Below are 405,339 nucleotides of genomic sequence, written 5' to 3'. Positions count from 1 at the left end.
CGCCTCACACCCATCACCACCAGCCAAGACACCCAACCCGACCTCGAACCCGCCGAGATAGCCGCCTAACATCAACCCACACGGATCAGCGCTGGCCGCCTCTTACACCACGCCAGCGGACGCGACCTGAGTGGTGGGAGCGGGCGTGAGTGGTGGGAGCGGGCGTGAGTGGTGGGTCCGGGCGTGAGTGGTGGGTCCGGGCACGCAGTGGTAGGACCAGGCACGCAGTGGTTGGGCAGAGCGGTGTCCGGCCCGAAATGCCGCGCTGAGCCACCACCGTCCGCGCGGGTGGTAGCCCAGCACGGCATCCCTGGCCGGGATAGCGCCCGGTCCTGCCACCCGAGAGGGAGCACGTCGCGGACAAGACGCACGCCGGTGTTCGTCAGAGGTCGTGCCAGGGGCTCGCCTTCTGGCGTTCGGTGGCGACCGCCCTGCGCAACTCCGTCGCCCAGGCGGGCTCGGCCTCCGCGGGGGACCAGGTCAGTTCACCCCGCGCCGAGGACGCCAGGCGCGGGGTGAAGATGGCGGACTGGGCGCGGCTCGGCGGGCGCCAGATCGGCGGCGGCCCCCACCAGATGATGCGTTCGCGCCGCCGCACGGCGGGCACCAGCGACGCGCCCGCCACGGCGCCGGACGGCAGGGCCTTGACCGGCTCCTCGCCCGCGTGCGTCATGCCGGTCGCGGGGGCGGTGGCCAGCAGCGCCGCCGAGGCGACCGTGACCAGGGCGGCCGCCGCGGCCGGGAGTTCCCAGCCGGCCCGGACCGTGTCGCCGAGGAAGGCCACCGCGACCGCCGACGGGGTCAGCACCTCGAAGGTCCAGTGCACCGCGGTCACCGGGCCGACCTCGCCGTGCTGGAGGGCGTGCGCGTACAGCATCATCCCGGTCGCCGCGAAGACCAGCAGGGCCGCGGTCAGCGGCTCGGTGACGATGCCGACCGTGACCTCCCACGCGTCCCCGTCGGGCACCGGGAGGGCCCGGCCGACCAGCGCCGCGCCGCCCAGGCAGAGGCCGGCCAGCGCCGCCACCACCCCGCCGGGCGCGCCCGCCTTGGCCGCGCCCCAGCCGGTGGCGACCACGGCGACGGCGGCCGCGCACAGCCAGAAGGTCAGCCGGGAGGACGTCGGCACGTCCTCCTGCGGGCCGGCCGACATGGCCAGCACCGCGAGCGACGCCAGGGTGATGACCACGGCCGCCACGTCGCGCCTGCGCAGCCGGGACTTCAGGAAGATCCGCGCACCGACCACCGTCAGGGCCAGGGAGCCGGCGAGCACGGACTCCACGACGTACACGGCGAGTTGTTGAAGCGCGACCATCGCGCCTGCCCAGGCCAGCAGGTCGCAGGCGATGCCGAGCAGGTAGAGCGGGTGGCCCATGGTCTTGACCGTGCCGGAGCTGCGCCGGGCCGCCACCGCCTGGAGGATCGACGCGGCGGCGTAGCTGAACGCGCCGCAGATCACGATCGCCAGCGCGACGAGGCCGGCGGTGGTCATCACGCACCGACCCGCAGCACGGTGATCGTGTTGTCGTCGCCGTTCGTCACGTACGCGAGCCGCCCGTCCGGTGACGTCGCGATGGTCCGCGGGCTCCTGCCCACTTTGATCGTCGCGGTGATCTTCACGGTCCGCGCGTCCAGCACCGACACCGTGCCGTCGCCCTCGTTCACGATGTACGCGTGCCGCCCGTCCCGGGAGAAGGCCACGCACTGCGGGTCGCGCCCGACCTTCAGCGGCCCGGTGCGCCGGAGCGTCCGGGCGCTGATCAGGTCGGCGCTGTCCGCCTCGTAGCCGGCCGCGAGCACCGTGGACCCGTCGGGCGAGACCGCGACGCTGTGCGGGGCCTTGCTGACCGGGATGGACCTGACCACCTTCCCGGTGGCGGTGTCGACGACGGCCACGGCGTTGGACTCGTGGCTGGCGGTGAAGGCCCGTTTGCGCGGCGCGGAGAAGGCGATCGCATGCGGGTTGGGCGGCACGTCGAAACTCTGCTTACGGTTGCGCCCGTCCTCGTCGTACACCTCGAGTCTGCCCTTGCCGTGGATCGGCACCCACAGCCGCCCATCGGGTCCGACGGCGAGGGTGTACGGCTGCTGGCCGGTGGCCAGGTACCGGATCACGGTGCGGCGGCCCGCGTCGACGACAGCCACGCCGCTGCCGGACTTGTCCTCCTCGTACATGGACACGAAGACCAGCCGCGAGTTCCGGGACACCGCAACGAATCGCGGGGTGTTGCGCAGTTTGACGCCGGTGACCCTGCCGCCGCGAGCGTCCACGATAGACAGTTTGCGCTCGCCCTGGTTGGCCACGTAGATCGTCCGGCCGTCCGGCGCGACCGCCACGCCCTCGGGCTCCTCGCCGACCTTGATCGCCCGCAGCGCCTTGGGCCGGCCCAGGCTGGACACCCGCTGCGGCTGGGCGAGCTGCACCTTGGGGACGGTCGCCGACTTCGTCGTCACGCTCGGCGCGGGAGAGGGCAAGGCGTCGAGGGAGGGTGCGGCCAGAGGTGCGGGGGTCTGCTCACCGTTGGTGAGCGCGAAGGCCACTCCGGCTCCGCCGAGCAGGACCAGGGCGACGAGTACGGCGGCCAGGGCGCCCGCCCCGGCCCTGCGGGTGCGTTGCGGCGCCACCAGCACGGTGACCCGGGCGGCGTTCGGGTCGATGTCGGCGGCCGCGAGCTCCTCGAGGTCCAGGTGGCTGAACGGTTTCGGGATGGCGACGCGGCCGGTCACACGTACGTCGGCCCACCCGCAGGGTCCGTGGACCGTGACCGTCCCGTCGAGCCATTCCGTGCGGGGTTGCCAGGTGATCCGGAGCCGGCCGTCGTCGAGGGAGGCGCTCAGCCCCGGCCCGGACGCCGTGACCGTGCCGACGGCGGCGAGCGGGGGACCGTGCACCTCGATGTTCGCCGCGAGTTCGGTGGCGACGGTCGGCACCTGTCCGAAGTCGACGCTCTCCGGGTTCAGCCGGATGGCCGTGCGCTCCAGCATCCCGGCCGCGGCGGCCGCGACCACCCGGCTCTCGTCGCCGGTCATGTGGCTGAGGGCCCGGCGTGCGGCGGCCGCCATCGCGAGATCGGTTCCGATGGTCAGCCGGGCCAGTTCGCCCACACCCCTGAGGCGGGCGTCCCGGATCGGGCTGTCGATCCCGGTCAGCACCTGCGGTGGCAAGCCGCTACGTTCACTCATCGTGCCCCCTCGATCAGCATGCTGTGACCATGGGGCGGGGGTAAACCCCTGAGGCGAAATTGGCACCTTCCGCGAGTTCGTGCCGTTCTCGATGCCCGTTCGCACTCCGCGCCGAAAGAGACCCCGGCCTGCGCGTTGAGCTGCGTGAAAGGGAGGTGTCACATGGATCGGCGCAAGCTGCTCAGCGACGGAGGGTTCGCCGCGCAGGGGGCGGTCGCGCTCGGGGCGACCGTCTCCGGTGGACCGGCGGAGGCGCACGAGGCCGTCCGCAACGGTTTCCCGGAGGGCTCGAGCCGGGCCGAGCGGGAACACCTGCGGACGTTCGACGAGCTCGACCTCGAGATCTTCCTGGTGCACGACTGGCCCCGCTTCGCCGAGAGCCACGCGCCGGACGTGAAGGTCCACTGGCCGGACGGCCGCACCACCGAGGGCCTGGACCCCCACGTCGCGGACATCCAGGCCATGATCGCGTGGGCGCCGGACACCCGGTCGTTCAACCAGCAGGTCGGCCTCACGCCGTAGGACGCAGGCCCGGGGCGAAGCGGAAAGAGACGGCCTCGGCCAGGGCTCGGTGCTTGGTGTTCTGGAAGGCGGCGATGAGCCACCGGCCGCCCGGCTCGCGGACCAGGACGTACGTCTGGATCTTGCCGAGCTTTCCGGGTCTGCCCCGCTGGACCTCGCCGCGGCTGGTGACGATGGCCGTGTCGGGGCCGGTGAAACGGACGTCCGTGATCTCGTCGGCCAGCGTCGATCCCTTGAGGAACCTCTGCCACAGCACCCGATGGCTGCCGGCGATGTCGGCGCGGCCCTGGTACCGGGTGCCGACCCAGGTCACGTAGGTGGCGTCGGCGGTGAACTGGGCGGCATACGCCTGATCGTCGTGGGCCGCCCAGGCACGCACCAAGGCGGCGATGGTCTCCTCCACAGCGCGGCGGTCGTGGTCGATGGTCATGATTGCCTCCCCGTGTGTAGTATCTGCACGCATGCAGATACTAACCACGGGAAGGTAAATGCGACCAGACGCACACGACGTTTTCCGCCGCTACCTCGACGCGGTCGGGCTGAACGGCCTGGCCCTCGCCGAGGCCGCCGGCCTGAACACCACCGACTGGCACGCGATCAGCGTCCTGGAGCAGGACGGGCCGCTCACGTCCGGCGCGCTGGCCGAGCGCACCGGCCTGACCACGGGTGCCACCACTCGCCTGATCGACCGCCTCGAACGGGCCGGTCACGCCCGCCGCGCCGCGGATCCCCGGGACCGCCGGCGGGTGGTCGTCGAGCACGTGCCCAACCTGGACGTCGACGCGATCACCGGACCGGCCCGCCGGCATCTGGCGGCCGTGCTGGGGTCGTACACGCCGGAGGAGGTCGACCTGCTCTTCGACTTCTTCGAGCGTGCGGCGCCGGCCTTGCACGCGGCCACGGCGGAGATCCGGGCGTCGCTATAGTGACGCCGCCGTTTCGGGAAGGGGCAGCCGTGGCTGAGCCGCTGGACACCGGGCGACCGCATCCCGCCCGGGTGTACGACTTCCTGCTCGGTGGCAAGGACAGGTCGGCCGTAGCCGCTGCCTGACACTGCAACGACTGGATATCTCACGTCGGACGGATACCTGTCGAATAGCACGAATAGCACGGCAAGAGCACCGGACACCAGCGCTCGGTGTTTGAACCGGCAGATCCGAGGCACGCAAATGAGAACAAACGGTCTGTTCGTCGCCGTAGCAGCCGGAACACTCGCGGTGGGCGTCGCGGCCCCTGCGTCCGCGGCACCTGGCGACAACACCACCATCACCATCACCATCAAAGGTGGCCCCTTGGGTATCACCATGCCGGCTGGCGCCGGCAACCTTGACGCCACGCTGCCCAACGCCGTGGGCACGATCAGTGGCCCGCTGGGTCAGGTACGGGTGAACGACGCGCGCAGGGCCCTCGCCGGTTCGGGCTGGATCGCCAGCGTCATCTCCACCGCCGTCACCCCGCCGTCGGGACCGGCGATCGCCGCCAGCGCCGTCAGCTACACCGCGGGAACCATCGCGAAGATCGGCACCGCCACCTACACGGCGAACGATCCGCGGAACCTCGCCGGTGTGCGTCCAGCGATCACCGCTACCGGCATCACCGGCGACAACTCCGCCACCTGGAACCCCACCATCTCAGTCGCTGTAGTGGGCGGCATAGCCGCGAACGCCTACTCGGTGACGATCACTCATTCCGTCCTCTGATCTCATGCGTGTCTCGCTTGCCACCGCGACCGGCCGTCTGGTCGGGTTCGTCCGGCAGCTGCTGGCCGTCGGGGTCTGCGCCGCGGTGGTCGCGCTGCCCGCTCACGCGGCGACCGCGGCACCCGACCCGGCCCCTGCCGCTGCATCGCCCGGCGGTATCGGGTTGCGACTTGTCGACGCGCCGTTTTCCGGTCGCAAGGATCCGCGCACGTGGATGTGCATCGTGGACCACCTCCACCCCGGCACGGTCATCAGCCGTCACATCGAGGTCACGAACGGCTCCTCGTCTACCGCACACGTCTCGCTGTACGCCGCCGCGGCGGGCATTGCCGATGGCGCGTTCCTGGGCGCCGCCGGTGCCACGCCGAACGACCTCTCCACCTGGACGTCGGTGAGCCCGAGCAGCGCTGATGTGCCCGGCGGCGGACGAGTGACGATGACCGTGACCACTGCCGTGCCGCGTGACGCCGCGCCCGGCGAACAGTACGGCGTGGTGTGGGCCGAGGCCCGCTCGGCGCCGCCCGGGGGCAGGGGACTGACCCTGGTCAGCCGGGTCGGCATCCGCCTCTACGTGTCCGTCGGGCCGGGCGGGGCCCCGAAGGCCGACTTCGTGATCGAATCGCTGACAGCGGCGCGCTCCGCCGCCGGTCAGCCCATGATCTTCGTCGCGGTACGCAACACCGGTGGCCGGGCGCTGGACATGAACGGAACCCTGGACATGAACGGAACCCTGGACCTGCGCGGCGGCCCGGCCGGGCTCAGCGCCGGCCCGTTCGCTGCCGGCCTCGGTGTCACTCTGGCGGTCGGCGCTGTCGAACCGGTAACGATCGTCCTCGACGGGCAACTGCCGGCGGGGCCGTGGGAAGCTCAGATCACGTTACGCAGCGGGCTGATCGTACGTAGCGCGGAGGCCACCATCAGCTTTCCCGTCGCCGGCACGGCACCTCCGGTGAGCACCCGGGCGACCGCTCCGGCCTGGCGCTACCTTGCAGTCGCCGGGCTCGTCATCCTGTTGCTGGCGGGGTCGGTCGTGTTCGCCGTTCGCCGGCGCCGGGCCGTCTCTCGGCCCGTCAGGCGGAAGCCGGCCAGCGTGGGCTCCCTGCCGATACCGGTCGTGGTCGCTGAGCCGGTCGTGGTTGCTGAGCCGGTCGTGGCTGAGCCGGTTGTTATTGCCGAACCGGTTGTTGTTCCCGAGCCGGTCATCGTCGCCGAGCCGTTGGCCGCCGATCTGCCGGCGCCACAGATTGACCGCCGCCGGCCGGTCGTTGACCGGGCGTCGCGCCTGGCGGAGCAGCCGGTGACCGTCGACGCCATCGCCGACGCGCCGTACCACTGGGAACTCGCGCTGGCGAACTCCCAGGATGTGCTGACCAGCCTGGCCGACCGTTCCCTGTTCGAGGATGAGACCCAGTACGCATTGGACGCGGGCACCGAGCGCCTGTGTCTGCTGCGGGTCGGCCTGGACAGGTTCGACGAGATCAACCGGGTGCACGGTCGCGAGGCGGGCGACGAATTGCTGGTCGTCCTGGCGGAGCGGCTGCGTAACTCCGTGCGCCCGAAGGATCTCACCGGACGACTCGGCGGAGTGGACTTCGCCGTCCTGTTTGAGGACGTCTGGCAAGCCGACGTCAACACCATCGCGCAGCGGATCCTGGATGCCGTCCGGGAGCCGTTCATCGTCGCCGATCACCAGGTATTCATGCAGGCGAGTGTCGGTATCGCCGCGGCGGCCCCGACCGACGACGCGACCCGGTTGCTGCTGCACGCCACCGAGGCACTCGCGTTCGCGAGGATCACCGCGGGCGCGGAACATCAGTGGTACGTCGAGGTGGCGGGACCGACGGATGCCTGATCGTGGTCTGCCGTCCGTCGGGCGGCGGCATCGTCCGGGGGCGGTAACCGCCCTCCATCGCAAACCGGCGGCAAAGGGGGGTTCTAGCCGCTAATGTCGACCTTGGTCGAAGACACTGGCGCCAATGTCAAGGGACCGGGCCGCCGCTGTCCGTTGGCGTGGGGGTGGTCATGTCGTCTCTGGTTCGGCCGGCCCGGACAGGGCGGAGTCGCGGGTCCGCGGCGATGCTGCGGGTGACGATCGCGGCGGTCGTGGTGGCCCTGGTCGGTGTCGTGCGCGTGCCGCCCGCGTCCGCTCTCGAGACCCCCGTGGAGCTGGGGGCCGCAGCCTCATTCGCGGTGTTGGCGGCCACCACCGTCACCAGCACCGGAGCCACGCAGGTCAGCGGGGACGTCGGGGTCAGCCCAGGCACAGCCGTCACCGGCTTCAACCCGACCGGCACGGTGAGCGGCGGCGCCATCTATCCGGGCGTTCCCCCGGCGGGTGCGGCCCATGCCGCCCTGGCGACGGCGTATGCCGATGCCGCTGCGCGGAGCCCGGCCGCTCTGCTCGCGTCCGGGAACCTCGGCGGGCAGACCATCCACCCGGGATTGTATGCGTCCCCGGACGGGACGCTCGGCATCGCTGGCACGCTTACCCTGGATGCGGACGGCGACCCCAACGCGGTGTTCATCCTCCGGGCCGCGACCACCCTCATCACCGAGGCGAGCAACAGCAGCGTCGCGTTGATCGACGGTGCCCAGGCCTGCAACGTTTTCTGGCAGGTGGGCAGTTCGGCGACCCTCGGCGTCAGCACCAGCTTCGTCGGGACCCTGATGGCGACCACGTCCGTAACGGTGAATTCCGGCGCTGCCGTCACCGGGCGGATCCTGGCACGCGATGCCGCCGTCACCTTGGATACCAACCTCATCACCAGGGCCGACTGCCCTGGCAGCCTGGACATTTCGGCGCCGGCGTCGGCAAGCCTCGGAGCCAGTGTGCCGGGCGGCACCATCACCGGCCAGCTCGGTGCCGTCACCGTCACCGACACCAGGTTCCCGGCCGTCGCCGGCTGGGTCGCGACGGTCGTCTGCACCGACTTCCGAACCGGCGCGGGGGTCCCCACCCAGACGATCCAGGCCGAACGGATCGACTATTGGTCCGGGCCTTTCACCGCATCGTCAGGTACCGGCACCTTCACACCGGGGCAGCTCAACACGGCCGCAGCGTCGCGCCTTGACAACACGGCGTCCCTGCAGGCCTTTGCGCATGTCAGCGGCACCGGCAGCAACACCCTCACCTGGAATCCCACTCTCGTGATCCACGTACCGCTGGCGAACCAGAGCGGCGGCTACACGGGCACGGTGACGCACTCGGTCGCATAGGTGCGGTCGAGGCCTGGCAGATGACGGTTCAGGGAGGCCGGTGGCACGGGTGTGACCGTCTACCCGACCACCTGTTCGCCTGAGTTGCTGCTTTTAAACGGAAATCAAGTTTGACACCCCGCTGCCCCGTACGGTTATCGACATCCGCAGGTGAAACCCCTTGATCTGAGGGCCGAGCATCGACTCTGAAAAGAAGCAGGGTGACGCCGTGCATACCGCCAGATTCCTCATCATCGGCACCGCGACTACTCTCGCGATAGGGCTGAGCGCCGCGCCGGCCGCAGCAGCACCGGACGGCGACACCATCGTCACCTTCACCATCAGCGCAGGGACCTTGGACATCGTGGTCCCCGGCACGGCGGCTATTGCTGGCGGCGCGGCTGGACTTCCGACCAGCGGGCCGCTTGGACCAGTTACCGTCACTGACGGCCGGGCCGCGGCCGACGGGACCTGGGAAGTGGAGGCGGAGGGCACAGACTTCGAAACGGGCGGTGGCACCCCTACCGAGACGATCACTGACGACCTGGTCGAATACTGGTCGGGTCCGGCGACGGCGACGACCGGTGCCGGCCCCTTCGTTCCCGGCCAGGCCACTGCTGCCCAATCCGAACCTCTTGATGCCACGGTCATCGCGTTCAATCGCACGGGCGGCACCGGTAACGGCTCCGCTACCTGGAATCCCACGCTGATCTTCAATACGCCGCTCGCCAACGTGGCTGGGGCCTACGTGGGAACGGTGACGCATTCGGTGGCGTAACCCCAGCGATCGCCCGGCCGCCACGGCCGCGTTGGCATTGCTGTGCGTCGTGGCCCTCGGCCCGGCGGCGCAGGCGGCTCCGGCACGCCGGGATGCCGGGCCGGGCAGTATCGGGATCCAATTGATAGAGGGCCCGACGAACCGCGAGAAGGACCCCCGCGCGCATCGATACATCGTGGACCACCTGGCCCCGGGCGCGACCGTCCACCGCAAGCTCCGGGTGGCGAACAGCTCACGGGAGCGGCGGCGTGTCGAGGTCTACCCGGGCGCCGCCACGCTGGACAAGGAGAGGTTCGTCTTCGGTACGGATCGTGAGGCGAACGAGCTGACTTCCTGGATCTCACTGGACAAGGGCAAGTTCGACCTCGAGCCCGGCGCCAAGCAGGTCGTCGAGGCGACTGTCTCCGTCCCGCCGGCCGCCTCGAAAGGTGAACGCTACGCAGTGATCTGGGCGTCCGTCGGGTCGGCTGCCCCGCAGTCCGGGGGCGTCCGTATGGTCACCCGGGCCGGTGTCCGGATCTACCTCGACATCGGTCCTGGCGGTGAACCCCACTCCGACTTCACCATCAACGAACTCACCCCGGCCAGGACCAAGGCCGGCGATCCGTCGCTCGTCGTCACCGTGACCAACACCGGCGGCCGAGCCCTCGACATGACCGGCTCCGCCGACCTTTCCGAAGGCCCGGCCAGTCAGCGCGCCGGCCCGTTCCAGGTGACAAGCACGGCAACGCTGGGCCCCGATGTGACCGGAACGGTCATCGTGCAGTTCCCCCAAGCATTGCCGAACGGGCCCTGGAAGGTCGACCTGACCCTCAAGAGCGGGCTGGTCAGCCATTCGGTGACCGCGACGATCACGTTCCCCGATCCCGGCAAGACCGGCAAGCGGGGCACCATCATGTCCAAGCTCACCGGCCCGTGGACCCTTGCCGGCGGATCGCTGATGACCGGCTTGATTCTCCTGGCCCTGTTCTCATTGACCCGCCGCCACCGCCGCAAGTCCCGCGAAGCCACCAATTAGGCAAGGACCCACAGGTCGCAGCGCCGCATCGTGACACAGGGCACGAGAACCTAGCTGACGTCATCGCCGACATCACCCAGGCCCGGCCTCGGCGGATCAGCGCGAGCTCACCGTCTCGTCGAGAATGGCGTTCAGGTCGGCGGCGATCCGGCCGGCGTCGGCTCGCACCTACGCGGACAGCCCCAGTCCTGCAGCGAAATTCGGAACCAGGCTTTGACCGCGTCGCGGAAGGGCACCACGTCGCGGCAAGGTACTCGGCGGCCCGGGCCTCGCGCATCCCGGCAGCGTTGCGGTGGCGGCCGGACGAACAGACCGCACTGACCGACACGCAGGTGGCGCTGTACGACGGGGTCGCCCGAAAGGGTTGATCAGTTTCGGTTCGGGCGGGATGGGTAGCAAGGAGGGGGTCAGTGTCCGCCGGGTTTGAGGAGATTTAGCATGACTGCTGTCGCAGATCCAGCCACCGTGCAGGAGTGCTTGCGGGTCGGTCACGGGTTCTCGCAAGGGGACCGCAACTGGATCGCCGAGCAGTTCGCGACGCTCGACCATCGGCTCGCGGGGTTCCACGCGGAGTCCACCGAGATCGAGGTCTCGGTGAAGGACCGTGAGGCACGCGGGCAGAAGGTCACCCTGGAGTGCTGGATCGCGGGCCGGGATAAGATCGTCACGACCTCGTCGGAAGAGGATCTGCACGCGGCGCTGCACGACGTACGTGACGATCTGCGGCGTCGGCTCGACGATCAGAAGACCCGCCAGGAGCCGCGCAACAACCGGCACCTGCGCGAGCATGTCGAACCCACGACGTTGGACCCCCTGCCGTAGCAACTCGCGACTATGCTCGCCGCCATGCGTCTTCCGAGGACGGTGGCGGCGAGCCTCGTCGTGGCCCTTCTGCTGGGCTGCGGCCTGCTCCCGCGCGGCGGCAGTGGGAACGCCGCCCCGGAGCCGGCCTTCTCCGTCGATCCCGAGGAGTCCGACACCTCCGTCGAGGACGCCGTGCCGCCGCCGGTCGACCTCGACGCCGTGTTCCGGCCGACGTTCCAGACCACCGAGGGCGAGGTCAACGCGGGGTCCGCGTTCCTGGTCAACTGGCCGGACGGCCGCGTGCTGATGCTCACCGCGCACCACCTGCTCGGCGAGGCCGGCGGGATGAGCCGGGAGTACACCGGCGCCGAACTGCCCGGGGTGGTGTCCGGCGTGTTCGCGTCCAGCGTGGACGACGAGAACATCGAGATCGCCTCGAGCACGATGGTGAGCCTGCCCGAGGCGGTCTCCAGCGACGTCGACATCCGGCGGGACCTCGCCGCCTTCCAGATCGCCGACGCGCGGGGCGCGGTCGTGCTGGATCTCGCGGAGGCGCCCCCGGAGCCCGGCGACCGTGTCTACCTGCTGGCCGAGTCGGGTGAGCCGGGCTCGCGGATCTTCCCGGCCGTGGAGACCGGCAAGGCCACCACGCCGTTCCTGCAGTTCGCCTACGACGACGAGGTCGACCTCAAGGCCACCAGCGGCGCGCCGCTGCTGAACTCGGACGGCAAGGTGGTCGGCGTGAACATCGGCGGGGACGCGGGCAAGTCCCCGGTCGAGGGACACGCGAACTCGATCGAGACCGTCGTGCCGATGCTCGAGAGGCACCTCTCCTAGGTCTGACCGAAAGGCTTCCCCCGCACGGGCGACGAGAGCCGCAATGACCGTCGCAGATCTTCCTAAGCTCGTCCGATGCCTGCCGTTTACCGCGCGAACACCGCGCCCGAGCCGACGAAGGGCGGCGGCCGTCAGCGAAGCCGCTACTTCGACTTCCTGCGTGCCGCGGCGCTGATCCGGGTGTTCCTCTACCACATGTTCCCGGTCGCCTGGCTCTCCATGATCTTCCCGTCCATGGGGGTGATGTTCGCGCTGGGTGGCTCGCTGATGGCCACCTCGATGCAGCGGTCGGTGGAGCAGGCGATCACCGGCCGGCTGCGCCGCCTGCTGCCCGCGTTGTGGGCGATGGCGATCCTGCTGGTCCCGGTGATGCTGCTGCTGGACTGGCCGGGCCGGCCGGAGTTGTCGCGCCTGGTGTTCTGGGTGGTCCCGGTGGTCGAGCCGCCCGCGGCGCCGTGGGCCGCGCCGGTCGAGGGCGTGCTCTGGTATCTGGTCGCGTACCTCTGGCTGGTCCTGCTCTCGCCGCTGCTGCACCGGATCTACCGCAGGATCGGCCTGGTCGCCGCCGTGCTTCCGGTGATCGGGGTGTTCCTCTGGGACTACCTGACCTGGCCGGTGCCGCCGCGGGTGGAGTCGGCGGTCACCGACGTGCTCACCTTCGCCGGGTGCTGGGTGCTCGGCTTCGCGCACCAGGCCGGCGTGCTGAAACGGATGCGCTGGTCGATCCTCGGGCCGGTTGCGGCGGTGCTGATCGCGGCGAGTCTGTGGTGGACGGTCGGCCATCCCGGGGAGGAGGGCATCGACCTGGCCAACGAGCCGGTCGCGTACGCGGTCTACTCCTCCGGCTTCGTCCTGCTGCTGTTCCGGGTGTCGCCGGAGATGGCCTGGCTGAGCCGGGTCAAGGTGCTGAACGGGCTGGTCAACTTCTGCAACGCCCGGGCCGTGACGATCTACCTGTGGCACAACGCCGCGATCGCGGTCGTCTTCGCCGCCGCCGAGCGGTACGAGCTGGAACGGGTCGGCGATCACATCGAGATGTTCGTCATGGTCGTGCTGACGATCGGGCTGGTCGCGGTCTTCGTCGCGCTGCTCGGCTGGGTGGAGGACGTGGCCGCCCGCCGCCCGGTGTCGCTGCTGCCGTGGAGCAGGGTCCCGGCCAGCCGGCCACGCAAGGAGCAGCCGGAGTGGTGCGGCCCGGTGTGGTTCTGACTCAGCTCGCGTTCGTAGGCGTGCTCTTCTCCGGCGACCGGAACAGCCAGTCGAGCGGAGGCTCCACGAGCCGGCCCGTGGCGCGACGCACGAACGCCGACGCCAGCACGACGGAGAGCCCGACCCCGAGCAGCGTGAGCAGGACCTGGCCGGCCGGGTGCTTCCAGAGGTCCCAGCGGTAGGCGCCCCAGACGAGCGCACCCTGAACGACGAAGCCGTGCAGCAGATAGGTGAACTGGGTGCCCTCACCGAACCCGGTCCACCGTTGCCGGCTGGCCGGCACCAGGGCGAGGAAGGCGACGCAGAGCACGATGGCGGCCACACCCTGGACCGCCGAGTGCAGCCACCACTGCGCAAGGCTGACGTCGAGCTCGTCGTGCCCGCTGCGCCGGTAGAGCCACTCGCTCCGGGCGACCGGCACGTAGAGGTAGCACCCGGCCAGCGTGACCGCGAAGACCGTCACCGCGACCGGCCGCCGCCAGGGCACGGCGCGCAGCCGGTCGAGCCACTCCGGGCGGATCGTCAGCCCGATCACGAAGAACGGCAGGAACTGCAGGAACTGCGCGACGGCCAGGTCACGCGGTTCGGCCGCGCCGATGGCCAGGGACGCGAGGACGCTGATCGTGACCGGCCAGCGCACCAGTAGCCAGAAGGGAGAGGTCAGCCGCCAGAGGAACAGTGCCAGCAGGAACCACGTCAGGTAGTACGGCTCGACCAGGTTCATCGGCGTCCAGTCGCCGCCGCGGGTGAGGTTGCGGAAGAGCGTGTAGAGCGACCCGAAGATCAGGTACGGCACGAGGGTGGTCAGCAGCAGGCGACGCAGCCGTTTCGGTCCGGCCGGGTCACGCGCGTACGACCGGGTGAAGTATCCGCAGACCGCGATGAACAGCGGCATGTGAAAGAGATAGACCAGCGTGTACGCGGAACTGAGCACCCGGAACCGCTCCGGGTCGTCGGCCAGCGGCCCCCAGACGTGGCCGCACACGACCAGCACGATCGCCAGGAACTTCACGTTGTCGAAGAACGCGTCGCGCTCCACCGGCAAGGTCATGTTCTCCCCAAGAACATCGACAGCAATCGGGCTGCGCGAGTGTAGACCAGCACCTTGCGCGGCGCGCGAAACTGGTCAAGCATCGACGTAGCTCAATGCAAACCGGGAGGGCTCGATGCGTACGGTGTCCCGCATTCTCGCCGTGGCGCTGGTCGCCGCGTTCGCGCTGGTCGCACCCGGCGAGGCGGGGGCCGCCGTGATCGCCGGGCGGCCCGTCAAGATCATGCCACTGGGCGACTCGATCACCTGGGGCGCCGGGTCGAGCACCACCTCCAGCTACCGCCCCGAGCTGTGGCAACGCCTGGTCGGCGGCGCGGGACTGGCCGTCGACTACGTCGGCAGCGGGCAGTCCGGCTCGCTGCCGGACACCGACAACGAGGGCCATTCGGGGTGGCGGATCGAGCAGATCACCGCGTCGATCGACGGCTGGCTCGCCACCAGCCGTCCCGACGTGGTCCTGCTGCACATCGGCACGAACGACATGAATCAGAACTTCGACGTCGGCAACGCGCCGTCCCGGCTGGGCACGCTGCTCGACCGGATCCACGCCGGTGCGCCGGCTGCGGTCGTCCTGGTGGCGCAGATCGTGCCCGCGCTGGACGCGACGATCAACGCGCGGATCACCACGTTCAACGCGGCCGTGCCGTCGGTGCTGTCGTCGCGGGCGTACACCAGGCTTGTCGATCTGAACAGCACCATCACCGCCGCCGACCTGAACGACACGCTGCACCCGAACGACGCGGGCTACACCAAGATGGGCGACCTCTGGTATTCGGCGCTGGAGAGCGTGCTCGGCGGCGGGCGGGACTGGCCGCTGCTGCGTACCGGTCTGGAGCCGGGCGAGACCGCGCCGACCTGGACGGACACCGTGGACAGCAGCCTCAACGTGGGTGGCTACAACGCGAACCTGACCAGGATGGAGACCGGCCCGCGCGCCGAGACCGCCCGTGGTGGGGCGAACGCGTTGATGTACTCCGGCAACGACCTCAGCGCGAGCGGCTCCTACTCGTACACGCGGGTCTTCGACACGCACCTGCGGATCGCCGCGACCTCGGTCCTCAGCTACTGGATCTTCCCGCAGCAGGCCAACGGCGCCCACGTGGCGGTCGATCTGCGCTTCACCGACGGCAGCAACCTGCGCGATTCCGGCGCGGTCGACCAGTACGGGGTCCGCGCCCACCCGCAGTTCCAGGGCGAGGGCGGCCATCTGGTCGTCAACCGGTGGAACCTGGTCCGCGTCAACCTGGCCGCGCTGGCCGGCCGCACGGTCGACCGCATCCACCTCGGCTACGACCAGCCCGCGGCCACCGGTGTCTTCCGCGGCTACGTCGACGACATCACCATCAACGACAGCACCCGTGAGGCCGCCGATCCGGCAGCCGCCGCCAACCTCGCCCTCAAGCGCCCGGTTACCGCGAGCGCGGCGTGTGTCACGGCCGAGGACGCGGCCAAGGCCGTCGACGGCACGACGGACAACAACAGCAAGTGGTGTACGGGTGTGAGCGGCGCGACCTGGCAGGTCGATCTGGGCGCCCCCGCCGCGGTCCGCACGGTGATCGTGCGCCACGCGTCCGCCGGCGGTGAGCCGTCCGCCCTGAACACCCGGGCGTACCGCGTCCAGACCAGTCCCGACGCGACCACCTGGACCACGTTCGCCACGGTGACCGGCAACGCCGACGGCGTCACGACGTCCACGGCGGGCCCGGTCAGCGCCCGCCACGTGCGGCTGCTGATCGACACCGGCCAGCAGGACGGCGGCACGACAGGCCGCATCTACGAGGTCGAGGTCTACGGCGCCTGACCGGGGCCGAGGACGATGACGGAGTTGTGGCCGCCCATGCCGAGAGAGGACTTGACGGTGAGGCCCGGCTCGGTCTTCCGCAGTCCGGTCAGCAGCCGGGGGTGGGCTTCCGCGACGGCCGGGGGAGCGGGGATGACGCCGCGGCGGTAGGCGAGGGCGCTGACCGCGATCTCGACGGCCGAGGCGGCGCCCTGGCAGTGTCCGGTGAGCGGCTTCACGGAGAAGACCTCGGCGGCCGGCGGGAACAGGGATTCGAGGATCGCGGCCTCGGCGGCGTCGCACTGGCGGGTGCCCGGGCCGTGCGCGTTGAGGTAGCGGACGTCCCCGGCGTCGATGCCGGCATCGGCGATGGCGTCGGTGAAGCAGCTTCGGACGGAGGTCAGCCCGGGTTCGATCGAGGTGACGTGGTAGGCGTCGTGGGTCATGGCGCCGCCGAGGACTTCGGCGTACGCGCTGCCGCCGGCCGCCGACAGGACGAAGGCGACCGAGGCCTCGCCCATGACGAAGCCGCGGCTGCCGGCCTGGAACGGCCGGGAGGCCTGCAGCGGCGGCGTGTCGGTGACCGCGACGCCCAGCCCGACGAAGTGGTCCAGGCTCTCCGGCGTGCAGGACAGGTCGGTCGCGATGAGGATGACGTCGTCGACGATGCCCGCGTCGATCCAGGCCTTGGCGGTGATCATGCCGGCGTTGCCGGAGGCGCACATCGCCGAGACCGCCATGGCCGGGCCCCGGAAGCCGAACTCCTGCATCAGCAGCGACATCGGGGTCGAGGGCATCAGCGCCAGGTAGTCCCGGGTGGACAGCTTCCGGTCGTGCACGGTGTAGAAGTCACGCCACAGGTCGACCTCGCCGAGGACGGTGGCGTGCAGCAGCCCGACCCGCCGGCCCGGCACCCAGCCGTTCGACCGGGCATCCCCGATCGCCTCGCGCGCCGCGGCGCGCACCGCCCGGGCGAAACGGCTGGTGCCGTCGGCGGGATCGCCGCCGTCCGGCACGTGAGCGGCGTACCCCGGATCGTCCGGGCCCGGCCGGTATCCCGGGCTGGGCGTGCAGGCGGACTGCCCGGAGAGCAGTCCTTCCCACAGTTCCTCGCGACCCCAGCCGTAGCCGGTCACGGCGCCGATCCCGTAAATCCCCGCCACCATGGCCCCAGCGTCCCAGTGTCCGAGGGGCGCCGGCGGAGCCTTTCGATCAGGGTCGAATTGTTCGGCCGGCAGGCATACTGCTGGACATGAGGGATTCATTAAGATCAATACGACGAAGGATCTTCACCCTCGCCGTCACGACCACACTCATCGGCACCGCGGGGTATGCGGCGCCGGCCCAGGCCTCCGCGCAGGCGGGCGGCCCCGCCGTCGTCCAGACCGCGACCGGCCGGATCCGTGGCCTGGTCGCCGAGGACCGGCGTACCTTCTCCGGCATCCCGTACGCCGCGGCGCCGGTCGGCGACCGGCGATGGCAGCCACCGCAACCGGCGGCGTCCTGGCGCGGGGTCCGCGACGCCACCGTCCCGGGCAGCCGCTGCCCCCAGCCGGACGCCGCCGGTACCAGCGAGGACTGCCTCTTCCTCAACGTCACCACCCCGCCGGTGAGCGCGGGAAGCCGCCTTCCGGTGATGGTGTGGATCCACGGTGGTTCGCTGACCACCGGCGCGGGCAGCGACTACGACGCGTCCCGCCTGCTGGCGGGCGGCCGGGTCCTGCTGGTGACGATCAACTATCGGCTGGGCGCGCTGGGTTTCCTGGCCCACCCGGCGCTCGACCGGGGGAGGTCCAAGTCGGGCGCGTACGGCTTCGCCGACCAGACCGCGGCCCTGCGGTGGGTGCGGCGCAACATCGCCGCGTTCGGCGGGAACCCGGGCAACGTCACGGTGTTCGGCGAGTCGGCCGGCGGCGGCAGCGTCTGCGCCCAGCTGGCGTCCCCGGCAGCCGCGGGGCTGTTCCAGCGCGCGATCGTGGAGAGCGCCCCCTGCGTCAACAATCCCGCCGCGCTGCCCTGGTGGAGGCATCTGACGCAGTCCGAGAGCCTGGGCGTGCAGGCGGCCGGGCGCTTCGGATGCGCCGATCCGGCCACCGCCGCCGCCTGCCTGCGCGAGGTGCCGATCGACGAACTGCTCGCCGCTGCCGTGCCGGCGTCGCAGATCGCCTTCCCGCCCGCCTTCGGTGGCGACGTCCTGCCCGAGGATCCCGGGGTGGCGGTCTCCTCCGGCCGCTTCAACCGGGTGCCCGTGATGCACCTCGGCACCCGGGACGAACACCGCCTGTTCGTCGCGCTCGAGGAGCTCGCCGCCGGAAGGCCGATCACCGAGACCGAATACCAGGCCGCGGTACGGGCGCAGTTCGGTGACCACGCCACCCGCCTCCTGGCGCGGTACACGTCGGCGGCGTACGGCTCGCCCAGCCTGGCCCTGTCGGCGCTGTTCACCGACGGCGCCTGGTCGTGCCCGGCGTTGTGGACCGAGCGGGCGCTGGCGCGGTTCGTCCCGACCTTCGCGGCGGAGTTCACCGACCGGAACGCGCCACCGCTGTTCCCGGGCACCGAGTCGGTGAGCTTCCCCCTCGGCGCCTACCACGCCGCCGAACTGCAGTACCTCTTCGGCGGACCGGTCTTCCCCGACCGGCTGAACGCGGCACAGAGCCGGCTGTCCCGGCAGATGGTGCGGTACTGGCTGCGGTTCGCGGCCACGGGCAACCCCAACAGCGTCGGATCACCGGTCTGGCCCAGGTTCACCCCTCGCGGCGTTCACGTTCAGTCCCTCGCACCCGGACCGCGCGGGATCCGTCCGGTCGATCTCGCCGCCCGGCACCGGTGCGCTCTCTGGGAGTCGCAGATGGGCTAGTTTGCTCGGATGAGTCTCCTCGATGACGTGGCGAAGCGCGACGGCTGGCGATGCTGGGTGTGCGACGAGCCGGTCGACGCCGGCATGTCGGTGAACGACCCGCGCGGCCCCAGCGTCGACAGCCGCACCGCCGACCGCAAGGCCAAGGTCGCCGAGCGCCTCGCCCACCGTGCCTGCAACACCCGCAAGGGCGCGGTGAAGGTCGTCATCGCCTGGCCGGACCGTCTGCACGTGGTGGAGCCGGCGCCGCTGGTCGCCGTCGCCGAGCGCCTCGAACGCAAGGGCGGCCGCGAGCTGGTCGCCCGCTGCCCGAGCAGGAAGGACGCCCAGGAGGCGGCGGACTGGCTGGTCGACCGCTTCTCCCGGCTGGTGCCCGGCCTGCCGGTGACCGCGACCGTCGACGCGGGCGGCGGCCAGTTCCTCGTCGCCCTGTCCACCGGCCGACGGTGACATCCTTGATCATCCGTACCGCCCGGCTCACCCTGCGGCCGGTCACCCTGGACGACCTCGACGATGTGCACTCCTGGCAGTGCCGCCCCGACGTGGTCCGCTGGATGCTCGGCGCCCGGCTGCGCACGCGGGAGCAGTCGCGGGCGTCGGTGATCGCCATGGCGGGCGAGGACGCGCTTCGTGCCGAAGGCGACTGCCTGACACTGGCCGCGGTCACCGACGCCGGCGTCATCGGGACCGTGGAGCTGGTGTGGCGCAGCCAGGCCGACCGCACGGCCGAACTCGGTTATGTCTTCCATCCCGGTCACGGCGGCCGCGGGCTGGCCACCGAGGCCGCCGCGGCGCTGGTGGACTGGGGTTTCGACGAGTTCGGCCTGCACCGGATCTATGCCCGGTGCCATGGCCGCAATGAGGCGTCCGTCCGTCTGATGGCCCGGCTCGGCATGCGTCAGGAGGCCCGCCACGTCGAAAGCTACCTGTTCCAGGGGGAGTGGGCCGACCAGCTCGTGTACGCGGTGTTAGCTCACGAGAGGGCGTCGAGCAGCCGATCGATCTCGGACGCGGTGTTGTAGTGGTAGATGCTCGCCCGGACCGCACCGCCGGTGTCCCGCAGGCCGGCGGCCTCGAAGTACTCGGCCGCGTAGTAATCCCCGCTCGAGACGCAGATGTTCTGCTCGCCGAGGATGCGGGCGGTCTCGGCGGGCGGCCGGCCGTCCAGGCGGAACGACACCGTGGGGCAGCGACCGGCCGGCGCCGCCAGGATGCTCACGCCGTCGATGTCGGACAGGCCGGCCAGCAGGCGGTCGGTGAGCGCGTTCTCGTAGGCCGTCACCGCCGTCATGCTGGCCGTCAGGCGGGCGCGGCGGTCCAGGGCGGCGGGCGCCAGCGGCGACAGCGCGGCCAGGTGGTCGACGGCGGCCGTCACGCCGGCCAGGAGTTCGAAGCTGAGCGTGCCGTACTCGAAACGGTCCGGCGTGGTCGACGGTGACGGGATCAACTTGACCGGCTCCAGCGGCGCCCACGTGGCCGGGTCGGCGACCACGGCGGCGTAGTGCGGGCCGGACCACTTGTAGGCGCTGGTCACGTAGAAGTCGGCGCCGAGCGCGGCCACGTCGGTCGGGCGGTGGGCGGTGGCGTGCACGCCGTCGACGTACGTGAGAGCGCCGGCCGCGTGGGCGAGGTCGGCGATCTCGCGCACCGCGGGGACGGCGCCGGTGGCGTTGCTGGCCGCGGTCAGGGCGACCAGGCGGGTCCGCGGGCCGATCAGGTCCCGGTACTGCTCGACCGGCAGTTCCCCGGTGGCGAGGTCGACGTCGGCCCAGCGGATCGTCGCGCCGGTCTGCACCCACGGCCGGACGTTGGCGTCGTGGTCGAGCCGGGACACCACCACCTCGTCGCCGGGGCCCCAGCCCTGCGCGAGCGTGCGCGCGACCAGGTAGGTGAGTGCTGTCGCCGACGGACCGAACACCACGCCGTCCGGCCGGCCGCCGACCAGGTCGGCCACGGCCGCCCGGGCCGCCGCGACGATCTCGCCCGAGCGGCGGGCCGGGGCGAAGGCGGTGCCCCGGTTGGACACGGCGGTGCGCATCGTGGCGGCGATCGCGTCGATCACGGCGGCGGCGGGCTGGGTGCCACCCGCGCCGTCGAAGTGGACGAATCCCTCGGCGAGGGCGGGGTAGCCGGACCGGATCCGGGCGACGTCGAGCTCCATGACGTCGACCCTATTTGTTCGCGTCCCCGCGTGGACATTGCGCTGACCTGCGCGAACAAATCACATTGTTCGACGGTCATCGCCGGTGCTTCCGCGCGTACCCGAAACCGGTGTTGCCTTTGAGGGGTGGGGCCGGGCACGGGGCCGGCCCCGCAGCACGCTCACCCAGGTCACACCGACGCCGCGTCGAAGGACTCGCGGTTGGCCAGGACGTCGTCCATGTGGGTCTGCGCCCAGGCCTTGAGGCCGCGGACCATCTCGTGCAGGGAGAGGCCGAGGTCAGTGAGCTCGTAGCTGACCGTGACGGGCACGGTCGCCGTCGCGCTGCGGGTGACCAGGCCGTCGCGTTCCAGGGAGCGCAGCGTCTGGGTGAGCATCTTCTGACTCACGCCGGCCAGCAGGCGGGAGAGCTCCGAGTAGCGCATCGGCCGGGGCTCGCCGACGCAGCCGGGGCCGCTGCCCAGCGCGGACAGCACGAGGGTGACCCACTTGTCGGAGATCCGGTCGAGCAGCTTGCGACTCGGACATCCGGCCAGGAAAGCGTCGTATTCCACCTTGGCCTGAGCTCTCCGCTGGGCCGCCGTTGTCGTCGCCATCGACTGCTCCTCCCACCCGTGGGTACCTAACGAACCTGGAAGTGCGTACTTCCCATCAGGAAGTTACCCCACCAGAGTGAAGCACATGACGAATCTTTCCACCGGTAGCCTGGGCGACCTGACCGTCACCCGCTTCGGCTACGGCGCCATGCAGCTCGCCGGTCCCTGGGTGATGGGCCCTCCCGCCGACCGCCACGGCGCCCTCGCCGTGCTGCGCGAGGCGGTCGACCTGGGCATCACCCACATCGACACCAGCGACGCGTACGGCCCGCACATCACCAACCAGCTCATCCGGGAGGCGCTGCACCCCTACCCCGAGTCGCTGCACATCGTGACCAAGGTCGGCGCGAACCGTGACGCCCAGGGCGGCTGGCCACCCGCACGGGAGCCGGAGCAGGTGCGCCGCTCCGTACACCAGAATCTCGAGAACCTGGGTCTTGACGTCCTCGACCTGGTCAACCTGCGGCTGGGCGACGCCGAGGGACCGCGACCCGGGTCGCTGGCCGAGCCGTTCGAGGCGCTCGTCGAGCTGCAGCGGCAGGGCCTCATCCGGCACCTCGGCGTGAGCAACGCGACCGCCGAGCAGGTCGCCGAGGCGCGGTCGATCGCCCCGATCGTGTGCGTGCAGAACCTCTACAACCTGGCGTACCGGCAGGACGACGCCCTGATCGACGAGCTCGCCGGCCAGGGCATCGCCTACGTGCCGTTCTTCCCGCTCGGCGGCTTCAGCCCGCTGCAGTCCGCCGCGCTCGACGCCGTGGCCGCCCGGCTGGACGCGACACCGATGGCCGTGGCGCTGGCCTGGCTGCTGCGCCGGTCGCCGAACATCCTGCTGATCCCCGGCACCTCGTCGGTCGCTCACCTGCGCGAGAACCTCGCCGGGTCGGAGCTCGAACTGTCCGAAGAGGACGTCGCCGAGCTGGACAAGATCGGGGTCCGATAGGTGGCATGAGCGAGGTGACCACCGTCCGGCGGGCGGCGCCCGGTGACCAGGCCTATGTCGAGGCGCGCTGCGGGACGCCTTCGGGGAACGGCCGCCGCGGTCCACGACGAGCTGGACTTGAGCTTTCCACTGTGGATGTTGCTTGACGATCGTCGATACAGTCGACCGGGTGCTTCCGCGACGCGCGATCGTCATCACGTTCCTTCTCCCGGCCCTGGGCATCCTGATCGTCGGCGGCATCTGCGCCGGGATCCTCGCCGACTGGTACGCCAAGTCCGACCGCGCCACCGCCGTGGTCACCGGCAGAGGTTCCGCGGTCGGCGAGTTCGCCTCCGACAACACCGTGCGCTACGACGTGTACTGGAAGGACGCGGCCGGCGACGGCCACGAGGCGCAGTACCGCGTGCCCGGCGGCAGCCGGCTGGAGGACGGGCCGTTCCAGGTGCGGTACGACCCGGCCGACGCCGAGGGGCTGGTGTTCCCGGCCGGTGCCGACGCCGGCCGGGTGATTCCGCCGGCGCCGCCGTGGTGGGTGCTGTTCTTCCTGCTCCCGTTCGTGATCGTGGCCGTCGGGCTGGCGCTGGGCTGGCGTTCCCGGATCGCCGGGGCACGTGCGGCCGCCGCCCGGCCCGGCGTGCCCTACCGCGTGGTGCCGTTCGTCATGGAGAGCACCCAGGCCGGTCTCGGCTCGAAGGGGACGGTCGACGTCGGTCTCGGCACGGTGCTGCTGCCCGCCGGCGCACCGGTCGACGAGGAGATCTACCAGCCCGGCCGCGACCTGGTGCTGCCACCCGGCGCGCTCTGGCAGCGGGCGATGTGGAGCCGGGGCTTCGCGACGCTCACGCCCGGCCACGAGGTGACGGCGCACATCACCGAGGGCAAGGGCGGCCGTGCGCTCCTGACGACCGAGCAGGGCACGGTCTGGCCGGCCGGCCCGCTGTCGGACAGGCCGTTCCCGAAGCGCGTACCGGTCAAGGTCGCCTATCGCACCGCGGTCAACAGCCGCGTCCGGCCGGGCCGGGCCTACCTGGTCGCGCCGCTGTTCGGGCTGTGCGCGGCGCCGGCCGCCATCCAGACCCCGCTGGCGCTGTTCCTCCTGCCGTACGCGGTGCTGCTCGGCTACAGTCTCGGGATCTTCGCCTGGGGCTGGCGGGGTGGCATCCCGGAGCGCTGATGATCTTCGTGAACGAGGCGATGGCGCGGGAGCGGATCGGGGAGGTGGCCGCGGCAGTCAGGACCCTGTGGGAGGTTCCGCACGCCGGCCGGGGCGAGTGGAGCGACGACCTGGACTTCGCCCGGCGGCTGACGTCGAGCCCCGGCCGCCCGGCGGAGTGACGGCCGAGGCGTGGGACGCGGCCGACGACCAGGCCCGCCGGCTCCTTGATCTCGTTCATCCTGGCCGCCGGTAGTGCACCGCCTCGCCGACCGCGACCACTCGCGCATCCCGGCGAGCCGATCCTGCATCCGGTCCAGCTGCGCATCGTGTCGGCGATGGTTCCGCGCCTGAGGCCCAGATATGCGGTACCGTCAATGGGAGCGCTCCCACCTCGCCCCCGTCCCCGTGAGGAGTACCGATGAGACGCGTCCTCCGCGCTGCCGCCGCTGCCGTCGTCCTGGCCGCCGGCTCGATCACCGCCGTCGTCCTGGCCGGTCCGGCGCAGGCCGACACCCGGATCTGCGAGCAGTACGGCTCCACCACCATCCAGGGCCGTTACGTGGTCATGAACAACCGCTGGGGCACCAGCGCCGAGCAGTGCATCAACGTCACCAGCACCGGTTTCGAGATCACCAGCCAGCAGGGTGTCGGCAACACCAGCGGCGCGCCGGTGTCCTACCCGGCGGTCTATTACGGCTGCCACTACACGAACTGCTCGCCGGGCACCGCGCTGCCCAAGCGGGTCAGCGAGATCAGCAGCCTGACCAGCAGCATCAGCTACCGGTACGTGAGTGGCGCGACCTACGACGCCGCGTACGACATCTGGCTGGACCCGTCGCCGCGCACCGACGGCAACAACGCCATGGAGATCATGATCTGGTTCAACCGGCAGGGCAGCATCCAGCCCATCGGCTCGCCGGTCGGCAACACCACCATCGGCGGCCGGTCCTGGCAGGTCTGGCAGGGCTCCAACGGTTCGAACAACGTCATCTCGTACGTCGCGCCGTCGGCCATCACCAGCTGGGACTTCAGCGTGCTCGACTTCATCACCGACGTGCGCAACCGCGGCGCCATCACCAACTCGTGGTACCTGACCAGCCTGCAGGCCGGCTTCGAGCCGTGGATCGGCGGCGCCGGGCTGGCCGTCACGTCCTTCTCGACGACGATCAACGGCACCGGTGGCGGTGGCGGCACCACCCCGCCTCCCGCACCGGCCGCCTGCCGGGTCACCTGGGCCGCCGACTCGTGGAACAACGGCTTCACCGCGAACGTGACCATCGCCAACACCGGCAGCACGCCCGTCAACGGCTGGACGCTCGGCTTCACGTTGCCCGCCGGCCAGAGCGTGACGAGCTCGTGGAACACCACGCTCTCCGGCGCCTCCGGGGCGCTCACCGCCCGCAACATCTCCTGGAACGGCGCGATCCCGGCCGGCGGCAGCGCGTCGTTCGGCCTGCAAGGAAACCACGGCGGTGCGTACGCCTCACCGTCGGCGTTCACGCTCAACGGAAGCGCCTGCACCACCGGTCAGTAGTCGGTGGACGTGCTGAGCTCGCGCCACCGCTCGAGCTCGGCACGTTGCGCGTCCAGCACCGAACCGAACAGCTGCACCGCGTCCGGCCCGAGCACCAGCAACGCCGGCGGTGTCGCGGAGGTCGCGGCCTCGATCATGGCCCGCGCGGCCTTGTCCGGGTCGCCGGGCTGGGTGCCGTGCACGGTGTCGTTCTCCTTGCGCCGCGGCCCGGCCGTGCTCGCGTAGTCCGCGATCGCCTCGGCCGACTGGGTGAGCGACCGCCCGGCGAAGTCCGTGCGGAACAGCCCCGGCTCCACCGCCATCGCCCTGATCCCGAGCGGTTCCAGCTCGGCCCGCAGCGACCCGGTCAGGCCCTCGAGGGCGGCCTTCACCGCCGCGTAGTAGCCGGACCCCGGCGGAGTGATCCGCGCCCCGATCGAGGAGATGTTCACGATCGTCCCGCTGCGCCTGCCGCGCATGCCCGGCAGCACCGCCTTGATCATCGCCACCGCGCCGAAGAAGTTCGTGTCGAACAGCCGCTGCACATCAGCCTCGTCGCCCTCCTCGACGGCCGCGCGGTAGCCGTACCCGGCGTTGTTGACCAGCACGTCCACCTCGCCGAACCGCTCTTCGGCACGCGCGACGGCGTCAGTGACCTGCGCCGCGTCGGTGACATCGAGCGCCAGGGCCAGCGCGGTTTCCGGGTGGGCGTCCGCGAGGTCCTGGACCTTGCCCGCATCCCGCGCGGTCACCACGGCGTTGTCGCCCTCGGCCAGGACCGCGGCGGCGAGAGCACGCCCGAGTCCGGTCGAGCATCCGGTGATCAACCAGGTCGTCATGACGCCATTCAACCCTAGGCTGCTCTTCGTGACCTACTACCGGCGCGACCTCGCCTACGTGTTCGACCAGGGCTATGGCTTCCACGCCGAGGCCTGCGCGCCCGGGATTCTGGCGCTGCTCTCAGGCGTACGCGAGAAAGAGGGTCTGGTCCTGGAGGTCGGGTGTGGGTCGGGGCTGCTCACCAAGCGCCTGGTGGAAGCCGGGCACCGGGTGATCGCCACCGACGCGTCGCCGGCCATGCTCGAGCTCGCCCGGGACGCCGCGCCGGGCGCCGAGGACATCCGGGCCCTGGTGCTGCCCGACGATCCGGTCCCGGCGGTGGACGCGGTCGTCGGGATCGGGCACGCCCTCAACTACCTGCCCGACGCCGACGCCATCCGTCGCGGGCTCACCGCCCTCGCCGGCGCGTTGTCACCCGGCGGTTTGCTGGCCGTCGACCTGTGCGACCTGAGTTGGGGCACCGCCCGCGAGGACGCCATGGCGCAGGGACGGGTCGGCGACGACTGGGCGATCATCACCAGGTTCAGCCGGCCGTCGCCGGAACGGTTCGACCGGGACCTCACGACCTTCGTCCGCGGCGCCGACGGTGGTTACCGGCGCGAGGACGAACACCACGCCAACGTGCTGATCGACACTTCCACGGTGCCGGCCCTGCTGGCCGGCCACGGGGTGACGGCGGCGGTCGGCGAATCGTTCGACGGCGCCGGCCACCCGCTGCCGGCGGGACTGCACAGCATCATCGGTCGCCGTCGACCGTGAGCGGGGTTCCGGACGATTCGCATCCCCATAGACTGACGTGATGATGTCCTGGCTGAACGAACCGCCGCAGTGGTCCGACGAGGACGGTGCGATCAGTGTCGTCACCGGCCTCAAGACGGACTTCTGGCGCCGCACGTTCTACGGCTACATCACGGACAACGGCCACTTCTACCACCGCCCGGTGACCGGCGACTTCACCGCCGAGGTGGTGGTGTCGGCCGGCCATTCCGCCCTGTTCGACCAGGCCGGCCTGATGGTGCGGGCCGACGAGCGCACCTGGCTGAAGACCGGACTCGAGGTCACGTCCGGCGCCGTGCAGCTCAGCACGGTGCTCACCCGGGACGACTCCGACCTGTCCGTGGTGCCGGTGCCCGGCTACGACGGCGGGCTCCGGCTCCGGCTGACCCGCTTCGGCACCGCGGTGTGCGTGCACCGTGGTGACGCGGACGGGTCCTGGCAGCTGGTCCGGCTCGGCCACCTGGACCTGCCCGAGTCGGTCGACGTCGGGGTGATGTGCTGCTCGCCGGAACGGGCCGGGCTCGAGGTCACCTTCCGGGACTTCCGGGTCGGCGAGCCGATCTCCCGGGAAGGCCTCGAGTAGACCGGTCCCGCACGTCGGTGCATGTCGAAGGCCAGGTGGATGGTGCCGTCCTGGACCCAGAAGGCCGCGGATTCTTACGCGCGCGGGCGGCGGAATACAACGCAAGCGCGCGCCTCAGCGAATGGACTGGCCGTACACGTGGGTGACGGTCAGGACGAGGAGCACCCGGCGGTCGGCGACCATCACGGCGCGGTACTCGTCCCAGTCGGGGTGCTCACCGGCGGCCCGGCGGTAGTAGTCGACCAAGGCCTCCACCTCCGGGCCGTTCGGGTCCGAGCCGGGGCCGATCAGCTCGACCGTGCCCTCCGCGGTGGCCCACGCCCAGCCGTCGGCCCGGGTCACCTCGATGGCCGCACGCGGGTCGCGGCGCAGGTTGGCGGTCTTGGCCCGGCCCTCGGTGACGGAGACCAGGATCTGGCCGGCGTCCTTGTCGTAGAACGGGGTGATGGGGGAGAGCTGCGGGAGGCCGTTCGCCTTGATGGTCGCGAGCACGCCGAGGCGGCTCTCCGCCAGCAATGCCCGCGCGTCGAAGTCGGTCACCGTTGCATTCTGCACCCCGGCGACGTCTCCGCCCGGACATGGATCAAGGGCTTCGCAGTGAGAGCGATCACCCCCGAGCCTCGGCGGTCAGCGCCACCCGCCAAGCTACGAAATCTGCATTTCAGGCATTGACATCGCGCCGCAACACATGGATGTTCATCAATGTGATGCGGATTCCCCGGTTGATAGCCGCCCTCGTCCTGGTCCTCGCCGCCTCCCTCATCGCCCCAGCTCATCCGGCCGCCGCCATCGACAACGGTCTTGCGCGGACGCCGCCCATGGGGTTCAACAACTGGAATTCCACGCAGTGCCGCGCCGAGTTCAACGAGGCGATGATCAAGGGGATCGCCGACATCTTCGTGAGTCGCGGGCTCAAGGCCGCGGGCTACGAATACGTCAATCTCGACGACTGCTGGGCGCTGCGGCAGCGGGACGGGAGCGGGAACCTGGTGCCCGACCCGGCTCGCTTCCCCAACGGGATCAAGGCGCTCGCCGACTACGTGCACGGCAAGGGCCTGAAGTTCGGCATCTACACCAGCGCGGGAACCTCCACCTGCTCGTCGATCGGGTTTCCGGGCGGGCTGGATCATGAGGATCAGGACGCGCGGCTGTTCGCCTCCTGGGGCGTCGACTACCTGAAATACGACAACTGCAACAACCAGGGCCGCGACGCGATCCAGCGCTACACCCGGATGCGGGACGCGCTGGCGAGCACCGGGCGGCCGATCGTCTTCGCGATCTGCGAGTGGGGCTCGACGCAGCCGTGGCGCTGGGCCGGGCCGGTCGGGAACCTGTGGCGCACCACCGGCGACATCGAGGACAACTGGGGCTCGGTCCTCACCCTCATCCGGCAGAACAGCGTGCTCGCACCGTACGCGCGGCCGGGCGCCTGGAACGACCCGGACATGCTCGAGGTCGGCAACGGCGGGCTGTCCGAAACCGAATATCGCACGCACTTCGCGTTGTGGGCCATGATGTCGGCGCCGCTGCTGATCGGCTCCGACCTGCGGACCGCGTCCGACGCCACGTTCGGCATCCTGACGAACGCCGGCCTGATCGCGGTCGACCAGGACTCGCTGGGGCGGCAGGCGTACGTCGTCCGCAACTACTCCGGCCAGTGGGTCTTCAGCAAGGTGCTGGCCAACGGGGACCGGGCGGTGGCCCTGTTCAACGAGAACGGCGCGCCGGCCACGATCAGCACGAGCGCGGCGCAGGTCGGCATGAACGCCTCCGCCGCCTACGGACTGCGCGACCTCTGGACCGGTGCGTCGTCCACCACCGCGGGAACGATCAGCGCGACCGTTCCCGCCCATGGCACGGCGGTGTTCCGGGTGTCCGGTGGCGCCGCCTACGCCGGGCGTCGCTTCGTCAGCCAGGCCTCCGGCCAGTGCCTGGACGTGCACGACAACCTGGTGGTCAACGACGCCGCGGTGGAGATCTACACCTGCAACGGGGGCGCCAACCAGCGCTGGAACCTCACCCCGGCCGGCGAACTGCGCGTCTACGACGGAACCCGCTGCATGGACGTCTTCAACGGCGAGACGACGGCCGGCACGCGGGTGCTGCAGTGGGAGTGCAACGGCGGCGCCAACCAGCAGTTCCGCCTCAACGCCAACGGCACCATCACGGCCGTCCAGTCCGGCCTGTGCCTCGACGTCAACGGCGGCGCCACCACCCCCGGCACCGGCGTCATCATCTGGACCTGCCACGGCCAGGCCAATCAGGTCTGGAACCCCTAGAAATTCAGGATCCAGAAATTCTGGATGTCGTGCCTGGGTGGGTGGTGCTGACCGCTGCTCACGCCGAGGTCGGCCCGCCTTCGGCGTCGCCTGCCGGGTCCGTGCCCGCTCGCCCTCCTCCACGATTCCGGCCCAGCTCACGCGGGGACCGCCGGCTCAGTTCTGGGAGGCCGGTCGGATCGTCAGGTCGCCGATCTCGACGTCGGCGGGCTGTTCGATCGCGAACGCGATGGCGCGCGCCACCGCCTCCGGGTCGAGGGCGAACTCGTTCATCGAGGTCTGGATCTGCTCGCGCAGGTCCGGATCGTCGATGCTCGACGCGAGCTCCGTCCGCACGTACCCGGGGGAGATGGACGTGGTGCGCAGCCAGCCCGCGGTGGACTCGGTACGCAGGCCCTCGAGGACGGTGCGCACCGCGTTCTTCGTACCGGCATAGACCGCCATCGTCGGTGTGATCTTGAGGCCCGCGGTGGAGATCGTGGTCACGAAGTGACCGCGGCGCTGGCGTTCGAAGACCGGCAGGGCGGCCGCGAGGCCGTGCAGCACCCCGCGCACGTTGACATCGATCATGGCGGACCAGCCGTCGACGTCCAGGTCGGCGACCGGGCTGATCCGGCTGATCCCGGCGTTGCCGACGAGCACGTCGAGCCGGCCGAACTCGTCCACGGCCAGGTTCACCAGCGCGGCCAGGTCGTCGCGTGAGGTGACGTCGACGGCGCGGACCGCGGCGCGGCCACCCTGCCGGCGGATGTCGCCGGCGAGCGCCTCGAGCCGGTCGGTCCGCCGGGCGCCGAGCACGACGGCGGCGCCGCGGGCGGCCAGTTCGCGGGCCGTGGCCTCGCCGATGCCGCTGCTGGCCCCGGTGATGGCGACCACTGTCATGGCGTAACCTCCTCGATAGGGAAGCGGACGCGTGTCCGCTTACTCGACCGACACTAGCGGACACGTGTCCGCTTACGCCAGCCGGAGGAGTGAGACGGTGCCCCCACGCGCGGACGCCACCGAGAACCGTGCCCGCATCCTGCAGGTGGCGCGGGAGGTCGTCAGCGACGCCGCCACCGTGGGTGACGTGCGGCTGAACGAGATCGCGAAGGCGGCCGGCGTCGGCCAGGGCACGCTCTACCGGCACTTCCCGACCCGGGAGGCGCTCCTGCTGGAGGTCTACCGCCGCGATGTCGACGAGATGTGCGACGCGGCCGCCGACCTGGTGCGCGACCTGCCCGCGGCCGAGGCGATGGAGCGCTGGCTGGAGCGGGTGGAGGAGTACGCCTGGGTGAAGCAGGGCGTCTTCGCCGCGGTCGAGGCGGCGATGCGCGCCGACGCCACCGAGCACAGCCACCGCCGGATCGCCGAGGCCCTCGATCTGCTGCTCGCCGCCGGCCGGGCCGCGGGGACCGTACGCGCCGACGTCGACGCCCGCGACGTGGTCCTGCTCATCGGCTACCTTTCCCTGCTGACGCCGGGCGAGCGGGAAGTCCGGTCGAAGCGCCTGCGCGCGGTCGTCCTCGACGGTCTGCGCGCCTCCGAAGCGGACGGTTAGCTCTTGCGTGCAAGGTGTAGATCCACCAGGATTGCGTAGCCCCTCATTCGAGCCTTGCCGTGGCGGCGGTGCGTGATTCGAGGAATACCTTGACGTTCATTCGCGATGTGCTGCGCGGGGAGCGGGACACTCTGACCTTCTGGGGTCTGCTGATCGCGGCCGTGACGGCGCTCGCCGTGCTGGTCACGCTCACGCTGTCGCCGCGGCGGGGCGCCGACCCGCTCGAGGTGCGCGCCACCCCGTTCCCGTTCGGATCGATGCCCGCGCTGTCCCCACCGTCACCCGTTCAGGTGATCCCCATTCCGATGGAACCGCTGCCGTCGGCGTCGCCCTCCACAGTGGAGCCTCCGGCCCGGTTCGCCGTCGCGTCCCCACCCGCGCCGGATGACCCCACGCCCACCCGGCCGACTTCTTCCCCCGAGAAGCCGGAAAAGCCGAAACCGCCCTGGTCGGCCTGGCTGGGCAGGAAAGCCGCGCTGGAGTTCGCCGAGCGACCGGGCGTCCTGGTGCGACATCGCAACTTCGTGGCCCAGCTCGAGAAGATCGGCAGCGCCAGCCGCGCCCTGGACCGGGCCGACGCCACGTTCGTGGTGCGCGAAGGACTGGCCGGCGACGGCTGCCTGTCCTTCGAGTCGTCGAACATCGACGGCTTCTACCTGCGGCACCGCGACTTCCTGCTGCTGCTGAACAGGAACGACACCACCCGCCTGTTCCGCGAGGACGCCACGTTCTGCCCCGAGCCCGCGAGCGACGGCACGTGGACGTTGCGCTCGCTCAACTTCCCCGACCGGCGGCTGACCCTCCAGTGGTTCCGGGTCGCGCTCACCCCGGTTCCGAGTTCAAAGGCTTTGCGCGTACGCCTTCGTCCGCCGCCCTGACCGGGAACTCCTGCGTGCCGAGCACCCGTAACAGCGCCAGCCGCTCGCGGGACTCGCCGCCGGCCGGGGTCAGCACCAGCAACTGCTGACCCTGGTCGGGCGTCATCAGGGTCTCGCAGTCCATCAGCAGCGGCCCGACCCGCGCGTTCATCAGCGTCTTGCGGTCGGCTCGGCGCACCGCCACCTCGTGCTCGGACCACAGCCGCCGGAAGTCGGCGCTCGCCGCCCGGAGCCGCTCGACCAGCCCGGTCACCACCGGATCGCCCGCCCGTCGGCCCGCCGTCGCGCGCAGGTCGGCCACCATCTGGCGGGCGTGCGACTCGCGCTCCCCGGGTGCGTGGACCTGCGGTTCGGTGAACCAGCGGTACGCGGCGTAGCGCCGATCGCCGGCGCCGCAGGACAACCGGCCGGAGGCGGTGCGCAACTTCCTCGCGTACTCGATGGCCCGCCTGGGGGTCGACCACATCGACATCTACCGTCCCGCGCGGCCCGACCCGGCCGTCCCGATCGAGGACACGGTCGGCGCGATCAAGGAGATGATCGACGCCGGCTACGTGCGGCACCTCGGCCGGTCCGAGGTCGACGCGGCCACGATCCGCCGGGCCAACGCCGTGCACCCGGTGGCCGACCTGCAGATCGAGTACTCCCTGATGTCCCGGGCCGTCGAGCACGAGGTGCTGCCCACGCTGCGGGAACTGGGCATCGGCATGACCGCGTGCGGCGTGCTGAGCCGTGGCCTGCTCTCCGGCCGATGGGGCACCGGTCCGGCCGTGCCCGGCGACCTGCGCACGATGATGCCGCGCTTCGCCGACGGCAACGTCGAGCACAACCTGGCCCTGGCGTCGGCCCTGGGCCGGGTGGCCGCCGCGGCCGGCCACCCGGTGGCGCAGCTGGCGATCGCCTGGGTGGCGGCGCAGGGCGCGGACATCGTCCCGCTGGTAGGCGCGCGCACCCGCGAGCGGCTGGCCGAGGCGCTGCCGTCGCTCGACGTGACGCTCAGCCCCGACGACCTGGCCGAGATCGAGAAGGCCGTCCCGGCGGGAGCGGCCCGGGGCGACCGATACCCGTCGGCCTTCATGTCAGCTCTGGGCGTCGGCAACTGAGCCGCATTTCAAGATCAACTCGGGCCCCGCCGCCACCCCCGCCCCGGCACTGGGTGGGCGGTCAACGTAGCGCGGGGAACGGCGGAATTCGCGGTTGTCCACAGGCGGAGGCCGGTCAGCCGGGTTGATTCTCGACACTGATCCGGCCGAGCCCGGCGCGCACGTCGACGTCCACCCGGTCGTCGGCGCCACGCCACGCCCCGGGCTCGAACACGGTGTTCCGGGCGACCCCGCGGACCAGTTTGCCCTCGATCTCGGCGCTGCCGGCGCCGCCGCGGGCCCGGACCCGGACCGGGGCCGCGCCACCCGCCGAGAGCGTCAAACGGTTGATGTCACCGGTGACCTGGACCGGAAGGGTTTCGCTCGGGGCCGGCAGGCGCAGCAGGATGTCGGCGGCGTCGCCGGCCAGCTCAACCCGGTCCACGCCGGCCTTGCTGATGTCGATGTCGGCGCTGTTGATGGCCGCGTCGACCCGCAGCGTCCAGCGCACCTCGGCGGAGAGCAGCACGTCGACCGCCTCGGGGCCGGGCGCGCCGGTGGCGATCAGGGTCAGGCTGGCGGTGTCGCCGGACAGCTTCGTCTCGGGGCGCACGCTGCCGCCCGGCGGGCTGCTCACCCGGAACAGGTCGGTCTCGGTGTCGCCGGCCCGGACGCGGACGGCGGACGCGTTGCTGGCCAGCACGAACACCGCGGCTTTCCGGTCGTCCAGCGGCGCCGTGACGATCTGCGGGGCGGCGGCGGCGCTCGGTGCGGCCGCCGCGGGAGGGCCGGCCGCAGGTCGTTGCGTGTAGAGGTAGGTCCCGCCGGCGGCCAGGGCGACCACGGCCAGGGCGGAGACCACGACCCGGCCACGGCGCTTGCGGCGGCGGGGAGGGCGAGGGGGCGGCGGCAGCTGCATCGGGATCGGGGGGAGCGGCAGCGTCGGGCGCCCGGACGCGGGGACTTGGGGGAACGGCACCGTCGGCTCTTCGGAGTAGTAGTCCGCTTCGGCGATGCGATGGGGGAGATCCGGCCAGTACTCCGAGATGGTGGGCAGCGACTCAGTGCCGTTGCCGGGGGTTGCGTCCATGCGACTCTCCCGTCACGCGAGGCGATCACCCAGCGATACGGAAAAGACACCCACCCGGTTCAGCCGTCACGTGTGTCGTATCGATGACGCCGGAAACATCACCCGCGCAGGCGTGCGGCGTCCCGCCCGGGTGGCGCGCCGAACAGGCGGCGGTACTCCCGGCTGAACTGGGACGGGCTGTCGTAACCCACCAGGTGGCCCACGCCGGCCACGTCGTCGGGGCGGGCCAGCAGCAGGGCGCGGGCCTCCTGGAGGCGCAGGCGTTTCTGGAACTGCAGCGGGCTCATCGCCGTGACGTCGCGGAAGTGGCGGTGGAAGGCGGACGTGCTCATGCCGGCCAGGCGGGCCAGGTCGTCGACCCTCGTCGGCTCGGCGTAGTTGTCGCGCAGCCAGGTGATCGCCCGGTTGATGTGAGCGAGGCTGCTGTCCGCGAGCGCGATCTGCCGCAGCACGTCGCCGTGCGGGCCGGTGAGCAGGCGCCACAGGATCTCGCGTTCGTACAGCGGCGCCAGCATTTCGATGTCGCCCGGCTGGTCGAGCAGGCGCACCAGCCGGGTCACCGCGTCGAGCAGACCGGGCCCGATCTCGAAGGTGGCGATCGCGGCCGCGCCGGACGAGCGGGGGACAGGCGGGGCGGCGAGCAGCAGCGGCGCGATCCCCTCCGGCCGCAGGGTGAGGGCCACACCAAGCGCGGGCGTGTCGAAGAAGTGGCCGGTCACCGGCAGCCCGGTGGTCACCAGGAGACACTGGCCGGTGCGGTACTCGTACACCCGGTCGCCCAGCAGAAGACGCTTCCCGCCTCGCACCATCACGACCAGCATCGGGTCGGTCAGCGAATACTCCGGCTCGGTGGTGGTCACCCTGGACAACCACAGACCGGAGATTCGGGTACGCATGTCAGCCCGCGAATGTGCTTCGACCAGCTCGCTCAAGTCCACCTGCACAGAAAACCCCACAACGGCAGGATCGTGCAAGAGTCGCGTTCGCACGGCCTACCTCGCCGGCCGCATCGGCGGCAGGCTGTTCACATGCCTCTCGACCACTATGTGACCCTCGGCCGCTCCGGACTCCGCGTCAGCCCGTTCGCCCTCGGCGCGATGAACTTCGGAGAGGATCCGCCCGGCGCCGGCAGCTCCGTGGAGGAATCGGAGAAGATCCTCGCCGCGTACCTGGACCGGGGCGGCAACTTCATCGACACCGCGAACTTCTACACCAACGGCCACTCGGAGAAGATCCTCGGTGACTTCTTCGCCCGCCAGCCGGGCCGCCGCGACCGGGTGGTGCTGGCCACGAAGTTCTTCTTCAACATGCACCCCGGCGATCCGAACGGCGGCGGCGCCGGGCGGGGCTCGATCGTCGCCCAGCTGGACGAGTCGCTGCGCCGGATGCGGACCGGCCACATCGACCTCTACTGGCTGCACAACTGGGACCGCAACACCCCGATCGAGGAGACCCTGCGGACGCTTGACGACCTGGTCCGGGCCGGGAAGATCCGGTACATCGGGTTCTCCAACACGCCCGCGTGGGTGACGGCGCAGGCGCAGACCACGGCGCTGCTGCGCGGCTGGACCCCGCTCATCGCACTGCAGGTCGAGTACTCGCTGCTCGCCCGTACGGTGGAATCGGAGATCGTGCCGTTCGCCCACGACCAGGGGATCGCGCTGACGCCGTGGAGCCCGCTGCGCAACGGCTTCCTGTCGGGCAAGTACCGGCGGAACGGGAGCGGCGCCGACTCGGCCCGCACCGCGTACGTCGGCCGTCCGAGCGACGCCGAGTTCGACGTCATCGAGGCGGTCGCCGCGGTGGCCGCCGAGCAGCACGCCTCCCCGGCGGCGGTGGCGCTGGCCTGGCTGCGCGCCCGCCCCGGCACCGTGGTCCCGATCGTCGGGGCGCGCCGCTTCGAACACCTCGAGGACAACCTGGCCGCGCTCGACCTGACGCTGACGGCCGACCAGCTGTCCCGCCTGGACACGGTGTCGGCGCCGGTCCTGGGCTACCCAGCCTCGCTGCACGGCGAGATGCGGACCATGCTGCAGTTCGGGGGCACCACCATCGACGGCGAGTCGTCCGCTGTCTACCCGCCGCTGCTGGCGAGCGACGTCCGCTACTGAGCGTTGGAGTAGACCCGGGACGGCGTGATCAGGGCGGCCGTGCGGCGCTGCTCGACCATCGTGCGGTCGTATTCGTCCCAGTCGTCATGGTTGCCGCCCGCGGCGGTGAAGATCTCGCGCAGCAGCAGGCGGAGGCCCTCGGCGTCGACGTCGGGGCGGGGGTCGTCCGGGCCGATCAGCTCGGCGCGGCCCTCGACCGCCGCCCACTGCCAGCCGTTGCGGAAGGCCACGGTCACCTGCGGCCGCTCCCGGAGATTGGCGAGCTTCACCCGCCCGTACGTGACGAAGGCCAGCACCGGCTCGCCGCGCGTGATGATCCCGGTGTTGACCAGGGAGGCCTGGATCGTCCGGTCGGCGCGGAGCGTGGACACGATCGCGAGCCCGGAATCCGCGCGGCTCAGCTCCCAGGCCGAGGACAAGGTCGTCGTCATGCGCCCAGCCTCTCACCTCGGGTATCGCGGGCATATCGAAAACCGCTTACGCCACCGCAACAGTCCCCGGTCTTCAGTGGAGGCATGAAACCCATCGACGAGTCCCCGATGCGGAGGCGTTCCGTGCTGGCCGCGCTCGGCGCCGTGCCGTTCGCCGCCTCTGCCGCCCCTCGTGCCGTGAGCGACCGGATCCCGCGGGACACCCTGCCCGGTGGCGCCTACGACCGGTACGTGGCGGGGCTGGCCGCCGAGGGCAGGTTCTCCGGCGTGGTGCTGCTGTCGCACCGCGGCCGGACCGTGTTGTCCCGCAGCTACGGCATGGCCGACCAGGAGAGAGGCATCCGCAACCACGAGGGCACCGCGTTCAGTCTCAGTTCGGCGGGCAAGCCGTTCCTCCCGGTGGCGGTCCTGCAGCTGGCGCAGCGGGGCAGGCTGGCGCTGTCGGACACGGTGGGCAAGCACCTGACCGGCTTCGACGCCGACATCGCCGAACGGGTGACCATCCACCAGCTGCTCTCCGGCACGTCCGGGCTGGAGGCTCCCGCCGAGGACGTGGAGCGCGTCTTCCAGAGCCGGGACGAGGTGCACGAGTACTACGTGCGGCGGGCCCGGCAGTCGAAGCTGGTGGGCGTACCCGGCCTGCCCACCACGACCCACGCGGAGCCCGAGATCACCATTCCGGCGCTGATCGTGGAGGCCGTGACCGGCAAGACGTACTGGGACTACGTCGAGGAGAACATCTTCCGCCGCGCCGGCATGACCGGGTCGGGGTTCTACACCCGGCCGCGATGGCTCACCGACAAGCGCCTCGCGCACCCGTACATGGAGGTGGCCGGAGGCGGCCGGGTGGACGCCGTGCGCAACCTGGACCAGGGCAGCCCTTACGACTACATCCTGGGCAAGAACCCCGGCCGCGCCTTCATCGACGCCCCCGGCGACGGCGGCTTCGCCAGCGCGCCGGACCTGGTGCGGTACGCGCACGGCCTGGCCGGCGGCACCGTGCTGGACCGGCCGTGGGCCGACGTCCTCTTCGCCGCCAAGCTGCCGCACGGCCCGGCGTCGTTCGGGGCGTACGGCCTGGCGGTCCAGATCACCGGCGGCCAGTGGATCTACGAGCGTGCCGGTGGCAACCCCGGCGTCGGCGCCAACTGGAGCATCTACCCGGACACCGGCTGGGTCGGCGTCATCCTCAGCAACCGCGACGGCGGACCGCTGGTGGAGATGATCGGGCGCGAGGTCCAGGCCATCACCGGCGTCGCGCCCGACGAGGGTGGCTCAGGCGGCTGACCAGCGCGGCCGGCCCGGACCTCGTGCCGTGGCGACGACATCCGCCGGATGATCCCGCGGTTCGACGCCGCCGCCCGGGAGACCAACCTGACGCTGGTGGAGCTGCTCGGCCTCATCGCGGCACGCCACGACGCCACCCCGGCACCGATCGCCCTGGCCTGGCCGCTACCCCGAGAACCTGGAGCGGCCGACGAACATCTAGGGGCTCGCTCAGGGCAATTGCCGGATTCGTCTGCGCCACAGTGGACGGAAGGCTCGACGCATGCGATTTCTCCCCCTTCACGCACTGACGGCCGTGCTGGTCCTGGCCGCGCCAGGCGCGGCGATGGCCGCTCCGGCTCCCGAGTCACTCGATACCGCCGCGCTGGAGGCGGCCCTCGACGACGTGCCCGACGACGAGGTCAGCGCGGCGGTGGTCCAGGTTCGAGGAACGGCGGGCAGCTGGTCGGGCACGGCCGGGCGGATTTCCGTACGCGCGGACCGCCGGCCGAGTCCCGACAGCCGGTTCCGGATCGGTTCGATGACGAAGGTGTTCACCGCCACCGTGGTCCTGCAGCTGGCGGCGGAGGGCCGGCTGAGCCTGGACGGCACCGTCCAGCAGTACGCGCCCGGGTTCCTGCCCGCGTCGTACGCGCCGATCACTGTCCGTCAGCTGCTCACGTTCACCAGCGGGATCAACGGGCGGGAACTGCCGCACAAGACGCCCGACTGGTTCTTCGAGCACCGTTACGACCACTGGGCGCCGGGCAGCCAGCTCGACCTCAGCATCCCCCTGGCGTTCGAGCCGGGCACCTACCAGCGCTACGGCAACGCCGACTACATCCTGGCCGGCGTGGTCGTCGAGAGGGTGACCGGCCACCGCTGGGCCGACGAGGTGAACCGCCGGATCATCCGACCGTTGCACCTGAGCGGCACCAGCACGCCGGGCGACGACGTCCGGATCCCCGGGCCGCACGTGCACGGCTACGAGGCGACGGCCGGCGGCTGGCGTGACGTCACGCTGGCCAACCCGTCGCTGCAGTGGTCGGCCGCCGAGATCATCTCGACGACCGGTGACCTGGACCGGCTCATGGTCGCCCTGTTCAGCGGCCGGCTGGTCCCGGCGACCCAGCTGGAGGAGATGTTCACCGTTCCGGCGGTGCGCGACTTCGGCACCGGCAAGCCGGCCGTGTACTCCGCCGGGCTGACCCGGTTCGAGACGGGTGGGCAGGTGCTGTGGGTCAAGAGCGGGGACCGGCCGGGCTACAACAACGGCATGGGCGCCAGCCGTGACCTGTCCCGGCGGCTCGTCTACTCGGTGAACACGCTGCGCATGGGCGGCGACCAGCCGGTCCGGGCCCAGCGCATCATCATGGCGGCGCTGGCCTAACTTGTAGCTGTGGAAGAAACGGCACCGCGTCTGCCGCGCTCGGCGGGCGCGGTGCGCGCCTTCTGGCGCCGGCACCCGCGGGTGGTCGACTCGCTCGCCGCCCTGTTCTGCGGCATGTGGGTCTTCGACGACGGCCTGGGCCTGCGGCTTCCTCAGCCGGTCGACGTGCGATGGGCACTGGTCACGCTGGTCCTGGCGGCCATGATGTTCGTCCGCCGCTCGCGGCCCTGGTGGGTGCTGGTGGCGACGGTCGCCGGCGGCGCGCTGATGACCCAGCACTTCATCGGCGCCGCGCTCGGGTGCGCCCTGTACGCGCTGGCCGCCTACCGGTCGACCGGGGCGGCCGCGCTCGGCGCCGCGGCGGCCCTGGGCGCGCTCGTCCCGTTGGCAGGGTCGAGCGACGCCGCGATCGCGTACGTGATGATCGCGTTCGGCACGGTGATCACCGGCGCGAACGTCCGGATCCGGCGCCGGTACCTGGAGGCTCTCGTCGACCGCACGGTCCAGCTCGCGCGGGAGAAGGAACGGGAGGGCGAGCTCGCCGCGGTGCGGGAGCGTACGAGGATCGCCCACGACCTGCATGACATCGTCGCCCACAGCCTGACCGTGATGGTGCGGCTCGCCGACGGGGCCGCGGCGGTCGCGACCGCTGACCCGGAGCGCGCCCGGTCGGCCTCGGAGCAGGTCGCCCGCCTCGGCCGGGACGCGATGACGGACATGCGGCGGCTGCTCGGGGTGCTGCGCGACGGCCCGGCCGACGAGCAGGATCTGGACGCCCTCGTCACCACGTTCCGGAACGCGGGGTTGCCGGTCACCGTACGCGTGCAAGGCCCGGAGCCGGCATCACCCAGCCTGCGCAACGCGGTGTTCCGTACCGTCCAGGAGGCCCTGACCAACGCGTTGCGCTATGCCGAGCGCCCGGAGCGGGTGCTCGTCGACCTGGACCACCGGGCCGACCCGATCCTCGTCGAGGTCACCGACGACGGGCGCGGCGCCGGCCCGGCGCAGTCGGTGGGCTCACAGCAGGGTCTGAAGGCCCTGCGGGAGAGGCTGTCGCTGTACGGCGGTTCGGTGGAGGCGGGTCCACGTCCCGGGCAAGGGTGGGCGGTTAAAGTGACCCTGCCACGGTCGGGTGAGGATGGGCGATGAGTGAGACGAGAGTGCTCCTCGTGGACGACCAGGCGTTGGTGCGCGAGGGCATGGCGATGGTGCTGGGCCAGGAGCCCGGCCTGCGGATCGTCGGCGAGGCCGGCGACGGCCGGGCGGGCGTCCGGCTGGCCCGCCTGCACCAGCCGGACGTCGTTCTGATGGACGTGCGGATGCCGGTGCTGGACGGCATCGAGGCCACCCGCGAGATCGTCGAGCACTGCCCGGGGAGCCGGGTGCTCATCCTGACGACGTTCGACCTCGACGAGTACGCCCTCGCCGGCCTGCGCGCCGGGGCCAGCGGATTCCTGCTGAAGGACGCCCGATCGGCGGAGCTGGTCGACGCGGTCCGCACGGTGGCGGCCGGCGAGGCGGTCGCGTCGCCCCGGATCACCCGCAGGCTGCTGGACCATTACCGGTCCGGCCCACCGCCCGCGTCCTCGGATCCTCCGCTGCCGGTGGCTTTGACCGCCCGCGAGCACGAGGTTCTCGTCGCCATCGGCCGTGGGCTGTCGAACGCCGAGATCGCCGCCGAGCTCTTCCTCTCCGAGTCGACGGTGAAGACCCACGTCGGACGGGTCCTCGCCAAGCTGGGCGCGCGGGACCGGGTGCACGCCGTCATCTGGGCGCATCGCCACGACCTCGTCTGACCGCGGTACCGCGGTACCACCGATGGACGGCACCTGGAGAACGGCCGCCTGCTGACCCGCGTCGGCGACGGGCACGGCTCGTACGTCTACGACCACTGCCGTCCCGAGGCGGACCGCTACCCTGCTGGAGGGCACGCCGCCGCCCGGATGCTCCGTCCGCGCCGGGTAAGGGAACCTACGGCGAATTGAGGACGGTGCGGTTGATGAGCAGGGCGTGGGCGATGCTCGCGATCCATACGCCGAACGCCAGCCCCATCGCCCATCGATAGAGGTCACCGTCGGGATCGGCGTCCTGGAGTGTGTAGATCGCCGTCCAGCCGAGCGCCAGATAGGCGATGCCGGCGATCCACCACCCGGGCCGTCGTTCCCGTACGCCGAAGTAGATGAACGCCGCCCCGCCCAGGCAGCTGAACCCCAGGATCGGCAACAGCAGCCACCAGCTGCGCCGCAACTTCCCCGTCATGGGCACAGAGGTTACCGTCGGCGGCATGGCCACGGTGAACGCGCGGGACGTGAAGAACATCGGCGCCGGCTACCACCCCGATCCGGCCCGGTCGATGTCGCTGAAGGCCCCCGCGTACACCGAGCAGCGCTGGCTGGACCTGGAGAACCGGGCCATCTTCGCGCGGACCTGGCAGTGGATCTGCCACGTCGAGCAGGTCCGCGAGCCCGGCAGCTTCCTCGCGGCCACTGTGGCGGGCATGCCGATCGCTGTCGTCCGGGACCGCACGGGCGAGCTGCGTGCCTTCTGGAACGTGTGCAAGCACCGGGCCCACGAGCTGCTGTCCGGCGCGGGGAAGGCCGGGACCATCGTCTGCCCGTACCACGCCTGGGTGTACGACCTGGACGGAACTCTCCGCCGCGCCCGGCAGGCCGACCGGATGCCCACCTTCGACCGCGCGGACATCCGCCTCGACCGGGTGCGGGTGGAGGAGTTCGGCGGTTTCGTCTACGTCAACCTCGACCCGGACGCCGCGCCGCTGGCCGTGCAGGCGCCCGACCTGGCCGCCGAGATCGCGCGGTGGGCGCCCGACGTCGCCGGGCTGACCTTCGCCGAACGGCTCACCTACGACGTGAAGTCCAACTGGAAGAACGTCATCGACAACTTCCTCGAGTGCTACCACTGCCACATCGCGCACCGTGAGTTCGTCGCGCTGGTCGACATGGACACCTACGAGGTGCGGACCCACGGCATCTGGTCCAGCCACTTCGCCGAGGCCGGCAAGGGCGACAATCCGGCGTACGACGTGACGGGCGCGTCCGTCACCCAGCACGCCGTGTGGTGGCTGTGGCCCAACACCTGCCTGCTGCGTTACCCCGGGCGCGGCAACTTCATGGTCTTCCAGGTCCTGCCCGCCGGCCCCGGCCGCACGCTGGAGACCTGGGACTTCTTCTTCGAGACGGACACGCTGGAGCCCGCCGAGGAGGAGGCCGTCCGCTACATCGACGACGTGCTCCAGCAGCAGGACATCGCGATCGTCGAGAGCGTCCAGCGAGGCATGGCGACGCCCGCCTTCGATCAGGGGCGGATCGTGTACGACCCGGAGGGCTCCGGACTCTCCGAACACGGGGTGCACCACTTCCACGGCCTGGTCCTCGAGGCGTACGAGTCGTATGTGACCGGCGCGCCCTTTCGCTCACCCGCGACGTTTGGGGCAGGATCGGGAGATGCCGCCGGATGAGGATCTCGACACGTCAACGCTGAGCGAGCGGCAGCGGCAGGTGCTGACCGTCATCCGGGACTGGGCCCTGCGGCACGGTCACTCGCCGTCCACCCGCGAGATCAGCGAGACCCTGCGCATCGGCAGCTCGTCGGTCAGCCGGCACCTGCGGGCACTCGAGGACCTCGGCTTCCTCCGCCGCGGCCGCACCGCGACCCGCCCGGTCGACATCCGGCTGTTCCTGCGGCCGCCCCGCCAGCGGCAGGCCCCCGCCACGGTGAGCGTGCCGGTGGTCGGCGACATCGCCGCGGGCACGCCGATCCTGGCCGAGCAGTCCGCCGGCGACGAGATGCTCACCCTGCCGCGCGACCTGGTCGGCCGCGGCACCCTGTTCTGCCTGCGGGTCCGCGGCGACTCGATGATCGAGGCGGCGATCTGCGACGGCGACATCGTCGTGGTGCGCCAGCAGTCCGACGCCTACAACGGCGACATCGTCGCCGCCATGATCGACGAGGAGGCGACGGTCAAGGTCTACCGCCGCCGCTCCGGCCACGTCGTGCTCGAGCCCCGCAATCCCGCGTACGCCGACATCGACGGCGACCGTGCCGTCATCCTCGGCAAGGTCGTCTCGGTCCTCCGCCAGACCTGAGCGAACCCACCTCCGGACCGGCCGCGGCTCGCCGGGGATACTGCCTCGGTGAGTCCCACTTCGCCGGACGCCGTCGGCCGGCGGTTCGCCCTCCCGGTCCAGGCGATACCGGGCGGTGTCGCCAACCGGTGTTATGCGCTGGGTGGCTCGCTCATCCTGCGCATTCCCCGCGACCCCTCGTTCGCCGCCGATCTGGCACGCGAGGCGGTCGTCATTCCGTACGCGGTCGCCGCCGGTGTGCCGACATCGGCGATCGTCGAATACACCGGCGACCACATGGTCGTGACCCGCGTTCCCGGTGCGGACGCCGCGACCGTGCCCGTCACGGCCGGCTTCTACGAGGCGGTGGGCGAAGGCCTGGCGGCCCTGCACACTGTGACAGCCGTGCCGGGGCTCCACGCCGACGTCCCGGACGACCCCGTTCCGCTGGTGAGCGCGTACGCCACCGACGGGCTCATCGACGCGGCGACGGCACACTGGCTCACCGCCTGGTTCGGCAAGCTCCGCCGCCCACCCCTGCCACAGGTCCTGATTCATGGCGACGTCGCGGAGCAGAACCTGATGGCGGACGCCGACGGACGCTTCACCGGCTTCGTCGACTGGGGTGACGCCCAGCTCGCCGACCCCGCCGTCGACTTCGCGAAGCTGCCCCTGCCGTCGGCGGACCAGGCGCTCCGCGGCTACCTCGGCTCCGCCGACCTGGGCGACTGGCCCGCCCGGGTGCTGTGGCACCAGCTGCACTGGGCCGTGGCCCGGCTGGCCGACCCCGCGCCGAGGCCGGGAGCGCGCCACTGGACCGCCACGCCCTACGCCCGTCTCTTCAGCATCATGCGGTTCTTCACGGCCGCACCCGCACCATGGGCGCGACTTCTGCCCTGAGCCGGCAGCGCGGACCGCCGCCTCGGCAACCTGCCCGCTACCTGGGCAAACCGGGTTTCGCACCGCCTGGCTCCCATTGTCGTGCGGGTGACGAGACGACAGGTAGCCCAGTCCCGAGCCCGGCGATTCCTCACCGCGGCGGTCCTCGCCGCGGTGGTCGTGCCCGCCGCGTTGACCGTGGCGAGCCCGGCGGAGGCGGCCATCCCGGCCGTGGCGAAGACCTGGTCCAGGCTGATGTTCGGCAGCCTCACCGTGACCGCGACCGGCGCCGGGATGCGCCGGACGCTGGCGACCCAGCGCGCGACCGTCACGACCCGGACCGCCGGGGTCACCAAGGCCACGGCGGCGCTCACCGCGGCCCGGAAGGCGGCCACGACGGCGTCGGCCTCCGACACGGCCGCCAAGGCCCGCGTCACGGCCGCCCGGCAGGCGGTGACCACGGCGAAGACGAACCTGGCGAAGGCGAAGCAGCGCAGCAAGGCCGCGGTCACCCGGGCCCGGGCCGCGCTCACGGCCGCCCAGCGGACGCTGACCCTGCGTACGTCTCAGGCGCGGACCGCGGCGACGGCCCTGACCACCGCCTCCGCTTCCGCCGCGGCCGCCGGCACCTCGCTGAACAGCGCGAACGTCGCGTTTAAGTCGGCCTCCGCCGCCGTGGAGACGAGCAAACAGAAGATCGCGGCGCTGCCGACGCCCGCCTCGCTGTCGGCCCAGGCAGCCGCCGTGAGCAAGGACGTCGTCACCGCTGTCCGGCCCACCTTCGTCCCGGCCGAGACCAGGATCGTCTACGGAACGACGGTCCACTGGAACGTCGCCTACTCGTACAAGCGCATGGTCGACGACGCGGCCAAGGCCGGAATCCCGCTCTCGGGCGGCGGTTTCCGCACCAAGCAGCGCCAGATCGAGCTCCGGAAGATCAACGGCTGCCCCGACGTCTGGACGGCGCCGGCCTCGTCGTGCCGCGTCCCGACCGCGATCCCGGGCCGCTCCCTGCACGAGATCGGCATGGCCGTCGACATCACGTCCGGCGGCAGGTCGCTCACCTCGAAGAGCCCGGGCTTCAAGTGGCTGCAGGCCCACGCCGCCAAGTACGGCTTCAAGAACCTGCCCTCCGAGCCGTGGCACTGGTCCATCACGGGCGGCTGACGCGTACGCCGGCGATTCTGGGGATCGGCGTGGCCTCGGCTCTGGTCGAGCGACTAACCGGCTCTGGTCGAGCGACTAACCTTTGAGTCGTGGCGACGGTCGACGACGTGCATGAGCTGGCGAGGGCGATGCCGCACGTCAAGGTCTACGACGAGACCGCGGGCAACCCGGTCTATCAGGTGGGCGGGAAGTCGTTCGTGTTCTTCCGCAACCCCCGGCCGGACGCGTTCGACCCGGCGACGGGGGAGCGCTACCCGGACGTGATCGTCTTCTGGGTGGAGTCGGACGCCGACAAGCAGGCGCTGGTGCAGGACGAGTCGACGCCCTTCTTCACCACCCCGCACTTCGACGGGCATCCGTCGGTGCTGGTGCGCGCCAGCCGGCTCGGTGAGATCGGCCGGGACGAGTTGGCCGAGGTGGTTCAGGACGCCTGGCTGGCCCGCGCCTCCCACGCCCGGCGCCGGGCGTGGCTCAACCGCGCCGAACAGAATCCCGGCGACGCGCCCGGGCCATAGCATCGATAAATCACGCCGGCCGGGCACAGCGCCTGGTGTCGCGGTGCCCGGACTGGCCGAGGCGAGCTGGTGTCCCTCGAATCGGTGAATTACCAGGGCCGGTACCTGCGGCACTGCAACTATGCGATCAGGCTTGATCCGAACGACGGAACGGCGGCCTTCCGGGGCGATGCCGCGTTTTATCGGGTCGCCGGTCTGGCCGACTCCACCAGGGCATCCTTCCGGTCGTACAACGTTCCCGACCGGCACCTGCGGCACTACGACTTCGTGCTGCGGATCGACCCGCTGAGCAGTTCCTCGCCGGGCGCGGACCGGCAGGATGCGACCTTCCGGCTCGCCCCCTGGTCATCCTTTTGGTTGGCAGCCCCGGGCCGTACGGTTATCTTTGCCGGACAGCAACCGTTGTTGATCGGCAAGGAGAGTGGACAGTGAATGCCTCCGGCATCGCCGACACCGCCGGCGCCGGCGAACTGATCGCGGGCTTTGCCAGTACCCCCGTAGGTGACCCGGCCCGCGCCGCCCGGCGCGACCGCGCCATCCAGGCCTGGCTGCCGCTGGCCCAGCACCTGGCCCGGCGCTACCAGGGCCGGGGCGAGCCGCTCGGCGACCTCACCCAGGTCGCGGTGGTCGGCCTGATCAAGGCAGTGGACCGTTACGAGCCCGGCCGCGGCGTCGAGTTCGCCGCCTTCGCCGTGCCCACGATCATCGGCGAGATCAAACGGCACTTCCGCGACCGCACCTGGTTCATCAGGGTGCCGCGTCGCCTCCAGGAGCTGCGCCTGGCGATCACCGCGGCCAACAACGAGCTCACCCACGCGCTGGGCCGCTCGCCGACCGTCGCCGACGTCGCCGACCACCTCGGGATCACCGAGGAGGAGGTGCTGGAGGGTCTGGAGGGCGCCCGCGCGTACGCGGCGACGAGCCTGTCGGCACCCGCCGGCGAGGACGGCGCCGGCGAGCTCGGCGACACCTTCGGCAGCGAGGACCGGGGGTACGAGCTGGCCGAGCTGCGCGTCGCCCTGGGCCCGGCGCTGGCCGCTCTGGACGAGCGCGAGCAGCGCATCCTGTCGTTCCGCTTCTACGGCAACCTGACCCAGTCGGAGATCGCCACCGAGATCGGCGTCTCCCAGATGCACGTCAGCCGGCTGCTGACCAGGGCCCTGGGGAAACTCCGCGCCCACCTGGAGTCGTGATCCGCCGTCGTTAAGAGTCCTCAGTGGACCTCGGCGCCCAGGGCGACGTCGAAGCCGGCGCCGTTGCGTGCCAGACCCACCAGGAGCATGCCGGCCCATTCGAGGGCGTAGGCCATCTCGAGCCCTCCCGCGTCGAGGGCCCTCATGTCCAACTCTCCAGAAACGCCGCGACGCGTGCCTTCGCCCCGGCGCTGTCGCCGGCGAAGAACACGTCCACCGGCTTGTCCCCGGCCAGGACGCCGCGGAAGATCGCGTGTCTGGATCAGATTTGGCGGTGGGTTTCCGAGCGCTCAGATCACCGTGGTGCCGCCGTCGACGACCAGCTCCATGCCGTTGAGGTAGCTCGAGTCGTCCGAGGCGCGGAACAGCGCGACCGACGTGATCTCGTCGGGGCGGCCCATCTCCCGCTTCGGGATCATGGCCTCGAACCGTGCCTTCGTCTGCTCGTCCATCACCTCCGCGAGGATCGGCGTGGCGACCTGGCCGGGGGTCAGCACGTTCACCCGGATCCTGCGGTCCCTCAACTCGGACACCCACACCCGTGCGTAGGCGGGCAGCACCGCCTTGCTCGCCGCGTACACGCTCCAGTCGGGGTAGCCCCGGAGTGACGCGTTCGACCCGGTCATCACGATCGAGCCGCCATCGCTGAACAGCGGCAGCGCCCTCTGGCAGCCGTCCTCGTCGACAACGCCATCCGAACGGGTGACACTTAGGAATCAACCGGGACAAGTCGGTCTATTGTTGCAGGTAGACCGTAGTACCTGAGACCCCGATCGCAGTCGGACTCAGCTTCCCCCAGTTCTGGACTGGTCGGACTGAGCCCTGTGCCCTTCTCGACCAGCGGAGTCGAGAGGCGGGAGGGGATGGGGCCTTTCTTCGAACCACTGCTGACCGGCGGCCCGTGGGCGGTCGTCCTGGTCGTCTGCGCGCCGATGGTCGCCATCGTGATCATGTTCGTCTGTGCCCTGGTGCTCGTTCCCCGGCGGCGCCGGGTGAAGGCGATCCGGGCCATGGCCGAGCTGATCCGGGCGCTGCGGCCGGGGCTGCTCGCCAGAGGACGACGGCGAGAGTGAACGCGGTTCGTTCGTCCTCGCGCGCCCGGCGTGAGGACGATGCGGCCGTCGAGGGCGCGGCTCTCCATGCGCTTGTGCGCGGCGGCGGCCTCGGCGAACGGCAGCACGTCGACCTCGGTGTCGCTCAGTCCGGCGGCAACCGCCCTCAGTGCCGCCTCGATCGCGGGGCAAACCAGTTGCGGGTGCGCGGGCACGAAGGCGCCCGCGTTGAAGCCGGAGACGGTGGCGTTTCCCAGCCACAACTGATTGCTGCCCATCTGATGGGTCCAATCGCCGCTCGCATTCCCCACCACCAGCAGGCGCCCACCCGCCGCCAGCAGATCCAGACTCCGCGTACGGACATCGCTGCCCACTGGGCCGACGATGACGTCGAACCTCTCCCCATCGAGGGAATCCGGCAGCTCGGCAGAGTCGACGATCCTGTCGTACGGCAGCTTGGTCGTCGCGGGCGCGGTCAGCTTGCTCGACCGCACCGAACCCACCACCTGGGACGTTCCGAGCTGCCGTCTACGTCATCGCTGACACGGCCCGCACCTGCCGAACACCCTGCGACGTGTCGACGCCAGCGACGATCTGCTCACGGGCCACTGTTAGGACCGCAGAACGGTGCGATCGCCGGCAGCCCACGGCCACAATTCGTCGATGTTGAGGCTGTGAGCGGTCTGGGCGATCGCTCTGAAGCCGCATTCGCTGCCCTGACCGGCGTATCGCCACTACCGGCCTCGTCAGGCAACACCACCCGACACCGGCTCAACCGCGGTGGTGACCGGCGCTTGAACCGAGCTCTCTACACCGTCGCGCTGGTCCGGATGGGCCACGATCACCGCACCCGCGACTAATTCGCCCGCCGCACCGCCGAAGGCCGCACGAAACGCGAGATCATGCGCAGCCTCAAGCGCTACATCAGCAGAGCGACCTATCGCCCGACCGTGACCTCAGAGGGAGCACCCATGTCGAAACGTTCACGGGTACACACCCCTCGGTGTCTTGTAAGGCTCCCGAGAAATTGGTAGCGGCCACCACGATGCGTCAGCGTTTTCCGCGCAGGCTCATCGATCACGTCCAACGACCTGTCCGCCGTGCACCTTCCGAGTCCCGCTCAGCCCGACTGGCGGTGCCGGTCGACATTTACGCGTACGCCGGTCAGGCCGACGACGTATCAACCAACACCGCGAACGTTCGTGGTCACGGCACTAGCTCGGCCGATCGGGTCCTATAACCCGCCGGGTCCGTCGTAACCGGTGTGTTCGACGATCGTCGAGCAGTTCCGACGCTGGGCGTCTGCTCTGCGGGCGGCACTACCGCGGCATCTTGGGTTCAAACAAACCTTCAAGAGCCTGCGGTGGCCTGGTTGCCGTCCACAGACAAAACCACACGCCTCGCTGGCCAGCACGGATCCCCTGCTGGAGTACTAGAGACTTCGTGCCTTGTCGCGCAGCCCAACCGGGACATCGGGCGCGGTGCCACGTGCGACGGGTCTTGCCACCTCGGTTATCACTGGCACAATGCGTACGATGGGCGTGTTTAGGAAATTCCGAACGACGACTGCAAACATCGAAGAGGTGCGTCCGACCGTTTGGACCGAGGCCGTTACTGCTCAGCGGTATCAGGGCGTCGACGAAAAATATCAGGCCGCAGTCATGGACCAATACAAGATCTACCTAGAGATGGCGGATAGAGTCAGTGCCAGGCGCGGCTTGACGAATACCTTCTTTCTGACACTTAATACGCTGGTTTTCACTGCCATCGGAATCTTTTGGAGGGATAAGCCGAATGCCGCCCTCTGGTCCGTCTCACTCCCCACAGTGGCGCTGTTACTGCAGTGTGCCGCCTGGTTCTGGCTGCTTCGTTCCTACCGTCAGCTGAACTCTGCGAAGTATGTAATTGTCGGCGTCCTCGAGGAGCGCCTACCGGCATCACCCTACTGGCGGGCCGAGTGGAAGGCGTTAGGGGAGGGCCGTGACTCGTCGAGATATTGGCCGCTGACTCATTTGGAACAATGGATTCCGTTCTGCTTCGCAACTACCTACGTCGCCGCTTTCATTGCTATCCTTGCCGGATAGGCAGCCTGGAGCCCTTGATAGGTTACCTCGCCCAACAGTGAAGGGGCGAGGTCACGGCAAGGCAAACATCGTTAGGACGCGTACATAGGCGGCACCTGTCGCAGCGCGGAGTGCGGGTCCATCGCACACCACGACTTCGGACCGGCCCACTGGGGCGAACGACGGCAAGCTAGTAGATCATGGACCGACGGGATTCGGCCACCGCGGCGGAGACGATGGCTCGAACGGCGGGCTCCACGCTCGGGACCGCCACTAGGATGGCTTCAGGCGGAAGCGGCGCCGATCGCCCTTCCAAATCCACGACGAGACATCCGCTTTCAGTGGCGATGACGCTCCCTGCAGCCATGTCCCATAGTCGGTAACCGTTTCCGAAGGCAGCGTCCAAACGCCCACTGGCTACATGGCAGTAGTCGAGTGCCGCCGATCCGGTATAGCGGACGTCACCGGCTTCGGCGATCAGGGCACGAGCAGCCCCGCCCCTTTCTCCTCGATCTATGAGATCATATCCTCCGGTGATGCCGACGAAAGCCTCCGAAATCTCGACATCCTCGGTCCTCTTCTCCAATCTTTCTCCGTTGAGAAATGCGCCGATCCCCTCGCCTGCGACATACATCTCGTTAAGGAAGGGGTTGTAGACCGCCCCCACGGTGAATCGGCCGTCGACCTCGACTCCGATTGAGACGGCGCAAACCGGCCATCCTCGCGCATAGTTGGCGGTGCCGTCGAGTGGGTCGACAATCCATCGGCGCGTTGTCGTACCATTGACGCTACTTCCCTCCTCTGCGACAATAGAATCAAAAGGATAGGCACCTGCGATCCGCTTCGTTACCAGCGATTCGACCGCTAAGTCGACGGAGGTTGTGATGTCCATCGGTGAATTCTTCACCGTGACATTTTTGGGTAGCGAGCGTCCCTCGACAAGTAATCGTCCAGCTTCTCGGGCCGTTCCCTCTGCGAATGCCATCAGTTCTTCGATCGAAACTGCACTGCTGTTCATCTGTGACCCTATCCCATCTATATACGTATATGCAGGTTGTTCTGATCATCCTAGCGATGGATGTGAACCGAGGTCCAGTGTGGTCCGTATTCAATCATCTCGATCGGCCTGGCATGGAGAGTAAGCGAATGTGCGGCGCAAATCGGTCCGTCATCGATGAGGAGCGCCGTAGGATGAGACAACTAGCTAGGTGAGGTGTGGTATGACCTTCGAGGATTCAAACGATGTCAGAACGCTCATTCGTCTTCTGCGACAGATTACTCCGGGCTGGCTGCCGGAGGATGTCTTCCTCGAGCTGGCCAGAATAACCGTGCTGTCGATCGTGGAGCTCGTGCCAGTTCGGGTATCGGATGACGGAGAGGTTGAAGTTCTGCTGCTTCCACGCTCTATGGATGACAAGGTCTGGCCTGGCATGCTGCACACGCCCGGAACCGTCCTGCGACCTACCGACGTGTCCCATGACGCTGCTCTGCAGCGGATCATTGATCGGGAGCTGGGTAGCCCGTTGCTCCGTGACACCCCGTTCTTCGTCGGCAACCAGTTCCATGTGGTTCGGCGCGGGACCGAAAACGCCGCTGTCTACTGCGTTGAATTGGATGGACAGCCTCCGCGAGGTGCATTCCATCGCTCCGACGACCTCCCCGCTTCCCTCGTGGAGACCCAGCGGTCGACGATCGAACTCGTCGTTGGCGCACTCCGGCGACGTACCGGCGGCGGACCCGTCGAAGCGCTTGAACCGCCTCGGTGAGAAGCCACCCCGGCGGCGTTTCTGCCTTGCAGGTTACAGGTGTCTGGGGTCGAGGCTCGCGATGAGTTTACGCCGTTCATAACGGCCATCTAGGTTCCCACGGTCGACAGTGGTCTGGTGGTCGGAGTTGCCGTAGTCTGAGGGCCGAGCTGTGTGAAAGATCATTCTGGGGCTGGTGGAGCAGGTGAATGGATTTGGATAAGGTTTCTGTCAGACACCTAGTGGTGTCAAACGCGCCAGCGCCGGCGGATGGTGGGATCGTCCGGGGATCGATGGGTGAGATTGCCCAGATCGTCAACGGTGACGCCTTCCGATTCCTGGCGTTCATTGAGTTCGCGATGATCGACGGCGGTTACAGGGGAAACCACTATCATCTGAATAAGATCGAGAACCTGTACGTAATTTCTGGTCGATTGAAGGCCTTCTACCACGATCTGGACACTGACGAAACCGCCTCCATGGAACTCAAGGCCGGTGACCTGGTCAAAATCTTGCCGCGGTGCGCGCACGTGTACTTCCCGTTGGAACACAGCCAGGCCGTCGAATTCGGCGAGGAACCCTTCGACCCCTCTGACACGATAAGATATGTCGTGACCGACGGCCCTGAGAAGACACATGAGTGCTGACGGCATAGGAAACTCGCTGACGCTCGCCTTTCTGGCCCACGGGCGTGCAGAACTGCAGAGCCTACAGCTCAAGAATTGGTTGGCAAGTATCGGCGTGCGCGCGATCCTCGTGGAAGAGGAAGATGATCTCGGCCTGTCGATCATCGATAAGTTCGAACACTACGCTCGGAAATGTGACGTGGCGTTTGTCTTTCTGACACCGGATGACCGGCTATTGGATCAAGGTCATGACTTGCCAAAGGAGGTTTACATTGCCAGGCAGAACGCTTTAGTCGAGCTGGGGTGGTTTCTTCGGCACCTCGGTCGTCAAGCGGTGATCATCTTGCATCAAGAGGGCACCACACTCCCGTCGGACATCGAAGGGATCCTCCGACTTTCCTTCCAGCGCTCCGTACTGGAAACGACTGAGCGCATTCGCCGAAGGCTCGTGGGGCTCGAACTTCTTTGATCCTAGGAAGCCTGAATAGATGAGTGGAGATCTGCTATTCGGTTCCGTTCAGCGCATCTGGAGCGAGATGCTGCCCCTGATCTCGCACAAGGGATGGCGATATACTGAACAGGAGCTCTACAGGAGAATTCGCCTGGCCCGTAGCGGCATGGCATTTCTGGGTCAGGTGGAAGCCTTGTCGTTAGTGCTGGCCACGCTCCAGCAGAAGTTCGGCCACCTGACCGCAAGTGTTTCAGTGCTGAAAACGATACCCACCACCGATGAGAACGTTGCCCTGCGAGACGTAATTTTGTCGCGGATCGCCGCGCAACGCGGCAGGTTCCCCGAGGCGTACAAGTTGAACGACGCCCTCATCTCCCTGCTGGGAGGCAAGAAAGATTCCTCGTGGAATGAACTGCCGCCGGCGCTTGGCCCGATCTCTGTACTCGGATCGACGCCGAGTGTGGCGTGGCGTGCAGCGCTGGCGGCAGGTCTGGCCAGCGAACCACAGCAAAGCGAGTACTGGTTCAGAGCCCATAGCGAAATGGCTTCCGGCCGGCACGGTTCTCAGTTGGCCAACAACCGAGTTTTCCGCGCGGCGGTAGAACTCGTGCGCGGTGGCGTGGATCTCGATTCGATCCATATAGCCAGCAAAGCCGCGCTTGAAGGATACCTACGAGATGGACTCACCACAACCGGAGTCCTCTTCATCAACATCGCCAAATCGGTCGTTCTGCCGATGATCCTAGAGAGCGCCATTCTCTTCGAAGCTAAGCAGCTTCATGACGCTCTAGTGCAGGCGGTGCTCGTACGCCGCCTGCTGCAATGGGAGCAGGTATCACCCGACGCAGAGGGGATCGCGGAGCTACGATTCGCGCTCGGACGATTGAGATCCACCTTCCTACGAGACATCGTCAGTCGTTCGCATCAGCCGGAAGATCAGTTCGTCATGTGGCTTTCAAGGCGGACGGACCCAGCGGTCGCAGCCAGGGTGGTCGCGGAGGCTGAACTGCGATTCGCGCTGTTCAGCAGGTCCGGAAACTATCGAGAACTGATAATCGTCGACGACGTCTTCCCCTCGGTCGGCCGTGCCGTGCAACGCCGTACCGTCTACTTCATTTGGCGTGCCAACGAGGCGGTAGGCTACAAGATCTCCAACTTTCTGATGGGTGCGCTCGGTGCCAACGTGATCGGATTCGGCGTGGTCGACAACGGCGGGAGACTCCTGCGCTCCGAAGTTCTGAGATTGGTTGGGGAAGCCACAGCAGTACTGATCCACTGGTCGCCCGATGCAGATTATGAGATTGGAATAGTGCACGGAAGTACCCCCCTTTCGAAAATTGTGTATCTGAGCACGGACGCTGACCCCGGATTGGAATTCCCGTCCATCGTCATCGACTCTACGAATCCTGCCGCGAAGTTCGAACGCATCAGGAAATCTCTGGAGTCGATCTGGGATTCATAGGGAGGACCGGCATCGGCCTACCTCGCGGCGCAGTTTCATTGGCTGTCGATCACGTCTGGAAAGGTTCCATAATCGCCCATCCGTCCTAAAGCCATACGGCAGCTGAAGCTTGCCCTCAAGGTGTCGTCGACTTCGACCTTCAGAACCGCTCTGTCGCCGATCAGAACTCCCAAAGTCACATGAGGGCTGTAGTCATGGCCAACGGCACCGATTGTCTCAAGACCGCGTGCCTCCGCGATACCTAACAACTTTCGATGAAGAGCCTGTAATCCCTCTTCCGCGGCTATCTCCAAACCGAAGTAGACCCCTCCTTCAGGAACGTAGAAGTTCTCGGCGTCGATGTACGCAATCTTGATGCCGGTAGCGCGTAGGTGTAGCGAGGGGGCCTCCGTGTCCGTACACTCGGCCCAAACGCGGACTGCATCCATTTCCGTTCCGCTGAAGTGCAGGACTGACACATGAGGTGGTCTTGCCTCGCCAACGGTCATGATGGGGTCCGCCTCTGCGGAAATCACCCGAGACATGGAGATGAGCTTCTCTGACATGTCGAAGTCGGGCAGTAGTATTACACCGAATCTCACACATCTCCTCCGCGTTAACGGTTGCGGCGGACCAGCTGGCATGCCCTCGGATACCAATGTCTATCAAGACTCGATGGCCTACACCCGAGGTTTACGCGCCATTGATCATCTCGTGTAACCTCAGTTCCTCTTCGCACGCTACCGCATCGTTGGCGACTGAGTTCCGGCCTCAACATGCTGACCCAGGTGGGCGCGGGCGACCTGGCCCGGCACCACGTGCACATGTGCGGCGTCGACACCGGCTGGATCACCGACGAGAACCCGGCCGCTCGCAAGGCCCGCCGCGCGGCGTCCGGCTGGCGTCCGCCGTTGGACGTCGTCGACGCGGCGGCGCGGATCTACGACCCGATCATCCGCGGCGAGAGCGGCGACCCGGTCCACGGCGTGCTGCTGAAAAACTACGCCCGCGTGCCCTGGTAGGCCTGCACGCGCGCTGCCTGCCGGGCGTTTCGCCGCGCGGCCTGCCGGGCGTTCGTGGGTGAGGGGTCTACGCGGGGCCTGCCGGGCGTCCGTGGGTGAGAGGTCTACGCGGGGCCCGGCAGGCGTCCGCGGGCGAGGGGCCTACGCCCGCGCGGCCTGGTAGGCGGCCACCAGCGACGTGAGGTAGCGCTCCGGCGTGAAGGCGGTGATGTCGCGGCGGCCGGTCTCGATGGTTGCCGACCGCAGCGTCTCGTCGCGCAGCAGCCGGACGATGGCCGCGGCGAACAACGCCGGGTCTGGCGCGGCGGCGATCCGGGGCGGGAGGCCGGGGTCGATGCGGTGGGCGAGGGCCTCGTCGGCGACCACGACCGGCAGGCCGCACGCCTCCGCCTCGGCCAGCACGAGACCCTGCGTGTCGGTCAGGGACGGGAAGGCGAGCACGTCGGCCATCCGGTAGTAGCCGGCGACCATGCGGGGCGGCACCGGCGGGATCAGCCGGACGCGGTCGCCCAGGCCGAGGCGGTCGGCGGCTGCACGGACGGCGCGGCGGCCCTGATGCGCGCCGACGAGGACCAGGTGCGCGCCGGGCACCGTACGCAGCAGAAGCTTGAAGGCGGTCAGCAGCAGGGCGGGATTCTTCTCGGGGGTGACGCGCCCGACGTGCAGGACCACGGGCGCGTCCGCGGGCAGGCCCAGCTGAGCGCGCCGCGAGCCGCAGAAGGACGGACCGCAAAGGGCCGGGCCGGAGAGTGCCGGGCCGGAAAGGGCTGGGTCGGAAAGTGCCGGGCCTGAGAGTGCCGGGTCGGAAAGGGCCGGGTCGGAAAGGGCTGGGTCGGAAAGGGCTGGGTCGGACAGGGCCGGGCCGGAGAGAGGTGCCGAGCCGGAGACGACCGGCGGGGCGGTCACCGGCGTCGGCAGGATCCGGATCTCCGGGACCTTCCCCACGGCTCGGAGACCGAGTGCCGCTTTGCGGGACGGTGCGAGGATCATCCGCGTACGCTCGAAAAGACCGTGACCGAGCACCGACAGCCGGTGATGCCGCCGGCCGTTCCAATCGCTCAGCTCGAGGTAGTCGCGGACCGACCAGCCCAGCCGCATCCGGTGCGCGGAGGACGCCGCGGCCATCGCCAGGTCGGGGTAGTGCCGCACGTACGCCAGCATGTCGATGTGCCAGGTGACGACCACCGGCAGGCGGTGCCGGGCGGCGTACGCGAACCCGGTCATCCCGGCCGTCCCCGTGGTGTGCACGTGGACCACGTCGGCGGGCGCACCATCCGGTCCGGCGCCCCACGGGAGCGCCACCCGCATGCGCCGGACCGGGTACGGCACCGCCCGCAGCTGGTCGGCTCGGCGCCGCCCGATCAGCGGCCCGGGCCGGTGGTCGCGCACCTGGTGACCGGCCTCGCGGAGCAGCTTTACCGTGCGGCCCACCGAGGCCGACACCCCGTCCGGCCGGCCCGGGTGGCTGTCGCTGAAGTGCGAGACCCGCACCCGGGCGCGGCTCAGGCCGTGTCCCGGGGATCAGCCAGGGCTGCGGCGTGGCCCAGCGCGCGCCTGACGCCACCCACGACACACCCACATCCAACACCAGGATGAGGGCGCGCCGCGGGCGAGGCCAGCCACCCTCTGGACCTCGCCTCGCACATGACTGATCCCCGGGACACGGCCTACTCGTCGCCGGCGGGCACGCTGTTCAGCTCGCGCAGCTGCTGGGTGACGTGGTCGTTGAGCGCCGTCTGGTAGCTCTTCGCCAGCATCGCCAGCCGGTCGATCTCGTCGAGCGCGGCGGACCGCTTGGCGCTCAGCGTGCTCAGCGCCTCGCTGTGGTTGCGCCGGGCGTCGCTCTCGATGGTCGCCGCCTTGAGCTGCGCCTCGCTGGAGATCTGCTCGGACTTGCCGCGGGCGCCGGTGATCACCGTGTCGGCCTCGCGCTCGGCGTCGCGCATGTGGTCGTCGGCGGTGCGCTGCGCCATGGCCAGCACGCGGGCGTTGCGGTCGTCGTCACCGGCCGGCGAGGTCGGCATCGGCGTCGGCGGGGTCGAGCGGCGGGCCCGGTCGAGCTGGTCCTGGACGGTACGCGCGGTCTGCTCGGCCCGGGCGCGTGCCTCCTGCGCCCGTTCGAGCTGCTGGGCGATCTCGGCGAACTCGCCGTTGAGCACCATGGTCGAGGCCGCGTTGCCGCCGCCACCGGGGCCACCCACGCGCTGGGCCCGGTCGCGGAGGGACCCGTTCTCCTCGAGGAGCCGGATCAGCTCCTGCTCGACCTCGTCGAGGAAGGCGTCGACCTCCTCCTCGTCGTACCCACGCTTGCCCATCGGCGGCTTCTTGAAGGCCATGTTGTGGATGTCTGCGGGAGTGAGCGGCATCGTGGAGTCCTCGTTCATGCGGCGACAAGTGGTGCGGCAGGCATCTTAGGCAATCGAACGCTCCTTCGTAGTGTCCATGGTCACGCACCGGCCTTGTTCAGGGTGCCAGGGCGAGTGCGAGCTGCGACGACCAGGCTCGCACAATACGAGCTCGGCGCCGCGAGTCGTCGGTCAGGACGTCGGCCAACGCCAGTCCGCGGGCGAGATCCAGGGTCGCCTGGACGAGGGTCCGCTGGGCGGGATCGGCGTCGTCGGCGCCGAGCAGCCGGACGGCCCGGCGGTGCACCCCTCGTGCAAAATGCCTTTCCAGGGGTACGACCGCAGCACGCAGTTCGGGGTCCGCCGCCGCGACGGTCCACACCTGCAGCGCGGCCCGGAACAGCTCGCCCCCGATGACGTCCACCAGCCCGGCGACGACGGCGTGGGTTCGGTGCGGCCCGGCGCCCCGCGGCTCGGGCAGGGCGTCCAGCTGCGCCGCGCGTTCCGCGAACATGTGCTCCAAGGCCCCCAGGATCAGAGCTTCCCGCGTACGGAAGTGATGTTGCACCGCGCCCCGGCTGATGCCGGCCTCCGTCGCGATCAGGCCGACCGTGGAGGCCTCCCATCCGTGCGCGGCGAGGCACCGGATGGTGGTCTCCAGCAGCCGTAGCCGCGTCGCCCGGCTGCGGTCCTGTTTGGGGGAGGCCGTGTCAGTCATGGCTCTGTACGACCACGAGCGGCGTTCCCTGACTCACCTGCTGACCCGGTGTCACCGGGGTCTCGCTGACCGTGCCGTCGCCGGGGGCTTTGACCGCGTGTTCCATCTTCATGGCTTCCAGCCAGACCAGCGGCTGGCCCGCCGTGACCGTCTCGCCGACCCGCACGCCCACCCGCACCACGGTTCCGGGCATCGGCGCGATCAGCGCCCCGGCGGGCAGCTGCGCCGAGGGGTCCGCGAACCGTGGCACCGCCGTCAGCTCCACCGAGGCGTCGGCCCCGTCCACGACGACCCGATCGCCGAATCTCCCGACGGTCCACCGCCGGCGCACCCCGTCCACGTCCAGCACGACCTGCGCCGCGTCGGCGTCGACCAGCGTGGGGGCGTCGCCGCCGTCGACCTCCAGCACGCCCCGGGCGAAGCGGTAGCGGACCTCGATCTCGCGGTCGCCGAGCGCGTAGACCCGGCTGCGGAAGCCGACCGGGATGTTGCGGAAGCCGCTGGTCACGCCGGGCAGGAGTGGGCCGCGCCCGGCGGCCGCGTCGGAGAGCGCCGCCACGAGAGCGTGGAGTGCGGCGTCGGGGGAGCGGACCAGCGTCGCGGGCGGGTGGGCCGTGTAGAAGCCGGTGTCCGCGGTGCCGTCCAGGAACGCCGGGTGCAGGAGGGTGCCGACCAGCAGGTCACGGTTGGTGGCGACGCCGTGCACCCGGGCGCGGCGCAGTGTCGCGGCCAGCCTCCGGGCGGCCTCGGTACGGGTTCCGGCGTACGCGATGACCTTGGCCAGCATCGCGTCGTAGTGCGGCCCGACCTCGCTGCCGGCCTCCACCCCGGAGTCGACCCGGACGTCGTCCAGGAGGGGGACCTCGAACGTGGCGAGCGTGCCGGTCTGCGGACGCCAGTCGTCGAGCGGGCTCTCGGCGTACAGGCGGGCCTCGACAGCGTGGCCGGTCATCTCCGGCTCCGGGCCGGTCAGCCGCCGCCCCTCGGCGACGTCCAGCTGGAGCGCGACCAGGTCGACGCCCGTGACGCACTCGGTGACCGGATGCTCGACCTGGAGGCGGGTGTTCATCTCCAGGAACCAGAAGTCGCCGTCCGCGGACGCCAGGAACTCGACCGTGCCGGCTCCGGTGTAGCCGACCGCGGCGGCCGCGTCCCGGCCCGCCGCGAGCAGGCGTTTGCGCAGGTCGCCGCCGAGGCGTTCGACCAACGGGGACGGCGCCTCCTCGATCACCTTCTGGTGGCGGCGCTGCAGCGAGCACTCGCGTTCGCCGAGCGCCCAGACGGTGCCGTGCTGGTCGGCGAGCACCTGGACCTCTACGTGGTGCCCACTCGGGAGGTAGCGCTCGCAGAAGACGTCGGGATCACCGAAAGCGGCCTCTGCCTCCCGGGACGCGGTCGCGATCGCATCCTTCAAATCGGAAATGTCGGATACCACCCGCATGCCCCGGCCGCCGCCGCCCGCCGAGGCCTTCACCAGCAGGGGGAGGTCGGACTCGGTGATGGTCGCCGGGTCCAGCTCGGGCAGCACGGGTACGCCGGCGGCGGCCATCAGGCGCTTCGCCGACACCTTCGAGCCCATCGCGGCGATCGCGTCCGGCGACGGGCCGATCCAGGTCAGCCCGGCGTCCAGCACGGCCCGGGCGAAGTCCGCGTTCTCGGAGAGGAAGCCGTACCCGGGGTGGACGGCGTCGGCCCCGGCGCGGCGGGCGGCCTCGATGATCAGGTCGCCGCGCAGGTAGGTGTCGGCCGGTGACGCGCCGGGCAGGCGTACGGCCGCATCGGCCTCCGCCACGTGCGGGCTGCCGGCGTCCGGGTCGGCGAAGACCGCGACCGTGCCCAAGCCGCGCTGCCGGCACGTGCGGAAGATCCGCCGGGCGATCTCGCCCCGGTTGGCGACCAGAACCGAGGTGATCATGACTCCCTCACATCCGGAAGACGCCGAAGGCGCCGGTGCCGCGCACCGGCGCGCTGTGGACCGCGGAAAGCGCGACGCCGAGGACGTCGCGGGTGTCCCGCGGGTCGATGATCCCGTCGTCGTAGACCAGCCCCGACAGGACCATCGGCATCGCCTCCGCGGAGATCTGCTGCTCGATCATGTGCCGCACGACCTGCGCACCGTCCTCGTCGAAAGGCTTGCCCTGAGCCAGCGCCGACGCCTTGGACACCATGTACTGCACGTCGGCGAGCTGCTGCGCGCCCATCACCGCGGACCGGGCGCTCGGCCAGGCGAACACGAACCGCGGGTCGTACGCCCGCCCGCACATGCCGTAGTGCCCGGCGCCGTACGAGTTGCCGATCAGCAGCGACAGATGCGGGACGGTCGAGTTGGACACCGCGTTGATCATCATCGCGCCGTGCTTGATGATGCCGCCCTGCTCGTACTCCTTGCCGACCATGTAGCCGGTGGTGTTGTGCAGGAACAGCAGCGGCGTGTGCGAACGGTTGGCGAGCTGGATGAACTGGGCGGCCTTCTGCGCCTCCTCGCTGAACAGCACGCCGCGCTCGTTGGCCAGGATGCCGACCGGATAGCCGTGCAGGGTGGCCCAGCCGGTCACCAGCGAGCTCCCGTACCGCGGCTTGACCTCGTCGAAGTCGCTGTCGTCGACGATCCGGGCGATCACCTCGCGCGGGTCGAACGGCGCCTTGAGGCCGGGTGGCACGATCGAGAGCAGATCTTCGGCGGGGTAGCGGGGCGTCGTCGTCACGGCCGGGGAGGGGCCGGACTTGTGCCAGTTCAGCCGGGCCACGATGCGCCGGCCGATCCGGATCGCGTCCGGCTCGTCCGCCGCGAAGTGGTCGGCCAGCCCCGACACGGTCGCGTGCATCTCGGCGCCGCCCAGCGACTCGTCGTCGGACTCCTCTCCGGTGGCCGCCTTCACCAGCGGCGGCCCGGCCAGGAACACCTTCGACCGCTTCTCGATCATCACCACGTGGTCGCTCATCCCCGGCAGGTACGCGCCGCCCGCGGTCGAGTTGCCGAAGACCAGCGCGATCGTGGGGATGCCGGCCGCTGACAGCCGGGTCAGGTTGCGGAACACCGCGCCGCCCGGGATGAACACGTCCTTCTGGGTGGGCAGGTCGGCGCCGCCGGACTCCACGAGCGAGATCACCGGCAGCCGGTTGACCAGGGCGATCTCGTGCATGCGCAGCGTCTTGCGCAGCGACCACGGGTTGCTCGAGCCACCCTTGACCGTCGGGTCGTTCCCGATCAGCAGGCACTCGACGCCGCTGACCACGCCGATCCCGGCCACGACGCTGCCGCCGACGGTGAAGTCCGAGCCGTAGCCGGCCAGTGCCGCCAGTTCCAGGAACGGCGAGTCCCGGTCCAGCAGCAGCTCGATGCGCTCCCGGGCGGTCAGCTTGCCCCGCGCGTGGTGCCGGTCGACCGCCTTGGGCCCGCCGCCGGCCACGGCCTTCATGGTCTCGGTGGCGACCGCGTCGAGGGCCTCCAGCATGGACTTGCGGGCGGCCAGCGCCTCCTCGCCCGAGGTGTCCAGGGTGGACCGGATGATGGTCACGCGTCCTCCAGCAGCCAGGCGGGGATGTCGACGTGCCGGGAGCGCAGCCACTCGCCGAGGCCCTTGGCCTGCGGGTCGAACCGCGCGTTGTAGGCGACGCCCTGCCCGAGCAGGCCCTCGATCACGACGTTCACGGCGTTGACGCGTGGCAGGCGGGTGACCCGGATCGGCAGCTCCGCCGCCTCCGGGAGCAGGGCTTTCAGGGTGCGCTCGGTGATCAGGTCACGGAGCCAGGGGTACGCCCGCGCGTCACGTACCCAAAGACCGATGTTGGCGTCTCCGCCCTTGTCGCCGGACCGCGCCCCGGCGAGCGTGCCCAGCGGCAGCGATCGCGTCGGGGGGAACGAACGTTCTTTCTCCGGGAAGGAACGTTCGTTCTCTTTGTTACGGCCCGGGTCACCGGCTTCCGGGCCGGGCAGCGGTTCCAGCGCGCGCGTGACCGTGGGCGGGGCGATCGCCTCGACCGTGCCGTCGGCCAGCACCACCTCGTGCTCGCGCTGGGGGACATACGAGGCCGTGAAGACGCCGTAGGGGTGGGCGCGACCGGGCGGCGACGTCGCGAAGAAACCCGGGTAGGAGGCCAGCGCCAGCTCCACGGCGCCGTCGGCGAAGGCCCGGCCGGCCACCTTCTCGTCCTTGTCGCGTGCCACCACCGTGAGCAGCGCGGACGCCTGCTGCTGGGTGGGCGCGTCGGGCCTGTCGAGCCGGGTGAGGGTCCAGGTCACCTCGGCCGGCCGGGTGCGCGCGGCGGCCTCGAACTGGCGGCGGAACAGGGCGGCCTTGGCCTCGATGTCCAGCCCGGTGAGGACCACCGTGAGCTCGTTGCGGAAGCCGCCCACGGCGGTATGCGCCACCTTGAGGTCCGGGGGCGGCGCTTCCCCGCGTACGCCGAAGATCTCGACCCTGTCCTTGCCCTGTTGCCGCAGCTCGATCGTGTCGAGGCGGGTGGTGACGTCGGGGCCGGGGTAGCGGGCGTCGCCGATCTCGTAGACCAGCTGGGCGGTCACCGTGCCGGCCGTGACCGCGCCGCCCGTGCCGGGGTGCTTGGTGATGACGCTGGAGCCGTCCGGGCGGATCTCGGCGATCGGGAAGCCCGGCCGTCCCAGGTCGGCGATCTCGGCGAAGAAGGCGTAGTTGCCGCCGGTCGACTGGGTTCCGCACTCCAGGACGTGGCCGGCCACCGTGGCGCCTGCGAGGGCGTCCAGGTCGGTGCGGTTCCAGCCGAAGCGGGCGATGGCCGGGCCGACCACCAGCGAGGCGTCGGTGACCCGGCCGGTGATCACGATGTCCGCTCCCGCCTCCAGCGCGCGGGCGATGCCGAAGGCGCCGAGGTAGGCGTGACCGCCGTCCTGCTCCACGTTGCGCACCGTCGCGATCCGGGCGTCGACGCCGAGCTCACGGATCGCCGCCGCCAGCCCGTCAGGGTTGACGCCGCCCGCGTTGCTGACGATGCGGACGCGGCGGTCGAGGGCCAGGCGGAGGCAGTCGCGGAGCTGGGCGAGGAAGCTCTTCGCGTAGCCGGTCGCGGGGTCCGCCGCCCGGTCCCGGCTCAGGATCAGCATGGTGAGCTCGGCCAGGTAGTCGCCGGTCAGCACGTCCAGCACGCCGCCCGCTCCGCCGCCCGCTCCGCCGCCCGCTCCGCCGCCCGTGCCGCCACCCTCGAGCATCTCCCGCATCGCGGGCAGCCGGTCCCCGTAGAAGCCGGAGCAGTTGCCGATGCGCAGCACCCCGTGACGGTCGCACAACGCGGAAAAACAAGCAAGCGTGCTTGTTTCCCCGGCGCTGTGATGACTACCGTCAGGGTATGCGGCTGAACGAGGACCATCAGGCACTCCGCGAAAGCGTGCGCCGGTTCGTCGACGCGGAGATCAACCCCTATGTCGACGACTGGGAGGCCGCCGGGCGGGTGCCGTTGCACTCGTTGTTCCCCAAGGCCGCCAAGCTGGGGCTGCTGGGGCTGGAGTACGCCCCCGAGTACGGCGGTGAGGGCGCCGACCACAGTTTCCAGATGATCGCCGCCGAGGAGTACGGCCGGATCAACGCCACCGGCGTCGGCATGGCCATCGGTGTGCAGGCGGCGATGGCGACCCCGTCCCTGCACGAGCTCGGCACACCGGAGCTCAAGGAGCGCTACCTCGCGCCGGCGATCGCGGGCACCGCGGTCGCGGCGATCGCGGTCACCGAGCCGGACACCGGGTCGGACGTGTCCCGGCTGCGCACCCGGGCGGCCCGCGACGGCGACGACTGGGTGATCACCGGGCGGAAGGTCTACATCACCAACGGGGCCCAGGCCGACTGGATCTGCCTGCTCGCGCGCACCTCCGACGAGGGCGGCCACCGCGGCATGTCGCAGATCGTGGTGCCCACCGATCTCCCCGGCTTCAGCGTCGCGCGCACCTTCGACAAACTCGGCAACCGCTGCTCGGACACCGCCGAACTCGTGTTCGACGAGGTGCGCGTGCCCGTGGCGAACACCATCGGCGTCATCGGGCGCGGGTTCCAGCAGCAGATGCGGCAGTTCGTGCTGGAGCGCATGTTCGCCTCGTACACGACCGTCGGCGGCGCCCAGCACGCGCTGGACCGCACCCGCGACTTCGTCCGGGACCGCACGGTCTTCGGGACCAGGCTCGCCGACCGTCAGTACGTGGCGTTCCGGCTCACCGAGCTCCAGGCCGAGGTCGACCTGCTGCGCAGCCACAACCTGCAGACCTGCGAGGCGCTGATGGCCGGCGAGGACATCACCCGGCAGGCGACGGTCGCCAAGCTCAAGGCGGGCCGGCTGATCCGGGAGGTGGCCGACTGGTGCCTGCAGTTCCACGGCGGCATGGGCTACCTGGAGGACACCTGGACCGCCCGGCTGGTCCGGGACACCCGGCTCACCTCGATCGGGGCCGGCGCCGACGAGGTCATGCTGTCCGTGCTGGCCCGGCTCGACGGGCTGCCGGGATGAGGACCGCCCTGGTCACCGGCGGGATGAGCGGCCTCGGCGCGGCGGCCGCGGCCCGGCTCGCCGCGGACGGCATCCGGGTCGTCACCCTGGATCTGACACCCGACGCCGATCTCGTGGCCGACGTGACCTCGTCTGAGGCCGTCCGGCACGCCGCTCTCGCCGTGGAGCCGGACATCCTGGTCAACTCGGCCGGCGTCATCGGGCCCGCCGGGCCGCTGTGGGAGCTGCCGCCGGACGAGTGGGACAGGACGTTCGCGGTCAACGTGCGCGGCACCTTCAACATGTGCCAGGCCTTCGTGCCCGGGATGATCTCGCGGGGCTGGGGGCGCGTGATCAACATGGCCAGCATCTCCGGCAAGGACGGCAACCCGAACATGTCGGCGTACTCGGCCTCCAAGGCGGCCGTGATCGCGCTGACCAAGTCCCTCGGCAAGGAGCTCGCCACGACCGGCGTGCTGGTCAACGCGATCGCGCCCGCGGTGATCGAGACGCCGATGAACGCGTCGACCGACCCGGCCGCCCTCGCCCACATCACCAGCCTGATCCCGATGAAGCGGGTCGGCCGGCCGGCGGAGGTGGCCGAGCTGATCGCCTGGCTGGCCTCCGACAAGGTGACCTTCTCGACCGGCGCGGTCTACGACATCAGCGGCGGCCGGGCCACCTACTAGCTACCACTTCACCATGGCGGCCAGCGGGTTCTCGACGGCGTCGGCGACGGCTCGCATGAAGCCGGCGGCGGTGCCTCCGTCGCAGACGCGGTGGTCGAAGACGAAGGACATCTGGGTGATCTTGCGGGGGACGATCTGGCCGTCCACCACCCAGGGGCGGTCGATGATGCGGCCGAAGCCGAGGATCGCCACCTGCGGGTGGTTGATGATCGCGGCGCTGCCGTCCACGTTGAAGCTGCCGTAGTTGTTGAGCGTGAACGTGCCGGACTGGTCGATCGGGCGGCCCTCGCGGGCGTCCACGGTGACCTGGCGGATCCGTTCGTCCAGCGTGGCGACGCTCATCGAGCCGGCGCCGGCCACCGTGGGGACCAGCAGGCCGCGCGGGGTCTGTGCGGCCAGGCCGAGGTTGATCTGCTCGTGCTGGACGATCTCCTGGCGGTCGGTGTCCAGGCTGCTGTTGAGGACCGGGTAGCGCTTGAGCGCCTCCACGGTGAACCGGGCCAGGTAGGCGAGGATGCCCGGGCCGGGGCGGACGCTCTCCCGGATGTTCCACAGCTCGGTGGCGTCCACGTCGACCCAGACGGTCGCCTCGGGGATCTCCGAGCGGCTGCGGGTCAGCGCCGCCGACACCGCCTTGCGGAAGCCGGTGAGCGGGATCCGGGTCTCCGCCGACGGTGGCTTGGCCAGGGCCCGCATGACGTCGGCCCGGACCACGAGGCCGTCCGGCCCGGTCGGGTCGAGGGTGGCCACATCGACGCCGCCCTCGCGCGCCAGCTTGCGGACCAGGGGAGAGATGACGCGGGTCGAGCGAGCAGGGGCGGCGGGTGCGGGTGCCGCGGGGGCCGGTGCGGTGCGGGGCTTTCTGCGCCGGCCACCGCTGGAGGTCGACGTGGTGCCGTAGCCGACGAGGACGTTGCCCGAGCCGGCCTTCTCCTCCGCCCGATACACCTCGGCCGACGTGACCGCCTCGACGGAGAACAGGGGCTTGCCCACGTCGAGCGTCTGACCCTCGGTGCCGTGCAAGGCGCAGACCTTCCCCGCGTACGGGCTGGGCAGCTCGATCACCGACTTGGCCGTCTCCACCTCGACCACCGCCTGGTCCACGGCCACCACATCGCCCTCGGCCACCAGCCAGCGCACGATCTCCGCCTCGGTCAGGCCCTCGCCGAGGTCGGGGAGCAGGAAGGTGTTCACGGGTACTCCCACTGGAGGTCGTCGACGGCGTCCAGGATCCGGTCGACGCCGGGCAGCTGGAAGTGCTCCAGCTTCGGCGGCGGGAACGGGATGTCGAAACCGGTGACCCGGCGGATCGGGGCGGCGAGGGAGTGGAAGCACCGCTCGGTCACCCGGGCGACGATCTCCGAGGAGACGCTGGCGAAGCCGGACGCCTCGGCCACGACCACCGCCCGGCCGGTGCTGCGGACCGCCGCGCAGACGGTCTCGTCGTCGAACGGCACGATCGAGCGCAGGTCCACCACCTGCAGGCTGCGGCCCTCCTGGGCGGCGACCGCGGCGGCCTCGAGCGCGACGGGCACCGACGGCCCGTACGCGATCAGGGTGGCGTCGGTGCCCTCCCGCCGGACCACCGCCGTGCCGATCGGGGGCTGTTCCTCGGTCGTGTCCACCTCGTCCTTGACGAAGTAGAGCTTCTTCGGCTCCAGGAACACCACCGGGTCCGGCGAGGCGATCGAGGCCCGCAGCAGGGCGTACGCATCGGAGGGGTGCGAGGGTGCGACGACGTGCAGGCCGGGGGTGTGCGCGTAGTAGGCCTCGGACGAGTCGCAGTGGTGCTCGACGCCGCCGATGCCGCCCGCGTAGGGCACCCGGATGACCATCGGCAGCGCGACGCGCCCGCGGGTCCGGTTGCGCATCTTCGCCACGTGCGAGATCACCTGCTCGAACGCGGGGTACGCGAAGGCGTCGAACTGCATCTCGACGACCGGGCGCATCCCGTTCATGGCCAGCCCGACCGCCATGCCGACGATGCCGGACTCGGCCAGCGGCGTGTCGAAGCAGCGCTGCTCGCCGAAGGTCGCGGTGAGCCCGTCGGTGATCCGGAAGACGCCACCCAGCGGGCCGACGTCCTCGCCGAACATCAGCACCGTGGGGTCGGCCGCCATCTCATCGTGCAGTGCGCGGTTCAGCGCCTGCGCCATCGACAGCTTCTCGTGCGTCACGACGGCTGTACCTCCTTTGTCATGCCCTTCTGGCCCTCGCCCGCGAGGCCGTCCGAGGCCGCCGGCTGCTGCCGCTCGGTGCAGGCGGTCATGACTCTCGGGCCAGCTCGTCGGCCAGCAGCGCCTGTTGTTCCCGCAGTTGCGGGGTGGGGCTCGCGTAGACGTGCGCGAACAGGTCGGCCGGGTCCGGTGTCACGTCGCGGTTGATGCCGTCCCGTGTCACCTCGGCGAGCCGCTCGGCCGCCTCCGCAAAGGCTTCCCGGTCGGAGGACGAGAGAAGACCTCGATTGCTGAGGTACGCCGACAGCCGCGTGATCGGGTCACGGTCCGTCCAGGCGGCCACCTCGTCGTCGCTGCGGTACCGGCCGGCGTCGTCGGCGTTGGTGTGCGCCTGCATGCGATAGGTGTGCGCCTCGACCAGCTGCGGCCCCTCGCCGGCGCGGGCCCGGGCGACCGCCGAGCCCAGGACGGCGAGCAGCGCCGCCACGTCGTTGCCGTCGACGCGGACGCCCGGCATGCCGTACCCGACGCCCTTGTGCGCCAGGGAGGGGGCGGCGCTCTGCCGGGCCAGCGGCACCGAGATCGCGTACTCGTTGTTCTGGATGAAGAAGACCACCGGCGCCTGGAAGACGGCGGCGAAGTTGAGCGCCTCGTGGAAGTCGCCCTCGCTGGTGCCGCCGTCGCCGCAGAGCGCCATCACCACGGTCGGCTCGCCGCGCAGCGTGGCCGCGTGGGCCACCCCGACCGCGTGCGGCAGCTGGGTCGCCAGGGGCGTGGTCTGCGGGGCGACGTTCTTCTCGTACGGGTCGTAGCCGGAGTGCCAGTCACCCTTGAGCAGGGTGAGCACCCCGACCGGGTCGACGCCCCGGGTCACCGCGGCCACCGTGTCGCGGTAGGTGGGGAAGAGCCAGTCGCCGTCGTCCAGCACCTGGGCGGCGGCCACCTGGCAGGCCTCCTGGCCGTGCGAGGAGGGGTAGACGGCGAGGCGGCCCTGGCGGACCAGGGCGTACGCCTGGTCGTTGAGCCGCCGGCCGGCCACCAGCGCGGCGTACGCCCGCAGCAGCGCGTCGTCCGGCGGCATGGCGACGCCCGCGAGCCCGGTCGGCTCGCCCGTCGCGTCGATCAGCCGCACCGGCTCCCTCGTGGGGAGCAGGTGGTCCGGGTCACGTGTCATGACTCATGCTCTCGCCGGAGCCATATGAACTCCAGAGCTGCTAGAAAGGCGAGAAGATGTCGCTTGTACCCGGCAGTAGCGCAACCGGATGTCCAGCTGAACGAGCATTTGGGAAAGGCCGGTGAGACAGATGGCCGCTGATCTCGACGACACCGACCGCCGGATCCTCGACGAGCTGACCGCGGACGGGCGGATGTCCATGCGGACGCTCGCCGAGCGCCTGCACATCTCCCGCGCCAACGCGTACGCCCGGGTCGAACGCCTGCAGCGCTCCGGGGTCATCCGGGGCTTCACCGCCGACATCGACCCGGCCGCCGCCGGGCTGGGCACCTCCGCCTACGTGACGCTGAACCTCCGGCAGCACGACTGGCGGGAGGTGCGCGCCCAGCTGCTGCAGCTGGAGGGGGTCGCGCACATCGGGCTGCTCGGCGGGGAGTTCGACGTCATCCTGCTGGTGCGGGCGCGGGACAACGCCGACCTCCGCCGCCTGGTGCTCGACGAGATCCAGAGCATGCCGGGCGTGCTCAACACCCGTACGCATCTGGTCTTCGAAGAGCCCCGACCGCCTAGGGCAGGCGGACCGTCACCGACTTCCCGGGCCGCAGGGTGATCTGCTTGCGGAAGTCGCCGGAGCGCAGCTCGGTGGTCGTGCCGCCGACACTGCGGACGGTCGCCACGGTCGCCTTGCCCTTGCGCCACGACAGGTCGACCACGAAGCCGCCGCGCGCGCCGGCACCCTTGACCTCGCCTCGTCCGGCCCACGCGTCCGGGAGCGCGGGCAGCAGCTCGATCACGCCCGGCCGGCTGTAGAGGATCATCTCCAGCACGGCCGCCGCCCCGCCCAGGTTCGCGTCGATCTGGAAGATCGTGTAGCTGCCCTGGCTGTACATGTCGAACCAGTTCGCCGAGGTGCCGTTCCCGTTGCTGATCGACGGCCGCAGGACGGTCAGGTAGAGCTGGTACGCGCGGTCCGCGTCCTTCAGCCGGGCCCAGCACAGGGACCGCCACGCGCAGGCCCACCCGAAGCTGTCCATGCCGCGAGCGACAAGCAGATCGTGTACGCCGTCGAGCAGCTCCGCCGGGCTGGTGTCGTGGGCGATCCGGTCGCCCGGGAAGAACCCGACCAGCGGCGACAGGTGCCGGTGTGTGGTCTCGCCGAGGTTGCCCGGCTCCTTCCACTCCTCGAGCCAGCCGGTCTCCGGGCTCACCCGCGGCAGGTAGAGCCGGCCCTGCATCTCCTTGAGCTCGGCCGCCGTCCCGGCGTCCCGGCCCAGGGTCGCCGCCGCGGTCGTGAACTCCTCGAAGAGCTCCCAGGCCAGCTCCTGGCCGTACGTGATGCCCTTGCGGTCCGGGCCGTGCTCCGGTGACCAGGCGGTGTCGTCGATCAGCCCGTCCGGCGACTCGATCAGCCGGGCCTGCCAGAACTCGGCGGCGCCCTTCAGGACCGGATAGATCAGTTCCAGGTACGCCCGGTCCTGACTGAACTCGTAGTGCCGCCACAGCGAGTTGCACAGCCAGGCGTTGCCGGACGGATGCCAGGCCCAGCCGCTGCCGCCGTGGATGTTGGTGGAGAAGGCGACCGCCCAGCCGGCGATCTTCCCGCTGCTGTTGCGGAACCGGTTTCGGGGGTCGTTGTACAGCTTGTGCGTCACCTCGGTCCAGGTCGGCAGCTGGGAGACGCAGTACTCGGCCAGCGGGAGCCCGAGGTCGCCCAGCCCGGCCGGATCCGCGGGCCAGTAGTTCATCTGGACGTTGATGTCGGTGTGGTAGTCGGCGTACCAGTCCGGGTTGTTGTTGTGCACCCAGATGCCCTGCAGGTTCATCGGCAGCCAGTCACGCGAGCCGGTGATCGTCAGGTAGCGGCCGTACTGCACGTAAGCCGCCTCGAGCTCCGGGTCGGGCGTGGACGCGTCGGTGTGGCGCACCGCTATCCGCGACCACGAGTCGAGCGAACGCTGCACGGCCGACGACTCGCCCAGGTCGATCGTGAACCGGTTGTAGAGACGCTGGTAGTCGGCCACATGCGTGGTGAGCAGCCTGCCGCCCTTCACCGCGGCGGCCGCGGTCACTTTGGCGTGGGCGACGGCCAGCGGGTCGGTGCCCGGCGCGCGGTAGGCCGTCGCGGCGTCGGGGGAGTAGTCGGTGCCGCCGCAGACCACGATGAGCAGCTCGGTGCAGCCGGCGAAGGTGAGCCTGCCGCCCTCCACGGCGACCCGGCCGGTGGCGCTGACCGCGGTGACCACGGCGGCGTACTTCAGGCCGTTGTGCAGAGCGGCGGCGACGGCGAGGCGGCCGTCCCCGGCCGTGGTGGTCTCGCCGTGCGTGCCCGCGAGCGAGACGGCGCCGGTGTGCGGGCCGCCGGTCAACCTGATGATCACCACGTCGTCCGGGTGGCTGGCGTAGACCTCGCGGCGGTACCGGGCGCCGTCGTGCCGGTAGGTCGCGGACACCACCCCGTTGCTGAGGTCGAGCTGCCGGCGGTAGTCGCCGATCACGCCGGTCGCGTGCCCCGGCAGCGCGACCCGGAGCTTGGCGAGCAGGCCGAAGCTGCCGAAGTCGGTCGCGCCGTACGGCAGGAACCCGTCGTCCTGGAGCGTGTCGTTCTTGCCTCCGGTCCAGAACGAGCCGTCCGTGAGATAGAGGAAATCATCGGATGGATCGCCGCCGACGAGGGCGCCCAGCCGTCCGTTGCCGACCGGCAGCCCCTCCTGGATGATGCGCGCCTCGGCGGCGGGCGTGCGGTACCAGAGGGTGGTCGCCTCGCCGTCCGGCACCAGGTCCACGCCGGACGGGCGAACCGGTGCGGCGTGCGCGGCGAAGGGCCGGATATTGCCGGCAAGGGCGAATCCGGCTCCGGCGGCGCCGGTGAGCCGGAGAAAGTCGCGGCGTGACGGGGAGGGCACGGCGGGGCCTCTTTCCACTGTGTCGGTAGACGCGGAAGTCTTCGTAAAATATGCGTCCTGTTTCAGGCATGTCAACGATCGACGAACGTAGACATCCGATCTTTCGGTCCGGCGGTTAGATTGCTGCGGTGCGAGCAGTGATCATCGGCAACAGCGACGGCATCGGCCTGGCCCTGACCCGGCGCCTCCGCGCGGACGGCTGGGACGTCGCCGGCATCTCCCGCAGCCCCGGCGAACTCACCGACGTGGTCGCCGACGTGACCGACCCGGCCTACCCGGATCGGCTGGCCGAGGTCGTCGCGGACGGTGTCGATCTCTGCGTCTACGCGGCCGGCACAGGTGAGCTGCTCGACCTCGCCGACCTGGCGGCGCAGACCCGCGCCCTCGAGGTGAACCTGGTCGGGGCGGCGCGCACACTCGAAGTGGTGCTGCCGGCCATGATCGCCGCCGGGCGCGGCCACGTGATCGGCCTGTCCAGCATCGCCGACGCCACGCCCAACCCGGCCGCCCCCGGCTACGCCGCCTCGAAGGCCGGCCTGACCAGCTTCCTGCTCGGCATGCGGGCCGCGCTGCGCCCGCACGGGGTGGCCGTCAGCACGATCCGCTTCGGCTTCGTCGACACCAAGATGGCCAAGTCGCCGGTCAAGCCCATGATGATCACGGCCGACCGGGCGGTGGACGTCATCCTTCGCATCCTGCGTACCCGAGCCGCCGTGGTCTCCTACCCGCGGCCCGTCGCCGCCGTCGCGAGCCTGACCGCCCCGCTGGTCCGCGCTTCGGTCCGCCGATGAGACCGAACGCCTTCGCCGTGTCGCGGTGGGCCGCCGCCCTCCTCGCCGCGGCGACCCTGAGACGACCCTGATGCGCGGGCCGGTCATCCTGGGGTTGTGCGATTCATCTTGAACGTCCTGTGGTTCATCTTCGGCAGCGGATTCCTGCTCGGCATCGCGTACGGGCTGGCGGCGCTCATCTGCTTCGCGCTGGTCGTCACCATCCCGTTCGGGGTGGCCGCCGGCCGGCTGGCGCTCTACTCGCTGTGGCCGTTCGGGCGGACCGTCGTGCCCAAGCCGGGCGCAGGCGTCGCCTCCGGGCTCGCGAACATCCTGTGGGTCGTGGTCGCCGGGTGGTGGCTGGCGCTGACCCACATCGTCACCGGGATCGCCCAGTGCGTGACGATCATCGGGATCCCGTTCGGCATCGCCAACTTCAAGCTGGTGCCGGTCGCCTTCTGGCCGCTGGGCCAGCAGGTGGTGGAAGCCGACGAGGTCAGGCTGCGGGCAGCCTGATCCGGCTCACGCTGCGGGCAGCCTGATCCGTAGCGCCTTCAGGACGGTGGCTATCGGGTTGGCCAGGACGAAGGCGTCCGTGCCGGCGAAGAGCAGCCCGACCGGCTCGGCGGCCTCGGTGACGACCAGGCTGCCGGAGTCGCCGGGCGCCGCCGGGAGGTCCAGGACGAGCTGGCCGGTGAAGCGGACAGGACGGCCGCGCACCTCGACGACGATGTCGGCGTGCAGGTCCTGGACGTGCCCGGTGGTGACCCCGGTGGCGGAGCCGGTCTTGCGCACCGCCCGGCCCAGCGTCGCGCCGGCCGGCGGGGGAAGCGCGACAGGTTCGTAGGGGACGTCCAGCCGCGCGATCGCCGCATCGACCCGGCGCAGCGGCGCCGCCCGGGCCAGGCGGCCGACGACGTCGCTCCCCGGGTCGCCGCCGCCGGGCTGCAGGACGCGGTTGCGCAGCCGGGTCTCCGGCGCCATCACCAGCACATGGTGGTTGGAGAGCAGGTAGGGCCCGCCGGTCCGCAGGTCGAAGCAGACCGACGCGATCGTGCCGCCCTCGGCGCCGGGCCAGCCGATGCTGCCGCCGCCGAGGACCGGGCGCTGCCGGGGAGAGCTCAGCGCGCGGGCGGGGCCGGTCTCGATCACGTCGGTCGGCACGCCGTCCACGAAACGCGGCACGGCGTCCGGCGCGAGCAGTCCGGGGAGTTTGCGTTCGACGTACACCTTGACCGCGAGATCTCCGGTCGCCCGGCCGGCGGTGAGCCGCGGGCCGGTCGCCGTGCCGATCACGTGGGGGTGGCCGCGCAGCGCGGGAGAGTGCCTGGCCTGCGCCCGTGCCACCGCGTCCAGCTCAGCCGAAGGCGGCATGCCACGCGCTGTGCAGCCAGCCGCCCCGGTTCAGCGCGGTCGCGGTGTCCGGCGCCTCGTCGCCCTCGTCCAGCAGGGCCAGGATCTGTTCGGCCTGCTCGAGGACACTTCCCTGGGTACGCGGGACACGCCGCCGATCGCGCCCGGCCACCCGCCGCGCCTCGTCCTCCGGCAGTCCCTCGGCCACCAGCAGCCCGACGGTGTGCCGCCGGTCGATCAGCTCGGCGGTGCGCACGGCCGATTCCATGCGTACGAGCAGATCGCGCTCGCCGACCCGCTCGCCGGTCGCGACGAACCCGTCCACCGTCCACTGCGGACCGACGACGGGTTGCAGACGCTGCCCGCCGACGTCGAAGAACTCCAGCGACGTGCGCCGCCCGGCGAGCGGAGCCAATCCGTGCGCCAGGTCCGCGGCGATGTGCTCGCGCAGCCCGGCCTGGTCACGGCAGACGTGCAGGAACCGGTCGTTGGCCGACAGCACCACGACCGGCCAGCCAACCTTCGGCATCGATCTCCCCCTTCTCGTAAGCCTCGTGAGCGCCGGACGCGCTGGGCGCGCTGGATGCGGTGGGCGCGCTGGACGCGGTGGGCGCGCTGGACGCGGTGGGTGCGACCGGAAGCCGGGCGGTGACCCGGGTGCCGTGCGGCGCCGCGGGTCCGATCGTGCAGGCGCCGGAGAGTTCCTCGGCGCGTTCCCGCATTGAGCCCAGACCGACCCCCGGCCCGGAGTGGTAGGCCTGAGCGGTGTCCGCCGCCTGGACACCGCCCGGTCCCACCACCGGTGGTGTGCCCGGGCCGTCGTCGAGGACGGTCAGCTCCAGGGCGGTGGCAGTGCGGGCGACGGTCACCGTGCAGGTTGTTCCGCCGGAGTGCTTCGCGGCGTTGGTGATCGCCTCGGCGACGATGCGCAGGGCGGCCACCTCCACGGCGGCGGGCAGGCCGCCCAGCTCGTCGGGACAGTCCACGGTGACGGTCAGCGGGCCCGCCGACAGCCGGGACGCCTCACGTCGCAGAGCCGTCGGCAGGCCGTGGTCCAGCGCCGGCGGGTGCAGCCGGTCGACCAGGTGGCGTACCTCGGCGCCGCACGCCTCGAGGTCGCGGCCGAGCTGATCGAGCAGGTCGCGCCCGGCGGGATCCACGTGCCGGCGGGCGGCGCGCACCTGCATGGCCATCCCGGCCAGCCCGGGACCGAGGCCGTCGTGCAGATCGGTGCGCAGGCGGCGGCGTTCCTCCTCGCGGGCCAGCACGATCCGCTCCCGCGAACGCCGGAGATCGAGCGTCAGGCGGTGCGCGTCGACCGCCACCGCGGCCTGCCGGGCCAGCGCGCGCAGCAGCCGCCTTTCGGCCCGGGTGAACCCGTCGCCGGCCCGCCGCGGCGACACCAGCAGGGAGCCGACCTCCTGCCGATGTGTGACCAGCGGAAACTCCCGAGGCGGCACGACCGGCCGGCCGTGTTCGATAAGCGTGGCGGGACGGTCGGGCGCGGCCCTCGCAGCGGGTGGGACGGGCGCGCGCGGCGTGGCCGCCGGATCCGTGGCGGAGCGGCCGGGTTCGGCGCGTGCGGCGGTGCGGCCGGGTTCGGCGGGCGGGGCGGTGCGGCCGGGTTCGGCGCGTGCGGCGGTGCGGGCGGGCTCGGCGGGCGGGGCCGGGCGGGCGGGGCCGGGCGGGCGGGAATGTGGACCGCGGCGTAGGGGACGCGGAGCTCGTCGGTGATCGCGGCAACCAGGCGGGGCAGCGCTTCGGCGGGGGCGACGACCTCCTCGAGGTGGCGGCCGAGACGCGAGAGAACCGCGTAGGGGTCGTCGCGGTGACCGAAGAGCAGCCGGTCGACGGCGCGCTGGAGGAGGCGGCGGACCGGTTCGAAGCAGGTCGCCACGAGGGCCGTCAACGCCAGCACGGGCAGGCTCACGCCCTGGTGCAGGACCACGCCGACGATCAGGACGTACGCGGCGGTGACGCCGGTGGACATGAGGAGCCAGACGAGCGCCCGGTTCACGTACACGTCCAGGTCGTAGAGGCCGAGGCGGAGGATCGCCACGGTCAGCGCGAGGGGCAGCGCCACGCCCTCGGCGACCCACGCCACCGGCACGCCGGCCGTGTCCAGGAGCTCGCCCAGCAGCACCGTCACCCCGGCCGCGCCCACGCACAGCAGCTGACGGCGTACCGGAAGATCCGCGGCGCGGAACCGGACGACCAGCGCGCCCAGCACGCCCAGCAGGCCCAGCGCGGTGGCGGCGATGCCCAGCCAGGCCAGCCGCAGGAACAGCAGGCCGCTCCCGGTCGGCGCGTCCCCGGCCAGCAGCGGGCGCCCGCCGGGCAGCGTGGCCAGGGCGAGGGCCACGGCGGGCAGGAGCGCGGCCACGATCAGACCGATCGCGTACGGGCGCCGCCGCCCGGGCAGCCGGCCGTCGGGGAAGATCAGCAGCAGCACCGGGATCAGCCCGATCGGCGGCCACCACGCCCACTGCGCCACCCAGGCGGCCGGCGCCCAGCCCGGCCAGCTGACCGAGAGCACGGCCAGTGTCGCGCAGCCGCCGACCACCGTCATCAGCCGGCCGACCCGGTGGCCCGGCCGGTGCGCCAGGATCAGCGCGCCCAGCGCCGGGTAGCACACGGCCATCGCCGCCGGCAGCGCGAGCTGGGAGAGCGTCGGGACCAGGCCGTCGCCGAGCCACTGGTGGATCAGCCCGGTCGCCACCACCGTCGCGGCGGCGGCCGGCACGGCGTACACCCTCATCGGTGTTGATCCTGTCGGGGGAGGACGAGACCGACGTCGCGGGCGAGCAGCGCCACCGCCAGCCGATCCGGCACGGCCAGCTTGGCCAGGACCGCGGAGACCGCGTTGCGCACGGTCTTCTCGCTCACGCCGAGGACCCGGGCGATCTGACCATTGGTACGCCCGCCGGCGAGCTGCTCGGCGAGCTGCCGTTCGCGTGCCGTCAGCCGGTCGAACGGCGCGGGCGGACCGGCCGCCACCGGCGTGGTCAGGCAGGACGTCGGCACTCGCGGGCCCAGCACCAGCCCGCCCTGCCCGACCGTCCGCAGGGCGTCCACCACCGCGTCCGGATCGGTGTCCTTGAGCAGGTAGCCACGCGCGCCCGCGGCCAGCCCCCGGCGGACGATGTCCTCGTCGCCGATCATCGTCAGCAGCAGGACCGCGGTCTGCGGGCGCCGTTCCAGGATGCGGGCGGTGGCGTCGATGCCGTCGCCGTCCGGCAGTCGCACGTCCATCGCGACGACCCCGGGCTGATCGTCGATCGCCCGTTCCACCGCGCCGGCGACGGTGTCCGCCTCGCCGACCCCGGTCACCCACGGCTCGTCCGCCAGCAGGGACCGCAGACCGCGCCGGAAAACCGGATGGTCGTCCACCACGAGGGCCCGCACCGCCTGCACCTGCCCGACGGTAGCCCCGGCCGGTTGCCACCGGTCCCGAATCGGCTCCGGATCGTCCCACCGGCCGAGGGACGGATGACCCGTGCGGCCGGGACGGCGCGCCGGGTTGCCTGAGATGGCAACGCACCACATCTTCGAGGGGGACGAGATGACCACCACGTACAGCTACAACAGCACCACCCGCACCACCGCCGACGAGGTGATCCAGCGGCTCGGCGAGCTGCTGGCCGCCCAGCCCGGAGCCTCCCGCGACATGGGTCCGGTCGCACCGGTCGCACCTGCCTCGGCTCCGGTCCCGGCCGGCGTCGGGGAAACGCCGCGCTGGATGGTTCCGCTGATCGGGCAGCTCGCCCAGGTGGTCGCGCAGGCGGCGCCGGCGATCATCCAGAGCATCGTCGACAACAACCGGGACATCTTCGGCGAGGACACCCGCGACCCGCAGGTGCGGGAGCGGTTCTTCGGCGCGTTCTTCTCCGCCGTGATGCCCGTGGTGGCGCAGGCCGCGCCGCTGCTCGGGCAGATCTTCGGCGGCAACCGCAGCGTGCCGGCGAACGACGAGGAGCTGCGGACCCGGTGGCTGCTGCCGCTGCTCAGCACCGTCGTGCCGCAGCTCGTGCAGGCCGCGCCGTCGATCATCGAGTCGCTGACCGGCGGCCGCCGCTCGGTCACGATCACCGACCCGAACGAGGCCACCCGCTTCCTCGGGCCGCTGCTCGGCCTGGCGATCCCGGCGCTCGTGTCCGCGGTCCCGGACATCGTCTCGCTGTTCACCGAGTGAACTTCCACGGCGGCGCCTCCGTCCGAGGCGCCGCCCTCTCGTCTGGGGGAACGATCATGGCTCGAACGCTGCTCCGCGGTCATCAGGGTGACGACGTGCGGAGGCTTCAGGAACTGCTTCACCAGGCCGGTTTCGACCCCGGCCCGATCGACGGGATCTTCGGCGACCGTACGGATCGTGCGGTCCGCGACTTCCAGGGCTCCCGTGGCCTGGTGGTCGACGGCGCCGCCGGACCTCTGACCATGGCCGCGTTTTCCGGCGGCGGCCCCGGCGGCGATGGCGGCGGCGCGGTAAGAGGCCGCGGCCGTTCGCTGCACGTCGGCCTCAACGTGGTCGATCCGGCCGCCTACCCGATCCGGGTGCCCGAGCTGAAAGGGTGTGTGAACGATGCGAACGACATGCGCGCGCTGGCCGTCGAGCGTGGTTTCGCGCCGGCCGTGCTGGTCGACGGACAGGCCACCGCGCAGGCCGTGGTCGCCGGGATCACGGCGGCCGCCGACGACCTGCGGGCCGGCGACTTCTTCTTCCTGACCTACTCCGGGCACGGCTCGCAGATGCCGGACCCGACCGGCGAGGAGCCGGACGGCCAGGACGAGACACTGGTCCTGTACGACCGGCAGCTGCTGGACGACGAGCTGAGTGCGGCGTGGGCGGGGTTCCGGCCCGGCGTACGCGTGCTGTTCCTCTCGGACAGCTGCCACAGCGGCACCGTGGCCCGGTCGGTGGACCTGGCGTACCGGGCGTACTCGGCGGCCACCGAGGAGACCGCTGCCGGCCATCGGGAACGGGCGTTCGTGCTGGCGCCCTCGGCCGATCTCCGCCGGGCGGTCGACGCGGTGCTCGGTCCCGTCGCCGACGAGCTGTACGGCACGCGGGCGTTCGGCGCCGAGGCGGCCCAGCGGCAGACCCGGCTCGCCGAGCTGGTCATGCCGGCGCTCCGGGCCAGCGTGGTCGAGCCGGACAGCGTGGACCTGTCCCGGGTGCCGGTGACCCGCAACCTGCCGGCCGACGTGCTGGCCGCCGACGCGGACGCGCGGCGCGACGTGTACCGCTCGGCGAAGCTGGCCACCCGCGCGGTCCCGGCGGGTTCCGCGAGCGTGCTGCTGATCTCGGGCTGCCAGGACAACCAGCTGTCCCTGGACGGGACTCGCAACGGCCTGTTCACCCAGCGCCTCCGCGAGGTCTGGGCGACCGGGGCGGCCACCACCTACCCGGACCTGCACCGGCGCGTCGTCGCCCTGATGCCGCCGCAGCAGACCCCGAATCTGCTCTGGGCACAGGGACGCACCGACGAGTTCGAGAACCAGCGCCCGTTCACCGTATGACGGCATGATCGTCCGCATGTCGTACGGATACATCGGATCGATGAAGACCAGGGACGGCCACCGCGAGGAGGTCGTGGACATCCTGACCAGCGGGGCGGACGGCTTGCGCGCGGCCGGCTGCGTCGTCTACGCGGTCGGGGTGGCGCAGGACGACGACGTGACGATCTGGGTCAGCGAGGTGTGGGAGAGCCGGGAGAAGCACCACGCCTCGCTGACGTTGCCGGAGACCCGGGCGGCGATCGCCCGGGCCATGCCGCTGCTCACCGGCGAGTTCACCAGCCAGGAACTGACCATCCGCGGCGGCCTGGGAGTGTGACCGGCGGCGGTGGCCCTCGTGGGCCACCGCCGCCGGATCCACTAGATCATCCGGCCCCTCAGATCATCTGGTCGAGGCCGACCAGTTCGGCATACCGGCGCAGCACCGGCAGCGGGAACGGCAGTTCGCCGCGCTCGCGCCGGGACAGCCACGCCGCGGACACGTCCAGCTCGGCGGCGATCTCCGCGCTGGACATCCGCCTCGCTTCCCGGGCGTCGACCAGCTCACGCAACGGGACGTCGAGGGCTTGCAGGAACGGCGGCTCCGGCTGGCTGCCGGACAGCACACCGATCCGGAAGCCGACCGCGACCGCCTGCGCCCGGTCCTTCACGCCGAGCAGGGCGTACAGCCGCTTGAGCCGATCTTTGGCGGTGTTCTGCGAAACCCAGTGGCGGGCGGCGATGTCCGGGGTGTGCGCGCCGTCGGCCAGGGCTTCGAGGGTCTCCTGCATCGGATGTGGCAGGACGACCCGCATCTCGGTGCTGTCCAGCAGGGCACGGGCGAGGCTGAGCGCGGCCGTCCGGCCCGGACGGTCGTGTTCCTCGGCCGCCGCGGTCTCCAGGATCCGCGTCATCGCAATGGTCAGCGGGGTCGGTGGCAGGGTGGCGAGCCGGTCGGCGGCCCGGCGGATCTCGTCGGCCGCATCGGCCGGTGTCCATGTTGAAGTATTCATAGCGCTGTTTTCCCGCGTTGCGGCAGCGCCGGGTGGGCCAACCCGCGCGGATATTCACAAAGACATCGATCGTGTCGTTGCTGTCACCTTGGACGAGGTGGGTCGCGCCGGCGGTTTGTTCGGGCGCGGGTCAGGTCGGCTGGCGGCGCATCGCCAGGCGGGTCAGCTGGACGCGGGAGTTGATGCCGAGCTTGGCGAAGACCGCGCGCAGGTGGGTGCTCACCGTGCTGGGGGAGAGGTGCAGCGCCGCGGCGGCCGAGCGGTTGGTGTGGCCGTCCGAGATGAGGGTGGCGACGCGCTGTTCGGTCGCGGTCAGCGTGCCCCACGCGTGATCGGGGCGGGGCGCCTCCGATTTCAGCAGGGCGTCGAGCTCCTCGTCCATGGTGGTCAGCTCGGCGCCGGCGCGCAGGTCGATCGCGCCGTTGCGCAGGGCCGTCCGGACCGAGGGGGTGAGGTCGTCATGGACCGCGCGGCGCAGCAGCTCGTGCCGGAACACCGCGCCGTCGTCGCCGTCGGTCAGCAGCCCGAGGGCGATGGCCTCGCCGAGCGCGTCGATCAGGTCGACCGGCTGTTCACCGAGCAGCAGGCCGGCGTCGTCGAGCTTGATCGGCTGCCCGAGTGCGGCCTTGTCCGGCTGCCCGAGTACGGCGGCCGCGGTGACCAGCGACCGGCAATGCGGTGTGGCGCCGGCCAGCAGCCGGCGCACGTCCCGGGACAGCCCGGCGGTGTCGCCGTCGATGATCCGGACGGCGAGCCAGGGAAGGCCCCGCGTTCCGGCGAGGCGGGCGCGCAGCGCGGCGTCGGGGCCGTGGCCCAGCCGGTCGGTGGCGATCTCGGCCAGCGCCTCCGCGCTCAGCGGCCCCAGGCGCAGCCGGTGGCCCTCCAGGTCGGCGGGCGCCTCGCGGGCGGCCAGCAGCCAGAGCACCCGCGTGCCCGCGAGCCGGGCGGGCAGCGCCCGCAGCAGGTACGCGCTCAGCGGGTCGGCCCACTGCACCTCGTCGACCGCGATCAGCGCGGGCGCCTTGGCGGCGAGCACCGCCGCGAGCCGCTCGGCCAGCCACAGTGGCTTGTCCTGAAGATCGGCGAGGGCGTGGAACGCGTCCGCGGACAGCAGCGGGCGCAGGGCCGGTCCGAGCGTGCTCAGCGGGGCGATCCGGTCGCCGGCCCGGGCGGTGGCGAGGGCGGCGTACCCGTCGGCGGCGGCGTGCTCGGTCTCGGCGCGCAGCAGGGCGGTCTTGCCGATGCCGGGTTCGCCGCCGACGATCACGACGCCGCGCCGGGTGCGCCGGATCGCGGCCTGTTCGGTGCCGCGGCCGCGCAGCTGTGTGAGTGTCACTTCGCTTACTACGGAACAGAAATCGTACGGTTCAATCATGAGCAACTCCGACGAGAACGGCTGGCTGCGCAAGATCGCCGCGGACCCGGGCCACTCGCAGTGGTACATCGACCGGTTCCGGGCGCTGGCGGAGCGGGGTGAGGACCTCGGCGGCGAGGCCCGGATGATCGACGCCCTGGTGCCGCGCGGCGCCCGGATCCTCGACGCCGGCTGCGGAACCGGCCGGGTGGGCGGCCTGCTCGCGGCGGCCGGGCATCGGGTGACCGGCGTCGATCTGGACCCGAAGCTGATCGAGGTCGCGCGGGCCGATCATCCGGGTGCCGAGTGGCGGGTGGGTGATCTGTCCGAGCTGGACCTGCCCGAGTCGTTCGACGTGGTGGTGTGCGCGGGGAATGTGATGACCTTCGCCGCGCCGTCCACGCGGCGGGAGATCCTGCGGCGGTTCGGCGCGCACCTGGCGCCGGGCGGCCGGGCGGTGGTCGGTTTCGGCGCCGGGCGGGGCTACGGGTACGACGAGTTCCTGGCCGACGTGCCCGCGGCCGGTCTGGCGCCGGACCTGCTCCTGTCGACGTGGGATCTCCGGCCGTTCCACGATTCCGCGGACTTCATCGTCGCGCTGCTGACCCCCCTTCGCCTTTCCGGAGCCTAGGCGGCCAGGTGGTGCAGGCGGTCCCGCAGCGCCTGCACCGATGCCGTCTGCGCCTGCGAGGTGAGGTCCAGCGCCTCACGCCAGGCCTCCTGGGCGCCCGTCCGGTCGCCGGCGGCGGTCAGCGTGTCGCCGATCAGGGTGAGCACCTCGGCGGTCAGGGTCGGCACGGACGCCTTGCGGTAGGAGGCGACCGCCTCACGCCATGCGCGTACCGCCTCGCCGTCGCTGCCGCGGGCGGCGTGCACCCGGCCGACCACCGTCCACACGTCGCCGAGGCCGTAGTCGTCGTCGTTGGCGGCCAGGTGGAACCGCGCGCGCTCGGCCAGGTCGAGGGCCTCGTCGAGGCGGCCCAGCGCCACGCAGCTCTCGGCCCGGGTGGACAGGCAGTCGGCCAGCTGCAGCCGGTCACCTGTCGCCTCGGCCTGCTTGGTGGCGACCTCCAGCAGCGCCAGCGCCTCCTCGTTGCGGCCGCACGCGGTCAGCACCATGCCCTGGTTGATGCCGGCCCAGGCCAGCTCGGCGGCCGGCCCGGTGCGGGCGAGCAGCTCGCGGGCCCGGTCCAGGTGCCGCAGCGCGTTGTCGAACTCGCCCAGGAAGTAGCTCGCCGCCGCCAGGCTGCGGTGCATCCGGGCCTGGCCGCGTGTGTCACCGGCCCGGATGGCGGCGTCCAGCGCGACGCGCGCGACGGTGGACCAGTCCAGCGCGCGGCCGCTGCGCTGCCAGTACGACTGGATGCCCAGCACGAGCAGCCACGCCGAGCCGTACCGGTCGTCCGTGGCGGCCTGCCCGACCAGCGTCATCAGGACGTCGCGCTCGGCGTCGAACCAGTCCAGCGCGGCGTCCGGGCCGGCGCCGTCCAGGGGTGTCGGGCCCGGCTCGGGCAGCGGATGCGGCATCAGCGGCCGGGGCTTGCGTTTCCGGCCGCGCAGCACCCGATGCCCGGTGAGCACGGTGTCGCGGTAGAAGGTGGCCAGCCGGTCCACCGCCTCCTCCTGCACGTCCGGGCGGTCCAAGGTCCGGGACAGGTCCGATGCGTACGCCCGCAGCAGCTCGTGGGTCCGGAATCGTCCGGGCCGGTGCTCGATGACCAGCTGCGCCCGGTCGAGCTCGCCGACCAGGGCACGTCCCTCGCGTGGCGTCACGCCGGCCAGCGCGGCCGCGGCAGCCGTCGAGAAGTCCGGTCCCGGGTGCCGGGTCAGCAGCCGGAACAGCCGTGCCGCGGGCGCCGACAGGGCCCGGTACGACCAGAAGAACACCGGCCGCAGGTCCTCCTCGACGGAGCCTGCCGCGAGCTCGGCGGCGATGTCGGCGAGCGGCGTCCCGGGTCGCCCGGCCGCCTGCGCGCACACCACCGCCAGCGCGAGGGGCAGCCGTCCGCACGCGGCGATGATCGCGGCGACGGCGTGCGGTTCCCGGTCGGCGCGGACGCCCAGCCGCTGCCGGACACCTTCGCGGGCCTCGGCCACGGTCGGCGGGCCGAGCCGGATCGGGTGGGCCCCGAAGCCGGTGAGCAGCCCGGTCAACCGGCTGCGGCTGTTGGCGATGACCAGGCAGCCGGGTGTGCCGGGCAGCAGGTGCCGGACCTGTTCGGCGTCGCGGCAGTTGTCCAGCACGATCAGCAGCCGCCGCCCGGCCACGGTGCTGCGGTACATCCCGGCCTGGGCGTGCAGCTCGGCGGGCACCCGGTCCTGCGGCACGCCGAGCGACCCGAGGAAGCCGCGCAGCGCCTCGGACGGGGTCATCGCCGGGCCGTGGCCGTCGAAGCCGCGCAGGTCCACGTAGAGCTGTCCGTCCGGGTAGTGCCCGGCGACCGCGTGCGCGAGGTGCACCGACATCGTGGTCTTGCCGACGCCCGGCATCCCGTCGATCGCCAGGACGCCACCCGCCGGCCGTTCGGCGATCTCGCGCGCCTCGGCCAGCAACTCTGCCCGGCCGGTGAAGAACGGCAGGGCCGGCGGCAGCTGGGCGGGCCGGATCTCGGCGACGACCTGGGGTACGGGCGCGACAGCCGGCCGTACCCGCTGATGGAGCAGCCGGTCGTACGCCTCGCGCAACTCCTCGCCGGGGTCGACACCGAGTTCCTCGGCGAGCCGCCCGCGGATCTCCCGATACCGGTCCACCGCCTCGGCCTGCCGCCCGGACGCGGCCAGCGCCACCAGCAGCCGGCTCTGCAAACCTTCGTCGAGCGGGTGCCGGTCGGCCGCCTGCCGCAACGGCACCAGCGCCGCCCCGGTGTCGCCGCCGGCCGCCGCCGCGTCCGCCGCGGTCCGTACGGCCTGCAGGTGTTCCGCCTCGATCGCCGCGAACGCCGGGTGTTCGAGGGAGACCGGCTCGAGGCCGGCCGCGCATCGCCCGCGCCACTCCCGCAGCGCCTCCAGCGACAGGCGCAGCGCCTCGCCGGAGTCGCCCGCGTCCAGCGCCGCCCGGGCCCGCGCCGCGGCCCGCCGGAAGGCGAGCAGGTCGAACGTGTCCGCGGTGACGTGGAGCTGGTAGCCGCCGGTCTGCCGGTGCAGGTAGGCGCCGTTGTCGCGGGCGGGCAGGCCGGGTTCGAGGAGCCGCCGCAGCGTGCCGATCTGCCGGTGCACCGCATTGGCGGCGCTCGGCGGGGCGTCCCGTGGCCAGAGCATCTCGATCAGCTCGGTCATGGTGACCAGGTCGCCGGCCCGGGTGAGCAGCAGGGCGAGCACGAGCCGCTGCTGCCGTGGCCCGAGGGCCACCTCGTCGGCGCCGCGGCTGACCCGGACGGGTCCGAGCAGGAAGAACCGGAGCGCGTCGGCGTCGGGGGTCATACGTTCAGGCTAATTGTTTGCGAGTTCAACTATTGCTTTCCGCGCGCGTCGCTGCCCTAACGCCACCCCCACGGGAGTGCGAATGGTCACCCGATGAAAGAAGGAGCCGTTCGTCCGTCCTGATGGGTGCCCGTCGCTTCGACGAGCATTGCCCAGCCATAGGAGACATTTCGTGAGACGTACGATCGCGGCAGCCGCGGCCGCGCTCCTCCCGCTCGCCTGGATCGTCGCCGGACCCGCCACCGGTGCCGCCGCGGCGCCGGACGGTGACCGGCTCAGGGTCTGGCAGGCCCAGGTCACCGAGGCGCAGGTCGACGAGCTGGCCCGGGCCGGCGCCGACACCACCGAGATCGACCTGCCCGAGGGCGGCCGCCCGGCTCCGGTCGAGCTGGTGCTCAGCGGTGCGCAGGCGGACGGGCTGCGCAAGCGGGGCGTCCGGCTCACCGAGCGCAAGGCGGTCGCACCGGCCGGCGACGGCGTGTTCCGGCCGTACAGCGGGAGCGGCGGCATCGCCGACGAGCTGCGCGCCGTGGCCGCCGCGCATCCGGGCATCACCAAGCTCGAGTCGATCGGCAAGACCGTACGTGGCCAGGACATCCTCGCGATCAAGGTGACCAGGGACGCGACCCGCACGAAGGACGGCGCCCGGCCGGGCAGCTTCTTCTTCGGCGCCCAGCACGCCCGCGAGTGGATCACGCCCGAGGTGACCCGGCGACTGCTCCACCAGGTGGTCGACCAGTACGGCACCGACCAGCGGATCACCGGCCTGGTGGACACCACCGAGATGTGGTTCCTGCCGGTCGCCAACCCGGACGGCTACGACTACACGTTCACCGATGCGCCCGGCGCCCGGCTGTGGCGCAAGAACCTGCGGGACAACAACGGCGACGGCAAGCTGACCGTCGGCGACGGCGTCGACCTGAACCGCAACTTCGACTGGAAGTGGGGCTACGACGACGAGGGCTCCTCGGCGGACCCCGGCACCGAGATCTACCGCGGCCCGGGGCCGGCCTCCGAGCCGGAGAACATCGCGTTCAACGCCTTCGAGCGCCGGGTCAAGCCGGAGCTCGCGCTGAACATGCACTCGGCCGCGCAGGTGCTGATGTACGGCGTCGGCTGGCAGACCGCCACGCCCACGCCGGACGACGTGCTCTACCGCAGCCTGGTCGGCGTCGAGGGGAACCCGGCGGTACCCGGGTTCCGGCCGCAGATCCTCTCCGACATCTCCACCTCGAACGGTGACTCGGCCGGGAACTCGGTCAACACCAACGGCGTACCCATGATCGCCGCCGAGCACACCACCTGCCAGGCGGCGGCCGGCGCCGACCCGGCCGACGAGTGGACCGTCGCCGACTGCCCGAGCGTCTTCAACTTCCCGGACAGCGAGAAGCTGATCCAGGCCGAGTTCGCCAAGAACCTGCCGTTCATGCTCTCGGTCGCGGCGTCCGCGTCCGACCCGGCGAACCCGGTCTCCTCGGTCGGGATCACCGCCGCCCCGCTCACCGCGCACCCGTTCACCACGTCCTACGCGGGCACCGGGCCGCAGACCGTCGCGGTCACCGCGCGCAAGAGCCTGGCCGCGAAGAAGCTGCACTGGCGGATCGACGGCGGCAAGGAGCGCACCGCGGCCGTCACCCCCTGGACCGGCGGCCAGGTCTACGGCGGCACCGACAACCTCTGGTACGACGAGTACCGCGGCCGGGTGACCGGGGCGAAGCCCGGCGCGGCGGTCGAGGTGTGGTTCACCGGCGGCTCCGCGACCAGCGGGCACTTCACCTACCGGGTGGCCGCGCCGCGCAAGGGTGACGTGCTGGTGCTCGCCGACGAGGGCGCGCCCGCGACCAACGCGAAGCTCTACGCCGACGCCATCGGCAAGGCGACCGTCTGGGACGTGGCCACCCAGGGAACGCCCGACGACCTGGGCGTCCTGAGCCACTTCGACGCGGTCGTCTGGGAGGTTGCCGGGAAGGCCGCCGCCCCGGCCACCACGCTCGCCGTCCGGGACTACCTGAACTCCGGCGGCAAGCTGGTCAAGGCCGGCCGGGGCGCCGCAGCCCACGACCCGCTGGCCGGCACCGGGGTCAACGCCGACGACTTCGCCCAGTACTGGCTGGGTGTGGACTCGCCGGCCACCTCCACCGGCGCGACCGGCTTCACCGGCGGCGGCGTGCTCCAGGGCGCCACGGCGACGCTGAAGAACCCGGCGAACCCGGTCACGATGTTCAGCGCCACCGGCGAGGTCCTGCCGCACCTGCCGCGGTTCGCATCCGCGCCGGCGGGCGTCTACCAGGGCCTGCGCGGCCCGTTCGAGCCGTTCACCGGCGCGGGCCAGGCGTCGATCAAACACCGCGACAACGCGTACGCGAGGCTCACCCGGACCGCCGACCTGAGTGCCGCGACCGCCGCGCAGAACCCGCAGCTCAGCCTCGCGCTGTCCGTCGACACCGAGCCGGGCTGGGACGCGCTGGTGATCGAGGCCCGCACCGCCGGAGGCGACGACTGGACGACGCTGCCGTTCACCGGCTCCGGCAGCACCGTGCCCGAGGACTGCGCGTTCCTGGTCGGCCTGCACCCGGAACTCGCGCGCTACCTGACGCCGGACGGCCCGACCTGCACCGCCACCGGAACCACCGGCGCGTGGCACTCGGTGACCGGCACCAGCAACGGCTGGAAGCAGATCAGCGCGGACCTGTCCCGGTACGCCGGGAAGTCCGTCGAACTGTCCGTGACCTACCTCAGCGACGGCAGCACCGGCGGCCGCGGCGCCTTCGTGGACGACGCCAAGATCGTCATCGGCGGGACGGAGGCCGCCACCGACACCTTCGAGGAGAACCTGGGGGCCTGGTCGGCGGCGGCCGGGGAGTGGCAGCGGACGGGCGCGGTGCTGCGTTCGTACGCGGCGGTGTCGACTCAGCGCACCGTCACGCTCGGGTTCGGGCTGGAGGACGTCGCGTCCGGCCCGGCGGCGTTGCGCAAGGCGCTGGGCTCGCTGGGCTGATCGGGCTCGCTGGGCTGATCGGCTGAGGGCCGCGGTGCGAACGGGTCACCGTACTCGCGCATCGCGGCCCTCGAGTGCACCTGCTGAAGCGTGCTCACCCGCTCGGACCGGCCCCGGCCGAGGAAACTGACCGCCCAGTGCAGCACCGCGGTCACCCGGTTCTTGAAGCCGACCAGGTAGAACAGGTGCACGCCGAGCCAGATCAGCCAGGCCGGGAAGCCTGACAGGCGCACCTTGCCGATGTTGGCGACCGCCGCGAACCGCGAGATCACCGCCATGTTGCCCTTGTCGAAGTAGCGGAACGGCTGCCCGTCCGGCTTGCCGGCCAGGCGGCGCAGGATCTGCTTCGCCGCGTGCCGGCCGCTCTGGATCGCCACCTGCGCGACGCCCGGCAGCTGCCGCCCGTCCTTGCCGGGCAGCGCCATCAGGTCGCCCACCACGAAGATCTCCGGGTGACCCGGGACCGTCGAGTCCGGCCGGACATGCAGCCGTCCCGCGCGGTCGGTGGTCGTGCCCGTCGCCTCGGCCAGCCGCCTCGCCAGCGGCGACGCGGCCACGCCCGCGGCCCACACCTTGGTCATCGCCTCGATGCGCTCGGGGCCCCGCACGGTCTCGACGTCGATGCCGGTGTCGTCCACGCCGACCACCCTGGTGTCCAGCTCGACCTCGACGCCGAGCAGGTGCAGGCGGCGCAGCGCGGCGGTGCTGAGGTCGTCGTGGAAGTTGGTCAGCACGTGCCCGACCGCGTCCACCAGAACGATGCGCGTCCGGTGCGGGTCGATGTGCCGGTACTGGCCCGGCAGCGTCCGGTGGGCGAGCTCGGCGATCTGCCCCGCCATCTCGGTGCCGGTGGCGCCCGCACCGACCACCACGAACGTCATCCAGCGCTCGGCGGCCGCCGGGTCGGTCTGCACGTCGGCGATCTCGAACGCGTTGAAGATCCGCGCCCGCAGCTCCAGGGCGTCGTCGATGCTCTTCATGCCCGGGGCGTGGTGCGCGAAGTCGTCGTTGCCGAAGTACGACTGCGACGACCCGGCCGCCACGATCAGCGTGTCGTACGGAACCGTGTAGGAGACGCCCGGCCCGTTGACCATGACCAGCTTGGCGTCGACGTCGACGTCCTCGACCCAGCCGAGGCGCACGTCCACGTTGTCCTGGCGCTTGAGCACCTCGCGGATCGGGGGAGCCACCTCGCCCTCGCTGAGGATGCCCGTCGCCACCTGGTAGAGCAGCGGCTGGAACAGGTGGTAGGTGGTGCCGTTGATGATCGTCACGTGGACGTCGGCCCGGCGCAGCGCCTTGGCCGCGAACAGTCCACCGAACCCCGCCCCGACGATGACAACCCGATGCCTCATCCGAATCACTTCCTCATCCGTCACGTTCAACACCATCAGGACGAGCGGGCATCTGCCGGCGTGACGCGACCTGCGTCACAGCCTCAGAACAGGGTCAGGCGCTCCGCCTCCGGCAACGGCTCGAGCCGCGGCACCCGGGCCGCGACCTCGGCGTGGAACCGGCGGGCCAGGGCCGGCGAGTCGGCGTTGTCGGGCGTGTGGATGAAGATCGTCGGGGACCTGCCCTCGTTCAGCCAGGCCACGGCCGCGTCGACCCAGCGCCGCCACCCCGCGACGGTGCGCCCGGTGTCGTCCCGCCCCAGGTAGCGGATGATCGGCCGCTCGGTCAGAGCCCGGGTACGCAGCGGCGTCCGCGGCTTCTTCGTCCAGGCGTCCCGCTCGGCGGCGCTGGTCGGCGGCGTACGGAAGAACTCGGTCGTGTCGAACGGCACCCACTCCGCACCCGCGCGGCCGAGCACCTCCTCCAGCCGCGCCTCGGCCCCCTCGAAGAACGCCGGGTCACGCACCTCGACCGCGTACGGGTGATCGCCCGGCAGCCCCCGCAGAAACCTGTCCAGCACCGGCAGCTCACCCGGCCCGAACGACGCCGGCAGCTGCACCCACAGCGCGTGCAGCCGAGGCCCGAGCGGCTCGATCGCCTCCAGGAACGCCCGCAGCTCACCCTCGGCGTGCTGGAGCCGCCGCTCATGCGTGATGACCTTGGGCAGCTTCACGACGAACCGGAACTCCGGCCCGGTCTGCCCCGCCCAGGTCGCCACGGTCTCCCGCGAGGGCGTCGCGTAGAACGTGGTGTTGCCCTCCACGGCGTTGCACCACCCCGCGTACGACCGCAGCTTGTCGCCGTCCGGCATGATCCGGCCCTGCCAGGCCTTGTGCGTCCACTGGGCGCATCCGACGTGCAGTCGCATGGTCCAAAGGCTAGTAGGCTCGCCGTCATGTCCGATGCGAGGCCACCGTTCCCGCCGTTCGACGAGACCACCGCGTTGCTCAAGGTGCAGGCCGCCGAGGACGCGTGGAACACCAAGGATCCGCAGCGGGTCGCGCTGGCGTACACCGAGGATTCGGTCTGGCGCAACCGTGACGTGTTCCTGACCGGCCGCGCCGAGATCGTCGATTTCCTGACCGCCAAGTGGGAGCGGGAACTGGACTACGTGCTCCGCAAGAGCCTGTGGGCCTTCCACGGCAACCGCATCGCGGTCCGCTTCCAGTACGAGTGGCACGACGCCGCCGGCCGGTGGTTCCGCAGCTACGGCAACGAGAACTGGGAGTTCGCCGACAACGGCCTGATGCGCCGCCGCGAGGCGTCCATCAACGACGTGGCGATCGCCGAGCCGGAGCGGCGGCTGTCCGGTCCCCGCCCGGAGTCCGAGCGCGGCCCCGGGCACGAAATCCCGCTGCGCTAAGGTCCGCCGGTGTTGAAACGCCGGCTGTTGTCACTTGTCCTCGTCCTGCCACTGGCGGCGTGCGGATCGGCCGCCGGGAGCGGCCCGGTGACGCCGCCGCCCGCACCGGCCACGCCCCGCGACGCCCTCGTCGCCTCGGTGTCGGGGATCAGGGCGGGCAACTACGCCTTCGATCTGAGGAACTCCAACGGCGCCGGGCTCACCGGCTCGATGCACCTCCCCAGCGGGAGCGCGCAGTGGTCCACGTCGGGCGGGAACTTCAGCTCGGAGGTTCGGGTCGTCGGCCGGGACCGCTTCACGAGATCGGATTTCACGTTCGGCGGCAGCGCGCCGGCCGACGACGGCGCGGGCTGGGACCGGGTGGATGCCGCGACGCCGCCCGGACCGGGTGAGTTCTACGATCTGGCCGATCCGGACTGGGTGGGCGTCGGGCCGTTGCTCGAGGCGGCCAACAGCGCGGAGGGCGCGTCGCCGACGATCAAGGGGACGGTCGACCTGACGAAGGTCCGGAACAGCAACAAGCTCGTCGGGCTGGGGAAGCTGCACGGTCTGGCCCCCGGCACCGGGACCGCGGCGCCTTACGTCGCCACCCTGGACGCGAAGGGCCGGCTCGTGAAGCTCGAGCTGGATGTTCCCGCGATGGTGCCGATCCCGCCGGCCGAGAAGTGGACGTTCGAGTTCAGCGCCTACGGCTCGGCCCGACCGGCTCGCTCTCCACTGCGCTGATCAACGTTCCACCATCGCCAGCGAGGCCGTCCAGAGGGTCTGCGCCGCCTCGGGATCGAGAGCCCAGCGCTTCACGCCGTGGCTGTTGGTGAAGAGGTCGGCATCGTCGTTCACGGTGTGCGCCTCGCGGCCGTCGTCGAGGTAGTGGCCGCCGGTGCCGGCGAACTCGGGCGCGACCGCCGCGACCAGCGTCGTCGCGGCGCCCTGCTGGGTGGTCTTGTAGGTGAAGGCTCCGGATGCCTCCGCGGCGGCCAGGTAGTCCTTCTGCCGCTGGGTGAAGTCGCGCTGCAGGCCGGTCGCGACGCCGCCCGGGTTGACCGCGTTCGCGACGATGCCGTCGGCCTGCCAGCGGCGGGTCGCCTCGACCGCGAAGAGGGAGTTGGCGGTCTTCGACTGCGCGTAGGCGGCCTGTGGATCGTAGGGGCGGCGCTCGAAGTGCAGGTCGTCGAAGACGACCGGCGAGCGCATGTGGGCCGTCGAGCTCACCGCCACGATCCGGGCGTCGCCGCGGTCCCGGGCGCCGGCCGCCAAGGCGTCGTGCAGGCCCAGGCTGAGCGCGAAGTGGCCGAGGTGGTTGGTGGCGAACTGCAGCTCCCGGCCCTCGGGCGTGCGGGTGAGGGTGCTGACGATCAGGCCGGCGTTGTTGATCAGCAGGTGCAGCGGCCCGGTCCAGCGGCCGGCGAAACCGGCGACGGAGGAGAGGTCGGCCAGGTCGAGCCGTTCGACCCGGACGTCGGCCGCCCCGGCGAAGACCCGGCCGTCGGCCGGCACCGCGAGGTCCCGGGCCGTCCGCGCGCCGGCGGCGATATCCCGGACGGCCAGCGTGACCTGCGCTCCAGCTCGGGCGAGGGACCGTGCCGTCTCGACGCCGATCCCGGACGACGCGCCGGTGACGACGGCGCGGACGCCCCGGAGGTCGACGCCGGCCACGACGTCGTCGGCGGTGCTGCCGGCATCGAACCGAGTGGTGATCACCATGCGGCGAACTATACAGAGTGAGCAGTGACTGTCTAGTGCGTTAGGCTGTGGGCATGAGGCAGGACCATGTGCTGGAGACCGCCCTCGCCACGTTCGCCCGGTTCGGGTACCGGAAGGCGTCGATGGACGACGTGGCACGGGCCGCGGACATCTCCCGGCCCGGCCTGTACTTCCTGTTCAGCTCGAAACAGAACCTGTTCCGGGCGGCCGTCACCCGGGCACTCGACAACGATCTCGCCGCGGCCGCCCGGGTGCTGGACGACCGCGCGCGCCCGCTGCGGGACAGGCTGGCCGAGGCGTACGACCACTGGACCGGCCGCTACATCGGCCCGATGGCCAGGGAGGTCGCCGTCCTGATCGAGACGAACCCGGACCTGCTGGAGCCGATGGCCACCGACTACCCCCGGCGCTTCATCGAGATGGTCACCACGGCCATCGAGGCGGAGTACGCCACCGGCGCGCGGGACGTGGCCGACACGCTGCGGAGCACCGTCGCCGGCATCAAGCACGACGCGGTGACCCGGGAGGAGTTCGTCGCCCGCACCGCGATCGCCGTCGACCTGCTCGTCACGGCCCTGGAGGCGAAGAACACGACCTAGTCGTCGTCGTCGTCCTTCACCCGGGCGACCAGCTGGGTCGGGTTGACGTAGCGCAGCGCCACGACCAGCAGGACCAGCATCATCGACGTGTAGATGACGGCCATCGCGTCGACCGACTGCTGGGCTCGGATGCCGGCCGCGGACATCGTGTAGTACAGCGCGACCACCAGCGTCTGCGAGTCCGGTCCGGCGGTCAGGAAGGTCAGCTCGAACATGCCGACCGTGCGGACCAGGACCAGGACCGAGGCGGCCAGGATGCCAGGGACGAGCAGCGGGGCGAGGATCCGGGTGAAGACCTGATGGGTACGGGCGCCGCACATGCGCGCGGCCCGTTCGATGGCGGGGTCGACCTGTTCGATGAACGGCGTCATGGTCAGGATCACGAACGGGATGGACGGGACCAGGTTGGCCAGGACGACGCCGGAGAGGTGGCCGGCGAAGCCGTACTTGTAGAGGACCGTGGCGAGGGGGATGCCGTAGGTGATCGGCGGCATCAGGATGGGCAGCAGGAAGAGCAGGTAGAGCAGCCGGCGGCCGGGGAAGGCGCGGCGGGCCAGCACGTACGAGGCGGGCAGCCCCACCAGCACCGAGATCGCCACCACCAGCAGGGACACCTCGAGGGTCACGGTCAGCACGTCGAGCAGCCCGAACTCGCGCCAGGCGGCGCCGTACCAGTCGGTGGTGAAGCCCTGCGGCAGCCACGTGTCGAACCAGCGGGTGCCGAACGAGCTGACCAGCACCGAGCCGATCACCCCGGCCAGGTTGACGAAGAAGAACGCGACCACGCCCCAGACGATCCAGGCGCCGGGGGAGGCGGTGATCCGACGTTTCACCCGTCATCCCTTCCCGGACGAGGTCGTGCCCGTGTAGAACAGCGACCGCAGCCCGAGCGCCACGGCCACGACGACGAGCTCGATCACGCCCATGACCACGGCGATCGCGCTGGCCAGCGGATAGTCGTACGCCTCGTAGCCGGCGTGGTAGGCGGCGATGGAGATGACCCGGGTGCTCCCGGCGGGATCACCGACCAGCACCGCCGACGGGAACACGCTGAACGCCAGCACGAATGTCAGGCAGAACGTGGTGGCCAGGCCGGGCGCGAGCAGCGGCAGCGTGATCCGGCGGAAGCGTTGCCACCACCCGGCGCCGAGGGTGGCGGCGGCCTTCTCCAGCGACGGGTCGATGCCGCTCAGGTAGGACAGGATCAGCAGGAACGCGAACGGGAACCCGGTGATGATCAGCGAGAAGAAGACGCCCCAGTAGTTGTTGGTCAGCCGCACGGCGTCGCCGGGGAGGATCCGGTTGAACCAGCCGGTCGGGCCGAGGAAGTTGAGCAGCCCTTCGGCGGTGAGCACGGTGCCCAGCGTGATCGGCACGACCAGCAGGGTCGTCATCAGCCGCTTGCCCCGGAACCGCCCGCGCATCCGGTAGGCGATGGGCACGGACGCCGCCACGTTGAGAAGGGCGGCGGGGAGCGACAGCCCGAGCGTGGTGGCGATGGTGTCCCGCTGATAAGGATCTTCGAAAAACGTTCGGTACGCCCCGAGCACGCCACCGGAGGACGGCTGGAAGGACAGGCCCACGCCGTACGCGAAGGGGTAGACGAAGAGCACCAGCACGCAGAGCAGGGCCGGCAGGAGCAGAGCGAGCTGCCGGTCGATGCCGCGTTCCGCGAGCCGGTGCCGCAGCGCCGTCACGCCGGAAACACCAGCACCCGGGCCGGATCGGCGACCACGGTCACCTTGTCGCCCGGCGACGGCCTCTCCGTCACCCGCAGGTGCACCGGCGCCCCCGAGAGCGTCCGGGCCTCGACGGCGGCCTCGCGTCCCTGGTACTCGACGACCTCGACGGTGACCGGCACGCCGCCCGGCCCGACGAGCAGGTCCTCGGGGCGGATGGCCACCACGACGTCGGATCCGACCGGCAGCGAGGAGGTCGCCCGGAAGGAGAGACCGGAGCCCTCGACGGTGCCGGGGGAGGACACCTTCATCGGGAGCAGGTTGCGGTAGCCCATGAAATCCGCGACATGCGCGTTGGCCGGCGCGTCGTGCAGCTCCGCGGGCGTACCGATCTGCTGAACCTGACCGTCCCGCAGCACCACGAGACGGTCGGCCAGCGACAGCGCCTCCTCCTGGTCGTGCGTCACGTAGACCGTGGTCAGCCCGAGCGACTGGTGCAGCCGCCGGATCTCGGTCCGCATCTCGAGGCGCAACTTGGCGTCCAGGTTGGACAGCGGCTCGTCCATCAGCACCAGGGACGGCTCGAGGACGACCGCCCGGGCGATCGCGACGCGCTGCTGCTGGCCGCCGGAGAGTTGCCCCGGCAGCTTCGCAGCGTGCTCGTCCAGGCGTACCAGTCGAATCGCCTCGTCCGTGCGGCGACGGACCTCGGCGCGCGGCACCCGGCGCATCTGCAGCCCGAACGCGATGTTCCGCCGCACCGAGAGGTGCGGGAAGAGCGCGTAGTTCTGGAACACCATGCCGAAGCCGCGGCGCTCGGGCGGCAGCGTGTCCAGCCGGCGTTCGTCCTGCCAGATGGAGCCCTCGGAGAGCGGGAGCAGCCCGGCGAGGCAGTTGAGCGCGGTCGACTTGCCGCAGCCGGACGGCCCGAGCAGCGCGATGAACTCGCCCTTGCCGATCGTGAGGGAGAGACCGGTGAGCGCGTCCTTGCCGCCGAAGCGACGGGTGACACCGTCCAGTCTCAGAGCGGAGAAGGTCACTTCTTCACCTTGGCGCCGCCGATCTCCCTGTCCCAGCGGTCGAAGGCCGCCACCAGCGACTTCGCGTCCAGCGGCACCTCGAGCGGGTGGTCGGCGATCAGCTTGGAGTACTCGGGGCGCCCGTACTCGTTCAGCGCCTGCTGGCTCTCCTGCGGCGCCATGCTCAGCGGTACGTCCTTGACCGCCGGCCCGGGGTAGAAGTAGCCCTTGTCGTACGCCTTGGCCTGCTGTTGCGGTGTCAGCATGTCGGCGAGCAGATTGAGGACGGCGGCCTGCTTGTCGACCGGCACGCCCTTCGGGATCACCGCGTAGTGGGCGTCGGTGACCCAGTGGAAGCCCTCGAGGGTGCCGACCGCGGCCTCCTTGGGCACGGTGCCGAGCACGCGCGGGTTGATGTCCCAGCCGGTGGTGCTGACGATGATCTTCGCCGAGCCGTTGGCCAGGTTCTTCATCGTCTCCGAGGTGGCCGACGGGTAGAGCGTGACGTACTTGTTCAGCTCGGCCAGGTACGCCCAGGTCTTCGACCAGCCGTTGACCGGGTCCTTCGGGTCGCTGTCGCCGAGCAGGTAGGGCAGGCCCATCAGGAAGGTGCGGCCCGGGCCCGAGTTGGACGGTCGCGCGTACTGCACCGCGCCGGGATTGGCCTTCGCGTACGCGAGCAGCTCGGCGGCCGTCTTCGGCGGGTTCGGCACCTTCGCCGGGAGGTACTCGATGAGCGGCCCGGACGGGTAGTAGGTGACCGTCACGCCGGCATCGCCCGCGAGTTTCTGCATGGCCTCCGCGCCGGGCAGGTAGTTGCTCATGCCGGTCAGCCGGGCGGCCCGGCCGGGGATCGTGAGCCATAGGCCCTGGTCGACGCCGGCGGCCAGGCCGTCCACGCCGGTCAGGACCAGGTCGATGTCCACCCGGTTCGCGTTCTGCTGGGCCTTGACCTTGCCGACCAGTTCCGGGGCGGTCGCCTTGGAGTAGGTGACCCGGTCGATCTGGTCGCCGTTGCGTTTCACGAAGTCGTCGATCATGCCCTGCGTGAGCTGCAGGTTCCCGGCGACGTCGAGGATGTTGAGGGTGACGGCCTTCGCCGGCTCGGCCGGGACCGGCCCGTCGGTCGCTCCGGAACTTCCGGAGGGTGCGTCCGGCGCGCCGCACCCCGCGATCAGCAGCACAGCGGCGATGGTGGCGGTCCGAGCTGCCTTGCGGGTGTCCACGGCCATCCGCAGAGTCTTCAGTCCATTTCGGAAATATGTCAAGGTGCTTACGTGGACGGACTGCCGACCTTCGGCGAGCGCGACTGGATGCGTGAGCAGGAGATGACCTGGCACCTCAAGCCGGACGAGAGCCGGCTGCGATACCCGCTCTGACCTTGCCCGCGATGGCGCCCAGCTGATCGACCTCGTCCGGCGTCAGCGCGTCGAAGACCAGCCGGCGCACCTCCTCCACGTGACCCGGCGCCGCGTCCTCCAGAGTGGACATGCCCAGGTCGGTGAGCACCGCGACCTGGCCGCGGCGGTCGCTCGCGCAGGCCTCGCGGCGCAGCCAGCCCTTGTGCTCCAGGGCGGCGACGGCGTGCGAGAGGCGGCTGGTCGTGGTGCCGGTGCGGCGGGCCAGGTCGGTCATCCGCATGGCGTGGCCCGGCTGTTCGCTGAGCATCGCCAGGATCTGGTAGTAGGCGTGCGGTATCCCGGTGTCCTCGCGCAGCTGCCGGTCCAGCGCGGCCGGCACCAGCATCAGCACCTGCACCAGGTCGAGCCAGGTCTTCTGCTCCGCCGGTGACAGCCAGCGGGTCATCGCGCCACGTCCGCCGGGCACCGGTTTTCGGCCGGCGGACGGCCCAGGATGTGCGCGTTGATCGCCGCGACCTCTCGCCCGAGTGCGGACATCTCGACCACGTCGACTCCGGCCGCCCGCAGCGTCTCCAGCCCCGTGCAGTCGGCGAAGATCTCCGGCTCCCGCAGCGCGAACACCACCCGTTCGATCCGGAAATTCAAGATCAAGCCCGTGCAGGGGTACGGACGTGAGCGCCGCATCGTGCACGGTTCGAGCGAGCTGTAGATCGTGGCGCCGGTCAGGTCCACGCCGGGCGCCAGCTTGGCCAGCGCCACCTCCTCGGCGTGGTCGTGGTCGTCGCCCTCGCCGGTGTAGCCGGTGGCGAGCACCTCGCCGGCGGCGCTCACGATGACCGCCCCGACGGCGTAGTGCGCCGGGGACGGCGGGGAGAGCCGGGAGAGGTCGATGGCGGCGCCGAGCCAGTGGCGGTCCATGGCGCTCAGCCTGCCAGGTCGAGGGTGTGGTGGGTGTGGTCGCGTTTGGCGGTCAGGTAGCTGACGTTCGACGGGGACAGGTGCACGCCGGTCGGCACCTGCTCGTCCACGGTCACGCCCAGCGCGGCGAGCTGCGCCGCCTTGTCCGGGTTGTTGCTGAGCAGCCGGATCCGGCCGGCGCCGAGCGCGGTGAGCATCTGCGCGGCGGCGGTGTAGTCCCGTTCGTCCTCGGCGTGACCCAGGGCCAGGTTGGCCTGGTAGGTGTCCAGGCCGGCGTCCTGCAGGGCGTACGCGTCGAGCTTGGCGTAGAGCCCGATGCCGCGGCCCTCCTGCCGCAGATAGAGCAGGAACCCGCCGGTCTCGGTGATCCGTTCCGCCGCCTCGCGCAGCTGCGGGCCGCAGTCGCAGCGCAGGCTGCCGAAGACGTCGCCGGTGAGGCACTCGCTGTGCGGCCGGACCAGGGGAGCCGGGCCACCCTCCGCGGCCCGTCGCAGGGCGCCGCGCCAGTCGCCGAGCGCGAGGGCCAGGTGCTCCTTGCCGTCCGCCAGACCGCCGAAGGTGAACACTTCGGCGTTGGTGGCGTAGGCGTCCGGGAACTCCAGCGGCACCACGACCCTGGTGCGAATCGCGGCCGTCATCCTGACTCCCTCGGTTGTTGAACTTTCAGCGACAACACTCGACCGATGTTGATGAAACTTCAACATCCTGGCCGGTGTCACTCGTCACACCGGCCACCGGTGGATCGCCCCCCGACCTGATCGGCATGGGCTCGTCGCCGAAACCGGACCTCGCGTACACGCTCGCCGACCACATCGCGCACGTGGACACCTTCCTGTCGGCACCCGACGTCTCCGATCCGGTGCTCGTCGGTCACGACTGGAGTGTGGTCGACCATCGGCGGCTCCAGCAGGTGCAGGTATTGCGTCTGTCACCGGCCGCCATGGTCGAGTCGCACCCAGTAACCGCCACCGGTGCCCCGGGGCCCCACGCCGATTCCCTTGACGGGTGCCGGCTACCCGTACCAAGCCGGACCGGCTCGCTGCGCCTGTTGACGCATACTCAACTGATCTTTATATTGCTGAGGCATGGGGAAGGCGATGCGCGAGCCGACCTTCTGGATCCTCACCGCGCTGGCCGAGCAGGCCAGACATGGGTACGGGGTGATCCAGGAGGTCGCCCGGCTGTCCGAGGGACAGGTCACGCTGCTGGCCGGCACGCTGTACGCGGCACTCGACCGGCTGACCGCCGAGGGGCTGGTGGCGGTCGATCATGACGAGGTCGTGGACGGGCGGACCCGCCGCTACTACCGCCTGACCGACTACGGCGCGCTCGCGCTGGCGGCGGAGTCCGAGCGCCTGCAACGCAACGCTCAGACGGCCACCACCCAGCTGCGCGGGCGGCTGTCCGGCCGGCCGGAGCTGGGCCCGGCGTGAGGCGGTACCGGCTTCTGCTCCGGGCGTACCCTCCGGGGCCGCGCCGCGAAGAACTGCTCGACACCCTCCTGGCCGTCGGCCGGCCCTCGGTGGCCGAAAATCTCGATCTGCTCCGGCACGGCCTCCGGGCCCGGCTCGGCCGCCCGGCGAGCCGCTGGGTGACGGTGGTCGCGGTGCTGGTCGCGCTCACCACCGGGTACGCGGGCGCCGCCCTGGCCGCGCGGGCCACCTGGAACGCGGTCCCCGACTTCCCGTCCGGCGCGGCGATGGCCGAGATCACCGGCACGGTCTTCCCCGGCCTGCCGGTCGAGGGCGACCGCAGCGACGACGGCCTGTTCCTGGACATCTCGGAGCAGAGCTTCGCCGGGCAGCTGGCGTCCGGCCGCAACGAGGACTTCCAGTACGTCACGTACGACTTCGGCCCCGCCGGCGGCAACTATGTGGCCGGTCGGTACCGCCCGTGGACGGACGCGGCGGCGGCCCGGCTCGAGGCGGCCGGCTGGACCGTGCGTGACGTCTCGCCGACCGGCAACACGTGGATCGCCACCGGAGAACTGGACGAGAGCGGCCGCGGCATCTGGGCGATCCGCGACGACCTGAGCATCGAGTTCGAGGCCAGCACGATCACCAACACGGACCGCATGCCGGCGGGCAGCTTCTACGCGTCGGCCACGCTGATGCGCCTGCCACCCTGGTATGTCACCGCCGCGGCCGCCGCCGGCATGCTGCTGGGCGCGTTCCTCGGCTGGCTGCTGACCGGCTGGGTGAGCCGGCGCACCGAGCGATCGGCCACCGCCCCGCGCGTGGCCGGCCACACGTTGGCCGCCCTGGCGTTGCTCGTCACGCTGCCGCAGACGTTGTTCGGCGTGTTCGCCATGGTCGTGGAGCCGCTGCGGCTGGGCACACCGTTCCAGCCGTTCTGGGGGATGAGTCTCACGTACGGCTACGGCTGCGTCCTGCTCGGCCTGCTGCTGAGCCTGCTGTGCGTGGCGACCGTGGCGTTCGGCGCCCGACCGGCCACGGATCCGGTCACCGAGCCCATTTCCTGAGCGTCGTCTCGGCCGGGTCGTCAGCCGATGCCACCGGCGTGTGCTCGCCCGCGGCGACCACACCGGCGGACCCGTCGACGGTGACCAGCCGCCCCTCGGCGAGTTCGCCGATCGGCGCACCGACCACGGCCGGCTTGCCCATCGACCGGGCCACCACGGCGGCGTGGCTGGCCGGCCCGCCCCGGGCGGTGACCACTCCCGCCGCCGCGGCCAGCCCGTGCAGGTCCAGCGGCGACGTGGTGGGCCGCACCAGGATGACCGGCCCCGCGGCCGCCATCCGGACGGCCGCGCCCGCGGTGGTCGCGACGCGTCCCGTGGCGACGCCAGGGGAGGCGCCCAGCCCACGGCTCAGGACGGCGATGCCGGCGGCCAGCAGCGGGGTGCGGGGGAGCCGGTCCGGGTCGGCCCGAGCCACGGCCTCCGCCCGGGTGATCAGACCCTCGCGGGCCAGATCCACCGCCACGCGCATCGCGGCCCGCCCGGCGAGTCCGCCAGGACGCACCTGGAGCAGCCACAGCCGCCCCGACTCCACGGTGAACTCCACCTGGCAGACGTCGCGGTAGTGCCGCTCCACGGTTCGTAGCGCCGCGCACAGCGAGTCCCAGACCCCGGGTTCGCGGGCTCGCAGGGCGGAGATCGGCAGGGTCCGCTCGGCGCCCGCGACCACGGCGTCCCCGCGCCGCCCGAAGAGCACTTCGCCGTACGGCCCCGGGTCTCCGGTGTTGGGATCCCGGCTGAACGCCACTCCCGAGCCGCTGCGCCCGTCCCGATCGCCGTACACCATGGTCTGCACCACCACGGCCGTCCCGAGATCGTCCGCGATGCCGTGCAGCCGCCGGTAGGTGACGGCCCGAGGCGTGTTCCACGACTCGAAGACGGCAGCCACCGCCGTGGCCACCGGCGGCGTCACATCCAGCAGCGTGTCCATCATCCCAGGCATCGACACGGCCGCGCCCGACCGCACCGAGACCCTGCCCCCCAGCGCCGCGACCGCTTCGTCGAGCCCATCGGGCAGTGTTCCCGCGGCGAGATACTCCCGGCAGTCCGCCGCCCCGACGACAATGCCCGGAGGCACCGGCAGCCCGAGCCGCAGCAGCCGAACCAGCCCGTGCGCCTTGCCCCCGATCACCTCAGCCCCGTGGCCGAGCCCGCCCGACAGCGCCCGGATCACCGCGGGATCCCCAGCGTCACCAGCAGATCCTCATGCAGCTGGAACCACACGTGGTGATAGGACTCGAGCTCGTCCGCGACGTACCCGATCTCCCCGCCCCGCACCCGCCCCAGCGCAACCCCGAGCCGTTCCCGGTACCGCCCGAACCGCGCAACCGCCCCCGAGATCTCCCCGAGCACCACCACGGCCCGCCCGTCAAAATCACCCAGCCTCTCCAGCACGACCCCGTCGTAGCCGGCGTCCTCGTGATCATTGATCACCGGCCCGCCGCCCCCCGCCCTCATCTGCCAGGCACTGCAGAGATCCAAGAACTCCGAGTTCAACCCCACAAATCTCCGGTACGCCTCCGTGAGCACGCCCCGCGCCCCCTCCGCGTCCAGCTCACCGGCGACTCGTTCGGCATCCACCAGCTTGCCCGCGTCGGTGACGCCCCACCCACCGAAGGCGCCCCGCTCATGCGTGACAAGCCCCGCCTGAGCCAACGCGATCAGCCCGTCCTCAGCGTCGTCAGCGCTGATCCCCGCGGCGTCGGCCACCCGGCCCGCCGAGCTGAACCCCATACACCGCAACGTATGCAGCACAAGCCCATCACCGTCGTCCACCGCCGCCCCCTTCACCCGTCATCTCTCGCGTCCGCGATGGCGAGAGCAGCGCCGCGTCCCTTGGCCCGTGCCACGATGTGCCGCCCTCTGACCCGTACCGCGGCCTCGGTCTGGTCATCCACCACAAACCCGAGCTCCTCCGCGATGGCGTCGGCGCCGTCCACAACAATCCGGAACGGCGCCCGGCTCTCGCCCGGCACGACTGGGGACGGCGCCCGGCTGTCGCCCGGCATGACCGGGGACGGCGCCCAGCTCTCACCCGGCATGACCGGGGACGACGTCCGGCTGTCGCCCGGCATGTCCGGGGACGGCGCCCAGCTCTCACCCGGCACGACCCGGCGCAGACAGTGGGCCAAGTCCGTCACCCGAAGCCGAACCAGCCGCCCAAGCTCGGCAGGCCGCCTGGTAACCACGGCCAGCGTGACCGGTTCCCCCGACCGAACGGCCTCCTCCGCCGCCCCGAGCCGTCCCGTGCCCAGCACCACGATGAGCCCGTCCTCCCGCCCCAGATCGACGGTCCCACCCCCGACCAGGTCCACAAGGCCCCCAGGCGGATCCCACACATGCGCGTCCCGCCCGCCCGGATTCCCAACGCGCGCGTCCCGCCCGCCCGGATTGCCGATGTGCGTACCCTGCTCGGCCGGCGCCACGAACGGCAGATGCGGTGGATCCCACACATCGCCGAGATCGAGCGAAGCCAGATGCCGGCAAGCCCGCACCACATCGAACGGATCACCCACACCGGGCGCAACCTCAGCAAGATGGCAAACGCCGTCAAGAAGCGTCCGCACCACCCCAGCAAGCCGAACCAGCCGATGCCCTGGCGTCCGGCTCTCCAACGCCAGCGCCAGCATCAGCCTTTCCAGCCGCGCGACTCCCGCCAGCGCCGCCCGCTCCACCGCCGCAGCATCCAGCCGATCACTCACCACCACTGCCGCGCCTGCCGCCGCATGGCGGCCGTCGGACGCCATCGGCGCGCCCTTATCGCCGGAGCTCGCGCCGCCATCGGCCACCGTGCTGTCGTCAGCCGCCAAGCCGCGGCTGTCCGCCGGGCCGCGGCTGTCCGCTGGGCCGCGGCTGTCCGCTGGGCCGCGGCTGTCCGCCGGGCCGCGACCAACGGCAGGGTCACCGCCGGCCGCCGGGCCGTGGTCGAGCGACGCACTGCCACCGGCGGTTGCGGGGAGCGGTGTCGGCGGGCGGGCTTGGACCCGGCCGTGGTCGTCGGCGACGGAGGCCGGCGTGGGTGGCTGCGCCGTGCTGAAGACACCGGAGAGCGAGCGGAGGCGGAGTCTCGCGTCGGCCGGAGCATCCGAGACGAGGGGGAGCCGCTCGAGCCAGACCCGGGCGAAGGCCTCCACCGCATCCGCGAGATCGAGCCCGCTCTCCATCGGGGCGGTCTCCTCCTCGTTCTCGAGGTCGAGGAGCACGGCCAGGTAGAGGGCCCGCTTGGTGGGGAAGTTCGCATAGACCGCCCCGCGCGTGAGCTCGGCACGCGCCGCGATCCGGTCGACGTTGGCACCCAGAAATCCATGAACCGCGAACTCCGCGCGGGCCGCCCCGAGCACCGCCGCGCGAGTCAGCTCCTGCTGCTGAGCCCGACTCAACCTCACCATTCGGGCCCCTTTGCTCTGCTTACTCCTAGGCATCGCTCGCCAGATGACCCCGATCAAGATACAGCCAACATCCAGATGGCATCAACATCTGAGTGGTCGAAGTAGTCGAGAACTCTAGGTTCCTAGGACGATCAAGCGGTTGCCTCGCGGGTCACTTGAAGCCACGGCGGCGGGCTCCGTTGATCCCTGGTGTGAAGATCGAGGCCCAGGCTCCGCTAGCGCCTGCAGTGGAGGTCGTCTTCCCGCGGTGGAAGGCTCAGGTGCTGTGGGTGCTGCTGACCAGGGGCCGGCTGCGCTTCGGTGAGATCGCACGGGAGTTGCCGCGCATCGCGCCGAGCATGCTCACCCTTCGACTCAAGGAGCTGGAGGCGGATGGCTTCGTGGTCCGCACGTCGTTCGCCGAGTCGCCGCCCCGGGTCGAGTACTCGGTGACCGACCTCGGGCGTTCCCTCGAGCCGATCTTCGACGGTCTGCTGGACTGGTCGGCCCGCCACCTGGACACGGTCACCGAGAACCGCCACAACCACGACCGCCACTCCTGACACCGACACGGGTGACGCGCTAGGGGGATGACAGGGCATTGGCGCGCGGGGACGGGCGCGGGAGCGACGCAAGGGTGGTGGGTGGGGTCAAGGGGTGGACCGATATCCGCACGTGGTGTTCGATTATCGGATGGCGTACTACCGGCAGGTGGGCAGCATCCCGCCCAAGCGGCACACCCAGCACCGCCGCCCGGACGGCGGGCTCTACTCCGAGGAGCTGGTCGGTGAGGAGGGGTTCTCGTCCGACTCCTCGCTGCTCTATCACCGCGGCATCCCGTCGTCGCTGGTCGACGCGCGGCCCTGGACGCTGGGCGATCAGGCGCTGGCGCCCAATCAGCCGCTGATCCCGCGGCATCTCAAGCTGCATGATCTGCCCGAGGCCAAGGACGCCGTGACCGGGCGCCGGCTGGTGCTGGGCAACGCCGACGTTCGGATTTCCTACGCGGTCTCGCGCGGCGCCTCGCCCTACTACCGGAACGCGACCGGGGACGAGTGTGTGTTCGTCGAGCGTGGCGCGGCGACGGTCGAGACCGTGTTCGGGGCGCTGGAGGTGCGGAAGAACGACTACCTGATCATTCCCCGCAACACCACGCACCGGTGGCTGCCGACCGGCGAGGAGCCGCTGCGTACGTACGCGATCGAGGCCAATTCGCACATCGCGCCGCCGAAACGCTATCTCTCCCGCTACGGCCAGTTCTTGGAGCATTCGCCGTACTGCGAGCGGGATCTGCGCACCCCGGCCGAGCCGCTGCTGGCCGAGGGGACCGACGTGGAGATCTATGTCAAGCATCGCGGCGACGGGCCGGGCGGGCTGGCCGGCACGATCCATGTGGTGCCGGAGCATCCGTTCGACGTGGTCGGCTGGGACGGCTGCCTGTACCCGTACGTGTTCAACCTGGCCGACTTCGAGCCGATCACCGGCCGGGTGCATCAGCCGCCGCCGGTGCATCAGGTCTTCGAGGGCGCCAACTTCGTGATCTGCAACTTCCTGCCGCGCAAGGTGGACTACCACCCGCTCGCGATCCCGGTTCCGTACTACCACTCGAATGTCGACTCGGACGAGGTGATGTTCTACGTGGACGGCGACTACGAGGCTCGCAAGGGCTCCGGCATCGGCCAGGGGTCGATCTCGTTGCATCCGGGCGGACATTCGCACGGGCCGCAGCCGGGTGCGGTGGAGGGATCGCTGGGCGCCGAGTTCTTCGACGAGACGGCGGTCATGGTGGACACGTTCCGCCCGCTCGGCCTCGGTGAGGGTGGCGCGGCGGTGGATGACGGCAAGTACGCGTGGTCCTGGTCGGGGCGGGGGCCTGCCGCATGAGCAGCTGGATCGATCTGCCGGCCGGCACCGGTTTCGGCCTGGCCAATCTGCCGCTCGGTGTCTTCTCGCCCGACCGGCCAGGTGATGCGTATATGTGCTCAGAGCAAAGGGGCCGGCGGACCGGCGTCGCCATCGGCGATCACGTCATCGACCTGGCCGGCCTGACCGGCGATCAGGTGCACGCCACGGGCAGCCTCAATGCCTTCCTCGCGCGCGGTCCGGAGGCGTGGGCCGAGCTCCGTCGGCGGCTTACCGGGTGGCTTGTCGATCCGGCGCATCGGGCCGCCGTCGAGCCGCATCTGCGCCCTCGAGACGCCGTCACGATGCACCTGCCGGTCGAGGTGGGGGACTACGTCGACTTCTACAGCTCGCAGCACCACGCCGAGAACCTGGGCCGGATGTTCCGGCCGGGCCAGCCCGCGCTCACCCCCAACTGGAAGCATCTGCCGATCGGCTACCACGGCCGGTCGGGGACGGTGCGGGTGTCGGGTACGCCGGTGCGCCGGCCGCTCGGCCAGCAGAAGGACGCGGCGTTCGGGCCTTCGCGGCGGCTGGACATCGAGGCCGAGGTCGGTTTCGTGGTGGGGGTGCCGTCGGCGCTGGGCGAGCCGGTGCCGGTGGCGGGCTTCGCCGAGCACGTGTTCGGGGTGTGCCTGGTCAACGACTGGTCGGCGCGGGACATTCAGGCGTGGGAGTACGTGCCGCTCGGCCCGTTCCTGGGCAAGTCGTTCCTCACGTCCGTCTCGCCGTGGGTGGTGCCGCTGGCGGCGCTGGAGCACGCCCGGATCGCGCCGCCGCCGCGAGACACGCCGGTGCTGCCCTACCTGGGTGACGAGGGCGAGCGCTGGGGGCTGGACCTCACGCTCGAGGTGCGCCTCAACGGCGAACTGCTCTCGTCGCCGCCGGCCGGGCTGCTCTACTGGACCGCCGCGCAGCAGTTGGCGCATATGACGGTCAACGGCGCTTCCTTGCGTACGGGTGACCTGTTCGCCTCGGGCACGGTCAGCGGCCCGGACCGTGACCAGCGCGGTTCCCTGATCGAGTTGTCCTGGAACGGCGCCGAGCCGATCAAGCTGGCCGACGGCAGCACCCGCACGTTCCTGGAGGACGGCGACGTCGTCACGATCACCGCGTCGGCGCCCGGCCCGGACGGCGAGCGGATCAGCTTCGGCGAGGTGACCGGCCGGGTCGAGCCCGCGTCGTGACCGGGCGAAGCGGTTGTCACGATCGCCTTCCCGGCCGGGCGAGAAGATGACGGACGCGCCACAGTCCCAGACGCTGGACCGCGGCATCCGCATCCTGGAACACCTGGCGGCGGGGGATCTGCGGACCGCCACGGCGATCGGTCAGGCGCTGGGCATGCACCGGTCGATCACCTACCGGCTGCTGCGCACCCTCGAGGACCACCGCCTGGTCGAGCGGGACGCGGCCGGGCGGTACGGTCTCGGCCTCGGGCTGGCGGCGCTGGCCCGCGGCGTACGCACCGATCTGGTCTCGGCCGCGACCCCGCACCTGGCCGCGCTGGCCGCCGAGCTCGGGATGACCGCCTTCCTGGTGGTCCGGGCCGGCGCCGAGGCGGTGACGGTGACCAGCGTCGAACCGCAGGACACGCAGGCGCACGTGGCCTACCGGCCGGGCATCCGGCACCCCGTGGATCGGGGCGCGCCCGGCCTGGCGCTGCTCATGAACGACCCGCCGCGGGCAGGCGACCGTTCCGAGCTCACCGAGGCCCGGCGGATCGGGTACGCGGCGTCGCTCGGCGAGGTCGTCCCCGGGCTGCGGTCGGTCGCGGCGCCGATGCGGGACGCGGCGCTGGCGGTGGTGTACGTCGAGTCGGAGTTCGGCGAGGCGCGGATCGGTCAGGCGGTGCGGGCTGCCGCGGAGAAGATCACCGGATGAGGGCGGCCGGTGGCCTAAGTCCTGTCTCGTGGATCACCCAGGGCTGCGGAGGGGCCCAGAGCGCGCCTGACAGCGCCCGAAAACCACCCAAATACAACACCGGTATTCGGGCGGTTTTCGGTCGTTGTCAGCCACCCTCTGGACCCCGCCTCGCACTTGGGTGATCCACGAGACAGGACTTAGGTTGAGTGGCATGCCCGCCGCCGACCTGATCCTGCTGGCCGACATCGTTCACACCCTGGGTAGGGACGGTCGCGCGCCGACCGCCGTGGCGATCGCGGGCGGGCTGATCGCCGCGACCGGGGACCGCTCCGACGCCCGGGAGTGGCGCGGCCCGCACACCGAGGTGCTCGACCTGGGCTCCGCCGCGATCATGCCCGGCCTGGTCGACGGCCACTTCCACCCGGTGATGGGCATCGGCATGACCCGCGGCGCCGACCTCACCGGCGTACGCACCCTCGACGACCTCAGGGCCGCCCTGGCGCGGACCGTTCCGCGGGACGGCTGGGTGGAGGGGTGGGGCCTGGACACGAACGCGTTCGGCGACGTGCCGGTGACCAACGCCCCGATCGTCGAGGTGCTCGGCCCCGACGTGCTCGCCGTCATCCAGGTGTTCGACGCGCATTCGGCCATCGCCAGCCCGCGTGTCCTGGCACTGGCCGGGATCGTCGGGCCGCGCGAGTTCGCGTCCGGCGCGAGCATCGTCTGCGACGCGGACGGCCGGCCCACCGGGCATCTGCTGGAGATGGAGGCCACCGCGCTGCTCGACGAGGTGATGCCGGCCGATGAGCCTTCGGATCGGCGTACCCGTCTGCGGGATCTGCTCCGCGCGATGGCCGCGACCGGCCTGACCGGCGCCAACGCCATGGATTTCGAGGACGACTCGGCGGAGCTGTTCGCCGCCCTGGAGGACGAGGGCGACCTGCCGATCCGCTGGCGCTGCGCCCCCTTCGTCAACCCCGGCGTCGACGCCGACGGCCTGGCCGCCGTCGTCGACCTGCAGCGCACGGGCGGCCGGCGCTGGCGGGTCGACGGCGCCAAGTTCATGATCGACGGCGTGATCGACGTCGGCACCGCCTGGCTCGACGAGCCCGACGCGCACGGCGAGTCCACGGCCTGCCTGTGGCCCGACCCGGACGAGTACCGCGCGGCGGTGCGCCACCTGGTCGCGGCGGGCGTCCCGATCGTCACGCACGCCATCGGCGACGCCGGCATCCGGTACGTGCTGGACACCTTCGAGGGCATCACCCGCGTCTCCGCGGTCCCGCACCGCATGGAACACCTGGAGACGATGCCGTCGGATCTGCTCGCCCGGTTCGCCGCCCTGGACGTCACCGCGAGCATGCAACCCAACCACTGCAGCCACTTCACCCGCGCCGACGGCGACGACAACTGGTCCAGGCGCCTGGGCGCGACCCGGGCCGGCCGCGCGTTCCGCGTCCGCGACCTGCACGACCGCGGGGCCCGCATCGCGCTGGGCTCCGACTGGCCGATCGCCTCGTACGACCCGCGCGGCATCATCGCCTCGGCCCGCCTGCGCCGCCCCGCCGGATCGTACGACGTCGAGCCGATCGTCCCGTCGCAGACGTTGACCGCGCGGATGGCGCTTGAGGGTTACACGACGGCCGCGGCGGCGTCGGCGGGTGAGGGGGACCGCGCCGGCCGCATCGTCCCTGGGATGCCGGCCGACCTCTCGGCCTTCGCCCTGGATCCGCTGGCCGCCGACCCCGACGAGTTCGCCGAGTCCCCGGTCCCGCTGACCGTGGTCGGGGGGACCGTCACCCATCGGTCATAGCGTCCAGTCTCCGCGGCGCTCCACCGGGGGTTCGCAGGTCTCCCAGTGGTGGCCGCTGAATCCGACCGGACGTGCGGTGATCGACTAACGTCGCCGCATGGGTCGCATCGCGGCGTGGGTCGGCTGGATCCCGGTGAGTCTCGTGCTGACGCCGGTCTGGCTCGACGGCTTCAAGTACGAGGGGTACAGCCCGGAGATCGGCGACCTCCGGGTCACGGCGACGGTGATCGCCGCGGTGGCCGGACTGATCCTGGGCTTCGTGCACAGCACACGTGCTTCTCTGAAGCTCGTGCTTGCGGTGATGGCCGGCGTCTCGGTCGGCCATCTGGTCGCCGATGACCTCGTCTACCGCTCCGTGATTCCGATCGACGACCTGCACGGCGGCCCGTCGCCGGTCCTGCTGGCGCTGATCCCGGTGGTGGCCGCCGGCCTCGGTTTCGGCGTGGGGAAGCTGGCGCGCCGTGAGCCACGGTCTGCCGTGCCGGGCCGGCGGTGGTACGCGGTCGCCGTGGTGGCCGGTCTGGCCGGCATCTCGGGCGTGGCCGACTTCGTCAGCGTCGGCGCCGAGTGGGCCACCGCCCGGTTCCACCCCGCCGCGACGACGGACGCCCCGTCGCCGGAGCTGCCGGCCGGTCGCCACGCCGTCTTCGCCACCTACAACGATCAGCCGCCGTCCTGCACGATCACGGTCGACGGCGCCGACGTGCCGATCAGTCAGCCGACGGTCGAGTTCACGGACAACAGCGACAGCATCGTCACCGTCCTCTACGGCGTCTTCGACCTGCCGGCCGGCGGTCCCGCCGACGTCGACTGCCCGCGCGGCCGGATCGGGGATCCGCCCGAGATCCGCGGGCCGCTCGGGGAGCTGATCTTCGCGCCGGCCGCGCTGCTGTGGCTGCTCGGGGCTCTCCCGGGCGCGTTGATTGCCGTGTCCGTGTGGGTCAAGACACGTAAACATCCGATGTCTGTTTGACCAGCGATCGGCGGTGTGACGGGGAAGCGCTTCCAGATAGTTAAAAACATTGACGGTCGCGGATTGACTCCGGCAGACGTCCAATGTTAACTACGTGTCACGGGCGTGGGTCGGACAGTGTCGGACCCACGCTGACTGCCCGTTTTCGGCGGACGGGCGGACCCTGCCACGAGCGATCGAAGGGATCGTGTCGATGAAGGTGCGTACGCCGACCATCATTGCGCTCGCCGCCGTTCTCTGCATCCAGGCCCCCGTGACGGGCATCCCGGCCCCCGCCGCGGCCGCCGGCCCGGCGGACGCCGCGTTCGACAGCGGCACCGGCCGGCTCGACGTCGACCACGCGAGCTACCTGTCCAAGCACGACGTCGTCTACAACCGCGCCAACACCAACCCGATCCATGGCCTGACCGTCGGCAACGGCCGCACCGGCGCCATGGCGTGGAGCCAGAACGGCCTCACCATGCAGGTGTCCGGCGTGGATCTGGCGCAGCAGTCCACCTACGCCGCCGGGAACGTCAACCTCTTCGGCGTCGGAACCGAGTCCCAGCAGCGCCTATCCCTCTACGACGGCACCCTGACCACGAACTACGGCGGCAACCGCACGGTCACCGTGATGGGCTCGCCGAACTCCGAGGTGATGGGCGTCCGGGTCGAGGGCTTCGGATCAACGGCCACGGGCCTCGACCTGAGCCTGTGGGACCTGAGCCAGGTGCAGAACATCGCCGACGTGCCCGACCTGCAAACCTGGCGTACCGCGAGCACCTTCGCCGACAGCACCGGCGTGGGGCTCAGCCGCGGCCAGAACGACCCGAACGGCTTCGGATACACCCTCGCCGCCACGGTCGAGGGCACCGGGTTCACGTCGCAGACCATCAACGGCACCCGGGTACGCCTGACCATCACGCCGTCGGACAGCTACACGATCTGGTTCACCGCCGCCAGCCGGAAGAACGCCGCCGGGGGCGATTCCGTGCGGGCCGCCCGGGATCAGCTCGCCGCGGTCGAGCAGACCGGATACGCCACCACGTTCGCCGGCTACAAGAACTGGTGGCACGCGTTCTGGCAGAAGAGCTTCGTCCAGTACGACACCGGCGGCAGCGACCACGACTACCTGGAGAACGTCTACTACCTGGCGACGTACATGATCGCCGCCGGTGGCTACGGCAACTATCCGGTGCACTTCATCAACGGCGTCTTCCGGGCCACCCAGGACAACTCCAAGTGGAGCAACGGCTACTGGTACTGGAATCAGCGCGACGTCTACAACTCGTTCTACGCCTCGAATCACGCCGATCTGATGCGCTCCTTCAACAACCTGTACGCGCGCAACCTCGGAGCGCTCGAGGCGTACACCCAGACCCGGTACGGCACGGACTCGCTGTGGGTGCCCGAGACGATGGGCTGGGACGGCAACGCCCGCGGCACGGTGAACAGCGACTACGTCAACGACATCTACTCCACCGGCACCGAGGCCGCGTACAACATGTACCTGTACTACCGGTACACCAACGACGCGGCCTACCTGCGGGACGTCGCCTACCCGTTCATGCGCGAGTCGGTGCGGTTCTACCAGAACCGGTTGTCCCGCAACGGATCCCAGTACTACATGGCCAGCAGCAACTCGCACGAGACGTACTGGGACGTGAAGAACGCGATCACCGACCTGGCCGCCGTACGGCTGCTCTTCCCGCTGACCGTTCAGGTCTCCACCCAGCTCGGCCTGGACGCGGGTCTGCGCGCCGGCTGGCAGGACGTCGTGAGCAACCTGGCGCCCTACCAGGTCCAGGACGGCGCCTACCTGCCGCACGACCCGCCGGTCTCGCCGACCCGCAACAACGAGAACGTCGCCCTGGAGCTCGCCTGGCCCTACGACCAGACCGGCATCGGCCGTCCCGACACGGCGACCGCGATCCAGACCTGGAACGTGCGCCCGCACCCGTACGGGAACGTGTGGTCGAACGACCACGTGCACGCCGCCCGGCTGGGCCTCGGCGCGCAAGCTCTGGCCGGCATGCGGACCATGCTCCAGAAGTACCAGAACCACCCGAACGGCATGACCAGCAACACCAACGGTGTCCTCGAGTATCTCGGGATCCACCTGGTCGCCGTGAACGAGTCGCTGATGCAGTCGTACAACGACAAGATCCGGGTGTTCCCCGCGGTGACCGGCGACGGAACCTACAGGTTCACGCTGCTGGCCAAGGACGGCTTCCTGGTCAGCTCGGAACGCGAGGCGCAGGAGACCAAGTATGTGGGCCTGCGCAGCTTGCACGGCAAGCAGGCGCGGGTGGTCAACCCCTGGGCGAACCAGGAGATCCGGGTACGGCGGACGTCCGACGACGCCGTCCTGACGACCACGACGGCCGCCGAGGTGAGCTTCGCGACCGCCGCGAACACGACGTACGTGGTGGAGCGGACGGCGAAACCGCTCAGCTCGTACACCAGGACGACCTTGACCGGATCGGCGAACAACGGTGTCAAGAGCCTCAGCGGGACCGCCTCCACCCTGGGTCTCGGTGCGAGCAGCGGTGGCGGGGGAGCCGGGCTGCTCGCCGCGGCGAACGGTCTCTACGTGACGGCGGGGAGTGGCCCGCTGATCGCGAACGGGACCTCGATCGGCGCCGCGCAACGCTTCGACCTGGTCGACCTCGGCGGCGGCACCGTCGCCCTGCGAGCACGGGTCAACAACCAGTACGTCGCCGCCGAGAACGCCGGCACCGAACCGCTGGTGGCCAACCGTCCGAGCGCCGGCTCGTGGGAGACCTTCGCCCGGGTGAACAACCCGGACGGCACCATCAGCCTTCGCGCGACCGTCAACAACCGCTACGTCTGCGCCGACGCCGCCGGCGCCCAACCCCTGATCGCCAACCGCGACGCCGTCGGACCCTGGGAGAAATTCACCCTGGTCGAGAACTGAACCCGTTCCCCCAACAGGTGGGGGCCCGCCGCGCCGAAAGGCGGGCCCCCACCCCATCCCCTCAAAGGAGCACCGCATGCGCTGGAAAGCACTGGCCGCCACTGTGCTGATCACCGCCACCGCCACCGCCGTACCGGCCACCCCCGCCGCCGCGGCACCCCTCACCAAGGTCCTGGTCTTCTCCAAGACCGCAGGGTTCCGGCACTCGTCCATCCCCCAGGGCGTCGCCGCGATCCAGCAACTGGGCAGTCAGAACGGCTTCGGCGTCACCGCCACCGAGGACGCCGGGCAGTTCACCACCGCCAACCTGGCCCAGTACCAGGCCGTCGTCTGGCTCTCCACGACCGGCGACGTCCTCAACGACACCCAGCAGGCCGCGTTCGAGTCGTACGTGAACGGCGGCGGCGGTTACGTCGGCGTGCACGCGGCGGCCGACACCGAGTACGCCTGGACCTGGTACGGCACCACCGCCGGCGCGTACTTCCACTCGCACCCGGCGATCCAGACCGCGACGGTCCGGGTGGAGGACCGCACCACCGACGCCACGGCACACCTGCCGGCGGCCTGGTCGCGCACCGACGAGTGGTACAACTACCAGACCAACCCCCGAAGCGGCGGCGCGCACGTGCTGGCCACTCTGGACGAGAGCACCTACTCCGGCGGCACCATGGGCGCCGACCACCCGATCAGCTGGTGCAAGAACGTCGGCGGCGGACGCGCCTGGTACACCGGCCTCGGGCACACCGAGGAGTCGTACAGCGAGGCCAACTTCACCCGGATGCTGCTCGGCGGCATCCGCATCGCCGCGCAGTCCGTGTCCGCCAATTGCGGCGGTGTGGTGAGCACCGACCTTGCAAGAGGGCGACCCACGACCGCTTCCAGCGTTGAATCAGCCACGTATCCCGCTACGAACGCGGTGGACGGCAACGCGGGCACCCGGTGGAGCAGCCAGTTCGCCGACCCGCAGTGGATCCGCGTCGACCTCGGCTCCGTGCGGGCGCTCAACCGGGTCAAGCTGACCTGGGAGGGCGCTTACGGCAGGGCGTACCAGATCCAGACCTCGACCGACGGCACCGCCTGGACCACCGCCGCGACCGTCACCAACAGCGACGGCGGCGTGGACGAGTCGACGCTCAGCGCCAGCGCCCGCTACGTGCGGGTCTACGGCACCCAGCGGGCCACCCAGTGGGGCTACTCGCTGTGGGACCTGAACGTGTACGGAGCCTGACATGCGCGCATTCCCGGCCTTCGCGGCCATGCTGCTCGCGGTCACCGGCGGCACCCTCGTCGCCTCCGCCGCCCCCGCCCACGCGGACCTCCCGGCCGCCGACTACCAGCAGGTCAGCCTCGCCTCCGGCAGCGCCGAGCTGGGCGAGCCGATGAGCCTGGCCGTGCTGCCCGACCGCTCGGTGCTGCACACCGCCCGCAACGGCACCCTGCGGGTCACCGACGCCGCCGGCAACACCAAGGTGGCCGGCACCCTGCCCGTCTACACCAACGACGAGGAGGGGCTGCAGGGCGTCGGCGTCGACCCCGGCTTCGCCACCAACCGGTTCATCTACCTCTACTACTCGCCACCGCTGAGCACCCCGGCCGGCGCCGCGCCGTCGAACGGCACGCAGGCCGACTGGGACCGCTTCCGCGGCAACCTCAACCTGTCCCGGTTCACGCTCAACGCGGACAACACGCTCAACGCCGCCAGCCAGACGGTCATCCTGCAGGTGCCCAACGACCGGGGGATGTGCTGCCACGTCGGCGGCGACATCGACTTCGACGCGGCCGGCAACCTCTACCTGACCACCGGCGACGACACCAACCCGTTCGAGTCCAACGGCTACAGCCCCCTCGACGAGCGGACCGACCGCAACCCGTCGTACGACGCGCAGCGCACCTCCGGCAACACCAACGACCTGCGCGGCAAACTCCTGCGCATCAAGGTGAACGCCAACGGGACGTACTCGATCCCGAGCGGCAACCTGTTCGCGCCGGGCACCGCGAACACCCGGCCGGAGATCTACGCGATGGGGTTCCGCAACCCGTTCCGGATGAGCGTCGACAAGCCCACCGGCGTCGTCTACCTCGGCGACTACGGGCCGGACGCGGGCGGCGGGGACGCCAGCCGCGGGCCGGGCGGGCAGGTCGAGTTCAACCGGATCACCTCGGCCGGCAACTACGGCTGGCCGTACTGCACCGGCACCAACACCAGCAACGAGATCTACAACGAGTGGAACTTCGCGTCCAACAGCACCGGCCCCAAGTTCAACTGCGCCGGCGGCCCGGCCAACAACTCGTTCCGCAACACCGGGCAGCAGACGTTGCCCCCGGCCCGGCCGGCCTGGATCCGGTACGGCTTCGAGGGTTCACCGCCGGAGTTCGGCGGCGGCTCCGAGTCGCCGATGGGCGGCCCGGTCTACCGGTACGACGCGAGCAACACCTCGCCGGTCAAGTTCCCGCAGGCGCTCGACGGCAAGTACTTCGCCGGCGAGTACGGCCGGCAGTGGATCAAGGCGATCACGGTCAACGGTGACGGCACGCCCGGCCTGATCGAGGGCTTCCCGTGGACCGGCACCCAGGTGATGGACATGGCGTTCGGGCCGGACGGGGCGCTCTACGTGCTCGACTACGGCACCGGCGGCAACAACGCCGCGCTCTGGCGGGTCGAGTACATCGGCGGCGGCAACCGGGCGCCGGTGGCCAAGGCGGCCGCCGACAAGACCTCCGGTCCCGCCCCGCTGACCATCGCGTTCTCCTCCGCGGGCAGCTCCGACCCGGAGGGTGGCGCCCTCACCTACCGCTGGGTGTTCGGTGACGGCACCACGTCGACGGCCGCCAACCCGACCAAGACCTTCACCGCGACGGGTACGTTCACACCGACGCTGACCGTCACCGACCCGACCGGGCTCACCGCCACCGCCAGCCTGGTCGTGACCGTCGGCAACACCGCACCGACGGTACGGTTCACGACGCCGGGCGACGGGCGGCTGTTCTCCTTCGGCGACTCGGTGCCGTACTCGGTGACCGTGACCGATCCGGAGGACGGCGCGGTCGACTGCGCCAAGGTGCAGGTCGCCTACGAACTCGGCCACGACAACCACCAGCACGAGATCAAGCGCCAGGCCGGGTGCACCGGGACGATGGCCGTGCCGGTGGACGGCGAGCACGACGCGGCGGCGAACATCTTCGGCTACTTCGTCGTGTCCTACACCGACAACGGCGGCCTCACCTCGACCAGCCGGATCATGCTGCAGCCGCGGCATCGGCAGGCCGAGCACTGGACCGCGCAGAGCGGCGTGCAGACGGCCACGCACGCGGCCGCCGAGGGCGGGGTGACCGTCGGGTTCATCGAGAACAACGACAGCATCTCGTTCTTCCCCTACAACATCTCCGACGCCACCCGCTTCGTCGGCCGGGTCTCGTCGGCCGGGGCGGGCGGCACCATCGAGATCCGCAGCGGCTCGGCCACCGGCACGCTGCACGGGACGGCCACGGTCCCGGTGACCGGCGACTGGGAGACGTTCACGACCGTGTCCGCGCCCCTGAGCAACGTGCCGGCCGGGATGACCACGCTGTACTTCGTCTTCAAGGGCGGCGCCGGCAACCTGTTCGACCTGGACTCCTTCACCCTGGAGACCGGTTCCGCGCCGACCGGCGGAGCCACGCTCAAGGCCCTGATCAACAACCAGTACGTGAGCGCCGCCAACGCCACGACGGCCCTGATCGCGAACCGGGCCACCGCCGGGGCGACCGAGCGCTTCGACGTCGTCGACCTGGGCGGCGGCGGCATCGCCCTGCGCTCGCGGGCGAACAGCCAGTTCGTCTGCGCGGACAACAGCGGCGCCGACCCGCTGATCGCCAACCGGCCGGCGGCCGGGTCGTGGGAGACGTTCACGCTGATCCGCAACGCCGACGGCAGCGAGAGCCTGCGGGCGACGGTCAACGGCAAGTACGTGACGGCGGAGAACGCCGGCGCCCAGCCGCTGGTCGCCAACCGCGACACGATCGGGCCGTGGGAGAAATTCGACCTGGTGGAGAGCTCATGAAACGCCGATCCCTGCTGGCCGCTGCCGCTCTCGTGCCGCTCGGTCTTCCGCAGAAGCGGCTGCTGCTGAACGAGAACGCCCACATCTTCTACTACTCCTGGTACGGCCGCACCGACGGCTGGCGGCACTGGCAGCAGGGCGGGCACACCCCACCGCTGGGCATCGGCGCCAACCTCTACCCGTCGCTGGGTCCCTACGACTCGGGTGAGGTCTTCGAGCAGCACATGCAATGGCTGGTCCAGGCCGGCGTCGGGGTGCTCGTCTACAGCTGGTGGGGCCAGGGCTCGTACGAGGACAACCTTGCGCCCGGGGTGCTGGACGCGGCGGCCCGGCACGGCATCAAGGTCGCGTGGCACCACGAGCCGTACGGCGGCCGCACCGCCCGGTCAACCGTGGACGACATCCGGTACCTGCACGCCCGCTACGGCGGCAGCCCCGCGTTCCACAACGCCGTCTACGTCTTCGAGAGCCTGCGGATCACCGACTGGTCCGCCCTGGATCAGGTCCGGGACACCAGCGTCGTGCTGGCGCAGACCACCGACACGTCGAAGGTGGCCCACTTCGGCGGCATGTACACCTACGACGCGATCGCCGGGAACACCGCGCCGGGCTGGGCCGGGGCGAGCGCGTACTGCCGGGCGAACGGGCTCGTCTGGGCGCCGTCGATCGGGCCCGGGTACGTCGACGACCGGGCGGTGCCCGGCAACACGACGCCGACGCTGGGCCGGGAGAACGGCGCCACCTACGACCGGCAGTGGAACAACGCCCTGGCGTCCACGCCGACCTGGGTGTCGATCACGTCCTTCAACGAGTGGCACGAGGGCTCGGTGATCGAACCGGCCAGCTCCAGCCCGCCCGCGGGCTTCGGCTACGAGACCTACGACGGCGCGTACGGGAGGAATGGAGCCGCCGCCGAGACCGCCTACCTGGATCGCACCAGATTCTGGATAGATAGGATGTCTGCTCGGCGACTTGTCGCGTAACTCTTGTTAAGGAGGGTGGCGAGCTGATAGACATCGGATCTATCGCTCCCATCCTCCTTAAGGAACCGACATGGAACGCGCCCTCCTCCGCGTCGCCGTGGCGGCCGTGATCGTCTTCGCGGCCGCCGGCTGCAACTCCGGTGACAGCCCGACAGCCGCCGGCGGTGACAGCCCGCAGATCGCGGTCGACCTGCCCCGCGCCGACACCGACTTCTGGAACTCCTACGCGAAGTACATCCCCCAGTACGCGCAGGAGAACGGCATCAACCTGATGACGCCGACCAACTCGCAGAACGACATCGCCAAGCTCGTCGCCAACGCCCAGGCCCTGTCCAGCCAGGGCGCCAAGGCGATCGTGATGGCCCCGCAGGACACCGGCGCCATCGCCACCACGCTCCAGCAGCTGGAGATCAAGAAGATCCCGGTGGTCTCGGTGGACACCCGCCCGGACAAGGGCAAGGTGTTCATGGTGGTCCGGGCCGACAACCGGGCGTACGGGCAGAAGGCCTGCGAGTTCCTCGGCGCTCAGCTCAAGGGCAAGGGCAAGGTCATCGAGTTCCAGGGCTCGCTGTCCTCGGTGAACGGCCGGGACCGCTCGGAGGCCTTCGCCGAGTGCATGAAGAGCAAGTTCCCCGGCATCACGGTCTTCCCCGAACCCACCGAGTGGGAGGGCGCCAAGGCGTCCGCCGCGCTGCAGACCCGGCTCGCCCAGCACCCCGACATCAACGGCGTCTACATGCAGGCCGGCGGCGCCTTCCTCGCGCCCACGCTGCAACTGCTGCGCTCGAAGAACCTGATCGTGCCGCCGACCGACCCGAAGCACATCTTCATCGTCAGCAACGACGGCATCCCGCAGGAGCTCGATGCGATCCGCAAGGGCGAGATCGACGCCACCGTGTCGCAGCCCGCCGACTCCTACGCCAAGTACGCGCTGATCTACGCCAAGGCCGCCGTGGAGGGCAGGACATTCCAGCCCGGCCCGACCGACCACGACAGCACGATCGTCGACGTCGGCGGCGGCAACCTCGAGGACCAGCTGCCCGCGCCGCTGGTCACCAAGGACAACGTCGACGACAAGGCCCTGTGGGGCAACCAGATCGGCAAGTGATGACCACCGCGGTCGAAGCCGTCGCCATCACCAAGCGGTTCGGGCCGACCATCGCGCTGAACGACGCCGGCATCTCCATCGCCGCCGGCCAGACGCACGCGCTGGTCGGCCGGAACGGCGCCGGCAAATCCACGCTCGTCGCCGTGCTGACCGGGCTGCTGCGACCGGACACCGGCACGGTCAGCTTCGGCGGCGAGCCCGCGCCCGCGCCGGCCGACCGGGACGGCTGGCGACGCCGGGTGGCCTGCGTCTACCAGAAGTCCACGATCATCCCGACGCTGTCCGTGGCCGAGAACCTCTACCTCAACCGCCAGGCCGGTCACGGGCCGATCAGGTGGGGCGCGTTGCGCAGGCGGGCCGGCGCGCTGCTCGACGAGTACGGCGTGGACGTCGACCCGGCCGCGATGGCCGGGGACATCGGCGTGGAGGCGAGGCAGCTCGTCGAGATCGCGCGGGCGCTGTCGCACGGCTCGCGGTTCATCATCCTGGACGAGCCGACCGCGCGACTGGACGGCGCCGCCATCGAGCGGCTCTTCGAGCGGATGCGGTCGCTGAAGGCGGCCGGGGTCACGATGCTGTTCATCTCGCACCACCTCAGGGAGATCTTCGAGGTGTGCGACACGGTCACGGTGTTCCGCGACGCCCGGCACATCCTGACCGCGCCGGTGCCGTCGGTGAGTCACGGCGACGTGGTGGCGGCGATGACGGGCTCCGCTCTCACCTTGACCGAGGTCGCGCCGCGTGCTCCGCGCGATTCCGCGGAGGCGTTGCGTCTGGACGGGCTGTGTCTGGCCGGCGCCTTCGACAACGTCGACCTGTCGTTGCGATCCGGGGAGATCGTCGGCGTCACCGGCTCGGGGAGCAGCGGGAAGGTGTCGCTCGCCGAGACGATCGGCGGGCTGCGCAAGCCGGACGCGGGCTCGATCACCCTCGCGGGGCGGCCCGTGCCCGCCGGGGTGCCGGCGGCGCTGAAGGCCGGGATCGGGCTGGTGCCGGAGGATCGGCATCGGGAAGGCCTGGTGCCGCTGCTGTCCGTCGCGGAGAACGCGACCCTGCCGCTCACCGACCGGCTCGGCCCGGCCGGGACCGCGCTGCCGGCCCGGCGCACGGCCATCGCCGAGGAGCTGATCCGGCGCTTCGACATCCACACGTCCAGCCCGGCCGCGCCGGTCGGCAGCCTCTCCGGCGGGAACGCGCAGAAGGTGGTGCTGGCCCGCGCGTTGTCGACCGATCCTCGTGTGCTCGTACTCATCAACCCCACCGCGGGCGTCGACGTGCGCTCCAAGGAGTCCCTGCTCGGCGCGGTCCGCGCCGCCGCGGACGCGGGCACCGCCGTGCTGATGGTCTCCGACGAGCTGGACGACCTGCGGCACTGCGACCGGGTGCTGGTCATGTTCCACGGGCGGATCACCGCCTCCCTGCCCGCCGGTTGGGACGACCAGCAGGTCGTCGCCGCCATCGAAGGAGTGTCATGAGCTTCTCCTTGGCCCGGATGCGCGACCTCGCGCTGATTCCGGCCATCCTGGTGCTCATTCTGGTCGGCGCCCTGATCGACCCGGTGTTCCTGTCCGGGGCGAACATCGTCAACGTCCTGCAGCAGCAGACCGAACTGTCCCTGCTGGTGCTGGCCGAGGCGCTGATCCTGATCGGCGGCCGGTTCGACCTGTCGCTGGAGTCCACCGTCGGCCTGGCGCCGGCCCTCGCGGTCGCGCTGGTCATTCCGGCCGCCAGCAACGGGCTCGGCACCGAGTGGGCGAGCTGGCTGGCCATTCCGATCTGCCTGCTGGTCGGGCTGCTCATCGGCGCGTTCAACGGCATGCTGATCCTGCGCTTCGGGCTGAGCGCGTTCATCGTCACGCTCGGCATGCTGATCGTGCTGCGCGGCCTGCAGATCGGCATCACCGGCGGGCAGAACCTCTTCGAGCTGCCGACCTCCGTGCTCTACCTGGGCAACGCGGTCTGGCTCGGGCTGCCCGCGTCGATCTGGATCTGCGCGGTCCTGTTCGCCGCCGGGATCGCCCTGCTGGGCTGGTTCCGCAGCGGCCGGGCGATCTACGCCATCGGCGGGAACGCCGACGCGGCCAAGGCGGCCGGCATCCGCGCCGATCGGGTGATCTTCGTGGTGTTCATGGTCGGTGGCGTGCTCGCGGCGCTGGCCGGGCTGATGATGACCGGGCGGCTCGGCTCGGTGGCCGCGGCCCAGGGCGAGGGGATGATCTTCACGGTGTTCGCCGCGGCGGTGATCGGCGGGGTCAGCATGGAGGGCGGCAAGGGCACCCTCTTCGGCGCCCTCTGCGGCGTCGTCGTGCTCGGCCTGATCAACAACATCCTCACCCTGGCGGGGGTCTCCGCCCAGTGGATCCAGGCGATCTACGGCCTGATCATCCTGATCGCGCTGATGCTCGCCCGGCTCACCACCGGCAAAGCACAGGACTAGTGGCGGCGGGCACTGTGAGAGATCTGAGAGAAGGAGTGCGATGAGCGCCCGGTTCGTCTCCGTGGACACGTACGACATCCGCTTTCCCACCTCGCGAGAGCTGGACGGCTCGGACGCGATGAACCCCGACCCGGACTACTCCGCGGCCTACGTCGTACTGCGCACCTCGGAGGGCGACCACGAGGGGCACGGGTTCGCGTTCACGATCGGACGCGGCAACGAGGTGCAGACGGCCGCGATCGCCGCGCTGCGGCCCTACCTGGCCGGCCGCGAGGTCGACGAGGTCCTGGGCGACCTCGGCGGGTTCTGGCGGGAACTGGTGCACGACTCGCAGCTGCGCTGGCTCGGCCCGGAGAAGGGCGTCATGCACATGGCCGTCTCCGCCGTGGTCAACGCCCTGTGGGACCTCAAGGCCAAACGGGCCGGGCTGCCGCTCTGGCAGCTGCTCGCCCGGATGACGCCGGAGGAACTGGTCGCGCTGGTCGACTTCCGCTACCTCACCGACGCGCTCACGCCGGACGAGGCGCTCGGCATCCTGCGCGCCGCGCAGCCCGGGCGGGCCGCCCGTGAGCAGCAGATCCTCGCGGACGGCTACCCGGCCTACACGACGTCGCCCGGGTGGCTGGGCTACGACGACGAGAAGCTGCGGCGGCTCTGCCGGGAGGCGGTCGACGCCGGGTTCACCCAGATCAAGCTCAAGGTCGGCGCGGACCTCTCCGACGACCTGCGGCGGATGCGCATCGCCCGGGAGGTGTGCGGGCCGGACATCCGGATCGCGGTCGACGCCAACCAGCGCTGGGACGTGCCCGTCGCGATCGAATGGGTGCGGGCCCTCGCACCGTACGACGTGTGGTGGGTCGAGGAACCGACCAGCCCCGACGACGTGGTCGGGCACGCGGCGATCGCCCGCGGCATCGCCCCGATCAAGGTGGCCACCGGCGAACACGTGCAGAACCGGGTCGTCTTCAAGCAGCTGCTCCAGCTGGACGCCGTCTCCTACGTGCAGCTCGACGCCGCCCGCGTGGCCGGGGTCAACGAGAACATCGCGATCCTGCTGCTGGCCGCCAAGTTCGGCCGCCCGGTCTGCCCGCACGCCGGTGGGGTCGGCCTGTGCGAGCTGGTCCAGCACCTGTCGATGTTCGACTACGTCGCGGTCTCCGGCGAGATGCAGGACCGGATCATCGAGTACGTCGACCATCTGCACGAACACTTCATCGATCCGGTACGCGTCGAGAACGGCCGCTACCTCGCACCCCTGGCGCCCGGCTTCAGCGCGGCCATGCATCCCGCGAGCCTGTCCTCGTACGCCTTCCCCGACGGTCCGGTGTGGACATGATCGACGCGCACCACCATCTGTGGAACCTGACCGACGGAGGCTACGGCTGGCTGGACGACCCGGCGCTCGCTCCGATCCGGCGCACCTTCGGCGTCGATGATCTGCGTGCCGAGCTGGCCGCCACCGGGGTGGACCGCTCGGTGCTGGTCGAGGGCGGCCGGGAGGACACCGGTGAGGCGGCGATCCTGCTCGGGCACGCCGCGCGGACCGAGGAGATCGGGGCGGTCGTCGCCTGGGCCGACCCGGCCGACCCCGACCTGGCCGGGGTGCTGGACGGCTATCTGTCCCTGCCCGGCGGCGACAAGCTGCGCGGCATCCGCAGCCAGGTCCAGGCGGCCGGGCCGGGCTACCTGGACCACCCCGACGTCAGGCGCGGTCTCACCCTGATCGGCGACCTCGACCTCGGCTTCGACCTGGTGGTCCGGGTCGGCCAGCTGCCGTCGGTCGCCCGGCTCGCCCGCGACCTGCCGTTCGTCCGGTTCGTGCTGAACCACCTCGGCAAACCGCGGATCCGGGCCGGCGACGAGGGGTTCGCCGAGTGGCGGCTCGCCATCGGGCCGTACGCGGCGCTGCCCAACGCGTACGCCAAGATCTCGGGGCTGGTCACCGAGGCCGACCGGAACTCCTGGACGTCCGGGGACCTGCGCCCCTACATCCTGGAGACACTGGAGCTGTTCGGGGCGGGCCGGGTGATGCTCGGCTCCGACTGGCCGGTGTGCCTGCTCGCCGGCAGCTACCAGGACGTGGTCGCGGCGCAGCTCGCCGGGCTCACCGCGGCGTCCCCCGACGAGCGCGCGGCCGTCCGGTCGGCGACGGCGGCGGGTTTCTACCGGATAGATTCCTGACCATGGCGCTGACGGACGAGGCGATCAACAAGATCAAGGGCATGGTCACCTCGGGGGAGCTCGGCCCCGGTGACCGCCTGCCCAAGGAGGCCGACCTCGCCGAGCGGCTGGGCCTGTCACGCAACTCGCTGCGCGAGGCGGTCAAGGCCCTCTCCCTGATCAAGATCCTCGACGTACGCCAGGGCGACGGCACCTACGTGACCAGCCTCGCCCCGAACCTGCTGCTGGAATCGCTGAGCTTCGTGGTCGACTTCCACCGCGACGACACCGTCCTGGAGTTCATGGAGGTCCGCCGCATCCTCGAGCCGGCCGCCGCCGCGCTGGCCGCCGAGCGGATGACCGCCGAGCAGCTCACCGGCCTCCGCAAGGTCCTCGGCGACCTGGGACCCGACCCGTCGGTGGAGGCGCTGGTCGCCAACGACCTGGAGTTCCACCGCCTGATCGCCGAGGGCGCCGGCAACTCGGTGCTGTGCTCCCTGATCGACGGCCTGTCCGGCCCGACCGTCCGGGCCCGGGTGTGGCGCGGCCTCACCCAGGACGGCGCGGTCGACCGCACCCGCGAACAGCACCAGACCATCGTCGAGGCCATCGAGGGCCGCAACGCCGACCTGGCCCGCTCCTGGACCACCGTGCACATAGCCGGCGTCGAGGACTGGCTCCGCCGAGCGCTGCGCTGATTCGCCTTCCGGAAGCGGATCGTCCGGAATGGGCCTTAGGGTGATCGCCATGACCGCAGAACAGATCGTGCTCCTCGGTGGCCTCTGGCTCGACCCGTCGGCGTGGGACGGCGTGGTCGCCGACCTCGAGAAGCAGGACCGCGACGTCGTGGCGGTGACGCTGCCCGGACAGGGCGACGGCAACACCGGGGCGACGCTGGCCGACCAGGTGGCCGCGGTGCTGGCCGCGGTCGACGCCGCGCCCGGCAGGTCGGTGGTGGTGGGTCACTCGGCGGCCTGCTCGCTGGCCTGGATCGCCGCGTCCGAACGGCCGGACCGGGTGGCCAAGGTGGCGCTGATCGGCGGCTTCCCGCCGGCCGACGGCGACACCTACTTCGGTTCCCTCACCGTCACCGACGGCGCGCTGCCCTTCCCCGGCTGGGAGCCGTTCGAGGGGCCCGACTCGGACGACCTGGACGAGCCGGCCCGCGCGGCCTTCTCCGCCGCCGCCATCCCGGTCCCGGAGGGCGTGGTCCGGGCCACCGTGAGCCTGGCCGACGCCCGGCGGTACGACGTGCCGGTCGTGCTGATCTGCCCGGAGTTCACCCCGGACCAGGCGCGGGAGTGGATCGCGTCCGGCGAACTCCCGGAGCTGGCCAGGGCGAAGAACGTCGAGTTCGTCGACATCGACTCCGGTCACTGGCCGATGCTGACCCGCCCGGCCGAGCTGGCCCGGATCATCGCCGATCTCTAGAGGCCACCGATCATCAGGGCGACCGTGAAGTCGAAGCGGTCGTGGCCGTCGCCGGCGGTGAGCTCGGTCGCGTAGCGCCTGGTCTGCGGGAACGTGTCGGGCAGGGCGGCGAACCGGCCGAGCAACTCGTCGCGGTCCATCAGGCCGGGGTCGTCCCTGGTGCGCAGTGAGTGCTCGAGGCAGTAGGCGTTGACGTAGAGCCCGAGCGCGTCGGCCGTCCAGGCGGCGGTCTGCGGGGCCACGCCGCCGGCGAGCAGGGTCGCCAGCATCCCCTCGGCCACTCGCAGGGTCTCGAGGTTGGACGGCACGATCGCCAGGGCCGCCCGGCTGATGCCGGGGTAGCGCAGGTATTCGTCGCGCAGCTGGGCGCAGATGCCGGTGATCTGCTGCCGCCAGGTCCGGGGGTCGGGCTCGGGGAGGTCGATCCGCGCGCACAGCCGGCCGATCAGCAGCTCGCCCAGGTCGTCCTTGTTGACCACGTGCGCGTAGAGCGAAGCCGGGCCCGTCTCCAGCTCGGTGGCCAGGCGCCGCATGGTCAGGGCGTCGTATCCCTCCTCGGCGATCAGCCGGAACGCGGCGTCGACGATGGCGTCGACCGTGATCGGCTTCTTCGTCCCGCCGGAGGGCCCGCGGCGGACTGCCGGCGCCTGCGCCGGGGGCTGCTGGTGACGGGCGTCACGCCGTCGCTGAGGGGTTCGAGCCATGCCGCCACTTTACACGCGAAGGGAACATCGTTCTATGGTGTAAGAACAACGTTCGTACACAAGCGAACGGCGTTCTTAAGAGAGTGCGGTGCAGGCGATGACCCGATTGCGAGAGGCCTGGATCGCCCTGGCGGGGCTGTCCGCGGTGTTCCTGTTCGAGATGCTGGACAACTCGATCCTGAACGTCGCGCTGCCCACCATCGGGCGGGAGCTGCACGCCTCGACGACCGCCCTGCAGTGGGTGACCGGCGCGTACGCGGTGGTGTTCGGCGGCCTGATGCTGGTCTTCGGGGCGATCGCCGACCGGTTCGGCCGCCGCCGGGTCATGCTCGTCGGGCTGGTGCTGCTGGGTCTGGCGAGCCTGGCGACCGCCTTCGTCAGCACCGCGGGAGAGCTCATCGCCGTACGCGCGGTGATGGGCGTCGCGGCGGCGATGACGACCCCGCTGTCGATAGCGCTGGCCTTCCGCCTGTTCTCCGACGACCGCCTGCGGGTCCGGGCGATGACCCTGATCTCGACCGTCGGCCTGGTCGGGCTGGCCGTCGGCCCCACCGCGGGAGGCCTCGTCCTCGCCGTCGCCCCGTGGCAGGTGCTGCTCCTGGTGAACGTGCCGATCGCCGCGCTGGCCTTCGCCGGCATCCGGGCCGGCATCGCCGCGGACGACGACGCCGAACTGCACCGCGACCCGGTGGATGTGCCCGGGGCGGTGCTGGGCACGGCCGCGGTCGTGTTCGCGCTCGTCGCGCCGACGCTGTTCGTCGAGGACGGCAGCGGTTCCTGGTCGCCCTGGGCGGCCACCGGCGCGGCCGTCGTGGCGGCGGTTCTCTTCGTCCGGCGCCAGCGCACCGCCGTACACCCGCTCCTCGATCTGAAGCTGGTGGCCCGCCCGCTCGTCTCCGCCGGGCTGGCCTTCAAGGCCGCGACCGGGCTGGCCGTCGCCGGCATGGGCTACCTGGTGACCCTGCAGCTGCAGCTCGACTGGGGCTGGCCGCCCGCCCTCGCCGCCGTCGGCATGCTGCCGCAGGTCATCGTCCTGGTCTTCGCCGGGCCGTTCGTCAACCGGTTCGTGGAGCGGGCCGGTCTCGACCGGGCGGCCTGGATCAGCGCCGTGACCGTCGTGTCCGGGCTGGCCGTCTACGGACTGCTGGGCCGTTTCGGGTATGTGTGGGTCGCGATCCCGCTCGCGCTGGTGGCCGCCGGGATCCGCGTGGTCGGCGTCGTCGCCGGGGTCAACGTGCTCCGCGGCCTGCCGGCGAACCGGACGTCGATCGGCGCGGCGCTGGTCGACACCGCGTCCGAGGTCACCTCCGGCGCCGGCATCGCGGTCACGGGCACGATCCTGGCGGCGATGTTCACCGGGACCATCGCCGCGGCGGACTGGACCGCGGCGCAGACCGGGGAGTTCCGGGCGGCGGTGACGGTCGCCGGGCTCACCCTGACCGTCGTGGCCGCCGCCCTGGTCGGCTACGGGATCGCCCGTACGCGAGAGGGGTCAGCCGAAGCGGAGCGGGAGCATGTCGGGGCCGTGGATGCCGATCGCGGGACGCCAGGTGACCTCGCCGGCGATGATCGGCGCGCCGAAGCGGCGGGCCAGGATCGGTAGCGCCTCGCCCAGCTCGGCGTGGGCCAGGGCGGAGCCGAGGCAGTAGTGCGGCCCGCCGCCGAACTGCAGCAGCGGCGCCTCCCGGGTGGCCGTGATGTCGAACGACCGGCCGCCGGGATAGGCGCGCGGATCCCGCTGGGCGGTTGCCACGGCCATCGTCATGAACGTGCCCGCGGCGATCGGCAGCCCGCGGAACTCGAAGTCCTCGGCCACCCGCCGGAACACGGTCGCCGCGGACGGCCGCCAGCGCATCGACTCGGTGATCGCGCGCCCGGCCAGCTCGGGACGATCGCGGAGCACTGTCCACTGTGCCGGATGCTCGGCGAAGGTGACCATCGTGTTGGAGAACTGGTGGCGGGTGTTGTCGTGCGCCCCGAAGACCAGCGTGACCAGCAGGTTGCGCAGCTCCTCCCGGGTGACCGCCCGGTCGGCCCGCCAGGCGGCGACCATGCTGGAGATCAGGTCGTCGGCCGGATTCTTGGCCTTCTCGTCGATCAGCGTGTCCACGTACCCGTCCAGGCCCGCGACGGCCCGCTCCACCCGGTCGGCCGTGTCACCACCGGCGGCCAGGCCGAAGATCAGGCCGATGTCGCTGGTCCAGACGCTGAACACGTCGTAGTCCTCGGCGGGCACCCCGAGCAGCTCGCACATGACCGCCAGCGGCAGCCGGTTGGCGAAGGTGTCGACGAAGTCCGCCTCGTCCACGTGATCGGCCAGTTCCTCGGCCCGGGCCCGGATGAACGGCCGCAGCCGGTCGATCGTACGGGCGGTGAAGGAGCGCCCGACGAGGCCGCGGAGCCGGCGGTGGTCGGCGCCGTCGTGGTTGACGATCATCGGAACCCACCAGTCGTGGATCGGCCCCGAGGTGACGCCGTTGCGCCGCAGATAGTCGTCGCCACCATGGTCCAGCCGGCGGTCCCGGAGCAGCTCCGCGACCTCCGCGTAGCGCAATACGATCGGGCCGACCGGGCTGTCGGCGCACCAGCCCGAGTCCTGGGCGTCGAACACTTCCGGCGCGGTGAAGGAGAACGCCGGGTCAACCACGTTGAGGAACGGCATGTAGCACAGTGTGCCGTGCCGGTCACCAAGAGCGGAATGCCACGGCGTTCGGTCGACGAGGCCCGCGCCCGGATGTGATGGTGAGTGGATGTTGCTGATCGTGGGTGAGGCCATCGTCGTCTACCAGCGCCAGGGCGACGGTCCGTGGACCGGTCCGTGGCCGAGCGGGGCGCCGGCCATCAGCTCGTACGTGGCGTCCCAGCTGGGCGTCGAGGTCGCCTTCGTCGGCGGAGTCGGGCGTGACGACCACGCGAAGGTGATGACCGACGGCTTGGGCGCGGCCGCGCATCTGATCGTGTCGGACGACCTGCCGACCGCCACCGCCTACATCACCTACCACGGCGAGGACCGGTCGTTCGACTTCCGCGTGACGGGTTCGGCGGCGGCCGCGGTGCCGTCCGCCGCGCTGGGCGACCTGCCCGAGCGGGCCCGCTGGGTGCACCTGTCCGGCTCGGCGCTCGTCTTCGGCGAGCCGCTGGCCACGACGGCCCTCGAGGCGGTGCGGCGCGGCAAGGCCGCGGGTGCCACGATCTCGGTCGATCCCAACGTACGGGTGGAAGCGCTCACCGAGGCCGGCCGGTCGGCCCTGATCGCCGTCCTGCGCGAGGCCGACGTGCTGCTGCCCAGCGAGGGCGAGCTCGAGGCGCTGGGCGTCGACCCGGCCGGCCTGGACGCGGTCGTCTGCACCACGTACGGCGCGGCCGGCGCCGAGGTGAACGGCGTCCGCGTCGAGGCGCCCCCGGTCAACGCCATCGACACCGACGGCGCCGGCGACACCTTCGCGGCCGGCTACATCGCGGCCGCCCTCGACGGCGCCGACCCGGTGTCCGCCGCCCGCAACGGCATCCGCGCGGCGGGCGCGGCGGTGACGGTCGAGGGCCCGATGACCGTGGTCTTCGACTGACCGGCCCGCTCGCGGCCGGCGAGAATGCGAGGCGAGGCCGCCGTTGATCAAGCGCGGCCGTCGCCGCCACCGCCGCCGCCCCCGCCCTTGTGGGTGGGCAGGAATGTAGCGCATCGGTGTGACGATTTCGGGCGCTGTCCACAGGCGGCAGCCGTTGTGCACATGGTTGACTGGCGCGATGCGCGCTGAGGACGGGGAACGGATCGCGGAAGCGCTCGGTGGGCGGCTGGTCGAGGCCACCACACTGGCCGGCGGCTACTCGCACGAGACCACGTTGCTGACGCTCGACGATCGGCGGGTGGTTGCGAGGTTCGGCGGGGGAGACCCGGCCATCGAGGCCGCGGTCATGGCGCTGGCGCCCGTACCCGTGCCTGAGGTCCTGCTTGTCGAAGAGGCCGCCATGGCCATCGCGTTCGTCGAGGGCGCCGTGCTCAGCCAGGTCCTGGCGGGCGCGCCCGACGACGTGGAGGGGCTCGGCCGGGAGGTGGGCCGGGTGATCGCGGCGATCGGTGACGTGACGTTCGAGGCGCCGGGCTTCTTCACCGGCGCCAAGCTCGCGGTCGGGGCGCAGCCGCCGTGGTCGGAGCAGCTGGTGCCGTTCGCCGAGAGGTGCATGGCGAAGACGCCGGACGAGCGGCTCGACGAGCGGGCCCGGGCGGCGTGGCTGACGTTGTGCGCCGGGCACGCGCCCGCCCTGGCCGCGATCGACGCCGATGCCCGTCTGGCGCACGGCGACGTCAACCCGAAGAACATCCTGGTCGCCCGCACCGACGCCGGCTGGCGCGTGGCCGCCGTGCTGGACTGGGAGTTCGCCTACTCGTCGAGCCCGTACGGCGACGCCGCCAACATGGCCCGCTTCGGCGCGGACTATCCGCGGGGCTTCCTCGACGGTTTCGTGGAGGCGTTCGCCGCGCACGGATCCCGCCACCCCGACTGGCAGTACCTGGGCCGGGTGCTGGACATGTTCGCGCTCACCGACCTGGTGACCCGGGCCGCCGGGCACGAGGTCGCCGATCAGGCCGCCACGATCATTCGCGCCTGGTTGTCCGGGGGAGTTCCCCGGACCCTGTAGCCGCGCAGTTCGCTCATCATGGTCAACCTCCGCCTGATCAACACGCTGCCGTCGGTGATGTTCTTTCACCACCGGCCCGCTGGTCCCGTTCGCGGTCCGATCAGCGTGACGATGCCCTGCTCGGCCTTCGCGTCTCACGCTCCACCTCGGCCTGGTCCTGCTCGAACTGGTCCTGCTCGAACTGGCGGAGCGCGGCGGCGACGCTCGCCCCGGCGGCGGGCAGCAGCGGTAGGCGTACCCCCGGGGTCGGGATCCTGCCTTGCGCGTGCAACACCCCCTTGATCACCGTCGGGTTGGGCTCGGCGAACAACGCGGCCCGCAGCCTGCCGCTCGAGTCGACGGCCACGTTGGCGGACGCCAGGATCGCGCCGTGCGCACCGAGCGCGAGCATCGGCGTCAGCAGCGTGTCGGTGGCGGCCAGCATCGCGAAGCCCCGCGGCGGGTCGGTGAGCAGGTCGACCACGTCGGCGTCGATGCCGGTCGGGGCGTACTTCATGCCGATCACGCCGTCGATGGCCGCGATCCGGCGCAGAGCGTGCGCGGACAGCTCCTGCCCGGTGCGCAACGGCACGTGATAGACGATCAGCGGTACCGGCTTCGGCAGCGCCTCGAACCAGGCGACCACGCCGTCCTCGCCCGGCCGCACGAATGGTGGCACCAGGCAGAGCGCGGCCGTCACGTCCGGGGGCAGCGCGGCGAGCTCGTCCGGGGTGTTCGCCCCGACGATGAGGGGCGCACCGACACCGGCGAGCGTGCGCAGCACCCCGGCACGCTCGGCCGGGCTGAGGGCGGACGGCTCGGCGGTGGTCCCGAGAGCCACCAGCCCCGCGGCGCCCGCGTCCAGCGCCTCGTGCGCGAGCCGTTCGAGGACGCCGAGCGCCACCGCCCCGCCGTCGTCGAAGGGCGTGATCAGGGGAACGTGCACACCGGTCACCGTCATACGTCCACCCTCGCCGCCGACAAGCATAAGGTCCAGTTCTGATTCGTACGCCGATCCGTAAGCTGTACTGATGCTCGATGTGCGACGACTGAGCCTGCTCAGCGACCTGGACCGGCTCGGCACCATCGCGGCGGTCGCGACGGCCCGCGCGTACACCCCGTCGGCGGTCTCCCAGCAGCTCGCCGCCCTCGAACGCGAAGCCGGCGCGGTGCTGCTGGAACGCAGCGGCCGCCGGGTGACCTTCACCGCGGCCGGCCGGGTGCTGGTCCGGCAGACCGCCGCGGTGCTGGCCGCCCTGGAAGAGGCGGAGTCCGAGCTGGCCGCCACCCGCTCCGGCACGGCCGGCGAGATCCGCATCGGCGCCTTCCCGACCGCGATGCGCACCGTGCTGCCGCCGGCGTTGGTGACGCTGGGCCGCGACCACCCCGCCCTGGAACTGTCGGTCAGCGAACTGGACCCGGCCGCGGTCCCGCCGGCGCTGCGCGACCGCCGGCTCGACGTGGGCCTGCTGCACGACTACGACGTGGCGCCCGCCGTCACCGGCCCGGCCCTCGAGTCGGTGGCGCTCCTCGACGAGACGGTCCACCTGGCCGTCCCGCCCCACGCCGCGTTCGGGTCGCTCGCCGACACCCGCGACGCGCCATGGATTCTCGGCAGCCCCGGCACGCTGTGCCACGAGGTGGCCCTGCGCGTCTGTCAGGGTGCGGGGTTCGAGCCGCGGGCCCGGCACCACATCGACGACTTCGACGCCGTGCTGGCACTGGTCGCGGCCGGCCAGGGGGTTGCGCTGATCCCGCAGCTCGCGCTGCCGTCAAAGCCTCCGGTACGCCTGATCCCCGCCCCGACCCGCCGCCGCACCCGCATCGGTTACCGCCGGGGCGCCGCCGCCCACCCCGCGGTGCGAGCCGTCGTCGCCGCCCTGCAGACCAGCGCCCAACAGCTCATGGGCCGAGGCCTCCGGGGGCGGTCGGAAAGGTGACTCCGAGGACATCTCGCTGATCGGCTCGGTGACGGGGTGCTGCTGGTCGAGTGCCCGGGGGCGCATGCCACGGACGGGGGCGTGCTGGAGCGTCTCTCCGCCGGCACCGAGGCGGCTCTCGTGCAGTGGAACAGGATCACGGGGGAGTGGCTGCGGGACGAGCATCCGGGCGAGGCGGCGAAGCGGCGGGCCCACGGCTGGGCGGCGGTCCACGGCCGGCTGCGGGAGGATCCGCGTGAGGCCCTCCGTGCGGTCCTGACCCAGGCGCGCCAGGCCGACCCGGATGGCTGGGCGCAGTCGCAGCGGGACGTGATCGCCGTCCTGTCGGCCTAGCGGTGATCGGTGAACGTCGCGTTGACCTGGCTACGAACCGTCTCGTCGAAGCGGGCGAGGCCACCGGCGTCGACCGTGGTGCTCGCGGTGATGCGGATGCCGTACCCGATCATCACGGCCGCGGCCAAGCCGGCCCGCACCGCGCCGGAGCCGTGTGCGTGCCGGAGGATCCTCAGGTCGGCGACCTCATCGAGGGCGGCGAGGACGGCCGCCGGCGAGACGCCATGGACGTATTCCTCGGCGAGGGCCTCGACGAGGCCGGGCCGGTGGTGGAGGAGATCAGCGAGCGGGACGACCGTCTCGCGGATGTGGTAGCCCGCGGTGGACGAGTGGGTTTCGACCCGGGCCGGGAGCCGCTGACGGTCCTCTCGGACGATCTCCCGGAGCCGTTCCCGCAGCGCGGCGATGTTCTCCTCGGACGGGTCCACCAGCACGGCGACGAACGCTTCGAGCGCCGGACCGTCGCGGTGGAGGCTCTCGCAGTCGAGCGTGACCCGGCGTACGTGGTGGTGGTCGAGGGTCCGGATCTCGCCGGCGACATTGATCCGGCTGTGCACCGCTGGCGCCGCGTCCAGCCAGAGTGGGGTCGCCTCGCGGTCGGCTCGTACCGCCTCGCCGAGCCTGGCGCCGAGCAGTGCCGCCAGTTCGCCGGTCTCCCGGCGGAGGAGTTCCGGGAGGTCGGCCGCCTCGTCGGCCTCCTCGGCGAAGTACCGTGCGGCAACGAGCAGCGGAAGCACATCGGCGGTGTCGAGATCGCGCCGGGCGGCGCCGATCATCCCGTCCAGATGGACGGCTGTCTCATGGGCTCGCGTGAGGCCGGGCTCGTCCTCGGTGAGGTCGCGCAGCGACCGGATCTTGGACGCCACCTCGTGCCACGGCGTCTCGGCTTCCCGGTCCGTCAGGTACACCGGGTAGTCCCACCAGGAATCGGCTCTCTCGTCCTCCTCGACGACGTCGGAGACACCCCGATAGCCGATACCGTCCATCGCACTCTCCCGCCATCGAATGGCCTCGATGACAGCATCGTTGATGGCCGCGCCCGGCGGACCGTCAGATCGAGGACACCCGGCGGCCTAGCCGGTCCGGGCGTTGATGGCCGCGGTGAGCCGGTCGATGCCGATCAGGTTGAACTTGTTGCCGAGGGTGCGCATGATCGAGTTCTGGCTGGGGCGGTAGACGCCTCGGTCGTAGTAGGCGCCGCCCTCGTACGCGCCGATCACGCCGCCGTCGGGGGTGGCCCGGCCCAGGTAGGACGCCCACTTGGTGGTGCCCAGCGACACGTTCGGCTCGGCGGGCTCGCCGTCGGGGTAGACGCCGGGGCCGCCGTACTCGTCGGCCAGGCCGCCGATCGAGTGGCCGAGCTCGTGCAGGACGATCTCGCCGGACTGGGCGTTGCCGCCGCTGGCCACGGTGACCGTGCCGCCGGAGCCGCCGTACGTGCTGCTGTTGACCAGGACCAGCGCCTGGTCGGCGCCGGGGGCCAGGGCGGCGTACGCCCGGGTGACGGTCGTGTCGACGCAGATCAGCCGTGCGAGGTCGCCGCAGTAGAAGGCGCCGCCCAGCACGGTGTCCTTCCGTACGCCGGGCGTCGGGTCGTTGTCCGAGCCGGACTGCCGGGACACCGCGTTGACCTGCCAGACGTTGAACTTGTCCTTCAGGGTCTTGAACGGCTCGTATGCGGTGATCCGCGCCCACCAGGCGACTGCCTGGCTGTGGAACAGCGCCTGCTCGCCGGCCGTGTAGCCGTCGCCGATGAACACCAGGTCGTACCGGTCGGCGGGCGAGCCGGTCTGCTGGATGGTCACCACCTCGGCGTCCACCGCGTCCCGGGTGGCGCGGGGGAGTGCCGCGACCGGCACCGAGGCCCGGCTGATGCTGCCGTCGGGGGCGAAGACCTCCACGCCGACGGTGGCGGCGGGGGCCGGCGGGAACATCAGCAGAACCGCGAAAAATATCCGCATCGACACGACGGTACATCGATAATCATGGATGTCAAACCAGCCGGGACCGCCGCAATGCGCGCAACCGGCGAGCCTCGAGCGGGTCGGCCACCGGGATCGCCGCGAGGAGTTCCTTCGTGTACGGGTGCTCCGGCTGCTCGTACACCCGAGCGGTGTCGCCCAGCTCGACCACCGCCCCGCCGGACAGAACCGCGACCCGGTCCGCGATCTGCCGCAGCACCGCCAGGTCGTGCGAGACGACCACCAGCGTCAGGTCCAGCGTCGAGCGCAGGTCCTCGAGCAGCGCGAGGATCTGCGCCTGCGTGGTGACGTCGAGGGACGACACCGGCTCGTCGCAGACGATGAGGCGCGGCGACGGCGCGAGCGCCCGGGCGATCCCGACCCGCTGCCGCATCCCGCCGGAGAGCTGGTGCGGGTAGCGGTCGTACTCCCGTGGCGACAGCCCGACGCGCTCCAGCAGCGACAAGACCCGGGCGCGCGGGTCGCGGACGCCCTGCAGCCGGAGCGGGTCGGCGATGCTCTCGCCCACCGTGCGCCGCGGGTTGAGCGAGGACAGCGGGTCCTGGAACACCATCTGCACCGACCGCCCGCGGCGCCGCGCGATGTCCGCGCCGTCGAAGGTGATCTTCCCGGCGGACGGCTCGACCAGCCCGACCATCATCCGGGCGAGCGTCGTCTTGCCCGTACCCGATTCGCCGGCGATGCCCAGCGTCTCGCCGCGCCGCACGTCCAGGGTGACGCCGTCGACCGCGTCGACCCGCCCGCGCCGCGGCAGCTTGAAGTGCTTGCGCACGTCGGTGAGGCGCAGGAGCGGCTCGCCCTCGACGGTCCGCGGCGGGTTCGGGTGGGGCACGGCCGCGATCAATTCTCTGGTGTACGCCTCCCGCGGCGTCACCAGGACGGACTCGGTGGGCCCCTGCTCGACGGCCCGCCCGTTCCGCATCACCACGACGCTGTCGGCCGACCCGGCGACCACCCCGAGGTCGTGGCTGATCAGCAGCAGCCCGGCGCCCGTGGTGGACCGCACCTCGTCGAGCAGGTCGAGGATCTGCGCCTGCACGGTGACGTCGAGGGCCGTGGTGGGCTCGTCCGCGACGATCACCTGCGGGCGGCAGGCCAGCGCCATCGCGATCAGGGCCCGCTGCCGCATCCCGCCGGAGAACTGGTGCGGATACGACCGGGCCCGGCGCTCGGCGTCCGGGATGTGCACCTGTTTCAGCACCTCGACGGCCCGCAGCCGCGCGGCTCGTCGGGTGGCGCCGGTGTGGATCCGGTACACCTCGGCGATCTGGTCGCCGATCCGGTGGAACGGGCTGAGCGCGGTCAGCGGCTCCTGGAACACCATGGCGATCCGGGCGCCCCGGATCCGCCGCCACTCCCGGTCGTCCAGGGTGGTCAGGTCGGTGCCGCCGAAGCTGATCCGGCCGGTCACCGTGGCGTTCTGGTGCAGCCCGAGCAGGGCCAGCGCGGTGGCGCTCTTGCCGGAGCCGGACTCGCCGACGATGCCGACCGCGCCGCCGGGCGGGAGCTCGAAGCTCAGCCCGTCGACGGCCCGCGTGTCGCCGAAGCCGATCCGCAGATTTTCGATCTTGAGGCTTTTGCGCGCGCCGCCACCTCCCCCGCCCCTGTGGGTGGGCGCCAACGTAGCGCCCGGGACTGACACTTCTGGCTGGTTGTCCACAGGCTCGGTGGTCATCGCAGTTGCACCCGGGGGTCGATGGCGGCGTAGAGCAGGTCGGCGACGGCGTTCGCCACCACGATGAGCAGGCCGGTGAGCAGGGTCACGCCGACGACCACCGGCAGGTCGATCTGGTTGACCGCGCCGACCAGCAGCTGGCCGATGCCGGGCAGCCCGAACATGGTCTCGGTCAGCACCGCGCTGGTCATGATCGCCGCGACGTCCAGCGCGGTCAGGGTGACCAGCGGCAGCATGGCGCCGCGGAAGGCTCGCCGCCAGATGATCCGCCGTTCCGGCAGGCCGTACGCGCGGGCGGTGCGGATGTGGTCCTCGGCGAGCGTCTCCTGGATGCCGGCCCGGGTCAGGCGGGCGTACGCGGCGGCCTGGATGGTGGCCAGCGCGACCCAGGGCAGGAGCAGGTTCTGCGCCCAGAGCAGCGGGTTCGTGGTGAACGGGACGTAGGCCGGGAACGGCAGCCACTGCAGGACCACGCAGAAGAGCAGGAGCAGCAGCAGGCCGACCAGGAAGACCGGGACCGCGTACCCGGTCAGGACCAGGCCGTTGACCAGCCGGTCGAGCCAGCGGTGCCGGCGCAGCCCGGAGAGCATCCCGGCGCCGATGCCGACGACCAGGGACAGCGCCTCGGCGCCGATCGCCAGGGACACCGACACCGGCAGGCGGTCGGTGAGCAGGGCGGTGACCGGCTGGTCGGTCTCGAACGAGTAGCCCAGGCAGGGCGCGGGGCAGTGCCGCACGTCGGGGCCGCTCGGGTAGTCGCGACCGGCGACCAGTCCCTCGAGGAAGTGGGCGTACTGCACGTGGACCGGGTCGTCGACGCCCATCGCGTGGCGCACGTCGGCCAGGCGTTCGGGCGTGCAGCCCTTGCCGCAGGTGAGGACCGCCGGGTCGGACGGGGCCAGGTAGAAGAGCGCGTACAGGATGGTGGTCAGCCCGAACAGCACGAGCAGGGCGCCGCCGATCCGGCGGAACAGGTAGCCGGTCATCGCAGGAACTCGCTCTGCCGTGGGTCGAGGACGCGGCGCAGGCCGTTGGCGACCAGCACGAACGCCAGCAGGGTCAGGAACAGCAGGCCGCCGGGGACGACGACGTACATCGGGTCGGCACGGAACCAGGTGGTCGCGGTGGACAGCATCTGACCCCACGACGGGGTCGGCGGCCGCACGCCGACGCCGAGGAACGACAGCCCGGCCTCGACGATCATGTTGGTGGGCAGGATCAGTGCCGCGTACGTGAGCACCGGCGCGGTCAGCCCGGGCAGGATCTCCCGCCGCGCCACCCGGAACCACCCGGCGCCGGACACCCGTGCCGCGGCCACGTAGTCCCGGGTCCGCAGCGACAGCGTCTCGCCCCGGGTGATCCGGGCCGTGCCACCCCAGCCGAGCACCGCGATCACCACGGCCAGCAGCACCGGGCGCGGCCAGTCGGCGGGCACGATGGCCAGCAGCGAGATCGCCAGCACCAGGCTGGGCACGGCCAGGACCAGGTCGATCAGGCGGCCCAGGGCGGCGTCCGCCCACCGCCCGCCGAGCCCGGCCGCCAGCCCGGCCAGCAGACCGATCAGCACCTGCAGAACGGTGGCGCCGACCGCGACGCCGAGCGACACCCGCGCGCCGTAGACGATGCGGGCGAACAGGTCGCGGCCGGTGCCGGGCTCGACGCCGAGCCAGTGCTCGCCGCTGACCCCGCCGAACGCGCCGACCGGCACCCCGCCGCGGGCGGAGTCCAGCAGGCCGTCGTGGAAGGTGGTCGGGTCCTGACCGGAGATCGCGGTGAGCAGCGGCGCCGACACGGCGACCACCACCATGAGGGTGGCGATCGCCGCGCCGGCGACGAGACCGCGGTCCCGGAAGGCGACCGCGGCGCGTGTCACTTGACCGAGATCCGGGCCAGGTCGTAGGTGCCGCGCCAGCCGTCCGGAACAGCGTTCTTGACGTTCTTGCCGAACAGGTAGACGTCCTTCTCGTGGGCCAGCGGGACGGTCAGCGCCAGCTTGCCGATCTTCGCGTCCAGCGCGCCCCAGCGCTGCTGCGCCTGGGACTGGTCGGTGAGCGCGTTGATCGCATCGATCTCGGCGTTGACCGCCGGGTCGTTGTACTGGGCCAGGTTGAAGTTGCCGCCCGCGGTGATGATCTGCCGGCCGTCGAAGATCGGGATCAGGAACGGCCCGCCGGACGGCCAGTCGGCGCCCCAGTACTGCAGCGACAGCCCGGGCTGGGTGGCCGGTTTGCCGGTCACGTCGCGGTAGGTGGCCGAGTCGATCGGTGTCAGCTTGACGGTCACGCCGGCCTGCTTGAAGGCCTCCTGGAGGGCGGCCGCCGGCTTGGGGCCGAGCCCGTTGCCGTCGTCGTTCTCGTGCGCCAGCTCGATCGTCAGGCCGGGCTTGCCCGCCGCCGCGAGCAGCTCCTTGGCCTTGGCCGGGTCACCGGAGGCGCCGGCCGGGAAGAAGTCGTACGCCTGGTGGCCGAGCGCCTTCTGCGGCGGCAGGAAGGTGGTCGACGGCCCGGCGACGGCGCTGCCGCCCAGCGCGTTCACGACCGAGGTGCGGTTGACCGCGTACGACAGGGCCTCGCGCACCTTCGGGTCGTCGAACGGCGCCTTCCTGGTGTTGAAGGCCAGGTAGGTGGTGGCGGGGAACTCGCCGCGGGCCACCCGTTTCTCCAGTTCGGAGCCGGGCTGGAGCTGGGCCAGTTGCTCGGGGCCGACCGCCGCGTCGGTGGTCACCGCGTTGGCGTCCTGGCCGGCGCCGCTGACCAGCCGCTGGTTGATCACGGCGGCGTCCAGGCCGGCCGTCACCTCGATGCGGTCGGGGCAGGCGTACCGCAGGTTGTCGACCGCGGGCTTCCAGTGCTCGTTGCGCACCAGCTCGAGGGACTTCTTGGGCTCGTACGACTCGATCTTGTACGGCCCGGACGAGATCGGGTGCGCGTCGTACCCGACGCCCTTGTCCTTCGCCTTCGGCACCGGGGCGAACTGGGTGGCGGTGGCCAGGAATGGGAAGTCGCCCTCGGGCTTGCTCAGCTTGAAGACGATCGTCTTGTCGTCCGGCGTCTCGATGGCCTCGAGGCCGTCGGGCTGCTTGTACGGGCCCTGGTAGTTCGCCGCGCCGACCAGCCAGTCACGCAGGTAGGGCGCGCCGCCCGGCAGGTCGGGCGAGAACGAACGCTCGATGCCGTACTTGACGTCGGCCGCCTTGATCGGCGTGCCGTCCTCGAAGAAGACGTCGTCCCGGAGCTTGTAGGTCCAGGTCTTCGCGCCGTCCGAGGGGGTGCCCAGGTCGGTCGCCAGGTCCGGCGCGGGTTTGGTGCCGGCCTCGCCCTCCAGCCGGTTACGCGTGGTGAGCGTCCGGAAGAGCAGTGACGGGATGTTGCCGCCGCCGGAGGTGTAGAGCCGGGCCGGGTCGAGGCGGTTGATGCCGCCCTGGTTCAGGACGCTCAGCGTCCCGCCCTGGCAGGTCTTGGGATCGAAGGCCGCGCTGGTGGCACCGCCCTCACCGCCGTTTCCCTGGCATGCGGTGAGCAGCATGGCGCTCACGAGGACGGCGGGCAGACTTCGACGCATGGAGATTCCTTCAGCGGCGGGCGATGGTGTCGCCGGTGAAGGTACTACGTGCAAATCCTATAGGCAAACAAGGAAATGGTCAGGACGGCTCGATCCAGTCCAGGGTGCGGGATACGGCCCGTTTCCAGTTGCCGTACTCGCGGTCGCGCAGCGCCGAGTCCATAGTGGGTAGCCACTGTGCCGCCCGGTGCCAGTTCTGCCGCAGACCCTCCAGGTCGGGCCAGTAACCGACGGCCAGCCCGGCCGCGTACGCCGCGCCCAGCGACACCGTCTCGGAGGCGAGCGGGCGCACCACCGGCACGTCCAGCACGTCCGCCTGGAACTGCATGAGCAGGTTGTCGGCGGTCATCCCGCCGTCGACCTTCAGCGTCTTCAGGGTCAGGCCGGAGTCGGCGTTCATCGCGTCGACCACCTCGCGGATCTGCCAGGCGGTCGCCTCCAGCACCGCCCGGGCGAGGTGACCCTTGGTGATGTACGAGGTCAGCCCCACCACCACGCCGCGCGCCTCGGAGCGCCAGTGCGGCGCGAACAGGCCGGAGAACGCCGGCACGATGTAGCAGCCGCCGTTGTCCGCCACGGTGCGGGCGAGCGTCTCGATCTCCGGCGCGCTGGCGATCAGTTCGAGCTGATCGCGGAACCACTGCACCAGCGAGCCGGTGATCGCGATCGAGCCCTCCAGCGCGTACGCCGCGGGCTCGCCGTCGATCTGGTAGGCGACCGTGCTGAGCAGGCCGTGCGTGGAACGGACCAGTTCGGCGCCGGTGTTCAGCAGCAGGAAGCTGCCGGTCCCGTACGTGCACTTGGCCTCGCCCGGCGTGAAGCACGTCTGCCCGAACAGCGCCGCCTGCTGGTCACCGAGCGCCGCTCCGATCCGTACCCCGGGAAAAGCGCTCCGGGCCGTGCCGAACACGCCCACCGACGGCCGCACCTCCGGGAGCATCTCCCGGGGGATGCCGAAGAACGCCAGCGACTCCGGCGACCAGTCGAGCGTGTGCACGTCGAGCAGCATCGTGCGGCTGGCATTGGTCACGTCGGTGACGTGCAGTCCACCGGTGAGCTTCCAGATCAGCCAGGTCTCCATCGTGCCGAACAGCACCTCGCCACGCTCGGCCCGCTCCCGCAGCCCGGGGGTCCGGTCCAGCATCCAGCGCACCCGCGGCCCGGAGAAGTACGTGGCCAGCGGCAGCGCCGAGCGTTCGTGGACGGCGTCCGCGCCCGGCGCCCGGGCCAGCCGGTTGACCAGCGTGTCGGTCCGGGTGTCCTGCCAGACGATGGCGTGCCCGACCGGCCGGCCGGTGACCCGGTCCCAGACGACAGTGGTCTCCCGCTGGTTGGCGATGCCGACCGCGGCCACCTGTGACTCGGTGATGCCGGCCCGGCGCAGCGCCTCGGGGCCCAGCCGCTCGACGTTGCGCCAGATCTCCAGCGCGTCGTGCTCGACCCAGCCCGGCTTCGGAAAATACTGTTTGTGTTCCTGCTGGGCGAGGGAGACCAGCTGACCGCGACGGTCGAACACGATGCAGCGCGTGGACGTCGTGCCCTGGTCGATCGCGACCACGTAGCTCTCGGTCATGGTTACCTCTCCGCAGCGGTGAGATCCCTCGAAACCGCCCGGGCGGCGTCCCGGACGTAGGCCACCAGCCGGGGATGAGGCTGGTAATGCGTGTCGCAGACGCGCTCGACGTGACCGGAGATGCCGATCGCGCCGACGACCAGCCCGCCGTGCCCGCGGATCGGGGCGGCGACCGCGGCCTCGCCGGGGGTGAATTCCTCGACCTCCACGCTGTGGCCGACGGTTCGGATGTGGTTGAGCTCGGTGCTGAGGGCACGGGCGGTGACGAGGGTGCGGTGGGTGAATCGGTCCAGGTCCGGCGCGGGGTGCGCGCCCGCCGCCGAGTACGCGAGCAGAGCCTTGCCGAGCGCCGTCGCGTGCAACGGGAGAAGCGCACCGACCTCGAGCGTCTGGAACGTGTCGTCCGGGCGGAAGACGTGGTGCACGACGAGCACCTCGCCGTCGAGCACGGTGCCGATGCGCACCGCCTCGCCACTGCGCGCGGCCAGCGGATCGGCCCAGTTGATCGAGCGGGAACGGAGCTCGTTGATGTCCAGGAAGCTGGTGCCCAGCCGGAGGACGGCCGCGCCGAGCTGATAGTGGCCGGACACCCTGTCCTGTTCGACGAAACCGACCGCTTTGAGCGTACGCAGTATGCCGTGGGTCGTGCCCTTGGCGAGATCCAGCGAGTGCGCGATGTCACCCAGAGTGAGCCTGCCGGTGCCGCCGGCGAGCAGCCGCAGCACGGCGGCGGCACGCTCGATGGACTGCACTGTTCCAGGCATGTTTCGAGCTTCATGCGATCCGATGACAACCGCAAGGCCTGGAGCGTTCGGCATTGCCGAACGGCGCTCGTTGTCCGTGCCCGTCCCGCTACCTAGCGTCGGTGACCTCTAGCGTCACAGGAGGGCACATGGCAGCACGACTGAAGATCCCGGGACTGTGGGGCGAGCTCGCCGCCGAGTTCGCCGGGACCATGATCCTCATTCTTTTCGGTGTCGGCGTGGTCGCGCAGGTGGCCGGCGCCGAGATCGGAGATCACGACAGCATCGCCTGGTCCTGGGGACTCGGCGTGATGCTGGGTGTGTACGTGGCCGGGCGGATCAGCGGCGCCCACCTCAACCCCGCAGTCACCATCGCGCTCGCGGTCTTCAAGGGCTTCGAATGGCGCAAGGTGGCCCCCTACTCGATCGCCCAGTTCCTCGGCGCGTTCGTCGCCGCCCTGCTGGTGCGCTGGAACTACACCGAGGTCCTGCACGCCGCGGACCCCGGCCTCACGATCAAGACCCAGGGCGTCTTCTCCACGCTGCCCGGCAACGGGACCTTGCCGGTCGGGGAGTGGGGCGCCTTCCGCGACCAGATCATCGGCACCGCGATCCTGCTGTTCCTGATCCTGGCCATCACCGACGCGGCGAACACCCCGCCGTCGGCCAACCTGGCGCCGTTCATCATCGGCCTGCTGGTCGTCGGCATCGGCATGGCCTGGGGCACCAACGCCGGCTACGCGATCAACCCGGCGCGTGACTTCGGGCCGCGACTCGCCAGCTTCCTCACCGGATACGGTGGCGCGTTCCGAGATCAGACGGGTTATCTGTACTTCTGGATACCGATCGTCGCGCCGATCATCGGCGGTGTGATCGGGGCCGGTCTCTACCAGGCGCTCATCGGGCGGTTCCTGCCGTCCGCGGCCACGCAGGAGCCGGGCGAGCTGCCCACCACCGAGAAACTGGAGGCAAACCGTGGCTGACTTCGTCGGCGCAGTCGACCAAGGTACGACCAGCACCCGATTCATGATCTTCGACCACGGTGGCAACGAGGTCGGCCGGCACCAGCTGGAGCACGAGCAGATCCTGCCGCAGGCGGGCTGGGTGGAGCACAACCCGATCGAGATCTGGGAGCGGACGGTCTCGGTCATCCGCACCGCCATGCAGGCGCGGGGACTCGGCCCGAACGACCTGGCCGCGCTGGGCATCACCAACCAGCGCGAGACGGCCGTGGTGTGGGACAGGAACACCGGGCGGCCCCTGTACAACGCCATCGTCTGGCAGGACACCCGTACCGACCGGATCGCCTCCGCCCTGGACCGCGACGGCCGCGGCGACGTCATCCGGCGGAAGGCCGGGCTGCCGCCCGCCACCTACTTCTCCGGCGGCAAGATCCAGTGGATCCTGGAGAACGTCGACGGGGTCCGCGAGGCGGCCGAGCGCGGCGACGCCATCTTCGGCAACACCGACAGCTGGCTGGTCTGGAACCTCACCGGCGGCAACCACGTCACCGACGTGACCAACGCCAGCCGCACCATGCTGATGAACCTGGAGACGCTGGACTGGGACGACGAGCTGCTGTCGTTCTTCAACATCCCGCGCTCGATGCTCCCGGAGATCCGGCCCTCGTCCGACCCCAACACGTACGGCGCGACGCTGGACAACGGCCCGCTCGGCGGCGACGTGCCGCTCACCGGCATCCTCGGCGACCAGCAGGCGGCCATGGTCGGGCAGGTGTGCTTCGCGCCCGGCGAGGCCAAGAACACCTACGGCACCGGCAACTTCATGCTGCTCAACACCGGCACCGAGCTGGTCCGCTCGAACAACGGGCTGCTCACCACGGTCTGCTACAAGTTCGGCGACGCGGCGCCGGTGTACGCCCTGGAGGGCTCGATCGCGGTGACCGGCTCGGCCGTGCAGTGGCTGCGCGACCAGCTGCACATCATCAACGACGCGGCCCAGAGCGAGCGGCTGGCGTCGTCGGTGCCGGACAACGGCGGCGTGTACTTCGTGCCGGCGTTCTCCGGGCTGTTCGCGCCGTACTGGCGGTCCGACGCCCGCGGCGCGATCGTCGGGCTGTCCCGCTTCAACACCGACGCGCACATCGCCCGGGCCACCCTCGAGGCGATCTGCTACCAAAGTCGCGACGTCGTGGACGCTATGGCCCAGGATTCCGGGGTAACCCTCGATGTGTTGAAGGTCGACGGCGGCATCACGGTCAACAACCTGTGCATGCAGATCCAGTCGGACGTCGTCGGGGTGCCGGTCAGCCGGCCGGTCGTCGCGGAGACCACCGCCCTGGGCGCGGCGTACGCCGCCGGGCTCGCGGTCGGTTTCTGGAAGAACACCGACGAGCTGCGGGAGAACTGGAACGAGTCCCAGCGCTGGCTGCCGACCTGGTCGGAGGAACAGCGCGAGGAAGGGTACGGAAAATGGAAGAAGGCAGTCGAACGCACCCTGAACTGGGTGGATGTGGACTGACATGGCTGAGCTGACATTGTCATGTCCTTCTGGCCCTCGTCTGCGGCGTCGCGGTCCGGCGCGCGCAGTTGCCACTCGGTGCAGTCGCTCATGACGAAACTATCTCCGGAGTACCGGCGCGGCGCCCTGGAGGCGCTCGCCGGCGCGGAGCTCGACGTGCTGGTGGTCGGCGGCGGCGTGGTGGGGTCGGGCGCAGCGCTCGACGCCGCCACCCGCGGTCTCGCCACCGGCCTGGTCGAGGCGCGTGACTTCGCCTCGGGCACGTCGAGCCGGTCCAGCAAGCTCATCCACGGCGGCCTCCGATACCTGGAGATGCTGGACTTCGCGCTGGTCCGCGAGGCGCTGCGCGAGCGGGGACTTCTGCTGTCCCGGCTCGCGCCGCACCTCGTCCGCCCGGTGAAGTTCCTCTACCCGTTGCAGCACCACGTCTGGGAGCGGGCCTACGCGGGCACCGGCGTCACGCTCTACGACACGCTGGCGCTCGGCGGCGGCCTGCCCCGGCACCGCAACCTCACCCGGCGCGGGGCGCTGCGCGAATGCCCCGCCCTGAAGAAGGACGCCCTGGTCGGCGCCCTGCAGTACTACGACGCCCAGGTGGACGACGCGCGGCACACCATGTTCCTGGCGCGCACCGCGGCCGCCTACGGCGCCCACGTCGCCACGCGCACGGAGGTGGTCGGTTTCCTGCGCGAGGGCGAGCGCGTGACGGGTGTGCGGGTGCACGACCTCGAGCACGACACGACCTTCGAGGTACGGGCACAGCAGGTGATCAACGCGACCGGCGTGTGGACCGACGACACCCAGGCGCTGGTCGGGGAGCGGGGCCAGTTCCACGTACGCGCCTCGAAGGGCATTCACCTGGTCGTCCCGCGCGACCGCATCCAGTCCCGCACCGGCCTGATCCTGCGCACCGCGTCGAGCGTGCTCTTCGTCATCCCGTGGGGCCGGCACTGGATCGTCGGCACCACCGACACCGACTGGGCGCTGGACAAGGCGCATCCGGCCGCGAGCAGCACCGACATCGACTATCTCCTGGGCGAGGTCAACAAGGTCCTGACCTCGCCGCTGAGCCGCGTCGACGTGCAGGGCGTCTACGCCGGGCTGCGGCCGCTGCTGTCCGGCGAGTCGGAGTCCACGTCGCAGCTGTCCCGGGAGCACACCGTCGCCAGCCCGCAGCCCGGGCTGGTCGTGGTGGCCGGCGGCAAGTACACGACGTACCGGGTGATGGCCAAGGACGCGGTGGACGCCTGCGTACACAACCTGGGCCGAGCGGTCCCGCCCTCCTGCACCCACGACGTCCCGCTGCTCGGCGCCGACGGCTTCCCGGCCCTGTGGAACCGCCGCCGCGTCCTGGCGCAGTCGTCCGGCCTGCACGTGGCCCGCGTCGAGCACCTGCTCAACCGCTACGGCAGCCGGATCGACGAGGTCCTCGGCCTGATCGCCGGCGACGCCTCGCTCGGCAAGCCGGTCGAGGGCGCCGAGGACTACCTGCGGGCCGAACTCCTGTACGCGGCCACCCACGAGGGCGCCCGCCACCTCGAGGACGTCCTGACCAGACGCACCCGCATCTCCATCGAGACCTTCGACCGCGGCGTGGCGGCGGCCCCGCACGCCGCCGCCCTCCTGGCGCAGGCCCTGGGGTGGACACCCGAGCAGACCGAGAAGGAGGTCGAGAACTACCGGCTCCGCGTCGAGGCCGAGCGGGCCTCCCAGGAGCAGCCCGACGACGAAACCGCCGACGCGGCCCGCCTGGGTGCGCCGGAGGTGGTTCCGCTCACCGCGCAGTCAGGCTGACGCCGGCGGTTCCATGCAGCAGCCTGAGCCGGCGGTACTGCTCGATGTGCCGCCGCGCCAGGCTCGCCAGGAAGGCGAGGGGCAGGGACGGCCCGATCACCCAGCCCAGGATGAGGTTCAGCCGGTCCATCGACCCGGTCGAGCCGACCGACCCGTGGTAGAACGCGACCAGGCCCATGGTGCCGGCGCCGTACAGCGCCAGCACGAGGGCCGCCAGAACCAGGAACGGCGTCGGCCGTCGTACGCGCCGGGCCATCAGCACGAACGCGGCCGCGCCCAGAGCAGCCGACGCGATCAGGAAACCACCCCTGATCGTGAGGTAGAGGTCCGCGTCGTGCACCAAGCTCACCGGACTCCGTCCACACCAGCCCGCGCACACCGGCACGTCGGTCTTGGTGATCAGCAGGACGAACCCGGCGGCCCCGCCCACCGCGAACGCCGCGCCGACCAGCCGCCGGTCGGCCGCGCCGGGCAGGGTTCCGCCCGGGAACCCCAGGAAGATCCACATGGCGAGGGGTGCCTGCACCCAGAACGCCGGAACGCCGGCGAGCACCGTGAGGTCGCGTCCGGGTGTGTCGGGCGGCAGCATCAACCCCGAGTTGAGCGTCGACAGCATGATGGCCGTCCCCAGCGCCGCCAGCAGGAGACCGGTGCGACTCCGATCGTCCAGCCACCGGGAGACCAGGCCACCGAGGCAGAGCAGCAGGGAGACGAGCACCGGGCTGAGCACAACCGCCGGAGCGAGCCCGTAGGACAGCCCGAGGGTCGCGGCCACGGCGGCGAGGAGAACGCTGACCAGGCCGAGTCCGACGAGATGCGGCGGGATCGGCGGCAGAAGCCTCTCCGGGCGCGCCGGGCGTTCCGGCACGATGCCGATCAGGGACGCCAGGTCCTCGGATCGCGATACCCAGACCGAGTCCCGCATCCAGCCGTCCGACGACTGGTAGCGACCGGAGACCACGCCTGCCACCGCGCCGTCGGCCGCGCGCAGCACGGGCGCGCCGCTCATCCCCGGCATCACGGACCGCGAGGCGATCGAGGTGAGCAGCAGACCGTTGCGCACGACCGGTCCCTGCCAGCGGCCGGTGGCGGACAGCAGGCCGTACTCGTGGCCGTCGTCATCCGGCCGTGCGCAACCGGCCGTGAAGACGATCTCCTCGGCCCGCACCGAGTCCGACGCGGCGATCGTGCGCCGGGACCCGGGGAGGGGCCGGTGCGCCCGCAGGACGGCCAGATCGTGCAGCGCGTCGACGCGCTGCACGATCGCCTCCGTGAGCCATCCTCCGGCGATCGGACCGATCCGCACGACGTCGCCGTCGTCCGTCCAGCCCGCCGCCGTCAGCACGTGGTACGCGGTGACGAGCAGGCCGGGCTCGACCTGGAAGCACGTGCCGACCGACGTGCCGGCTCCGTCGGCGACCCGGCCGAGGAACTCGTAGCCCGGTACCACCGTCATGACGGGGGCGCGCCGGTCTCCTCGACCTGCTCGGCGGCCGCCGGGATGGCCGCCGAGCCGTAGATGATCTTCACTTTGAGTGACGCCTCGGCGGCGGTACCGACCAGGACCACGTCGCCTTTCGCGGAGACCTTGACGCCGAACTCGACCTCCACCTGATCGGGGCGCCCGGCGCGCGCGGCCACCCGGCCCACCGTGCGGGCGGCCGAGACGGCGACCTCCTCGATGGCGTGCTGCGCCCGGTCGAAGGCCGTCGCGAGATGGTCCGCCAGCCGATCAGCGGCCGAGGTCGGCTGCGTCCCGGCGACCGGCGTGACCTCCATGAGCATGTCGACGGTGCCGACCCGTACCGGAATGGTCTGTGCCACCGGCCGATGGTAGGGCGTGGCGAACGTGCTAATCCTTCGGGTGACGGAGCCGGTCGAGGCCGGTCAGGAGCAGGTCGAGGGTGAACTCGAACTCGGACTGACTGTCGCACCAGCCGAGCGTGTCGCCGCCGTGGTCGTTGACCTCGGCGGCGACCATCGCCGTGATGTGCGGGACGGCCGCGGCCATCGCCCGCAGGTCGGCCTCGGCCAGGTCCGGCTGCAGGCCGCCGGCCGGGGTGAAGACCTCCTGCGCGAAGCCGAGGGGCAGGCTGCCCAAGGAATGCAGCGCCCGGTGCGCGAGATGGTGACCGAAGCCCGCCTCGAGCAGCACGCCGACCATCCGGTCGTAATAGCCGAGCACCGCCACCGGGATCGAACGCCGCGACGCGAGCAGGCCGGGCGCCCACGGGTGGCGGAGCATCACCTGCCGTGCGGCCAGGAACTGCCGCCGCAACGTCTGCCGCCAGTCCGGCGTGTCCGCGGTCCGTGGGATCTCGGCCAGCACCGTCTCCACGACCCCGTCGAGCAGGGCCTCCTTGCCGTGCAGGTGGTGGTAGAGCGACATCGCCTCGACCTCGACCTCGGTCGCCAGCCGGCGCATCGTCAGCGCACCAACGCCCTCCGCGTCGACCAGCTCGACGGCCGCCGCGAGGACCCGGTCCCGGCTCAGCGCTCTCTTGACCATCGCGGCTACCTTACAACGTATGGCTACCTTACAACGTAAGTCTCGGGTCATCGGGCTGCTCTACCTAGGCCTGGCCGTCGGCGGCGCGCTCGGCTTCCTGATCATCCGGCCGATGGTGCTGGACGGCGGCGGTCCCGGCCTGGCCCGCGCCGGCCTCGCGCTCGAACTGTTCACCGTGCTCACCCAGGCACTGGCCGCGGCCGGGTTCTACCGCCTGTTCCATCAGGCCGACCGGTTCGCCGCCGCCGCGGTGGCCGCCTTCGGCCTGGTGAACGCGGTCGTCGTTCTGGTCAGCGCGGCCCTGCTCGGGGCGGCGCTGCGGAGCCCGGCGGACGCCCCGCTGCTCCATCTGATCAGCGGCCAGATGTGGGCGGTCGGCGGCCTGTTCTTCGGCCTGTGGCTGATCCCGATGGGCTGGTGCGTGGTGCGCTCGGGCGGGATGCCGCGGGCTCTGGGGTGGGTCCTGGTGGCCGGAGGCTTCGGGTACGTCCTGAGCACGTTCGTGGCCGCGGTGGTCCCGGACGCCGGACCCGTGGCGGACCTGCTCGTCGTCCCGGCCACGGTCGGCGAGTTCTGGATGATCGGCTACCTGCTCGTCCGCGGCGTCCAGCCGTTGCCGGCGCCGGCCCGGACCTAGGTCTTTCAGGATCTTTTCAGGGGGCTTTGTTAGCTTCCTCCGGATTGTCGGATCACAGGAGGATTCCGTGGTTTTCAAGAAGATGCTGGGCGCCCTGGGTGTGGGCGGGCCGAGTGTCGACACCGTACTGTCCGATCCGGACGTCGTGCCCGGTGGCCCGATCGCCGGGCGGGTCGAGCTCGTCGGCGGCAACCACGACGTCTCGATCGAGCACGTCACGCTCGGGCTGGTCACCCGGATGGAGGTCGAGAGCGGCGGCGGCGACCACGCGGCGACCGGCGAGTTCCACCGGGTCGCCGTGAGCGGGCCGATGCGGCTGGCCGAGGGTGAGCGGGCGTCGCTGCCGTTCCGGTTCGAGCTGCCGTGGGAGACCCCGGTGACGGCGGTCTACGGCCAGACGCTGCGCGGCATGGTGATGGGCGTCCGCACCGAGGTGGCCATCGCCAAGGCGGTCGACAAGGGCGACCTCGACCTGATCAACGTGCACCCCCTGCCGCTGCAGCAGCGGATCCTGGACGGGTTCGCCCAGCTCGGCTTCGTGTTCAGGAGCGCCGACCTGGAGTACGGCCGGATCCACGGCGTGGCACAGACCCTGCCGTTCTATCAGGAGATCGAGTACTTCGCGGCGCCGCAGTACGCGCGCAACATCAACGAGGTGGAGCTGACCTTCGTCACCGGCCCGCACGGCGTCGAGGTGGTGCTCGAGTTCGACAAGCGCGGCGGCATGTTCACCGGCGGCCACGACTCGTTCGGCCGCTACACGGTTCCGCACGCCGACGCCGACACGGTCGACTGGACGCAGCAGGTCGACGCCTGGGTCCGTCAGGCCCTCGACAACCGCCCGGCGACGCCGGGTCACGGCGCACCCGGTCACGGAGCGTCCGGCCATGGGATGCCTGGTTACGGCGCGCCCGGGTTTGGCGGTTACCACGGGCACGTCCGGCACCGCGGCGGGCACGGGGCCGGCATGGGCGGCGTGCTGGCGGGCGCGGCCGGCGGCATGGCGGCCGGCTACGTCGCGGGCGAGATGATCGACGACGCTTTCGAGGGCGACGGGGAGGAGTAACCCACCGTCGCGGCGGCGGGTGAGCGGCGGGAGCGGCGGCAGTGACGGTGCGTGGGCAAACCCCACAAGGGACTTCGGCGCGGCGGTAAGCAATTGACGAGCGTCGAAGCGTTTCGGGCCATTCGGGCAAGCCGGAAGATGTGATGGGGCAAACAGGACCGTTTGCCTGCGGGGCGTGACCGGAGCGTCATCGTGTGTGCACGATGTGCTGATCGAACCCCCGCACCCGAGGAGAATATCGGTGACCCGACGCCCGCGCATCGACGACCTGACCTCGTTCGCCGCGCCGGAGGAGCCCGCACTGTCGCCGGACGGGACGCTGATCGCGTACGTCCTGCGCACCGCCGATGCCACCGCCGACCGAGCCGTGACCAGCCTGTGGCGCGTCGGCGCCACGACCGGTGAACCGCAACAACTGACCCACGGACCCGCCGACACCGCCCCGGCATGGTCGCCGGACGGCCGGACGATCGCGTTCCTGCGAGAGAACCACATCTGGTCGATGCCCGCGGGCGGGGGCGAACCGCGCCGGCTGACATCGTTGCCACAGGGCGCCGGCGTCCCGGTGTGGAGTCCGGTGGGGGACCGGATCGCCTTCACCGCGCCGGCCGAGGTCAAGCTGCCCAACAAGCCCGTCGTCGCGGACCGCCTCGGGGTGCGGGAAGCGGCGCATGTGCACGTGCTGGACCTGGCGACCGGCGTCTGCCGGCAGGTCACCGACGGGGACTGGCCGGTAGGCGATCCGGCCTGGTCGCCGGACGGCACGCGGCTGGCGTACCCGGCGTGCACCGGGCCGGACGCCGACCTGAGCCTGCGCGAACCGGTCTGGGTGATCGACGCCGACGGCAAGGGCGCGCCGCGCGAGCTCGGCCCGGACAACGGCGTCGCGACCACGGTCGTCTGGGACGGCGACGTGCTCCTGGTGACGGCGCGACCGGACGGTCCCGGCGGTCACCAGCGCCTGCTCCGCGTACCCGTCCACCAGGAAGCGACGACGGACCTCGCGGCGGACCTGGACCGCAACGTCACGCCGTGCCGGCCGCTGGTGGCCGGAGGCCGGGTGTTCTTCTCCGCCATCGACCGCGGCTGCTTCCACCTCTACGCGGCGGACCGCGACCAGGGCGGCGCACAGAAGATCGTCGGTGGCGAGGGCCGCAACGTGATCGGCTACGACGTGCGGGGGAACACGGCCGTGGTCGCCCTGGACACGCCGGCGTCGCTGGGCGAGATCGTCGTCGTCGACCTGGAGACCGGAGCGGAGCGCGTACGCACGTCGCACGGCGACCCGGAGCTCGAGTTCTTCCGCCGGCGTGAGCGCGAGTTCGCCATCTCCGACGGCGCCGTCGTGCACGGCTGGGTGATCCGCGACGAGGAGGCCACCGGCCCGCAGCCGCTGCTGCTGGACGTGCACGGCGGCCCGCACAACGCGTGGAACGGCGCCGCCGACGGCATCCACCTCTACCACCAGGAGCTGGTCCTCCAAGGCTGGACGGTGCTGCTGCTCAACCCGCGCGGGAGCGACGGGTACGGCGAGGCGTTCTACGCCGCGGTCTCCGGCGCCTGGGGCGAGGCGGACGCCAAGGACCTGCTCGAGCCGATCGACGCGCTGGTCGCCGAGGGCATCGCCGACCCGGCCCGGCTGGCGGTCACCGGCTACAGCTACGGCGGCTTCATGACGTGTTACCTGACCGGCAGCGACGACCGGTTCGCCGCGGCCGTCGCCGGTGGACTGATCAGCGACCTGACCAGCATGACGGGCACCTCGGACATCGCGCAGTACCTCGGCGTACACGAGATCAGGGTCTTGCCGTGGCAGGACCGGGACCGGGCCGCCGAGCTCTCCCCGCTGTCCCGCGTGGAGCGGGTCACCGCGCCGACGCTGATCCTGCACGGCTCCGACGACCGCCGCTGCCCGCCCGACCAGGCCCGGCAGTGGCACACCGCGTTACGGCAGCGCGGTGTCCCGGCCCGGCTGGTCATGTATCCGGACGCCGACCACCTGTTCCTGTTCAACGGGCGGCCGTCCTACCGGATGGACTACCACCGGCGGACCGTGTCGTGGCTGCTGGAGCACACCGCGGGCAAGCCGGCCGCGCTGGACGCGGCGCGCTGGGAGCGGCGGCTGGGCGTGCTGGCCGGCCGGTACGGCGTTCCCGGCGCGGCGCTGGGCGTCACGCACCTGAACGGCGACACGATCACGGTGGCGCACGGCGTGCTGAGCTCCCGGACCGGGGTGCCGGCCACCCCGGACTCGGTGTTCCAGATCGGCTCGATCACGAAGATCTGGACGACCAGCCTGATCATGCAGCTGGTCGACGAGGGCCGGCTGTCCCTGGACGCGCCGGTGACCGACGTCCTGCCGGAGCTCAAGCTGTCCGAATCCGGCGTGACGGTCAGGCATCTGCTGACGCACACCAGCGGCATCGACGGCGACGTGTTCACCGACACCGGCCGCGGCGACGACTGCGTCGAGCGGTACGTCGACCTGCTGGCCGACGTGGCCCAGAACCATCCGCTCGGCGCCACCTGGTCGTACTGCAACGCCGGATTCGTGCTGGCCGGCCGGGTCGTCGAGCGGCTCACCGGGCTGACCTGGGACGAGGCGGTCCGGCAGCGGCTGCGCGAGCCGCTCGGCCTGACCCGTACCGGGACCATGCCCGAGGAGGCGCTGCTGCACCGGGCCGCAGTCGGCCACCTGTCCTCCTCGGACGGTCAGCGGGCCACCGGGGTCTGGATGCTGCCGCGGGGCATGGGACCGGCCGCGCAGATCCACTCGTCGGTGGGTGACCTGCTGACCTTCGCGCGCATGCACCTGGCCGGGGGCGTCGCGCCGGACGGCACCCGGGTGCTGGGCGAGAAGACGGTTGCCGCGATGGGCGAGCATCAGGTGGACATGCCGGACCGGCATACGCAGCACGACTCGTGGGGGCTGGGGTGGATGCGCGCGACCTGGGACGGGCGCCGGGTGCTGGGCCACGACGGCCGGACCATGGGACAGCGCGCGTACCTGCGCCTGATCCCCGAGCTCGGCGTCGCCGTGGCGCTGCTGACCAACTCGGACGAGTCCGGCGACCTGGCCGACGAGCTGCTCCGGGAGGTGTTCGCCGAGGTGGCCGATGTCGCGATGCCCCGGCCGCCGAGCCCGCCGGAGCAGCCCGTCGAGGTGGACATCACGCCGCACGTCGGGGTCTACCGCCGGGCCGGCGCGGAGATCGAGGTGCTGGCCGACGGTCCCACGCTGCGCTACACGGCGACCGGCGACATGGCCGTGCTCACCGCCGAGCCGGTCACCGAGTACGCCCTCGTCCCGGTCACCGAGGACTTCTTCCTCGTGCGCCCGCCCAGTTCCGCGGTGTGGTCGCCCGTGACGTTCTACGCTCTGCCCACCGGTGAGCGGTACCTGCACCTCTCCATCCGCGCGACCCCGAAGGTGGACCTGGCGTGACCCTTGTCGACGACACGCTGCTACTCGTCCGGTGCGAGTCGCCGTCGAACGACCTGGCCGCCCTCGCGGAGTGCGCCGAACTGGTCGCCGGGCTGGGCGAGCGACTGCTGGGTGCGGCTCCGGAGCGGATCCCGATCGAGGGCCGTACGCATCTGCGCTGGCGTTTCCCCGGCGACGGCCCGCGCGTCCTGGTGCTCGGCCACTACGACACGGTGTGGCCGATCGGCTCCCTCGACCGCCATCCGGCCACCGTGGAGGGCAACGTGCTGCGCGGCCCCGGCTGCGTCGACATGAAGGCCGGCCTGGTGCTGGCCATGCACGCGATCGTCGGCCTTCCCGACCGTGCCGGGGTGGAGCTGCTGGTCACCGCCGACGAGGAGATCGGCTCGCCGACCTCGCGGGCGCTGATCGAGCAGGACGCCGCGGGTTGTGCGGCCGCGTTGATCCTGGAGGCCGCGGCCGACGACCGGGGCGCGCTCAAGACCGCGCGCAAGGGCATCGCGGGTTACACCGTCGACGTGTACGGGAAAGCGGCGCACGCGGGGCTCCATCCGGAGCTCGGGGTGAACGCCTCGATCGAGCTGGCCCATCAGATCCTGGCGGTGGCCGCGATCGGCGATCCGGAACGCGGCACGACGGTGACCCCGACCGTGGTCAGCGGCGGCACCGCGGCGAACACCGTACCGGCGCTGGCCCGGCTGGTCATCGACGTGCGGGTGCCGGACGCCGCCGAGGAGAAGCGGGTCGATGCGGCGATGCGGGCGCTGCGGCCGGTGCTGCCCGGCGCCCGCCTGGTGGTCGAGGGCGGCATCAACCGGCCGCCGATGCCACCGTCCGCCTCGGCCGCGCCGTACCGGCGGGCGATCGTGGTGGCCGAACGTCTGGGCCAGTCCGCGCCTGCCGGGGTGTCGGTGGGCGGCGGCTCGGACGGCAACTTCACCGCCGCCGTGGGCGTGCCCACCCTGGACGGGCTCGGCGCGGTCGGCGGCGGCGCGCACGCCGACGACGAACATGTGCTGGTGGACACGATGCCCGGGCGCGTTGCCCTGGTGGCGGGCTTGATCGCCGATCTACGGTCGGAGGCGTGACGGAATCCGAGGCGGAAGCGGCCGCACGCGCCGCCGGGGTGCGCATCCGCGCGCTGGAGAGCATCACCGACCTGCTGGCCGCCGACGCGCTCACCCGGGCGATCTGGCAGCCGGCGACGCCCGGGATGATGCTGCCGCTGGAGACGATGCGGGCGTTCGCGCACACCGGCAACTACCTGGCCGGGGCGTACGCCGACGACGAGATGGTCGGGTGCAGCGTCGGCTTCTTCGAGGCGCCGGCGGCCGGCGCGCTGCACAGCCACGTCACCGGTGTCGCCGACAAGGTGGCGGGCCGCGGCGTGGGCCGGGCGCTCAAGCTGCACCAGCGACAGTGGTGCCTGGAGCGTGGCGTCGCGGCGATCACCTGGACGTACGACCCGCTGGTGGCCCGCAACGCGTACTTCAACCTGGCCCGGCTGGGCGCGATGCCGACCGCGTACCTGACCAACTTCTACGGCACCATGCAGGACGCGCGGAACGGCGAGGACGAGAGCGACCGGCTGATGGTCCGCTGGGAGCTGGGCCGGTTTCCGCCCCGGCCGGTTCTGGTCGACGGCGCGGAGCTGGTGCTCGGGCGTGCGGAGGACGGCGGGCCCGCGTACGAGCCCGGCGGCGGCCCGCGTGTCCTGGTGGCCGTCCCGGCGGACATCGAGGCACTGCGGGAGGCTCAGCCGGAGACGGCCAACCGGTGGCGGCACGCGGTCCGCGAGGCGATCACCGGCCTGCTGGGCGACGGCTACTATTTCGCTGGCTTCGACCGGACGGGCTTCTACATCCTGGAGCGATGATCCGTTCCCGGTTCCCGGTCGACGACGCCGTCCTCAGCGCCCTGCACGCTCGCGCGTTCGGCGTCCCCATCGTCGTGAAGGGCTGGGCCGCCCAGCTTGAGAAGCATGCCCTGACCTGGCTGGGGGCCTTCGACGACGACGTCCTCGTCGGCTTCGTGCAGGTGGCGTGGGACGGCGGCGACCACGCGTTCATCCTGGACACCGCGGTCGACCCGGCCGCGCGGCACCGCGGCATCGGCGCGGCCCTGGTGCGGGCCGCCACCGCCGAGGCTCGGTCGGCCGGCTGCGACTGGCTGCACGTCGACTACGAGCCGCACCTGGACCGGTTCTACCGGGAACGCTGCGGGTTCCGCCCCACTCGGGCCGGGCTGATCAGCCTGGGTTGATCAGCCGGGACTCCCAGGCGACCTGACGCTGGTAGAGCCGGAAGCCGAGACGCTGGTTGATGGCCAGCATCGGGGCGTTGCCGGTGGCGTTCTGGGTGACCAGGAAGCGGACATCCGGGTGCTCCCGGATCAGCACGGCCAGCATCGACGTCTTCAGCCGCCGGCCCAGCCCGCGTCCGCGCGCCGCCGGGAGGACGCCGGTGAACTCCTGCTCCGCCACGCCGGGCGCCGACGACGGCAGCGTGACCTGGGTGAAGCCGGTGATCACCCCGGCGTGGTCCCGGGCGCACAGGGTCAGCCACCGCTCACCCGCGAAGGCCGCACGCTCCTCGATCACGCCGAGCGACGCGGTGACCGAGGCGCTGCCGCGCGGCGCCACCTCCAGCATCCGGTGCGCCTGGGAGAACGACTCCCGCAGCGCGTGCGGGCACGGCCCCGACCAGCCGGCCAGGCTGTCGTCGATCAGGCCCGGCTGGCGTCCCCGCAGGTCGAGCAGGCTCCACTCCTCGGAGCCGCGGGGCTGGTCGAAGCGGGCGGCGAGGAAGCCGTGGCCGGCGGAGTGCTCGGCGGCCCAGCCGTACACGGTGGCCGGGCCGTCGGCGAGAGCGGTCGCGCGTACCCATTGCAGCAGCTCCGACCCCAGACCGCGGCGCCGCCAGTCCGCCCGGACCACGACCCGCACCTTGCCGGACGGCAGCGTCAGCGTGGCGTACCCGATGGGCGTGCCGTCCCCGGCGCGGGCGACCCACCGGCGTTGCGTCTCACCGTGCTGCGGCCGCAGCGTGCGCGCGTCCGGCGGCCGCGGCTCGTACACCTCGGCGTCGGCGGTACGGCACAGCTCAGCGAGGTCGTTCCCCGCCTCTTCGATGATCTTCCAGAGAGGCACGGCGGATGAGGTTACCCGGTTGACCGGTCGCCGCGGGTACCGCCACGATGCCCGGTGTGGACGAGGTGCGGGGGAACCGGCGGGCGTGGGAAACGGCGTCCGAGAAGTATGTCCAGGAGTACGACGACCATCTGGCCCTGGCCCGGAGCGGGAGCTCGCTCTTCGGCGTCGAGCAGGACCTGCTGCGGCCGATCCTGGCGGACGCGCCCGAGGTGATCCATCTGCAGAGCGGCTGGGGCCTCGACGACATCGCGCTGGTCCGGGCCGGTGCCGCGTCGGTCGTCGGGGTCGACTTCAGCACGGTGGCCGCCCGCACCACGCAGCGCCGCGCCGACGAGCTCGGGGTGCCGTGCCGCTACGTGGTGGGCTCGCTGCCCGGCGCCCCGCTGGCCGCGTCGTCGGCCGACCTGGTCTACACCGGCAAGGGCGGCCTGATCTGGATGCCCGACATCGACGCGTGGGCCGCCGACATCGCCCGCCTGCTGCGCCCGGGCGGCTGGTTCTTCATCTTCGACGGCCATCCCGCGTTCGCCCTCTGGACCTGGGACGTGGACCAGCCCCGGATCCGGCCGGACCGCTCGTACTTCGCCCGCAGCTACGTCAACGACAGCTTCCCGGCGAACGGCGCGGTCGAGTTCCAGTGGACCCTGGGCCAGCTGGTGACGGCCGTGGTGAACGCCGGCTTGGAGGTCCGCCACCTGAGCGAGCACCCCGAGCCGTTCTGGAAGATGCACGACATCGACACCGCGGCCTCCGGCGGCCGCCTCCCCAACACCTACGCCCTCCTGGCCCGGAAAAGAGACCTTGCTGTAACTCATTGATGAGCGTCACTATGTAGCGCATGGGAATCGCTGCCGTGACTGTCGCCGTGGCCCTCGTCCTTCAACCCACGCCCTCGACGCCCGCGTCTGCTGACAACGTTGTCGCCGCGGCGGCCGTGTGCTCGGTCTACTGCGACACGCGTGACCCCTCACTGGCGCGGCAGGAGACGTTCCCGGTGCCCGACAAGGTGCAGAACGGGCGGCGGATCTCGCTGCATCTGTCCGAGGCCGACGCGATGGCGTGGGGCAGCATCGACAACGGGACCGGCGGCGACTCGGTCTGGCTGGACCGCAGCTGGGACGGCGGACCGACGTGGGACGGCGTGCTCAGCAAGGCGAGCATCCCGGGCTCCTGGACCGGCACCCGGACGCTGATGTACAACCTGGCCGACCCGGCGAACCACCGCCGCGGCCTGGTGCGGGCGTGCGGCGACTCGGGCGGCATCCAGTGCACCGACTGGGTCAAGGTGCGCGCCTGCGACGTGGCCTGCGACCGGGACACCGGGCCGGTCGGCGACCGGCGGCCCGTCCCGGCCGCCTCGCTGTCGGGGCGGACGATCGTGCTGCACCTCGACGACCGCGGGATGGCCTGGGGCACGATCGGCGGCGGCGCGCAGGGCGACGAGATCTGGCTGGACCGGTCCTGGGACGAGGGCGCGAGCTGGCCGGGCGGGTCCTCGCTCGGGCGGGTGAGCACTCCGGCGGGCTCGACGGGTACGGGCACCGCGCTGTTCGCCACGCGTGACCCGAAGTCGTTCCTCTACGGCGCGGCGGTGCGGGCGTGCGGACGGGCCGTGTCCGGCAGCAACGGCGCCTGCACGGCGTGGGCGCGGCCGGAGCGGGACCGGGCCGCCGCGGCGGCGGACGCGCTGATGTGGGCGTACCAGCCGAATACCGCGTGGTGGCTGTCCAGCTGGTGGAACTCGGCGGTGAGCGTCACCGCGCTGATGGACTGGATGCAGCGGACCGGCCGCACCGACTACCGCTGGATCGTGGATCAGACGTTCGAGGTCAACAAGGGTGTCTTCCCGGCGGGGGTGAAGTCGTCGGACGCGATCGAGGGGCATTTCATCAGCCGGGCGATCGACGACGCGGGCTGGTGGGGGATCGCCTGGGTGCGGGCGTACGACCTGACCGGCAACCGCAAGTACCTGGACGAGGCCGTGATCATCGGCAACTACCTGCAGAGCCACTACGACACCGCGCGCTGTGGCGGCGGGGTGTGGTGGGACCGCGAGCACACCTACAAGAACGCGGTGACCACCGGCCTCTACCTGCGGCTCACGGCGGCCCTGCACAACCGGCTGCCCGGCGACACGACATGGCTGAACCGCGCGACGACCGGCTGGAACTGGTTCGCCCGCAGCGGCATGATCAACTCGGCGGGCCTGGTCAACGACGGCCTGACCACCTCCTGTACGAACAACGGGCAGACCGTGTGGACGTACAACCAAGGGCTGGCGATCGGCGCGGCGGTGGAGCTGTACCGGGCGACCGGCAACGCGGCGCTGCTCACCGAGGCCCGGCGGCTGGCCGACGCGGCGATCACCGGCACGGTGCTGACCCGGAACGGGATCCTCACCGAGGCGTGCGAGCCGAGCTGTGACGACAACGGCAAGCAGTTCAAGGGCGTCTTCATGCGCTACCTGCAGGACCTGGCCACGACGACCGGGCAGGCGTCCTACCGCTCGTACGCGGTGACGCAGGCCGACCGCATCTGGTCCGCCGACCGCGATTCCCTCAACCGGCTCGGCCTCCGCTGGGCCGGCGGCGACCCGAACCCCCGCGACTGGCGCACCCAGGCGAGCGCCCTGGGGGCTCTCACGGCCGCTCTCTGACTATGAAATAGTTGACGTGTCAAAGACGTTACGTCGACGTCTGAGTTGGCACCTCGAGGGAGCTCGTCATGCAGTTCGGCATCTTCACCGTGGGCGACGTGACGCCCGACCCCACCACGGGCCGGACGCCCACGGAGCATGAGCGCATCCAGGCGATGGTCACCATCGCGCGCAAGGCCGAGGAGGTCGGCCTCGACGTCTTCGCGACCGGCGAGCACCACAACGAGCCGTTCGTCCCGTCCTCGCCCACCACCATGCTCGGCTGGATCGCGGCCAGGACCGAAAGACTTCTGCTGAGTACGGCCACCACGCTGATCACCACCAACGACCCGGTGAAGATCGCCGAGGACTACGCGATGCTGCAGCACCTGTCCGGCGGGCGCGTCGACCTGATGATGGGCCGCGGCAACACCGGCCCGGTCTACCCCTGGTTCGGCAAGGACATCCGGGCCGGCATCCCCCTGGCCGTCGAGAACTACGCGCTGCTGCACCGGCTGTGGCGTGAGAAGACGGTCGACTGGTCCGGCAAGTTCCGGACGCCGCTGCAGTCGTTCACCTCCACCCCGCGCCCGCTGGACGACATCCCGCCGTTCGTCTGGCACGGCTCGATCCGCTCACCGGAGATCGCCGAGCAGGCCGCCTACTACGGCGACGGCTTCTTCGCGAACCACATCTTCTGGCCGGCCTCGCACACCCAGCGGATGGTGAGCCTCTACCGCGAGCGGTTCGCGCACTACGGCCACGGCGATCCCGACCAGGCCGTCGTCGGGCTCGGCGGGCAGGTGTTCATGCGGCGCAACAGCCAGGACGCGGTGAACGAGTTCCGGCCGTACTTCGACAACGCCCCGGTCTACGGCAACGGCCCGGCGCTGGAGGACTTCAGCCGGGAGACGCCGCTCACGGTGGGCAGCCCCCAGCAGGTCATCGACCGTACGCTCGGCTTCCGCGAGTACGTCGGCGACTACCAGCGGCAGCTGTTCCTGGTCGACCATGCCGGCCTGCCCCTGAAGACCGTGCTCGAGCAGCTGGACCTGCTCGGCGAGGAGGTCGTGCCGGTGCTGCGCAAGGAGTTCGCCGCGCTCAAGCCGGCCCACGTGCCGGACGCGCCCACCCACGCGTCGATGCTGGCCGCCAAGCTCGAGAAGGAGTCCGTGTCCGCATGAAACAGCGCACCCTCGTGGTGATCACGGCCGGCCTGAGCAAGCCGTCCTCCACCCGGCTGCTCGCCGACCGGCTGACCGCGGCCACCGCCGGCGCGGCGGAGGCGCTCGGCGTACGCGTGGAGAGCCGGACCGTCGAGCTGCGCGACGTGGCCCACGAGATCACCGACCACCTGCTGACCGGGTTTCCGCCCGCGAAGCTGAAGGACGTGCTGGACGCGGTGGCCGCCGCCGACGGCCTGATCGTGGTGACGCCGATCTTCCAGGCGTCCTACAGCGGGCTGTTCAAGTCCTTCGCCGACCTGATCGAGCGGGACGTGCTGAACGACAAGCCGGTCCTGCTCGCCGCGACCGGCGGGACCGCGCGGCACTCGCTGGCGCTGGAGCACGCCCTGCGGCCGCTCTTCGCCCACCTGCGCGCGGCCACGACCCGCACGTCGGTCTTCGCGGCGACCGAGGACTGGGGCAGCGACGAGGCGCCGCTGCGCTCCCGGATCGACCGCGCGGCCCGCGAGCTGGCCACCGAGATGGACCGCCGCGAGCCGGCCGTGGTCACCGACCCGTTCCTGCTCACGACGTCCTTCGAGGACCTGCTGCGCGGCTGACCGGGGCCGGCCCCGGAAAGCGCCGGCCCCGAGAGCGTGTCAGCCCCAGAACTTCGTGGACCAGCTGCTGGCCGCCCAGTAGCGGCCGGCCCAGTAGCGGCCCGACCACTCGCCGCCGGCCCAGTAGCGGCCCGACCAGTAGCGGCCGCTCCAGTCGTCGCTGGGCCACGGCTTGCCCGACCAGCTGGTGCCCGGCCAGGTCGCCGGCGCCCAGGTGCGGCTCGCCCAGGACGTGCCGGTCCAGCCGGGGCCGGCCATGGTGCGGCCCATCCACTTCCCGCCGGACCAGGACAACCTGGTGTAGCTGGCCAAGGCCCAGAGGGTCGAGCTCAGCGGGCCGAAGATGTCGCGCTCGCCGGAGAGCACCGCGCCGGAGTCGACCATCGAGGTGGTGCCGCGGGACTGCTGGAACGACCCGCGGCCGGTGGACCGCACCCACGGCTGCGGGAAGGGCAGCGCCGCCGGGCTGGTCATCGCGGCGGGCAGGTTCACCGACGACGCCATCCCGGCGCCGGCCACCCGGCCGCCCGTACGCATCAGCAGCTTCTTGACCTGGTCGTTGGTGAGCAGGGGGCGCTTCTGCAGGAGCAGCGCCACGGCGCCGGAGACCAGGGCGCTGGCCTGCGAGGTGCCGCTGCCCCGGAACAACGTCGAGCCGATCCGCGCGCCCGGGTAGCCCAGGTCCAGGAAGGAGCCCTCGTTGCGGAAGCTGAGCACCTTCTCGGCGTTCACCACGAGGTCGATGTTGCGCACGCCGGCCGAGCTGCTGAACGACGACATCGTGTTGTTGTTCATCGAGCCGACCGCGATCATGAACGGGTCGTCGGCCGGCTTGGCCAGCGTCAGGCCGGAACCGGTGTTCCCGGCGGCGACCACGACCGCGATGCCGTTGCGCCAGGCGTTCTCGACCGCGAAGTCCAGCGGGTCCTTCGCGTAGTCCTGGACGCCGTCCGTCCCGTACGCCAGGTTGATCACCCGGATCGGGTTGGCCGGGTCGTCCAGCCGGTGCTCGACCGTCCAGTCGATCGCGGCGATGACCTGGGTGACGTCCACCGAACCGTCGGCCGCGCCCACCTTGATCGAGGTCAGCTTGGCCTTCGGGGCGACGCCGCGGTACCCGGTGGCCGGGTCGTCGCCGATGATGATGCTCGCCATCGCCGTGCCGTGCCCGTTGGTGTCCAGGTAGCGCAGCGCCGGCGACTGCGACTCCACCGACAGGTCGGGGCCGTTGACGACCTGCGCCGCGGGCAGGCCGGGGACGCTGACCACGCCGGTGTCGATCAGCGCGATGCCGACGCCGCGCCCGTCCGCACCCTGCGCCGCCAGGCCGGTCGCGCCGAGGCGTTCCAGCTGGTTCAGGATGTTCCCGGAGGCGTCGGCCGGCGCCGGCGCTGCCGGCTGTGCCAGTGCCGGCGCCGCCGGCCCGGCCAGGGCGAAGGCTGCCGAGGCGATGACTGCCGTGGCCGCTGCGGTGAGTCGGGTGTGACGCACAGATGCTCCTTCCGGGTGACCGATGGCTGGGCAATCGGCTCCGAATCGGCAACCTGAGGATTTCCGCGGCGCAACCTGAGATCCTCGGGGCGGTGAACGAGAAGCCGCCGGTCGCCGACCCCGTCACCGGCGCCTATCCGCGAGCGCTGCTGCCGCCCCGGCTGGACGAGGAACTGGCCCGGGCCGCCCGCGCCGGCACGCCGTTCGCGGTGTTCCTGTTCGACGTCGACTTCTTCAAGACCGTCAACGACGCGTACGGGCACCAGCGCGGCGACCTGGTCCTGCGGCAGATGGCCGACCGGGTGAGCGGGATCGTCCGCCCGTACGACTCGCTGTTCCGCTACGGCGGCGACGAGTTCGTGCTGCTGCTGCCGGAGGTCGAGCGGGACGAGGCGATCCGGGTGGCGCTGCAGATCGCCGACGGGATCCGGGACACGCCGTTCCCGGGGACGCCGCCGCTCACCCTGTCGGTCAGCCTGGGCGTGGCCGCGTACCCGGGTGACGGCACCGACGCCGAGACGCTGCTGGCCGTCGCCGACCGCCGCAACTACCTGGCCAAGAGGCGGGGCCGCGCGTGTGCGGTCGCCGACGACGCGGACGTGACCGCGGGCGACGGCGGCTCGTCACGCCTGTGGGAACGCGACGCCGCGCTGGCCGCGATCAGCGAGTTCCTCACCCGGCTGGAGGTGGCCGGGCGGGGCGCGCTGCGGATCGCCGGGGAGCCGGGCGCCGGGCACACCCGGTTCCTGGACGAGGTGGCGACGATCGCCGCGATGCGCGGGTGGCAGGTGATGCCCGTGGGATCCGCGCCGCCCCCGGAAGGCGACCGGCTCCTGCTGACCGCCGACACGGACGCCGGGCCGCAGGCCGTCGGCGCGGCGATCCGGGCCGTCCACGGCAGGATCGGGCTCGCGTACGCGTCGACCGATCCCGCCGACTCCGCCGAGCCGCCGCTGGAGCTCCTGGCCACCGCCCACCTCGCGCCGTGGACCCCGGCCGCCGTCAAGATCTGGCTACGCAACGCGCTCCGCGGCGAACCCAGCCGCGCCCTGGTCAACTGGCTGTTCCGCAGCAGCGGTGGCCTGCCCGGCCCGGCCGCCCGCGCGCTCACCCACCTGCGCGACCGTGGCGGCCTCACCCCGGTCGAGGGCGGCGGCTGGACCGTCGCGCCGGCCATGCTCGGCCGCGCCCGGCACCGCAACGCCCTGCCCACCCCGATGACCCGGCTGGTCGGCCGGGCCGCCGAGCGCCGCCAGGTGGCCCGGCTGCTCGCCGGGGGACGGCTGGTGACGCTCGCCGGGCCCGGAGGCATCGGCAAGACCCGGCTCGCGCTGGCCGCCGCGGCCGACGTCCAGGACGACTTCGACGACGGCGCCGTGTTCGTGCCCCTCGCCGAGGCGACCGACACCGGCGGCGTGGTCGCCGCGCTCGGGCAGGCGCTGCGCGTCCCCGGCGGCCCCGACGAGCTGGTCGACGAGCTGGTCGACGCGCTCGCCGAACGGTCGACGCTGCTCGTGCTGGACAACTTCGAGCAGGCGGTGGAGGCGGCGCCGGTGATCGGCACCATCCTGGCCGGCGCGCCGGACGTGAGCGTCCTGGTCACCAGCCGCGAGCGGCTCGGGCTGTACGGCGAGCAGGTCTACCCGGTGCCGCCGCTGGCCGCGCCCGAACCGGCCGCCGCGCGAACCATGGACCTGGCCGCGGACCTCGCCCGGTGGCCCGCGCTGGCCCTGTTCGACCAGCGGGCGCGGGCCGTCAACGCGGCGTTCGAGCTGTCCGCCGGCGAACTGCCCGTGGTGGCGGAACTGTGCGCGCGGCTGGACTGCCTGCCGCTCGCCATCGAGCTCGCCGCCGGATGGTCGGAACTCTGGTCGCCCCGCGAGCTGCTGGACCGGCTCGGCGGGCACCTGGACGGGCTCGGCCCGGCGCTGCGGGACCTGCCCGAGCGGCAGCGGACCCTGCGCGGCGCGGTGGAGTGGAGCTTCCGGCTGCTGAGCCCGGCCGACCGGCGGCTCTTCGTCGAGGTCGGCGTCTTCGTGGACGGCTGCACGGTCGGCGGAGTGCTCGCCGTGCTCGATCGGATGGCGTCGCCCGGCCAGGACGACGATCACGCGCTGCGCCGCAAGGAGGTCACCGAGCGGCTGCACCGGCTGGCCGACAAGAGCCTGCTGGTCGGCTTCACCGACGCGCAGGGGTGGTTGCGCTGGCGGATGCTGGAGACCGTCCGGGCGTACGCGGTGGAGAGCCTGCACGGCGACGACGACGAGCGGCTCGTGCGGCGGGCGCACGCGGCGCACTATGTGGACTTCGCCGAGCGCCTCGGCGCCGAGCTCACCGGCCCCAACCAGGTCAACTGGTCCGGGCGGGCCGAGCGGGAGTACGCCAACGTGCGCGCCGCCTTCGAATGGTCGTTCACCGACGACGACCCCGCCTCGGCGGCCCGGATCTGCCTCGGGCTGTGGCGGTACTGGCGCAACGGCAACATGATCGGCGAGGGCCGGGTGTGGCTCGACCGGGTGCTGTCCGTGGCCACCCGGCGCGCCGATCTGCTCTACGCCGCGGCGGTGCTCGCGGGGGAGCAGGGCGACCATCCGACCGGATACCGGCTGGCCTCGGAGAGCCTGGCCGCCGCGGCGGGTGATCCGGCGGCCGAGGCGCAGGCGCACAACGCGCTCGGCATCTCGGCCAGCGCCGCCGGCGACTACGCGCTGGCGTCCCGCCACTTCCGGCAGATGCTCGACCTGTGCGACCCCGACGACGACCCGCGGCTGCCGATGGCACTGGGCAACCTGGCCAACCTGTCGCTGAGGCTGGGCGACATCGAGGCCGCCCGGGCGTACGCGGACAGGTGTCTGACCCTCGAACGCGCCGCCGGGAACACCTTCGGCATCGGGCTGGCGCTGGAATGCCTGGGCCAGGTGCAGCTGGCGGTCGGCGACAGCGCCGGGGCGAGGGCGTCGTTCACCGAGAGTCTCGGGCTGAGCCGGGAGCTGGGCGACGGCTTCGGCGAGGCGATGGCGCTGCACCAGCTCGGCGCCTGCGCGTCGGCCGACGGCGACCGGGTGGCGGCGCTGCGGCTCTGCACCGACGCGCTGGCCCGCCGGCACGAGCTGAACGACCGGGAGGACCTGCCGGTGTCGCTGGACATGGTCGCCGCGTTGAGTGCGGACGACGCGCCGGAGTTCGCGGCCATGCTGCTCGGCGCGGCCGACGAGCTGCGCGACCGGGACCGGCTCGCCCCGCGCCGCGACACGGCCGTCGAGGAGGCGTTGCGCGGGCACCCGGCCGCCCGCCGCTCCGGGCGCACCACCCCGCTCGACCTGCTCGTCGACGAGGCCCTGGACCGCCGGCCCGCCGACTAGGACACCTTCCGGGGTGAAGGTCTGGTCTGGCGTTGCTGCCGACGTCTCGGCTGGGTATGGGGTCGGGCCGGATCGCCATGCGGTCCGGGTGCCTGGTCACGGTCGCTGCCCACTATCGCGTGGTGGCGGGTCCATGTGGGTGTGCCAGGTGCTCGGGTGCCTGCTCGCCGTTGCTGCCGCCGCTCGCGGCCGTGGCCGGGTGCGGGTCGGTGGTAGGAGCAGGCGGGAGTGGTAGACCAGGCGGGCAGTGGTGGGTCAGGGCGGCATCCGGGGCGAAATACCGCCCTGAGCCACCACGGTCCGCGCGCGTGGTAGCCCAGAGCGGTCAGCCGGGCCCGGACAGCGCCCGGTCCTACCACCGGCCGCCGGCGTGGGCGGCGCGGAAGCATCGGCCGGGGCGTAAGCGGCGCGAAGGGTCGGGCCGGCTGTCAACGACGCAGATGCCGTCTTGCGCTACCACTGCCGTGCCCGGCTACCACTGCCGTGCCCGGCTACCACCGTGAGCGGCGGCTACCACCGTGAGCGGCGGCTACCACCGTGAGTGGGCACCCTGGCCGCCTGGCAACCCGGCCCGGCCCCACGCCCGGCGAAGCGCCAGCAGCAAGGGCACGCGGCGGAAAGGACCCGGCAAGGCGAGCCTCACCAGACCTCCACCGCGAAAGTCTCTAGGGCGTCCGGTAGAGCTTGTCCCGGTAGTACTCCACGACCTTGATCCCCTCGGGCGTGGTCGGTTCCCAGCTTTCCGGCTTCCACATCTCCGAGCGCAGGAGCGACTTCGGGCAGTGGAAGAAGATCTGCTCGATCGCCACCTCGAGCGCCAGGATCGGGCGGTGGCCCTTGACCACCATCCGGTCGAAGTACGGCGCGTCGCGGACCAGCCGCGCCCGGCCGTTGATGCGCAGTGTCTCGCTGCGGCCCGGGATCAGGTGCAGCAGGCCGACATGCGGGTTGCTGAGGACGTTGTAGTAGCCGTCGCCGCGCCGGTTGCCGGGGCGCTCGGGGATCGCGATCGTGGTGTCGTCCAGCACCAGGGTGAAGCCGGGCGGGTCGCCCTTGGGCGAGGAGTCGCAGGTGCCGTCGGCGGCCGCCGTGGAGATCACGCAGAACGGCGACGCGGCCAGCCACGCCCGGTCCTGATCGGTCAGCGCGGCGTGGTCCTTGGTGGCGGCGGGCCCTGACGGGACGCCGAGCAACTCCCGCAGTTCGTCCGCCGTATCGATTCCGAGCGTCTCCACAACGTCCATCGCCGCAGCCTATCGATGAGATGCTTCCAGCGACATGACCCGCGCCACCGTGGGTGATGCGTATGTGTAAGCAGAGCAAAGGGGTCACGGATGGGTGAGATCGTGCTGGTCCGGCATGGGCAGACGGAGTGGAGCGCGAACGGGAGGCACACCTCGTACACGGATCTGGATCTCACAGCCGAGGGTGAACGGCAGGCACGGGCCGCGGGAGCGAAGCTGACCGGGCGGAAGTTCGCCGCCGTGATCTCCAGCCCGCGCAAGCGCGCCCTGCGCACGGCCGACCTCGCCGGGCTGGACGTCACCGAGGTGACCGAGGACCTGGCCGAGTGGAACTACGGCGAGTACGAGGGTGTGACCACCAGGACGATCCACGAGACTCGGCCGGGCTGGTCGCTGTGGACGGACGGCTGCCCGGGCGGCGAGTCGCCCGAGCAGGTGGGTGAGCGGATCGACCGGGTCCTGGCCCGTACGCGCACGCTGCTGGAGCAGGGCGACGTGGCGTTCGTGGCGCACGGGCACTGCCTGCGGGCGGTCGGCGCCCGCTGGGTCGGGCTGCCGGCCGCCGCGGGCAAGCTGCTGCGGCTGGACACCGCGACGGTGTCCACGCTCGGCTTCGAGCACGACGTCGACCCGGTGATCGACCGGTGGAACGCCGAATGCTAGGTCGTGTTTCAAACCCGGCCAGGCGGGAGGCGTGGCCCAGAGCGCGCCTGACGGCGTCCGCGAAACACCCACATACAACACCGGTATGAGGGCGCTCCGCGGCCGACGTCAGCCACACTCTGGACCTCGCCTCCCGCTTGCCCGGGTTTGAAACACGACCTAGGTCAGAGCGGGAGCGTGGCCCGGATGTCGCCGAGGCCGCGGGCGAGCAGGAGTTCGCCGCCGGGTGCGAGGGTGTCCCACTGTCCGGCGGACGTGTCCCAGCGCCGCCAGAGGCGCCGGTCGGTGCCGACGACCAGCCGGGCCGACTCGCCGGCCGCCACGGTCGCGCCCTCCCAGCCGACCAGGCGGATGGGCTGGTCGCGCTCGGCCGGGCGGAAGTAGACCTGGACGACCTCGCGGCTCGCGCGGGTGCCGGTGTTGGCGATCGTGACCGTGACCCCGGGGGAGTCGCCGGTCACCACCCGGGCGTCGGAGTAGTCCCAGGTCGAGTAGCCCAGGCCGTGGCCCAGCCAGAAGGCGGGCGCGGGGGCGTGACCGGCGAAGTGGCCGCGGTAGCCGAGGTGGGTGCCCTCGGTGTACTCCAGCTTGCCGTCGGCCGGGGTGACGCTCCAGGCCGGCGTCTTGCCGTCCTCGTCGGGGAACGTGGTGACCAGCCGGCCGGCCGGTTCGATGTCGCCGAGCAGGGCCGCCGCGACGGCGTGGCCGCCCTCCTGGCCGGGCAGGCCGGCCCAGAGGATGCCGTCCACCCGCAGCCGCCACGGCATCACCACCGGGGTGGCCGCGTTGACCACCACGATCGTCTTTCTTGCCGCGCCGGCCACCGCCTCGACCAGCGTGTCCTGGGCGCCGGGCAGGTGCAGGGTGCTCTTGTCGACCGACTCGGTCTCCTGCTCCTCGGTCAGCCCGACCACCACCACGGCCACGTCGGCGGCGGCCGCGGCGCGCACCGCCTCGTCGATGACCTCCCGGTCGTCGCGCTCGGCGGCCTGGGCGATCAACCCGAACAGGCCGACGCCGGTGAACAGCTGGCCGGCCGGGCCGACGCCGGTCCGCAGGGTCGCGGTCGCCTCGAGCACGGCGCCCTCGTCCACCTCGAGGATCTCGGTGCGGTTGGGCGGGCTCAGGATCTCCTCGCCCATGTTGGCGCCGCTGACGCTCAGCTCGTACTCGAAAGCCTTGTCCCCGACGGTGACCGACCATGCGCCGACACCGATCGTGCCGAGCTGGACCCGGCCGCCCCGGGTGATCCGGCCGCGCAGGCGGACGGTCGCGGCCGGGCGGGGGAGCTGGTCGTCCAGGCCGACCATGCTGGTGGCGTCGACCTCGTGCCGGACGTCCAGGGTCTCGCCGTCCGCGTCCAGCACGGTCACGGCCACGCCCGCCTCGCCGGTGTCCGGGTTCACCAGGAAGCCGTCGCGTGCGGGGACCGGCCGGGTACGCATCGGCACGCCGTCGAGCACGGTCACCCGGTCGCCCAGCCGCGCGGTCAGGCCCTCGGCGATGCTCACCTGGTGCGGCGGGTGCACCTGGGCCGAGCCGCCGCCCATGCACACCGTCTGCACGGCGTGCCGGCCGATCAGCGCGACCGTCTGCCCCTCGGCCAGCGGCAGCGCGCCCGCCTCGTTGGTGAGCACGGTCATCCCCGCCGCGGCCAGCCGGGTGAGCTGCTCGCGGCGCTCGGCGCTGTCCGGCGCGGGGTAGGTGCCGTACTCCTTCTCCGGGCCCAGCGCCCCGGTGCGCGCCGCCAGCCGCAGCAGCCGGTCCAGATGGTCGTCGACGGTCGCCTCGTCCACCTCGCCGGAGCGCACCGCCGCGACCAGGGCTTCGCCCCACGGGCCGTTCGGGCCGGGCATGACCAGGTCGAGCCCGCCGTTCGCGGCCGGGCCCGCGGTCTTGGTGGCGAACCAGTCCGACATCAGCAGGCCGGACCAGCCCCACTCGTCCTTCACGATCTCGGTGTTGACGTGCACCTGCTCGGTGGCGGCCTGCCCGTTCACGTCGTTGTAGGCGGCCATGATCGACCAGGCGTCGCCGTCCTCCACCGCGATCTCGAACGGCAGCAGGTACAGCTCGCGCAGGGTGGCCTCGTCGACCACGCTGTCCACCGTGTTGCGGTCGGTCTCCGACTCGTTGGCCACCAGGTGCTTGAGGCAGGCGGCTACGCCGCGATCCTGCATCCCTCGTACGTACGCGGCGGCGGTGCGCCCGGTGAGCAGGGGATCCTCCGAGTACGCCTCGAACAGGCGGCCGCCCAGGGGACTGCGGTGCAGGTTGATGGTCGGGCCGAGCACCACGTGGATGCGCTGGGCCATCGCCTCCTCGGCGAGCAGCGTGCCCACCTCGTAGGCGGTGGCGTCGCTCCAGGCCCCGGACAGCAGCGTCGCGTTGGGGAACAGCGCGACTGTGGTGCCGCCGTGGAACCGCAGCCCGCGTACGCCGGTCGGCCCGTCGGAGAGCCGCAGCTCGCGCAGGCCGATCTCGGGCGACGGGGCGAGCGTGAACGTGGTGGCCCCGGTGAGCAGGGCGACCTTGGCCGGCAGATCCAGCTTCCGAATGAGCTCGTCGTGCTCGGACACAGGTGGCCCCCCAACGGGTTAAACGTGTAAGTTGCGCTTGTCGTAACGTAAGGGCGAGGACGGGCCGACGGCAAGCCCGGAAAGGCGGCGCTCATGGCCGAGCGCAACACCAAGCGCGTGACCAGCGCCGACGTCGCCAGGATGGCAGGCGTGTCGCGGGCGACGGTGAGCTACGTCCTGAACGACACCCCGCACCAGACCATCTCGGCCGGCACCCGCGGGCGCGTGCTGGACGCCGCCGCGTCCCTGGGTTACGCACCGTCGGCGGCCGCGCGGACGCTGCGCACCGGCCGCTCCGACGTGGTGCTGTGCCTGCTGCCCGACTGGCCGATCGGCTCCGAGGTGGGCGCGCTGCTGACCCACCTGTCCGGCGCGCTGGCCCGGCGCGGCCTCACCCTGGCGGTGCACCCGGCCAGCCGCGAGGACCGGCCGATCAGCGAGCTGTGGAAGGTGCTGACCCCCGCCGCGGTGCTGGCCTTCGAGGAGTTCTCGTTCGCCGAGATCACGGCCATGCGCGCGGCCGGGGTGGCCCTGGTGGTCGCGCTGGTCGGCCCGGCGCGGCCCGAACCCCGCGAGCTTCACCTGTCGCAACGGCTGGTGGGGCGGCTCCAGGCCGAGCATCTGGCCGGGCTCGGGCACACCAGGCTGGGGTACGCGTACCCGGACGACGACCGCCTCCGGTACTTCGCCGACCCGCGCCTCGCCGGCACCCGGGAGGGCTGCGTGGACCAGGGACTGGCCCAGCCGGAGGTGCGTACCGTGCCGCTCGACCCGGCGACGGCGGCCGAGGCGGTCACGGCGTGGCGGGCGGCCGGGGTGACGGCGGTGTGCGCGTACAACGACGAGGTGGCGATGGCGGTGCTGGCCGGGGTGCGCCGGGCCGGCCTGAACGCCCCGGTGGACCTGGCGGTGATCGGGGTCGACGACATCCCCGTGGCCCGTCTCGCGGAGCCGCCGCTGACCACCGTCACCACCGACCAGGCCGCGGTCGCCGTGCATCTGGCCGGGACGGTCGAGGCGGCGATCGCCGGCCGCCCGGCACCCGCCCCGGTGCCCGCCGACGTGGTCCGCGTGGTGCGTCGAGAGTCCGCGTAAACCCTCGAGGTCAACCTCAAGTCGACGTTGAGGGATGGCCGAGAAAGACCAGCACAGCCTGTACGCGGCGGTGGCTCTCCTCATCGGCCGGCAGCCCGAGCTTGGACATGATCGAGCCGATGTGTGTCTCCACGGTGCGCTCGGTCAGGAACAGCCGGCGGCCGATGCCCACGTTCGTCCGGCCCTCCGCCATCGCCGCCAGCACCTCCCGCTCCCGGGCGGTCAGCGACTCCAGCGGATCCTGCGCCCGGCGGCTGCCGATCAGCTGAGCCACCACCTCCGGATCCAGCGCCGACCCGCCCGCGGCGACCCGGCGCAACGTGTCCAGGAAGTCGTCCACGTCCAGCACCCGGTCCTTCAGCAGGTAGCCGAAGCCGCCCCGGCTGACCAGTTCCACCGAATGCCGGGTCTCCACATGCTGGGAGAGCAGCACGATGCCCAGCGCCGGATGCCCGTCGCGGATCCGGCGGGCCGCCCGGGCGCCGTCGTCGGTGTGGTCCGGCGGCATCCGGATGTCGATCACGGCCAGGTCGGGCCGGTGCTCGTCGACCGCGGCGATCAGCGAGGGCGCGTCCGGCGCCTTCGCCACCACCTCGTGCCCGGCGTCGGCCAGCAACCCGGCCAGCCCCTCCCGGAACAGCGCCGAGTCCTCCCCGATCACGATGCGCACGGCAGCCTCGCCTCCACGACCGTCCCCAGCCCTCGCTCGCTGACCAGGCGCAGGCCGCCGCCCGCCGCGGCCACCCGGTCGGCCAGCCCGGCCAGCCCGGCGCCCGGCCGCAGCACCGCGCCGCCGGGACCGTCGTCGTGCACGCGTACCGTCAGGGTCTGCTCGTCCCGGGCCAGCCGCAACCCGATGGACGCCTCGCCCGCGTGCCGCACCGCGTTGACCACCGCCTCGCTGGCCACGTAGTAGGCCGTCGTCGCCACCACATCGGGCAGGCCGTCGGCGCGCAACGAGGCCGGGACGTCCAGCGTGATCGGCACCGGCAGCCGGCCCGCCAGCATCGTCAGCGCGTGCACCAGCCCGTCGTCCAGGCTGCTCGGACGCAGCCCGTGGGCGATCTGGCGCAACTCGGCCACCGCGGTGCCGAGCTCGGCGACCGCCTCGTCGAGCAGCCCGCTCACGTCAGTCGTGCCGTCGTCCAGATGCCGCTGACCCAGGCGCAGCCGCATGCCCAGGGCGACGAGCCGCTGCTGGGCGCCGTCGTGCAGATCGCGTTCCAGGCGGTGCCGCTCGGCGTAGGAGACGGTGAGCAGGCGGGCGCGGCTGTTCTCCACGTCGTGCAGGGCGGCGGCCAGCTCCAGGCGCAGGCGTACCACCTCGACCAGCAACGCGGCGGCCGCCGCGACCTCACGCAGCAGCTCACGCGACCCCACCGCGGCGAGCGCGCCGATCTCCGTGCCGCCCAGCCGCACCGGCGTCGCCTGCGGCAGATCCCGCGCCCCGCCGGACCCGTCGACCAGCGCGTTCGTGCCCGGCAACCGGTAGCCGACCCGCAGCCCCGGGTCGCGGAGAGCCGTCCGCAGGGCCTCCTCCAGCTGCTCGGGCCGGGCGGTTCCCGCATGCGTACGCGCCCGCAGATCCTCGATCGCGGCCAGCGCCGCCTGCCGCCGCGGATACAGCCGCCGGTCCACCCGGCGCTGCAACCGGACCCGTAGCGGCGCGAGGGCGACCGCGCACACCGCCGTGGCCGCGGCGGCCGCCGCCACCGACTCGCGGCCGAGCGTCACCCCGGCCAGGAAGGTGGCGAGCGTGTAGAAGCCGAGCAGCGCCGCCGTCACGATCCCGTAGGTGACGGCCGCGCTGAACGCCCGGTCGACGTCGTACAGGTCGTGCCGCAGCACGGCGATCGCGGTGGCCACCGGTATCGCCACGTAGGTCGCACCCAGGCCCACCAGGGCCAGGTCCGGCACGTCCAGCACCAGATAGCTGAACCAGCACAGCAGCAGCGTCGCCGGGACGAAGAGGCCGCCCAGCGCGAACCACCTGACCTGCGCGCGGCGGACCGGATCGCCGGCTTGCCGATGCCGGACCACCACCGCGGCGGCGGTCGCGGCCAGCAGCCCGAGCAGCACCGGCAGCATCGCGTACCCGAGGACCACGACCACCGGGGTGGCCGCGCCGGCGTCCAGGACGTGCGGGACCGCGGCGTACGGGTCGGTGAACGGCGCCGGGTCGAAGCCGACCGTCACCGTGAAGGCCACCGGCAGCACGATCAGCCCGCCGGTCACCCAGCGCCAGCGCCGCCCGACCGGCAGGCGCCCGTCCGGGAAGACCAGGGCGAGCAGCGCCGCCGGCACGTACAGGAACATCCACGAGCCCTCGTAGAGCGACACCAGCCACGGCCAGAGCGGCAGCAGATCGGGCCTGGCCTGCCACGCCGGGCCGTACAGGTCGCCGGCCGCCATGAACACCGGCATCAGGCCCACGCCGCACAGAAGAGCGCCGACCACGTTGTCCGGGCGGCGCGCCGCCACCAGCAACCCGAGAGCCACCGACGCCGCGCCCAGCGCGGTCGCCACCGAGATGAACACCCAGCCGTACCCGGCGATCGCCACCAACGCCCAGCCGAGCGCCGCGGTCATCGCCGCGAGCCCCGCGACCAGGATCGCGAGAAGTCTCTTGAGCTGCATGAACACACGCTAGAGGCGGGACGTTCCGGTGAACATGCGTGCCAGCACGGAGAACAGGCCCGCGACAGCCGCGATGCCACCGGCGGGGGAGCGGCCGAAGACTGCTGGGCAACCGTTCGTGCTTGCTTCTTCATGGAGGACACCATGTTCCGTACCGGTCTCGTCGTCGCCGTCCTGCTCGGCGTCATCGATCTGGCCAACCCGTTCACCACCGACGGCGAGCACCCGCCGATGGTGATCGCCCTGATCACCGCGGCGCTGGGCGTGGTCACCATCGTCGGGGCGGTGCCCGCGTGGCGTTCCCGCAGCCGCGGCGGAGTGGTCGCGATCGTCGTCAGCCGCCTGCTGTCCGCGGTGTCCGCCCTGCCGGCGCTCGTGGTCAGCGATGTGCCCGGCTGGATCCGGGTGCTCTCGGTGGTCTTCGCCCTGATCACCCTGGCGTCGGTCGCGATGATCGCCCCCGCCCTGCGCCGCCGCGCCACGGCGGCCGCCTGAACGGTGGTCACGAGCATCCGTTGCACAGGGACGCGGTGTTCCTGGTCACGGTGAGGCGGGCTGCCAACCAATGCACAGCAAGCGCACAACCCAGCCTCAGTCGCGTCACCCACAGTGGTTCTTGAACGCCGATGGAGCCGACGAGGGGGAACTCGACATGCTTGCCACAACGCACGACCTGCCGGTGAATCCGCAGTACACGAAGTCGCTCAAGCCCGTGGTGGCCGTCCTGGGCAGCCGCTCGCGGGTCGCCGGGCTGGCCGCGCACCTGCCCAGCGGCTGGACACTGCGGCCGGCCGCGGCGCTGGACGACATCCGTCCCGACGAGATCGTCCTGTTGTCCGGCGCCACCGAGCGTGACGTCCGCGCCGCCCGGTCCGTGCTGCCCCGCCGGACCGCGGTCGTGGCCCTGGTCGACGGTCAGGCCCCGGCCGAGGTCGTGGCGGGCGTGCTGACCGAGGGCGCCGACGTCTGCGTCCGCGGCGGCACTCAGGCCGTCCTCGCCGGCCACCTGGTCGCCTGCCGCCGCCGCCAGCTGGCCGACCGCTGGTCCACCCTCCGTAACGTCGTCGGCTGAAAACGTCACATGCACATGCGTTGATGTATTCGGGCGGCGTCCCTAAGCTGGCCAAATGTGGTCGGCAGGCACCCTGGTCGGGCGAGCCGACCTGCGCGCCGCCATCGCCGAGCGCCTCGCCGCCGGCGGGGGAGCCGCCCTGCACGGCCCGCCCGGCATCGGCCGCAGCGCCCTGCTGGACGCCGTCGCCGACGACGCTGCCGCCCGCGGCGACCTGGTCCTGCGCCTGCGCCCGGAACGCGCCGAGCAGCACGTGCCCTGGTCGGCGATCGCCGACCTGGTCGCCCAGCTCCCGCCGGAGGCCGCGGCCGCGCTCCCACCGGCCCAGCGGGCCGCGCTGAGCGCCCTCCGCCAGGCGTTGCCGCCCCGCGCGGGCAGTCCGGCCCTGGCCCGCCGGCTGGTTTTGCCGTTGCTGCTGGCCGCGTGCGCCCGCACCCGCGACGTCCTGCTCGTCCTGGACGACACGCAGTGGCTCGACCCGCAGTCGGCCGGGCTGATCGCCTTCGCCATGCGCCGCCGCCCCGGCCCGCGCATCCGCGTCATCGCCGCCGAACGCCGCCCCGCCGCCCTCCCCGACCGCGCCGCCCTCCCCGACCGCGCCGGCCTTCGCGGCCGAGCCGTCATCTCCGACCCCGTCGACCTCTCCGGCCGTGCCGACCTCTCCGGCCACGCAGATCCTTCTGGCCGCGCCGACTTGGGCCGCGCCGACCTTTCCCGTCGCCCCGCCGCGTCCCGTCGCGCCGGGCAGGATCCTGCGGGGCCACGCCGGGCCGTCCGGCTCTGTCCGGCGCCGATTCTCGAGCTGGCCGTCCCGCCGCTCGACGCCGACGACCTGACCGAGCTGCTGGAGTCCCGCGGCCTGCCGTGCCGCACGGCCAGCCGGCTGCACGAAGCGAGTGGCGGCAACCCCTTCCTCGCGCTGGCCTTGGGCGCGGCGCTCCCGCCGGGCCCCGCCTGGCGACCGGCGCCACTGCCCGAGTCGGCCCGAGCCCTGCTGCGCGAGCGACTGGACGCCTTGCCGCCCGGCGCGAAGCGCACCCTGACCGTCGCCGCGCTGGCCCACGAGCCGACGACCGGCCTGCTCATCCGGGCCGGCCGCGAGGACGCGCCTCGTGAGTTGCGACTGGCCGAGTCCGCCGGCTTGGTCACACTGGAAGGCGAGACGATCCGCTTCACGCCGCCGATCCTGGCCGAGGTACTGACCGGCGACCTCGAAGCGGCCACCCGCGCCGAGATCCACGACGACCTGGCGACGGCCGCCACCGAGCCGATCGGCACGATCTGGCACCAGGCCCTGCGCAGCGGCCGCCCGGACGCAGAGGTGGCCAGGTCTTTAGCGGCAGCCGCGGCCCGCGCCGCAGGCACGGGCGTCCAAGACAGGGCGACCCCTGCGCAGGCCGGAGGGCGGACCGCGGCCGAGCTCTACCTGCTCGCGGCCGCCCGCTGCCCGGCGGACAACGCCCCCGAGCGCCGCGACTGGCTGCTGGCCGCCGCGACCACGGCCGCCTCCTGCGGCGCCCCGGAGCTGGCCGGCCGGGCCGCCGAGGCCGTACTGGCCGCGGACACCCCGCCGGGGCATCGGGTGCGCGCGAGGCTGGTGCTGATCGACCTGGCGGGGCAGGCGATGGCCGAGGTCGCCGAGATGGTCGCGGCCGCGCTGGTCGAGGCGGGCGACGACCCGGCGCTGCTGGCGCCCGTGCGGCTTCGGCGGACGTGGGCGGCGATGATCGGTGGCGATCCGGACGCCGCCGCGACGGAGGCCGGGCGTACCGTCGGCGACGCTCGCCGGGCCGGGGACCGGACGATCGAGGCGATGGCGCTCGGCGCGCTGGCCCAGGTGCAGCGGATGCGCGGCGAGCAGTGCTGGCCGGTGACGCTGCGGCAGGCGCTCGCATTGCCCGCCGAGCAGGTGCCGGGCTGGCTCCACATGGGACCGCGCTACATGGCGGCCCGGTTCGCGATGATCGACGACCGGCTGGACGAGGCCCGTGACGAGTTGCTCCGGCTGCTCGCGGTGGCCGAGCAGGACCGCAGCGGCGAGGCGCTGGTCGAGGTGCTGCGCAGCCTCTCCGAGGTGGCCACCCGGGCGGCCCGCTGCCGGGAGGCTCTCCGGTACGCGCACCGCGCCGTCGACGCCGCCCAGCGTGCGGGCCTGAGTCCCGGCCCGACCTGGTACACCGCCGCGGTGGCGGAGCTGGCCGGTGGCAGCCTGACCGCGGCCGCGGGTTACGCCCGCCGGGGCGTGCGTGCCTCGGAGCAGGAGGGCGACTCCATCTACCTGCGCCGCAACCTGCACGCCCTGGGCCAGGCGGCCCTGCGTTCCGGCGACACCCGGGCCGGGGTGGCGGCGCTGCGGCGGCTGCGGGACTCCGAGGACGGCATCGAGGATCCGATGATCGTCCGCTGGCACGGCGACCTGGCGGGTGGGCTGGCGGCGCTGGGCGAGCACGAGGAGGCGGCGGAGACCCTGAGCGCGGCCCGGTCGGCGGCGCATCGGCTGGGCAGCACCCCGGGCATGGTCGGCTACCTGGACCGGGCGTCGGCGGTGGTGTTGTCGGAGCGCGGCCAGGCGGACACCGCGGTGATCCTGTCGGCCGCCGCCGCGCTGCACTTCGAGCAGCTGCGGCAGCCGATCGAGCAGGCGCACGCGCTGCTCGTGCAGGGTGGCGCGGAGCGGCGCCGCCGCCGGTACGCGGCTGCCCGGGTCGCGATCGGCGCGGCGCTGGCCATCTTCCTGGCCGCGGAGGCGCGACCGTGGACGGAGCAGACCGAGCGGGCGCTGGCGGGTACGGAGAGCACGACGGCGCCGCCGGCCGAGTTCGGGCTGACGTCCACGGAGGCGCGCATCGCGGGCCTGGTCCGGGACGGCGCGAGCAACCGGGAGATCGCGGGCCAGTTGTATCTGAGCGTCAAGACGATCGAGGCGACGCTGACCCGCGTGTACCGCAAGCTCGGCGTACGCTCGCGCACCCAGCTCGCCTCCCGCCTGCAAGGGTTTTCCCTGATTCGGTGACGACCGTCGATGCCTAGCGTTCTGCTCACTGGCCCAGACCCCCGGGCCGCGCAGAACGGAGTACGAGCGTGCGACCAACCCATCTGATCCGAGCCTCGATGGCCCTGGCCACCGGCGCGGCGCTGACCCTGGCGGCAACGCCTGCGGGCGCCGCACCGGCCCAGGCGCCGAGCCCCACCCCTGCTCCCACGCTGGCCGCCACCGCGGCCGACCGGCTCGTCAGCAGTCCCGCGGCGGACGCCTCCCTGCGTATCGCCACCGGTGACGTTCTTCAGCGCACGGGTGTGGTGGCGGGCACCCGAGGCCTGCAGTACGTCACCTACTCCCGTACGCATCAAGGTCTGCCTGTGGTCGGCGGCGACGTGGTGGTCAGCACCGACGCGGCGGGCGCGGTGACCGGCACGTCGGTCGCGCAGTCCGCCGAGATCAAGGTCACGACCACCCCGGCGATCACCGCCGAGCGGGCCGTCGAGGTCGCGAAGGCGCAGCTGGCCAAGGTGGAGAGCGCGTCCGGCGCCACGCTCAAGGTGCTCGCGTTCGGCGCGTCGAAGCTGGTCTGGGAGGTGGATGTCACCGGCGTGCTGGCCGGCGGGAAGCCGAGCAACCAGCACATCTTCGTGGACGCGTCCACGGGCAAGGTGGCCGACGCCGTCGACCTGGTCCGGGAGGGCACCGGCAACGGCTACTACTACGGCAACGTCACCATCAACACCTCCGGTTCGGGTTCGTCGTTCTCGCTGACGGACACGACCCGCCCGGGTCTGAAGTGCGGCGGGCAGAACGGGTCGGCGTACACCGGCACCGACGACGCGTGGGGCAACGGCTCCGGCACCAACCTGGAGACGGCCTGCGTCGACGCGCTCTACGGGGCGCAGCGTGAGATCGACATGCTCAGTTCCTGGTTCGGCCGCAACGGCGTCACCGGCTCCGGCAGCAACCCGCCGATCCGGGTGGGCCTGGCCGACGTGAACGCCTACTGGAACGGCTCGTACACGAACTTCGGCCACAACCAGGCGAACACCCGCCAGGCGACGCCGATCGACGTGGTGGCGCACGAGAACGGCCACGCGGTGTTCCAGTACACGCCGGGCGGCGCGGGCAGCGGCAACGAGAACGGCGGCATCAACGAGTCGACCGGTGACATCTTCGGCGCGCTCGTCGAGGCGTACGCGAACAACCCGAACGACCCGCCGGACTACCAGGTCGGCGAGGAGGTGGATCTGGTCGGCGACGGCCCGATCCGCTACATGTACAACCCGTCCCTGGCGGGCGACCCGAACTGCTGGTCGTCGTCGATCCCGAGCACCGAGGTGCATGCCGCGGCCGGCCCGCTGAACCACTGGTTCTACCTGGTCGCCGAGGGTTCGAGCCCGTCCAGCGGGCAGCCGGCCAGCCCGACCTGCAACAGCAGCACGGTCGCCGGCATCTCGATCCGCAAGGCGGGCGAGATCTACTACAACGCCCTGCAGGCGAAGACCTCGACCTGGAAGTACGCGAACATCCGTACGGCCACGCTGAACGCGGCGAAGAACCTGTACCCGAACAGCTGCACCGAGTTCACCACGGTGAAGAACGCCTGGAACGCGATCAGCGTCCCGGCGCAGAGCAACGAGCCGACCTGTGGCACCACCCCGCCGGACCCGACCGGTTGCTCCGGCACCAACGCCTCCGACGTGTCCATCCCGGACAACGGCGCGGCGGTGACCAGCACGATCACGATCAGCGGCTGTAGCCGGAACGCCTCGTCGTCCTCGACGGCGGCGGTGAACATCGTGCACACCTGGCGCGGTGACCTGGTGGTCGACCTGGTGGCGCCGGACGGTACGAGCTACCGGTTGAAGAACAGCAGCGGCTCGGACAGCGCGGACAACGTCAACACCACCTACACGGTGAACGTGTCCGGTGAGGCGGCGGACGGCGCCTGGAAGCTGAAGGTGCAGGATGTGGCCAGCCAGGACACCGGTTACATCAACACCTGGACGCTGACCGTGTGATCGACCTGACAGACGGCCTCTGACCTGGCCACTGTCGACGGAGAGTGACCCGCGCTACTGCATTCCGGTGGTGCGGGTCACTTTCATCACCAGAGTTTTGCCTGGTGGATTTGTTGATTCAAAGCCCGGCGCGGATCGTGGAAGGAGATAACAGAGAGTCAGTTTATTGGGGGAGTAGAACCATGGCATTCGTCAAGAAGATCCGCACCGCGATCGTGCACCGCGCCATCGAGCGCCGGGAGCACCGTCTGCTGAGCACCGAGCTGGCCGCGTTCCAGTCGCCGGCCGAGCGGGCCGAGCTCGACGAGCTGATCGCCCGGCACAGCGCCGAGGAGACCCGGCTCATCCGCGCCATCCTGGACCAGCAGGACTACGAGCGGCACCGTACGGCCGGCGGCGTCGGCGGCCACCGCGCCGCCTGATCGGCGTGACGAGCGCAGAACGAGGGGCCCGACGCCGTTGTCGGGCCCCTCGTCGGTCTAGGAGCGCTTCTCCTCGCGGGTGCGGTGCGCGCGCATGCTGCCGGCGTGTGCCTTCGCCGCCGGGTCGTTGCGGGACTTGATCAGGCTGGCGACGGTGGTGACCGTCAGAACGACCAGGATGACGCCGAGCGAGACCGGGGTGCTGATCTCCGGGGCGTCGTGCCAGACGTCCTCGTGCAGCCAGTGCAGGATCAGCTTGACGCCGATGAAGGCCAGGATGAGCGACAGCCCGGTGCTCAGGTAGACCAGGCGGTCGAGCAGGCCCTTGACCAGGAAGAACAACGCCCGCAGACCGAGCAGGGCGAAGGCGTTGGCGGCGAAGACGATGTACGCCTCGGAGGTCACGCCGAACACGGCGGGGATCGAGTCGAGCGCGAACAGCAGGTCGGAGCTGCCGATCGCGATCAGCACGATGAACAGCGGCGTGACCATCCGCCGCCCGTCGACCCGGGTGATCATCTTGCCGTCGACGTAGTCGTCGGTCACCGGCAGCAGCCGCCGGCTGGCCTTGACCAGCGCGTTGTCGTCGACGTCCGGATCCTCGTCGCGGTGCCGGAAGAGCTGTACCGCGGTGAAGACCAGCAGCAGCCCGAAGATCAGGAACATGAACGAGAACAGCGACAGCAGCGTCGCGCCGAGCGCGATGAAGATGACCCGCAGCACCAGCGCGATGATGATGCCGAAGGTCAGGACCTCCTGCTGGTATTTCTCGGGCACCGCGAAGGTGCTCATGATGATCACGAAGACGAAGAGGTTGTCGACCGACAGGCTCTTCTCGACGATGTAGCCGGCGAAGTACTGCGCGCCGAAGTCCCAGCCCGCGATCGAGGCGAAGACGAAGCCGAAGGCGATGGCGACGGCGATGTAGAAGACGGACCAGACGGCGGCCTCACGGAAGCCGACGGCGTGCGGTCGGAGCACGCCGACGGCGAGATCGAGGGCGAGCAGGGCGACGATGACTCCGATGGTCAGCGTCCAGCCGAGCGCGGTGACCTCAAGCATCAACAGGGAACCTTCCGGACGGATTGCTGCGACATTCCCACAAGCGTCCCCGGCCAGGCTGAGAAATGCCTGAACAAGTAAAGGTCAGACCACTTGGAACGAGCGTTTGGACAAGCCCATCCAGTAGCCGTCGATCGCCTGGTCGGGGGACCGTGAGGGGTCTTCCGAGGCGCCCAGCGTGAGGAACATCGGCGCGAAGTGCTCGATGGTCGGGTGCGCGTACGGCATCCCGGGCGCCCGGTCGCGGAAGCCGGCCAGTTCGTCCACCGCCCCGCGGGCGAGCGCCTCGGACGCCCACGCGTCGAACTCCCGCGACCAGCCCGGCGCCGGCGCGTCCTCCCGGAAGTCGCGCAGGAACGGCAGCCCGTGCGTGGTGAACCCGGAGCCGACGATCAGCACACCCTCCTCGCGCAGCGGTCGCAGCCGCCGGCCCAGGTCGAGCAGGTCGTCCGGCTCCAGCGTGGGCAGCGACATCTGCAGCACCGGGATGTCCGCGTCCGGGTACATCACGGTCAGCGGCACGTAGGCGCCGTGGTCGAGGCCCCGGTCGGTGCGGGCCACCGGCTGCGAGTCGGGCATCAGCTTCTCGACGCGGTCGGCGAGCTCGGGCGCGCCGGGCGCCCGGTACCGCACCTCGTAGTAGTGCTGGGCGAAGCCGCCGAAGTCGTACACCAGCGGGACGGTCTCGGTCGCGCCGAGCATCAGCGGCGTGGACTCCCAGTGCGCCGAGGCCATCAGGATCGCCTTGGGCTTGGGCAGCCCCGTTGCCAGCTGTTTCAGCTGCGCCACCCACACCGGGTTGTCGACCAGCGGCGGCGCGCCGTGACTGAGGAAGAGGGCGGGCATAGTGCTCATGGCAGGGGGCCTCCAGTTGAGACTTCAACAAATCCAGGCCCCACGGTACGCCCGGATAGTTGTCGCGTCAACTAAATGTGATGCGCCCCTGCCAGCCGCCCAGAATCCTCTCGTGATCGGCGCCGAGAACGTCCGCCGGCACCGGCGGGCACGGCGACGGGCTGCAGGAGGCGGTCGAGGGTGGCGTCCAGACCCGTGTCGGCCGCGGAAGGGCCGGCGGCGGTGGCCGCGTCGACCTCGGCGGTGGTCGGCCCGAAGGTGAGCCGGCGCGGCGGGTGGGACACGGCTTGGCGAGCCGTCATGACCGCCGAGCCAGGTATCGAACATTCGAGAGGTGGACGGGCGGGATCAGCCCGCCGAAAGTTCACCGAGGGAGAGCACGTTCGTTCCCTCCGCGGGCGGGATCAGCCGGCCGAGAGGTTGAGCTCGAACGAGTAGCGGCTGGCCCGGTAGACGTGGCTGCCGTACTCCAGGGCGCGGCCGCCGGCGTCCCACGCGGTGCGGGTCATGGTGAGCAGCGAGGCGCCGCGTTTCTCGGAGAGGATGCGCGCCTCGGTGGCGCCGGCCGAGCGGGCGCCGATCACCTGGGTAGCAATTCGCGGGACGAATCCGGCTCGCCGTAACAATTCGTAGAGCCCGTGCTCGGCGAGGTCGCGGTCGGTGAGCCGGATCAGGTCCATCGGGATCGCGTTGTGCATGATCGCCAGGGGCTCACCGCCGGCGTAGCGCAGCCGCTCGATCCAGGTGACCTCGGTGCCGAGCTCGATCTCCAGCGCGGCCGCCACCTCGCCGCCGGCCGGCACCACCTCGAGTTTCAGCACCTCGGTGCGGGGCGTGCGGTCGGAGGTGCGCAGGTCGTCGTAGAGGCTGGAGAGCTCGACCGGCCGGCGGACCTTGGGGTGCACCACCTGGGTGCCGACCCCGCGCTTGCGCACCAGCATGCCGCGCTCGACCAGGTACTGGATCGCCCGGCGGGTGGTCGGCCGCGACACGCCGAGCCGTTCGGCCAGGTCGACCTCGTTCTCGATGCGGTCGCCGACCCCGATCTCGCCCCTCTCGATCAGCTCCTGGAGGCGCGTGGCGACCTGGAAATACAGGGGAACCGGGCTGGTGCGGTCGACCTCGGCGGGGCGGATCGGGCTGGTCATGGCACCTCCTCGTTCGACAGCTTGTCATGACAAAGTATTGACGTGGAAGCCCTCACGTTATTACATCGAAACGAACTGAAACAGAGTGAACATCGATCACATACGTTCTGCCCGGCGAACCCGGGCGGGAGGGAACCGCATGCCTGCGGATGAGGTACTGACCATGGGGCGCCTCGGCGTCGACCTGTATCCCGAACAGATCGGCGTCTCGTTGCGCGAGGTGCGTACCTTCGCCAAGTTCCTCGGCGGCAGCGCGGCCAACGTCTCGGTCGCCGCCGCCCGTTACGGCCGCCACGCGACGCTGATCTCGCGTACCGGCGCCGACCCGTTCGGTGAGTTCCTGCACGACGCGCTGCGCGGCTTCGGGGTGGACGACCGCTTCGTCACGCCGGTGACCGCCTACCCGACCCCGGTCACGTTCTGCGAGATCTTCCCGCCGGACGACTTCCCGCTCTACTTCTACCGCTTCCCCAAGGCCCCCGACCTGGAGATCCACGAGCACGAGCTCGACCTGGGCGCGATCAAGGACGCCGGCATCTTCTGGGTCACCGGCACCGGGTTGTGCCAGGAGCCGTCGAGGAAAGCCACACTCGCCGCGCTCAAGCACCGCGACAAGGCCGGCATCACGGTCTTCGACCTCGACTACCGGCCGATGTTCTGGTCGAGCCGGGAAGAGGCGCGCAGCTGGTATCAGCAGGCCCTGCCGTACGCGACGGTCGCGGTCGGCAACCTCGACGAGGCGGACACCGCGGTCGGCGCGACCGAGCCCCGCGAAGCCGCGAAAGCGTTGCACGAGGCCGGTGTCGAGCTGGCCGTGATCAAGCAGGGCCCCGAGGGTGTTCTGGCATCACGGAACGGGGAGCAGGTCGAGGTTCCGCCCAACCCGGTGGACGTGGTCAACGGCCTGGGCGCCGGGGACGCGTTCGGCGGCGCCCTGTGCCACGGGCTGCTGAGCGGCTGGGACCTGGAGGAGCTGATGCGCTTCTGCAACGCCGCCGGCGCCATCGTCGCCTCCCGGCTGTCCTGCGCCGACGCCATGCCCACCGAGTCCGAGGTACGCGAGCTTCTGGAAGGAGCCACCCGTGCGTGACATCGCGGACCTCGTCGAGGCCCGGATCCAGCGCCCCCAGGCGATCGCCGCGGCCGCGGCCGCCCGGCGCCGCCCGGCGTCGTTCCTCGCCGGGCACGGCAAGATGATGATCATCGCCGCCGACCATCCGGCCCGCGGCGCGCTGCGGGCCGGCGCCGACCCCCTCGCGATGGCCAACCGGGCCGACCTGCTGGACCGGATCTGCACCGCGCTGGCCCGGCCCGGCGTCAACGGCGTGCTCGGCACCCCCGACATCCTCGAGGACCTGCTGCTGCTCGGCGTCCTGGACGACAAGGTGGTGATCGGCTCGATGAACCGCGGCGGGCTGGCCGGCACGGCCTTCGAGATCGACGACCGGTTCACCGCGTACGACGCCGGCAGCATCGCCGAGTCCGGCTTCGAGGGCGGCAAGATGCTGCTGCGGATCGACCCGGACGACGCCGGGACGGTGGCCACCCTGGAGTCGTGCGGACGCGCGGTCGGCGACCTGGCCGGCCGGGGCCTGATGGCCATGGTCGAGCCGTTCATCTCGCACCGGGTCGACGGGCGGGTCCGCAACGAGCTGACCGCCGAGGCGATGATCCGGGCGCAGACGGTGGCCGCGGGGCTGGGCCGGACGTCCGCGTACACCTGGTTGAAGGTCCCGGTCGTGCAGGACATGGAACGGGTGATGGCGGCGACCACGCTGCCGGCGCTCATCCTCGGCGGCGAGGTCGCGGCGGACGCCGACGCGGCGTACGCGCAGTGGAAGAAGGCTCTTGATCTGCCGACCGTGCAGGGGCTGGTGATCGGCCGGAGCCTGCTCTACCCGCAGGGCGGGGACGTCGCGGACGCGGTCGACCGGGCGGTGAGCCTGCTGTGAGCGAGGCGCGGGTCAACCCGGTCGTGCCGAAGGGCAGCACCGCGGGCAAGCCGTTCGAGCTGGTCATCACGCCGGAGACCGCGGGGTGGGGCTTCAGCGGGCTGCGGGTGCTCGACCTGCCGGTCGGCACGCGGGCCACGTTCCATACCGGCGACGAGGAGATGCTGGTCCTGCCGCTTGCCGGGGGCTGCGACGTGACCTGCGACGACGAGCGGGTCACGCTGACCGGGCGGCGGTCGGTGTTCAGCCGGGTGACCGACTTCGCGTACGTGCCGCGGGACGCCACCGTGACGGTGCGCGCGCCCAGCGGCGGCCGGTTCGCGCTGCCCTCGGCCAAGGCCGGGCGGCGGCTGCCGTTCCGCTACGGCGCGGCCGAGGACGTGCCGGTCGAGATGCGCGGCGCCGGGCATGCCAGCCGCCAGGTGAACAACTTCTGCACGCCGCGGACGTTCGAATGCGACCGGCTGATCGCCTGCGAGGTGCTCACGCCCGGCGGCAACTGGTCGTCGTACCCGCCGCACAAGCACGACGAGGCGGGCGACGGCGAGTCGTCGCTGGAGGAGATCTACTACTTCGAGGTGGCGGCGGCGCCGGCCGGGACGCCCGGTTCGGCCTACCAGCGGGTGTACGGCCATGTGGACCGCCCGATCGACGTGTGCGCCGAGGTGCGCTCCGGTGACGTCGTGCTGATCCCGTACGGGTGGCACGGGCCCTCCATGGCAGCGCCGGGCTACGACCTGTACTACCTCAATGTCATGGCCGGCCCGGGGGAGCGGGAGTGGCTGATCCGCGACGACCCGGCGCACGGCTGGGTGCGCGGGTTGTGGGCGGACCAGGAGCTGGATCCCCGCCTGCCGATGACCTCGACCGTGGAAGGGAGGCGTCAGTGAGACTCACCGTGGCCCAGGCCGTCGTGAAGTTCCTGGCCAACCAGTGGACCGAGCGCGACGGCGTGGAGCAGCGCACGATCGCCGGCTGTTTCGGCATCTTCGGCCACGGCAACGTGGCCGGCGTCGGCCAGGCGTTGCTGCAGGCTCAGCGCACCAGCCTGCGAACGGGTGGCAGTGACGATCTTCCTTATCATCTTGCCCGGAACGAGCAGGCCATGGTGCATGCCGCGGCCGGCTACGCCCGGATGAAGAACCGGCTGTCGACGATGGCGTGCACCGCGTCGATCGGGCCCGGCTCCACCAACATGCTCACCGGCGCCGCGCTCGCCACGGTCAACCGGCTGCCCGTCCTGCTGCTGCCCAGCGACGTGTTCGCCACCCGGGTGACCGCGCCGGTGCTCCAGGAGCTCGAGGACCCCCGCTCGTACGACGTGAGTGTCAACGACGCCTTCCGGCCGCTGTCGAAGTTCTTCGACCGGATCTGGCGGCCCGAGCAGCTGGCGTCCTCGCTGCTGGCCGCGATGCGGGTGCTGACCGACCCGGCGGAGACCGGCGCCGTCACGATCTGCCTGCCGCAGGACGTGCAGGCCGAGGCGCACGACTTCCCGGACGAGCTGTTCCGCAGGCGGGTCTGGCACGTGGCCCGCCCGGTCCCCGAGCCCGCGGCCCTGGCAAGAGCGGTCGAGGTCATCAGGAACGCGGAAAAGCCGCTGATCATCGTCGGCGGCGGCGTGATCTACAGCGAGGCGTCGGCGGAGCTGGATGCCTTCGCACGGGCCACGGGCATCCCGGTCGCGGACACGCACGCGGGCAAGGGCGCCGTCTCCTGGGATCATCCCAACGCCGTCGGCGGCGTCGGATCGACCGGCACCCCCGTGGCCAACAATCTGGCCCGCGAAGCCGACGTGATCATCGGCATCGGCACGCGCTACAGCGACTTCACCACGGCGTCCCGGACGCAGTTCCAGAATCCCGGCGTGACGTTCGTGAACATCAACGTGGCGGCGTTCGACGCGGCCAAGCAGTCCGCGGTGCCGGTGGTGGCGGACGCCCGCGAGGCACTGGCCGCCCTGAGCCTGGACCGGACCTGGGACCGGACCTACACCGGCGACGTCGCCGCCTGGCAGGAGACCGTCAGCGCGGCGTACGCGACAAGTCAGGGTGACCTGCCCTCCCAGGCCGAGGTGATCGGGGCCGTCAACGACGCCGCCGGGCAACGCGACGTCGTGGTCCAGGCGGCCGGCAGCATGCCCGGTGACCTGCAGCTGCTCTGGCGCGCCCGGGATCCGAAGCAGTACCACGTCGAGTACGGCTACTCGTGCATGGGCTTCGAGGTGGCCGGCGCGCTGGGCATCAAACTGGCCGACCCGGGCCGCGAGGTGTTCGCCCTGGTCGGCGACGGCTCCTACCTGATGATGGCGCAGGAGATCGTCACCGCGGTGTCGGACAACGTCAAGCTGATCATCGTGCTGGTGCAGAACCACGGCTTCGCGTCGATCGGCGCGCTGTCCGAGTCGCTCGGCTCGCAGCGGTTCGGCACCAGCTACCGCTACCGCGGCGAGCACGACGACTACGACGGCGGCAAGCTGCCGATCGACCTGGCCGCCAACGCGGAGAGCCTGGGCGCCCAGGTGATCCGGTGCCGCACGATCGCCGACCTGACCGAGGGCCTCCAGCGGGCCCGCGAGGCCGACCGGCTGACCGTCGTGCACATCGAGACCGATCCGCTGAGCACGGTGCCGTCCAGCGAGAGCTGGTGGGACGTGCCGGTCTCCGAGGTGTCGGAGCTGGACAGCACCCGGGCGGCGTACGCCGCGTACACCGAAGCCAAGCGCGACCAGCGCGACTATCTCTAGAAGGGCCGGACAAACCGTGGGAACCATCGAGCACTGGATCGGCGGCGCCGAGACGCCCGGCACGGGCACCCGGCGCGCGACCGTCTACAACCCGGCGACCGGCCGGGGTCAGCACGAGGTGGTGCTGGCCGAGCCCGCCGACGTGGACGCCGCGGTGGCCACCGCGAAGGCGGCCTTCGAGCAGTGGGGCGACTCGTCGCTGAGCAAGCGGTCGAAGATCCTGTTCGCCTTCCGCGAGCTGGTCAACGCCAACGTCAAGGAGCTCGCCGAGATCGTCTCGGACGAGCACGGCAAGGTGCTGTCGGACGCGGCCGGGGAGGTGCAGCGTGGCCTCGAGGTGATCGAGTTCGCGTGCGGCATCCCGCAGCTGCTCAAGGGCGACTACACCGACCAGGCCTCGTCCGGCGTGGACGTGTTCAGCTTCCGTGAGCCGCTGGGCGTGGTCGCCGGCATCACCCCGTTCAACTTCCCGGCCATGGTGCCGATGTGGATGCACCCGGTGGCGATCGCGTGCGGCAACACGTTCGTGCTCAAGCCCAGCGAGCGCGACCCGTCGGCGTCCAACTTCGTGGCGAAGCTGTGGCAGCGGGCGGGCCTGCCGGACGGTGTCTTCAACGTGGTGCACGGCGACAAGGCAGCTGTCGACGCGATCCTCGACCACCCGGACATCGCCGCGGTGTCGTTCGTCGGCTCGACGCCGATCGCCAGGTACATCCACACCCGGGGCACCGCGAACGGCAAGCGGGTGCAGGCCCTCGGCGGCGCCAAGAACCACGCGATCATCCTGCCGGACGCCGACCTCGAGTACGCCGCGGGCCACCTGTCCGCCGCCGCGTTCGGTTCGGCCGGCGAGCGGTGCATGGCGATCTCGGCCGCGGTGGCGGTCGGCGCGGCCGGTGACGCCCTGGTCGACCTGGTGAACCGCAAGGCGAACGAGGTGGTGGTCGGCAACGGCCGCGACCCGAAGGCGGAGATGGGCCCGGTGGTGACCGCGGCCGCCAAGGAGCGCATCGAGCACCTGATCGGCACCGGCGAGCAGCAGGGCGCGAAGGTCACGGTGGACGGGCGCGGGCTCAAGGTGCCCGGGTACGAGGACGGCTTCTTCGTCGGCCCGACGGTCATCGACCAGGTCGGCACCGACATGGACGTGTACACCGAGGAGATCTTCGGCCCGGTGCTGTCGGTGGTCCGCGCCGACAGCGTGGACGCGGCGATCGACCTGATCAACGCCAACCCGTACGGCAACGGCACCGCGATCTTCACCAGCAGCGGCGAGTCGGCCCGGCGGTTCCAGCGCGGGGTGAACGTCGGCATGATCGGCATCAACGTCCCGATCCCGGTGCCGATGGCCTACTACTCGTTCGGCGGCTGGAAGGACTCGCTCTTCGGCGACAAGCATGTGCACGGTCCCGAGGGCGTCTCGTTCTACACCCGTGCCAAGGTGGTCACCTCGCGCTGGCCGCAGGTCGAGGCGAGCCTGCACTTCCCGACGGCCTCGTGATGCGGCACCTGCGTCTGGGAAGCTGTCCCGACTCGTGGGGCGTCTGGTTCGCCGACGACCCGCGCCAGACGCCGTGGGAAAGGTTCCTCGACGAGTTGTCCGGCGCCGGCTACCACTGGCTGGAGCTAGGCCCCTACGGTTACCTGCCCACCGATCCTTCGATGCTGGCGGACGAGCTCGCGCGGCGCGACCTGACCTGCGCGGGCGGCACCGTGGCCGGTGTCGGAGGCCCGCACAAGGACTTCGGCGCCGTGCTGGCCGAGACCCGCAAGGTCGCCTCGTTGACGGCGGCGCTCGGGGCGAAGAACCTGATCTTCGTGCCGGTGCCCGGCTACCGCGACGACGTGACCGGCGCCTACCACGAGGCGGCCGAGCTCGACGCCGGCGCGTGGAAGTCGCTGACCGCGAACAGCAACACGCTCGGGAAGATGCTGGCCGAGGAGTACGGCCTGGCGCTGCGGTTCCACCCGCACGCCGACTACCACGTCGAGACCCAGGCGCAGACCGAGCGCTTCCTGGAGGACACCGATCCGGCGTTCGTCTCGCTGTGCCTGGACACCGGCCACCTCGCCTACCGGCAGGCCGACGTCCCGGCGATCATCCGCGGATATCCGGAGCGGATCGGCTACGTACACATCAAGCAGATGGACCCGGCGATCGCCGCCCGCGCCAAGGCCGACGACCTGCCGTTCGGGCAGGCCGTCGCGCAGGGCGCGAGCGTCGAGCCGCCGGCCGGGCTGCCGGACGTGCCGAGCGTGCTCGAGGCGCTGAGCGAGCTCGACGCCGAACTGTTCGTGGTGGTCGAGCAGGACATGTACCCGGTCGACTTCGACCTGCCCCTGCCGATCGCCACCCGGACCCGCACCTACCTGAACTCCGCCGGGCTGCACTCGCGGCCCGCGCGGGAGCGATAGTCACCACCGAAAGGGAAGCCCCCATGAGAATGATCCGTCCCCTCGCGGTTGCCGCGGTGGTGGCCCTCGCGGTCGCCGGCTGCAGCAGCGGCGGCCGTGAGAAGACCGACGACTCCACCACGTCCGGTGGCAACGCCGCGGGCAGCTCCGGCTACACGATCGCCTTCATCACGCACGAGACGCCCGGCGACACGTTCTGGGACAAGGTGAAGAACGGCGCGCAGCAGGCCGCCAAGGACACCGGTGTCACGTTGAAGTACTCCAACGACCCGGACGCCACCAAGCAGGCGCAGCTGATCCAGAGCGCGGTGGACTCCAAGGTGAGCGGCATCGCCACCACCCTGGTGACCCCGGACGCCCTGGCCGGCGCGGTCAAGGCCGCGACCGACGCGAAGATCCCGCTGGTCGGCTTCAACTCCGGCATCGACCAGTACAAGCAGCTCGGCGCGCTGATGTACTTCGGCTCGGACGAGTCGCTGGCCGGTGAGTCCGCCGGTCAGCGGATCACCCAGGCCGGTGGCAAGAAGCCGCTGTGCGTCATCCAGCAGGCCGGCTCGGTCGCGCTGGAGGCCCGCTGCGCCGGCGTGAAGAAGTCCGCCCCGGCGACCGAGAACGTCCAGGTCAACGGGGCCGACGACGCGGCGGTCACGTCGACGCTGCAGGCGAAGCTGGCGCAGGACAAGTCGATCGACTACATCGTGACGCTGGGCGCCCCGCAGGCGGTGGACGCGCTCAAGGCCATCGAGCAGGCCGGCAGCAAGGCCAAGGTCGTCACGTTCGACCTCAACCAGCAGGTCGCCCAGGACATCAGCGACAAGAAGATCGAGTTCTCCATCGACCAGCAGCCCTACGTGCAGGGCTACATGGCGGTCACCTCGCTCTACCTGAACCTGAAGAACGGCAACGACATCGGCGGCGGCAAGCCCGTGCTGACCGGCCCGTCCTTCGTGGACTCGGCCAACATCGCCGCCATCCTGCCCTTCACCAAGAACAACACCCGCTAGTCACTTTGACGCCCGGCCGGCCTGGTGAGGGCCCGGCCGGGCGGATCGGAGTTCAGCCATGAGCCAATCCGTCCAGGCGGCTCCGGCGACCGTCCCCTCGGAGCCGTCCAACCGCGTCAAACTCGGCATGTCGAACCGGATCCTGGCCCGCCCCGAGGTGGGCGCGCTGGTCGCGGCGATCATCATCTTCATCTTCTTCATGGCCGCCGCTCCCGCGTTCCGGTCGGCCGAGTCGTTCTTCACCGTGCTCTACCAGGCCTCCACGATCGGCATCGTCGCGGTCGCCGTCGGCCTGCTGATGATCGGCGGCGAGTTCGACCTGTCGGCCGGCGTCATCGTCACGACCGCGGGCCTGGTGAACTCGATGTTCTGCTGGTACCTCGGCGTCAACCTGTGGATCGGTGCGATCCTCTCGCTCGCCTTCTGCCTGGCCATCGGATTCCTCAACGGCTACCTGGTGATGCGGACCGGCATTCCCAGCTTCCTGATCACCCTCGGCACGTTCTTCGTGTTGCAGGGTGCCAACCTCGGCGTCACCAAACTGGTCACCAACCAGGTGTCGTCCACCGACATCTCGCAGATCGACGGGTTCGACTCGCTCGCCAACGTCTTCGCCTTCACCATCAAGGTGGGCGGCGTGACGGTCTGGGGAACGGTCATCTACTGGCTGATCTTCGTCGCGCTGGCCGCCTGGATCCTCACCCGGACCCGTACCGGCAACTGGATCTACGCCGTCGGTGGCGCGCCGGACAGCGCCCGCGCGGTCGGTGTGCCGCTGTTCAAGACCAAGATCGGCCTGTTCATGTCGGTCTCGTTCCTGGGCTGGTTCGTCGGCATGCACATCCTCTACCGCTTCAACACGCTGCAGGCCGGCAACGGCGTGGGCAACGAGTTCCTCTACATCATCGCCGCGGTCGTCGGCGGCACCCTGCTCACCGGCGGCTTCGGCAACGCGTGGGGCGTCGCGATCGGCGCGTTCATCTTCGGCATGACCAGCCTCGGCATCGTCTACGCCGGATGGGATCCGAACTGGTTCAAGGCCTTCCTCGGCGTCATGCTGCTGCTCGCCGTGCTGGTCAACCTCTATGTCAAACGGCTCTCGACGACGACCCGGAAGGCGGACTGAGATGACCGACACCCTGGCGGATCACGCCGACAGTCAGCTGATCAAGGGGCAGACCCTGATCGAGATGGTCGACGTCGGCAAGTCGTACGGCGCGATCCGGGCCCTGCGCGGCATCTCCATGAAGGTCAACGCGGGCGAGGTCACCTGCGTCCTCGGTGACAACGGCGCCGGCAAGTCCACTCTCATCAAGATCATGTCCGGCCTGCACCCGCACAACGACGGCCGCCTGCTGGTCGACGGGAAGGAGGCCTCCTTCTCGTCCCCGCGCGAGGCCCTGGACCACGGCATCGCGACCGTGTACCAGGACCTCGCCGTGGTTCCGCTGATGGAGGTGTGGCGCAACTTCTTCCTCGGCTCCGAGCTGCGCGTGGGCAACTACCCGCTGGCCAGGCTCAAGGTCAAGGAGATGAGGGCGATCGCCGACGAGGAACTCCGCAAGATGGGCATCGTCGTCAAGGACATCAACCAGCCGATCGGCACGCTCTCCGGCGGCCAGCGGCAGTGCGTCGCGATCGCCCGCGCCGTCTACTTCGGCGCCCGGGTGCTCATCCTCGACGAGCCCACCGCCGCGCTCGGCGTCAAGCAGTCCGGCGTGGTGCTCAAGTACGTCGCCGCCGCCCGCGACGCCGGCCTCGGCGTCGTCTTCATCACCCACAACCCGCACCACGCCTACCTGGTCGGGGACCACTTCGTGATCCTGAAGCTGGGCAGCACGGCGCTCGACGGCACTCGCGACGAGGTCACGCTCGACCAGCTGACCGCGCAGATGGCGGGCGGCGACGAACTGGCCGAACTGTCCCACGAGTTGAAGAGGTGACCATGCTCCACGTCGGCGTCATCGGCACCGGCATGATCGGCCAGGACCACATCCGGCGGATGACCCAGGTCCTCGCCGGGGTCGAGGTCACCGCGGTCACCGACGTCGACGCCGCGGTTTCCCGAAGAGTCGGCGATCTGGCCGGGGCAACCGTTCACGCCACCGGCGAGGAGCTCATCGCCGACCCGTCCGTCGACGCGGTCGTCGTCTGCTCGTGGGGACCGACTCACGAGCAGTACGTGCTGGCCGCGATCGCCGCGGGCAAGCCGGTCTTCTGCGAGAAGCCGCTGGCCACCACGGCCGAGGCGTGCCTGCGGATCGTCGAGGCGGAGGCCGCGCACGGCAGCCGCCTGGTCCAGGTCGGCTACATGCGCCGGTACGACAGCGCGTACCGGGAGCTGAAGAAGATCCTGGACGCCGGCGACATCGGCCTGCCGCTGATGATGCACTGCGCCCACCGCAACGCCTCGGTGCCGTCGCACTACGAGAAGGAGATGGCGATCACCGACACCGCGGTGCACGAGATCGACATGGTGCGCTGGATGTTCGGCACCGAGATCAAGGCCGCCCGTGTCCTCGTACCCAGAAAGAACCGCAACGGGGGCGACCTGCAGGACCCGCTGTTCCTCATCCTCGAGACGGCGAACGAGGTGCTGGTCGACGTGGAGATCTCGGTCAACATCCGGTACGGCTACGACATCCGCGGCGAGATCGTCGGCGAGCACGGCACCGCATCCCTCGGCTCGCTGTCCCCGGTGACCGTCCGGACGTCGCTGCGCGCGGCCGACCCGGTGCCGGCCGACTGGCGCGAGCGCTTCCTGGCCGCGTACGACGTGGAGTTCCAGGAGTGGATCGACGCGATCTCGCGGACCGGCACGCCCGCCGGCCCGAGCTCCTGGGACGGGTACGCGGCCGCGGTGGTCTCCGACGCGGCCGTGGCGGCGCTGCAGTCCGGGTCGCGTGTCGAGGTCTCCCTGGCCGAACAGCCGAAACTCCATGGAGCCTCGGCATGAGGATCGCCCTCGACCCCTACATGCTGCGCAAGGTCCCGCTGCTGGAGCTGCCGCGCAAGGTGGCCGACCTCGGCTACCGGCACATCGAGCTGAGCCCCCGCGACGACTTCCTGCCGTTCTTCCTGCACCCGCGGGTGGACAGCGCGACGGTCGCCGCCTTCCGCAAGGCTCTCGCCGGCGCGGAGGTCGAGGTGGCGTCGGTGCTGCCGCTCTACAAGTGGTCAGGCCCCGACGAGGACGAGCGGCAGGCGGCGGTCCGCTACTGGAAGCGGGCCATCGAGATCACCGTCGACCTCGGCGTGAACGTGATGAACTCCGAGTTCAACGGCCGTCCCGAGCAGGCGGCCGCGAGCGAGGCCCAGTTCTGGCGGTCGATGGAGGAGCTGCTGCCGATCTTCGAACGCGAGGGCGTACGCCTGGTCCTGGAGCCGCACCCCGACGACTTCCTCGAGGACGGCATCGGGGGCGTCAACCTGGTCCGGGGCATCGACAGCGACCTGGTCACGTTCCTCTACTGCGCACCGCACACGTTCCATCAGGGCGGCAACATGGCCGAGATCATGCGCCACGCCGGCCCGCTGCTCACCCAGGTGCACATCGCCGACAGCTTCGACTTCCGCGGCTCGTCCGGCCTGCGCTACATCGTCAATCCGCCCGGCTCGGCCGCCCGCGTCCACCAGCACCTGGACATCGGCCAGGGCGAGGTCGACTGGGATCTCTTCTTCGGCACCCTGAAGGAGGTCGGCTTCGACGGCATCGCGACCGTCTGCGTCTTCGCCTGGGAGGAACGCGCCGACGACAGCGCCCGCGCCAACCTCTCCAAGATCAACCAATACCTTTAGGCGTACGCGCACAGCACGGTCCCGCCATCTCGGCGACCTTATCGGTGGTCAGGCTCCGGTGCCGCCCGCGCCGGGCTTGGCTGCCGTCCCGGCGTGCATACTCCTCCATTGTGTCCACTTCCGTGCCGCCCTCGCCCGAGCCCTCCGACACTGTTCCGCATGATCCCGGCGCGTCGCTCGCGCCGAGGCCCGCCGCGCCCGGCAAGAGCGGGATCAGCGTCGGTGGCATCGTCCTGGTCGTGGTGAGCATCCTGGCCTTGTGCGGCTTCGGCGGCGTCGCGGTGTCCAGCATGATCGTCTCCGCGAAAGAGCCGCAGCAGGCGCCGCAGGGGATGGTCGACGCGCTGTGCGCGCAGCCCGGCAGCGACGCGGAGTTCGACGACCTCTGCCCCTCGATCGAGCCCGCCGGCCCGGTGGCGCAGACCGACGGCGGTGCGCCGGTCGACCTGCCCCGCGAGACCCTGTCGACCGACACCGAGCTCGCCGCCGCCTACCTCGACCGCTACCAGCGCCTCCTGACCTCCGAGAAGCCCGGCATCCGGGTGGGGGAGATCCACCTGGGCGGCCGGGCGTCGCAGGGCATCATCGCCCTCAACGACAAGGTCCACGAGTGCGACGCCCTGACCGACGTCGAGATCCGTCCCGGCAAGACCAGCATGATCGAGTCGAACGAGACTCACTCCCTGCTGGCGGTGCGGGTCGTCGAGGTGGCGCCGGCCTGCGTCACCGGCACGAAGGCGGCCCCCGGCGCTCTGGTGCAGGGGACCACGGACCTCGAGCTCGACTTCGTGCCCGTCGGGAGAGCCGACGGGCGGAGTGTGTGGCTGCTGACCGAGATGCACGCCAGACCGGTGAGGCCGGACCCGCTGCGTTCGGCCTCACCGGGAAAGCAGGGCGACGCGGTGGTCCGCACCGACGCCAGGACGCTGTTCTCGCCCGCCGCAAGCTGACGCTTACCCCACCGGTCAGCGGCCGGCGAGCTCGACGCCGCGGCAGACCTGGGGATCAGCCGGCCGGGGCGGGGATCGGCTTGCCCAGCATGGTGCACACCGCGGCGTTGACCAGGGCCTGATTGGCCGCCCGGGGCGCAGGTGAGGCCAGCCCGAAGATCGTCGCGGTCAGCACCGAGACCGTGCGCCTGCCGGCGGCGTCGGTGTAGTTCTCGCTGGAGTAGCCGGGCACCTGGCCGTTGTGGCCCCAGACGGTGCCGCACGGGGTGACCACCTGCTCCAGGCCGAGCCCGTACCGGCGGTCCGGGAACTCGGCCTCCTCGGCGACGGTGGTGCGCATCTCCGTCAGCAGGGCGGCCGGCAGGAACTTGCCGGACAGCAGCGCGCTGTCGAAGCGGGCCCAGTCCCGCGCGGTGGAGACCATGCCACCGGCGGCCCACTCGGTGCTGGTGTTGATCCGGGTGGTGTCGACGTACCCGGCAGGCCGTGCCGGGCCGGCGAACGCGGTCCCGGCGGGCACGCCCGGGGGCAGCAGCGGGCCGATGTGGGCGGCGTCCGGTTCGTAGCCGTGAGCGAGGGTGCCACCGGCTCGGGCGCCCAGGTGGGTGTCCTTCAGGCGCAGCGGCCGGGCGATCCGTTCCTGGATCAGGTCGCCCAGGGTGTGCCCGGTCGCCTTCTCGGCGACCAGGCCGAGCGCGACGTAGTTGGTGTTGCTGTAGGAGTAGCCCGCGCCGGGCGCGAACATCGGGTCGTGCCGGACGCCGGCGGCGATCAGCTGCCGGGGCGTCCAGGTCCGGGTGTCCTGGCCGGTGAACGCCTGGAGCACCTCGGGGTCGAAGGTGTAGTTGAACAGGCCGCTGGTGTGGTTGAGCAGCATCCGTACGGTGATCGCGTTCCCGTTCGGGATGAGGCCGGGCAGCCACTTCCCGACCGGGTCGGTCAGCCGGAGCCGGTGCTCGGCGACCAGTTGCAGGATGACGGTGGCGACCATCGTCTTGGTGTTGGAGCCCATCCGGAACCGGTCACTCGCCGCGAGGGTGTGGTCGGCCCGGGTCCACGGCGCCTGCCGCGCGATCTCGATCGGCTGCCCGCGGCCGTCGTCGACCCGGACGATCACCCCGGGCGCTCCGGCGTCCACGACCTGCTGGGCAAGGGAGGCCAGCGGGGCCGGGGCGGCGGTTTCGGAGGCGGACGCCGTCCCGCAGGCGGTCAGAGCCAGGGCCAACAGAAGGGCCAGGGGTTTTGCGGTCATGAGGTTCTCCTGGTCGGGTGGTCGCCGGTCGATCGACCGGCGAGACCCAGCTTGGCGAGCCCGAGGACCGAAGCCATTGCGGCTGGACCCCACGGAGGGTGTAGCCAGCCCTACCGCGCCGGCCCGGGCCGAGGAGTCATCATCAACGGATGAACACGCTCGCCCTGCGGATCAGCCTGCTGGGCTGGTCGCTGGTGCTGACGCTCGGCACGGTGCTGGGTTTAGCGCTGGCGACGCTCTGGTTCGCCTCGGCGTCGGTGGTCCTCGGCGCCGGCATCCCGCTGACCTTCCTCGCGACGGCGCTGGTCCGCTGGTTCGCCGATCTGCACCGGCAGTGGGCCGCCGACCGCCTCGGCGCACCGGTGGCCCGGCCTTATCTGCCGAGGCCGGACGCCGGGTGGCCGACCCGGCTGTGGACGATCCTGCGCGATCCGGCGACCTGGCGGGACTGGGCCTGGCTGCTGGTCAACTCGATCGCCGGCTGGCTGACCAGCGGGCTGTCGCTGCTGCTGTTCCTCGGCGGGTTCTTCTACCTGCTCTATCCGCTGGTCTACCAGCTGACGCCGCCGCAGGCGTTCCGCACCCCGCTGGGGGAGGGTTTCCGGCTGCACAGCGTCACGCAGTCGTTCGCTCTGGTCCCGCTCGGCCCGGTGCTGCTCCTTCTCTGGTACGCCACGGCGGTGCGGCTGGCGAACCTCAACGCCCGGGTGATCCGCGCCCTGCTCGGCCCGACCGAGCAGGCGCGGCTGCGGGCCCGGGTCGAGCAGCTGGCGGCCTCGCGGGCCGACACGGTCGACAGTCAGGCCGGCGAGTTGCGCCGGATCGAACGCGACCTGCACGACGGCGCGCAGGCCCGCCTGGTGTCGCTGGGCATGAGCCTGGGCCTGGCCGAACAGCTGCTGCACGACGATCCGCACGCCGTCCAGCGGTTGCTGGTGGAGGCGCGCGAGTCGACCGCCGGCGCCCTGACCGAACTGCGCGACCTGGTCCGCGGCATCCACCCACCGGTCCTGGCGGATCGCGGCCTGGACGGCGCCCTGCAAGCCCTGGCACTGGTCAACCCGATCCCCACCGCGGTGGTGGCCCGCCTGCCCGGACGTCTGCCCGCGCCGGTCGAGTCGGCGGCCTACTTCGCGGTCTCCGAGGCCCTGTCGAACGCCATCAAACACGCTGAGGCCCGGCACATCCGGATCACGGTGGAGTTCGCGGCCCCGGGGCTGCTGGCGATGACGGTGGCCGACGACGGCCGGGGAGGCGCCTCGATCGACGCCGGCACCGGCCTGCGCGGCATCGCCCGCCGCCTGGCCGCGTTCGACGGCACCCTCGACGTCGACAGCCCGCCGGGCGGGCCCACCGAGATAAGGATGTCGCTGCCGTGCGCGTCGTCGTAGCCGAGGACCTCACCCTGCTCCGCGAGGGCCTGATCAGGATCTTCCGGGCCAACGGCTGCGAGGTCGTGGAGGCCGTCGACGACGGGCCGGCCCTGCTGCGGGCCCTGACGACGCACCGCCCGGACGTCGCCGTCGTCGACGTACGGTTGCCGCCGACCTTCACCGACGAGGGCCTGCGCGCCGCGATCGAGGCCCGCCGCGCGATTCCCGGGCTGCCCGTCGTGGTCCTCTCGCAGTACGTGGAGCAGCTCTACGCCAGGGAGCTGATGTCGGACCGTGCCGGGGCGGTCGGCTACCTGCTGAAGGACCGGGTGATGGATGTCGGCCAGTTCGTCACCAACGTCCGCCAGGTCGCCGCCGGCAGCACAGTCATGGACCCCGAGGTGGTCAGCGCCCTGCTGAACCGCCGCGCCGCCGACCCGAAGCTCCGGGAGCTGAGCCCGCGCGAGCACGAGGTCCTGGCGCTGATGGCCCAGGGCCGCTCCAACGCCGCGATCGCCGCCCGGATGTTCGTCACCGAGCGGACCGTCAGCAAGCACAGCAACAACATCTTCACCAAGCTCGGCCTCCGGCAGTCCGAGGACGACAACCGCCGCATCCTGGCCGTCCTCGCCTATCTGCAGGGCTGAGCCGCCAAGGTCAAGACCTTTCTCCGGTACGCGCACAGCACGGTCCCGCCCCCTCGGCGACCCTGGTCGGTGGCCGGGCTCCATTGCCGCCCGTTCCGGGCTTGGCTGCCACTCGTTCCAGTGTGGATAATGGCCGACCGTGCCTGATCCCGCTCCCGGCGACCACCCACCCGCCGCGCCCGACCCCGCCCCTGCCGCGCCCGACCCCACCAGCCCCGCCGCGCCCGGCCCCGTTTCTGCCGCGCCCGGCCCCACCAGCCCTGCCGCGCCCGGCTCGAGCCCCGCCGCGCCGGAGCCCACTCCGGCCGCCCATCAGCCTCGTCCCGCCGCGCCCGAGCCCAGCCCTCAGCCGGCGGCCGGTTACCCACCGCTTCCGCCGGGGTTCCCGCCTCCGCCCGGCTATGCGCACGCACCCGGCTACCCGCCTTCGCCGGGCTACCCCCCTCCGCCCGGATTCCCGCCCCCGCCGGGCTATGCGCATGCTCCCGGCTATCCGCCCCCGCCCGGATTCCCGCCTCCGCCGGGTTATCCGCCCGGCTATCCCGCCCCGCCCGGCTACCCGACCGGATTCGCCCCGCCTCCCGCGCCGCCGCGGAAGAAGAAGGCCGACGTAGCCGTCATCACGGTCGTGGTCATCGCGGTGCTGTTCGTCTGCGGTCTCGGCGTGGCGACCATGTCCAGCGTGGTGTCCAAGTCGATGCGGTCCGGCACCACCCCGGACGTCCGGTGGACCGAGATCTGCGCGGACCCGCAGAATCCCGAACCCTTCTGTGCGGGCGCGACCGACCCCGCGGAGGAGCCCGAGCCCGAGCCGGTGAACGAGGACGGCTACGAGACCGCCCTGCCGACCGCGGGACATCCGGCCCGCCCCGAGCTGGCCTATGCCTACGTCGACCGCTACCAGCGCCTGATCTCCTCCACGGCGGAGCCCGCGGCGATGCGCCGGCGGGTGGCCGACCTGCACAAGGGCGGCTTCGGCTCGGACAGGCTGATCGCGCTCCGGTCGAAGGTGCGGGAGTGCGACGCGGTGTCGGACGGCGGAAGCTGGGGTGTCGACCTGCGTCCGGCCGATACGCGGGTGGTGAGCTCGGGCAAGGGCAGCGTGAAGATCAAGATGCGGCTCGTGGAACGCGTGCCCGTGTGTGTCACCGGCGCGCGGGCGGGCACGGCCGAGCAGACGCAGGGCACCACCGACCTGGAGCTGAGCTTCGTCACCGGCAAGGCGTCCGACGGCCGGGCGGTGTGGCTGCTGTCCAAGCTGCGCGCCACCCCGGTGCGCCCGGACCCGCTCAGCAAGGCCGTGCCGGGCTCGCTCGGCGACGACGTCGCCCGCACCGACCGCACCACGATCTTCACGGCCGTCGCGTCCTGACCCGGTGACGGTGGCGTTCACAACGAGAACGAACGTTCTTACCCCGGGAAAGAACGTTCGTTCTCGTTGTGAAGCGGGTCAGCGGTTGGCCCGTTCCACGCCACGGCGGACCAGGGTGCGGATGCCCGGCAGGGTCATCGCGCGCAGGGCGAGGTCGCCCAGCCGGACGTGGAACTCGCTGGGCGGGGCGAACTGGCGCATCCCGCGGCGGGCCATCGCCTGCCGCTTGACCGTCTCGGGGCGCAGGCCGGCCTCCCAGGCGGCAAGCGCCTCCGGCACCGTGGAGTGGTCCTTCAGCGCCGCACCGAGCCGGTCCGCGCCGGTCATGGCCAGCCCGGCGCCATGTCCGGCGAACAGGGTCACGCACCAGGCGGCGTCACCGATCAGGACCACCCTCCCGTCGCTCCACCGCGGCATGACCACCTGGCTCACGGCGTCGAAGTAGACGTCCTCCGGCTCGGTGCTCAGGGCACCGGCCGGCCCGCCGCCGAGATCTCCGAACGCCGCCCGCAGCGCCGGCAGCGGACCGCGGGCGAGCTCGGCCGACGGGTCGCCGGTGCGGTAGGCGAAGAACGCCGAGGTGCGGTGCGGCCCGAAATTCATCACACCCGCGGTACGCCCGGCGCCGATGAAGGTGACCGACGACCTCTCGGGAACGCCGATGACCGGTGGTGTCAGCGGGAAGGCGCCCACCGCGTAGGGCAGGTCGACCCGGTGTCCGTCGCCGAACAGGGCCGCCCGGGTCGCCGAGTGCAGACCGTCCGCGCCGACGAGCAGGTCCACCTCCTCGGTCGTGCCGTCGCTGAGCTGCGCGCGTACCCGGGAAGGGTCTTGATCCACCGCGGTCGTGGTGACGCCGAAGCGGACGTCGGCGACCTCCCGGACCGCCTCGTGCAGGACGGTCTCGAGGTCGCCGCGGAAGACGGTGAGCGCGCGGGGTCCGACCGTCGCCTCGGCCACCGCGGACGGCACGGTGAACTTCGGCCGCCCGTCGGCCCGGACCAGCACCGTGGTGATCAGGCCCAGGTCGTGCCGGCGGAGCGCGGGCAGCAGGCCGAGACGGTCGGCGGCGTCGCAGCCGAGCCCGATCAGGTTCACCACGTAGCCGCCGGTGCGCAGGGCGGGCGCGCGTTCCAGGACGGTCGCGTGCCACCCGTCCCGGGTCAGCCGCAACGCGGTGGCCAGCCCGGCGATGCCCGCCCCGACGATCAGCGCACGTTTCATGGAAACTCCCCGGAGACGAGTATGAGCAGTTGCTCAAACTAGTATGAACACGTGCTCAAACCTGGGGCAACCCCTAGACTCCCGGTCATGCCCCGCGGTGTCGTCATCCCTGAGCTCAGGCAGCAGTTCTTCGCCGCCCTGGAACGGCTGATCGCCACCGGCGGACCGAGCGGGCTGACCGGCCGCGCCGTGACCCGCGACGCCGGCGTCGCCACCGGCCTGCTGTACACGCATTTCCGCACCTGGGACGGCTTCCTGGCGGGCTACGCGGTCGACCGTTCGTTCCAGATCGCCGCCGGCGTCGCGGGCCTCGCCGAGCAGGCCGGCAGCGCGACCGTGGCGGCCAACCTCGCCGAGGCCGTCCGCGCCACGCCACTGGACCGGATCGTCGCGCTGACCCGGCTGCTCGTTTTCCGCCCCGACCTGACGGCCGAGGTCGAGAGGGTGCTCGGCCCGGGCGCCGCCGGGCTGACCGCGGTCGAGCAGGCCGTCGCGCGGTACCTGGCGGCCGAGCAGGAGATCGGCCGCGTACCGGCCGGCGCCGACCCGGAGGCGCTGGCGCTGGCGCTGACCGGCACGCTGCAACGCCTGGCCCTGGCCGGGGAACCCGACGAGGCGGTGCTGAATCGGACCGGCCAGGTCATCGACCACGTCCTCAGTGGTGTCTCCTGAAGCGGCGTTCATCCGCCGTTCACCTGAACCTGGCACGTGATGCATCGGCGTTCCCTAACGTCGCGCCATGACCGAACGACCCCGCCTGCTGCCGCTGCTCGGCCCCGCCGGACATGCCGGCCGAGACGCGATGACCTGTCTCTACCGATGTGGCAACGCTTGTGAACACCCGATACCCAACGTCTCGTCGAACCCCTCCCTCGGCGAGGTGGTCTCCCGGCGCGGTCTGCTGGCGGGAACGGCCGCCGCCGCCGGAGGCGCGCTCGTCCTGAGCAGCGCCGTCGCCGCGGAGCCCGCCGCGGCCGCCGTGGACCCGCGGGCCATGATGCCGCTGAAGCCGGGCCGGCCGGCCGGGGCGCTCACCTTCAAGCCGATCCCGCCGAACAAGCTCGACACGCTGGTCGTGCCGAACGGCTACGACTCGGCCGTCGTCATGCGCTGGGGCGACCCGGTCGTGCCGGGCGCGCCCGGGCTGGACGTGGACCGGCTGACCCCGGCGCGGCAGTCGAAGCAGTTCGGCTACAACAACGACTTCGTCGGGGTGCTGCCGATCGGCAACGGTGGCCGCCGCGCGCTGCTCGTGGTGAACCACGAATACACCAACGAGGAGCTGATGTTCCCGGGCTTCACCTCGCTGGACGCGATGACCGTGGAGCAGATCGAGGTGGCGATGGCCGCGCACGGGCTCTCCGTCGTCGAGATCGAGCGGGTGGGCGACACCGGGCAGTGGCGCAGGGCCGAGCGGGGGAGCCTGCCGTACAACAGGCGGATCACGGCGCTGGCGACGCGGTTCGACCTGACCGGACCGGCGGCCGGGTCGGCGCCGCTGCGGACCGCGGCCGACCCGCGCGGGCGTACGGTGATCGGCACTTTGAACAACTGTTCCGGCGGCGTCACGCCGTGGGGCACGGTGCTCTCCGGCGAGGAGAACTTCAACCAGTACTTCGTCGGCGGTGACGGCGTGCCCGAGGCGCTGAAGCCGTCGCTGGCCCGCTACGGCGTCTCGACGACCGCGCGGTACCCGTCCGGTTCGCGCAAGTGGGAGCGGGCGCAGGAGCGGTTCGACCTGGCCAGGCACCCGAACGAGGCGAACCGCTTCGGCTGGATCGTCGAGGTGGACCCGTTCGAGCCCCTCGCGAAGCCGCGCAAGCACACCGCGCTCGGCCGTCTCAAGCACGAGGGCGCCAACGTGATCGTGGCCGGGTCGGGCCACGTGGTCGCCTACATGGGCGACGACGAGCGCTTCGACTACCTGTACAAGTTCGTCAGCGCGAAGCGTTACCGGTCCGGCGACCGCCGGCACAACCTCACGCTGCTGGAGTCGGGCACTCTCTACGTTGCCAAGCTGACGGGCGACAGCCCGGCCGCGGAGATCGACGGCACCGGCAAGCTTCCGTCCGACGGCGCGTTCGACGGCACCGGCCAGTGGATCAAGCTGGTGTCCGGGGAGCAGTCGTTCGTTCCCGACATGACGGCGGCCGAGGTGCTGACCTTCACCCGCCTGGCCGGCGACGCCGTCGGGGCGACCAAGATGGACCGCCCCGAGGACGTCCAGCCGAGCCTGCGCACCGGCAAGATCTACGCGGCGATGACCAACAACACCAACCGGGGTGTCGGCACGAACCCCGGCGTGGACGAGGCCAACCCGCGGAACAACAACAAGCACGGCCACATCTTCGAGATCACCGAGGACGGGGGCGACCACACCGGGACGACGTTCACCTGGGCGCTGCCGATCGTGTGCGGTGACCCGGCGGACCCGTCGACGTACTTCGCCGGGTTCGACAAGACCAAGGTGTCGCCGATCTCCTGCCCCGACAACGTGGCGTTCGACTCCGCGGGCAACCTCTGGATCTCGACCGACGGCAACGCGCTGGGCAGCAACGACGGCCTGTTCGCGACGCCGATCGAGGGGGCCGGCAAGGGGCACCTGCGGCAGTTCCTGACCGTCCCGCTGGGCGCCGAGACGTGCGGGCCGTTCGTGACCGGGGACGACCGTTCGGTTTTCGTGGCGGTGCAGCACCCGGGCGAGATCACCGGCGCCAGCCAGGCGAACCCGGCCTCCACCTGGCCGGACGGCGACTTCGCCAAGCCGGCCGTGGTGGTCACCTGGCGCCCGGACGGCGGCCCGGCCGGTAGCTGACACGAATGGATGGTGGCCGGGAGGTTTCGGAAGAGTGAATGGGGCATTAACGTCCAGTCCATGGCTGATCGACGGCTCCTCCCACTGCTCGGCTCTCCCGGCCGCGACCCGATGACGTGCCTCTACCGGTGCGGCAACGCTTGCGATCACCCCGCACCCAACGAATCGGACAACCCGTACCTCGGCGATGTGGTCTCCCGGCGCGGCCTGCTGCGTGCGAGCGCGGCCGGCGCGATCGTGCTCGGCGCCGGAGTGACCGGCGCCGGAGTGAGCGTCGCCGAAGCGTCACCCGCCGAGGCAGCCGTCGAACCAGCGGCCACGGCCGCACCGGGAGCCCTCACCTTCAAGGCGATCCCGCCGAACGAGATCGACACCGTGATCGTGCCCAACGGCTACGACAACGAGGTGGTGATCCGCTGGGGTGACCCGCTCTTCCCCGGCGCCCCCGGTCTCGACGTCGACAACCAGACCGCGGACCGGCAGCTCAGGCAGTTCGGCTACAACAACGACTTCCTCGCCGTGTTCCCGCTCGACAAGAACCGGGCGCTGCTCGTGTCCAACCACGAATACACCAACGAGGAGCTGATGTTCCCCGGCTTCACCTCGCAGGAGGCGCTCAGCGTCGAGCACGTGCGGGTGGCGATGGCCGCGCACGGCATGTCGGTGGTGGAACTCGAGCGGGTCGGCCGTACCGGTCAATGGCGTGCCGTGACCAGCGGCCGCCGCCGGTACAACCGCCGCTACACCATGCTCGAGACACCGTTCCGCTTCGACGGTCCGGCGGCCGGGTCGCCGCTGCTGCGCACGGCCGCCGACCCGCGCGGCATCAGCGCGATCGGCACCCTCAACAACTGCTCGGGCGGCCTCACGCCGTGGGGCACCGCGCTGTCCGGCGAGGAGAACTTCAACCAGTACTTCGTCGGCGGCGACGCGGTCCCGGCGGCGCTGAAGCCGACCATGGCCCGCTACGGGATCAACACCACCGCCCGCTACCCGAGCGGCTCCCGGCGCTGGGAACGCGCGCAGGAACGGTTCGACCTGGCCAAGCACCCGCACGAGGCGCACCGCTTCGGCTGGATCGTCGAGATCGACCCGCACGAGCCGCACTCCACCCCGCGCAAGCACACCGCGATGGGCCGCTTCAAGCACGAGGGCGCCAACGTCATCGTGGCCCGGTCCGGTCACGTGGCCGCCTACATGGGCGACGACGAGCGCTTCGACTACCTGTACAAGTTCGTCAGCGCCAAGCGGTACCGCCCCGGCGACCGCGCGCACAACAAGACCCTGCTGGAGTCGGGCACCCTCTACGTCGCCAAGGTGACCGGCGACAGCCCGCCCGCCGAGATCGACGGCTCCGGCCGGCTGCCGTCCGACGGCCTCTTCGACGGGACCGGCCGGTGGATCAAGCTGGTGTCCGGTGACCGGTCGTTCGTCCCGAACATGACGGCGGCCGAGGTGCTGATCTTCGCCCGGCTGGCCGGCGACGCCGTCGGGGCGACCAAGATGGACCGCCCCGAGGACGTCCAGCCCAACCCGCACAACGGCCGGATCTACGCGGCCATGACCAACAACAGCAACCGCGGCGTCGGCAGCAACCCCGGCGTCGACGAGGCCAACCCGCGCCGGGAGAACAAGCACGGCCAGATCTTCGAGATCACCGAGGACGGCGGCGACCACACCGCCGAGACGTTCACCTGGGCGCTGCCGATCGTCTGCGGCGACCCCGCCGACCCGTCCAGCTACTTCGCCGGGTACGACAAGTCGAAGGTGTCGCCGATCTCCTGCCCCGACAACGTGGCGTTCGACTCCACCGGCAACCTCTGGATCTCCACCGACGGCAACGCCCTGGGCAGCAACGACGGCCTGTTCGCCACCCCGCTGGAAGGCCCCGAACGCGGCCACCTGAAGCAGTTCCTGACCGTCCCGCCGGGCGCCGAGACGTGCGGGCCGTTCCTGACCGCCGACGATCGCTCGGTCTTCGTCGCCGTCCAGCACCCCGGCGAGATCACCGGCGCGACCCAGGACAACCCCGCGTCCACCTGGCCGGACGGCGACTTCGCCAAGCCGTCCGTGGTGGTCACCTGGCGCTCGGACGGCGGCGTCATCGGCACCTGACCTTGACCTGATCCGACCTACCGCCGCGCCGTCCGCAGATCGATGGTGTGCCACACGGTGTCGTCCAGACCACCGGTCGACCACCAGACCACGCCGTTGCGGGAGCTCGCGCTCTCGGCCGCGGCGGCGAGGTCGGTGGTCACGCCCTCGGCGAGATCGTGCACGACCAGTCCCTCGGCGCCGGTGGTGGCGGAGTCCGGACGTTCCCGGCCGAGCACCTCGAAGCGGTCCAGCACGGCGCCGTCGGCCAGCGCGGCGGAAGCCTCCGGCCCGGCGATCCGGCGCCGGTCGCCGCCGTCCGGGCGCATCACGTCGATCCCGGCGAGACCGCCCGCCGCCACCACCAGCACCCGGCACAGCACCGGGCCGCAGGTGGCCAGCTCGGCGCCGCTGGTCCGGACGTCGACGTCGCGGCCGGTCACCGGGTTGCGCAGCCGGGTGGCGCCGGTCTGGTCGCCGGCGCCGTTGACCAGCCACGGCCAGGCGGTCAGCGCCCACACGCCGTCCTGCGTGCTCCTGGTGGTCGCGCCGCCGGACAGTGGCACCGAGCGGATCTCCGTACGGTCGGCGCCGTCCGCCGCGGCCCAGTGTGCGGCGCCCTCGGCGATCACCAGGTCGTAGGCGGATCCGTAGCCGACGAAGTTCCCGGTGTCGGCGCTCAGCCGCCGTGCCCGGGTGCCGTCGACGGCGGCCGCCCAGATCTCGGTCCGGGTGGCGGCGGACTCGGTCCAGGCGATCACGGCGCCGTCCGTGGCGAAGGAGTCGAAGACCGGATTCTGGGTGAGCGGGCGGCGGCGGATCTCGGTGATCTTGCCGTCGGAGGCGCGCAGCACCAGCCGGAGCTGGTCGCCGGACGGGGTGGGCGCGACGCCGACGGCGGTGCGCGCGTCGAGGAAGAGGCCGGGCTTGAAGATCGGGCCGTCGGCCAGGTTGCCGGGGAGCTGGGCGCGCTGGGCCTGGGCCACGGCCGGTGTCGCCGGTGCGGGGTCCTTCCGGCCGGGCAGGAGGATCAGCGCGGTCGCGGCGACCAGGGCGACGGTCAGGCCGGCGAGCGCGAGCCGCCGGCGCCTCGGCGAGGACGAGGCGGCCGTCATTCGTACTGCTGCCGCGGCGCGGTGATCCGCTGCCAGGAGCGGACCTCGAGGTAGGGCACGGCGGCCTGGTTGATCTCGTCGGCGGCGGTGCGGGCCACCCACGTGCCGTCGGCGTGGACCCAGGTGTCGGGCGGCAGGCCGGACGGGACGTCGCCGGTCAGCGCGACCTTGATCGGGCGGCCGTCGGCGGCGCAGCAGGAGAGGACCATCCGGACGAGCATCGGCTGGCCGTCCCGGCCGGGCGCCACGAAGCCGGTCAGCCGCACGGTGCGATCCCGCAGCGTCCGGCCCTCGTCGAAGACCGCTCGGGAGGCATAGTCGAGCAGGCTGACGGGGACCGGGTCGCCGGGTGGCAGCGCGGGGTAGACGGCGTCGGACGGTGCGGCCGCGAGCACACTGCCGGATCGCCCGGCCGCGTCGGAGCCGAGCGCCGGCGGCGCCACCAGCAGGAGCCCGAGCACCGGCAGGAGCAGCAGCCATCCGACACGCGGCTCGTGATGGTGGTCGTCACCGTCCTGGGGAGAGGGCGAGGACGCGGCGGTGGCGCGCGCCGGGCGCAGGTCGTACCAGAGGGTCATGACCGCGGCCGCGACCAGCAGCAACCCGGCCGCGACCAGGAACGGCCGCAGGCCTTCCTTGACGTAGCGCAGCGAGAGGTCGGTGATCCCGGCCTTGACGATCGCGCCGCCGAGGAGCAGCAGAATCACACCCTGAGCCTGCCGGTTCACAGCGCCACCGCCGCGACGCCGAGGGCGGCCAGCACCGCCGCGGCGAACGTGGCCGGCGCGAACCGGGCGCTGAATCCCCGCCCGAACACTCCGGTCTGCATGGCGATCAGCTTGAGATCGACCATCGGCCCGACCACCAGGAAGACCAGCCGCGAGGTGAGCGAGAACTGGGACAGCGACGCCGCCACGAACGCGTCCGCCTCGCTGCAGATCGACAGCAGCACGGCGAGCGCGGCCAGGGCAAGCACCGACAGCACCGCGTGCCCGGCGAGGGTCTGCAGCCAGCGGTCGGGCACGGCGACGTTGATGGTGGCCGCGGCCGCCGCGCCGAGCACCAGGAAGCCGCCGGCGTGCATGACGTCGTGCCGGGTCGCCGCCCAGAAGGCCTGACCGCGGGACATCTCGTCCAGGTCGGGCCGGTGCGGCAGCTTGATCCAGTCGGCGCGGCCGAGCCGGAGCCACAGCCAGCCCATCGCCATGGCGGCGAGCAGGGAGGCGGCGGCGCGGGCGACGACCATCTCGGGGTTGGCGGGGAACGCGACGGCGGTGGCCGTGAGCACGATCGGGTTGACCGCGGGCGCGGCGAGCAGGAAGGCCAGCGCCGCGGCGGGGGTCACGCCGCGGCGGATCAAGGCCCCGGCGATGGGTACGCTGCCGCACTCGCACCCGGGGAGCACGACGCCGGCGACGCTCGCCGCGGGTACGGCGAGCGCGGGGTGCCGGGGCAGCGCCTTCGCCCAGAAGGAGCGGGGCACGTACACCGCGATGACCGCGGACAGGACGACCCCGAAGACCAGGAACGGCACGGCCTGCACGAGTACCGAGACGAAAACCGTGGTCCAGGTCTCCAGCCCGGCCGCAGTGAGCAGCCCGGCGAGGGGGTTGCGCAGCACGACCAGCGCGACGAGCAGGACGGCCAGGACCTCCACGGAACCGGCCCGGCGAGCGGCGGCGATCATCGCGACACGATAACCAGCCAAAACACCGATGCATTAATCGCGAACCACGCATACGGGGCAAGACTTTCGCTTCCGGAGAGAAAAGTTGATTTACACACGTCGAAAGATATGGACCTGGCGTCGTTGGTGGACCACCATGTTCATCAATCCGAATCTCTCGCGTAACACCCGGGGAGCGCCGATGATCCGTCCTCTACTCGTCACCGCCATGGTGGGATCCCTGATAGGGATAGCGGCGCCCGCCGTTGCCGCCGACGTACCACCCCAGGAACCCGGCGTCACCATGCGCACGTACGACATCGGGGCGTTGAACACGATCTGCGAGCTCAAGCAGGGCCAGACGCCCAACGTGGACAAGCTCATGCAGTCCATCGACTGGACCACCGCGGAGCAGTTCGGCTTCGAGGACAACTTCCTCACCCACGTCATCGCGAACCTCACGGTGCCGGCCGACGGCTCGTACACGTTCCGGATGACCAGTGACGACGGCTCCCGGCTGCTCATCGACGACAAGCTCGTCATCGACCACGACGGCCTGCACGGCGCCGAGCCCAAGGACGGCTCCGTCCAGCTCACCGCGGGCCTGCACGCGCTGCGGATCGAGCACTTCGAGCGCAGCGGCGGCCAGCAGCTCACGCTGGCCTGGCGGCCGCCCGGCGCGAGTGAATTCACCCTGGTGCCCAACACGGTGCTCAGCACCGACGCCGACGCGGTCCGGGTGACCGCGCCGGGCCGCAAGGAATGCACCACCGGCGCCGACACCCCGGGCGACGGCCTTCCGCTGACCGAGGTCAACCCCGGTTACACACTGACCGACCTGCGCCCGGCGGGCTTCGAGCCGACGGTCTCCGGCATGGCCTGGCGCCCGGACGGCAAGCTGCTGGTCTCCACCTGGGGCGGCACGGACAAGAACGCCGGTGAGGTCTACCTGCTCGACCACGTGACCGGCGCGACCTCGCCGCAGCAGGTCACGTACAAGAAGATCGCCGGCGGGCTCAAGGAGCCGATGGGCATCGCGTTCGTCGACGGCCTGGTCTACGTGACGCAGAAGCACGAGCTCACCGAGTTCACCGACACCGACGGCGACGACGTGCTGGACGCCGGCCGGACCGTCGCGACGTTCCCCTACGACGGCAACTTCCACGAGTTCGCGTTCGGCCTGCTCTACAAGGGCGGGAACTTCTACCTGAACCTGTCGGTGTCGATCAACCTGGGCGGCGCCACGACGGACCCGCAGGGATCCCCGGGGCGGGGCGTGAGCCTCGTGATCAACCGAAAGACCGGCAAGGTCACCACGGTCGCGGGCGGTCTGCGTACCCCGAACGGCATCGGTTTCGGCAAGGGCAACGACGTGTACGTGACGGACAACCAGGGCGGCTGGCTCCCGTCCTCGAAGCTCGTCAAGATCCAGCAGGGCGACTTCTACAACCACTACACCAATCCGGACGGGCAGTTCGACGGCAACCCGGTGACCCGGCCGGTGCTGTGGATGCCGCAGAACGAGATCGCCAACTCGCCCAGCACCCCGGTGCTGCTCAAGTCCGGTCCGTACCGCGGTCAGCTGGTGATCGGTGACGTCACCTACGGCGGCCTGCAGCGGGCGTACCTGGAGACGGTGCGCGGCCAGGAGCAGGGCGCGCTGTTCCGGCACACCCAGGGTCTCGAGGCCGGCATCAACGAGGTGTCACTCGGCCCGGACGGCGACCTCTACGTCGGCGGGATCGGCGACGTCGGCAACTGGGGCCAGGACGGCAAGCTCAAGTTCGGCCTGCAGAAGCTCACCCCGAACGGTACGAACGTGTTCGACATGAAGTCGATGAGCGCCACGAACACCGGCTTCAAGATCGAGTACACCAAGCCGCTGTCCGACGAGACGATCGGGAAGCTGGCGGCCGCGTACAAGGTCGACCAGTGGCGCTACGTCGCCAGCGCGCAGTACGGCGGCCCGAAGGTCGATCAGGAGACGCTGGGCGTGACCGGCGTGTCGATCTCCAAGGACCGCAAGACCGTCAAGCTGGACATCGCCGGGCTCAAGCGCGACCGCGTCGTGCACCTGCGCTCACCGCGTCCGTTCGCGGCCCGCGGCGGCGAGACCCTGTGGAGCACCGAGGCCTGGTACACGCTCAACGAGATCCCGGGCGTGACCCCCGAGCAGGAGGTCTTCTACGACCTCGAGGCGGGCGAGCCGGGCGGCGGCGCCACGTTCGCCACCGACCACCGCGGCTTCACCGGCGCCGGGTTCGTGGCCGGCTTCGGCAACCCGAACGCCAAGGTCACGACGCACGTCAAGGTCAAAGAGGCAGGCACCTACGCGGTCGGCCTGCGCTACTCGAACGGTCCCAACCCGTTCAGCGGCACCAAGACCGTCAGCCTCTACGTCAACAACCGCAAGGTCCGTCAGGTGTCCCTGCCGACCACGGTGACGTGGGAGGACTGGGCGCAGGAGAATGCGACGGTGACGCTGAAGAAGGGTCAGAACACGGTCAGCTACCGGGTCGACGCCGGGGACACCGGCCACGTCAACCTGGACGCGGTCAGCATCCGCAAGCCCGGCGAGCGGATCAACCTGATCAACGGCACCGACCTGGACAACTGGCAGCACACCGACGGCCGGTTCCCCGAGTGGCCGGACGTCGAGGGCGGCGCGGTCGAGGTGTGCTGCGGTGACCTGCGCACCAAGGAGGCGTTCCAGGACTACAAGCTGCACGTCGAGTTCAAGGTCCCGCTGCTGCCCCCGGACGTGACCGGTCAGAACCGTGGCAACAGCGGCGTCTACCAGCAGGAGCGTTACGAGCTTCAGATCCTCGACTCGTACGGTGACACGACGCTCGACAACAACGAGGCCGGCGCGATGTACACGATCAAGGCGCCGGACGTGAACGCGGCGACCGCGCCGGAGACGTGGCAGACCTACGACGTCACGTACCGGGCGGCGCGGTACGACGCGGCCGGCGCCAAGACCGAGAACGCCCGGATCACGGTGATCTGGAACGGCGTCAAGGTGCAGGACAACGTCGAACTCCCGCACGGCACCGGCGGCAACATCGCGGAGGGCCCGTCCTCCGGGGCGATCCGCCTGCAGGACCACGGCAACAAGGTCCAGTACCGCAACGTGTGGATCGAACCGACCGTCTAGCCAAGAACAGTCAGGCCGTCGTTCGCGATCGCGGACGACGGCCTGACTGCGTGAGAACGGTGGCGGTCGGATCGGCCGTCCTTTCTGGGCGTGGCGTCGCTGCCGGCGTTCTTTGTGGGCGTGGCGTTGCTGCCGTCCTTTCTGGGCGTGGCGTTGCTGCCGGCGTTCTTTTGGTGCGTGGCGTTGCTGCCGGCGTTTCCGCTGGGTGTGGGGTCGGGCCGGGTATGCCAGGCCCCCGGGTGCCCGCTCACCCTGGCTGCCGCCGCTCGAGGCCGGCGTGGGGTTTCGCTCGGTATGCCAGGCCCCCGGGTGCCCGCTCACCCTGGCTGCCGCCGCTCGCGGTGGTAGCCGGGCGCGGGAGTGGTAGTTCATGGCGGCATCTCCGGCATCTTCGGCGTTGTCGGCTGCCCTCGACCTTGCGCGCGCCTACGCCTACGCCTGCGGCCGGTGGTAGGACCGGGCGCAATCTGCCCCCGAATTCCGCGCCTGCCTACCACCCGTGCGGACCGTGGTGGCTCAGGGCGCTATTTCGGCCCGGATGCCGCTCTGTCCCACCACTCGCGCCTGCTCCTACCACTCGTGCTTGCTCCTACCACCAGACCGCGCCCGGCCACGGCCTCGAGCGGCGGCAGCGAGGGTGAGCGGGCACCCGGGGGCCTGGCATACCCGAGCGGAACCTCACGCGGGGCGCGAGTGGCGGCAGCGACGGTGAGCGGGCACCCGGGGGCCTGGCATACCCGAGCGGAACCTCACGCGGGGCGCGAGCGGCGGCAGCAACAGTGAGCAGGCACCCGGGCGCCGGGCATACCCGGCCCGACCCCACACCCAGCGGAAACGCAGGCGGCAGCGACGGCGAGTGGCACCCGGCCGCCTGGGGCGCACCCGCGTCGACCCGCCGCCGTGTGACGGTGGCGGCAGCGACCGGGTGGCACGGCAACCCGCCCCGAACCCATACTCGGCGGAATTGCCGGCAGCCGGGGCCGGGCCTCACCCTGGGGTCGCCTACAGGAAGATCGCGGCCCGGGCGCTGACCCACTCGGTGACCGCCTGCGGCCAGACCGGCCTCGAGAAGAGATAGCCCTGACCGTACGGGCAGCCCATGCGGTCGAGCAGGGCGTGCTGGTCGGCCTGCTCGATGCCCTCGGCCACCACGGACAGGTCGAGGTCGCGGGCCAGCGTGACGATCGCGTTGACCAGGGCCCGCTGCTGCCCGCTGCCGAGGATGTCGTCGATGAAGGACTTGTCGATCTTCAGCACGTCGACGGGCATCTGCCGGAGGTAACTCAGGGACGAGTAGCCGGTGCCGAAGTCGTCGATCGCGATGCGTACGCCCAAGGCCCTGAGCTCTCTGAGGTCCTCCCACACCTGTTCGACGTCGCGCAGCACCAGGCTCTCGGTGATCTCCAGCAGCAGCCGGCCGGGGAGGGCGCCCGCCTGGGCGAGGGCCTCGCGCACCTGGCCGACGAAACCGGCGCTGCGGAACTGCCGGGCGGACACGTTCACGCTGACGTAGCCGGGCGCCTCGCCGCCGTCGGCGTCCCACGCCACCAGCTGCCGCAGGGACTCGCGCATCACCCAGGCGCCGATCCCGGTGATCGCGCCGTTCTCCTCGGCCAGCTCGATGAAGTGCTGCGGCCCGAGCAGCCCGCGGGTCGGGTGCTGCCAGCGGACCAGCGCCTCCACCCCGGCCAGCCGCCGCTCGGACAGGTGCACGATCGGCTGGTACTGCAGCACGAACTGCTCGGCGTCGACGGCCTCGTGCAGCGCGGTGCGCATCTCGAGCCGTTCCTTCATCGCGGTGTGCAGGTCGCTGCGGTACGGCTGCCAGGTCGCCTTGCCCGCGCCCTTGGCCAGGTAGAGCGCCATGTCCGCGTGCCGCAGCAGCTCGGTGGCGCTGCTCGCGTCCCGGCTGACCGCCACGCCGACGCTGGACGCCGCGCTGACCACGTACATGCCGCCGAGGCCGTCGCTCAGGTCGACCGGAACGCTCAGCGCGGTCACGATCCGGGCGGCCATGTCCTCGGCGGCGCCCGGGTCGTCGCTGTGCTCGATCAGGATGGCGAACTCGTCGCCGCCCATCCGCGCCGCCGTGTTGCCCGCGCCGATCGTCGACGCGATGCGCCGCGCCACCGCGACCAGCAGCTGGTCGCCGACCGCGTGCCCGAGCGTGTCGTTGACCTCCTTGAAGTCGTCCAGGTCGACGAAGAGCACGCCGATCGCCGAGCCGTCCCGCCCGGCCAGGGAGAACGCGTGCTCCAGGCGGTTGCGGAACAGCACCCGGTTGGCCAGCCCGGTGAGCTCGTCGTGGAACGCCTGGTGGGCGAGGTCGTTCTCCAGCCGGCGGCGCTCGGTGACGTCGCGCAGGGTGAGCACGACGCCCTTGACGGTCCGGTCGGAGCGCAGGTCGCGGGCGTCGCACTCGACCTGGAGCAGGCGGCGGTCGGCGCAGGCGGCGGTCAGGTCGGCGCCCTCGAGCGTGGCGCCGTTGCCGATGCGCACCTGGGCCAGCAGATCGGACAGCTCACCGGTGTGCGTGTCGGCGATGATCGTGGCCAGCGGCTGCCCGGTCAGGTCGGCGTGGCCGAAGGTGCCGGCGGCGGACGGGCTGGCGTACCGGATGGTGTTGTCGTCGCCGATGATCAGGATGACGTCCGAGGCGTTCTGGATCAGCGTACGGAAATAGGCCTCGCTGTCCCGCTGGTGCACCTCGCTGGTCAGCCTGATCCGCTCCAGCACCACCGCCACCTGCTGGAACAGGGCCTCGAAGGACGGGGTGACCGTCCGCAGCACGTCGGTCGGCGCCCCCAGCGCGGCGACACCGAGCCGTGGCGGGGTGCCGGGCAGCGGGACCACGCCGTACAGCAGCTCGTCGTAGCCGTGGGTGGGCACGTCCGGCGGCATCTCGGTGGCCGGCACCAGCCCGAAGCCCGGCTCCCAGCGGTCCGCCCCGGCCGGCCGCTCGGTGATCACCAGCTCGTACGGCCGGCCCGGCGGCATCACTTTCTCGGTCGCGGCCCACAGCGCGCCCCGCACGTCGGCGAACGTGGCGGCCGAGAACAGCGTCGCGCTCGCCTCCCGCAGCGCCCGTTCCCGGGCGGCCGCCTGCCGCTGCGCGGTGATCAGGCCACCGACCCGGGACAGCACGAGGACGAACATCAGCGCGGCGGCGCCGGAGATGACCGGGGCGTCGTCGACCTCGTTCTGCAGGTACTCGATGTAGAGCACGGCCGGGGCGATCAGCGAGGCGACGGTCATGAAGACCAGCCGGCGCCCGCCCGACTCGGTCTCCGTGGCCACCTCGCGCCGGTCGCCCAGCGTGGTCATCGACGGGCTCAGCCCGGCCAGGCCGAGGAACAGATAGAAGAGCACCCAGCCGATCTCGGTGGGGCCGCCGGTGTTCCAGGCGGCGTCGAGGCGGGCGAGGCCGTAGACGACGTCCGAGCCGAGCAGGCCGATCACGCCCGCGGACAGGAACGTCAGGGCGCGTGGGCTGCGGCCGGGCGCCACCAGCAGGCGCAGCAGGATGGCCAGGCAGAGCACGTCGCCCAGCGGGTAGGCGACCGAGACGACCTTCTCCAGCAGGGACAGATCCTGCGCCCGGGTGTACGGCGCGATCAGATAGACCCAGGAGAGCAGGCCGAGGCCCACCGTGGGCACCAGGGCGTCGAGCAGGGCGGCGCGGTTGCTGCCGGCGCCGGCCTGCGCGCGTACGAAGATCAGCAGCCCGGCCGCCAGGAAGACGTAGACGACCAGGTAAAGGAGGTCGGCCGGCCCCGGGAAGGGTGGCGTGCCGGACAGCTGTTCGAAGTAGTAGATCGAGTCGCCGGCCGCGAAACAGGCGACCGCCGCCGCGATCAGCGCCCAGGCCGGCCAGCGCCGGGGCCGGCACCGGGCGATCCCGTAGACGATCGCGGCCGCGCTGGACACCCCGATCGAGCTCCAGGTGTACGCGTGCCCTGCGGGCCACGCGTAGTAGACGGCCGTGAGCAGCGCCATCCAGGCGGCGAAGCTCCACCGCGCCACCCGCGCCCGCATCCGTCACTCCGATCCGGCAGTCGCACCCCTCATGGGAAAGTTCGGACGCTCCGGCTCATTCCTGAGCCCAGGGCTCCCGTGACGTGACGACTGCCCGGTCTGTCCCGGCAGCCTCCTCGACCGCCAGCGCCAACAGATGATCTTGCATACCCCGGGCGAGCGGGTACGGCGGAGCACCCTCACCGCGCACCCAGGCGGCCATCCGGCCGAGCAGGGTCGCGATGGCGATCTCCTCGTCGTTGAAGCGCAGACCCGGGTACGGGTTCCGGAACAGCACCCGGTCGCCGAGCGTGATGTGGTCCGTGTCGAAGCCGTCCAGGTCCAGGTCGTAGCCGGTCTGGCGGCGCACGAGCGGGGTCCGCGCGATGGTCTCCGGGCCGAGCAGCCGCACCACCTCGTCGTCGCGCAGCTCGCCGTGCGTGGCGCGGACCAGCAACCGGCGGAACCGCAGCTGGTTGTGCCACTGGTTGTCGGTGAAGTCGTAGAGCCCGGAGCGCCCCTCGCCGAAGTCCAGCACGCCGATCGTGGTGGTGGCCGGTTTCGGCTCGTCGTCGCCGGTCCAGCCGTCCCGGGTCAGCGGGTCGACCAGCGGCGCGGTGGTGCGGGTGGCCGTGACGGTGGCCGGTTCGAACCCCACCCCGAGGAAACCGCGGATCATCGAGATCGCGTGGTACATGTGCGTGGACGACACCTGCACCTGCGTCGGCGTGCCGATCACCCCCTCGGTGACCGCCGCCAGCCGGGCGGCGTGCGCCGGCACCATCAGGTACTGCTCGGCGACCTGGACCAGCCCGGAGTCGCCGACGTCGGACCACAGCGCGCGCATCCCGTCGGCGTCCGGCGCGGGCGGCGTCTCGGACAGCACCGGCAGGCCGCGCGCCACGGCCTCGCGGACCACCCCGGCGTTGACGTCCCACGGGACGGCCGTGACCACGAAGTCCGGGCGGGGCCCGTCGTCCAGCGAGCGCAGCGCGGGGACCGGCAGCTCCCGTGGTGCGCGCACTACCGCGCCCAGGCATTCGAGCCCGGGGATCGCGGCGGCGATCCGCCAGAACATCTCGGCCCGCCAGGCCGCACCGACGACTACGAAAGATGTCATACGCCGAGACTAGATTGACGGTCATGCGATTCCTCCTCGTCGCCGCACTTCTGGTCGTCCCCTCTCCCGCGCAGGCAGCGCCCGCCGCTGACCCGCAGGCCCGCGTCTGGGTCACCACGCCCGACCGCGCCGAGCAGCTGCACGAGCGGGCGCCGGTGCGGTTCTCGACGACCAGGTCCGACGCGCCGACGATCGTGCTGGACCCCTCCCGGCGCTACCAGGAGGTGGACGGCTTCGGCGCGTCCATGACCGACTCGTCGGCGGCGGTCCTCCACCGGCTCGGCCCGGCCGCCCGCGACCAGGCGATGCGGTCGCTGTTCGACCCGCGCGAGGGCATCGGGGTCAGCTTCCTGCGCCAGCCGGTCGGCTCGTCCGACTTCACCGCGGCCGCGCAGCACTGGACCTACGACGACGTGCCGGCGGGGGAGAAGGACTTCGCGCTGCGCCACTTCAGCATCGCGCACGACGAGGCGCGGATCCTGCCGTTGCTGCGCCGGGCCAAGCGGCTCAACCCGCGCCTGACCGTCCTGGCGACGCCGTGGAGCCCGCCCGCGTGGATGAAGACCGGCGACTCCCTGGTCGGCGGCCGCCTGATCGACGAGCCGCGCTACTACGACGCCTACGCCCGCTACCTGGTCGAGTTCGTCCGCGCGTACCGGCGGGCCGGCGTACCCGTCGACTACCTGACCGTGCAGAACGAGCCGCAGAACAGGCACCCCGGCGGCTATCCCGGCACCGACCTGCCGGTCCGGCAGGAGGCCGCGGTGATCGCCGCGCTCGGCCCCCGGCTCCAGGCCGCGGGCCTCAAAACCAAGATCCTCGGGTACGACCACAACTGGACGACCCACCCCGGCGATGTCGGCAGCACCCCGCCCGGCGAGGACCCGGAGACCGACTACCCCTACCAGCTGCTGCGCACCAGGGCGGCGAAATGGCTGGCCGGCACCGCCTACCACTGCTACTCCGGCGACCCGTCGGCGATGACCGCGCTGCACGAGGCGTTCCCTCGCAAGGGCATCTGGTTCACCGAGTGCTCCGGCTCGCACGGCGCCGGTGACACGCCCGAGCAGATCTTCCGAGGCACCCTGACCTGGCACGCCCGCAACGTCATCATCGGCACCATGCGTAACTGGGCGAGGTCCGCGGTCAACTGGAACATCGCCCTGGACTCGACCGGCGGCCCGCACCTGGGCGGCTGCGGCACGTGCACGGGCCTGCTCACGCTGATGCCCGACGGCAGCGTGTCCCGCGACGCGGAGTACTTCACGATCGGGCATGCGGCGAAATTCGTGCCGCCGGGCGCGGTCCGGATCGGCAGCACCTCGCACGGCACCACCGGCTGGAACGGACAGATCATGGACGTCGCGTTCCGGAACCCGGACGGGTCGACGTCGCTGATCGTGCACAACGAGAACGACGACGCGCGCACGTTCGCGGTCCGCTCCGGCGACCGCCAGTTCGAGTACACACTGCCGGGTGGCGCGCTCGCGACGTTCGTCTGGCCCCGCGACCGGCGCCTGGACGACCACTACCAGCCCGTGAACCTTCCCGGCGCCACGGCCACCGCCTCGCCGCCGGGGGAGACCCCGCAGGCCGCCGTCGACGGCGACGCCCCGCAGGCCGCCGTCGACGGCGACGCCCCGCAGGCCGCCATCGACGGCGACGCATCCACCCGCTGGTCGAGCGGCGCCGCCCAGGCGCCCGGCCAGAGCCTGACCGTCGACCTCGCCCGCCCCACGATCTTCGACCGGGTCTCCCTGGACAGCGGCGGCAACCTCGGCGACCACGCCCGCGGCTGGTCGCTGTCCGTCTCGTCCGACGGGACACGCTTCCGGGAGCTCGCGGCCGGCGTGGGCACCGGCCAGCTGACGGACATCGACGTACCCCGGACCAAGGCGCGCTGGCTGCGTTTCACATTGACCGGGTCCGCGCCGAACTGGTGGAGCGTGGCCGACGTGCGCCTGTACCGCCTGCCGTGACCGTGCTGGCGGCCGGGCGCTCGCCTGCCGTGACCGCGCTCGCGGCCGCCGGCGGGCCGACCGTCGTGACCGCGCTCGCAGTTTGCCCTCGCCGGTCGGGGCGGCTGGCGGGTCGACCGTCGTGACCGCGCTCGCAGTTTGCCCTCGCCCGGTCAGGGGCAGTTCGCGGTGGTGACCGACGCCAACCGCTGGAAAGCGATGTCCGTCGCGCTGGTGGCGGGCTTCATGACGCTGCTGGACGTGAGCATCGTCAACGTCGCCCTGCCCTCCATCCGCACCGATCTCGACCTGTCCGCGGGCGAGCTGCAATGGGTGTTGTCCGGCTACGCGCTCACCTTCGGCCTGCTGCTGGTGCCCGCCGGCCGGTTCGGTGACGCCCGTGGCCGCCGCAACGTCTTCATCGTCGGGGTGGCCCTGTTCACGCTGTCCAGCGCGGCCGCCGGTCTGGCGCAGAGCGCCCTGTTCCTGGTCGTCGCCCGGCTGATCCAGGGCGCCGCCGCCGGCGTGGTCAACCCGCAGGTCTCCGGCCTGATCCAGCAGTTGTTCGAGCCCCGCGAGCGGGGCCGCCCGTTCGGCCTGCTCGGCGCCACGATCGGCGTGTCGACGGCGGTCGGCCCGCTGCTCGGCGGCCTGCTGATCGCGCTGTTCGGCGCGGAGAGCGGCTGGCGGTGGATCTTCTACATCAACGTGCCGATCGGCGTCGCCGCGATCGTGCTGGCCATGCGCTACCTGCCCGGCCCGGTCGGCGGCCCGGCGAAACGTGAGTCGCTCGACCCGGCCGGCGTGCCGGTGAAACGTGAGTCGCCCGGCCCGGCGAAACGTGAGTCGCTCGACCCGGTCGGCGTGCTCCTGCTCGGTACGTCGGTGCTGCTGCTCCTCATCCCGCTGGTGCAGGAACGCGAGTGGCACGGCCCGGCCAAGTGGCTGCTGATCCCGGCCGGCCTCGCCGTGCTGGCCGGCTTCCTCGTCTGGGAACGCCGCCACGGCCGCCGGGACACACCGGTGATCGACCTCGAGCTGTTCCGGGTCCGCTCCTACGCCCTGGGCGCGCTGATCGGCACCCTGTACTTCGCCGGTTTCCCGGTCATCTTCTTCACCTACACGCTGTACCTGCAGAACGGGCTGGGCTTGAGCGCGCTGGCGTCCGGACTGGCGGTCACCCCGTTCGCGGTGGGCGCGGCGGCCGCCTCGGCGCTGGGCGGCCGGCTCGTCGCCCGCTCCGGCCGTCCCCTGGTGGTGACCGGGCTGGTCATGGTGGCCGCCGGGCTGGGCGCGACGGTGCTGGTGCTCGCCCTGGTCGCCGGCCGTGGCGGCGTCTGGGCCGCCACGGTCCCGCTGCTGCTCGCCGGCCTGGGCAGCGGCCTGGTGATCAGCCCCAACCAGACGCTCACCCTCGCCGAGGTGCCGGTGAAGCGGGCCGGTAGCGCCGGCGCGGTGCTCCAGACCGGTCAGCGGATCGGCACCGCGCTGGGCATCGCCGTCGCCGGGACGGTGTTCTTCGCCCGGCTCGCCGACTCCGGCAACGACTGGGTCCACGCCCTGCGCGCCGCTCTGTTCGTCTCGATCGGGTTCGTCCTGGTCGCGCTGGTGGCAGCCGTCATCGACGTGCTCGCCTCAAAGCGCGAATCGCAGAGGGCGTCAGCCGGCGAGCGCGTCCACGAGACGGCGGGCCGATCCGGCTAGGTTCCACCGCTCCGCCAGCGCTACCAGCCGGTCGCCGTCCAGCGGCGCCTTGGGCAGCGCCGGGTCGAAGTCCGGCAGCTTCACGTCCAGCGCCACCTTGCACACCGGCAACGCCCTGGCCAGGTACTCGGTGGCGTCCTTGAGCTTGGTGCGCAGGCCCGGGGCGAAGCCGGCGTCGGGGTCGTCCAGGGCGGCCAGGATCTGCTCGACGCCGCCGTACCGGTTGACCAGCCGGGCCGCGGTCTTGTCGCCGACGCCCGGCACGCCCGGCAGCCCGTCGCTCGGGTCGCCGCGCATCGCCGCGAAGTCCGCGTACCACCGGGCCGGCACGCCGTACTTCTGTTCCACCAGGGCGTTGTCGGCGTCCTCCAGCTTCGACACGCCGCGCCCGCAGTAGAGCAGCCGGGTGCCGCGCTCGTCGTCCACGAGCTGGAACAGGTCACGGTCGCCGGACACCACCTCGACCGGGGCGGGCTGGGTGGCGGCCAGGGTGCCGAGCACGTCGTCCGCCTCGTACCCGTCGACGCCGAAGGCGGGAATCCCCACCGCGGCGAGCACCTCGAGCAGCACCGGGACCTGTTTCTCCAGCGCGGCCGGCACTTCTTCGACGGTGCCGTGGGCCACCCGGTGCTTCTTGTAGGAGGGCACCAGCTCGACCCGCCAGGCCGGCCGCCACGACGCGTCCAGCGCGCAGACCAGGCGATCCGGGTGACGGGTGCGGATCAGCTGGGCGATCATGTCCATGAAGCCGCGGATCGCGTTCACCGGCTCGCCCGCGGACGTCTTGGCGGCGTTCTCCGGGATGCCGTGGAAGGCGCGGAAGTACAGGCTCGGCGCGTCCACGGCGAGCAACGGCTGACGACGATCAGTCATGGCATGTGAGCCTAGTCCCCAAGCAACCAAACGACCGTTAAGCTAGCCGGTATGACGGTGGAGCGGGTGCTGCCGACGGACGACGCTTATCAGCTGCTGGGCCTGGCCGAGGAGATCGCCGACGGGGAGCTCGCGCCCAGGGTGGCCGGCTTCGAGGAGCGCGGCGAATTCCCCCGGGAGGTGATCCGGACGCTCGGCCGGTCCGGTCTGCTGGGCCTTCCCTACGACGAGGACGACGGCGGCGGGGGTCAGCCGTACGAGGTCTACGTCCAGGTCCTCGAGGTGCTCGCCGGCCGCTGGCTGGCCGTCGCCGAGGCGGTCAGCGTGCACACCCTGTCCTGCTACCCGGTCGCCGCGTTCGGCTCCGAGCGCCAGCGCAAGATGCTGCCCGACCTGCTCGGCGGCGACCTGCTCGGGGCGTACTGCCTCTCCGAGCCGGCCGGCGGCTCCGACGCCGCGTCGCTGACCACCCGGGCCGTGCGCGACGGTGACGACTGGCTGGTCACCGGCACCAAGGCGTGGATCACGCACGCCCGCCACGCCGACTTCTACAACATCTTCTGCCGTACGCGCGGGCCCGGCCCCACCGGCATCTCCTGTCTCCTGGCCGACCGTGGCACCTCCGGCCTCCTGCCGCAGGCCGCCGAGCGGACCATGGGCCTGCGCTCGTCGGCGCCCGCCCAGATCGTCTTCGACGACTGCCGGGTCGCCGCCGACCGCCTGGTGGGGGAGGAGGGCGACGGTTTCCGCATCGCCATGCAGGCCCTGGACGCGGGCCGTCTCGGCATCGCGGCGTGCGCCGTCGGACTGGCACAGGCAGCGCTCGACCATGCCGTGGCGTACTCCAGGGAAAGGGAGCAGTTCGGCCGTCCCATCGGCGACTTTCAGGGCGTCGGGTTCCTGCTGGCCGACTGCGCCACGCAGATCTCCGCCGCCCGGGCGCTGCTCCTGCACGCCGCTCGCCTCAAGGATCTGGGCCGCCCGTTCTCCACCGAGGCCGCCAAGGCCAAGCTGTTCGCCTCCGACGTGGCGATGAAGGTGACCACGGAGGCGGTCCAGGTGCTGGGCGGCGCTGGCTACGTGCGCGACCACCCGGTGGAGCGCTGGTTCCGCGAGGCGAAGATGCTTCAGATCGTCGAGGGCACCAACCAGATCCAGCGTCTGGTCATCAGTCGCGCGCTCGCGAGGGGCGCCGCCAAGTAGGGTGTCGCCCGTGGAAGAGATCGACCGGGCGATCGTGGGCGCCCTCACCGCGGACGGCCGCCTGTCATACACGGACCTGGCCGAGCGTGTGGGCCTGAGCGTTTCCGCCGTGCACCAGCGGGTCCGCCGCCTCGAGCAGCGAGGCGTGATCAGCGGCTACACGGCGAAGGTCTCCTACGAGGCCCTGGAGCTGCCCCTGACGGCGTTCGTGGCGATCCGCCCGTTCGACCCGTCCCAGCCCGACGACGCCCCCGAGCGCCTGGCCCACCTTTCCGAGATCGACTCCTGCTATTCGGTGGCCGGCGAGGACTTCTACCTGCTCCTGGTCCGCGTCGCGGGCCCCGCCGACCTCGAACGCCTCCTCCAGGAGATCCGCCTGGCGGCCAACGTCACCACCCGCACCACTGTGGTCCTCTCCACGCCCTACGAGAACCGGCCGCCCCAGCTTTCCTAAAACCTTCCCGGCGTACGCGCACACCGGCGTCCCTGATCGAGAGGTGAAGGCATGGCGAAGCTGATCTACCTGACGAACGTGTCGCTCGACGGCTACATCGAGGACGAAAGCGGCGCCTTCTCCTGGCTCCCACCCGACGACGAGGTTTTCGCGTTCACCACCGACCTCATCCGCCCCGTGGGCACGTGGCTCTACGGGCGGCGCCTGTACGAGATGATGGCGGTCTGGGAAACCGACCCCGCTCTGGCCGCGCAGTCCGACCTCAGGGCCGACTTCGCGAGCACCTGGCAGGCGGGCAGGAAAGTCGTCTACTCCACCACCCTGACCGCGGTGTCCACTGCCGACACCCGCATCGAACGCGAATTCGACCCCGCCGCGGTAGCGCGGCTGAAGGCTACGGCCGGCGCCGATCTGACGGTCGGGGGTGCGAACCTCGCGACGCGGGCTTTCCAGGCCGGGCTGGTCGACGAGGTCCAGCTGATCGTCTGGCCGGTGGTCGTCGGCGGCGGGAAGCCGGCCCTGCCGGCCGGCGTGCGCACCGACCTGGAGCTCCTCGACGAGCGCCGGTTCCGCAACGGCGTCGTACACCTCCGCTACCGCACGCTCGGACAGTGAACGACAGCCCTGTGCGGGGTGACGGCGTGGCCGTCGCACGCTTGCCCCTCGTCGTTGTCGACTGTCCAGACCCCGGTGCGCTCGCCAGGTTCTACGGCGCGATGCTGGATTGGACGGTCGACGTCTCCGCCGACCGAGCCTCGGTCTGCGCCGGGGACGGCCGGTGCGTCTCCTTCCATCGGGTGGCCGGCTACACGCCGCCGACCTGGCCGACCCAGGAGCGGCCTCAGCAGATGCACCTCGATCTGATCGTCGACGACCTCGATGCCGCGGAGGCGGCGGTGATCGATCTCGGCGCGACCAAGCCTCCGGACCAGCCCGGAGCCTCCTACCGGGTCTTCCTCGACCCGGCGGGCCACCCTTTCTGCCTCTGCTTGCACTGAGCAGTGACGAAAACTGAGCAGTGACGAATGAGTTCGGCTACGGCGTCCGGTTCGGGGTCTGCCGCGGTGAGTCTGGCGAGACCTGAACAGCCACCAGAGCGGCCGCGTGCCGGCGATGATCGGCGAACAGCCGCAGCGCGCGCTCCTTGTCACGTGCGATGAGTACGTCGGCGAGTTCGCGGTGCTCGGTGGCGACGTGCCTGGCGTACTCGTCGTCGCTGACGCCGAGGCGGATCAGCAGGAACAGATGGACCTGGGAGCGGATGGCGCGCCAGGCCTCGTCGAGGCGCCGGTGGTTCGCCGCGGCGAAGACAGCGTCGTGGAAGCCCAAGTCCTGTTGGACGGTGGTGTGCTTGTCGGCGGTGCCGTCCATCCGATCGGCCGCGGTGCGAACAGCCCGCAGCTGAGCGTCCGTGGCGTGGCGGATCAGACGCTGCACGGCCAGCTCCTCGAGTGCTTCGCGCAAGCTGTAAAGCTCGTCGACGTCCTCGGCGGTGAGTGTGGTGACGGTGGTGCCGCGGTGCCACTCGCTGCTGACCAGGCCCTCGCGCTCCAAGCGCAGCAGTGCTTCGCGGACCGGGCCGCGGCTCACCCGCAGCGCCGTGGCGAGCTCGACCTCGCGCAGTGGCGCGCCAGGTGCGTAGACGCCTGCGTAGATCGCGTCGCGCACACGGTCGGCTACCTCGTCGGCCATTCCGCGTCGTTGCGCTGGGGGAAGACCTTTGGCCTCGTTCATGTCCTGATGTTAACATGCGGACATGACTCAGATCCCGCGGTTCCACCTTGCTGTTCCTGTCGATGACCTGGCGGCTGCCGAGCGCTTCTACGGCGATGTGCTGTCCTGCGAGCGTGGGCGCAGCAGCGACCTGTGGATCGACTGGAACCTGCGCGGCCACCAGTTGGTCACGCACCTGGCGCCTGCCGCGCCGCGCGCCGCCGCGAATCCCGTTGACGGTCATGACGTCCCTGTTCCCCACTTCGGGCTGCTGCTGACGGTGCCGGAGTTCCACGCCTTGGCCGGGCGGCTCCGTGCCGCTGACACGGCGTTCGTCATCGAGCCCTACCTGCGCTTCGCCGGTCGGCCGGGCGAGCAGTGGACGATGTTCCTCACCGATCCGGCCGGCAACGCGATGGAGTTCAAAGCCTTCGCCGACGACGCCGACGTCTTCGCGACCTCGGGGTTCCAGGACTGACCCACGCCGGAACGGTGACGCCACGGCCCGGCTGACCGCGCTCGTCGAGACCGGGCTCCGCCGCCGGGATCCGGATGTCCCGCTAGGCTCGGAGAATGATTCCATGGAATACATCTCGGCTGGCGGCGTTGTTCGATGACGTGGTCAGGGTCGAGATCGAGCTGTGGGACGCCGTGGACGCGCGCCTGCGATCCGAGACCGGCCTGACGGTTGGCCGGTTTCAGGTGATGCGCGTGATCGGTTCCGGTGAAGGCCTCCGCGTTCAGGACATCGCCGCCACCATGGCGGTGACCGTCGGCGGCATCAGCAAGCTCGTCGACCGGATCGAGGCGGCCGGCCACTGCGTGCGGACACCCCATCCGGCCGACCGGCGGTCGTCGCTGATCGAGATGACCCCGGCCGGTCGGCAGGTCCTGGACGCCGCCGAGGCGAGCGCGGGCGAAGAGCTGAACCGGCTGCTGGACGGCGCGTTGCCGCCGGGCGGGCTGGACGAGTTCGCCGCCGCCCTGGCCACTCTCCGAGATGTGATCATCGAGAGGAACCCGAGATGACCGACACCATGCGTGCCATCGTGCTGGACGCGCCCGGCCCGCCGTCCGCGCTGGTCGAGCGCCGCCTGCCGATTCCCGGGCCGAAGCCCGGCGAGGTGCTGATCAAGGTGACCGCCTTCGGCCTCAACCGCTCCGAGTTGCACCTGCGGCTGGGCCTGGCCGGGAACGCCAGCTTCCCGCGGGTGCCGGGCATCGAGGCGACCGGCGTGGTGGCGTCCGCGCCCGGCGGGGAGTTCGCCGAGGGACAGCAGGTGATGGCGATGATGGGCGGGATGGGCCGGTCCTTCGACGGGGGATACGCCGAGTACACGCTGGTCCCGGTCGCCCAGGTGATCCCGTTCCGCAGCGACCGCGACCCGGCCGAGCTGGGCGCGATCCCGGAGACGTTGCAGACCGCGTACGGGTCGCTGACCGTGGGCCTGGACGCGAAGGCGGGACAGTCGATCCTGATCCGCGGCGGCACGTCGTCGGTGGGCTTGACGGCGGTGGTGCTGGCCAAGCATTGGGGCTTGACCGTGTTCGCGACCACCCGCAGCGAGGCCAAGGCCGGCGCGCTCACCGCGGCCGGGGCCGACCACGTGCTGATCGACGACGGCGCCGTGGCCGGCCAGGTGCGATCGATTCAGCGGGATGGCGTCGACGGCGCGCTGGAGCTGGTCGGCACGCCGACGCTGCCGGACACGTTGCGGGCTGTCCGCGTACACGGGACGGTGTGTTTTTCGGGGTTGTTGTCCGACGAGTGGATCGTGAAGGACTTCTACCCGATCGACTACCTGCCGGCCGGTGTGCGGCTGACGGCCTATAGCGGCGACGCGGCGAACCTGCCGGCGGCGGCGTTGCAGGAGTTCCTCGACGCGGGCCTGAGGGTGCCGGTGGCGAAGGTCTACCCGATGGACCGGATCGCCGAGGCGCACGACGACATGGAGAACAACCGGGTCGCCGGGAAACTCGTGGTCACGGTGTGAAGCGGTACCCGATGCCCGGCTCGGTGATCAGGTAACGCGGGCGGGACGGCGACGGTTCGAGCTTGCGGCGCAGGTTGGCAAGGTGGACCCGCAGGTAGTTGGTCTCGTGCTCGTAACGCGGGCCCCACACCTCGCGGAGCAGGTCCTTCTGGGTGACCAGCTTGTCCCGGTGCCGGACGAGCACCTCGAGCATGTGCCATTCGGTCGGGGTGAGGCGGATCTCGTCGCCGGCGGTCGTGGTGAGGCGTTTGGCGCTGAGGTCGATGGTGAAGTCCGGTGTGGTCACGACGGCCGCGCCCGGTTCCGGCGCCGCCCGCCGCAGCGCCGCGCGGATGCGGGCCAGCAGCTCGTCCATCCCGAACGGCTTGGTCACGTAGTCGTCCGCGCCCGCGTCCAGCGCGGCGACCTTGACCGCCTGGGCGTCGCGGGCGGACAGCACGATGATCGGCGTGGACGTCCAGCCGCGCAGCCCCCGAACCACCTCCACGCCGTCCAGGTCGGGCAGGCCGAGGTCGACGATCACCAGGTCCGGCGGGGTGCGGCCGGCCGTGTCGAGGGCGGTGCGCCCGTCCGCGGCGGTCGCCACCTGGTAGCCGCGCGCGTTCAGGTTGATCCGCAACGCCCGCCGCAGCTGATCGTCGTCGTCCACCACCAGGATGCGGTCAGCCATCGGAAGCCACCCGCAGGGAGACCGTCACGGCGGGGTCAGCCATCGGTGGCCGCGCGCAGGGAGATCGTCATGGTCAGGCCGCCGCCTTCGGTCGGTGTCGCTGTCAGGGTGCCGCCCTGCGCCTCGGTGAAGCCGCGCGCGATGGCCAGCCCGAGCCCCAGCCCGCCGCCGGTGTGATCGTCAAGCCGCTGGAACGGCGCGAACGCCGCATCGAGCCGCCCCGGCGCGATTCCCGGACCATGATCCTCCACCGCCAGGGTGACCAGGCCGCCGGCCGCCGCGCCGCGCACGGTCACCGGTCCGCCGGCGGCTTCGGCGTTGGCCAGGAGATTCGCGAGTACGCGCTCGAGAAGGCCGGCGTCGGCCAGCGCGGGAGGCAGATCATCGGGTACGTCGACCGTGACCGTCCCGCCGCCGTCGAGGACCACCTGGGCGACCACCCCGTCGACCGCGGTCGGGCGGACATCGGCGGCCAGCGCCCCGGCCTGCAGCCGGCTGACCGCGAGCAGGTTGTCGATGACCGCCGCCAGCCGGTCGGCGGACTCCTCGACGGTGGCCAGCAGCTCGGCCCGGTCGGCGTCGCCGAACGTCACATCGGGCTGACGCAGGCTCGACACGGCGGCCTTGATGCCGCTGAGCGGCGTACGCAGATCGTGTCCCACCGCCCCGAGCAGCGCCGAGCGCAACCGGTCGGTCTCGCCCAGCCGCGCCGCCTCGGCCGACCGGGCGGCCGTCGCGTCGACGGCGAGCCCCGCGGCGACCGCCACCAGCAGGTAGACGACCAGCGTGACCAGGTTGTCGCCGCTCTGCACGGCGAGCGTCCGGTAGGGCGGCACGAAGAACCAGTTGACGAGCAACTCGGCGGCGAGGGCTGCGCCCAGGGCCGGCCACAGCCCGCCGGACGCCGCCGAGGCCAGCACCGGCACCAGGAACAGCAGCACCACCGCGGGCAGGGACAGCTGGTCGCGGAACGGCGCCATCGCCCCGGTCGCCAGGGCAAGCCCCGCCACCGCGACGATCACACCACCGGTCCGGGTCCGTCCCACCCGCCGATTGTGCCGCAGCGGTCAGGCCCGTCCCCGCCGGTTCCGCTTCTATGCGTGGCGGTGGAACTCGGCGATCAGCCGGCCCCCGGCCTCGGCGACCGGGCCCGGCTCCAGACCGGCCGTGCCGGCCAGCGCGGTGAGCTCTCCGACGGTCCGGTCACGGCCGCGCACATAACAGAGCATGCGCAGGTCGCCCGAGGTCTGCGGCGGGTTGTCCTCCACGATCAGAACCTTTCCGGTACGCCCGGCAGCGCCGGCGCAGCGCCTCAGGATGCGGCCGGCCTCGTCGTCCGGCCAGTCGTGCAGGACGCCCGACAGCAGGTAGCCGCCCGCGCCGGCGGGCAGTTCGTCGAAGAAGCTGCCCTCGTGGATGCCGGCCCGGTCGTCCAGGCCGGCGGCCGCGATCGCCTCGGCGGCGCGGGTGACCGGCCCGGCCAGGTCGAGCACGGTCCCGCGCAGCTCCGGGTGGGCTTGAAGGATCGTGAGCAGCAGGCTCCCGTTGCCGCCGCCGACGTCGACGAGGTGCCCGAGCGACCCCCACGGATAGGCCGCGGCGACCTGCGGCGCATCCGTCAGCCGCGACGCCATCAGCACGTCGAACGAGGCGGAACGCTTCGGGTCCGCGGCCAGGTCCTCCCAGAACCCGCGGCCGTACAGGTGCGGGAAGGCCGCCTCGCCGGTCCGCACGGTGTGCAGAAGCTGGACGAACGACAACTCGGCCCGGCCGACGCTGCCCTCGATGTCCAGCCAGCCCCGCATCCCGTCCGGGTGGTCGTCGCGCAGCCGTTCGCCCAGCGCGGTCAGCCGGTATTCGCCCGGTGCCCGGTCCTCGGTCGTCGGGTCTGCGATCGCCTGGTGCGCGGTCAGCACCTGCGCGGTCACCAGGTGGTCGAGCAGACGCCGCAGCGCGTCGGGTTCGGCGCCCACGACCTCGGCCAGCGCGTCGGCCGTCCGCGCACCGAGGGCGATGTGATCGGCCAGCTTGAGTGTGGCCGCCACCCGGATCGCCATCGGCGTCACCAGATCGGCGGCGGCCCAGAGATTGCCGTCCCACGGTTCGTCAGCCATACCCGGGACGCTATCGGCTCGTCACCCACCCGGCGTCGGGGTCGCGGTGTTCCGGATCAGCTGGTGGAGCACCTTCAGGGCCGTGACGTAGTCCGCGTCGTCGATGTCCTGGTGGATCAGGGCGCGGATCGCCGGCGCGTGTTGTTTCAGACTGACGCGGGCCTCTTCCCCGGCTTCGGTGATCCACAGGCGTCCTTCGCCGTCCCGGGTCAGCCATCCGCGTTCCAGCAGGACCTCCGATTCGGCGCCCAGATCGTCCTCGGCCCGGAGATACGAGCTCATCGCCTGACGAAGCTCGGGGATCGTCATCCCGCCGCCGTCCGGCCGGAGATCCTCCTTGGAGAGGTTGCGCAGCAGCCAGAACTGGGGCTGGGTGAAGCCCAGCTCGGCATGCCGGGCGCGTGTGAACGAGATGAGGGACTCGTAGGCGACACCGGTCCAATAGGCGGCGGGCTGGGTGGCGAGGTCGGCGTCGGACCATGGCTGCGTCGTCATGCGGCGAGGCTAAAACCTCGACCCGGGTTGACATCAAGGTGCGTGGGGACACTGGCCGGACCGGGCGGGAACAACCCGGCGGCCGCGCGCGGAGCGTGGGCCGCGACGGCCCGGGGTGTGTGGGGACGGGGCTCTGGTGTGCGCGTACCCCTAAGCGGTTGTTGTTAAGGGGTCAGCGCCGTCCTTGCGCAGTCCGTGACGTAGGGCAGGTCGAAGCCGGTGCGGCCGACCAGGGCGGGGTGGGTGGCGACCAGCTGGCGGACCTGGGCGAGCAGGGCGGCGCGCTCGTCGGGCGGCAGGAGGATGACGCGGCTGCGGGAGGCGACCAGGTCGAGGAGGGCTTCGGGGCTGACCCGGTCGGTCCAGGGGAAGCTGGCCGTCTCGACGGGGCCGAAGGGCGGGCCGACCGTGGGGTCGCGGCCCTCTTCGGCGCTGCCGATGACGGTGCCCAGGCGGCGGACCCATTCGGTGGTCTCGTCGCGGATGTTCCAGAGGATGCCCAGGCGGCCGCCGGGGGAGAGCACCCGGGCGATCTCGGGGGTCGCCGCGGCGACGTCGACCCAGTGCCAGGCCTGGGCGACCAGGACCACGTCGACCGAGGCGTCGGGGAGTGGGATCCGCTCGGCCGAGCCCTGGTGGGAGGGCACCGACGGGAGGACGCGGCGCAGTTCCTCGAGCATCCCGGGGGAGGGTTCGACGGCGGTGACGTTCAGGTCCCGGTCGAGCAGGCTGCGGGTGAGTTTGCCGGTGCCCGCGCCCAGGTCGAGGACCCGGGGACGGCCGGCGGGCAGGAGCCAGTCGAGGGCCTCGGCGGGGTAGCCGGGGCGGCCGCGCTCGTAGGTGCGGGCGGCGGGGCCGAACGAGTTCGCGTGAGCAGCACGATCATCCACCCGGCGATCATATATACCAGTATCCTAGGATGCCTTACGCGATGTGACCCCGGGTTTCGAGAACAAGCCCTTCGGGCACCTCTTCGATCAGATCTAGGAGGTCGAAAACATGAGCTTCACGGACAAGGTCAAGAACAAGGCCGAGGAACTGGTCGGCAAGGGCAAGGAGCAGGCCGGCGACGCGACCGACAACCCGCGTCTCGAGGCCGAGGGCCAGGCGGACCAGACGGATGCGCACGCGAAGCAGGCGGGCGAGCACGTCAAGGACGCCGCGAACGACGTGAAGAAGGCATTCAGCTAGACCAGAACGCGAAAGAGGGGGCCTCCGGGCCCCCTCTTCCTTGCTGCTTTCCTACTGCGCGACCTGCTTGCGCCACCATTTCTGGCCCGACTCGGGCAGCGTGTCGATCGGGTCGTAGTAGGCGTAGAGCTTCCCGTTGACGTCCTCGGAGGATGACTCGATGGACGTCTTGTAGTTCTTTGTCCAGTACGAGATGCCGTGCTCGCGGTCGTACTCGTTGACCATGTGCACCCAGCGCTTCCCGACGAACGGCACGTCGCAGACGATCCGCGGGGTGGCGTATCCGGGCAGGTAGCCCATCATGTCGTGCTGCAGCTGCTGGGCGTGCCAGACGGGCACCCGCCAGTGCTCGGCGTTGGGGATCATGTCGCACATGTAGAAGTAGTAGGGCAGGATGCCGGCCTCGCCCTGCAGCCCGAAGCACAGGTCGAGCAGGTCCTTCGAGGTGGCGTTCACGCCGCGCATGAGCACACCCTGGTTGCGGACGTCGCGGACGCCGACCTCGAGCAGCATCCGGGCGGCCCGGGCGACCAGCGGGGTCAGCGAGTTCACGTGGTTGACGTGGGTGTGCACGGCCAGGTTGACGCCGCGGCGTTCGGCGGTGATGGCGACCCGGTTGAGGCCCTCGACGACGTCGCCCTGCAGCCAGTGCTGGGGCAGGCCCATGAGGGCCTTGGTGGCGAGGCGGATGTCGCGCACGGTGGGCACCGAGAGCAGGCCCATCAGGTACGCCTCGAGCTGCTTCCACGGCACGTTGGCCACGTCTCCGCCGCTGACGACGACGTCGCGGACGCCGGGGTGCTCCTTGAGGTATTTGAGGTGCGCGTCGTAGCGGTCGACGGGCTTGAGGGACAGCTTGAGTTTGTCGACGGTCGGGGTGCTGTTGCCGACCAGGTCCATGCGGGTGCAGTGCCCGCAGTACTGCGGGCAGGTGGAGAGCAACTCGGCGAGGACCTTGGTGGGGTAGCGGTGGGTGAGTCCCTCGGCGACCCACATGTCGTGCTCGTGCAGGGAGTCGCGGGTGGCGTGCGGGTGGGACGGCCAGTCGAGGTGACGGTCGGTGGCGACCGGGATCATGTAGCGGCGCACCGGGTCCTCGTAGAACGAGGCGGTGCCGGGCACCCGGTCGGGGACCATCGTGTTGATCATCTGGGGCGTGACCAGCATCGACATGGTGGCCAGGCGTTGCTGGTCGGTTTCCAGGTCGGTGTAGAAGGTCTCCTCGACGAGGTCGCCGAGGACGGCCCGGAGCTGCTTGATGTTCTTGACGCAGTTCACGCGCTGCCACTGGGCGGACTCCCACTGGGCGGTGGTGACGTCGCGCCAGCCCGGGAAGCGGGTCCAGTCGGGCTCGACCAGCTGATGGCGCCGGTACTCGTACGGCTGCACTGCGGACCTCCCTTGATCGACCTCCCGACCGTACTGGAGAAATTGCGGTCTAGAAACTGGTAGGGCGGAGGATTTACGGTAGGCATGCTTGATCGCAGAATGTTTCGTGGGAGGTGCGCGGTGTCGGTGGGGCTTTCGAGGGTCGTTGAGCCGGTTGGGGTGCTGCCGCAGGCGGCCTGGCGGCTGGACGCGCGCCCGGAGATCGCCGCCGACGAGGTGCGGATCGGGCTGGAACGGCTCAATCTGGACGCCGCAAGCTTCCGGCAGCTGTCGGTCAAGCACGGCGGTGACGGCGCGGCGGTGCGGGGCGAGGTTCTCGACATCATCGGTACGCGGGGAAAGATGCAGAACCCGGTGACGGGGTCGGGCGGCATGCTGATCGGCGTCGTCGAGGAGGTCGGGCCGGATTCGCCGTTGCAGGTGTTGCCGGGGGACCGGGTGGCGACCCTGGTGTCGCTGACGTTGACGCCGCTGGCCGTGACCGACGGGCTGGGCGGCTGGGACGGGCTGAGCGAGCAGGTCCCGGCGCGCGGGCACGCGATCCTGTTCGGGCGTTCGGTGGTGGCGGTGCTGCCCGGTGATCTGCCGGCCGAGCTGGCCCTGGCGGTGTTCGACGTGTGCGGCGCGCCGGCGCTGACCGATCGGGTGGTGCGGGGCTACGACCGGCCGTCGGTGGCGGTGCTGGGCGGTGCGGGGAAGTCGGGTTCGCTGGCTCTGGTGGCGGCTCGGCGTGCGGGCGCGCGTACGGCGGGGATCGTGGTCTCGGACCGCGAGCGGGAGACGCTGACGAAGGCCGGTCTGGCCGACGTGGTCGCGGTGGCCGACGCCCGTGACCCGGTGGCCGTCTCGACGGCGGTGGCCGAGGCACTGGGTGGCCCGGCGACGGTGACCGTGGTGTGCGTGGACGTGCCCGGCTGCGAGCACGGGGCGATCCTGGCGACGGCCTCGGGCGGCACGGTGATCTTCTTCTCGATGGCCACCAGTTTCCCGGCGGCGGCGCTGGGCGCGGAGGGCTTGGCGGCGGACGTGACGATGCTCATCGGCAACGGGTACGTGCCTGGTCACGCATCGTTCGCGATCGACCTGGTGCGGTCGGTTCCGGCGGTCCGCGCGTTGTTCTCCCGGCGCGTGGCGGGAAACTGACCGGCATGACTGCGCTCTATACGCATGGCCGTTTCTATTCCGCCGCCGATCCGCGGGCGACCGCGATGCTGGTGGATGACGGCCGGATCACGTGGCTCGGCGACGCGTCCGACGCCCCGTCGGCAGAAAGAACGTTCGTTCTCGACAACGCTTTTGTTACGCCGGCGTTCGTGGACGCGCACCAGCACGCCACCGACACCGGGCTGGCGTTCGACGGACTGGACCTGTCGGGCACCGGGTCGGCCGCCGAGGTGCTGGACGCGGTGGCGGCGTTCGCGGCGTCGAAGCCGGCGGACGCGGTGGTGCACGGGCACGGCTGGGACGAGTCGACGTGGGCCGACCAGGTCCCGCCGTCCGCCGCCGAGCTGGACCGGGCCGGGGGTGGCCGCCGGGTCTATCTGTCGCAGGCGTCGGTGCATTCGGCGCTGGCGTCGGCGTCGCTGCTGGGCGCGGCCGAGGGCGTCGACGGGTACGACGCGTCGGGCTGGGTGCGGGAGCAGGCGCACCACGCCGTGCGGGCGGTGGCGCTGGGCTCGCTGACGCCGGCGCAGCGCACGGCGGCGCAGCGGACGGCCCTGTCGCGGGCGGCGTCGCTGGGCATCGCGGCGGTGCACGAGTGCGGCGGCCCGGGCACGTCCAGCGAGGAGGACTTCCTGTCGGTGCTCGCGCTGTCCGGCCAGGGGCTGCCGCGGGTCTTCGGCTACTGGGGTGAGCTCGGCGGTGCGGCGCGCGCTCGGGAGCTGGGCGCGGTGGGTGCCGGCGGTGACCTGTACGCCGACGGAGCGCTCGGGTCGCGCACGGCGGCGGTCCGGGAGCCGTACCACGACGGCGACGGCTGCGGCCTGGGGTTCGTGACCGCCGAGCAGGCCGGCCAGCACCTGCTGGACTGCGTGACGCTGGGCATCCAGGGCGGCTTCCACGCCATCGGGGACGCGGCGATCGCCACGGTCCTGGACGGTTTCGCGATCGCGGCGAAGGCGGTCGGTGTGGACCGGCTGCGGGAGGGCCGGCACCGGATCGAGCACGTGGAGCTGGCCGACAAGGCGATGATCGCCCGGATGGTGGAGTTCGGGGTGGTCGCCAGCGTGCAGCCGGTGTTCGACGCACTCTGGGGTGGCCCGGACCGGATGTACGCGCAGCGCCTGGGTGTGTCCCGGGCGATGGCGTCGAACCCGATCGGGCAGATGCACGCGACCGGGGTGGCGCTGGCGTTCGGGTCGGACTCGCCGGTGACCGCGCTGGACCCGTGGGCGGTGGTGGCGGCCGCGGCGGCGCCGCGCAACCCGGTGTTCCGGATGAGTGTGCGGGCGGCGTTCGCGGCGTCCAGCCGGGGTGGGTGGCGGGCCGCGGGGGAGGACGGCGTGGGGGTGCTCGCGCCGGGACAGTCGGCGACGTTCGCGGTCTGGGACACCCCGGCCGGCGTACGGGACGGGTTGCCTTCACTGGAGGCCGCTCGTCCGGTGTGCCTGCGCACGGTCTTGCACGGCCAGACGATCTTCGAGAGGTAGGCGTACGTGGCGGGAAAGCTTGATCTGGATCCGCGGGTGGTGCGCAAGGCGCGACGCCTGGCCGCCCGCGCCGGTCAGCCGGTCGTGGACCTGGCGCGCTCGCACACCACCGTGTCGGTGGAGCGGGCGGTGCTGCGGCTGGCCGGGGTGCGGGGCGCGGATCCGGACGGCATTCCCTGGGTGAACCGGCTGGTCGACGCGGTCGTCGCCGACGTCGGGCTGGAGCACGGCGTCTCCCTGCCGGTGTTCGACGCGCTGCGCGACTACGGGGACATCACCGTGCTGGCGCAGAAGGCCGCCGCGGGTGCGGTCCGGTTCCGCGTGCCGTCCTCTTCCCATGCGGCGCGGCGGACCGCGGTGAAGTTCGCCCGGGTCGGGCTCGCCCGGGTCGACCGGCGGCGCGCCGAGCGGGACCGGTTGATCAAGCGGTGGGGTGATCCTTCGCAGCGGCCGTGGATCTATCTGATCGTGGCGACCGGGGACATCCACGAGGACATCCCGCAGGCACAGGCGGCGGCGCGGGCCGGCGCGGACGTGATCGCGGTGATCCGGTCGACCGGGCAGTCGCTGCTGGACTACGTGCCCGAGGGCGCCACCCGGGAGGGTTTCGCCGGCACGTACGCGACGCAGGAGAACTTCCGGCTGATGCGGGCGGCCCTGGATGAGACGTCGAAGGAGCTGGGCCGCTACGTCCGTCTGACGAACTACGCCAGCGGGCTGTGCATGCCGGAGATGGCGGTGATGGCCGGGCTCGAGCGCCTCGACATGATGCTCAACGACTCGATGTACGGGATCCTGTTCCGCGACATCAACCCGATCCGCACCTTCGTCGACCAGCGTTTCTCCCGGCAGGTGCACGCCCGCGCCGGGATCATCATCAACACCGGCGAGGACAACTACCTGACCACGGCCGACCCGGTCGAGGCCGCGCACACGGTGACCGTGTCGCAGCTGCTCAACGAGTTCTTCGCGCACGAGGCCGGCCTGGCCGACCCGCAGCTGGGCATCGGGCACGCGTTCGAGATCAACCCGGACGTGCCGGAGTCGTTCCGGCTGGAGCTGGCGCACGCGCTGCTGGCCCGGGAGCTGTTCCCGGACGCGCCGCTGAAGTGGATGCCGCCGACCAAGCACATGACCGGCGACGTGTTCCGCGGCAACCTGCTGGACGGCTTCTTCAACCTGGCCGGCGCGATGACCGGCCAGAGCATCCTGCTGGTCGGCATGATGACCGAGGCGGTGGTCACGCCGTGGCTGTCCGACCGGGACATCGCCCTGCAGAACGTCCGCTACGTCCTCGGCGCCGCCGGGAACCTGCACGAGGACTTCGTCCCGGCCCGCGGCGGTTTCATCCAGCGGCGCGCGCACCAAGTGCTCGGCGAGGCGATCGACCTGCTGGACCGGATCGCCGACGACACGCTGCTGAACGCGATCGCCGACGGCACGTTCGGGATCATGCGCCGGCCCGCCGACCGCGGCAAGGGCCTCGACGGGGTGGCCGCGCACGCCGGCGACTACTTCAACCCGGTCACCGAGCTCCTGGAAGCGTCATGACGATCGTCCGGCCGTACGGCGACACCACCGGGGACGGGATGGTGCAGCTGTCGTTCACCTTGCCGATCCCGTACGACAAGCGGGCCGAGGGCGCCGCGCTGCAGCTGGCCGCCAAGATGGGCATGGACCCGGCGATGCTGGTGCACAGCAGGCAGATGGGCGACGGTTTCACGTTCTTCGTCGTGTACGGGCGGGTCCGGCATCTGGTGGACACCGAGCAGGTGCAGGTCGTCGAGCGGGACTTCCCGCTGCTGTCCGCCAAGGAGGTGAACGCGGCCATCAAACGGGGGCTGCGCCGCCGCCTGTCGGTCGTGGGCGCCTGCATCGGCACGGACGCGCACACCGTCGGCATCGACGCGATCCTCAACCTGAAGGGCATCGCGGGGGAGAAGGGCCTTGAGTCGTACCGGGAGATGGCGGTGCTGAACATGGGCTCGCAGGTGTCGGTGCCGGAACTGGTCGAGGCCGCCCGGGAGGCCAGGGCGGATGCCGTGCTGGTGTCGCAGGTGGTCACTCAGCGGGACGCGCACCTGCACAACACGCGGGCGTTGTCGGCGGCGTTCCGGGAGGCGCTGCCCGCCGGCCGGCGGCCGCTGCTGATCGCGGGCGGGCCGCGGTTCGATGAGCTGATGGCCGGCGAGCTGGGGGTGGACCGGATCTTCGGCCGGGGCACCACGCCCCGCGAGGTGGCCTCCTATCTGGTGCACGCCGTCGTGGAGGGAACTCGATGATCACTGTTACGCATCGGCGGTATGTGCCGTACTCGCACGCGCACTACGCCGGGAACCTGGTGGACGGGGCGTACTCGCTGGGCCTGTTCGGCGATGTGGCGACCGAGGTGTGCATCCGGCTGGACGGCGACGAGGGGCTGTTCGCCTCCTATGCGGACGTGCAGTTCAAGGCGCCGGTCCAGGCCGGCGACGTGCTCGAGGTGACGGCGACGGTCACCCGCATGGGTACGCGGTCGCGCACGATCGACTTCGTCGCGGCCGTGGTGTGCCGTGGCACGGGAGGGTCGTCGGCGGCGGTGCTGCCCGAGCCTCTGGTGGCGGTGACCGCGACGGGCACCGTGGTGGTGCCTTGACCCAGGCCGTGTGCGTGGACGTCGGCTCGACGTACACCAAAGCCTGTCTTGTCGATCTCGGTGGTGGCGGGCTGGTGGCGCGGACGGAGGTGCCGACCACCGCGGCCACCGATGTGCTGACCGGCCTCGATGCCGCCGTGTCGTCGCTGCCGGGGTCGGGAGAGCTCCACGTGTGCTCTTCCGCCGGTGGTGGGTTGCGGCTGGCGGTCGTCGGGTACGAGCGGCTGGTCACCGCCTCGGCCGGCCATCGCGTCGGCCTGTCCGCGGGAGCGACGGTCGTGCACGTGGCGGCCGGGCTCCTGGACGGGCGTTCGGTGTCCTCGTTGAAGGCGTCCCGCCCGGATGTGATCCTGCTGGTCGGGGGGACCGACGGCGGCGACGGCGACGTGCTGCTCCACAACGCCCGCCGGCTGGCCACCTCCCGTCTGCGCCGCCCGGTGGTGGTCGCCGGGAACTCGTCGGTGGCCGCGGACGCCGCCGCGCTGCTGACCGGCCGCGGCCTGCCCGTGACCGTCACCGGAAACGTGCTGCCGCGCATCGGCGTCCTCGATCCCGGGCCGGCGCGGGCGGCGATCCGGGAGGTGTTCCTGCGGCACGTGATCGGCGGCAAGCGGCTGTCCCGCGGCCCGCGCTTCGCGTCACTGGTCCGGGCCGCCACCCCCGACGCGGTGCTGGCCGGCGTGGAGGTGCTGGCCGGGCACTCGACCGAGGGTGTGCTCCTGATCGACGTCGGCGGGGCGACCACCGACGTCTATTCGGCGCTGGTGCCGGACGCCGAGGAGGAGACCGGGCCGCGCCGCGACGTGGCCGGCACCCTGTGGCGGATGCGGACCGTCGAGGGAGATCTGGGCGTGGCGGTGTCGGCGCCCGGCACAGCCGCGGCGGCCGCCGCCGAAAGGCTTCCTCTTCGAGACCCGGGCGATCCGGTCGCGCTCGCGTCGGCGGCGGCCACCATCGCCGTACGCCGGCACGCGCGCGGCCGGGCGTTACGTGATGTGCGTCTCGTCATCGGATCGGGTGGCGTGCTCCGCCACGGTGGTGGCGACGCGGTCCTGGACGCGGTTCTGGGTGATCTCGCCGGTGGGTGGGCGCCGCCGGACCGGGCGCGTCGGATGATCGACAAGGATTACGTGCTCGCCGCGGCCGGCCTGCTCTCCGCCGAACATCCACAAGCAGCGGCCGGCCTGCTGTCAGGCTCTGGCCTCAGTCAGGTCAGGGGCGGCGGCGGGGAGGTTGGACGGGGGGTGAACCGTTCGGGTACTGCTGGATGACACGCCGAGGAACGCGACACGCCCAGGTGCGGGGGACGGTGTTGACAGGCGGCCGGGGGTGGGACGTACCGTCGTCAGGTCCCAACGCGGGAAGCGGTTGTTGTCCGCTCCGTTCCTTCGCTCACTGGCCGCGCACCATGCCCTCTCTCAGGGGCCGCGCACGCCAGGTCCAGGGGGTGGGGGTCGGCGGGGCGGCGCGGGCAGGCCGTTGTTCCGGCGTGGGCCAGGGGGTGTAACGGGGGACCAGTAGACAACGGCGCGACACGGGCAGCCAGCCCGCGGCACGCCGGTCCGAAGGTTCCCGCGACACCCGCTGCCACGTCGTCCGCGGCGCGGGCCTTTTGATCAATCGGGGCGTGGTCGTGGCGGCCACGCCCCGATTCCTGCATGTAGCCTTCCCGCGTGGAGTTGACCCTGGCTGCGCCCCCTGTCCCCGAGGCATCCGAGACACCACGGCCCGAGCCGATGCGGCTGTGGCTGTCGGTGGTGCTCGCGGTGCTGGCGGGGGCCGCTCTGCTGCTGGCGCTGCCGCCGTACGGCCTGTGGCCGCTCGCGCCCGCCGGCGTCGCCCTGCTCGCGGCGGCCACCCACCGCCGCCGGCTGCGAGGCGCTTTCGGCGTCGGGCTGATCGCCGGCTTCGTCCAGTTCCTCCCGCTGCTCTGGTGGACCACGTTCGCCGCCGGGTGGCTGCCCTGGGTGTTCCTGTCCACCGCGCAGGCGGGCTTCCTCGGCCTGCTCGGGCTCGCCTCCGCCTGGACCAGCCCGCTGGCCGACCGGTGGCGGGCGTCGTGGCCGTTGCTGACCGGGGTGCTGTGGACCGCGATGGAGGCGTTCCGGGACCGCGCGCCGTTCGGCGGCTTCCCGTGGGGACGGCTCGCGTTCAGCCAGGGCGAGGCGCCCGCGTTGCGCCTGGCCGTGTGGGGTGGCGCCCCGCTGGTGACGTTCGCGGTGGCGGCCGCCGGCGGTGTCCTCGTCGCGCTGCTGTGGCGGCGCCGGGTCACGGTCGCGCCGGTCGCCGGGTTCCTGCTGCTGGCCGCCCTGCTGATCGGCGGGCCCGCGCTCGTACCGGTGGCCAAGGCCGACGGCCCCAGCCACCTGGTCGCCATCGTGCAGGGCAACGTTCCCCGGCTCGGCCTCGACTTCAACGCCCAGCGCCGCGCCGTGCTCGACAACCACGTCCGGGCCACCGTCGAGCTGGCCAACCAGGTCGCCGAGGGCAAGCAGCGGCGGCCGGAACTGGTCGTGTGGCCGGAGAACTCCAGCGACATCGACCCGATCCGCAACCAGGACGCCGCCCAGCAGATCGCCGGTGCCGCCGCCGCGATCGGCGTGCCGATCCTGGTCGGGACAGTGCTGCGCGGCGACAAACCCAACGAGGTCAAGAACGCCGGCATCCTGTGGCAGCCGGTCACCGGCCCGGACCTGGCGCAGACCTACATCAAACGGCACCCGGTCCCGTTCGCCGAGTACATGCCGATGCGCCCGGTCGCCCGGTTCGTCGCCGGGGAGAAGGTGGACATGGTCCGCGACATGGTCGCCGGCGACCACGCCGGGGTCATCAAGGCCGGTCCGGTCACTGTCGGCGACGTCATCTGCTTCGAGGTCGCGTACGACGGCATCGTCCGCGACGTCGTCACCGGCGGCGCGCAGATCCTCGCCGTGCAGACCAACAACGCCACCTTCAACGAGGCCGAGGCCCGTCAGCAGCTGGCCATGGTGCAGCTGCGCGCGGTCGAACACGGCCGGCCGGCCCTGATGGTGTCCACCGTCGGGGTGTCCGCTTTCGTCGATACCCAAGGTCACGTGCAGGCCGACACCGGCTTCAACGAGCCCGCGGTGGTGCTGCGTGACATGCGCCTGAGCGCAACGACTACGCTAGCCACGCGCTCGGGCCACTGGCCCGAAATGGCGGTCTGTGCTCTTGCCGTCATCGCCCTGGCCGGTGCGCTGCCGTTGCGCCGTCGTCGCCGGCGGATGGCGGTCGCCGCACGGGCCGCCACGTAGTCGACGAAGACGGAGGAACGGTGACCGAGGCGGAAGGATATCCGGGGATCGGACGGGTCCTCGTGATCATCCCGACCTACAACGAGGCGGAGAACATCCGGCTGATCGCGGACCGGGTGCGCAAGGCGGTCCCCTCGGTGGACATCCTCGTCGCCGACGACAATTCGCCTGACGGCACCGGCGAGATCGCCGACGAGCTGTCCGCGGCCGACGACCACATCTTCGTCCTGCACCGGGCCGGCAAGGAAGGGCTCGGCGCGGCGTACGTGGCCGGGTTCGCCTGGGCCAAGAACAAGGGTTACGACGCGGTCGTCGAGATGGACGCGGACGGCTCGCACGCCCCCGAGGAGCTGCACAAGCTGCTCGACGCGCTGCTCGAGAACGACGCGGTGCTCGGCACCCGGTACATCCCCGGCGGCTCGGTGCACAACTGGCCCGCCCACCGGCTGCTGCTGTCGCGCTGCGGCAACATCTACATCCGGATGGCGCTCGGCATGCCGTTCCGGGACGCCACCGGCGGCTACCGCGCCTACCGCATGGCGGTCCTCGACGCGATCGACGTCGCCACGGTCGCCTCGCTGGGCTACTCGTTCCAGGTGGAGCTGGCCTGGCGGGCGTACCGCAAGGGTTTCCGCATGACCGAGGTGCCGATCACGTTCCACGAGCGGGAGCGCGGCGACAGCAAGATGAGCTCCAACGTCTTCCGGGAGCAGCTGCTCAGGGTCACCACGTGGGGCCTGCAGGCACGCAAGGACGGCCTGATGCAACGTCTGGGCCGCCGCCCGAAGCAGGGCGCGACCTGGCCGTGACCCGGCGCGGGCTGCTCACGCGGCCCGCACCCCGAGGCACGGTACGACCCGGCGCCGGCGTGTCGTGCTGGGCCGCCGCCCGAGGCGCGACTCGCCCGGCCGTGACCCGGCGCGGGCGTGGCATGCTGGATGTATGAGACGCCCGGTTCTGGCCTTGCTACCCCTCGGCATGTTTGTGCTCGCGATCGCCGAGATCGCGACGTTCGTCGGCGTCGTGCACTGGGTCGGCGCGTTCTGGGCGATGCTCGCGCTCGCCGTGACCAGCGCCACCGGCCTGCTCCTGCTGCGCCGCGAGGGCATCCGCGGGTGGCGCGCGTTCCGCGAGGCCGCCGAGGCCGGCCGCCCGCCCGGCGAGCAGGTGACCAACTCCCTGGTCGGGCTGCTGGGAGCGTTGATGCTGGCGGTGCCCGGGTTCATCAGCTCCATCGCCGGACTGCTGCTGGTCCTGCCGCCGTTCCGGATCCTGGCCCGCCACGCGGTACGCCGGATGACCGAGCGCCAGCTGTCGTCAGCGGTCGCCGGCGACCTGTTCGGCCCCCGCAAGGTCCGCGTGCACCGCGGCGACCCGGTCTCCACCCCGCCGGCGTCGCCCTCCACCACTTCCGTCTCCTCAGCCGCGTCTCCCGCCCAGCCCTCCACGGCCTCCGGGTCGCCCTCCGGCTCCGCCGGCCCGGCCTCCGCGGTCATCGAGGGCGAGATCGTCCGCTGACCGCGCATTCCGGCGGCCCGGACACCAGCCGCCGGTCGCACACATGAAGAACGCCCCCTGCGACGTCGCAGGGGGCGTTTCTCGTGGTTGTGCTGGTTACCGGCCGCGCCGGGTGCGTACCTCTTCGAGCCGCTCGTTGAGGATGTCCTCGAGCTCGGAGATGGACCGCCGCTCCAGCAGCATGTCCCAGTGGGTCCGCGGCGGCTTCGCCTTCTTCTGCTCCGGCTCATTGCCGTCCACCAGCCGCGCGATGCTCCCGTCGAACTTGCACTCCCAGGTCACCGGGACCTCGGCGTCGACAGCGAACGGCACCTCGAACTGGTGGCCCTTCACGCACAGGTACTCGCGGGTCTGCCGGGGAGCCAGCTCGGTGTTGCGGTCGGACTCGTAGCTGACTGCGCCAAGACGGCTGCCGCGCAGCATGCGTTCGCCCATGATCGGCATTCCCCTCGCTCGTGGTGCTGCTTCCGTTGGTGTAACGAAAGGGACGGTCGCGCGATTCCGCCCGACGCGCCCGGTCAAGAGTCATCGTGTGTCGACGGTGTTAACGCTTACGAGCGTAGCGGCCCGCACCCCTTACCTGTCACTCCGCGACCGCCCCGAAGTGGACCTTGGTCCACTTTACGGCATTATGGGAGCTCTCCACATCTTGCGATATTGGTCACTCGGTGCCCCGCCAACCCTCCAGGCGTCATCCCTCACGGTGACACAGGCGCCCCAGGCGCCCCTCACGAGCTCGGTCCGGGGCGCCTCGGCAGTCGCGGCGGGGCGTTCGGCGTAGTCGGACATGAAGATCTCCGGATGAACGTGATCGAGCATTGCCGAGATCAACCGGACTGACGACGTTATCCACATCGCTCCCTCCTGTGGACAGCGGCCTCGCCGTCCGGTCCGCCGGCGCTACGCTCAGGCCCACCCAGTTCAGGGGTGGGGGCGGTGGCGGCGGGCCGACCGATTTGCCGCTTTTGCGGTGTTGGCCCGGGCTTTGGCGGACGCGTCGGCGCGCGGCAGGTGCCAGGGCGGCGGCTGCCAGGAAGCTGTGCGGCGGCCCGTCTGCCAATGCGGCCGCACCGGACTGTTCCCACGCTTGCCGGCCGGCCGGACTGCCGGGACGTACATCCCCCTGGTGATCAGACTCTCGGCCTCGGCGCGCGGAATGCCGTGCCCCGCGGCGACCGGCGGCGTTATCCGTGGCCGATCGAGGAGCTGGCGGTGGTTGCGCCTGAGTCGCGCCGACCAATGGTGAGCACGCGCCGGCTGGTGAGCACGCGCCGGCTGGTGAGCACGCGCCGGCTGGTGAGCACGCGCCGGCTGGTGGCAACGCGGCTCGTGGCAACGCGGCTCGTGGCAGCGCCCTGGCTGGCGGGTGGAGTGCGCGGGCTGGGACGGGATGTCGAGCCCCTCGGGATGCCGGTGGTGCGAGGCGTCAGCGGTGAGGCGTCGGATGGTGCATCGGGCCGCTGTCCCGGATGCGGCGTGGAGACTGTTGACGGGACAAGGGCGGCCGAGTGGCAGGCAGGTGGGCGCTACGGCCCAGGTGGTGAGCACAGAGGTACACCGTTTCAGTGAGGAAATCCGCAGCAGGAAGGAGCGCGGCGCCACGGGGCGACGCGCGACAGATCAGCGCTCGGGAGGTCTCACAGGGAGTACAACGGCACGTCCTTGACTACTCGGCTCGGCGGTTGGTCAGCACGGTAACGGTGCGCACCGGGACCGCTCCACCGGTTTTCGGGCATGACAAAGGGCCGCCGCCCGGCCCTCAGGTGTGGGCGGACGTCCGGGGCGGCGGGGCCGAGGATGCGGGGCGGGGCGAATTGCTCAGAGCGGCCAATGCGGCGGCCAGGTCGCTGATCTGGGTGGAGAGCTGGGCGGCCCGGTTGCCGGCGGCGTCGGCTTCGGCTCGGGCGGCTGCCAGGCGGCGTTCCAGGTCGGCCAGGTCCTGGGTGGCGGTGCGGTGGTCGCGGTCGGCGGTGGCCTTCAGGTCGGCCAGGGCTCGGGCGGTCTCGTCGCGTTCGGTGGTCACGGCGGTGAGCTGGGCCCGGACGGCCGTGAGCTCCTCGGCCGCGCCGGCGGCCTGGTCGGTGCTGCGCAGGGCGGTGGCTCGGGCTTCGGCGGTTTCGGCGCGGGCTTTGTCGGCGGTACGGAGGGCATCGGCCGCCTCGGATCTCGCGGACTCGGCGGCGCGGCGGGATTCGGCGGCCTCCTGCTGGGCGGCGGCGACGGCGAGGCTGGATTCGCGCTGGGCGGCCTTGACGGCGAGGCTGGATTCGCGCTGAGCTGCCTCGATGGCGAGGCTGGACTCGCGCTGGACGGCCTCGATGGCGAGGCTGGACTCGCGCTGGGCTGCCTCGGCTGTGCGGAGGGCTTCGGCGTGCTGGTCGCGTACGCCGGAAAGGGTCTTGCGGGTCTCGTCGTGGGCCGCCTCGGCCGTGGACAGGGCGGACAGGGCATCGCGGGCCTCGGCCATGGCCTGGCGGGCGTTCTCGGCGGCGGCGGAGACGGCGGCGCGGGCCTCGGCGGCGATCTGGTCGGCCTCCGCCCGGGCGGAGGCTGCCTCGGTGCGGGCCTCGGCGGCTTCGGTACGGGCTTCGGCGGCCGCCGCGTCGGCCAGGGCGGTGAGGCGGCGGGCCTCGTCGCGCTCGGTCTCGGCCGCCTCGGCGCGCTGGTGGGCCACCGTGGCGGCGACGACGGCCAGTTCGGCCTCGCGGCGTGTCTCGTCGCGGTCGGTGTGGGCGGCCGCCACCTGGCGGGAGGTCTCGGCCCGTACCTCGGCGATCTGGCGTTCCACGCCGGCGGGGGACATCTCGGCGTGCAGCGCCTCGGTGAGCGTGCCGACCAGCTGGTCGAGGCGGTCCACGGCCTCCCAGGTGCGGGCCACCTCGCCGGCCAGGCCGGGGGAGGCGCGGTGGCGCATCCGCACGTTGCGGGAGGCGCGCTGGCACTCGCCGTCGTTGTCGCGGCAGTAGCGGAACGGGCGGCCGGCGGAGGCCCGCTGCGCCACCGGGCGGCCGCAATGGGCGCAGGGCCGGCTGTTCTCTTCCATCGCACCCGGAGGTTAGTGCCCTGGCCGGTCGATCTCCGGCAGCCGCGCCGCACCACTAACATCCTAGGATGCTCTACGCGACGTGCGCCGCCGCACTCCACGCGCGACACAAGCAAAAGACCTAAAAGGAATCAACGACACCCGACTTTTGGTTTTGGCCGGTGGGTCAGCCGGTCGCGCCGAGCCAGCGGTGCAGGTGCTCGCGCAGCGACTGCTGGTCGTCGCCGACCCAGGCCACGTGACCGTCGGGGCGGAGCAGAACCGCGGGGACGTCCAGCTCGTCGCCAACATCGGCAGTGCGAGTCGCGCGCTCGGCGGAGAGCCGACCGGTCCCGCCGACAGCGACGTGGGCGGGCCGGTCGCTCTCGCCGAGAGCGGCCTGGTCCACACGGTCGGTCCAGCCGCCGGCGGAGAGGCGGCCGGTCCGGTCGAGCAGAAGGCCCCGCCCGGCGTGGGTCAGGTCGTAGAGGCGCCCGGACCCGAGGGCCACGTCGCGCAGGCGCCGGCCGACCAGGTCGTGGCCGCCGCCGAGGTCGTAGCGGACGCCGATGGCGGTGACCTTCTCCATGAGGTGGCGGTTGACGTTCTCGAAGTCCATGAGCTCGGACATCAGCTTGCGCAGCGCCTGCGGGCCGGGTTCGGTGGAGTCGAGGACGCCTTGGGCGCGGGTGTTGTCGAGGACGTCGGCGGCGACCGGGCGGCGTTCGGTCTGGTAGGTGTCGAGGAGGTCGGCGGGTGCCCATCCGTTGAGTGGGCGGCGAGTTTCCAGCCGAGGTTGAAGGCGTCCTGGATGCCGAGGTTGAGGCCCTGTCCGCCCAGGGGTGGGCGGGCGTGCAGGTGGGTGCCGTCGGCGAGTTCGGCGGTGACGCTGTGGTCGTTCTGGGTCCTTATCCTCGTCTTTCGTGGATGACAGACGGGTGCGGGTCGGGGTTCAGGTGGCGCCGGCGTTGGGGGATTTCGCGGATGTGCGGCGGGCCGCGCTGATGGCGGAGGAGCTGGGCGCGGATGTGTTGTTCGGGTGGGATCACTTCTTTCCGCTGGGTAGCGCCGAGGATCGGACGGGGAGGCATTTCGAGGGGTGGATGACGCTGTCGTCGTGGGCGGAGGCGACGTCGCGGGTGGAGATCGGGATGCTGGTGTCGTGTGTGGCGTACCGGAACGCGGATCTGCTGGCGGACATGGCGCGGACGGTCGATCACGTCAGCGGCGGGCGGATGGTGCTGGGGCTGGGTGCGGGGTTCCGCAAGTTCGAGTACGAGGCGTATGGGTACGAGTTCGGTTCGGCGGGGGAGCGGGTTGCTCAGCTGGGTGAGGCGGCCGTGCGGGTGCGGCGGCGGCTGGGTTCGCTGAATCCGCCGGCGGAGGTGCCGTTGTTGGTGGCGGCGAACGGCCCGCGGGCGTTGCGGCTGGTGGCGGAGCAGGCGGATCGGTGGCACACGTTCGCGGACGGCGAGCAGTTGTCGGCGGCGTCGCGGGTGGTGGATGCGCGGTGCCGGGAGCTGGGCCGGGATCCGGGGGAGATCGAGAGATCGGCTTTCGTACGGGGTGAGCCGCGCGAGGTGGGCCCGGATTATCTGGGCCGGGGCGTGTCGACGTTCGTGGTCCTGGTGGAGGGCCCGGATTTCGACATGGCCGAGGTGCGGCGCTGGCTGGCGTGGCGGGACGTGCGCAACGGGTAGGCCGGAGACCTGGGCCGTAGACCTGGGCGGTAGACCTGGGCCGAACCCTAGGCGGGGTGCCAGCCGCGGCGGCGGCCCCGGCGGATGACGATGCCGGCGAGGGTGACGAGCAGGACGGCGCCGAGGCCGATGAGGCCGAAGATGAGGGCCTTCTGCTGGGATGCGGCGCGGCGGGTCTGCAGGGCGACGGTGGCGGGGTCGTCGCGGTTGTCGGGTGCGGCGGCGGGTGAGGGCCGGCGTTCGGGGCCGAGGGTTTCGGTGACGGCTCGGTAGGGGTTGAGCAGGCCGAAGCCGTATTCGTCGCTGTGGTTGCCGCCGGGGGCGGGGTCGGCGGTGGCGATGATGCGGCGTTGTACCTGGGCGGGGGTGAGGCGGGGTTGCCGTTGCAGGATGAGCGCGGCGGTGGCGGCCACGAAGGGGGTGGCGAAGCTGGTGCCTTTCTGGGTGGTGTGTCCGGAGCCGGGGGTGGCGACGGTGACGGCGTCGCCGGTGGCGACGATGTCGACGTAGGGGCCGTGCTGGGAGAAGTCGGCCCGGGTTCCGGTGGGGCCGACCGCGCCGACGCCGATGACGCCGGAGTAGGCGGCGGGGTAGGGGGTGGGGTTGGCGTCGCTGGTGTTGCCCTGGTTGCCGGCGGCGGCGACGATCACGACGCCGTCGGCGACGGCCTGCTGGACGGCGCGGCGGACCTGGGCGTTGTCCTGGGTCATGACGACGGAGAGGTTGATGACCTGGGCGTTGCCGCCGGTTTTGCTGGCGGCCCAGGTGATGGCTTCGGCGAATTCGGCGGGGCTGCCGTCCTGGCCGACCTCTTTGCCGTCGATGGTTTCTTTCTCGGTGATGCGGACGGGCACGATGGTGGCGTCGGGGGCGAGGCCGTGGAAGGGGATGCCGTCGGCTTGTCTGGCGGCGATGATGCTGGCGACGGCGGTGCCGTGGCCGACGCAGTCCTGGCGGGCGTCGCTGTCGCCGTGCAGCAGGTCGCGGCCGTCCTCGACGCGGCCGTCGAGCTGGGGGTGGCGGGAGTCCACGCCGGAGTCGATGACGGCGACGCGGACGCCGGCGCCGGTGGCGACGGGTGCGAGCCGGGGCAGGTCGTAGAGCTGGTCCTCGTAGGGGAGTTTGCGGTTGACCTGTCCGGTGGCCGGTGTCTGGTCGCAGGGTGCGAGCCGTGCCTGGGCCGGGGCGGGTGTCAGCAGTACCACCATCGCCACGGTTGTGACTGCGGCTGCCGGCCGGCCGAGACGCATCCTGTGAACCCCCGTTCAACGATCCGGGTGGATGCTACCGGGCGGGGCGGGGTTGCGATGTCCGCCACCCTGGCGCGGGTGCGGGTGCATCGATAGGTTGTAGGGACCAACTGCGGCATGTGAGGGAAACCGGTGTGAGTCCGGTGCGGTCGCGCCACTGTGAGCCGGGTTTCCGGCGAGCCAGGATTCTCACGTGTTCGCAGCCTGCTCTACCGGGACGCGTCATCCCGTAAGGAAGGTTTCTATGTCTCAGCCCACGTCGGTCTCGTCGCCGCTGGTTACTCCGCGGTTGTTGTGGATCGCTCTGGCCGTGGTGGTCGGTGCGTTGTTGCTGGCCTATCTGGTGGCGTTCGATCAGGGTGCGGTTTCGCAGTCGGGCATGTACTTGCATGAGCTGATGCACGACGGCCGGCACCTGCTCGGCGTCCCGTGTCACTGAGCGCGGCTCCCGGGGCGCGGGGTTTCGGCGCCATTCTGTTGCGTGGCCTGCTTGCGGGTCTGATCGCCGGTCTGCTGGCCGGGGTCTTCGCGTTTGCGTTCGGTGAGCCGAAGGTGGATGCGGCGATCGCGATCGAGGAGGCGGCCGCGCCGCCGGCGGCTGCGGACGAGGAGCCGCCTCTGGTTTCGCGGGACGGTCAGAAGGCGGGGTTGTTCCTGGCGACGGGCCTGTACGGGGTGGCGCTGGGTGGTTTGTTCGCGGTCGGGTTCGCCCTGCTGCGTCGCCGTCTGCGTACCCCGGATGACACCCGCGCCGCTCTGGGGCTGGCCGCGGCGGGTCTGGTCGGGGTGGTTCTGGTGCCGTGGGTGAAGTACCCGCCGAATCCGCCGGCGGTGGGTGATCCGTCGACCATCGATCAGCGGACGGCCAGTTATCTGGCGATCCTGGTGATCGGGGTGGTCGCGGTCTGGGCGTCGGTGCTGGCGTTCCGGTCGTTGCGCTCGGGTGCGGCCGAGTGGTTGCGGCTGACCGCCGGGCTGGGCGCGTTCCTGCTGGTCGTGGTGATCGGGTTTGTGTTGTTGCCGAACATCGACGAGGTGTCGGCGACGTTCCCGGCGAGCCTGTTGTGGAATTTCCGGTTGACGTCGCTGGGCACGCAGGTCGTGATGTGGGCCGTGCTCGGTCTGACCTTCGGTGCTCTGACGGCCCGCCGTCGTTCGCCGGTGACGGAAGCGGAGATGAGGAGCGCAACGGTGTAGAACGGGCTCAGTGCTGCGCTACGGCGGCCGATCGGGTTGATGTGGCGCAGCAGTGGGCACTCGCCGGCAACGTCGTCATCGCGTGCGCGTACGCGGCGATCTGTGTGGCGATCGTGGTGCCGGTGGTGCGGGCGGGGCAGTTTCGCGCGAACCGGCTCGCGGTTGCGACGGCTTTGATCTTCTTCAGCTGTGCTGTGGGTCATGCGTTTCATGCGGCGATGTACTGGCCGGGCGGTTTTGTGCCGCCGCAGATGGCGGCGATGCACGATCTGGCGGGCTGGAGTTTGTGGCCGACGGCTGTCTGGGATGTTCTGACCGCGGTCGTCGGCGTCTACTACTGGACTTTGCGGCGTGGTTACGGGGTGCTGCTGGACGGGACGGGTGCGTTGTTCGTCGATCCGGCCGCGCAGCAGCGCCGGTATGGCATCGAGTTGCGGGAGCGGGTCGCCGATGCCCGTGCGGAGGCGGAGGCGGAGCGCGACGCCCAGGCGGCGATGCTGGGGGCGATCATCGCGAACAGCCAGTCGTTGATCTACGTGAAGGATCTCGACGGCCGTTATCTGCTTGCCAACACCACGTTCGAGCGGTCGTTCGGGCTGGATCCGGGTGTGATCATCGGTGAGACCGACGAGGCTTTCGACCCGAAGCTGGCGGCTACGTGGCGGGCCACCGACGCCCGCGCGCACCATGCGCCCATTCATGTGCGGGAGACGGACAGCCGGGGTCGGGTGTATGAGAGCAACAAGTTCCCGCTGCACGATCATCAGGGCGATCTGTACGCGGTGTGCGGTGTCTCGCTGGATGTGACCGGTCTGCGGGAGGCCACCGAGGCGGCCGAGCGGGCCCGGGACGAGGCGTTGGCGCAGAGCCGGGTGAAGAGCGAGTTCATGGCCACGATGAGCCATGAGATCCGGACGCCGATGAACGGGGTGCTGGGGCTGGCGTCGCTGTTGATGGGTACGGATCTGGACGATGCGCAGCGCCGTTACGCGTCGGGGATCCACCGGGCCGGGAACGCGCTGCTCGGGGTGATCAACGACATCCTCGACTTCTCCAAGATCGAGGCGGGGAAGATCGTCTTCTACGACCATGACTTCGACCTGACCGCGCTGCTGGCCGATACGGCGGCGCTGATCGCGCCGGTGGCCGAGGACAAGGGTCTGACGCTGGTCACCCGGCGCGGCCCGCAACTGCCCGAGGCGGTACGCGGTGACGGCGGCCGGGTCCGGCAGGTCCTGATCAATCTGGCGGGCAACGCGGTCAAGTTCACCGGGCAGGGCAGTGTGACGATTCGCGCGGACCGGTTGCCGACGCGGCCGGGTGCCGACGCGGTGGTGATCCGGTTCGAGGTGACCGACACCGGTATCGGTATTCCGGCGGAGGATGGGGAGCGGTTGTTCGAGCCGTTCACGCAGGCCGACGCGTCGACCACCCGCGCGTACGGTGGGACCGGTCTGGGTCTGGCGATCAGCCGGCAGCTGATCGAGGCGATGGGTGGCACCATCGGGGTGGACAGCGAACCGGGTCAGGGCAGCACGTTCTGGTGCGAGATACCGTTCGAGCCGGCCTCGGGCGGGGTCTGCGACACGGTTGCCGGGAGTGCGGGGCTGCGCATCCTGGTCGCCGGCGCCGGGCCGGACCGGGAGGCGCTGGAGGACGATCTGCGCCGCTGGGGGATGACGGTGGCGACGGCCGGCAGCGCGGTCGACACGTTGCACATCTTGCGGGAGGCGGCGTTGTTCGGGCGGCCGTACGACCTGCTGCTGCTGGACGCCGACGACGACGTGGACACGGAGGGGCTGGCCCGCATCGTCACCGGGGACGTCGGTATTCCCGGCGTACGCATCGTCGTCTTGAACGAGAACCCGCCCGCTGGGGCGGACGGCGCCGGAGCACCCACCTACCTGCCGAAGCCGGTGCGTCGGTCGGCGTTGTACGACCTGCTGGCGCAGAGCATGGCCGCTGTCGGGCCGGTGCCGGCCGTGCTGCCCGTCGCGGCGCGCACCGCCGGCGGGAAGGGCATGATCCTGCTGGCCGAGGACAACGACATCAACCAGATGGTGGCGACGGGCATCCTGTCGAGCCTCGGCTATCAGAGCGACGTTGCCGGGGACGGCATCGAGGCGTGTGACATGTCGGCGCGCCGGGACTACGACGCGATCCTGATGGACTGCCGGATGCCGCGGATGGACGGTTTCTCGGCGACGGCGGAGATCCGGCATCGGGAGGCGGGCGGGGGGCGGCACACCCCGATCATCGCGATGACCGCGAGCGCGCTGGTCGCGGACCGGGAGCGGTGTCTTGCCGCGGGGATGGACGACTATCTGGCGAAGCCGGTCGACCCGGTGGAGCTGGATCGGACGCTGGCCCGGTGGGTGGCGAGTGAGGTCACCCGGGTGGCGCGTACCGGCGGGGATCCGATCGGTCACCGGCTGGCCGAGCTGGCCGGTGACCGGACCGTGCCGGAGCTGGCCCTGGTGGAACGGCTCGTCTCGTCGTTCAGGTCGCGGGCGCCGCGGCACGTCTCGGTGCTGGACGAGGCTTTCCAGGCTGGTGACCTGGGGGTGCTGGAGGACGAGGCGCACAGTCTGCGGGGTGCGGCCGGGAACATCGGGGCGACGGCGGTGAGTGAGGTGTGCGAGCGCATCGAGAACGAGGCGCGGGCGGGCAGGTTGCACGCGGGGGTCGGTGACGATCTGCGCACGTTGCACCTGGAGCTGGAACGTGCCGCCGATCACCTCCACCTTCCCGTCTGATACCCCCAGGGGGTACCTTCGGGGGTATGAACGCCTCCTGGAAGATGGCGGCCACCGCCACCCTGCACTGCCTGACCGGCTGCGCCATCGGCGAGATCCTCGGCATGGTGATCGGCACCTCGCTCGGCCTGCACAACGCCGCCACCGTCGTCCTGTCGATCGCGCTGGCCTTCGTCTTCGGCTACGCCCTCACCATGCGCGGCGTGCTGCGCACCGGGCTCGCCCTCCGCGCCGCCCTGGGTGTGGCCCTGGCCGCGGACACCGTCTCGATCGCCGTCATGGAGATCGTCGACAACGGGTTCATCCTCGCCGTCCCCGGCGCCATGGACGCCGGTCTCGGCAGCGCCCTGTTCTGGCTCACCCTGGCCGCGTCGCTGGCCGTCGCGTTCGTGCTCACCACGCCGGTCAACCGGTGGATGATCTCCCGCGGCAAGGGCCACGCCGTCGTGCACCAGCATCACCAGATGTAGCCGGCGAGACGGCGAGACGAACAATGACCCGTGCCGCGGAAGGTCAACCAGCCGGCTGAACTTCCACCAGGGCGATACCGGGATTGGGCAGGTCGACCTCGATCTCCACGGAGGCGCCGGCGGTCACGGTGCGGGCCGGTTCCGCCTCGTCGAGGCGGTCCTCGGCCGACAACGCCAGCCACTGCTCGTCGTCCGGCCAGTCGGCGCCCCCACCGAGGGCCTCCCACCGGGCGGCCACGTTGCCGTGCAGCGCGTCCACCCGCCAGACCCGGACGACATAGTCACCGGGCTCCGGCACCGGCAGCGTGATGCGCACCAGCCGGTCGAGGCCGGCCGCCCCGAGAGCCTTGGACTGGTCGAGCGTGCCGTTCCACACCAGCACCGCGGTGGGGGACGCCCACGCCTCGACCAGGCTCCCGGCGCCGTCACCGGACAGCGACACCGGCGCCTCGACCTCGCCCAGGCGCTCCAGCAGGCGCATCGCCCAGTACTTCGGCTTCGCCAGGTTCCCGACCGTGAGCAGCCCGAACCCGCCGTGTATCAGCCGCTCCGGACGGCCCAGCTCCTCGAAGTGATCCGAGATCACCCAGGGCGCGAGCGCGTCCACCCGCCCGGCCGCCGACCGCATGCCCCGCAGCAGGAACGCCGCCGCGAACACCGAGTCGTTGATCGGATGCCCGTGCGTGGCGGTCACCCCCCACTCGGTCCACAGCAGCGGCCTCCCGCCGGCCAGCGGACGCAGGTCCAGCGGCGCGGTGCCGTAGACGTGGGTGGACAGGAAGTCGACGTCGTCGCGGGCGGTCTGCTCCTCGATCCAGCCGGCCGCCGCCGTCGCCGGGCCACCGACCCGGATCCCGGCGTCCACCGAGCGCAGCGCCCGGGCGGTCACGTCGTACAGCCGCCAGTACTCCTGCGGGGTGCCCGACCAGAACACCGACAGGTTGGCCTCGTTCCACACCTCGAACGTCCAGTGGTTCACGACCTCGTCGCGGCCGTACCGGTCGATCAGATGCGCCGCGAAGTCCCGGATCAGCGCGGCCCAGGCGTCCCAGTCGGCCGGCGGAGAGATGATCCCCTCGTACGCGAAGACGGTCCGCGACGGATCCCGGGCCAGGTCGCGGGGCATGAAGCCGAGCTCCACCACCGGCCGGTAGCCCAGCGCCAGCACCTGGTCGTAGACGGCGTCGGCGGTCGCGAAATCATCCGAGAGGATCCCGTGGGCGCGCACGGTCGCGATCTGCAGCTCCGCCTGCGCCCGCGCCAGGGCGTCGCGCAGCTCGGCGCCGATCTCCCGGCCACCGCTGCGATCCGTGGACAGCAGATGTGACAGGTGCTCGGAACCCACCATGGCCCGCCACACGCGGTGCAGCGGCGTACCCGAAGGACCCGCCTTGATCTGGACCCGCGCCGACGAGTCGCCCTCGGCCACCTCGGCCGGCGCCGACAGCGCACCCATCGCGGTGACCGTGGCCAGGGCCGCGACCGCGTAGAACCGTTCACCGGAACCGGTGGTGTCGGCGAACGGGCCGTGCGGGACGGCCAGGACGTCGCCGCCGCCGAAGTCGGCCACCGTGAACGGGCCGTCCGCCGACGCCGACCGGTGCACCGCGTAGCCGATCGCGCCGGGCACCGGATCCCACGACACCGTCACCTGCTCGCGGCCCGCGACCGCCCGCACATTGCCCGGCGCGGGCAGGTCGGCGACCGTCGTCTCGCCGGGGACACGGTCCTGCGCGCCCCCGGAACCCATCAACGCGGCCCAGTTCGCCTGGGCTGTCATCGGCCGCCTCCCAGTTGCGGCAGCCGCTGCCCCGCGGGCACGTTGAACGTCTCCGCCGCCAGCAGCGGACGCACCCGCCGCTCGAACGTGCGATCCACGAAGGCCTCCTTGAGCACGTTCCCGCCCAGGTGGTTGCCCACGGCGCCGATGATCATCGCCTGGTCGAGGGACAGGTACCGCCTGGCCACCTGGCCGGTGCCCACGTTGACCGCGTCGTAGAACCCGCCGGGCCCGTACGCGTCGAAGTTCGCGGCCAGCCGGGACAGGTTCGCCACGGCGGGACGCGGCGCGTACGGCAGGCCCAGGAACGCGGCGTGCGGCGTCACCACCCCGTCGCCGTAGCGGGGCGCCGGACCGGCCGGCCGGCACGCGCCGAAACCGGCGTCGTAGTTGGACTTCTGCACGTCCGACGGGTAGCCGCCGGTGTCCATGCCCATGGCGTCCACCCCGTAGACGCCGTATCCGCCGGCCGGGTCGGACGCGGGGGAGAAGCCCCAGTAGCCGTACTTCGCGTCGTTCAGGCCGTGCTCGATCTGCCCCGCCACCGTCGCCGGATGGTTACGCCCCCACGACCGCGGGCCCCACTGCGCCTCCGGAACGAACAGGTCCGGCATCAGCGCCTCGAACATGTCCCCGCCCCACGACGGCACGAACGTGATACCCCGGTACCGGTACGAGCCCTCGTACACCTCTGTTCCCAGAAGGGTCGTGGTGAATCCCCGCGGCTGCATCTCCTGCCATGAGTAGTCGCAGCTGTCCGGCAGGGTGCGCATCGTGTCGTAGTACGCCTTCGCCGGGATCTGCCCCGCCCCGATGCCCAGGTAGGTGGCGATCCGCGGCTCGGTCACCGTGATGTCGTAGTGGTTGCAGGTGAACCACACCCCGTTCTGCGGGACAGAACACGACGTCGTTGAAGGCGGCGGCGCGGTGTCCCAGAACCCGCCCCGGATCAGCCCGCGCGTCCCGATCGGCGTGGTCGCCGCCGGGTTGTAGTAGAAGCCGAAGTTCATCGGCGTCAGCACCCGGTCCGCCTTGGCCTTCAGCGACGGGTACGCGCCACGGACCACCCGCAGCGCCGCGGCCAGCCAGCCGTTGTCCACGCTCGACAGGAACGGCGTCACCGCGTGATGGTCGTCCTCCGGCCAGGTGGTGACCACGTCACCGGTCGCCGGGTCGTACCAGTTGTAGAACATCCCGGACGGCTCGTGGTGCTCGAGCGTGGCCAGGGTGTCCAGGGTCCGGCCGATCCGGGCGCGGGACTCACGCCCGGAGATGATGCCCAGCCGGTCGGCCGCCACCGCCGACCACAGGTAGCCGCCGATGTTCGTCGGCGACGTGTACTTCGCCCGGGTGGCCAGGTCGCCGGTGATGTTGTCGGACACCAGGCCGGTCTGCGCGTCGGTCATCGCGACCATCGACCGCCACGTGTCCTTCGCCCAGGTCCTCAACGGGCTCGTGGCGGCCGTGGCAGGGGTCGCCGAGAAGATCAAGATCATCGAGATCACGGGTACGAGCAGACGTCTCACGTGCGTACCTCTCACTTGAGTCCGGCCTCTCTCACTTGAGTCCGGTGGTGGCGATCCCGCGCAGGAAGTGCCGCTGCAGGATCAGGAACACGACGAGCACGGGCAGGACCACGACCACCGCCCCGGCCAGCAGCAGGCCGAAGTCGGTGCGGTTCTGCCCCACGCTGTAGAGCGCCAGCGCGACCGGCAGCGTGTACTTGTCCTCGGTGGTGGCCACGACCAGCGGCCACAGGAAGTTGTTCCAGCTCGACAGGAACGTCAGGATGCCCAGCGTGGCCAGCGCCGGCCGGCACAGCGGCAGCACGATCCGGAAGAAGATCCGCCACTCGCCGGCGCCGTCCACCCGGGCCGCCTCGATCAGGTCGTCCGGGATCGTGGACAGGAACTGCCGCATCAGGAACACCCCGAACGGCCCGGCCAGGAACGGCAGGACCAGACCGGCGTACGAGTTGGCCAGCCCCAGGTTCGACACCAGCACGAACTGCGGCACGAACAGCACCATCCCGGGCACCATCAGCATGCCCAGCACGACCAGGAACAGCGCCCGCCTGCCCGGGAAGTTCAGCTTCGCCAGGGCGTAGCCCAGCAGCGAGCAGAACAGCAGGTTCCCGGCCGTGATCAGCACCGCCACCAGCACCGAGTTGGCGAAGTACTGCGGGAAGTCCAGCCGGGTGAACAGCTGCCGGAAGTTCTCCAGCGTCCACGTGTCCGGCAGCCAGGTCGGCGGCACCCGGCGGATCTCCGCCTCCGGCTTGAACGAGGCGAGGGCCATCCACAGGAACGGCCCGACGACCACCAGCAGGCCGGCGCAGAGGATCGTGTAGAGGGAGATCTTCGCGATCCGGTCCTGGGTCCGCATCAGTCTCTCTCCCCGAGCAGGCGGAACTGCAGCACCGACAGCGCCACGATCGCCAGGAACAGCACGTAGCTGGCCGCGGCCGCGTAGCCGTAGTTGCCGAATCCGAACTGGTTGTAGATGTGGTACGACACCGACAGGGTCGAGTTCAGCGGCCCGCCCTGCGTCATCACGAACGGCTCCTCGAACAGCTGCAGGAACCCGATGCTGGTCACCACGGCGCCGAACAGCAACGTCGGGCGCAGCAGCGGCAGCGTCACGTTGCGGAACTGCTGCCGGCGCGACGCCCCGTCCAGCCGGGCCGCCTCGTACAGGTGCTGCGGTATGCCCTGCAACCCGGCCAGGAACACCACCATCAGGAACCCGAAGTTGCGCCAGACCGCCATCACGATCAGCGACGGCAGGGCGGTGCTGGTGCTGCCCAGCCAGTGCGGCCCCTCGATGCCGGCCAGGCGCAGCAGGTTGTCGACCAGCCCGGCGTCCGGGTCCAGCAGGAACCGCCAGATCACCGCGATCGCCACGATCGAGGTGACCACCGGCAGGTAGAAACCGACCCGGAACGCGGCCCGGAACCGGATCAGCCCCGAGTTCAGCGCCGACGCCGCGGCCAGCGACACCACCAGGTTCAGCGGCACCCCGACCACGACGAAGATCAGCGTGTTCGCCGACGCCTTGACGAACAGGTCGTCGCCGAACAGCCTCGTGAAGTTGTCCAGGCCGACGAAGTTCACCGCGAACGGGTTCCGCAGGTCCGTGGCGCGCAGGTCGGTCAGGCTCATCACCAGCGACGCCAGGACCGGCAGCGCCATGAACACCAGGAACAGCAGGGTGAACGGCGCGGCGAATCCCCAGCCGGTGAGGGATCTCCGCCTCATCTCAGCTGCCCGTACCGATCGCCTCGGCCTTGGACTGCACGGTCCTGGCCACCGTGGCGGGGTCCTCGCCGGACTTGGCCAGCTTCTCCACCTCGGTGTCGAACGCGGCCGACACCTGCTCCCAGGTGGCGAACGTCGGCGGCGCCTTCGCGTCCTTGAGCTGCTCGCCGAACACCTTCAGGAACTTGTCGCCGGCCAGCGCCGGGTCCTGCCACGCCGACCGCACCGCCGGCAGGTCGCTGGTCGTCTGGTACCACCGGGTCTGCACCGCGGGCTGGGCCAGCCACTGCAGGAACTTCCACGCCGCGTCCCGGTTCTTGGCGTCCTTGAACACGGCGATGTTCGAGCCGCCGATGAACGACGTGGCCGACTTCTGCTTCGGCATCGGCGCCACCGCGAACTTGTCCTCGAAACCGGCGCCGCCCTGCTTCTTGATCAGGTCGACCATCCACGGCCCCGACAGGAACGCGGCGATCTCGCCCTTGGCGAAGCCCGGCTCCAGCGCCCCCTCGGCCAGCTCGGTCGGCGCCAGCTTGCCGGTGAAGAACGACTGGTAGAACCGCAGCGCCTCGACCATCTCCGGCGAGTCGAACGTGTACTTCGTGCCGTCCGACACCTCGACGCCGTTCGACCACGCGAACGGCATCACCGACTGCCACGACCCGGTCTTGCCCGGTTGCAGGTTGATGCCCCACTTCGCGCCCGCGCCCTGCATCGCCTTGGCCATCGCGCTCAGCTCGGCCCACGTCGCCGGCGGCTTGGTGATGCCGGCCTTCGCGGCGATGTCGGTCCGGTAGTAGATGACCCGGGTCTCCACGTACCACGGCACCCCGTACGAGGTGTCGTTGACGACCGTGGTGTCCCACGCGCCCGGGAAGTAGCTGTCGCGCTGGAACAGCTCCGGCGGCGTCGGGTCCAGCGCGCCCGTCTTGGCGAACTCCCCCTGCCACGTCGAGCCGATCATCGACACGTCCGGGGTCTGCTTCGCCGCGATCGCGCTGGCGATCTTCTGATGCGCGGCATCCCACGGCACCGCGGTCACCGTCACCTTGGCGTCCGGGTTCTCCTTCATGAAGTCCTGGGCGAACGCGCCGAGCTTCTCGCCCTCGGTGCCCATCGCCCACACCGTGACCTCGCCGCTGGCCTTGCCCTCGGCCACCGACGTGGCCTTCTCCTGCTCGCCGCCGGACTCCCGGCCGCAGCCGGCCAGCACGAGTGTCACCGCGGCCCCGACGACCGCGACCTTCCGCAATGCTCTGTTCATAGCTCCTCCGGGGGGTGCGGACCGCAGCTGCGCCGGACGACGAGCTGGGTCGGCAGAACCCGGCGCCTCGGCGCCGGTGGTGGGTTGGTGTTGATCCGTTCGTGCAGCCAGCGGGCGGCGGTCGCGCCCAGCTCACGCATCGGCTGGGCCACGGTGGTCAAGCCGGCGAACCGGGCGGCCAGCAGGTCGTCCCAGCCGGTGATCGCGGTTCTTCCCGCGCCTTCTTCTCTTGCCAGATACACGCCCAAGGCCACCTCGTCGTTGGCGCCGACGACGGCATCGGGTGGGTCACGCAGCAGTTTCAGCGCGGCCTTGCGACCGCTCTCCAGATCAAGCGCGCACGGTACGGGCTCAGGAACGTCCAGACCGTGCGCGGCGAGCGCCGCCGCCAGCCCCGCATATCGGCCCGCGACGTCCGGGGCGGCCTCCGGGTCGCCGAGGAACGCGAAGCTGCGGTAGCCGTGCCCGAGCAGATGCTCCGTCAGCGACGCCGCGGTGCCCTCGTTGCGGGTACGGATCGTGTCCACGCCCGCCACCGGATCGCGGGCCAGCAGCACCAGGGGCAGCCCGGTCGCGGCGATCTCCTCGACCACGTCGTCCCCGACCGTCTGCCCCATGATCGCCAGTCCGTCGACCCGCCCGGCCAGTTCCCGCACCGCCTCGGCGGCGTCCGGGCGTCGCTGCGTGGCCAGGATGAGCACGCTGCTGCCGAACCCGGCCGCGGTCTCCTCGTAGCCCAGGACGACCTCGGCGTAGTACGGGCCGACCAGGTCGGGGAAGACGATCCCGTTGGCCGCGTGCCGGCCCTCGGCCAGGGACCGTCCCGACCGGTTCGGGGTGAAGCGCAGCTCGGCGGCGGCGGCACGGACCCGCTCGCGGGTCTTCTCGGTGACCAGCTCCGAGCCGCGCAACGCCCGCGACACGGTGGCGATGGACACGCCGGCGCGCTGCGCCACCTCGTAGACGGTCGCCGCCTTCGACCCTGAAAGCGCTTTCATAGCCACGCCGCGAACGTAACCCGCCCGACACGCCCCCGAAACCCGAGCCGATCGCGCGTTCATGTTCTGCGGTTTCCGGCAGAACCGACGGAAGCGGTCAATCGATGTATGCGCTTACACCGCCGGCGGCCGGCCTGCTTCAGGCGAGCGTCTTGTAGAAGAAGCTGCAGTCGCGGAGCACACCCGACGGGTCGGCGGCCATCTCCGGGACGATGCCGTAGCGCTGCCAGCCGGTGCGCTGGTAGAGGGTCTCGGCGGCGCTCGCCGTCTCGGTGTCGAGCATCAGCAGGGTCACGCCGGTCGCGGCGGCCGTCTGCTCGGCGGTCTCCAGCAGGCGGCGGCCCAGGCCCTGGCCGCGGCACCTGCGGAGCACGGCCAGCTTGACCACGTCGGCTCGGTGTTTCTGGTTGGGCTTGTCCGAGTACGCCAGGGAGATCGTCCCGGTCACCCGGCCGTCCGTGCGGGCCACCCACACGGCGAGGCCGCCGCTCGCCACGGCCGGGGCCCTGGACAGCCACCAGGCCCGGGCCGCGGTCGTGTCGAAGCCGGCAAGGAACCCGACCGACGCGCCGTCCTCGACCGCGTCCACCAGCAGCTCGGCGAGTTCCGGCAGGCACGCCTCGAAGGCGGCCTCGTCCAGTCGTTCGATCACGGCAGCACCTGCACGATCGCGTAGCGGACCGGGGCGGGACCGGAGTTGCGGAACCTGGTCGCCGACCACAGCCGGAACCGCAGGCAGTCGCCCGTCCCGAGCTCGTGCACCGTGTCGCCGTCGGTCAGCGACAACGCGCCGTCCAGCACCCAGACGTGCTGCTCCAGGCCGGGCACTGTGACCCGGTCGTAGGCCACGTCGGCGCCCGGGTCCAGCACGCCCTCGATCATCTCGGCGCGCAGGCCGGCGTGCGGCGGGGACACCGCGCGCCGGGTGAAGCCGGCCTCGTCGTCGCGCCACACCGGCTGGTCGGCGGCGCGCACCAGGGCGGCGGCCGGCTCGGACTCCACCTGGGCGAGCAGCCGTGACTGGGTCAGCCCGTACGCGGCGCAGACCCGGCCCAGCAGCGCGGTTGTCGGGCTGACCTCGCCGCGTTCCAGCCGCGACAGGGTCGAGCGGCTCACCCCGGAACGGTCGGCGAGAAATTCCAGCGACCAGCCGCGCGCGCCCCGTAAGGATGCGAGGCGGGCGGCCAGCCGGTCCTCCACAGCGTCTCCCATATCTGGGAATGTATCTCACGAGGGAGACGTGTGTTCCGGCACGTCCTGGAGCGCCCTGCCCTGGCACGGGCGCTCGCCGGGGTGACCCACCGGGACAACCCGGAACAGGGCGCGCGGAGGTCTCCCCGCGCTGAGGCCGAGCCCGGATGACGGGACCGTTCCGTCGCGCGTACTCCTAAGCCTGTTTCTGGGTTTCGAGGATTTCTTCGACGCGGTCGATGGTGGCGCGCAGCTCGTCCGGGGTCGAGCCGATCGCGCCGAGGATCTCCGGCAGGCCGGCCGCGGCGAGCATGCCCTTCTCGCTGATCAGCCACTCGCCCTTGCGGGCCTGCACGGCGTGGCACATGATGCCCATCGCGCGGAACAGGCAGCCGGCGATGTAGGTCGGGTCGGTCACCTTGCGGGCCTGGGCGATCAGGAATCCGGCCTCCCACAGCCGGTCGACCATCGCCTGCCGCAGCGCCGGCGGATAGACCCGGGTCTCGGCCCGCAGGGCGGCCAGCTCGCCGGTCGGGTCGGCGAGGATCTTGCACAGGGCCAGCTCGCCGGCGTACGCGTGGGAGTAGAAGCCCAGCGGGTGCCCCACCTGGAAGCCGATCTCGGTACGGCCCTGCCGGCAGTCGTCCCAGATCCGCCGGACCCGGTCGAGGTCTCGGTAGATCCAGTCGACGCGCTCGCCGCCGACCCGCAGCCAGGCGCCGCCGTTCATCCACGCACCCCACTCGCCCGGCGCGGTCACCTCGGCCTTCTCGTCGGCGACCTCGTCGGCCAGCGCCCGCAACCCGGCAACGTCGAGTTCGCCGCGGTAGTAGACGCCGATGTCGTGGTCGGAGTCCGGCCGGTGCGTGCCCCGCGCACGGCTGCCGCCCAGCACCACCCCGACGACGCCACCGATCCGCGCGATCCTGTGTTCCATGCGCCCAGCATCGTGGACGTGGCCTTGGAAACGGCACTGATTATCCCGGTACCCGCCGCCGAACCGGTCCTCGGCGCACACCGGTCGCGGCTGGACCGGGCGGCGTCCTGGGGCGTGCCCGCGCACGTGACGGTGCTGTACCCGTTCCTGCCGCTGTCGTCGATCCGGACGGCCGCGCGGGCCCGCCTGTTCCGTGGCTTCCCGGCGTTCACGGTGCTGGCCGAGGCGGCCGCGTCGGTCACGCCCTTCAAGAGCAGATCACTTCGGTACGCCTGATCGCCGGCCTGACCGGGGCGCGGCAGTGGGAGACGGTGTCGACGTTCAGCCTCGGGCCGCCCTGAGGGTCCAGTCCGGCCCGGTCTCGCCGCGGCGCCCGGTGCACCGCAGCAGCATGTCGGCGTGGTCTTCGGTGGTGGGAGCGTCCGGGAAGAGCCGGTCCAAGATGGTTCGCGCGGCGTCCTCGGGCGGCAGCCAGTCCAGGCCCAGACCCTGCGCGATGTCGTAGGTGTGCACCAGCGTCTCGTTCATGCCCAGCGCCGCGAAGCCGGTCGGGTCGGTCGGACCCCAGTGCCAGGCCCTCGCGTCCGGTCCGGCGGCGTCGACGGCCGCGGTGAGCAGCCGGCCGCACCCCTGGACGATCTGCAGCAGCCGCGCCGGCGGGGTGCCCGGCCGGACGACCAGGTCCAGCGGCAGATAGGCGTCGTCCGTCCCGGCCGAGAGCTGCATCGCGTAGGCGGTCAGGTCGTGGGCGATGTGGGCGGCCGTCTCCCAGCACGACCAGTCCAGCGAGCCGGCCCGGACATCCCAGTCCGCGCCGACGTGCGGCGTCAGCAGCCGCGTCATCTCGGCGACCGCGCCACCCACCGTCATCCGATCACCGTAGTAGAGTCCCGGACGTGATCACGCGCCCGGCCCTGTGGTGGCCCGCCCTCTAGGCGGCCCCGCGTTCGAGCGTTTCCACGGCTGCCTCGGTGAGGCGGCCGTTTTTCGTATGTCCTCACCGGGCCCCGAACCCTGAGGACATCCCATGACCGTCACCTGGCCTTTGATGCTCAGCGGGCTGCTCGCCCGCCGCGACCTCACCAGCGCCGAGAGCGCCTGGGCGATGGCGCGAATCCTCTCCGGCGAGGCCACCCCGGCGCAGGTCGCCGCGTTCGCGACCGCGCTGCGCGCCAAGGGCGAAACCCCGGCCGAGATAACCGGGCTGGTCAGCGCCCTGCTCGCCGGCGCCGCTGCGGTGAGCGTCCCCGGCACGACCGTCGACATCGCCGGCACCGGCGGCGACGGCACCCGGGCCGCGAACATCTCCACGATGGCCGCCGTCGTGGCCGCCGCCACCGGCCTGACCGTCGTCAAGCACGGCGGGCGGGCCGCGTCGTCGTCCACCGGAGGCGCCGCGGACCTGGTCGAACACCTCGGGGTCGCCCTCGACCTGACCCCGCGGCAGGCCGCCCGGGTGGCCGTCGACGCCGGGATCACCTTCCTGTACGCGCCGCGCTTCAACCCCGGGTTGCGGCACGCTGCCGCGGTACGCCGGGAGCTGGGCGTGCCGACGGTGTTCAACATCCTCGGTCCGCTGATCAACCCGGCGGCGCCCCGGCACCAGGTGATCGGGGTCGCGGACGCCCGCCTGGCCCCGGTGGTCGCCGAGGTGCTGGCCGCCGGCGGCAGGCAGGCGCTGGTGGTGCGCGGCGACGACGGCCTGGACAAGCTGACGACCGTGACCACGTCGTCGGTGTGGACGGTCCGCGACGGCGTGGTGCGGGCTTCCACGCTCGACCCGCGCACGCTGGGCATCCCGGCGGCGGAACCGGCCCAGCTGCGCGGCGGCACGGCCGCGGCCAACGCCCGGATCACGCACGCCCTGCTGGACGGGCGGCGCGACGCGATCCGGGATGTGACGCTGCTCAACGCGGCGGCGGTGTGCGTGGCCGCGAGTCTGTCGGACGCGCCCGTGGCGGAGCAACTCGCCGCCGCCCTGCCCGGGTGCGCCGCGGCCGTCGACACCGGCGCGGCCCGCGGTGTCCTGTCGCGCTGGATCACGGCCAGCGCTACGGCTGGGTCGGCCGGCAGTCCTTGATATAGACGACGCCGTCGATGCCGGGCAGGTGGGACGGGTCGAGCGCGGCGTAGCCGAACCACGGTGACACGCGCGCCGCCGGCACAGGGTCGGCCAGTGAGCGCGGGTCGACGAGCACGCGGTCGTCCGGCCGGGCGTACAGCCGGCCCTCGATCGTGTCCGGCGGTGGCGTGTCCACTCCCCGGTGGCGGATCGTGCCGACCGCCATGGACAGGAACGAGTACCCGGCGCCGAGCCGGGCCTCCACCAGCGCGCCGGAACTCCACCACTGCTGCCGCTGCCCGCCCATCGTCATCGAACTGCGGTAACGCTGCAGGTGGCTGTTGTGGGCGAACGCCAGGACCGGGCCCCACTCGGCGGCGGCGGCGAGCAGGTTCCCGGCGATCATCGCGCTGCGGATGTCGAGCAGCCGGGCGATGCGGTGCGGTGAGGTGTCGGCCATCCAGTGGTGGTAGCGCAGCAGGCCGACCGCGGTCCGCGCGTACATCCGGGCCCGCAGCCACTCCTCCCGCGAGCCGGCCGGGGTCTGCGCGTCGAGCAGCCCCGCCAGGTCGTCGGCGATCAGCCGCAGCTCCCGGGCGGCGGGCGTGCGGCCGGGGGAGTGCGACGGGTCCATCATCGCGGCGGGATCGGTCCACCGGCCATCCGCCGCGAGCGCCTCCCTGGGGTGCGGCAGGTCGACGCGCGGGGAGAGGTAGTCGTACAGCAGGGTCAGCGCCTCCTGCGGGCTCGCCGGACCGGTCGTCAGCTCCAGCGGACCGTCGGCGCCGGCGAAACGCACGTGTTCCACCCGCGGGCGCGGCGCGTTGTAGGCGCGCATCCAGCGCACCAGCTCACGGTTGGCCGCCGACGCGCCGAAGCCGTGGCTGAAACCGCGCTCCATGACCTCGTCCAGCGTGCCCTCGCCCGAGCCGACGTAGTCGTCGACGACCGTGCCCATCAGGCAGTCGCTCTCGATCGCGATCGCCCGGAACCCTTCCTGCTCGACGAGCTGCCGGAACAGGTCGTTGCGCACCTCCAGCAGGACGTCCTCGAAGTGGGTGGGCTCGCCGAGGCCGAGCACCCGCGGCCGGCCCGGGAGCAGCTTCATGACGTTCGCAGCGTCGATACCAGTTGTCATTCCCTCAACGGTATCGTTGAACCGACGGTTGAGACTTCGGTGCGAGCTGGGTGGGATGGCGCGGCAAAACCTTCAATCCGGGGTACGGCTGAGGCCGGTCGACCTGGCACGCGGGCACGGCCTGTCCACGCAGGCGATCCGCAACTACACCGACGACGGCATCCTCCCGCCCGCCCCGCGCACGGTCACCGGCTACCGCTCCTACACCCCGCTCCACGCGTACGCGCTGAGCGCCTTTCTCGCCCTCATCCCCGGCCACGGGCACCGCACGGCCGCGGAGATCATGCGTGCCGTCAACCGGGACTCGCCGGACGACGCGTACCGGCTCATCGACGAGAGTCACGCGCAGCTGCTCGACGACCGGCACACCCTGCGGGCGGTCGAGGCGGCCCTGCGCGACCTGGCGCCCGTGCCCGACGAGCGCGGTCTCGCGAGCACGGCACCGGGGCGCGGCGAGACGTTCGTGGGGCCGCTCGCGAGGCGGCTCGGACTGCGCCCGGCGACCCTGCGCAAATGGGAACGCGCCGGTCTCGTGCAACCACGCCGCGACCGGCAGACCGGCTACCGGGTGTACAGCGCGGCCGACGTCCGCGACGCCCAGCTCGTCCACCAGCTGCGCCGCGGCGGCTACCGCCTCGGGCAGATCGCGCCGCTGATCGCCCAGGTCCGCACCGCCGGCGGCGTCGAGCCGCTGCAGTCGGCGCTGCACGACTGGCGCGCCCGGCTGTCGTCCCGGGCCCGGGCCATGCTCACCGGCGCCGCTGCCCTGGACGCCTACCTCTCGGCGGGTCCGTAACCGCAACGATCCGGGCCGCATGCCGAACCCACCTCAACCCCACGCCCAGTCACGACGGCGGCAACAACCCCGAGCAGGCACGCCGGCCGCCCGCAGTCGGCCTGGTGGCCGCGACCCACCGGCCGGTGTCCGCCGGCGTCCAGTCGGTCCCCTTCAACCGGTCCAGATCCTCCCCGGGAGATCCGCCGGGCTTGCGCCGGCGGCGTCCGGCCACGGCGCGGATCTCGATGAACGCCATCGAGTTCGGCGTCGCGGCGGTTCGCCCTCACGTCGCCGGCCGTGGCGGTGTCGCGCACTACCTCAGGACGAGCAGGTCCAGGGCGTCGATGACCGGGCCGTCGATCCGGGCGGCGGCGGCGTGCAGGCGGGCGAGACCGGTCGCGTACTCGGCGTCGGTGATCAGCTGCAGCGGGGTGTGCGCGGCCCGGCGCAGACGCGAGGCGAAGTCGCGCAGCGAGACGGCCGTACATTGCGGGATCTGCTCGAACGCGGCGACGGTGAAGCCGGCGGCCCCGAACGCCTCCTGGACCGACGCGGCGCTGGGGTAGCTGTCCAGGACGCGGATCGCCTCCGGGAAGTAGCGGAACAGGGTGATCGCGTCGTGCCGGCCGGCGAACGCGGACCGGATCAGCACCGGGCCGCCCGGACGCAGCACCCGGCGGATCTCCTGGGCGGCGCGGACCAGATCGGGCACGTGGTGCACGACGGTGGACAGCCACACCCCGTCCACGGACGCGTCGGCCAGCGGGATGTGCGCGGCGTCGCCGATCATCACGTGCGGGTGCTCCGAGCGGGCGCGCATCGCGCCGGACGGCTCGACGGCGATCACGTCGTACGTGTCGGCGAAGGCCTTCGCCCACGCGCCGGTGCCCGAGCCCAGGTCGAGCAGCCGCAGGCCCTGCGCCGGGGGGAGGTGGCGCCCGACCGCGGCCCGCCAGACGTCGAGAGCGGCGGCGGCGAGATGCCGCGTGCCGGCGAAGGCGGCGGCGTCCTGGCCGTCGTACGCGATCCGAGACATCCTGCGACCCAACCCCGGCCCGATCCTCCACACAAGACCCGCGCGGATTGCTGACACCCCCGGATTAACAGATTGCCATTACCGGTAATCCATTAATCCGAGAATCGGACAAAACGTCGGCACATCATAATGACCGCTATGTGGTAACAACACACAGCCTGTATGGTGTTAGCGTGAGTGACGAGCTGGTGCATTGCGCGAAATGTGACGAGATCAAGCCTCGGACGGCTTTCTACAACTGGAAGCACACGACGAAACCGCGTCTTCCTTGCAAGACATGCATCCTGGCGGACAAGCGCGCCCGGTACGCCGCGAACGACGGTGACCGGGCGTCACACGCACAGGTCCTTCGGGACAAGTACCAACTCACGCCTGCGGACTACGAACGGATGCTGGTCGGGCAGGATGGCCGCTGCGCCGTGTGCGGTCAGCTGGAGACCGCGCGAGGGCGAGGCGGTGCGCCGCGGCGGTTGGCGGTGGATCACGACCATCGGACGGGCGAGGTGCGGGAGCTGCTGTGCCATCGGTGCAACCTCGTCACCTGGGCCGTCGAGGAGAACCCGGCCCTGCTGGACAAGATCCGGCGCTATCTGGAACGGCACACGCCACAGGAGCCGTAAGGATGGGCGTCATGCGGGAGCGATTGCTGGACGATGTCGCCGGCCTGGTTCCGGCGTTCCCCGCGCCGCGATGTGTGCGGCTGGCTGTCGACGGGGCCGACGGGGTGGGTAAGTCGACGTTCGCCCGCGAGCTCGCCGCGGTGCTGAGCGGCCGGGGACGTGACGTCGTGCAGGTGTCGGCCGACGACTTTCATCACCGGCGGGCGGTACGGCACCGCCGGGGCCGGGATTCGCCGGAAGGCTTCTGGCTCGACAGCTACGACTACAAAGCCCTTTGTCCGCGACGTGCTCGAGCCGTTCGGCCCGGAGGGCTCGCGTCGGTACCGTCCCGCGGCTCACGACCTTCGCACCGATGAGGTCCTGGATCTTCCGTGGCAATACGCGGCGCCGGGCACGGTGCTCATCGTGGAGCTTGGAGGCCTGCTTGGACAGGTACTCGGCGCGCGGGCGGGCCATCGTCTGCTCGTAGATCTCCGGGGTGAGCGCGGCCACCGGCAGCTGATCCCCGGCGGTCTCGCGCAGCCGGCGCATCGTCTCGGTGTAGGTGGCCCGGGTGGCGGGGTCGTCGCGGAACCGGTCGAGGAACGCGTCGACGGCGGCCACGAGCGCCACCGGGCGCCGGGCGGTCGGCAGCCATGTCGAGGCCAGATGTTTCTGTGGATCAGCATCGCTCTTAGCGGTTGGCAGCGGATGGTTCACGAAGTGCGGCCAGCACGACGCCGTCGATGATCGAGAGCATGAATTCCTCGTCGACGACCTGTTGCATGAAGAACGCGCGGTAGGCAGCCATCGACGGGATCACCTGTGCCAGAGCGTCGAGGTTGTGCGGCGGGGCGTATTCGCCCCGATCGACGGCCCGCTGGATCAGGAACCGGTACGCGGCGGTTGACGGGTCGACGATGGCCTTGATCACGGCGTCCACGGCCCCGGGGGTGCGGGTGATCATGGCCGAGACACTGCTCAGGATGCGCAGGCGCCGCTCGCTGCCGCCCATCCAGTTCGGGTCCAGCAGGGCCAGGAAGTCCGAGCGCAGTGTGCCGGTGTCCGGCAGGCCGTCGGGGCCCAGGTCGGCCGAGTCGGTGCAGGCGATGGCGGCCAGGATCAGCTCGTCCTTGCCTTCCCAGCGGCGATAGATGGCGTGCCTTCCCGCTCCGGCCCGGGCCGCGACCAACTCGATGGTGACGTCGGCGTAGTCCGTCTCCGCGAGCACGTCGAGGGTGGCCTGGAGGATCTGCGCGCCTTTCTCGGGGTCGCGCCGGCGTCCGGCCTTACCCGCCGTGGGAGTGCTGGTCATCCCGTGATGGTACGCACCAACGATTGCGGCACTGAGTAGTGCCGTATTAGCGTCGGAGCGTCCCACCGATCTGATCCAGGAGAACCACCATGCACAGCAACGACGTTCAGGAACTGCTCGACCGCGCCGCCATCACCGACGTGCTGTACCGGATCGCCCGCGCGATGGACAGCAAGGACTGGGAGCTGCTCGCGGCCGGCTACACCGAGGATGCACAGGGCGACTACGTCAACGCGGCCGCCGGCGGGCGTGCGGAGATCGTCGAGGGCACCCGGGCTTTCCTGGGGTCGCTCGATGCGACCCATCACGCTGTACACAACATTGAGGTCAGCATCGACGGCGACGTCGCCACCACCCACGCCACGATGACCGCCCAGCATGTGCGGGGTGGAGAGCAGTTCCTGTTGGGCGGCACCTATGACGACACCTTCCGGCGCACCGAGCAGGGCTGGCAGATCAGCAACCGCCGCATCCGGGGCCTCTGGAGTACAGGCGACCCGGCCGTTCTCACGGTGCCCGTCTCCTGAGTCGATCGGTGCATGAGGGTGTGTTGGGCGGACCACGACGCCGGCCGGTAGTGATCCGCCCAACACGTCCTACGTGACTGGTGAGGGACGGTCAGATGCCCGCCCCGCCGGTCTCGGCCATTCGCAGGGGCCGGTATCCGTCGGTGTCAAGCTGGGCGGGTTCGCCGTCGATGTCGACGGAGTGGGTGCCGTAGAAGTGCACGTTCTCGTGGTGGGTCGGCCAGATGTGCGCCAGCACCTCGTCGTCGACCTGGCGGCCGGTGCGGCTCAGGTAGGCCAGCTTCTCCAGCTCCGCCGCCGGGCTCGGCGACGTCGGCCCCACACCCAGCCACGCCGGCGGCGTCCGGCCGAGGTAGGCGTCCGGGACCAGCAGCAGGTCCAGCTCAGCGCACCGCCGGTCGGAGAGAAGGTGCCCGGCAGCCGACAGGAGTGATAGGTCCCGGCGTGGTTGCTTGACGGCTGTTGACCCTGGTGGTCAGATCAGCCCGTGTGAGCGGCCGGCTGTGACGGCGTCCTGCCGGGAGGCCACCCCGAGCTTGCGATAGAGGCTCTTTGTGTACGCCTTGACGGTGTTGATCGACAGGAACAGGGCCGCCCCGATCTCGCGTTGGCTGGCGTTACCCTGCAGCGCACGCAGCACCGACAGTTCGCGGTCGGTGAGCTCTTCGTGGAGCACGCCCGCGCGTACGGCGCTCCGCGCGGCCCGGCGGCCCAGGCGGGTCTCGGCGTCGGCGAGGCAGCGCATGGCGAACGCGCTGACGGGTTCGTCGTCGGTGGTCTCGCGGGCACGGGCCAGGGCGGCCCGGGCGGCGGGCCCGCGGCCACAGGCGAGTTCCGCGTCGGCGAGGTAGATCAGCGCCATGACCAGAATGAGTGGCCGCGGATGCAGTTCCGCGTAGCCGACGCCGCGGCGTAGTAGCGCGACCGCGCCCTCGGTGTCGCCTTGCTGATACCGGCGGCGGCCGGCTGCCGTACGCAAGGAGCTGAGTCCCGGGATCGCGGCCGCGTGCCCGTCCCGTTCGACCGACGCGGCCAGCGCCGCCACGTCCTGGAGCACCCGGTCGCACTCCGCGCCTCGCCCGCTCTCGGCCAGGCTGATCGCGAGGCTGCCGGCTACCTGCAGGACGTCCCACGGCCGCCAGCTCGTCCGGTCGCTCTGCCACGTGCGCATCAGGATGGCGATGCCCTCGTCGAAGCGGCCGTCGCGGGTCAGCGCGGCGCCCAGTGCGGTGTGGACGGTCGGATGACCGGCTACGCCGCCGACGGGTCACCGTGCTCGGCCTGCTGCCCAGCGGCAACCACCGGATCGTCGCAACGGTCGCCGGCGAAGCGCCCGAGGCGCCGGACCGGGCTTTCGTGGACGGTTTGCTGCGCGCCCGCGGGATCCCGTTCCGAACGGCCGCCGAACCCGCGTGGTCGTCCCGGTTCCGGATCCACCACCGGGTCGCCGACCGGTTCCGGGTGGGCAAGGTGTTCCTGGCCGGCGACGCGGCGCACGTCCACAGCCCGGCCGCGGGACAAGGAATGAACACCGGCATCGCGGATGCGTACGACCTGGCCACCAAGCTCGCCTCCGGAGCGGACCTGGACTCCTACGCGCGGGTGCGCCGGGAGACCGCACTGGAGGTGGTTCGGTTCACCGACCGGATGACCCGGATGGCCCAGCTCAGCAACCCGGCCGCCCGGGCCGTACGCCGAGCGGTAGCCGGTACGGCGGGACGGCTGCACCCGGTGCGGAACCGGATCGCCACCTGGGTGACCGGACTGGAGCGCAGCCCCTTGCGGAAATGATCAGCTCCGCACTGCGAGCGTTCCGACAGACAACACCGGTCGGCATCGGCCGGCGGACGTGACAGTGCCCCGCCGCGCTGGGGGCGGTCTCTCGCTACCGATAGCTACTTTCCCCGTTGAGCCGCCTCCGACGGTGTGACGCCGAACCAGGTCAGCGACCGGCCGTGACCGTGCGTCCAGGCCAGCGGCGTGCCGTTCAGGGCGAGCACGTTGTGCGACAGGTTGTCGGGGCCGGGCGGGATGCCGTCCAGTGGCAGCGTCCCGCTCGACTCGACCGAGATCCAGTGTGCCGGCAGCGACCTGACCAGGGTCACGAACTGGTCGCGGGCCGGCTGCGGCACCTGGTAGAGCACCGCCGAGTGGAACACCACCACGGTCGCGCCGGCCGGTGCCCGCTCGACCAGGGCGGGCAGGGTGTCGAGCAGGTCACCGCGGACCAGGTGGGGCGGGTCGGCCCGGGCCACCTCGACGGCGGCGCGCAGGCGGTCGCGGCGGTCGGTGTGCTCGGGCCAGATCAGCGCGTCGAGCCAGGCCATGTCGCCGGCGTCGGTGACGTCCAGCGGGTTGCGGTCGAGTCCGGCGCGCCAGACCACGGTGGGCAGGGTGTCCGGTGGCGTCAGGCCGGTGAGGTCACACTCGATCATCGGTGAGCCGGCGCCGACGGTGTGGTCGCCGTAGCGGAAGGCGTACCGGTCGGGGTAGAGGTTGAGGCCCGCGGCGGCGCCCACCTCGATCAGGGCGATCGGCTGCGGCAGCGCGGCGAGAAGAGGCAGCAGCAGGGCGGTGCGGCCGGACTCGTTGGTCTGGGTGGCCCGCGTACGCATCTGCTCGGCGATCTCCGCCCAGCGTGCCACCACGAAGTCGTGGAACGCGGCCGGATCGCCGACCGGGCCGCCGAGCAGCCGCACCACGCCGAAGAGCAGGTTGGGCTGGCGTTTGGGCTCGGGCAGCTCGGTCAGCAGGGCCAGGAGTTCGTCGTCGCCGGCCACCGCGAGCGACAGCCGCTCGTAGGTCGGTGACTCCCCGCGTGTCTGCCGGACGGCGAAGTCCCAGTACCAGTCGGCGGTCACCGCGCGCTGCAGGAACGGCACGAGAGCATCGGGCTGCCCGGCCAGCACGGGCACGTCGAGCCCGGCGGGGGCATCGGCGCCGCTCACCGCCAGGGCGCCCACCCGCGACGGGAATCGGGCGGCGTAATCGGTCGCTATCCGCGTACCCGAAGCATCGCCCAGCAGGACCAGCCGCTCGAGCTGAAGCTGCTCGCGCAGCGCCTCCACGTCCTCGGCCCGGCGCAGCCGTGGGGTGATCAGCCGCACCGGGAGCTCGACCGGATCAGTGGTGAGGGCGATCACCGGGGTGCCCGTGCCGGGGCGGGAGTCGGTGTAGGGGATCTCTGTGCCGTCGGCGGCGGTGCAGGAGGGCATGACTCGAACACTATCTATTCACGGTGAACTACGGTGGCCGGATGCCGGTTGCCAACGATCATCCACAGGTCACCGTCCGGCCAGGACTGTCGATCACCGCGAGCGGGATCGGTCAGGTGGTGCGGGGCGGGCGGCGCACGCTCGACAAGGTGTCACTGGTGGTGGCGCCGGGTGAGCTGGTCGCGATCATCGGGGCGTCGGGGGCGGGTAAGACCACCCTGCTGGACGCGCTCTCGGGTGTGCGGCCGCCGGCCGAGGGTGAGGTACGCCGCGACGGCGCGGCCGGTGCGCCGGTGGGGTACGTGCCGCAGGACGACATCATCCATCAGCAGTTGCCGCTGGCCAGGACCCTGAGGTACGCGGCGCGGCTGCGGTTGCCGGCCGCCGAGGTGGATCGCCAGGTGGCCGAGGTGCTCGACGTGCTCGGCCTGGCCGCGCGGGCGGACACCCGGGTCGCGTCGCTGTCCGGCGGGGAACGCAAGCGGGCGTCGATCGCGGTGGAGTTGCTGGCCCGGCCCGGGGCGCTGTTCCTGGACGAGCCGACGTCGGGGCTGGACCCGGCGGCCGCGGCGGATCTGCTCGCGCTGCTGCGCCGGATCGCCGACGGCGGGGTGCCGGTGGTGCTGACCACGCACAACCCGGCCGACGTGGGGCGCTGTGACACGGTCGTCGTGCTCGCCCCCGGTGGCCGGCTGGTCTTCGCCGGGCCGCCGGCCGACGCTCCGGCGCATTTCAAGACCGAGGACCTGATCGGGGTGTACGCGGTGCTGGCCGACGCCTCGGCCTGGCCGGGGGCTGGGGAGAACGAACGTTCTTTCCCGTCGCCGGTGTCAGAGAATGAGCGTTTGTCCTCCCCACCGGCCCGTCGCGGCCAGACGCTGCTTCTCGCCCGGCGCAACGTCGACATCCTGCGCTCCAACCGGCTCACGCTGGCGATCCTGGCCGGGTCGCCGCTGATGATCCTGGCGATGTTCCTGATGTTGTTCGAGGCGGGCTCGTTCGACGAGACGAGCCCCGACCCGGGCACCACGGTGATGATCCTGTTCTGGATCGCGTTCGGCGTGTTCTTCTTCGGGCTCACCTACGGGCTGCTGCAGATCTGCACCGAGCTGCCGATCCTGCGCCGGGAGGTGTTCGCCGGGCTGCGGCTGGGCCCGTACCTGGCGGCGAAGGTGGTCCTGCTGCTGCCGTTGCTGGCCGTGGCCGACCTGGTGCTGCTGGCCGTGCTGCGGCTGCTCGACCGGCTCCCGGCGCTCGGCGCCGCCGGTTTCGCGGAGGTCTACCTGACCGCGCTGCTCGCCTCGGCGTGCGCGCTGGCCCTCGGCCTGCTGTGCTCGGCGAGCGTGTCGGACGTGGCGCAGGCCAGCCTGCTGCTGCCGATGCTGTGCTTCCCGCAGGTGCTGTTCGTCGGGGCGATCCTGCCGGTGCCGGTGATGGCGCCGGTCGGCCGGGCGATCAGCTACGCCATGTCGAACCGGTGGGCGTTCGAGGCGCTGGGCCACTCGACGAACGTGCCGGAGCTGTGGCGCAACGGCGGGTCGCCGCTGGGGCCGCCGTTGCTGGCCGCGTACGGCGACTCCTTCGACCGCCCCGAGTGGCACAACTGGCTGATCCTGGCCGGCATGACCGTGCTGTTCCTGGTGGCGACGGTCCTGGTGCTACGGAGGCGCCGCCGTGGCTGAACTCGACGGCTACCCCGGGTACGCGTCGGAGACGCTGGACAAGCTGCGGGCCACCGAGTACGCGCACCTGGACCGCGACGGCGAGGTCTACCTGGACTACACCGGCGCCGGGGTGTACGCGGACGCCCAGCTGCGGGCGCATCACGAGCGGCTGGCCGGCCGGGCGTACGGGAACCCGCACTCGGAGAACCCGGCGTCGGCCGCCTCGACCGAACTGGTGGAGTCGGCCCGCCGCGCGGTGCTGCGGTTCCTCGACGCCGACCCGGACGAGTACGCGGTGATCTTCACGCCGAACGCGTCCGGCGCGTGCCGGCTGGTCGGTGAGGCGTACCCGTTCGGCGATCTGGTGATGACCTTCGACAACCACAACTCGGTCAACGGCATCCGCGAGTACGCCCGGCGGGCCGGCGGCGCCCGCCGCTACGTCGCGCTCGAAGGCCCGGAGCTGCGAATCCCCACGTCCGCGGTGGCGGAGGCGTTGCGCGAGGGGCCGGGCGGGCTGTTCGCGTTCCCGGCGCAGAGCAACTTCACCGGCGTGCAGCATCCGCTGGACTGGGTGGACCTGGCCCACGACGCCGGCTACGACGTGCTGCTGGACGTGGCGGCCTATCTGCCCACGAACCCGCTCGACCTGAGCCGGGTACGCCCGGACTTCGTGCCGATCAGCTGGTACAAGGTGTTCGGCTACCCGACCGGGATCGGCTGCCTGGTGGCGCGCCGTTCCTCGCTGCAGCGGCTGCGGCGGCCGTGGTTCGCCGGTGGCACGATCGCCGCGGTCAGCGTCGGCACCGAATGGCATCAGCAGGCGCCGGACGAGTCGGCGTTCGAGGACGGCACGCTGAACTTCCTGAACATCCCCGACGTGGAGTTCGGCCTGGACTGGCTGGAGGCGGCCGGGCGGGACGCGGTGCGGCTGCGGGTGGGGGCGCTGACCGGCTGGCTGCTGGACCGGCTCGTCGCGCTGCGCCACGCGAACGGCCGGCCGATGGCGCGGATCTACGGCCCGGCCGGCGCCGAGGGCCGCGGCGCCACGGTGGCGTTCAACCTGCTCGATCCGGACGGCCGGGTCGTCGATGAGCGGCTGGTCGCGGCGGAGGCCACCCGGGCGGGGTTGTCGCTGCGTACCGGGTGTTTCTGCAACCCGGGGGCGGGCGAGGGCGCGTTCGGCATCGGCCTGGACCGGTTGCACGCCTCGGCGGACTGGGGCGTGCGCACGATCGACGACTACCTGGCCCTGATCGGGCTGCCGCACGGCGGCGCGGTGCGAGTCTCGTTCGGGATCGCCTCCAACCATGCCGACGTACGCCGCCTCGTCGGCTTCCTGGAGTCGGCGTACCGCGACCGGCACACCGACACCTCCGGGCTGGCCCCGCGCCTGCGCTGCTGAGTCCTGTCTCGTGGATCACCCAAGTGCGAGTGGATCACCCAAGTGCGAGGCGGGGTCCACGAGACAGGACTGAGGCCGTGGTCGGTAATCCGCCCGGCGCACGGACGCCGTCGCGCGGGTGTTCGCCGCGGCCGGCGTTCAGGCCGAGCCGGCCGTGGGTGCCGCCCCGGAGCGGGTGCCGGCATAGGGCCGGCCCGAGCCTCTCTAGTTCACGCCGGCGGTCAGCTCGCCGAAGAGCTTGCTGGCCGCCTCGGAGGTGAACTGGCGTTGCAGCTCGGCGCGGGCCACCTGTTTGCGGAACTCGCCCGCGTAGGTGGCGTCGCCGGCGTCGTGCATGAGGTCGGTGATCCAGGTGGCGAAGGCCTGGTAGTTCCAGATGTGGCGCAGGCACGTCTCGGAGTAGGTGTCGAGCAGGCTCGGGTCGCCGGTGCGTACCCGCTGGATGACGGCGTTGGCGAACACCTCGGCGTCGTTGAGGGCGAGATTGATGCCCTTGGCGCTCATCGGCGGCACGATGTGCGCCGCGTCGCCGAGCAGGTGCAGCCGGCCGTAGGTCATCGGGCTGTACACGACGCTGCGCAGGGGCACGAGGCGTTTGTCGAGGATCCGGCCGGTCGCCGGGGGTGTGCCGAAGCGGGCTTCGATCTCGGCCCAGATGCGCTCGTCCGGCCACGCCTCGACGGTGTCGTCGAGGCGGCACTGCAGGTAGAGGCGGCTGGCGCCGGGGCCGCGGGGGATCAGCCCGGCGAGGCCGCGGGAGTGGATCGCCATCCCGGACGGCTTCGTCGGCGTCTCGGCCAGGACGCTCAGCCAGGCGTACCCGTATTCGTGGGAGTGGCGGGTCAGGTGCCCGTCGGGGATGGAGGCCCGGCTGACGCCGCGGTCGCCGTCGCAGCCCGCGATGTAGTCGCAGCCCAGCGCCGTGCCGCCGAAGCTGACGACGGGGTGCTCGCCGGTGAGGTCGTGCAGGGTGACGTCGGCGGCTTCGAAGCGCAGGTCGCCGCCGTCGCGCAGGTACACGTCGGTGAGGTTGCGGACCAGGACCTGCTGGGGGCAGAACACGCTCTCGCTGTTGTCGTCCTCGGCGAAGTCGAGCGGCAGTTCCTCGCCGTCGACGAAGAAGCCGGACTGCTGGTCGACGGGGTCACCCTCGACGACCTCGTCGAGCCCCCACCGCCGGAACATGCGGACGCCGCGGGTGTCGATGGTGCCGGCCCGCTGCCGCTGTTCGACGTAGGCGCGGCTGTGCTTCTCGACGATGACGCAGCCGATGTCGTGGCGGAGCAGGAAGTTGCCGAGGGTGAGGCCGGCGACCCCGGCGCCGACGATGACCACTGTGGTGTTGTCCATGCGACCACTGTCGGGCGTCGGCCTGCCTGCGGGCCACCGGTGAATGGCCTTCTGATGCCGGAAACCCGCCAACCTACAGATCGGCCTGGTAGCGGCCGGGTGTCTGGCCGACGACCTCGGTGAACGCGTCGATGAAGCTGGACGGGTTGGACCAGCCGCACGCGGTGGCGGTGCTGGTGACCGACCGGCCGTCGGTGAGGTGGATGAGGGCGTGGTGGATACGCAGGATGGTGCGCCATCGGTGGAAGCTCATGCCGAGCTCGGCGTGGAACAGGCGGCTCAGCGTGCGTTCGCTGGCTCCGGCGGCGCGGCCCAGCTCGGCCAGGGTGCTGCCGCGGGCGGGGTCGGCGTGCAGCAGGGCGGTGACGGCGCGGAGCCGGTCGTCGTGCGGTTCGGGCAGGTGCAGGGACTGCTCGGGGGTCTCGGTGAGCTCGTCGATCACGACGGCGCGGAGTCGTTCGTGGGCGCCGGGGCGGCTCTCCGGGCGGTCGGTCAGCGCCAGGATGGCCTCGCGCAGCAGCGGGCGTACGGTGAACACGCTGGGGTGGGCGGCGAGTTCGCCGCAGCGGTCGGCCGGGACGGTGATGAGGCGGACGTCGGTGCGGCCGTAGAAGCGGTGCGAGTGGTCGAAGCCCGGTGGGGTCCAGGTCGCCCGGTTCGCGGGGGCGACCCAGGTGCCGCGTTCGGTGGTGGTGGCCAGCGCGCCGGCGGCCGCGTAGACGAGCTGGCCGTCGGCGTGGCGGTGGGTGTCGAGGTGGTAGCCGTGCGGCAGCCAGCCGGCGCCCTGCGGCGGCGACGTCATCGGCTTTCCGGCCAGCGCAGGCGGGAGGCGCGCAGGATCAGATGGTCGCGTTCGGCGATGCTGGTGGTCAGGGCGGCGGCCTCGCGGTAGTGCTCGATGGCGCGGGCCGTGTCGCCGGAGCGTTCGTACAGGTGGCCCCGGGTGGCGGCCAGGCGGTGGCCGGGGAGTCGCAGGTCGGCGATCAGGGCCAGGCCGTGTGCGGGGCCGTGCACCATGGCCGCGGCGATCGCGCCGTTGAGCACGACGACCGGGTTGCTCTGGTCGAGCATGCTGTACAGGGCCTGAATGTGCTGCCATTCGGTGTCCGCGGCGGTGGCGGCGCGGTCGTGCAGGGCGGCGATGGCGGCCTGGATCTGGTACTCGCCCGCGGGCGCGGTGCCGATCACGCTGTCGAGCAGGGCGGTGCCCTCGGCGATGCGGGCGTGGTCCCAGCGGGTGCGGTCCTGTTCGTCGAGGGGGACCAGGCCGCCGGAGGCGTCGGTGCGGGCCGGGCGGCGGGCGTCGGTGAGCAGCATGAGGGCGAGCAGGCCGATCGACTCGGGGTCGGCGGGCAGCATGCGGGTCAGGCGGATGGCCTCGGCGGACAGATCCGCGCGATGCACGGCGCTTCCGGTGCTGGCCGCGTACCCCTCGTTGAAGATCAGGTAAAGCACGTGCCGGACCTGCGGCAGGCGGGTCTGGTCACGGGCGAAGACCGCGCCGGTGTCCTTGATGCGCTGCTTGGCGCGGCTGATGCGCTGCGCCATCGTGGACTCCGGCACCAGGAACGCGCGGGCGATCTCGGCGGTGGTCAGGCCGCCCGCGGCGCGCAGGGTGAGCGCGATCGCCGACGCCGGGGTCAGCGCCGGATGGCAGCACAGCAGCAGCAGCGTCAGGGTGTCGTCGTGCTGGATCGGTTCGCCGGGCAGGTCGCGGACGGCGGCGAGTTCCTCGCGGTGGCGGCGGGACTGCTCGTTGCGGCGCTGGTCGAGCAGTTTGCGGGCGCCGGTCTGGATCAGCCAGCCGCGCGGGTTGCCGGGCACTCCGTCGGCGGGCCAGTGCCGGGCGGCCGCGATCAGCGCCTCCTGGGTGGCGTCCTCGGCGGCGGCGAAGTCCCCGTAGCGGCGGGTGAGCACCGCGAGGACCTGCGGCGCGGTGTCGCGCAGCAGGTCCTCGGTCGCTCGGTCGACGCTCATTCCCCGCTGAACTCGTACATGACCTGACGCACGGTGATCGGCTGGGCGAGTGGCACGCCGCCGGGGCCGGGCACCTGGGAGACCAGCTTGGCGATCTCGACGGCGCGTTCCTCGGACTCGACGTCGACGACCTGGAAGCCGGCCAGGACCTCCTTGGTCTCCGGGTAGACGCCGTCGGTGACCACGGCCGGGGTGCTGCCGTCGGAGGTGACGGTCTTGGCCGTCGGCGGCGGGGTGAGCGCGTATCCGCCGGCGAGCTCGCCGTTGGCCTCGAGCTGTTTGTTGAGCGCGTTGTAGTAGTCCATGTGCGCCCGCACCTCGGCGGGTTTCCACTCTTCCATCGGGGTGTCGTCGTTGCCGGGCCGGTAGTCGACGATCAGCAGGTATTTCACGGTGTGGTTCCTCTCGCTGTGGTTCGGACACCCCAGGGACGAAGCCGCGGTCCCGGTTCTCTACACGCCCGCACAGACTATTTTCGACCAATGGGCGAGATCGTGTGGCCGGCGGAGCAGTTGCGGGCTCTCGACGAGGCGGACGAGCTGGAGATCGCCGGGCGGCGGTGGACGCCGATCTGGGTGGTCCGCGTCGAGGACCAGGTGTTCGTCCGGACCTGGCATCGCCGCGACACCGGCTGGTTCGGTCACGTCCTGCGCGAGGGACGGGCGACAGTCCGCGTCCCCGGGGTGGAGGCCGCCGTCACGGTCGAGGACGTCGGCGTGGGCCCGGCCGGGCTGCGAGACAGCGTCGACGCCGCGTACCGCGCCAAGTACGGCCGGTACGGCGAGGGGACGGTCGCTCGGATGGTCTCGGACACGGCGGCGGGCACCACGCTGCGCCTGAGCCTCAGCTGAGCCGTGCTCACCCAGCCTCAGCTGAGGCCGCGCTCGCGCAGTGCCCGGGCGAGCCGGATGGAGGCGTCGATCTCGGTCTTGCGGATGGAGACGCTCTCGACGTTGAAGCCGAAGGCCATGTTCCGGGACCGGCAGAACGCGGCCAGCTCGTGGGCGTTGGCCAGGCATTGGGCGTACGACTCGGCGAGCGGGTCGGCGCAGGTGCGCAGGGTGTGCTCGACCGAGGGCGGGACCTGCACGCCGAGCCAGTCCAGGAACTCCAGCGTCTTCAGCGACCCGCACACCGACAGCGTGAAGATCACCGGCCGTGGGGCGTCCGTGGCGGCGTGGTAGTCGGTCATCAGCTGGGTGGTGGCGGCGACGTCGTAGACGATCTGGGAGATGAAGAACGAGGCGCCGCGCTGCTGCTTGGCGAGCATGCGGGTGTGCTCGCCCAGCCGTTCGGTGATCATGACCGCGCCGAGCGGCAGGTCGGGGCGTACCCGTTCGCGCAGCTCCTGAGCCTCGCCGAGGGTGGTGTGGACCGGTTTGGCCGAGGAGGACGAGCCGACGAAGACGCTGCTGACCCGGGCGGTGTCGATCTGCCGCAGCCAGTCGGTGAGCTCGGCCTGCCGGTACTTGCCGACGCAGCGGTAGATGATCACCGGCCGGTCCCAGCCGGCGAGGTGGTCGCGGTGGAACGCGGCCGGGTCCATGGTCGGCAGGTACGGGAACGGGCGTTGCGACGGGTTGCGGTCGCTCTCGTCGTCGATGTCGTAGAGGACCAGCGCGTCCAGGTCGAGGCCGGCGAGGCGGGCGGTGAGCACGTCGCCGATGCGGGTGGCCTCGGCCGGCGTCACCGCGCCGCGAGGTGGGGTGACGCCGACCATGAGCACGACGAGAGCTTAGTGGCGCCTGGCGAGGTGGCGACCGGCGGTCTCGGCGGCCTCGTGGGCGACCTTCTTGAGGTGCTCGGCGACGTCGATGAACGGTTCCATGGCCGGGGCGACGCCGGCCAGGGTGAGTTCCCGTTCGATCAGGGTGAGGTCGGCGCCCCACACGTCGGCGACGACCCGGCGCAGGTAGGCGGTGTTGTGGTCCCAGCCCTCACGCGGGGTGCCGGGGCCGTAGCCGCCGCCGCGGGTGGTGAGCACGATGGCCGGTTTGCCGTCGAGCAGCCGCTCGCCGTTGACGCCGCCGGCGAAGGCGAGGTCGATCCAGGTCTTGACGTGCTGGGACACGCCCCAGTTGTAGAGCGGCAGGGCGAGGATGGCGGCGTCGGCGGACCGCAGCTCGTCGGCGAGCTCCACGGCCAGGGCCAGGGCGGAGCGCTGGTGGTCGGAGCGTTCCGCCTCGGGGGTGTACGCGGCGCCGATGGCGGTGGCCCACGCGTCGGAGGGCAGCGGCTCGGCGGCGAGGTGGCGGCGGACGAAGGTGGTGTCGGGCCTGGTGGCCAGGAACTCGGCCTCGGCCAGGTCGGCGAGCTCGCTGCTGGCCGAGCGCGGGCCCTGGATGCTGGCGTCGATACGCAGTACGGACATGTGTGTCGTCTCCCGAGGGGGGCTTGAATGTTCAACTCGATGATGCGCCTATCTGCCTTGAATGTTCAAGTCCCCAGGTAGGATGATCGGTGTGAGTAGTTCCACGCGCCCGGTCGAGTGGCTGACCGACGAAGAGCAACACACCTGGGTCATGCTGGTCGGCGTCCTGATGAACCTGCCCCCGGCGATCGACGCCCAGCTCAAACGCGACACCGGCCTCAACTTCTTCGAGTACTCAATCCTGGTGTCGCTGTCGCGGCCGATGAACCACACGGTGCAGATGAGCCTGCTGGCCCAGTCCGCCGGCGGTTCGCTGTCGCGGCTGTCGCACGCGGTCAGCCGGATGGAGAAGCAGGGCTGGGTGCGCCGCAAGGTCAACGACAGCGAGGTGCGCTGCGTCGAGGCGGTGCTCACCGACGCCGGCATGGAGATGTTGCGCACCGCGGCGCCGGGCCACGTGACCGAGATCCGCCGGCTGATCTTCGACGCGCTCACCCCCGAGCAGGTCGGCCAGTTGCTGGAGATCAGCCGCGCGGTGCTGACCCGGGCGAACCCCGAGAGCGCCGATACGATGGAGCGAATCATCGCCGAGCAGCTCTAATGGACGCATGACCGCTGTAGTTCGACACATCACCTTCGACGTCGCCCCGCCCTACGAGCCGGTCGAACTGGCCCGTTTCTGGAGCGAGGTGATGGGCGCCCCACTGGACCCGGAGACCGAGCCGGGCGACGACGAGGCCCTGGTGCGGAGCACGCCGGGGCTGCTGTTCATCCGTGTGCCCGAGGCCAAGACCCTGAAGAACCGCGTCCACCTCGACGTGCAGCCGGGCACCACCCGCGACGACGAGGTCGATCGGCTGGTCGCCCTGGGCGCGAAGCTGTTCGAGGACCACCGCAGGCCCGACGGCACCGGCTGGGTGACGCTGACCGACCCGGCCGGCAACGAGTTCTGCGTGGAACGCAGCGCCGCCGAACGCGGGGAGTAATTCGGTTGCCCGGCCGTTCGCGGCCGGGCAACATCACCGGCATGCGTACAGCTTTCCTGTCTGACCCGGAAACCCACTCCGTCAACGACAGGGACCGTTCGCTTGCCTTCGCTCAACCTCGGCATCCTGGCGCACGTCGACGCCGGTAAGACCAGCCTCACCGAGCGGCTGCTGCACGCCGCCGGTGTCATCGACGAGATCGGCAGCGTCGACGCGGGCAGCACCCGCACCGACTCGCTGGAGCTCGAACGCCGCCGCGGCATCACCATCAAGTCCGCCGTGGTGTCGTTCCCGCTGGCCGGCACGCACGTCAACCTGATCGACACGCCCGGCCACCCGGACTTCATCGCCGAGGTGGAACGGGTGCTCGGCGTCCTCGACGGGGTCGTGCTGGTGGTGTCGGCCGTCGAGGGCGTGCAGGCGCAGACCCGGGTCCTGGCCCGGACCCTGCACCGCCTGCGCCTGCCGTACCTGATCTTCGTGAACAAGGTCGACCGCCGCGGCGCCCGGGATCACGATCTGCTGCGGGAGATCGCCGATCGGCTCACTTCCGCCGCGGTGCCGGTCACGGCCGTTCACGACATGGGTACGCCGGGAGCGACGGTGTCCGCCGCACGGCCTCCGCTGGACGTGCTCGCCGACCGCGACGACGCCCTGCTGGCGGCGTTCGTGAACGACACGGACGCCGATCCGTGGCCGGCCCTGACGCGGCAGACCCGCGACGGCGCCGCGCATCCGGTCTTCTTCGGCTCGGCGATCACCGGCGCCGGCGTCGACCTGCTCGTGGACGGCATCACCACCCTGCTGCCCCGCTCGACCGGCGACGCGTCCGGCCCGCAGTCGGGGACGGTGTTCAAGGTCGAGCGCGGCCCGGCGGGGGAGAAGCTCGCCTACGTCCGGATGTTCTCCGGCGCCCTGCACCTGCGCGAACGCGTCGGCGAGGACCGGGTGACCGGGGTGTCGGTGTTCGGCGCCGGCGCGGTGCCCGGCGGTGAACGTGTCGTGTCCGCGGGGGAGATCGCGGTGGTGCGCGGGCTGACCCGGATCCGGATCGGCGACGCGATCGGCCGTCCCGCCGGAGAGAAAGAACGTTCGTTCTCCCCACCTTCGCTGTCCGCCGTCGTGGAGCCGGTCGACGACCGGGACCGGATGGCGCTGCACGCGGCCCTGGTGCAGCTCGCCGAGCAGGATCCGCTGATCGGGCTTCGCGCCGACGACACCGTCTCGCTGTACGGCGAGGTGCAGAAGGAGGTCGTCGAAGCGACCCTGGCCGAGGAGTACGGCCTGGCGGTCAGGTTCCGGGACACGTCGACGATCTGCATCGAGCGGCCGGTCGGCAGCGGCGCCGCGTACCGGATGATCGCCGTTGATCCGAATCCGTTCCTGGCCACCGTCGGTCTGCGGGTGGAGCCGCTGCCGCCGGGCTCGGGCGTGACGTTCGCGCTGGAGGTGGAGCTGGGGTCGATGCCGTTCGCGTTCTTCCGGGCGGTCGAGGAGGCGATCCCGGCGGCGCTGGAGCGGGGGCCGCACGGCTGGGCGGTGACCGACGTGGCGATCTTCATGACGCATGCGGGGTACTGGGCGCGGCAGAGTCACTCCCACGGCACGTTCGACAAGAGCATGTCGAGCACGGCCGGTGACTTCCGCGCCCTGACGCCGGTGGTGCTGGCGGAGGCGCTGCGGCGGGCCGGCACCCGGGTGTGCGAGCCGGTGGACACGGTGCGGCTGGAGGTTCCGGCGGACACGCTGCCCGCGGTGCTGCCGGTGGTGGGCCAGGTGCGCGGGGTGCCGCTGGCGACGTCGTTCGCGGGAGCGGGCGCGGTGTGCGTGGTGGAGGCGCTGGTCCCGGCGGCGCGGGTGCACGATCTGCGCAGGCTGGTGCCCGGGGTGACCCGTGGGGAGGGTGTGGTGGAGGCGACGTTCGACCACTGGACACCGTCAACTTCAGGTTGACGACCGCCTATCGTCAACCTATGGTTGACGGCATGACCAATCCACCGGTACGGCTCGACGACCTGATCACGGCCGTCAGCAAGAACCACGAATCGCCCCTGGAGCGGCTGTCCGGCGCCGTCATCCTGGGCGACCACCTCGGCGACCTGGCCGACCATCTGATCGGGCACTTCGTCGACCAGGCCCGCCGCTCCGGCGCGTCCTGGACCGAGATCGGCGCCAGCATGGGCGTCTCCAAGCAGGCCGCGCAGAAACGGTTCGTCGCCAAGGACGTCGACCCGGCGCAGGCGTTCAGCCGCTACTCCGACGCCGCCCGCCGCGCGGTGGTCGGCTCGCAGGAGGAGGCCAGGACGGGCGGGCACGCCGAAATCGTGCCCGCCCACCTGATCCTCGCGCTGCTGGCCGACCCGGCCTCGCAGGGCGGCGAACTGCTCACAGCGGCCGGCGTCACCCGGGAACAGATCACACTGCCGGCCTCGGTGCCCGACCTGCCCGCGCTGATCCCGTTCGACGCGCACGCCAAGAAGGCCCTGGAGCTGTCCTTCCGGGAGGCGCTGCGGCTCGGCCAGGAGGGGGTCGGCTCCGGGCACCTGCTGCTCGCCCTGCTGGCCGAGGAGTCCGACGACGGCCCCCTGCACCGGCTGGGGGTCGAGGGGCCGGCGACCGTCGACGAGAACAACTGACATTTGTCATGGCTGGACCGTGACGCGCGGCAGCCGCCCGGCCGCGTGTCACGGTCCAGAGTGAAACGCATGACCATTACGGCAACACCGGTTTCCCGGGCCGTCGACATGGACGGCGTCGTCAAACGATTCGGGGCGGTCACCGCGGTCGACGGGGTGAGCCTGACGATCCGCCCCGGCGAGGTGGTCGCGCTGCTCGGCCCGAACGGGGCCGGCAAGACCACCACCATCGACATGCTGCTCGGGCTGTCCCGGCCGGACGGCGGGCGGGTCAGCATCTACGGCCGGGCGCCGCAGGAGGCGGTCGCGCTCGGTCTCGTCTCGGCCGTCATGCAGACCGGCGGCCTGCTCAAGGACTACACCGTCGAGGAGACCGTACGCCTGACCGCGGTGCTCTTCGGCCGGGGCCGCGCCCAGGTGGACGCCGCGCTGGAGCGTGCCGGGCTGACCGAGATCCGCAAGCGGCTGGTCGGCAAGTGTTCCGGCGGCCAGCAGCAGCGGCTGCGGTTCGCGATGGCGCTGCTGCCCGACCCGGAACTGCTCATCCTGGACGAGCCGACCACCGGCATGGACGTCTCCGGCCGGCACGACTTCTGGTCGGCGATCCGCCAGGACGCCCGCGGCGGCCGCACCGTCATCTTCGCCACCCACTACCTCGACGAGGCCGACGCGTACGCCGACCGGATCGTCTTCGTGCGCCGCGGCCGGGTGGTCGCCGACGGCACCGCCGCCGAGGTCAAGGCCCTCGCCGCCGGGCGTACGGTCCGGGCGACCCTGCCCGGCGCCACCGTCGAGGAGCTCCTGGCGCTGCCGGGCGCGGAGAACGCGGAGGTGCGCGGCGACCAGATCTACGTGCACGCCCGCGACACCGACCCGGTGGCCCGCCACCTGCTGACCCGTACCGCCGCCCGGGATCTGGAGATCACCTCCCGCAACCTGGAAGAGGCGTTCCTCACCCTGACCGCCGAGGAGCAGTCATGACCGCTGTCGCCGAACGAAAACTGCCCGCTCTGGGTGGGTTCTCCCCGCAACTGCTGGCGCTCGAGCTGCGCCGGATGGTCCGCAACCGCCGCACCGTCATCTTCACGCTGATCCTGCCGGCGGTGTTCTTCCTGCTCTTCGGCACCGGCGGCGACCTGAAGACACAACGCGCCGGCGAGGGCAACGTCACCGGCTACATCCTGGTCAGCATGGCCGTCTACGGCGCGATGCTGGCCGCCACCAGCGGCGGCGCGATGGTGTCACTGGAACGCGCGGCCGGCTGGTCCCGGCAGCTGCGGCTGACCCCGCTCAGGCCGATGGCGTACATCGCGACGAAGCTGACCCTGGCGATGGTCGTCGGCGCGATCTCGGTGCTGGTCGCGATGACGGTCGGCGCGTTCGCCGGCGCCGAGCTGCCCGCCCACGCCTGGATCGAGTGCGGGCTGCTGGCGTGGGTGTGCTCGCTGGTGTTCGGGGCGTTCGGGTTGTTCATGGGCTACCTGCTGCCCAGTGAGAACGTCATGCAGATCCTCGGACCGGCGCTGGCCGTGCTCTCCTTCGCGGGCGGGCTGTTCGCGCCGGTCGACACGTTCGGCCACACCTTCGCCACGATCGCCAAGTTCACCCCGGTGTACGGCGTCGGCGAGATCGCCCGCTACCCGCTCGTGCACGACGGCAACCTGTGGATCGCCGCGCTCAACGTGCTCGCCTGGACCGCGGTGTTCGCCGGCGGCGCCGTCTGGCGGTTCCGCCGCGACACCGCGCGGGTCTGAGCGGCGGAGCGGGTCTGAGCGGCGATAGGTTCAGCGTCATGAAGCCTTGGCGGCACGGGTGGATCTTCGCGGCCGCGTGGCTGTTCTACCTGGACGAGAACCTCACCGCCCTGTGGCACCACCCGGGCGGCTGGGCTCGCACTGTCGGCCTGGCCGCCCTCACCGGGTTCGCGGGCGCCTACCTGGGCGGCGTGGCTCTGCTGCGCCGCATCCGGCTCAGCGGCCGCGACGCCACCGGCCGGGTCTCGGTCGGTGGCCGCGACATCACCGGCACGGCCTGGCTGGTGCTGCTGGCCCAGCTGGCGCTGTTCGCCTTGCAGGTGCCCGCCGCCGGGTTCCACGCGCTGCCCTGCGTCACGTACATCGCGGCCACCGCGGCGATGGCCCTGCCGATCTCCCAGGGCGGCCCGTTCGTGGTGGCCGTGGTGATCGGCACCGAACTGCTGTCCCGGTTGATGCCCGGCTGGGAGGACAACGGCTACGGGCTGGCGGCTCTGCTCGGCGGCCTGGCCTCGTACGGGATCCGGCTGGCGGCCGAACGGCAACGCCGGCTGGCCGACACCCAGCAGGAGCTGGCCGACCTGGCGGTGCAGACCGAACGCAACCGCATCGCCCGCGACCTGCACGACATCCTCGGCCACTCGCTGACCGTGGTCACCGTCAAGGCGGAGCTGGCCCAGCGGCTGCTCGACGTGGACGTGGAGAAGGCACGCTCCGAGCTGCGCGACCTGGAGGTCCTGGCCCGCGACGCGCTCGCCGACGTCCGCTCCACCGCCCTGGGCGTACGCGGCATCTCGCTGCCCGGCGAGATCGCGGCCGCCCGGGAGGCCCTCACCGCGGCGAACGTCGACGCCGACCTGCCCGGCGCCGCCGACGAGGTACCCACGCCGCTGCGGGAACTGTTCGCCTGGACGATCCGCGAGGCGGTCACCAACATCGTCCGCCACGCTCACGCCGCCCGCGCCGAGGTGCGGCTCGGCCCCGCCAGCGTGGAGATCCTCGACGACGGCGCCGGGCTTTCGGGGAACATCGACGGCGGCCAGGGCCTCGAAGGGCTGCGACGGCGGGCGGAACAGCACGGCGGGACCCTCACGGTGGGTGCCCGCACGGACAAACCCGGTTTCCGGGTACGCGTGGAGGTGCCCTCATGATCCGGTTGCTGCTGGCTGACGATCAGGCCCTGGTCCGGGGCGCGATGGCGGCCCTGCTCGACATGGAGCCGGATCTCGAGGTGGTCGCCGAGGTGGGCCGCGGCGACGAGGTGGTCGACGCGGCCCGCGCCCACTGCGCCGACGTCGCCCTGCTGGATGTGGAGATGCCCGGCCTGGACGGGGTGGCCGCCGCCCGGGCCCTGCGCACGGCGCTTCCCGGCTGCCGGGTGCTGATGGTGACCACGTTCGGCCGGGCCGGCTACCTGAGGCAGGCGATGGCCGCCGGCGCCAGCGGGTTCATCGTCAAGGACACCCCCGCCCGGCAGCTCGCCGACGCGGTACGCCGGGTGCACGAGGGGCTGCGGGTGGTCGACCCGGGCCTGGCCGCCCAGTCGCTCGCCCAGGGCGACTCGCCGCTGACCGAACGGGAGACCGACGTGCTGCGCTCGGCCCGGGACGGCGGCACGGTCGCCGACATCGCCCGCGACCTGACACTGTCCGAGGGCACGGTGCGCAATCACCTGTCCTCGGCCATCGGCAAGACCGGCGCCCGTACCCGCGCCGAAGCCGTCCGCCTGGCCGTCGACAACGGCTGGTTGCTCCGCTGAAGAACTTTCCCCCTCATGATTCGGTTGCAACCAACCGGCAACTGTGAGTGACCGCTAGCTGCACCCTCCGCAACGAAATGTTCCCTCCGTCAGCCGGACAGCGGCGACGACCACGAGGGGGAACCAGCAATGACCGCAGCCAAGACCGTCACCCGCGCCCAGGAGAACCTGATCCGCGACAACATGGCGCTGGTCGGGCACATGGTCCGCGAGATGCTCTTCAAGGTGCCCGCCCACGTACACCGCGACGACCTCGCCTCGGCCGGCTACGCCGCGCTGGTCACCGCCGCCCAGGGCTTCGACCAGACCCGCGGCATCCCGTTCGGCCGGTTCGCCGCCCTGCGCGTCCGCGGCGCCCTGCTCGACGAGCTGCGCTCGATGGACTGGGCCACCCGCTCGGTCCGCGCCCGCGCCCGCCGCGCCGACACCGCCCGCCAGGAGCTCACCGCCGAACTCGGCCGCACCCCGACCCTGTCCGAGCTGGCCGAGTTGCTCGGCGTCGGCGTCAGCGAGGTGGCCGGCATCGACGACGACGTGCAGCGCGCCGCCGTGCTCTCGCTGCAGGGCTTCACCCTCGGCGCCGCCGAGGACATGGTCACCGAGAGCTCCCTGAACCCCGAGGAGATGCTGCTGCACCGCGAGCGCATGGGCTACCTGCACGACGCCGTCACCGTGCTGCCCGAGCGGCTGCGCTTCGTCGTCGAGGCGTCGTTCCTGCAGGAGCGGCCCCTGTCCGAGGTCGCCGCCGAGCTCGGCGTCACCGAGTCACGCGTCTCGCAGCTGCGTACCGAAGCCCTCGCCCTGCTCAAGGACGGCCTGTCCGCCCACATGGAGCAGCAGGGTGCCACCACCGGCAAGGACGGCGTCGTCGCCCGCCGCCGAGCCGCCTACGCCGCCCAGATCGCCGGCCGCAGCACCATGTCCAGCCGCCTCGCCGCCACCGACGCCTACGGCGTACAGATCACCCGCGCCGCGTAACACCGGATTGCGGCCGCGACGACGACCGCCTCACCGGCCGCGGGCCAGCCACGCCTCCACCGCCTCGATCACCAGCGCGTGGTCGTCGGCCTGGGGGAGACCCGACACCGTCACCACACCCACCACACCCACGTCCGGAACCCGCACCGGGAACGCGCCGCCGTGCGCGGCGTACTCGGCCGGATCCACACCCATCCCGGCGTCCAGTTCCTGACCCTTCGCGGCCAGCCGCCGCCCCACCAGGAACGACGACGCCCCGTACCGCTCCACCACCCGCACCTTGCGGGCGATCCACTCGTCGTTGTCCGCCACACTGCCCGCCAGCGCCGCATGGAACATCTGCTGCCGGCCACGCCGGATGTCGATCGCCACCGGCAACCCGCGCCCGGTCGCCAGCTCCACCAGCAGACACCCCAGCGACCACGCGTCCGCATGATCGAAACGGCCGAAGGTCAGCCGCCGCTCCTGCTCCTCGAGCTGGGCGATCAGCCGCGCCACATCGTCGCTCATGGTGGCATTCATACCACCCGTGATCATCGAGGTTCCCGACGCCAGTAGGGTCGATCCGTGCGTCTGGCCACCTTCAACCTGCTGAACGGACGATCCCTCACCGACGGTGAGGTGCACTCCGAACGGGTCTCCGCCGCCGTCGCCGACCTCGACGCCGACGTGATCGGCCTGCAAGAGGTCGACCGCGCCCAGCCCCGCAGCGGCCTGCTCGACCTCACCGCCATCGCCGCTGAGGCCCTCGGCGCCCCCAACCACCGCTTCGCCGCCGCCGTCGCCGGCACCCCGGGCGAGACCTGGCGGCCGTGGAGCAGCGCCGCCGACAACGAACACCCTCTCTACGGGATCGCCCTGGTCAGCCGCTGGCCGGTACGCCAATGGCAGATCACCCAGCTGCCCGCCGCACCCGTGCGCTCACCCGTCTGGATCCCCGGCAAGGGCGTCCTGCTCCTCAAGGACGAGCCCCGCGTCCTGCTCGCCGCGGTCATCGACAGCCCCGCCGGCCCGGTCACCGTCGGCAACACCCACCTGTCGTTCGTGCCCGGATGGAACGTGCGCCAGCTGCGCCACGCCGTCCGCGCCCTGCGCCGGCTGCCCGCACCCCGCCTGCTGATCGGCGACCTGAACATGCCCGGCGGGCCGGTGCGCGCGTTCAGCGGCTGGCGGACGCTCGCCCAGCTGCCCACGTACCCCAGCACCACGCCGAAGGCGCAACTCGACCACATCCTGCTCGACCCGCGCGGCGGCAAGGCGCTCGGCGAGGTCGTCGAGGTGCGCAACCCGCAGGCCGGCATCTCCGACCACCGGCCCCTGCTCGTGCACGTCCGCCAGCCCGGGCTGTAGCCAGGCCTAAACCTCCCGGCGGAAGACGTGCTCCAGGCCGTCCTCGGGATCCCACTGCTCGCCGATCTTGCGGAACCCGAACTTCGCGATCGTCGCCAGTGAGCCCGCGTTGTCCGGGCGGATGCTGGCCCGCACCGCACGCACCCGCTCGTCCGCGACCACCCGCGCCAGCAGCGCCGTGACCATCGCCTTGGCGTAACCGCGCCGCCGCAGACCCGGATCCACCGAGTACGCGATCTCCACGGTCCCGTTCTCGTCCGGCGGCCCGTGGAACCCGCCGTGACCCACCACCTGCCCGGTCGCCACGTCCAGCGCCGGCCGGGCCACCCATTCCGCCGCCTCGGGGTTGCGGGCGATGTCGTCGCGTCGTATCCGCCACAGCCAGGCCTCGTCGGCCAGGAACTGGGTGAGCGGCGTGCCCGCGGCGGCGCCGGCCGCGGGCAGGTCACCGTTGATCAGAGCGGTCATCGCGGCGGGGGAGAGCTGTACAAAACGGATTTCCGGCACCGAGGCATGATCACACTTCCGCCCCGCTCCCGCACGACCTGGTTGCACACAATTGAATTGCGCGCTACGGTTCTGGCCATGGCCGAAACCACCGGACTCGAACGGATGCTCTGCTTCGAGCTCTACACCGCCTCGCGGGCCATCACCGGCGCCTACCGCCCCGCCCTCGACGAACTCGGCCTCACCTACCCCCAATTCGTCGCCCTCACCGTCATCTGGCAACGCGGCAGCATCACCGTCCGCGACCTCGGCCACGCCCTGCACCTCGACAGCGGCACCCTCTCGCCACTGCTCAAACGCCTCGAAACCGCCGGCCTCGTCCGCCGCACCCGAGGCACCCACGACGAACGCACCGTCGTCATCGAGGCCACCGACGCCGGCAACGCCCTGCGCACCCGCGCCGCCGAACTGCCCGAACGCCTCGCCTGCGCCCTCGGTGAACTCGGCATCACCCACACCGAGGCCATCCAGCTGCACCACCTGCTGAGCCGCATCAGCACCTCCGCACGCACCATCACCATCTAGCAAAGGGGCACCATGACCACCGCCATCTACACCGCATCCGCCACCGCCAGCGGCGACGGCCGCAACGGACACACCCGCTCCAGCGACGGCGTCCTCGACCTCGACCTCGCCGTCCCCAAGGAGATGGGCGGCCCCGGCGGCGCACACAGCAACCCCGAGCAGCTCTTCGCCGCCGGCTACGCCGCCTGCTTCCACGGCGCCCTCAAACTCGTCGCCCGCAGCCAGAAGATCGAGCTCACCGACACCGCCATCACCGTCGACGTCGGCATCGGCCCCAAGCCCGACGGCACCCCCGGCTTCATCCTCAACGTCGCCATCGAGGCCGAACTCCCCAGCGTCAGCCCCGAAAAGGGCAAAGAACTACTCGAGGCCGCCCACCAGGTCTGCCCCTACTCCAACGCCACCCGCGGCAACATCGAGGTCGAACTCACCCTCGCGTAAGACCACCCAGCGCGCGGTTCGTCCGGTTCGCCCGGACGGCCGCGCGCTGCTGCGCCGCCGTCACCTCGATGTAGTTCTGCGACGTCGTCAACGACCCGTGCCCCAGCAACCGCATGATCTCCGACGCGTTCGCCCCGTCCTCCGCCAGCCGCGTCGCGAACGTGTGCCGCAACGCATGCAACTGCGCACCCCGCGGCACCCGATCACCGATCCCGGCCCGCCGGTACGCCGACTGCACCAGATACTGCAGCCCGCCCCGCCGCAACGGCGTGCCCTGCCGATCCACCAGCAACGCCTCCACATCCCGCGTCGTCCGTAATCGCCGGCTGGCCACATACGCCTCGACGACCGCGTCCAGCTCCGGCTCGATCGGCACCGTGCGCGGCCGCCCGCCCTTACCGGCCACCTCCACCCGGCGCTCACCCGGACGCCCCACGAACGACCCCATGCGCAGCCCCAGCAGCTCCGACAGGCGCAAACCCGCGCACAACGCCAGCGCGATCACCACCAGGTCCCGCTCCGGCCACGGGTCACGCTGCCGCTGATCCGGCACGGCCACCGCGGTGAGCAACTGCTCCGGGGTGTCCTCGCCCCGCAGCGGCTTGGGGGAGGGCTGCGCCACCCGGGGCTTGTCCACCGCCGACATCGGGTTGCCCGCCACCACGCCCTCGGTCACCAGGAACGTGAAGAACGCGTTCCAGCTCGACCAGGCCCGGTAGATGGAGGCGGGGGCCCGGGTGGCCGCGAACCGCGCGAACGCCGACCGCAGCAGGCGAGGGGAGAGGTCGCCGACGGACAGATCGGTGCGCGCCCGCGTCTCCGCAACAAGATCGAGGATCAAGAGCAGATCTCGGCGGTACGCGGCCAGCGTGTGCACCGACGGCTTGCGCACGGCTCGCGCCGCCAGAAACTCGTCGATCAACACGCTGACTGTTTCATGCTGCATAAGACATATTATGCAGCAATTATCCGGTTTGACCAGAACGCATGTTCGATCTACGGGGTGATCGTGTTCAGGTACGCGTACGCCTCGTCGAGCAGGTCGCGCCAGGGCTGCTCGCCGGCCTCGTAGGGCATCTCGACCCATTCGCGCATGACGCGGCCCTTCATGATGATGCGGGCGGCGGCGCCGGTGGACTCGAGCTCGTCGGCGCGGGTGGCGGGGATCTTGACCATGAGCTGGCCCTGGCGGTTGACCAGGCCGAAGACCTTGCCGCGCACGCGCAGGCCGGTGGTGGAGAACATCCGGCCCCAGTCGACGCCGGGCCGGCTCAGGTAGTCGTCCGCGAGCGCTTCCAGTCGTTCGTCGCCGCGCTTGACCGCGTCATGGTCGATCGCCATCCCGTCAGTCTGCCTCAGAAGGCCCCCGACAGAATCAGGTTTACATAATGTAGATTATCGACCCGGGATTCTGGCGTTGGTTTCAGCGCTGCCAGAGGAACTTCGCCCGCAGATGCTGGCCGCACCGGAAGGCGTAACCGACGCCTCCGCCGAGATTGATCGCCGTCTGGCTGTCGCGGCCTTCCTCCAGGTGCGCGGCGAACCTCATGGGCCGGGCGCAGTCGACACACGACGGCGTCTGGTCGAACTGGAGCCACGACGGCTCCCCGCCGATACCGCCCAGGACCTCGCGGCGGCTGCGGCCGGTGCGTGCGGCCCACGCGGCGATGGCCTCGTCGTAGTCGTCCTCGGCCGGCGGTTCCGTCCGGATGGCGGACACCGCGCCGAGTCCGGTCTCGCCGCCGCCGGGCGCGGGCACCGGGCGCAGGTCCTGGTTGTCGAACAGGTAGGCGCGGTTGCCGCCGGCGTTGGCGTCCCATTCGTCGCAGAGGCCGGGGTCGTTGGCGCACTGGAAGATCGCCAGGAGGCGCCGGTCGTCGTCGAGCAGGAGCTGGGCGAGGAACTGCAGGGGGCGGTCGCATTCGGCGCAGGTGGGCCAGGTGAAGCCGGCGGGTGCGAGCGGGAGGCCGCCGGTGCGGTTGCCGGGTGCGTCCTCGGGGGCGTCGCCGTCGTGGGTGAGCAGATTTGTCATCGGTCCTCCAGCAGCGCGGTGAGGGTGGTGCGGGCGTTGTCGGCCATGGCGGGGTTGGTGTCGGCGTAGTACCAGAGGGCGCCGACGGCTTGGACGAGGGCTCAGCCGCGGCCGCGTTGCCAGGAGGCGTCGCCGGCGTCGAGGGCTTGGCGGTAGGTGGCGCGTTCGGCGGCGTCGAAGAGGTTCCAGGCGGGCATGTGGTCGACGGCGGGGTCGCCGGTGCAGACGGCGCCGAGGTCGATGACGGCGTGCAGGCGGTGGTCGCGGACGAGCAGGTTGCCGGGCATGAGGTCGGCGTGGATCCAGACGTCGGGTCCTTTGTGGAGGGGCGCGTTGAGGCAATCCTGCCAGATGCGGGTGAGCGCCGCGGTGTCGGTGAGCGAGCGGCTCTGGTGGAGGCTGTGGCGGACCCAGTCGTCCTGGCCGGCGAGGGGGCCGCCGCGGGAGTGGCCGTTCCAGGGTTGTCCCCCGGTGTCGACGTGGTGGACGGCGGTGGCGACGCGGGCCAGGTGCGTGGGGTCGATGTCGTGCGGGGTGGCGGTGCGTCCGTCGATCCATCGGTACGCGGTCCAGTAGCCTGCGTACCCCTCTTCTGGTTTGCCGAGCGCGAGGGGCTCGGGGAGGGTGACCGGGACGTGGGGCTGGAGGCGGCGGGCGTGGTCCTGTTCGGCTTTCAGGGGTCCGGGGTGGGTGACGGGTCGCAGGGGGAAGCGCAGGACGATGTCGTTGCCGAGGCGGTACAGGGCGTTGACGGTGCCGTGCGAGACGATCGGGGTGACGGGCAGGTCGCGCCAGTGCGGATGCTGGCGTGTTACCAGGGCGGCGACGGTGGTGGCGGTGAGGTCGGCCTGTCCGGGGTGCATCTTCACGGGAAGAGGGTTCCATGGTCGCGGTGCGGTGGTTTACGGGGTTTCTGGACTCGCCCTCCCCTGCTTCTGATTCCTTCTGGTGCGCGGTCACCGGGTCGGTGTTGTCCGAGTGGCGTGACGGGGGCCGGTTCGCGACGTTGGTGCCCGCGGGTGGTGATCCGTTTCTGCGGGTGCAGGTGATTGATGCGGGGCCGCCGTCGTGTCATCTGGATCTGCATGTGGATGACGTGCGGGCGGCGGCTCGGGAGCTTGCGGGTTTCGTGGTGGCTGATCGTGGGTCGCTGGTGGTGTGCCGCTCCCCTGCCGGGTTGCCGTTCTGCCTGGTGCCTGCCGCTGATTCCTATGTGCGTCCGGGGCCGGTGGACGGGGCGCTGGTGGATCAGATGTGTCTGGATGTGCCGCGGCCGGTGTTCGATCGTGAGGCGGCGTTCTGGGCCGGGTTGATCTCCTCCGAGGTGCGGGAGACGGATCTCCCGGAGTTCGCGCGGCTGCGGCCGGGTGCGGGGCTTGCGCTGCGTTTGTTGTTGCAGCGTACGGGCGGTCCGGCGGCGGGGATGCATCTGGATTTCGCGGCGGTGGACGTGGCGGCGACGGTCGAGCGGCAGGTGGGGCTGGGTGCTTCGGTGGTGCGGGTGGTGCCGGGTCAGTGGACGACGTTGCGGGATCCGGCGGGGCGGGAGTACTGCGTGACGGCCCGGCCGCCGGTCCTGTCGTAGGCGGGTGGTACAACTTTGGCACAAACGTACGAGAGGTGGATGCGGGAATGGGTCTGTCCGAGGATGAGCTCCGGGTAATCCGGGAGGGTGTGGCCGCGGGCCGTAAGCCGAAGGTGGTGTTCACCGATGCGGCGGGGCAGATCGCGGGTCAGCTGGGTCAGGTGGTGGGGCTGACCGATCCGGCGGAGTCGGACGACTGGGTGGTGGTGCGGTTCGGGCGTGACGAGTTGCCCTTCTCCCCCGCCGATCTGCTGGTGGCGCCGCGGGGTGTGAAGGCTGCGCCGCGTCCGGTGAAGGCTGCTCCTGAGCCGGCGGCGCCGTCGGGGCCGCCTCTGCTGGAGGAGGCTCCCGCGCGTCGCCCTGATCCGGCGGCCGCGGACGTGCAGGCTGAGCCGGTGACGGAAACTGCTGCCGCTCCCCCGGCGCCGCGTAAGCCTGCCCGGGTGGCGAAGCCGAAGGCTCCTGCTGGTCTGACGGTGACGTTGGCGTATGCCGAGGGTGAGTGGCTGGTGTCGGCGGCGCAGGGTGCGAAGGTGCTGGCGAAGCCCTATGTGATCAAGCCGGTGGAGGCGATGCGGATGGTGTCGCTGGTGGATGTGCCGGGTGTGCAGGAGGCGGTGGAGCAGATCCTGTCGGCCGAGCGTAAGGAGGCCGAGGAGGAGGCGGACCGGTTGCGGGCGCAGCTTGCCGAGATCGAGTCGCGGCTCGCGGAGCTGCGCGACGCGGGGTGACCTCGGGGGTGGCTGAGCCGGTGTGGCGGGTGCCGCTGTTGTGGCGGTTCCTGCTGGTGTTCGCTCGGGTGCTGGTGTTTCCGTTGTGCCGGTTGCGGGTGTCCGGTGTGGTTCCGGCCGGGTTGCGGGCGGGGCCGCTGATTCTGGCGGTCAACCATGTGAGCCCGGTCGACCCGGTCGTGATGATGGCGGCGTGCTCCCGGGTGGGTCTGGCGCCGCGGTTCATGGCGACCGGTGGGGTGTTCCGTGCGCCGGTGCTGGGGTCGATCATGCGGGCGTGCGGGCACATCCGGGTGGATCGGCGGTCGGCGCGGGTGGCGGAGGCGTTGCCGGCCGCGGCGGCGGCGTTGACGGCGAGTTCGACGGTGCTGGTCTATCCGGAGGGGCGGATCGGGCTGGATCCGTGGATGTGGCCGGAGCGGGGCAAGACGGGTGTGGCACGGATGGCGGCGTTGTCGGGCGCGCCGGTGGTGCCGGTGGCACAGTGGGGCACGCATGCGGTGATGCCCTATGTGGCGCCGCGGCGGTTGGTGCGGGCACTGGCGTACGCGGTGCTGCGCCGGCCGGTGGTGCGGGTGCGGTTCGGTGAGCCGGTGGATCTGTCGGGTCTGCCCGTGGGGCCGGGTGCGCGGGTGACGGTGGCGACACGGTTGATCGTCGAGGGGATCGACGCGGTGCTGGCGCCGTTGCGGGCCGGTGAGCTGCAGGTGCCGCGGTTCGTGGACCGGACGCGGCCGGTGGACATGTCGAGGGTGCGCCGCCGGTCGGGATGCCGTCGGTAGGGTGTTCCGGTGCTGCGGGCCGTGGTGTTCGATCTGGATGACACGCTGGTCGATCAGCGGTCGGCTGCGGCCGCCGCGGTGGTGGCGTGGGCGGCGGAGCACGGTGTCACGGGCGTCGACGGCGCGGGTTCGGACGTGGCCGGTTCGGATCTGGCCGGTTCGGATCTGGCGGCGCGGTGGGCGGCGGTGTCGGTGCCGCTGTTCGCTCGGTGGCAGCGGCGGGAGATCACGTTCGCGGGGCAGCGCCGGGAGCGGGTGCGGGAGTTCCTCGGGGTGACGGTGTCCGACGCGGAGGCCGATGTGCTGTTCGCCGGGTACCTGGAGCGGTATGAGGCCGGGTGGGTGGCGTTCCCGGATGCGGGGCCGGCGTTGCGGCGGGCGGCGGCTGCCGGGCTGGCGGTGGCGGTGCTGACCAACGGTGACGAGGAGCAGCAGCGCCGCAAGCTGGCGCGGGTCGGGCTGGCCGGGGACGCCGGGGTGCTGGTGGCGTCGTCGGTGCTGCCGGCTGGGAAGCCGGATGTGCGGGCGTTCCGGCACACGGCCGCTCTGCTGGGGGTGGAGCCGGGAGTGCCGGGTCCGGGGTCGACCGGCTCGTCCTGGCCGTCGGTGCTGATGGTGGGTGATTCTTTGCCCAAGGATGTGCTGGCGGCGCGGGCGGCGGGGTGGGACGCGGTGCTGGTGGACCGCGACGACGCGTACGCCGGTGACGAGGCCGCCGCGGGGGTGCGGCGGGTGCGGTCGCTGGACGAGCTGGACTTTCAGCCGGTCAGGACGGCCAGGTAGCTCCAGGCGGTGTCGCGCAGGTCGCCGTCGGGGTGGACTTCCTCCAGATGCAGGCCGGTGCCGGTGAGCAGCAGGGTCAGGTCGGCCGGGGTGTAGCAGCGCAGGCGCTGGCTGAGGCGCCGTTCCGGGTGGGCGGTCTCCCACCAGGTGTCGGTGGCGGTGCTGGTGTGCGGGTCGAAGGTGAGCAGTTTCTCCAGCTCGTAGGGGTAGCCGTCGGCGGGGCGGCGGTCGCGGTGCTCGCGGGTGCCGTGCCGGGCGGCCCACACGAACGGGTTGTAGACGTCGATCAGGGCGACGCCGCCGGGTGTCAGCCAGTCGCGGGCGATGCGGGTGAGCAGGCGCCGCTGGTCGTCGTCGGTGCCCACCCCGAAGCCGTCCCAGTAGGTGACTGCGTCGAAGCGGCCGTCGAGCCGTACCTGGTAGAAGTCGCCGCGGACCAGGGTGAGCCGGTCGTCGGGGACGTGGTGCCGGGCGGCCAGGCGCGGGGTGTGGGTGGCGCGGTCGCCCAGTTCGACGGCGGTGACGGTGTGCCCGGCCAGGGCGGTGGCCACGGCGGCGGCGCCGTACCCGGAGCCGAGCTCGAGCACCCGCCGTGGCCCGTCGCCGGCGTGTGCCCGGATGGCGGCGGCGCGCTGCCGGTCCTCGTCGGTGACGACGGCTTCCGCGCCGGCCCACCAGTCGCCGGTACGCGAGTAGAACTCCTTCACCCATTCCACGGCGGTCAGTCCTTCCAGCCGGCGGCCGCGCGGACCGCTGCGGCGATGTCGTGCACGGATCCGGTGCTGCCGTCGACCGTGAAGTCCTCGACGTTCGCCCGGCGGAGGATGTCGTCGAGTTCGCCGCAGCGTTCCCGGTGCCAGGCCAGCCCGGCCGGGTCCTGCGCGTGCCGCTGTTCGAGGCGCTGCCGGACGGTGGTCAGGTCGGCGTGCAGCCGGCACACCGTGAGCGGCACGCCCAGCGCCGCCTGGTAGTCGTCGCGCTGGTCGCGGCTCTCCAGCACCCCGGCCAGGACGAGCCGGTGGGCGCCGGCCGCCAGGTAGGTGCCCGCCACGGCTTGCAGGTTGCGCAGGGTCAGGTCGTGGTGGAACCGGTCGCCGGGTGGCGCCGGCCAGCAGCGTCGCAGCCAGTCGACGTCGATGACCGCGCCGGCGACGCCCGCCTCCTGCAGCAGGTCGCCGAGCGCGTCCGCGACGGATGTCTTGCCGGCGCCGACGGTCCCCGACAGGAGCAGTGCCTCAGCCACGGCCGGGCGCCTGCCAGAACTCGTCCGGCAGCGCGGCGACCTCGGCCCCGGAGCGTTCCAGCTGCGCCGCCCACGGCAGCATGCGCTGGAAGGCCGGTTCGCCACCGTCGGCGATCTGCCGGATGATCGCGACGTTGCGCTCGACCCGTCCGAGGATCGCGTCACGGATCGCGGTGCGGTCGCCGGTGTAGCCGTACGCGTCCAGGAACAGGTGCAGCCGCCGTCGCCGGTCGGCCGGGTCGCCGAATCCGGCGGGCTCGGCGATCTCCGCGGTCAGCAGCGGCACCCAGGTGAGCGCGGAGAACGCCAGGTCGCCTTCGCGTTCGGACGGGCTGGCGGTGTCCCAGTCGACGAAGCCGACCAGGGCGCCGTCGTCGTCCCACACGACGTTCCACGGGGAGGCGTCCAGGTGGGCGATGACCAGTCCCGGCTGCCACGGCCGGCCGGTGAACCAGACGGCGCCGGCGGGCGGCCGGAACGCGGCGGTGGCGTCGTGCAGCCGGGACAGCCAGCGGCCGACCTGCCGGAGCGCGTCGTCGGAGCGCAGCCAGGCCGGCCAGACCGGCCCGGTGTCGCCCAGGGTCTCGCCGGGCAGGAACGTCAGGCGTTCACGGCCCCGCTCGTCGAGGCCGAGGGTGCGCGGGGCGCCGTCGAAACCGGTGTCCTCCAGATGGCGCAGCACCGAGTGCACTGTCGCCGTCCACGGTTGCGGTGGGCGGCGGACCTCGTCGCCGGCGCGGACCGCCCCGTAACTGCGTCCGCCGGGCAACAGTTGTTCGGTCATCGCCCGGTTCTACCGTGGCCGGACGTTCCCGGCGAGCGATTAACGCGCTCAGCCGCGCTGCTCGCGTTGCCGGACCAGTTCCTCGACCGCGCTCGGCAGGGTCGTCGCGAAGTCGATCAGTTTCGCCCAGGTCGGGGTCACGACGATCCGGACCATCCCGTCGCGGTACAGCGACCGGACCTCCGCCTCCCACTCGACCCGTTGTTCCGCGGTCATCTCGTAGGTGGTGTTCGCGCGCAGGTACTCGTCCGGGATGCCGTCGACGAAGTCCAGCTCGGCCCGGCCGCGGATCAGCAGGATCGTGGGTGGGTGCACCTCGGTGTCGATCGTCAGGGCGACGGCCGGGTTGTCACGCAGCGCCGGGATCTTCGGCGCGTTCTTGGTGGTGCACATGACGATCCGCGTGCCGTTCCAGGTGAACCCGATCGGCACGGTGCGGGGGGTGCCGTCCTTCGCGACGTAGGCCAGGCGGGTCAGGTCGCGGGCCAGCATCTCCCGGCTGAGCGGGCGGTTCAGGATCTCGGTGATCTCGTTCGGTCGCACCGTCGGTTCCTCGCATCCTCGGTCGCGCGGCCCTGGTGGCCGCTGCTGTCCCTGGGACGAAGCCGGCGTCGCGTTCTCGACAGCCGGGAGCGAGATCACCGGAAAGTGTGTCGCCGCGGACCGGGGCGGGCCGAAACCGGCGCCGGGTGGGCCAGGGCATGCCGGGTGGCCAGGAGATGCCGGGTGGGTCAGGAGATGCCGGGTTCGGCGACGTCCAGCCACGCCTCGACGGTGGCCGGGTCGTGGTGGCGGATGGACCAGTCGACCTGGCGCAGGCTCATGTGCGCCCAGAAGGCGCGCCGGCGGGCCTCGTCGCGGCCGCGCAGCGCCTCGTCGGCGATCCCGGTCAGGTGCGGGGCCTGGTGCCCGAGGGTGAAGCGCAACGTGACCAGGTCGAAGGTGCCGTCGTAGCGGGTGGCGCCGTCCCAGTCGATGACGCCGGTGAGGCGGCCGGACTCGACCAGGACGTTGTGCGGGTGGAAGTCGAAGTGGACCAGGTCGTCCCCGGTGATGTGCGGGAGCTCGGCGGCGACCTCGTGGACCCAGTCGAGCAGGCGTGCGGCGCGCCCGCCGTACTCCAGCAGGGGTTTGTGCAGGCAGAAACCGGGACCGTCGTCGCTGAGATGGAGTTCCACCGGCCTGGGCGCGGACGGCGCGCGGGAGAGCAGGCCGGCGAGGCGGGTGTTGACGGCCACCATCTGGTGGACCAGCGGGGCGTCGATCGTGGCGGGCGGGACGCCGGGGAGGCGTTGCTGGACGAGGACGCGGCGGCCGTCGATGTGGGCGGTCAGCTCCTGCTTGGCGGTGGGTACGCCGGCGGCGCGGGCCTGGTCGAGCAGCGGCGACACCCGGGAGTTGCCCTCCGACAGCACCGAGCGGCGGCCGTCGGGCCAGCGCACGTACGCGGCGCCGACCTCACCGCCGGGGCACGGGCCCTCGACCGTCAGGCGCACGCCGGTGATCTCGAAGATCCGGGCGACCAGGTGATCGGGGTCGAGGCGGCTGCTGCGCGGCAACGTGTCACCGGTCATCGTTGCTGGGTGCGCTGCCGGAGGTAGGCCAGGACGGCCTCGCGGGTGGTGCGGACGCCGAACAGGGCGCGGGCTTCGGCGATGCGCCGGTTCGCGGTGCGCAGGGACAGGTATTCGGCGGCGGCCGCCGCGGCGATCGTGTCGCCGGCGGCCAGGCGGTCCAGCAGGGCACGTTGCTCGGGTACGAGGTCGGCGAGGGCGTCGCCGGGTTCCGGGCCGGGGCCGTGCTGCACGGGGCCCAGCCGGGTGAGGTCGTCGACCAGGGCGCGGCCCAGTGACGTGTCGGGGTCGCAGATCGCGACGATGCCGGCGCCGCGGGCGGCGGCGAGCACACACAGCTGCAGGGTGTCCTGGTCGGCTATCCGGCCGTGCAGGATGAGCCGGGCGGGCGCGTCCCACGCCTGTTGCGGCAGGGCGAATCCCTCCTGGGTGTGCCAGCCGTCGCGGGCCAGGCGCCGCAGGACGGCGTCGGCGTCGGCTCCGGAGGCCACCACGTGGCGTGGCGCGTCGGGCTGTCGCGTCACGTGCTGACCTCCCCAAGGTCGTGTGCGAAGGCGAGAGCGGCCGCTTCGGTACGGGTACGGGCGCCGAGTTTGCGCATGCCGGCGCGGATGTGGGTGTCGACGGTCTCGGCGGAGATGCCCAGTTGCCCGGCGATGCGGCGGGTCGGCTCACCGGCGGCGACCAGGCGCAGCACGTCGGTCTCCCGGTTGGTGAGCTTGCTGCCGGAACGGGGGCTGCGCACGTCGCGGTGTACGTGGTGGCGCCGAAGGCCGCGGCGGGCCCGGCCGGCGAGCACGGTCAGCCCGGCGGCGTCGGCGAGTTTCTCGGCGGTCAGCAGGGCGTCGATGGCCCGGCCGGGCTGGGTCTCGTGCAGGCCGGCGGCGAGCAGGCAGCGGATCTGCTCGCGCAGCGCGGTCGGTGTCCACGCGTCGGCGGCCGCGGTGAACCCGGTGCCGGTGGCCCAGGCCAGCAGGGTGCGGCGGGCGGCCTGCGGCACACGGTCCGGGATCGGCGGGGTGTCGTGGGCGCCGAGGTCGTGTCCGGCCCAGCGGGCGGTGATCGCGGACAGGCCGCCGAGCAGGCCCGGGTTGGCGGTGTCGGCGGCGGTGGCGCGGTCGGGTTGCCCGTCGAGCCAGGCGGCCTCGCGGCCCACCCAGGTGGTGGCGGGATGGGTGGGTGCGCCGGTGAGGCGGGCCCGGGCGGCGGCGAGCAGGCCGGTGTCGGCCTCGACCAGGGCGACGGCGGCGGTGGCGTAGGCGCGGGCGTCGTCGGGCAGAGACCGGTCGGCGAGGTTCGCGGCGCGGCGCTGCACGTCGTCGGCGGTGTCCTGCTCGGGAGCGTTCCCAGGGTCATGCTCGGGCGCGGAGACGCCGGTTTCGGCGATAGCGCCGGGGTTCACGCCCGGACGGGGCTCAGCGGGCAGTGGCTTAGCAGGACGGGGCTCAGCGGGCAGGGGTGCGCCGTGCAGGGCGAGGGCCCAGTCGGCGGCGGCGAGGAAGCGGGTCTCCCAGCCGTAGGCCAGGTCGGCCCGGCACGCCCGGGCCGCGCTGCGGGCGGCGGCCGCGGACTCGGTGAGGCGGCCGTCGGCGGCGAGGGTCTCCACGAGCAGCCACGCCGCGGTGCGGGCGGCGGGCCGGTCGGTGAGGTCGGTGGCCGCGGCGGTCAGCTCGGCGGCCCAGCCGTCGGTGCGGTGCGCGGCGTGCACGGAGGCCACCGCGGCGGCGATGCCGGGCGGCAAGGCGGCCGGCGCGCCCTCGGGCGAGACGGCACCCGCATACGACGCAGCCCGGGCGGGCGACGCAGCCTGGGCGGACGGGGCGGCTTGGGCGGACGGGGCGGCGGGCCGCGAGGCGGGGATGCCGGAGGACGCCGAGGGTGGCGGGGCGGCGTGCCGGGCGGTGAGCTTGGCGGCGGTGTCGAGGGCGGCGGCCGGGTCGAGGGCCAGCTCGGCGAGTAGCAGCACCCGGTCGCGGGCGGCGAGCACCGCGGGCGGGGCCGCGTCGGGGATGCGGTGGACGGCGTTCTGGGCCTGGGCGGGCAGCCCCGCCTGGAGCAGGGCCTCGCCGCGCAGCACGTCGGCGTCGACGCCCAGGGGTTCGCCGGTGTCGAGCACGGCCGCGGCGGACCGGGGGCGCCCGGCGGCCAGGGCGGCGTCGGCGGCGGCGACCCGGACCCGGGGGTCGACCGGCACGGGCAGGTCGCAGGCGAACAGCAGCAGCTCGGCCCGGTCACCGCCGGCGGTGCGGTCGGCCGCGGCGAGGGCCTGGCGGAAGGCGGCGGGGTGGTCGCCGGCGGCGGCGAGGTGCCGGGCGGCCTCGGCCGGCGGGGTGAGGTCGGCCAGGCGGCGGTGCAGGTCGGTGCGGGCGTCGGCGTCGAGCAGCCCGGCCGCGGTCTCGGCCACGTAGGTGGAGGTGGGCACGAGACCGTCGCCGGCGTCGGCGACCAGGCCCGCGGCGAGAAGGTCGGTGGCGCCCGCGCCGAGCAGGGCGGCGGGTGCGGGCCGGCCGAGCAGGCCCAGGGCGGCCAGGGCGGTGCGGGCGGGCCGGGGCAGGTCGGCGAGCGCGGTCGCGATCGCGTACGCCACCTGGTCGATGTCGGAGCCGGGCGCGCCGCGGCCCGCCGCTGCCTGCCGGGCCAGCGCGGAGATCGCGAGGGGGTTGCCGCCGGCGCGGTCCACGACGGCCGCGAGGGTGCTGTCGTCGAGCTGGCCCCCGGCGCGGCGGGCGAGGTCGACGGCGGCGGCGCGGCCCAGCGGTGGCACGTCGAGCCGGACCGCGCCGTCCAGCAGAGCGGGGTCGACGCGGTGCGGGGTGCGCAGGGCGGCCAGGACGCGGCAGTGCCGGGCGATCAGGGGCAGCGCGGCGAGGGTGGCCGGGTCGGCGTACTGCAGGTCGTCGAGGACGAGCAGGCCGCCCTTGACGCGGGAGCGGACCGCTTCGGCGAGCAGGTGCACGTCGTGGCCGGGCAGGCGGGCGCGGACGGCCCGGGACAGGGCCAGCGCGGGCACGGTGCGCAGCATGGCGAGACCGCCGCCGGTGAAGGCGGGGCCGGGCACCGCCGCCGCGGCGGCGCGCAGCAGGGTGGTGCGGCCGGAGCCGGGCGGCCCGGCGATGATGACCAGGGCGGGCGCGCGCAGGCGTGCGGCGGCGTCACCCGCCAGGTCCTGAGGGTCCGCCAACCCTGCCTCCTCCCCCGTCGTGGCACGAACACGGGATCCCCCGCCCGCTCGCCCCTCGTAGGCTGTGCTGCGGCAGGCGTTCCCGCCCTGCCGCCGGCCCAATCCTGATCGAAGGGTGCGAACGGTTGAGCGTGCCGACCCCCGCCACAGTTGTGCCATTGTTGCTGACAGTGTGCTCGGCTGACGAGTCGTCGTGACCGGACCGCTATCCGCACGGCTGGCAACGCTGTGTGACGAGATCGTCGCTTCGACCGGTCCCGAGGTCGCTGGGCAGGTACGACTCGTCGGCGAGCGGCTGCACGAGCCGTTGCGGGTGGCCATCGCGGGTCGCCTGAAAGCCGGAAAGTCGACACTCGTCAACGCGTTGATCGGGCGCCGGGTGGCCCCGACGGCGGTCGGCGAGTGCACCCGGGTGGTGACCAGGTTCCGGTACGGACCGGCCGACCGGGTCGACGTGGTGCGCCGCGACGGCTCCCGGCACAGCCTGCCACTGGACGACGACGGCATGATCCCCCAGCGCCTCGGGGTGCCGGGCGCGACGGTCGCCTACGTGGATGTGACGCTGACCAGCGAGAAGCTGCGCGAGCTGACGGTGGTGGACACCCCGGGGCTGGCGTCGGCCGACACGCGGATCTCCGAGCGGGCCGCGGAGGCGGTCGGCACCTCGACGGCGCCGTTCGACCTGGACATCGACGCCGACTCCACCGGGGAGGTGGCCGCCGCCGAGGCGGTCGTCTACGTGTTCACCCAGGCGGTGCGCGCGGACGACCTGCGGGCGCTGGAGGCGTTCCGGGCGGCGTCGGCGCGGCTGTCCTCCGGCCCGATCAACGCGCTGGGCGTGTTCGGGAAGGTGGACACCCTGGTCGGTGGCGCCGGCGACCCGTGGCCGGTGGCCGGTCCCCTGGCGGCCGATCAGGGGCGGCTGCTGGCGCGTACGGTCAGTGAGGTCGTCCCGGTGGCCGGGCTGCTCGCCGAGACCGCGGAGGCGGGCCGGCTGACCGGTGCCGACATCGACGCGCTGCGCGTGCTGGCCCGCTCACCGGACCTGGCGGTGCTGCTCGCCTCGGCGGACCTGTTCCGCGGCCGGCCGTCCGAGGTCGCCCCGGAGCGGCGCGAACGCCTGCTCACCCTGCTCGACCTGTACGGCATCGGCTTCGCGATCGCCCAGCTGCGCGCCGAGCCCGCCCTGCCGCCGTCGGCGCTGCTGGAACGGCTGCTCGCGGTGTCCGGGTTCCCGCGGCTGCGGCACACCCTGCAGGACGCGTTCCGGTGGCGGTCGGACGCGATCAAGGCCGGCTGGGCGCTGGCCAGGCTGGAACGGCTCGCCGGGCTGACCCGCGACGGCGCCGGCCGGGAGGCGGTGCGCGACGCGGTGGAACGGGTGCTGCGCGAGCCCGACTATCACCGGCTGCGGGTGATCGCGGCGGCGCAGCGGGTCAGCACCGGCGAGGTGACGCTGCCCGCCGAGTGGGAGCAGGAGCTGACCCGGCTGGCCACCTCGCACGACCCGCGGTGGATCCTGCGGCTGCCGGACGCGACGGTCGACCAGCTGGCCGCGGCGGCCCTGGACGCGGCGAACCGGTGGCGGGTGTTCGCGGTCGCCGGGGCCGGGCCCGCCCAGTCGCGGGTCGCGCAGGTCGCCCACCGCGGTTTCTATCTCCTCGCCAAGCAGGTGCGGCCATGACAACCCCCACGGTGCTCGCGAAGGATCTGCAGCGCACGGTCGAGTCGGTTCTGGCGTACGTCAGGACGCAGGACCCGGACGCCGGCGCCGAGCTGGCGGACCTGCGCCGCGCCCGGGTGACCCGCCCGTCGGTGGTGCTGGTCGGCGAGACCAAACGCGGCAAGAGTTCCCTGCTCAACGCGCTGCTGGGCGTGCCCGGTCTGTCGCCGGTGGACGCCGCCGTCGCTACCAGCACCTACCTGCACTTCTCCCCCGGCGAGGCGGGCGCGCGGGCGGTGCTGCCCGGCGGCGAGAGCGTCGAGGTGGACGACCTGGCCGCGTGGGCGACCGGGGAGCAGCGGGCCCGCCGCATCGAGGTCACCCACCCGGCGCGGCTGCTGCAGTACGTGAGCCTGCTCGACACCCCGGGCGTGGGCGGGCTGGACCCGGCGCACACCGCGGTGGCGCTGGACGCGGTGGAGCGGGCGACGGCGCTGCTGTTCGTGGCCGACGCGTCGGCGCCGCTGTCCAAGCCGGAGCTGACGTTCCTGGTGGCGGCCAGCGAACGGGTCAACAACGTGGTGTTCGCCCTGACCAAGGTCGACGCGTTCGGCGGCTGGCGGCGCATCCGCGACGACAACCGGCTGCTGCTGCTGGCCCACGCCCCGCGGTTCGCGGCCGCACCCTGGTTCCCGGTGTCGGCGCGACTCGCCGAGCTGGCCCTGTCGGCGCCCGCCTCCGAGCAGGCCGCGCTGGTCGACGCGTCGCAGATCGCCGGGCTGCAGCACGCCCTGGTCGACCTGGCCGGCCGCGGCCACCAGCTACAGCTGGCCAACGTGCTGCGCACCGCGCGCGGGGAACTGGCCCGGCTGGAGACGGCCGCCCAGGCCAGGGTGGCCGCCGCGGAGGCGGACCCGGAACAGCAGGCGAGGGTACGCGCGGACCGCGCCGCCCTGGCCGCCCGCAAACGCACCGAGTCCCGGCACTGGACGCTGCTGCTGTCCAGCGAGACCCAGCGCGCCCGCACCGAGGTCGTCGGGAAGCTGCGGACCCGCATCGCCGCCGTGCAGCAGGACGTCACCGCCGGCATCGACACGTCGCGCCGCGACACCCTGGCCGCCCTGCCGCAGCAGCTGGACGCCGAGTTGCAGGCGGTGGCGGTGGCCCTGTCGCAGGACCTGGAGGTCACGTTCCGGCAGGTCGCCGAGACGGTCCTGGCGGAGGTGTTCGAGGCCGCCGAGCTGGACCAGATGCTCGCCCAGGTCAACGCCACCCTGCGGCACACCCTGGAGTCGGCGCCGCCGCGCGACGGGGCGGCCGACAACATGCTGATCGCCCTGTCGGCGGGCGGGATCGCGTTCATGGCCGGGCGCGGGGCGATGCTCGGCGCGTCGGTGCTGGGCGCGGGCGGCCTGGCCGCGGGCGGGTTGCTCATCCCGGTCGCCGGGATCGGGCTGGGCCTGGCCGCCGGCGGGTACGTGCTGTACCGGCGGCGGGTGCAGACCGACCGGCAGCAGGCCCGGATCTGGCTGCGCGACGTGCTCGGCGAGGCCCGCGCCGCGCTGTCCGACGAGATCTCCTACCGGTTCACCGACCTGCAGTACGCGCTGTCGGTGGCCGTCGACGACGCGGTCGAGAAACGGCTGCGGGAACTGGACGCGCACATCGCCGACATCGACGCCGCGGCGGCCGAGGACGCCGCCGGGCGGGCCCGCCGCCGGGCCGCCGCCCAGCAGGAACGCGACACCGTACGAGCCCGGATCACCCAGGTGGACGAGGTCCTGTCCCGGGCGGCGGCACTGACGCCCGCCCCGAAGGAGGAGTCATGAGCGAGCACGACTGGCCCGGTCACCACGACGACGACGGCTCGTTCGAGCACGTCGAACTGCCCGCGCCGGATGATCAGGTGCTGCCGGAGCCGCAGGACGACGCGTGGCACATCCCCGACGACGACCCCCCGGCGCTGGAGACCGCGTGGGAGGACCACGGACATCTGCCGCCGGCGCACGAGGAGCTCGGCACGCTGGAACCGGAGGCCCACGAGGCTCTCGACGACGCCCCGGCCGCCGAGGACGCGGCTGTGGAGGTGTTCCCGCCGATGCTGGACGTGGGGGCGCTGCCCGAGCCGGTGGACGGCTGGCCGTGGATCGACACCGGCAGCCTCGGGCTGAGCCACGCCGGGATCGTCGACCAGGCGATGCTGGACCGGCTGCCCGCCCAGGACCCGCAGGAACTGGCCGCCTACGCCGCCGAGGAGCTGCCGCCCGGCGCCGACCCGTGGGCGACCCTGGCCGCGTCGGAGGACCCGGCCACCGCTGCGCTCGCGGAGTACTACCGGCCGGGCGATCAAGGTACGGCTACGTAGGGTGCGATGATCTGCGCGGCAAATCCGCGCAGCGCCCCAGGGAGGGCACTTGTCCACGACCGACGCCCCGGTGTCCACCCGCCGGGAACGCACCGGCTGGTACTTCTACGACTGGGCGAACTCGGCGTTCTCCACCACGGTCATCACCGTGTTCCTGGGGCCGTTCCTCACCACGGTCACCGAGCTGGCCGCGGGCTGCGAGCTGGGCGCCGACGTGTGCGACGGGCGGGTGCACCCGCTGGGCCTGTCGATCGCGGCCGGGTCCTACTACCCGTACCTGGTGTCGCTGTCGGTGTTCCTGACCGTGTTCGTGCTTCCGGTCATGGGTGCGGTCGCCGACCGGGCCCGCCGTAAGAAGCCGCTGCTGGCCGTGACCGCGTTCACCGGCGCCGCCGCGACGATCGCGATGGCGTTCGTGACCGGCGACCGCTACCTGCTCGGCGGGGTGCTGTTCCTGATCGCGAACATCAGCGGCGGCGCGTCGATCGTCGTCTACAACTCGTTCCTGCCCCGGCTGGCCGGCCCCGACGACCGGGACAAGGTGTCGTCGCGGGGCTGGGCCATCGGCTACCTGGGCGGCGGCCTGCTGCTCGCCCTGAACCTGGTGGTCGTGCAGTCGTTGAGCGTCGACGGCGACTCGCAGCGCACCCTCGACCTGGCCCGCTGGTGCATCGTGTCGGCCGGCGTGTGGTGGGGGCTGTTCACCCTGCTGCCGTTGCTGTGGCTGCAGGAGCGCCCCGGCGAGGAGGCCGCCGCCACGGGCGGCAATGTGCTCACCGACGGGTTCCGGCAGCTCGGCAAGACGATCCGCGGGCTCCGGGCGTACCCCCTGACCTTGTTCTTCCTGCTCGCCTACCTGGTCTACAACGACGGCATCCAGACCGTCATCGCCCTGGCCAGCCAGTTCGGCACCGAGGAACTGCACCTGGAACAGGCCACCCTGATCATCACCATCCTGATCGTGCAGTTCCTGGCGTTCGGCGGCGCCCTGCTGCTGGGGGCGGTCGCCACCCGGATCGGCGCCCGCAAGACGGTGCTGATCAGCCTGGCGCTGTGGCTGGGCGTGGTGCTGGCCGCGTTCTGGATCCCGGAGGGCAGGCCGGTCCCGTTCATGATCCTCGGCGCGGCCATCGGCCTGGTCCTGGGCGGCAGCCAAGCCCTGTCGCGCAGCCTGTTCTCCCAGCTCATACCCGCCGGCAAGGAGGGCGAGTACTACGGCTTCTACGAGATCAGCGACAAGGGCACCAGCTGGCTCGGCCCGCTGCTGTTCGGCCTGGTGTTCCAGCTGACCAGCAGCTACCGCCTCGGCATCGTGTCCCTGGTCATCTTCTTCGTCGTCGGCGCGATCCTGCTCGCCCTGGTCCCGATCCGGCAGGCGATCGTCGCCGCCGGCAACACCCCGCCCAAGACGCTGTGAACGAGACCCCGTGAGCGAGACGCTGTGAGCGAGATCAGTATCGACCCGGCGTCGGCCGTGCCGCCCTACGAGCAGGTGCGGCTGCGGATCGCCTCGCTCGCCGCCGACGGGGTCTACCCCGCGGGTCACAAGCTTCCTCCGGTACGGGCGCTCGCCGGCGAACTGGGGCTCGCGGTGAACACGGTGGCCCGCGCGTACCGGGAGCTGGAGCAGGCCGGGCTGGTCGAGACCCGGGGCCGCGCCGGAACCGTGATCACCGCCCGGGCCGCGGGCACTCCCGCCGAGGCGCAGCGGGCGGCCCGGGCGTACGTGGAGAAGGCCCGCGCTCTCGGCATCACCGACGAGCAGGCCGTCGAACTGGTACGAGCCGCCCTCAACTAACTATCCGACCGGTCGGTCTTCTTGTATGGTGGCGGGATGACCGAGGACGGACGGCTCCTCCGCGGCGAGCGCACCCGCACCGCGGTGCTCGACCGCACCCTGAGACTGGCATCCGCCGACGGCCTCGACGGGCTGTCCCTGGCCCGCCTCGCGCAGACCCTGGGCCTGAGCAAGTCCGGCCTGTTCGCGCACTGGCGCTCCAAGGAGGAACTCCAGCTCGCCGTCATCGACCACGCCCGCGAACAGTGGCTCACCGACGTCATCCGCCCCGCCCTGCAAGCCCCGCGCGGCGTCCGCCGGCTGTGGGCCGCCCACGACCGGCGCCTCGCCTTCTACGAGGCCGAGAAGCTGCCCGGCGGCTGCTTCTTCGCCAACAGCTACTTCGAGTACAACGCCCGCCCCGGACCCGTCCGCCAGCTCCTCGGCGACCAGCTGACCGGCTGGACGGCGTTCCTCACCAGGCTCGCCCGGGAGGCCGTCGACGCCGGCGACCTGCGCCCCGGCACCGACCCCGCCGACCTGGCCCACCTCACCGACTCCCTCGGCGTCTACGCGGCCATGCAGGCACCCGTCCGCGGCGCCGCCGACACCTGCGCCCAGTCCCGCCGTGCCCTGCTCGCCCACCTGCGGGCCATCGCCACCGACCCGACGATCCTCCCGGAGCTCTCATGACCGTGTCCCGCCTCCGATCCGACGATCTGCCCGCGGCCGCCTCCTACGGGCACACCGTCGCGACACCCGTGCACTTCGACGACCTCGACCCGATGGGGGTGCTGCACAACGCCCGCTACTCGGTGCTGGTCGAGCACGCCATCACCTCCTGGTGGAGCGACCGCGGCGTCTCCTACGCCGGCGGCGCGCCCACCACCCCCGACGCGTTCAACGTCGTCCGCGACTTCGCCATCACCTACCACCGCCCGGTCCGCGGCACCGGCCAGGTCAACGTCCACTTCTGGCTCGAACGGGTCGGCGGCACCAGCGCCGACTACCGCTTCCGGGTCCTCTCCACGGACGGCGCCACCGTGCACGCCGAAGGCCGGCGCCTCGCGGTCCGCGTCGACCCCGCCACCATGCGGCCCGCCCCGTGGACCGACCACGGCCGGGAGCTCGCCTCCGCCCTCGTCAAACCCTGACCCTCCGGCGTGGATCCAGCTAGCCGGCCTGACTGTGCTGACTGTGCTGGCCGGCGGCGGTGAGGTCGGTGATCAGGCGGGCCACCAGCGGGCGCAGCGCCACCGAACGAGCGCGGCGCCAGGCGGAGATGCGGGGCATCACGGGGGTGTCCGGGACCGTCGCGGCACGGATGCACCACATCCCGGCCAGCCCCACCACGAAACGCGACGCGTCGGGCGGCAACCCTTCCACCAGCCGGTGGGCCCGGTCGGTCGCCACTTCCGGGCCCAGGACGTGTCCGGTGGCGACCACGTCCGCCGCGAGCTGGGCGAGGTCGATCCACGGGGCGCCGGCCGAGGCATACGCCCAGTCGAGCAGCACCGCCGACCCGTCCGCCGCCTGGACCGCTGTGTTGTCCAGGCGGAGGTCGCGGTGGACCAGGGCGTCGCCGGCCGTCCAGCGTTCCCAGCCGGCCACCACCGTCGCCGCCGGCCCCGCGTGGGCGGCCTCCCAGTCGCCGCCCGCGCGGTTCTCGAGCATGCGCGCCCAGCCGTCGAAGTGGAAGATGCGCTCGGCGACCGGCGGCAACGTGTCCGGCGCGCGGTGCCCACTCGCCGTCCGGCACGCGTGCGCGACCGCCTCGATCGACGTGTCGGTCCACAGCTCTCCGGCCGAGCCGCCGGCCCAGGTGGTGGCCAGGGCGACCCACGGCCCGTGTTCGACGGTGGCCAGGCGCCGGGGCGCGGGCACCGACGGCGGCAGGGTGTCCAGGATCCAGGCCTCCTGCAGGATCATCGCGTGGTTGTGCGCCCGGACCTCGGCGGACACCGCCTTGACGAACACCCGCCGCCCGTCGGCCAGCCGCAGGCACACGGCCGGACCGGGCGACATCCCGCCGTGCAGATCGGCGTGTCCGGTGATCGGGGAGCCGAGCGCGTCGGCGACGGCCGTCCGCACCGGTTCCGGCGTGTCGGCCCACGCGGCCCGGGGTGTGAAAATCACGCCGCATCGTAGACCCGATCGAGCACCTTCACGGGTTGGGACGTGGCCGCGGACGACATCGCGAACGGCTCGGCGCGACCCGGCCGATCTCGAGGATTCAGGGTCCGCCGGGACCCGTTCCGCGGGCTGGACCGCTTGGATAGCAGGGGAAATCCGGGTGGAGGCGTGCAAGGCGCGGGGAATCCGGCGGAGGGGTGATCTGCGACCGTGGTCTGATGGCAGGGCGCGCCGGGATGTCTACGCTGGTGGGCGTCATGCGAACTCGCGACCGCTCCACGCTGCTGCGGGACGCCTGGCTGCCGCTGGGGGTCGCGGGCGTGAGCCTCTACTTCGCGTACCCGGGGTGGTGGGCCATGGGTGTCGTGCTTGCCATGTGTGCGCCGCTGGTGGTCCGCCGGGCGTACCCGCGGGTTGCGCTTGCCGTGCTGACGGTCGCCTCGGTGGTGCAGGCTCTCACGGTGGAGAGCCCGACGGTGTCGGTGGTGGCGGTGCCGATCCTGGTGCACAGCCTTGCCCGGTGGTCGTCGACGGCGCAGGCGCGGGCGGGGCTGGCCATCGCCCTGGGCGGCGCCGTGGTGGGGCCGGCGAACTGGCTGACCGGCCGGGGCGAGGAGCCGACCGCCGGCGCCTGGGTGACGGCCGTCGCGGGCGCGGCCGGGATCGTCGTGGCGGCGTTCGTCGCCGGGCGGCGTGACCGGGAGCGCGTGGAACGCGAGACGCAGCGGGAGCAGGAACGCGAGCAGCGGCGGCGGCTGGAGCTCGCGGCGCATGAGCGCGCCCTCCGGGCGGCGGCGGCCGAGCAGCGCACCGCGGTGGCGCGAGAGGTTCACGACATCGTCGCGCATTCGCTGTCGGTCATCGCCGTCCACGCCGCCGGCGGCCGGGCGCTGACGCAGCGGCAGCCGCACCGTGCCCCGGAGATCCTGGAGACCATCGCCGAGACGGCCCGCGGGGCCCTCGACGACCTGCGGGAGCTGGTCGCGATGCTGCGCGGCGACGGTCCGGCGGGCGACGGCTACTCCCCGGCGCCGGGGATCGGGGACCTCGACGAGCTGGTGTCCCGGCTCGACGGCCGGGTCCGGCTGCGAGTCGACGGCAACCGGCGGCAGGTGGGCCCGGTGGCGGGGATGACGGTGTACCGGCTGGTCCAGGAGAGCCTGACCAACGTACTGCGCCATGCCGGGCCCGGCGCCGCGGTCGACGTGCGGCTCGACCTCGGCGAACAGGTAATCGACCTGGTTGTCAGCGACGACGGGCACGGGGCGGCGGCGGCCACCGACGGGCGGGGCACCGGGCTGGCGGCGATGCGGGAACGGGTTCAGCTGCACCACGGCACCCTGACCGCCGGCCCCCGCGCCGGCGGTGGCTTCGAGGTGCACGCGGTCCTGCCTGCGCACCGGACGACGGGAGCGGTGAGCCGATGACGCTCGGCACGTTCCTCGTCGACGATCAGCGGCTCGTCCGCGACGGCCTGCGGATGATGATCGAGGCGCAGGACGACCTGAGGGTGGTCGGTGAGGCCGGCGACGGGCGGGAGGCCGTCACGAAGCTGCGGGACGTCGCCGCCGACGTGGTGCTGATGGACGTGCGGATGCCGGTGATGGACGGGGTCGAGGCGACCCGCCGGCTGACCCGCCTGGGGCATCCGGCGCGGGTGCTGATCCTGACCACGTTCGACCTTGACGAGTACGTGTTCTCGGCTCTGCGCGCCGGGGCGGCGGCGGCTGATCGCGCACTTCGTCGACCGGCTGCCGGGCGGGCCGGGCGCCCACGACGACCGTCTGGCGCTGATCACGCCCCGGGAGGGTGAGGTGCTCGACGCGATCGCGTCCGGCGCGACCAACGCGGAGATCGCCGCCCGCCTGCACATGGCCGAGGGCACGGTGAAGACCCACATCGGCAACCTGCTGTCGAAGCTGGGGTGCCGCGACCGGGTCGCCCTGGTGCTGTTCGCGTTCGAGGCCGGGCTGGCCACACCGGACCGCCACTGATACCCAGGGCCCTGCTACCACGGTCGTAGACACCCAGCCGAGGACGCGACCGTGGGCCGATCCGCTCCCGCCCGCCGCTGCATACGTTGGGGCACAACGGATTCAGCAGCGACAGACAGGGCTCTCATGATCGCGCACAGCTCCACCGTGGACCGCGGACGGCCGCCGGCGACACCGTCCGCGGCCGCCGCCCGGGACCTCACCAAGACCTACGGCGCCGGCGACACGGCCGTGCCCGCGCTGCGGGGAGTCACGGCCGACTTCCGGCGCGGGACGTTCACCGCCGTGATGGGCCCGTCCGGTTCCGGCAAGTCCACGTTCATGCACTGCCTGGCCGGGCTGGACAGACCCACCGGCGGCCAGGCGTTCATCGGCGGCGAGGACATCTCCGCGCTCGGCGACCGGCAGCTGACCCGGGTCCGGCGGGACCGGATCGGTTTCGTGTTCCAGTCGTTCAACCTGCTCCCGACGCTGACGGCGGTGCAGAACATCCTGCTGCCGCTGGATCTCGCGGGCCGCCCCGCCGACCCGGCCCGGCTCGCCGCGGTCGTGGACTCGCTGCAGCTCGGCGACCGGCTGACCCACCGCCCGGCCGAGCTGTCCGGCGGGCAGCAGCAGCGGGTCGCGATCGCGCGCGCCCTGGTGACCGGGCCGGAGGTGGTCTTCGCCGACGAGCCGACCGGCGCCCTCGACTCCCGGACCGCGGCGGCCCTGCTGGGCTTCCTGCGCCGCTCCAGCCGTGAGCTGGGCCAGACGATCGTGATGGTGACCCACGACCCGATCGCCGCCGCGTACGCCGACCGGGCGTTGCTGCTCAGCGACGGCCGGATCGTGGACGAGCTGAGCGACCCCACCGCGGAGACGGTCCTGGGAGCGATGCGGGGCCTGGCCGCATGACCGCCGCCCGTTCGACCGCCAGCCGCCAGACCGCCGCCCGATCGGCCGCCGCCCGCCAGACCCGCTTCCCGCTGGCCCGCAACGCCCTCGCCGAGGTGCGTCACCACCCGCGCCGGGTGATCGCCGTCGTCGTCGCGATCATGATCAGCGTCGGTTACCTCACCGCCTCGGTAACCGTGGTCGCCGGTGAGACGGCGACATTCGAGCGCAGCGTCATCGCCCGGACCACCGCCACCGACGTCGTGGTCACCGTCCGCACCGCCGACCGGGCCGCGCAGTCCCGCCTGGCCGCCCGGATCGCGGACGTGGCCGGGGTCGCCTCGGCCGACCTGAGTTTCCTCTCCCAGGGGCGGGTGACCGGCTCCTCGGAGTACGTGCAGCAGCAGTCGATCCCGGCGAACCCGAAGCTGCGCTGGACCGACCTGGCCGAAGGGCACTGGCCCGCCACACCCGCCGAGATCGTCCTCGGCGCCGTCACCGCCCGGCAGCTCAACCTGCGTGTCGGCGACCGGATCACGATCAACGACACCAACTCGTCCGCGACGCTGACCGTCACCGGCCTCATGCACGAGGGCAACTCGCTGCTGTCCGGGCTGGCGCAGCGATCCTTCGTCGCCCCGTCCTACTACACCGGCGCGGACTCGATCCACACGTCGCAGCAGACGGAGATCCTCGTCATCGGCGACGGCACCGTCGCACCGGACCGGCTCGCCGAACGGGTCACCGCGACGGCCGGCGGCGACCGGGTGGAGACCTCCGCCGGATTCACCCGGCGCGTCATCGCCGGCCGGACCCAGGGCGTGTTCCTCTTCCAGCTCCTGCTGCTCGTGTTCGGCGCGGTCGCCCTGCTCGTCGGCAGCATCATGATCGTGAACACGTTCCTGATCCTGGTCGCCCAGCGACGCCGGCAGATCGGGCTGCTCCGGGCCGTCGGCGCACACCGCGACCAGATCCGCCGCGGGCTGCTCGCCGAGGCGACCGTGATCGGCGCCGCCGGGTCGCTGCTCGGCGCCGGGCTCGGCGTGGCGCTCGCCGCCGTGGTCGCGGCCGTGCTGGACCAGCGGCTCACCGTACCGGCCGGGCAGGTGACCGCGGTCGCCGTCGTCGGGGTCGCGATCGCGGTGCTGTCGGTCGTGGTGCCGGCGCGGCGCGCAGCCAGGATCGCACCCCTGGACGCCCTCCGCACCGTCGCCGGGGACGCGACCGGGCGCCGGGCGTCCCTGCTCCGCCGCACCGGGCCTCTCGCCCTGATCGGGGTCGGCCTGGCCGCGATCGGGCTGGGCCGCACCGGCACCACGTACGCGTTGCTGTACTCCGTCGCCGGGTCGTTCGTGTGTGCCGTCGGGCTGCTCTCCGCAGCCGGGTTGTTCCTGCCGGCGCTGCTGCGCGCCCTGGGCGCCGCCGTACGCCGCGCCGGCCCGGCCGCACGGCTCGCCACCGACAACACGCTGCGCAATCCCGGCCGGACGGCCGCGACCGGCGCGGCGCTGATCCTCGCCGTCGGGCTCGTCGTCGCCCTCCAGGTCGGCGCGGCCAGCATGAAGGCGACGGCCGACAGCAATCTCGAAGCTCGGTTCCCGGTGGACGTCACCGTGTCGATGTTCGACGGGCCGCTGCCGCCCCGCACGGCCGGCTCCATCGCCGCGATCGACGGGATCGCCGGCGCCAGCGGGATCCGGTCCACGCGCGTCACCCTCAGAGGCGGCCGGAAACCCGCGTCGGTCCGGGCGCTGGGCCCCGACGCGACCGCGATGGTCATGGCCCCGGCGGGCTACCCGCCGATCGACACACGGGTCGTCCTCGCCGACCCGTACCTGCTGACCGACGCCGGCATCCGCAACGGCACCCCGGTCACCGTCACCGGCCGGTCCGGCTCGGTCACCCTGCCGGTCCGGGCCGACCACCTCGCACCCGCCGACACGCTGATCGTCGCACCGGGTGTGCTGTCGGCCCTCGACGGCGCGGCGCCGGTCGGCACGGTGTGGGCCAGGGCCCGGCCGGGAGCCGACATCACCGAACTGCGCTCCCAGCTGCGCACCGTCGCCGAACCCCTCACCGGGGCCGAGGTCGGCGGCGGGCTGTCCGCGAAACTCGTCTACCACACCGCCCTCGACCGGCTGCTGGCCCTGACCACCACGCTGCTCGCCGTCGCCGTCCTGATCGCGCTCGTCGGCGTCGGCAACACCCTCGGCCTGTCGGTGCTCGAACGGACCCGCGAGTCCGCGCTGCTGCGCGCGCTCGGACTGCAGCGCCGGCAACTCCGCGGGATGCTCGCGGCCGAGGCGGCCCTGCTCAGCTTCGCCGGAGCGATGGCCGGCATCGCCGCCGGGACGTTCTTCGGCTGGGTCGGCACCCACGCGGTCAGCGGCGAACTGAACTTCGAGACCGTCCGGTTCGCCATGTCGGTGCCGCAGACGCTCGGCGTCGCCATGGTGGCCGTCACCGCCGGAGTCGTCGCCTCGGTCCTGCCCGGGCGACGGGCGGCCCGGGCGATGCCGGTGGACGCGCTCGCCGAAACGTGACCCGATCCTGACCGGCAGGCCGAGCGTGGCAGGAGGCCGAGCGAGGCAAGTCGTGCAGTAGCCGCTCGTGCAGTAGCCGCTCGTGCAGTAGCTGCTCAGTGCAGTAGCCGCGACGGCGAGCAGGTGTCCTCCGGGCTCGCGGTGATGCCGGAGACGTTCCAGTGCAGTGGCCGCTCGTGCAGTGGCGGGCCGTGCATCGGCGGGCCCTGCGGTGGCCTGCCGTGGAGCAGTGGCCTGCCGTGGAGCAGTGGCCTGCCGTGGAGCAGTGGCCGATCGCCGCCCGGGAAGGGGCGGCGATCGGCCGGGCCCGCCCTGTCAGGGACGGCCCGCGGGTTGCTGGAGACGGTCGCCGGCCGGGCCACGGCGCCCGGCCATCCACGACGGCACGAAGAACGTGCCCGGGCGGCGGGCCTCCATGGCCAGCTGCTTGACCGTGCCCCAGCAGACGAGTTCCTTCAGCTTCGCGCCGGGAACACCGGCGATGTGCGCCGCGCGGGCGGTGTCGTCGCGGTGGGAGAACTGGAACATGCCCGCCCGGCGGCCGAAACTGAGGCACTGGCCGAGGAACCCGATCGTGACCGGCGCCGGCGGGCGGCCGGCGATGCGGGCCAGGACCGTGTCGGCGGCGTGCGCACCCAGCGGGCCGGCCGCCTGGCAGCTCATCCGCAACGGCCGGCCCGACGGGGACGCCGCATCGCCCGCCGCGACGATCCGGTCGTCGTCGACGCTGGTCAGGGTCTCGTCGGTGAGCAGCCGACCGGCCGGGTCGGTGCGCAGGCCGCTGCGGGCGGCCAGGTCCGGCACCCCGAACCCGGCCGTCCACACGGTCAGGCCGGGCAGGTGGCGTCCGCCGGCCAGGGTGGCGCCGTCACCGGTCACCCCGGTGACGACCGATCCGGGCCCGTCCTCGACGGTCACCCCGAGGGCGGCCAGCTGCCGGGCCGCCGCGCGACGGCCGCGGGGATGCAGGTACGGGCCGAGCACACCACCGCAGGCCAGCGTCACCGGATGCCCCTGTTCGGCCAGCTCGGCGGCGGTCTCGATACCGGTCGGTCCCGCCCCGGCCACCACGACCGGCATACCGGGGCGCAGCGCCTCCCGCAGTCGCCGCGCCTGCTCGTAGGAGGCGATCGGGAACGCGGACGACGGCACGTCGGGGCGGCTGCCGCTGCCCGCCGCGTACACCAGGAAGTCGTAGTTGATCGTGGTGTTGTCGTCGAGGGTGAGCCGGCGGGCCGGGGCGTCGATGCGGGACACCGACCCGACCCGCAGGGTGACGCGGCGGGCGAGCACATCGGGATAGTCGACGACCGCGTCGCCGGTGCCGCCGGCCAGCTGGTGCAGGCGGATCCGCTCGACGAAACGCGGGCGCGGGTTGATCAGGGTCACGGTCACGTCGTCGCGCCGGGTCAGCCGGTTCGCGGCCATGACGCCCGCGTATCCCCCGCCGATCACGACGACCTCGGTTGTTGTCATGCCCTTCAGACACCGCCCACCGGACGGCTGTGACACCGGCCGGTCAGAAAGGGCGGCCCCGCAGCACCAGGATGTGCCACACGTACTTGAGCTCCTGCAGCACCTCCGCCGCCGGCCCGAACGCCGACCACGACGCCGGATCGCGCACCACCGCCTGCGCCGCCCGGCCCACCACCTCGGCATGGATCCGGTCCACCCCGAAACGGGACGCGAGCTCCGCCGCCAGCCGCGGCGTCGTCTCGGTGCGCAGATCCGGCGGGAACTCGGCGGGGGCGAGCACGAAACCGGGGTGGTACTCCAGGCGCGGCGCCAGACGGGACAGCAGCGCGCCGGTAGGCGTACCCGCGAAGGAAGGGTCGGCCACCACGGCCTGGACCGCCCCGGCCAGCTCGAGACCGCCGTGGACCTGCGCCTCGACGTAGTCGTCCAGGGCGCGGCCCGCGACCGTGCGCGGCTCGGCCAGCGCGGCCACCCACTCCCGCGGCGACGCCGCGGCCAGGCCCAGCGCCCGCCCGGTGGCGGCCACCTCGGCGAGCAGGGCCGCCCAGATGCCACCGAACGTGTCCGCCGTGCCCACCACCGCCGGCTCCGTGACGCTGTCGCCGTGACTGAACGTGGCCCGCGCCGACACCACCGGATCCAGTCGCAGATGGCAGCTGCCGAACCGCGGCGACCCGCCGTCCGGATGCCCGGCCAGGTTCAACGCACCGTAGACCGGCCGGCCCACGGTCACCCCCGCATACGCGCCACCGAACATCCGCCGCTCCCACACGTCCCGGTCACCGCCCGGGAACGCGGTCAGCCCGCCGTTGGAGATCCGCGTCTCGAACTGGCTGCGGTACACACCCTCCGCGACCAGATGCTCCGCCACCGTGAGGCCGTCGGCCAGCAGCCTGTCCGGGTGGAAACTCACCGTGATCGACGCCGGCGGCACCTCACCCGGAGTGCCCAGCGCCCGGACGTGAGCGAGAGCGCGGTCCACTACTGCGGCTGGATCGTGTTCGTGGCCAGCAGCACCATCAACAGGCCACCCAGCACGATCCGGTACGCGATGAAAACCTTGTACGAGTGCTTCGCGATGAACCTCAGCAGCCACGCCACCGCCAGATAACCCACGATGAACGACACCGCCGTCGCCACCAGCGTGTTCACCCAGCCGACACCACCGGAGATGTTGTCGTACTCGGTCACCGACTGCAGCACCGTCGCACCCAGCAACGCCGGGATCGACAGGAAGAACGACAACTTCGTCACCGTCACCCGATCGAGGTCACGCAGCAGACCCGCCGACATCGTCGCACCCGACCGGGAGATCCCCGGGATCAGCGCCAGCGACTGCACCACCCCGATGATCAACGTGTCCTTCCAGGTCACATCGTCCTCATGGCGGATCTGCGTCGCCGCGTGATCGGCGAACCACATCGCACCCGACCACAGGATCAACGCCCCGGCCACGAACCACAGGCTCCGCAACGTCGTCTCGATCACATCCTGGAACGCCAGCCCGATGATCCCGATCGGCAACGACCCCAGGATGATCGCCCACCCGTACTTCCAGTCCGGGTTCTCCCGGCCCGCCGCCGAGAACAAACCCTTGAACCAGGCCGCGATGATCCTGACCAGATCCTTCCGCAGAAAGATCACCGTCGCGATCACCGCACCCGACTGGATGATCGCCGTGAACGCCGTGATGTCCGGATCGTCGATCGAATAGCCCAGCAACTTCTCCGCGATGGTCAGATGACCCGTGCTGGAGATCGGCAGGAACTCCGTCACCCCTTCGATCGCACCCAGCAGCACCGCTTCGAAGATGTTCACCCTTACCCCGTCCGTGATCGACCCGCCGGGAGAGGATATGCCCTGACCTAGGTCGCTTCGCGCCTGGCCCGCGCCGCCGCGATCGTGTACGCCGGGTCACGATCCAGATTGTGCCGGTCACGGTCGTACCGCCGCGTCGTCCGCGGATCCGCATGACCCATCGCGTCCTGCACATCCTCCAGCGCCACCCCGTACGACCGGGCCGCCGTCGCGAACGAATGCCGCAGCGAATGCGGCGACAACCGCTCCCACGACTCGATCCCCGCCTCCCGCGCCAGCCGCCGCACCAGCCGGAACACCGCATGCCGGTCCAGCCGCCCACCCGTCGACGTGACGAACAACGGACCCTCCGCCCGCCCGCCCAGATAATCGTCCAGCGCCCGCCCCGCCGGCTCGGTCAACACCCGCCGCCGCGCCCGCCCACCCTTGCCGACGAACCGCACACTGCGATGCCCCCGCTCGAACCCCAGATCCTCGACGTCCAGACCGATCAGCTCACTCACCCGCAGACCCAGATCCGCCAGCACCGTGATCAACGCCCTCGACCGCGGCCCGTCCCGCTCCGCCGCGGCCAGCAACCCGTCCACCTCCTCCGGCGACAACCCCACCGTCGCCGAATGATCCCGATCCACCGCCGGCCGGTCCGCGCCCGCCACCGGATTCGCCGGCACCGCACCCAGCTTCGCCAGGAACGTGTACCAGCTCGACAGCCCCGACAGCTTCCGCGCCACCGACGCCGGCGACAACCCCGAAGACTCGATCTTCCTCGCGTACGCGTTCACGTCCAGGAACGACGCCCGAAGCGGATCCAGCTCACGCCCCGCACACCAGCCCAGCCACGCCGCCACATCCCGCCGGTACGCCGAACGCGTGTGCTCCGACAACCGCCGGTTCGCCAGCCACGCCTCGGTCACCCGCTCCGCCTCCGACAACGGGGCGGGCACCGAACCGGACTGCCGGGGGACCAGATTCACCCCGCGATCTTCTCAGGACCCTCCACGTGCCACACCCGCGACAGACCGACCGCCTCCGCGAAATACCGGTCGTGCGACACCACCAGCAACGTCCCCCGATAACGGCGCAACGCCTCCTCCAACACCTCCAGAGCGTCGAAGTCCAGGAAGTTCGTCGGCTCGTCCAGCAACAACACCCGCTCCGGCCGGTTCACCATCACGGCCAGCAGCAGACGCCGCAACTCCCCCGCCGACAACGTCCCCAGCGGCGAATCCCACATGTCCTCGTCGAACTGATGCCCCAGCAGCAGCCGCTCGGCGTCATCCACATACACCGGCACCTGAGAACGGAAGAACTCCATCAACGTCTGCTCACGGGGAAGCCCATCCGCCGTCTGCGGCAACGTCGCCGTCCGCTCCGACGCCAGCTCCCGGAGCAACGTCGTCTTCCCCGACCCGTTCCGCCCCGTGATCCACACCCGATCGCCGCGCTTCACCCCCGGCAACACCTCATCCCCCGGCGCACCGTCGTCCTCCGGGAACGCCAACGTCAACGGCGGACGCCTCCGCGGCTCATCCACCCACCGCAACGACTCCATCTGCCGCCGCAACCGCCGCTCCCGCACCTTCGCCTTCCGCGCCACCTTCCGGGCGACCCGCCGCAGATGCGGCGCCTCCGCCCCCGACCGCACCGTCAACTCCACACCCAGCGCCTGCCGCTTCGTCAGCTCGATGTCCTGCTCCCAGCGCAACCGATCCTTCTCCTGCGCCTCGAAATCCAGCAGCCACCGCCGCCACCGCCGCTCCTTCTCCACCCGGTACGGCGTGTACCCCCCACCCGGGAAGCCCTGCGGCTCCTCATGAATGCCGTCCAGCTCGACGATCCGCGACACCACCGAATCCAGGAACGCCCGATCGTGACTCACCGCCAGCACCGCACCCGGGAAATCCGCCAGCCACGACTGCAACCACGCCGCCCCCTCGGCATCCAGATGATTCGTCGGCTCGTCCAGCAACAACACGTCCGGCTCCGCCAGCAACGCCCGCGCCAGCAACAACCGCGCCTGCTCCCCGCCGCTGACCTCCCGCAACAACCGGCCGTCCTCGATCCCCGCCAGACCCAGCCGCTGCCGCACCTTCTCGATCCGCGTCTCCGCGCCCCACGCCTCCAACGCCACATACCGCTCCAGCAACGCCTCGTCGGCGTCACCCGCACGCACCCGCGCCGCCACCACACCCGCCTCGCCCAAACCCTCGGCGAGGAACGCCCCGGCCGTACCCTCCGGATCCGGAACCTGCTGCGGAACGAACGCCACACTCAAACCCGGCCCATGGGTCACGACACCGCTCGCCGGCTTGATCTGCCCCGCCAGAGCCCGCAGCAACGTCGACTTCCCCGCACCGTTCGGACCCACCACCCCGACCCGATCACCATCACCCAGCACCAGATCAAAACCGGAGAACAGCAGATCACCGTCGTGGGCACAGCCCAGCGACACAGCCTTCAACAAGAGAGAACCCCCAAGGACAAGACCGACACGGGTACGCACACACCACGCCGGCCGCCCTCACATGACACCGACCCTGCACCCACGACGGCCGGCCCGCAACCCGATTACCCGAGCAGCTCACCAAAACGCTTCCAGCCCACATTCCCACCCGACAGGATCACCCCGACGCGCGCACCCTCCACCGACGGCACCCGCTTCGACAACAGAGCCGCCAGACCCGACGCGCCACTCGGCTCCAGCACCGACTTCAACCGGTCGAACGCGAACCGCAACGCATCCCGCAACTCGTCATCCGACACCAGCACCACCTCGTCCACCAGCCGCCGGTTGATCGAGAACGTGATCTCCCCCGGAATGTTCGCCGCCTGACCATCCGCGATCGTCCGCGGCACCGGAATGTTCACCCGCTCATCCGCCACCAGCGACCGCTTCGTGTCGTCACCCGCCTCCGGCTCCACCCCCACCACCCGCACCCGGTCATCGAGGCCCTTCGCCACCGTCGCCGACCCCGCCATCAGGCCGCCGCCACCGACCGGCACCACCAGCACGTCCAGATCCGGCACCTCCTCGAACAGCTCCAGCGCCGCCGTACCCTGACCGGCGATCACATCGGCGTGCTCGTACGGCGGAATCAACGCCAGCCCCCGGTCAGCCGCCAGCTTCCGGCCCAGCGCCTCACGATCCTCGGTGTACCGGTCGTAGAACACGACCTCCGCGCCGTAGCCGCGCACCGCGTCCAGCTTCGACGCCGGAGTGTCCGCCGGCATCACGATCACCGCCGAACTGCCCAGCTCCCGCGCCGCCAGCGCCACCGCCTGCGCGTGGTTGCCCGACGAGAACGCGGCGATACCCCGGGCCAGCTGCTCCGGCGACAACCGCGACACCGCGTTGTACGCCCCGCGGAACTTGAACGCCCCCACCCGTTGCAGGTTCTCGCATTTCAGGAACACCTCGGCGCCCACCGCGGCATCCAACGTCCGCGACGTGATCACCGGCGTCCGATGCGCCACCCCCCGAATCCGCTCCGCCGCGTCCCGGACATCCGCCAACCCGACCTCAACCACAAAACCCTCCCTGCGTCAGCCGTCCCGAACCACTCCACCGTGCGGCGGCCCCCGAGGCCAGATCCACCTGCCCGTCCCTGGCCCTGACGCGGATCACAGTTCATCGTCCAACCAAGATCAATAGTCGGGCTGCCGTTGATTCCTTTTTGTTCTTGGTGTCGCGCGGCGTGACTGTGGTCGCATCCTGTAGAGCATCCTAGGATGATGGACGTTGGCCGCGAACGACCAGATTCTCGCTTCGCCTTTAAGTCGACGCAGCGGGCGATACCTTTATTGAGAGATTTCGTTCAGACGTCTCTGACGTGTCGATGGATGGTGACCGCTTCACCGGGACATGACCTGACGTGCGGTCTTGGTGGGTGGCACATGGTTGCGATATCGGATTCCACGCAGATCGAGAACTGTCGGGTCGACCTGGGTGCGGTCATCGACTCCTCCGACGTCCGACCTTCGACTCCGGCCCACCCAGCTCGGCGAGGCCCTGGCCCACTCCGGCCGGATCTTCAAGACCCTGCACGTGCTCGCGTACGTCGACCTGGACGCGTACCGACGCGAGATCAAGGGCATGCGCAACCTCCAGGAAGGCCGCCACGACCTGGCCCGGCACGTCTTCCACGGCCGCAAGGGCGAACTGTACCGGGCCTACCACGACGGGATGGAGGACCAGCTCGGCGCTCTTGGGCTGGCCCTCAACTGCATCACCCTCTGGAACACCATCTACCTCGACACGGCGCTGGCCCAGCTACGCCGCACCGGTTACCCGGTCCTCGACGACGACGTGGCCCGGCTCTCGCCGTACGTACGCCACCACATCAACGTCCACGGCCACTACACCTTCCACCTCCCCGACCTCGACGGCGACCGCCGGACGCTGCGCGACCCGGACGGCGACGATGATCAGTAGACAGAAGCCGCATCCCGCGTCCGGACTCCGGCCGGCGTCAACGCCGAACTACAGTACGTCACCCTTCCTGGTGCCCTTCCGTATTGACGTGAAGGGCATTCGCTCCTTCGTCGCCATGTCGGTGGCAAACGAGTGGCGTAGGACGTGGGGCGACAGGTCGTCCAGGCCGATCCCGGTACCCAGGTCGGGGATCAGCTCGTCGACGCGACCGCGATGTCGATCAAGGTGTCGATCGAGAAGTTGACCTGGGCGCGGGGCATGGACGGGCAGCTGATCGACCTGTCGATGCCGGCCCGCCGAGCGGCGGCGGTCTCTGGCCAGGATCGGCCGCCGGTCGACCAATCAGGTGGCGCAGACGGCGGTGGGCCTGCTCGACGAGATCGTGTCGCTGTTCGACCAGGCCACCAACCTGGGCCTGGTGAAGATGGTCGAAGCCTGCGGCGTCCCATACGACGTGCTCGACTGGACGTGGGAGTGGTACGTGGCCCGTGAGGACTGTCGTTCGGGAAAGCCGCACGAGGGTGATCTTGGTGTTGGCGGGCTCTTGAGCGGGCCGAGCTGTACACGGACGTCGACCCCACCCTCGATCGGCGCGCCCGCGTAGATCGCGCCTTCGAACAATGCCGGCCGAGCCCTGCTCTACTGCCCAAGATCTGTCATCGAAGTCGATGTGTTTCGTCGCTACCGTCATCCCATGACCGCGTCTGAGCGTGCGCTGGAGTTCCGGATCCTCGGCCCGGTCGAAATCCGGTCGGCCGGGCGTTCGGCGCCAGCGGGGGAACCCCGGCAGCGCGCGCTGCTCGCAGCCCTCCTGCTCGAGGCCGGCCGCGCGGTAACCCTGGACGTGCTCATCGATCGGGTGTGGGGCGATTCGGCTCCACGCCAGGCCCGTCGCTCGATCTACGCCTACGTCGCCCGGTTGCGACGCGCACTCGAACAGGCCAATCCCATCGACCAGGACGGACGGGCCGACCAGCCACTGTTGCGCACCCCCGGCGGATACGTGCTCGACGTCGACCCTGAACAGGTCGACGTTCTGTGGTTCCGCGTGCAGGCGGCGCGCGGCCGAGACCCCGGTCTGCCCACCGAGGCCCGCGCCGCCTTCCTGCGGCAGGCCCTCGACCTCTGGCACGGCGACCCCCTCACCGGCGTCGGCGGCCCCTGGGCCGACCGGATGCGCGACTCGCTGCGACAGGAACGTGCCGACGCCGTGGTGGCCTGGGCGCAGGCCGAGATTGCGTTCGGCCGGACGGCAGCGGTGCTGGTCCCGCTCGCCGAACTGGCCGCCGAGCGACCGTTGGCCGAACCGGTCACGGTCGCGCTGATCCGGGCGCTGCACGTGGCGGGCCGACTCTCCGAGGCCCTGGACCGCTACGACCGGATCCGCCGGTTGCTACGCGACGAACTCGGCATCGATCCCGGACCGGAGCTGCAGGCCGCCCATCGGGCGGTCCTGCGGCAGGAGCCACCGATCGAAGCACCCAGCGGGCCAACCCCGACACTGGTGACTCCGGCCCAGCTGCCGGCCGACGTGACCGCCTTCACCGGCCGGTCCGCCGAACTGGCCGACCTCGACCGCTGGGCGCCGACCGCCGGTGCCGGGCCGCCAACCCTCGTGTGCGTCACCGGGACCGCCGGCGCCGGCAAGACCGCCATTGCCGTCCACTGGGGGCACCGTGCGCGTGATCGCTTCCCGGACGGTCAGCTCTACATCGACCTCCGCGGGTACGACCCGGAGCAGCCCATCGCCGCGGTCGAAGCGCTCGGAACCCTGCTTGCCGCGGTCCTTCCACCCGGTCGCGTGCCAGCCGCTGGGCTCGACGAGCGCGCCGCGCAGTACCGCACCGAGCTGGCCGGGCGCCGCATGCTGATCCTGCTGGACAACGCGTCCACGGTGGAGCAGGTGCGTCCGCTGCTGCCCGGCACGGCCGGCTGCATGGTCGTGGTCACCAGCCGCGACGCGCTGTCCGGTCTCGTGGTGGTCAACGGCGCCCACCGCATCGCGCTGGAGTTGCTCACCGCGGCGGAGGCAGCAGCCCTGCTCCGGCAGCTCATCGGCGGCCGCGTCGACCGCGAGCCCGGGGCAGCTGCGACCCTGGCCGATCAGTGCGTCCGGCTGCCCCTCGCGATCCGGATCGCCGCCGAACTGGCCGTCGGCCGCCCGAGGTCCTCGCTGTCCACCTTGACCGCCGAGCTGGCCGAGCAGCAGCGCCGGCTGGAGCTGCTCAGCGACAGCGAAGATCCGCGCGCGGCCGTCGATGCTGTGTTCTCGTGGTCGATCCGCCAGCTGCGCCCCGAGGCGGCCCGCGCCTTCGCGCTGCTCGGGAGACATCCCGGCCCGCACTTCGACATCTTCGCCCTGGCTGCGCTGACCGGGTGCGCGCTCGACGAGGCCCGGCGCACACTCACGGCACTGCGGCGGGCACATTTGATCTTCCCGGTAACCGACGACCGGTACGGTTTGCACGACCTGCTCCGTGCGTACGCGGCACGTCTGGCCGGCGCGGGCGGTCCGGACGGACTGGACCGGCTGCTCGACCACTACCTGGGCACGGCGTCGTCGGCAATGCAGATGCTCTATCCGGGTGAGGCGGACCGCCGCCCAATGATCACGGAGCCGGCCAGCCCTCAACCAGCGCTCGCCGACGCCACCGCAGCCCAGGGCTGGCTCGCCAGCGAGTTGGACAACCTCACTGCGACGTGCGCGCAGGGCCGGCCGGAGTACGCCATCCGGCTCGCCGCGGTGCTGTACCGCTACCTCGACGGCGATCATCACCGTGCTGCCCTGGCCATCCACGAGTGCGCTCGCCAGGCGGCGCACCGGCTCGGCGACCAACCCGCGGAGGCGTACGCGTTGAATGCCCTGGCCCACGCCAGTGCGCAGGCGGGTCACCACGCCCTGGCCGTACAACATCTCGAGGAGGCACGCCGGATCTCCGAGCGGACCGGTGACGAGTTGGGCCAGGCCCGGGCGCTGGGCAACATTGCCGTCATCGACGAGGAGATGGGTCGCTACCAACTCGCGGCCAGCCGGTACGAGCAAGCGATGCATCGCTACCGACAGCTCGGCGACCTCACCGGTGAGGCTCATGCGCTCACCCGGCTCTCCTCGACGGAGGCCCGGCTGGGCCGCGACCGAGCTTCCCGCGAGCACGCGGACCGGGCGCTGACCCTTCATCGGCAGGCCGGGCACAGGTTTGGCGAGGCTTGGGCCCTGAACAGCCTCGGCGAGATCGAGGCTCGGGCCGGACACCACCACCGGGCGGCCGACCAGCACCGGCAGGCCCTCGCATTGTTCTGCGAGCTGGGACATCGCAGCAGCCAGGCCTGGACGCTGGACAGCCTGGGGGTCAGCGAGACCCAACTGGGCCGCCACGGCCAGGCGGTGGAACACCACGAGCGAGCGCTCGCGTTGTTTCGTGAGCTGGGCGACCGTCTCGGGCAGGCCTCCTCGCTGAACGGCCTCGGTGAGGCTTTCGCCGCGACCGGCCAGGCCCCGCACGCCATCAGGGCGCATACCCGGGCGCTCACCATCGCCACCGGCACGGGCGCCCGCGGGCAGCAAGCGCGGGCCCACGCCGGCCTGGCCTCGGCCGGCGCTCTGGGCCACCGGGACCTGGCCGCCGAGATCTACTCCGAACTTGGCCTGACCGACCACCTGGCGCGGTTCCGGCGCCCGGGGACGGCGCCGGAACCCGTGCTGGTACCGGTTCAGCAGGGACGGACCGAGGATGCCTCGTCCTGAGTTCTCTTCCCGACCCAGGAGATGGCCTGTCCGGCCGGCATCACGGTGACGTAGCTGCCGTAGTTGATGTCGTAGTACCAGCAGTACGACCACGAGGTGTTGTTCACCCAGGAACTCATCTGGTCGCCGAAGTTGCCGTCGCCGGCGCCGTGCTTGGGGCTGTCGCAGCCCGCGCAGACATAGGCATGCAGGCTCGGGATCGACTCGCCGGCCTGGATGGTGAAGATGTGGCCGAGGAAGTCCTCGTCGTTGTAGAAGCAGAGCGTGTTCGCAGGGCAGCCGGCCAGATCGGCCCTGCTTTGCGCGGCGGCAGCCGGGGTCGCGGCCGCGACGAGTCCCAGCAAGCCGAGCGTCAGCGCCAGGGTCATCTGCAGGATGGTCCGAGACGTTCTCATGCAAATCCTCCGAATTCCAGGTGCGGTGTCGGGCAACTGAACTCTCAACCCGGCGGTCTGCGGAAAGCTTGCGGAAATCCAGTGACGCCGAGGCCGGCGACCGGCTGACGGGCGAGTGCTCGCAACGCGAGCCCGAGCGCCGACCACGGCGATGTCCCCCGTTCGCAGTTCCTCCGCCAGGTAGCTCAACACGCACGCCTCTAGGTGATGCTCGCTCCGTGCTTGCAGGCAGGACCTTCCGAGGCGGCTGCCGTTGATTCCTTGTGGGTCGTGTCCGCACGACCGCGCGGCGAGGCGCACACCCCGTAGACCGTCCTAGGATGTTACCGCCTGGATGGTGAGGGAGCCCGCATCGGCGTCCAGGACCGCCCGGACCCCGAGACCCACCGCCACCTGCTGCTCCCCGTGCCCGATCGGCAGGCCGCCCAGCACCGGCACGCCCAGCGCCCCGAGCTCCTCCGCCAGCACCTCAGCCACGGTCGGCGAGACCTTGTCCTCGCCGACGCAGTTCGTGAACTGGCCGACCGCCACCCCCGCGACGCCCTCCAGCCAGCCGGACCGCCTCAGCTGGACCAGGGACCGATCCACCCGGTACGGCTCCTCCCCCACGTCCTCGAGGAGCAGGATCGCGCCCGTGGGATCGGGCCGGTGGCGGGTGCCCGCGGTCGTCGCCAGCAGGGTCAGGTTGCCGCCCAGCAGAACCCCCGACGCCCGGCCCGCCACCCGCACGCCGAACGTCTCCTCGTCCGCCTCCGCCGCCACGACGACGGGCTCGGCGCCGAACAGGATCGAGCGGGCACTCCGCACCGTGCGACTGTCGAGGCCGCCAACCAGCTGAGACCCGGTCGGCCCGTGCACGGTCGCCAGCCTCGCCTCGCACCACAGCGCCGAGTGCAGCGCCGTGATGTCGGAGAAGCCCATGACCAGCTTCGGGTCGGCTCGCACCGCCGCGAAGTCGACACCGTCCACGATCCGCTGCGTCCCGTAACCGCCGCGCACACAGACGACCGCGCGCACCTCCGGATCGCGCAGTGCGTGGTTGACGTCCGCCAGCCGCTGCTCGTCGGTGCCCGACAGGTAGTCGTGCCGCCGCCCCAGGGCGTGCTCGCCCAGCCGTACCCGTAGACCCCACCCGGTCAGCACCCCGACCGCTACCTCGACCACCGCGGGGTCGGCCGCCCCCGCGGGCGAGACCAGCTCGACCAGATCACCCTCGCCCAGCCGCGCCGGCCGGACCGCACCAGAAACCATGCCCGCACCCTGACACATCCGTGCCGTCACCAGTCCAGGAGCACCAGCTCCGAGCAGAATCCGGGCCCCATGGCCAGCATCACGGCCGGCCGGGCCGAGGCGCCGGCATCCCGGGCCGCCAGCGTCTCCTGCAGGACGTGCAGGACGGACGACGACGACAGGTTGCCGACGGACGCCAGGCTGTGTCGCGTCACGTCGAGGGCGTGCGGTTTCAGTTCGAGGGCCCGGTCGATCGCCTCGATGACCTTGGGACCGCCCGGGTGGGCGATCCAGGTGCCGACATCCGTCACGGCCAGCCCGTGCCCGGCGAGGAAGGTCTCGACGTCGTCCCTCAGGTAGGTGTCCACGATGTCGGGGATCGTGGCCGCGAGCACGAGCCGGAAGCCGGACCCGCCGATGTCCCAGCCCATGACCTGCTCGGAGTCCGGGTAGAGCCGGCTGCGCGTCGCCCGCACCCGGGGCGGCCGACCGTCCCCGGCCGCACGCCGCTCCCCCACCATGACGACGGCCGCCGCACCGTCGCCGAACAGGGCGGAACCGACGAGGTTCGCCGTCGAGGTGTCGTCGCGCTGGAAGGTGAGCGAGCACAGCTCGACCGACAGGAGCACCGCCACGTCGTCCGGGTGGCCCTGGAGGTGGTCGTGGATCCGCGCGATGCCGGCGGCGCCCGCCACGCATCCCAGCCCGAACAACGGCATCCGCTTGACGTCGTCGCGCAGCCCCAGCCGGCCGGCGATCCGCGCGTCCAGGCTGGGAACCGCCAGCCCGGTCACGGAGGTCGTCACGATGAGGTCGACGTCGGACGGCGCCAATCCGGCGGCCGTGAGAGCGGCGGAGACGGCTTCCTCGCCGAGCCGGCCGCCGGCGTCGATCCAGACGTCGTTGGCCGGGCCGAAGCCGCCGAGGTCCCGGTAGCGGTCCAGGGGGAGGGCGAGGTGCCGGGTGCGCACGCCGGCCGAGGCGTGCAGCCGGCGCATGAGCTCGCGGCGAGGCGAGGCACCGAGGACGGCATCGGCGAGCACCTCGGTCACCTCCTCCTGCCGGTACACGTGCTCCGGCAGGACGACACGGGCGGCAACGATCTTCGACATCCGGAAACGGTATCGATGCACATCGCTCACACCCCGTATACCGTCCTAGGACAGTTCCGTCCGGGTGGCGCCGGGAGACGTGCGCACGGTACGGAGAATGGACGGTGTGGCCCCGTCCCCAGCCCGGATCTCGGCACCCCGTGCGCCGGCCCCCGACGTCGCACAGACCCGCGCGGAGCTCGTCCGCCTCCGGCCTGACCTGGTGGAACGCTTCGACCAGACGGTCCCTGCCGCCAACGCCGCCATCCTCGGCCGGCTGCTGACCGCCCTGCGCCGCGAGCCGCTCCCCCGCCTGACCGCCCGCGGCCCGCACACCGATCCGAACCTCTTCCGGGTGGTGTTCACCCCCGGCACGATCGTGATCTTCCCCACCACCGGGGCGAAGGCGGTGGTCGACGGCGGGGCGGTCTCGGAGCCGGGCGCGCTGGCGCGCCTGATCTGGCCCGAGTCGGCCCTCGCCACCGAACTGGACAACAGCGTCGCCAACCTGGCCCTGGCCATGGCCGCGCAACCGGGCGGCGGGGACGAGGACGCCCTGCGGCACGCCGAGGGCGACCCGGACGGGCTCGGCCGCCTCGAGCAGCTCGTCCTCGACGGCCACCCGCTGCACCCCTGCTGCCGCACCCGCGAGGGCATGACCACCGAGGACGTCCTCCGCTACGCCCCCGAGCACCGCGTCACGGTCAGGCTGCGCGAGCTGGCCGTGCCGCCCGACGCGTGGCGCGGCGACGGGCCGCCGGTCCTGCTGGCGCACCCCTGGCAGGCGCGGCGCCTCCTGGCCGAACACCCCTGGCTGCGTGACGTCGGCGAGACCGGGCCGATGCGCCCCCTGATGTCGCTACGCACCTTCGCCCCCACGGACGGCGGGCCACACGTCAAGACCGCTGTGGACGTACGCATGACCTCCGCCGTACGCACGGTGTCTCCCGCGGCCGTCCACAACGGCCCGCGCCTGTCCGCCCTGCTCTCCACCATGGCCTCGGGCCTGGAGATCCTCCGCGAGACCGGGACCGGTCAGGTGCGGGGCGAGCGGCGGATGGCGCACCTGATCCGGGAAGCGCCGCAACCCGGGGAGGACGAGGCCGTCGTCCCGCTGGGCGCGCTGGGCGCCGGCACGCCGCCACTGGTCGTGCAGGCGGTGTCCCGGGCGGGCGGAGACCCGTACCGATGGCTCGAAGATCTGGCGAAAATCTGGTGGCCACCGCTGATGCACCTGCTGGACCGCGGCGTCGCGCTCGAAGCGCACGGGCAGAACACCCTGGTGGGACTGCGGAAAGGCCGGCCGGCTCGGTTGTTCTACCGGGACTTCGGCGGGGTCCGGGTCAGTGCGCAAAGGCTTCAGGAGCACGGGTACGCCGTCCCGGAGCTGATCGGCGACCTGCCCTGCGACGACCCGGCCGAGCTGCGCTCCAAGGTGGCCGCGGCAGCGTTGGGCGCCGTGGCCACCGAGCTGATCACGCTGCTGGAGCGGCACCTGGGCGCCGACCGGGCGCGACTGTGGGCGATCATCGCCGGCGCGATCCGGCGGACCGGGACAGCCGACGCCGAAGCACTGATCACCGAGCCGCTGCCGGTGAAGGCGACCACCGCGATGCGGCTCGCCGCGGAACCGCTCGACGACGTGTGGTGCCACCTCGACAACCCGATGGCGGGAGCACGATGACGCACAGCCTCACCGAGGGACGGCTCGCCGTCGCCGCCTGGCACGCCGAGGCCGCCCTCGCCGTCCACGCGCCCGAACTGGTGGGCGGGTTCACCTCCGCGCTGCCCGCCGCCGCCGACATCGTCGGGCGCAAACTGCGGGGCGCGCTGGTCCGCGAGGACATCGGCGACGCGCGCGCCCGCAACGCCGGACAGGGCGCCGGGTACGCGTTCGACCGCGTCGAGTTCGCCGAGGCGGGCGCCGACGACCCGGTCGAGCTGCTGGCCGGGCTGGACGCGCCGGGCTTCGCCGCCGAACTGCGCAACGCGGTGATCAACCTGGCGGTCGCGATGGCCCGCCCGCCGGCCGGTGCGCCCGGAGACGACCCGGACGAGGCCGCCATCGCCCTGGAGCGGCTCGCGGTGGCCGGGCACAACCTGCACCCGTGCGGGCGTACCCGGCTGGGCTGGGACACCACCGACGTGCTCGCCTACGACCTCGAGGCCGGCGCCACCGAGGTCGGCTTCGTGGCGGTCCGCGACGACGGGCACCTCGGCGACGACGTGGGCGCGGCCCTGTCCGCGGCATACCCGCACCTGCCCGAAGCGCCGCCCGGCTTCCGCCTGCAGCCGGTGCACCCCTGGCAGCGCGACTCGGTCCTGCCCGACCGCTACGGCGACCTGATCCTCGACGGCGCCCTGCGGATCCTGGACGCCACCATCGAGGCCACGCCGACGGCCGCCCTGCGTACCCTCCTGCTCCCCGCCGGGGTGGACGGCCGCCGCCGCTACCTCAAGGTGTCGCTGGACATCCAGGTCACCTCGACCCGGCGCAGCATCAGCGTGGCGAGCACCCGCAACGGCCCCGCCGTGTCCGCGCTGCTGCACCGGCTCGCCGCCGACGAGCCCCGCCTGATCCTGCTCGCCGAGACGGCCGGCGCCGCCGTCCCCGCCGGATCCGGCCGGGACATGTCGGCGATCCTGCGCGACGGCCTCACCGGACGCCTGGCCCCCGGCGAGGTCGCGGTGCCCGGCGGCGCGATCCCCGCCGAGCTGCCGCGGCTGCTCGCCGCCTACGGCCGCCCGCCGCTGACCTGGCTGGCCGAGTACGCCGAACTGCTCCTGCCGCCGCTGCTGCGCTGGACCGCGCTGGGGGTGGCGTTCGAGGCGCACCTGCAGAACTGCCTGCCGACCTTCGTGCGGGGCACGCCCACCCGCCTGGTGCTGCGCGACTTCGCCGGCCTGCGCCTGCACCTGCCCCGGCTGTCCGCCGCCGGGCACAGCCTGCAACCGTGGCCCGGTTCGGTGATCGGCACCGACGACGAGGACGTGCTGCGCGCCAAGATCGGCTACACCGCGCTGCAGGCCCACCTGGGCGAGCTGATCATCCACCTTCCCGTTGATGAATCCGCGGCCTGGCGGGTGGTCCGGCAGGTGGTCGACCAGACCTACGAAGCCATGGGTGGCACGCCGGTCGCGCGGCGCGACCACGCCGCGTTCACGGCGGCCCGGGTGCCGCACAAGGCCCTGGTCCGGATGCGGCTCGGCGGCGCCGGTGACGTCTACATCCCGGTACGGAACCCGCTCCATGCCACCGCCTGACGAGGTGGCCGCGGCGATCCGCGCCCTGTCCCGCCCCCGCTGCGCGTTCGTCTACGACCTGGGCGTCCTGCGAGCCCGGGCGGGTCTGTTGCGCTCGGCGCTCCCTCGGACCACGCTTCTGTACGCGGTGAAGGCCAACAGCCATCCGGCCGTGGTCCGCACCCTGGACGGCGCCCTGGACGGCGTGGACGTGGCCTCCAGCGGCGAACTGTCCCTCGCCCGGTCCGCCGGCGCCCGCCGCATCGTGGTCAGCGGCCCCGCCAAGACGGACGCCCTGCTCACCGAGGCCGCGGCCGCCGGCGCCACGATCAACGTGGAGAGCGCCCACGAGCTGCGGCGCATCCCACCCGGCACCGCGATCACGATCCGCGTCAACCGCCCCGGCACAGGCCCGCAAGGCAGCCACCGGATGACCGGCGTGCCCACCCAGTTCGGCGTCGACCCCGCCGACGTGCCGTCCTTGCTCGACCTGGCCCGCGCCCATCACCTCGACGTCCAGGGTTTCCACCTGCACGCCGTCTCCAACAACCTGGACGCCGCCGCGCACGCCGCCTTCATCCGCGACGCCCTCACCTGGTCCGCCGCCCAGAACGTCGACTTGCGCACGGTCAACGTCGGCGGCGGCCTCGGCGTCGACTACACCGGCAACGCGGCCTTCGACCTGTCCCGGCTCGCCGTCGACGTCCCCGACGGTGTCGAGCTGATCCTGGAACCCGGCCGCTTCCTGGCCGCCGACGCCGGTTGGTACGCCGCCGAGGTCATCGACCTGAAACGGACCCACGGCCGCTGGTTCGCCGTGATCCGGGGCGGCACCCACCACTTCCGCCTGTCCGCCGCGTGGGGCTACAGCCACCCGTTCACGGTCCTGCCGATCGACGAGTGGCCCTACTCCTGGCCGCGCCCGTCAGTCACCGACGTCAAGGTCGACGTGGCCGGCGAGCTGTGCACCCCCCGCGACATCCTCGCCCGCGACGCCCACGTCACCCGCCTGCGCATCGGCGACGTGCTCGTCCTCCCCCGCACCGGCGCCTACGGCTGGGACATCTCCCACCACGACTTCCTCCGCCACGACCACCCGGAGTTCGTCATCCTCGACCGGTAGCGCGCCCGGACATGCGCCGTTCGACCACCTCGCGCACGGCGGCGCGAACCCGGGTGCGGCTCATGTCCCCGAAACGCTCGGCCGTGAACAACCGCTACCTCACCTGCCCCACGACGGCCACCTTCAAGGTCTGGCGCTTCGCGTCGTAAGGTCTCCGCGACTGTGGAGATGCGGCGACGCCACCCGGTCGTCGGGCGGCGTCGCCAATCCAGGTGCCGGTCAGATGTTTTCGGGCCAGGTCGGCCAGGTGGGTCCACCCCAGCCGGTCGTGGGCTGGTAGCTGGCGCCGTTGCCGAATCTGAACGGCGTGTACGCGACACCCCCGCTGCTTTGCTGGTTGTTCAGGTCCCAGCGCAGGTCGATGCCGTCGACGCAGGCCACCCCGACGGTGGTGGTGCCGTTGCCGTCCCAGTCACCGGTGACCGGGCGGCAGGAATTGGCGTTGCCGAACCCGAACGGCGGGTAGGACGGGCTCCCGGCGGCGTGTGCGTTGTTCAGGCTGTGTTCGATCCGGATACCGTCCTTGCAGGCCACCCCCACAGTAGTGGTGCCGTTGCCGTCCCAGTCACCGGTGACCGGGCGGCAGGAATTGGCATTGCCGAACCCGAACGGCGGGTAGGACGGGCTCCCGGCGGCGTGTGCGTTAATCAGGCTGTATTCGATCCGGATACCGTCCTTGCAGGCCACCCCCACAGTAGTGGTGCCGTTGCCGTCCCAGTCACCGGTGATCGGCGTGCAGGAGTTCGAGTTGCCGAAGTTGAACGCCGGATAAGACGGCGAGCCGTCGAACTCGTTGCTGAGCCGGAACGAGATGTTGATGCCGCTCTTGCAGGCCACCCCGGCGCTGAAGCGCCCGTCACCGTTCCAGTCTCCGCTCAACGGCACACACGGGTCCCAGTTGCCGTAGTCGCCACTGACCTCTGCGCCGCCGGCACTGTGGGCGTTCCTCCCGCGCCAGGCGATCCGGTGTTGGTTGAGACACGCCACCCCGGCCGTGGTGCTGCCGTTGCCGTCCCAGTCCCCGGGCACCGGCACGCACAGCGGACGCCTCGGCAACGTCGGATCGGGGCGGCCGTTCCACCAGCTCGTGTCGCCGTCGGCGCCGGCGGCGCCGAAGCTGAAGTGGACGTGGTCGCGGTGACAGGTGGTCGGGTCGCCGTTGGTGCCGCTGCAGTCCTGGTACTGCTGCCACGTCCGGGTGGAGGCGGTCCAGATCTGGTTGGCCCAGATCATGTATCTGATCCCGAGCCGGCGCAGGCGCATGTGTGGCGTGCCGTCGACGGTGGCCAGGATCCATCTGGTCACCTCGTCGCCGTCGGCCTTGGCCGCCGACGACGGCTCGGCGCCCGCCTCGCCGGGGTGCCAGTCGAATGCCCGCCCGGCGTGGTGCTCCGAGGTCGGGCTGTGGGTATCGCAGGGTGCCCAGGTCGCACCGGGCCTGCTCGCCGGGTATGCGTCGAGCAGCAGCTCACGTAGCCCTTCCACCCCGAAGCGGTGGGGATCGGAGGTCTGGCAGAGGTACGGCGCCTGATCGGTGTAGCCCTCGACGGGCACTCCGGTGAAATCGGGTGTGGGTGGGACGGCGAGCGCGGGGGCCGCGCCGACCAGGACGGCCGCCGCAGCGGCGAGCAGGGAGGCGGCGAACCCGCCGAGTCGTGCCGGTCGTGGCATCTCTTTTCTCTCTTCCCGTGGGGATAGGCGATGGAGCTCCGATGCTGCAGAGCGGCCGGCCGAGCGGTGCTCGTCCTGGACGCATCTGGACGGTTCTGGATGACGCTGGGTGCATCGATCGACGCCGAATCCCGAAGGGCACCCGTGTGGCATGCTGCGGTGCATGGCCGACCCGGAGCGGACGAGCCTCGACCCCGGACAGATCACGACCTTCGCGGATCTGCTCCGAGAACTCCGCCGCCTGCGTGTACGCGCGGCTCGGGGACGCGGCAAGCCGAAGCTGTCGATCCAGGACATCGCCGTCACGTCCGGCACACCGAAAAGCTCGTTGGCGAACTACCTCTCCGGCGCCACCGTGATACCGGCCGACGTCCTCGACGCGGTGGTATTGGCGATGGGGGCCACGCCCGTCGAAGCGGTCGCGTGGGCGAAGGCATGGGAACGAGCGATGGACCATCACCTCGCCCACCGGGAGGACACGCCCGCGCCGGCGCTGACCGGCGTCGACGATGGAGGTACGCCTGCGGCGCCACCCGTACCGGACCCGGTACCGACCCGGACACCTCGCCGTCGGCGAGCCGCCGCCCTCGTCGCCGCTGGCGCACTCGGCATCGTGATCGTGGCGGCAGCCGGCGGCGCATACCTTCTCGACGTCCCCGCAACGCCGGCTGACCCCGGTCCGTCCGCCCCATCGCTCGCCGGGCCGGCCGCACCCATCGACCGGCTACGCTGTGTTCCGGTCACCGGCGACTGGGATGAGCGCGACGATCCGCGCGACCGCGCCGCACCGCACGGCTCGATGAGTGCCGGCACCGCCTGCAGGACGGGAATCAGCATCGCGTGGCGGCGCGTCAACCAGCATGCCGGCGTGGACCCGCTGGGCAAGGGCAGCTTCGGCAACTTCGACGAGTGCCTACCGGTCACCGGTGACTGGGACGGCGACGGACGCACCACGGCCGGCATCGCCTGTCAGGTCGCCGCGCCCATGATCAAGTGGTCATTGATCAACGGCTTCGCCGGTAGTTCGTCGTTCCTCCCGTTTTCTTTCGGCGAGACCGCGTCCTGTTGGCCGGTCACCGGCGACTGGGACGGCGACGGCACCACCACGGCCGGGGCGGCCTGCCGGGAGGGCGACCGGATCCGTTGGGACCTGATCAACCGGCACGCCACCGTCACGCCGTCCTACTCGCCGTTCGTCTTCGGCGACGCCGCCACCTGCCGACCGGTCACGGGCGACTGGGACGGCAACGGCACCACCACGGCCGGGGCGGCCTGCCGGGACGGTGACCACATCCGTTGGCACCTGACCAACACACATGCCAGCGGGGCAGCGTCCTACCCGCCGTTCATTTTCGGCGACGCCACCTCCTGCCGACCGGTCACCGGCGACTGGGACGGCAACGGCACCACCACGGCCGGTACCGCGTGCCGGGGCGGAACAAAACTGATATGGAGCTTTATCAATTCACCCGGCCCGGCCGAGCCCGCGTACCCTCCGTTCGCACTCGGCACGGACGGCACCTATCCGGTCAGTCACGGCTGGCCCGGCCCTCCGTGGCCGGACCACCGCGTACTGGGCCGCTGAGCGTTGGTCGCCGCGTCAGTGGGTCTTCTGCTGGGTCAGCATGTGGTGGCCGGCAGCAACGTCCCCGGCGGCCTGCCCGTCCCGCACCTTCCCGGCCGAGCGATCCGGCTCGGTCCAGCGGAACCGGTCGACGAGGGCGGCGACACCCCGCACCCGCACCAGAGCTGAGAAGAGACCGAAGCCGAGCGCGCCGCCGACGGTGTTGGACAGCAAGTCGTTCACGTCCGCGATGTGGCCACCACCCAGCAGGTGGGCGGTGACGAACTGGGTCACCTCGATCGCGAGGCTGAAAACCGCTCCCACCGCCACCACACGCGACCAGGACGCTCTGGTGACGAGCAAAGGCACCAGCATCCCCACGGGCACGAAGATCAAAATGTTGGTCACCGCGTCGGCGAGCTCGTAGTCGACCATCGGCACGACGACGAGTGGGGAGTTCCACTGAGCCTCGCCGGCGGGCATATCCAAGAAGATCGGAAAAACGGTGTTGGCGACGACTCCGGCGGCGTAGACGCAGAGAGCGACGGCGACGGCGACACGCGCTACCGTGAGCAAACCTCGGCGACGCAAATGCCACACCAGGGCCAGGAAAACCGCCGCGGCGACGGGAACCACGACTGGGAGAACCGGGACCTCACGGAACACCTCGTGCTGCTCCTTGCGCTAGACGCCGGGGCGGCGCAGGCGGATTCACCCTACGCCGGGCCAACAAGGCGCAAGCCCCACCACACCGCCGTCTGCGAACCGACTCGTCGAACCACAGAACGGTGATGTCCGCGGCGCTGAAGTCCCTGTCCGGCACGCCGCCCAGCCCCGTTCGATCACACCTCTGCCGCGGCGTGGCAAGCTCGTGCTCCGTGATCGACGACTTCGCGAAGGACTACCTGCACGGCCAGCTCGAGGTGACCCGCCGAGCGCTGGTCTGGAAGCTCGACGGCCTGTCCGAGTACGACGTCCGGCGCCCCTTGACGGCGACGGGGACCAACCTTCTCGGGCTGGTCAAGCACATGGCCACCTGGGAGGCCCGGTACCTCGGTGAGGTCTTCGACCGCCCGTTCCCGGACCCGCTGCCGCGCTGGCAGGACGCGGACGGCAGCGACCTGTGGGTGACCCGGGACGAGACCCGCGAGCAGATCATCGGCTTCTACCAGCGCGCGTGGGAACACGCCGATGCGACCATCAGAGAGCTTCCCCTCGACGCGCCCGGCCAGGTGCCGTGGTGGCCGCGGCCCGGCGTGAAGCTGTTCGCCATGATGGTTCACATCCTGCAGGACACCACCCGGCATGCCGGGCACGCCGACATCCTGCGCGAGCAGCTCGACGGCCGCACCGGGGTGACGGCCGAGTACGAGGAGCAGATCGACCCGCCGGCCCGCGCGGCGCACCGAGCCATGATCGAACGGGCCGCGCAGCCGGCGACCGGGCCCGGGGCCGCGCCCTGATCAATGGTCGCCTGGTGGCATGGCGAGCGTCTGGACCACGGGTGGCGGCGCGCTGGTGGTCAGCGCCTCTGTCTACCGCGTCCCCCGGCCGGGAGCCGCCGGCCGGGGATCCGCGGCTGATCACCGCGGCGCTCAGGACTGGATGAAGGCCAGCAGGTCGGCGTTGATCGTGTCGGCCTGCGTGGTCGGCATGCCGTGCGGGAAGCCCTGGTAGGTCTTCAGGGTGCCGTTCGGCAGGAGCTCGGCGGACAGCGGGGCGGAGTCCGCGTACGGCACGATCTGGTCGTCGTCGCCGTGCATGACCAGGACCGGCACCGTGATCTTCCTGAGGTCCTCGGTGAAGTCGGTCTGCGAGAACGCGACGATGCCGTCGTAGTGGGCCTTGGCGCCGCCCATCATGCCCTGGCGCCACCAGTTCTCGATGATCGCCTCGGACGGCTCGGCGCCGGGGCGGTTGAAGCCGTAGAACGGGCCGGACGGCAGCGCCCGGTAGAACTCGGAACGGTTCGCCGCCAGCTGGGCCTGCAGGTCGTCGAAGACGCTTTTCGGCAGGCCGCCGGGGTTGGCCTCGGTCTGCAGCATGAGCGGCGGCACGGCGCTGATCAGCACGCCCTTGGCCACCCGGCCAGATGCGTGCTGCTCAGTGCCGTGGCGGGCGATGTAGCGCGCCACCTCGCCGCCACCGGTGGAGTGGCCGACGTGCACCGCGTCGCGCAGGTCGAGGTGCGCGGTCAGGGTGGCCAGGTCGTCGGCGTAGTGGTCCATGTCGTGGCCGTCGCTCACCTGGGTCGAGCGCCCGTGCCCGCGCCGGTCGTGCGCGATCACCCGGAACCCGTGCCGCACGAAGAACAGCAGCTGAGCGTCCCAGTCGTCGGACGACAGCGGCCAGCCGTGGCTGAACACGATCGGCTGACCGGAACCCCAGTCCTTGTAGAAGATCTCGACGCCGTCCGCAGTCGTCACCGTAGGCATGGCTCGAACCTAGACCCGGCCGAGATCGGCGCACCAGAGACGAACCTCACGGGCCCGATCGCTGGCAGAATGCGCACATGGATGACACGGAGGAGCGACTTCTGGGACGCCGGGCGTTTTTCGGCCGCGCGTTGCTGGCGGTCGGCGGCGCGGCTGCCCTGCTCACGCTGACCGGCTGTCCCGGCGGCAACCAGGGCGACGACGATGACGACGACGACGGCGGGGACGACGACGACTAACTCAGGGCGAGGCGTACGACCTCGGCGGCGCAGCCCCAGGACAGGGTCATTCCGGCGCCGCCGTGGCCGTACGCGTGAATGATCTGGCCCTCGCGAGAGACCCGCGGACCGCCGTGCCGGCAGGGGCGCAGGCCGACCCGCTCACCGATCACCGGGAGGCCGGCGACGGCCGGGACCAGAGCGGCCGTTCGCGCCACGATCGACGAGGTCACCGAGGGGTCGGGCGTGAGGTCCCAGTTGTCCGGCTCGAAGGTGCCGCCCAGCACCACGTCCGCCGTGCGCGGATGCACGTAGGCGCCCGGTGTCCGCACCGATTCGGTGAGGCCGGGATTGCGTACCAGAACGATCTGACCTCGCGCCGGGAAGACCTGGTCGTCGCCGGCCAGTGTGCGTGCCGCCAGGCCGGAGGCGTTCACGACCAGCGGGGCCACCGCCAGGGCCTCCTCGAGGGCGCCGATCGACCGGCGGACCACCGGCACCTGCGCCTCCAGCCAGGGCAGGTAGACGGCCATCTCGGCGAGCGGCGCCACGAACGTCGCCTCGTCCGGCGACCGCACCGACAGACCGGGCGGCGCCCACCACAGGTCGCCGGTGGGCATCGCGACGTTGCGGGTCGGGCGTAGCGCCAGGCCGGGCACGCCGGACGCGGCCTGCCGGGTGAACTCGTCGTAGGTCTCGAGCGCCCAGTCCCGGACCCGCGGGGAGAACGCGGTGTACGAGGGGTACCAGACGGCGGCCGAGATGACCGAGACCGTGCGATCGGGGCCGCCGGGTGACCAGACCTCCACGGCCAGGCCGGCCGACTGCAGGCGTACGGCCGCCGTCAGCCCGATGATCCCGCCGCCGATCACGATCACGTCTGCCATGCCGTCATCGTTCCGCAATCCGCGGGTGAGTACGCAACCTCAGGTCACCTACGTCACTGGCCGGAAGACTCACCCGCATGGAGAACAAGTCCGCCAAGCCGACCGCCGCCTTCATGGGTCAGGCCGTCGCGTCCTTCGGCATCGCGCTCACCGCCGTGACGGTGGGCATCATCTATCTGCCGGTCAACGCCTGGATCCGCGGCTTCCTGGCGATCGCCGTCCTCTACGTGGTCACCTCGTCGTTCACGCTGGCCAAGGTGGTCCGCGACCAGCAGGAGGTCACGTCGGTGATCAGCCGGGTCGACCAGGCCCGGATCGACAAGCTGCTCACCGACCACGACCCGTTCAAGAACGGCGTTCCGCACTGAGCAGCGCGAGGGTGCGCTCGTCGGGGCCGTCGTAGAACCGCTCGAGCACCTGCTCGAAGAGGGCGGGGTCCTCGGCGGCCGCCGCGAACAGGGTCATCGACGAGCGCAGCTTGAGATCGTCCGGAAAGCCCAGAATGTCCGAGGCCCCGAGCCCGGGCGGAGCCGAGAGCAGAGCGGACGCGGCGAGAGCGAGACGCGGGCCCAGGATCGGATGCGCCAGGTAGGCCGACGCCTCGGCGAGACCGGAGATCGCGTACGCCCGGGCCGTCGAGCTGGAACCGAGCCCGCCGAGCTGCGGGAAGACGTACCACATCCAGTGGCTGCGCTTGCGGCCCGCACGGAGCTCGGCGAGCGCTCGGTCGAAAGTGTTTTCCTGCGCGCGTACGAATCGATCGAGGTCTAGTAGCGGCACCGCAGCACCACCATCGTGTGTCCGCCGACTGACAGCCCACCACCGGCCTTGGTGACGCGCTGCCGGTCGGCGAGCATCGGGTCGGCGGTGTCCACCACCTTCTCCCACCGCGAGCCGTACGTACGCGGCGGAATCGTGAACGTCACCTCCTCGCCGAGCGGGTTGAACAGCAGCAGGAACGAGTCGTCGGTGATCGGCTCGCCCAGCGCGTCCCGCTCGGGGATGCCCTGGCCGTTCAGGAACACCGTCATGGTCATGCCGCTGCGCTCGTTCCAGTCGGCCTCGGTCATCGGCTCGCCGTCGCGGCGCAGCCAGGCGATGTCGGTGACCTTGGTGCCGGGCACCGGGGCGCCCTGGAAGAACCGCCGCCGGCGGAACACCGGATGGTCGGCGCGCAGCTTGGTGACGCTGGCCGTGAAGCGGGTGAGCAGGTCGTGGTGGCGTGCCTCGGCCCAGTTCATCCAGGCGATCTCGTTGTCCTGGCAGTACGTGTTGTTGTTGCCGCCCTGGGTCCGGCCGAGCTCGTCGCCGTGCAGGATCATCGGCACGCCCTGGCTGAGCAGCAGCGTGGTGAGGAAGTTCCGCTTCTGCCGCTCGCGCAGCTTGTTGACCTCGCCGTCGTCGGTGGGGCCTTCCGCCCCGCCGTTCCAGGACCGGTTGTGGCTCTCGCCGTCGCGGTTGTCCTCGCCGTTGGCGCTGTTGTGCTTCTCGTTGTAGGAGACCAGGTCGGTCAGCGTGAACCCGTCGTGGGCGGTGACGAAGTTGATCGAGGCGATCGGGCGGCGGCCGTCGATCTCGTACAGGTCGGAGGAACCGGCGAACCGGGACGCGAACTCGCCCAGGCTGGACGGCTCACCACGCCAGAAGTCGCGGACCGAGTCGCGGTACTTGCCGTTCCACTCGGTCCACAGCGGCGGGAACCCGCCGACCTGGTAGCCGCCGTCGCCGACGTCCCACGGTTCGGCGATCAGCTTCACCTGCGACACCACCGGGTCCTGGTTGACCAGGTCGAAGAACGCGGCCAGCCGGTTCACCTCGTGGAACTCGCGGGCCAGCGCGGACGCCAGGTCGAACCGGAACCCGTCGACGTGCATCTCGGTGACCCAGTACCGCAGCGAGTCCATGATCAGCCGCAACGACTCGTGATGCCGCACGTTCAAGCTGTTACCGGTGCCGGTGGTGTCGTAGTAGTACTGCTTCGCGTCGTCGACCAGCCGGTAGTACGCCGGGTTGTCGATGCCCCGGAACGACAGCGTCGGGCCCAGGTGGTTGCCCTCGGCCGTGTGGTTGTAGACCACGTCCAGGATCACCTCGATACCGGCCGCGTGCAGCGCCTTCACCATCGTCTTGAACTCCTGCACCTGCCCGCCCCGGCCGCCGAACGAGGCGTAGCCGTTGTGCGGCGCGAAGAAGCCGATGGTGTTGTAGCCCCAGTAGTTGGACAGGCCCTTCTCGACCAGGCCGCTGTCGTGCACGAACTGGTGCACCGGCATCAACTCGACCGCGGTCACGCCCAGCTTCTTGAAATGCTCGATCATCACCGGGTGGGCGAGCCCGGAGTAGGTGCCGCGGACGTCCTCCGGGATGCCCGGGTGGTCGATCGTCATGCCCTTGACGTGGGCCTCGTAGATCACCGTCTGGTGCATCGGGATGCGCAACGGCCGGTCGTTCGCCCAGTCGAAGAACGGGCTGACCACGACCGAACGCATCGAGTACGGCGCCGAGTCGCCCTCGTGGAAGGTGTCCGGCTCGCCGAACCTGTACGAGAACAGGGCCTGGTTCCACTCGATGTGCCCGTCCATCGCCTTGGCGTACGGGTCGAGGAGCAGCTTGCCCGGATCGCACCGCAGCCCGGCGGCCGGGTCGTACGGGCCGTGCACCCGGTAGCCGTAGCGCTGACCGGGCTCGATCCGCGGCAGGTAGCCGTGCCAGACGAGCGCCTCACGCTCCGGCAGATCGACCCGGGTCTCCTTGCCGTCGTCGTCGAACAGGCACAGCTCCACCCGGTCGGCGACCTCGCTGAACAGGGCGAAGTTGGTCCCGCCGCCGTCGTACGTGGCGCCGAGCGGGTACGGGTTGCCCGGCCAGATCCTCGTCATCCCCATACCGAGGCACTATGGCAGGTGATGCCTGATCTTGCCCGGCGACGGCGGCTGCTCCTCCTCCTCGCCGTCCCTCGGCCGGCTGATCGCATTTCGCAGGTCCTGGCGCTCGGCCGGCCGATGCTCAACCCCGATGGCTATGCCGATCATCACGAACACGTTTATCCATCGGGCCGCGCGCGCGGTTGCTTCAAGATCAGCACGTATCCTCGACCGCATGAGCCCGCCTGCACTCATCGTGGTGAGCGGGCCGCCCGGCAGCGGCAAGACGACCCTCGCGCACGAGATCGCCCGCGCGGTGGGTTGCCCGGCGATCTGCCGCGACGAGATCCGCGAGGGCATGGCCCATGCGGGTACGCCCGACCGCACGATGCGCCGCACCTACGACGCGTTCTTCGACTCGCTCGGCGTCCTGCTGCGAGCGGGCTGCACGGTCGTCGCCGAGGCCGCCTTCCAGGACCGGCTGTGGCGCCCGATCCTGTCCCCGCTGGCCGGCCTGGCCGCGATCCGCATCGTCCGCTGCCACACCGACCCGGCGGTGGCCCGCACCCGCATCGAGCAGCGCCTGTCGGTACCCACCCGGGCCGCCCACGACGACCGCGGCCACCTCTCCCGCCCGCCCGACCCGAGCTGGGTGCCGATCAGCCTGTCCGTGCCTACCCTGGACGTGGACACCAGCGACGGTTACGACCCGGGCCTCGACGCGATCACCCGCTTCGCCGCGGTTGCGAGATCATGACACCCTCCTGACGTGACCGTTCGATCACGTCCGCTGTTCGCCCGCCTCTACCGGCGCGCGAGCGAGGTGATGGACGAGCACGGGGTCGCCGAGCATCGCCGGGCCGCCGTGGCCGGGCTGAGCGGCCGGGTCATCGAGGTCGGCGCCGGCAACGGCCGGATGTTCGCGCACTATCCCGCCACGGTGACCGAGGTGGTCGCCGTGGAACCCGAGAGGCATCTGCGAGCCGCCGCGGTCGACGCCGCGACGTCCGTCCCGGTGACCGTGGTGGAGGGCCTCGCCGAGGCGTTGCCCGGCGGCGACGGCGAGTTCGACGCGGCGGTGACCGCCCTGGTGCTGTGCTCGGTGCCGTCGCAGGACGCGGCTCTGGCCGAGATCCGCCGGGTTCTCCGGCCGGGCGGCGAGCTGCGATTCTTCGAGCACGTGATGGCCCCGTCGCCCGGGGCGATGCGCCGGGTGCAGCGGATCGTCGACGCCACCCTCTGGCCGCCGCTGATGGGCGGCTGCCACACCGGGCGGGACACCGCGGCCGCGATCGCCCGGGCCGGCTTCACCATCGAGGCGATCTCCCGCTTCACGTTCCCCGCCACCGGCCCGGTCGGCCCCGCCGGCCCGCACATCCTCGGCCGCGCGGTGCGATCCGCCCTCCCCGAAGCCCACCCGGTGCGAACCGCCTGAATCCGGTGTCGCTCCCCCGCGCCCGCGCGATACGGTCCGCGGCGTGACCCGTAAGCCCGACGTCTCCTGCGTCTTCGTCTGCCACGACGACTCCGGCCGCATCCTGCTGGCCCGCCGCTCGACCGGCGCCCGCGACGAGCCCGGCACCTGGGACTGCGGCGCGGGCGCGATCGAGTTCGGCGAGACCTTCGAGCAGGCCGTCACCCGTGAGGTCACCGAGGAGTACGGCACCCCGCCGCTGACCGTCACCCAGTGCGGCGTCCGCAACATCCTGCGCGCCGACCCGCCGTCGCACTGGGTGGCGGTCGTCTTCGCGGTCCGCCTCGACCCCGCCGCCGCCCGCATCGCCGAACCGCACAAGTTCGACGACCTGCGCTGGTTCGACCCCGACCAGTTCCCCGAACCGCTGCACTCCCAGCTACCGGCGACCCTCGCCGTGCTGGCCGGCGCCCGGACGTGACGTTCGAGGCGGTCGTCGGCTCCGTCGCCACCCAACTCCCGTCTCGTGGATCACCCAAGTGTGAGGTGGGACTTGGCCGGCCGCCCTGCGTCGCTCAGTCCAGGTCGGCGAGGTCCAGCACGAAGCGATAGCGGACGTCACCCTTCTCCAGGCGGCTCAGGGCCTCCCCGACCCGCGCGGACGGCAGCAGCTCGATGTCCGCGGTGATGCCGCGCTCGGCGCAGAACGACAACAGCTCGGCCGTGTGCCGGGTGCCGCCGGTGCCCGACGAGGTCAGGTTCTTGCGGCCGAACGTCAGCTCCATGATCCGCACCGACGTCTCGAGCGGCGCGCCGAGCACACTGAGCGTGCCCTGCAGGCCGAGCAGGCGCAGCAGCGGCGTGAAGTCGTGCACGGCCGCGATGGTGTCCAGGATCAGGTCGAACCGCCCGAACGCCCGCTTCATCTGTTCGTCGTCGCCGGTCACGACCAGGTCGGTCGCCCCGAGCGCGAGGGCGCCGGCTTCCTTCTCCGCCGTACGGCTGAGCACGGTCACCTCCGCACCGAGCGCGACGGCGAGCTTGACGCCCAGGTGCCCGAGCCCGCCCAGCCCGGCGACGGCGACCTTGCTGCCCGGCCCCACGCCCGCCTCGCGCAGCGGCTCCCACATGGTGATCCCCGCGCACATCAGCGGCGCGGCGGCGGCCGGGTCGAGCCCCGCGGGCAGCCGGTAGGCGAACTTGTCGCGCAGCACGTACTCACGGCTGTACCCGCCCCGGGTGACCGTGCCGTCGACGCGGTCCGTCCCGCCGTACGTGGTGACGGCGCCCTGGTAACAGAAGTTCTCCTGCCCTGCCCGGCACATCGCGCACTCGCCGCAGGAGTCGACGATGGTGCCGACCGCGACCGGGTCGCCCGGCGCGAAGCCGGTCACCGCGGACCCGACGGCGGTGACGGTGCCGGTGAACTCGTGGCCCGGCACCAGCCCGTCGGTGGGCTTGCCGACGAGGCCGTGGATCGCGTGCAGATCGCTGTGGCAGACGCCGCAGTAGTCGACGCGCACCGCGAGGTCGTCGTCGCGCAGCTCACGCCGCTCGATCGCGACCTGCCGCAGGTCGGTGCTGTTGCCGGTGCTCTGCCATCCGGTGGTGGTTCGCATGCTCACCCTCCCAAACAAACTATTCGGTCTGCTACGAAGGTAGGGCGGCGCCACGACGAAAACAAACCAACTCGTCTGTTTGTTAAGATGATCACGTGCCCGACCTGCCCACCACCGCCCGCGGCGCCGCCACCAGCCGGCGCATCCTCGACACGGCCGTGCGCGAGTTCGCCGACCGCGGCATCGCCGGCGCCCGCATCGACCGCATCGTCGCCGCGGCCCGCACCAACAAGGCCCAGCTCTACGGCTACTACGGCAGCAAGGAGGGCCTCTTCGACGCGGTCCTCGCGGACTGCCTGCGGAGCACCCGCGACGAGATGCCGTTCGACGCGCGGGACCTGGCCGGCTGGGCGGTGCGCGTCTACGACGAGACGCTGCGCAACCCCACCCTGGTGCGCCTGCTGGGCTGGATCCGCCTCGAGCAGCGCCCCGCCGGCCTGGTCCTCGGCGACTTCGACACCGAGGGCAAACTGACCGCCGTCGCCGAGGCCCAGGCAGCCGGCCACCTCCGGGCCGGCGACCCCGCCGACATCCTGATCATGGTCCTGTCCATGGCGTCGTCCTGGTCCCCCGCCACCGGCATCTACGCCGCCTCGACCGACGAGCCGGCCGCCGTCCACGACCGCCGCCGAGCTTTCCTCCGCGAGTCCGTCAACCGCGCCGTCGCCCCCTGACCGCCGGGCGCGCCGTCAGGCCCTGACCGTCAAGCATTCCGTCACACCACAACCCTCAAGCGCGCCCTCGCCCGACCCGCTGAGCGCGCCCTCGCCCGACCCGCTGAGCGCGCCCTCGCCCCCAACCCGCTGAGCGCGCCGTCCTCTGACCCGTCAGCCGACGCCGGCGTCGACCTTGAGTGTCCGCTCGTCCGCGTCGAGGACGGCCGTCGTGCCGAGCGGGACCGCCGGGTGTCCGGGGCCGACCGGCAGGCCCGCCAGCACCGGGACGGGCAGGCCGCGCAGGTGGTCGGCGAGGACATCGGTCAGTGTCCAGCCGCGGTCGGCGTACCCGTTGAAGCCCTTGAAGTGACCGAGCGCGACGCCACGCACCCGGGTGAGAATCCCCGCGCGGCGGAGATGGGTGAGCTGGCGGTCGACCTGGCCGAGGCCGAGCGTGCGTTCGCCGGTGAGAAGCAGGATCGCGCCGGTCAGGTCGGGCAGGCCGGCGCCGATCATCGAGCGGATCGCGGCCAGGTCACCGCCGAGCAGCAAGCCCTCGGCCCGGCCGGACGACCAGGTCTCGGCGCCGCGCGTCACGGTCGCTCGCGGGCCTTCGGCCTGGCCGGTCTCGGTGCCGCAGGTCTCGGAGCCGCAGGTCTCGGAGCCGCACGTCTCGGAGCCGCCGGACTCGGAGCCGCCGGACTCGGCCGCAAGCGGGCCTCCGGTTTCGGCGGACGGCCACCCGGACTCGGGCGCAAGCGGGCCGACGGTGTCGCCGTGGTAGGCGACCAGGCCGCACCGGCGCCACAGCTCCAGGTGGACGAACGTGGTGCCGCCGGCGCCCAGGATCGGCTTCGGGTCGGCGGTGACCGCCTCCACGTCCAGGTCGTCGAGGGCTCGGTGGTCGGCGGCCACGCGGATCACACGGATCGCGGGGTCGCGCAGCGCGGCGTTCAGGTCGGCGGCGGCGACGTCCGTGGCGCGGTCGCCGGGAGACAGGCGGGGAGACAGGGGCATCAGCGCACCACCGGCTCGGCGGTGAGGGCGCCGGCTTCGGTGTCGATCATTCCGGGTACGCCGAGCGGAAGGCACACCTGGTCCGCCACGTGGCCGAACGGCAGCCCGCCCAGGATCGGCACCCCGAGGCCGCCCAGCCGGTCCCGGATGATCGCCACGGCATCGTCGGCGTCGAGGCCCCCGTCCGCGCCACCGAGGTCACCGAAGGCGAAGCCGCGGATCCCCTCCAGCAGGCCGCTGCGCCGCAGGGTCCACAGGAGCCGGTCGAAGTGGTCGCCCTGTGCGCCCTCCATGCACAGGATCGCGCCGGCCAGGGCGGGCAGGCCGGCGCCGACGAAACCGTTCACCGACCCGGCGTTGCCGCCGACCAGGACGCCGGTGGCGCGACCCGGCACGATCACCGTCTCCCCCGGCAGGGTGATCGGCTCGGCGTCGAAGAGCAGCCGGCGTGCCGAGTCGTCGGTGCGGCCGCCGGCGCCGACGCAGCCGTGCAGGGTGGCCAGCCCGGTCCGGGCCCAGAGCGCCACCTGCACGGCGACGATGTCGCTGAAGCCGACCACCGGCTTGGGGTCCGCGCGGACGGCGTCGAAGTCGATCCCGTCCACGATGCGGTAGGCGCCCGCCCCGCCGCGGATCGCGACCACGGCCCGCACCCCGGGGTCGCGCAGCGCGTCGTTCAGGTCGGCGAGGCGGTCCTCGTCCCGCCCGGCCATGAAGCCGTGACGGTCGCGCGCGTGCGTACCCGTCTCGGGTTGAAGCCCCCAGCCGCGCAGGACCGAAGCGACCTGCTCGACCCACCCGTCGTCGGAGAAGCTGGCCGGCGAAACCAGCCGCACCCGATCGCCCGGCCGCAGCCGTGTCCCCCGCACGGCCGGAACCCTATCGGACCGGCCGTCTTGTCGTAGCGTGCTTCTATGCTCGCGACAGGACTTTGTGGATCGACGCGCGGGGGTGGCACGTGGGTGTGCGGGCGAAACGGTGGACTGCGGCGGCGCTGGTCGCACTGACTCTTGCGACGGTGGCTCCGGCTCAGGCCGAGGCTGCGAGCGCCTCCGGGGCGGTGGTGCGGCGCACGGAGTTCGGCATTCCGCACGTGCGCGCCAACACCTATCGTGATCTGGGGGTCGGCGCGGGGTACGCGTTCGCCGAGGACAACCTCTGCCTGCTCGCCGGGGAGATCGTGACGAACGACGGGGAACGGTCGCGGTGGTTCGGCCCCGGGAACGGCAACCTCGAGTCCGACCTCTACCACCGGTGGATCATCCAGACCCGGGTCGTCGAGCAGGCGCTGGCCGCGCCTTCGGGGCCGTCGCGGGACGCGCGGGAGATGGTCCGGGGGTACGCGACCGGCTACAACCGCTACCTGGCCCGGACCGGGGCCGACGGGCTGCCGGAATCGGTCTGCCGCGGCGCCGCGTGGGTGCGTCCGATCACCGAGCTCGACATCTGGCGGCGAACGCTGCAGCTGGCCGAGATGCAAGGCGCCGAGACGTCCACCCGGGTGATCGCGGCCGCACAGCCGCCGGGCACACCGGCGGTCGCTTCCCACACCGTGCCGGACGGGCTGGCCGGCTGGCGGGGCGGCGGCATCGGCAGCAACGCGATCGGGCTGGGCCGGGAGGCGACCGCGGCCGGCACCGGGATGCTGCTGGCCAACCCGCACTTTCCCTGGGACGGCCACCGCCGCTTCCACCAGGTGCACCTGACGCTGCCCGGCGAGCTGAACGTTACCGGCGCCACCCTGCCCGGCCTTCCGGTCGTCGCGATCGGCCACACCGACCGGCTCGCGTGGTCGCACACCGTGTCCACCGCCGTCACGTTCACGATTCGCCGGCTCGCCCTCGCACCCGGTGATCCGACGAGCTATGTCGTGGACGGGCAGACGCATGCGATGCGCCGCGACCCGGTCACCGTGACCGTTCGGCAGGGCGACGGCACGCTCGCCGAGGTGTCGCAGCCGGTCTGGAGCACGCCCGACGGGCCGATCGTCGCGATCCCGGGCGAGCTGCCGTGGGACACCGCGCAAGCCTTCCAGTTCCGCAGCGCCAACGCCGGAAACCTGCGCATGATCGACGAGTGGCTGGCCATGGCGAAGGCCCGCGACGTCCACGAGCTGCGCAGCGTGCAGGCCAGGCGGCTCGGCCTGCCGTGGGTGAACACGACCGCCGCCGACGTCACCGGAACGGCCTTCTACGGTGACCTGCAGGCGGTTCCGCATGTCACCGACGAGCTCGTCGCCCGGTGCGGGCTCGGCGAGCGGGGCGGCATCCCGGTGCTGGACGGCTCGCGGTCCGCCTGTGCCTGGGGTACGGACGCCGACGCGGTCGTTCCGGGGCTGCTGGGGCCGGGACGGCTGCCGACGCTGATCCGGCGCGACTACACCAGCAACATGAACGACAGCCCGTGGCTGGCCAACCCGGCCGCCCCGCTCGTCGGGTACCCGGCGATCGTCGGGGACGCCGGGACAGCGCGCTCCGCCCGTACCCTTCTGGGTCTCGACCTGATCGCGGACCGCCTGGACGGCACCGACGGTCTCGGCAAGCCCAAGTTCACGCTGCCGACCCTGCAGACCATGCAACTGAACGACCGGAACTACACGGCCGAACAGGGCCGCGCCGAGCTGGTCGCGTTCTGCCGAGCCAACCCGACGCTGACCGCCTCGGACGGCCGGGCGGTCGACGTGCGCGCCGCCTGCGACACGCTCGCCGCCTGGAACGGCCGCGGCGACCTCGACGCCCGGGGCGCGGCGCTATGGCGCAGGTTCGTGGAGAGCGGGCCGTTCCCGTGGGCGGTCCCGTTCGACGCCGCCGACCCGGCACACACGCCGCGCGGCTTCGACGCGGCCCGCCCCGGCGTCGGCACCACGTTCGCCAACGTGGTCGCTGCGTCCGGCGCCGCCGGCGTCCCGGTCGACGTCGCACTGCGGGACGCGCAGAAGTACTCCGGCATCGGCGTGCACGGCTGCTCGCACGGCGAGGGTTGCTTCAACGTCATCACCGCCATGCGGCCGCCGGCGGCGCAGGTCCAGCACGGGTCGAGCTTCATCATGGCGGTCGAGCTGACCCGGTCCGGCCCGCGCGCCCGGACGCTGCTCACCTACGGCCAGTCCGCGTACGAGTCGTCGCCGCACCGGACGGACCAGATCCGGCTCTACAACGAGAAGCGCTGGGTCACGGACCGCTTCACCGAGAAGGAGATCGCCGCCGACCCGTCCCTGACGATCACCCGCCTGCGCTGACGCTGCCTTCCGGCGCGGCGTTCTGGCGATGGCTCGCATTGCCTTCGCGGTGCGTGCCCTCGCTGCCGGCGCTTCCGCCCGGGCGCGGGGCCGGGCGTGGGACCGGGCGTGGGACCGGGCGTGGGACCGGGCGCGGGGCCGGGCGTGGGACCGGGCGTGGGACCGGGCGCAGGGCCGGGCGCGGGACCGGGCGTGGGACCGGGCGTGGGACCGGGCGCAGGGCCGGGCGCGGGACCGGGCGCGGGACCGGGCCGGGCGCGGGACCGGGCCGGGTTGCCAGGCGGCCGGGGTGCCCGCCCACGGTGATAGCCGCCGCTCACGGTGATGGCCGGCCAGGCAAGTGGCACCCGAGAGCATCTCGGGCGAGCCCCTCTCCCGCCAGAACCATCCGGTCCTACCACCCGCGCGGCCGGTGGTCGGACCGGGCGCTATCCCGCCCGGCTGACCGCGCTCTGCTACCACTCTCGCGGAACGTGGTAGCCCAGGACGGTACTCGGGCCGAAATGCCGCTCTGGCCCACCATTGCGTGCCTGTCCGACCACTCTCGCCTGCTCCTACCACCGACCGCGCGCAGCCACGGCCGCAAGCGGCGGCAGCGAGGGCGAGCGGACGCCCGGGGGCCTGGCGACCCGGCCCGACCCCGCACCCAGGCGCAAGCGGCGGCAACAACGGTGAGCGATCACCCCCACCGCCTGGCAACCCGGCCCGACCCCGCACCCAGGCGCAAGCGGCGGCAACAACGGTGAGCGATCACCCCCACCGCCTGGCAACCCGGCCCGACCCCACACCCAGGCACAAACAGCGACAACAACGGCCAGCGATCACCCCCGCCACCTGGCAACCCGGCCCGACCCCCACGCGGCGAAAGCGCCGGCCGCAAGAGCACACGATGGAAGGACGCGCTGACAAGGCGAGACCTGAACCCCGTAAGGGCCTCTGATCAAAGGCCGAGTTGGACCGGCTGGCCCGGCGGCCCCGTTGCGAGCAGCGCTGTCAGGGGTGTGGTGAGGTCGCGGGGCGAGAACAGCTCAGATCCCGTATAGCCGGTGATCTCCGACAGGTGCCACCATCGGAACCCGGCCAGGTTCTCCTGGGCAGCGAGGTGGTCGTCGGTGAACTCACCGCGGGGCTGGAAATGGGTCGCGCGGACGAGGAAATAGTCGTTGATGATGCCGGGCGCATGGCCGGCGGCCACGACTTCCTGGTGCCAGACGTGCGGTGGATCGGCGCTGATCGCCAGCCCGGTCTCCTCACGCAGTTCCCGGCGCAACGCCGTCAGTGGGTCCTCGCCTGGTTCGATGCCGCCGCCCGGGGCCGCCCAGACGGCCGTCGTCTGCTCCGGCACCGCCGGATGAGGAAAGACGAACCGGCAGAGCAGGATCCGGTCGTCCTCATCAAGGATGATCGCGCGGGCGGAACGGCGAGGAGTTGGCACCGCGGCAGACTAGCAACCGAGATGTCGAGCGCTGACTCCGAAACGAGAGGCATTTAATTGCCTCATGGACCAGGTGCGGGTGCGGGAGGCCGAGGCGGGCGACGCCGAGGCGGTGCTGGGGGTCGTGCGGGGAGCGTTCGCCAAGTACGTGCCACGGATCGGGCGGGAGCCGTGGCCGATGGGCGTCGACTACGGCGTACCCATCGGGCTTGGATTTTGCCGGGTTGCCGAGGACGGCGGGCGGATCGTCGGGGTGGTCGTGCTGGAGCCGGCCGACGGATACCTGCACCTGGACGTTATCGCGGTGGCGGCCGGGGCGCAGGGCCGGGGCGTCGGGGGGCTGCTGATGGAGCGCGCCGAGCGGGAGGCGGTCGCCGGTGGGTACGGCGAGATCCGGCTCTTCACCAACGAGGCGATGACCGAGAACCTCGGCTACTACGAGCGCCGAGGATATCGGGAGACGCATCGGACGCTGGATGACGGGTTCCGCCGGGTGTTCTTCACCAAGTCACTCGCGGGGGACGTGACATGACAGCCGTCGATCCGCTCCTGGATCAACACCCAGGTGGGTGGCCTGCCGTCCTGACAAAAATTCCAGGAGGCTGACAGCGGCCGCAGGTCGTCGTCGATCGAGCCCGGGTTCAGGTCCTGCCAGGTCAGACCCTGCGGATGTTTCGCCGATCGCCTGATCAGCGAGGAGACTGACCTCCGTCGCCCGACCGTACACGTTGGACGGATTCCGGCCGGGGGTTCACATGGCGGGCGCCGGCGGCGGCCACCGTGGCCGTGCCGAGCAGCGGGATGCCGACCAGCGCGAACAGGACCGGGACAGTCGCGTACGCGGCGCCCAGGCCGAAGAACAGGTAGAGCGCGACCGCCACGACCTCGGCGGCGAAGCCGCTCACCGACAGCACGGTGGCCCGCACCGCGCTCGGCGTGACCTCCTGCAGCCGGGTCTCGGAGAGCACGATCGCGAACTGCAGCAGCCCGAACGCCGCGCCGATCGGCAGCATCCCGGCCGCGTGCCGGCTCAGGCCGCCCGCCGCCAGCAGCGCCGCCGCGGCGGCCAGCACCGCGCCCAGGACACGCGGCCCGCAGTGCGCCCAGCGTCCGGCCAGCTCGCTGCCCAGCGCCATGAACAGGGCGGGCACGGCGAAGAACAGGCCCGCGTACGCCACCGGGACGCCCGTGGCGCGGGTGACCAGCGGGATGTACTCGTCCAGCGCGGTGAACCCGGGGACCAGGGCGGCGAGCGTCAGCGCCCACACCACGTGCTTGCCGGTCCGGGCGTGCCGCAGCCCGGCCCGCAGCGTATCCAGGTAGCCCGATTTATCCGAACCCTCGCCACGTGACTCCGGGAAGCCCAGCGCGAAACCCCCGGCGGCCAGCGCGACGAGCACGCTGGCCACGCCGACCAGGACGTAGCCGCCGAGCAGGAACACCGGGGTGGCCAGCAGCGTGGCGGCCAGCATGGACAGGATCGCGATCGTGCCGCCACGCCCGGCCACCCGGGCGTAGTCGTCGGGGTCGGCGAGGCTGTCGTAGAGCAGGGCCTCGAGCGTGCCCGAGCACAGCGCGCCGCCCAGGCCCCACAGCACGAAACCCAGCGCGAAGCCGGGGTACGCGGTCCACAGCGTCCAGGTCAGGAAGCCGGCGGCGGTCAGCGCGGCGCCGAGCACGTACAACCGGCGGCGGGACCAGGTGTCGGCCCAGGCGCCGGACGGGATCTCGGCGGTGAAGGCGACCACCGACCAGATCACGAACAGCGACGAGATCTCGGCGGTGGTGAGCCCGGTATCGGCGAACAGCAGCGCGTACACCGGGTAGAAGACGATGCCGTCCGCACAGGCGCGGACGGCATAGAAGCGTCAATTCGGATGGCGGGTCGCGTCGATCATGTCCCGACGATCGCCGTCCGCGGGCGTACCCGTCAAGCGGTTTCACCCGAAGGAAGGTGACGCTGCCGATCACGGTGTCCCAGGCCATAACGTGTGGCATGCCCGACGTCGCGCTGGTGGACCGGATGCGCCCCGGCGACCATGTCTGCTGGACCTTCGCCGACGACCGCGAACGACGCCGGGTCGCCGGTGGCTGGGTGCGGGCCGGGCTGCGCGACCACCACCTGGTCGTCTACCGCACCGGCGCCCCGGACGCCCTGGCCGAGCTGGCCGACGAGCGCATCGACACCCGCGCCGCGATCGGCTCCGGCCGGCTGCGGGTCCTGCCGGTCGACCAGAACTGGCTGGTCACCGGGGCGTTCGACGCCGACGCCGCGGACCAGGAGTTCGCTGCGGACCTGGGACAGGCCCTGCACTCCGGGTACGCCGGGCTCCGCGCGGTCGCCGACATGGGCTGGGCGGCGCGTCGCGTCCCCGGCGCCGAGCAGCTGGGCCGATACGAACGCCGGCTCAACCGCCGCATCGCCGACGGATACGCCATGGCGCTGTGCCTGTACGACCGCCGCCTGTTCGCCGAGCCGCGGATGAGCGAGCTGACCCGCGCCCACCCCGCCTCGGTCACCGAACGCAGCACCCGGTACGGCTCCCCGCTGCTGCGGATGGTCCGCTGCCCCGGTGGGCTGCGCCTGTTCGGCGAGGCCGACCTCTCCAATCGGGACGCGTTCGCCGCCGTGCTGGGCCACCTGCTCGAGGACAGCCCCGCGCCGGACGTGACCCTGGACCTCACCGAGCTGCGCTTCGCCGACGCCACCAGCTGCCGCCTCGTGGTCACCGTGGCCCGCGACTCCGGCGGCCGGGTCCGCACGACGGGCGCCCGCCCGTCCCTGCGCCGGCTGCTCACCCTGCAAGGTGCCCATGGGGTGCCCGGACTGCTCCCTCCCGTGGCACCCTGACCACATGACCAGGCCTTCGATCTTCGCGTACGCCGGCGGAGCGCCCGCCTTCCGCGCGCTGGCCGCCGACTTCCACGCCCGCTGCGTCGTCGACCCGCACCTGGAGCACCCGTTCTCCCACACGTCCGACCCGCACCACGTGGACCACCTGGCCGAGTACTGGGGCGAGGTGCTGGGCGGCCCGCCCACCTACTCGGAGCAGCGCATGGGCCACTCCGGCATGCTCGACATCCACGCCCGCAACGGCATGGAGCCTTCGCTCTCCGAGGCCTTCGTCCGCTGCTTCGATCAGGCCGTCGAGGCGCAGCTGCCATCGGACCCGGCGCTGCGGAGCACCCTGCACGACTACATGGTCTGGGCCACCGCCGAGGTTCTGCGCTACGACCCTCCGGACTCGGTCGTACCGAAGGATCTGCCGACCCCGCACTGGACGTGGTCCGGCCCCGCGTGATCCGCCGGCTCAAGACCCGTTAGGCCGGGCGCGCAGGTAGTGGCGCAGGTCGCGGGTCTCCCCTGTCATCGTGCGCACGGCCAGGATGCAGGTGTCGTCGTCCGGGTTCGCCTGCCGCAGCCGGCCCAGTACCTGCGCGAGCGGCCGCTGCGGCGCGGCGTGCACCGCCTCGTCCATCGTGGCCATCACCGCCTTCAGGCCGTCGTCCAGGCCGCGCCGGCGGTGCTCGACCAGCCCGTCGGTGTAGAGCAGCAGGACGTCCCCGGTGGACAGGTCGAGGGTGGCGGTGGCGTACTCGGCGTCCTCGATCACGCCCAGCATGCAGCCGTGCGGGCGGACCAGCGGCAGCGTGCGGCCGGCCCTGGTGAGCAGCGGCGGCGGATGCCCGGCCTGCGCCCAGGTGAGCCGCCGGGCGCCCGGGTCGTAGCGGGCGATCACCGCGGTCGCCGCGAGCTCGGGGCTGTCCCGTTCCAGCTCACAGGTGAGCCGGTTGAGGTGGCCGAGCAGCACGGCCGGCTCGGTGGTCACCACCGCCAGGGCGCGCAGGGCGTGCCGCAGCTGCGCCATCGTGGTGGCCGCGTGGGTGCCGTGCCCGGCGACGTCGCCGACGGCGAGCAGCACCGAGCCGTCCCCGGCCTCCGCCGCGTGGTACCAGTCGCCGCCGACCAGGCTCTCCTGCCCGGCCGGCAGGTAGCGCAGGGCGACCTTGAGGCCGGGCAGCTCGAGCGGGCTCTCCGGGATCGGCAGGATGATCTGCTGCAGGGTGGCGGCGAGGGCGTGCTCGGCGGCCAGGTCGCGGCGGTGGTCGGCGAGCTGGCGTTCCACCTCGGCGAGGCGGGTCGCGCTGTTCTCCCGCTCGGTCAGGTCCTGCACTATGCCGAAGACGCGCAGCGGGCGGCCGGTCGCGTCCCGGGCGGCGTCGGCCACCGTGCGCAGGTGCTTGATCCGGCCGTTCAGGCGTACGCGCAAGGTCAGATCGATCCGCTCGAAGCGTGCGAAAGCCTCCTCGGCCGCGGTGCGCAGCGGCAGGTCCTCCGGCAGCGTGATCGCGTCGAGCTCGGCCTGCGACAGCGGGCCGAGCTCCGGGTCACGCTCGTAGATCCGGTAGAGCTGATCCGACCAGCGCACCACCCCGCCGACCAGGTCGGCCTCGCCCCAGCCGAGGTTGCCCAGCCGTTCGGTGGCGTCGACCCGGTCGGCCTGGCCGGCGTCCGCGTGCCGGGTCCAGGTGATCAGCAGGCTGCCGCCGACCCGGTGCGCGCGCGCCGAGAAGACCGAGTCGAAGGAGGGGAACGGCGGCACGTCGGCCGGCTCGCCGGTGTCCAGCACCCGCGCGTACAGGTCCCAGCGGTCGCTGCCGACGCTCCGCGGGAACCAGCCGGAGATGGTGGTGCCGATCAGGTCCCGGCCGCGACGGCCGTCCGGCGCCCCCGCCTCCGGGGTGGCCGCGGCGAAGACCAGGTCGAGCAGTCTGCCGTCGGCGTCCCGGATCGGGTTCAGCATCGCGGTCGCGCCGGGCAGCGCGTCCAGGATGCGCTGCGCCGCGGCCGGCCACGGGTCCCGGCGGGGCAGGCCGGGCGGCGGCGGAAAGGTCACCGCGGGAATCTGCGCGGGCATCCGCGGCGCCGCCCCGGGCTCCGGGACGTCCAGCAGCCCGATCACCCCGGCGGCCACCTCGGTGAGGTCGCGACCCTGTTCCTCGGCCATTCGCAGCAGGTGCCGGTACGCGTCCGTCAGGCGGCAGCGGACCCGGCCGGCGAGCAGCCCGACCGCCTGGCCGACGGTGGCGTCCCCCCTGTTCCCCCTGATCGTCTCGGCATGAACCGCGCCTCCCACGTATCGCCTCCCCTTGTCACGCGTCGCGTCTCCACGAATACGCGCAACCCGGCGCGGGCGTCATCCCCCAAACACCCGTCACACAGGCTGACCTGGGTGAACGCGGCGCCGGTGTCACCCGTTGGAGGTGGGCTCAGATCTCGAAGAGATCGCGTACGGCGTCGTTGAGACGCGCCATGCTGGAGCCGGTGACCATGCCGAGGAGCTCGGCACCGATCGAGGCGGGCAGGCGGCGCATCCGGTTGACCACCACGACACCGGTGATCGGGTCCTGTTCGGTGAGCGCCACGGCGAACGGCGGCAGCTCGGTGGCGCCGCGCTGACGCACGATCGGCGCGCAGTAGGGCATGGCGGTCTTGCGGTCGTTGTACGCGTCACCGGACAGCACGAGCACGCGGTATCGCAGATCGGTCCGGCTGCCGATCGTCCAGACCTCGCCACGTTTCATCGCAGCCGTGTCCCCTCGGCCGGCCCTCTGGTGGTCGCGGCCCCGACCCACCGACCCCCCGCCGACGCCATGCGTGGCAGCGTACCGCCGGGCCGATCTTCGCCCGCGACCGGTGCGGGTTCCGGAAGAGGTGACGCGGGCGGCCGGATTGAGCAGGATGAACAGGGGGTTCACGCGGCCCGGCCACGGCCGGGCGAGGGCGTCGGACCCGATCGAACTCCGCCGGTCGCGAACACGTAACAATGACCGGGAGTCTAGGGAAGGAACGTGCAGATGACGGAGAAGGCGCAGATCGGGGTCACCGGCCTGGCGGTGATGGGCCGCAACCTGGCCCGGAACTTCGCCCGCCACGGCCACACGGTCGCGGTGCACAACCGGAGCTACGGCAGGACCAAGGAGCTGGTCGAGCAGTTCGGGGAGGAGGGGACCTTCCTGGCCGCGGAGACGGCGGAGGAGTTCGTGGCCAGCCTGGAGCGGCCGAGGCGGGTGGTGATCATGGTGAAGGCGGGCGGACCGACCGACGCCGTGATCGACGAGTTCGCCCCGCTGCTCGAGGAGGGCGACATGCTCATCGACGCGGGCAACGCGCACTACCTGGACACCCGGCGGCGGGAGGCGGCGCTGCGCGAGCGGGGCCTGCACTTCGTCGGCGCGGGCGTGTCCGGCGGCGAGGAGGGCGCGCTGCACGGGCCGAGCATCATGCCGGGCGGGCCGGTCGAGTCGTACGAGTCGCTGGGGCCGCTGCTGGAGGACATCGCGGCGAAGGTCGACGGCGAGCCGTGCTGCGTGCACGTCGGGCCGGACGGGGCCGGTCACTTCGTCAAGATGGTGCACAACGGCATCGAGTACGCCGACATGCAGCTGATCGCCGAGGCGTACGACCTGCTGCGTCAGGTGGGCGGGCACTCGCCGGCGGAGATCGCGGAGATCTTCAAGGGCTGGAACGAGGGCCGGCTGGGCTCGTACCTGATCGAGATCACCGCCGAGGTGCTCAAGCAGAACGACCCGGAGACCGGCAAGGCCTTCGTGGACGTGGTGCTGGACCAGGCCGAACAGAAGGGCACCGGCCGCTGGACCGTGCAGTCGGCGCTGGACCTGGGGGTGCCGATCAGCGGCATCGCCGAGTCGGTGTTCGCCCGGGCGCTGTCCGGTGGCGCGTCGGTGCGCGAGGCGGGCGCCGGGCTGCCCGGACCGTCGGCGACCGCGGGCGCGGGCGGGGCGGACCTGCAGTCGGACATCGAGCAGGCGCTGTTCGCGTCCAAGATCGTCGCGTACGCGCAGGGCTTCCAGCAGATCCAGGCGGCCAGCAAGGAGTACGACTGGGAGATCGACCCGGGCGCGATGGCCAAGATCTGGCGGGCCGGCTGCATCATCCGGGCGAAGTTCCTGGACTACATCAAGCAGGCGTACGACAAGAACCCGTCGCTGCAGACGCTGCTCGTGGACGACTACTTCCTGGACGCCGTCAGCGGCGCTCAGGACGCGTGGCGGCGGGTCGTCGCGCTGTCCGCGCAGCAGGGCATCCCGGCGCCCGGGTTCGCCTCGTCGCTGGCCTACTACGACGGGCTGCGCGCCAAGCGCCTGCCGGCGGCCCTGATCCAGGGGCAGCGGGACTTCTTCGGGGCGCACACCTACCGCCGGGTCGACAAGGAGGGCTCGTTCCACGTGCTGTGGGCGACCGACGACCGTAAGGAGATCGGCGCCTAGGTGAGCGTCGCCTGATCGAGGGCGGGGACGGTCGCGACCATCAGCGCGGCCGCCTCGTCCGGCGGCAACGGCCGGGCCAGGTGGAATCCCTGGCCCAGCCGGTAGCCCATCTCGCGCAGCCGGTTCGCCTGCGCCTCGGTCTCGATGCCCTCGGCCACCGCGGAGAGCCCGAGATATTCGGCGAGCTGGGCGACGGCGGCGGCGACCGCGAGCCGGCCCCGGTCGGCGCCCTCGCTGATCCCGTCGACGAACGACTTGTCCAGTTTCAGCACGTCCACCGGGAACGCGCGCAGCAGGCTCAGCGACGACTGCCCGGTGCCGAAATCGTCGAGGGCCAGGCTGATGCCCATCGCATGCAGCGCCTCGAGGGTCTCCCGGACCCGGCGCCCGTCCAGCACCGACGACTCGGTCACCTCCAGCACCAGGTTCCCCGGCTGCAGACCGGAGTCCCGCAGCGCCGCCCACACCTCGTCGACGAAGCCGGCGTCGCGCAGCTGGCGGGCCGCCACGTTGACGTTGATCGACCGGATCGCCGCCGGGCCCAGCTCGGCCTGCCAGCGGGCCAGCTGGGTGCACGCCTCCCGGAGCACGAACTTGCCCAGCGGCACGATCAGGCCGGACCGCTCGGCGACCGGGATGAAGTCCACCGGCGAGATGAAACCGCGGTCGGGGTGACGCCAGCGGACCAGCGCCTCGGCGCCGGACATCCGGCCCGTGGTCAGGTCGAACACCGGCTGGTAGAGCAGGAACAGCTCGTGCCGGATCAGCGCGTTGTGCAGCTCGCTGCCCAGCCGGGCGTGGTTGACCAAGTCGGCGCGCATCCGCGGCTCGTAGCGGATCCAGGAGGCCTTGCCGGCGTCCTTGGCGGCGTACATGGCGATGTCGGCGTTGCGCAGCACCTCGTCCGCGCTGTCCCCCGGGCCGGCCAGGGCCACGCCCACGCTGGCCTGGGCGAGCAGCTGATGCTCGCCGACCCGGAACGGCGCGGACAGCACCTCCAGGATGCGGCCGGCGGCCTGTTCGGCGTACCCGGCGTCGTCGCCGCTGAGCAGCACCGCGAACTCGTCGCCGCCGAGCCGGGCGGGCAGGTCGGTGGCGGCCCGGCTGCTGTGCCGCAGCCGCTGGGCCACCTCGTAGAGCAGCTGGTCGCCGAGCGCGTGGCCCATCGAGTCGTTGACCGTCTTGAAGTCGTCCACGTCGATCAGCAGCACCGCGGCGGGCAGATGGGCTTCCAGGCGCTCGGCCAGGATCTGGCCGAACCGGGCGCGGTTGGCCAGGCCGGTCAGCGAGTCGTGCATGGCCAGGTGCTCGAGCTCGGCCTGCTTGTCGCGGATGCCGCCGAGCAGCCGGCGGTTCTCGTACAGGCCGGTGAGCTGGCGCAGCACCACGAACCCGGCGATCAGCACCGCGCCGATGATCACCATGCGCTGGCTCCAGGTCATCTCCCGCGCGGAGAGCACGACCAGCAGGCCTGCGGTGCTCGACACGGCGAGGACCGGCAGCAGGTTGAAGAAACTCCGGCGGGGCGCCTCCGATTCCGGTTCCGGGGTGGTCCGGCCGAGGACCCAGATCTGGCGGTACGCGGCCGCGCCGATCGCCGTGCCCACCACCGGCAGGGCCAGCGCCGCGACGACGTTCCGGATGTACTCGTCGCCCATGATCTCGAGCACCGCGATCAGCACTCCGGACAGCGGCGCGATCGTCAGCAGCCGCAGCGCGACCGCGTCGATCGGTCCGGCGGGCGCGGCCGCGGCCCGGCCGATGACCACGAGCGCGATCAGGCCACCGGTGCCGACCAGGGACATCCCGGTCCGGATGCCGGCGGTCACATCGGGGGCCGCGAAGTCGACCACCACGGCGAAGAAGATCAGCGCGCCGGCCACCGCGACGGTCAGCCCGTCCAGCAGGATGCGGAGCACGTTCAGCAGGGACCGGTCGCCGAGCGGCAGGTTCAGGAAGCCGAGCATCGACATGACCACGGCGAGGACCAGCCCGGCGAACAGGTAGGGCGAAAGGGCGGGCTGCCTGGCGCCGTACACCGCGACGACCAGGATCGAGGACAGGAAGAGGCAGAACGCGGCATGCGAGTGGCGGCGCCAGAACCCGCGGATCGGCCGGCTCAGGACGATCTGGGCCCCGATCCGCCGGCACAGCTGCGCGGCGGCGAGGCAGGCGAGCACGCCGGGCAGCAGACCGCTCGCCGAGATGTCTCCCTCGTGCACCACCAGCCACAGGGCGGACGCGATCAGGCTCGCCACCGCCACGGCAAGCGGCACGAGACCGCTCACGCGGCCCGGAGGACGGCTCATCTCGGGGTACGGCTCCCTGTCGTCTCGGTCCTCTTCCTTTCGGTCGCAAACAGCCCGAACTGAGCCTTTCCCCCGGGCGTGGAGCCGGGCAGATAGCGTGGCGGCGGTGTGGAGCCGTCGATGGGTCTGGATGCTGCCGGCGCTGCTCGCGGCCGGGCAGCTGCTGGCCTGGCCCGGCGCACCGCTGCTGACCGGCTCGCGCCCGCCGGCTGCCGCGATCGCCGCCGTGCTGGCGATCACCGCCGCGGCCGCGGTGGCGCTGCTGTGGCGCCGGAGCAGTCCCGTGGCGGCGGCCGTGGTGGCGAACGCCGCGCTGACCGCGGGCTCGTGGGGTCTGCCGGAGGACGCGCTCAGCGTGATCGCCCTGGCCGACCTGATCGCGCTCTTCTCGGTGGCCGCGCGCCGCCCGGCTCGCGTCGCGCTGCTGGTCGCGGCCGCCCTGAGCGCGGCGCAGTCGGTGGTGTTCCTCACCGACGGCTCGCGGGAGCTGTCGCTCGCGGTGGAGATCGCGCTGACCGTCACCGTCTACCTGATCGTCCTGGCGGCGGGCCGGCGGCATGCCCGCTGGCGGGCCGAGCGGGCCGCGGCGGCCGAGCGGTTCGCGCTGGCCGAGCAGCGCCGGGCCCGGGCCGCCGAGATCGAGCGGCTACGCCTGACCCAGGAGCTGCACGACGTCACGGCGCACCATCTGACCTCGATCGTGGTCGCCGCGACCGCCGCACAGTCCTTCGCGCCCCGACCGGGTGATGCGCCGGTGTGCTCAGAGCAAAGCGGGCCTGAGAGAGATGCGTCAGATGATGCATCGGTGTGCTCAGAGCAAAGCGGCCTCGTCGCCGAGACGCTCGACCAGGCCGCGCGGACCGGGCGCACGACGCTGGAGGCGCTGCGCCGGCTGGTCGCGATCATGCAGACCCCGGCACCTCCCGCGCTGCCGGCTCTGGTCGCCTCGTTCCGGGACGCGGGCCAGCCGGTCACCCTGACCGCCCCGGCCGGCCCACTGCCGGACGCCGTCCCGGCCATCGCCCGCGAGGCACTGACCAATGCGCTGCGGTACGCGCCCGGCACACCCACCCGGGTCACCGTGACCGCGACGCCCGCGGGAGCGGAACGGGCGACGCCCTCCGGGGCGGAACGGGCGACGCCGGCCGGGGCGGAACAGGCGACGCCGACCGGCCTGGAGCTGACAGTCGAGAACGACCCGCCCGGCGCGCCGCCGGCCGGACCGTCGATCGGCGGTGGCAACGGCATCACCGGGATGCGCGAGCGGGCCCGGTCCGCCGGCGGCGACCTGGACGCGGGGCCGCTGCCGGGCGGCGGCTGGCGGGTCCGGGCCACGCTGCCCGCCCCGGTCTCCGCGGCGGCCCGCCCGGCCCGGCCCTGGTCGGCCCACGTCATCGACGCCATCCTGATCGCCGGTGTGATGGCCGTCCCGGCCGCGGCGGCGTGGGCGTTCAACGCCGAGGAGGGTCTGGACGTGCCGGGCGGCGCCGCGCTGATGGCCGCGATCGTCGCGATCCACGCGCTGCCGCTCGCGCTGCGCCGGACCCGGCCGTGGACCACCCTGGCCGCGGTCGCGGTCACCGGCGCGTGCTGGACGGCCACCATCTGGGCCGGGCTGCTGCCCGCCGCGTCCGGCTGGATCCCGATCGCCGCGATCGGCGCCGACCTGCTCGCGGTGCACGCGGTCGGCCGGTACGGGCGCCGCTCGCGCGTCGACTGGCTGGCGTTGCCCGCCGGGGTGCTGCCGGCCGGGCTCTCGATCGCGCTGGCCTTCGCGGCCGAACCGCCGGCCGAACCGGACCAGCCGTCCCAGCTGGTCATGGTCGTGCTGTTCACGGCACTGTTCGCGGGCCTGCTCGCCGTGCCGCTGGGCGCGGCGTGGCTGACCGGGTGGCTGGTGCGGCGGCGCCGGGCCCGGATCACCGGCAACGAGGACGAGTGGATGGCCTGGTCGGCGCACCACGCGTCGGTGGCGGCGTCGGCCGAGCGGGCCCGGATCGCCGAGGGCCTGGGCGAGGCGGTGCTCCGGCACACCGAGGGCATGATCGGCGCCGCCGAGCGGGGCTCGCTGGACGCGACGGTGGCCGAGGCGCGGGCCGCGCTGGCCGCCATGCGGGATCTGCTGCGCGACCTGCGGACCGCGGAGGCGCCGGTCAAGGCGCAGCCGACCCTGGCCGACCTGCCCGCTCTGGCCGACAAGTGGCGCTCGCACGGCCGCGAGGTCACGCTGCGGGTCACCGGGACCGGCGGCGAGCAGACCGTCGGCGGCTACCGGCTCGTCGAGCTGCTGCTGGCGGCCGACACCGGCCCCGCCGAGCTGGACGTGCGGGCGGACGGCGACCCGATCCAGATCACGATCCGGCCCGCCCCGGACGACCCGGACGGCGAGATCGCCGCGGGTCTGCGGGCCCGGGACGGGCGGATCGAGGATGTGACCGGAGGGTGGGAGATTCAGCTCAGGCTTGAGGCCGGTCAGGGGCGGTGGTGGGCCTGAGGACGGCCTTTGAGGGCGGCCGAGACGACTGCTCGCGCCTCCTCCTGGATGGTGGCCAGGTGCTCCGGGCCCTTGAACGACTCGGCGTAGATCTTGTAGACGTCCTCGGTGCCGGAGGGGCGGGCCGCGAACCAGCCGGACTCGGTGGCCACCTTGAGCCCGCCGATCGCCGCGCCGTTGCCGGGGGCGCTGGTCAGCACCTGGGTGATCGGCTCGCCGTCGAGTTCCTTCGCGGTCACCTGCTCCGGCGACAGCTTGGCCAGGATCGCCTTCTCCTCCCGGCTCGCGGGCGCGTCGATCCGGGCGTACGCGGGATCGCCGAACTTGTCCACCAGATCGCGGTAGTGCTCGCTGGGCGTGCGCCCGGTCGTCGCGAGGATCTCGGAGGCGAGCAGGTCGAGCAGGAGGCCGTCCTTGTCGGTGCTCCAGACGCCGCCGTCCCGGCGCAGGAACGACGCGCCGGCGCTCTCCTCGCCGCCGAAGCCGACCGAGCCGTCCAGCAGGCCCGGCACGAACCACTTGAAGCCCACCGGAACCTCGTCGAGGCGGCGGCCGAGGTCGGCGGCCACCCGGTCGATCATCGAGGAGGAGACCAGCGTCTTGCCGATGGCCGCGCCGGCCGGCCAGCCGGTCCGCACCCGGAACAGGTACGAGATCGCCACCGACAGGTAGTGGTTGGGGTTCATCAGGCCGCCGTCGGGGGTGACGATGCCGTGCCGGTCGGCGTCGGCGTCGTTGCCGGTGGCGATCTGGAAGCGGTCCTTCTGGGCGACCAGCGACGCCATCGCGTACGGCGACGAGCAGTCCATCCGGATCTTGCCGTCCCAGTCCAGCGTCATGAAGCCGAAGGTGGGGTCGACGTCCGGGTTGACGACGGTCAGGTCCAGCCCGTACCGCTCGCCGATCGCGCCCCAGTAGTCGACGCTCGCACCGCCGAGCGGGTCGGCGCCGATGCGCACCCCGGCCGCCCGGACCGCCTCCAGGTCGATCACCGAGGCCAGATCGTTCACGTACTCGGCGCGGAAGTCGTACCCGGTGACGAGGTCGGAGGCCCGGGCCCGGGCGGCGGACACCCGGCGCACGCCGTTCAGCCCGGCCGCGATGAGCTCGTTCGCCCGGTCCTGGATCCATTTCGTGGCGTCGGTGTCGGCCGGCCCGCCGTGCGGCGGGTTGTACTTGAAGCCACCGTCCGCGGGCGGGTTGTGCGACGGGGTGACCACCACGCCGTCGGCGAGACCGTCGGTGCGGCCCCGGTTGTACGCCAGGATCGCGTGCGACACCGCCGGCGTCGGGGTGTAGCTGTCCCGGCTGTCGATCCGCACCGTGACGTCGTTGGCGGCGAACACCTCCAGCGCGGTGACCATCGCCGGCTCGCTCAGCGCGTGCGTGTCCCGGCCCAGGTAGAGGGGACCGTCGGTGCCCTGGTCGCGGCGGTACTCGACGATCGCCTGGCTGGTCGCGGCGATGTGGTCCTCGTTGAAGGCCGTGTTCAGGCTGGACCCGCGGTGGCCGGACGTGCCGAACGCGACCCGCTGCGCGACCACCTCCGGGTCGGGGTGCCCGGTGTAGTACGCGGAGACCACCCGCGGCACGTCGATCAGGTCGTCCGATTGCGCCGGTTGCCCGGCTCGAGGATGGGACATGCGGGCCTCCAAGGGGAGCGTGGACCTCAGCGGATCGTATCGCCGGAGGGGTTGAACCATTCCCCGGTCCCATCCGAACTACTCCGTGTGACAGCGACCCGCATGCTCGGCGGGGCGGTGCGAGTGCTCCTGCTCGTCCTCGGCCTTTTGCTGCTGCCCGCCGCCCCGGCCAGCGCGCACTCCAGCCTGGTCTCCTCCAGCCCGGAGGGCGGCGCGGTGCTGGAGAACGCGCCGTCGGAGATCCTGCTGACCTTCAACGAACAGGTCACCGCGCTGCCGTCGCGCACCCAGGTGCTGGCGCCGGACGGCAAGCGGATCAGCGAGTCGGTCACCGCCGAGGGCAAGGTCCTGAAGATCACGCTGCGCAAGGCGGACCGGCCGCTCGGCACCTACCTGGTCAGCTATCGGATCATCTCCGGCGACAGCCACCCGGTCGGCAACGCGCTGATCTTCTCGGTCGGCGCGCCGTCGGCCCGGCCCGCCGAGACCGATCCGGGCAAGGTCGACGGTTCGGTCACAGCCGCGGTCCCGGCCTTCAAATTCCTCGGGTACGCCGGCCTCACGCTGGCCGTCGGCCCGGCGATCTTCCTGACCTTCCTGTGGCCGCGCCGGCGCTCCCGGCAGGGCGCGACCCGCCTGGTGTACGCCGGCCTCGGCCTGACCGCCCTGTCGACGCTGGGCGCGCTGTGGACCCAGGCGCCCTACGTCAGCGGCGCGCCGGTGTGGGACGTGTCGTTCACCGAGCTCGGCGGCGTCGTGGCGAGCCCGTTCGGCGTCACCCTGCTGGCCCGGCTGGCCCTGCTCGGGATCGTCGCCGGACTGATCGGGCCGGTGCTGCGCGGCGGCGCCACCCGGTTCCGCGGGCTCGCCCTGGTCCTGCTCGCGCTGGCCGGGCTGACCACCTGGCCGCTGACCGGTCACGCCGTGGTCTCCCCGCTGGCCGGGGCGATCGTCGCCGCCGACGTGGTGCACCTCGCCTCGATGGCGGTCTGGCTCGGCGGCCTCGTCACGCTGGCCGTCTTCCTGCTGCGGCGACGGCACCAGCGGGTGCTCGGCGTGATCCTGCCCGCCTGGTCGCGGTGGGCGACCCTGGCCGTGGTGTGGCTGGCCGGCGCCGGGCTGGTGCAGGCGGTGGTCCAGGTGGGCGCGCCGGCCGCGCTCTGGCAGACCGGGTACGGACGGCTGCTGCTCGCCAAGGCCGCCATCCTGGGCGGGGTGCTGCTCGTGGCCGCGTACGCCCGCCGCCTCGTCCAGAGGGCGCACGTGCCCGCCGCCGGGCCGGGCCGGCTGATCCGTACCGTCGGGGTCGAACTCGGCGCGACCACCGCGATCCTGGCCCTGAGCGCCGTGCTGGTGCAGACCACCCCCGGCAGCGCGAAGGACCGTGAAGCGCGGGAACCCACCGGGGTGGGTTTCTCGCAGACCCTCACCTCGAACCTCTACACGCTGCAGTTCAACATCTACCCCGTCGAACTGGGCGAGTGGAACACCGTGCACGGCTCCACCTACACGCCCGAGGGCAAGCCGCTGCCGGCCATCGAGTGGACGGTCACCACCCGCTACACCGGCGCGAGCGTGGAGCAGGTCAAAGAGCCGATGCTGCCCCTGCCGGGCCGCAACGACGCACTCGGATCGCTGACGTTCCCGCTGCCCGGCACGTACGAGCTGACCTTCACGATCCGCACCACCGAGATCGATCAGGCGACCGTCCGCACGACCGTGAACGTTCCGGCCACCCGGACGCGTCCAGGAGGTGCAATCCGGCCCTCGGCGGGGAACAACTGAGCTTCACTGTCGTCCATGCCGAGGAGTGTCCGCCGTGCATGTGTCAGTTGTCGGCAATACGGACGACTCCGTCGTCGTCACCGTTCGTGGCCATCTGGACCTGGACAGCGCTCCGGTGCTGGCCACCACGCTCGACCGGGTGCTCGACCGGCCGGCGCCGCGGATCGTGGTGGACCTGTCCGGTGTGGAGTTCTGCGACTCGATCGGGCTGAGCGCGTTCGTGGTGGGACACCGCCGGGCCGACGGCGCGGGCGGCTGGCTGCGGCTCGCGGCGCCCGGCGCATGGATGACGCAGCTGCTGGACACGGTCGGGCTGGCCGGGCGGATGGGCGTCTATCGGTCCGTGGGCGACGCGCTGGCCGGCCGCGACGGGAACTAATCTTGCGGCGTGCTGATCCTGCTGCCGCCCTCCGAGGGCAAGTCCGCGCCGGCCGCCGGTGAGCCGGTCGACCACGACGCGATCTGGTTGCCCGAGCTGGCCCGGCACCGGCGCCGGGTGCTCGCCAAGCTGGTCGCCCTGTGCGGGCGGAGCAGCACCCGCGGCGTGAACGCGTCCCTGGACACGCTGGGGCTGAGCGCCGGGCAGCAGGCCGAGATCGCCCGCAACGCCGGTCTGCACGAGGCGCCCGCGGCACCGGCCGCCGACGTCTACAGCGGGGTGCTCTACGAGGCGCTGGACGCGGGTTCCCTGGCGGCGGACGCGCGGGCCTGGCTGGACGAGCGGGCGGTGGTGTTCTCCGGGCTGTGGGGCGTGGTGCGGCTGCCCGACCGGATCCCGGCTTACCGGTGCTCGGCCGGTGTCACACTGCCCGGGGTCGGCGGGCTCACGCCGTACTGGAAGAAGGTCCTGAACCGGCCCCTGTCGCTTGCCGCGGCCGAGGGGACGGTGCTGGATCTGCGATCGGGCGCCTACGCCGCGATGTGGGCGCCGTCCGAGGCGGTCGCCGAACGGACCGCCGCCGTGCGCGTGCTGCATGAGCGGGTGGTGGACGGGGTGGCGCGCCGCTCGGTGGTCAGCCACTTCAACAAGGCCACCAAGGGACGGCTGGTGCGCTCGCTCGCGCTGGTAGCGGCGGAACCCCGCACGGTCGGTGAGCTGACCGACGCGCTGCGCGACCTCAAGTACACCGTCGAGGAACGGCCCGCACCCGCGGGCCGTCCCCGACAGCTCGACCTCATCGTGGCCGAGCTCTGATCGTCAGACCGCCTGCAGGATGTCGATGATGAAGCGCAGGTCGCCCGCCGGCTGACCGCCGGTCGGGTTGTCGCCGTAACCGAGGTCGGCCGGGATGTCCAGCTGGATGCGGCTGCCCACCGGCACGCCGACCAGGCCCTGGTCCCAGCCCGGGATCAGGTTGCCGGTGCCGACCGGGAAGGTCGCCGGCTGGCCGTTCGCCCACGACGAGTCGAACACCTTGCCGTCGGAGTACGTCACACCGACGTAGTTGACCGTGAGCTGCTGACCCGCCTTCACGCGCGGACCACGCCCCGGCACGATCGGCGTCACCACCAGCTTGGTCACGTCACCCTTGCCGGCCTTCACCTCGGGCGCCTTGGTCAGACGGGGGTCGACCGCCGGAGCGGACTGGCCGGCGGGCTGCGACGGGACCTCGGCGGGCTGCTCGGAAGGCTGCTCGGCCGGGGCGGACACCGCCGGAGCGGGCGCCGCGGCGGGGGTCTCGGCCTTGTCGCCGCCGGCCCGCACGACGAAGAAAACCGCCACCAGGATGATCACCACGGCGACGCCGGCGAGCGCTCCCGCGATGGCCCGGCCGCGCCCGGCCGTGGTCTGGACTCGATCACTCATGGGAGTACACGCGCTCCTTGTCAGGGATCAATCGGGGAAAACTCCGCACACGCTACTCGGCCACCCGGCGATGATCTCCGACGAACCACCGATGCACCTCATCGGCCATGCGGCCGATAACCTTCACCGGGGTGGATCGGCATCCACCTTGATGAGATCGTGGACTCCCCCCACAGCTGTAACAGGAGGCTCGGTGCCGGACGACCCCAGCGTGCCGCGGCGGCCCCACCCCGCGGCCCCGATGCCGCCCGCGCTCCTGAAGGACAGCCGCCGCCGGCCGTTCACCGAGTTCCTGATGCCCGCCGCCGTCATCCTGGCCGGGGTGCTCGTGGTGGTCGCCGTCGGCCTGGTGATCAGCAGCGCGATCAAGGGCAAGGAGCCGACCGCGCTGCCCGCCCCGCCCCCGCCCGCGCTCGGCGACATCGCGCCGCCGTCCGACCAGGCGGTCATCCCGCTGCCCAGCGACCCGCCGTCGTCCAGCGCGCCACCCACCACCCGGCCGACCTCGCCGCCTCCCGCCCGCAAGACCCGCCCGCCGCGGGACGTCACCGTCGACCGGGCCGCCGTGCCCGGGCGTGTCGACCTCACCGGCGAGGGCGACCGCGACTGGGTGCACTGGGGCGAGCAGGGCACGTTCTCGCTGGAGCGGGCCAAGGACGGCGACTTCCAGATCCTCGAGGGCGCGCCGACCGCGCCCCGGTTCCGGCACACCGACAGCCCGCAGCGGTTCAGCTGGAAGGACGGCTCGCCCGTCGCCAGTTCGGGCGGCAGCGACGTCGGCATCAACACCTGCGACAAGGGCAACGGCTTCGCGCTGTCCGTTCCGGCCGCCAAGCAGACCCGCACGCTGCGGCTCTACGTCGGCGTCAAGAACGGGCGCGGCCGCCTCGACGCGAAACTGTCCACCGGCGGCGGCGCCGGGACCGGCACGCTCGAGCAGCGCGGCAACGACCTGGCCACGGCGGTCTTCGTGATCACGTACCAGACGCCCGAGGGCGGCAAGCTCAACCTCACCTGGACCACCACCGAGACCTTCGGCAACGGGTGTGGCGGGGTGGCGTTACAGGCCGCGACCCTCCGGTGAGCCTCTTCACCGCCTGGGGCGCCGCCATGGCCCGGTTCCGGGTCGCGGTGCTGGCCGGCACGCTGCTCGCGGTGATCGGGGCCGGCGTCTGGGGTTTCGGGGTCTTCGGCAAGCTGGTCGAGGGTGGCTACGGCGACCCCGGCAGCGAGTCGGCGCGGGCCGCCGAGGTGGCCGAGCAGGCACTCGGCGGCCAGGGCGGCGACGTGCTGATCATCTACACGCCCGCCCGCGGCACGGTCGACGACGCGGTGCTGGCCCAGCGCGTCGAGAACAGCCTCGGCCACCTCCCCGCGTCGGCGGTCACCGCCAAGGTCACCTACTGGCAGCAGAAGGCGCCGCAGCTGCTCTCCCAGGACAGGAAGAGCGCGCTCGCCACGCTCACCCTGGCCGGTGACGGCGACGCCGCCAAGATGGACTCCTACCGGGAGATCAAGGACGACCTCGCCGTCGAGGGCGCCCAGGTGCGGGTCGCCGGCGGTGTGGTTCTCGGCGACGCGACCTCCGAGCTCACCACCAGTGACCTGGCCATGGCCGAGGCGATCTCGCTGCCGATCGTCCTGATCCTGCTGCTGTTCCTGTTCGGCTCGCTGGTCGCCGCGTCCCTGCCCGTCCTGGTCGGTGGCTGCGCGGTCCTCGGATCGCTGGGCATCCTGCACGCGGTCACCCTCGGCCACGACGTCAACTCGTTCGCCGTCAACGTCGCCAGCCTCCTCGGCCTCGGCATGGCCATCGACTACGGCCTGTTCATGGTCGGGCGCTTCCGCGAGGAGCAGGCGCAGGGCCGCTCCCCCGCCGAGGCGGTGTCCCGGACAGTCGCCACGGCCGGACGCACCGTGCTCTTCTCCGCCACGTTGCTGATGATCGCGCTCGGTGGACTGTTGCTCTTCCCGCAGGGCTTTCTTCAATCTCTCGCGTACGGAGGACTCGCCGCGGTCGGCCTCGCGGCGCTGCTCTCCCTCACGTTGCTGCCGGCCCTGCTCGCGGTGCTCGGCCCTAGGGTGGACAAGCTTCCGGTGCGGTTGCCGCGGCGCGGCGACGGGCGGGCGGCCGGCGCCGGCTGGGCCCGGCTCGCCGGGGTGGTGCTGCGCCGGCCCGTCCTGGTCGCGCTGCCGATCCTGGCCGGACTGCTGGTCCTGGCCAGCCCCGTGCGCGGCGTGCACTTCGGCGAGGCGGACGAGCGGGTCCTGCCCGCCTCCTCGCCCGGACGGCAGGCGCTGGAGACGCTGCGGGCCGGCTTCCCCGCCCTGAGCAGCGCCGGCATCCAGATCGTCGTACGCGGAAACCCCGGATCCTTTGCCCAGACCGTCGCCAAGGTGCCGGGCGTCGCCGCGGTCACCCCGTCCGGCGCGGCGAACGGCGTGACCGTCCTGACCGCGACACCCCGCGACACCGACCCGTTCAGCGACGGCGCCCGCGACGCGGTGCGCGACATCCGCGACCTGACCCCACCGGCCGGGGCCACGGCGCTGGTCGGCGGCACCACGGCCCGCAACGTCGACAGCCTCGACGCCACCGTCGACCGCCTGCCACTCATGGTCGGCCTGCTCGCCGGGGCCACCCTGATCCTGATGTTCCTGGCGTTCGGCTCCCTGCTGCTGCCGGTCAAGGCCGTCGTGATGAGCGCGCTCAGCCTGGCCGCCACCTTCGGCGTGCTGGTCTGGATCTTCCAGGACGGCAACGGCGCGGATCTCCTGAACGTGACACCGGCCCCACCCGAGGTCGGCATCGTCGTCCTGATGGCCGCAGTGGTCTTCGGCCTGTCCACCGACTACGAGGTCTTCCTGCTGTCCCGCATGGTCGAGGCCCGCACCCGCGGCGCCACCACCGCCGAGGCGGTCACCACCGGCCTGGCCCGCACCGGCCGCGTGATCAGCGCCGCCGCCGTGCTGCTCATCGTGGTCACCGGCGCGTTCGCCCTGTCGTCGGTGACCACCATGCGCTTCGTCGGCGTCGGCATGATCCTCGCCCTGATCCTGGACGCCACCGTGGTCCGCATGCTCCTCGTCCCGGCCGTCCTGGGTCTCCTCGGCGACGCCGCGTGGTGGGCGCCCGGCCCGCTCCGCCGCCTGCAGGCCCGGGCCGGCCTGGCCGAGTACTCCGGCGAAGAGCTCTTCCCCACCGAATCCGTCGGCCGGCACGCCGCGCCGGGCTCCGCGGGCCCGCGCGCCGGGGCGTCCCGCCCGAGGCACGCCTCCTGGAACGAGGACGACGGCCCGCGCCCCGCCTGGACCGCCGAACGCGTCCGGCCGCTGCCCGCGGGCCTCTCCCCCGCCGGCCTCCCGGACGACGACGCACCGGTCGAGGTCGGTCCGCCGGCTCCGGTCACCATTCCGGGCGCGCCGCCGCTGTTCCCCACGCCCGACCCGGCACCTCTGCGGGCCACCTCGGACCCTGCCGACACCGCGGCCTCCGACTCCGCCGCCGGCCCTGCGGCCTCCCACCCCGCCGCCTCCCACCCCGCCGCCTCCGGCCTTCCCGGCTCACACCCGGACGCCGCCGAAACAGCCGCTACCGGCACGGCCGCCCCCGCGCGGGCCGCACCTGCTGCCGACAACCCCGACGCTCCCACCTCGTCCGACTCTCCCACCTCCCCCGCGGCGTCGAACCGACCCGAGGCGGACGTGGATCTCAGCCTGGCCGAGACGGTGCGGATCACCCCCGGCGAGCGACCGGCGATCAGCCCGGACGAGGTGGAGACCGTCGACATCGCCTCGCTCATCGGCGGGCCCCCGCGGGCGACGGAAGACCTCGACGACCGGCCTGCCTGGCTCGCCAACGAGTCGCACTCCGGCAGCGGCGGTAACGGAGGCAACGACCAGCCACGGACCGGGAACGGCTTCGGTGCGACCGGCCCCGCGCCCGCCGAGTCCGGCGCCGGCGCCGAGTCCGGAGCGGCGGCCACCCCGGTCGACGGCAAAATGTCCGAAGAGGACGGTGCCGCACCGACGGAGGTGCTCGACCTGGACCCGGAGTCGGCCGCCCGCGTGGCCGCCGAGCAGGAACGATCCAGCGGCGGCCGGTGACTGTCGTCTTTCCGGCAGATCGGCGGTAGGTCGATTCGCTAAGTTCGGCCGCATGGTTTCTCGTCGATCTCTGCTCCGCGGCGCCACCGGCCTCGCCGCCGCGGCCCCGCTGTCCCTCGCCGCCGGTGAGGCGCTCGCCGCCGACCACACCGGTGAGGCGCTCGGCGCCGGCGAAACGCTCGCGGCCGAGGGTGCCACCGTTCCCGAGACGCTGGCCGTGGCACGCGGACAGGTCGGCGGCGGCACCACGCTCACCCCCGAGGTCAAGCTCAGCCACCTCAGTGTGCGGGCCGGCACCGACCTGCGCGTCAAGACCGCCTCCGGCTGGCGTGACGTGTCCGCCTCCGGCTGCACGGCGGGTTCCGACGTCGCCACGGCACCCGGCAACGTGCTGGTTCCGGCGGCCGGCGTCACCGCGTACCGCATCAGCAGCGCACCCACCGCCGTGACCGAGCTGAACACCGCGGACGGCCGTGCCCGGCCCCGCACCGCGCGCCCCCGCACGCTGACCCTGCCCCGCGCCGAGCGGGCGCCGTGGCGGCCGACCTACCTGAGCCGTGCCGCCTGGGGGGCGGACGAGTCCTACCGCCTCAACCCCGACGGCACGCTGATCAGCCCGCCGGCGTTCTTCGGCGTGCAGACGCTCACCGTGCACCACAGCGGCGAACCGGCCCCGGTCGATGACCCGGTCCAGCACGTGCGCGGCATCTACTACACGCACGCGGTCAGCAACGGCTGGGGCGACATCGGTTACCAGCTGCTGATCGACAGGTACGGCCGGGTCTTCGAGGGCGTCTACTCGGATCCCGGCCCGATCCCGGTCTTCGGCCCCGGCCCCGGCGCCCCGCAGATGGTGAACGGCGCCCACGTCGGTGGCTTCAACGCCGGCAACATCGGCGTCTGCGTCCTGGGCAACACCATGATCACGCCTCCGACGGCGGCCGCGGTGCGTTCCCTGGTCGTCGTGCTCGCCCTGCTCGCCAAGGCAACCGACCTGGACCCCGAGGGTACGACCGGCTACGTCAACCCGATCTCCGGCTCGACGGCCACCCTGCGCACCATCAGCGCCCACCGCGACTGGCACGACGCCAATCCCGCGGCCGGCGCGACCGAGTGCTGCGGCAATCATCTCTATGCGCAGCTCCCCGCCATCCGCACCCGCGTGGCCGCCCTGGTCGACCTCCTCGGCTGAGCGGCTGCCCGACGGGGGTGCGCGACCACGCGGGGCGACCACGCGGGGCGACCACGCGGGGCGACCACGCGGGGCGGGCGCACGGGGCGGGCGCACGGGGCGGGCGCACGGGGCGGGCACGCGGGGCCGGGCGCACGGGGCCGGGCGCAGGGCGGGCCGTGAGTGACCTGCGTCCGGAAGGGGGCAGCGGAACCGTCCGGGGCGGTGACAGCCTTCCGGCGCGCCCCCGGATAGGGAGGGCCTACCGCATGGAGGTAACGGCTTCTCAAGCCTTTGACAGGACCGGCAGATCCGGACCTCTCTCCATGCACGTGGCCATTCCCTGGGGTCTCCCTGCTCGTGCCATTCCCTGAGATGAAGATTCCCTGCCGTTCTCCTGTCGCCTCCGCGTTCCCGGACGACGACATGGATGAGGTTTCATGACCGACAAGACACAACCCGCGCGGGTCAAAGGGATGGGCGACTGGCTCATCGAATTGCACGACTGGTTCCGCACGGAACTCGCCGAACTCCGCCGCCAGGCGGCAGACCGCCGAGCTCACCGCCCACCTCCGCCACGAGGAGGAGAACTGTTCGCCGCCCTCAACCACACTCCGGCCCCGCCGGGCATGTGATCCGCCTCCGGTTCGGTGCCGGCTTCAGGCTGGCACCGAACCATGGCGCCCGGCACATCGCCCAGAGCATCCTAGGATGATGATTGTCACCGCGACCGGCCGGCCGTCGCGGTGCGCGTTCATCACGTGCCGGAGGACCCGACCGCCAATGCCCTGCCCTGCCAGGTCCAGGTGCGGTCAGTCCTCCACCGGAAGGGCCAGGTAGGCGGGACGCAGCTTCTCCACGAGATCGTCGCCCAGCGGCGGCGGGTCGAGCTGGTCGAGGAGGGCGTCGGGCCGGGTGCGGGCCGGCGGGGGCGCGGCCGGCGGCGTACCCGAGCCCCAGAAGTCGGCGACGTCACCGAGACCCGCGTCGGCGGGCGAGGGCGGCTCCGGGATCGCGTCGATCTGTTGCGTCACCGCCACGGCGCCTCGCAGGCGGCGGAGGCGGTCGAGCAGCTCCTCGCGGGTGCGGCCGCGCCACGTGAAGACGCCGAACGGGTCGGAGTCGAAGGAGCGGGCCAGCTCGTAGAGGGTGGCGGCCAGATGGGTGCAGGGCATCGGCCAGCGTTCGCAGGTGCAGTCCATCGCCACGTCGTCGAGGGACAGCGGCAGCAGGCTCAGGCCCGCCTCGGCGAAGACCCGTTCGACGCCGGGGGGCATGCGGCCGGCGAGCAGGTCGGCGACATAGCGGGCCTCGGCGGCGAGCGCGTCCTCGGCCCGGGACCACTCGGCCGCGCCGAACGCCCGGACCGCGATGCGGGACCGGAACGCCGCCGCGTCCTCCGGGCCGCGCACCCGGGCGACGACCAGGCTGCTGGAGATGGTGAGGCTGCGGACGTGGCCGTTGCGCGCGTCGCGGCGGCCCCGGGAGAAGGTCGACCCGAGCCGCAGCGACTCGAAGGTGCCCAGGAAGGGCTGAAGGTCAGTCACCGACGGCCTCCGGGGAGAGGGCGAGCAGGTCGCGCAGCTCGGTGGTGGACAGGGAGGTCAGCCAGCTCTCGCCGTTGCCGACCACGCGTTCGGCCAGCGTCCCCTTCTCGGCGAGCAGCCCGTCGATCCGCTCCTCCAGCGTCCCCAGGCAGGTCAGCGTGTGCACCCGTACGTCGCGGTGCTGCCCGATCCGGAAGACGCGGTCGGTGGCCTGCGCCTCGGTGGCCGGGTTCCACCAGCGGTCGATGTGCACGACGTGGTTGGCGGCGGTCAGGTTGAGGCCGGTGCCGCCCGCCTTCAGCGACAGCACGAAGATGCCCGGCCGGGTGTCCTGCTGGAACGAGGCGACCAGGCGGTCACGTTCCGCCCGGGGGGTGCCGCCGTGCAGGTAGCGCACCGGCACCCCGAAGCGGGCGGCCAGGTGCGGCACCAGCATCGACCCGAAGCGGGTGAACTGGGTGAAGCACAGCGCCCGCTCCCCCGCCGCCAGCACCGCGTCCAGGATTTCCTCGAGGCGTTCCAGCTTGCCGGAGCGGCCGGGCAGCGGCGAGCCGTCGCCGAGCAGCTGCGCCGGGTGGTTGCAGACCTGTTTGAGCTTGGTCATGGTGGCCAGCACGTAGCCCTTGCGCCGGTCGGACGCCTCGCCCATCCGTTCCAGCATGTCGTCGAGCACGGCCTGGTAGAGCGTCGCCTGCTCGGCGGTCAGCCCGCACAGGTGCCGCACGTGCCGCTTGTCCGGCAGGTCGTCGATGACCGCCGTGTCCGATTTCTCCCGGCGCAGCAGGAACGGCCGGGTGGCCTGCCGCAGCCGGTGCGCGGCGTCCTCGTTCTCGTACCGCTCGATCGGCACCGCGAAGCGTGCGCGGAACGTCGGCGCGCCGGCCAGCACGCCGGGGTTGAGGAAGTCCAGGATGGACCACAGCTCGGCGAGACGGTTCTCGACGGGCGTGCCGGTCAGCGCGATCCGGGAGCGCGCCGGGATCCGCCGCACCGCCTTCGCGACGGCGCTGGCGCTGTTCTTGATGTGCTGCGCCTCGTCGAGGACGATCCGGTCGAAACCCACGGCGGCGAGAGCCTGGTGGTCCCGCGCCGCGGTCGAGTACGTGGTCAGCAGCACGTCACAGTCCCCTGCCTCGGGCGCATCCGGCCGGTCGGCGCCGTGCCGCACCCGGACCCGCAGCGACGGCGCGAACCGGGCGGCCTCCCGCTGCCAGTTGCCCAGCACCGACAGCGGGCAGATCAGCAGCGTCGGCCCCTGCCGCGCGTGCAGCAGCAGGGCCAGCAGCTGCACCGTTTTGCCCAGCCCCATGTCGTCCGCGAGGCACGCGCCCAGCCCCAGCCCGTCCATGAAGGCGAGCCAGGAGAAACCCCTCCTCTGGTACGGACGGAGCACGCCGATCAGATCCGGTGGCTGATCGAGCAGTTCCAGCCGTTCGTCGAGGTCCCCGGCGAGCAGCCCCGCGGCCCACCCCTCGCCGGACACGGCGGTCACCGGCAGCGGCAGTTCCTCGGGCGGCAGCAGCCGGATCATCCGCATGGCGTCCCCGGCGGTCATCGACCCGCCGCCCCACTTCAGGAAGGCCAGCCCGGCGGTGAGCCGTTCCGGGTCCAGGTGTACCCACTGCCCGCGCAGCCGGACCAGCGGCACCTTGACCTTGGCCAGGTCGGACAGCTCGTCGGAGGTGAGGACGCGCCCGCCGAGCGCCAGCCCCCAGTTGTAGTCGACCAGCGACGCCATCGTGTTCGTCCGGTCCCGGAGCACCGGCGCGATCGGTTCCGGCGTCCGCACCTCGAGCGCCAGCCCCAGGCTCGGCCGGTCCCGCCACCAGGCCGGCACCATCACGCCGTAGCCGGCCTGCTCCAGCACCGCGGCGTGGCTCAGGAACCGGTGCGCCCCCTCGGTGTCCACCACCAGGTCGACCGGCCGCGGCGTCCGCAGCGCCTCGTCGAGCTCCCGGAACAGCCGTGCCGCCCGGCCGAGCCCCGCGAGCAGCCGCTCCTGCGGATGGTGGGTCCACCGCCGCAGCGGCGCGATCTCGTCCCGCCAGATGTCCCCGGCGGTGACCAGCAGGCTCGGCTCGTCGAGCGGCTGCAGCAGGAACTCGACCAGCCACGCGTCCTCCCGCGGCTCGGCCTCGACGGGCGCCCCGGTCGCGTCCGGCAGGTCGGGTTCCCTCTCGTGCAGGTGGCTGAGCCGGAACACCACCCGCACCGCGGCCCCGCTGCTCGCATCCGCATGCCACGCGTCCAGCATCTCGGTGACCGCGTGCACCAGCTCGGGCGCCGCCTCGAACTCCCCCGGCGCCCGCTCGCCCGAGCCGCTACCGTCGCCGCCAGCGCTACCGTCGCCGCCAGCGCTACCGTCGCCGCCAGCGGCGACGCCGGCGTGGGCATGGTTTTGGACGTCGATTCGCCCGGCAGCATCGCCAGCCGCGTGGAACTCGCCCACAACGTCGTCGTACCGCCCGGCCCCGCCACCACCCGGGCCAAGCTCGCGCGCCGCACCGCCGGAACGGCCGGAAGAGGCCGCCGCACCGCCGGAACGGCCGGAAGAGGCCGCCGCACCGCCGGAACGGCCGGAAGAGGCCGCCGCACCGCCGGAACGGCCGGAAGAGGCCGCCGTGCCGTCGTCGGTCAGGGCGGTCAGCCAAGGGTCGCCGGTCAGGGTGATGCGGGCCTCGGCGAGCCGGGTGCGGACGAGCCCGTCGACCAGCCGGTCGAGGGCGGCGTGCAGCAGGTCGGCGGCCGGGCGCCCCTCGACGCTGCCGGGCCTGATCCGCTCGGCGCGGCAGGCGGCGGGCATGCGGCGCAGGAGGTCGGCGTGCCGGGTCACGTCGGGCCCGGTGAGGACCGGCCGCCAGTGGGCGCGGGGCAGCGCGCCGTCCGGCCAGACCGCCGGAAGCACCCGCCCGCGCGCCACCAGGTCGGCCGCGAACGCACAGACCTCGATCAGATAGTCCAGCGACGGCGCCACCCGGTCATCGTCCTCGGCGGCCTCGGCGGTCACGAACGGCACCGTCACCGCCGGCACCCGCCAGGCGTGCCATCGTGGCCGCCCCCGCCGCCGGGCCAGTCCGAGCTGCGGCGAGGCGAGGGGCCCGCTGGAAGTGGACGGCAGCGACAGGGTCAACGGCCCGCGCGCGTCGCCGGCGGGCAACACCCCCGTCGCGAACGGATGCCAAGCGGCCTCGCCCCGCCGTGCCGCACCGCCGGCGATGACCTCGGCGCCGTCCGCGGTGAGCGCCCTCGCGCTGTCGGCCTCGGCCCAGACGGCGAAGCGCCCGTCCCCCGCGATGACGCCGTGCAGCACTCTCACTCGGCGGTCCAGGTGATCGTCGGCGGCCGGACGCGCGCGCAGATCGGCCCGCCGTCACCGCCGGTGAGCCCGAGCCGGCCGACCAGGGTGGCGGCGCCGGCATGCGCCGCGAGCAGGGCGTCGCCCGGGATGTCGGTGAAGAGCAGCTTGGCCCGCCGGAACATGTCGAACCGGTCGCCGGTGACCGCGCCCCAGGTCAGGTAGAGGAAGCGGGCGCCGGGCCGGCCGTGCACCCAGGGCCCGCCGACATCCAGCGCCCCCTCGGCGACCGTGCGGCTGGTGACCTCGAGATCCCACGTCGCGGACGGTGCCGACGCGGGCACGAGGGACTCGGGCCGGTCCTTGCGCTGCACGCCGACGTGCACGTTGGCCAGCCGCAACTCGTCGGCCGTCGAGCCCGCCCGACGGCCCGGCAGGTCGCTGCCCTCGATCCTGATCCGCACCCGACCACCATAGGTCGCCGGTACGACAACCTTCAGCTCAGCAGCCCGCGCCGGTACGCCTCCGCCGAGGCCCGGCGCGCGGTCACCCGGTCGGGTGATCGCCTCGGCCTCGGCATACCGCGCCGCATGAGGTCATTCTCGCGGGACGAGCTGGCTGGTGTCGGACAGCCCGTCGACGATGGCCCGGGCCACCGGGGACGGATCGGAGCCGTCCAGGGCGAAACCGTCCGCGACGTGGACGGCGGGCTGGGCCATCATCCGCGGCTGGGTGCCGCGGTGTGGCCAGGTGGCGGTGTGCACGATGAACGGGTGGCACAGGTAGACGTCGCCCGCGGCGCCGGTGGCCTCGGCCGTGGTGCGGCAGAAGGTGGAGGGGCGCAGCAGGCCGGTCACGTCGCCGCCGGGCATCCCGGCGACTCCCCGGGTGGCCAGGGCGGCGGCAGCGTAGTGGTGGGAGCCGAGGATCAGCCTGGTCGGGGCCTCGCCCGGCCGCGAGCGATTAAGCGTTGTCGCGGACCCAGGCGTCCATCAACCCCCCGAAGTGTCCGCGGAACCGGTCCCGTTCCGCCTCGGGGAAGGTGCTGCGCACGGTGTCGTCGAGCAGGGTTCGGAAGTCGGGCGAGCTGACCCAGTCGTAGACCATCTCGTCCACGTGCGACAGGTGCCGGGCGCAGAAGTCCTGGTACTTCTCCACCTCGAAGTAGTCGTCGGCGAGCCTGCGATAACCCGAGAGCTTCTCCGCGTACGAGAGGCCGGGGTCGTCGCCGATCGCGAAGTAGTCGGCGGTGTTCATGTCGAGCCGGGGCTTGCGTCCGGTGACCACGCAGAACACCGTCCAGCGCAGCAGAGCCGACATCGCCCACGGGAAGTAGTAGTGCAGGGACGTGACGGCCACGTCGGGGCAGGCGTTCGCGTAGTCGATCGGGTAGACCTCGCTGCCCTTGACCAGCGACTCGCAGCTGTTGAACTCCCACCGGAAGAACGCGTTGATCAGCCGGGAGATGGTGATCACCTCGTCGCCGGTCTCCGGCGTGAGGAAGTCGTGCTCGACCGCGTACCGGTCGTACATGGGCAGTTCGGGACGGAACTTCATGACCATGGTCTCGGGGCCGATGGTCAGCGACCTGGCGAACACGTCGTAGCCCTCGACGGCGGCCTGCAGGTGCATGAGGCGCTCGCCGGAGGCGTCGTACGCGTCGTGCAGCTCGGTCGCGTTGCGGATCTTGGAGACGCCCACCCAGGCGCCGCCGTCGTACGGCTTCATGAACAGCGGATAGCCCACCTGCGCGGCGGTCTCGTCCAGGTCGAACGCCTCGTTGTACCGCGCCGACGTGTACGCCCAGCGCGAGTTGTCGAGCGGGTTCTTGTACGGCACCAGCACCGTCTCGGGCACCTTGAGGCCGAGCCGGATCATCGCGCAGTACGCGGTGTGCTTCTCCATCGACTGGAACGTGAACGGGCTGTTCAGCAGGTAGACGTCGTTCATCATGGAGATCTTCTTGAGCCACTCGCGCGGGTGGTAGTACCAGTACGCGAGCCGGTCGATGACCAGGCTGTGCTTCGGATCGTCCCGCAGGTTGAACGGCTCGATGGTGACGCGTTCGGACCGCACCTCGTGCGTACGCCCGTTGTCGTCCTTGATCGCACCGACCCGCCGCAGCAGGGCCTCGTAGGCCCGTGGCCAGTCGTCCTCGGTGCCCAGCAGCAGTCCGATGGTGTGCTCGACGTCGGCCACGGTCGCCTCCCGGAGTAGCTAAAAGACCTTTTGCAGCAGCGTGGTCAGGTGCGGGTCGAGGGCGTCACGCCAGCCGACCCAGGTGTGCGCGTCCGGCACCTCGGCGAACGACACGTCGTATCCGTGGCCGGCGAGCACGGCCGCCATGTCGGCGTTGTTCGCCAGGTTCTCCTCAACAGCACCACAGGTGAGCGTGATCGGCACGGCGGGACCGTCGGCGCGGCGGCGGACCCGGCCGGTGAACCGGACGATCCGCAGGTAACGGCGGAACCCGGACTCCTGCCGGTCGAAGCGCGGCTGGAAGAGGCTGGCGGACTGGAGGAACAGCGCGGCGAAACCGGCCGGGTGGCGGCGCTGGGCGTGCAGCATGGCCAGGCCGCCGAGGCTGGCGCCGACGCCGACGACCCCCCGGTCGGCGCCGAGCTCCGCGGCCAGTTTGGGCAGCACGTCGAGAGCGAGGGCGCGGGCGTACGCGGGACTGGCCGAGTACCACTCGAAGCGCTCGCCGGGCGGGAGCAGCACCAGGTGGAACGGCGGCACCCGGCCGGCGCCGATCATCGCGGCGGCGTACCGGCCGAGTTCGGCGAAGCGGTGGTAGTCGGGGCCGTCGTGAGCCACGACGACGCGGCCGGTGGGCTCGTCGGGCGACCAGACCCGGGCGACCATCTCGCCGCGCACCGCGTGCAGCGGCAGGTAGAGATCGCGCCAGGCGCCGGGGGCCTGCGGGAGGTGCAGCCAGCCGGGTTCGCGGTAGTCGTCGCAGCGCAGCTCGGAGGAGTCGCCGTAGCCGCCGCCCACGCGCAGCGGGTTGTCCGGGTCGCAGACCCATTCGGTACGCCCGTCCGGGTGGATCAGTTCCAGCTTGTACTCGAGGCGGCGGACGGCCGGGCGGGGCAGGCGCAGCTCCCAGGCGTGCGCGTCGGCGTCGTAGGAGAAGGAGAGCTCGGTGCCCCGGGGGAACGCGCCGCTTCCCAGCCGTACCCCGGAAAGCCGTTGATCTTGATCGTGCAGCCGGAAGCAGACCTCGGCGTCGCGACACCACGCCCCGGCCCCCGGCTCCATGAGCCGACCATAACCAAATTCGTCAGGACGTGTAGGGCGTGGGCGACTCGTGCGACGCCGGGAGGCCGAACATCTCGGCCAGGCCGGTCACGCGCAGCTGGCGGTGCACGAACTCGCTGGGGTTGCGCAGCACGAACCGGGTGCTGGTCTCGCGGGCGGCGTTGTAGCCGGTGACGAGCGCGCCGATGCCCATCGAGTCCATGAACGTGACGAACGTGAGGTCGACGATCATCATGACCGGGCGCTCCGCGTGCAGCGTGGACAGCAGCGCCTCGCGCAGGGCGTCCACGGTGGCCGCGTCCAGAGTGCCGCGCACGTCGACCACGATCGCGCCGTCGGCCTGGCGCCGGGTCGTCATGACGGCCTCGCCCATGCTGCGCCTCCCCTTGTCGCGTGCTTGTCTGCCCACCGTACAACGGGCTCCGGGTCGCTCGCAGGTTGGCGCACACTTCCGTGACCGAGGCGCACAACGCGTGCGCTGTCGGTCACCCATCGTCCAGCCGATTCCACAAGTGCTGCCATCAAGATTCCCGCGTTCTGCGATCAACTAGCCCGCCGTCTTGCGGCCGACCACTCCCAACGGAACTGTGACCAGCGGTAACCATCCCGGGCGGAGGTGGGTCATATGGCCACATCATCAGGGCAGAAACGAGGGATCTTCGCGATCCGTGACGTGCGTACGCTGATCACCGAAACCACCCAGGAGGGACAAGGCCTCAAGAAGGCGGTCGGCGCCAGCCAGCTCACCGCGATGGGCGTCGGCGCGATCATCGGCACCGGCATCTTCGTGGTCATCGGCGAGGGCGCCGGGGTGGCCGGGCCGGCGGTCATCCTCTCCTTCGTGCTGGCCGCCGTGGCCTGCGCGTTCTCCGCGTTGTCGTACGCCGAGCTGGCCTCGTCCATCCCGGTCGCCGGCAGCGCCTACACCTACACCTACGCCACCCTCGGCGAGATCGTCGCCTGGATCATCGGGTGGGACCTGATCCTCGAGTACGGCGTCTCGGTCGCCGCGATCGCGGTCGGCTGGGGCGGCAACCTGAACGCGTTCCTGGACTCCGCCTTCGGCGTGGCGCTGCCGGACGCGATCTCGAAATCACCGGAGGACGGCGGCGTCTTCAACCTGCCGGCCGTCTTCATCGTCCTGGCCATCACCTTCCTGCTGGTCCGCGGCGTCACCGAGAGCGCGCGGGTCAACTTCGTCATGGTCGTCATCAAGCTGACCGTGCTGCTGTTCTTCATCGTCGTGGCGTTCGTCAACTTCGGCACGGGCAACTTCCAGAACTTCGCGCCCAGCGGCGTCGACGGGGTGACCTCGGCGGCGGCCATCATCTTCTTCGCCTACATCGGCTTCGACGCGGTCTCCACCGGCTCCGAGGAGGCACGCAACCCCTCGAAGGACCTGCCGCTCGCGATCATCGGCTCGCTGGTCATCTGCACGATCTTCTACGTGCTGACCGCGGTGGGCGCGCTCGGCATCGCCAGCCCGGACCAGATGAAGGAGAGCGACGCGCCCCTGGCCGCGGCCCTCGACCAGGGCGCCGGGATCAGCTGGGCGGCCGGCATCCTCGCGCTCGGCGCGGTCGTCGCGATCACCAGCGTGGTCCTGGTCATCATGTACGGCCAGACCCGCATCTTCTTCGCCATGTGCCGCGACGGCCTGCTCCCGGAGAAGCTGGCCACCGTCAACCAGCGGTACGGCACCCCGGCCCGGCTCACCATCGGCCTCGGCGTCCTCATCGCGATCCTGGCCGCCCTGGTGCCGCTCAGCGAGATCGTCAAGCTGGTCAACATCGGCACGCTGTTCGCCTTCGTGCTGGTCAACATCGGCGTGATCATCCTGCGCCGGACCCGCCCGGAGATGCCGCGGCCGTACCGGGTGCCGTGGTCCCCGGTCCTGCCGATCCTCGGCGTGCTGTTCGCGGTCTACCTGATGACCGACCTGCCGATCGACACCTGGATCCGGTTCGTGGTGTGGCTGCTCCTCGGCATCGTCATCTACTTCGCCTACGGCTACCGCCACTCGAAGGTCCGCAAGGACGCGCTGGCCGGCCGGAACGTCCCGCCGCCGCCGGACGGGGGTGAGCCGCGATGACCGGTCCGGTCGTCACCGGCGTCGACGGCCAGGCGTGCGGCACGGACGCCCTGCGCCTCGGCCGCTGGCTCGCCGACAGCCTCGGTGCGCCGCTGATCGTGGCGGTCGTGCACCCGGGGCCGGCCGCGCTGGGCTCCGGCCGGGTGGACGCCGAGTGGGTCGCCGACCGGCACCGGGCCGCCGAGGCCGTGCTGCACGGCGCCCGCGACGCCCTCGAGGACGTGCCCGGCGAGGTGGAGTACCGCTCGGTGGCCTCGTCGTCCGCCGCGCACGGGCTGCACGACCTGGCCGAGGAACTGCACGCCTCGGTGATCGTGGTCGGCTCCTCGCGCACCGGTCCGAAGAACCGGCTGTTCGCGGGCAGCACCGCCGAGCGCCTGCTCGCCGGCAGCCAGTGGCCGATCGCGGTCGCGCCGCAGGAGATGACGGACGCGCCCGGCCGGTTCGGGCGGGTCGGTGTCGCGTACGTGGACACGCCGGACGGGCGAGCCGCGCTCGAGGAGGGCGCCGGGATCGCCCGCCGGACGGGCGCCTCGCTGCGGCTCTACACGGTCGTCGCGGACGCGGACGCGACGTTGCCGTTCCTGGTGGGCGCGGACGCGGAGCACGCTTTTCTGGAGACCGCCCGGGAGACGTACGAGGAGTCGCTGCGCCGTGCGGCCGCTACGGTGTCCGGGGTCGAGGTGGACTGGCGGCTGCTCGGCGGCAACGTCATCGAGGCGCTGACCGAGCTGGACGAGGTGGACCTGCTCTGCTGCGGCTCGCGGGGGTACGGCCCGGCGCGGCGGGTCCTGCTCGGCGGCGTCTCCACCAAGCTGGTGCGCGGCGCGCGCAGCCCGCTGGTGGTCGTCCCGCGCAGCGGCTGACGAAGGCCGGTGTCCGGCGCCGCCACTCCCCGGGCGGCGCCGGACCTGCTCATGACGCGCCGGACCTGCTCATGAGGGGCCGGGCCTGCTCATGACGGGATGTCCCAGGCGCTCGATTTCAGGCTGACGGTGCCGTCCTGCGCGATCGCGGTGACCGAGAGGACGACCATCTTCCACGAGGTGGCCGAACTGCGAGCGGTGTCCAGCGACGTCTTCACGCAGTAGACCTGCCCCCGGCGGATCGGTATCGCGGTGTTGTCGGCGAGCGGGCTCTTCCGGATCTTCTCCGCGCATTCCACCGGCTGCACCCGGTCCGACGTGACCTCGCTGCCCTCGACGCCGGATCGCAGGCTGATCTGCGGCGGCGAACTGGAATTGCACCCGATGGCGAACGTGATCTCGCTGACCACGTCGTTGACCTGCACCCGCGGCTCGTCGAGATCGATCAGCACGTCGGAATTGCATTTGGACGCCACGGTCAGCGCCTCGTCGGCGTACTTCTGTTTGTATTGCGTCTGCGGGGTCAGCGACGGCACATTTCCACCCTCGCCCTCCGGGGACGCCGTGCTCCCCTCCGGCGACGGCGTGGCGCTCTCGCCCACCGACGGCACGGGTTCGGGGGGCGCCGGATCGGGTTGCCGCTGGGCGGCGAGCGCGTCGATCTTGGCAATCGCCTCGTCCGCGCGGTCGGCCGCGCGCAAGGACGAGAATGCGCCGATCGCCGCCACGATCAATGCCACCGCGGCCACCACGAAAGCTACGAAAACCAGGCCTTTTCGAGGCCGCGGGCTATTTGGATCTTGCTTGTTCACGTGGAATCCTCTTTTTTGGTACCGGCACCATAGGACATCGGCTGCCGTCAAGGGAACCGGCTTTTCTTGATCATGAATGACGGTCCAGAATGTACCGCTGGAATTGATCTCACACCCGGACGGAATATCGGTGAAAATACCCTGGGACGTTTCCGTCCGCTCCGCTGTCATCGGCGCCGTGGCGGCCGTGCTCAGCCTGATCGTGGCCGTCGCCGCCTGGCAGTGGCCGCGCTCGCCCGCCACCCCGCCCACCCCGCCGGCCACCGGCGGGTCCGCGACGGGCACGGCCGGCGGCCCCGGTCGAACGCCGGCCACCGCGACCGCGCCGGCCACCCGCGACTCGCGCTACCTGGCCGACCTGGCTCCCGAGTCCGGCGCCGACCTGATCGCGCCGCTTCCCCGGCCGATCAGCGAGGACCCCACGTGGGCGGCCCACCCGCTCGTGGTGAGGTGCCCGTCCAACCAGACCGGCGACGAACGACACGACGTCGTCTACCAGCTGCGCGGCCGATATGTGGAGGCGGCGGCCGAGGTCCGCACCTACCACCCGCCGAAGGGCGACGCGGAGGCCGCGGTCGTGGTCACGATGGTCACCTCGACACGTGAGCGGGACGGGACGCTCACCACCGCCGACGTGACGGCGTCCGGGCAGGGGCCGCTCGCGGCGGCGATCGACGGCGCGGAGAAACTGACCGTGCGGGTGCGGTGCGAGGACCCCGGAGACCTGGTCGTCCTGACGGAGGCGCGGATCAGCTGACCGCGCGATGCCGTCCGGCGGGCAGTTCCCCGGACTCCGGACCGGAGTCCGGACCCGACTCCGAAGAGCCGACGGGCAGGGCCACCGCCGTCGCGGCCTCCGCCGCGCGCTGGTCGAAGGTCGGTGTCCGGCGCGGCGCCGGCGCCTCCATGCTCACGATCGGGACGTACACCCGGGCGTCCACCGCCTCGGCGAGCAGCAGCGCCGCCACCAGCGACGTCGGCCGTTCGCGCGGGTCCTTGTCCAGGCAGCGGGAGACCAGGTCGAGCACCTCCGGGGCCAGGTCCGGGATGTGCGGCAGCGGCTCGGGATGGTTGAAGCGCTGGGCGTGCACCAGCTCGGTGTTCGTCACCGCGCTCCACGGCAGCCGCCCGGACAGGCAGTGGTAGAGCAGCGTGCCCAGGGAGAACATGTCGGTCGCCGGAGTCGCGGGCAGGCCGTCGAAGCGTTCCGGCGCGACGTACGCGGGGGTGCCCATCACCGGGCCCTCCGGGTCCGGATCGGGCGTGCCGACCGCCGCGGCGATGCCGAAGTCGAGCACCTTGGCGCCGGCCGGTGTGAGCATGATGTTGGCGGGTTTGATGTCGCGATGCACGACGTGCTCGGCGTGTGCGGCGGCCAGCGCGGCCGCGACCTCGGCGGCGACGCGGACGGCGATCCGCCAGTCCAGCGGCCCGCTCGCCAGGTGGTCGCTGAGCGTCTGACCGTCGACGAGTTCCATCACGATGTACGGGACTTCCTCGCCCCCGGCCGGCGAGGTGCCGAAGTCGTGCACGCTCGCCACGTTCGGATGCGACAACCGGGCCGCCGAGCGGGCCTCGGTGCGGACCACGTCGACGCCCGAGACCTCGCCCAGGGTGCCCGCGGCGGCCGCTGACATGATCTTCACCGCCACCGGCCGGTCGAGCACCCGGTCGTGGCCGTGCCAGACCTCGGACATGCCACCCACGCCGATCCGCCGCACGAGGCGGTACCGCTCGCCGACCTCGCGCATCCGCTCGCTCTCGTCACCCTGCATCGATCAATGGGCTACCCGAGGCCCGCCGGCGGCAAACGAGAGATCACCCATGCGGGGAAAGAGCGCGGCGGAGCCGTCCTTGTGGGACGTGCTCCGCCGCGGGAGATGCCTGATTCGTACGCCGGCACCAAGCGTTCGATCTTGACGGTAGGCGAACCGGGAGCCGTCCGGACGGGTGCCCCCGGCCAGCGTGACGCCGCTCTCAGGCCCGTTCGCTGCGAAGGTCGTGCGCGCCGTCCGCCCGGGTGGCCTCGTAGTACATCCGGCCGCTGCCGTCCGGCATCGTCACCAGGCTCAGGTAGCGCAGGCCGCCGGGGGCGTGCGGGCTGCCCAGCGGCGGGCGGTCGGCGGCGGTGAGCGGGCCGAAGCTGCCGTCCGGAAGGCGCACGCCCCGCGCGGCACCGGTGCGCTCCTCCCAGTTCTCCCCCGCGGTGGCCCGCCCGTCGTACGCGGCCTGCACCTCGTCGCCGTCCACCACGACCGACGACACCCGCACGCCGCGCGCGTCCCACTCGCCGGACCGGCCGGCGAGCGCGGTCCGCCGCCAGGTCCACAGCACGCCGTCGGGGCTGGTGAAGTACTCGGTGGTCATCCGGTCGGCGTCGTCCCACGACTCGAGCGGGTGCACCGACGCCCACAGGTGCCAGCCGTGCTCGTCGTGGTGCAGCACCGGGTCCTTCACGCCGCGCGCCTCGTCACCGGCCAGCACGGTCCGCGGGGTGGCCGTGGCCAGACCCTCCGGGGTGTCCGCCTCGAGCAGGTCGACCCGCCAGTGCTTGGTGCCGGGGGTGGCCGCGCTGACGTAGAGCCGCCACCGGCCCTCCGGCGTCCGCACGATGGCCGGGCGTTCCAGCGACTCGGCGCCGAAGGTGTCCTTGTTGATCTCGGCCAGCACGGTGAACGTCACCCCGTCGGCGGACCGGGCGACCACGTTGGCGATGCCCCGCCCGGCGCCGATCGGCAGCCGCAGCCGGTACGCCAGGTAGACGTGGCCGTCGGCGACGATGGAGCTCGGGGCGCCCGACCAGGCGCCCGGCTCGCTGCCGGGGGGCTCGACCACCACCACCGAGTCGTCCCAGGCCGGCAGCGGCAGCGTTGAAGTCCCGGTGGTCACGGCGGTCTCCCTTGATCTCGCGACGGTGATCGTTGCGAAGGGTACCCGCATTCTCTACACAACCGGTGGGGATTCTTCCCTGGTGGCGTGTCGCTCCACCTCGAGCCAGTCGTCGTAGCGCTCGCCGGTGATCTTCTCCAGCAGTGCGATGTCGTCGGCGAAGTATGGCAGCAGCGCCTCGCGCATCGCCGGGGTGGTGCCGGGCCGCCGGCCGTTCTTGCGGTGCAGGAGGGTGAGCAGCGGCCCGCGGGCGGCGAGGCGCACCGGCACCGGGAAGCGGTGGCCGATCGTGCCGCCGGCCCGCAGCATCCCGCGGAGCACCTGGTTGACGGCGTTGTCCTCGACCACGTGCCGGTTGACGTTCTCCTTCGGGATCTCCGGCAGCAGGCCGGTCCGCACGCCGAGGAACGCGCACACCCGGTCCAGCGTGGCGACCGGCTCGTCCTTCAGTTCGCGGTAGCGCAGCAGCAGCACCCGCTCGCGGTCGATCCGCTCGAACAGGTGCTGCACCTGCCTGCCGTAGAGACCGAGCCGCTTGTAGTGCCAGAAGTCGGCCCAGCCGGCGGCGATCCGGCCCTCCTCCTCGGCGCAGGCCGCCAGGAAGTCGGCCTCGGACTCCAGACCCGCGATCCAGAGGTGGGTCCAGTTCGAGTGGGCGCGATCGACGGGATCTCTCAGGAGCAGGATCAGGCGTACGCCGGGGAGCAGGTTCGCTATCCGGTCGTGCGCGTCGAGGTCGCCCAGGTAGAAGGGAGTCGCCTCACCCTTGAGCGCGCCGGGTGGCGCGGCGGCGAAGAGGCCCTCGTAGTCGGCTCGGCGCCAGACGTGCTCCTGATAGGTCTGCACGTCGCCCGGTCCCCCGGCAGCCGGCGGCCGGCCGTCGCTGAGGAAGAACTTCGGCTCCTTGACCCGGGACAGGAACAGGTCGGGGTGCGGTGCGAGGGCCGCGTGCAGAGCCGTGGTCCCGGCCTTGGGAACACCGGCGATCAGGAAGTCCGGGAGCGCCACGAGTCCTCCTCACGGGCGGCCGACGGCCACCGAGCGGGAGTTAGCCTACCGGCTTTATAGGCTTTAGCGAATCGGTCCGCGGTGGGAGGACCCGGTCGCGCCGCAGATCAGACGGCCCGGCGCCACCAGCGCCTGCGGCGGAAGCGAGGGCATTTCCCGGAACCGCAGAAGGTGCACTCGGTGCCCTTACGGAGATGGTCATGCGCTGATTTCTGATGACCACAAACACACACAGCGCTGTCCGCCGTCATCGCCTCACCCACGGTAGTGCCTGACTCACGAAACGAGTCTAAGCGGTCCAGAAACGTGAGTGATATTCAACCATCGATGCCCGGCCGGCCGGGGGCACAGCCCGATATAACCGAGCTGCACCCTGACATCACAGTTTGTAACCGCACGATCGAGTGACATGGGTCACGCCGAGTATTCCGACATACCTACCTTGTCCCATTCCGATGATCGATCGCCACGACTGCGGTCATCCGTACCCGGAAGACCGATACAGGGATCTTGACCCCCAATGCCCGTTACCTAATGTGACTGGCGGGACTTCAAGTCAATCTTGGTGACCGAGTGAATAACCCCTGCTCATACGGTTGTCGCCGGTTCACCGCACGGACATCACCGGGTTGTCCCTTTGGTCAGTTGACGCTACGTAGCGTGTTGCTAGGGTCGTGTGCAGAAGCGAGCGACTCGGGTCTCGGTCTCCGAAACCCCCGGAATGGGTCGCAACCTCTGCCCCCTGAAGGGACCGACATGCAGCTGCCCACGCCATCCGGCAACACGCCGAGTTACGGCGGAAAGTCACCGACGGTGAGCGTCGTGATTCCGACCCTCAACGAGGAGCGGAACCTCCCGCACGTCTTCGCGGACCTGCCGGACGGCATCGACGAGGTCGTCCTGGTGGACGGCGGTTCGGTGGACCGGACCGTCGAGGTGGCCCGTGAGCTGCGGCCCGACGTGGTCGTCGTGCAGCAGACCCGCACCGGCAAGGGCAATGCCCTGGCCTGCGGATTCGCTGCATGCACCAGCGACATCATCGTGATGATCGATGCCGACGGGTCGACCGATCCCAAGGAGATCCCGCTCTTCGTGGCGAAGCTGGTGGCCGGCGACGAGTTCGTCAAGGGCTCCCGGTTCAGCCACGGCGGCCACAGTCACGACATCACCAAGCTGCGCAAGCTCGGCAACGACGGCCTGAACATCGTGGTCAACGTACTGTTCGGTACGAAGTTCACCGACCTCTGCTACGGCTACAACGCGTTCTGGCGCCGCGTGGTCCCGTCGCTGGACCTGCCCGACACGCGGCTCCCCCGCAACGCCGACGGCAGCAAGCTGTGGGGCGACGGCTTCGAGATCGAGACGATGATCAACATCCGGGCCGCGGTGGACAAGCTCAAGGTCGGCGAGGTCGGCAGCGTGGAGCACGCCCGCATCCACGGAGTCACCAACCTCAACACCTTCCGTGACGGCGCCCGCGTCCTGCGCACGATCTTCAGCGAGTACGGCCGGATGCGCCGCAACCGCCGCGCCGGCCACGTGACCTTGACGCCGGCCCAGGTGCCCGCCCAGGCCACCGGCAACCGTCTCGAGCAGGTCAACCGGAACAGCCCGGCCGCGGCCGCGCACCCCGCCGACCCCCGCTCGGCAGGCGCACACGTCAACCGCGGCCCGTTCCGCGAGGTCGGCGCCGGTCGCACGGACGACATCAAGAAGCGCCTCGAAGCTCGCGCCGGCGACTGACGACCCCACCGCACGTCGCGCCGCTCCCACCGGTCCCTGTTCCACCCTCGCAAGGAGTCCCCCAAGTGGAGAACCTCCGTCCCGCGATCAGCATCGTGATCCCCACGCACACCGAACAGCGCTGGGCCTCGCTGGTCCGCACCGTCGCGTGCGCACGCTCGCAGATCTACACCCCCGCCGAGATCGTCGTCGTCGTCGACCACAACCCGGCCCTCTACCGCCGCGCCCGCCGTGACCTGCAAGGCGTCACGGTGCTGGAGAACCTGTACGCCCAGGGCGTGTCGGGCAACCGGAACACCGGCGCCTTCCACACCCACACCGCGCTGATCGCGTTCATGGACGACGACATCACTGCCGAGCCGGACTGGCTGGGCAGCCTCGTCGCGCCGTTCGCCGACCCGAAGGTGGTCGGCACCGGCGGCGGGATCAGCCCGGCGTGGGAGGGAACGGCACCGCGCTGGATGCCCGAGGAGTTCCTCTGGGCGGTCGGCGGCTCGTACGCCGGCATGCCCACCGAGGTCTCCCCGATCCGCAACGTCTGGTCGGCCAGCATGGTGGTCCGGCGCGAGGCGTTCGTCGGAGTCGGAGGCTTCCGCACGGGATTCGGCAAACTCGGCGGCCAGAACCGCCCCGAGGACACCGAGCTGTGCATCCGGATGAGCCAGGCGACCAGCGGCCACTGGATGTACGTGCCGGACGCGGTGATCCGCCACGAGGTGCCGGCGGTTCGCTCCACCTTCTCCTTCTTCATCAGGCGCTGCTACGCCGAGGGCCGCGGCAAGGTCCAGATGGCCGGGCTCAACAGCAAGGGCGACAGCCTGGGCGCCGAGCGTGACTACCTGCGCTCGCTGCCCAAGGCGGTGGTCCGCAACATCGCCGCGGCGTCGCGCGGCGCGGGCGTCGCACACGCCCTCAAGGCCGGCAGCGTGCTCGCCGGTGTCGCCGCGGCCGGCTTCGGCGGCGCGGTGGAGACCTTCTCGACCAAGCGCGGCGCCCGTCGCCCCGAGCTGGAGGCCAGCCGATGACCACCGACCTCAACGGCGCCGCCTGGCTGACGAACGAGCTGCTCACCGGCCCGGCCGTCGAGCCGGTCGGCGGCACCCGCCCGGCCGCCGTGCACGACGTGGACCTGTCCGACCCGCTGCCGACGATCGCCGGCATCGCCGCGGACGGCCGCCGGGTGCTGAAGGCCTGGATGCTGGTCCGGCTGTTCGGCGAGCCGGTCGGCACCGTGCTCACCGACGTGCCGCTCAAGGGCCTGCGCCCGGCCGACGTCGGCCGGATCATCGACCACGAGCTCGGCGTCGCCGTGCAGCCCCAGCTGGCCTCGCTCGGCCTCGACACGCTGCCGATCGACGGCATCACCACCGACACCGAGCCGGCCTTCCTGGCCCGCCGCCGCGAGGTGCTGGCCACCGCCCCGCACATCACGGTCGTGGTCTGCACCCGGGAGCACCCCGACGCCCTGACCGTCTGCCTGGACAGCCTGCTCGCGATGAACTACCCGGCCTTCCGGGTGCTGGTCGTGGACAACGCCCCGACCAGCGACGTCACCAGGAACGTGGTCGAGGCGGCCGCCGAGCGCGGGCACGTCGACTACCTCTGCGAGCCGACGCCGGGACTGTCCTTCGCGCGGAACACCGCGGTGAAGGCGGCGCCCGGGGAGATCCTGGCCTGGATCGACGACGACGAGCGGGCCGACGTGAACTGGCTGGCCGAGGTCGCCCGGGCGCTCGCCGACCACCCGGACGCCGACGTGATCTCCGGCGTGATCGTCCCCGCCGAACTGGAGACCCAGGCGCAGCTGTGGTTCGAGCAGTTCGGCGGGCACAGCAAGGGCCGCGGGTTCAAGCCGGACGTGTTCAGCCCCGCCACCGCGCACAAGCAGAGCCCGCTCTACCCGCTGCCGCCGTTCGGCACCGGGGCGAACATGACGTTCCGGCCCGGCGTGATCGAGCGGATCGGCGGCTTCGACGTGGCGCTGGGCGCCGGCACCCCCGCCATGGGCTCCGAGGACACCCTGGCCTTCACCCAGGTGCTGGTCGGCGGCGGGACGATCGTCTACCAGCCGTCGGCGGTCACCCACCACTACCACCGGCGCGACCTGGCCGGCCTGGAGAAGCAGATGGTCGGGTACGGGGCGGGGCTCACCGCGGCGTACACCAGCCTGATCCTGAGCCGCCCGGGGCTGCTGTGGCAGCTGATCAAGCTGGCGCCCACCGCGCTGCGCGATCTGACCGGGTCGGACAGCCTGCGCGTCTCCACTCTCCAGGAGGACTTCCCGCGCGAGCTGCTCAAGGCCAACCGGCGCGGGATGCTGGCCGGGCCGCGGGCGTACTTCCGGGGACGCCGCGCCGCCCGCGCGAAGGCCCGGGGCGCCGCCTGACCGTGCCGATCCCCCGAACACCGGATAAGTGGCCCTGGTACGAGGCATTCTCGGATCAGGGACCACAGATGTCACGAGACCAGATGCCCGCCGGGGACCTAGATGCCGAAGGACGACCCGCCCGAGCCGCGTACGCCGCCCCTGCGGTGGCCGCCGGCTCCGGTGACGTCGATCCAGGGCGCCGAGTCCCCCGACGCCGCGGAGGCCACCGAGATGTCTGAGCAGCGATCCGCTGACCGGACCGCGACCGAGGAAGCCCCGGACCCGACCGCCCAGGACCTGACCGCCCAGGACCGCGCCCGGGGCACCGCCCAGGTGCCGAACGGCCGCACGCCGCACCGCCCCGAGAAGGCACGCGGCAGCGCCCGGGTCCGCGCGGCCACGGCTTCGGCTTCGGCGGCTGTCGACGTCCAGACCACCGAGGGCGTGCCGGCCAAGCCGATCTCCGCCGAAGCGGAGGCCGCCGCGATGGCGCCGCCGGTCGAGGAAGTCGAAGCACCGCCGGTCGAGGAAGAGACGCCGGAGGCCGAGCCGGAGGCCGAGCCGGAGGCCGAGCCGGAGGCCGGGCCCGAGGTCGTCGAGGAGCCCGAGGCCGCCGTCGAGACCGTCGAAGAGACGACGGAGGACGCGCCCGCGGAAGACGCCGGGGAACCGGCGGAAGAGGCGAATGCCGCGGAAGCCACAGCACCGGCCGAGCCGGACTCCGCCGAGGAAGACGCCGAGATCGTCCCGGAAGCGGTGATCACCGACGAAACGGCGGTCGTAGAACGGGAGGAAACCGACGACTCTCAACCTGAGGTAGAGGATGAGAGTGAACCTCAGCATGAGGTTGAGGCTCGCGTCGACGACCACCCGACCCAGGTCATCCCCGTCATTTCCGGCGAGGAGACCATCACGATCATCCCGGGTGAGGACACCAGGCGGATCATCCCCGGGGCGGAGCAGACCCGCCGCATCCTGATCGTTCCGGGGCGCGGCGAGCGTACGCAGAAGATCCCGGTGGCGGCCCGCGTCGAGCAACCCACGACCGAGCGCCGCAAGGCGCCCCGCGGCGGCCCCTACGACCTGGGCCGCGCGCCCTGGGTGCTGCTGCTGTCCAGCCTCGGCGTCCTGTTCGTGGCGCTCTCCTACACCGGTGGCCGGTCGGGCGCCGAGAGCGCGCCGGTCGCCTACTGGATCGGCCAGGTGGTCGTCTTCACGCCGGTCGTGCTGCGCCTGCTCAGCCGGCGCATGGCCGGGGTAGCCGAATCGTTCCTGCTGGTCATGGGTCTGGCGATCCACCAGTACCTGCTCAAGTGGATGTACAGCCCGGACCAGTTCCGGTTCCCCGACGAACTGCAGCACTGGCTGGCCACCACGACGATCATGGAGACCGGGAAGCTGTTCCAGCCCAACCCGGCCCTGCCGCCGGCGGTGCATTTCCCCGGCCTGGCCGAGATGGGCGCCGCGATGGCCTCGATGACCGGGCTGCCGGTCAGCGGCGCCGGCATCATCGTCGCCGGGGTGGCGCACCTGGTCTTCGTCGGCGTGCTGTTCGTCTGCGTGCTGCGGGCCAGCAACTCCCCCGCGGTCGCCGGCGTGGCCTGCGCGACGTACGCGACGGCCCTGCACTATCTGTTCTTCAGCTCGATGTTCCTCTACCAGACCGCCGCGCTGCCGTTCTTCATGCTGACGATCTGGGCGACCCGGCGGTGGCGTGCCGAGGGCGGCAAGCCGTTCCAGGTGATCGCGATCGGCTCGATGGTGATGACCACGGTCAGCCACCACGTGACCGCGTTCGCGCTGATCGCCACGCTGCTGCTGCTCGGCGTCACCGAGATGTTCACCGAGAAGCCGCGACGCTGGTCGGCGCTGGCCATGCCGCTGATCGCGCTGGGCGTGGTGGCGGCCTGGATCCTGCTGGTTGCCCGGGACGTGATCGGCTACCTCGAGGAGCCCGTCCAACAGGTCGCGGCCACGGTCAACACGATGATCGCCGGAACCAGCGACGCCTCCACCGCGGCGCCGGCCGCCCCGCTCTACCAGCTGATCCTGCAGGGCTCCGGCCTGCTCGGGCTGCTGGTGCTGTTCATCGCGGTGGGCCGGGACATGATCACCCGGCACGACCGGGACAGCTGGCGGTGGGCCGCCCTGATCGGCGGCGTGGTGTTCTTCGGCGGCAACGCGGTGCGGTTCCTCGGCCAGAACGGCCCGGAGATCGCCGGGCGGCTGTCCACGTTCACCTACGTGCCGATCTCGATCATCGCGGCGATCGCGCTGGTCCGGGCGGTGCAGATCCTGCCGTCCCGGGACACCGCCGGGCGCCGGCACTGGGTGGCGCCGGCCCTGGCCACGCCGCCGCCGACCGGGCGCCACCTGGTGATCCGGGTGCTGGCCGGTTCGGCGCTGGTCACGCTGCTGATGATCGGCGCGCGGGCGGGTGGCTGGCCGCCGCTGGGGTCGCTGCTGCCGGGCCCGTACCTGGCCGGCGGATTCGAGCGGTCGGTGGACGCGTACGGGGTGGACGCCGCCGAGTGGGAGCTCCAGGTGCTCGGCCCGGGCAACCGGGTGGGCGGCGACGTCACGTCGGTGTCGCTGGCCTCCACGTACGGCCGGCAGGACCCGGTCCGCGAGGTCGGCCCGCTGTACTACGCCGACGAGTGGGGCCTGGCCGAGGACGAACTGGTCAACCAGGTCCGCGTCAACTACCTGGTGGTGGACCGCCGGTTGAGCACCCAGCTGCCGCAGAGCGAGGCGTACTTCGAGAACGACCCGCGGGCCGGCCTGATCACCGAGCCGCTCACCACGCGCCAGATCACCAAGTTCGACTCGCTGGTCGACGTGGACCGGCTGTACGACAACGGCACGGTCCGGATCTATCGCATGGGGGTGCAGTAGTGAACAGCACCATGATCCGCATCCGGGCCGTCCCGGCGCTTCTCTCGTCGCCGGTGCTGACCGCGGCGTGCACCATCGCGGCCGCGGCGGCGGTGCTGGCCGGACCGCGCGGCCTGGCCATCCCCGGCGGGCTGGCGCTCGGCC

382 protein-coding genes, 5 pseudogenes and 1 riboswitch (1 of these 388 cut by a window edge) are annotated in these 405,339 nt (G+C 71.7%); of the genes and pseudogenes, 220 read left to right on the top strand and 167 right to left on the bottom strand.

Annotated features, from left to right (window positions below; all coding sequences use genetic code 11):
- Positions 1 to 382: 382 nt before the first annotated feature.
- Positions 383 to 1,492 carry a hypothetical protein gene (locus QSK31_RS13255; protein WP_285683897.1) on the bottom strand — a complete coding sequence of 370 codons (1,110 nt, stop codon included), beginning with the start codon at positions 1,490 to 1,492 and terminating at the stop codon, positions 383 to 385.
- Entirely contained in the window at positions 1,492 to 3,183 is a 1,692-nt protein-coding gene (locus QSK31_RS13250; RefSeq protein WP_285683894.1) for a YncE family protein, read from the bottom strand. Before QSK31_RS13250 ends, QSK31_RS13255 begins: the two co-directional genes overlap by 1 nt.
- A gap of 162 nt (positions 3,184 to 3,345) precedes the next feature.
- Between QSK31_RS13250 and QSK31_RS13245 the strand changes: the two genes are divergently transcribed.
- On the top strand, positions 3,346 to 3,705 hold the full coding sequence (locus QSK31_RS13245) for a hypothetical protein (protein ID WP_285683892.1): 360 nt from the start codon (positions 3,346 to 3,348) through the stop codon (positions 3,703 to 3,705).
- Here QSK31_RS13245 and QSK31_RS13240 read toward each other — a convergent pair.
- Positions 3,695 to 4,135: an SgcJ/EcaC family oxidoreductase gene (locus QSK31_RS13240; RefSeq protein WP_285683889.1), complete on the bottom strand. Its 441-nt coding sequence runs from the start codon at positions 4,133 to 4,135 to the stop codon at positions 3,695 to 3,697. The two genes, QSK31_RS13245 and QSK31_RS13240, sit on opposite strands and share 11 nt — an antisense overlap.
- A gap of 58 nt (positions 4,136 to 4,193) precedes the next feature.
- Between QSK31_RS13240 and QSK31_RS13235 the strand changes: the two genes are divergently transcribed.
- From QSK31_RS13235 to QSK31_RS13190, 10 genes are all read left to right on the top strand, one after another.
- The gene (locus QSK31_RS13235; protein ID WP_285683887.1) at positions 4,194 to 4,631 is read left to right on the top strand and encodes a MarR family winged helix-turn-helix transcriptional regulator; all 438 of its coding nucleotides are present in this window, start codon (positions 4,194 to 4,196) and stop codon (positions 4,629 to 4,631) included.
- Between the two features lie 29 nt (positions 4,632 to 4,660).
- Complete coding sequence (locus QSK31_RS13230; RefSeq protein WP_285683885.1) at positions 4,661 to 4,756, top strand: SAM-dependent methyltransferase; 96 nt, start codon at positions 4,661 to 4,663, stop codon at positions 4,754 to 4,756.
- Positions 4,757 to 4,847: 91 nt separating this feature from the next.
- Entirely contained in the window at positions 4,848 to 5,405 is a 558-nt protein-coding gene (locus QSK31_RS13225) for a hypothetical protein (RefSeq protein ID WP_285683884.1), read from the top strand.
- A 4-nt stretch (positions 5,406 to 5,409) separates the two neighbouring features.
- Positions 5,410 to 7,257 (top strand): GGDEF domain-containing protein, encoded by a 1,848-nt coding sequence (locus QSK31_RS13220; protein WP_285683883.1) that lies wholly within the window; start codon positions 5,410 to 5,412, stop codon positions 7,255 to 7,257.
- A gap of 224 nt (positions 7,258 to 7,481) precedes the next feature.
- Positions 7,482 to 8,621, top strand: a complete 1,140-nt coding sequence (locus QSK31_RS13215) for an ice-binding family protein (RefSeq protein ID WP_285683881.1) — start codon at positions 7,482 to 7,484, stop codon at positions 8,619 to 8,621.
- Between the two features lie 208 nt (positions 8,622 to 8,829).
- On the top strand, positions 8,830 to 9,378 hold the full coding sequence (locus QSK31_RS13210) for a hypothetical protein (protein ID WP_285683880.1): 549 nt from the start codon (positions 8,830 to 8,832) through the stop codon (positions 9,376 to 9,378).
- Positions 9,379 to 9,553: 175 nt separating this feature from the next.
- Positions 9,554 to 10,396 carry a hypothetical protein gene (locus QSK31_RS13205; protein ID WP_285683879.1) on the top strand — a complete coding sequence of 281 codons (843 nt, stop codon included), beginning with the start codon at positions 9,554 to 9,556 and terminating at the stop codon, positions 10,394 to 10,396.
- Between the two features lie 438 nt (positions 10,397 to 10,834).
- Positions 10,835 to 11,218 carry an HPF/RaiA family ribosome-associated protein gene (locus QSK31_RS13200; protein ID WP_285683878.1) on the top strand — a complete coding sequence of 128 codons (384 nt, stop codon included), beginning with the start codon at positions 10,835 to 10,837 and terminating at the stop codon, positions 11,216 to 11,218.
- Positions 11,219 to 11,242: 24 nt separating this feature from the next.
- Positions 11,243 to 12,037, top strand: a complete 795-nt coding sequence (locus QSK31_RS13195) for a S1 family peptidase (protein ID WP_285683877.1) — start codon at positions 11,243 to 11,245, stop codon at positions 12,035 to 12,037.
- Positions 12,038 to 12,112: 75 nt separating this feature from the next.
- Positions 12,113 to 13,246, top strand: a complete 1,134-nt coding sequence (locus QSK31_RS13190; protein WP_285683876.1) for an acyltransferase family protein — start codon at positions 12,113 to 12,115, stop codon at positions 13,244 to 13,246.
- 1 nt (position 13,247) lies between these two features.
- On the opposite strand, the gene QSK31_RS13185 is transcribed toward QSK31_RS13190, so the two are convergent.
- The gene (locus tag QSK31_RS13185) at positions 13,248 to 14,297 is read right to left on the bottom strand and encodes an acyltransferase family protein (RefSeq protein WP_285683875.1); all 1,050 of its coding nucleotides are present in this window, start codon (positions 14,295 to 14,297) and stop codon (positions 13,248 to 13,250) included.
- A 115-nt stretch (positions 14,298 to 14,412) separates the two neighbouring features.
- On the opposite strand from QSK31_RS13185, the gene QSK31_RS13180 reads away from it, so the two are divergent.
- Positions 14,413 to 16,098, top strand: a complete 1,686-nt coding sequence (locus tag QSK31_RS13180) for a GDSL-type esterase/lipase family protein (RefSeq protein ID WP_285683874.1) — start codon at positions 14,413 to 14,415, stop codon at positions 16,096 to 16,098.
- On the opposite strand, the gene QSK31_RS13175 is transcribed toward QSK31_RS13180, so the two are convergent.
- Positions 16,086 to 17,243, bottom strand: a complete 1,158-nt coding sequence (locus QSK31_RS13175) for a beta-ketoacyl synthase N-terminal-like domain-containing protein (protein WP_285683873.1) — start codon at positions 17,241 to 17,243, stop codon at positions 16,086 to 16,088. The two genes, QSK31_RS13180 and QSK31_RS13175, sit on opposite strands and share 13 nt — an antisense overlap.
- 86 nt (positions 17,244 to 17,329) lie before the next feature.
- Between QSK31_RS13175 and QSK31_RS13170 the strand changes: the two genes are divergently transcribed.
- From QSK31_RS13170 to QSK31_RS13160, 3 genes are read left to right on the top strand one after another with little or no spacing between them, the layout of a single operon-like run.
- Entirely contained in the window at positions 17,330 to 18,937 is a 1,608-nt protein-coding gene (locus QSK31_RS13170) for a carboxylesterase/lipase family protein (RefSeq protein WP_285683872.1), read from the top strand.
- Positions 18,938 to 18,946: 9 nt separating this feature from the next.
- Positions 18,947 to 19,387: a hypothetical protein gene (locus QSK31_RS13165; protein ID WP_285683871.1), complete on the top strand. Its 441-nt coding sequence runs from the start codon at positions 18,947 to 18,949 to the stop codon at positions 19,385 to 19,387.
- A 5-nt stretch (positions 19,388 to 19,392) separates the two neighbouring features.
- Entirely contained in the window at positions 19,393 to 19,959 is a 567-nt protein-coding gene (locus tag QSK31_RS13160) for a GNAT family N-acetyltransferase (protein WP_285683870.1), read from the top strand.
- On the opposite strand, the gene QSK31_RS13155 is transcribed toward QSK31_RS13160, so the two are convergent.
- Complete coding sequence (locus QSK31_RS13155) at positions 19,911 to 21,098, bottom strand: cysteine desulfurase-like protein (protein ID WP_285683869.1); 1,188 nt, start codon at positions 21,096 to 21,098, stop codon at positions 19,911 to 19,913. The two genes, QSK31_RS13160 and QSK31_RS13155, sit on opposite strands and share 49 nt — an antisense overlap.
- Positions 21,099 to 21,268: 170 nt before the next feature.
- Positions 21,269 to 21,694, bottom strand: coding sequence for a winged helix-turn-helix transcriptional regulator (locus QSK31_RS13150; protein ID WP_285683868.1), 426 nt, complete (start codon positions 21,692 to 21,694; stop codon positions 21,269 to 21,271).
- Positions 21,695 to 21,779: 85 nt separating this feature from the next.
- On the opposite strand from QSK31_RS13150, the gene QSK31_RS13145 reads away from it, so the two are divergent.
- The 4 genes from QSK31_RS13145 (at position 21,780) to QSK31_RS13130 (ending at position 25,327) form a co-directional block, all read left to right on the top strand.
- The gene (locus QSK31_RS13145; RefSeq protein WP_285683867.1) at positions 21,780 to 22,637 is read left to right on the top strand and encodes an aldo/keto reductase family oxidoreductase; all 858 of its coding nucleotides are present in this window, start codon (positions 21,780 to 21,782) and stop codon (positions 22,635 to 22,637) included.
- A 169-nt stretch (positions 22,638 to 22,806) separates the two neighbouring features.
- Positions 22,807 to 23,811, top strand: a complete 1,005-nt coding sequence (locus QSK31_RS13140; RefSeq protein ID WP_285683866.1) for a hypothetical protein — start codon at positions 22,807 to 22,809, stop codon at positions 23,809 to 23,811.
- Positions 23,811 to 23,972 (top strand): hypothetical protein, encoded by a 162-nt coding sequence (locus tag QSK31_RS13135; RefSeq protein ID WP_285683865.1) that lies wholly within the window; start codon positions 23,811 to 23,813, stop codon positions 23,970 to 23,972. The genes QSK31_RS13140 and QSK31_RS13135 overlap by 1 nt, the downstream gene beginning before the upstream one ends.
- 239 nt (positions 23,973 to 24,211) lie before the next feature.
- Entirely contained in the window at positions 24,212 to 25,327 is a 1,116-nt protein-coding gene (locus QSK31_RS13130; RefSeq protein ID WP_285683864.1) for a glycoside hydrolase family 12 protein, read from the top strand.
- Here QSK31_RS13130 and QSK31_RS13125 read toward each other — a convergent pair.
- Positions 25,321 to 26,145, bottom strand: a complete 825-nt coding sequence (locus QSK31_RS13125; protein WP_285683863.1) for an oxidoreductase — start codon at positions 26,143 to 26,145, stop codon at positions 25,321 to 25,323. The genes QSK31_RS13130 and QSK31_RS13125 overlap by 7 nt on opposite strands.
- Positions 26,146 to 26,173: 28 nt before the next feature.
- Between QSK31_RS13125 and QSK31_RS13120 the strand changes: the two genes are divergently transcribed.
- Together QSK31_RS13120 and QSK31_RS13115 are read left to right on the top strand one after the other, a co-directional pair.
- Entirely contained in the window at positions 26,174 to 26,905 is a 732-nt protein-coding gene (locus tag QSK31_RS13120; RefSeq protein WP_285683862.1) for a class I SAM-dependent methyltransferase, read from the top strand.
- 40 nt (positions 26,906 to 26,945) lie between these two features.
- Positions 26,946 to 27,506: a DUF1349 domain-containing protein gene (locus QSK31_RS13115; RefSeq protein ID WP_285683861.1), complete on the top strand. Its 561-nt coding sequence runs from the start codon at positions 26,946 to 26,948 to the stop codon at positions 27,504 to 27,506.
- A 114-nt stretch (positions 27,507 to 27,620) separates the two neighbouring features.
- Here the strand turns inward: QSK31_RS13115 and QSK31_RS13110 are convergent, their stop codons facing one another.
- Positions 27,621 to 28,046 (bottom strand): PPOX class F420-dependent oxidoreductase, encoded by a 426-nt coding sequence (locus QSK31_RS13110; RefSeq protein ID WP_285683860.1) that lies wholly within the window; start codon positions 28,044 to 28,046, stop codon positions 27,621 to 27,623.
- A 167-nt stretch (positions 28,047 to 28,213) separates the two neighbouring features.
- Here QSK31_RS13110 and QSK31_RS13105 point away from each other — a divergent pair, with 167 nt between their 5' ends.
- A complete protein-coding gene (locus QSK31_RS13105; protein ID WP_285683859.1) occupies positions 28,214 to 29,785 on the top strand; it encodes a glycoside hydrolase family 27 protein in 1,572 nt (523 codons plus the stop codon).
- A 156-nt stretch (positions 29,786 to 29,941) separates the two neighbouring features.
- Here the strand turns inward: QSK31_RS13105 and QSK31_RS13100 are convergent, their stop codons facing one another.
- Complete coding sequence (locus QSK31_RS13100) at positions 29,942 to 30,667, bottom strand: SDR family oxidoreductase (RefSeq protein WP_285683858.1); 726 nt, start codon at positions 30,665 to 30,667, stop codon at positions 29,942 to 29,944.
- Between the two features lie 97 nt (positions 30,668 to 30,764).
- On the opposite strand from QSK31_RS13100, the gene QSK31_RS13095 reads away from it, so the two are divergent.
- Together QSK31_RS13095 and QSK31_RS13090 are read left to right on the top strand one after the other, a co-directional pair.
- A complete protein-coding gene (locus QSK31_RS13095) occupies positions 30,765 to 31,325 on the top strand; it encodes a TetR/AcrR family transcriptional regulator (protein ID WP_285683857.1) in 561 nt (186 codons plus the stop codon).
- An 89-nt stretch (positions 31,326 to 31,414) separates the two neighbouring features.
- Positions 31,415 to 32,203 carry an AbfB domain-containing protein gene (locus QSK31_RS13090; protein ID WP_285683855.1) on the top strand — a complete coding sequence of 263 codons (789 nt, stop codon included), beginning with the start codon at positions 31,415 to 31,417 and terminating at the stop codon, positions 32,201 to 32,203.
- On the opposite strand, the gene QSK31_RS13085 is transcribed toward QSK31_RS13090, so the two are convergent.
- Positions 32,148 to 32,627, bottom strand: a complete 480-nt coding sequence (locus QSK31_RS13085) for an MmyB family transcriptional regulator (RefSeq protein ID WP_285683854.1) — start codon at positions 32,625 to 32,627, stop codon at positions 32,148 to 32,150. The two genes, QSK31_RS13090 and QSK31_RS13085, sit on opposite strands and share 56 nt — an antisense overlap.
- Here QSK31_RS13085 and QSK31_RS13080 point away from each other — a divergent pair.
- Positions 32,620 to 33,306: an aldo/keto reductase gene (locus QSK31_RS13080; protein WP_285683853.1), complete on the top strand. Its 687-nt coding sequence runs from the start codon at positions 32,620 to 32,622 to the stop codon at positions 33,304 to 33,306. The two genes, QSK31_RS13085 and QSK31_RS13080, sit on opposite strands and share 8 nt — an antisense overlap.
- A gap of 115 nt (positions 33,307 to 33,421) precedes the next feature.
- Here the strand turns inward: QSK31_RS13080 and QSK31_RS13075 are convergent, their stop codons facing one another.
- Together QSK31_RS13075 and QSK31_RS13070 are read right to left on the bottom strand one after the other, a co-directional pair.
- Positions 33,422 to 34,375, bottom strand: coding sequence for a hypothetical protein (locus tag QSK31_RS13075; RefSeq protein WP_285683851.1), 954 nt, complete (start codon positions 34,373 to 34,375; stop codon positions 33,422 to 33,424).
- A gap of 98 nt (positions 34,376 to 34,473) precedes the next feature.
- Positions 34,474 to 35,271 (bottom strand): AraC family transcriptional regulator, encoded by a 798-nt coding sequence (locus tag QSK31_RS13070; protein ID WP_285683850.1) that lies wholly within the window; start codon positions 35,269 to 35,271, stop codon positions 34,474 to 34,476.
- Between the two features lie 132 nt (positions 35,272 to 35,403).
- Here QSK31_RS13070 and QSK31_RS13065 point away from each other — a divergent pair, with 132 nt between their 5' ends.
- Positions 35,404 to 36,486 (top strand): aldo/keto reductase, encoded by a 1,083-nt coding sequence (locus QSK31_RS13065; RefSeq protein ID WP_285683849.1) that lies wholly within the window; start codon positions 35,404 to 35,406, stop codon positions 36,484 to 36,486.
- Here QSK31_RS13065 and QSK31_RS13060 read toward each other — a convergent pair.
- Positions 36,480 to 36,917: a TIGR03618 family F420-dependent PPOX class oxidoreductase gene (locus tag QSK31_RS13060; RefSeq protein ID WP_285683847.1), complete on the bottom strand. Its 438-nt coding sequence runs from the start codon at positions 36,915 to 36,917 to the stop codon at positions 36,480 to 36,482. The two genes, QSK31_RS13065 and QSK31_RS13060, sit on opposite strands and share 7 nt — an antisense overlap.
- Before the next feature lie 84 nt (positions 36,918 to 37,001).
- On the opposite strand from QSK31_RS13060, the gene QSK31_RS13055 reads away from it, so the two are divergent.
- The 4 genes from QSK31_RS13055 (at position 37,002) to QSK31_RS13040 (ending at position 41,369) form a co-directional block, all read left to right on the top strand.
- On the top strand, positions 37,002 to 38,204 hold the full coding sequence (locus tag QSK31_RS13055) for a serine hydrolase domain-containing protein (RefSeq protein WP_285683846.1): 1,203 nt from the start codon (positions 37,002 to 37,004) through the stop codon (positions 38,202 to 38,204).
- 262 nt (positions 38,205 to 38,466) lie between these two features.
- Positions 38,467 to 39,573 carry a serine hydrolase domain-containing protein gene (locus QSK31_RS13050; RefSeq protein WP_285683845.1) on the top strand — a complete coding sequence of 369 codons (1,107 nt, stop codon included), beginning with the start codon at positions 38,467 to 38,469 and terminating at the stop codon, positions 39,571 to 39,573.
- Positions 39,574 to 39,582: 9 nt separating this feature from the next.
- The gene (locus QSK31_RS13045; protein ID WP_285683844.1) at positions 39,583 to 40,722 is read left to right on the top strand and encodes a sensor histidine kinase; all 1,140 of its coding nucleotides are present in this window, start codon (positions 39,583 to 39,585) and stop codon (positions 40,720 to 40,722) included.
- Positions 40,719 to 41,369, top strand: coding sequence for a response regulator (locus QSK31_RS13040; RefSeq protein WP_285683843.1), 651 nt, complete (start codon positions 40,719 to 40,721; stop codon positions 41,367 to 41,369). Before QSK31_RS13045 ends, QSK31_RS13040 begins: the two co-directional genes overlap by 4 nt.
- Before the next feature lie 175 nt (positions 41,370 to 41,544).
- Here QSK31_RS13040 and QSK31_RS13035 read toward each other — a convergent pair whose 3' ends face one another.
- A complete protein-coding gene (locus tag QSK31_RS13035; RefSeq protein WP_285683842.1) occupies positions 41,545 to 41,832 on the bottom strand; it encodes a hypothetical protein in 288 nt (95 codons plus the stop codon).
- Here QSK31_RS13035 and QSK31_RS13030 point away from each other — a divergent pair.
- The 7 genes from QSK31_RS13030 (at position 41,831) to QSK31_RS13000 (ending at position 47,412) form a co-directional block, all read left to right on the top strand.
- Positions 41,831 to 43,051, top strand: coding sequence for an aromatic ring-hydroxylating oxygenase subunit alpha (locus QSK31_RS13030; RefSeq protein WP_285683841.1), 1,221 nt, complete (start codon positions 41,831 to 41,833; stop codon positions 43,049 to 43,051). The genes QSK31_RS13035 and QSK31_RS13030 overlap by 2 nt on opposite strands.
- A complete protein-coding gene (gene lexA / locus QSK31_RS13025) occupies positions 43,038 to 43,679 on the top strand; it encodes a transcriptional repressor LexA (protein WP_285683838.1) in 642 nt (213 codons plus the stop codon). Before QSK31_RS13030 ends, lexA begins: the two co-directional genes overlap by 14 nt.
- Positions 43,680 to 43,727: 48 nt before the next feature.
- Positions 43,728 to 44,558, top strand: a complete 831-nt coding sequence (locus tag QSK31_RS13020; RefSeq protein ID WP_285683837.1) for an aminoglycoside phosphotransferase family protein — start codon at positions 43,728 to 43,730, stop codon at positions 44,556 to 44,558.
- A gap of 87 nt (positions 44,559 to 44,645) precedes the next feature.
- On the top strand, positions 44,646 to 45,704 hold the full coding sequence (locus QSK31_RS13015; RefSeq protein WP_285683836.1) for a M15 family metallopeptidase: 1,059 nt from the start codon (positions 44,646 to 44,648) through the stop codon (positions 45,702 to 45,704).
- Between the two features lie 89 nt (positions 45,705 to 45,793).
- Positions 45,794 to 46,219: an MmcQ/YjbR family DNA-binding protein gene (locus tag QSK31_RS13010; protein ID WP_285683833.1), complete on the top strand. Its 426-nt coding sequence runs from the start codon at positions 45,794 to 45,796 to the stop codon at positions 46,217 to 46,219.
- A 69-nt stretch (positions 46,220 to 46,288) separates the two neighbouring features.
- Positions 46,289 to 46,651, top strand: a complete 363-nt coding sequence (locus QSK31_RS13005) for an AbfB domain-containing protein (protein WP_285683832.1) — start codon at positions 46,289 to 46,291, stop codon at positions 46,649 to 46,651.
- Positions 46,648 to 47,412 carry a SigB/SigF/SigG family RNA polymerase sigma factor gene (locus QSK31_RS13000; protein WP_285683831.1) on the top strand — a complete coding sequence of 255 codons (765 nt, stop codon included), beginning with the start codon at positions 46,648 to 46,650 and terminating at the stop codon, positions 47,410 to 47,412. The genes QSK31_RS13005 and QSK31_RS13000 overlap by 4 nt, the downstream gene beginning before the upstream one ends.
- Before the next feature lie 20 nt (positions 47,413 to 47,432).
- Here the strand turns inward: QSK31_RS13000 and QSK31_RS12995 are convergent, their stop codons facing one another.
- The 3 genes and pseudogenes from QSK31_RS12995 to QSK31_RS12985 all read right to left on the bottom strand — a co-directional run bounded on the left by QSK31_RS12995 (position 47,433) and on the right by QSK31_RS12985 (position 48,958).
- Positions 47,433 to 47,558 carry a hypothetical protein gene (locus QSK31_RS12995; RefSeq protein WP_285683829.1) on the bottom strand — a complete coding sequence of 42 codons (126 nt, stop codon included), beginning with the start codon at positions 47,556 to 47,558 and terminating at the stop codon, positions 47,433 to 47,435.
- 144 nt (positions 47,559 to 47,702) lie between these two features.
- Positions 47,703 to 48,074 (bottom strand): annotated as a pseudogene (locus tag QSK31_RS12990) (SDR family NAD(P)-dependent oxidoreductase); the annotation flags it as partial.
- A 47-nt stretch (positions 48,075 to 48,121) separates the two neighbouring features.
- Positions 48,122 to 48,958, bottom strand: coding sequence for a zinc-binding dehydrogenase (locus tag QSK31_RS12985; RefSeq protein WP_285683827.1), 837 nt, complete (start codon positions 48,956 to 48,958; stop codon positions 48,122 to 48,124).
- A 198-nt stretch (positions 48,959 to 49,156) separates the two neighbouring features.
- Between QSK31_RS12985 and QSK31_RS12980 the strand changes: the two are divergent.
- Positions 49,157 to 49,498: pseudogene (locus tag QSK31_RS12980) on the top strand (transposase); the annotation flags it as partial.
- A 501-nt stretch (positions 49,499 to 49,999) separates the two neighbouring features.
- Positions 50,000 to 50,548, top strand: coding sequence for a RipA family octameric membrane protein (locus QSK31_RS12975; protein ID WP_285683825.1), 549 nt, complete (start codon positions 50,000 to 50,002; stop codon positions 50,546 to 50,548).
- A 169-nt stretch (positions 50,549 to 50,717) separates the two neighbouring features.
- Here the strand turns inward: QSK31_RS12975 and QSK31_RS12970 are convergent, their stop codons facing one another.
- A complete protein-coding gene (locus tag QSK31_RS12970) occupies positions 50,718 to 51,545 on the bottom strand; it encodes an inositol monophosphatase family protein (protein WP_285683824.1) in 828 nt (275 codons plus the stop codon).
- A gap of 202 nt (positions 51,546 to 51,747) precedes the next feature.
- On the opposite strand from QSK31_RS12970, the gene QSK31_RS12965 reads away from it, so the two are divergent.
- The 4 genes from QSK31_RS12965 (at position 51,748) to QSK31_RS12950 (ending at position 54,811) form a co-directional block, all read left to right on the top strand.
- Positions 51,748 to 52,293 (top strand): hypothetical protein, encoded by a 546-nt coding sequence (locus QSK31_RS12965; protein WP_285683822.1) that lies wholly within the window; start codon positions 51,748 to 51,750, stop codon positions 52,291 to 52,293.
- Between the two features lie 188 nt (positions 52,294 to 52,481).
- Entirely contained in the window at positions 52,482 to 52,919 is a 438-nt protein-coding gene (locus tag QSK31_RS12960; RefSeq protein ID WP_285683821.1) for a polysaccharide biosynthesis C-terminal domain-containing protein, read from the top strand.
- Positions 52,909 to 53,367 carry a TIR domain-containing protein gene (locus QSK31_RS12955; RefSeq protein WP_285683820.1) on the top strand — a complete coding sequence of 153 codons (459 nt, stop codon included), beginning with the start codon at positions 52,909 to 52,911 and terminating at the stop codon, positions 53,365 to 53,367. The genes QSK31_RS12960 and QSK31_RS12955 overlap by 11 nt, the downstream gene beginning before the upstream one ends.
- A gap of 19 nt (positions 53,368 to 53,386) precedes the next feature.
- Positions 53,387 to 54,811, top strand: a complete 1,425-nt coding sequence (locus tag QSK31_RS12950; RefSeq protein WP_285683819.1) for a hypothetical protein — start codon at positions 53,387 to 53,389, stop codon at positions 54,809 to 54,811.
- Positions 54,812 to 54,846: 35 nt separating this feature from the next.
- Here the strand turns inward: QSK31_RS12950 and QSK31_RS12945 are convergent, their stop codons facing one another.
- Complete coding sequence (locus QSK31_RS12945) at positions 54,847 to 55,392, bottom strand: 2'-5' RNA ligase family protein (RefSeq protein ID WP_285683817.1); 546 nt, start codon at positions 55,390 to 55,392, stop codon at positions 54,847 to 54,849.
- 174 nt (positions 55,393 to 55,566) lie between these two features.
- On the opposite strand from QSK31_RS12945, the gene QSK31_RS12940 reads away from it, so the two are divergent.
- A complete protein-coding gene (locus QSK31_RS12940; protein ID WP_285683816.1) occupies positions 55,567 to 55,812 on the top strand; it encodes a hypothetical protein in 246 nt (81 codons plus the stop codon).
- Positions 55,813 to 55,953: 141 nt separating this feature from the next.
- On the opposite strand, the gene QSK31_RS12935 is transcribed toward QSK31_RS12940, so the two are convergent.
- The 6 genes from QSK31_RS12935 to QSK31_RS12910 form a co-directional block, all read right to left on the bottom strand.
- Complete coding sequence (locus QSK31_RS12935) at positions 55,954 to 57,243, bottom strand: glycosyltransferase (protein ID WP_285683814.1); 1,290 nt, start codon at positions 57,241 to 57,243, stop codon at positions 55,954 to 55,956.
- 236 nt (positions 57,244 to 57,479) lie between these two features.
- Complete coding sequence (locus tag QSK31_RS12930) at positions 57,480 to 58,196, bottom strand: DivIVA domain-containing protein (RefSeq protein WP_285683813.1); 717 nt, start codon at positions 58,194 to 58,196, stop codon at positions 57,480 to 57,482.
- 79 nt (positions 58,197 to 58,275) lie between these two features.
- A complete protein-coding gene (locus QSK31_RS12925) occupies positions 58,276 to 58,875 on the bottom strand; it encodes a TetR/AcrR family transcriptional regulator (RefSeq protein WP_285683811.1) in 600 nt (199 codons plus the stop codon).
- Positions 58,868 to 60,790: an ATP-binding protein gene (locus tag QSK31_RS12920; RefSeq protein ID WP_285683809.1), complete on the bottom strand. Its 1,923-nt coding sequence runs from the start codon at positions 60,788 to 60,790 to the stop codon at positions 58,868 to 58,870. The genes QSK31_RS12925 and QSK31_RS12920 overlap by 8 nt, the downstream gene beginning before the upstream one ends.
- A gap of 7 nt (positions 60,791 to 60,797) precedes the next feature.
- On the bottom strand, positions 60,798 to 62,393 hold the full coding sequence (locus QSK31_RS12915; RefSeq protein ID WP_502872940.1) for an acyl-CoA carboxylase subunit beta: 1,596 nt from the start codon (positions 62,391 to 62,393) through the stop codon (positions 60,798 to 60,800).
- Positions 62,390 to 64,120 (bottom strand): acyclic terpene utilization AtuA family protein, encoded by a 1,731-nt coding sequence (locus QSK31_RS12910; protein ID WP_285683807.1) that lies wholly within the window; start codon positions 64,118 to 64,120, stop codon positions 62,390 to 62,392. The genes QSK31_RS12915 and QSK31_RS12910 overlap by 4 nt, the downstream gene beginning before the upstream one ends.
- Positions 64,121 to 64,197: 77 nt before the next feature.
- Between QSK31_RS12910 and QSK31_RS12905 the strand changes: the two genes are divergently transcribed.
- Both QSK31_RS12905 and QSK31_RS12900 read left to right on the top strand, forming a co-directional pair.
- Positions 64,198 to 65,343 (top strand): acyl-CoA dehydrogenase family protein, encoded by a 1,146-nt coding sequence (locus tag QSK31_RS12905; protein ID WP_285683806.1) that lies wholly within the window; start codon positions 64,198 to 64,200, stop codon positions 65,341 to 65,343.
- The gene (locus tag QSK31_RS12900; RefSeq protein WP_285683804.1) at positions 65,340 to 66,011 is read left to right on the top strand and encodes an SDR family NAD(P)-dependent oxidoreductase; all 672 of its coding nucleotides are present in this window, start codon (positions 65,340 to 65,342) and stop codon (positions 66,009 to 66,011) included. Before QSK31_RS12905 ends, QSK31_RS12900 begins: the two co-directional genes overlap by 4 nt.
- On the opposite strand, the gene QSK31_RS12895 is transcribed toward QSK31_RS12900, so the two are convergent.
- The 3 genes from QSK31_RS12895 to pdhA all read right to left on the bottom strand — a co-directional run bounded on the left by QSK31_RS12895 (position 66,012) and on the right by pdhA (position 69,362).
- A complete protein-coding gene (locus QSK31_RS12895) occupies positions 66,012 to 67,205 on the bottom strand; it encodes a dihydrolipoamide acetyltransferase family protein (RefSeq protein WP_285683803.1) in 1,194 nt (397 codons plus the stop codon).
- Complete coding sequence (locus QSK31_RS12890) at positions 67,202 to 68,167, bottom strand: alpha-ketoacid dehydrogenase subunit beta (RefSeq protein ID WP_285683915.1); 966 nt, start codon at positions 68,165 to 68,167, stop codon at positions 67,202 to 67,204. Before QSK31_RS12890 ends, QSK31_RS12895 begins: the two co-directional genes overlap by 4 nt.
- Before the next feature lie 109 nt (positions 68,168 to 68,276).
- Entirely contained in the window at positions 68,277 to 69,362 is a 1,086-nt protein-coding gene (pdhA, locus tag QSK31_RS12885) for a pyruvate dehydrogenase (acetyl-transferring) E1 component subunit alpha (protein WP_285683802.1), read from the bottom strand.
- 130 nt (positions 69,363 to 69,492) lie between these two features.
- On the opposite strand from pdhA, the gene QSK31_RS12880 reads away from it, so the two are divergent.
- Positions 69,493 to 69,972 (top strand): Lrp/AsnC family transcriptional regulator, encoded by a 480-nt coding sequence (locus tag QSK31_RS12880; protein ID WP_285683801.1) that lies wholly within the window; start codon positions 69,493 to 69,495, stop codon positions 69,970 to 69,972.
- Here QSK31_RS12880 and QSK31_RS12875 read toward each other — a convergent pair.
- On the bottom strand, positions 69,929 to 72,265 hold the full coding sequence (locus tag QSK31_RS12875) for a glycosyl hydrolase family 95 catalytic domain-containing protein (protein ID WP_285683799.1): 2,337 nt from the start codon (positions 72,263 to 72,265) through the stop codon (positions 69,929 to 69,931). The genes QSK31_RS12880 and QSK31_RS12875 overlap by 44 nt on opposite strands.
- A 128-nt stretch (positions 72,266 to 72,393) precedes the next feature.
- Between QSK31_RS12875 and QSK31_RS12870 the strand changes: the two genes are divergently transcribed.
- The gene (locus QSK31_RS12870; RefSeq protein ID WP_285683797.1) at positions 72,394 to 73,056 is read left to right on the top strand and encodes an SDR family NAD(P)-dependent oxidoreductase; all 663 of its coding nucleotides are present in this window, start codon (positions 72,394 to 72,396) and stop codon (positions 73,054 to 73,056) included.
- 96 nt (positions 73,057 to 73,152) lie between these two features.
- Complete coding sequence (locus QSK31_RS12865) at positions 73,153 to 73,551, top strand: YccF domain-containing protein (protein WP_285683795.1); 399 nt, start codon at positions 73,153 to 73,155, stop codon at positions 73,549 to 73,551.
- Positions 73,552 to 73,557: 6 nt separating this feature from the next.
- Here the strand turns inward: QSK31_RS12865 and QSK31_RS12860 are convergent, their stop codons facing one another.
- Genes QSK31_RS12860 through QSK31_RS12840 form a run of 5 tightly spaced genes read right to left on the bottom strand, consistent with a single transcriptional unit; the run spans position 73,558 to position 77,802 of the window.
- The gene (locus QSK31_RS12860; RefSeq protein ID WP_285683793.1) at positions 73,558 to 74,409 is read right to left on the bottom strand and encodes a trypsin-like peptidase domain-containing protein; all 852 of its coding nucleotides are present in this window, start codon (positions 74,407 to 74,409) and stop codon (positions 73,558 to 73,560) included.
- Entirely contained in the window at positions 74,393 to 74,917 is a 525-nt protein-coding gene (locus QSK31_RS12855) for a hypothetical protein (protein WP_285683791.1), read from the bottom strand. The genes QSK31_RS12860 and QSK31_RS12855 overlap by 17 nt, the downstream gene beginning before the upstream one ends.
- The gene (locus QSK31_RS12850; protein WP_285683790.1) at positions 74,850 to 75,791 is read right to left on the bottom strand and encodes a sensor histidine kinase; all 942 of its coding nucleotides are present in this window, start codon (positions 75,789 to 75,791) and stop codon (positions 74,850 to 74,852) included. The genes QSK31_RS12855 and QSK31_RS12850 overlap by 68 nt, the downstream gene beginning before the upstream one ends.
- On the bottom strand, positions 75,689 to 77,146 hold the full coding sequence (locus QSK31_RS12845) for a hypothetical protein (protein ID WP_285683788.1): 1,458 nt from the start codon (positions 77,144 to 77,146) through the stop codon (positions 75,689 to 75,691). The genes QSK31_RS12850 and QSK31_RS12845 overlap by 103 nt, the downstream gene beginning before the upstream one ends.
- Positions 77,143 to 77,802, bottom strand: coding sequence for a response regulator transcription factor (locus tag QSK31_RS12840; protein ID WP_285683786.1), 660 nt, complete (start codon positions 77,800 to 77,802; stop codon positions 77,143 to 77,145). Before QSK31_RS12840 ends, QSK31_RS12845 begins: the two co-directional genes overlap by 4 nt.
- Before the next feature lie 115 nt (positions 77,803 to 77,917).
- Between QSK31_RS12840 and QSK31_RS12835 the strand changes: the two genes are divergently transcribed.
- From QSK31_RS12835 to QSK31_RS12825, 3 genes are all read left to right on the top strand, one after another.
- The gene (locus QSK31_RS12835) at positions 77,918 to 78,580 is read left to right on the top strand and encodes a hypothetical protein (protein WP_285683785.1); all 663 of its coding nucleotides are present in this window, start codon (positions 77,918 to 77,920) and stop codon (positions 78,578 to 78,580) included.
- Positions 78,581 to 78,675: 95 nt separating this feature from the next.
- The gene (locus QSK31_RS12830) at positions 78,676 to 79,905 is read left to right on the top strand and encodes a caspase family protein (protein ID WP_285683783.1); all 1,230 of its coding nucleotides are present in this window, start codon (positions 78,676 to 78,678) and stop codon (positions 79,903 to 79,905) included.
- 4 nt (positions 79,906 to 79,909) lie between these two features.
- On the top strand, positions 79,910 to 80,221 hold the full coding sequence (locus tag QSK31_RS12825; protein ID WP_285683781.1) for a putative quinol monooxygenase: 312 nt from the start codon (positions 79,910 to 79,912) through the stop codon (positions 80,219 to 80,221).
- A gap of 58 nt (positions 80,222 to 80,279) precedes the next feature.
- Here the strand turns inward: QSK31_RS12825 and QSK31_RS12820 are convergent, their stop codons facing one another.
- Complete coding sequence (locus tag QSK31_RS12820; RefSeq protein WP_285683779.1) at positions 80,280 to 80,894, bottom strand: helix-turn-helix domain-containing protein; 615 nt, start codon at positions 80,892 to 80,894, stop codon at positions 80,280 to 80,282.
- A gap of 130 nt (positions 80,895 to 81,024) precedes the next feature.
- On the bottom strand, positions 81,025 to 82,230 hold the full coding sequence (locus tag QSK31_RS12815; protein ID WP_285683778.1) for a helix-turn-helix transcriptional regulator: 1,206 nt from the start codon (positions 82,228 to 82,230) through the stop codon (positions 81,025 to 81,027).
- 37 nt (positions 82,231 to 82,267) lie between these two features.
- Between QSK31_RS12815 and QSK31_RS12810 the strand changes: the two genes are divergently transcribed.
- Entirely contained in the window at positions 82,268 to 82,879 is a 612-nt protein-coding gene (locus QSK31_RS12810) for a class I SAM-dependent methyltransferase (RefSeq protein WP_285683776.1), read from the top strand.
- Here the strand turns inward: QSK31_RS12810 and QSK31_RS12805 are convergent.
- A complete protein-coding gene (locus QSK31_RS12805; RefSeq protein ID WP_285683774.1) occupies positions 82,876 to 85,668 on the bottom strand; it encodes an AfsR/SARP family transcriptional regulator in 2,793 nt (930 codons plus the stop codon). The two genes, QSK31_RS12810 and QSK31_RS12805, sit on opposite strands and share 4 nt — an antisense overlap.
- Before the next feature lie 172 nt (positions 85,669 to 85,840).
- On the opposite strand from QSK31_RS12805, the gene QSK31_RS12800 reads away from it, so the two are divergent.
- Positions 85,841 to 88,666 (top strand): M14 family metallopeptidase, encoded by a 2,826-nt coding sequence (locus QSK31_RS12800; protein WP_285683772.1) that lies wholly within the window; start codon positions 85,841 to 85,843, stop codon positions 88,664 to 88,666.
- Here the strand turns inward: QSK31_RS12800 and QSK31_RS12795 are convergent.
- Both QSK31_RS12795 and QSK31_RS12790 read right to left on the bottom strand, forming a co-directional pair.
- Entirely contained in the window at positions 88,579 to 90,021 is a 1,443-nt protein-coding gene (locus QSK31_RS12795; RefSeq protein ID WP_285683770.1) for an NAD(P)/FAD-dependent oxidoreductase, read from the bottom strand. The two genes, QSK31_RS12800 and QSK31_RS12795, sit on opposite strands and share 88 nt — an antisense overlap.
- 83 nt (positions 90,022 to 90,104) lie before the next feature.
- On the bottom strand, positions 90,105 to 90,929 hold the full coding sequence (locus QSK31_RS12790; protein ID WP_285683768.1) for a DUF72 domain-containing protein: 825 nt from the start codon (positions 90,927 to 90,929) through the stop codon (positions 90,105 to 90,107).
- A gap of 27 nt (positions 90,930 to 90,956) precedes the next feature.
- On the opposite strand from QSK31_RS12790, the gene QSK31_RS12785 reads away from it, so the two are divergent.
- Both QSK31_RS12785 and QSK31_RS12780 read left to right on the top strand, forming a co-directional pair.
- The gene (locus QSK31_RS12785; protein ID WP_285683766.1) at positions 90,957 to 91,424 is read left to right on the top strand and encodes a nuclear transport factor 2 family protein; all 468 of its coding nucleotides are present in this window, start codon (positions 90,957 to 90,959) and stop codon (positions 91,422 to 91,424) included.
- A gap of 9 nt (positions 91,425 to 91,433) precedes the next feature.
- Positions 91,434 to 92,150, top strand: coding sequence for a hypothetical protein (locus tag QSK31_RS12780; protein ID WP_285683765.1), 717 nt, complete (start codon positions 91,434 to 91,436; stop codon positions 92,148 to 92,150).
- Here QSK31_RS12780 and QSK31_RS12775 read toward each other — a convergent pair whose 3' ends face one another.
- A complete protein-coding gene (locus QSK31_RS12775; RefSeq protein ID WP_285683763.1) occupies positions 92,151 to 93,128 on the bottom strand; it encodes an SDR family NAD(P)-dependent oxidoreductase in 978 nt (325 codons plus the stop codon).
- A 53-nt stretch (positions 93,129 to 93,181) separates the two neighbouring features.
- Between QSK31_RS12775 and QSK31_RS12770 the strand changes: the two genes are divergently transcribed.
- The gene (locus QSK31_RS12770; protein ID WP_285683762.1) at positions 93,182 to 93,727 is read left to right on the top strand and encodes a TetR/AcrR family transcriptional regulator; all 546 of its coding nucleotides are present in this window, start codon (positions 93,182 to 93,184) and stop codon (positions 93,725 to 93,727) included.
- On the opposite strand, the gene QSK31_RS12765 is transcribed toward QSK31_RS12770, so the two are convergent.
- The 7 genes from QSK31_RS12765 to QSK31_RS12735 form a co-directional block, all read right to left on the bottom strand.
- Positions 93,724 to 94,560 carry an ABC transporter permease gene (locus tag QSK31_RS12765; protein ID WP_285683760.1) on the bottom strand — a complete coding sequence of 279 codons (837 nt, stop codon included), beginning with the start codon at positions 94,558 to 94,560 and terminating at the stop codon, positions 93,724 to 93,726. The genes QSK31_RS12770 and QSK31_RS12765 overlap by 4 nt on opposite strands.
- 3 nt (positions 94,561 to 94,563) lie before the next feature.
- On the bottom strand, positions 94,564 to 95,424 hold the full coding sequence (locus QSK31_RS12760; RefSeq protein WP_285683758.1) for an ABC transporter permease: 861 nt from the start codon (positions 95,422 to 95,424) through the stop codon (positions 94,564 to 94,566).
- On the bottom strand, positions 95,421 to 96,446 hold the full coding sequence (locus QSK31_RS12755; protein ID WP_285683757.1) for an ABC transporter ATP-binding protein: 1,026 nt from the start codon (positions 96,444 to 96,446) through the stop codon (positions 95,421 to 95,423). Before QSK31_RS12755 ends, QSK31_RS12760 begins: the two co-directional genes overlap by 4 nt.
- Positions 96,443 to 97,657, bottom strand: a complete 1,215-nt coding sequence (locus QSK31_RS12750) for an extracellular solute-binding protein (RefSeq protein ID WP_285683756.1) — start codon at positions 97,655 to 97,657, stop codon at positions 96,443 to 96,445. Before QSK31_RS12750 ends, QSK31_RS12755 begins: the two co-directional genes overlap by 4 nt.
- Positions 97,658 to 97,766: 109 nt before the next feature.
- Positions 97,767 to 98,231: a MarR family winged helix-turn-helix transcriptional regulator gene (locus tag QSK31_RS12745; protein ID WP_285683754.1), complete on the bottom strand. Its 465-nt coding sequence runs from the start codon at positions 98,229 to 98,231 to the stop codon at positions 97,767 to 97,769.
- Positions 98,228 to 98,704, bottom strand: coding sequence for a deaminase (locus QSK31_RS12740; protein WP_285683753.1), 477 nt, complete (start codon positions 98,702 to 98,704; stop codon positions 98,228 to 98,230). The genes QSK31_RS12745 and QSK31_RS12740 overlap by 4 nt, the downstream gene beginning before the upstream one ends.
- A 5-nt stretch (positions 98,705 to 98,709) precedes the next feature.
- Positions 98,710 to 99,342: a GTP cyclohydrolase II gene (locus QSK31_RS12735; RefSeq protein ID WP_285683751.1), complete on the bottom strand. Its 633-nt coding sequence runs from the start codon at positions 99,340 to 99,342 to the stop codon at positions 98,710 to 98,712.
- Between the two features lie 447 nt (positions 99,343 to 99,789).
- Here QSK31_RS12735 and QSK31_RS12730 point away from each other — a divergent pair, with 447 nt between their 5' ends.
- Together QSK31_RS12730 and QSK31_RS12725 are read left to right on the top strand one after the other, a co-directional pair.
- Positions 99,790 to 100,137 carry a PadR family transcriptional regulator gene (locus QSK31_RS12730; RefSeq protein ID WP_285683750.1) on the top strand — a complete coding sequence of 116 codons (348 nt, stop codon included), beginning with the start codon at positions 99,790 to 99,792 and terminating at the stop codon, positions 100,135 to 100,137.
- On the top strand, positions 100,134 to 101,186 hold the full coding sequence (locus QSK31_RS12725; protein ID WP_285683748.1) for a hypothetical protein: 1,053 nt from the start codon (positions 100,134 to 100,136) through the stop codon (positions 101,184 to 101,186). The genes QSK31_RS12730 and QSK31_RS12725 overlap by 4 nt, the downstream gene beginning before the upstream one ends.
- Here QSK31_RS12725 and QSK31_RS12720 read toward each other — a convergent pair.
- The 3 genes from QSK31_RS12720 to QSK31_RS12710 are packed head-to-tail and all read right to left on the bottom strand — an operon-like array spanning position 101,167 to position 104,524.
- Positions 101,167 to 102,357 (bottom strand): PEP/pyruvate-binding domain-containing protein, encoded by a 1,191-nt coding sequence (locus QSK31_RS12720; RefSeq protein ID WP_285683747.1) that lies wholly within the window; start codon positions 102,355 to 102,357, stop codon positions 101,167 to 101,169. The genes QSK31_RS12725 and QSK31_RS12720 overlap by 20 nt on opposite strands.
- A complete protein-coding gene (locus QSK31_RS12715; protein WP_285683745.1) occupies positions 102,354 to 102,917 on the bottom strand; it encodes a transcriptional regulator in 564 nt (187 codons plus the stop codon). Before QSK31_RS12715 ends, QSK31_RS12720 begins: the two co-directional genes overlap by 4 nt.
- Positions 102,918 to 102,970: 53 nt before the next feature.
- Positions 102,971 to 104,524, bottom strand: coding sequence for a TetR/AcrR family transcriptional regulator (locus QSK31_RS12710; protein ID WP_285683744.1), 1,554 nt, complete (start codon positions 104,522 to 104,524; stop codon positions 102,971 to 102,973).
- Positions 104,525 to 104,799: 275 nt separating this feature from the next.
- Between QSK31_RS12710 and QSK31_RS12705 the strand changes: the two genes are divergently transcribed.
- The 17 genes and pseudogenes from QSK31_RS12705 to QSK31_RS12620 all read left to right on the top strand — a co-directional run bounded on the left by QSK31_RS12705 (position 104,800) and on the right by QSK31_RS12620 (position 126,178).
- Entirely contained in the window at positions 104,800 to 105,114 is a 315-nt protein-coding gene (locus QSK31_RS12705) for a winged helix-turn-helix transcriptional regulator (protein ID WP_285683743.1), read from the top strand.
- Between the two features lie 130 nt (positions 105,115 to 105,244).
- Complete coding sequence (locus tag QSK31_RS12700) at positions 105,245 to 106,435, top strand: homogentisate 1,2-dioxygenase (RefSeq protein ID WP_285683914.1); 1,191 nt, start codon at positions 105,245 to 105,247, stop codon at positions 106,433 to 106,435.
- Positions 106,432 to 107,640: a fumarylacetoacetase gene (gene fahA / locus QSK31_RS12695; RefSeq protein ID WP_285683742.1), complete on the top strand. Its 1,209-nt coding sequence runs from the start codon at positions 106,432 to 106,434 to the stop codon at positions 107,638 to 107,640. The genes QSK31_RS12700 and fahA overlap by 4 nt, the downstream gene beginning before the upstream one ends.
- A gap of 46 nt (positions 107,641 to 107,686) precedes the next feature.
- Entirely contained in the window at positions 107,687 to 108,334 is a 648-nt protein-coding gene (locus QSK31_RS12690) for an IclR family transcriptional regulator (RefSeq protein ID WP_285683741.1), read from the top strand.
- A 193-nt stretch (positions 108,335 to 108,527) separates the two neighbouring features.
- Positions 108,528 to 110,129 (top strand): amidohydrolase, encoded by a 1,602-nt coding sequence (locus QSK31_RS12685; protein WP_285683740.1) that lies wholly within the window; start codon positions 108,528 to 108,530, stop codon positions 110,127 to 110,129.
- Positions 110,130 to 110,226: 97 nt separating this feature from the next.
- The gene (locus tag QSK31_RS12680; protein ID WP_285683739.1) at positions 110,227 to 111,102 is read left to right on the top strand and encodes a hypothetical protein; all 876 of its coding nucleotides are present in this window, start codon (positions 110,227 to 110,229) and stop codon (positions 111,100 to 111,102) included.
- A 193-nt stretch (positions 111,103 to 111,295) separates the two neighbouring features.
- Positions 111,296 to 114,019 (top strand): glycosyl hydrolase family 95 catalytic domain-containing protein, encoded by a 2,724-nt coding sequence (locus QSK31_RS12675; RefSeq protein ID WP_285683737.1) that lies wholly within the window; start codon positions 111,296 to 111,298, stop codon positions 114,017 to 114,019.
- Positions 114,020 to 114,095: 76 nt separating this feature from the next.
- A pseudogene (locus QSK31_RS48790) lies at positions 114,096 to 115,244 on the top strand (ThuA domain-containing protein); the annotation flags it as partial.
- 4 nt (positions 115,245 to 115,248) lie between these two features.
- A complete protein-coding gene (locus QSK31_RS12660; protein WP_285683735.1) occupies positions 115,249 to 118,059 on the top strand; it encodes a PQQ-dependent sugar dehydrogenase in 2,811 nt (936 codons plus the stop codon).
- Positions 118,056 to 119,042 carry a glycoside hydrolase family 99 protein gene (locus QSK31_RS12655; RefSeq protein ID WP_285683734.1) on the top strand — a complete coding sequence of 329 codons (987 nt, stop codon included), beginning with the start codon at positions 118,056 to 118,058 and terminating at the stop codon, positions 119,040 to 119,042. Before QSK31_RS12660 ends, QSK31_RS12655 begins: the two co-directional genes overlap by 4 nt.
- A 70-nt stretch (positions 119,043 to 119,112) precedes the next feature.
- The gene (locus QSK31_RS12650; protein WP_285683733.1) at positions 119,113 to 120,150 is read left to right on the top strand and encodes a sugar ABC transporter substrate-binding protein; all 1,038 of its coding nucleotides are present in this window, start codon (positions 119,113 to 119,115) and stop codon (positions 120,148 to 120,150) included.
- The gene (locus QSK31_RS12645; RefSeq protein ID WP_285683732.1) at positions 120,150 to 121,625 is read left to right on the top strand and encodes a sugar ABC transporter ATP-binding protein; all 1,476 of its coding nucleotides are present in this window, start codon (positions 120,150 to 120,152) and stop codon (positions 121,623 to 121,625) included. Before QSK31_RS12650 ends, QSK31_RS12645 begins: the two co-directional genes overlap by 1 nt.
- A complete protein-coding gene (locus QSK31_RS12640) occupies positions 121,622 to 122,587 on the top strand; it encodes an ABC transporter permease (protein ID WP_285683731.1) in 966 nt (321 codons plus the stop codon). The genes QSK31_RS12645 and QSK31_RS12640 overlap by 4 nt, the downstream gene beginning before the upstream one ends.
- Before the next feature lie 40 nt (positions 122,588 to 122,627).
- Positions 122,628 to 123,923 carry an L-fuconate dehydratase gene (locus QSK31_RS12635; RefSeq protein WP_285683729.1) on the top strand — a complete coding sequence of 432 codons (1,296 nt, stop codon included), beginning with the start codon at positions 122,628 to 122,630 and terminating at the stop codon, positions 123,921 to 123,923.
- A complete protein-coding gene (locus QSK31_RS12630; RefSeq protein ID WP_285683727.1) occupies positions 123,920 to 124,768 on the top strand; it encodes an amidohydrolase family protein in 849 nt (282 codons plus the stop codon). Before QSK31_RS12635 ends, QSK31_RS12630 begins: the two co-directional genes overlap by 4 nt.
- A 2-nt stretch (positions 124,769 to 124,770) precedes the next feature.
- Entirely contained in the window at positions 124,771 to 125,445 is a 675-nt protein-coding gene (locus tag QSK31_RS12625) for a FadR/GntR family transcriptional regulator (RefSeq protein ID WP_285683726.1), read from the top strand.
- Positions 125,446 to 125,494: 49 nt separating this feature from the next.
- The gene (locus QSK31_RS12620; RefSeq protein WP_285683724.1) at positions 125,495 to 126,178 is read left to right on the top strand and encodes an alpha/beta fold hydrolase; all 684 of its coding nucleotides are present in this window, start codon (positions 125,495 to 125,497) and stop codon (positions 126,176 to 126,178) included.
- Here QSK31_RS12620 and QSK31_RS12615 read toward each other — a convergent pair.
- Positions 126,175 to 126,882 (bottom strand): TetR/AcrR family transcriptional regulator, encoded by a 708-nt coding sequence (locus tag QSK31_RS12615; RefSeq protein ID WP_285683722.1) that lies wholly within the window; start codon positions 126,880 to 126,882, stop codon positions 126,175 to 126,177. The genes QSK31_RS12620 and QSK31_RS12615 overlap by 4 nt on opposite strands.
- A 97-nt stretch (positions 126,883 to 126,979) precedes the next feature.
- On the opposite strand from QSK31_RS12615, the gene QSK31_RS12610 reads away from it, so the two are divergent.
- Positions 126,980 to 128,485: an MFS transporter gene (locus tag QSK31_RS12610; RefSeq protein ID WP_285683720.1), complete on the top strand. Its 1,506-nt coding sequence runs from the start codon at positions 126,980 to 126,982 to the stop codon at positions 128,483 to 128,485.
- Here QSK31_RS12610 and QSK31_RS12605 read toward each other — a convergent pair.
- Complete coding sequence (locus tag QSK31_RS12605; RefSeq protein ID WP_285683718.1) at positions 128,375 to 129,544, bottom strand: cytochrome P450; 1,170 nt, start codon at positions 129,542 to 129,544, stop codon at positions 128,375 to 128,377. The two genes, QSK31_RS12610 and QSK31_RS12605, sit on opposite strands and share 111 nt — an antisense overlap.
- Positions 129,545 to 129,632: 88 nt before the next feature.
- Here QSK31_RS12605 and QSK31_RS12600 point away from each other — a divergent pair, with 88 nt between their 5' ends.
- Together QSK31_RS12600 and QSK31_RS12595 are read left to right on the top strand one after the other, a co-directional pair.
- Positions 129,633 to 130,448 (top strand): carbohydrate kinase family protein, encoded by an 816-nt coding sequence (locus QSK31_RS12600; protein ID WP_285683716.1) that lies wholly within the window; start codon positions 129,633 to 129,635, stop codon positions 130,446 to 130,448.
- Positions 130,449 to 130,626: 178 nt separating this feature from the next.
- Complete coding sequence (locus QSK31_RS12595; RefSeq protein WP_285683714.1) at positions 130,627 to 131,520, top strand: phosphotransferase family protein; 894 nt, start codon at positions 130,627 to 130,629, stop codon at positions 131,518 to 131,520.
- Between the two features lie 100 nt (positions 131,521 to 131,620).
- Here the strand turns inward: QSK31_RS12595 and QSK31_RS12590 are convergent, their stop codons facing one another.
- On the bottom strand, positions 131,621 to 132,460 hold the full coding sequence (locus tag QSK31_RS12590) for a dihydrodipicolinate synthase family protein (RefSeq protein WP_285683713.1): 840 nt from the start codon (positions 132,458 to 132,460) through the stop codon (positions 131,621 to 131,623).
- A 70-nt stretch (positions 132,461 to 132,530) separates the two neighbouring features.
- On the opposite strand from QSK31_RS12590, the gene QSK31_RS12585 reads away from it, so the two are divergent.
- Both QSK31_RS12585 and QSK31_RS12580 read left to right on the top strand, forming a co-directional pair.
- Positions 132,531 to 133,439 (top strand): LysR family transcriptional regulator, encoded by a 909-nt coding sequence (locus QSK31_RS12585; protein WP_285683712.1) that lies wholly within the window; start codon positions 132,531 to 132,533, stop codon positions 133,437 to 133,439.
- A gap of 36 nt (positions 133,440 to 133,475) precedes the next feature.
- Complete coding sequence (locus tag QSK31_RS12580) at positions 133,476 to 133,772, top strand: hypothetical protein (RefSeq protein ID WP_285683710.1); 297 nt, start codon at positions 133,476 to 133,478, stop codon at positions 133,770 to 133,772.
- On the opposite strand, the gene QSK31_RS12575 is transcribed toward QSK31_RS12580, so the two are convergent.
- The 8 genes from QSK31_RS12575 to QSK31_RS12540 form a co-directional block, all read right to left on the bottom strand.
- Positions 133,769 to 134,758, bottom strand: a complete 990-nt coding sequence (locus QSK31_RS12575; protein ID WP_285683709.1) for a hypothetical protein — start codon at positions 134,756 to 134,758, stop codon at positions 133,769 to 133,771. The two genes, QSK31_RS12580 and QSK31_RS12575, sit on opposite strands and share 4 nt — an antisense overlap.
- 87 nt (positions 134,759 to 134,845) lie before the next feature.
- The gene (locus tag QSK31_RS12570; RefSeq protein ID WP_285683707.1) at positions 134,846 to 135,733 is read right to left on the bottom strand and encodes a M64 family metallopeptidase; all 888 of its coding nucleotides are present in this window, start codon (positions 135,731 to 135,733) and stop codon (positions 134,846 to 134,848) included.
- Positions 135,734 to 135,764: 31 nt separating this feature from the next.
- Entirely contained in the window at positions 135,765 to 137,429 is a 1,665-nt protein-coding gene (locus QSK31_RS12565; RefSeq protein WP_285683705.1) for a dipeptide ABC transporter ATP-binding protein, read from the bottom strand.
- The gene (locus QSK31_RS12560; protein ID WP_285683703.1) at positions 137,426 to 138,415 is read right to left on the bottom strand and encodes an ABC transporter permease; all 990 of its coding nucleotides are present in this window, start codon (positions 138,413 to 138,415) and stop codon (positions 137,426 to 137,428) included. The genes QSK31_RS12565 and QSK31_RS12560 overlap by 4 nt, the downstream gene beginning before the upstream one ends.
- Positions 138,412 to 139,302, bottom strand: coding sequence for an ABC transporter permease (locus QSK31_RS12555; protein ID WP_285683702.1), 891 nt, complete (start codon positions 139,300 to 139,302; stop codon positions 138,412 to 138,414). Before QSK31_RS12555 ends, QSK31_RS12560 begins: the two co-directional genes overlap by 4 nt.
- Positions 139,299 to 140,990, bottom strand: a complete 1,692-nt coding sequence (locus QSK31_RS12550; RefSeq protein ID WP_285683701.1) for an ABC transporter substrate-binding protein — start codon at positions 140,988 to 140,990, stop codon at positions 139,299 to 139,301. The genes QSK31_RS12555 and QSK31_RS12550 overlap by 4 nt, the downstream gene beginning before the upstream one ends.
- A 79-nt stretch (positions 140,991 to 141,069) precedes the next feature.
- Positions 141,070 to 142,563 (bottom strand): glycerol kinase GlpK, encoded by a 1,494-nt coding sequence (gene glpK, locus QSK31_RS12545; RefSeq protein WP_285683699.1) that lies wholly within the window; start codon positions 142,561 to 142,563, stop codon positions 141,070 to 141,072.
- Positions 142,564 to 142,565: 2 nt separating this feature from the next.
- Complete coding sequence (locus tag QSK31_RS12540; protein WP_285683697.1) at positions 142,566 to 143,327, bottom strand: IclR family transcriptional regulator; 762 nt, start codon at positions 143,325 to 143,327, stop codon at positions 142,566 to 142,568.
- A 128-nt stretch (positions 143,328 to 143,455) separates the two neighbouring features.
- Here QSK31_RS12540 and QSK31_RS12535 point away from each other — a divergent pair, with 128 nt between their 5' ends.
- The 3 genes from QSK31_RS12535 to QSK31_RS12525 all read left to right on the top strand — a co-directional run bounded on the left by QSK31_RS12535 (position 143,456) and on the right by QSK31_RS12525 (position 147,581).
- Positions 143,456 to 144,289, top strand: coding sequence for an MIP/aquaporin family protein (locus tag QSK31_RS12535; protein WP_285683695.1), 834 nt, complete (start codon positions 143,456 to 143,458; stop codon positions 144,287 to 144,289).
- Positions 144,282 to 145,787, top strand: a complete 1,506-nt coding sequence (gene glpK, locus QSK31_RS12530) for a glycerol kinase GlpK (RefSeq protein ID WP_285683694.1) — start codon at positions 144,282 to 144,284, stop codon at positions 145,785 to 145,787. The genes QSK31_RS12535 and glpK (QSK31_RS12530) overlap by 8 nt, the downstream gene beginning before the upstream one ends.
- A gap of 90 nt (positions 145,788 to 145,877) precedes the next feature.
- A complete protein-coding gene (locus QSK31_RS12525; RefSeq protein ID WP_285683693.1) occupies positions 145,878 to 147,581 on the top strand; it encodes a glycerol-3-phosphate dehydrogenase/oxidase in 1,704 nt (567 codons plus the stop codon).
- Here QSK31_RS12525 and QSK31_RS12520 read toward each other — a convergent pair.
- The 3 genes from QSK31_RS12520 to QSK31_RS12510 are packed head-to-tail and all read right to left on the bottom strand — an operon-like array spanning position 147,562 to position 150,090.
- The gene (locus tag QSK31_RS12520) at positions 147,562 to 149,037 is read right to left on the bottom strand and encodes a S1 family peptidase (RefSeq protein ID WP_285683692.1); all 1,476 of its coding nucleotides are present in this window, start codon (positions 149,035 to 149,037) and stop codon (positions 147,562 to 147,564) included. The genes QSK31_RS12525 and QSK31_RS12520 overlap by 20 nt on opposite strands.
- Positions 149,034 to 149,405 (bottom strand): CU044_2847 family protein, encoded by a 372-nt coding sequence (locus QSK31_RS12515; RefSeq protein ID WP_285683691.1) that lies wholly within the window; start codon positions 149,403 to 149,405, stop codon positions 149,034 to 149,036. Before QSK31_RS12515 ends, QSK31_RS12520 begins: the two co-directional genes overlap by 4 nt.
- A gap of 28 nt (positions 149,406 to 149,433) precedes the next feature.
- A complete protein-coding gene (locus QSK31_RS12510; protein WP_285683689.1) occupies positions 149,434 to 150,090 on the bottom strand; it encodes a TetR/AcrR family transcriptional regulator in 657 nt (218 codons plus the stop codon).
- A gap of 19 nt (positions 150,091 to 150,109) precedes the next feature.
- Between QSK31_RS12510 and QSK31_RS12505 the strand changes: the two genes are divergently transcribed.
- The 6 genes from QSK31_RS12505 (at position 150,110) to QSK31_RS12480 (ending at position 157,500) form a co-directional block, all read left to right on the top strand.
- Complete coding sequence (locus QSK31_RS12505; RefSeq protein WP_285683688.1) at positions 150,110 to 150,727, top strand: DUF4386 domain-containing protein; 618 nt, start codon at positions 150,110 to 150,112, stop codon at positions 150,725 to 150,727.
- Positions 150,728 to 150,794: 67 nt separating this feature from the next.
- Positions 150,795 to 151,793, top strand: coding sequence for a sporulation protein (locus tag QSK31_RS12500; protein ID WP_285683687.1), 999 nt, complete (start codon positions 150,795 to 150,797; stop codon positions 151,791 to 151,793).
- Between the two features lie 241 nt (positions 151,794 to 152,034).
- Positions 152,035 to 155,238 (top strand): serine hydrolase, encoded by a 3,204-nt coding sequence (locus QSK31_RS12495; protein ID WP_285683684.1) that lies wholly within the window; start codon positions 152,035 to 152,037, stop codon positions 155,236 to 155,238.
- Complete coding sequence (locus QSK31_RS12490) at positions 155,235 to 156,326, top strand: M20 family metallopeptidase (RefSeq protein WP_285683682.1); 1,092 nt, start codon at positions 155,235 to 155,237, stop codon at positions 156,324 to 156,326. Before QSK31_RS12495 ends, QSK31_RS12490 begins: the two co-directional genes overlap by 4 nt.
- Entirely contained in the window at positions 156,323 to 157,114 is a 792-nt protein-coding gene (locus QSK31_RS12485) for a GNAT family N-acetyltransferase (RefSeq protein ID WP_285683681.1), read from the top strand. Before QSK31_RS12490 ends, QSK31_RS12485 begins: the two co-directional genes overlap by 4 nt.
- Entirely contained in the window at positions 157,111 to 157,500 is a 390-nt protein-coding gene (locus QSK31_RS12480) for a GNAT family N-acetyltransferase (protein WP_285683679.1), read from the top strand. Before QSK31_RS12485 ends, QSK31_RS12480 begins: the two co-directional genes overlap by 4 nt.
- On the opposite strand, the gene QSK31_RS12475 is transcribed toward QSK31_RS12480, so the two are convergent.
- A complete protein-coding gene (locus QSK31_RS12475) occupies positions 157,487 to 158,386 on the bottom strand; it encodes a GNAT family N-acetyltransferase (protein WP_285683677.1) in 900 nt (299 codons plus the stop codon). The two genes, QSK31_RS12480 and QSK31_RS12475, sit on opposite strands and share 14 nt — an antisense overlap.
- 56 nt (positions 158,387 to 158,442) lie before the next feature.
- Here QSK31_RS12475 and QSK31_RS12470 point away from each other — a divergent pair, with 56 nt between their 5' ends.
- From QSK31_RS12470 to QSK31_RS12455, 4 genes are all read left to right on the top strand, one after another.
- Positions 158,443 to 159,207 (top strand): class I SAM-dependent methyltransferase, encoded by a 765-nt coding sequence (locus QSK31_RS12470; RefSeq protein ID WP_285683676.1) that lies wholly within the window; start codon positions 158,443 to 158,445, stop codon positions 159,205 to 159,207.
- A 20-nt stretch (positions 159,208 to 159,227) separates the two neighbouring features.
- Complete coding sequence (locus tag QSK31_RS12465) at positions 159,228 to 161,045, top strand: glycoside hydrolase family 76 protein (RefSeq protein ID WP_285683675.1); 1,818 nt, start codon at positions 159,228 to 159,230, stop codon at positions 161,043 to 161,045.
- Positions 161,046 to 161,113: 68 nt separating this feature from the next.
- Positions 161,114 to 162,208 (top strand): LLM class flavin-dependent oxidoreductase, encoded by a 1,095-nt coding sequence (locus QSK31_RS12460; RefSeq protein WP_285683673.1) that lies wholly within the window; start codon positions 161,114 to 161,116, stop codon positions 162,206 to 162,208.
- Positions 162,205 to 162,810: an FMN reductase gene (locus tag QSK31_RS12455; protein ID WP_285683671.1), complete on the top strand. Its 606-nt coding sequence runs from the start codon at positions 162,205 to 162,207 to the stop codon at positions 162,808 to 162,810. The genes QSK31_RS12460 and QSK31_RS12455 overlap by 4 nt, the downstream gene beginning before the upstream one ends.
- Before the next feature lie 39 nt (positions 162,811 to 162,849).
- On the opposite strand, the gene QSK31_RS12450 is transcribed toward QSK31_RS12455, so the two are convergent.
- The gene (locus QSK31_RS12450) at positions 162,850 to 164,301 is read right to left on the bottom strand and encodes a S8 family serine peptidase (RefSeq protein WP_285683670.1); all 1,452 of its coding nucleotides are present in this window, start codon (positions 164,299 to 164,301) and stop codon (positions 162,850 to 162,852) included.
- A gap of 92 nt (positions 164,302 to 164,393) precedes the next feature.
- Between QSK31_RS12450 and QSK31_RS12445 the strand changes: the two genes are divergently transcribed.
- Positions 164,394 to 167,663, top strand: a complete 3,270-nt coding sequence (locus tag QSK31_RS12445) for a diguanylate cyclase (protein ID WP_285683669.1) — start codon at positions 164,394 to 164,396, stop codon at positions 167,661 to 167,663.
- A 665-nt stretch (positions 167,664 to 168,328) separates the two neighbouring features.
- Here the strand turns inward: QSK31_RS12445 and QSK31_RS12440 are convergent.
- Positions 168,329 to 168,907: an MSMEG_1061 family FMN-dependent PPOX-type flavoprotein gene (locus tag QSK31_RS12440; RefSeq protein WP_285683668.1), complete on the bottom strand. Its 579-nt coding sequence runs from the start codon at positions 168,905 to 168,907 to the stop codon at positions 168,329 to 168,331.
- Between the two features lie 90 nt (positions 168,908 to 168,997).
- Here QSK31_RS12440 and QSK31_RS12435 point away from each other — a divergent pair, with 90 nt between their 5' ends.
- Positions 168,998 to 169,570 (top strand): histidine phosphatase family protein, encoded by a 573-nt coding sequence (locus tag QSK31_RS12435; protein ID WP_285683667.1) that lies wholly within the window; start codon positions 168,998 to 169,000, stop codon positions 169,568 to 169,570.
- Between the two features lie 164 nt (positions 169,571 to 169,734).
- On the opposite strand, the gene QSK31_RS12430 is transcribed toward QSK31_RS12435, so the two are convergent.
- Positions 169,735 to 172,149 (bottom strand): glycoside hydrolase family 3 protein, encoded by a 2,415-nt coding sequence (locus tag QSK31_RS12430; RefSeq protein WP_285683666.1) that lies wholly within the window; start codon positions 172,147 to 172,149, stop codon positions 169,735 to 169,737.
- Positions 172,150 to 172,242: 93 nt separating this feature from the next.
- Between QSK31_RS12430 and QSK31_RS12425 the strand changes: the two genes are divergently transcribed.
- Positions 172,243 to 173,244, top strand: coding sequence for a LacI family DNA-binding transcriptional regulator (locus QSK31_RS12425; protein WP_285683665.1), 1,002 nt, complete (start codon positions 172,243 to 172,245; stop codon positions 173,242 to 173,244).
- Positions 173,245 to 173,260: 16 nt separating this feature from the next.
- Here the strand turns inward: QSK31_RS12425 and QSK31_RS12420 are convergent, their stop codons facing one another.
- Together QSK31_RS12420 and QSK31_RS12415 are read right to left on the bottom strand one after the other, a co-directional pair.
- On the bottom strand, positions 173,261 to 173,914 hold the full coding sequence (locus tag QSK31_RS12420) for a response regulator transcription factor (RefSeq protein WP_285683664.1): 654 nt from the start codon (positions 173,912 to 173,914) through the stop codon (positions 173,261 to 173,263).
- Positions 173,902 to 175,881, bottom strand: coding sequence for a sensor histidine kinase (locus QSK31_RS12415; RefSeq protein ID WP_285683662.1), 1,980 nt, complete (start codon positions 175,879 to 175,881; stop codon positions 173,902 to 173,904). Before QSK31_RS12415 ends, QSK31_RS12420 begins: the two co-directional genes overlap by 13 nt.
- A gap of 144 nt (positions 175,882 to 176,025) precedes the next feature.
- Here QSK31_RS12415 and QSK31_RS12410 point away from each other — a divergent pair, with 144 nt between their 5' ends.
- The 5 genes from QSK31_RS12410 to QSK31_RS12390 all read left to right on the top strand — a co-directional run bounded on the left by QSK31_RS12410 (position 176,026) and on the right by QSK31_RS12390 (position 182,382).
- Positions 176,026 to 176,376 (top strand): hypothetical protein, encoded by a 351-nt coding sequence (locus tag QSK31_RS12410; RefSeq protein WP_285683661.1) that lies wholly within the window; start codon positions 176,026 to 176,028, stop codon positions 176,374 to 176,376.
- A 157-nt stretch (positions 176,377 to 176,533) separates the two neighbouring features.
- Positions 176,534 to 176,953 carry a hypothetical protein gene (locus tag QSK31_RS12405; RefSeq protein ID WP_285683660.1) on the top strand — a complete coding sequence of 140 codons (420 nt, stop codon included), beginning with the start codon at positions 176,534 to 176,536 and terminating at the stop codon, positions 176,951 to 176,953.
- Between the two features lie 55 nt (positions 176,954 to 177,008).
- The gene (locus QSK31_RS12400; RefSeq protein ID WP_285683659.1) at positions 177,009 to 179,966 is read left to right on the top strand and encodes a helix-turn-helix transcriptional regulator; all 2,958 of its coding nucleotides are present in this window, start codon (positions 177,009 to 177,011) and stop codon (positions 179,964 to 179,966) included.
- A gap of 68 nt (positions 179,967 to 180,034) precedes the next feature.
- Entirely contained in the window at positions 180,035 to 181,960 is a 1,926-nt protein-coding gene (locus QSK31_RS12395) for a M4 family metallopeptidase (RefSeq protein ID WP_285683658.1), read from the top strand.
- A gap of 182 nt (positions 181,961 to 182,142) precedes the next feature.
- Positions 182,143 to 182,382, top strand: coding sequence for a hypothetical protein (locus tag QSK31_RS12390; protein WP_285683657.1), 240 nt, complete (start codon positions 182,143 to 182,145; stop codon positions 182,380 to 182,382).
- 57 nt (positions 182,383 to 182,439) lie between these two features.
- Here the strand turns inward: QSK31_RS12390 and QSK31_RS12385 are convergent, their stop codons facing one another.
- From QSK31_RS12385 to QSK31_RS12375, 3 genes are all read right to left on the bottom strand, one after another.
- On the bottom strand, positions 182,440 to 183,444 hold the full coding sequence (locus QSK31_RS12385) for a TerC family protein (protein ID WP_285683656.1): 1,005 nt from the start codon (positions 183,442 to 183,444) through the stop codon (positions 182,440 to 182,442).
- An 84-nt stretch (positions 183,445 to 183,528) separates the two neighbouring features.
- Positions 183,529 to 184,299 carry a dioxygenase family protein gene (locus tag QSK31_RS12380; protein WP_285683655.1) on the bottom strand — a complete coding sequence of 257 codons (771 nt, stop codon included), beginning with the start codon at positions 184,297 to 184,299 and terminating at the stop codon, positions 183,529 to 183,531.
- A gap of 404 nt (positions 184,300 to 184,703) precedes the next feature.
- Complete coding sequence (locus QSK31_RS12375) at positions 184,704 to 185,447, bottom strand: GntR family transcriptional regulator (RefSeq protein ID WP_285683654.1); 744 nt, start codon at positions 185,445 to 185,447, stop codon at positions 184,704 to 184,706.
- 139 nt (positions 185,448 to 185,586) lie between these two features.
- Between QSK31_RS12375 and iolC the strand changes: the two genes are divergently transcribed.
- From iolC to QSK31_RS12315, 12 genes are all read left to right on the top strand, one after another.
- Positions 185,587 to 186,537 (top strand): 5-dehydro-2-deoxygluconokinase, encoded by a 951-nt coding sequence (gene iolC / locus QSK31_RS12370; protein ID WP_285683653.1) that lies wholly within the window; start codon positions 185,587 to 185,589, stop codon positions 186,535 to 186,537.
- Complete coding sequence (locus QSK31_RS12365; protein WP_285683652.1) at positions 186,530 to 187,399, top strand: Cgl0159 family (beta/alpha)8-fold protein; 870 nt, start codon at positions 186,530 to 186,532, stop codon at positions 187,397 to 187,399. Before iolC ends, QSK31_RS12365 begins: the two co-directional genes overlap by 8 nt.
- Complete coding sequence (gene iolB, locus QSK31_RS12360; RefSeq protein ID WP_285683651.1) at positions 187,396 to 188,289, top strand: 5-deoxy-glucuronate isomerase; 894 nt, start codon at positions 187,396 to 187,398, stop codon at positions 188,287 to 188,289. The genes QSK31_RS12365 and iolB overlap by 4 nt, the downstream gene beginning before the upstream one ends.
- Positions 188,286 to 190,145: a 3D-(3,5/4)-trihydroxycyclohexane-1,2-dione acylhydrolase (decyclizing) gene (iolD, locus tag QSK31_RS12355; RefSeq protein WP_285683650.1), complete on the top strand. Its 1,860-nt coding sequence runs from the start codon at positions 188,286 to 188,288 to the stop codon at positions 190,143 to 190,145. The genes iolB and iolD overlap by 4 nt, the downstream gene beginning before the upstream one ends.
- A 16-nt stretch (positions 190,146 to 190,161) precedes the next feature.
- Positions 190,162 to 191,646, top strand: coding sequence for a CoA-acylating methylmalonate-semialdehyde dehydrogenase (locus QSK31_RS12350; RefSeq protein WP_285683649.1), 1,485 nt, complete (start codon positions 190,162 to 190,164; stop codon positions 191,644 to 191,646).
- Positions 191,646 to 192,560 carry a TIM barrel protein gene (locus QSK31_RS12345; protein ID WP_285683648.1) on the top strand — a complete coding sequence of 305 codons (915 nt, stop codon included), beginning with the start codon at positions 191,646 to 191,648 and terminating at the stop codon, positions 192,558 to 192,560. The genes QSK31_RS12350 and QSK31_RS12345 overlap by 1 nt, the downstream gene beginning before the upstream one ends.
- A gap of 23 nt (positions 192,561 to 192,583) precedes the next feature.
- On the top strand, positions 192,584 to 193,564 hold the full coding sequence (locus QSK31_RS12340) for a sugar ABC transporter substrate-binding protein (protein ID WP_285683647.1): 981 nt from the start codon (positions 192,584 to 192,586) through the stop codon (positions 193,562 to 193,564).
- A gap of 58 nt (positions 193,565 to 193,622) precedes the next feature.
- The gene (locus tag QSK31_RS12335) at positions 193,623 to 194,690 is read left to right on the top strand and encodes an ABC transporter permease (RefSeq protein ID WP_285683646.1); all 1,068 of its coding nucleotides are present in this window, start codon (positions 193,623 to 193,625) and stop codon (positions 194,688 to 194,690) included.
- A 1-nt stretch (position 194,691) separates the two neighbouring features.
- Positions 194,692 to 195,507 (top strand): ATP-binding cassette domain-containing protein, encoded by an 816-nt coding sequence (locus tag QSK31_RS12330; RefSeq protein WP_285683645.1) that lies wholly within the window; start codon positions 194,692 to 194,694, stop codon positions 195,505 to 195,507.
- Between the two features lie 2 nt (positions 195,508 to 195,509).
- Positions 195,510 to 196,520: a Gfo/Idh/MocA family protein gene (locus tag QSK31_RS12325; RefSeq protein WP_285683644.1), complete on the top strand. Its 1,011-nt coding sequence runs from the start codon at positions 195,510 to 195,512 to the stop codon at positions 196,518 to 196,520.
- On the top strand, positions 196,517 to 197,362 hold the full coding sequence (locus QSK31_RS12320) for a sugar phosphate isomerase/epimerase family protein (protein WP_285683643.1): 846 nt from the start codon (positions 196,517 to 196,519) through the stop codon (positions 197,360 to 197,362). Before QSK31_RS12325 ends, QSK31_RS12320 begins: the two co-directional genes overlap by 4 nt.
- Positions 197,363 to 197,472: 110 nt before the next feature.
- Positions 197,473 to 198,312 carry a hypothetical protein gene (locus tag QSK31_RS12315; RefSeq protein WP_285683642.1) on the top strand — a complete coding sequence of 280 codons (840 nt, stop codon included), beginning with the start codon at positions 197,473 to 197,475 and terminating at the stop codon, positions 198,310 to 198,312.
- A gap of 55 nt (positions 198,313 to 198,367) precedes the next feature.
- Here the strand turns inward: QSK31_RS12315 and QSK31_RS12310 are convergent, their stop codons facing one another.
- Entirely contained in the window at positions 198,368 to 199,564 is a 1,197-nt protein-coding gene (locus QSK31_RS12310; RefSeq protein WP_285683641.1) for a serine hydrolase domain-containing protein, read from the bottom strand.
- Between the two features lie 149 nt (positions 199,565 to 199,713).
- Between QSK31_RS12310 and QSK31_RS12305 the strand changes: the two genes are divergently transcribed.
- The 3 genes from QSK31_RS12305 to QSK31_RS12295 all read left to right on the top strand — a co-directional run bounded on the left by QSK31_RS12305 (position 199,714) and on the right by QSK31_RS12295 (position 202,956).
- Positions 199,714 to 200,955, top strand: coding sequence for a sensor histidine kinase (locus QSK31_RS12305; RefSeq protein ID WP_285683640.1), 1,242 nt, complete (start codon positions 199,714 to 199,716; stop codon positions 200,953 to 200,955).
- Positions 200,940 to 201,584, top strand: coding sequence for a response regulator transcription factor (locus tag QSK31_RS12300; RefSeq protein WP_285683639.1), 645 nt, complete (start codon positions 200,940 to 200,942; stop codon positions 201,582 to 201,584). The genes QSK31_RS12305 and QSK31_RS12300 overlap by 16 nt, the downstream gene beginning before the upstream one ends.
- A gap of 139 nt (positions 201,585 to 201,723) precedes the next feature.
- Entirely contained in the window at positions 201,724 to 202,956 is a 1,233-nt protein-coding gene (locus QSK31_RS12295; RefSeq protein WP_285683638.1) for a hypothetical protein, read from the top strand.
- 78 nt (positions 202,957 to 203,034) lie between these two features.
- On the opposite strand, the gene QSK31_RS12290 is transcribed toward QSK31_RS12295, so the two are convergent.
- A complete protein-coding gene (locus QSK31_RS12290) occupies positions 203,035 to 204,180 on the bottom strand; it encodes an FAD-dependent oxidoreductase (RefSeq protein ID WP_285683637.1) in 1,146 nt (381 codons plus the stop codon).
- 87 nt (positions 204,181 to 204,267) lie between these two features.
- Here QSK31_RS12290 and QSK31_RS12285 point away from each other — a divergent pair, with 87 nt between their 5' ends.
- The 3 genes from QSK31_RS12285 to QSK31_RS12275 all read left to right on the top strand — a co-directional run bounded on the left by QSK31_RS12285 (position 204,268) and on the right by QSK31_RS12275 (position 209,110).
- Positions 204,268 to 204,852, top strand: a complete 585-nt coding sequence (locus tag QSK31_RS12285) for a TetR/AcrR family transcriptional regulator (protein ID WP_285683636.1) — start codon at positions 204,268 to 204,270, stop codon at positions 204,850 to 204,852.
- A 67-nt stretch (positions 204,853 to 204,919) separates the two neighbouring features.
- The gene (locus QSK31_RS12280; RefSeq protein WP_285683635.1) at positions 204,920 to 206,995 is read left to right on the top strand and encodes a PhoX family protein; all 2,076 of its coding nucleotides are present in this window, start codon (positions 204,920 to 204,922) and stop codon (positions 206,993 to 206,995) included.
- Between the two features lie 60 nt (positions 206,996 to 207,055).
- Positions 207,056 to 209,110 (top strand): PhoX family protein, encoded by a 2,055-nt coding sequence (locus QSK31_RS12275; protein WP_285683634.1) that lies wholly within the window; start codon positions 207,056 to 207,058, stop codon positions 209,108 to 209,110.
- A gap of 17 nt (positions 209,111 to 209,127) precedes the next feature.
- Here QSK31_RS12275 and QSK31_RS12270 read toward each other — a convergent pair whose 3' ends face one another.
- Genes QSK31_RS12270 through QSK31_RS12260 form a run of 3 tightly spaced genes read right to left on the bottom strand, consistent with a single transcriptional unit; the run spans position 209,128 to position 211,891 of the window.
- Positions 209,128 to 210,204: a hypothetical protein gene (locus tag QSK31_RS12270; protein WP_285683633.1), complete on the bottom strand. Its 1,077-nt coding sequence runs from the start codon at positions 210,202 to 210,204 to the stop codon at positions 209,128 to 209,130.
- Positions 210,201 to 210,932: a TIGR03943 family putative permease subunit gene (locus QSK31_RS12265; protein WP_285683632.1), complete on the bottom strand. Its 732-nt coding sequence runs from the start codon at positions 210,930 to 210,932 to the stop codon at positions 210,201 to 210,203. Before QSK31_RS12265 ends, QSK31_RS12270 begins: the two co-directional genes overlap by 4 nt.
- Positions 210,929 to 211,891, bottom strand: coding sequence for a permease (locus tag QSK31_RS12260; RefSeq protein ID WP_285683631.1), 963 nt, complete (start codon positions 211,889 to 211,891; stop codon positions 210,929 to 210,931). The genes QSK31_RS12265 and QSK31_RS12260 overlap by 4 nt, the downstream gene beginning before the upstream one ends.
- 181 nt (positions 211,892 to 212,072) lie before the next feature.
- Between QSK31_RS12260 and QSK31_RS12255 the strand changes: the two genes are divergently transcribed.
- Positions 212,073 to 215,027 carry a 3-keto-alpha-glucoside-1,2-lyase-like domain-containing protein gene (locus QSK31_RS12255; protein ID WP_285683630.1) on the top strand — a complete coding sequence of 985 codons (2,955 nt, stop codon included), beginning with the start codon at positions 212,073 to 212,075 and terminating at the stop codon, positions 215,025 to 215,027.
- A 1,002-nt stretch (positions 215,028 to 216,029) separates the two neighbouring features.
- On the opposite strand, the gene QSK31_RS12250 is transcribed toward QSK31_RS12255, so the two are convergent.
- The gene (locus QSK31_RS12250) at positions 216,030 to 219,062 is read right to left on the bottom strand and encodes a putative bifunctional diguanylate cyclase/phosphodiesterase (RefSeq protein ID WP_285683629.1); all 3,033 of its coding nucleotides are present in this window, start codon (positions 219,060 to 219,062) and stop codon (positions 216,030 to 216,032) included.
- Positions 219,063 to 219,117: 55 nt separating this feature from the next.
- Complete coding sequence (locus QSK31_RS12245) at positions 219,118 to 220,161, bottom strand: Gfo/Idh/MocA family oxidoreductase (RefSeq protein ID WP_285683628.1); 1,044 nt, start codon at positions 220,159 to 220,161, stop codon at positions 219,118 to 219,120.
- Positions 220,162 to 220,184: 23 nt separating this feature from the next.
- On the opposite strand from QSK31_RS12245, the gene QSK31_RS12240 reads away from it, so the two are divergent.
- Both QSK31_RS12240 and QSK31_RS12235 read left to right on the top strand, forming a co-directional pair.
- Entirely contained in the window at positions 220,185 to 222,140 is a 1,956-nt protein-coding gene (locus QSK31_RS12240) for a discoidin domain-containing protein (RefSeq protein WP_285683627.1), read from the top strand.
- Positions 222,141 to 222,338: 198 nt separating this feature from the next.
- Positions 222,339 to 223,823: an MFS transporter gene (locus tag QSK31_RS12235; RefSeq protein ID WP_285683910.1), complete on the top strand. Its 1,485-nt coding sequence runs from the start codon at positions 222,339 to 222,341 to the stop codon at positions 223,821 to 223,823.
- On the opposite strand, the gene QSK31_RS12230 is transcribed toward QSK31_RS12235, so the two are convergent.
- Positions 223,779 to 224,696, bottom strand: coding sequence for a 5'-3' exonuclease (locus QSK31_RS12230; RefSeq protein WP_285683626.1), 918 nt, complete (start codon positions 224,694 to 224,696; stop codon positions 223,779 to 223,781). The genes QSK31_RS12235 and QSK31_RS12230 overlap by 45 nt on opposite strands.
- A gap of 51 nt (positions 224,697 to 224,747) precedes the next feature.
- Here QSK31_RS12230 and QSK31_RS12225 point away from each other — a divergent pair, with 51 nt between their 5' ends.
- The 4 genes from QSK31_RS12225 to QSK31_RS12210 are packed head-to-tail and all read left to right on the top strand — an operon-like array spanning position 224,748 to position 227,351.
- On the top strand, positions 224,748 to 225,899 hold the full coding sequence (locus QSK31_RS12225; protein WP_285683625.1) for an acyl-CoA dehydrogenase family protein: 1,152 nt from the start codon (positions 224,748 to 224,750) through the stop codon (positions 225,897 to 225,899).
- 10 nt (positions 225,900 to 225,909) lie between these two features.
- Positions 225,910 to 226,353 carry an Lrp/AsnC family transcriptional regulator gene (locus tag QSK31_RS12220; protein WP_285683624.1) on the top strand — a complete coding sequence of 148 codons (444 nt, stop codon included), beginning with the start codon at positions 225,910 to 225,912 and terminating at the stop codon, positions 226,351 to 226,353.
- Between the two features lie 51 nt (positions 226,354 to 226,404).
- Entirely contained in the window at positions 226,405 to 226,968 is a 564-nt protein-coding gene (locus tag QSK31_RS12215) for a dihydrofolate reductase family protein (protein ID WP_285683623.1), read from the top strand.
- Between the two features lie 26 nt (positions 226,969 to 226,994).
- Positions 226,995 to 227,351, top strand: coding sequence for a VOC family protein (locus tag QSK31_RS12210; RefSeq protein WP_285683622.1), 357 nt, complete (start codon positions 226,995 to 226,997; stop codon positions 227,349 to 227,351).
- A gap of 37 nt (positions 227,352 to 227,388) precedes the next feature.
- On the opposite strand, the gene QSK31_RS12205 is transcribed toward QSK31_RS12210, so the two are convergent.
- On the bottom strand, positions 227,389 to 228,087 hold the full coding sequence (locus QSK31_RS12205) for a GntR family transcriptional regulator (RefSeq protein WP_285683621.1): 699 nt from the start codon (positions 228,085 to 228,087) through the stop codon (positions 227,389 to 227,391).
- Positions 228,088 to 228,109: 22 nt separating this feature from the next.
- Between QSK31_RS12205 and QSK31_RS12200 the strand changes: the two genes are divergently transcribed.
- The 3 genes from QSK31_RS12200 to QSK31_RS12190 all read left to right on the top strand — a co-directional run bounded on the left by QSK31_RS12200 (position 228,110) and on the right by QSK31_RS12190 (position 230,060).
- Positions 228,110 to 228,544, top strand: coding sequence for a VOC family protein (locus QSK31_RS12200; RefSeq protein WP_285683620.1), 435 nt, complete (start codon positions 228,110 to 228,112; stop codon positions 228,542 to 228,544).
- 95 nt (positions 228,545 to 228,639) lie between these two features.
- A complete protein-coding gene (locus tag QSK31_RS12195) occupies positions 228,640 to 229,095 on the top strand; it encodes a MarR family winged helix-turn-helix transcriptional regulator (RefSeq protein WP_285683619.1) in 456 nt (151 codons plus the stop codon).
- Entirely contained in the window at positions 229,092 to 230,060 is a 969-nt protein-coding gene (locus tag QSK31_RS12190) for a zinc-binding dehydrogenase (RefSeq protein ID WP_285683618.1), read from the top strand. Before QSK31_RS12195 ends, QSK31_RS12190 begins: the two co-directional genes overlap by 4 nt.
- Here QSK31_RS12190 and QSK31_RS12185 read toward each other — a convergent pair.
- The 5 genes from QSK31_RS12185 to QSK31_RS12165 form a co-directional block, all read right to left on the bottom strand.
- The gene (locus tag QSK31_RS12185) at positions 230,050 to 230,730 is read right to left on the bottom strand and encodes a response regulator (RefSeq protein ID WP_285683617.1); all 681 of its coding nucleotides are present in this window, start codon (positions 230,728 to 230,730) and stop codon (positions 230,050 to 230,052) included. The two genes, QSK31_RS12190 and QSK31_RS12185, sit on opposite strands and share 11 nt — an antisense overlap.
- Before the next feature lie 35 nt (positions 230,731 to 230,765).
- Positions 230,766 to 231,776 carry a sensor histidine kinase gene (locus QSK31_RS12180; protein ID WP_285683616.1) on the bottom strand — a complete coding sequence of 337 codons (1,011 nt, stop codon included), beginning with the start codon at positions 231,774 to 231,776 and terminating at the stop codon, positions 230,766 to 230,768.
- A 48-nt stretch (positions 231,777 to 231,824) separates the two neighbouring features.
- Positions 231,825 to 232,844 (bottom strand): methyltransferase, encoded by a 1,020-nt coding sequence (locus tag QSK31_RS12175; protein ID WP_285683615.1) that lies wholly within the window; start codon positions 232,842 to 232,844, stop codon positions 231,825 to 231,827.
- A gap of 21 nt (positions 232,845 to 232,865) precedes the next feature.
- Entirely contained in the window at positions 232,866 to 233,339 is a 474-nt protein-coding gene (locus QSK31_RS12170; RefSeq protein WP_285683614.1) for a winged helix DNA-binding protein, read from the bottom strand.
- Positions 233,340 to 233,503: 164 nt separating this feature from the next.
- Positions 233,504 to 234,229, bottom strand: a complete 726-nt coding sequence (locus QSK31_RS12165) for a class I SAM-dependent methyltransferase (protein ID WP_285683613.1) — start codon at positions 234,227 to 234,229, stop codon at positions 233,504 to 233,506.
- 109 nt (positions 234,230 to 234,338) lie between these two features.
- Here QSK31_RS12165 and QSK31_RS12160 point away from each other — a divergent pair, with 109 nt between their 5' ends.
- On the top strand, positions 234,339 to 234,530 hold the full coding sequence (locus QSK31_RS12160) for a CsbD family protein (RefSeq protein WP_285683612.1): 192 nt from the start codon (positions 234,339 to 234,341) through the stop codon (positions 234,528 to 234,530).
- Positions 234,531 to 234,581: 51 nt separating this feature from the next.
- On the opposite strand, the gene QSK31_RS12155 is transcribed toward QSK31_RS12160, so the two are convergent.
- On the bottom strand, positions 234,582 to 235,919 hold the full coding sequence (locus tag QSK31_RS12155; protein ID WP_285683611.1) for a KamA family radical SAM protein: 1,338 nt from the start codon (positions 235,917 to 235,919) through the stop codon (positions 234,582 to 234,584).
- A 99-nt stretch (positions 235,920 to 236,018) separates the two neighbouring features.
- Here QSK31_RS12155 and kdd point away from each other — a divergent pair, with 99 nt between their 5' ends.
- The 9 genes from kdd to QSK31_RS12110 all read left to right on the top strand — a co-directional run bounded on the left by kdd (position 236,019) and on the right by QSK31_RS12110 (position 245,998).
- Entirely contained in the window at positions 236,019 to 237,062 is a 1,044-nt protein-coding gene (kdd, locus tag QSK31_RS12150; RefSeq protein ID WP_285683610.1) for an L-erythro-3,5-diaminohexanoate dehydrogenase, read from the top strand.
- Entirely contained in the window at positions 237,059 to 238,570 is a 1,512-nt protein-coding gene (locus QSK31_RS12145) for an amidohydrolase (protein ID WP_502872942.1), read from the top strand. The genes kdd and QSK31_RS12145 overlap by 4 nt, the downstream gene beginning before the upstream one ends.
- Positions 238,571 to 238,576: 6 nt before the next feature.
- Complete coding sequence (gene kamD / locus QSK31_RS12140) at positions 238,577 to 240,121, top strand: lysine 5,6-aminomutase subunit alpha (protein WP_285683608.1); 1,545 nt, start codon at positions 238,577 to 238,579, stop codon at positions 240,119 to 240,121.
- Positions 240,118 to 240,852 (top strand): lysine 5,6-aminomutase subunit beta, encoded by a 735-nt coding sequence (gene kamE, locus QSK31_RS12135; RefSeq protein ID WP_285683607.1) that lies wholly within the window; start codon positions 240,118 to 240,120, stop codon positions 240,850 to 240,852. Before kamD ends, kamE begins: the two co-directional genes overlap by 4 nt.
- Positions 240,849 to 241,205 (top strand): 3-aminobutyryl-CoA ammonia lyase, encoded by a 357-nt coding sequence (kal, locus tag QSK31_RS12130; protein ID WP_285683606.1) that lies wholly within the window; start codon positions 240,849 to 240,851, stop codon positions 241,203 to 241,205. The genes kamE and kal overlap by 4 nt, the downstream gene beginning before the upstream one ends.
- Positions 241,202 to 242,476 carry a glutamate mutase L gene (locus QSK31_RS12125; RefSeq protein WP_285683605.1) on the top strand — a complete coding sequence of 425 codons (1,275 nt, stop codon included), beginning with the start codon at positions 241,202 to 241,204 and terminating at the stop codon, positions 242,474 to 242,476. Before kal ends, QSK31_RS12125 begins: the two co-directional genes overlap by 4 nt.
- 465 nt (positions 242,477 to 242,941) lie before the next feature.
- A complete protein-coding gene (lnt, locus tag QSK31_RS12120; RefSeq protein WP_285683909.1) occupies positions 242,942 to 244,480 on the top strand; it encodes an apolipoprotein N-acyltransferase in 1,539 nt (512 codons plus the stop codon).
- A 20-nt stretch (positions 244,481 to 244,500) separates the two neighbouring features.
- The gene (locus tag QSK31_RS12115; RefSeq protein ID WP_285683604.1) at positions 244,501 to 245,289 is read left to right on the top strand and encodes a polyprenol monophosphomannose synthase; all 789 of its coding nucleotides are present in this window, start codon (positions 244,501 to 244,503) and stop codon (positions 245,287 to 245,289) included.
- A 133-nt stretch (positions 245,290 to 245,422) separates the two neighbouring features.
- Entirely contained in the window at positions 245,423 to 245,998 is a 576-nt protein-coding gene (locus tag QSK31_RS12110; RefSeq protein WP_285683603.1) for an FxsA family protein, read from the top strand.
- A gap of 96 nt (positions 245,999 to 246,094) precedes the next feature.
- On the opposite strand, the gene QSK31_RS12105 is transcribed toward QSK31_RS12110, so the two are convergent.
- The 3 genes and pseudogenes from QSK31_RS12105 to QSK31_RS12095 all read right to left on the bottom strand — a co-directional run.
- Positions 246,095 to 246,433: an RNA polymerase-binding protein RbpA gene (locus tag QSK31_RS12105; RefSeq protein ID WP_285683602.1), complete on the bottom strand. Its 339-nt coding sequence runs from the start codon at positions 246,431 to 246,433 to the stop codon at positions 246,095 to 246,097.
- A gap of 1,324 nt (positions 246,434 to 247,757) precedes the next feature.
- The gene (locus tag QSK31_RS12100; protein WP_285683600.1) at positions 247,758 to 249,041 is read right to left on the bottom strand and encodes a coiled-coil domain-containing protein; all 1,284 of its coding nucleotides are present in this window, start codon (positions 249,039 to 249,041) and stop codon (positions 247,758 to 247,760) included.
- 166 nt (positions 249,042 to 249,207) lie between these two features.
- Positions 249,208 to 249,890, bottom strand: a pseudogene (locus QSK31_RS12095) (FAD-dependent monooxygenase); the annotation flags it as partial.
- Between the two features lie 53 nt (positions 249,891 to 249,943).
- On the opposite strand from QSK31_RS12095, the gene QSK31_RS12090 reads away from it, so the two are divergent.
- Positions 249,944 to 250,720, top strand: coding sequence for an LLM class F420-dependent oxidoreductase (locus QSK31_RS12090; protein WP_285683599.1), 777 nt, complete (start codon positions 249,944 to 249,946; stop codon positions 250,718 to 250,720).
- A gap of 47 nt (positions 250,721 to 250,767) precedes the next feature.
- On the opposite strand, the gene mycP is transcribed toward QSK31_RS12090, so the two are convergent.
- Positions 250,768 to 251,928 (bottom strand): type VII secretion-associated serine protease mycosin, encoded by a 1,161-nt coding sequence (gene mycP / locus QSK31_RS12085; protein WP_285683598.1) that lies wholly within the window; start codon positions 251,926 to 251,928, stop codon positions 250,768 to 250,770.
- Between the two features lie 140 nt (positions 251,929 to 252,068).
- Positions 252,069 to 252,211: riboswitch (adenosylcobalamin (AdoCbl) riboswitch) on the top strand.
- 3 nt (positions 252,212 to 252,214) lie between these two features.
- Between mycP and QSK31_RS12080 the strand changes: the two genes are divergently transcribed.
- Genes QSK31_RS12080 through QSK31_RS12065 form a run of 4 tightly spaced genes read left to right on the top strand, consistent with a single transcriptional unit; the run spans position 252,215 to position 256,393 of the window.
- A complete protein-coding gene (locus tag QSK31_RS12080) occupies positions 252,215 to 252,409 on the top strand; it encodes a CbtB domain-containing protein (protein ID WP_285683597.1) in 195 nt (64 codons plus the stop codon).
- Between the two features lie 38 nt (positions 252,410 to 252,447).
- Positions 252,448 to 253,167: a CbtA family protein gene (locus QSK31_RS12075; protein WP_285683596.1), complete on the top strand. Its 720-nt coding sequence runs from the start codon at positions 252,448 to 252,450 to the stop codon at positions 253,165 to 253,167.
- Positions 253,168 to 253,208: 41 nt separating this feature from the next.
- A complete protein-coding gene (locus QSK31_RS12070; RefSeq protein WP_285683595.1) occupies positions 253,209 to 255,923 on the top strand; it encodes an ATP-binding protein in 2,715 nt (904 codons plus the stop codon).
- Between the two features lie 26 nt (positions 255,924 to 255,949).
- Positions 255,950 to 256,393: a DUF4396 domain-containing protein gene (locus QSK31_RS12065; protein ID WP_285683594.1), complete on the top strand. Its 444-nt coding sequence runs from the start codon at positions 255,950 to 255,952 to the stop codon at positions 256,391 to 256,393.
- A gap of 43 nt (positions 256,394 to 256,436) precedes the next feature.
- Here QSK31_RS12065 and QSK31_RS12060 read toward each other — a convergent pair whose 3' ends face one another.
- From QSK31_RS12060 to QSK31_RS12020, 9 genes are all read right to left on the bottom strand, one after another.
- A complete protein-coding gene (locus tag QSK31_RS12060) occupies positions 256,437 to 258,173 on the bottom strand; it encodes a GH39 family glycosyl hydrolase (RefSeq protein WP_285683593.1) in 1,737 nt (578 codons plus the stop codon).
- Complete coding sequence (locus QSK31_RS12055; protein WP_285683592.1) at positions 258,170 to 259,699, bottom strand: glucoamylase family protein; 1,530 nt, start codon at positions 259,697 to 259,699, stop codon at positions 258,170 to 258,172. The genes QSK31_RS12060 and QSK31_RS12055 overlap by 4 nt, the downstream gene beginning before the upstream one ends.
- Positions 259,700 to 259,730: 31 nt before the next feature.
- Positions 259,731 to 260,558, bottom strand: a complete 828-nt coding sequence (locus tag QSK31_RS12050) for a carbohydrate ABC transporter permease (protein ID WP_285683590.1) — start codon at positions 260,556 to 260,558, stop codon at positions 259,731 to 259,733.
- On the bottom strand, positions 260,558 to 261,430 hold the full coding sequence (locus tag QSK31_RS12045) for a carbohydrate ABC transporter permease (protein WP_285683589.1): 873 nt from the start codon (positions 261,428 to 261,430) through the stop codon (positions 260,558 to 260,560). The genes QSK31_RS12050 and QSK31_RS12045 overlap by 1 nt, the downstream gene beginning before the upstream one ends.
- A gap of 1 nt (position 261,431) precedes the next feature.
- Complete coding sequence (locus QSK31_RS12040; protein WP_285683588.1) at positions 261,432 to 262,694, bottom strand: sugar ABC transporter substrate-binding protein; 1,263 nt, start codon at positions 262,692 to 262,694, stop codon at positions 261,432 to 261,434.
- Positions 262,691 to 263,692 carry a LacI family DNA-binding transcriptional regulator gene (locus tag QSK31_RS12035; RefSeq protein WP_285683908.1) on the bottom strand — a complete coding sequence of 334 codons (1,002 nt, stop codon included), beginning with the start codon at positions 263,690 to 263,692 and terminating at the stop codon, positions 262,691 to 262,693. The genes QSK31_RS12040 and QSK31_RS12035 overlap by 4 nt, the downstream gene beginning before the upstream one ends.
- 139 nt (positions 263,693 to 263,831) lie before the next feature.
- The gene (locus tag QSK31_RS12030; protein ID WP_285683587.1) at positions 263,832 to 264,344 is read right to left on the bottom strand and encodes a GNAT family N-acetyltransferase; all 513 of its coding nucleotides are present in this window, start codon (positions 264,342 to 264,344) and stop codon (positions 263,832 to 263,834) included.
- Positions 264,341 to 264,904: a helix-turn-helix domain-containing protein gene (locus QSK31_RS12025; RefSeq protein ID WP_285683586.1), complete on the bottom strand. Its 564-nt coding sequence runs from the start codon at positions 264,902 to 264,904 to the stop codon at positions 264,341 to 264,343. Before QSK31_RS12025 ends, QSK31_RS12030 begins: the two co-directional genes overlap by 4 nt.
- A 175-nt stretch (positions 264,905 to 265,079) precedes the next feature.
- The gene (locus QSK31_RS12020; protein ID WP_285683585.1) at positions 265,080 to 265,820 is read right to left on the bottom strand and encodes a nucleotidyltransferase domain-containing protein; all 741 of its coding nucleotides are present in this window, start codon (positions 265,818 to 265,820) and stop codon (positions 265,080 to 265,082) included.
- Positions 265,821 to 265,838: 18 nt separating this feature from the next.
- On the opposite strand from QSK31_RS12020, the gene QSK31_RS12015 reads away from it, so the two are divergent.
- A complete protein-coding gene (locus tag QSK31_RS12015) occupies positions 265,839 to 266,096 on the top strand; it encodes a hypothetical protein (RefSeq protein ID WP_285683584.1) in 258 nt (85 codons plus the stop codon).
- A 45-nt stretch (positions 266,097 to 266,141) separates the two neighbouring features.
- Here QSK31_RS12015 and QSK31_RS12010 read toward each other — a convergent pair whose 3' ends face one another.
- Complete coding sequence (locus tag QSK31_RS12010; protein WP_285683583.1) at positions 266,142 to 266,690, bottom strand: maleylpyruvate isomerase N-terminal domain-containing protein; 549 nt, start codon at positions 266,688 to 266,690, stop codon at positions 266,142 to 266,144.
- A 157-nt stretch (positions 266,691 to 266,847) separates the two neighbouring features.
- Between QSK31_RS12010 and trpD the strand changes: the two genes are divergently transcribed.
- Positions 266,848 to 267,900, top strand: a complete 1,053-nt coding sequence (gene trpD / locus QSK31_RS12005; RefSeq protein ID WP_285683582.1) for an anthranilate phosphoribosyltransferase — start codon at positions 266,848 to 266,850, stop codon at positions 267,898 to 267,900.
- Here the strand turns inward: trpD and QSK31_RS12000 are convergent.
- Positions 267,872 to 269,020, bottom strand: coding sequence for an erythromycin esterase family protein (locus QSK31_RS12000; RefSeq protein ID WP_285683581.1), 1,149 nt, complete (start codon positions 269,018 to 269,020; stop codon positions 267,872 to 267,874). The genes trpD and QSK31_RS12000 overlap by 29 nt on opposite strands.
- Positions 269,021 to 269,075: 55 nt before the next feature.
- Here QSK31_RS12000 and QSK31_RS11995 point away from each other — a divergent pair, with 55 nt between their 5' ends.
- On the top strand, positions 269,076 to 269,816 hold the full coding sequence (locus QSK31_RS11995) for a TioE family transcriptional regulator (RefSeq protein ID WP_285683580.1): 741 nt from the start codon (positions 269,076 to 269,078) through the stop codon (positions 269,814 to 269,816).
- Positions 269,817 to 270,111: 295 nt separating this feature from the next.
- On the opposite strand, the gene QSK31_RS11990 is transcribed toward QSK31_RS11995, so the two are convergent.
- The gene (locus QSK31_RS11990; RefSeq protein ID WP_285683579.1) at positions 270,112 to 270,834 is read right to left on the bottom strand and encodes a class I SAM-dependent methyltransferase; all 723 of its coding nucleotides are present in this window, start codon (positions 270,832 to 270,834) and stop codon (positions 270,112 to 270,114) included.
- Positions 270,835 to 271,007: 173 nt separating this feature from the next.
- On the opposite strand from QSK31_RS11990, the gene QSK31_RS11985 reads away from it, so the two are divergent.
- Complete coding sequence (locus QSK31_RS11985; protein ID WP_285683578.1) at positions 271,008 to 271,454, top strand: endonuclease domain-containing protein; 447 nt, start codon at positions 271,008 to 271,010, stop codon at positions 271,452 to 271,454.
- An 11-nt stretch (positions 271,455 to 271,465) separates the two neighbouring features.
- On the top strand, positions 271,466 to 271,810 hold the full coding sequence (locus QSK31_RS11980; RefSeq protein WP_285683577.1) for a nucleoside/nucleotide kinase family protein: 345 nt from the start codon (positions 271,466 to 271,468) through the stop codon (positions 271,808 to 271,810).
- A 317-nt stretch (positions 271,811 to 272,127) separates the two neighbouring features.
- Here the strand turns inward: QSK31_RS11980 and QSK31_RS11975 are convergent, their stop codons facing one another.
- Positions 272,128 to 272,748, bottom strand: coding sequence for a TetR-like C-terminal domain-containing protein (locus QSK31_RS11975; protein WP_285683576.1), 621 nt, complete (start codon positions 272,746 to 272,748; stop codon positions 272,128 to 272,130).
- Positions 272,749 to 272,837: 89 nt separating this feature from the next.
- On the opposite strand from QSK31_RS11975, the gene QSK31_RS11970 reads away from it, so the two are divergent.
- Positions 272,838 to 273,275, top strand: a complete 438-nt coding sequence (locus QSK31_RS11970; RefSeq protein ID WP_285683575.1) for a nuclear transport factor 2 family protein — start codon at positions 272,838 to 272,840, stop codon at positions 273,273 to 273,275.
- A gap of 91 nt (positions 273,276 to 273,366) precedes the next feature.
- Here QSK31_RS11970 and QSK31_RS11965 read toward each other — a convergent pair whose 3' ends face one another.
- Together QSK31_RS11965 and QSK31_RS11960 are read right to left on the bottom strand one after the other, a co-directional pair.
- On the bottom strand, positions 273,367 to 273,597 hold the full coding sequence (locus QSK31_RS11965) for a hypothetical protein (RefSeq protein WP_285683574.1): 231 nt from the start codon (positions 273,595 to 273,597) through the stop codon (positions 273,367 to 273,369).
- Positions 273,598 to 273,750: 153 nt separating this feature from the next.
- Complete coding sequence (locus tag QSK31_RS11960) at positions 273,751 to 274,446, bottom strand: helix-turn-helix transcriptional regulator (protein WP_285683573.1); 696 nt, start codon at positions 274,444 to 274,446, stop codon at positions 273,751 to 273,753.
- 101 nt (positions 274,447 to 274,547) lie between these two features.
- On the opposite strand from QSK31_RS11960, the gene QSK31_RS11955 reads away from it, so the two are divergent.
- Entirely contained in the window at positions 274,548 to 275,066 is a 519-nt protein-coding gene (locus QSK31_RS11955; protein WP_285683572.1) for an FAD-dependent monooxygenase, read from the top strand.
- Between the two features lie 104 nt (positions 275,067 to 275,170).
- On the opposite strand, the gene QSK31_RS11950 is transcribed toward QSK31_RS11955, so the two are convergent.
- Together QSK31_RS11950 and QSK31_RS11945 are read right to left on the bottom strand one after the other, a co-directional pair.
- Complete coding sequence (locus QSK31_RS11950; RefSeq protein ID WP_285683906.1) at positions 275,171 to 276,136, bottom strand: DUF2332 domain-containing protein; 966 nt, start codon at positions 276,134 to 276,136, stop codon at positions 275,171 to 275,173.
- 81 nt (positions 276,137 to 276,217) lie between these two features.
- Positions 276,218 to 276,490, bottom strand: a pseudogene (locus QSK31_RS11945) (alpha/beta fold hydrolase); the annotation flags it as partial.
- A gap of 41 nt (positions 276,491 to 276,531) precedes the next feature.
- Here QSK31_RS11945 and QSK31_RS11940 point away from each other — a divergent pair.
- Entirely contained in the window at positions 276,532 to 278,172 is a 1,641-nt protein-coding gene (locus tag QSK31_RS11940) for an ATP-binding cassette domain-containing protein (RefSeq protein WP_285683571.1), read from the top strand.
- Complete coding sequence (locus QSK31_RS11935; RefSeq protein WP_285683570.1) at positions 278,165 to 279,559, top strand: aminotransferase class V-fold PLP-dependent enzyme; 1,395 nt, start codon at positions 278,165 to 278,167, stop codon at positions 279,557 to 279,559. The genes QSK31_RS11940 and QSK31_RS11935 overlap by 8 nt, the downstream gene beginning before the upstream one ends.
- Positions 279,560 to 279,763: 204 nt before the next feature.
- On the opposite strand, the gene QSK31_RS11930 is transcribed toward QSK31_RS11935, so the two are convergent.
- The 4 genes from QSK31_RS11930 to QSK31_RS11915 form a co-directional block, all read right to left on the bottom strand.
- On the bottom strand, positions 279,764 to 280,909 hold the full coding sequence (locus tag QSK31_RS11930) for a 4-hydroxybenzoate 3-monooxygenase (protein WP_285683569.1): 1,146 nt from the start codon (positions 280,907 to 280,909) through the stop codon (positions 279,764 to 279,766).
- 73 nt (positions 280,910 to 280,982) lie between these two features.
- Positions 280,983 to 281,711, bottom strand: a complete 729-nt coding sequence (locus QSK31_RS11925) for a helix-turn-helix domain-containing protein (protein ID WP_285683568.1) — start codon at positions 281,709 to 281,711, stop codon at positions 280,983 to 280,985.
- The gene (locus tag QSK31_RS11920) at positions 281,708 to 282,886 is read right to left on the bottom strand and encodes an RNA polymerase sigma factor (protein ID WP_285683567.1); all 1,179 of its coding nucleotides are present in this window, start codon (positions 282,884 to 282,886) and stop codon (positions 281,708 to 281,710) included. Before QSK31_RS11920 ends, QSK31_RS11925 begins: the two co-directional genes overlap by 4 nt.
- On the bottom strand, positions 282,883 to 283,278 hold the full coding sequence (locus QSK31_RS11915) for a YciI family protein (RefSeq protein ID WP_285683566.1): 396 nt from the start codon (positions 283,276 to 283,278) through the stop codon (positions 282,883 to 282,885). Before QSK31_RS11915 ends, QSK31_RS11920 begins: the two co-directional genes overlap by 4 nt.
- A gap of 90 nt (positions 283,279 to 283,368) precedes the next feature.
- Between QSK31_RS11915 and QSK31_RS11910 the strand changes: the two genes are divergently transcribed.
- On the top strand, positions 283,369 to 283,737 hold the full coding sequence (locus tag QSK31_RS11910) for a DUF2255 family protein (RefSeq protein WP_285683565.1): 369 nt from the start codon (positions 283,369 to 283,371) through the stop codon (positions 283,735 to 283,737).
- 17 nt (positions 283,738 to 283,754) lie between these two features.
- Here QSK31_RS11910 and QSK31_RS11905 read toward each other — a convergent pair whose 3' ends face one another.
- Together QSK31_RS11905 and QSK31_RS11900 are read right to left on the bottom strand one after the other, a co-directional pair.
- Positions 283,755 to 284,606 carry a 5,10-methylenetetrahydrofolate reductase gene (locus QSK31_RS11905; protein ID WP_285683905.1) on the bottom strand — a complete coding sequence of 284 codons (852 nt, stop codon included), beginning with the start codon at positions 284,604 to 284,606 and terminating at the stop codon, positions 283,755 to 283,757.
- 15 nt (positions 284,607 to 284,621) lie between these two features.
- Positions 284,622 to 285,257 (bottom strand): FMN-dependent NADH-azoreductase, encoded by a 636-nt coding sequence (locus tag QSK31_RS11900; protein WP_285683564.1) that lies wholly within the window; start codon positions 285,255 to 285,257, stop codon positions 284,622 to 284,624.
- 91 nt (positions 285,258 to 285,348) lie between these two features.
- Between QSK31_RS11900 and QSK31_RS11895 the strand changes: the two genes are divergently transcribed.
- The 9 genes from QSK31_RS11895 to QSK31_RS11855 all read left to right on the top strand — a co-directional run bounded on the left by QSK31_RS11895 (position 285,349) and on the right by QSK31_RS11855 (position 293,370).
- A complete protein-coding gene (locus QSK31_RS11895; RefSeq protein WP_285683563.1) occupies positions 285,349 to 285,858 on the top strand; it encodes a MarR family winged helix-turn-helix transcriptional regulator in 510 nt (169 codons plus the stop codon).
- Positions 285,859 to 285,865: 7 nt separating this feature from the next.
- On the top strand, positions 285,866 to 286,243 hold the full coding sequence (locus tag QSK31_RS11890; RefSeq protein ID WP_285683562.1) for a VOC family protein: 378 nt from the start codon (positions 285,866 to 285,868) through the stop codon (positions 286,241 to 286,243).
- A 102-nt stretch (positions 286,244 to 286,345) separates the two neighbouring features.
- Positions 286,346 to 288,196, top strand: coding sequence for an elongation factor G (locus tag QSK31_RS11885; protein ID WP_285683561.1), 1,851 nt, complete (start codon positions 286,346 to 286,348; stop codon positions 288,194 to 288,196).
- A 32-nt stretch (positions 288,197 to 288,228) separates the two neighbouring features.
- The gene (locus tag QSK31_RS11880; protein WP_285683560.1) at positions 288,229 to 288,879 is read left to right on the top strand and encodes a Clp protease N-terminal domain-containing protein; all 651 of its coding nucleotides are present in this window, start codon (positions 288,229 to 288,231) and stop codon (positions 288,877 to 288,879) included.
- Positions 288,880 to 288,948: 69 nt separating this feature from the next.
- Positions 288,949 to 289,860 (top strand): ABC transporter ATP-binding protein, encoded by a 912-nt coding sequence (locus tag QSK31_RS11875; RefSeq protein ID WP_285683559.1) that lies wholly within the window; start codon positions 288,949 to 288,951, stop codon positions 289,858 to 289,860.
- Positions 289,857 to 290,633 carry an ABC transporter permease gene (locus tag QSK31_RS11870; RefSeq protein ID WP_285683558.1) on the top strand — a complete coding sequence of 259 codons (777 nt, stop codon included), beginning with the start codon at positions 289,857 to 289,859 and terminating at the stop codon, positions 290,631 to 290,633. The genes QSK31_RS11875 and QSK31_RS11870 overlap by 4 nt, the downstream gene beginning before the upstream one ends.
- A gap of 38 nt (positions 290,634 to 290,671) precedes the next feature.
- Positions 290,672 to 291,784, top strand: a complete 1,113-nt coding sequence (locus QSK31_RS11865; RefSeq protein ID WP_285683557.1) for a sensor histidine kinase — start codon at positions 290,672 to 290,674, stop codon at positions 291,782 to 291,784.
- The gene (locus QSK31_RS11860) at positions 291,781 to 292,392 is read left to right on the top strand and encodes a response regulator transcription factor (protein ID WP_285683556.1); all 612 of its coding nucleotides are present in this window, start codon (positions 291,781 to 291,783) and stop codon (positions 292,390 to 292,392) included. The genes QSK31_RS11865 and QSK31_RS11860 overlap by 4 nt, the downstream gene beginning before the upstream one ends.
- Before the next feature lie 129 nt (positions 292,393 to 292,521).
- Positions 292,522 to 293,370, top strand: coding sequence for a sigma-70 family RNA polymerase sigma factor (locus QSK31_RS11855; RefSeq protein WP_285683555.1), 849 nt, complete (start codon positions 292,522 to 292,524; stop codon positions 293,368 to 293,370).
- A 30-nt stretch (positions 293,371 to 293,400) separates the two neighbouring features.
- Here the strand turns inward: QSK31_RS11855 and QSK31_RS11850 are convergent, their stop codons facing one another.
- Positions 293,401 to 293,880, bottom strand: a complete 480-nt coding sequence (locus QSK31_RS11850; RefSeq protein WP_285683554.1) for a heme-degrading domain-containing protein — start codon at positions 293,878 to 293,880, stop codon at positions 293,401 to 293,403.
- A gap of 57 nt (positions 293,881 to 293,937) precedes the next feature.
- On the opposite strand from QSK31_RS11850, the gene QSK31_RS11845 reads away from it, so the two are divergent.
- Positions 293,938 to 294,720, top strand: a complete 783-nt coding sequence (locus QSK31_RS11845) for an endonuclease/exonuclease/phosphatase family protein (RefSeq protein ID WP_285683553.1) — start codon at positions 293,938 to 293,940, stop codon at positions 294,718 to 294,720.
- Positions 294,721 to 294,726: 6 nt separating this feature from the next.
- Here the strand turns inward: QSK31_RS11845 and QSK31_RS11840 are convergent, their stop codons facing one another.
- Positions 294,727 to 295,227: a GNAT family N-acetyltransferase gene (locus QSK31_RS11840; protein ID WP_285683552.1), complete on the bottom strand. Its 501-nt coding sequence runs from the start codon at positions 295,225 to 295,227 to the stop codon at positions 294,727 to 294,729.
- A gap of 78 nt (positions 295,228 to 295,305) precedes the next feature.
- On the opposite strand from QSK31_RS11840, the gene QSK31_RS11835 reads away from it, so the two are divergent.
- Together QSK31_RS11835 and QSK31_RS11830 are read left to right on the top strand one after the other, a co-directional pair.
- Positions 295,306 to 295,752, top strand: a complete 447-nt coding sequence (locus QSK31_RS11835; RefSeq protein ID WP_285683551.1) for a MarR family winged helix-turn-helix transcriptional regulator — start codon at positions 295,306 to 295,308, stop codon at positions 295,750 to 295,752.
- A 12-nt stretch (positions 295,753 to 295,764) separates the two neighbouring features.
- Positions 295,765 to 296,193, top strand: a complete 429-nt coding sequence (locus QSK31_RS11830; RefSeq protein WP_285683550.1) for an organic hydroperoxide resistance protein — start codon at positions 295,765 to 295,767, stop codon at positions 296,191 to 296,193.
- Here the strand turns inward: QSK31_RS11830 and QSK31_RS11825 are convergent.
- The 4 genes from QSK31_RS11825 to QSK31_RS11810 form a co-directional block, all read right to left on the bottom strand.
- A complete protein-coding gene (locus QSK31_RS11825) occupies positions 296,180 to 297,139 on the bottom strand; it encodes a tyrosine-type recombinase/integrase (protein WP_285683549.1) in 960 nt (319 codons plus the stop codon). The genes QSK31_RS11830 and QSK31_RS11825 overlap by 14 nt on opposite strands.
- 50 nt (positions 297,140 to 297,189) lie before the next feature.
- Positions 297,190 to 297,534, bottom strand: a complete 345-nt coding sequence (locus tag QSK31_RS11820; protein ID WP_285683548.1) for a TfoX/Sxy family protein — start codon at positions 297,532 to 297,534, stop codon at positions 297,190 to 297,192.
- A gap of 82 nt (positions 297,535 to 297,616) precedes the next feature.
- The gene (locus QSK31_RS11815; RefSeq protein WP_285683547.1) at positions 297,617 to 298,225 is read right to left on the bottom strand and encodes a hypothetical protein; all 609 of its coding nucleotides are present in this window, start codon (positions 298,223 to 298,225) and stop codon (positions 297,617 to 297,619) included.
- 101 nt (positions 298,226 to 298,326) lie between these two features.
- Positions 298,327 to 299,088, bottom strand: a complete 762-nt coding sequence (locus tag QSK31_RS11810; protein ID WP_285683904.1) for an aminoglycoside phosphotransferase family protein — start codon at positions 299,086 to 299,088, stop codon at positions 298,327 to 298,329.
- Positions 299,089 to 299,108: 20 nt separating this feature from the next.
- Here QSK31_RS11810 and QSK31_RS11805 point away from each other — a divergent pair, with 20 nt between their 5' ends.
- Genes QSK31_RS11805 through QSK31_RS11790 form a run of 4 tightly spaced genes read left to right on the top strand, consistent with a single transcriptional unit; the run spans position 299,109 to position 302,106 of the window.
- Positions 299,109 to 299,810 (top strand): VOC family protein, encoded by a 702-nt coding sequence (locus QSK31_RS11805; protein ID WP_285683545.1) that lies wholly within the window; start codon positions 299,109 to 299,111, stop codon positions 299,808 to 299,810.
- Positions 299,811 to 299,857: 47 nt separating this feature from the next.
- On the top strand, positions 299,858 to 300,541 hold the full coding sequence (locus QSK31_RS11800) for a hypothetical protein (protein WP_285683544.1): 684 nt from the start codon (positions 299,858 to 299,860) through the stop codon (positions 300,539 to 300,541).
- 8 nt (positions 300,542 to 300,549) lie between these two features.
- Positions 300,550 to 301,323 (top strand): lysophospholipid acyltransferase family protein, encoded by a 774-nt coding sequence (locus QSK31_RS11795; protein ID WP_285683543.1) that lies wholly within the window; start codon positions 300,550 to 300,552, stop codon positions 301,321 to 301,323.
- 9 nt (positions 301,324 to 301,332) lie between these two features.
- Positions 301,333 to 302,106 (top strand): HAD family hydrolase, encoded by a 774-nt coding sequence (locus tag QSK31_RS11790; protein ID WP_285683541.1) that lies wholly within the window; start codon positions 301,333 to 301,335, stop codon positions 302,104 to 302,106.
- On the opposite strand, the gene QSK31_RS11785 is transcribed toward QSK31_RS11790, so the two are convergent.
- The 7 genes from QSK31_RS11785 to QSK31_RS11755 form a co-directional block, all read right to left on the bottom strand.
- Positions 302,082 to 302,822, bottom strand: a complete 741-nt coding sequence (locus tag QSK31_RS11785) for a class I SAM-dependent methyltransferase (RefSeq protein WP_285683540.1) — start codon at positions 302,820 to 302,822, stop codon at positions 302,082 to 302,084. The two genes, QSK31_RS11790 and QSK31_RS11785, sit on opposite strands and share 25 nt — an antisense overlap.
- Positions 302,823 to 302,827: 5 nt before the next feature.
- Positions 302,828 to 303,349 (bottom strand): P-loop nucleotide/nucleoside kinase family protein, encoded by a 522-nt coding sequence (locus QSK31_RS11780; RefSeq protein WP_285683538.1) that lies wholly within the window; start codon positions 303,347 to 303,349, stop codon positions 302,828 to 302,830.
- Entirely contained in the window at positions 303,342 to 304,133 is a 792-nt protein-coding gene (locus QSK31_RS11775) for an aminoglycoside phosphotransferase family protein (protein WP_285683536.1), read from the bottom strand. The genes QSK31_RS11780 and QSK31_RS11775 overlap by 8 nt, the downstream gene beginning before the upstream one ends.
- Positions 304,134 to 304,181: 48 nt before the next feature.
- Complete coding sequence (locus QSK31_RS11770; RefSeq protein ID WP_285683534.1) at positions 304,182 to 304,676, bottom strand: pyridoxamine 5'-phosphate oxidase family protein; 495 nt, start codon at positions 304,674 to 304,676, stop codon at positions 304,182 to 304,184.
- Between the two features lie 188 nt (positions 304,677 to 304,864).
- Entirely contained in the window at positions 304,865 to 305,707 is an 843-nt protein-coding gene (locus QSK31_RS11765) for a phosphotransferase (RefSeq protein WP_285683533.1), read from the bottom strand.
- Positions 305,704 to 306,231 carry a LuxR family transcriptional regulator gene (locus tag QSK31_RS11760; protein WP_285683531.1) on the bottom strand — a complete coding sequence of 176 codons (528 nt, stop codon included), beginning with the start codon at positions 306,229 to 306,231 and terminating at the stop codon, positions 305,704 to 305,706. Before QSK31_RS11760 ends, QSK31_RS11765 begins: the two co-directional genes overlap by 4 nt.
- Positions 306,228 to 308,888 carry a LuxR C-terminal-related transcriptional regulator gene (locus tag QSK31_RS11755; protein WP_285683529.1) on the bottom strand — a complete coding sequence of 887 codons (2,661 nt, stop codon included), beginning with the start codon at positions 308,886 to 308,888 and terminating at the stop codon, positions 306,228 to 306,230. The genes QSK31_RS11760 and QSK31_RS11755 overlap by 4 nt, the downstream gene beginning before the upstream one ends.
- Before the next feature lie 193 nt (positions 308,889 to 309,081).
- On the opposite strand from QSK31_RS11755, the gene QSK31_RS11750 reads away from it, so the two are divergent.
- From QSK31_RS11750 to QSK31_RS11720, 7 genes are read left to right on the top strand one after another with little or no spacing between them, the layout of a single operon-like run.
- Positions 309,082 to 310,572 carry a dynamin family protein gene (locus QSK31_RS11750; RefSeq protein WP_285683527.1) on the top strand — a complete coding sequence of 497 codons (1,491 nt, stop codon included), beginning with the start codon at positions 309,082 to 309,084 and terminating at the stop codon, positions 310,570 to 310,572.
- Positions 310,569 to 312,380 (top strand): dynamin family protein, encoded by a 1,812-nt coding sequence (locus QSK31_RS11745; protein ID WP_285683526.1) that lies wholly within the window; start codon positions 310,569 to 310,571, stop codon positions 312,378 to 312,380. The genes QSK31_RS11750 and QSK31_RS11745 overlap by 4 nt, the downstream gene beginning before the upstream one ends.
- Positions 312,377 to 312,916 (top strand): hypothetical protein, encoded by a 540-nt coding sequence (locus tag QSK31_RS11740; RefSeq protein ID WP_285683524.1) that lies wholly within the window; start codon positions 312,377 to 312,379, stop codon positions 312,914 to 312,916. Before QSK31_RS11745 ends, QSK31_RS11740 begins: the two co-directional genes overlap by 4 nt.
- 49 nt (positions 312,917 to 312,965) lie before the next feature.
- A complete protein-coding gene (locus tag QSK31_RS11735) occupies positions 312,966 to 314,333 on the top strand; it encodes an MFS transporter (protein WP_285683522.1) in 1,368 nt (455 codons plus the stop codon).
- A 24-nt stretch (positions 314,334 to 314,357) separates the two neighbouring features.
- Positions 314,358 to 314,714: a GntR family transcriptional regulator gene (locus tag QSK31_RS11730; RefSeq protein ID WP_285683520.1), complete on the top strand. Its 357-nt coding sequence runs from the start codon at positions 314,358 to 314,360 to the stop codon at positions 314,712 to 314,714.
- A gap of 36 nt (positions 314,715 to 314,750) precedes the next feature.
- Positions 314,751 to 315,386, top strand: coding sequence for a TetR/AcrR family transcriptional regulator (locus tag QSK31_RS11725; protein ID WP_285683519.1), 636 nt, complete (start codon positions 314,751 to 314,753; stop codon positions 315,384 to 315,386).
- Positions 315,383 to 315,847, top strand: coding sequence for an acyl-CoA thioesterase (locus tag QSK31_RS11720; RefSeq protein ID WP_285683517.1), 465 nt, complete (start codon positions 315,383 to 315,385; stop codon positions 315,845 to 315,847). The genes QSK31_RS11725 and QSK31_RS11720 overlap by 4 nt, the downstream gene beginning before the upstream one ends.
- A 19-nt stretch (positions 315,848 to 315,866) precedes the next feature.
- On the opposite strand, the gene QSK31_RS11715 is transcribed toward QSK31_RS11720, so the two are convergent.
- On the bottom strand, positions 315,867 to 316,829 hold the full coding sequence (locus QSK31_RS11715; protein ID WP_285683516.1) for a phosphotransferase family protein: 963 nt from the start codon (positions 316,827 to 316,829) through the stop codon (positions 315,867 to 315,869).
- A 254-nt stretch (positions 316,830 to 317,083) separates the two neighbouring features.
- On the opposite strand from QSK31_RS11715, the gene QSK31_RS11710 reads away from it, so the two are divergent.
- The 5 genes from QSK31_RS11710 to QSK31_RS11695 all read left to right on the top strand — a co-directional run bounded on the left by QSK31_RS11710 (position 317,084) and on the right by QSK31_RS11695 (position 322,239).
- Positions 317,084 to 318,253: a sensor histidine kinase gene (locus QSK31_RS11710; protein ID WP_285683514.1), complete on the top strand. Its 1,170-nt coding sequence runs from the start codon at positions 317,084 to 317,086 to the stop codon at positions 318,251 to 318,253.
- Positions 318,250 to 318,639, top strand: a complete 390-nt coding sequence (locus QSK31_RS11705; protein WP_502872939.1) for a response regulator — start codon at positions 318,250 to 318,252, stop codon at positions 318,637 to 318,639. Before QSK31_RS11710 ends, QSK31_RS11705 begins: the two co-directional genes overlap by 4 nt.
- A gap of 1 nt (position 318,640) precedes the next feature.
- Positions 318,641 to 318,820 (top strand): response regulator transcription factor, encoded by a 180-nt coding sequence (locus QSK31_RS49205; RefSeq protein ID WP_502872938.1) that lies wholly within the window; start codon positions 318,641 to 318,643, stop codon positions 318,818 to 318,820.
- 126 nt (positions 318,821 to 318,946) lie between these two features.
- Positions 318,947 to 319,717 carry an ABC transporter ATP-binding protein gene (locus QSK31_RS11700; RefSeq protein WP_285683513.1) on the top strand — a complete coding sequence of 257 codons (771 nt, stop codon included), beginning with the start codon at positions 318,947 to 318,949 and terminating at the stop codon, positions 319,715 to 319,717.
- A complete protein-coding gene (locus QSK31_RS11695) occupies positions 319,714 to 322,239 on the top strand; it encodes an FtsX-like permease family protein (protein ID WP_285683512.1) in 2,526 nt (841 codons plus the stop codon). Before QSK31_RS11700 ends, QSK31_RS11695 begins: the two co-directional genes overlap by 4 nt.
- A gap of 315 nt (positions 322,240 to 322,554) precedes the next feature.
- Here QSK31_RS11695 and QSK31_RS11690 read toward each other — a convergent pair whose 3' ends face one another.
- The 6 genes from QSK31_RS11690 to QSK31_RS11665 all read right to left on the bottom strand — a co-directional run bounded on the left by QSK31_RS11690 (position 322,555) and on the right by QSK31_RS11665 (position 329,061).
- Positions 322,555 to 323,715: an NAD(P)/FAD-dependent oxidoreductase gene (locus tag QSK31_RS11690; protein WP_285683511.1), complete on the bottom strand. Its 1,161-nt coding sequence runs from the start codon at positions 323,713 to 323,715 to the stop codon at positions 322,555 to 322,557.
- A gap of 43 nt (positions 323,716 to 323,758) precedes the next feature.
- Positions 323,759 to 324,697: a DUF3626 domain-containing protein gene (locus tag QSK31_RS11685; RefSeq protein WP_285683510.1), complete on the bottom strand. Its 939-nt coding sequence runs from the start codon at positions 324,695 to 324,697 to the stop codon at positions 323,759 to 323,761.
- Positions 324,697 to 325,533 (bottom strand): undecaprenyl-diphosphate phosphatase, encoded by an 837-nt coding sequence (locus tag QSK31_RS11680; protein ID WP_285683508.1) that lies wholly within the window; start codon positions 325,531 to 325,533, stop codon positions 324,697 to 324,699. The genes QSK31_RS11685 and QSK31_RS11680 overlap by 1 nt, the downstream gene beginning before the upstream one ends.
- Positions 325,534 to 325,580: 47 nt before the next feature.
- Positions 325,581 to 326,501 carry a tyrosine-type recombinase/integrase gene (locus tag QSK31_RS11675; protein WP_285683902.1) on the bottom strand — a complete coding sequence of 307 codons (921 nt, stop codon included), beginning with the start codon at positions 326,499 to 326,501 and terminating at the stop codon, positions 325,581 to 325,583.
- A gap of 2 nt (positions 326,502 to 326,503) precedes the next feature.
- The gene (locus QSK31_RS11670; RefSeq protein ID WP_285683506.1) at positions 326,504 to 327,997 is read right to left on the bottom strand and encodes an ABC-F family ATP-binding cassette domain-containing protein; all 1,494 of its coding nucleotides are present in this window, start codon (positions 327,995 to 327,997) and stop codon (positions 326,504 to 326,506) included.
- Between the two features lie 104 nt (positions 327,998 to 328,101).
- Positions 328,102 to 329,061, bottom strand: a complete 960-nt coding sequence (locus QSK31_RS11665; RefSeq protein WP_285683504.1) for a pyridoxal-phosphate dependent enzyme — start codon at positions 329,059 to 329,061, stop codon at positions 328,102 to 328,104.
- Between the two features lie 418 nt (positions 329,062 to 329,479).
- Here QSK31_RS11665 and QSK31_RS11660 point away from each other — a divergent pair, with 418 nt between their 5' ends.
- The 3 genes from QSK31_RS11660 to QSK31_RS11650 all read left to right on the top strand — a co-directional run bounded on the left by QSK31_RS11660 (position 329,480) and on the right by QSK31_RS11650 (position 333,710).
- A complete protein-coding gene (locus tag QSK31_RS11660) occupies positions 329,480 to 329,965 on the top strand; it encodes a Tn3 family transposase (protein WP_285683502.1) in 486 nt (161 codons plus the stop codon).
- A gap of 346 nt (positions 329,966 to 330,311) precedes the next feature.
- Positions 330,312 to 330,569, top strand: a complete 258-nt coding sequence (locus QSK31_RS11655) for a hypothetical protein (protein WP_285683500.1) — start codon at positions 330,312 to 330,314, stop codon at positions 330,567 to 330,569.
- Between the two features lie 90 nt (positions 330,570 to 330,659).
- Positions 330,660 to 333,710: an AfsR/SARP family transcriptional regulator gene (locus QSK31_RS11650; protein WP_285683499.1), complete on the top strand. Its 3,051-nt coding sequence runs from the start codon at positions 330,660 to 330,662 to the stop codon at positions 333,708 to 333,710.
- On the opposite strand, the gene QSK31_RS11645 is transcribed toward QSK31_RS11650, so the two are convergent.
- The 3 genes from QSK31_RS11645 to QSK31_RS11635 form a co-directional block, all read right to left on the bottom strand.
- Positions 333,677 to 334,105, bottom strand: coding sequence for a peptidase inhibitor family I36 protein (locus tag QSK31_RS11645; protein ID WP_285683497.1), 429 nt, complete (start codon positions 334,103 to 334,105; stop codon positions 333,677 to 333,679). The two genes, QSK31_RS11650 and QSK31_RS11645, sit on opposite strands and share 34 nt — an antisense overlap.
- 315 nt (positions 334,106 to 334,420) lie before the next feature.
- Positions 334,421 to 335,356 carry a S66 peptidase family protein gene (locus tag QSK31_RS11640; RefSeq protein WP_285683495.1) on the bottom strand — a complete coding sequence of 312 codons (936 nt, stop codon included), beginning with the start codon at positions 335,354 to 335,356 and terminating at the stop codon, positions 334,421 to 334,423.
- A 26-nt stretch (positions 335,357 to 335,382) separates the two neighbouring features.
- On the bottom strand, positions 335,383 to 336,447 hold the full coding sequence (locus QSK31_RS11635) for a type III polyketide synthase (RefSeq protein ID WP_285683493.1): 1,065 nt from the start codon (positions 336,445 to 336,447) through the stop codon (positions 335,383 to 335,385).
- Positions 336,448 to 336,544: 97 nt separating this feature from the next.
- Between QSK31_RS11635 and QSK31_RS11630 the strand changes: the two genes are divergently transcribed.
- The 4 genes from QSK31_RS11630 to QSK31_RS11615 are packed head-to-tail and all read left to right on the top strand — an operon-like array spanning position 336,545 to position 340,941.
- A complete protein-coding gene (locus tag QSK31_RS11630; protein ID WP_285683492.1) occupies positions 336,545 to 338,110 on the top strand; it encodes an IucA/IucC family protein in 1,566 nt (521 codons plus the stop codon).
- On the top strand, positions 338,107 to 339,690 hold the full coding sequence (locus QSK31_RS11625; protein WP_285683491.1) for an IucA/IucC family protein: 1,584 nt from the start codon (positions 338,107 to 338,109) through the stop codon (positions 339,688 to 339,690). Before QSK31_RS11630 ends, QSK31_RS11625 begins: the two co-directional genes overlap by 4 nt.
- Positions 339,677 to 340,792 carry a type III PLP-dependent enzyme domain-containing protein gene (locus QSK31_RS11620; RefSeq protein ID WP_285683488.1) on the top strand — a complete coding sequence of 372 codons (1,116 nt, stop codon included), beginning with the start codon at positions 339,677 to 339,679 and terminating at the stop codon, positions 340,790 to 340,792. The genes QSK31_RS11625 and QSK31_RS11620 overlap by 14 nt, the downstream gene beginning before the upstream one ends.
- A gap of 11 nt (positions 340,793 to 340,803) precedes the next feature.
- The gene (locus QSK31_RS11615) at positions 340,804 to 340,941 is read left to right on the top strand and encodes a hypothetical protein (protein WP_285683487.1); all 138 of its coding nucleotides are present in this window, start codon (positions 340,804 to 340,806) and stop codon (positions 340,939 to 340,941) included.
- A gap of 70 nt (positions 340,942 to 341,011) precedes the next feature.
- Here QSK31_RS11615 and QSK31_RS11610 read toward each other — a convergent pair whose 3' ends face one another.
- Positions 341,012 to 342,463 carry a VldE C-terminal domain-containing protein gene (locus QSK31_RS11610; RefSeq protein ID WP_285683485.1) on the bottom strand — a complete coding sequence of 484 codons (1,452 nt, stop codon included), beginning with the start codon at positions 342,461 to 342,463 and terminating at the stop codon, positions 341,012 to 341,014.
- A 163-nt stretch (positions 342,464 to 342,626) separates the two neighbouring features.
- On the opposite strand from QSK31_RS11610, the gene QSK31_RS11605 reads away from it, so the two are divergent.
- On the top strand, positions 342,627 to 344,048 hold the full coding sequence (locus tag QSK31_RS11605) for a hypothetical protein (RefSeq protein ID WP_285683484.1): 1,422 nt from the start codon (positions 342,627 to 342,629) through the stop codon (positions 344,046 to 344,048).
- Positions 344,049 to 344,063: 15 nt separating this feature from the next.
- On the opposite strand, the gene QSK31_RS11600 is transcribed toward QSK31_RS11605, so the two are convergent.
- On the bottom strand, positions 344,064 to 344,510 hold the full coding sequence (locus tag QSK31_RS11600; RefSeq protein ID WP_285683483.1) for a VanZ family protein: 447 nt from the start codon (positions 344,508 to 344,510) through the stop codon (positions 344,064 to 344,066).
- A gap of 395 nt (positions 344,511 to 344,905) precedes the next feature.
- Between QSK31_RS11600 and QSK31_RS11595 the strand changes: the two genes are divergently transcribed.
- The gene (locus QSK31_RS11595; RefSeq protein WP_285683481.1) at positions 344,906 to 345,490 is read left to right on the top strand and encodes a DinB family protein; all 585 of its coding nucleotides are present in this window, start codon (positions 344,906 to 344,908) and stop codon (positions 345,488 to 345,490) included.
- A gap of 132 nt (positions 345,491 to 345,622) precedes the next feature.
- Here QSK31_RS11595 and QSK31_RS11590 read toward each other — a convergent pair whose 3' ends face one another.
- Positions 345,623 to 346,462: an alpha/beta fold hydrolase gene (locus tag QSK31_RS11590; RefSeq protein ID WP_285683480.1), complete on the bottom strand. Its 840-nt coding sequence runs from the start codon at positions 346,460 to 346,462 to the stop codon at positions 345,623 to 345,625.
- Positions 346,463 to 346,539: 77 nt separating this feature from the next.
- On the opposite strand from QSK31_RS11590, the gene QSK31_RS11585 reads away from it, so the two are divergent.
- Entirely contained in the window at positions 346,540 to 346,701 is a 162-nt protein-coding gene (locus QSK31_RS11585; protein WP_285683479.1) for a hypothetical protein, read from the top strand.
- On the opposite strand, the gene QSK31_RS11580 is transcribed toward QSK31_RS11585, so the two are convergent.
- Positions 346,698 to 347,567, bottom strand: a complete 870-nt coding sequence (locus QSK31_RS11580; RefSeq protein WP_285683477.1) for an FAD-dependent oxidoreductase — start codon at positions 347,565 to 347,567, stop codon at positions 346,698 to 346,700. The two genes, QSK31_RS11585 and QSK31_RS11580, sit on opposite strands and share 4 nt — an antisense overlap.
- A gap of 77 nt (positions 347,568 to 347,644) precedes the next feature.
- On the opposite strand from QSK31_RS11580, the gene QSK31_RS11575 reads away from it, so the two are divergent.
- On the top strand, positions 347,645 to 347,935 hold the full coding sequence (locus tag QSK31_RS11575) for a YiaA/YiaB family inner membrane protein (protein ID WP_285683475.1): 291 nt from the start codon (positions 347,645 to 347,647) through the stop codon (positions 347,933 to 347,935).
- Here QSK31_RS11575 and QSK31_RS11570 read toward each other — a convergent pair.
- The 3 genes from QSK31_RS11570 to QSK31_RS11560 are packed head-to-tail and all read right to left on the bottom strand — an operon-like array spanning position 347,913 to position 350,608.
- A complete protein-coding gene (locus tag QSK31_RS11570; protein WP_285683473.1) occupies positions 347,913 to 348,347 on the bottom strand; it encodes a DUF1810 domain-containing protein in 435 nt (144 codons plus the stop codon). The two genes, QSK31_RS11575 and QSK31_RS11570, sit on opposite strands and share 23 nt — an antisense overlap.
- Positions 348,335 to 350,446 carry a glycogen debranching protein GlgX gene (gene glgX / locus QSK31_RS11565; protein WP_285683471.1) on the bottom strand — a complete coding sequence of 704 codons (2,112 nt, stop codon included), beginning with the start codon at positions 350,444 to 350,446 and terminating at the stop codon, positions 348,335 to 348,337. The genes QSK31_RS11570 and glgX overlap by 13 nt, the downstream gene beginning before the upstream one ends.
- 15 nt (positions 350,447 to 350,461) lie before the next feature.
- Entirely contained in the window at positions 350,462 to 350,608 is a 147-nt protein-coding gene (locus QSK31_RS11560) for a hypothetical protein (RefSeq protein WP_285683470.1), read from the bottom strand.
- Positions 350,609 to 350,666: 58 nt separating this feature from the next.
- Between QSK31_RS11560 and QSK31_RS11555 the strand changes: the two genes are divergently transcribed.
- The 3 genes from QSK31_RS11555 to QSK31_RS11545 are packed head-to-tail and all read left to right on the top strand — an operon-like array spanning position 350,667 to position 352,326.
- Entirely contained in the window at positions 350,667 to 351,188 is a 522-nt protein-coding gene (locus QSK31_RS11555) for a P-loop nucleotide/nucleoside kinase family protein (RefSeq protein ID WP_285683468.1), read from the top strand.
- 12 nt (positions 351,189 to 351,200) lie between these two features.
- A complete protein-coding gene (locus QSK31_RS11550; protein WP_285683467.1) occupies positions 351,201 to 351,866 on the top strand; it encodes a class I SAM-dependent methyltransferase in 666 nt (221 codons plus the stop codon).
- Between the two features lie 43 nt (positions 351,867 to 351,909).
- Positions 351,910 to 352,326 carry an NUDIX domain-containing protein gene (locus QSK31_RS11545; RefSeq protein WP_285683464.1) on the top strand — a complete coding sequence of 139 codons (417 nt, stop codon included), beginning with the start codon at positions 351,910 to 351,912 and terminating at the stop codon, positions 352,324 to 352,326.
- 94 nt (positions 352,327 to 352,420) lie between these two features.
- Here QSK31_RS11545 and QSK31_RS11540 read toward each other — a convergent pair whose 3' ends face one another.
- On the bottom strand, positions 352,421 to 353,464 hold the full coding sequence (locus QSK31_RS11540) for an NAD(P)-dependent alcohol dehydrogenase (protein WP_285683462.1): 1,044 nt from the start codon (positions 353,462 to 353,464) through the stop codon (positions 352,421 to 352,423).
- A gap of 95 nt (positions 353,465 to 353,559) precedes the next feature.
- On the opposite strand from QSK31_RS11540, the gene QSK31_RS11535 reads away from it, so the two are divergent.
- The gene (locus tag QSK31_RS11535; RefSeq protein WP_285683460.1) at positions 353,560 to 354,138 is read left to right on the top strand and encodes a TetR/AcrR family transcriptional regulator; all 579 of its coding nucleotides are present in this window, start codon (positions 353,560 to 353,562) and stop codon (positions 354,136 to 354,138) included.
- Positions 354,139 to 354,291: 153 nt separating this feature from the next.
- Here the strand turns inward: QSK31_RS11535 and QSK31_RS11530 are convergent, their stop codons facing one another.
- Both QSK31_RS11530 and QSK31_RS11525 read right to left on the bottom strand, forming a co-directional pair.
- On the bottom strand, positions 354,292 to 355,137 hold the full coding sequence (locus tag QSK31_RS11530) for an LD-carboxypeptidase (protein ID WP_285683459.1): 846 nt from the start codon (positions 355,135 to 355,137) through the stop codon (positions 354,292 to 354,294).
- On the bottom strand, positions 355,137 to 356,006 hold the full coding sequence (locus QSK31_RS11525; protein ID WP_285683458.1) for a S66 peptidase family protein: 870 nt from the start codon (positions 356,004 to 356,006) through the stop codon (positions 355,137 to 355,139). The genes QSK31_RS11530 and QSK31_RS11525 overlap by 1 nt, the downstream gene beginning before the upstream one ends.
- A 149-nt stretch (positions 356,007 to 356,155) precedes the next feature.
- Here QSK31_RS11525 and QSK31_RS11520 point away from each other — a divergent pair, with 149 nt between their 5' ends.
- The gene (locus QSK31_RS11520) at positions 356,156 to 358,375 is read left to right on the top strand and encodes a penicillin acylase family protein (RefSeq protein ID WP_285683457.1); all 2,220 of its coding nucleotides are present in this window, start codon (positions 356,156 to 356,158) and stop codon (positions 358,373 to 358,375) included.
- Positions 358,376 to 358,403: 28 nt separating this feature from the next.
- A complete protein-coding gene (locus QSK31_RS11515) occupies positions 358,404 to 358,700 on the top strand; it encodes a hypothetical protein (RefSeq protein ID WP_285683456.1) in 297 nt (98 codons plus the stop codon).
- Between the two features lie 615 nt (positions 358,701 to 359,315).
- Here QSK31_RS11515 and QSK31_RS11510 read toward each other — a convergent pair.
- Positions 359,316 to 359,810, bottom strand: a complete 495-nt coding sequence (locus QSK31_RS11510) for an NUDIX hydrolase (protein WP_285683455.1) — start codon at positions 359,808 to 359,810, stop codon at positions 359,316 to 359,318.
- A 64-nt stretch (positions 359,811 to 359,874) separates the two neighbouring features.
- Between QSK31_RS11510 and QSK31_RS11505 the strand changes: the two genes are divergently transcribed.
- Positions 359,875 to 360,342 carry a GNAT family N-acetyltransferase gene (locus tag QSK31_RS11505; RefSeq protein WP_285683454.1) on the top strand — a complete coding sequence of 156 codons (468 nt, stop codon included), beginning with the start codon at positions 359,875 to 359,877 and terminating at the stop codon, positions 360,340 to 360,342.
- Between the two features lie 157 nt (positions 360,343 to 360,499).
- Here QSK31_RS11505 and QSK31_RS11500 read toward each other — a convergent pair whose 3' ends face one another.
- Positions 360,500 to 361,645 carry an MFS transporter gene (locus QSK31_RS11500; RefSeq protein WP_352244415.1) on the bottom strand — a complete coding sequence of 382 codons (1,146 nt, stop codon included), beginning with the start codon at positions 361,643 to 361,645 and terminating at the stop codon, positions 360,500 to 360,502.
- A 161-nt stretch (positions 361,646 to 361,806) separates the two neighbouring features.
- Here QSK31_RS11500 and QSK31_RS11495 point away from each other — a divergent pair, with 161 nt between their 5' ends.
- On the top strand, positions 361,807 to 362,661 hold the full coding sequence (locus tag QSK31_RS11495; protein ID WP_285683452.1) for an MEDS and STAS domain-containing protein: 855 nt from the start codon (positions 361,807 to 361,809) through the stop codon (positions 362,659 to 362,661).
- A gap of 4 nt (positions 362,662 to 362,665) precedes the next feature.
- Entirely contained in the window at positions 362,666 to 363,112 is a 447-nt protein-coding gene (locus tag QSK31_RS11490; RefSeq protein WP_285683451.1) for a globin domain-containing protein, read from the top strand.
- A 9-nt stretch (positions 363,113 to 363,121) separates the two neighbouring features.
- Here the strand turns inward: QSK31_RS11490 and QSK31_RS11485 are convergent, their stop codons facing one another.
- Together QSK31_RS11485 and QSK31_RS11480 are read right to left on the bottom strand one after the other, a co-directional pair.
- Positions 363,122 to 364,948 carry a SpoIIE family protein phosphatase gene (locus QSK31_RS11485; RefSeq protein WP_285683450.1) on the bottom strand — a complete coding sequence of 609 codons (1,827 nt, stop codon included), beginning with the start codon at positions 364,946 to 364,948 and terminating at the stop codon, positions 363,122 to 363,124.
- Between the two features lie 133 nt (positions 364,949 to 365,081).
- On the bottom strand, positions 365,082 to 365,396 hold the full coding sequence (locus QSK31_RS11480; protein WP_285683449.1) for a type II toxin-antitoxin system PemK/MazF family toxin: 315 nt from the start codon (positions 365,394 to 365,396) through the stop codon (positions 365,082 to 365,084).
- A 273-nt stretch (positions 365,397 to 365,669) separates the two neighbouring features.
- Between QSK31_RS11480 and gnd the strand changes: the two genes are divergently transcribed.
- Positions 365,670 to 367,103, top strand: a complete 1,434-nt coding sequence (gene gnd / locus QSK31_RS11475) for an NADP-dependent phosphogluconate dehydrogenase (RefSeq protein WP_285683448.1) — start codon at positions 365,670 to 365,672, stop codon at positions 367,101 to 367,103.
- Here gnd and QSK31_RS11470 read toward each other — a convergent pair.
- Positions 367,100 to 369,412 (bottom strand): putative bifunctional diguanylate cyclase/phosphodiesterase, encoded by a 2,313-nt coding sequence (locus QSK31_RS11470; protein WP_285683446.1) that lies wholly within the window; start codon positions 369,410 to 369,412, stop codon positions 367,100 to 367,102. The genes gnd and QSK31_RS11470 overlap by 4 nt on opposite strands.
- Before the next feature lie 106 nt (positions 369,413 to 369,518).
- On the opposite strand from QSK31_RS11470, the gene QSK31_RS11465 reads away from it, so the two are divergent.
- On the top strand, positions 369,519 to 371,906 hold the full coding sequence (locus QSK31_RS11465; RefSeq protein ID WP_285683445.1) for an ATP-binding protein: 2,388 nt from the start codon (positions 369,519 to 369,521) through the stop codon (positions 371,904 to 371,906).
- Here QSK31_RS11465 and pgm read toward each other — a convergent pair.
- Complete coding sequence (gene pgm / locus QSK31_RS11460) at positions 371,885 to 373,549, bottom strand: phosphoglucomutase (alpha-D-glucose-1,6-bisphosphate-dependent) (RefSeq protein ID WP_285683444.1); 1,665 nt, start codon at positions 373,547 to 373,549, stop codon at positions 371,885 to 371,887. The genes QSK31_RS11465 and pgm overlap by 22 nt on opposite strands.
- Positions 373,550 to 373,636: 87 nt before the next feature.
- Here pgm and QSK31_RS11455 point away from each other — a divergent pair, with 87 nt between their 5' ends.
- From QSK31_RS11455 to yaaA, 3 genes are read left to right on the top strand one after another with little or no spacing between them, the layout of a single operon-like run.
- Positions 373,637 to 375,334: a copper resistance CopC/CopD family protein gene (locus QSK31_RS11455; protein WP_285683443.1), complete on the top strand. Its 1,698-nt coding sequence runs from the start codon at positions 373,637 to 373,639 to the stop codon at positions 375,332 to 375,334.
- A 34-nt stretch (positions 375,335 to 375,368) separates the two neighbouring features.
- Positions 375,369 to 375,713, top strand: a complete 345-nt coding sequence (locus tag QSK31_RS11450) for an STAS domain-containing protein (protein ID WP_285683442.1) — start codon at positions 375,369 to 375,371, stop codon at positions 375,711 to 375,713.
- A gap of 9 nt (positions 375,714 to 375,722) precedes the next feature.
- Positions 375,723 to 376,529 (top strand): peroxide stress protein YaaA, encoded by an 807-nt coding sequence (gene yaaA / locus QSK31_RS11445; RefSeq protein WP_285683440.1) that lies wholly within the window; start codon positions 375,723 to 375,725, stop codon positions 376,527 to 376,529.
- Between the two features lie 3 nt (positions 376,530 to 376,532).
- Here yaaA and QSK31_RS11440 read toward each other — a convergent pair whose 3' ends face one another.
- Entirely contained in the window at positions 376,533 to 377,141 is a 609-nt protein-coding gene (locus tag QSK31_RS11440) for an FKBP-type peptidyl-prolyl cis-trans isomerase (RefSeq protein WP_285683439.1), read from the bottom strand.
- A gap of 193 nt (positions 377,142 to 377,334) precedes the next feature.
- Here QSK31_RS11440 and QSK31_RS11435 point away from each other — a divergent pair, with 193 nt between their 5' ends.
- From QSK31_RS11435 to QSK31_RS11420, 4 genes are all read left to right on the top strand, one after another.
- Positions 377,335 to 378,225 carry a hypothetical protein gene (locus tag QSK31_RS11435; protein ID WP_285683438.1) on the top strand — a complete coding sequence of 297 codons (891 nt, stop codon included), beginning with the start codon at positions 377,335 to 377,337 and terminating at the stop codon, positions 378,223 to 378,225.
- On the top strand, positions 378,222 to 381,248 hold the full coding sequence (locus QSK31_RS11430) for an MMPL family transporter (protein ID WP_285683437.1): 3,027 nt from the start codon (positions 378,222 to 378,224) through the stop codon (positions 381,246 to 381,248). The genes QSK31_RS11435 and QSK31_RS11430 overlap by 4 nt, the downstream gene beginning before the upstream one ends.
- Positions 381,249 to 381,300: 52 nt before the next feature.
- Entirely contained in the window at positions 381,301 to 382,440 is a 1,140-nt protein-coding gene (locus QSK31_RS11425) for a peptidoglycan recognition protein family protein (protein WP_285683435.1), read from the top strand.
- 419 nt (positions 382,441 to 382,859) lie between these two features.
- Positions 382,860 to 383,054 carry a hypothetical protein gene (locus tag QSK31_RS11420; RefSeq protein WP_285683434.1) on the top strand — a complete coding sequence of 65 codons (195 nt, stop codon included), beginning with the start codon at positions 382,860 to 382,862 and terminating at the stop codon, positions 383,052 to 383,054.
- 177 nt (positions 383,055 to 383,231) lie between these two features.
- On the opposite strand, the gene QSK31_RS11415 is transcribed toward QSK31_RS11420, so the two are convergent.
- The 7 genes from QSK31_RS11415 to QSK31_RS11385 all read right to left on the bottom strand — a co-directional run bounded on the left by QSK31_RS11415 (position 383,232) and on the right by QSK31_RS11385 (position 390,895).
- Positions 383,232 to 383,966: an SWIM zinc finger family protein gene (locus QSK31_RS11415; RefSeq protein WP_285683433.1), complete on the bottom strand. Its 735-nt coding sequence runs from the start codon at positions 383,964 to 383,966 to the stop codon at positions 383,232 to 383,234.
- Entirely contained in the window at positions 383,959 to 387,282 is a 3,324-nt protein-coding gene (locus QSK31_RS11410; protein WP_285683432.1) for a DEAD/DEAH box helicase, read from the bottom strand. Before QSK31_RS11410 ends, QSK31_RS11415 begins: the two co-directional genes overlap by 8 nt.
- The gene (locus QSK31_RS11405) at positions 387,279 to 387,725 is read right to left on the bottom strand and encodes a DUF5990 family protein (RefSeq protein ID WP_285683431.1); all 447 of its coding nucleotides are present in this window, start codon (positions 387,723 to 387,725) and stop codon (positions 387,279 to 387,281) included. The genes QSK31_RS11410 and QSK31_RS11405 overlap by 4 nt, the downstream gene beginning before the upstream one ends.
- Positions 387,726 to 387,857: 132 nt before the next feature.
- A complete protein-coding gene (locus QSK31_RS11400; RefSeq protein WP_285683429.1) occupies positions 387,858 to 388,133 on the bottom strand; it encodes a hypothetical protein in 276 nt (91 codons plus the stop codon).
- 91 nt (positions 388,134 to 388,224) lie between these two features.
- Entirely contained in the window at positions 388,225 to 389,460 is a 1,236-nt protein-coding gene (locus QSK31_RS11395; RefSeq protein WP_285683427.1) for an ATP-grasp domain-containing protein, read from the bottom strand.
- An 18-nt stretch (positions 389,461 to 389,478) separates the two neighbouring features.
- Complete coding sequence (locus QSK31_RS11390) at positions 389,479 to 390,522, bottom strand: alpha/beta hydrolase (RefSeq protein WP_285683425.1); 1,044 nt, start codon at positions 390,520 to 390,522, stop codon at positions 389,479 to 389,481.
- A 22-nt stretch (positions 390,523 to 390,544) separates the two neighbouring features.
- Positions 390,545 to 390,895, bottom strand: coding sequence for an STAS domain-containing protein (locus QSK31_RS11385; protein WP_285683424.1), 351 nt, complete (start codon positions 390,893 to 390,895; stop codon positions 390,545 to 390,547).
- Between the two features lie 252 nt (positions 390,896 to 391,147).
- Here QSK31_RS11385 and QSK31_RS11380 point away from each other — a divergent pair, with 252 nt between their 5' ends.
- Both QSK31_RS11380 and QSK31_RS11375 read left to right on the top strand, forming a co-directional pair.
- A complete protein-coding gene (locus tag QSK31_RS11380; RefSeq protein ID WP_285683422.1) occupies positions 391,148 to 392,614 on the top strand; it encodes an amino acid permease in 1,467 nt (488 codons plus the stop codon).
- On the top strand, positions 392,611 to 393,480 hold the full coding sequence (locus tag QSK31_RS11375) for a universal stress protein (RefSeq protein WP_285683421.1): 870 nt from the start codon (positions 392,611 to 392,613) through the stop codon (positions 393,478 to 393,480). Before QSK31_RS11380 ends, QSK31_RS11375 begins: the two co-directional genes overlap by 4 nt.
- 89 nt (positions 393,481 to 393,569) lie before the next feature.
- Here the strand turns inward: QSK31_RS11375 and QSK31_RS11370 are convergent, their stop codons facing one another.
- A complete protein-coding gene (locus QSK31_RS11370; RefSeq protein ID WP_285683419.1) occupies positions 393,570 to 394,463 on the bottom strand; it encodes a hypothetical protein in 894 nt (297 codons plus the stop codon).
- A 7-nt stretch (positions 394,464 to 394,470) separates the two neighbouring features.
- Between QSK31_RS11370 and QSK31_RS11365 the strand changes: the two genes are divergently transcribed.
- Entirely contained in the window at positions 394,471 to 395,049 is a 579-nt protein-coding gene (locus QSK31_RS11365) for a hypothetical protein (RefSeq protein WP_285683417.1), read from the top strand.
- On the opposite strand, the gene QSK31_RS11360 is transcribed toward QSK31_RS11365, so the two are convergent.
- The 3 genes from QSK31_RS11360 to QSK31_RS11350 form a co-directional block, all read right to left on the bottom strand.
- Positions 395,042 to 396,043, bottom strand: coding sequence for a serine/threonine-protein kinase (locus tag QSK31_RS11360; protein WP_285683900.1), 1,002 nt, complete (start codon positions 396,041 to 396,043; stop codon positions 395,042 to 395,044). The genes QSK31_RS11365 and QSK31_RS11360 overlap by 8 nt on opposite strands.
- Before the next feature lie 226 nt (positions 396,044 to 396,269).
- On the bottom strand, positions 396,270 to 397,181 hold the full coding sequence (locus QSK31_RS11355; RefSeq protein ID WP_285683416.1) for a glycoside hydrolase family protein: 912 nt from the start codon (positions 397,179 to 397,181) through the stop codon (positions 396,270 to 396,272).
- A gap of 54 nt (positions 397,182 to 397,235) precedes the next feature.
- Complete coding sequence (locus QSK31_RS11350) at positions 397,236 to 398,189, bottom strand: sulfotransferase family protein (RefSeq protein ID WP_285683415.1); 954 nt, start codon at positions 398,187 to 398,189, stop codon at positions 397,236 to 397,238.
- Between the two features lie 756 nt (positions 398,190 to 398,945).
- Here QSK31_RS11350 and QSK31_RS11345 point away from each other — a divergent pair.
- The 5 genes from QSK31_RS11345 to QSK31_RS11325 all read left to right on the top strand — a co-directional run.
- On the top strand, positions 398,946 to 399,932 hold the full coding sequence (locus tag QSK31_RS11345) for a glycosyltransferase family 2 protein (protein WP_285683414.1): 987 nt from the start codon (positions 398,946 to 398,948) through the stop codon (positions 399,930 to 399,932).
- Positions 399,933 to 399,997: 65 nt separating this feature from the next.
- Complete coding sequence (locus QSK31_RS11340; protein ID WP_285683413.1) at positions 399,998 to 400,957, top strand: glycosyltransferase family 2 protein; 960 nt, start codon at positions 399,998 to 400,000, stop codon at positions 400,955 to 400,957.
- Complete coding sequence (locus tag QSK31_RS11335) at positions 400,954 to 402,318, top strand: glycosyltransferase family 2 protein (RefSeq protein ID WP_285683411.1); 1,365 nt, start codon at positions 400,954 to 400,956, stop codon at positions 402,316 to 402,318. The genes QSK31_RS11340 and QSK31_RS11335 overlap by 4 nt, the downstream gene beginning before the upstream one ends.
- A gap of 102 nt (positions 402,319 to 402,420) precedes the next feature.
- A complete protein-coding gene (locus QSK31_RS11330) occupies positions 402,421 to 405,195 on the top strand; it encodes a putative glycosyltransferase family protein (protein WP_285683410.1) in 2,775 nt (924 codons plus the stop codon).
- Positions 405,195 to 405,339, top strand: partial view of a DUF1616 domain-containing protein gene (locus QSK31_RS11325; RefSeq protein WP_285683409.1) — the beginning only. It continues 752 nt past the right edge of the window; the window shows 145 of its 897 coding nt (coding positions 1-145); it begins with the start codon at positions 405,195 to 405,197; the stop codon falls past the right edge of the window. The genes QSK31_RS11330 and QSK31_RS11325 overlap by 1 nt, the downstream gene beginning before the upstream one ends.

It is taken from the genome of Actinoplanes sp. NBRC 103695, from assembly GCF_030269485.1.
Classification (GTDB): domain Bacteria; phylum Actinomycetota; class Actinomycetes; order Mycobacteriales; family Micromonosporaceae; genus Actinoplanes.
This window is presented reverse-complemented; position numbering and strand designations above follow the sequence as displayed.

Bases quoted from the DNA above. Each gene is read 5' to 3' on its own strand.
- QSK31_RS11980 (WP_285683577.1), top strand. From the start codon at position 271,466: ATGCGGGAGCGATTGCTGGACGATGTCGCCGGCCTGGTTCCGGCGTTC.
- QSK31_RS13175 (WP_285683873.1), bottom strand. From the start codon at position 17,243: ATGGTGGCGGGGATTTACGGGATCGGCGCCGTGACCGGCTACGGCTGG.
- QSK31_RS11870 (WP_285683558.1), top strand. From the start codon at position 289,857: ATGACCGCTGTCGCCGAACGAAAACTGCCCGCTCTGGGTGGGTTCTCC.
- QSK31_RS11860 (WP_285683556.1), top strand. From the start codon at position 291,781: ATGATCCGGTTGCTGCTGGCTGACGATCAGGCCCTGGTCCGGGGCGCG.
- QSK31_RS12605 (WP_285683718.1), bottom strand. From the start codon at position 129,544: ATGCCGTTCCTCAACGTGGTTGACCCGGCGTTCTCCTTCACCGCGCCG.
- QSK31_RS12855 (WP_285683791.1), bottom strand. From the start codon at position 74,917: ATGCCGAAGGTTGGCTGGCCGGTCGTGGTGCTGTCGGCCAACGACCGG.
- mycP (WP_285683598.1), bottom strand. From the start codon at position 251,928: ATGGTGGTACTGCTGACACCCGCCCCGGCCCAGGCACGGCTCGCACCC.
- QSK31_RS11690 (WP_285683511.1), bottom strand. From the start codon at position 323,715: ATGACAACAACCGAGGTCGTCGTGATCGGCGGGGGATACGCGGGCGTC.
- QSK31_RS12595 (WP_285683714.1), top strand. From the start codon at position 130,627: ATGCGCGCTGAGGACGGGGAACGGATCGCGGAAGCGCTCGGTGGGCGG.
- QSK31_RS13050 (WP_285683845.1), top strand. From the start codon at position 38,467: ATGCGATTTCTCCCCCTTCACGCACTGACGGCCGTGCTGGTCCTGGCC.
- QSK31_RS13030 (WP_285683841.1), top strand. From the start codon at position 41,831: ATGGGCACAGAGGTTACCGTCGGCGGCATGGCCACGGTGAACGCGCGG.
- QSK31_RS12540 (WP_285683697.1), bottom strand. From the start codon at position 143,327: ATGCCTGGAACAGTGCAGTCCATCGAGCGTGCCGCCGCCGTGCTGCGG.
- QSK31_RS13235 (WP_285683887.1), top strand. From the start codon at position 4,194: ATGCGACCAGACGCACACGACGTTTTCCGCCGCTACCTCGACGCGGTC.
- QSK31_RS11745 (WP_285683526.1), top strand. From the start codon at position 310,569: ATGACAACCCCCACGGTGCTCGCGAAGGATCTGCAGCGCACGGTCGAG.
- QSK31_RS13245 (WP_285683892.1), top strand. From the start codon at position 3,346: ATGGATCGGCGCAAGCTGCTCAGCGACGGAGGGTTCGCCGCGCAGGGG.
- QSK31_RS12425 (WP_285683665.1), top strand. From the start codon at position 172,243: ATGGCCGAGCGCAACACCAAGCGCGTGACCAGCGCCGACGTCGCCAGG.
- QSK31_RS12575 (WP_285683709.1), bottom strand. From the start codon at position 134,758: ATGGACGGTATCGGCTATCGGGGTGTCTCCGACGTCGTCGAGGAGGAC.
- QSK31_RS12745 (WP_285683754.1), bottom strand. From the start codon at position 98,231: ATGACCCGCTGGCTGTCACCGGCGGAGCAGAAGACCTGGCTCGACCTG.
- QSK31_RS11360 (WP_285683900.1), bottom strand. From the start codon at position 396,043: ATGCGCGAGGTCGGCGAGCGGTACCGCCTCGTGCGGCGGATCGGCGTG.
- kamE (WP_285683607.1), top strand. From the start codon at position 240,118: ATGACGATCGTCCGGCCGTACGGCGACACCACCGGGGACGGGATGGTG.
- kdd (WP_285683610.1), top strand. From the start codon at position 236,019: ATGTTTCGTGGGAGGTGCGCGGTGTCGGTGGGGCTTTCGAGGGTCGTT.
- QSK31_RS11555 (WP_285683468.1), top strand. From the start codon at position 350,667: ATGAGCCCGCCTGCACTCATCGTGGTGAGCGGGCCGCCCGGCAGCGGC.
- QSK31_RS12460 (WP_285683673.1), top strand. From the start codon at position 161,114: ATGCAGTTCGGCATCTTCACCGTGGGCGACGTGACGCCCGACCCCACC.
- QSK31_RS11600 (WP_285683483.1), bottom strand. From the start codon at position 344,510: ATGCCCGCCGGCGAGGCTCAGTGGAACTCCCCACTCGTCGTCGTGCCG.
- QSK31_RS11400 (WP_285683429.1), bottom strand. From the start codon at position 388,133: ATGCCCGGCGGCGACGTGACCGGCCTGCTGCGCCCCTCCACCTTCTGC.
- QSK31_RS12455 (WP_285683671.1), top strand. From the start codon at position 162,205: ATGAAACAGCGCACCCTCGTGGTGATCACGGCCGGCCTGAGCAAGCCG.
- glpK (WP_285683699.1), bottom strand. From the start codon at position 142,563: ATGACCGAGAGCTACGTGGTCGCGATCGACCAGGGCACGACGTCCACG.
- QSK31_RS11530 (WP_285683459.1), bottom strand. From the start codon at position 355,137: ATGCCCCTGTCTCCCCGCCTGTCTCCCGGCGACCGCGCCACGGACGTC.
- QSK31_RS12880 (WP_285683801.1), top strand. From the start codon at position 69,493: ATGGCCGCTGATCTCGACGACACCGACCGCCGGATCCTCGACGAGCTG.
- QSK31_RS12190 (WP_285683618.1), top strand. From the start codon at position 229,092: ATGACCGACACCATGCGTGCCATCGTGCTGGACGCGCCCGGCCCGCCG.
- QSK31_RS11910 (WP_285683565.1), top strand. From the start codon at position 283,369: ATGGGCGAGATCGTGTGGCCGGCGGAGCAGTTGCGGGCTCTCGACGAG.
- QSK31_RS11635 (WP_285683493.1), bottom strand. From the start codon at position 336,447: ATGTCGAAGATCGTTGCCGCCCGTGTCGTCCTGCCGGAGCACGTGTAC.
- QSK31_RS13195 (WP_285683877.1), top strand. From the start codon at position 11,243: ATGCGTCTTCCGAGGACGGTGGCGGCGAGCCTCGTCGTGGCCCTTCTG.
- QSK31_RS12930 (WP_285683813.1), bottom strand. From the start codon at position 58,196: ATGAACGAGGACTCCACGATGCCGCTCACTCCCGCAGACATCCACAAC.
- QSK31_RS12325 (WP_285683644.1), top strand. From the start codon at position 195,510: ATGCTCCACGTCGGCGTCATCGGCACCGGCATGATCGGCCAGGACCAC.
- QSK31_RS12620 (WP_285683724.1), top strand. From the start codon at position 125,495: ATGACCGCAGAACAGATCGTGCTCCTCGGTGGCCTCTGGCTCGACCCG.
- QSK31_RS11725 (WP_285683519.1), top strand. From the start codon at position 314,751: ATGACCGAGGACGGACGGCTCCTCCGCGGCGAGCGCACCCGCACCGCG.
- QSK31_RS11375 (WP_285683421.1), top strand. From the start codon at position 392,611: ATGACCGGTCCGGTCGTCACCGGCGTCGACGGCCAGGCGTGCGGCACG.
- QSK31_RS11420 (WP_285683434.1), top strand. From the start codon at position 382,860: ATGACCGACAAGACACAACCCGCGCGGGTCAAAGGGATGGGCGACTGG.
- QSK31_RS13125 (WP_285683863.1), bottom strand. From the start codon at position 26,145: ATGACGACCTGGTTGATCACCGGATGCTCGACCGGACTCGGGCGTGCT.
- QSK31_RS11330 (WP_285683410.1), top strand. From the start codon at position 402,421: ATGCCGAAGGACGACCCGCCCGAGCCGCGTACGCCGCCCCTGCGGTGG.
- trpD (WP_285683582.1), top strand. From the start codon at position 266,848: ATGACCGTCACCTGGCCTTTGATGCTCAGCGGGCTGCTCGCCCGCCGC.
- QSK31_RS13115 (WP_285683861.1), top strand. From the start codon at position 26,946: ATGATGTCCTGGCTGAACGAACCGCCGCAGTGGTCCGACGAGGACGGT.
- QSK31_RS12275 (WP_285683634.1), top strand. From the start codon at position 207,056: ATGGCTGATCGACGGCTCCTCCCACTGCTCGGCTCTCCCGGCCGCGAC.
- QSK31_RS12035 (WP_285683908.1), bottom strand. From the start codon at position 263,692: ATGAAAGCGCTTTCAGGGTCGAAGGCGGCGACCGTCTACGAGGTGGCG.
- QSK31_RS11740 (WP_285683524.1), top strand. From the start codon at position 312,377: ATGAGCGAGCACGACTGGCCCGGTCACCACGACGACGACGGCTCGTTC.
- QSK31_RS11590 (WP_285683480.1), bottom strand. From the start codon at position 346,462: ATGCCTACGGTGACGACTGCGGACGGCGTCGAGATCTTCTACAAGGAC.
- QSK31_RS13200 (WP_285683878.1), top strand. From the start codon at position 10,835: ATGACTGCTGTCGCAGATCCAGCCACCGTGCAGGAGTGCTTGCGGGTC.
- QSK31_RS11905 (WP_285683905.1), bottom strand. From the start codon at position 284,606: ATGGTCGGCGTCACCCCACCTCGCGGCGCGGTGACGCCGGCCGAGGCC.
- QSK31_RS12100 (WP_285683600.1), bottom strand. From the start codon at position 249,041: ATGGAAGAGAACAGCCGGCCCTGCGCCCATTGCGGCCGCCCGGTGGCG.
- QSK31_RS12020 (WP_285683585.1), bottom strand. From the start codon at position 265,820: ATGGAACACAGGATCGCGCGGATCGGTGGCGTCGTCGGGGTGGTGCTG.
- QSK31_RS12415 (WP_285683662.1), bottom strand. From the start codon at position 175,881: ATGCAGCTCAAGAGACTTCTCGCGATCCTGGTCGCGGGGCTCGCGGCG.
- QSK31_RS11810 (WP_285683904.1), bottom strand. From the start codon at position 299,088: ATGCACCCCGGACAGGCCGACCTCACCGCCACCACCGTCGCCGCCCTG.
- QSK31_RS12080 (WP_285683597.1), top strand. From the start codon at position 252,215: ATGTCTCAGCCCACGTCGGTCTCGTCGCCGCTGGTTACTCCGCGGTTG.
- QSK31_RS11620 (WP_285683488.1), top strand. From the start codon at position 339,677: ATGCCACCGCCTGACGAGGTGGCCGCGGCGATCCGCGCCCTGTCCCGC.
- QSK31_RS12110 (WP_285683603.1), top strand. From the start codon at position 245,423: ATGAGACGCCCGGTTCTGGCCTTGCTACCCCTCGGCATGTTTGTGCTC.
- QSK31_RS13105 (WP_285683859.1), top strand. From the start codon at position 28,214: ATGCGGATTCCCCGGTTGATAGCCGCCCTCGTCCTGGTCCTCGCCGCC.
- QSK31_RS12435 (WP_285683667.1), top strand. From the start codon at position 168,998: ATGGGTGAGATCGTGCTGGTCCGGCATGGGCAGACGGAGTGGAGCGCG.
- QSK31_RS12010 (WP_285683583.1), bottom strand. From the start codon at position 266,690: ATGACGGTGGGTGGCGCGGTCGCCGAGATGACGCGGCTGCTGACGCCG.
- QSK31_RS11710 (WP_285683514.1), top strand. From the start codon at position 317,084: ATGCGAACTCGCGACCGCTCCACGCTGCTGCGGGACGCCTGGCTGCCG.
- QSK31_RS11930 (WP_285683569.1), bottom strand. From the start codon at position 280,909: ATGGACAACACCACAGTGGTCATCGTCGGCGCCGGGGTCGCCGGCCTC.
- QSK31_RS12410 (WP_285683661.1), top strand. From the start codon at position 176,026: ATGTTCCGTACCGGTCTCGTCGTCGCCGTCCTGCTCGGCGTCATCGAT.
- QSK31_RS12240 (WP_285683627.1), top strand. From the start codon at position 220,185: ATGCGATTCCTCCTCGTCGCCGCACTTCTGGTCGTCCCCTCTCCCGCG.
- QSK31_RS12235 (WP_285683910.1), top strand. From the start codon at position 222,339: ATGTCCGTCGCGCTGGTGGCGGGCTTCATGACGCTGCTGGACGTGAGC.
- QSK31_RS12770 (WP_285683762.1), top strand. From the start codon at position 93,182: ATGAGGCAGGACCATGTGCTGGAGACCGCCCTCGCCACGTTCGCCCGG.
- QSK31_RS11765 (WP_285683533.1), bottom strand. From the start codon at position 305,707: ATGACCGGTGACACGTTGCCGCGCAGCAGCCGCCTCGACCCCGATCAC.
- QSK31_RS12970 (WP_285683824.1), bottom strand. From the start codon at position 51,545: ATGAACAGCAGTGCAGTTTCGATCGAAGAACTGATGGCATTCGCAGAG.
- QSK31_RS11645 (WP_285683497.1), bottom strand. From the start codon at position 334,105: ATGAGAACGTCTCGGACCATCCTGCAGATGACCCTGGCGCTGACGCTC.
- QSK31_RS11705 (WP_502872939.1), top strand. From the start codon at position 318,250: ATGACGCTCGGCACGTTCCTCGTCGACGATCAGCGGCTCGTCCGCGAC.
- QSK31_RS12680 (WP_285683739.1), top strand. From the start codon at position 110,227: ATGGGTCGCATCGCGGCGTGGGTCGGCTGGATCCCGGTGAGTCTCGTG.
- QSK31_RS12730 (WP_285683750.1), top strand. From the start codon at position 99,790: ATGGGGAAGGCGATGCGCGAGCCGACCTTCTGGATCCTCACCGCGCTG.
- QSK31_RS12965 (WP_285683822.1), top strand. From the start codon at position 51,748: ATGACCTTCGAGGATTCAAACGATGTCAGAACGCTCATTCGTCTTCTG.
- QSK31_RS12590 (WP_285683713.1), bottom strand. From the start codon at position 132,460: ATGACGGTGACCGGTGTGCACGTTCCCCTGATCACGCCCTTCGACGAC.
- QSK31_RS12290 (WP_285683637.1), bottom strand. From the start codon at position 204,180: ATGAAACGTGCGCTGATCGTCGGGGCGGGCATCGCCGGGCTGGCCACC.
- QSK31_RS12040 (WP_285683588.1), bottom strand. From the start codon at position 262,694: ATGAACAGAGCATTGCGGAAGGTCGCGGTCGTCGGGGCCGCGGTGACA.
- QSK31_RS13240 (WP_285683889.1), bottom strand. From the start codon at position 4,135: ATGACCATCGACCACGACCGCCGCGCTGTGGAGGAGACCATCGCCGCC.
- QSK31_RS13220 (WP_285683883.1), top strand. From the start codon at position 5,410: ATGCGTGTCTCGCTTGCCACCGCGACCGGCCGTCTGGTCGGGTTCGTC.
- QSK31_RS11960 (WP_285683573.1), bottom strand. From the start codon at position 274,446: ATGCGCACGTGGCAGAGCGACCGGACGAGCTGGCGGCCGTGGGACGTC.
- QSK31_RS11425 (WP_285683435.1), top strand. From the start codon at position 381,301: ATGGTTTCTCGTCGATCTCTGCTCCGCGGCGCCACCGGCCTCGCCGCC.
- QSK31_RS12645 (WP_285683732.1), top strand. From the start codon at position 120,150: ATGACCACCGCGGTCGAAGCCGTCGCCATCACCAAGCGGTTCGGGCCG.
- QSK31_RS11865 (WP_285683557.1), top strand. From the start codon at position 290,672: ATGAAGCCTTGGCGGCACGGGTGGATCTTCGCGGCCGCGTGGCTGTTC.
- QSK31_RS12630 (WP_285683727.1), top strand. From the start codon at position 123,920: ATGATCGACGCGCACCACCATCTGTGGAACCTGACCGACGGAGGCTAC.
- QSK31_RS13040 (WP_285683843.1), top strand. From the start codon at position 40,719: ATGAGTGAGACGAGAGTGCTCCTCGTGGACGACCAGGCGTTGGTGCGC.
- QSK31_RS11615 (WP_285683487.1), top strand. From the start codon at position 340,804: ATGCGCCGTTCGACCACCTCGCGCACGGCGGCGCGAACCCGGGTGCGG.
- QSK31_RS12550 (WP_285683701.1), bottom strand. From the start codon at position 140,990: ATGCGTCGAAGTCTGCCCGCCGTCCTCGTGAGCGCCATGCTGCTCACC.
- QSK31_RS12260 (WP_285683631.1), bottom strand. From the start codon at position 211,891: ATGATCGCCGCCGCTCGCCGGGCCGGTTCCGTGGAGGTCCTGGCCGTC.
- QSK31_RS12505 (WP_285683688.1), top strand. From the start codon at position 150,110: ATGGCTACCTTACAACGTAAGTCTCGGGTCATCGGGCTGCTCTACCTA.
- QSK31_RS12950 (WP_285683819.1), top strand. From the start codon at position 53,387: ATGAGTGGAGATCTGCTATTCGGTTCCGTTCAGCGCATCTGGAGCGAG.
- QSK31_RS12405 (WP_285683660.1), top strand. From the start codon at position 176,534: ATGCTTGCCACAACGCACGACCTGCCGGTGAATCCGCAGTACACGAAG.
- QSK31_RS12600 (WP_285683716.1), top strand. From the start codon at position 129,633: ATGTTGCTGATCGTGGGTGAGGCCATCGTCGTCTACCAGCGCCAGGGC.
- QSK31_RS11515 (WP_285683456.1), top strand. From the start codon at position 358,404: ATGGCTCGCATTGCCTTCGCGGTGCGTGCCCTCGCTGCCGGCGCTTCC.
- QSK31_RS11775 (WP_285683536.1), bottom strand. From the start codon at position 304,133: ATGACCGAACAACTGTTGCCCGGCGGACGCAGTTACGGGGCGGTCCGC.
- QSK31_RS12305 (WP_285683640.1), top strand. From the start codon at position 199,714: ATGAACACGCTCGCCCTGCGGATCAGCCTGCTGGGCTGGTCGCTGGTG.
- QSK31_RS13145 (WP_285683867.1), top strand. From the start codon at position 21,780: ATGACGAATCTTTCCACCGGTAGCCTGGGCGACCTGACCGTCACCCGC.
- QSK31_RS13165 (WP_285683871.1), top strand. From the start codon at position 18,947: ATGAGTCTCCTCGATGACGTGGCGAAGCGCGACGGCTGGCGATGCTGG.
- QSK31_RS11495 (WP_285683452.1), top strand. From the start codon at position 361,807: ATGCCCGACGTCGCGCTGGTGGACCGGATGCGCCCCGGCGACCATGTC.
- QSK31_RS12585 (WP_285683712.1), top strand. From the start codon at position 132,531: ATGCTCGATGTGCGACGACTGAGCCTGCTCAGCGACCTGGACCGGCTC.
- QSK31_RS12570 (WP_285683707.1), bottom strand. From the start codon at position 135,733: ATGCGGATATTTTTCGCGGTTCTGCTGATGTTCCCGCCGGCCCCCGCC.
- QSK31_RS12690 (WP_285683741.1), top strand. From the start codon at position 107,687: ATGACGGACGCGCCACAGTCCCAGACGCTGGACCGCGGCATCCGCATC.
- QSK31_RS12000 (WP_285683581.1), bottom strand. From the start codon at position 269,020: ATGACAACTGGTATCGACGCTGCGAACGTCATGAAGCTGCTCCCGGGC.
- QSK31_RS12390 (WP_285683657.1), top strand. From the start codon at position 182,143: ATGGCATTCGTCAAGAAGATCCGCACCGCGATCGTGCACCGCGCCATC.
- QSK31_RS12245 (WP_285683628.1), bottom strand. From the start codon at position 220,161: ATGACATCTTTCGTAGTCGTCGGTGCGGCCTGGCGGGCCGAGATGTTC.
- QSK31_RS12170 (WP_285683614.1), bottom strand. From the start codon at position 233,339: ATGACGACGCAGCCATGGTCCGACGCCGACCTCGCCACCCAGCCCGCC.
- QSK31_RS12775 (WP_285683763.1), bottom strand. From the start codon at position 93,128: ATGGTGATCACCACTCGGTTCGATGCCGGCAGCACCGCCGACGACGTC.
- QSK31_RS13215 (WP_285683881.1), top strand. From the start codon at position 7,482: ATGCTGCGGGTGACGATCGCGGCGGTCGTGGTGGCCCTGGTCGGTGTC.
- QSK31_RS12330 (WP_285683645.1), top strand. From the start codon at position 194,692: ATGACCGACACCCTGGCGGATCACGCCGACAGTCAGCTGATCAAGGGG.
- QSK31_RS12065 (WP_285683594.1), top strand. From the start codon at position 255,950: ATGAACGCCTCCTGGAAGATGGCGGCCACCGCCACCCTGCACTGCCTG.
- QSK31_RS12700 (WP_285683914.1), top strand. From the start codon at position 105,245: ATGGCGTACTACCGGCAGGTGGGCAGCATCCCGCCCAAGCGGCACACC.
- QSK31_RS13100 (WP_285683858.1), bottom strand. From the start codon at position 30,667: ATGACAGTGGTCGCCATCACCGGGGCCAGCAGCGGCATCGGCGAGGCC.
- QSK31_RS12790 (WP_285683768.1), bottom strand. From the start codon at position 90,929: ATGCGACTGCACGTCGGATGCGCCCAGTGGACGCACAAGGCCTGGCAG.
- QSK31_RS12520 (WP_285683692.1), bottom strand. From the start codon at position 149,037: ATGACGGTGGTACCGGGCTACGAGTTCCTCGGCCGGGTCGCCGACGGA.
- fahA (WP_285683742.1), top strand. From the start codon at position 106,432: ATGAGCAGCTGGATCGATCTGCCGGCCGGCACCGGTTTCGGCCTGGCC.
- QSK31_RS12270 (WP_285683633.1), bottom strand. From the start codon at position 210,204: ATGACGGCCGCCTCGTCCTCGCCGAGGCGCCGGCGGCTCGCGCTCGCC.
- QSK31_RS12810 (WP_285683776.1), top strand. From the start codon at position 82,268: ATGAGCAACTCCGACGAGAACGGCTGGCTGCGCAAGATCGCCGCGGAC.
- QSK31_RS12940 (WP_285683816.1), top strand. From the start codon at position 55,567: ATGCTGACCCAGGTGGGCGCGGGCGACCTGGCCCGGCACCACGTGCAC.
- QSK31_RS11830 (WP_285683550.1), top strand. From the start codon at position 295,765: ATGACCACCGCCATCTACACCGCATCCGCCACCGCCAGCGGCGACGGC.
- QSK31_RS11345 (WP_285683414.1), top strand. From the start codon at position 398,946: ATGCAGCTGCCCACGCCATCCGGCAACACGCCGAGTTACGGCGGAAAG.
- QSK31_RS12625 (WP_285683726.1), top strand. From the start codon at position 124,771: ATGGCGCTGACGGACGAGGCGATCAACAAGATCAAGGGCATGGTCACC.
- QSK31_RS13055 (WP_285683846.1), top strand. From the start codon at position 37,002: ATGAAACCCATCGACGAGTCCCCGATGCGGAGGCGTTCCGTGCTGGCC.
- QSK31_RS12525 (WP_285683693.1), top strand. From the start codon at position 145,878: ATGACGAAACTATCTCCGGAGTACCGGCGCGGCGCCCTGGAGGCGCTC.
- QSK31_RS13075 (WP_285683851.1), bottom strand. From the start codon at position 34,375: ATGGACGCAACCCCCGGCAACGGCACTGAGTCGCTGCCCACCATCTCG.
- QSK31_RS11855 (WP_285683555.1), top strand. From the start codon at position 292,522: ATGACCGCAGCCAAGACCGTCACCCGCGCCCAGGAGAACCTGATCCGC.
- QSK31_RS12805 (WP_285683774.1), bottom strand. From the start codon at position 85,668: ATGACCCCCGACGCCGACGCGCTCCGGTTCTTCCTGCTCGGACCCGTC.
- QSK31_RS11880 (WP_285683560.1), top strand. From the start codon at position 288,229: ATGACCAATCCACCGGTACGGCTCGACGACCTGATCACGGCCGTCAGC.
- QSK31_RS11605 (WP_285683484.1), top strand. From the start codon at position 342,627: ATGGCCGACCCGGAGCGGACGAGCCTCGACCCCGGACAGATCACGACC.
- glgX (WP_285683471.1), bottom strand. From the start codon at position 350,446: ATGACGAGGATCTGGCCGGGCAACCCGTACCCGCTCGGCGCCACGTAC.
- QSK31_RS12285 (WP_285683636.1), top strand. From the start codon at position 204,268: ATGCCCCGCGGTGTCGTCATCCCTGAGCTCAGGCAGCAGTTCTTCGCC.
- QSK31_RS12660 (WP_285683735.1), top strand. From the start codon at position 115,249: ATGCGCGCATTCCCGGCCTTCGCGGCCATGCTGCTCGCGGTCACCGGC.
- QSK31_RS13190 (WP_285683876.1), top strand. From the start codon at position 12,113: ATGCCTGCCGTTTACCGCGCGAACACCGCGCCCGAGCCGACGAAGGGC.
- QSK31_RS12510 (WP_285683689.1), bottom strand. From the start codon at position 150,090: ATGGTCAAGAGAGCGCTGAGCCGGGACCGGGTCCTCGCGGCGGCCGTC.
- QSK31_RS12925 (WP_285683811.1), bottom strand. From the start codon at position 58,875: ATGACTGACACGGCCTCCCCCAAACAGGACCGCAGCCGGGCGACGCGG.
- QSK31_RS13255 (WP_285683897.1), bottom strand. From the start codon at position 1,492: ATGACCACCGCCGGCCTCGTCGCGCTGGCGATCGTGATCTGCGGCGCG.
- QSK31_RS11650 (WP_285683499.1), top strand. From the start codon at position 330,660: ATGACCGCGTCTGAGCGTGCGCTGGAGTTCCGGATCCTCGGCCCGGTC.
- pgm (WP_285683444.1), bottom strand. From the start codon at position 373,549: ATGTCCCATCCTCGAGCCGGGCAACCGGCGCAATCGGACGACCTGATC.
- QSK31_RS11700 (WP_285683513.1), top strand. From the start codon at position 318,947: ATGATCGCGCACAGCTCCACCGTGGACCGCGGACGGCCGCCGGCGACA.
- QSK31_RS11990 (WP_285683579.1), bottom strand. From the start codon at position 270,834: ATGTCTCGGATCGCGTACGACGGCCAGGACGCCGCCGCCTTCGCCGGC.
- QSK31_RS12715 (WP_285683745.1), bottom strand. From the start codon at position 102,917: ATGGGGTTCAGCTCGGCGGGCCGGGTGGCCGACGCCGCGGGGATCAGC.
- QSK31_RS12250 (WP_285683629.1), bottom strand. From the start codon at position 219,062: ATGCGGGCGCGGGTGGCGCGGTGGAGCTTCGCCGCCTGGATGGCGCTG.
- QSK31_RS12160 (WP_285683612.1), top strand. From the start codon at position 234,339: ATGAGCTTCACGGACAAGGTCAAGAACAAGGCCGAGGAACTGGTCGGC.
- QSK31_RS12375 (WP_285683654.1), bottom strand. From the start codon at position 185,447: ATGACCAGCCCGATCCGCCCCGCCGAGGTCGACCGCACCAGCCCGGTT.
- QSK31_RS13170 (WP_285683872.1), top strand. From the start codon at position 17,330: ATGAGGGATTCATTAAGATCAATACGACGAAGGATCTTCACCCTCGCC.
- QSK31_RS11480 (WP_285683449.1), bottom strand. From the start codon at position 365,396: ATGAAACGTGGCGAGGTCTGGACGATCGGCAGCCGGACCGATCTGCGA.
- QSK31_RS12200 (WP_285683620.1), top strand. From the start codon at position 228,110: ATGACTCAGATCCCGCGGTTCCACCTTGCTGTTCCTGTCGATGACCTG.
- QSK31_RS12860 (WP_285683793.1), bottom strand. From the start codon at position 74,409: ATGCCGCCTTCGGCTGAGCTGGACGCGGTGGCACGGGCGCAGGCCAGG.
- QSK31_RS13150 (WP_285683868.1), bottom strand. From the start codon at position 21,694: ATGGCGACGACAACGGCGGCCCAGCGGAGAGCTCAGGCCAAGGTGGAA.
- QSK31_RS11975 (WP_285683576.1), bottom strand. From the start codon at position 272,748: ATGACCAGCACTCCCACGGCGGGTAAGGCCGGACGCCGGCGCGACCCC.
- QSK31_RS11800 (WP_285683544.1), top strand. From the start codon at position 299,858: ATGGGTCTGTCCGAGGATGAGCTCCGGGTAATCCGGGAGGGTGTGGCC.
- QSK31_RS11490 (WP_285683451.1), top strand. From the start codon at position 362,666: ATGACCAGGCCTTCGATCTTCGCGTACGCCGGCGGAGCGCCCGCCTTC.
- QSK31_RS11370 (WP_285683419.1), bottom strand. From the start codon at position 394,463: ATGACAGCGGAGCGGACGGAAACGTCCCAGGGTATTTTCACCGATATT.
- QSK31_RS11920 (WP_285683567.1), bottom strand. From the start codon at position 282,886: ATGAGCGTCGACCGAGCGACCGAGGACCTGCTGCGCGACACCGCGCCG.
- QSK31_RS11335 (WP_285683411.1), top strand. From the start codon at position 400,954: ATGACCACCGACCTCAACGGCGCCGCCTGGCTGACGAACGAGCTGCTC.
- QSK31_RS12825 (WP_285683781.1), top strand. From the start codon at position 79,910: ATGATCGTCCGCATGTCGTACGGATACATCGGATCGATGAAGACCAGG.
- QSK31_RS12650 (WP_285683733.1), top strand. From the start codon at position 119,113: ATGGAACGCGCCCTCCTCCGCGTCGCCGTGGCGGCCGTGATCGTCTTC.
- QSK31_RS13065 (WP_285683849.1), top strand. From the start codon at position 35,404: ATGCCTCTCGACCACTATGTGACCCTCGGCCGCTCCGGACTCCGCGTC.
- QSK31_RS12735 (WP_285683751.1), bottom strand. From the start codon at position 99,342: ATGACGGCCGCGATTCGCACCAGGGTCGTGGTGCCGCTGGAGTTCCCG.
- QSK31_RS12440 (WP_285683668.1), bottom strand. From the start codon at position 168,907: ATGGACGTTGTGGAGACGCTCGGAATCGATACGGCGGACGAACTGCGG.
- QSK31_RS12835 (WP_285683785.1), top strand. From the start codon at position 77,918: ATGGCAACGCACCACATCTTCGAGGGGGACGAGATGACCACCACGTAC.
- QSK31_RS12255 (WP_285683630.1), top strand. From the start codon at position 212,073: ATGATCCGTCCTCTACTCGTCACCGCCATGGTGGGATCCCTGATAGGG.
- QSK31_RS12900 (WP_285683804.1), top strand. From the start codon at position 65,340: ATGAGGACCGCCCTGGTCACCGGCGGGATGAGCGGCCTCGGCGCGGCG.
- QSK31_RS12400 (WP_285683659.1), top strand. From the start codon at position 177,009: ATGTGGTCGGCAGGCACCCTGGTCGGGCGAGCCGACCTGCGCGCCGCC.
- QSK31_RS12565 (WP_285683705.1), bottom strand. From the start codon at position 137,429: ATGACCACCGAGCCTGTGGACAACCAGCCAGAAGTGTCAGTCCCGGGC.
- QSK31_RS11890 (WP_285683562.1), top strand. From the start codon at position 285,866: ATGACCGCTGTAGTTCGACACATCACCTTCGACGTCGCCCCGCCCTAC.
- QSK31_RS12215 (WP_285683623.1), top strand. From the start codon at position 226,405: ATGGCGAAGCTGATCTACCTGACGAACGTGTCGCTCGACGGCTACATC.
- QSK31_RS12795 (WP_285683770.1), bottom strand. From the start codon at position 90,021: ATGAGGCATCGGGTTGTCATCGTCGGGGCGGGGTTCGGTGGACTGTTC.
- QSK31_RS11815 (WP_285683547.1), bottom strand. From the start codon at position 298,225: ATGACAAATCTGCTCACCCACGACGGCGACGCCCCCGAGGACGCACCC.
- QSK31_RS11875 (WP_285683559.1), top strand. From the start codon at position 288,949: ATGACCATTACGGCAACACCGGTTTCCCGGGCCGTCGACATGGACGGC.
- QSK31_RS13185 (WP_285683875.1), bottom strand. From the start codon at position 14,297: ATGACCTTGCCGGTGGAGCGCGACGCGTTCTTCGACAACGTGAAGTTC.
- QSK31_RS12975 (WP_285683825.1), top strand. From the start codon at position 50,000: ATGGGCGTGTTTAGGAAATTCCGAACGACGACTGCAAACATCGAAGAG.
- QSK31_RS12185 (WP_285683617.1), bottom strand. From the start codon at position 230,730: ATGGCTGACCGCATCCTGGTGGTGGACGACGACGATCAGCTGCGGCGG.
- QSK31_RS12845 (WP_285683788.1), bottom strand. From the start codon at position 77,146: ATGAGGGTGTACGCCGTGCCGGCCGCCGCCGCGACGGTGGTGGCGACC.
- QSK31_RS12785 (WP_285683766.1), top strand. From the start codon at position 90,957: ATGTCCGATGCGAGGCCACCGTTCCCGCCGTTCGACGAGACCACCGCG.
- QSK31_RS12320 (WP_285683643.1), top strand. From the start codon at position 196,517: ATGAGGATCGCCCTCGACCCCTACATGCTGCGCAAGGTCCCGCTGCTG.
- QSK31_RS12750 (WP_285683756.1), bottom strand. From the start codon at position 97,657: ATGGCCGTGGACACCCGCAAGGCAGCTCGGACCGCCACCATCGCCGCT.
- lexA (WP_285683838.1), top strand. From the start codon at position 43,038: ATGCCGCCGGATGAGGATCTCGACACGTCAACGCTGAGCGAGCGGCAG.
- QSK31_RS12175 (WP_285683615.1), bottom strand. From the start codon at position 232,844: ATGGCTGACGAACCGTGGGACGGCAATCTCTGGGCCGCCGCCGATCTG.
- QSK31_RS11835 (WP_285683551.1), top strand. From the start codon at position 295,306: ATGGCCGAAACCACCGGACTCGAACGGATGCTCTGCTTCGAGCTCTAC.
- QSK31_RS12995 (WP_285683829.1), bottom strand. From the start codon at position 47,558: ATGAGGGCCCTCGACGCGGGAGGGCTCGAGATGGCCTACGCCCTCGAA.
- QSK31_RS12640 (WP_285683731.1), top strand. From the start codon at position 121,622: ATGAGCTTCTCCTTGGCCCGGATGCGCGACCTCGCGCTGATTCCGGCC.
- QSK31_RS13060 (WP_285683847.1), bottom strand. From the start codon at position 36,917: ATGACGACGACCTTGTCCTCGGCCTGGGAGCTGAGCCGCGCGGATTCC.
- QSK31_RS11610 (WP_285683485.1), bottom strand. From the start codon at position 342,463: ATGCCACGACCGGCACGACTCGGCGGGTTCGCCGCCTCCCTGCTCGCC.
- QSK31_RS11585 (WP_285683479.1), top strand. From the start codon at position 346,540: ATGGATGACACGGAGGAGCGACTTCTGGGACGCCGGGCGTTTTTCGGC.
- QSK31_RS12635 (WP_285683729.1), top strand. From the start codon at position 122,628: ATGAGCGCCCGGTTCGTCTCCGTGGACACGTACGACATCCGCTTTCCC.
- QSK31_RS12920 (WP_285683809.1), bottom strand. From the start codon at position 60,790: ATGATCACCTCGGTTCTGGTCGCCAACCGGGGCGAGATCGCCCGGCGG.
- QSK31_RS12025 (WP_285683586.1), bottom strand. From the start codon at position 264,904: ATGGGAGACGCTGTGGAGGACCGGCTGGCCGCCCGCCTCGCATCCTTA.
- QSK31_RS12615 (WP_285683722.1), bottom strand. From the start codon at position 126,882: ATGGCTCGAACCCCTCAGCGACGGCGTGACGCCCGTCACCAGCAGCCC.
- kal (WP_285683606.1), top strand. From the start codon at position 240,849: ATGATCACTGTTACGCATCGGCGGTATGTGCCGTACTCGCACGCGCAC.
- QSK31_RS11390 (WP_285683425.1), bottom strand. From the start codon at position 390,522: ATGGAGCCGGGGGCCGGGGCGTGGTGTCGCGACGCCGAGGTCTGCTTC.
- QSK31_RS12740 (WP_285683753.1), bottom strand. From the start codon at position 98,704: ATGGACCGCCACTGGCTCGGCGCCGCCATCGACCTCTCCCGGCTCTCC.
- QSK31_RS11540 (WP_285683462.1), bottom strand. From the start codon at position 353,464: ATGCGAACCACCACCGGATGGCAGAGCACCGGCAACAGCACCGACCTG.
- QSK31_RS11720 (WP_285683517.1), top strand. From the start codon at position 315,383: ATGACCGTGTCCCGCCTCCGATCCGACGATCTGCCCGCGGCCGCCTCC.
- QSK31_RS11505 (WP_285683454.1), top strand. From the start codon at position 359,875: ATGGACCAGGTGCGGGTGCGGGAGGCCGAGGCGGGCGACGCCGAGGCG.
- QSK31_RS12560 (WP_285683703.1), bottom strand. From the start codon at position 138,415: ATGACCGGCTACCTGTTCCGCCGGATCGGCGGCGCCCTGCTCGTGCTG.
- QSK31_RS12280 (WP_285683635.1), top strand. From the start codon at position 204,920: ATGACCGAACGACCCCGCCTGCTGCCGCTGCTCGGCCCCGCCGGACAT.
- QSK31_RS12385 (WP_285683656.1), bottom strand. From the start codon at position 183,444: ATGCTTGAGGTCACCGCGCTCGGCTGGACGCTGACCATCGGAGTCATC.
- QSK31_RS12960 (WP_285683821.1), top strand. From the start codon at position 52,482: ATGGATTTGGATAAGGTTTCTGTCAGACACCTAGTGGTGTCAAACGCG.
- QSK31_RS11825 (WP_285683549.1), bottom strand. From the start codon at position 297,139: ATGCAGCATGAAACAGTCAGCGTGTTGATCGACGAGTTTCTGGCGGCG.
- QSK31_RS12655 (WP_285683734.1), top strand. From the start codon at position 118,056: ATGAAACGCCGATCCCTGCTGGCCGCTGCCGCTCTCGTGCCGCTCGGT.
- QSK31_RS12060 (WP_285683593.1), bottom strand. From the start codon at position 258,173: ATGACAGCCCAGGCGAACTGGGCCGCGTTGATGGGTTCCGGGGGCGCG.
- QSK31_RS12230 (WP_285683626.1), bottom strand. From the start codon at position 224,696: ATGACTGATCGTCGTCAGCCGTTGCTCGCCGTGGACGCGCCGAGCCTG.
- QSK31_RS12955 (WP_285683820.1), top strand. From the start codon at position 52,909: ATGAGTGCTGACGGCATAGGAAACTCGCTGACGCTCGCCTTTCTGGCC.
- QSK31_RS13180 (WP_285683874.1), top strand. From the start codon at position 14,413: ATGCGTACGGTGTCCCGCATTCTCGCCGTGGCGCTGGTCGCCGCGTTC.
- QSK31_RS12465 (WP_285683675.1), top strand. From the start codon at position 159,228: ATGGGAATCGCTGCCGTGACTGTCGCCGTGGCCCTCGTCCTTCAACCC.
- QSK31_RS12535 (WP_285683695.1), top strand. From the start codon at position 143,456: ATGGCAGCACGACTGAAGATCCCGGGACTGTGGGGCGAGCTCGCCGCC.
- QSK31_RS13035 (WP_285683842.1), bottom strand. From the start codon at position 41,832: ATGACGGGGAAGTTGCGGCGCAGCTGGTGGCTGCTGTTGCCGATCCTG.
- QSK31_RS12685 (WP_285683740.1), top strand. From the start codon at position 108,528: ATGCCCGCCGCCGACCTGATCCTGCTGGCCGACATCGTTCACACCCTG.
- pdhA (WP_285683802.1), bottom strand. From the start codon at position 69,362: ATGACACGTGACCCGGACCACCTGCTCCCCACGAGGGAGCCGGTGCGG.
- QSK31_RS12050 (WP_285683590.1), bottom strand. From the start codon at position 260,558: ATGCGGACCCAGGACCGGATCGCGAAGATCTCCCTCTACACGATCCTC.
- QSK31_RS12380 (WP_285683655.1), bottom strand. From the start codon at position 184,299: ATGAGCACTATGCCCGCCCTCTTCCTCAGTCACGGCGCGCCGCCGCTG.
- QSK31_RS13130 (WP_285683864.1), top strand. From the start codon at position 24,212: ATGAGACGCGTCCTCCGCGCTGCCGCCGCTGCCGTCGTCCTGGCCGCC.
- QSK31_RS11995 (WP_285683580.1), top strand. From the start codon at position 269,076: ATGGCGCGGCAAAACCTTCAATCCGGGGTACGGCTGAGGCCGGTCGAC.
- QSK31_RS12335 (WP_285683646.1), top strand. From the start codon at position 193,623: ATGAGCCAATCCGTCCAGGCGGCTCCGGCGACCGTCCCCTCGGAGCCG.
- QSK31_RS12195 (WP_285683619.1), top strand. From the start codon at position 228,640: ATGATTCCATGGAATACATCTCGGCTGGCGGCGTTGTTCGATGACGTG.
- QSK31_RS12675 (WP_285683737.1), top strand. From the start codon at position 111,296: ATGAAGGTGCGTACGCCGACCATCATTGCGCTCGCCGCCGTTCTCTGC.
- QSK31_RS12820 (WP_285683779.1), bottom strand. From the start codon at position 80,894: ATGAATACTTCAACATGGACACCGGCCGATGCGGCCGACGAGATCCGC.
- QSK31_RS13155 (WP_285683869.1), bottom strand. From the start codon at position 21,098: ATGGAGCTCGACGTCGCCCGGATCCGGTCCGGCTACCCCGCCCTCGCC.
- QSK31_RS12905 (WP_285683806.1), top strand. From the start codon at position 64,198: ATGCGGCTGAACGAGGACCATCAGGCACTCCGCGAAAGCGTGCGCCGG.
- QSK31_RS11850 (WP_285683554.1), bottom strand. From the start codon at position 293,880: ATGAGCGACGATGTGGCGCGGCTGATCGCCCAGCTCGAGGAGCAGGAG.
- QSK31_RS11630 (WP_285683492.1), top strand. From the start codon at position 336,545: ATGGACGGTGTGGCCCCGTCCCCAGCCCGGATCTCGGCACCCCGTGCG.
- lnt (WP_285683909.1), top strand. From the start codon at position 242,942: ATGCGGCTGTGGCTGTCGGTGGTGCTCGCGGTGCTGGCGGGGGCCGCT.
- gnd (WP_285683448.1), top strand. From the start codon at position 365,670: ATGACGGAGAAGGCGCAGATCGGGGTCACCGGCCTGGCGGTGATGGGC.
- QSK31_RS13070 (WP_285683850.1), bottom strand. From the start codon at position 35,271: ATGCGTACCCGAATCTCCGGTCTGTGGTTGTCCAGGGTGACCACCACC.
- QSK31_RS11470 (WP_285683446.1), bottom strand. From the start codon at position 369,412: ATGAGCCGTCCTCCGGGCCGCGTGAGCGGTCTCGTGCCGCTTGCCGTG.
- QSK31_RS13250 (WP_285683894.1), bottom strand. From the start codon at position 3,183: ATGAGTGAACGTAGCGGCTTGCCACCGCAGGTGCTGACCGGGATCGAC.
- QSK31_RS11900 (WP_285683564.1), bottom strand. From the start codon at position 285,257: ATGTCCGTACTGCGTATCGACGCCAGCATCCAGGGCCCGCGCTCGGCC.
- QSK31_RS11820 (WP_285683548.1), bottom strand. From the start codon at position 297,534: ATGGCGATCGACCATGACGCGGTCAAGCGCGGCGACGAACGACTGGAA.
- QSK31_RS12310 (WP_285683641.1), bottom strand. From the start codon at position 199,564: ATGACCGCAAAACCCCTGGCCCTTCTGTTGGCCCTGGCTCTGACCGCC.
- QSK31_RS11385 (WP_285683424.1), bottom strand. From the start codon at position 390,895: ATGGGCGAGGCCGTCATGACGACCCGGCGCCAGGCCGACGGCGCGATC.
- QSK31_RS12340 (WP_285683647.1), top strand. From the start codon at position 192,584: ATGAGAATGATCCGTCCCCTCGCGGTTGCCGCGGTGGTGGCCCTCGCG.
- QSK31_RS11925 (WP_285683568.1), bottom strand. From the start codon at position 281,711: ATGACGTCGCCGCCGCAGGGCGCCGGCTGGCTGCCGCACGGCTACCAC.
- QSK31_RS11380 (WP_285683422.1), top strand. From the start codon at position 391,148: ATGGCCACATCATCAGGGCAGAAACGAGGGATCTTCGCGATCCGTGAC.
- QSK31_RS11575 (WP_285683475.1), top strand. From the start codon at position 347,645: ATGGAGAACAAGTCCGCCAAGCCGACCGCCGCCTTCATGGGTCAGGCC.
- QSK31_RS13135 (WP_285683865.1), top strand. From the start codon at position 23,811: ATGATCTTCGTGAACGAGGCGATGGCGCGGGAGCGGATCGGGGAGGTG.
- QSK31_RS12045 (WP_285683589.1), bottom strand. From the start codon at position 261,430: ATGAGGCGGAGATCCCTCACCGGCTGGGGATTCGCCGCGCCGTTCACC.
- QSK31_RS11580 (WP_285683477.1), bottom strand. From the start codon at position 347,567: ATGGCAGACGTGATCGTGATCGGCGGCGGGATCATCGGGCTGACGGCG.
- QSK31_RS12105 (WP_285683602.1), bottom strand. From the start codon at position 246,433: ATGGGCGAACGCATGCTGCGCGGCAGCCGTCTTGGCGCAGTCAGCTAC.
- QSK31_RS11940 (WP_285683571.1), top strand. From the start codon at position 276,532: ATGCCGGTTGCCAACGATCATCCACAGGTCACCGTCCGGCCAGGACTG.
- QSK31_RS11640 (WP_285683495.1), bottom strand. From the start codon at position 335,356: ATGGTTTCTGGTGCGGTCCGGCCGGCGCGGCTGGGCGAGGGTGATCTG.
- iolC (WP_285683653.1), top strand. From the start codon at position 185,587: ATGCCTGCGGATGAGGTACTGACCATGGGGCGCCTCGGCGTCGACCTG.
- QSK31_RS11970 (WP_285683575.1), top strand. From the start codon at position 272,838: ATGCACAGCAACGACGTTCAGGAACTGCTCGACCGCGCCGCCATCACC.
- QSK31_RS11625 (WP_285683491.1), top strand. From the start codon at position 338,107: ATGACGCACAGCCTCACCGAGGGACGGCTCGCCGTCGCCGCCTGGCAC.
- QSK31_RS12890 (WP_285683915.1), bottom strand. From the start codon at position 68,167: ATGGCGCAGGCGCTGAACCGCGCACTGCACGATGAGATGGCGGCCGAC.
- QSK31_RS11440 (WP_285683439.1), bottom strand. From the start codon at position 377,141: ATGAGTGATCGAGTCCAGACCACGGCCGGGCGCGGCCGGGCCATCGCG.
- QSK31_RS11695 (WP_285683512.1), top strand. From the start codon at position 319,714: ATGACCGCCGCCCGTTCGACCGCCAGCCGCCAGACCGCCGCCCGATCG.
- QSK31_RS11805 (WP_285683545.1), top strand. From the start codon at position 299,109: ATGGTCGCGGTGCGGTGGTTTACGGGGTTTCTGGACTCGCCCTCCCCT.
- QSK31_RS12345 (WP_285683648.1), top strand. From the start codon at position 191,646: ATGCGGCACCTGCGTCTGGGAAGCTGTCCCGACTCGTGGGGCGTCTGG.
- QSK31_RS12225 (WP_285683625.1), top strand. From the start codon at position 224,748: ATGACGGTGGAGCGGGTGCTGCCGACGGACGACGCTTATCAGCTGCTG.
- QSK31_RS12480 (WP_285683679.1), top strand. From the start codon at position 157,111: ATGATCCGTTCCCGGTTCCCGGTCGACGACGCCGTCCTCAGCGCCCTG.
- QSK31_RS12205 (WP_285683621.1), bottom strand. From the start codon at position 228,087: ATGAACGAGGCCAAAGGTCTTCCCCCAGCGCAACGACGCGGAATGGCC.
- QSK31_RS12610 (WP_285683720.1), top strand. From the start codon at position 126,980: ATGACCCGATTGCGAGAGGCCTGGATCGCCCTGGCGGGGCTGTCCGCG.